The sequence below is a fragment of the Proteus hauseri genome (assembly GCF_040139125.1).
GTDB lineage: Bacteria > Pseudomonadota > Gammaproteobacteria > Enterobacterales > Enterobacteriaceae > Proteus > Proteus hauseri_B.
Genome location: NZ_JBEEUB010000001.1, coordinates 173,014 through 634,386 on the forward strand (window position 1 = coordinate 173,014; position 461,373 = coordinate 634,386).

The window sequence follows — 461,373 nt, forward strand, 5'->3', positions numbered from 1 at the left end:
CTCAAGGGCTAGTAAGCCAGCCAGAATTAGCGATGATGAAAAACCCATCAATGGCTCCGCTATTAGTTAAATTGATTGGTAGCATGGGAGAGATAATTATTGCAGCAGGTCTTATTTTATCTGTTTGTGGTGCCTATTTAAGCTGGACGATAATGGCGGCTGAAGTCCCTTATATTGCCTCTTTGCATCACTCTTTTCCGAAACAATTAAGTAAGCAAAATAAAAATGATGCACCATCATCTTCACTATGGTTTACCAATTGTGCAGTACAACTTTCTTTAGTACTCATTTGGTTAACCGGTAGTAATTATAATACGTTATTAACCATCGCTTCAGAGATGATACTTGTACCCTATTTTCTTGTGGGTGCATTTCTATTTAAAGTTGCTATCGCACGTAGTAGTCGAGCATTATTACTGATTGCTATTCCTGCAAGCTTGTATGGATTGTGGCTACTTTATGCTTCTGGTGTAATTAACTTGCTACTTTCTGTGGTGTTATATGCGCCGGGTATTTTGATGTTTCTATATACTCGTAGACAATATAAAGATAACAAACCATTACATACTAGTGAAAAAATCATGTTAGGGCTTATATTATTTGGTGCTATGCCAGCGCTAGCCTATCTAGCTATTGCTTAATATTAGTCTTAGTGATCTTAGCCCCTGAGAAATACAGGGGCTTTTTTCTATCTTCTATCTTCTATCTTCTATCTTCTATCTTCTATCTTCTATCTTCTATCTTCTATCTTCAGAAAAGAATACCGCTTATTTTTATAATTCCCAATATTTCAGCTATTTGGCGGTTATTTTTATAATGCTATTGGTTAGGTATGTAATTGTAAAAAGTAACAGTATGTTGTAACTAATAAAGGATAAAGAGCGTTGTTAAGAATAAAAATTACCTAATAAAAAAGCCTCACCATAATTAGTTATGATGAGGCTATTTCTTTTGTTGTTGCTATTGTTAGATTTTCTCTAATTGAAGCTGATTTGTTCCATGCTTTGCAAAATACGTTTATCTGAAATTGGATAAGGAGTACCTATTTGTTGAGCAAATAAGCTCACCCTTAACTCTTCAATCATCCAGCGAATATTTTGCACATCTTCTTGCTGCTTCTGTTTCTCATTGAGTTTGCCTAACCACTGTTGCCACTGTTGAGTTACGTTTTCGACTCGACTCATTTGGGCTCGATCACGATTAGGGTCAATAGCCAGCTTTTCCATCCGCTTTTCAATTGCACTTAAATAGCGAGGAATGTCGGCTAATCTTTTCCAACTATGAGAAGTTACAAATCCTGGAAACACTAACTGACCAAGTTGTGCTTTTATATCAGACAAGGCAAAAGCAACACTAATATCAACACGCCCTTTTAAACGTTTGTTGATAGCAAAGACTTGCGTCAATATAGATTCAACTTGTTTAGCAATTTCCACTACAGCATCATTTAGTTCAGCTCTTACATAATCTTGCAGTTTTTGATATTCAGATTCTTGCCAAATTAAGCCACCATAAGAAGCAATAAGTTTATCTACGCCACAAGCGATACAATCATCAATTAGCTCCAATACTTTGCCATAAGGATTAAAGTAAAGACCTAACTTAGCTTTGTTTGGTAATTTCTCGTGAAGATACTTAATGGGTGATGGAATATTTAACAATAATAATCGTCTTACCCCTTCCCACATTGATGCCTGCTGTTCTAATTCTGTTTCAAATAGCTTGATACCAACACTGTTTTTCTCATCAACTAATGCAGGATAGGCTTTTACAGAATAACCACCTCGTTTTTGCTCATAACGTTGTGGTAAATCACCGAAGCTCCAAATATGCAAATCTTGTTGTTCAATACCATCATCCGCAACTGCAGATAGTGTTTTTTGCACTTTTTCTTTTAAGCTCTCTTTTAATGCATTGAGATCTTTGCTTTCAGCCAGCATCTTGTTTTTATCATCAATAACACGGAATGTTATTTTAAGATGATCAGCAACTTGATCAAGTTGCCAGCTTTCTCTATCAACAGTCACTCCCGTCATTCGACGTAGCTCTTTCTCAAGTCTATCAAGTAACTGATCTTCTGGTTTTGGCACTCGCTCTAAAAATGCAGATGCATAATTTGGGGCAGGCACAAAATTGCGCCGTATTGGTTTAGGTAATGATTTAATTAATGCCACGATTAATTCATGTCGAATACCCGGGATTTGCCAATCAAAGCCCTCTTCTTTAACCTGATTTAATATCGCCAACGGAATATGTACTGTTACACCATCTGCGGCTGTACCGGGTTCAAACTGATAACTTAAGCGTAGTTTGAGGTTATCTTGCTGCCAAAAGTTAGGATAATCTAATGCGCTGACTCTTTTTGCATCATCTTTGATTAGCATACTTTTTTCAAAATTCAGCAAATCAGGTGATGCTTTTTGCGTATCTTTCCACCACTTATCGAAATGGCGCGAAGAAACAACATCTTGAGGAATACGCTGATCATAAAAAGTAAACATCGTCTCATCATCAACTAGAATGTCGCGACGACGAGATTTATGTTCCAGCTCTTCCACTTCCGTGCGTAATTTTAAATTTTCACGGAAAAAAGCGTGACGAGTTTGCCAATCACCTTCAACTAAAGCATGGCGAATAAAGAGTTCTCGACATAATAACGGATCAATTTGACTGTAATTTATAGCGCGAGATGCAACAATAGGTAAACCATATAGTGTCACTTTCTCATTAGCCATTACCGCACCTTGTGCTTTTGACCAATGAGGTTCACTGTAGTGATGTTTCACCAAGTGCTCGGCAATAGGTTCTATCCATTCAGGATCGATACGAGCAGCAATGCGTCCCCATAAACGTGAAGTCTCTACAAGTTCAGCAACCATTGTCCATTTGGGTGGTTTTTTAAATAAGCCAGAACCCGGATAAATAGAAAAACGTGCATTTCTCGCGCCGGTAAACTCTTGCTTCTCTGCATCTTTTTGACCGACATGAGATAACAAACCACTTAATAGTGCGACATGAACACTTCTAAAATCAGCCGGTTCGCTGTTAACAGGGAAACCTAACTCTTTAACTACCTGACGTAATTGGGTATAAACATCTTGCCATTCACGTACTCGCATAAAGTTTAAAAATTCATGCTTACACAGTTTACGAAACTGCGATTGGCTCAACTCTTTTTGCTGGGCTTTTAAATAATCCCACATATTTAAGAAAGAGAGAAAATCAGACTCTTTATCTTGAAAACGACGATGTTTTTCATCAGAAGCTTGCTGTTTATCCATCGGTCTTTCACGAGGATCTTGAATAGAGAGCGCTGATGTAATTACCATTAGTTCTTTAACAGCACCATATTTTCGTGCTTCAAGTACCATTCTCGCTAAACGAGGATCAATAGGAAGTTGTGCAAGTTGTTTCCCCATTGGCGTTAAATGGTAGGCTCCTTGGCTATCAGTTTCATTTTGTAAAGCGCCTAACTCTTCTAATAGACGCACACCATCTTGTACATTTCGTTTATCTGGTGCTTGTACAAATGGGAATGCACTAATATCCCCCAAACCGATTGAGGTCATCTGTAAAATAACAGAGGCAAGGTTTGTTCTTAATATTTCAGGATCAGTAAATTCACTGCGAGCAATAAAATCATCTTCTGAATAAAGACGAATACAGATACCATCAGAAACGCGACCACAACGTCCTTTTCGTTGATTAGCTGATGCTTGAGAAATAGGCTCTATTGGTAGCCGTTGCACTTTAGTTCGATAGCTATATCGGCTAATTCGAGCATAACCAGTATCGATAACATATTTTATTCCTGGCACAGTCAATGAAGTTTCAGCAACGTTAGTTGCTAATATAATTCGTCTTCCACTGTGAGGATGGAAAATACGGTTTTGCTCACTGTTAGAAAGTCGAGCAAATAGTGGCAATACTTCAGTATGGCGAAGCTGTAATTTATTAAGTGCATCAGCGGTATCTCTAATTTCTCGCTCACCGCTCATAAAAATAAGAATATCACCAGCACTTTCGTTACCAAGCTCGTTAATCGCATCAACAATGCCATCGGTCATATCTTTATCACTATCAAGTTCATCGCCACCAATAGGACGATATCTCACTTCAACAGGATAAGTTCTGCCTGATACTTCAATAATAGGTGCTTGATTAAAATGCTTAGAAAATTTTTCAGGATCAATCGTCGCTGATGTGATAATAATTTTTAGATCAGGGCGTCGAGGTAATAGCTGTTTTAAATAGCCTAATATAAAGTCAATATTTAAACTGCGTTCATGTGCTTCATCGATAATAATTGTGTCATATTGCAGCAACAATTTATCTTGCTGTAATTCAGCTAATAAAATCCCGTCAGTCATCAATTTAACCAGTGTGTTATCACCGACATGATCACTAAACCGAACTTTATAACCTACCGATTCTCCTAATGTACTCTTTAATTCATGAGCGATACGTTCAGCAACTGAACGTGCAGCTAAACGTCTAGGTTGTGTGTGCCCAATATACCCTTTTATTCCTCGTCCTAACTCAAGACAGATTTTCGGGATCTGGGTTGTTTTACCCGACCCGGTTTCCCCTGCAATAATCACAACTTGGTTATCTCTTATTGCATTATAGATAGCCTCTTTTTTCTGGCTAACGGGTAGATTTTCAGGATACGTGATTTCAGGGCAGTTAGTTTGACGACGACTGATAATTTGTTGTGCTACGATAATATTTTGCTTAATTGCACTTAATACAGCTTGTTTTGACTCTTCATTATTAATTTTAGCGACGCCTCGTAGACGTTTTTTTAATCGTTGCTGCTCCCGCAACGATAATTGCTCTATTTCTTGATAGAGCGTGGCAGATGATAATGTCACCTTTTATTGTCCTTCTAGAGGTTACTTTATGTCTAAATTTATTGGTTAATGATATCACAACACAACATTGGCACATAAAGGCTTAATTAAATTTATTGTGCTTATTAAGTAATACTCAGAATTTTTGAATAGTTTATTCAAAGGATTGTAAGGTGATATTTTTATGTTTAGGTAATATATTGTTATCAAATAAATATAATTATTTGCATATGACTAAAGTTACATTTTAAACCTACGAAGCAAAGAGAAATAAATGAAAAAGATCCTTGTGCTGAAATCAAGCATTTTAGATAACTACTCTCATAGCAATAAAATGACTGATTATCTGGTTGATAGTTGGCTCGCGACAAACCCAAATGATCAATTTACTGTGCGTGATCTAGCAAAAGATCCTGTTCCTGTACTAGACCAAGCAACCATGTTTGCCTTTGGCAAAGAGATATCAATGCTTTCTGATAAACAAAAAGCAGCAAGAGCATTATCAGATGAACTCATTGCTGAACTAAAAGCTCATGATGTAATTGTAATTACTGCACCAATGTATAACTTTTCAGTTCCTGCACAATTAAAGCACTATATTGATTTTATTGCGCGCGCTGGTGAAACGTTTAGTTACAGTGAATCTGGAGCAGTTGGATTACTTAAAAACAAGCAGGCTATTGTACTCACAAGCCGTGGTGGCATTCATAAAGATCAACCTTCTGATCTAATAGTCCCTTTCTTAACTCAATTTTTAGGTTTTATAGGGATTACAGACGTACAATTTGTGTTAACCGAAGGTGTTGCTTACAGTGAAGATTATGCACAGCAAGCTCACCTTAAGGCGCAGAAAGAACTTGATGCAATCATAATGGCTAAAAGCACTGCCTTCTAAAACATTACCATTAAATACTATCTATTTTAGTAAATTACAGAAATTCACCGATCAAAAAAGAACATCATTATCTATGTTGTTCTTTTTTATTTTGGATTAAAATAAAAATATATGATAAATTCACATCGCTAAATAATTATAAACATTAACTTTCATATAATGAACATCTATTTACTTAGATAAAAAAGACAATTAAAAACAAAATTCTGACCATTCTAAAATCCATCAAAAATATCAAACTATCTATCTATATTCTAAATTATATCTAGTTACTTCATCTTTTATATTTTTTTTATACTTTTCTCTTTGTTAATTTTAGGTTGCCACTTGCCTTCTCTACAAAATAGAATCTTTCTTGCTAAACAAGCAATAAAGTAAAATCATCTTAATGATAGATAGCTTTATTAAAATTAAATACTTAAATGGATTTTAAAAATGAAAAAAATATTACTCTCACTGATTGTTTTATCGGGTGTGACTATGTCTCACCCAGCAATATCAACTGAATATATTGTAGGAACAGAGACTATTAGAGTTAATGGTATTGTTAAATCACCTAATCGCTGTACCGTTGTACCAACACCAAGAAATATTCGATTAGATGATCTTAATGCAAATCAAGAATTTAATAACTTAACTCGTCTTCCTATTGGCATTAATAATAGAAATATTGTTATTCAATTCAGTAATTGCTCCAACAATATAAGGCATGCAAAAATATCAATACCTTCCACAGGATTGGCTGGTTTAGAAAATAGTGCACCAGATAATAGAAAGAGTAATCTTTCTGTTGCTCTTCTGGGTCCAGATAACAATATCTTTAGTCTTGTGGACCGCCATTATATTCGCACAATAGACATTGATCCTAATAGTGATACAGAACTTACAATTCCTATAAATTATTACTTACCTGCCACTGTCGAAAAAAATGCAATTACCGCCGGCTTAATAACTGCACCTACCACGATCAATATCACCATAGATGATAATGATTAAATTAACGTTTAATATTTTAATCTTATTTATGTGTAGCCACAGCTATGGAAATTATAATTAATAATAAAGCCGATTTTCGGCTTTATTATTCTATACTAATGGAAGAGTATGAAAAAAATCACTTTATCATTAATGATTATATCATTGGTAAGCATAATACCAGTATGCCAATCAGGCATTCAAATAAATAAAAATAAATTTATTTATATAGAAAAAAATAATAATGAAAAAATAGAAATAAAAAACAATTCGGATGATGCCTATTTTATTCAAAGCTCTGTTAAATTAGCCAATACTGAAAATGACGATGTATCACCTTTTATGATATCACCGCCTATTTTTAAACTTAGTGCTAATGAAACCTTCTTTCTCGATATAATTAAAATTGATGATATTACTGATAATGAAAAAGAATCTCTCTATAAAATAAATATAAAATCAATTCCTATAGTTAATGGAAAAAATGAAAATATATTACATATATCTCTCAATATGATATACAACCTTATTTATAGACCTAAATCATTAGAACCAATAGCAGATGATTTATATTATAAAGTTGATATTTTAAGAAACAACGATAATGAATTAATTATACACAACCCTACTCCATACTATTTAACTATTACGTCAATTAAAAATAAAGATAAAGTGATTTTTGATAAAACCAAAAGATTACCACCCTTTGGAAAATATAATACTAAAACGAAGATAAGAGATATTAACACCCTAAGCTATAGTATCAAGAATGAACATGAGGTTATTATAGATGCCCCTTCAAAAAAAATCATCAATGAATAAAAAAAAGATTGGTTTTAGCTTTATTACGCTATCATTATTAAGCCTATTTACTTGTCATTCTGTTTATGCAGAAGAGATACCTTCTATTTACCGTAAAAGCATGAAAAAAATTTCCCCAGAAATAATCTCGGAATTATTGAAGAACAATCAACCAGAAGGAATCTATTTAACTAATATTTATGTTAACAATAAATTTATCAAGCAAAAAAGCATTCATTTTAAAAATGCAGATAATAGATTAACCCCTATTTTTTCTTATACTGATCTAATTGAATTAAAAATAGATCCTTCTTTTTATGAAATAACACCGGAAAATAAATCGTTCCCATTAAATAAATACTCAATTGATTTTGACTATAAACTATCATTAAAAAAACTCCACCTAAACATTCCACAAAAAGCATTAAAGAAAAAAAATAAAACATTAGCGGATAAATCATTATGGGATGATGGGATAAACGCCTTTTTTAGTACTTATAATTACAATACCACTTACAATGGACGTTCATTTATTAATCAAAAAATCACCTTTGATTCAGGTGTTAATTTAAATAAATGGAGGATTAGAAGTCATTATCAATATTCTCGTGTTAATTATGAAAATAACTTTAAACTATATTCACTTTATGCATATAGAAACTTAGATTCCTTTTCATCTATTTTTTACAGTGGAAAATTCATGCCTTCTAGTAGAACACTTTCTAGTGAGAAAATAATAGGTTTTCAATTTATTTCTAATAATTTATTAGTAGGGAATAACCTTTATGCTAATAAGCCTATCATTGAAGGTATTGCGGAGACAGAAGCTTTAGTTACAGTCAAACAACAAGGAAAAAAAATATATGAAACAATAGTTCCACCAGGACCATTCGTCTTTGATTCATTGCCAACAATTGGAAGCAGTGAACTGATAATAGAGATAAAAGAGGCTGATGGTCGAGTGAAAAAAATAATACATTACTTTACTTCAATGCCAAATAAATTAAACAGAGGAAATTATCAATATAATATTATTTCAGGCAGTATAGAGCAAAAAATAAGCGCATCAAACAGTAATAATTTTTTCTTTCTTGGTGAGTTTGCTTATGGCATTAACCAAAAAATTACTTCATATAGTGCTATAAGAAAAAAAAGAAACAATAACACTTATTTAACTGGGTTTATTTTTGAGCTAGGTGCTATCGGTGGGATTGCCTCAGATATTAGTTATTTAGATGGTGATTTTAGTCAAATAAAGTATCAACTACGTTATAGTAAGAAGTTATTATCAACTAATACACAGATTATTTTTGGTACTTCATATTATCAATATATAGAACCAGATAATAAAAAAAACTTAAAGAATGCACTTGTAAAAAAAAACACCATTTCAGTTTTTCAACCAATTAAAGACTTTGGCTCTTTATTTTTAAATCTTAATTACTTAAACCATCAAAATAATGACAATAGACTCGCCTTTGACATTTCTTTTTCATCATCATTTAATCAGATAAACTATTCTCTTAAATATAATTTAAAAAAAGAATATCAACATAATGATAATCATTTTTCTGTCTACTTTAGCATGCCAATTTTCACAAAAAAGCATGCTTATCTATGGATTAGTAATAGTTTTTACTATTATAAGAATAATAAAGAGTATGCTAATTCTATGAGTATAGGAGGTTCTAGTTTAGAGAATTCTGCACTTAATTATTCAATAAATTATCAAAGTGATTTAAATCACAATTTAACTTCAGCAAATTTACAATATAGAGGTGATAATCAAATATATAGCATCCATGGATATAAACATTCTAGCAATAACTATAATCTTAGGTTGGGTATTACAGGTGCATTTATTTTACATCAAAATGCCATTACACTATCTCCTTATCTAAGCAGAACATTCGCTTTAGTCGATACACAAGGCATGAGTGGTATGAAAATAAATTATTCTCATAGAAAAACAGATAAATATGGCTATTTAGCATTACAAAACCTGATGCCATATCACGAAAATAAGATTATATTAGATGCGGCTTCATTACCAATAAATAGCGAATCAAATTATTATACAAAAACCGTTGTACCAACTTTAGGCGCTATAGCTAAAGTCACCTTTCCTGTAAGAAAAGGTTATCGAGTTCTTTTTCAATCATCATCAAAACTCCCTTTTGCTGCAACAGCAACTGCATTTGATAGTCAAAATAATCTTATAACACAAAGTTTTGTCTCTGATAATAATAGAGTGTTTCTCTCGGGTTTACATAAAGTGGGATTAATAAAAATAAAATGGGGAAATAATAAAGAACAGCAATGTCAATTTCACTTTGATATTAATCATGATATTAAAGATGATGACTTAATCAAAAAAGATATTAATTGCCAATAGAAAAATAGATTTTAGAAACACCTAACAATGAAAAAAGTTAAAGTATTATTCTCATTACTTATTATATTTACCTTATCTCCTTCTTATGCAAGACGGGGGGATCATGACCTTCCCTCTAATTATTTATAGAGCAGAAAATAGTAATTAATAAAGTAGAACGTTAATTAAAATCGCGTTCTACTTTAAGTAAAATAATAATATACTAATGAGTGTAAGTTATTTCTTAACCCATTGCCCATTAATACCTTTTACATACTCACCTGCACTCGCCCTTGCTACGAGTTTTTCACCCGCTAATCGAGCAACTGATTCTGGTGTTACTTGGTTGGTTTTTGCAATTTCAGCATATTTCGCTTTTCTTGCCTGATTAATTTCATCAACAAGAATTTGTGCTTGTTTATTATTGGGTTGAACAAGCTCTATATAGCCTTTAAATGTTTCACCCACCAGCCCTTGTGATCTCGCTTCATCAAGAGTAAGGGCAGCTGCGCCTGTGCTCCAAAAAATCAGCATTAGCGCAGCACTTAATAGATATCGTTTATAATTCATTGTCTATCCTTTAAAAAATTGCGCTGTTGTCTTTTAGCAGATCTTCAACTTGACGATCAATTTTGACATTGATTTCATGTTCAATTTTAACGTTCATATTGATATTAATAGGTTTATCTGGCGTTGCCACTTCCAACCGGATACACCCTGTTAAACTTGATACACTAATGGCAACGAGTGCCAAAAAAGATAATTTTTTCATTGTATTCACTCTGACTCACTCCCTAAATCCGATAGGCTTTTTTCTAACCACTCTTCTAATTGTGATCCAAATCGTAAACTTCGCCATAATTGAAAGACATTTTCCTCATGTCGATAATTTAAATTTACTTGTCGCCGTTTATCTTCTAATGGATTTGTTCCCTGTATTTCTGCTTCTAGAATTAACTCACCTAAGTTACTTAAATTCACCCGAGTCCAAGAGCGACTAATTTCTAAATAGCGTAACCACGCCATTGCAACACCTGCTGACATATTGCTGTCATCGATTGAATCAACAAAGTCTTTATCAAGTCTTAACGTTAGATAAGATGAATTAGCTAACCAACCATTTTTTATAATCCATTGATTATTATTTATATAAAATGGAAATTCACCACTCACTTTACCCGATGCAGCAAACTGAGTCACTTTTAGTAAAGTGAATAGATGGCTAAGCTCAAGGTTATCCAATGAAATGATCGCTTCTTCATGTTGAGGAATAGATAACGCCTTCATTGAAATAGTACCTTCTAGCATCGCGACATTAACATTAGATAATACTAGCGGCTTATTTTCAGTCATGGGATAAAACCCTTGAAGATCAGCGGTAATATCGGTCATTTCAAATAAATTGTTGATACGTTTAATTCGTAATTGTACTGGTTGTTTTACGCCCAATTGCCATTCATCACCCGTTAAACGCCAAGGTAAAACAAAATCTAAACCTTCTAAGACTCCTTCTTTAAGCCACATTCCACCTTGTTTTACGACAAGATGACCACCAGCAGTTAATCCTTGTCCTGGTGCTATAGAAAACCCAGCTTGAGTATAAAATTCGCCTTTATCAAGCGTAATACCTAAATCCGGAGGTAATAAAGATTGAAATGCATTAATGGATTGCGAAGGCCAACGCATTTGACCTCTTAATCGTTCGCCATCCCAACGTGTATTTATTGCAATTGGTCCTATATTTGGTTTAGCGCTAATTTCACCCTTTAGATTAAAATTAAATGGTGATTCGCCATTAACTGTTGCAATAAAATTTGTTTTATCTAAAAAACCACCAGAAGGAAGAGAAACTCGTTGGCTTGTTAGCTTTAATTTTCCGCCAAAGGTAGGCTTTTTATCATCTCGCAGCCAACGAAATGGACTTAATAGTGTTAATCTTGGTGCCGTCATTGTGGTGTGCTGATATTTTAAAACATCAAACCCTGTGGTAAGTTTTTCAAAACTTACTAATTTATCAGCCCAATACCCTGTACCTGCAATATCCCAGCGGGCTTTTAATGGTAATAAATCACCCTCTCCCCAATAACGCCATTGCCAAGTACCATTATCAGGTAAGAAATCGATAGCTTTACCTTGGAAATGAATACGATAATCGCCCCAAATACTATCTTGTGCCACAACAATGGCATTTAACCGCCCATTAAAACCTTTTGATGAAAATGTAGTACCTGCTAGAGGTAAACGTGCATCTTTTACTGTTAAGGTTTCAGTTACAGGCCCTTTAAATCGCAATAATGAGCCTGACTGAAATTCAATGGTTGGATCAGTCAACATTCCCGTCACCTTTACTGGTAATTGGGCATTTGCCTGCATTAATTCTTTATTTACCACACCTGTAATTTGAATGGGGATCTGTGCATCTAACCAATTTATGGATGTTTCAGGAATGGAAATCACTAGATTACCTTTTCCCGCATTTCCCTCTGTCATCACGTTTAATCGCGCAGTTAATCTTAAATCTGTTAACCCTTTTTGCCACTGAGCAATATTAATATCAACACCACCACGTAATGGTTGATCTAATCCAAACCACTCCCAACGCCCATTTTCAATGGTGATATTTTTGGCATTAGCATGCCAAGGAAGCAACATTAATGCTTGCCCTCCACCTTGCTCTGCTAACGACAACGTACCCGCCTTTCCTTGCCATTCTCCAACAAAAACTAAAGGATTGTCATAATGGGAGGTTAAAAATGTCGCATTAATTGAGCCATTTTCAGGTAGTGAATCTACATCAAGTGGTAGTGCTATTTCACCAGCAAGTTCAACACTATTATTATCGGGCAAACTCACTTTAACACGTTGGATATCTAACCATTGATTATCACGAATAAAGAGACGAATATCCGCTTTATCTCCTTGATAGGTAATTAAGCGTCCATTATTTTCACTGGCTAAATTTAACGTACCTTGATAATCGCTATAACCTTTTAAGAGTACATTTTGAATATTGACAGCAAGTGCGGGAATAGATGTTAACAAAGCGTCTAATTTAATCGGGGCTTGCGCTGTTTGTTCTTTTTCTGCTGCGGGTAATTGAGAAAAACAGTGCTCATCAAATATCAAATTCTGGCTACTAAATTGAAAAGGATCCGTTTGCTGTTTTTTATAGAGAAACGCAAAATTTTCAATGCGTGCTAATGTGCAATTTTCACTATTCAGTGCAATATTATCAATTGAAATGCCTATTTGTTGTAACTTAGGCTGTGTTAACGTTAGAGATATCCCTTCTGGTAAATAAGATTTGGCGATAACAGGCAACCAATGCGGAATAGTTGCCCATAATGCTGTACCAATAACGCCAGCACTAAGTAGTATCGTTCCTGTCCATTTGATTGTTTTTTTTAACAACACATCATCTTCCTTTTAAACAAACCAGAATCATCCACTTACCTTGTTAAAATCGTTTATAATAATAGTATTAATTTCTTTCATATTGGGGATGGATAATTCTTGATTTTCCAGCCTCAGAACAAAAATTTAATCGAAAGTAGAGAAGACTGGATGAAAATCGTTTCTTATAGTACTAAACATTATGACCAGAAACACATGGAATGGGTTAATCAGCATAATGGGTATCATTATGATATAGAATATTTTGATTTTAATTTAACAGAACAGACAGCAAAAAATGCCGTTGGTGCAGATGCTGTGTGTATTTTCGTCAACGATGATGCAAGTCGTCCTGTATTACAAGAGCTTGCTAGTTTAAATATTCGTACTCTTGCGCTACGTTGTGCTGGTTTTAATAATGTAGACCTTCAAGCTGCTGCTGAACTAGGTATAACCGTGGTACGTGTTCCTGCTTATTCGCCAGAGGCAATTGCAGAACATGCGGTTGGTATGATGCTTTCTTTAAATCGTCGCATTCATAGAGCATACCAACGTACTCGTGATGCTAATTTCTCGTTAGAGGGATTAACTGGCTTTAATATGCATAACCGTACTGCGGGTATTATTGGTACAGGTAAAATAGGTTTAGCCACACTGCGTATTTTAAAAGGATTTGGCATGAAATTGCTTGCCTTTGATCCTTACCCTAATCAAGCGGTTTTAGATTTAGGTGTAGAATATGTAGATTTAGCAACACTGTATGCCAATTCTCATGTCATTTCTTTGCACTGCCCATTAACTGCAGATAATCACCACCTTCTTAATGAATCCGCTTTTTCACAAATGAAAGATGGTGTGATGATTATCAATACCAGTCGAGGTGCTTTAATTGATTCTGCTGCAGCTATTAATGCATTAAAACAAGGCAAAATAGGCGCATTAGGTATGGACGTTTATGAAAATGAACGTGACCTATTTTTTGAAGATAAATCAAACGACGTTATTCAAGATGATATCTTCCGTCGTCTCTCTTCTTGTCATAATGTGTTATTTACTGGGCATCAGGCATTTTTAACTGAAGAAGCACTCATTAGTATTAGCGAAACAACCTTGCATAATATTAAAGAAGTCATCAGCGGTGCTGAGTGTATTAACCAGATAAAAGCTTAATAAAACGGTTAGTTTAGTTAAGATTAATGCCAAACTATTGGCATAAAGTCATTTTTAGCAAAATAAAAAATCCCCATTCATTTAAAGTTACTTATTATGAATGGGGATTTTTGTCTATTTTATCACGAACAACTATCTACTTTTATTCTTTATTTTGCTCAGTCGCTGTAGATTCAATAGCACCACGGGTATAGGTGTTTTGGATATCATCTTCTACTTTAAACTGTGCAACTAAGTTAGCGAGTTGATGTGCTTCATCATCCATATTGGCGGTAATGGCTGCTGACTCTTCAACTAATGCGGCATTTTGTTGAGTTACGGTATCCATTTCACTGACTGCCATTGCAATTTGGTTTATCCCCATGCTCTGTTCATTAGAAGCAAGGGCAATTTGCTGCATAAAATCATTCACCTGTGTAATGGTTGTTACGATTTCAGACATCGAACGACCCGCTTGAGCCACTTGTTGTGAACCGACTTGGACTTTATTAACAGAATGTGTGATTAATTCATTTATCTCTTTTGCCGCATCCGCACTTCGGCTAGCAAGATTTCGTACTTCAGCCGCAACAACGGTAAAACCGCGTCCTTGCTCGCCCGCTCTTGCTGCTTCTACAGCAGCGTTTAATGACAAAATATTGGTTTGGTTGGCAATACTATTAATAATGTCATTAATATCTGAAATTTTCTTCGCACTTTCAGAAATAGAAGACATTGTTTCTACTACGCTATCCATGACTGTTTCGCCATTTTGAGCTGAACTTGTCGCCGTTAATGCTAATTTACTGGCTTCACGCGAGTTGTCTGCATTTTTCTCAACCGTTGTTTTAATCTGTTCCATGCTGGCAACAGTTTCTTGTAAAGCACTCGCTTGTTCTTCTGTACGTGAAGAGAGATCGGTATTCCCTGTTGCTATCTCGCTAGCACTTACACTGATTGTATTCACTGCATTTTTGACTGAAGAGATCATATGACTTAATGAGTTTTTCATCTTATTCATTTCATTGAATAATTGTCCAAATTCATTAGTGCCGTGGTTATCAACACGCATACTCAGATCACCTTGGCTCATTTTACTGAAAATATTAATTAAAATTCTAATATTGCCAATAAAGCTGTGTGAGAACCAACGTAATATAAAGACAAATAAGATAATCACGATAACACCAGCAATTGTTGCCACAATCATCAGGCGTTGCTGTGAATTTTTTGCAATATCGATATAGTTACTTTCAATACGGTCAGCTAATGCATAATAAGTCATCGTGATTTCATTCAGTTCATCCATTTTGGCACTCGCTGAATGTGTACTTAATTCACCTTTACGCAGTCTATCAAGTGCACCACTGAAAATATCAAGCAGTTCATCAAATCGCTTTATCATATCATCAGTTAACTCACGCCCTTCTACCGTGAGTTTCTCAGCATCTGCCCAACGATGGATCTCTTCGCGTGTTACTTCAATATACTCGGCTGTTTGATGAAAATATTTTGCTGATGGTTTTTCATTAACTCTTAATTGTCCATCAAGTCCATTAATATTAGCTCTGATCACCGCCATCTGATAACGCGCTTTTCCCATAAGCAACATTTGCTGGCTTAAGTTGCTTGATGAAACAAAGTTATTATAAGAGCGACTAGAAGCATCATAACTAAAATAAATAATGCTCATAATAAGTGTGAATAAAATGGCCAGCATGACCTTTACGGTCTTTTCTATACTGATGTTCTTAAACATGGTCATATTCCATCAAAATATACAGGTTTGTTTTATCTGCACATTTGTAAGATATTGGAATACTCTCCAAGACAGAAAGAGTATTCCCTGGTGTAAATAAAATAAGGCTAAAAGTTATTCATTAGAATATAGAGACAGATTGAATACTGCCCACATCTATAATGTCGGTAATATTTACAAAAAACTTTAGGGCGCAGTGAAATATATTTTTTATTTATGAAATAAACACTTCATTTAACTTTCCAGCTAAAAATTAACTATATAATATCCTGCTACCTCTATGATTTTACTCATAAAAAGATAAGCCATTAATTATTTTTTAGTTTTAGCTCTTTTATTATTCAGTTTTAAATAAATACAATGATAGGTACAAACACCTAGTTAGGTTAATTATATTAACCATATTATTAGTTTTAAATCAAATGCCGTTTATTATTAATTTCCAAAAAAATAAGGTGATTTCTAATAATCACCCTATTCTCTTATTAATTTAGTTTTACTCTCTTATATTAAGAAAGTTTAATAACATTTAGTTTTAATAATTTTTCCGTCAGTTCAATAAGTCTTATCACATTCTCAAAGGTTTTTTTGGTTTTCAACTCAGTAAGCGTAAGCCATTGAAAAGAATTATTGGTTAATTTGCTATGCTGTAATGGGCGACAGAGATAAATCATATCAATATGGTAGTGGAACCCTTGTTTTTTATCATTGATGGGTTCTTTTAAAATGGCGAGGGGTTTAACTAATTCTACGGCATCGTCGTTAATCAAATTAAGTGCTAATTCAGGCTGATAGCAAAGACATTCACATTGTAATCCGGTTTCTTCTGTTATTTCTCTTAAGACTGCATTTTGCGGCTCTTCATTTTCTTCAACATGTCCACCCGGTGGTAACCAGTATCCTATTTTAGGATGAAAGTGAAATAAAAATTGTCCCTCTTGGTTAAATACAATGCCTGTAGCAGTAAAATGACTTTTTATATTGTTCAACTCCATTTTCTTGTTACCTTTTTTATTCTATTTATGACTATCTGAGCACGGTATTGCTTTACGCTATTTTTATTTATTGTCTTGATTTACACGATAAGATGCTTGCTTTATACCCGCTAAAAAATCGGCAAAAATAGCTTTAAAATCGTTACGTGCGTCTTCAGCCAATGCCGCTTTATTGTTCAAGTTAATCGAAATATGGGTAATAAAACCATAAATAAGATTAACAACAATGGCTGGTGAATAAGTACAAATTTCATTTTTTTCAAAGAGCGTATCTACACATGAATAAATTCTAGGGATAAAAATATTTGCATCTATTTCATCCCACTCTTTCCAACCTAGTACCGAAATAATATCTTGCAAAGGGATAAGCTCATTTTTATGTTGATAAATATGGTCAACACAAAGCGAAAAAATAGTATTTAACTCGGTCCACTTATCTTCATGAGAAGGAATTTGAGTTAATTTTTCAACAGCACACTGAACTTGCAACAAATAACACTCTTTTAATAATGCCTTTTTATTACTGAAGTGATGATAAAATGCACCTTTGGTAACTCTTGCATGCCGTGATATTTCATCGATGGAAATATCGTAATAGCCTTGATTTACAAATAAATATTGAGCAGCTTCGAGCAAGGCGGTGCGCGTTTGTTCTGAATTCTCTTGTTGCCGCGATTTTATTTTCATGATAAAACCCTTAAAACATACCATAAGTATGTAATAATATATGGGTATCAGTTTTGTGTAAACTGTACAAAATATTTTTCAGGAAATTATCATGTCATCTCAGTACAATGGGCTTATCCCTTCCAATTCTTTATCCTCATTTAATTTAGAAATTATCAAGGAATTACTTCTCTGGATTGAGGTGAATCTGGAAAAACCGTTGTTACTTGATGATGTTGCAATTAAGTCAGGCTACACAAAGTGGCATTTACAACGCGTATTTAAGCAAGCGACAGGATTAACGCTGGCTTCTTATATTCGTGGGCGTCGTCTTACCAAAGCAGCAACCGAATTACGTTTAACTAAGTTGCCAGTACTAACTATCGCACTTCGTTATCAGTTCGATTCTCAACAATCTTTTACTCGTCGCTTTAAAGCCATTTTTGGTGCAACGCCGACTGAATATCGAAAAATAGATATCTTATGTGGTGATAATTTTCAGCCACCGATAAACTTTGCGGTTAGCGATTTACCGATACCGAAAATAATGGATTTGTCAGAGAGCCATGTTTATGTAATGCAATATCAATACTTCTGTTCTATCGAGGATATTGGTAAATTACATGAAGATATTCGTCATCAATTTTGGAATGATTTTTTACTGTATACGGATAAAAACTTTACCGAAAGTACCGTACTTATCTCTTATCAACCTAACACTGAACGCAAAAATAAGATCCAGATTGATTATGAGATTGGTTTGCGTGATTTAACCCATTTTTCAAAATCAGGTGGGTTTAGGAAAAAAATAATTCCAGCTGGACGTTATGTAAGATTTCAGTTTAAAGGCACTTTAGAAGAATATAAGCAATTTGCGATGAAAATCTATTTTTATACTTTACCCGCTTTAGGTTTATGTCGCCGCTTAGGTGCTGATATTGAAAACTATGTCTGTATAGAAACGAATATTGATCTGATGGAATTACCAAAAACATTAGAGATTGACTATTATGTTCCTATACATTGATAACGGCTCTAAAGATACAAAACGTCTATTTAGGATAGATGTGCTTATATAGCCATATTCCATTATAGCAACATTAAATAGCCTGATATTTTCAGGCTATTTTTCTATTTTCTATAAATAAGGTAACCATGCGCATTTCATCGTTATTATTATTCTCGGCGCTACTAACTCAACCCGTTATGAGCTACGCTGATATTTCTACCCACCAATTAACACGTAAAGATGGCAGTGAAATTCACTATTACATCGATAAACGCGGTGAACAAAATAAAACCTTATTGGTACTTCTTCAAGGTTCAGACTGTAACAGCATTAAAGATAATACCTTTATTCAAGAAACTTTTGGTCAATGGCTGCCTGATAGCGATGTTCTAATGGTAGAAAAATATGGTATTACTGCCCAATTACCCTATCTCAAAAACTATGATCAGCGTAAAGATTGCCCTTTAGAGTACATGCTAAAAGATAATCCGACACAACGTACCGATGATTATTCAGCAGTGCTAGATAAATTATCGACAGATTATCCTAATGTCGTCTTAGTGGGTGGTAGTGAGGGAGCAACAATGGTTCATCTCATTATTGCACAACGCAAAGATATTAAAGCGGGTATAGCGTTAAATGGTGGTGGACGCTTTTTTATTGATGATGTTCTTTATAATATTCGCCATACAACCCCAGCAGAATACGTTAAAGAAGCCACTGAAAGTTTTCAGCAATTTGCTAATGCTGCAAAAAACAGTCAGATGGATGATGACCAAATAGTCAGTGAACATGGTAAATATTGGTGGCAGCAATTTTTATCGATAGATTTACAACAAGTGATTAAAAAGAACACTTATACTCCAACTTTAATTATTCAAACACTAAACGACATTAATGTCGATGTTGATGCCTTTTATCAATTAAACCGTAATATCCAACAACCTAATATTCAATTTATTAGCTACGATAAGTTAGATCATGGCTTTTATGGCGATGATGGATTGCATCATACCGATGAAATTATTAGTGCTATACAGCAGTGGTATACTAAACAAGCAAAATAATCTGGAATATAATCAAAGCTCGTAGTCATGATAAAGTATTGTTCAATTCTATAATAACAATGCTTTTTTCTTATTAATCGGAAAAAAGCATTGATACTCAGTACTTGCCAAATTTTTCAATATGCCTAACCTTAAAGGTAAGTACATTTATCCAATAACATTATCCAATGACTGATATAGCGCAGATATGTTAAAGCGTCATTTGGCTATAATGATAATAATTCTCTCTTCTAGGTTTAGGATAAGAATGGAAAGTAATAACTCGCTGTTACGTCTTGATAAAATCGGCTATCAAATAGATAACAAAACTATTCTTGATAATATTAGTTTTTCTCTACAACCGTCTGAATTTAAACTTATCACGGGTCCTTCGGGTTGTGGTAAAAGTACCTTGCTAAAAGTTATTTCATCACTGTTGTCACCAACGAGTGGTACGCTATTTTTTGAAAATAAAGATTATTTAACACTTTCACCAGAGTCCTATCGCCAGCAAGTCTCTTATTGCACTCAAACACCGATGCTATTTGGTAATACTGTTTATGATAACTTGCAATTCCCTTATTTTTTACGAAAAATCGCTGTCGATGAGAAAAAGATCACCTCCGATCTCGATTACTTTTGTTTACCAAATTCTATTGTAAAAAAAGGAATTAATGAATTATCCGGTGGTGAACGGCAACGTATTTCATTAATAAGAAATCTGCAATTTATGCCTAAAATCTTATTACTAGACGAAATTACCAGTGCTTTGGATGAAGATAATAAAACGAAGGTAAATGATATTGTTCATACTTATGTAAAAGAACAAAAACTTGCCGTTTTATGGGTAACACATGATCAGGGTGAAATTAAACATGCTGATGATGTTATCCACCTACCTTCACATGTTAGTGCCTAATTTCACCATTTAAAGATAATTTTTTAATTGTGAGTTAATGCTTTTTTACCCGTAATCCCTTTGTTATGAGCGAACATACTATTATGAACGAACATACGATAAGTAATGAATCTCTTATTTTCTCTCTCTTACTCGTGCTAGTCGCTATTTTTATTAGCCATAAAGAGAAGCTCTCTTTAGAGAAAGATATTATTTGGAGCACAGTCAGAGCAATTATCCAATTACTGATTGTTGGTTATGTGCTGACTTATATTTTTCATGTTGACCACTTTATTCTGACGTTTTTAATGGTGCTGTTTATCTGTTATAACGCTGCACACAATGCGAAAAAACGCAGTAAATATGTAAAAGATATCTTTATTATCTCTTTTACCGCAATTACCACTGGTGCACTTTTAACGTTAAGTATTTTATTATTAACAGGCTCAATTGCATTTACCCCCATTCAAATTATACCGATCACAGGTATGATTGCAGGTAATGCCATGATAGCGACAGGCCTTTGCTATAATAATTTAGGTCAGCGTTTTCAAAATCAGCAACAACAAATTCAAGAGATGTTAAGCTTGGGTGCAACACCTAAATTAGCGACGATGAGTATTATTCGCGATAGTATTAAATCATCGCTTATTCCAACCGTAGATGCAGCAAAAACAGTGGGTATTGTAAGTTTACCGGGTATGATGTCAGGGCTTATTTTTGCGGGTGTTGATCCATTACAGGCAGTTAAATATCAAATTATGGTCACCTTTATGTTAATGGCAACGGCAAGCCTTTCTACTATTATTGCCTGTTATTTAACCTATAAGAAATTCTTTAATCAGCGCCATCAGTTAATTGTGTTAAATAACTCGAATTAATAAGGATAGGTTTAACTATTAATGTAGATAAATATTGACCCTGTTCTACTCTAATTTTGAAAACAAAAAAGAAGCTTAGGCTTCTTTTTTGTTTATGTTGAGAGTGACTTAGATTCTCTAACCACGCCCTTTGGGGCGATTTAGAATATGATCTTCCCAATCTTCTACTTCGGTTTCTGGCACTGCAATATATCTTACAGAAATATTACTTTGGTGCAGTTTTGCTTTATTGCCCGCAATTAATGGGTGCCAATTAGCTAACGTTTTACCTTCTGCCAATAAACGATAAGCACAAGTCATTGGCAACCATTCAAATGTAGGTAAATTATGCCGAGTAAGCTTGATACAATCTGGCTCATAACGGAAACGATCTTCATAGTTACTGCATTGGCAGGTTTTAATATTTAACTGATTACAAGCCACGTTAGTAAAATAAATTTCATCAGTATCGTCATCCATTAACTTGTGTAAACAACATTGTCCACATCCGTCACACAGTGATTCCCACTCATCATCACTCATTTCATCTAATGTTTTAGTCTGCCAAAAAGCCTGTGTCATCTCTACGTTATTACCTTATTGCTCATCAAAACGAATTAAATAACCCGCGTTGTCAGCTGATGCTCATTAACACTTAATACCAACATATCACCTGATTCTAACGGACCAACACCTTCAGGTGTTCCCGTTAAAATAACATCACCAGGACGCAGGGTAAAAAAGCGAGACATATAGCTGATAAGGGGTAAAACTGGCGTTAGCATATCACGACTGTTACCCTGCTGACGAATTTCGTCATTTACACGCAGTGTTAAATCTGCATTTTGAGGATCGCCAAATGAGTTTACTGGGATAAAACCAGACAGTGGCGCAGAGCCATCAAATGCCTTACTTTTTTCCCAAGGTTGTCCCGCTTTTTTTAGTTTTGTTTGTAGATCACGTAAAGTAAGATCGAGACCAATACCAAAACCAGCAATAGCGCGATCGACACGATCTTCATTGGCTTGTTTAAGAGGCTGCCCAATTAATACCGCTAATTCAATTTCATGATGAACAGCACCCATCTCTTTTGGGATAGCAATAGGTTGGCGAATATCACACATTGCGGTTTCTGGCTTGATAAAAATAACCGGCTCTTCAGAACGCACTGAGCCCATCTCTTTAATATGGTTCGCATAGTTACTGCCTACACAAATCACTTTATTGACAGGAAAATCAAGCAACGCACCTTCCCAGTCTCTGTGTTGATACATAATATTTTCCTTATAGGTAAATTGCTGTGTTTTATTTCACTGCAAAAGCCGATTATTACTTTGTAGGCAGTGAATTTATTTTATTAGCAACGCCATCAGCCATTGTGACTATGCTAAGTGCAAAAAAGTAAGAACTGTTCCAATGCATAATAGTACGGAAGTTCTGTGTCACTAAATAGCTTCTGTGCATATCATCATCAGGAATAATTAACCAAACAGGCATGTCATCTCTTAGCTGACTATTAGCGGGCAACTGAACACCCAACGCTTTCCATTGCGCGACCGTTTTTTGTTGCTCTGCCTTAATACCTTCAAGTTGTTGGTTAAAATCTATCGATAAAGTAACCTGTTCACCCCATGGTAGTCCATTTTTCCAGCCTTCTGTTGCCAGATAATTTGCCGCAGAAGCAAAGGCATCTTCACGGCTATTCCAAATATCAATGGTACCGTTATTATCGCCATCAGCAGCATAAGTGAGGAAAGAGGATGGCATAAACTGTGTTTGTCCCATCGCGCCTGCCCATGAGCCTTTTAAACGCTGTCCTTGAGGCAAATGTCCACCTTCAATGATTTCAAGCGCAGCCATGAGTTGGCGACTAAATAGCTCTTCTCTGCGACCTTCAAATGCCAACGTGGCTAATGCAGAAATAACATCTTCTTTACCCTGCACTTTACCAAAGCCGCTTTCAAGTCCCCATAATGCAACTATATAGTTTGCAGGCACTCCATATTTACTACTAATACGATCTAAGGCTTCTTGATTAGCCTGATAGAGTTTAGCGCCCTCATTAATACGACCATTTGTCACAATACGAGGAAGATAAACATCAAGTGTGATTTTCTTTTCAGGTTGATTACGGTCTGATTTCACCACTCGTTCAATAAAGTGAATTTCAGAAAAAGCAAAATCAATCGTTTCTGCTTTATAACCTAATTGAGCGGCTTTTAATTTTAACGCCTCTACATAAGCAGGAAATTGTGCCGCTGTGCGAGACGCTTTAGGAAATGTTTGCTCAAGTGAGCTAACATTGATCTGTTTCCATCGTAAAGGTGCAGGTGTTTCAACTTTGGTTGTTTCACTGGGTAGCGCACTTTTTTCTACTTGCTTTTGCTGGCTATCTGCACACGCAGATAGCACAAAACCAGAAACAATTACGGCGATGAACGAATATTTGAACATTAAAGCTCCTTTTATCTCGATGATTTATTCAGTTTTTTCTGATTTTTTCAATTCATCTAAATAAGCATTCAACATACTTTCGACAGGGGGTGGTACTTGAAGATAAAATCCTTGATCAACTAATGCCAGTTTCACTTTTTCGATATCCGCATGCGCTAAACGCTGTCTATTCGCGAGGTTCAGCAACATTGCAAACTGAGGTTCGCCAAAACTTTGTAATAATTCATCTGGAATTCGAGAGAAATCATCTTTTTTTTCGATGTATAAATAAGTTTGATCACGCTTGGTACTACGGTAAATTGCACAAATCATTTTCATTAAACTCTAATTATTAAAATAAGCGACTTGCCTGAATATTTTAGTAAATATAACATGCTTATATACTTTCGTAATATCGTCTCTGGTTTTTTGTGCCAGATTATAAAAAATTTACTGAGTCAGATAGATGTCAAACACGCCCATTGAGTTAAAAGGCAGTAATTTTACCCTTTCGGTACTCCATTTAAATGATGGAACACCGAAGGTTATTCGTCAGGCTATTTCAGAAAAAATTGCTCAAGCGCCTCAATTTCTGAAAAACGCCCCTGTGGTTATTAATGTTTCTGCATTAGCAGATCAAAATATTGATTTTAAAAAACTGAGGCGAATTGTAGAAGATGCTGGCTTACGTGTCGTGGGTATTAGTGGCAGTTCAGATACTCAACAGAAAGAAGCGATAATTGCCGCACAGTTACCTATCTTAAATGAAGGTAAAATAGTAAAGCCTACGACTCAGGCAAATAACGATAAAACGAATGATGCACCCACTCAGGTGCGTCAGAAAACAAAAATCATCCATACACCAGTGCGTTCTGGTCAACGCATTTATGCTCAAAATAGTGACTTAGTGGTTATCAGCAATGTTAGTGCAGGTGCAGAATTAATTGCTGATGGCAATGTTCATATTTACGGCATATTACGTGGGCGCGTACTTGCTGGTGCATCAGGTGATAAAGAGAGCCAAATTTTTTGTACGCATTTATCTGCGGAACTTGTTTCTATTGCTGGTCAATATTGGCTAAGCGACCAAATTCCTGCCAATTTTGTTGGGAAATCAGTCCAACTCAGTTTGCAAGAGAATGAATTAACTATCGAGAACTTAATTTAGAGCATCGACAAGGAATCACTCCATGGCACGCATTATTGTTGTTACGTCAGGTAAAGGTGGGGTTGGTAAAACAACTTCCAGCGCGGCCATTTCTACCGGCCTCGCTCAAAAAGGTCATAAAACGGTTGTTATCGACTTTGATATAGGGCTACGTAACTTAGACCTTATCATGGGTTGTGAACGTAGAGTTGTTTATGACTTTGTTAATGTTATTCAGGGTGATGCGTCTTTAAATCAAGCCCTGATTAAAGATAAGCGCACTGAAAATCTGTTTATTCTGCCCGCTTCACAAACCAGAGACAAAGACGCACTTACTCGTGAAGGTGTAGAAAAAGTTCTAGATGAACTCGATGAAATGGGATTTGATTTTGTCATTTGTGATTCACCTGCTGGTATTGAGAGTGGCGCGTTGATGGCACTTTATTTTGCAGATGAAGCCGTTATTACAACAAACCCAGAAGTCTCCTCTGTGCGCGACTCAGACCGCATTTTGGGCATTCTAGCCTCTAAGTCACGCAGAGCAGAACGTGGCGAAGAGCCAATTAAAGAGCACCTTCTATTAACGCGCTATAATCCAGGACGTGTCAACCGGGGTGATATGCTAAGTATGGAAGACGTCCTTGAAATTCTATGCATTCCGCTGCTGGGTGTTATTCCAGAAGATCAATCCGTTTTACGTTCATCTAACCAAGGTGAGCCTGTTATTTTAGATAATGAGTCTGATGCAGGTAAAGCCTACTCAGATACCGTAAATCGTTTGTTAGGTGAAGAACATCCATTCCGTTTTATTGAAGAAGAGAAAAAAGGCTTTCTGAAACGCCTTTTTGGGGGGTAAAAGATGGCTTTACTAGATTTTTTCCTGTCGCGTAAAAAGTCGACAGCCAATATTGCCAAGGAACGTCTGCAAATTATTGTCGCAGAACGCCGCCGTGGTGATAGCGAGCCAGCTTATTTACCGGATATGAAAAGAGATTTATTAGGTGTTATCTGTAAATATGTACAGATAGACCCAGAGATGCTTTCTGTTCAATTTGAGCAAAAAGGTGATGATATCTCTGTATTAGAGCTAAATGTAACTTTACCTGAGAGTGAAGAGCCAACAAAGTAATTACATTTAATGCTCTATTTTACGCCATTACTCACAGAGCCAGCCATGAACTATAATTAATTTGATTGGCTCTGTGTTTAATTATATAGAGAAACAATATATCCGAATGGTCAAATAGCGTCATATCTCGTTGCTATTTTAATCATTGGTGATAAGTACAGGAGCATATTGCAATTAGAAGGTATTAAGATTTTTTTTATTATTACATTAATGAAAATCACCTATATTTTTTATAGGCGCCCTTTTTTACGCTAAAAACAGGTAAAAAATAAGAGCTCTATATATCGATACCTTTATATCAAAATAAGCTATCAATATAAGGAACTCTCTTTATCTATTGTGGCTATTTATTGCATTTTCTATAACGCTGAACAATAACAAAAACTCGTATTATGGATATTGCGCTAAAATTTCCCTGATTTTCTCTTCTAGTAACGCTTTTCGCCAACGAGAAAACAGTTCTGGCTCACCTTCTTTTATCTTCCAGTGAATATTTAACAGTTGGTTTATCTGTCTTCTAGATGCCAATAATTCAGGGTTATAACGCTCTCCTTCGCTTACACTTTGAATAACCGCTTTAATCTCTTTAAATGCTTTTTTGTAATGAGGTTGTTCAATTAAATTATGTACTGGCTCGGGGCAATCTTCATCGTTAACCTCTTTCGCCTTAATAACAAAATCAAGTAACCGACGACCATGACAACGAATTTCTTGCCCTGAAAGCGATAAAGCATCTAATTCAGCTAATGACGAAGGTAGATAGCGAGCAACAGACCATAGATGTTCTTCTCTAACAACAAAGTTTAATGCTAAGTCACGAGATCTCGCTTGGTTTAATCGCCATTGCGCTAGCATCTGTAAACAAGCAAGTTGTTGACCTCTTAATTGCCAAGCATTACCAATCTCTCGATAAGCGAGTTCTGGTTGTGTCGTTTCTTGACGGCGCTGTGCAATCATTTCACACTCATCACGAATGGCATCGAGATAGCCAGCCTCTTCTGCTTCTGCAACTAATTTTTCAGCCAATGGTAAAAGATAAAACACATCCGCACTGGCATATTGGCACTGCCTTTCTGTTAATGGACGCGCTAACCAATCTGTGCGTGATTCACTTTTATCTAACGCCACGTTCTCGTATTTCTCAACTAAAGTTGCAAAACCACAAGATATTGGAAGACCAAGAAATGCAGCAACAACTTGAGTATCAATCATTGGTGTTGGTACACACCCGAATTGATGAGAGAAAACTTCCAGATCTTCACTACCAGCATGAAGATATTTAACAATATCTGGGTTGTTTAATAGTTCAACAAAAGGTGCCCACTGCGTGATAGCAAGCGGATCAATAAGAGAGATCTGTTTACCATCATACATCTGGATAAGTCCCAAATGTGGGTAATAGGTACGTATGCGGACAAACTCTGTATCTAAGGCAATTTGTGAAACAGTGGAAGCAGCCTGACATGCGATGTTTAATGCAGTGTCTGTCGTAATCAATTGATAATTCAAAACAGGTTTCTCTTGTTTTTTATGTCTAATGACTTTTATGTAGTGACGAAAACGCCGGTATAAACCGGCGAATTCGTCAAAGGTTGTGATGTGTTGTATCAAGATTCAGTTGCGGTTTTCAACTGTTTTTCTTCATTTCTTAACTCTCTGCGTAAAATTTTACCAACATTTGATTTTGGTAACTCATCACGGAACTCAATTATTTTAGGTACTTTATAACCGGTTAAATAGCGACGGCAGTGAGTTTTTAGTTCATCTTCGGTCAGTGATGGATCTTTTTTCACCACAAATATTTTGACAGTCTCACCTGAGTTTTTACTTGGTACACCAATTGCTGCTGATTCTAATACTTTAGGGTGCGAAGCAACAACATCTTCAACTTCATTTGGATATACATTAAAACCAGAAACTAAAATCATATCTTTTTTGCGGTCGATAATGCGAATAAAACCTTCATCATCCATTGTTGCAATATCACCCGTTGCAACCCACCCATCATGCATCACTTCTTCTGTAGCATCAGGGCGATTCCAGTAACCTTTCATTACCTGTGGACCACGTACCCACATCTCACCACCCATGGTGCGGTCAACTTCATTACCTTCATCATCCATAAATTTTACATCTGTTGAAGGCACAGGCAAACCGATACTACCACTGTATTTTTTCAGATTATAAGGATTACCCGTTACCAATGGAGAGCACTCAGTTAATCCATATCCTTCTAATAAGTGTTTACCCGTTAACTCTTCCCACTCTTTAGCAACACTGCTCTGGACTGGCATTCCGCCACCAACAGAGAGGTTAAGTTTAGAAAAATCTAACTGACGAAATTCTGGATTTTGTAACCACGCATTAAATAAGGTATTTACCCCAGTAATAGCCGTGACAGGGTAACGTCCAAGCTCTTTAATTGTGCCCTTAACATCTCTAGGATTAGTAATAAGTAAATTTTTACCACCAATTTCAAGAAATAATAAGCAATTTACTGTTAATGCAAAAACGTGATAAAGCGGCAATGCGGTAACGACGAGCTCTTTACCAACATTCATTGCGGGTACATAAGCGGCTTTGGCTTGTTCTAGGTTTGCTAGCATATTGCGATGCGTTAACATTGCCCCTTTAGCAATACCCGTTGTACCGCCTGTATATTGTAAGAATGCTAGGTCGCTTCCTGTAATTTCAGGTTTGATATATTGCATTCTATAGCCATAATGCATTGCTCTACGAAATGAAATGGCGTCAGGTAAGTTATATTTAGGAACTAATCGTTTGATATATTTAACGACAAAATCAACTAAAGTCGCTTTTGGGCGTGATAGTTGATCACCCATTCGGGTTAAAATAACGTGTTTAACATTAGTATTAAAAACAATTTTTTCAAGTGTGTGAGCAAAGTTAGAGACAATAATAATGGCACTTGCACCACTATCATTGAGCTGATGTTCAAGTTCTCTTGGTGTGTAAAGTGGATTTACATTAACCACCACCATACCAGCACGAAGAATACCGAAAAGCGCAATGGGATACTGCAATAAATTAGGCATCATTAAGGCGACTCGATCACCTTTTTTTAATCCTAGACCATTTTGCAAGTAAGCAGCGAAAGCACGGCTACGCTCTTCAAGTTTGCGGTAAGTCATGACCTCGCCCATATTGATAAAGGCGGGTTGATCTGCGAAATTTGCGACAGCGTTTTCAAGCATCTCAGCGAGGGATGCAAAACGGTCCGGGTCAATCTCAGCCGGTACATCTGCCGGATAACGTTTAAGCCAGACTTTTTCCAAAGTAGTACTCCTGATTAATCGCACTTCTTGGGTTAATATTATGTATATTTTTAACAAAGTATTAACTCATCCTACCAGCACAAACAATTTTCTGTTGTAAAGATGCGAAGTGTGTCACTAAATATTTTATTTTTCTGAGCTGATAAAAAAGAAGGCGGTCAAGACCGCCCTCTCTTTTATTTAACTTTAATAACTCTATTAGATAGTTACCTAATAAATCATAGGGATCGATTATACACCGTTTCATATAAATGGAAGAAAAATATCATGCTATCATTATGATAACAGTCAGTATTTTACTCTAAAACAGTGATTACTTGTCCGGGACCTGTAGGGTATCCACCATATCCATAGTGATAACCCCAAAATGGCGCATCACCATAGTAGCCATAACCCCATGACATTGTAGGTGCAGGCATGACAACTTGTTGTGTTAATGTCCAACGCTTAATGCCTGTTACATCCATTTGCAAAAACGGATAAGTGGCTTCACCCACCTTACCTTCCTGCACGCCTTTAATGGTACCAACAACGGTAACGTATTGGTTTTTATAGTCTACAGGATCAAGAAAATGCAGCACATTGGCATAAAGACGACCAATGGATGGTTGTTGCAACTCAGGCGCTGCATCGTATTTAGACAATGGCATTACCGCAATTTCTAACTGTGTCGATGAGGCTAAATTTTTAACATCAATGACTCGTCCACCAAAACGCCCTTCTTGACCTAGGTATAGTTCAGGTGCGACAAGCACTACATTTAAATTTGTTACAGGTTCTGCTGTTGTGCCTTGAATTGATTCAGGTATAGAGACGCATCCGGTTAGAAACAAAGCACCCGATAAAAATAGCGCTTTGCTTACCAAACAGTAGTTTAATTGTCTTTTCATAAACCACCTCGTTACAAGTAATAATAAGCATGACTCTATAATAATATTATAGTCGCACTCTGTGATTTCTAATAGAGCTTGATTACAGGCTATTCACGCCCTGGCAGCTTTTTCCATGTTACTTCATTACGTAAGTAAACCGGTTCTGCATCCTCTACCTTTGTCGCTTTACCTTCGTGCCAATAACTGACAGCTAAAGGCAGCATATCTTGCGCTGCAGGTAATGTAATTTCAGTCTCTGAGATGTTTGCAGATAATGCATTTTGCATATCAGGATAAGCTTGCCAACCCGTACCTGCGATAGCCCACTCGCCTTGGATATTGGCTAGACTTTCAAGAAACTGTTCTGGTTTCATCACCGCTTCAGTTTCTTCTCCTAACCATTTACCTTTATCATCACGATGATATTGAGCGCAGTAAACTTCTCCCATTCGAGCATCAATAGCCACCAGCACTTGTTTGTTGCCCGTGGTTCTAAAAACACCTTCAGCCATTGTGGCAAGAGAAGAAACCCCAATCATGGGTAACTCGGCACCGAGTGCAATACCTTGTGCCACACCGATACCAATACGGACGCCAGTAAAGCTACCGGGACCTTGACCAAAGGCGAGAGCATCTAAATCTTGTAACGTTAAGCCCGCTTCTTCCAGCGCACTTTTTATCATGGGTAAAATCTTTTGTGTATGTTCACGAGGTGAGATTTCAAAACGTGAAGCAACTACACCTTCATTCCAGACTGCGACAGAACACGACTCTGTTGCAGTATCAATTGCTAAAATTCGCAGTGACACGCCATAACTCCGGCAAATTCGATAATTAAAAGAGAAACAATAGTATCATAATAGTGTTAAACAGAATAAACACACATTATGTGCGATAGTTACTGTGATCAAGATAGTTACTATGATCTCATTAGCTGTTATTAACCCAATAACTATTGAGCTTCATTGTGTTGTGCACGGTGTTGCAAAAAGTCGACTGTTTTTTGCAGTGACCGAGTTCTTGGTGATGGCGGTAAGCTACTTAAAAACACTTCACCATAAGGACGAGACACTAATCTGTCATCACAGATAATAATGGCACCATAATCATGTACATCACGAATTAATCGCCCTACACCTTGTTTTAAGCTGATAACTGCATCAGGAATTTGAACATCACGAAACGCATCGCCACCGCGTAACTCACAATCTTCTATGCGAGCTCTTAACAGTGGATCATCTGGTGCAGTAAAGGGAAGTTTATCGATAATGACGCAAGATAACGTATCACCACGCACATCAACCCCTTCCCAAAAACTTTGAGTTGCGACTAATAGCGCATTACCAGAAGAGACAAATTTTTGTAATAACTGCGTTTTACCCATTTCACCCTGCATTAACACAGGTAAAGGTAAACTTGCTTTAAACTCTTCGGCTAATCCGCGCATCATGGCATGGGAAGTACAAAGGAAGAAGCAGCGTCCTTGATTCTTTAAGATAATCGGGGTAAGCATCGCCGCGAGTCGTTTTGCAGTATTCGGTTGGTTTAATGGTGGCAGATAACGAGGAACACAAAGCAACGTCTGATTTTGATAATCAAAGGGGCTATTTAAAATTAATGTGGTCGCATTTTCTAAGCCAAGTCTATCTGTGTAATAAGACATTTTTTCATCTACAGAAAGTGTAGCTGAAGTAAAAATCCAACTGCTTTTATGGGATTTGATTAACTCTCGAAACTTATCAGCAACAGAGAGTGGTGTTACCGCTAATAGGAAATGACGACCGTAACTTTCAAACCAGTAACTATAACCAGGAATAGTGGTATCAATTAAGCGTTTTAGCCGATTACGATAAATCGTAGCGCGTTCAAATGCACTATCAAGTAACTGGCTACGCCCTAAAGAGAGCTTAATAACGTCATAACTTAACTCTAGTGCATCATCAAGCAAAGTTAAAAAACGCTTAGTTTCTGTTCCTTGTAATAGCTCACGTAAATTACCTCTATATCCTGTTTCCCCTAGTGCTAAACGAAAATCCATCACCATTTGCGTTAATCTATCTGCACTTTTTTGCAGTTGAATTTGGTCACGAACTTCAGTGCGATAAGCAATCGTCATATCTCTTGCAAGATCAAAAAGTTGTCTGCTAGTGAGTTGCTGACCAAAGTAATGGCTGGCAATATCAGGAATTTGATGCGCCTCATCAAAAATCATAATTTCAGCTTCAGGAATAAGCTCACCAAATCCGGTGTCTTTAACTACGGTATCTGCCATAAAAAGGTGATGATTCACAACGACAATATCGGCTTCCATGGCTTTTTTACGTGCACTTGATACATAGCACTCTTTAAATCGTGGGCAGTCACTTCCTAAGCAATTATCGTTGGTGCTGGTAACTAATGGCCATACTCGGCTATCTTCGGCAACTAAATGGCAACGACTCACATCGCCATCTTCTGTTTGCGTTGACCAATGACGAATATGCATCACATCAGATAATATTTCGGCTTCAAGGTCGCCACCACTTAGCATTTGCTGATCGAGTCTTTCTAAACACAAGTAGTTAGAACGTCCTTTTAATAACGCAGTAACACCTTGATACTCAATGGCTTCGGTAATTGTGGGTAAATCGCGGCTATAGAGCTGGTCTTGCAGTGCTTTAGAGCCTGTTGAGATGATGGTTTTTTTACCTGAGCGTAACGCAGGAACAAGATAAGCGTAAGTTTTTCCTGTTCCTGTACCCGCTTCAGCAATAAGTACGCCTTGGCTATCAATAGCCGCTGTTACTGATTGAGCCATTTGTCGCTGTGCTTCACGGGGATGAAATCCTGGAACGGTTCGGGTTAAAATCCCGTTTTCTGCAAAATCGTCTGACACAGGCATACTCTTTTTATAAAATAAGACGTAAATTATGCCAGTGGATAACAAAAAGTACCACCCACGCAGTTCATACAAAGGAGAAACAATAATGACAATTAAACGTATCGACCCAGAAGATCGCTGGTCTGAAGCCGTTATTCATAACGACACTATCTATTACACCAGCGTTCCGGAAAATTTATCTGGCGATATTATTGAGCAAACAGCAGATACATTAGCGGCAATAGATGTGTTATTACAACGTGTTGGTTCTGACAAAACAAAAATTCTTGATGCGACTATTTTTCTCGCTGATAAAGCTGATTTTGTAGGAATGAACCAAGCGTGGGATGCATGGGTTGCGAAAGGTAGTGCGCCAGTACGCTGTACTGTTCAAGCGCAATTAATGAACTCTGAATATAAAGTAGAAATTAAAATTATTGCCGCACTATAAGCTTGTTTTTAATTAGCACCCGCTTTTGCGGGTACTAATCTCTTGCAACTACAAATAGTCGTATAAAAAAAAGCTGAATTCATCAGAATCCAGCCTTTTAAATATGTTATTTTTGCGGTGATAACAAGTTTGTTGTTCTTACCAATTTCTACTCATTACGTTAATTAGATTTAGGCAAATTTAATCATTACCATACCAACCAGTAATAATACTATTCCACCCCATCCTTTATAATTGAGTCGTTGATTAAATAAGATCCAACCCGCAGCGATGGTTGCAATAATTCCGAAAGCACCCCAAAGCGCATAAGCAACAGAAAGCTCGATACCTTTTACTGCCATTGCGAGCGCACTGAATGCACCAAGAACACAAATAAGTGATGTAATTCCTAAGCCTAATCGACTAAAACCATTCGACATTTTCAGAAATATATTGGCAATAATCTCAAGCACTACAGCAAGGAGAAGGAATGCACCATGCCACCATTCAAATTGAGCTAACATATTAAGCCTCCTTGATATTATTCACAGAAATAGGCTTATTAGCTCCTTTTACAGCACTGGCAACATGCTTGGCTTTTCCAGCAATACTTTTCACCGAATCCGTTGTTTTCTTGGCAACAGCCGATTTCTTAGTACCGGATTTGATAAGCGTGATCCCTGCAATTAACATTGCAAGCCCACCCAATTTTAAAGGCGAAAGTGATTCACCAAACCAGACAACACTGAACGCGGTAATAATGACAATTCCAATACCTTCCCATAAGGCGTATGCAACACCCAATGCTACTTTTTTAACAGCAATGGCTAAAAAGATATAGGAAGTGGCAATCATCAACCACATTACGATCATACCCGTGTAGCCACCGCTCACACTGGCGTACTTCATTGATAAAGTACCGATCACTTCACAAATAATCGCTAAGGCTAAAAATATCCAATAAATCATTTTTCATCTCTCATACACATTTGAAATACGCCAAAACGTTTCTTGCGCAGAAGATAGAGAACATGTAGATAGTCTTTCTGGCGGCAATAGTGCCGAACGTTAAGGCAACGTCATTTCCTGATAGTGTCAGGAACTAAGATGAGAGATTTCTATAATGCGCCACACCAGTAGTGTTCGCTGGATAAAATAGCAGAAAGGAATAACTTATAGGTAGAACGTTTAACTTTGACGCTTTTGGCGCTAGTCATGATTTTTTATTCTTTCATCGCACAGACCATCCGCACGATATACTCCGAACCCTCATATAAGATGGTTAAATGTTACATGATATTTCTATCATGCCAAATTATTTAAAGCAACGCTTTTCAGAAATATTTTTACGTTAATTAGTTGGTTTTATTTAAGTTTTAGTTTCTAGCGGATACTTCTATGCATAACTAATCAACCCTTTTGCGATTCATTATGGGTTTTATTCATTTAAAGTGCTGTAGTTATGCTTAGCATCAAAAAAATACCCAGCATTTGCTGGGTATAGAAAACAGAACATCAATACACAAATTGATTATTCAATCTCATTCCAAGAGCGACCATCTCGCGTGATCATTGCAACAGAAGCAACAGGACCCCATGTTCCCGCTTGATATGGCTTAGGTAGCTCATTATCGCATTCCCATGCATTAATAATTGAATCTACCCATTTCCACGCCTCTTCAACCTCGTCACGACGAACAAACAGCGCTTGAATGCCACGCATTGCTTCAAGTAATAGTCGCTCGTAAGCATCAGCAAGGTGTGTTTGATTAAAGGTTTCAGAGAAACTTAAATCCAGCTTTGTGGTTTGTAAACGGTGCTTATGATCAAGTCCCGGTGCTTTATTTAGCACTTCAATATCAATACCTTCATCTGGCTGCAAACGGATAGTCAGTTTGTTTTGTGGTAACTCTTGATAAGTTTCACTAAAGATATTTAGCGCTGGCTTTTTAAAATAGACCACAACTTCTGAGCATTTACTTGGTAGACGTTTACCCGTTCTTAAATAGAAAGGGACGCCTGCCCAACGCCAGTTATCGATATCAACACGAATAGAGACAAAAGTTTCAGTATTACTGGTCTTATTTGCACCCTCTTCATCAAGATAACCTGGTACTTTCTGACCTTGTACAAAACCACTGGTATATTGCCCACGAACCGTTTTTTCACGAATATTAGTATTATCAATTCGACGTAGTGAACGTAAAACTTTTACTTTTTCTTGGCGAATGCTATCAGCGGTTAAATCAGCAGGTGGAGACATCGCAATCATAGTTAGAATTTGCAGTAGATGGTTTTGCACCATATCTCGCATTTGACCCGCCTGATCAAAATAACCCCAGCGCCCTTCAATACCGACTTCTTCAGCAACCGTAATTTGTACGTGATCAATGGTTCTGTTGTCCCAGTTATTAATAAACAGGGAGTTTGCAAAACGCAGTGCCAATAAGTTTAAAACGGTCTCTTTACCTAAATAGTGGTCGATACGATAAATTTGACTCTCTTTAAAGTATTTCGCCACACTATCATTAATAGATACCGAAGATGCCAAATCGGTACCTAAAGGTTTTTCCATAACGACACGGTTGGGTTCTTTATTTAATTTTGCATAACCTAACCCTTTACACATTGCACTAAAGGTATTCGGTGGCATAGCAAAGTAATAGATAGCCGGCAGTTTGTCTTGTTTTAAGTGTTTAGCTAAATCGACAAAATGTTCTGAATCATTGACATCAAGATTACAAAAATCAAGACGAGCACTTAAGCGTTGCCAAATTTCAGGGTTAATCTCTTCTTTTAAAAAAGTTTTTAGCGCTTCGTGAGCAACTTCTGTATACGCTGCTTTATCCCAATCCGCACGCCCTACACCAATAATACGAGAGTCAGCATGGATATATCCTGCCTTTTCTAATTGGTAAAGCGAAGGAATAAGCTTACGGCGTGCTAGATCCCCTTTCGTACCGAAGATAACCAGATCACAGGCCTGAGCAGTCGATATCGCTGCCATAGTACGTCTCCTCATGATGAGATTTTGTAATTTTGTTACAGAATTTTGTATTAATGTACTCTTTTGGATGTATTCAGTAAATACACACACCTATTTTACTCTGTAGCTCTCAACGTTGTCTTTGCTTATCTATCACCTTATGCTCAGCAAGTTAGCTATTCTTGTAAGTTTATTACTGTTTTGTTTCTATTTTTCAGCTCTGAAAGTTAGACACACGTCATACTTTAACGAAAAAAGCCCTAATTACGCGTTGTTAACACTGCAAGCCTTGTTCTATGCGTAGTATATTTTCATAAAACCGTTATAGATTTCTCCTTTTATTGAAATTGGCAAAGCCAAGGATCTGTATATTTAATGAATATATTGGAAAGGGTTCAGTCTAATCTGGACATCTTGAGCAAATCAGAAAAAAAAGTCGCAGAAGTTGTGCTAACTACGCCACAAACCGTGATCCATTCAAGTATTGCTCTGATGGCTAAAACTGCTGATGTCAGTGAACCTACGGTTAATCGTTTTTGCCGTCGTATGGCGACAAAAGGATTTCCTGATTTCAAACTACTATTGGCTCAAAGTATTGCCAACGGTACACCTTATGTAAATCGCAATATTGATGATTCAGATACTGTCTCTTCTTATACCAATAAGATTTTCGAATCAGCAATGGCTGGCTTAGAAAATGCAAAAAATAATATTGATATCGCGGCAATAAATCGAGCTGTTGATATTTTAACGCAAGCTAAAAAAATATCTTTCTTTGGTTTGGGTGCATCGGCAGCGGTAGCCCACGATGCAATGAATAAATTTTCTCGTTTTAATATTCCTGTTACCTACTTCGACGATATCGTTATGCAGCGTATGAGTTGCATAAATAGTAGTGATGGCGATGTTGTCGTGGTGATATCTCATACAGGAAGAACTAAGAATTTAGTTGAGGTTGCAAAAATTGCCCGTGAAAATGATGCCGCCGTGATTGCAATTACAACATCCGGCTCTCTGTTAGCCAGTGAAGCCACATTACCTATCTTGCTTGATGTGCCCGAAGATACTGATATTTACATGCCAATGATCTCTCGCCTCGCACAGCTTACTGTTATCGATGTTCTTGCAACCGGTTTTATTTTACGCCGTGGACCAAAATTCAGAGATAACTTGAAGCGCGTCAAAGAAGCATTACGTGATTCACGATTTGATAAGTAACCGTTTTTAATTATTCTGTTAGAATTGTCACACTTCCTCTTGTGCGGCTGACTAGATAAGTTTTTGAAAAATGGTAGCATATCTGCGAGCTAACTCTCGCATATGATGAAAACAACCGAGTATGTTACAATTAGCTTGATGCGTTTCACTTAACATATTGGATAAATTAATATTTATATCTATTTTATCCAATAGCCAACACCTTTCGTTCAAGGTCAACGGAGTATTACATGTCCAGACGGCTCAGAAGAACAAAAATTGTTACCACTTTAGGCCCAGCAACAGATCGTGATAATAACCTAGAAAAAATCATTATTGCTGGTGCAAACGTTGTTCGATTAAATTTCTCTCATGGTTCTGCAGAAGATCACCTCGCTCGAGCTAATCGTACTCGCGAAATTGCTGCAAGACTTGGTCGCCATGTTGCTATTCTTGGGGATTTACAAGGTCCTAAAATCCGTGTTTCTACCTTTAAAGACGGAAAAGTTTTCCTGAATGTTGGTGATAAGTTCCTACTAGATGCCAATCTAGAAAAAGGCGAAGGGGATCAAACTAAAGTCGGTATTGACTATAAAGGTCTTCCTGCTGATGTGGTTCCCGGCGATATATTGCTACTCGATGATGGTCGCGTTCAGCTAAAAGTACTCAAAGTTGATGGTTTAAAAGTCTTTACAGAAGTCACCGTTGGTGGTCCTTTATCTAATAATAAAGGAATTAATAAACTGGGTGGTGGTCTTTCCGCTGATGCATTAACTGAAAAAGATAAACAAGACATTATCACAGCAGCCAAAATTGGTGTCGATTACCTTGCAGTCTCTTTCCCAAGAACGGGAGAAGATCTCAACCTTGCTCGTCGTTTAGCCCGCGATGCGGGTTGTGAATGCCAAATTGTCTCTAAAGTTGAGCGTGCAGAAGCCGTTGCCAACGATGAAATTATTGATGAAATCATTCTCGCGTCGGATGTTGTGATGGTTGCTCGTGGTGACCTCGGTGTTGAGATTGGCGACCCTGAGCTTGTCGGTGTTCAGAAAAAATTAATTCGTCGTGCTCGCCAACTTAATCGTGTTGTTATTACCGCGACACAGATGATGGAGTCGATGATAACTAACCCAATGCCAACACGTGCAGAAGTTATGGACGTTGCCAATGCGGTGTTAGATGGCACTGATGCGGTGATGTTGTCAGCAGAAACAGCCGCCGGACAATACCCAGCAGAAACGGTTGCCGCAATGGCTCAAGTCTGTTTAGGTGCTGAAAAAATGCCTGCGGCTAACATATCAAAACATCGCTTAGATATGATGTTTGATACCCCAGAAGAAGCAATTGCGATGTCAACCATGTACGCAGCTAACCATATGAAAGGGGTTAATGCGATTATTGCAATGACAGAATCAGGGCGCACAGCGCGCATGATGTCACGCATTAGTACTGGTTTACCGATTTTCTCCATGTCTCGTCATGAGAAAACCCTTAACCAAACCGCGCTTTATCGTGGTGTTACACCGGTTTATTGCAGCACCCATACTGATGGTATCGCCGCCGCTAACGAAGCCATTGCACGTTTGCGTGATAAAGGCTTTTTAATCCCAGGTGATTTAGTATTAGTCACTCAAGGTGACCAAATGGGAACGGTTGGTAGTACTAATACCTGTCGTATTCTTACTGTTGAATAAATTATTTAAATCCTAATAGCAAAACGGGCACTTTATTAAGTGCCCGTTTTTTATTTAATGACTATTTTTCGTCAACTCGCTAGTCCAATATATTTTCGCGAGCATAAGGCTCAATTTCACCCTCTTTACGTGTTTTCAGTAATTTTAAGATCCACGTATATTGTTCTGGTGTCGGCGAAACTAATGCCTCTAACTCTTCATTCATACGACGAGCTATATACATATCATCTTGCCCATCAATATCATCCATAGGCTCACGAATAATAATTTTTAATTGATGCGTTTTATGACAATAAACCGGGAACAGTGGCACGATAGCCGCACGACACACTTTCATTAAGCGCCCAATGGCTGGCAGTGTCGCTTTGTAGGTACCAAAAAAATCAACAAACTGACTATGCTCTGCACCGTGGTCTTGATCGGGTAAATAATAGCCCCAAAAACCCTGACGCACTGTTGAAATAAACGGTTTGATCCCTGCTTCACGAGAATGCAGTCGTCCATCAAAATGGTGACGAGCTTTGTTCCATAAATAATCCGCAACAGGATCTTTTTGATGATGAAACATTGCTGCCATTTTTTGCCCTTTTGCCGCGAGCAACATAGCTGGAATATCGACAGCCCAACCATGAGGCACCATAAAAATCACATTGCGCCCTTGCTGTTTTAAGTGCTCGATAATCTCTAAGCCTTCCCAAGATGTGCGCTGCAATATCCGTTCAGGTCCTCTTAAACATAGCTCAGCAAGCATCACAAACGACTGTGGTGCTGTTTCAAACATCTTATCTAACACAACTTCACGTTGTGTTTTATCCCACTGCGGGAAACAGTATCTCAAATTGATATCTGCACGACGTCTTGCACTTTTTGCTTTACGCCCAACAAAACGACCAATAGAAGCAAGGAATGGATCACGCCATTTTACTGGCATATAAGCCAATGCACTTAATACACCTGCACCAAACCATGTTCCCCAGTGTCGAGGATGCAAATAAGCGCGGTGAAAAGTAGGTACATAACCTGCTTTACTATCCGTATCTTTTTCTTTATTCATCAGATAACTCTCTGAACTGACACCCCTAATAGGCGTAAAAATCGATAAAACAAAAACGGATGATATCAATCATCCGCTTTTGTGTCTTCAAATTAGTATTTATAGTCAATTATCTAGTGTTAACTGAGGCATTAACTCTTTAACTTTAGCCAAATATTCTTGTTTCTCTTTGCCCGTTAAACCATCTGCACGAGGTAATTTTGCCGTTAATGGATTTACTGCTTGTTGGTTTATCCACAGTTCATAGTGTAAATGAGGTCCTGTAGAACGTCCTGTATTGCCCGATAACGCAATACGGTCACCACGTTTAACTCGTTGACCTGGTTTAACAAGTAATTGGCGTAAATGCATATAACGAGTGGTGTATTGGCTACCATGACGGATAGCAATAAAGTTACCCGCAGCGCCACTATATTTTGCAACGATCACTTCGCCATCACCCGTGGCAAGAACAGGCGTTCCCACAGGCATTGCAAAGTCGACACCTTTATGAGGTGCGACACGACCTGTTACTGGGTTAACACGTCGTGGATTAAATTGTGAGGAGACTCTAAATTGCTTAACGGTAGGAAAACGCATAAAACCACGTTCTAATCCACCCGCTTGGCTATCGTAAAAGCGTCCGTCTTCAGCTAAAAATGCATAATAATCTTTACCTGCACTGCGTAAACGTACACCAATTAATTCGCTTTGCTCAGTACGACCATCTAATACTTCACGAGAAAATAGTGCGGAGAATTGATCACCACTTTGTAGTTTTCTAAAATCCAATTGCCATTGCAGCGCTTTGGTCACTGCACGCGCTTCTGAGTTGGTCAATCCAGCATTTGTTGCACTTGTAGAGAAACTACCGCGGATAACACCGGATGTTACACTGTTTTTCCATTCACCTTTTTGGAACTCTTTCGCTTCTTGGAAGCCCGTTTCTGTACGAGTGTAAACTCGTGTTTCACGGCGAGAGACACCCCAGCTTAATTCTTGTAGCAGACCATCGTCATCAAGTTTCCAGCTAATAGGTTGCCCTATTTTCAGGTTTCTTAAATCTTTATTTTGATTTGAAATGGTTGCAATATCAGCAGAGTCGATACCAAACTGCGTCAATATTGTACTTAAAGAGTCGCCACTAGAGACGATATAAGTGTGAGGAACTTGTGCTACCGCAGTGCTGGTATCTGTACCATCATCTACGCCCACAAGCCCTTCATCGGTAAGTTGATCACTACTATCTGTAATAATGTCATCAGTATTTTCACTTTGCACCACTAAAGGTGTTTGAATACTGATAGGAACTTCTCTGCTTTGTTCTGTTTGAAGCACCATAGGCCGCCATATCGCGACGGCCAATGTTGCTGCAGTTAACGAGCCAAGCATTATTTTATGCGGTAGTGGTAAATTTAAATATACCTGTGCAATGGATTTCGTCTTCTGCTGCACCTTTTCAATTCCTTATTGTGTTTCATTTAGGCAGCTCGCATATTGGTTAGCTAGTTGGGTAAGGAATGTTGTGTAACTCTCTTTATTTAGAGCAATTCCACTTCCTAGGGGATCTAATACACCCATTTTAACCCCAGTGCCTTTCGCCACTGTTTCTATCACTGTCGGCCTAAATTGTGGCTCAGCAAAAATACATGATGCTTTTTGCTCAACCAGTTGTGTTCGTATTTGATGTAATTTCTGCGCACCCGGCTGTATTTCAGGATTAATCGTAAAATGACCTAACGGCTTTAAATTATAATGTTTTTCGAAATAGCCATAAGCATCATGAAAGACAAAATAACCCTCATTTCTCACGGGCGACAGAATATTAACAATATTTTTATCAGTTTGCTTGAGTTGTTCGCTGAATTTACCAAGGTTTACGTCCAGAAGTTCTTTCTTGTCTGGATATAGCGCAATTAACCGTTGATGGATCTGTTTTGCAGACGACAACGCAATTTCTGGTGATAACCATATGTGCATATTATAATCACCATGAGAATGATGTTCGTGATTTTCCTCATATTTATGCACATTGTCATCATCATCTTTTAATAAAAGTGACTTTATTTCGTTAGTTTCTGCTAAAGCAAGCTTATGATTGTCACTAAGTCTATTTAATGGTCTATCTAAAAACACTTCCATATCAGGACCAACCCACACCATCAGGTCTGCTGAAGTGATTTTTTTTAAATCAGACGGTTTTAACGCATAATCATGTGGAGATGCGCCATCTGGCAATAATACTTGTGTTGGAGTGACGCCATCCGCGATAGCTGCCGCAATAAACCCTATTGGTCTTATCGAAGCAACCACATCAGCCTGAACTGAAGCACTGAATGAAGCTATCATCGCTGTCGCTAGAAATGATTTCAATAAAAAACGATGCGCAAATTTGTTGTTTTTATGTAACATAGAGAGAAATCCCGTGAATCATCATTGGAAATGTTATATTATAACGTTTTAATGATTCTGCAAGTGCTAATTTTATGTCTGACTTGATTCGTTTAAAATCGGTTTGTGTTTCTTTTGGTGAAAAAGAAATATTAAAAGATATCTCTTTTAATTTAAAAGAAGGCCGTATTCTCACCTTGCTCGGTCCTAATGGTGCCGGAAAATCAACCGTTATTCGTTTAGTGTTAGGATTACTAACGCCCTCTTCTGGCGAAATTATACGCCAGCGCACATTACGTATTGGCTATGTGCCACAAAAGCTTTATCTCGACCCAACCATGCCATTAACCGTAAAACGGTTTATGACCTTAAAACCGGGTGTGCACGATAAAGATATTCTACCCGCATTAGCGCGCGTTGATGCAGCAAAATTAATTAATCAACCAATGCAAAAGTTATCGGGAGGTGAATCCCAGCGAGTATTGTTAGCAAGAGCGCTTCTCAATCACCCTCAGTTATTAGTGTTGGATGAGCCGACGCAAGGGGTTGATGTCAATGGCCAATTGGCACTCTATGATTTGATTAACCAGCTTCGCAATGAACTTGGTTGTGCCATTTTAATGGTCTCTCATGATCTGCATTTAGTTATGGCAAAAACAGATGAAGTGCTCTGTCTAAATGGTCATATTTGCTGCTCTGGTACACCTGATGTGGTCTCATCACATCCTGAGTTTATCGCTATGTTTGGTAGTCGTGGGGCTGAGCAACTCGCTATTTATCGTCATCATCATCAACACAGTAAGGAGTGCCGTCATGATTGAGTTGCTGTTACCGGGTTGGATTGCCGGTATGCTCTTAGCAATGGCAGCAGGTCCTTTAGGCTCGTTTGTCGTTTGGCGTCGAATGTCTTATTTTGGTGATACGCTAGCACATGCCTCTTTATTAGGCGTTGCTTTTGGCTTGTTATTTAATATTGAGCCTTTTTACGCGGTTATTGCTGTCACCCTTCTGTTAGCTATTTTATTGGTGTGGTTAGAACTCAAACCGCAACTTTCTGTTGATACACTATTAGGTATCATGGCACACAGCGCGCTCTCTTTAGGACTTGTTGTGGTGAGCTTAATGTCAAATGTGCGCGTAGATTTGATGGCATATCTATTTGGTGATCTGTTATCCGTAAATTACCAAGACATTATCAGTATTTTTATTGGCGTAGTGGTTGTATTGTTTGTGATTATTCGTTCATGGCGTCCTTTACTTTCCATGACGATTAATCAAGATATGGCTTATGTAGATGGTGTTAATATCCAACGTGAGCGATTAAAGTTAATGATGATCACGGCATTAACCATTGGTCTGGCAATGAAATTTGTTGGGGCACTAATCATCACCTCGCTGTTAATTATTCCTGCTGCAACAGCGCGTCGTTTTGCTCGTTCACCAGAACAGATGGCTGTTATTGCTGTCGCCGTTGGTATGTTGGCGATCACAGGAGGGTTAACCTTCTCTGCTTTTTACGATACGCCAGCAGGGCCTTCTGTGGTATTAGCGGCAAGTAGTTTATTTATATTAAGTTTATTTGCACCGACAAAGCAGTAAACAACATGTAGCGATAAGAAATAATGCAAAAAATAACCCTCAGCTGATAACAACACTGAGGGTTATTTTTATGTTCTGTTTTATTTTTGCTTTTATGCTTTCATTCACTTTATTTAGTTGTGCATGTTATTTTCACAATAACGTTGTGATTAATCTTCCATTATACGATTAAAGTGTCGATAAGCATGATTAGTGGCAACTCGACCTCTTGGTGTACGCTGTATAAAACCTTGCTGTATTAAGTAAGGCTCTAATACATCTTCAATGGTTTCTCGCTCTTCACCAATTGCTGCAGCAAGGTTATCAAGCCCAACAGGACCACCCATAAATTTATCGATAATAGCAAAGAGCAGTTTACGATCTAGGTAATCAAAACCTGCGGCATCAACATTAAGCATATCAAGTGCTTTCGATGCCGTTTCTTCATCAATTTCACCATTGCCTTTCACTTGAGCAAAGTCTCTAACACGACGTAGTAATCTATTGGTAATACGTGGTGTACCACGTGAACGCATAGCGATTTGGCGTGCACCTTCACTGGTCATTTCAAGTCCCATAAAATGGGCACTACGGGAAACGATATGCTGCAAATCATCAACATTATAAAATTCAAGGCGCTGCACAATACCAAAACGATCACGCAGTGGTGACGTTAATGAACCCGCCCGAGTTGTTGCCCCCACTAATGTAAAAGGAGGTAAGTCAATTTTAATAGAACGAGCAGCGGGTCCTTCGCCAATCATAATATCGAGTTGATAATCTTCCATTGCAGGATAGAGAATTTCTTCAACTACGGGTGATAGGCGGTGAATTTCATCAATAAACAGGACATCATGAGGCTCAAGGTTGGTTAGCATTGCCGCTAAATCACCCGCCTTTTCTAATACAGGACCTGAAGTTGTGCGTAAATTAACCCCCATCTCATTAGCAATAATATTTGCCAATGTGGTTTTACCTAAACCGGGAGGACCAAAAATAAGTAGATGATCGAGTGCATCATTACGTAATTTAGCCGCCTGAATAAAAATCTCCATTTGTTCACGAACTTGTGGTTGCCCAACATATTCGGCAAGAGACTTAGGGCGAATTGCCCTATCAATTATTTCTTCTTCAGGTTGTTGAATATCTGCTGAAATCAGGCGATCTGCTTCAATCACAATGTGTTACTCCTAAATAGCCGCGCGTAATGCTTCTTTGATCAGGGTTTCGCTATCAGCTCCCGGAGTTGCGACTCGGCTAATCATTTTAGCAGCTTCTTGCGGTTTATAGCCTAATGCAATCAGTGCTGCTGATGCTTCTGATTCAATATCAGCCGTTGTTGGTACTTTAGGAGAACGACTTGCAGGCAATTCAATATCACTGGTTTGGTCAAATAAATCGCCATTAAGCCCTTTAAAGCGGTCTTTCATTTCAACCACTAAACGTTCTGCTGTTTTTTTACCAACACCCGGTAATTTTACCAGTGAAGAGATAGATTCATTCTCAATTGCGCTGACAAATTGTCGCGCGGACATACCAGATAAAATCGCCAATGCCAGTTTAGGACCAACACCATTAACTTTGATTAATTCACGAAATAGCGCTCGTTCTTGTTTTTGATTAAACCCATAAAGGAGTTGAGCATCTTCACGCACAATAAACTGTGTGTAAATAATCGCCTCCTGATCAATATCAGGTAATTCATAAAAACAGGTCATTGGCATATTAATTTCATAACCAACGCCATTACCTGCTTCTATCAGCACCACTGGTGGCTGTTTTTCAAGAACAATTCCTCTAATACGACCTATCACGCTAGCACCTCCGCAAAATTAATCACGCCAAGTTTATAACATAAAAAAAGCTGGACGTATATCCAGCCTGTGTAAAACCAAAGACAATGCTCACGACTATCGCTTATCTTAAGCGCCCGCGCGCCAACACTAACCGAGGATCACCCACTCGCAGTAAGTTTTGGTTAAAATGGCAGTGCGTAATGGCGATTGCTAACGCATCGGCAGCATCGGCTTGCGGTGCCGCGGATAATTTTAATATTGAACGCACCATATGTTGCACTTGGCTTTTATCAGCAGCACCTGTTCCTACCACACTTTGTTTTACTTGGCGTGCAGCGTATTCAAATACGGGTAAATCATTATTAACGGCTGCCAATATCGCCACACCACGGGCTTGCCCTAATTTCAGCGCTGAGTCTGCATTTTTCGCCATAAAGACCTGTTCAATAGCAAATACATCGGGGGAGAATTGTGTAATTATCTCACTCACACCGGCATAAATGCGTTTAAGTCGATTGGGAAGATCAGGAACCTGAGTACGAATGCACCCACTTCCTAAATAGATAAGCTGTCGTCCTTGCTGGCGAATAACGCCATATCCTGTGATCCTAGAACCAGGATCGATACCTAAAATGATAGCCATATCTATTCCTGTTGCCGATATGGACAATGGCGAGAGAAAAGAGCAAGACATGTTACGCTGCTCTTCTCTTCGCACTTTTAATAACAGCGTTAAACACCGTTATTTTCGATAATCGTTAGAACGATTACAGGATATCTTCCAGTTGTTTTGCAACTTCATCTGAGATATCACCGTTGTGATAAACTTCCTGCACATCATCACTGTCTTCTAACATATCGATAAGACGCATTAATTTTGGTGCAGTTTCAATATCTAATTCTGCTTTTGTTGAAGGGATCATTGAAACTTCAGCCGCTTCTGCAACAAAGCCTGCCGCATCCATCGCATCTTTCACTTCACCAAATGACTCTGGTGTGGTGTAAACATCAATTGCACCATCATCATAAGTTTCAACATCGTCTGCGCCAGCTTCTAATGCAGCTTCCATTACTGCATCTTCGTCAACACCTGGTGCATAAGAGATAACACCTTTTTTGGTGAATAAATAAGATACCGAACCATCTGTACCTAAGTTACCACCTGTTTTGGTAAATGCATGGCGAACATCAGAAACAGTACGGTTACGGTTGTCACTTAAGCATTCAACCATAACAGCAGTACCTGCTGGACCATAGCCTTCATAAATGATGGTTTCCATATTATCGTTGTCATCATTACCCACACCACGTGCAATTGCACGATTTAAGGTGTCACGAGTCATGTTGTTCGATAATGCTTTATCAATTGCCGCACGTAGACGTGGGTTAGTTGCAGGATCACCACCGCCTAAACGTGCTGCTGTAACTAATTCACGGATGATTTTAGTGAAAATTTTACCGCGTTTCGCATCTTGCGCTGCTTTACGGTGTTTAGTGTTGGCCCATTTACTATGACCTGCCATGAAAATTTCTCCAAACGTGGTCTAATATTTAAATAACAAATTCTTGTATCGCTTGCTGATTACTGGCTGACTTAGTTAATTGTGCCGCCAGTGGCGCATCTAACCAAAGATATTGTGTGTGTTCAGTCAGCTCAATTTCCCGTTCAGAAGGAAGTGCTAACACAAACCAATGTTCCTGACCATGAGTGACCTCAGGTGCATAACGATGTCGAAAATGTGCAAAAATCTCATAAATAATCGTGCGGTGACAATCCACCAGCTCAAGATTTTCTTTTATGATATCAATTCCAATCTCTTCATGCACTTCGCGTAATGCTGTTTGAAAAGGCGCTTCGCCTTCCTCCAAACTTCCTGTCACTGATTGCCAGAAATCGGGATCATCTCGACGCTTCAGCATAAGCACCCGTTTAGTCTCTTTTGCATAAATAACCACTAAAACAGATATCGGGCGCTTATATTTCATGATTTACTCTTTATTTTCGCTAGCTTCTTTTTGGATCACCTGAATGGCTAACTCTTTTAATGCATCATCGTTAGCAAAGCTTGGTGCATTAGTCATTAAGCAAGCCGCGGCAGTTGTTTTAGGGAAAGCGATAACATCACGAATATTATCGGTTCCTGTCAACAACATCACTAAACGGTCTAAGCCGAATGCTAAACCAGCATGTGGTGGTGTACCAAATTTAAGCGCGTCTAATAAGAAACCAAATTTCTCTTGTTGCTCATCAGGGCTAATACCTAAGATGCTAAATACCGCTTGTTGCATCTCATTGCGGTGAATACGAACCGAACCACCACCCACTTCATAACCGTTGATAACCATATCATAAGCATTTGCAACCGCACCAACAGGATGTGCAGCAAGCTCAGTTGGGGTTAAATCTTTAGGAGAAGTAAATGGATGGTGCATCGCGCTTAAACTACCGGTTTCTTCGTCTTCTTCAAACATAGGGAAGTCGATAACCCACAGTGGTTTCCATGCTTTTAAATCCGTTAACTCAAGGTCACGTCCCACTTTCAGACGTAATGCCCCCATTGCATCACTCATTGTTCCTTGACGACCCGCACCAAAGAAAATTAAGTCGCCATCCGTTGCGCCTGTTGTTGCTAAGATTGCATTAACCACATCGTTAGTCAGGAATTTTGCAATTGGGCTTTGTACACCTTCAATGCCTTTTGCGCTTTCATTCACTTTCATCCACGCAAGACCTTTAGCACCATAAATGCCAACAAATTGCGTATACTCATCAATGTTTTTACGTGTTAATGCAGCACCACCTGGTACACGCAATGCGATAACGCGAGATTTTTCGTCATTAGCCGCTTGTGCGAATACACTGAACTCTACATCTTTGACTAAGTCAGCGATGTCTTTCAGTTCCATTGGGTTACGTAAATCTGGTTTATCAGAACCATAACGACGCATCGCTTCAGCAAAAGTCATTACTGGGAAGGTACCTAAATCGACATTTAGAATATCTAACCACAATGCGTGGATCATACGTTCCATCACTTCACGCACTTGGTCTGCGCTCATAAATGATGTTTCAACGTCGATTTGAGTAAACTCAGGCTGACGGTCTGCACGTAAATCTTCATCGCGGAAGCATTTGACAATTTGGTAGTAGCGATCAATACCAGACATCATTAATAGCTGTTTAAACAACTGTGGTGACTGAGGCAACGCGTAGAATTTACCTTTATGCACACGACTTGGAACTAAATAGTCACGCGCACCTTCGGGTGTTGCTTTAGTCAGCATTGGTGTTTCAACATCAAGGAAGCCTTCATTATCCATAAAGCGGCGAACAAAACTGGTGATTTTCGCACGCGTTTTCAGGCGACCTGACATTTCAGGACGACGCAAGTCTAAATAACGATAGGTTAAACGACGCTCTTCTGTGTTTGTTTGGTTGCTATCTAATGGTAAAGCTTCTGAACGATTAAAAATAGACAGCGACTCTGCTGCTAATTCAATTTCCCCAGTTGCCATGTTTTTATTTACTTGGCTATCTGGGCGAGCACGTACTGTTCCTGTGATTTGAATACAAAATTCATTACGCAGCTCTGAAGCCTGAGAAAATGCCTCTTTCTGCTCTGGGTCAAAGAAAACTTGAACAATACCTTCGCGATCTCGCATATCGATGAAAATTAATCCACCTAAATCACGACGACGATTAACCCAACCACAAAGAGTCACTTTTTGGCCCACATGGGCGCTATTCAACTGCCCACAATAATTAGTACGCATACAATATCCTTTTACTCAGCTTGTTGTGCTTTCTGCTGCGGAAATTTTGGCAATAGTCTTTTTCGAGTAGTGTCAAAAAAAAGGCAGACATTATAACGAAAATTCTTTCCGGAGATAAGAGTATAGACCTAGTTTATATGATACATCTTTTCAAGGATTTGCTAATCCCTAAACAATTTATTAATAATAATTATTTATAGCGACAGAAGCCGCTTTGAGGTTTATCATTAAATTCGCCGTTTTTTGGTTTTGGCAGTGGAGAAAAGATGGTTAGCTCGCTTTATATCGTATTGGGCGCACTATTATTGATTAAATTGTCCCTAAATGTCGTAAAACTTAGAACTCAATACCGGGTAGCTTATGGTGACGGTGGCTTTTATGAGTTACATACCGCCATCCGTGTTCATGGTAATGCGGTAGAATATATTCCTATTTCCATGCTTTTATTACTTGTCATGGAAATGAATGGCGCATTTGTGTGGATGGTACATATCTGTGGCTCAATATTAATCGCAGGCCGAATCCTACATGCCTATGGTTTAAAACATCGCGAACTTCGTTGGCGTCGTTCTGGAATGGCTGCGACTTTTTTATCGATGGTACTGATGATCATCGCTAATATTTATTTCCTTCCTTGGATCCAAATCTTTTCCTTTTATTATTAAGTCCTCGCTGGAATAACATGATCATCCTTGATCAAAACCGACATCCTTGCTGTTGTGATTAATAACGGCAAGGTATCGAAAAGGTTTATCTATTTTTTCTAATTTCTTTCTGAATAATCCAACTTTGTGAGCACCGTCGCTTCTGGTAGAATGCTCACTTCTTTTATTCCTTAAACCTATTTTAGTTATGTCTAATCAAAAATCACCACAACAAGACAGCTTATTTGCCGCACCTATTGCCAATCTTGGTGATTGGCATTTTGATGAAAAAGTCGCTGAAGTATTTCCAGATATGATAAAGCGCTCAGTACCGGGCTACTCAAATATCATCTCAATGATAGGAATGCTGGCGGGTCGCTTTGTTACACCTAATAGTCAAGTCTATGACTTAGGCTGTTCTTTAGGTGCAGCAACTCTTTCTATGCGCCGAAATATTGATGTTGCAGGATGCAAAATTATCGGTGTTGATAATTCACCGGCAATGGTAGAACGTTGCCAGCGTCATATCGATGCTTATAAAGCGGATACGCCTGTTGAAATTATTGAAGGTGATATTCTTGATATTGAAATTAAAAACGCCTCAATGGTGGTGCTTAATTTTACCCTGCAATTTCTAGAGCCAGACAATCGCCAACAACTACTCAACCGAATTTACCAAGGATTAAACCCCGGTGGTGTGCTAGTACTTTCTGAAAAATTCAGTTTTGAAGACACTCAAATTGGTGAATTGCTCTTTAATATGCACCACGATTTCAAACGAGCTAACGGATATAGTGAATTAGAAATTAGCCAAAAACGCAGTATGTTAGAAAATGTAATGTTAACAGATTCAGTTGAAACCCATAAAACACGCTTACATAATGCAGGGTTTCCTCACGCTGAAGTTTGGTTTCAATGTTTTAATTTTGGCTCCTTATTGGCAATCAAGGGCGATAAATAATGATTAATTTCAGTTCGTTTTATCAACGTATTGCTCAAGATGAGCGTCTCTTTCATTGGTTAGATACATTACCCGCTCAATTATCAGAGTGGCGCTCAAATGCGTTACACGGTCACTTTTCCTCATGGGAAAGAATGCTCGACGGTTTACCCGACATTACTCCAACTGAAATTGATTTAAAAAATGGCGTGATAGCTCATCACACTCCCACATTAAGCGCTGGTGAACAACTTGGCTTAAGCAATGTGTTAAAAAACTTAATGCCATGGCGTAAAGGTCCGTTCTCCCTTTATGGCGTTAATATTGATACGGAATGGCGTTCAGATTGGAAATGGGATCGTGTTTTACCTCACCTATCGCCATTATCCGGTCGTTTAGTGCTTGATGTAGGCTGTGGTAGTGGCTATCACATGTGGCGTATGTTAGGTGAAGGTGCAGACATGGTTGTTGGCATTGATCCAACGCAGCTTTTTTTATGCCAATTTGAAGCCGTCAGAAAATTATTAGGTAATGATCAGCGAGCGCATTTAATTCCAGTGGGTATTGAACAAATGCCAGAGCTCAATGCGTTTGATACCGTATTCTCTATGGGAGTGCTTTATCATCGCCGTTCACCGCTTGATCATCTATTCCAATTAAAAAACCAACTTGTTTCTGGTGGTGAATTAGTTTTAGAAAGCCTTGTGATTGATGGTGATGAATTCCAGTGCTTAATTCCTGGTGAGCGTTATGCACAAATGCGTAATGTCTATTTTATTCCATCAGCCAAAATGCTGAAAGTTTGGTTAGAAAAATGTGGTTTTAAAGATGTTCGTATTGTAGATGAAAACGTCACTTCATTAGGCGAGCAACGTAAAACAGAGTGGATGGTAACCGATTCTTTAGAGGCATTTTTAGAACCGAATGATCACACCAAAACCGTTGAAGGTTATCCAGCACCAAAGCGTGCAATATTAATTGCCACCAAACCTTAAGCCAAATTTTAATACGACTATTTTCTTAAATCTAAAGGGATATCAATTTATTGTATATCCCTTTTTTGCATAATACATACTCGTTCTTTTCGCCTTTATTCCTGTTAAAACATCATATCAATAGCGACGACTATAAATAAGCGATGGCAAATATAAACAACAGCAAACATCTAGCTCAAAAAAAGATAACGCAACAAAAGCAGCAATCTTTGTTGTCGAAAAATAGACGACAAAAAGAGAAGCAAACAGAAGATCAACTTTTTGCGCTATCTTCGTTTGTTGAGAGTCATTCTGCTGCGCCTATTGCATTAACTCCCTTACAACGTGGAATAAAAATATTCTTTTCATTATTTGATTACGCCACGCAGTTTTTATATATCGCCTTTATTGTTACTGTCTGGTGGTTTCCAGAGCGTTTTTCAGTTCAAACCATCTATAATCTGACCGTTTTATTTTTATTTGAGTTTATTCTCGTGCATTCAGGTGTCTTTATGGCTGCATTTGCCCGTACTAAACTTGTTTTTGCTCTTATTCCTTTTTATGGAATATTTGCTCTTATTATCAATAGTATGATTATGGGTGATGAAAACCTGATTATTTGGCTTTATGCTGTGATTGTTGCTAATCGAATTATCAGTGGTTATCAAGTGAAAACGAAAGAAGAAATGGGGAAGAATTTATTCTATTCTGCACTATTAGTTTTAAATTTTATGCTATGCCTTTTTTCTGTCATGATTTTTAAGTTCCTAGTCCCTTATGGTGGCTTAACACCTGAATATTTAAATGAAATTAACTATCTCTATTTGATCCCTCAACATAGTGATTATTTTAATGTTCCACATGTCGGTATGGCTTATGGTACCTTATTCTATGGTATTCCTTTTATTTGTATGGCGATAATTCAACTAAAAATGGTCTATAAAAAGCTACGTCTAAAATTAAAAAAATAATATAAATCACTCAATAAAAAGTAAACGACGGCGCACAGAATGCTAAATATCTCTATTGTTGTTCTACTTTCTTCATGCTTATAATGCGCACGTATTTAGCTTTTTATTTAACTTCCTATTTTAAAAGGTACTTCCCTACGATGAACTAAATTCTGCCAGAAAATCCTTACAAATACTTTTGAGTATTTATTTTCTGTTACTGGCAGACAATAGTTTATATCGCCTCTTTTCTAAAAAAAGATCTTGGCTGTCTGCCACCTATTTCTCTTAGGAGGTATATATATGACTATCGCCTGTCATTTTTCACAGCTAACCATTGAATTTAATCAAACTGCACTTTTCCCACCATTAACTCGTTCACTTTCTTGTCAACGAAATGCGCTTATTGGGCATAATGGTAAAGGGAAATCTGTGCTACTAAGATTATTAGCACAAAAAATAACACCAACATCAGGACAAATAACGTGGAATATACCTTTTATTCATGTTGACCAGTTAACACGCTTAACGGGCAATACAATAGCGGAGGCATTAGAAATCAGTGAGCTTTACCAAGCATTTAGACGTGTCGATGCTGGCATTGCCTCAATGGAAGACATTGAATTACTTGATGGAAAATGGCAACTGCCCGTGACATGGCAAAGCTTACTTTATTCAGCTCAATTACCCATTTCATTAGATACACCTGTTGTTTATTTAAGTGGTGGTGAACAGACTCGATTAGCACTATGTCGTGCTTTTTTACACGATAATTGTTTTCTGTTATTAGATGAACCCGATAACCACCTCGATACAATAGGACAACAATGGCTGATTAAACAACTCGCTCAACATAAATCAGGCTCATTAATTGTTAGCCATAATCGCCAATTATTATCTCAGATGGACGCTATTTTTGAGTTAACGGATAAAGGATTAGCGGAATATGGTGGCAACTACACGCTTTATGAAACACAAAAAAGGGCTGAAGTAGCCTCTTTAGATGCAGCAACAGAGCGTATTAATAGCCAAATTAAAAATGAGAAACGTCAACAACAAGTCACTCAACAAAAAGCAGCACAAAGACGCCAACAAGGTGAATCTATTAGGCAAAGTGGTTCGCAATGTTTATTGCTATTAGATATGCAAAAAAATCGTGCTGAACAGCGTCAATCGGCAGTTGCAAAACGTCATCAGCGTGTAATGGAGGATATGCAATCTCAGCGTCAAACGCTAGATGAAGAAAAGGCGCATATTCATCAGCAGAAAATCACCTTAAATTATCAATCCAGTGGTCAACGTTTGCAGATTTTTGTTTCCGATCTCCATTTACCTTTTGGCTATCACACACCTATCTCTTTTTCTGCTTATAGTGGTGAGCATTGGCACATTAAAGGTAAAAATGGTTGTGGTAAATCGACTTTATTACAATGTTTAATTGGCAAGGTCTCACCATTATCCGGTGAATACCGCCTTAGCAAAGATTTCTGTTATCTAGATCAACACCTGACTTTACTCAATAAAACCATCCCTGTGGCACAAGCTTTACATGATTATCAACCCGAAATTTCTATCGAGCAATGGCGAACGCGTCTTGGTATGTTAAGAATTCGAGGTAATAAATCGATGTTACCTCTTGAAAAACTCAGTGGAGGCGAGCAATTAAAAGCGACCTTACTTGCTCTAACACATAGTCCAACGCCACCCGCGGTATTATTACTTGATGAGCCAGATAATCATCTTGATATAGAATCTAAACAGTTATTAGAAAATCTCTTAGCACAATATCAAGGTGTGCTTCTGTTGGTTTCACATGACAATGCATTTGTAGAACAATGTGCTATTACACATACGCTGTTATTAGAAGATGATTATTAATTTTGAATGTAGATTAATTGCAGACAATAATAAATAACATATGGTTGTTTGCGTTATTTGAAAATTAAAAAGAAAAGTGCCCGCGCCACAAATAGCGCGGTTCGAGCATATAGGGTTCTATTTAAGAAATCATTGCAGAGTGAATACTCATAATATCTTTCATTGCTTCAACCGTGTCTTCATCTACACAATAGTGAGTAAACTCATCAACTTCACTATCTGAACTCATGGTGACTCCGGCTTTACGATAATTCATCGTAGAGTGTGCAATCTTACCTGCTGAGCTATGAATTTCTTTTAATCCTGCTTCTAAGAATTTCTGTATATTACTTAAGCGAACACCCGCACCCGCCATAATAATAGGGCCTTGTGTCTTTTCATTTAAAATACGCAAAAGTGGTAAACCTAATTCTGCGTTGGCTTGTTGCCCTGAAGTTAGAATACGTGATACACCTAATTGAGTAAGTTGCTCTAATGCCAATAATGGATTAACACACATATCAAAAGCACGATGAAAAGTAATCTCTAGTGATCCAGCAAATTCCATCAAAATAGCCATTTTAGGTAAATCAATATGCCCTTCTTCATTTAGAATACCAACAACTGCTCCTGAAAAACCCATATCACGAATAAGGCTAATATCATTTTTCATTGCAGCAAAATCAGCTTGCCCATAGCAAAAATCACCACCACGAGGGCGAACAATAGGATGAACAGGAATACGTACTAGATCTCTGACTTGTCTTAACATTCCGTAACTTGGTGTGACGCCACCTTCAGATGGACTTGCGCATAATTCTATTCTGTCAGCACCTGCTTGCTCTGCTGTCAGGGCGCATTGCGCACCAAAGCAACAAACCTCCAGCTTTGTCATATCATCCCTCTCTATCCTTTATGCAGAAAGTAATCAGAAAATAAATATCATTTCTCGGCGATTAATAACAATAGTTGCCGAATATCGTTACTCGTTCAATTCCATTATCAGAATTTTGTGCTGACACGAGCAAACTATTTTCTGAATATGTCGCTCAACACTCACTTTCTACGATTCTTTGTAACGAATAAGGATGATACTTCAATGTGACCGCTCCGTTACTCACGGCAACGGTTGGATTAGGTAGACGTTCTTTATCGCCTTTAGGTTCACTAATTTTGATACTAAACGATTTAGGTAGCGGATGAGGTAAAAAAGAGAGGACGGAATCTACGAGCAAATCGGGCTTAACAGAAACCACTTGTTCAATATGTTCCCAACCCTGATATAAATACGTTTTATGCGTTGGAAAAGGCAGTTCCACAATAAAAACAGTGTGGTTTAATACCATTAACGGCGTATTTAATTTAAATAAATAGATGGGACGACCATTAATAATATTGTCAGAAATACAGCTTCCACACTGATTTAACCCTGCTCGCCACTGTTCTGCTAACTTCAGTTCGTGACAACGTAACGAGATATGATCAGTAGGATAATCATTAAGGTTAATATTTAACTCACCCGCTAATTGCGTCATTTTTTCTTCAAACAATGGAAGTTCATTCGCTAAATCTTTTAATTGTGGAATTGAGGAAAATAACGCCATTTTGAGTAACCTTAATGAAAAAACAGAGAAAAACCCTTAAAGATAAGGCGCAGATAGTAGCATGTTCTAGCTAGAATATGTTATAAATCCAAGGTTAAATCTAATTTTCTATAAAAACCTGCCAGCCTTTTCTTGTCAGGTTTTATTTTCTCATTAATTTAAGGTAACCCGGTGAATATTCAGGCTTTTCTTTCAGAAAAAATCAGTGTGGCAATGTGCGCTGCTGGCGCTCCCGCTGATAGCGAACCACTTGTCCGTCAGTCAGCCAAAGTACAATTTGGTGACTATCAGGCTAATGGTGTCATGGGAGCTGCAAAAAAAATGGGAATCCCACCCCGACAACTCGCAGAAAAAATTCTGGAACAGCTTGATATTACAGGCATTGCAGACAAAGTTGAGATTGCAGGTCCTGGTTTTATCAATATATTCTTATCTCCTGATTGGATTGCACAGCAGGCAGAAAATGCACTAGTTGATGAACACCTTAATATTACCAAGGTTAAACCTGAAACTATCGTTATTGACTACTCTTCTCCTAACGTTGCCAAACAAATGCACGTCGGTCATCTGCGTTCAACTATTATTGGCGATGCAAGTGCACGTACTTTATCTTATTTGGGTCATAATATTATCCGAGCTAATCACCTTGGTGATTGGGGCACCCAATTTGGTATGCTGATTGCATTTTTAGAGAAAAAACAGAACGAAAATGCCGCTGATATGGCATTAGCAGACCTTGAAGAGTTCTATCGTGAAGCGAAAAAATGCTATGACGAAGATGAAGAATTTGCAGCGCGTGCGCGTGGTTATGTTGTAAAACTGCAAGGTGGTGATGAATATTGTCGCACAATGTGGCGCAAATTGGTTGATATCACCATGCAACAAAACCAAGAGACGTATCAACGCCTTAATGTCACATTAACTGAAGATGACATTATGGGTGAAAGCCTTTATAACCCAATGTTACCGGGTATTGTTGCTGACTTAAAAGCAAAAGGTCTTGCTGTTGAAAGTGAAGGTGCAACCGTTGTTTTCCTTGATGAATTTAAAAACAAGGATGGCGAACCAATGGGGGTTATCGTTCAGAAAAAAGATGGCGGTTACCTCTATACCACAACCGATATTGCTTGTGCCAAATATCGCCACGAAGTGCTGCATGCCGATCGCTCTCTTTACTATATCGACTCACGTCAACATCAACATTTGATGCAAGCTTGGACCATTGTACGTAAAGCGGGTTATATCCCTGATTCAATGTCACTTGAGCACCATATGTTTGGCATGATGTTAGGCAAAGATGGTCGTCCGTTTAAAACACGTTCCGGTGGAACGGTTCGTTTAACCGATTTACTTGATGAAGCTTACGAAAGAGCACAAGTATTAATCCGTGAAAAAAATCCAGATATGGATGACGAAGAGTTAAATAATGTGGCACGTGTTGTTGGTATTGGTGCGGTAAAATACGCAGACTTATCTAAAAACCGCACAACTGACTACATTTTTGACTGGGATCTGATGTTAAGTTTTGAAGGTAACACCGCTCCTTATATGCAATATGCTTATACTCGTGTCGCCTCTATCTTTAAACGTGCTGATATAGATGAAAGCACACTTACTCAGCCTATTACTCTGACTGAACAACATGAAAAACAGTTGGCTATTCGTTTAGTTCAGTTTGAAGAAACCATTATGCAAGTTGCTCGTGAAGGAACACCACATGTTATGTGTGCTTACCTTTATGACTTAGCACAAGCGTTCTCTGGTTTTTATGAAAACTGCCCTATCTTATCCGCAGAAGATGAAAACGTGCGCCAAAGCCGCCTTAAACTGGCTCGTTTAACCGCAAGAACCTTAAAACAAGGTCTAGACACGCTGGGCATTGAAACTGTTGATAGAATGTAATACGCAGATTTGCTGATAAGTTAAATGCACAAAAAAACCGATGGCATAAACCATCGGTTTTTATTTATAGGTTATATCTTATTCATATAGCTAATCGAACTATTTAAAGCAATTTACACAATGTGACTTCCAATGCTACTCAGCGATTAATCTTCATTAGCACTAATAACGTCTTGGCACAGCAAACCAGTAATATCTTTTTGCTCAATCCAGCCATCTACACTATCAATAGGCTTATCAGGGCTATATAGGCGCTGATCGACATCTTTTGCAGTAAAGCTTACTTTCTCATTCGTTTTATTAAAAACACCGACACAGTTCACTGGGGTAAGTTTTGAGGTTTTAATTTTTCCGTCAGCCGTACAACCTGCAAGAAATAATGTTGCTAATGATACAGAAAGAATAATTGCTTTTTTCATAGTAGCTCCTTGAACACTCTTATTTTTATTGTTACTAAAAAACACTTAGTGGTTATTTAGTAGTCTCCAGACTAAAAAGATAAAATACCATAACGCTTTGTAACTATATTTAGTATAGCGAATAAATGGAGAAATATTTGAGTTATTGAGCTATTAATAAAAAAAATAAGAAATATTTTGGGGAGATTAGAAAAGAGAGGGAAAACAGAAAACAAATGCGAGATAAATGAAAGCAACAATAATATTACACACTGAATTTTAAGTATTTTCAATTAATCTTTGATAACACCATCAGTATTAATTCTCATTATTTACACAACTCACTGTTTACTGCTTATCCCCAGCAATCGTATTTACCTATTTGAAGCGCAGACAAAATAGATATGATTACTTTCAGTAGTACTGAACGATAACAAGCAAATAACTTTACAGTCACGGTTAATCTACCGGAATAGAGAAATAATAATATGTCTTAAATCAAAGAAACTAAATATTTTAAAATATACTGCAATATTTTGAAATATTCGTAATATTTCATCATTAAGTAAGAAATATTTAACAGATGTGTCATTTTATAAACCAAAATGACATAAGAGAGTTTATCTAAAAAAAGATAATTCGTCAAACCTTAAGTGCTTAGAATATAGTGTCTATTTTTTTACTTTATGTAGATTTACACCTTTTATAAACAATTTGTCTAATGATATATACATTAACAAATATTAAATAAATCTTATGTGTTGGTATGTAAAACCCGTTTTCAATGCCGAAAAACTGTATAAATCAGTTAGTAATTAGAAAATAAATTTAATAAAAAAAGAGTGAGACAAAAAATATTTTTCAATTTAGTCGTTTTTTTTTCTGTACTAACGCGTTTTAATTGGAGCAATTAATTGCCAAAAATGTGATCTAGATATCATTATAAAGATTCTAGAAATAGAAAAAGCTTCTAAAGCGCAGGGGTTTCTAGGGGAGAATGTTGTTAACTGAAGACTCCTCGCCTTCAAGTAAAAAAGCGAGGAGCATACTTTATTTGTTACAAGGCACGTAACGAAAAATGGCGAGGTCTAAAACCTAATACATACAAGGCAACAAAGTAACTACCCGCGCCCGCTACCACAACCAGTAATAGACGCAGAATACGCATTAGCATACTTCCCACATCCCAACTTGGCATTATCCAAAGCATTCCAACTAACACCGCCCCCATTACGACTAACGCAATCGCTAGTTTTAATAAAAAGACGCCCCAACCAGCTAATGGCTGATAGATATCTTGTTTACGTATCTGCCAAAATAACATTCCTGCATTAAAACATGCTGCAATACCTATTGATAATGCTAATCCAACATGTTTTAAGCTACCGATAAATGCCAAGTTCATTAACTGAGTGAGTATTAAGGTTGCAATAGCAATTTTAACTGGCGTTTTAATATTTTGGCGAGAATAAAAACCCGGTGCTAAGATTTTTACGATAATAAGTCCCATCAACCCAACGCAATATGCCATTAACGCTTGTTGAGTCATTAATGCATCATGTGCATTAAAATTACCATATTGGAATAGTGAAGCGGTTAAAGGCCCTGATAATACTGCTAAACCAATGGTGCAAGGTAGCGCTAATAAAAAACATAGTCTTAATCCCCAATCCATTAGCTTTCTATATTCTTGTGTATTACCACTCGCAAAGCTTTTTGACAGAGAGGGTAATAAAATAGTACCTAATGCTACGCCTAATACACCTGTTGGCAATTCCATTAAGCGATCAGCATAATACATCCAAGATACGGAGCCAGAAACAAGGAATGAGGCAAAAATAGTATTAATAATTAGCGAGATTTGACTGACAGAAACCCCCAAAATAGCGGGGCCCATTAGTCTCATTACTCGCCACACACCACTGTTTTTAAAAGAGATACGTGGCAACACCAACATACCGATTTTCTTCAAATGGGGTAATTGATAAACCAACTGTAATACACCACCCGCAACAACCGCCCACGCCAATGCCATAATGGGTGGATTACAGTAAGGTGCTACCACTAAAGCAAAGAAAATCATGCTAACATTCAATAAGGTAGGCGCAAATGCAGGAACAGAAAAACGGTTCCATGTATTTAAAATCGACCCGGTTAATGATGCTAAAGAGATAAGCAAGATATAAGGAAATGTGACTTGCAATAAGTCTGTCGTAAGTTGGAATTTATCTGGTGAATCAGTAAAACCAGGTGCTGTTATATAAATAACCCAAGGTGCTGCAACAATACCAATGACGGTTACAATAGCGAGAATAAGCGTCAGCATACCAGAAACATAGGCAATAAAAGTACGTGTTGCCTCTTCGCCCTGTTGATTTTTATACTCAGCTAAAATAGGCACAAAAGCCTGTGAAAATGCCCCTTCAGCAAAAATTCTTCGTAACAGATTAGGAAGTTTAAAAGCAACAAAGAACGCATCTGTTGCCATTCCTGCACCAAAAATACGCGCAATGATAGCATCACGAATAAAGCCGAGTACCCGTGAAAACATCGTCATTGAACTCACTGCGGCAAGTGATTTAAGTAAATTCATAAGTCATTCTAGTTTTTGTGATATGGGGAAAAAGAAAGGGACTATAGTCCGTTTCTAACGCGGAAAAATCAATCATCAGTATGCTAAGAATCGACTGACTTTATTGATCTTTTTTATTAATGCAGACATTATTTAGTGAGCATTTTTCTTAGCATAAGATCTAACATACTTCGATATTCTACTTCATTAAACTGAGGGTCCATTACATTACGCCCCATAGAGCCATCTGCGATGACCAATAACCAAGTGGCTATCTTCTCTGGTTTAAGCAAAGGGTCTATCTGCCCTTCTCTTATACCTTTTTCAATCATCGCTATTAAACGCTGTTTATTCTTCTGCTCATTTTCAATAAATATTTGATGAACGCTCGCATTACGAGAAGCTTCAGCAAAGATTTCAATACTGATACGAGCATATTGTTCATGGTTATACAGCTCGATAATCTCTAATATCAAATCAATAGTTGCTTGAATGCTATCTTCTAACATCTCATAACGGCAAAACATATCATCAAAAATATCGGCATCTTCTACTGCAATAGCTTCAATAATGGCATTTTTATTAGGAAAGTAGTGGAACACATTTCCTGGGCTCATATTTGCTTCTTTGCAGATTTCAGCTGTTGATGTGGAATGAAAACCTTTTATTGCAAAACAGCGTATTGCCGCATCAATAATATGCTTCATTTTTGCTTTCTGTTTTTCAGTTATTGCTTTGCTCATAACGATAAAAATCTCTGGACATTTTTTATTAGACTATATAGTCTAGAAAATATAGGCCAAGTGGTCTAAAACAAAGTTAATCACACTATTGCTAAGTTAAGATATCATGCAATCACTTAATCAACACTATACGCTTAGCGTCGCGACGCCAAATGATACCGCTGAAATAGTTCAGTTATTTGCACTCACTTTTAGCCATAAACTACACGCTTTTCATATTGATAGCACTATTCCTAATCAACAATATCAATTAGAAGCTATCTGGAATGAACAAGCGCGTAAACCGAATCAATTGCAGTTTGTCGTTACTGAGGCTAATACCATTGTGGCTACTTTTTGCCTTGCAATTAAACAGCCTCGTTTCGAAACACCTCAATTTGCTAAAACACCGTTTAGCAAACATTGGAAATACGGAATAAAAAATTATATAAAGCAGCAGATTTTCTTTTCATTATTTAATTATGAACCCGCTCAACAAGAGGTTTATTTATCACATATCGCGGTTTCACCTACGCAACAAGGAAAAGGAATTGCGACACTTATTCTTCAATGGATTAAAAAATATAGTAAAAATAATCTGAAAAAAGATTATTTGTCACTGTATGTTGATGTTCAACATACAGGAGCGATTCATCTTTATAAAAAGAGTGGCTTCAATATTAAAAAGAAAGAGTCTTCATTAATTACACAAACGGTCTTTAATATAAAGCAGTGGTACTATATGCGCCAAAAACTCTGAATATTGTCGTTAGGGAGTATCAACAATAGAAAGATAAAACAATATTCAGAATTTAGAACAGCCTGTTATTTACGCAGCGAAAAATTTCGGGTTGTTAATGCCGTTAATACATGATCTCGCCATTCTTGATTTATTTGCAGATAATTTTTAGCATAGCCTTCTCGCTCAAAACCATGTTTTGCTAATAAGTTCCCACTGCGTAAATTATGAGGCATATAGTTTGCCATAATTCGATGCATCCCTTGCTGTCGCTGCATATAGCGCAGTGTTTCTTGCAATGCTTCAGACATAAAACCCTGTCCCTGCCATTTTTCACCAACAGAATACCCCAAGAAACAGGCACTAAACGCACCACGTATAACATTACTGTAATTAGCAACACCAATAATTTCATCTTCTGAAGGTGTAAGTAGAAGAAAATGAAAAGCACTCTCTTGACGATGCAATTCGTTCATATATTGCAATCGATATTCCCACCCTGAAGGCAAATAATGAGATTTATCTCTTAAAGGCTCCCATGGAATTAAAAAACGACGGTTTAAAGTGTAGTAATTCGCCATCCTCTCAGCGTCTCGTTCATAGGCAAGGCGAATTATCATTCTTTTCGTTTCAAAACGAATTTTAGGTATCCCACCACGATAACCAAACATTACGGTACTATTTTCCTTGATAAAATGAATCTAATTCTGAAGCAATGCTACTTATTCTGCCATTATCCTCAATAAAAAAATATCATCTTTAATCTGCTATGAATTGCTAACGATAAGATACAGAATAGACAATAATAAATAAGTTTATTATTCCCCCCTATTTTATTTAAATCATTTGCTTATCATGGTGAGTAATGGCACTGGTAACACAAGCCCGTACCTTGGGTAAATACTTTCTACTAGTCGACAATATGTTAGTTGTCTTGGGTTTTTTCGTCGTTTTTCCACTTATTTCTATTCGTTTTGTAGAGCAACTTGGCTGGGCTGGCGTTATTGTCGGCTTTGCATTAGGTTTGCGCCAACTGGTGCAACAAGGATTAGGTATTTTCGGTGGTGCCATTGCAGACCGTTTTGGTGCTAAACCCATGATCATCACCGGCATGTTATTACGAGCATTAGGTTTTGCACTAATGGCAATGGCAGACCAACCATGGATACTTTGGTTATCTTGCATTTTATCTGCATTAGGTGGCACATTATTTGATCCACCACGCACTGCGCTTGTTATTAAGCTAACTCGTCCTTATGAGCGTGGACGTTTTTACTCTTTACTCCTTATGCAAGATAGTGCTGGTGCCGTAATTGGCGCGCTAATAGGTAGCTGGTTATTACTTTATGATTTTCATTTAGTCTGTTGGGTTGGTGCGGGTGTTTTTGTTATTGCTGCCCTTTTTAATGCTTGGTTACTTCCTGCCTATCGTATTTCCACAACCCGTACACCAATAAAAGAAGGACTAAAACGTGTAATGGTTGATAAGCGTTTTGTCACTTATGTTCTCACGCTAACCGGATATTTTATTTTATCGGTACAAGTGATGTTGATGTTCCCCATTATTGTTAATGACATTGCAGGCTCACCAACCGCAGTGAAATGGATGTACGCGATTGAAGCACTGCTTTCCTTAACATTGCTTTATCCGATAGCGCGTTGGAGCGAAAAACGCTTTAAATTAGAGCAACGTTTAATGGCTGGGCTATTTTTAATGAGTATCAGCATGTTCCCTGTTGGTATGATCCACTCATTACAAGGTATTTTCCTGATTATTGGGCTATTTTATCTCGGCACAATTACCGCTGAACCCGCGCGTGAAACCTTAAGTGCTTCTTTAGCTGATCCTAGAGCAAGAGGCAGCTATATGGGATTTAGCCGATTAGGCTTAGCCTTTGGTGGTGCAATTGGTTATACCGGTGGTGGATGGATGTACGATTTAGGCAAGCAATTTGATATGCCTGAATTACCTTGGTTTTTATTAGGTATTACCGGATTTATCACCCTTTATGCCCTACATCGCCAATTTAATCGTAAAAAGGTTGAAACAGCCATGCTTACGCCTTAGAGATCAGGTAGACTTTGCACTATCAATAACTTAAGAAGTTTATCTGAGAGGCGTTTATATGAGAGCAATTTTTCTCGCTGCAACATTAGTATTAACTGGTTTAATAGCAGGTTGTGATCAATTAAAACAATTTGATGTCAGCGAAAAACTAATTAATGACTATCTCAGCACAAAAACTAATCTTCAAAAACATATTGGTGAAGATGGTGTTATTTCTGCTGATATCAAATTAGGTGAACTTTCTATTCAAATAGGTCGTACTGAACCTGGTAAAATCAGCCTTTCAGGAAAAGCCGAACTTAAAATTGACTCTCTTTTTGGTAAAACGGATGCAACGGTTAATCTAACATTAAGTGGTCAGCCAACTTACCAACCAGAACAAGGTGCGATATATATCAAATCAATGAGCATTGAAAACTATCAAGTTTCACCAGAAAAAATGGAAGCGGTTGTTATTGCTTTAAAACCTTATCTTGATAGCTCAATTGCCACTTACTTTGATAACCAACCTATTTATGTATTAAATCCTGAAAAAAACAGTGCTGAAGCGGCGGCAGTTAAACTAGCTAAAGGTATTGAAGTTAAACCGGGTAAATTTGTGATCCAATTATAGAAGTTACCTAGGTCGATTAAAAATTTTTATCGAAGTTAATAAAAAAGGCAAACTCAATGGTTTGCCTTTTTTATACGTTGAAGAGAACATTTCCTAGAACAATATGATATTACTCTACTTCTGTATCATCTGCGTTATCATCTAAAAGCTCTTCATGCAGTGCAGATAATGCACCGCGTGTAATTACTGCAAGAGTCCGATAAAAACCACTCGTTGCATGCGCTTCTACTTTGCCTAAAAAGGCACCAGTCCAAGGAAGTAAATACTCATCAAACAGCTGTGTTTGTGCTAATACTTCATCTTCAGCTGAATTATCTTCAAGCCATGAAGCGGCAAGTAATAACGCACCAAAGCTGTCAGTTGCATTTTCTGTAACAGGCATGCCTCTTGCGACTAAAAACTGGCGAATATTTGCTTCTTTAATATCACTATAATCATGAGCATAAATAGAAACTGCAGGCATTTCGCTACCAAAAAGAGATTGGTAATCTGCGGTGACTGGCGCTAAATCTTTTACACTGTTTTTTAAGCTATTAAAGAGCTCATCTTGTTCTAAAGGCCAAAGTGAACTCAGTTTTCCTTCACTAATTAGGGTAATAATAGGTGATAAGATAGGATCTGATGGGTCGCGTTGAAATAGGGAGCCTAATAAACGACATACTATTGAAAACTCATTCATCATCATTTTTCTGTTCAGTAAATTTTGCTGCTATTGTGCGTTGAACCATAGGAAAATCAACTTTTTTCTATTTCCTAAACATAAAAACAGAAAAAGCGCGCTCTTATAGTTAAGTTAAATACTTAAAATAAGAAACGCGCCTAATCCCATGCTATTTTTTCAAACAGCAATTATTTTATTGATTTTCTAACTTGCAATATCAAGAAAATTATCTCTAACACCATTTACTCTAAACCACCCTGCAATGCTTATTCGCTCTTTATAAGTAGGTAATACTTCGTGAGGAAATTGTTCCGATAGAAAAACCACTAACCGTCCACCTTTAGGTGCCACTGTTGCGAGTTCATTATCGTCAAGATCATAGATTTTTAACTCACCACCATCTTCTTTTTTCCAATCCTCATTAAGATAAAGCACCGTGGTTAATCTACGACTCACATTTTCTTTAAATGCATCAAGGTGTTTTTTATAAAAAGCGCCTTTTTCATAACAAGCAAAATGCGCCTCATATTCAAAAAGCCCCAAGAAAAATTCACGATTAACGGCTCGTTGAATACTTTCCATCTGCATTAAATAGTGTTGAACTGGCTCACCCATATTAGGTTCTAGCCAACTGATTTTGTCACTGCGTATTGCTGTTTCTGATAATAATTTTTCGTTACGTCCTATTCGAGCTTGCTGGGCATTTTTGCCAAAACAAGCTCTAAGTTGTTGAACTGCTTCTGGTGTGAGGAAATCATCCCATACACACCATCCTTTCTCTGCAATTTGCTCAAGAAGTTCTGCGATATTCATTAGGTATATTATCTGATTAACATGGGAAACTACCTTATAACACCAAGCTAAGTAAAATTACAATTTAATAAATTTATCTTTTTGATAATCTCGATTAATCAGATATAAACACCATTAAAATCAAAAACTAACAAATAAAACAAAATTAATCACCAATAAGTAACTTGCCTTCATATCAAAAACTTAAAGTATTTGATTAGTCACCCATGATAAATAATAAATAAAATAAATATTTCTCTAAAAATAATAACTAGAAGATATTTTGCTTAACTCATTTTTAGTTTTATCCTGTGTAAATATAATTTCACCTTTTACTTGATGATGAATAATCGCTTTTTTATTACCTAAACGTATAAATCCTGTTGGTAAGGTTTTCTTTTTGTATGCCAACTCACTAATAGACATCATATCGATTGACTCTATTTGATATTCAACCTCGCTAAATTTAGCTTTATATTTTTTATACAGGGTATCTAATTTTTCATTTATCTGTTTTAAATACACTTTATCATTTTTTTTATTTTCATCAATAAGCAAGTGAATATCATTAATCAATTCAGTGCGAATTTCTTTACCATTCTCATTTAGTTGATAATTTGTAATTGAGTAAGGTTTAAATTTTTCATTCATATTATCTTTCTTTTGAGATGATAACATTTTCTTCCTCTTTTTTAATTCTGTTAAAAACAAGGTTAGATTATGGTCTCTATTTTTTTTATTGATCTGATTTTGTAACATATCTTCATTTGGGTCTAATTTATTTAAATCCGTCGTTTTTTTACTAATAGTATTTTTTAATTTGTTTTTTAACTCTTTTTTTGATGACAGTGTTAAATATATATTATCCAGCTTATCTATATCATTTGATAGTTGATATTTTTCAGGATAACTATCAATTAATTTATTTATTTTCAACACCCTTTTATATATTCCTTTAAGATTTTTTATATTTTCATTAAGTTCTTTTGGATTATTGGTTTTTTCACTCTTAAAAATTGGTATTTTCACCAAACTATTAATCTCTTTTTTTTTCATTAATTCAAAATCTTTTATAGCTGCCAATGGATACCATTGAATATTACTATTTTCAGAAACCGGCATCGGTGTTAATTTTAAATCTCGATAAGCTTCAAACTTTGATTCTAATAATTTAATATCTATTTCTTTTTTATTTTTACTAACTTCAAACCCTTCATTACCAATAAACTTATTAATATTAACATCTAGCTTTATTAAGTTAAGTATTAAATTAAAACCAACAGCTGCTCTTGGTATTTTAACGCCCCTGCTATCATCCAACATAGCGTTTACATCTAAACTGAACTCATTTCTTAACTCAGCGCCTAATGAAACACTCATATTTGTATTTGTTTCAAGAGTAGACTTATTTTCTAACTGTTCTTCACTTAAGTTCATCCCTTCATTTATAAAATCCGGCACATCATTTAGTCTAATATTAAATGAAAAATTAGAACCTTTAGAGTAAGTCGAATTAAGAATAACACTTGCCATTATAGGTGTTATAAATCCATAATTAAAAAAATCAGTATTCCATTTATTTTCAAAAACACTCACTCCAGCTGATAGACCTAGTGATAAATTCGTATTGTTGTTATTAATAAAAGTAAAAGTAACTTCATCATTTTCATTTTTAGATAATGTAATTGAGTGTGTTTTAGCATATGACGCTAATAAAAAAGCATTTACACCAAAATTATAAGGAAAATTAAATGTATTAGAATACGAAAAGATACGAGCGTCATTATTATGACTAATTATAATACTTTCTTTATTCTTTAACTCTTTTACGAGAGTGTGAATAATTTCTCCTTGTGTTTTTCCATTATGAATACTTTTAACAACTCTATTTAGCACATTATAACTTTTATTTATATTTTCTTTAACACCATGCAGCGCAGTATGTTTGTTTACATAAGCTGATGTTGATGAATTGAATAATTTTTTAATATTAGAAAATAGTCCTCTAAATCCAGGATCTAAACCTCTAGCAATATTTAATGCCATCATTTTATAATTTTTTAAACCATATTGCTCTTTCGCTTTACGATAATGAATTCTTCCATTATCAACAAGTGAGGAGAAGAAAGGAATATGACGGCTACTAAAGTTACCTATAGATTGAGAAGAAAAAGGTTGCCCTGAATGATAATTATTATAGTTATTTTCACCCACCATAGAATAAAAAGATAGTGGTGGTGCTTTTTTCAGTTGAGTAACTTCATAATTATAATCTTTGATTGAAAATATATTTAATGGATTCAAGTAGTATATTTTTATTTTATTTCCTTTATCAACAACTAACTGGATTTGATTTAAAACTGGTTTTATAGCAATAATTTTATCTTTTTTATTTAATGGCAGCTTTATTTTATGCCCACTATCGCCATCCACAACATCACCCTGTGATGCGATGCTACTAGGTAAACCATAAATCACCAGCTGATTATCCTTTAGTTTTATTGTAACATTTAATTTATCTCTATTGACTTTTATTACATTACTCTCTTTCGATTCAACAACATTATTAATGCTTGATAACTCCTGAATTTCATTTTCTTTTTCATTATATTTTTCATATTCAACAACGATACTGTCCTGCTTATCTTTTAATGAGGAATTATTTAAATCATATTCCTTTTCTATTTTTTTAAATTTAATCTTATACAGTTCTTTTTTATTATCGTCTTGATTAGATGTTCTTTTATTACCAATTAAATTCCCATTAGAATCCACATAAATTTCTTTAAACTTTATATCCTCACCACTTTCTGATGCTATATTAAACCCTTCATATTTAAATCCACCTTTAATATGTTTTTGATAAATTCCCGCAAATAGGTCGTAGCTTCTACCTTTAATTAATAATAATGAGCCATCTTCTTCTAAGGTTAATCCCAAGTTATTTAGTAAAGAGTGATTTGTAGAACCAAGATAGATATAGTTATTGGCATTAATCTCTTTTACATTCGCTATATTCCGAATTTTTAGAAAATTACTATTATAACTGGCTAAGACTGGTTTTACCTCATTGAAAACATTAGTGTTTTCACATTCAGTATTGCTATTACTAATAGATAATATATCTATATTTTCTTTATTTTTAGTTCTAGGTTTAATTATTTTTTCAGTTAAAACTGAATTAACTTTATCAGATGATACTATAGTTACCATAGTTAAACTTCCTTTAATGACTAAATCATAGGAAGATCATCAATAAGATAAACTGCAAGTTATATCTTTTTATAGCCCTGTTTTTATTAAATTATATATAGGAAAGAAAAAGTGCTGTTATTTGAAAGTACAAATAAAAAAGAGGCAATAACTTAAAAATTATCACCTCTTAATATAAATATTTAGTTTTAAATTTAATAGCTTAGTAACCGCTATTCATATCAACCACACCAAATGGCATTTCACCTTTTTCAATACGCTCAATATTCTCTTTAATGGTATCCATTGCCATATTAGGCAAGGTAAATGCCGCAATATGAGGCGTAACCGAAATTCGTGGATGTGTCCAGAATGGATGCATTCCCGCTAATGGTTCTTGGGCAAAAACATCAAGGGTTGCATCCGCAATATGTCCTTGATCTATCGCTTCTAATAAATCTTGATCGACTAAATGCGCACCACGGGCAAGATTAATTAAATAAGAAGAAGGTTTGAGTTGTTCAAATAGCGAGAAGTTTAAAATACCGTGGGTTTCAGGCGTATAAGGCAGTAAGTTAATCAGTAGATTACACTCTGTTAAGAAGCTCCCAAGTTGCGCTTTGCCATGGAAACTCTCTACACTCTTAATCTGTTTCGCACTACGGCTCCAGCAACGTACTTTAAAGCCTAATTCTGCAAGTTTGGTTGCAACACTTCCACCTAAAGCGCCAGCACCAAGTACACCAATAACAAAGTTATCGTAGCGATGAGAAGGTAACTGTTTCCAGAGGCGTTGTGATTGTTGGCGTTTATAATCATCCATACGACGAAAATAGTACATCACTTTAGCAATGGCATACTCTTGCATTTGAAGACCCATACCCGTGTCTTCTAAGCGCATAACGGGTACCCCCGCAGGTAATGTGCCCGGTTTTTGCTGCTCTTGTTTCAAAATAGCATCAACACCTGCACCTAATGCAAAAATACCTTTAAGCTGTTCACGCCCTGCTAGCATTTCATAAGGAGGAAGCCAAACCATGGCATAATCTGCTGGTTTATCGTCTCCTGGCTTCCAAGCTCTGATGTTGGCATTCGGTAAACGCGCCTTCATACCGTTTATCCATGTATCTGCGTCAAAAAAAGGATGATAATAAATAATATTCATTTTGCCTTCCTCCAGCATTTTTATCATAGGGTGCGAGGGTTAGAGGTTAATATCAAGTCTCTTTGAAAAAGTTGTTAATAAAAATGTTGAGAATGTTAACCAGTTAACGAAAACATAAGCAATCAGAACATCACAGCAAATTCGATTACTGCATAATTTGTCTAGCATTTGCTCATATTGTTTTTTATTTGACTGCTTGGTAGAAAAGTTAAGAAAAAAATACATTTAGCTGTTGACGCTTATGCTCCTTTTCCCTATAGTAGCGCCCCGTTGAGAGATGTTAAGTACATATCCAACGACAATACGGTGAGATGTCCGAGAGGCTGAAGGAGCACGCCTGGAAAGTGTGTATACGGCAACGTATCGAGGGTTCGAATCCCTCTCTCACCGCCATCTTCTAAGATAGAGCCTAGCTTTTAAGTTAGGCTCTATTTTTTTGTTCTTTTAACAGCCTAACATACTCTGCTGTCTGTTGCCTGTTGTACTGTTTATCGCTCTGTTTATCACTAAGATTATCTGCATAATATCTTCGTTTTTTAGCGTTATTTCTAGTGCTTTTATGGTTTAATCATAGTTTAAATTATTAATTTCTTTACCTATTAGTATAAGTATCATCATAAAAGAATAGTATTTTTGTTTTTTATTAATCGTTTTAATATATTACTTTTTCTATTTTCAATTACTATTTTTATTATCTTTCTGGTTATAATTTATTTCTCTTTATGCTGTTCTTTATCAATTTCTGATACCTTTTATTTAATTTTATTTATTAGTGACATTTAATCTAAAATAAAACTATTTTTATAGTTTTAAAATAAATTCAACCTTCATTTTCAATGAGGCAACAGAATAAATACAATCAGATACATAATATTACCTTTTTTACTTAACTTATTAGTTTAATTGATTTTAATTTCTTTAAGCTTTAAGATATACATTAATAATTTGATGTATCACATTATTATCAGCGAATAAAAGCGATATTCTCTCTTTTCCTTGTCGCCGCTATTCGGCATCTGACTTCTTATTTTGGTTTGATCCTAAATGAAAACTCATAAAGTTAACCGGGTTCGCCCTTTTAGTGCATTTATTGATGCATGTGTAAAAGAACCATACTCTTTTGCACGTTTATTAAAAGATATTATTGCAGGGATCACCGTGGGTATTATCGCGATACCTTTAGCCATGGCACTGGCTATTGGTAGCGGTGTTCCTCCGCAATACGGTCTTTATACCGCAGCTATTGCCGGTATTGTTATCGCTGTCTCTGGTGGCTCTCGCTACAGTGTTTCGGGACCAACGGCAGCTTTTGTTGTTATTCTTTATCCCGTATCACAGCAATTTGGCTTAAGTGGTTTATTAATTGCCACATTAATGTCTGGTGTTATTTTAGTGGTAATGGGATTAGCGCGTTTTGGTAAGCTAATTGAGTATATTCCTGTTTCGGTCACATTAGGCTTTACTTCCGGGATTGCTATCACCATTGCGACGATGCAAATAAAAGATTTTTTTGGTCTTGAACTTGCTCATGTACCAGAAACTTATATTGATAAGGTTATTGCTCTGGGTGCCGCATTACCAACCATTCATATTGGTGATACCTTAATCGGACTGACAACACTGCTGGTACTTATCTACTGGCCTAAATTAAATTTACGCTTACCAGGTCACTTACCCGCATTAATTGCAGGTACTGCGGTTATGGGTGTTGTGAATTTATTAGGTCATGATGTCGCTACCATTGGTTCTCAATTTAGTTATATGTTGCCTAATGGTACAACCGGACAAGGTATCCCCCCTATCTTGCCTCAATTTGTTCTACCTTGGAATTTACCTAACACAGGTGAGACATTAACACTGAGTTGGAGCACGGTATCAGCACTATTACCTGCCGCATTTTCAATGGCGATGTTAGGTGCAATAGAATCGTTATTATGTGCAGTTGTTCTTGATGGTATGACTGGTAAAAAACACCACTCTAATGGCGAGCTAGTTGGTCAAGGTGTTGGTAATATTGTTGCGCCTTTCTTTGGTGGTATTACTGCCACCGCAGCTATTGCCCGTTCTGCGGCTAACGTCCGTGCCGGCGCAACATCACCTGTTTCGGCCATTGTTCACTCACTGTTAGTATTGCTCACTCTATTAGTTCTTGCACCGTTCCTCTCTTATTTACCATTAGCAGCAATGTCAGCATTACTGTTAATTGTTGCATGGAATATGAGCGAGGCTCGCAAAGTTATTGACCTTATTCGTCATGCACCAAAAGACGATATTATCGTATTAGTGTTATGTTTATCACTCACTGTGCTGTTTGATATGGTTATTGCGATTACCATTGGTATTGTATTGGCATCGCTATTATTTATGCGTCGTATTGCTAATATGACGAAAATAACAGAATCGCCTTATACCGATGACGATAAACAGTTATTAGTTGTACGTGTTAATGGTCCGCTATTCTTCGCCGCGGCTGAACGTATCTTTAATGAATTACGTGAACGCAGTAAAGGTTATAAGACAGTTATTATGCAGTGGGATGCGGTGCCTGTGCTTGATGCCGGTGGCTTACATGCCTTCCAGCATTTTGTGACTGATGTGAAAAAAGATACTCACGTTATTGTGTGTGATATTCCATTCCAGCCATTAAAAACATTAGCTAGGGCGAGAGTTACCCCTATTGAAGGAGAACTTAATTTTTATCCTTCACTGCAAAAAGCATTAGATGATATGGAATTAATTCAGTAGTGGTTAGTTTGCAATTAATATAAAATTTATTTAGCCCTTAATTTAAATTATTTAATTAAGGGCTATATTAATAATTCATATTTTGTTTGCCATTCTCAGTGTTGTATAAATTGTTTTGAAAGAAATTAATAAAGAAAGCGGTGAATCTATTAATGATACTGCACCATAACTAATATACCAATTAGCTACTCGCTCATTTTTAGCATCTATAAGTAATGCGACGCCCCCCAATTCACTTGCGACAGCAAGGCAACGCTTTCCTGCTGCAAGCAGTAATTGCCCACCAAGCCCTTTTCCCTGAACTGATAAATCAGTGGCTAAACGTGCAAGTCTAAAAACAGGGATATCATGACGCGCTAAACCACGTTTGATTATTTCTGGAGTTTGTTCGAACTCAATTGAAGCGGGACACAAGCTGTAATAGCCTAAAATAATATCGTTACTACTATTGATTGCTAAATAGGTTTTAGCACTACCGTTTTCATGGTTTTGTCTTGCATGACGATACAGAAATTGATTAAGTACTGTATCGCCACAATTAAATGCATTTCTATCATGCTTTTTACTTATCGCTTCTTCATGCCAATTCGGTATTGTCATACTTTGTCCGGTAGAGCAAAAGCCGCTGCAAGTAACTTAGCATTAGGCTTTGGCGGATTATCTAAAAGTTCCATAACACGTAGTGTGTCTTTTTCTGATAATTTTAAACGCTCATTATTTTCAATAATTTGCCGAGCTACAGGTACGACATTACGAAGAACAAACTCTGTTAGAGTTGTATTTTCTAAACTAGCGGCACGAACAAGCAATGATTTATCTTCTGTAGTGATACGAATTGATACTCTCTCACTATTTTCTACAAGTGCTTGAGCCATAACAGCCTCCTTTGTACACATTAAAAGCGTACAATATGATTAAAAAAGTTACAAGTCATTTTATATTGAATAAAAATAAACTGTATTTTCAATGTAATTTGAAAATACATTCACATTTGAAATGCATATGATTCTATTATTTTTTAATAAAGATTATTTGGAATTCGGAATAAATGCATTACCAATCCCACTACCTTGAACACCATTCGCTAATAGATCTTGATAAAGTGCATTCATACCCAACCAGTGATTTTCACACCATTGCGGTGCTAATAATGTGGGCTTTCTGGCACTGGCGCAAACGCGGTGATAAATAACTTCAGGTGGTGTATGACGGATCATTTCACCCGCGGTATAAACATATTGCTCTTGTGTTAATGCCGTTAAACGCCCTGCTTTCCATGCTTTGGCTATTGTACTGCCCTCAACAATATGTAAAGGATGCAATTTCAACCCATCAACCCCAGTTTCAATAACACGTTCTAAGGTTTGCATATTAAGCCGGTGATCTTCACGAGGTAATCCCACAATCAGATGAGTACAAACCTTTAAAGCACGACGCCTTGCTTCTTGTGTTGTGGCTTGATAACACTCAAAATCATGTCCACGATTAATCTGTTTTAGTGTTTTGTTATGTGCAGTTTGTAACCCCAACTCTAACCACACTTCATAGCCTTGATCTTGATAGCGTTGTAGCAAATCTAATACGCTAACAGGTACACAATCTGGTCGAGTTCCTACACATAACCCCACCATATTGGCTTGTAATAGTGCTGTTTCATAGAGTTTACGCAGGTATTCGACTTCGGCATAAGTGCTAGTATAAGCTTGAAAATAGGCAAGATAACGGTGGGCACGACTAATATTTTTTGCTTGTTCAGCGACTTGTTGTTCAATGGAGTGATATTGCGTCTGCTCATCTGCAAACGAAGAGACATTACAAAAAGTACAACCACCTCGCCCCAATGTACCATCGCGATTAGGACAGCTAAAACCGCCATGTAGGGTGATTTTATGAATTTTTTCATGATAACGGCGCTGAAGATAAGCGCCGAACATATTTACAACAGTATGCAGCTGCATAACAAAACTTATTTGCTGGTATCTAACTCAGGAAAGTTTTTTACGACTTCATCAATCGCTTTAATTTGAGCTAAGAATGGCTCAAGTTTCGCTAATGGAAGTGCTGAAGGACCATCACAACGTGCGTTATCTGGATCTGGATGAGCTTCAAGGAATAATCCAGCTAAGCCAACCGCCATTCCTGCACGCGCTAATTCAGCGACTTGACCACGACGACCACCAGAAGCGGCACCAAATGGGTCACGACATTGTAGTGAATGTGTTACGTCAAAAATAACGGGCGCACCTTGAGAAGCTTGCATCATCACATGAAAACCTAGCATATCTACAACAAGGTTGTCGTAACCAAAGTTACTTCCACGATCACATAAAATCACTTTGTCATTACCGCCTTCTATAAACTTATCGACGATATTACCCATTTGACCAGGGCTAACAAACTGTGGTTTTTTCACGTTAATCACAGCACCGGTTTTTGCCATCGCTTCGACTAAGTCTGTTTGACGCGCTAAAAATGCAGGTAATTGAATAACATCAACCACTTCAGAGACAGGTTGAGCTTGTGAAGCTTCATGAACGTCAGTGATGATTTTAACACCAAAAGTCTCTTTTAATTCTTGAAAGATTTTCATTCCTTCTTCTAATCCGGGTCCACGATAAGAGTGGATAGAAGAGCGGTTTGCTTTATCAAAAGAGGCTTTAAAGACATAAGGAATATTTAATTTTTGAGTAACAGTGACGTAATGCTCACAAATACGCATGGCTAAATCGCGCGATTCCAATACATTCATGCCACCAAAAAGCACAAACGGCAGATCATTTGCTACCTTGATATCACCAATATTCACCACTTTATGTTGCATATTTATACCTATACTGTTTGTAATGTACTGTTTTAATTGAGTACGTTTTTAATTTTTAATGTAGAACAATGGGATTTTGTTCTATCGAATGAATTTGGATTTTAATCATCTCTGAAATCGGATCTTCAGGGCATTGCTCAACAAAATAGTTGAGGTCAGAAAGCGCCACATGATGACACTCTAATTGAGCATAAATTAAGCCACGATCACGTATTTCATAAGGATCTTCTGGGTCAAACATTAAAACCGTCTCGCTGGCTTTTAATGCTTGCTCCATGTTTTTTTCCTCCATCAACGAAACTTTTAATGTATCCAGTAGTTTTCGTATGATTGAGCTATATTCCGACTCTTCTAAATCTGCATCAATGAGTGTTGAATTATTTCCTATATTACCTTTCAACCACACTTCAAGTGTATGTTGTGATAAATATTCGCCATTAATTGGATTTAAGAATAGAGGCTGTTCATCGGGAATATCTATTCTGATGATTAATTGTGTAGGAAAAATAACTGGAGCTAATGGCAGATTTAAAGCTTGTGCGATATAAATTAGAATTGAACCTAATGAAACAGGAGAACCAATATGCGTGGCTAATACCTTATCCAACCATAATGTATCTGATAGACAATATTTGCCACTGGCACCACTAAAATGCCACTGCTTATAAAACAGCGTTAATAGCGTTTCTATTTGCTCTCGCACACTCCGATTTTGTGGGATTTCAGCCTCGGCATGTTCAACTAACTGAGCTAATTGATAGCTAACTGAATGAGTGGGAAAATCAGGTCGGATTGCCTGAGAGATAAGGATCATCCCTTTAACCAAAGGGGCTTTATTAAATTCGTAATCAGCTATGGTTTCTATCATAATTCCAACGACCTACTGTCACTCGCTCATTACCGCCATAGTCACGGAAAGTTTCCACACAGCAGTAACCCTTATCAGCAAAAATTTTGCGTACACCCTCACCTTGCTGCCAGCCGTGTTCTATTAATACCCAGCCTTTATCAGTTAAAAACTGATCCGCAGTTGCAATGATGGTTTCAATATCAGCAAAGCCATTTTTACCCGCAACTAACGCAGTTAATGGTTCAAAACGGACATCGCCTTGATGGATATGCTCATCACATTCATCAATGTAAGGAGGATTACTAATTATCATATCAAATTGATGACCTGAGAGTGAACTAAACCAGCAACTTTCCATAAATTCTGTGTTGTTCAGCGCTAAATTTTTAGCGTTCTCTTGCGCTAATGCCACTGCCTCGGGTTGAAAGTCCACACCAATGATATGGCTATCAGGACGTTCTGAAGCGATAGCTAATGCGATAGCGCCAGTTCCTGTGCCTAAATCTAGGATTTTTGCGGGTGTTGAATTCAACTTTTCTAGCGCCTTTTCAACTAAGCATTCTGTATCAGGACGAGGAATCAACGTTGCAGGGGAGACTTTTAGCGGCAATGACCAAAATTCTCTTTCACCAACCAGATAAGCAATTGGCTCGCCAGTTATTCGACGAGCCAATAGTTGTGCGAGTTGAGCTAATTCTATTGGTGATAATTGCGTTTCATTAAATGCAATTAAATAGGTGCGAGCACGTTTTGTTACGTGCCCAAGTAGAATTTCAGCGTCACGTTTAGGGCTATCACTTTCAATTAATTGCAAGGCTGCTTGTTGCAGCCATTGTTCATAATTCATTAATTTAACTCAGAAAGTGCAGAAAGCTGATCCGCTTGATATTCAGTAACGATAGGTTGAATTAATGGATCTAATTTTCCTTCCATCACTTCATCTAAACGATAAAATGTTAGGTTGATTCGGTGATCAGTAACACGACCTTGTGGGAAGTTATAGGTTCTTATGCGATCTGAACGGTCACCTGAGCCTAATAAATTACGACGCTCAGAAGCCTCTGCTTCATGACGCTTTTGCATTTCAGCCGCACGAATACGCGCACCTAACACTGACATCGCTTTCGCTTTGTTCTTATGCTGCGAACGCTCATCCTGACACTCTACGACAATACCCGTTGGAATATGGGTAATACGAATGGCAGAGTCGGTGGTATTAACGTGCTGACCACCCGCGCCTGATGAGCGGAAGGTATCAATACGTAAGTCGCTTGGGCTGATATCTGGTAATTCTGCTTCCGGTACTTCTGCTAATACGGCAACAGTACAAGCTGAGGTGTGAATACGACCTTGCGATTCTGTTTCTGGTACACGTTGAACACGGTGTCCACCAGATTCAAACTTCAAGACACCATATGCACCATCACCAATCACTTTAGCAATCACTTCTTTATAGCCACCATGCTCACCTTCGTTCGCATTCATGACTTCAATACGCCAGCGACGCGCTTCTGCATAACGACTGTACATACGGAATAGATCACCCGCAAACAGTGCCGCTTCATCACCGCCTGTTCCCGCACGGATTTCAAGGAAACAGTTAAATTCGTCATCAGGATCTTTAGGCAGTAGCAGTAATTGCAACTGGTTTTCTAAATCATCATTTAAAGCCTGTGCTTCTTTGAGCTCTTCTTGCGCCATCTCTTTCATTTCAGGATCATCAAGCATCATTTTGGCAGTTTCAATATCATCTTGAACACTACGCCATTGACTGAAACAAGCAGTGACGTCGGTCAATTGAGAGTATTCTTTTGAAAGCGCACGAAAACGCTCCTGAGAGGCAATTACATCGGCTTCTGACAGAAGTGCCTGAATTTCTTCATAACGCTCTTGTAGAGCTTCCAACTTAGCGACAATAGAAGGCTTCATTCGTAGATTAAGATCCTGTTAGACAAAGTTAATTATGGGTTATACCCAAACTTTCACGTAATAGATTCAGGCGTTCAATATCACCATCACTGGCTGCCTGTTGAAGAGATTTCGTTGGTGTATGGATTAGTCGATTCATTAGCTGATGAGAGAGCTGCTGGATCACCTTTTCTGCATCGGCACCATTTTGAATAAGTGTGATGGCTTTTTCGGTCATTTCTGCTCGTAATACTTCAGCGCTATCACGATATTCTCTAATTGCACCCACCGCACCTTGAGCCCTTAACCAATCCATAAACTGACCACTTTCTTGCTGAACAATATGTTCTGCTTGAATAGCTGCGGCTTGGCGTTGCTCTCGGTTATGTTGAATAATGGCTTCTAAATCATCAACACTATAAAGGTAAACGTTATTGAGTTTTTCGACATCTTGCTCGATATCGCGCGGAACCGCAATATCTATCAGCAACATAGGTTGATTTCGGCGTTTTTTTAGTGCCCTTTCAACCATACCTTTACCAATAATAGGCAAAGGACTTGCGGTAGAACTTATTACAATATCAGCTTGAGCAAGACGCTCATCAATTTCGGTTAATGTAATAACTTCAGCATCAACTTCGCTCGCTAAACGCTGTGCACGCTCTTTGGTTCGGTTAGCAATGACAATTTTCTTAACTTGATGCTCACGTAAATGCCGAGCCACTAATTCAATAGTTTCACCTGCACCAACCAGCAAAATAGTGAGTGATGAGAGTGATTCAAAGATTTGACGCGCTAAAGTACAAGCAGCAAAAGCAACAGATACCGCATTTGCACCAATTTGAGTTTCGGTTCTCACTCTTTTCGCAACTGAAAAAGATTTCTGGAAAAGTCGTTCCAGCTCTGAAGAGAGCGAGTGATAATTTTGAGAATCCGCAAAGGCTTTTTTAACTTGACCTAATATTTGAGGCTCACCAAGTACAAGGGAATCTAAACCACTAGCAACTCGCATAAGATGGCTAACAGCTTGATTATCTTGATGCCAATAGACACTACTTTGTAGTTCATTGGGCTCTATTTGGTGATATTGGCACAGCCAGCGAATAAGCTGCTCATGACTATTTTCTTTGTCTTCCATACTAAGATAGAGCTCAGTACGGTTACATGTAGACAGCACAACCCCACCCCTGACAGCAGGTTGCTGTAGGAGGTTATTTAAGGCATCACCCATGGTATCGGGAGAAAAAGAGACTTTCTCACGCAAAGCAACGGGGGCTGTTTTATGATTAATACCTAATGCTAATAACGTCATATCAACTATATCGAGTTATGAATAAATACCGCCTCGCGACCTGACTTAGTGCAAACCTAAAACAGCGCATTTAGTATGGACTCTTCATTGCCGCCATTCTACTTGATGAATAGATCCAATAAAAGAGCTTACTTGTATGATACGAGATTTCCATACACAATTTAATGAAATATCGTTATATCATAGGGTTTATGATACTCTTTTTTTTAACTGATAACGAATTTAAGGAATATCTCAGCTATGCGCTCACGCTTTTCTCCTACTAAACGATTATTGCGCCTTCTTCCGTTAACTGCGCTATTGCTGAGTGCCTGTAACCTTAATCAAATTAATACTCAAGGTTCAGGTTCGGATAACAATCCACAATGGCAAGAGCGCCAGCAAGCCTTAAAAAAGATTTCACAATATGAGACCCGAGGTGCTTTTGCTTATATCGAGCAAAGCCATAAAGTTTATGCCCGTTTTTATTGGCAAGATCGCACTGAAGAAAATTATCGCCTGTTATTAACTAATCCATTAGGCACGACAGAACTTGATTTAAATGTTATGCCCGGTGTTATTGAAGTCACCGATAACAAAGGTAAAAAGTATTACAGCGATAACCCGGTTGAAATGATCTATCAGCTAACCGGCATGGTTATTCCACTGAAAAATCTGCGAGCGTGGTTGATTGGTTTACCTGGTGATGCAACGATTTTTGAATTAGATGCCCACCATCTTTTAAAATCAGTAACATGGCAAGCGCCAGAAGGTGATTGGATTGTCTCTTATCAAGCCTATGATTCAACGACCACACCAAATCTGCCACAACGTCTTGAATTACGCCAAGGCGACCGTCTTATTAAATTAAAAATGGATAACTGGGATATACAGCAATGACACTCAGCTGGCCTTCTCCTGCTAAATTAAATCTTTTTCTCTACATTACGGGTAAGCGTGCTGATGGCTACCATAATCTTCAAACCCTTTTTCAGTTTCTTGATTATGGCGATACGCTAACATTTACACCTCGTCATGATACTCAGTTAAATATCTTAACCCCTGTTAAAGACGTTAAAGATGAAGACAACTTGATTATCAAAGCCGCACTTCTTTTACGTAATTATTGTCAGCAACACAATATCGCATTGCAGTATCAAGGTGCGGATATCAGTATCGATAAAAAATTACCGATGGGAGGCGGATTAGGGGGAGGATCTTCTAATGCAGCAACCACACTAATTGCACTTAATTGGCATTGGCAAGCTGGGCTGAGCGATGAAACCTTAGCCGAATTAGGGGTAAGTTTAGGTGCTGATGTGCCTGTTTTTGTAAAAGGTCATGCTGCATTCGCCGAAGGCGTTGGCGAAATTTTGACCCCCGCGGAGCCAAAAGAGCAATGGTATTTGGTCGCACACCCCGGAATTTCCATTTCAACTCCGACAATCTTCACAGATCCAGAATTAAAACGTAACTCTCCTATACGCTCTCTTGGCGCATTATTACAGGCTCCGTTCGAAAATGACTGTGAAATGATCGCAAGAAAACGTTTTCGTAAGGTTGAATATCTGCTTTCGTGGCTGTTAGAATATGCACCGTCACGCTTAACTGGGACAGGTGCCTGTGTGTTCGGTGAGTTCGAATCACAAGTTGCCGCTAGTGAAGTGTTAATTAACGCCCCTGAGTGGGTGCATGGATTTGTAGCGCAAGGCGTCAACATTTCTCCTGTGCATTTATTCCGCTCAAGGATACCTGTGTTATTGCACCCGTAATATGATGTTTAAAAACGCTATGTTCATAAACACGTTCTTTACAGGTCAACAATATCTCTCTCTGGACGCAAGCCTGAGGTTTTTCTCGTGCCCGATATGAAGCTTTTTGCTGGTAACGCAACCCCGGAACTGGCTCAACGTGTTGCCAACCGACTCTACACTAGCTTAGGAGACGCTGCTGTAGGTCGTTTTAGCGACGGTGAAGTCAGTGTGCAAATCAACGAAAACGTACGTGGTGGTGATGTCTTTATCATTCAATCAACCTGTGCACCAACTAATGATAACTTAATGGAATTAGTGGTCATGGTTGACGCATTACGTCGAGCTTCCGCTGGTCGTATCACTGCTGTTATTCCTTACTTCGGTTATGCCCGTCAGGATCGCCGTGTTCGTTCAGCCCGTGTTCCTATCACGGCAAAAGTTGTTGCGGATTTCTTATCTAGTGTAGGCGTAGACCGTGTTTTAACTTGCGACTTACACGCAGAACAAATCCAAGGGTTCTTTGATGTACCGGTTGATAATGTCTTCGGCAGCCCAATCCTTTTAGAAGATATGCTTCAAAAAGATTTGGACAACCCAATTGTTGTTTCTCCAGATATTGGCGGTGTTGTTCGCGCTCGTGCTATCGCTAAACTTCTGAATGACACTGATATGGCTATCATTGATAAACGTCGCCCACGTGCTAACGTTTCTCAAGTGATGCATATTATTGGTGATGTTGCTAACCGCGACTGTATCCTAGTTGACGATATGATTGATACTGGTGGTACATTGTGTAAAGCGGCAGAAGCGCTGAAAGAACGTGGTGCTAAACGCGTATTTGCTTACGCAACTCACCCAATCTTTTCTGGTAATGCTGTTGAGAACATCAAAAGCTCTGTTATTGATGAAGTGGTTGTCTGCGATACAATTCCACTGTCAGCAGAAATCAAAGCATTAAATAAAGTCCGTTCATTGACCCTCTCTGGCATGTTGGCAGAAGCAATTCGCCGCATCAGCAATGAAGAGTCAATCTCTGCGATGTTTGAACATTAATTTGTTAAAAACTCATCGTAGTATGAGATAACTAAACCCGTTATAACCTCTGTATTACATTGTGTTATGGCGGGTTTTTTTGTGCTTTAAAATAGTCCAAATAGCGATTTCATGAAATTTAGGCAATAAAAAACCCGTTACAGCAAAAAACGGGTTTATGGGCGTGTATTATTAATTACAATTAAAGATAACCAATGACTGAACGTTATTAGCTAATTGCCGCTAAATTCAATTTTTATTTTTTATAATAGTTAACTGCTTATAATAAAAATTGATATCTATTATGGATAATGGTTATGGATAACGGTGATTATCATGGCGACGATAACGTTCATCATGATTACGCAACCACCAATATCTTTCTGCTATTGTTTCTCTACCACCGATACGAGCACCAGCCAACCACACCAATGCACCAACAAAAATTCCCATTAAAGAGATATCAGATAAAAACTCTGGAAGACCTAATGGAAAGATATGGCTAATCAGGGTATAACCGAGACTACCGAGCATTACAACCATCCCAGCAGCCATACATAAATTACCAACTGCAAATGCATGTTTATATTTCATGTTGCACCTCCAAGCGCGTCGTCAGACGATTCAACACCAAAATACGGAGAGGATAACCTCTTTTTCTTTGCAGTTATTATAGCCATAAATATCACAAAGTTATTGTCGAAGTGATCACATGTCCTGAAAAATGCTGACAATTCTTTGCAAAAAATGTGTTTTCTTCCTCTAAAAAATCGTTTAGAGCATCTATTTTCTCTCTTTCGCTCTTTTTGCTACATTAAATGATAGCTATTCTCTTTTTTATTCTCCTTTCTATTTTCGCTAAAAAATGAACGGTACAATCTATTTTGTGCTTCTGGTCTGAGACAGGTAAACTATCCCCTTTCTTTTAAGACGATAACAGTGAAAGGCTATTGTGAGTAAAATTAAACTTATCGTCGGGTTAGCAAACCCCGGTGCAGATTATGCCCAGACTCGTCATAATGCGGGTGCTTGGTATGTAGATTTGTTGGCTCAGCGCCATCAGCAATCTCTAAAAGAAGAGAGTAAATTCTTTGGTTACACTGCGCGTATTAATTTAGCAGGTGACGATGTTCGCTTATTAGTACCGACAACATTTATGAATCTTAGTGGTAAAGCAGTTCAGGCAATGGCGAATTTTTATCGTATTGAGCTTAATGAAATTTTAGTCGCTCACGATGAACTCGATTTACCACCCGGCGTTGCTAAAATGAAGTTAGGTGGCGGCAATGGCGGTCATAATGGATTGAAAGATATCCAAAGTAAATTTAGTAATAACCCTAATTTCTATCGTTTACGTATTGGTATTGGTCATCCTGGTGATAAAAACAAAGTGGTTGGTTTTGTATTAGGAAAACCGCCAATGAGTGAGCAAAAATTAATTGATGATGCAATTGATGAAGCGCTTTCTTGCACCGATATATTAATGCGAGATGGTTTTGAAAAAGCGATAAATCGCTTGCATAGCTTTAAAGCCTAATTATTAATATTGGTTTTAATAAGCCACGAATATTCAATGGGTGACGTCTCTTTTCACCCTCTTTTGCGCAATTAATCCCTGATGATTTAATCAAACAGGGATTTGTTCTATAATGGCGCCAAATTTTTTTTAACAGCACAACAGGGATACTCCTCCCTGTCGTTTTTTTGTGACAAGGTGAACGTTTATGGGATTTAAATGTGGTATCGTCGGTCTGCCTAACGTAGGGAAATCTACACTGTTTAATGCCTTAACTAAGGCAGGTATTGAGGCAGCCAACTTCCCATTCTGTACTATTGAACCAAACACAGGTGTTGTTCCAATGCCTGATCCTCGCTTAGATAAACTGGCAGAAATTGTAAAACCTCAGCGCATACTCCCAACAACAATGGAATTTGTTGATATTGCTGGGTTAGTAAAAGGGGCATCTAAAGGTGAAGGTTTAGGTAACCAATTTCTAACCAATATTCGTGAAACTGAAGCGATTGGTCATGTGGTTCGTTGTTTTGAAAACGACAATATTATTCACGTTTCAGGTAAAGTCGATCCGGCTGAAGATATTGATACTATCAATACTGAACTTGCTCTTTCTGACTTAGATACCTGCGAGCGTGCTATGCATCGTAATCAGAAAAAAGCCAAAGGTGGCGATAAAATTGCTAAAGCTGAAATGGAAGTGTTAGAAAAATGCTTACCACATTTAGAAAACGCAGGCATGTTACGCGCATTAGATTTAACTGAAGAAGAAAAAGCGACAATTCGTTACTTAAGCTTCTTAACGTTAAAACCAACGATGTATATTGCTAACGTTAATGAAGATGGTTTTGAAAATAACCCTTATCTTGAAACTGTACGCAAAATTGCAGAATCAGAAGGCTCCGTTGTTGTTCCCGTTTGTGCGGCTATTGAAGCAGATATCGCTGAATTAGACGACGCTGAACGTGAAGAGTTTATGCAAGATTTAGGTATTGAAGAGCCTGGCTTAAACCGCGTTATTCGTGCTGGTTATTCATTACTGAATTTACAAACTTACTTTACTGCGGGCGTGAAAGAAGTACGTGCATGGACAATTCCTGTAGGGGCAACGGCGCCACAAGCCGCAGGTAAAATCCACACTGACTTTGAAAAAGGCTTTATCCGCGCTCAAACTATCGCTTATAACGACTTTATCACTTACAACGGTGAACAAGGTGCTAAAGAAGCTGGTAAAATGCGTGCAGAAGGTAAAGAGTATATTGTTCAAGACGGCGATGTTATGAACTTCTTATTTAATGTGTAAGAGCACCGTTTAATTTTATATTGTCTTATTAAGTATTAAATTAGAAGTAACGCGCTATTTAAAAAAACACAAAGTTTATGAAATTATATGGGCTTTGTGTTTTTTTTATCTGTTTTATCATATTTTCTGTGACTCGTACTGAGTTATCAATTATAGAAGCACAATGCCTTCGAGATATAAAAAACACCAGACTGTTTTCCCACAAAAAATCTCATTTAATTCCTATTAGATACAGATCCCCTGCAATCAATTCACGCTACACCTAGCCAAAACAACAAAGTGACAGCACGTATATTCCGTAGTCTATCAAAAATAGGATACCTCAATTTCGCTTTCTGAGACTTCTTCAAAAAATCACCGTCAATTAGGATGAGTTAAAAATTTTTTGGTAAATCTAATGAATAGCGATAACTCACTAAAAAAGTACTTAATTGCTGCCGCATTACCTATCGTTTTGTCATCACTTAGTACAAGCATTGCAAATATTGCACTGCCCACAATTTCTGAAGCCTTTAACGCCTCATTTTCAATGACAAGATGGGTGATTATTTCTTACCTTATTAGTTTAACGGGTGCGTCAATACTAACGGGAAGTATTAGTGATAGGTTTGACCATAAACCTTTTTTAATTGGTTCCATTATTCTATTTACTATTGCTTCTATTGCTTGTTCTTTAGCACCTTCAATAAATGGGCTTATTATTTGTCGAATTATTCAAGGGATAGCGGCAGCAGCCATGATGAATACCACTATGTCACTGTTGGCAAGCGTAAAATCATCTAATGGAGCAGGATTAACAATGGGATGGATTGGTACATTATCCGCCATTGGAACTGCCGGAGGACCTACAGTTGGTGGCGTATTACTCGATATTGCAGGCTGGCAATCTATTTTCTATCTGAATATACCGCTATCAATAATATCTTTAGTGCTGATATACAAACTGATTGATAAGCAGCCAATCACCACTGTCCATAAACAGATAGACTTTACTGGTATATCCGTTCTTACCTTGAGTATTATTTTATACTCATTAGGCATGACGAGTTGGTCATCAGATAGTATTTGGTATATCGCTCTTGCTGCAATAGGTACAATATTATTTATCATCATCGAAATGAGAGTGAAATCGCCCGCAATCTCTATTGAATTAATGCGCCACCCTTCATTGTATATAGGGGCTTCGATGAGTCTTATTGTTGCCACTGTTATTATGTCGACCCTTATAATCGGTCCATTTTACTTGATCCATAAGTTATCACTTTCACCTTGGATGGTCGGATTAATTATGGCATTTGGTCCTGTAATTGCGGCTTGTTTGGGACTCCCTGCAGGTAAACTAGTTGATCGGTTTGGTTCCAACAATATTATTATTATTGCTTTAACTATTATGTTCTCAGGTTTTATTCTATTTGCGTTAAATGGTAACTCATTAAGCGCTATATCGTATATGTTATTTATGACAGTCGTTACAATAGGTTATGCTGTTTTTCAAACCGCGAATAATACGGGCTTGATGTTTGGGGTTAACCTTAAACAAAAAGGCATTTTATCTGGAATACTTAGTTTATCTCGCAATATCGGACTTATTAATGGCGCAACATTAATGGGAACTATTTTCTCTATTTTTAGTGGGGGCTCCCTCGATGGAGATCTTAACCTTGATAATATTTCCAGCGGATTTAGTGCTGTATATTATACTGCATCAGGGTTAGTTTTGGTTGCTTTAGGCTTATCATTATGGCTTAAAGGAAAATCATCTTGGTCATCATGGAAAACAACTGGAGGGGGAGAATGATTAACCTGAATTTAAACTTGCTAACATTTTTGGATGCACTACTAACAGAGAAAAACATCACTCGTGCAGCCCAAGTAAAAGGGGTTAGTATTTCCTCCATGAATAGAGCCATAGAAAGCTTAAGACATTCATTAGGTGATCAATTATTGGTTAAATCAGGGCGTGATATGATATTAACGCCCTATTCTGCTAGCATCGCTTCTGAGGTAAAAAAACTTGTTCATCAAATTGAACACACATTTTCCACCCCAAAAGAAGTGAACTTAGAATATCTTAAGCGGGAATTTTCAATTCGAGCAACGGCTGGGTTTGCTGACAATTATGGTGCAAGTTTAATTACCTCACTGCGAAAAGAGGCACCTAATGTCACTTTACATTTGATAAACAAAGAAAAAAAGAAAGCGGGTTTGTTATGCCAAGAAACCATTGACGCTGAAATCGCGGTCTTATCAAATTCTGTAGAACCTAATATGATGTGCAAGTTACTATTAAGAGATAAGTGGGTTGGCGTCGCTCATATTAACCACCCTATTTCTCAATTAGCCATTACCTTGGAGGATCTTAAATCGTTTGAATTTGTCGGTGTAAATTATCGTTCAGTGTTGGATGAGAAAAATAATGACGCCTGTTTATTAGATTTTAGCGAATTAATTAAACCGCCAATCATACAGGTAACTGGGTTTTCTACAGCGATTTCAATTTTAGAGCAATACCCCGTTATCAGCATTATCCCTGACTGTTTTGCCTTAACGACAAATAGACCCATATACAAATTTGAGTTGCCTTTAGATTTACCACCATTGGGGTTGTATTTAGTGTGGCATCCTAAATATGAAAATGACGCCATACATCGATGGTTCCGAACTAAAATTTATGAATTATTTCATTGATTTTGGATGCTATTTGTATGTGGAATTTCACTTTCAGACGACGAGACACTAGTTCTTCACCATAGAAATCTGAATTAGCTATATTCTACAAGCCCATTTTTGAGCGTGTAACTTCAGTATGCAACGCTCGCCATTCAGGACAATATTTAGCAACAAGCTTCCAAAATGTTTTACTATGGTTTTTCTCTACGGTATGACACAACTCATGAATAATAATGTAATCCATTACCTTATTAGAAAACTCCATACAACGAGGGTGAAACTCCAAGACATTATTTTCGGTACAATTAGCCCAACGAGCATCAAATTTTTTTATATGGAATGTGGTAGCCTGCATTCCCATTATATTTTGCCAATAAGTAATACGAGAACTAATTTTTTCATACGCTTTTTGTTGATAAAAACGCGTTAATGCCGCCTTAAATAAAGGCTGGCTAACCGAATGCCCTTCCGGAGAATAGACCTTAAAACGGCTTTGATTAAAGCTAATTTTTACTGCAACCAGTTCTGGTGCGGGAATAACCTCACAGTAAAATAAGCGACCGCGATAAAGCGCTCTACTTCCCGTAATAATCATTTCTTTTAAAGGCTGATTAACCTCTTCCAGTCGTGTTTTAATCCAACGTGCTCTGTACCGAATCAATTCGACTTGTTCATCTAAAGAAACATCAGGACCTCGTAATAAAACCGCCTTATTTCGCTCTACAGTGACATAATGGCATTTCAGCTTTTTATCAACTTTAAACTCCCATTCAATTGGAAGAGTTCCATAATGAAAAATAGGCATCGCCGACAATCTCCTTATTCATTATTCAACATGATACTGAAAATCTCAGTTGAATGCTGACGTGCTGCGGTCATATCCCAACCACTTAACCCTCGTAAAATAGTTCTGATCGTTTTTTTTATCTCATTATGAATATCAGTCTGTTTTTTCCAAATAGGAGAGAGAATGACCTCGGCAATATCAATATGCCCGAAAATACCTTGCGTCCATGCCAATGCTTGCGCCTCATCAATTTGCTTTTCTAGATAATTAAATACAGCGCGCTCAGTCGGAGTGCTTAATCCCATTTCAGATGGCTTTGCGTCTTTATTTCTTACTCGCTGCGCAAATATTTCTAATTGCTCTAAGAATAAGGCTTGTTCAATACGCCCTTCGCGCTCTTCTTCAATTAGTCTTTCCAGCTCTTCTTCCAGATCACCAAAAAAAGCGGGATCTCTATTTTTACCCGTTTTTATGGTGTATTTAAGTTTATTCTTCATGATTAAAGCGGCACTACCCGTGCTCTTATGTTGACGCAATAAATCCATATCTGCGGCATCAAGAATAGAGACTTCACGTCCAAGTAGGCTTTTCACTGCGCTAGCTTCAATATGCTCATCCAGCATATTTTTTAATAACGCAGACTCAGATGCCGTTATACGAACGGTATTTGTGCTATCTGGCATTTTATTGCGTAGTTGTAATTTTATCTCGTTGAATACTTTAAAATAAGGCTTGAATGGTGTGCCTCGATCATCAGGTAGCACAATATCTAAATAACGATTAAATTCAGCCAGCATAGCTAGGAAATCTTCAATAATATCCAAACGGACATCAGGGTCTAGATAAAGATCGGCATCCTCTTTATAAGCTTCAGGCTGCTTCACGGGATGGTGTTTCTTCGGTAAAATATCCGTAATCTTAACCAATGATGTTTTTAACTTAGGCAACTCCGACTCTACGTCAGTCCATACTTGTTCGGGTTGAACATCGCCACCATAAACTTTCAGCGCCTCATCAAGATATTCAACGACACCAAAGTAATCAACAATATAACCCGCTTTTTTACCTTTTCGCGTACGGTTCACTCGGGCTATTGCTTGTAAAAGTGTATGTTCTTTTAGCGGTTTGTCTAAATATAGTGTGCTAACAATCGGCGCATCCCAACCCGTTAGTAACATGTCAGAAACGATAAGCAACTCAATGTTATTCACTTTGGCTTTTTCGTCTACCTTGTTTTCGGGATCATCATAAAATGGGAGTTTAAATTCATAATTAACCAGTGTTGGAATTTGCTCACTGGGAACCGCAACGGGTTCTTTTCCTTCTCCAATTTCACGTCTAACACGCTCTTCAATGGTTTCTAATATGTTCACTGCCCCTGTTGCTGCATAAGATTGCTGCTCACTCATTCCCGTGCGCTTATCGGTCATACCGCCGAGTGAAATAACAACTCGGCTTTCAAATGTGGGTAGTCCTTCACTTTTCCGTGCTTGCATGATGACATCAAGAGCGTCCTTATAGCGTACCGCCATATCACGCCCATCACACACTAATACGCCCTTAAAACCACGAGATTTTACGCTACTAAAAAAGTGTTCTACTAAGTGTGCTGCATTTTCTTCGACTCGGCTGATTGCGCTACGTCGTTTTTTAAGCAGCTCTTGCTTGAGTTTTTTTCTGTGTGCCAGAGGGTTATGCCCAAATTTATCGTCAAAAGCTTGGCTAAGCTTTCCATCACTTTTCCATTGCGCCATACCTTCTAAATACTTAATCGGTAGCGTTGCACCATCAGAAACTGCCTCATCAAGGCGGTAAATATCGAGATAGGCTTTTCCACCGAAGGTGCCAAGAGTCTCTTTTTCTTCGTTAAACAGAGGTGTTCCAGTGAAAGCAATAAACTTTGCGTTCGGCAAGGAGGCGCGCATAAAAGCAGCCAGAAAACCATATTGGCTACGGTGAGCTTCATCTACCATAACAAAGAAATTAGATTTGGTACTCAGTACACGAAAGTCGACTTGTTCTTCACTAAACACTTCCCACTTAGCTTTAACGGGATTACCCGCGCTATCGATATTGCCAAAGTGACGGTTGTTTTCTTTGATAATCCAGCACTGTTCATGCCCTGATTCATTTTTTTTCAATACGCGTCTTACGCGACTTTGAAGATGTGTAGCCTCTTCATTTTCCTCTGATTCTTTCGCAGCAGTAATCTGTCGACCATCACTTTCCTGAAATTTTTGTACTGTTGAAGTAAAGATAGCGCCGTAGTCATTACTGAGCATCGATTCTAAGCCCGCGACAGAGTTCGCTTTTTGCGCGTTAAGACCCGCATTAATAAACGTACTGTGGATCTGTCGATCAAGATCGGTACGGTCAGTCAATATCAAAATACTCGGGTTATTAAAACCAGAGACTTCTGCACGCATTAAGCGCGCCAATAATACCATCGTCAGCGATTTACCTGAGCCTTGGGTATGCCATACCACACCACCAAGAGAGTGCCCCATAAATTCAGGATCACGCCCTTGCAAGCGCAAAAGTGTTTTTTCCACCGCTCTCCATTGCTGGTAGCGAGGGAGCTTTTTTATCAAGATACTATTTTCAAGCTCATATATTGGATAAAAACACACAAACCGTACAAAACGAGTAGGCTCAAATAGTGCCCATAATAGTTTGTCTTGTTCAGACGGGGGATGACCAAGCTGCTGTTCAAGCCTATCTAAAATCGCTTTTTCATCTGTTTTTTTTGCATCAATTTTATAGGTGAGATAAAACTGCGCTAACGCACAGATTGCGCCATATTTGGCTTGATTACGGTTGATCGCCGCACAGACCATATTAAAGGCGAAGTGTTGGGGAAATGTTCCTTGATAACCATCAAGCTGCGCAATACCTTTACTGAGTTTAACCGAACTGGCTTTACACTCGATAATCCCTAACGGAATACCATTAATAAACAACAGCAAATCAGGCTTAAATTGTTCATTATTGGTATTTTTACCCGTGTATTGGTCAACAACATGAAAACAATTACCTTCGGCACCTGCTTGATTAATAAATCGAATACTGCGCGGCTGACCATGCTTATCTTTTTGCTGTAAATTTGATTGAAATAGAACTTTTTTCCAGAAAGCTTGATTGGCTAGCATCAAGTCACTGTCATGCTCAAACCAAATATCACGTAATTGCTTAATTGCTTTATTAGCGCCATTTGCCACATCAGCAAGCCATGGGTTTAGCGCGTATAATCGGTCAGTCAGTATATTCTCGAGGATCAACGAATCTGTTCTATGTTGCTGTTCGATATCACGACCTTTAATATGGGTATATCCCAATTTTGTTAGCCACTCTATCGCAGGGCGCTCTACGCCAATAAGCTCAGAATTAGATACTGTTGACTGACCTGACATGACACGTTCCTTTTTTATTGTTATTCGTTTTTTATAAAAGTACTGTTAATTCTATTATTTATGTATTTTCTATTTCATTAAGCGAAACTCGCCACTCACCTGTTAATAGCTTTTGCATTAAGCCTTTTTTAAGGTTTTTAGTTTCAGCTTTTTGTTGTTCAAGAAGAGAGAGTTTTTTATCTATCGAGTTAAGAATATTAGAAATCATTTGTTGCTCGATTAGTGGAGGACAAGCAATTAAGTATTTTTCTATAAAGTTTTTTGACACTCTTTTTTGACCAGCGGTTCCTGTCATATTAAATTCGCCCTGTGAGCGAAAGGCGCCAGATGTTGTTAAATAATAGATAAAATCGGGGCAAGACAAACCATAGTTTGCTCTAATAACATGAAATTCAGTACTACCAAAACCGATACCATTTTTAAGCTCTCTAGCTAATGCCCCTTTGCCATTTTCAAAGCAAGGTGTAATTTTTGCAACTAGTACATCGTTCTCTAGAAATGATGTAAAACCCTTTTTTACCTCTTCATACTTTTTCACTGATGGGCTAATAAGTTTCGCATCTTCTGAAGTATCAGCCATACCAACAAAACTGACTAAAGTATCCATACTTTCTGGTTTATAGGGCTTAGGATTTATTACTGAAATTTCTTCCAGTTTTACCGTTTTCCAGCTATCTGGAATTTTTCCTAACAACGAATCCTTAAACTTCGTATGTGGTTGCCAATGACCTTCATCATCTTGCACACCCACACCTTCGGAAAATAGTTTTTGCATCAATCCTATTTTAAGCGTTTTGGTTGCAGCTATTTTTTTGTCGATAAGATCGATTTTTCTATCAACTGTAGAGAGAATTTCAGCTATTTTTTGTTGTTCTTTTTTACATGTAGGGACATAGCACATTACTTGATCTAGTGTTTTACCAGAAATCAGAGGTTGAGCATTTCTATTCGCATATTTATTCAAATCTAAAAAACATAGTAAAAAATAAAGATATTCATCAGATATACTTATTTTTTTTTCGCTGACGAACAACGCATTATCCGTTATCCAAGAATATGCACGTGATTGATAGATAGCTCCACAATATTCACCTACACGCCCAATAATTAGCTTGGATTGTTCAGTATTATATGTTGAGTGATAGCCTGATATTCCATTTCCGCCATACACTGGAATATCACCGCATTCCATCTTAGCATTACTTAACGAGCTACCACTTTTTACTTTTATTACTTCAGATAATTTATAACAACCCCATTCCGAATTGCTCATTTAATGATCCCTAAAACATTAATATGGGAACTTAGTTTTGACTCTATTTTAGCTAATTCAAACTCTATTAATTTAATTTTATTTAATACTTCCAGTATATTAACTTTCTCCTCCGCCTCAGAAGTATCAATATATCGACTAATATTAAGATTAAAATCATTACCTTCAATTTCACTAAGCTCAACCACGCGCAGATATTTATCTACAGCCACAGACTTAAGCAGTTGGCTCAGCGATGCTTTAGTTTGTTCACCAGCATCAACCATACTTTTTTTGGCTTTATTATACTCTGTGGTAATCTGCAAAATATCTTCTTCACGTAGATAACTCATAGATTTACCTTCGCCAAAGTGTGCCGATGCATCAATAAATATAACTTTATTTTTCAGTGCGGTGGGTTTGTTTTTATTAATGATCAACACAGCGGCAGCAATACCAGTATTAAAGAAAAGTGCAGAAGGTAAGCCCACAATCCCTTCAATTAAATCCCCCGTAAATTCATCTTTACCTACCAGCATTCCTCGACGAATTTTACCTTCATCACCTTCACGAAATAGCACACCATGTGGAACGACTACACCAATACGACCATTTTCTTTAGTCGATGCAATCATATGCTGTACAAAGGCCAAATCCGCTTTGGTACGTGGTGCAACGCCCAATCCAAAACGACCAAATTTATCAGTGAGATCGCTACTGTATTTAACATTTCTCTCTTTACCATTATCACCAACGATTTTTCCATCATTAAGCTCTAATGGCTCCCACCATTTATCTTGAGAAAATGGCGGGTTGGCAATCACGCGATCAAAACATTGTAATCCTTCACCACTTTTATGCAGGGGATTAACTAGCGTATCACCACGTTTAATATCGCCATCCAAGTTGTGTAAAAACATATTTAACTTAGCGATTGCCCATGTACCGAGATTTTTTTCTTGTCCATAAAGCTTGCAGTTTGGCTTGCCCATTACGGTCCCGTTTTCGGGGTAATTATCTTTGATATAGCGGGCTGCTTCTACCAACATGCCACCAGAGCCACAAGTTGGGTCATAAACCTCATGAGTAGGCTGTGGTTCAATGAGTTTAACAATAAGTTCAACCACGCCATGAGGTGTATAAAATTCGCCACCTTTTTTACCTGCATCATCCGCAAACATTGCGATTAGATACTCATAGGCATCACCCAGTAAATCAGGCTTATATAAATTCTGATTACCAAGTTTATACTGATTGAAATGACGCAATAAACGCATTAGCAGACTATTGCTAAGCTTCTCTTTATCGCCAAACTGGATAGCGGTGAGAACGCGATCAAGAGAGGGATTTTGGCGCTCTATTTCAGCAAATGCCTCATCGATATGCTCGCCAATATTTTCAGTACGCTTAATTAATTGGCTCCAACGAGCATAACGGGGAACGAATTGTTCAGGGTTATCTTCCTGAAGAATAAGCATCGCTTCTTCTGCCGTGCAGTTTTCTTCCGCTTTAATCGCTTCGACACGTTCATCAAATACATCAGACAGACGTTTAAGGAAAATAAGACCAAAGATATAGTTTTTAAAATCAGAACTATCTACCGTGCCACGCATAATATTTGCACTACCCCAAAGCCATGTCTTAAGCTCATCAAGGCTGATCTTTTGTACATCTTTATCTTCAATCATGAAATTTTTTAACCAATAATTATTAATTTTAAAAAGGAATAGAAAACCAATTTTCCCATAGTATATCAATATTAAGTAATCAAACGGAGAGTAAAAAATTAATTCTTATGAGTTAATCATATGGTTGCTCTAATACGCTTATAACACTGCGGTCATATCTATTTTGTTGACTTTTTCCTCAATAATCCAGATTAAGTTCTCACGTAGATCTTCCTCTCACCGCCTCCCGTGCCTTTCCCTCTTATTTCAACACTAATAAAGCGCTCATACGAATATCATCAGTTAGTTTTTGCTCAATATATAACCAATAGTTCCACTCACTTTTTCACTAAAAATCAGATCATCTCCAGTGTGGCGGCATAATATCGCTATAAATATGATTAAAGTGTTTTTTTCCATACGAACTCATTATTAAAAAAAGTGTATCTGTACATGTAAATGCATCATTTTTTCCTAATAATCTATTTTCCCAATCATTAAATGTATTTTTAATTAAGTCTGGATTTAATTCATTTGCTTTACTCATTAATGCATAAGCATACATTCTTAATATTTGAGGCGAGTCATCTCCTGTGCCAAATACATCACTAGATGAGTATTTAACAAACAGAATAGCGAGACTTAGTAAATATTTGGATTTCTCTTCATTATTTAATGACTCAATATTTAAGCTTTGACAAATTTCTTGATAGTGTTCTTCTCTTAGTGAAGTATTTTTAATATTGATATCTGAAATAATTATTACTTTTTCGAATTTCTTTGTTAATTTCTCTTGGATATCAAAATCAACTATTTTTTGTCTATTATCAATGGGGTTACCTAAAAAAGTAGAATTAAATCGCTTATGAAAATCACCCAAATCTAATAGTTTTAATATTCTATGAGATCTTATGTTAGAAAAATTCTCATTAAAGCTTTCTTTAAAAATCTTAAAGTCATTATTAAATAGCTTATAATAATCAATTCTACTCACAGCTTGATTTTCGTTATTAATATAGAGAAAAAAGTTATTCCAACTTATATCGCTCTTTGTATCACGAGGGAACAACATGCTAGTTAAATTCTCATGATTAATTATCATAGCCTTATTCTTATCAAGAAGAATATAGTTATAATAATCTTTTTCACTCCAATCAGCCTCTTTATTTCCATTACCAAAATCTTCTTTTTCAATAAAAGGCTTAACTTCATCTAAATTAAGATATTCTCCATATAATGCTCTAGCTTTCTCTTGGATGTTTTTATTATCATGATAAAGAGATCGTGACATTAATTCAATAAATTCACCATTACGTTCTATCATAAAATTTTTATGAAGTGAAGAAGCCATATCCAAACAAAAATCAAAATTACTTTTAAGTAGTTTATCAGAAAATACTTTCACCTTATCGCTTGTATCATCCTTGATTTTATTTTCAAATAAAAGCTTAGTAAAAGCCCATATATCGTTATCCTTAAGATAATAATCTTTAGATAAAACCTTATCTATTATTAAGTCTAAAGGTAATTCTTTTAATTTATCCTCACTAAATAGAGATAACTTATTTATTATCTGACCCATAAGTGATGTTTTTATACTATAGTATTTATCATCTATAGAATCAATGGTGTGAAATAGTGTAGAATCACTAAAACATTCATCTAAAGTATATCTATCAAGTGGGAGATAAGGATTAAAACTTATCTCTGCACCATCAAGCTTTGCATTTGAATAATCAGCATTATTTAAATTAACTTTAGCGCCTGTCAAATCACTATTTATAAATTTTGAGCCATTTAGATGTGCTACGCTCAAATCAACATTTGAGAGGTTAGAACCTGAAAAGTCAACGCCTTTATTCTCATCTTCTTTATTAAGAATGTACGAGAAACTAAAATTAGTCGTTCTAAGATCTTTATTTTTAAAATTAATACCAATTAAATTTTTATTACTAAAGTCTTTGTTTTTAAAATTATTTAGGAACGATAGTGCTTTAAAAAACCTTGTGTTTTTTTCTTTATTCTCATTGCTTTTAAATTCATATTTATCTATACAATTAATTTTAATTTCACTTAATCTATTAAATAACAATTGATACTTATTTACCCCATCCTGTTTAACTGTGCCATTACTAGCATCTCCGTTTAATTTAAACGGTGCATCTGTTAATTTTATTTCTAATATTTTTTCTGCAAAATGTATATTTTTTAAGGAGGGATTGCGCTTCGCTAAATCAACAGCGGCTACAGAACTTCTCATTATATGCGCTTTAAGATATAAAGAAACATTATTCATAATGTACACCAACGTATAATCGATTAAGAATGATAAAAATCCAGATAATATTCATATAAACTCCTCTCATTGATTACTAAATAATCTCAGTTTATAAATATTTTCGCTTAATAATATAGCATAAGAATATTATAATATTTTATTAATCAATAGTGTTTTTAACAAAAACATCAGCTGGTACCCCAAGAAAACATTCATGCAATTTATACATAAAACATCCATTACCATCCATTAAATAATAAAAATAATTTGTAATTATTTATTAAAAAAAAGAATAATATAAAACAATAATCATAGTAAACCTAACTAAGTGTGAATTATTTTCAAGAATTCAATAACAACAAAAACATTTGAACTATTTATCAATGAAGCCAATAATTAAATCATTAATCTACTTATAACTATTTTATTAAATAAAAGGTTTATTTTGTTATGAATGACACAGTTGAATATAACGCGAGAGATAATAGAGATAAAAAACAATATAAAAATAGCAGCTGTAAGTGTAGAGAAGAAATAATAACCAACTTAAATAATTATATTAATAGTCACTCCGAGTGTACTATTTATCAGAATTCATTAATGAGCAGTTTAATTGCGGGGGTTTATGACAGTAATGTCACTATAGCTGATTTATTAAAACATGGGGATTTTGGCTTAGGTACTTTTAATCACCTTGATGGCGAATTGGTGGCTTTTGATAACAATGTATTTCAATTACGTTCTGATGGCAGTGCACACAAAGCGACACATTGCCAGAAATCCCCTTTTGCTGTAATGACTTTTTTTAATCCCGATATAGAACATCACTTTTCTCATCGTGTTACACAACAAGAAATACATAATACAATTAATCAATATGTTCCTTCTGATAACCTTTTTTGTGCTATCAAAATTGAAGGTGAATTTGGGTTAGTCAAAACACGCACAGTGCCTCGTCAAGAAGCGCCTTATCTTCCCATGTTAGAGGCCATAGAAAACCAACCTATTTTTACCTTTCACAATGAAACTGGAATTATTGCCGGTTTTCGCTCACCACAATTTACGCAAGGAATTAATGTTGCTGGATTTCATGAACACTATATTAATCAACAACGTCAAGGTGGCGGACATATTCTGGATTACCAACTAAAAAATGGCACCTTACAAATTGGCGTTATTTCTCGTCTTACTATTGATCTCCCCAGCCAATCGACTTTCTTAGACGCTAATTTAACGCCAGACAACCTTAATCAGGCAATAGAACGAGCAGAAAACTAATCTTGAAGATCTCTTCCTTATTAGTTACTCCCCTTTTTATTTACTTGCAAAATCAAAGAAGGTTTTATGAACACTCATCATTGGAAATGTGGTGCAGATTTAGTGGTCAAACAATTAGAACAACATGGCATTAAACAAGTGTTTGGTATTCCAGGTGCGAAAATTGATCGTGTATTTGACTCTCTTGTCGACTCAAGTATTGAAACCGTGGTGGTTCGCCATGAAGCTAACGCAGCATTTATGGCTGCTGCAGTGGGTCGTTTAACGGGAAAAGCAGGCGTGGCTATCGCAACATCAGGACCTGGCTGCTCCAATCTTACAACAGGTATTGCAACCGCAACTTCGGAGGGTGACCCTTTAGTTGCGTTAGGTGGATCAGTAAAATCCACTGATAGACTAAAACTAGTCCATCAAAGCATGGATACCGTTACTATGTTTAATCCAATCACTAAATTTTGTGCTGAGATAGACGCTTCTAAATCGATTGCTGAAACAATGGTCAATGCCTTTCGTCATGCTGAATCAGGAAGGCCAGGTTCTGCTTTTTTAACCTTTCCAATGGATATTCTTAATAACGCAGTTGATAGCCCAATTTTAGTACCTAAATCTAAATCAAATCTTGGTAGTGCAAATAATGAGGCGATTCAATATGCCGTAAAAATGCTTTTGTCAGCAAAAAATGTGGTTATTTTATTAGGTCTTCAAGCGAGTTATCCCCAAAATGCATTAGCGTTACAAAAGCTACTCGATATTTGTCCATTACCAATTGTTGGTACTTATCAATCAGCAGGGGCTATTGCTCGTCGCCATTTTCCTTTATTTGCCGGTCGTATTGGGTTATTTAACAATCAACCGGGTGATGAATTACTTTCACACGCTGACTTAGTCATTACTTTAGGCTATAGCCCTATCGAATATGAGCCCTCTTTATGGAATTATAATAATGCAAAAATTATTCATATTGATGAAATTCCTGCTGAAATAGATTTAGCTTATTGTCCTGCATTAGAACTTACTGGCAATATTAAATTAACGATTGATAATTTAACTCAACTATTAACTAGCCAATCGACATCGCAAATAACGTTATCAAATAATACTCATCAGATATTAGAAAAAATTCGCCAACAAAGAGAGACCTTACAGCAAAATAGTTATTTCAGACAAGGCTCTCCAATTCATCCTTTAACTATTATTTATGAGATGCAAAATATTATTGATAATGACGTAACGCTTTGCATTGATATGGGTAGCTTTCATATTTGGCTCGCTCGTTATCTTCATAGTTTTAGAGCGAGACAAATGCTTATTTCTAATGGGCAACAGACCATGGGTGTGGCTTTACCTTGGGGAATAGGTGCTTCTTTTGTAAGACCTTCAGATAAAATTATCTCCGTCTCTGGTGATGGTGGTTTTATGCAATCATCAATGGAGTTAGAAACCGCAGTTCGCCTTAAAACCAATATATTGCACATTATCTGGGTTGATAACGCTTATAATATGGTTGAAATGCAAGAGCAGCAAAAATATGGTCGTTATTCCGGTGTCAAATTTGGAGCTATCGATTTTAAACGCTATGCAGAATCATTTGGCGCTAAAGGATTTTATGTAGAGTGTGCATCTCAACTTCGTTCAATTCTACATGAAGCAATAGCAATTGATGGTCCCGCTGTTCTTGCTATTCCTGTCGATTATCGAGATAACGCTAAATTGATGGAACAGATCAATTACAATTTAATTATTTAGCTACTGCCCCTAAAAAATAGCGTTAAAATAATAAGGATGAGCATTTTTCACTCATCCTTATTTTCCTCTCTATATCTTTTCATAGGCTAATCTTTTGCTATAAAGCTTTTATTTGTCGCTAAAACGTTATTATCTATTCCCTCTTGCGGTTTTTCTATTAATAATACGTTGCAATGATTTTACGCTTTATAGATGTAAGCCAAAACTAGGCTTTATCTTATCTAGTTTGCTAACTTTAACGTCTAAAATAACCCTAACCTACTCAATATAGTACGATAAATCATCAGGATAACTATCATGTCTCAATCTCAATCACTCTCCTCTACTACGCGTTTTTTTGCTGTTAGATTATTACCCGGTGAAGATGTGATTGCAGTATTACGTCAGTTTATTCAGCAAAATAATCTGCAATCAGCCTTTATTGCTGGTTGTGTGGGAAGCCTAACAGATGTGGTATTACGTTTTGCAGGTCGTGAAGAAAATCGTTATCTTACGGGTAAATTTGAAGTGGTATCGCTTATCGGCACATTAGATGCTGCGGGTGAACATCTTCATTTAGCGGTATCTGATGAAAATGGATTAATGTGTGGTGGACATATGATGCCAGGCTGTACAGTGCGCACGACGCTAGAACTCGTTATTGGTGAGTTAGAGCAAGTGACTTTTAGCCGTCAGCCTTGTAAACACTCTGGTTATGAAGAGTTGGTCATCACACCGCGTAAATAAATTGCCCATCATAAGGGAATAAATTTATGCACCGACAATAAAACCAATAATAACTACTTTTTTATAAAGGTTTTTTACTATGTCTACAACTCCTCTTATATCAAGTCGAACACTTGTACTTATTGTTGTCTCTATTGCCATTAATATGATCGGTGGTCAAATCACTTCTATGCTTAAACTCCCTATTTTTTTAGACTCAATTGGGACTTTAATTTGTGCGTTATTAGGTGGTCCTTGGGTTGCTTTATTTACCGGATTACTGACTAACTTATTATGGGGATTAATTAGTGGTCCTATCGCTGCGGCATTTGCCCCTGTTGCAATGATGATAGGATTAAGTGCAGGTTTATTGGCTCGCGTTGGTGGGTTCCGTTCTCTTACTCGCGTTATTGGCTCCGGTATTATTATTACTTTCGCTTTAATGCTCGTTGCTGTACCTATTCGTACTTATTTATTCGCAGGCACAACAGGTAGTGGTGCTGATTTCTTTGTTGCTTATTTTCATGCTATTGGTGAAGGGCTTATCGAATCTGTCGCTATTACCGTACTAGGTGCCAATCTTGCCGATAAAATATTGTCAGCCATTATTGCATGGATATTAGTTCGTCGATTACCACAACGAGCACAACGTAATTTCCCTTCAATTGCCAAGGTTAGCTGATAATGCACCCTTTCACTTCACTAGCACTCTGGTTTTGGCTTAGTGCAAGTGTTATTTTTTTACCATTAGATTTGCCATTGTTTTTCATTAGCAGTGGCGTTTTTATTGGTCTATTAATCTGGAAAGCGTCACGCTGGCGGTGGCGCTTTGTTGCATGGTTAATGCTGCCAATGGCAATGGGATTATGGCTTGTTCATAGTGGCTGGCTTGCTTATTGGATAACAAATGCGCCTTTAGACACGAGTAAACAACCCGCTGCTATTGCTTTATGGTTAAGATTATTAGCAATAATAAGTGGTGCACAATTATGGTTACAATACTCATCCACGGAGCAATTTATCAAAGCGCTTTTTGCCAGCCGCTTACCCGTTAGTTTCTCTTATCTCTTGGCGGGACCATTATTGCTGGTAGAACAATTACGCCAACAGCTACAAAATATAAAAGAAGCACAATTAGCAAGAGGCGTTCCTCTTGATGGTAATTTTTATCAACGATTAAGCGCCTTACCCGCTCTCTTTCTTCCTTTAATTAGTCATACCTTAAGTGATTTAGCTATTCGTGGCGCAGCATTAGATATGCGTGGATTTCGGATTATTGCTAAAAGAACCACCGTAGCGCCACCTACAGATAGCTCGCTTCAAGCGATATTACGCTACACCATTTTATTGCTGATCCTTATTGAAGGAGGTATATGGCTATGGTGGTAAATTTACAGCAACTTAGCTTTACCCCAAAAAATGAAGAAACACCCATTATTGGTCCTATCGATCTTCAACTTTATCAAGGTGAATGGTTAGTTGTATTAGGTGGCAATGGCAGTGGAAAAAGCCTTCTTGCTCAGCTAATTGCAGGTTGGTTTCCTGATTTACTCAGTGGCACAATTAAAGGCTCAGGTATTGTGCAAGAAATTGGTTTAGATAAAAGCCGGTTAGTCTCTTTGGCACCAGGTCGTCAATTAGTACAACAATCCCCGCAATTACAACTGTCAGGATGTGCATTTACGGTTGAACAAGAAGTGGCTTTTGGTCCTGAAAACCTGGGGTTAAGTGTCAATGAAATAAGATTTCGTGTAAAAGAAGCATTAGCACTAACACAGTGTGAAAAGCTACGTTTTCGTCATCCTGCAACGCTATCTGGTGGCGAGGCTCAACGTGTGGTTATTGCCAGCGCCCTTGCTATGCATCCTCAATTGTTATTACTGGATGAAGCCTTTAGTCGTTTAACATCCACAGCAACACAGCAACTACAGCAACGAATTAAGCATTATGCTAAAGAATATCATTGTAGTGTGATTGTATTTGAACGTAATTTACTTCCCGCAATTAGTTTGAGTGATCAGTTTTTATTATTAGAAGCAGGAAAAGTAAAATCACAGGGTTCATTACAGCAAGTTTTTCCGATGGCACTTTCAACGATTAATGCACCTGATGCATGGCAAGCACTTGCCTGGTTAGTTGAACAAGGTTATTGGGAACATGCCATTGTTGATAATAACCAAGCATTACTTAATGCCTTTAAGGAATTTTATGTTACAGCTCGATAAAATAACTTATCGTTGGAGTGAAGATGTACCGCCCTGTATATCACAGCTGTCATTAACACTGAATAAAGGTGAATGGGTAACATTAGTGGGTGATAATGGTGCAGGAAAATCTACTTTATTGCGTCTTGCCGCTGGATTATTAAAACCTAATCAAGGGAAGGTTCAATTTAATGGACACTCATTATCTGATATTAAAGCTGCTCAACGTGCTTGTTTGATTGGCGTATTATTTCAAGAACCTGAACGCCAAATTTTTCATAGCACCGTAAAAGATGAAGTTCTCTTTGGCTTAAAACAACGTAAAATGGCTAAAGAAGAACAAGAACATCTATTAAATGAAACCCTTGAGCTGTGTGGATTAACGGATGTTGCCAATATTCACCCATTAGACTTACATGCAGGTCAACGACGAATGGTTGCGGTTGCCAGCTTAACTATTGTTGCTCCTCAGTTATTATTACTAGATGAGCCAACTCGTGATTTTGATGCTTATTGGCTAAAGCAATTTGAACACTGGCTGAATATACAGAAAGAGCGCGGAACATCAGTATTGGCGATTAGTCATGATCTCGATTTTACCGCGCGCCATTTTCGTCGCGTTATTCATCTATCTGCTGGAAAATTAATTGCTGATGGCGCACCAGAAAAAGTATTAATTAATCCAACGCTTCAACCCCCTTCTGTACTTCCAGCACCAACGCTCTACTCTTTAAGTAAAAAGCTTGGCTTACCGATTAAAAATAGCCCAACACAATGGGCTGAAATGTTAATTAATAAAAAACAGAATTAGAGTTCCTACTGAAATAATAAAGTTGCATTATCATATAATAAATATATTAGCCGTAAACCATATTACGGCTAAATTAATTTGCTGTTTTTAATAGTACGAATTTTAATATTGAAGAATTTATTTTTTATTTTCAGTGAGTGTTTTTATATCAATGACAAATCGATATTTTACATCACTCTTTATCATTCTTTCAAATGCTTGATTAATATTTTTAATATCAATTAACTCTATATCTGCTGTAATATTGTGTTTGCCACAAAAATCCAGCATCTCTTGCGTTTCTGCTATTCCACCAATACAAGAGCCAGCGACAGCTCTGCGCCCAAATATCATAGCGCCGGTATTAATAGTTGGTTCAACATCACCAATTAAACCAACAAAAACTAATGTGCCATCAATCATTAATGTCGGCAAATAAGGATTAATATCATGTGAATAAGGCACGGTATCGATAATAACTTCAAACTCATTTTTTACTGCATCCATTTGCGTTTTATCTGTCGATAATACAACGTGATGAGCACCTAAACGACGAGCATCTGCTTCTTTATCAATTGAACGTGTAAATAGAGTGACTTCAGCACCTAAAGCATGAGCAAATTTTAGCGCCATATGTCCCAAACCACCTAAGCCAATAATAGCAACTTTACTTCCTTTAGTTACTCCCCATTGACGTAATGGCGACCATGTCGTAATTCCTGCACATAATAGTGGTGCAACACCTTCTGGTGCTAAATTTTTAGGAATATGAAGTACGAAATCTTCAGCACATAAAATAGCTTGAGCATAACCACCATAAGTTACTCTATTATCATGGCGATCATGGCTATTATATGTAAAGGTAAATCCCTCTTCACAATACTGTTCTAACCCTTGCTGACAGGGAGAACAGTGGCGACAAGAGTCCACCATGCATCCCACTCCCACTAAATCACCGACTTTAAATTTACTTACTTTATTTCCAATTGCCGTCACATGACCAATAATTTCATGCCCTGGTACAATAGGATAAATGCTAGCATTCCAATCATTACGTGCTTGATGTAAATCTGAATGACAAACACCACAATAAAGAATATCGATAGCCACATCATCTTCACGTAAAGAACGAACCTCAAATTGATAAGGAGCTAAAGGTGCTGTGGGTGATTTCGCTGCATAGCCAAGGATTTTATTTACCATTTAAGCAATTCCTCTATTTATATTAATAAAAAATTAAAGAACATCTGAAATCATACTTATTGATCATAGCTGTTATTAAAATAATTGCTTTATATCCCTACTTTTTGTTAGGATGCGATACAAAAAAACAAATTTCATTGAAAAATTAAAACTCAATGGACATAAATATTACTCACATAGAATTAATATTAAGTGGAGAAAATAAAAGTGGAACTATTTAATTCCATACTCGATTTATTAAATCATTTATCTCCAATAACGTTATTTATCTCTATTAGTTTATTAACAGCGGGTAAATCGACAATAGCTATCTCTTCATTTTTGCCACCAGCATCACTTATGTTGTTATTAATATTTGGTCTTTGCTTACCCGCTCATTCACCTATTTTTCTTTGGCTTGCCGCGGGTAGTGGCGCTTTATTAGGTTCTATTATTAGTTATGAGCTTGGACGTTTTATTTATCGCTTTCCTCGTCTTGAGAAAAGAGTGTCTCGTTATCAGTCAAAGATTAATCGCCTGCAACAATTATTAAAAAGAAAAACCTATTACATTGTTTTTATTTCACGTTTTCTTGCCGTGTTTCGTTATTTAACACCGTTTAGTGCTGGATTATTAAAACTGCCTGCTTATGGTATTTATATAACGAGTGCAATCTCTGCGTTAGTCTGGTCGGCAATTTTTATTCTAATTGCAACTGGAGTCCTCTCCATTACTTTATAACCTTCTGGCTGCATTGTTATTCTCATCCCCCGCTTTTACTGTATTTCACTCACTTATTTTAGCTATTTATTTAACATGACTAATTTACTTATTTTCGTATCGCCTTAAATAGCTATATTGCGATTAGTATAAATAGTCTTTTTATGACTTAATTTCCAAGATCCTCGGATTTTTGCATTGTTTTTAGTTTTTGTTCCATCGCTCTTATCTTCTTACCGATATTTTCTGTCGGTTTTCTAAGCTAACACCATAAATATGATTAAAAATTGCATAATCATAAAGTTGATCACAATTTGTTATATTTTGTTCTTAAATTAACCATGTCAGTTCACAATTTTTTAACGTTTCTTTATCTATCAAAGTTGTCATGTTGTATACAAGTTGGTGTGAAACATTCACCTGCGTTTTTATATACAGGAACAACATCATGAGAATAAAAAAAACAAAGCTCGCCATCGGTCTTGTTGCTGTTATTGCTGTTATTTCGTTAGCAGTGATCGGCAAAAAAGAGAATGCGAATAAACAATTTCTCTCTGTAGCAACGGCATCAACAGGAGGAACCTATTATCCAATGGGCGTCGGTTTAGCCAATGTTTGGAGCACACATTTAAAAGAGAGAGGCGTGCAAGTCACAGGGCAATCTTCTGCTGGTTCGATAGAAAATATCTACCTAATGCAGAAAAATGAAGCCCAACTCTCTATTTTACAAAGTTTATTAGCGGTAGAAGCTTACGATGGTGTGCGCAATTTTGAAGGTAAACCAGAAAAAAATCTGCGCTCTATTTCAATGTTATGGCCTAACGTTGAACACTTTGTATTAATGAATAATAAAGTGAAAACTGGCACGTTAGATGATATTCGCTCAACCAGTTTCTCTGTTGGTCCACAAGCCAGTGGTACTGAACAATCCACTATTATTATTTTACAAGGTGTCAATTTAACCAAAAAAGATATCACACCTGAATATCTTGGCTATGGTGATACCGTTTCTGCTATGCGTGATGGTCGACTTGATGGTGGCGCATTACCTGCGGGTGTTCCTGCATCTGCGGTAACCGATATGTATGCCAGTGGTGTAAGTGCAAAATTACTTGAAGTCACCGATAAGCAATTAAATGATATCAATAGCATCGCCAATTCTTGGTTTCGCTTTGAAATACCTGCTGATACCTATCCTCGTCAAACTGAAAAAGTAAATACGATTGCTCAGCCTAATATTTTAATGACCACAACCGCAATGGATGACGAGCTAATTTATGAGCTCACCAAAACGATGTTTGAAAACTTATCGGAAGTTCATCAAGTACATAGTGCTGCAAAATACATCACTACAGAGAATGCTTTAAAAGGTGTTTCTGTACCGCTACATCTTGGTGCTTATCGTTATTACAAAGAAATTGGGTTAGATATCCCTGATTATCTTATTCCACCAGAAGCCCAAACGCAGACTAATAATAAATAACAGGAGTGAGTTATGACTATAAATAATGACCACCTAACTCCGGTAGAGCCACCTGCATTAGATAAAGAAGCCAGCTCTGGTACTCGTCAGCTTGCAGGTATTTACCTTAAAATTACCACAACCCTTGCCATCTTAATTTCACTGTATGCGATTTACTCTAACGCGCTATCAAATACCCAAGAGTTCTATCGTAATACTATTTTTCTTAGTGGAATTTTAATCTTAGGTTTTATTCTTTTTCCTTTCTCTAAACGCTTTTCAACACCTAAATTCAATGGTTGGGATTATCTTTTTATTGCGTTAACACTAATTAGTTACGGTTATTTCTTCTTTAATTACGTCGATCTACACGTCGTTAGAAAAAGTATCCCTAACACTACTGACTATGTTATGGCGATAGTGGGCATTATTGTTCTTTTTGAAGCGGCTCGTCGTACAACGGGATATTTTATTCCCGGACTTGCCACTTTCGCCATTATTTATGCCCTTTTTGGTCAATATTTTATGGGCATATTTGGTCATGCCGGATTTTCTGTAGAAAGATTGTTATACCGCTTATTTATGACTAGTGAAGGCATATTTGGTATCACCTTATCAACCGCATCAACCGCTATTGTGGTGTTTATTCTATTTGGATCATTTTTAAGTGTTAGTGGTGCTACAGCACTATTTAATGATTTGGCTTTAGCTATTGCAGGACGCCGTCGCGGTGGTCCCGCTCAAGTTGCCGTTATTTCATCAGCATTAACGGGTTCATTAAGTGGTAGTGCGGTAGCTAACGTAGCAACAACGGGTACATTTACCATTCCATTAATGAAAAGTATTGGGTTAACACCCCGTTTTGCAGGTGCTGTAGAAGCAACCGCTTCAACAGGTGGAATGATCATGCCGCCTATTATGGGTGCAGCAGCATTTATTATGGCGGGTTTTTTAGGTATTTCGTATACCACTATTGTTATTGCCGCCATTATTCCGGCGCTACTCTATTACGCGGCATTAATTATGGCGATTGATATTGAAGCTAAAAAACAGGGATTAAAAGGCTTAAGTAAAGAGAATATTCCACAAGTTAAAGCAGTATTAAAAGCCCGTGGATTACTGTTATTACCTTTAGTTATTGTGATTGGTACATTACTTGTCGGAAAAACACCAATTTATGCGGGATTCTTAGGTATATTAACCATTATTGCCGCCAGTTGGATCACGCCAGATAAAACCGTGCGTATGACCTTAAGAAAAGTCGCTGATGCCTTAGCTGAAGCCGCTAGAGGTTCAGTCCAAGTTACGGTCGCTTGTGCCGCCATTGGCGTTATTATTTGTGTTGTTACTATGACAGGCATTGGTGCCACATTAGCCTTTAATATTGTCTCCATGACTGACAACACATTATGGATGATCTTATTAGTGGTTATGCTGGTATGTATTGTATTAAGTATGGGGTTACCTTCTACCGCTCTATATATTGTCGTTGCCGTTACGGTGTCACCTATCTTAATTAAAGCGGGTGTATTACCTTTAGCAGCCCATTTCTTTGTATTTTGGTTTGGCGCACTGTCTAATATTACGCCACCAGTCGCATTAGCAAGTTATACCGCCGCAAGTATTGCAAGAGCAGACCCAATGCAAACTTCATGGGACGCTGTTCGATTAGCACTTCCAGGTTTTATTATTCCGTTTATCCTGGTTTATAACCCAGCATTACTAATGCAAGGTGATAACTTAGGTGTATTCTCTATTGGATTAATGATTATTACTGCATTAATAGGAATTTATGCATTAAGTATTGCTACCGCTAACTTTTGGATGGTGAAAACAACATGGTTTGAGCGCATTGCATTTGCTGCTGCGGCTATTTTGATGATCAAACCGGGTCTTTATACTGATCTGATGGGAATTAGCTTAATTGTACTAACAGGCGCATTCCATATTCTACGGTCTAAAAAACAATTAAATAATATGGGGCACATTCCCGGAGAAAATTAGATGATACAAAAGATCTCACGCCAAAAAGCGTCACATCAGATCCTTGACCAAATCAAGCAGAGTATTTCGGATGGTACTTATCCTATTGGCGAAAAATTGCCTTCTGAAAATGTTCTCGCTGATGCCTTTGGTGTCAGCCGAGTTCCAATCAGAGAAGCATTAGGTGTATTGGAAGCCAGTGGCATTATTACCTCACGCCAAGGAGGTGGCAGACGTGTTATTGACCACTCAATACTCAGCAAATATGAGCCTATTGTAATGGAAGTTGCTCGTCCTCAAGAAATTGATGCATTGCTTGAAATGCGTGAGGTCATTGAACATGAAGCGGCAGCCATTGCCGCTTTACGCCGAACACCAGAAGAGTTAGTCGCTATTGAAAATGCCCATCAAGCATTTATTTTAGTCACTAAACAACATAAAAATATTGGTCATGAAGAGGATTATCAATTCCATCGCGCCATTATGGTTGCCTCTCATAACCCATTTTTTGTTCGAATTTTAGATAATATGCATGAGCTCTATCTTGGCGTATTAATGTATTCGTTAAGCCAAAACAAAGGGCGAGAAGCAGAAACTGCACGGGTTATTGCTGAACATGAAGCTATCGTTGAAGCAATACGCCAACAAGATTGTGATGAAACCAGCCATAAAATGCGCCTTCATTTAACCAATGTACGCGGCAAATTAAATCGTTTACAGCAAGAGAAACGGTAACAACATCTTTAGCAAATGGGTAATATTATGACTTATGACGTTATTATCATCGGTGCAGGATTAGTAGGATTAGGTGTCGCAAGTGCACTTCAAGAGAGTCAACCTGAACTTAATTTACTGGTGATTGATAAGGAATCAGGTCCTGCTGTGCACCAGAGTGGTCATAACAGTAATGTTGTCCATTCGGGTATTTATTACACGCCAGGAAGCTTAAAAGCGAGACTCGCCAAACAAGGTAATATCACCACTTATGCCTTTTGCCAACAGCATAATCTTTATTATGATCGTTGTGGCAAAGTGATTGTTGCAACTAATGAAAACGAACGACAAGCATTAGAAAATATCTATCAACGAGGTGTTGAAAATGGGCTTGAAGTGATAAAAATGACAGAGAGTGAGCTCAAAGCAAGAGAACCTTATGTCAATGGTATCGCGGCTTTATTAGTGCCTGATGCAGGCATTGTAAATTATCCTGAAATTGCCGCTAAACATGTTGAAATCATTCAATCTCGTGGTGGTGAATTTGCATTTAATCAATCAGTTACTGCGATTAATGAAACCGAAGAGAGTGTTACTGTCACCACGTCAAATAATCAATTTACCAGTAAATGGCTAATCAATTGCGCGGGTTTATTTAGTGACCGTATCGCTAAAATGGCGGGATACGATACTGGGATGAAAATCGTCCCTTTTCGTGGTGAATACTTTATGCTTAACAGCAATAAAAACTATTTAGTCAATCACTTAATTTATCCCGTTCCGAATCCTGATTTTCCTTTTTTAGGTGTGCATTTTACGCGTATGTATAATGGGCATCGTGATGTTGGTCCTAATGCGGTATTGGCGTTTAAACGCGAAGGTTATAAAAAGAGTGATATCAACGTAAAGGATCTGGCTGAAGTATTAACTTATAAAGGTTTTTGGAAAATCGCCGGAAACTATTTTACTGAAGGAATGGCAGAACTCCGCCGTTCTTATTCGCGTAAACTTTTTACTCAAAATGCACAGAAACTTATTCCTGATTTACGCGAAGCTGATATTCACCCAGGCCCTGCTGGCGTTCGTGCCCAAGCATTAACACAGGATGGTAAATTGGTGGATGATTTTCATTTTGTAAGAGGGAAACGCTCATTACATGTGTGCAATGCCCCTTCTCCTGCGGCTACGGCTTCTATTGAAATTGGCAGGGAAATAGTGAAAAAGCATTTTTTATTATAAGAAGTGCTATGAATAAAAAAGCTGAGTATTTATCTCTCTCAGCTTTTTTGTTTTAAGTATTTTTATACTATGCAGTCTATCTTGCTCTGTGATGGTTTACTCTATAATTCTCAATGCGCCCACCGTTACAGCGGTAAAGCAAAACTTACTTTAACAGTTTCCATTGGTACTTCTGTTTTTATACTTTGGATACTTGGGATTTGCGTTAAATAATCAGCATGAAAACGACGATAGGTCGCTAAATCTTTTGTCACGATGCGGATCAAGGCATCACATTCACCTGCCATTAAATGACACTCAACAACTTCTGGTAATACTTTTATTGCATTTACAAACTCTTCAATGGTTTCAGCATCTTGTGCTCTAAACCAGATACGTGCAAATAGAGACAAACCAGCATCAACTTTACTACCATCTAAAACCGCAACATAACGAGTAATAACACCTGACTCTTCAAGTAATCGCACTCGTCTTAAACACGGAGAAGGTGAAAGCCCAACTTCTTTTGCTAGCTCAATGTTCTGGATTTTGCCGTCACGTTGAAGCACTTGCAAAATATGTTTGTCTATCTTATCCAATTTTATTGACATCAAAGATTAACCTTAGCTCTATTTATGGAATTTTATTGCCAATTAATTATTTTTGTTAGCAACAAAGCAACCCGATTTTTTCGAAAACATAATATAATTTTTCAGCTAAATTTCACAGCAAAAACAGTGTTCAACTCAACATATTTATATCAGGTGAAAAAGATGGAATTTAACACTTTATTATTATTTACCCTGACAGTATTACCACTTATTTGTACCCCAGGACCCGATATTCTTTTTATCTCATCACAAGGACTTGCTAGTGGAATGAGACAAACATGGATAGCGAATGCTGGCGTCATTAGTGGGTATCTTACTCATGCAATGTTCAGTGCATTAGGTCTTGCCACTATCGTTGCTGCATCACCTATCTTATTTAATTTACTTAAGTGGATTGGTGTTGCTTATATTGGCTATCTTGCCGTTAAAATGCTGCTATCTGCTTGTAAAAAAGGAAAATTAGCTATTTCTGCAAATAAAACCCAACATGTTTTTCGTAAAGGTTTTTTGACCAGTTTTCTCAATCCTAAAGGGTTATTAGTTTATTTAGCTATTTTACCAAACTTTATTGATAGTCATAATGATATAGCACTGCAATCTATGCTGTTATCAGGGATATTTATTACTACTTGCCTGATAATTTACGGTATTTTAGGTTCATTTTTTGCTTATATAGGTTTAAAAGGTGGTTTATCTGATAAACGTCGTCGTTACAATGATGGTATTGCGGGTGGATTACTCACCTTTGCTGCAATAAATCTGGCATTAAATTAACATCAATATAAAACCGTTATACCTCCCTATTTGACCACGAAGCTTTTATTATTTCAGTGGTCGAATATCTGCCCATAATAGCTGACTATTAGCACTCAATGGGCTAATTTCACCTTCTCGAATATCCGGCAACCACCAAGCACCTTGCCCTTTTGAAAGATGTTGGCAAGTAGCACCTGTTAATGCCCATTGCCCCTCTATCACATAAATTAATCCGGCATGAGAACTAGGTAAAACTAAAGGTTGTGTCACCAAAGTGGTTTCTGCTTTCCAGCAGGTGCGACGCACCATAATATTTAAACACTTAACCGCGCCTTCAATTAATTCAGAGCGTACATGTATATCACCTGAAAAATCGAACGGTTGATAAGATGCAGTAACTGAATGATTAAAAAAACCGGGACTGTTTAAATTGATGCCATTACCTTCTAACAATACCATTTGCCGTTCTATATCAGGAAATTGGCCTAACGAGCTATTATCTTCAATAGAGGTTAAACATGCACGCCATGAAAAATCATTATTAACTGGCCAACAAACAATTTCTTGTGTTGTTCCTCGCTGATTACTCCATGAAATAAACGGTAACTCTTGTTGATCAAAACAACGTAGTTTCATTGTCTCCTCCTACAATATCTGGCTAATTAGTCTGATAGCGAGGCTAAGGGTCAATCATTGGAGATTACCGTTCATAAATCAATAGACAACTTTTAAAAATGTGCGCCAACATCGGCTATTTCTACGCTATTTCCGACGTAATTTACGACACCCTTCGCCAATAATTTCCATTCCACGTTCAGTACGGTTATTCCATTGAAACGAAGAGTTTAAACGAAAGGCATGATTAAACTGAGAACTGGTTGAAAACATAGAACCCGGTGCAATACTCACCCCACGCTCTAATGCGAAATGGTAGAGTTGATTAGCATCAAAATCGGATTCAAATTCAAGCCATAAGAAATAGCCACCAATGGGGATATTCACTTTTACATCATTAGGTAGATGCGTTTGTATTGCTTGCAACATGCGATAACGCCTTTGTTCTAGCAATAATCTTAAACGACGAAGATGCGTATCATAACCACCTTGCGAAAGATAATCGGCTATCGCTTGTTGTGTGGGCATACTTGCAGAGACGGTACTCATCATCTGCAATTGTTGAATTTTTGTTGCATGTTTTCCGGCAGCAACCCAACCTACACGAAAGCCCGGTGCTAAACACTTAGAAAACGATGCACAATGCAACACACTATTTGCTTTATCAAAGCCTTTTACTGGCATCGGTGCTTTTGGACTATTATATAGCTCTCCGTAGACATCATCTTCAATTAAGGTGATTTGATTTCGCGCTAAAATATCCACCAGCTTAATTTTGTTCTCATCAGGCATTGTTCCACCCAATGGATTTTGGCAATGGCTCATTAACCAACACGCTTTGATATCGTATTTTGCAACCACTTTTTCTAGTTCATCTAAACATATCCCGGTTACAGGATCGGTTTTAATCGCGATAGCCTTAAGGCGTAAACGCTCGATAGCTTGTAATGCACCATAAAAAGCGGGTGATTCAATCACAACCCAGTCACCCGGCTCTGTAACCGCTTGCAGACTAAAACTGAGCGACTCCATTGCCCCCGCGGTTATAACAATTTCATCCGGTGATACATGAATGCCTTGTAAAGCATAGCGTTGAGCAATATTACGACGTAATTTTTCATTACCCGGTGGCAAGTTAATCACTGAACTTTGCGGTGCTAAATGCCTTGCTGCCGCCGCTAACGCGCTACTTAATTTAGGTTGAATAAACAGACTTGGATCAGGAAACGCTGAACCAAACGGAATAATATCGGGATCTTTACATGCCTGTAGCACATTAAAAATAGAGGTACTTATTTCGACATTTTCGCTCATATGCAGCCCTTTACTGGCTGTTACCTGACCGAAACGCGTGTTGCGATGTGCAACGTAATAGCCTGATTGGGGGCGAGCGGCTATCCACCCCTGACTTTCCAATAACTGATACGATTGTAAAACCGTCATCAAACTTAAGCCAGATTGTTTAACCGTATCCCGTAATGAGGGTAAACGGTCGCCTGATTGCCAGATATTATCTTCAATCTGCTGACGAATTTGCGCTGCAAGCTGTTCATATCGAGTCATATAAAACTGTTTACCTCAAAACTGTTATAGTCACTTTTAAACTTATTGTCACTATTATAGTCTACTTTCATATGGTCTACTAATCCACACGATTTACCTGCAATTTACATATTAATAACGAGGTTTTTTATGCTTGGGTTAAGTGCCTTTGATTTGGCGCGTATCCAATTTGCGTTTACAATTTCTTTCCATATTATCTTCCCTGCTATTACTATCGGACTTGCTAGCTTTTTAGCGGTGTTGGAAGCTTTATGGTTAAAAACCCGCAATAAGGACTATTTAGCGCTATTCCATTTTTGGTCAAAAATATTTGCTGTTAACTTTGCTATGGGCGTTGTTTCTGGCTTGGTTATGGCTTATCAGTTCGGTACAAACTGGAGCCTATTTTCAGACTTTGCAGGCTCTATAACAGGGCCATTACTGACTTATGAAGTGCTTACCGCCTTCTTTTTAGAAGCGGGATTTTTAGGTGTTATGCTATTTGGTTGGCATAAAGTAGGCGAAAAACTCCACTTTTTTGCCACTTGTATGGTTGCACTAGGCACATTGATGTCCACTTTTTGGATCTTGGCATCAAATAGCTGGATGCAAACACCGCAAGGATTTGAAATTATTAATAACCAAGTTGTGCCAACTGACTGGTTTGCCGTGATTTTTAATCCGTCATTCCCTTATCGCCTTGCTCATATGGGTGTTGCGGCATTTCTTGCTTCTGCCTTTTTTATCGCCGCGTCTGCTGCTTGGCATCTGCTCAAGGGTAATACCTCTTCAGCAATGAAAAAAATGTTGTCGATGTCTTTGTGGATGATCTTAATTCTTGCCCCTATTCAAGCGCTAATTGGTGATGTTCATGGGTTAAATACCTTAAAACATCAGCCAGCAAAAATAGCGGCGATTGAAGGTCATTGGGAAAATAAACCTGGTGAAGCAACACCACTGATCCTTTTTGGTATGCCAGATATGGATGCTGAAGAGACCAAATATGCGTTAGAAATCCCCTATCTTGGCAGTCTTATCTTAACCCATAGTTTAGATAAACAAGTCCCTGCACTCAAAGAGTTTCCTAAAGAAGATAGACCTAATTCACTGATTGTTTTCTGGTCATTTCGCATTATGGTTGGTCTTGGCATGTTGATGATTTTAGTGGGTGTTTGGGGAACATGGTTACGTTATAGAAATAAGCTATATCAATCGAAAGCGTTCTTACGTTTAACCTTTTTAATGGCACCTTCAGGGCTTATCGCCATCCTTGCTGGCTGGTTTACTACCGAAGTTGGGCGTCAACCTTGGATTGTTTATGGCATACAACGAACCCGTGACGCTGTTTCCGCTCATGGCGAAATGCATATGAGCATTAGCCTGCTGATCTTCTTTGTTGTCTATGGTTCTGTGTTCGGCATTGGATATGCCTATATGTTAAAACTGATCCGCAAAGGCACGCCGGAGGTTCAAAATGGGAATTGATTTACCAGTCATTTGGTTCATCATCATCGTATTTAGTACACTGATGTACATTGTTATGGATGGTTTCGACCTTGGTATTGGAATGCTCTATCCTTTTATAAAAGATAGACAAGATCGTGACCTAATGATGAATACCGTTGCACCGGTTTGGGATGGCAACGAAACATGGTTAGTTTTGGGTGGTGCTGCACTTTTTGGTGCATTCCCTCTCGCTTATGCCGTCATACTTGATGCACTAGCGATGCCTTTAACGTTGATGCTTGTCGCATTGATATTTCGTGGTGTCGCCTTTGAATTCCGTTTTAAGGCTGATGATAATCATCAATCTTTTTGGGATAAAGCCTTTATTGTTGGCTCAGTATTAGCGACCTTTACGCAAGGTATTGTTGTTGGTAGCGTTGTTCAAGGTTTGCCTGTTGTTAATCGTACTTTTGCTGGCAGCTACCTTGATTGGCTAACTCCCTTCCCTCTATTTTGTGGTCTTGGCTTAGTTATCGCCTATTCATTATTAGGTTGTGGCTGGCTAATTATGAAAACCGAAGGTCACTTACAGCAAAGTTTATATAAAGTTGCCAAGCCATTAACTTTAGTAATGCTTGCCGTAGTTGCTATTGTAAGTGCATGGACGCCATTGGCGCAGCCTGCCATTGCTGAACGCTGGTTCTCTTTACCTAATATTTTCTTCTTTTTACCTGTGCCATTGCTGGTTTTATATAGTACATGGCTAATTATTCGCTCTGTAGAAAGAAAAGGACACTACCTACCATTCTTTGGTGCGTTAGCCATTATTTTCTTAGGCTTTGCAGGGCTAGGCATTAGTATTTGGCCAAATATTATTCCACCAGCCATCAGCTTTGTCGAAGCCTCGGCACCACCAGAAAGCCAAGGTTTTATGCTAGTAGGCGCACTATTTATTATTCCAATTATTCTTGTTTACACATTCTGGAGTTACTACGTATTCAGAGGAAAAACTAATTATGAAGAAGGCTATCACTGATCCTGCAACAGCAAGCAAACCCTCATTACTTAAAAAATGGGGATGGCTTATCACAATTTGGTTTTGTAGTGTGATTGCCCTGTTTGCGGTCTCTTCTCTCTTTCGGTTTTTAATGACAGCAGCCGGAATGAAAGTGAAATAGGCAATAGATACACACAGCAAGATAATAATAAAAAACCAAGGGCTGACGTTATTTTCAGCCCTTTTCTTTTGCATAAAACAGTACATTATTAATTAATGTTTTTCTTATTCTGCAAATAATGACCATCATCATCAATATAAACAACGGTAACCAACTGATTAGGTGAAATAGTGCCTTGATATTGAACTTGTTGTGTTGAGAAAGGCGCAATCATTATTGCACCAACAAGTGGCTTATCTTCACCCTCTTCAGAATATATTTTTGATAGAGTAAAAAAATAAGCGGTTGGATTACTTATTGCTAAATTTTGCGCTTGTCGCTTTATTTTAAGACTATCAATAATGTTATCTGGTTTTGTATTAAGTTGAGTTGGTCGATAAAAAAGTTTAATTCGTGTTTGTAATACTAATTGTAAGGTATTCGAGTTACTCTTATTTTCTGGCTTTGGTGCAATATCTAATACATTTAAATAGAAAATAGATTCTCTATCTATTGGTAAGTGATTCTCTAGTTGTTGTATTTTTAATTGTATACCTCCATTCGCTGATATTTTTGTCATAGGAGGGATAACAAAAAAAGGTGCGGTTGTTGTTTCTGGCGTTGATGTGATATCGCCTTCATCAATCCAGCTTTGTATTAATGTGGATTGTTCACTTTGATTAAAAACTTGTAATGCCACTATTTTTTTGTCTGCTGGAACTATTAAACGAGTACGTTCAAGTACCACACTTGCATAAGTTGAGTGTGTGAAAAAAATAAATATTAAAATAAAATAACCACATATTTTCTTCTTCATTTTTCTTACTCTCTAGTTATATGACATTACAACCGTTGCCGCACTTTCTATTTTTCCCTGAGTGATAGCATTTATATTATAAGGATAATAATAGGCAGCCATATTTATCGAAAATGAAGGTGAAAGCGTATCTCCTTTTGTAACACTAAATATACTTGTTGCATTTCCCTGAGCACTAACACTGTCAGAAAATACAAGTGGGCTTGTTGTGTTATCACTTTTTACGACACGAAATCCGACACCACTTGCACCTTGAGTGGTTGTATTAGTTAATACTGATTTATCCGTTGCTAATAAATTTTGGCTAGATAAAAACATACTAATATCACGAGATGCTTTTGAACCGCTTAAGAAATCTTGGCAAGTAAAATTCAGTGTAAAAGGTGTATAACCCGCTTTATCGACGGTTTTAGCATCTTTAATGCTAATTAATGGCAATGCTACCGTTAATCCAGCATTAGAAAAATTACACGTCGTCATTACTGGATTATAAGTAATTTGCATTGGCTGCAAAAAAATATCATTTTGATCGACAGGCCATTGCCAAGTTAATAAAAATTGCACCAATTTTACTACAATATTTAATAACCATTGAACAATCCCCAGACTAGAAGCATCAGAGGCTAAAATAACGGGTGTTACAACAGCAGCATTACCAGCGACTTCAATATAATTAGAAGAAGGTTTACTATTAACCAAAGTAAATTTTAAACTAAAGTTAGTATCTAAGTCAGATCCAGGATGTGTTCCTGCTGTAATATCAGTTACTCTATCTTTTTCTAATGCGGTTAATGTAATAGCAACAAACTGTTTTCCACCATTAAAACCTATCGTGCCAACTCGATTATCAGCAAAGGGGGAAGCAATACCAACTGTATTAGGAAATAGTATTCCTTTTGCCGTACATTTAAATGTACCAGGAAATACTGTTCTACTCGTTTTCGTTACCGTTGTTGAGGTACTATTTAAATCCGCAGATAAATCAAAATTAACATTAGGTGCAGTGATCGTATTATCTGGCTTACAACTTGCAACAGCCTGCTGACTTATCGTTCCTAATAATAGCAAAAATATAAAGGTTGATGATTTCATAATGCTTTCCTTTATCGACAGATATTACGGTTTTTGTCCATCGTATTTATTAAATTATTAATCACACACTCTGTTTTGCCTGCTTCATTTAACTTGATATAAATAGCAGAAGGTAATGCATTACTTTTTAAATAAAGCACACTGGATTGACCTACATAACCAATACTCTGTTTCTTATTATTTAAAATCTCGGTTCCAAAAGGCAGGCTCTCGCCACTTTCTAAAGAAGCTTTAAGAATAAAAGTCTGGCGTTGATCAGTAGCTAAAGTGAGGTAATTGACAGCGCCTAGATAAGGTGTTACATGCGTGATATTGCCCACGACTTCTGCATTAGACGGCTTTTCAGTATTAGTTAACGTGTACGTATTAGTACGATACGCAATTGTATTTGCGACTAACACAACACCTTGATTATTGGTTAACGTCGCTTTATTCCCATTCACCATCATATTATTAGCCATTGGCGCATCAATAATAGTATAGGTTTTTCCAGTATCACCAGAGAAGGCAATATGATTAGGTATGGCAACCATCGTTCCCCTTGCCCCTAATCCACCTTGGCGATAATCATTCGCTTCAGTATAGGATGCTGATAATGTGCTATAAGGATGACGATAACTAACATTAGCACCGACTAAGTTATTACCGCCCGTTTGATTTGAACCCGTTAATGTATAATTAACTAAATCATCTTTACCGGCGGTACCACTCATACTTAATGTGGATTGCTGATAGCGTGAATCAGCAGCATAAATAGAGGTATTAATATTTGCTCTTTTATCAAAAAAGGAGATTGGCACACTGATATTGAAGTAATAACGAGTTTCTTCTTTATTATCGTAATTTCTTAATTTTGAGACTGAAAGATTATAGGCGATATCTTTATAGTTATTTGAATAACCCAATTGATATTCACGGTTACTCCCTTCAGCATTCCAATAATTTCGATGTGTACCAGAAAGAAAAACAACACCACGCTGCTCCCCTAAATATTGGTTTAGATTTACGGTAAACGTATTTTTAGCTCTGGAACCTCGTAATGCATCAAATGTCGTGAGGTCTAAATCAGAAACAGTATTATTATTCCCCTGCTGTTTGGAAATATCATTTTGATAGTCTTTCCAAGCTTGGTAATTATCATGAGAGTATATCGAGTCCACAAAGCTATAGTAATTACTGGTAGAATAACGATAAGCTGCCAATGCTAGATTGGTCAATGTTGCATCCATGTATTTACTATAAGCAAGACGAAAACTTTGCCCTGTTTTTTTTCCAGATTGAAGATCTGCACTTGCATGCGTAATATCAGCAGAAATAGCACCAAATTTAAAATTCCAGCCACTACCAATTAATGCAGAATAATAATCCTCACTGACAATACCTCCTGTATATACGGTGACCAGATTACTTAAACCATAATGAAATTCACCTTGTGCAAATTTAGGTCGATAATCTGTATTACTTATTTTTGATTCACCTAGCATCACGTTATAACGATAAACGCCCTCTTTTAGCATATCGGGAACCGCTGAAAATGGCACAGTAAATGATTCTCTCCTGCCATCAGCCTCTTGAATAACAACTAAAAGATCACCGCCGCCAGCAGTAGGTTGAATATCTCTAAATGAAAATTCTCCCGGTGGTACATTTTCTTGAAAAACCAAATTTTCATTTTGATAGACACTAACTAATGCATTAGTTTGGGCTATTCCTCTAATAATAGGTGCAAAACCTTGGCTTGAATTGGGCAACATTCCCATTTCTGTTGAAAGAGAAATACCGCGAAATGCAATACTATTAAAAAGAGCTGCGGGAGTATAAAAATCACCGATAGTGAGTCCTGCGGTTATGCCACTTAATGCTTTATAAACATAACGAGTGTTATTCTTCCATTGGCTCTTTCCATGGGAATAATAAGAATAGTTAGATTCATCACGAAATTGCCATGAACCTAAGTTAACGCCGGAATTTATATTGGCAAAGAAATTTTCGTTATTACTTCTGTTATCTTTTTTTTCTTTATAATTATAGTAATTTATATTATAGGCAAGAATAAGTGCAGATATACCTTGTTGCCAATAACTTGCATCTACATAGCCCACCTCTGATTGTTTAACTGAAATCTGAGGAGCCATAATATCTAATCTTAAGTTATTAATATCTAACGTTGCACTAACACCTTTAGCCAAGCTATCTATAAGAACTGAACCCGCTTTATCTATTTGTTGTTTAGTCTCTAAAGAAAGATTTAAGCCTAGTTTTTTTACATCCTTCGGATCAAGGCTAATATCTGCTTTTTCCCCACTGATATCGATTTCAAATTGACCTTTCCATATCTGGTTAACATAAATATCAACCAACTGTTTTCCTTCTGGGATTTTATCTTCTATATAAAATCTAGATATATCTCCATGCTTTGATTTCCCTACTAATAAAGACGTATCAAATCCCTCTGCATACAGATTCTGAGTATAATTTTGCATTCCTATAAAAATAAGAATTGAGAGATATTTTTGATTGTTCACGATGTTATCTCAATTAGAGTTTAATATTTTGCGACTTATAAACACCAAAATCATCAACATAAATAACAACAGCCGAATTACTTTTTAATTTATTAATTAATGGTAACTCACGAGAAGATAACGGAGGGATCATTTCGGCATCAGTCAGGCTAACACGAGGCGTCCCCTCAGTTGAAATAGAGGCTATTGTGAAATGATATTGTGAGTTATTTTTAACTAAAACTTTATTGCCAATTAATTGATAAGTAACTTTTTCATTAACAAGTTCTGGATTATCGGTTAGCGATTTAGCTCGATAAAAAATTTTAATTCTTGTTTTCATTGCTAATTGAAGATAGCTTTTTCCATTCATTGCTTCAGCATTTTCTGGAATATCTAATACATTTAGGTAATAAACCTGCTCTCTATTATTAGGTAATTGCTCATTAGATATTTTAATTTTTAATAGTTGTCCTTGCCTTCCTGCAACTTTCACTATAGGTGGATATAAATAGAAAGGCGAAACTGCATTTTCAGGCGTTGAATCGATATCGCCATTATCTATCCAGCTTTGAATAAGAGAAGCTAAATTTCCATTATTAGTTAGTTGAACATTAATACTTTCAGTACCTTCATTATAAATAATTCGAGTACCGTTAATAATAACATTAGCGTGCACACTCATTGAGGAAAAAACGAGTATTAAAAATGGGATTAATTTTTTCATCATTATCTTCCAAAAAAGCCAGACTCAATGAGTCTGGCTTTAAATATTATAAATATGAGACGGTATAGATAACATTAGAATGGACAGGACCTGTTTTAGCACCTGTTGCATTTGTTTTATAATAGCTTGCGATTAAACGTAAGGTATCAGAATCAGGTGCTGTTTTATCACCTTTAATACCAGTGTCAAACGTCGCATTTAAAGGAATGGCAACTGTTGGTGCTGCTGTTGTAGATAAGCTAAAACCTACGTTTTTAGCTACCGCTGGATCATTTTCATTTACAGTATCATTAACTAAATATAATCCACTGGTGGAGATACTATTAGCAGAAGAGAAATGTATTTTTAAATTACTACCACTTGGTGTTGAGGCTGGAGCACAATCAGAGAACGTTAATGCAAACTCCTTTTGATTCTTGGTAATAACGGTATTTGCCGTTGTTCCGGCATCAGTTACCGTAATTGGATCTAATAAAATAGAAAAGTCTGCGCTATTTCCTCCATTAATTGTACATGTGGTATCACTAATAGCACCAGAGAAAGAGATAATACCACCTGCGCTATTAGTTACGGCAAACGCTGACGTCGATAAAATAGCCACTGATAATAATGACAGTGGGAGTTTATTTTTAAACATATTTAACTCCGAGAATAGATAAGTATTAAATTAGCAAGAATAAGCTTTTATTATTGCCATCATTAACTAAAGGTGACTAAAGATAACCCTAGTCATTTTTATATTAGATACATTCAAATAAAGCCGCCAGTTATTTAAAATATTTTCTTATTTGCGTGATATAAGTCAAATTACTTTATCAATCTTGCGATATTTAATATATTAATGTTCTCATTTACTATTATTATAATTACTTTAAAAAATCTTTTTCAAAAAAAATTGTATTTTTTGTTACCATAAATATTAATATATTAATAATTTATTTTTCTTTTGATTTCAATTTAAAATGGTCATTGCATTAATATATTAATAATAAATTCTTATTTTTTATTTAAAATAAATTGTTATATAACACGCGCACTCAATAGCTTTAAAATACTTTAATAGCTATAGATTAAAGAAACGCGCTATTAACATACAATTACCAGCCAGAGACATTTTGTAAATCAAATAAAAATCAGTGTGTTATGGCGTACTTTTCCCTTTGATTTTTTATCTCGTTTTGCTGTTTTTTTCCGATCCAAATCACAGTTACTATTGATAATGACTATCATTATTAATTAAAAATGATAATATCTACGATAAATAATTCAACTAAATGAGTCAGGTAAAAGAAAGTGAGTAACAAAGAAACAACTCAAGAAAAAAATATTTATCGTCCAGCGCCTCCTCGCTTAATCCAAGTAAAACGTATTACTGATGTTACGCCAGGTATGCGTTCAATTACGTTTACTAGCGATGATTTAGATACCTATCCTGATAATACCGGTGGCGCACATTTAAAAATATTCTTGCCCGTAGAAGGTCAAACGAAACCAACAATACCTGCATTTTCAGAAAAAGGTCCTGTTTGGCCTGAAAATGAGCCAAGAGCGATTGTTCGTACTTATAGTGTTCGTGCTATTCGCCCTGAACAAAAAGAGATTGATATCGAGTTTGCAGTACATGCAGATGCAGGACCAGCAATTAATTTTGCGATGAATGCAAAAGTAGGTGACTATATTGGCATTACCAATCCTGGTGGTCCAGATCCCCTATTAGCGCCCGCCTCTCACTACTATATGGCGGCTGATCCAAGTTCACTACCCGCTTTAATCGCATTAATTGAAACTATGTCAGCTGATGTTTCAGGTAAAGTCGTTATTCGTGTAGAAAATGAATCTGATCGTCAAACCATTCAAGCCCCTAAAAACTTAGCAATAATTTGGCTAATTGGTTCAGTTGAAGAACAGACTCAACATTTAATCGACGAGTTTATTTCATGGCAATTACCACAAGAAGATGTCGCTTTTTGGATTGCAGGTGAAGATAAAATTATTCGCGCATTAAGACGTCATATCCGCCGCGATAAAGGCTATGATCGTAGCCAAATTTACGCTATTCCTTACTGGCGATTTGGTTATAACGAAGAAGGTTATCACGCTGAACGTCACCATGTTATGGATAACGAAGATGTCAGCTAATATCACGTTATGCTAACGAGATAAAAACATAGAGTTCGTTATAGAGGCTGTATATTGTTTCCCTCGACAATATACAGCCTTTTTATTGAGTTACAGATAATCCTAACTGATGTTTTTTACTAGTAAATCAATTATGGTAAGCCGCTAATACATGCTGACATAAGGCTGAGCGAACACAATCTTCCTCGGTAAATCGAATCACGCCAACGCGGTTATTTGCATCAAAACGTGCCAGAGCATCAGCTAACCCTGAAGGCACATTACTAGGTAAATCGCATTGTGTAATATCCCCATTAACCACAACAGTCACATTTTCACCCATTCGAGTAAGAAATAATTTCATTTGATTAACGGTGACGTTTTGCGCTTCATCTAAAATAACAAATGCGTTTTCAAAAGTACGACCTCGCATATAAGCAAAAGGGGCAATTTCTACTTTGCCAATTTCAGGACGTAAACAGTATTGTAAAAATGATGCACCTAAACGTTTGACTAAAACATCGTAGACAGGTCGAAAATAGGGGGCGAATTTTTCAGCAATATCACCAGGTAAGAATCCCAGATCTTCATCCGCTTGTAATACAGGTCGAGTAACAATAATACGCTCTATTTCTTTATTAATAAGTGCATCTGCTGCCATTGCTGCACTAAGGAATGTTTTTCCGCACCCAGCTTCTCCTGTTGCAAACACCAGATTTTGATGTTGGATTGCATTCATATATTGGTGTTGAGCTTCTGTTCGTGGCGAAAGCACCCTTTCATCACGTTTTTCTCTCGCCATACCAATAGTATCAATACCTGAAAATCCGGGTAACACAGTAACGTTATCTTGATAAGAACCATTACGCTGCTCTTTGCGTGAGGTACGTTTATTTTCTCGACGTAAACGTGTGGCTGCTTTTTGTCTACTCATAATGTTATTTACCCTTGTTAGTCTTCAAAAAGTTATAGACATCAATCTGCATTCCATGTGATTACAAGGTGAGTCCCCTTCAGACTCTAGTCATAAAACAACTCGTTATAGGAAACAAAAAAACCGGTCACAATCCAGATTATTAGCAACTAATAATCGGTTGTTACCGGTTTCATGCGCAAGGTGCGTTATTTTCATTGCTTCTGTCATTCATATTCCCCATCATGGAGTTAGAGTGAAATTTAACGAAGCTTTATGACAGTATAATGACAAAGATAAATCTTTTTCAATAAGATAGTAGGCAATAACGAGATGTAGTTAACATTTAAATAACATACTCTGTTATTTAAGGAGAAATAATGAATTTTTTACGGTTACCTTTTATATACTGGTTATTGCTTAATGCTATTCCATTTATCGGTTTTGAACTTCATTCTGGAACCATTAAGACTGGTTTCTTTTTTTATTTAGGCTTATTAACCGTCACAACATCTGGTATTTGGCTTTTTTACTGTCTCTCATTTTTTATTAAACAAAAAACCTCACCAAATCCAAATCAAACACCACGACAACTCGTCACTAGTGGTCCTTATAAAATTAGCCGAAATCCTATGTATCTCGGTTTTCTTGATATCAGTATTGGGTTATTTTTTATTTTTGGTAACTGGGGATTTCTAGGCGCGGCAATAGCGTTCTTTTTGATTACTGATCGTTATACGATAGTGCGAGAAGAAAAACTATTAAGTGAGTTGTTTCCACAAGCGTGGCAACAATATTGTCGCCACGTTCGTCGTTGGATGTAATTAATAGCAATTAGGGCTGTTTACAATTATTTGCTAAGCGATAGCCAGCCTTAGCTGCTTCACTCTCTGTTGCAAAATAAACTGCATTTTTATCAGACATATTTTTATAACCAGAGCAGTGTGAGAAGTGATAAATTTTGCTATTTATATTGCCCTTAATCTCACCACTTTGAGTATTACCTCGGTTAGATACTGTAGACGTTTGTCGAGGAGTCTCTGTTACTCTACTCGTTGATGCTGAATTGTTTGCAGATAATCCTGCACCACTATTTTTATGACCTAATTGCCATTTAACTTCTCCTGTAACAAAAGGATTGTGGTGTCCCATGATACGAGCAATTCGATTATCTCTTTCAATTTCCCATGTTGATGGGGGATAAGAACGATCCCATGCCATAAAAAGCTGCTGCTGTTGACGTGACATAGAGAGATTATAGCGGTCGTGCAAATAGAAATAGACCCTAGCAACTTGCCCTTTCACTTCATTGCGTGGTTCAAAAGTACGTGAGGCAAAATCAACCCGACTGCGGCATTGCCCATACTGATAAGGTGCCTGTGCTGATAATTGACCAAAGCTAAAGTTACTGCGATCCCCATTAACTTCGCCAATAGAAGGCGCTAGGTTATGTAAGTTAGCTTCAATCACTCTAAATACAGGGTCTGTTTTCACACAGTTAGTACGCCCACCATTTTGCCAACATTGGCGCTGGTGACCAAAGACCCAAGCAGGAACAATATGTTCCCACTCAATACGCATTGCTCTCGTTTGCTGAGTTCTCACTTTATAGCCACAACTAGCAAAATTTACTTGCCCACCGGATTTACCTGTCCATTCCCAATCACAGCCACAATAAATTGTGCCTGTTTTTTGTTGATTTTGATCATAATAAATCTCTTTTTTCGCTATCTCTTTTGCTTTAGAAAAATTATCTGGTGCTTGCGCTTGCACGCTCAGGGTAATAAAAAATAAACCGAGCAATATTGTAATGTGGTGTATTATTTTTCTCAAAGTGGTATCTGCCTTACTCTGTATTTAATTAAAGCAAATAAGATTAATCGTTATTAACTAACTAATAATCTTATCTTTATTTTTCTTTATATTACCCTTTTTTGATTAATTTTGGGCACTCTTTCTTTTTATTTTTCTCGCTATTAGATAGCCAAATATAAAACAATAAGCGTGAAAGCTGATAGAAAAAGGCGTTATTCACGTCATTAACCAAAAAGGGATTTGCTATGGTTTAGCCCATTGCTAATTTAGAGAGATTCAAAAAATGAATGAGAATATGCTGAATTTAATGGATGAGTTAGTTGAAATTACAAAGAAGCATGCGAATAACGAAGATGTTAAAGCGCATGCTAGCTTAGAGTCAGAAAATAAACTACGGATACAAATTATTATTTCTGATAAAAATGAGCTGGATATTACTCTAAATTCACTACAACACGCAGTATAATCACACACTCGGACGCTTACGATACAACCACAATCCCGGCAAGGATAGCCCGATAGAGAGCGCACCGACAATAAATGAAGCTTTAAGGAAATTAGTAACTAAAGCTTCAAAAATCTCCGCGCTATATCCCACTTGAGTTAACTTAACTACTGAGATCATCGCTATATATGCATTTATTCCGGGGAACATAGGAATAACCGCAGCGACGGTAAAAACTTTAGGGTGTGCTAACCACCAGCGTGACCATTGAATACCAATAAATCCGACAAGTATTGCGGCACAAAAGCTTGCCCATTCGATATTCATACCACTCATTATTAATAATGTACGTGAACCATGCCCTATCGCACCTAATGCAGCACAATATTTTAGTGCCCTTAATGGCACATTGAATACCATCGCAAAACCAACAGCAGGGATGGCAGCTAAAATCATATCTTCAATCAGTGTGAGGATAATATTTATTATGCCCAATCTCTTAACTCCCATACTGCCATGGCTAAAATAACACCAAGACATGTTGCCAATGTTAGCATTGTCGCCATTGCCCAGCGTGCTAATCCGGTATTTACATGACCTTTAAACATATCAGCAACCGCATTTATTAAAGGAAACCCGGGTACTAATAATAAAACGCTTGCCGCCATTGAAATGGTCGCTGTTGTCTGAAAATAAGGCAGTTTTAATAGGATCCCAGAAACAGAAGTCGCCACAAATGCGGTAATACAGAAATTAATCAACGGGTTCATTTGGCGGTGCGTTAATATTTGACGCACAAACATTCCTAAACCACCACCAATGGTAGAGACCAAAAAGCCATCCCAATTGCCACCATTTAGTTTAGAGAAACACCCACAAGAGAGTGCCACCATAAATATAATTATCCAGCGAGGATATCTTAGCGGTTTTATATGCTCGAAACGTTTTCTTGCTTCAACAATATCAGCAAGATGATGCTCAACAAGAATAACAATATGTTGAACCTCAGTAACCACATGCATATTAATGCCGCGATCTACTATTTTTCGGGTTGAGGTTTGACAATATCCATTCACAATAGTGGTTAACACCACAGCGTTGGCTGAGATTGCACTCTCCACTTGGTGAACGCCTAATGCAAGCCCTAAGCGGGTTGATAACTGTTCGACCAACATACTCTCAGCCCCATGTTGCAATAACAACAAGGCTGTTTGGATACATAACTTAGTAATTTCACGCTGCTTATCTTCTGAAATGGCATGGTGCGTTGCCATTATTTCATTGTCCATGCTACGCCTTAGTATTAATAAAAAATGAGCAGTTACTGAGTAAAGTTTATCAGTATAGCTCATTCTCTGCTTTATAATTCTCAAGGACTATTATGAACAAATAAAAGATTTAAGGGGGTAAGTAGATCAAGTTTTCTTTAGAGATTAATTTAATAAAGAAAAATATCTTTTTTAGATAAAAGAGTATGTTAACAATAAAGGTATCTTAAATTGAGATACCTAAGTTAGTGAATAAAAGCCCCTTACTTATATATTTCAGAGGCTTTATAAAAAGGCTAGCGCACAACTAAAACTGATTGTTTAGCATAGGCAACAATGCCTGATGCATTAGAACCTAATAGATGTGTTGAAATACTTGGACGACGTGAGCCCACAATAATTAAATCAGCTTTAATTTTCTCTGCGAGTTCGAGTACTTTATCTCTTGCAGAGCCAAAAGCTGCTGAATATTCAATTTGCTCTTTAGGTAGATCAACAGATTCAACCAGTTCTTGTAACTGCTCTTGAACTCGTTCAATTGCCTTATTGGCAAAGGAACTTAACATATCGTAATGGTAGCTATAGCTAATAGAGAAACGTGAAATATCAGGAATAGCATGAAATAAATGTAATTTTGCACCTTCAAGTTTTGCAATATATACCGCATGTTGCAATGCTTTCGTTGTCAGTTCATCTTCTGCGATATCAACAGGTACTAGTATAGTTTTATACATAGCGACTCCTCATTATTAGATTATAGTCTGTTTATTATTGTAGCTTAAACCAATAAAATTCTCGTTTAATCTTCTTCAAGGTGCCATTTATGGAGTTGTCGATGAATAAATGGCGTAACAACAAGCCCAATTGATAAAATAAAAACACATTGAAGAAATAAACCATAAATAGCAATAAAAAAGCGACCCGTCGGTGTTACCGGTGCGGGTTCTACAGGTTGCCCACTTAGCATGGATATTGCATTCAATGAAGACTCCATAATAGAGTGCCCTTCAATTAAATAAAATCCCAACACACCCGGTAATAATCCTAAAAAAAAGAATATAAGACCTATTATATAATAGCGTAAGATACGCAGAATAAAATGGTCGAGCCTTAAAAGTTCTGCTGTGAATTTTTCCATTCTTATTCACTCTATAGACGGTTTACCAGATAAACTGCTTATTTTATAAATAAAATCAGACTATGCAAGGCAACTTTTTCAGCAGGTAAATCAACGGAGTCTACTAACATTTGCATATCATTCTCTGTTTTTATTGTTGCTTTATCTTCAATTTCAAGATAACCCAGAGAATAACCATTAATGATTGCCGAAGAGATAGGAAGAACATGAATTAAATGTAAATTAGCTCCAGTTTCTTTCGTATAGTTATTCTTTAGCACTTCCCTACAGTTCAAATACATCCTTGTCTTTGTTAGTCTAAATAACAGATAATGTTATTAAAAATAATGAGTTAAATTATTTAAAAAATAAATTAGTAGAAATAATAGAACCAGAACTTTCAGGAAGTGTTAATGTAACAACTACATTTTCATTAACAGTATCTACAATATCTATTGTTGCCGATTGGTCACTATTAAGAAAAACATCTGCAATTTGGGATGAATAACCAATAATTTTAGCATTACCAGATACAGCCACTCTGACAAGTGTGATTGGCCTTTTCACTACGTTTTCTATATCAGTCATTAAATAGAGAGAACATGGCATAATACCGTCTGCTAATGCATTAGTAGATGATGCCCATGCAATAAACTTTCCTTGCTGATCGTAATATGATTTAAATTGAGTAACCGCACTCGCTTCTATACTTGGATTTGATTCAACAAATCCATCCACAGTAATTACCCCTGATGACGGTGACCGTAATTTGAATCGTGCAATTCCAGATTCATTTAATGTTACTTTATAATCACTATTTCCTGACTCATCAAACTCGGCAGGTCGAGAACAACTCATTATAATACTTGCCCCCGGGGTTCCTGATACTAAACCATAATTAAATGGATAAACATGAATAGCATGGTAATCATGCGGTGGAGCTCCAGTTGTTAATGATATTTGCAAATCAGATTTATTAATCATTTTTAGTTTTACATCCGATATTTCAGAATAATTAAAACCTTGTGAATTAGTATAAACCACAGAATAAAAAGCAGATAACACGCCTTCATTCCCTACCGAAACTGCTTTATTTAAAGGAAAAATTACATTAATAAAACCATCGACAATATTTTGCATGGATATATTTTGATAAGTTTTCCAATTTGCTTCGAGCACAGGTGAATTATCTTTATCTTTACCTGATACATGTATAGTAACTGCATCATTTAGCATTAAATTATTATATTTAACCTGAATGATTGCACCATTATTTTCAGTTATATCATCTAGTGATAATATTCCATTTAATGCTTGTGTAAATGTAGGTGGCGGTAATATTTTATTATTGTTTACATCAACACTTACAGTACCAAAATATGAAGATGCTGTGGTGGAATTAGTCACAACATAGTATGAGTCAAACCGACCTATTCCTAGTAGGATGGCAATGTTCTGTGGAAAAATAATATCAAAAAAACCATTATTTATATGATTAATATTTATGATTAAATTTTGTGATAAATTTGTACCTGAAACACTTTGCCCTTGAATATCAAATCCATAGATAAAAAGTTTAACATTATCATTAAGCATCATGTTGGAATATGATACCCTAACTCTTACGCCATTTTTTATTTCATTGAGTGTTAGCCAGCCATCAACATTATCGATAAAAATCGGCGGTGGTAATACTTCTATCGGTCTCAAGTTTAACAAGGCATGACCAATTTGAGACCATTCTTTTTGTTGTTGAATTCTATTGACAATATATCGAGATTGGCATTTTCCTATATTAATAATAGTGAGATATGCTTTGGGTACTAAAATATCGAACCCATCAGTAATATCACTCTGCACTACGCTATGAGAAATATTGTACTGTGTACCAGGAACGATTTCATTGTTACCATCTAAGGTCCAATACATAATATCAACAACTTCATTAATGCTAATATCGGAGTATGCGGGTATATGAACATAAGTTCCATTATTTAACTCAATAGACTCTTGAGTTATTAAATTATTACTATCTGCATCAATAAAAATAGGTGCAGGAAGAACACCTTGATTATACCGATCAACTATAGCCCAAGAAATAGGGGAAAAACTAATATTTCCTACAATGTCAGCCGCGGTGTATTTAACTAAATATCGTCCATCTATTATTTTCTTTTCATCTAACGATAAAATAATCGGAAAATCATTTAATGGATCCTTAATCAAAGTGAAATAAGGTTCAAAATTACCGAAATATAATCTTATTTCATCACCTTCTTTAACGTTTCCATATTTTAAAATTTCAACATAAATTTCACCGGAAATTTCAATATCATTTGTGTTTATCACACCATCATCCATTTGTGGTAAATATGGTGGAAATATAGATTTATTCGTCATAATTAATCCAGTAAGATCAAAAAAACCACCTTGTAATGAAAAGGTGGCTATGTAGTTGTATTATTTTTTAGCTGGAGGAATTACATCAACAAGGTACCTTGATGCTAGATTACTTGTATGCGATTTTCCATCTTCAACTAAGTTAAGGGAGTATTTAACTTCGACAGAGCCTTCACCTATAGTATTAAAGAATTTATAGTCAACACTTTTCTTAATCTGCGAAAAGGTTTTCGTTGTATTATTAAAATCCCCTTCTTTTAATGGATAATATATAGGTGAACCTATCTTTTCATTTTTCTTATTGAATCCTTGTAAAACAATGAGTCCTGTTTTATCTATATCTATAGTTGCATCAATTGGGTCTTCTTCACCCATACTGATTTTTGGCCATCCAGTAATAAATAATGTTACCCCTCTATCAGAGATTGCTTTATTTATATACCCAGTTTCAACGGCTTCGACAATAACAACGGCCTCTAAATCATTAAGACCTTCAGCGCCGCCGCCATTAACTCGCTCAACATTCACGACATTTATATTTGAAAATATCGCATTTTTAGCACCATCAACAACATAAAATGATATTTCATGCCGACCATTTTCTAAGATGCCTTCTTGTATTTTCACTGCAAAAGTTTCTGTTCCTTCCTTTATATGAAATTGCTGTACCGCATTTCCCCAGCAAAAATACAATTCAGCCGCTGATGAAGCAGAAAACAGAGCATATGCATAAACACCGTTCTCAACATCATCATCATCGATAGAACCATCTAACATCGCTGGAATATTTGGCTTAGCTAAAAATTTAGTCGGCTCGATAAATTCAAGTAATACTTTATTCGACATTTTTTCATCAACGATGGCAATAACATCAATTATAACTGATACACCTGGAGTTGATGATGGAGTACAAGATAAAAAATATTTTAATTCTACGACACCATTTTTATTACTCGGTGCTTTAGGGTTTTGATGTTCGGCGTGGACTAGTGTAGATGGCTTCCCCTCGCTATCTAAAAATAGAAGAGTACTCGTAGTGACTCCTTCTGCAGGTTTACCATTTTCATCATAAATAGTTACATAAAATGTTTTAGTAATATGTTCCCATTCACTTTCAGGCCATTGGCTTGTTGCGATATCTAAAACAACACGGCTTGCTACTTTATTTATTAAATGATTACTCATATCTGTACCCTTATTATAAAAGTGATTACTTATCGCGTTACACATAAAGTCCCAGATGGATTAGCTTATCCTTTATAAATTAATTCGTTATGTATATTTACCGCTCTAATATCTGATCCTGGAATATCAAAAGAGTAGCAGTTATAACCAGTTATATCCTATTTGTTAGATTGCTCTATTTAGCATTGGTTAAGCAACTTACTGAAACTAAATCAGAGTTATTGTTATCACACTAAATATGAGCATCAGTGATTATCATAAAATTCTCACTATAGATAAAAAATTATTTATAATAAAATGAAATTAACCTTTATTATTTTGGTATTCTTTCTTCAGAATCGTAATTATGATTTATTTTAAAGACACTAATAATATATTATCAATATGGTGTAGCCCCTACAGTAAATAAATAATTAAGTTTATAGTCATTCATTTTAACGTTATGGGAAGTTCCTGTGTCCAAATTATAGATATATACAGTATTTAATAACTGATTATGTTCATCAGTCCAATATTCATTATCTTTTTCCCATTCAGGATATGAGCTAATACTACCCCACTCTCTAAATAACAAATCGTAATCTATTTTTTTAAATATTTCATGAGCTTTTGCATTTTTAATTAAATCTTTATAATCAACTTTACTAGTACTAATTAGAGCATGTTTTTTTATTTTAAGTGAGAAGTTAATACATTCATGTGTAATAGAATCAACACATGTAAGAATATTTTCTTTTTTTATCTCATTTTTAATAGTAACCTTTACTTTGTTTTCAGATATATTTTCAAATAGGAATGATGCAGGTTCATTATTTACAGACCATGTTAAATTACCACTACCACCTTTTGTGGCAATATAAAAATATGCGCCATCCCAACAAATTGACGGTTCACCTTCAGAAAATGTATGATTAATATTATATATACTATCAATAGCTAAGACAGGTATTTCATTATAAAAAGAGATGTTAACGAATTGAGATATCTCATTAGAATCAAATAAATGACATTCAATAATATTTTTTTCAATTCTATTATTTACTACATCAATAATAATAGAGCCATCATCTCCTGTTTTTGTTTTATAGATAGGAGCATTAGTGTTTTTAAATAATGCGTTACCATCAACAATGAGAACTATATCAGTTTCTGGTACTGTAACTTCTGTTATTTTGTCATATGTTACAGCTCTAATTTGTACAGCATCTGCTCCATTGGCTTCTGCTTGAGGTTTAATCAACTCTAATTTAAGTGCTATATTTTCCTGGTTGGCTTTTTTCATTAATATAACTCCTTTAAATATTAATACTAGCGGGAATGTTTTTTGGTAATAAATATTCATATGGATATGGGCGCTTCCCATTTCTTTCAAAAATAATACTATTTATTTCAGTTAAACTATTTCTGAATTTATCTAATGGGCCATTTTTTTTAATAACTTCATGATCAATAAATACAGGCTTATAATCCAAACCAATATATTCACCAAGATTTCCATGATAAAGTTCACCTAACAGAGTATAAATTATGATTTTTTGGCTTGCTCTGTATACTTTAGGCAGCATATCCAGCCATTGTTTATGAGAACTACCAGTAACAGATGTTGGTTTTGGATGAGCCAATGTCCCTATCGTATATGGAGCATACATTAGCCATTTAGGTTGGGTGTAATTAACGGCTGCATGCTGTGCTGATGAAGTAAAAATGATCATTGTTAGAGTATCAACTAATTCATCTTTAGTTTTAATTTGAGTAAATCCATTGATTTTACCATTATCAATAATATCTTTTACCCATTTTTGAAACGATTTATCAAGATTTAACTCAGCGCTAGTTAAGTAGTAAATATTAATATATTCTCTCACCCAATTCTTAATTGCATTCCAAATTAATAGTCCATCATCTCTGTATGGATAATTTGGCAAAGCATCTGTATTATCTACTTTTCGTTTTTTTAATGCCTCAGGAAAATAATTAGCTTTAAAATCATAAGACAGGCGTATATCAATAACTGTTTTAGCCATATTGGCTAAAGGTGGAGCAAAAAGCATATCAACAAATTGATGCTCTTTTAATAATGCTAAGGTTGCATTATGGTTTATACGATTAGTTGCTTCAAAATGTGTTATTAATAATCGATATAATGGATGATCTTTAGGTAACTTACGTAATGTAGCTAATGAAAATGCTTCCATTAATAAATGAGTCAAGCCTAAATGAGTTGATAATTGGTGCTCTGATTCATCTGCTGCCTGTATAACATACTTAGCTCTTTGCCAAGACCAATATCTATCACTATTAGGATCTTCTGTTGCTAAAAACATTTCATTATTATTTTTGGGATCTTGCCCACATTGTATAGCTACTGCTTTCAGCTCTTTTGTTTTTAATGAAACTGAAAATAATGCCATAGCCGCATATGAATATCCAGGCATAGGATTTGTACCAGAAGATCCTTCAGGTTTTGTATATCCATCTTCAGCTACAACACCGGATAGGTGGCTATAGTTTACCATGTAAATTCGACTTTGATTTAATGCACTTAATAAAGAATCATCTTTTCCCATAACAATTTGATATTGTTCATTAGATAATGGAAAATTTGAAGGTAGTTCAGATACCCCAATCAAAGCTACAGGATTTGCTCCTGCAACTCTTTGATATGCAAATAAATCATCGCTATGCAAATAATCAGCCACAAAAGGCTTAGTTATAGTTTTAAATAAGTTATTATATAAATCCAAACTTGAATCTTTATTTTTTTCTGGTACTAAATTTATTATTTCCTTCCATGTGGATTGAATTTTTTCATCTGTTTTTATATTGTTATTACTAGTTATTAATAATGCATAATCATAAATTAAATCATTTATCAATTGATTAATTTTAACTTTTTTTTCATCATCATCATTAAGAATTTCATCAAATACAGATTTGAAGTTGTTTTGAACTTTTTTTATTAATAATTCAAGATTTATATCATATTCCTCTCTTGGTCTTAATGATGCTGGAACATCTATTCCAAGAGGCTTATCATACATTGGAATACCAATAAGAGGAGATATATTTGTAGTCCATTTATATTCTTCATTATCTGTTTTATCTGTTTTTTTCATTTTAGCTCACCTTAAACGTTAATAATGGCTCTCATTATAATAGTGAAAGCCAAAGTAATATTTTATTTTTTTAAATCTTTACCAGAATGATATGCATGAAAACGCTTTGTTAATACACCATGATCAGAATTGCGTATTGTACCATCCTTAATATTTGCAACAGTTGCTTTACCTAAATGGCTATATTCATTGGTCCAAAATTCAGCGGGATTTACAGCATCTGTTTCTACATTTGAGTCATTATTATCTAAGATTGTTGGCTCAGGACCTATACCTAATGACCACTCTGGATATACAGTAAGATCTCCCCACTCTTTATTAAGAGTCATATAATTCATAGGAGATAATAAATCATCAGTATGTAGGTTTATTGCTTGAGACAATGTTCTTTTTTTATCCAAACTCGGTTCAATATAAAGTTTAATAAAAAATGAAAAATCATCTTTATCACCCGTTATATTATCGGTAACTACAATTTTTACTGTTCGATATGGGTGCGAAATTATAGTAACTCCTGCACTATAATTATTTAATGCTTCCACATCTATTTCAGATTTAATGCCTTCAACTTTCCAAGTCAGATCGCCAGAACCACCAACAGTTTCAATAGCAAACGATGCTCCAGACCATGCAATTGTTGGTTGCTCCATAGTAAATGTATGATTTCTATTATAAATACTTGATATTTTTAATTTATCACTTGCTGGTAAAAATGTAACTTGCATAGTTTCCTTTTGATTAGGATCATCTAAAATATAAGTTTTTACCATTATTGATTCAGGAATTGAATTTGTAATATGAATTATTGCTTTACCATTACCATCTGTTGATGTACGAAATAAAGGTGAATTACTTTCCTTTATAATAGCGTTTCCATCGGTTAAAAAAACAACGTCTAGTTTTATTGCAGGTAACATAGTTTCCGATTCAAAAAAATATGCTTCAACGATATTTGCACTTACACCATTTGCTTGAACATTATTTTGGGTAACACGCATAGTAATTATAAAATTTTGGTCAGCCATATTTTATCTCACATTTTAATTTAATAATTGAGTTACTAGATAAATGTCATTACATCATGTAATGATGTATTTTTATCGCTATTTAAAAAAGCGACAACATTAATATGTTGGACGCTACTATTGACAATTGAAATATTAATCTCTCCATTTAAATCTGTTTTTTTAGATAAAAAGATGCTGTTATTTTCCAAAAATAAAGCATCACCATCAACAGACATTATTAATTTAACATCATGAACTGGTTCTTTATTAATAGCATTCTTCACTATAATTGAAATTATATTTGAATCTAAGCCATTAGCCACAGCATTATTTTTTATAATATAAGAATACAATTCAAACTCACTATTAACATATAACATTCTATTTATATTTAGATAAGAATGATTCACATTCCCATAAACTTCTTCTGGAATATCATTTATATTACTTACATCACTGGTATCTCCAATGATATCTAGCATCCCATTGTTAAATATATTTATAAATGTATTAGGAGGACTTCCTCTTGTTATTCTATATCCCGCTTTAACTTTTACAGTAGAATGTTCATGGATTTTAAAATCACTATTACTCCACATAACTACAGTACCAATTTTTGATATAGCTGAAAATCCACCAGTTGAACTGGATATAGATATAAAGTTATTTATATTTAATATTTCTAAGGGGATTTTTCCACCAAAGTCATTTGATCCCCACGCATGAATTGTTCCATTTTTTAGTAAAATACAAAATGCAGCATCAGAGGAACTTATAGCAACTATATTATTAATCTGTTGAATATTATTAGGCAATATTCCACCATTGTATGGCTGTCCCCAAGAATATACCTGTCCAGAATTATTTAATGCAGTAAATGCACCTGTATTGGATGAGATCGTTTTTACATTATTTAATGATACAGGTAGGCTCCCTCCGAAATCTTGATGCCCCCAAGCCTTAACATTTCCATCTTCAGTTAAAATTGCAAAAGCGCCATCTGTAGCAAAAATTTCTTTTATATTACTTAATGTAGAAATAGTATTTGGAATTTTGCCACCAAAATTTTCAGATCCCCAAGCGTATATTTTACCACTATGGTGTAGAGCACAAAAAGCAGATCGAGTTCCAACAACCTGAATAAATCCATTGATAGCTGAAATTTCATTAGAAATAACGCCTCCAGCTGATGGAACACCCCATGCTACTATTTTTAGCTCTTCTGTGATTGCTGAAAATGCGGTTCGGGTGTATCCAATTGTAAGTATATTATTAAGCGGAACATCTAGCGCCCCATTACCTTTACTTCCCCAACCATATAATTTTTTTTCTTTAGTTAAAGCGACACAAGCATAAGGAGAGCTTATTATTCCATCAATTGACATTAAACTAGTCACTGACGCAGGGGGTTGAAGCCAATCAGGAGAACTACTACCCCAAAAAAATAAATTACCTTTATCATTTAATATATAAGCTATTGATTTATTTTCATAACCTAAACTATCTATATTTTTAGGTACAACGGTTATTCTTTCTTCATTTGAATTGATGAATGCATTTATTCTTTTTAAAGGATGATGATCGGTAAAATAGGAAGATTTATGTATTTTTTTATCGTTATCGTATTGCCAACTAATCGAGGAGGGCGTCATTGTTTTTTTATTTATTGCAACCAATGAATGTGCTGACCCAATATTCCCTCTATTGCCTATAATTTCTATATCATTTATTAGTGCCGAAATAACAAGATAATCAACTGATTCAGAAGTTACTTCTAAATTTAAAATATAGTAAAGATGTAAAATATCATTTTGATATGGTTCTAAATATTCAGATTTACTTATTTCAAGAACAATATCATTTCCAACATCTGCACTTTTTAAAATATAATTAATTTTCCATGGAAAGACACTTTCAGCATAAATATCTAAGTCATCATTAATTTTCATGCCTTCCCATTTTGGGATCCGTATATGGGCAACATTATTAATACCAGAGAGATTAATAATATTATTAACGGCCTCATCAATTTTTGGAGGATAAATATTATTATTTTCACTATCACCAAATGAAGAGGAACCGCTAGCTTTAACTGAGTGATCTTCACTATAAACTGCCGTTATAATTACAATCTCAGATACTGTATCAGTCAAATAAACGACAGATTTTCCTAGTGCATTAGTGATGGCTGATGTTTGGTTTGATCCTGTATCAGCAAATATTGCATTGCCTGAGACTTCAAAAAAAACTTTTTTGTTATCTAAGAGAGAATCTTCATTTTTTAAAATAATATTTGCACTATTTCTATCGATGCCATTAGCATTAGCGCCTGAAGTTATCGTGATAGTTATAATTATACTCATTATTACGCCCTGCAATATTATGTAAGAAAATTAATCAATTTAGCGTAACTCTAAGTGTTGCAGAAAAATCACCCATTACAACAAAAAATATGATTTTCTTTTCAAAACACAAATATTGCACTTAAAATATCAAAAAAATATGTTTTTCAAAATATAATTTTGATTAAGATCATTTTTTAGCGTTTTGTCTCAACAAAATAAATAGATACTAAATTGAAAAATATAACTCACATTTATAATATAATTTAATATAATTAATCAAATTAACTATATAATGTGATTTCAATAGATGTAATCAATTAGTTTAACTGTTCATTCTTATCAAGCAGCACAGAAAAATGGTTCTGTCGCATTAATCGTTTAATATTACGATGGTCTTACTCTATAAATTATTAAGAGATTTGGATTATAGGACAGTGATGGAGAGTAGTTTTTACAGAAGAAATGCATTACAGCTTGCACAAGCTAAATTTCAGCGAATATATTAAGCTATAACATCATTAGAATAATGGCGTTGTTCGAAAGTTTTTCGGATTAAAAACATGATGAGTTTATTCAGTAAAAACTGATATCTTAGTTAGCTAAGATTAATGTGATGGGATCCTCATTATTAGATTATAGTCTGTTTATTATTGTAGCTTAAACCAATAAAATTCTCGTTTAATCTTCTTCAAGGTGCCATTTATGGAGTTGTCGATGAATAAATGGCGTAACAACAAGCCCAATTGATAAAATAAAAACACATTGAAGAAATAAACCATAAATAGCAATAAAAAAGCGACCCGTCGGTGTTACCGGTGCGGGTTCTACAGGTTGCCCACTTAGCATGGATATTGCATTCAATGAAGACTCCATAATGGAGTGCCCTTCAATTAAATAAAATCCCAACACACCCGGTAATAATCCTAAAAAAAAGAATATAAGACCTATTATATAATAGCGTAAGATACGCAGAATAAAATGGTCGAGCCTTAAAAGTTCTGCTGTGAATTTTTCCATTCTTATTCACTCTATAGACGGTTTACCAGATAAACTGCTTATTTTATAAATAAGATAAGACGATGCAAGAAGAGTAAAAAATATGCTATGAGAAAACCTCATAGCATATTAATGAATATATTAACGAACAACTAATACTGAAATATCAGCATAACGAACAACACCCGCTGCAGTTGAACCTAATAAGTGAGTACTAATATTTGGTCTGCGAGAACCAAGCACGATTAAGTCGGCATTAATATCTTTTGCTGTGACTAAAATTTCATCGCGTGGTGAACCAAAAGTGACTGTATAAGCCACTTTTTCAGCAGGTAAATCAACGGAGTCTACTAACATTTGCATATCATTCTCTGCTTTTACTGTCGCTTTATCTTTAATTTCAGGATAACCCAGAGAATAAGCATTAATGATTGCCGAAGAGATAGGAAGAACATGAATTAAATGTAAATTAGCTCCGGTTTCTTTCGCTAAATACAGTGCGTGTCGAACTGCTTTACTGGTTAGCTCTTCTTCTACTATATCAATAGGTACTAAAATTGTTTTATACATAATAACTCCTCTCAACTCTCCATTTGCCCTAATACTATCGCAATAACCCAAAGATTACTGTGAGTGAATTAACTAAAAGCAATCTAACTTCAATTATAAACCAACTTTAATTATTAATAGCTTAACACTGAAAATAAAGAAACTTTCTGATATTTATTTTCCTATTAAGCCGTGAAAAGTTCCGGCTAAAACACCGCGTTAAAATAGATCACCTATACGCTGCTCGTTTATACGCCACATTTGATTACGAATAACGCGAATGGTATCAATTAACTCAGAAGCCGTTAATCCTATTGGTCCAACCCCTTTTTCAACTAAAATATCGGCAGCCATTCCATGGATCCACACAGCGCTAGAAACCGCTTCAGACATCGACATACCTTGTGCTAAAAAACTACCCATAACACCTGTTAATACATCCCCACTGCCTGATGTTGATAATCCACTATTGCCTGTACTATTCTTTAGCGTTTTTCCGTCAGGTGAAGCAATAATAGTTCCTTGTCCTTTAATTATGCTCCAACATCCATATTGGCGAACAATTTCAATAGCCGCTTGTTCTCTATTATTTTGTACATCTGCGATGGAGCAATTAAGTAAAGTTGCGGCTTCTTTAGGGTGAGGAGTTAACACACAATGAGCGTTCAATAAGTGTATTGGTTTTATTTTTGCCATTAACACCAATGCATCTGCATCAAACACATAGGGTATGTTTTTATTTTGTTGTGCAAGTATTGATAACAATAGCTGTTCTGAATCTACAGATAATCCTAATCCACAACCAATAGCCCATGCTGAGATATCTTTTTGCTTTAATAATGTTATTGCTGTTTGTAGCATCATTTCGGGAGCGCTATCGATAAATGGAGTAGGTAACTTTGCTTGAGCAAAACCGAGAAAAACCTTACCACACCCTGCTTTTAAAGCACTTTTACCCGCCAGTACAATGGCACCACTCATACCTTCAACACTACCAACAACAGCGAGTGTCCCAAATGAGCCTTTATGAGTATCTCCTGATTTGCGTTGATAAAGTGCTGGATAATGGGACATCGCCTTTAGTAATTGTTCTTTTTTCATTTATCGCTCCTTTATTACACACTTTTTTACTCTTAATCTGAACATTAAAAAATACACTAAAATTGAAAAATAGTATCAACGACAAAAGTATAGCGTTACACCCAAAAACAAACTGAGAGATTGTTTAGGCTTCATTTTTAAATAGGCAATCTTTTTATGACATTCTTATTGAGATAATTAATCACTATGAATAGCTCTTTTCTTATAACTATTCATACCAACCTCAGACAATGCTATCCTATTAGCAATTCAATCTTTAATTATAAACACCATACAAAGGAAATCGTCCCATGAACGAGAAGTTTAAAACTGAAGCTGATGTTGAAACCCTAGCTCAAGAAGTCGCTTGCTTAAAAACATTGGTCACTTATATGTTAAAAGCATTAGGTCAGGCAGATGCGGGTCGTGTGATTTTAAATATTCAACGTGCTATTGCTGAAGTTGATGATGAGAAGCAAGCAGAAACATTCCGTAATACAATAGCTCAAATTAAGACAGCATATCGCCAATAATTTGAGCTATTTGTAGTTGAGTGATTGCTCATAGTTTTATTCTATTTTCTGGGCTTTTTGTGCTGCACAAATAAACAAAAAATATGTTTTAAACTTCTATATACTCAATCTCGAAATAAACCATTCTTTATTCATTTAGCTACCCCTCTATCTTTTATAGAGGGGATTTTTTATCTTATAAATTAGCACATTAGCCATAGCCCCATTGAAAAAAGTCCACTTCTATTATTTTATTATTTTTTAAACATCAACTCATTATGCCTATTAGTATAAATCTGGTTAAATATTAGATTAATTAGAATCCATAAATAACAGTACAAATAATATCACTTTGTTTAATATTATTTATGCTCTTAATAATAATTTAATAATACTCACTCATTATGCGTTTAAAAGAGATTTCAACAATAAGTGCTAAATAGGCGTTTAATGCAATATATTAGCTTATTTTTACACTTTTTCTGATTTAACCTGATTAGGGTTTCTATGTTACACTTAAAAGGTATGCACTAAAAATAAACCATGAGGCTTTATAATGAAACCACTACTCTTCTCTCTGCTATTATTACCTGCTGTCGCTTTTGCTAACCCAACAAAAATGGCTAATGACTATTGCGATACTTTTAAAGATATTTCAGTCAGAGCTTACGACACTAATGATTCACCAGAGACTATCGCAAAAGATGCATTAGCCGCTTTAAAAGCGAAGAAATTTGACTTAGCTAAATTAGAAGCAACTGATGCTGAATTTTCTCAAGGTACAGTTGAAGTAGTTAAATCTTTACGTGATGCAAAAGCTGAAATTGGTTCTCGTGCAGAATTCCAAGAAGGTTTAACGCAAATCGTTGCTGCGTGTAAAATTCAAATGGTTGAAGTATTAAACGAACAGAAAAAATAATTGCCTTAAAAGGCGTTATTTGGGCTTGTTATTGAAACCAAAGAGCGGAAATTAACCTGCTCTTTTTTGTTTTCCTATTATTAAGACTCAATAACAAATTACTGCGTCATCATTTTACTTATCTTTTTAAGCTATTTTTTACACTATATCCGTACTCCACTCCTTCTTATTCCTTCTTTTTTATCAAGAATGATAGTATCTATCTCCTCATTTAAAGGTCTATAATACTGGCGAAAATATTTATTAGAACTGGCCATAAAAAGGAGATATTGTGAGCAACGAACAATCCATCCAGCGTTTAAGAAGACTACGCCAGTCAGAAAACCTGCGCGCACTCTTTCAAGAAACAACTCTAAGCAAAAATGATCTGGCACTGCCTATTTTTGTTGAAGAAGGGTTGGATGATTATCAGCCAATTAAAAGTATGCCGGGTGTGGTGCGTATTCCTGAAAAACGTCTTGCATATGAAATTGAGCGTATCGCAAAAGCGGGTATTAAAACCGTAATGACATTTGGTGTTTCACACCACTTGGACGAAACAGGCAGCGATGCTTGGAAAAGCGATGGTTTAGTCTCGCGGATGTCGCGCATTTGTAAAGATGCGGTCCCTGAAATGATTGTTATGTCGGATACTTGTTTTTGCGAATACACGTCTCATGGTCACTGTGGTGTTTTACATGGTGAACATGTTGATAACGATGAAACTATTCATAATTTAGGTCTTCAGGCAGTTGCCGCAGCGCAAGCTGGCGCTGACTTTATTGCACCTTCTGCTGCAATGGATGGGCAAGTTGCCGCTATTCGTGCCGCGCTAGATAAAGCGGGTTTTGTCGATACTGGCATTGTTTCTTACTCTACCAAATTTGCTTCTGCTCTTTATGGACCATTTCGTGATGCAGCAGGTTCTCGTTTAATTGGTGACCGTAAAACCTATCAAATGAACCCAATGAACCGCCGTGAAGCCATCCGCGAATCATTAATTGATGAGCAAGAAGGCGCAGATATGTTAATGGTAAAACCCGCTGGCGCTTATTTAGATATTATTCGTGATGTACGCGAGCGCACACTGCTACCGTTAGCGGCTTATCAAATCAGTGGTGAATATGCACAAATTAAATTTGCGGCATTAGCTGGTGCTATTGATGAAGATCGTGTGGTAATGGAAACATTAGGTTCAATTAAACGTGCGGGTGCTGATTTAATTCTTTCTTATTTCGCGCTTGATTTAGCAGAAAGAAACCTACTTTAACCACCTTATGCTCGATAAGTAGATACTCTAAACAGCCCAAAGCACAACGGGTAAATACTCTAAGTAATTCAAAGTACGACGAGTTAATACTCTAAATAATTCAAGGTGTAGCTAGGCGACAAGTGAATGAGTCACTAGGAGCATACAATATATGTGACTAGTGCGAGTGAGTGGCTGCATCTTGAAATATGACGAGTATAGACCCACACTTTTTTGCTATGAGGTAAAAATGGATAACTGTATTTTCTGTCAGATTGTTGCTGGGAAAGCACCTTGCCATAAAATTTGGGAAGATGAACATCACCTTGCCTTTTTATCTATTTTTCCAAATACCAAAGGCTTTACTGTTGTTATTCCTAAAAAACATTACCCTAGTTATGCTTTTGATTTAAATGATAAAGCGCTAGCGCTACTTGTTATTGCCACCAAAAAAGTAGCAAAAATCTTAGACAAAACATTTCCTGACGTGTCTCGATCGGGTATGTTTTTTGAAGGTTTTGGCGTTGATCATGTCCATAGCAAACTTAGCCCAATGCATGGCACTGGTGATATGACACAATGGGCACCCATTGAAAATAAGCAGAAAATTTTCTTTGATAAATACCCAGGTTATCTTTCATCTCATGATTTTGAGCGTGCTGATGATACAGAACTTGCCGAGTTGGCAGCACTTATTAGGAAAAACAGTAAGTAATACAACACTGTTTACGATACTCAGAATGATTTTATTGAATATAAAAAACGCTCAGTCTTAATTTAAGCTGAGCGTTTTTTTATCAAGACAAAGTGCTTTATTTAATCAATGGTAAGCCGAGCTTCCATTGGTAAATAAGGTCGAACTTTACGTTCTAGCAGCATTATCAGTGCTGGATCGTTAAACTGGTAGTTATCCGGAATATCCAGTACATGTGCTTTTTTATATCGCATAGCACCAGGAAATTGTGCCGATAATCGGTTTAAATGTTTCGATTCCATCACTAAGACTAAATCAGCCCATTTAAGTAACTCATTATCTACCACACATTTTGCATCTCGTCGTGTTCCTGCTGACAACGTTTCAATGCCATCTCTATTTGCAAAGAGTAGTTCAGCTGTTGGACTTCGCCACTGGTTTTTACTGCAAATAAATAAGATATTCATTATGAATCACTAATATCTAATAACGCATTTAAACGTCGCTGACTACGAGAAATTCTTGGATATTCAATTCCTAGCTGTTCAGCTCTTGTCATTTTAAGTGAACGAGTATACAAATTGCGCCATTTCTTTTCTGGCTTAAAAGCAAACTGCGCACTACCCATTTCTTGATGTTTATTTTTACGGTTGACGCATTGACGCCAAGCGCGTGAACGTTGTATAGACATAATAACCTCTCAGATTAAAGGGATAGCAGCCGCAGTAATACGGAGAGTGTCTAACAGACGTTATTTTAATTGAATGTTGTTAAATCGCAATGACTTATTTTTAAGTACCATAAGATCATTGGCGTTTTATTACTAAAGAAAGATATTAAGCGAATTCAGCACGAAATAGTATTTAACGGTTTATTCAATATAAAAATAACGGACAAGTTGAACACCAACTTATCCGTTATTGCAAAATGATATGAAAGAATTACTTATAAGAAATCGATGTCGGTTTATCTAACATAATTTCTGTTTTTGCAGGTTGCGTTTGAGCAATCACTTTACCTTGGCGAATAGAATAACGCACCGGTACTTGGCGACGTAAGGCATCAAATCCACTTTCCGCAGGTAAGATAATAAAGTTTGCACTATTTCCTACCGTTACACCGTAATCTGTTAATGCCAATGTTTTTGCACTGTTATGGCTAATCAATGTTAGACCATTATCAATTTGACCATAGCCCATGAGTTGGCAAACATGTAATCCCATATGCAACACTTGCAGCATATTGGCTGTGCCTAATGGATACCAAGGATCAAATACATCATCGTGACCAAAGCAGACATTAATATTACTTTCTAACATCTCTTTTACCCGTGTAATACCACGGCGCTTTGGATAAGTATCAAAACGACCTTGCAGATGAATATTAACTAATGGGTTAGCAACAAAGTTAATACCCGACATTTTTAATAATCGGAATAATCGCGATGTATAAGCGCCATTATAAGAGTGCATCGCAGTGGTATGGCTTGCTGTTACTCGAGAGCCCATATTCTCTTTATGGGCTAACGCGGCAACGGTTTCAACAAAACGCGATTGCTCATCATCAATTTCATCACAGTGCACATCAATTAAACGGTCATATTTTTGTGCTAAGGCAAATGTCTTATGCAGTGATTCCACACCATATTCACGCGTAAATTCAAAATGAGGAATAGCACCAACTACATCAGCACCTAATTTAAGCGCTTCTTCTAATAGTGCCTCACCATTTGGGTAAGATAAAATACCCTCTTGTGGAAAAGCGACAATTTGCAAATCAATCCAAGGCTTAATCTCTTCTTTAACTTCTAACATCGCTTTTAGTGCTGTTAATGAAGCATCAGAAACATCAACATGCGTTCTTACATGTTGAATACCATTAGCAATCTGCCATTGTAATGTTTGCCATGCGCGTTGTTTGACATCGTCATGCGTTAATAATGCTTTGCGTTCAGCCCAACGTTCAATACCTTCAAACAGTGTACCTGATTGATTCCAATTAGGTTGCCCTGCAGTTTGTGTGGTATCAAGGTGGATATGTGGCTCGACAAAAGGTGCATGTACTAAGCCACCTTCTGCATCTAATGCATTAGGATGAAAATCACCTTCTGGCTGCGGCTCTATCACTTCAATTTTGTTATTTTTAAGTGTGATGCGCCATAAGCCTTCTTTTCCAGCTAAACGAGCATGATTGATTTGTTCGATATTTTTACCCAGCATGGCTTATCTCCGCTTGTCTTGCTGTACGACGATTGAATATTGGATTTAACACAGCATAACTTATTGCACCACCTAATACGGCATTAACTGGCACAATGCCCGGTAACCAATGCCCTGCGGCGATACCAATAGCGACAGCTAATAGTGCAATCCAGTTAACAGATTGCATTTTTTCAGCACAGAATGTGTTGTAGCGATCTTTATTCATCAGATAGTCTGCAATAATAACACCACCAACGGGTGGAATTGCCGCTGATAAAAAGGTTAACCATCCAACAAAGTTATTATAGAGCCATAATGCGCACAGTGTACCGACGATGCCATTTATTACTGAAAGTTTTTTACTTGATAGACCGGTAATATTGGCAAATCCCAATCCCGATGCATAAAGTGCATTATCATTTGTTGTCCAGATATTTAAACCCAATACCACTATCGCTGGTAGTAATAAGCCTTGAGCTATCATCACATCTGAAATATCAGCCATACCTAATGATGCGGCACCTGCTGCACCGAAGACAAACATCAAGGTATTTCCTAAGAAGAAAGCGATAATTGCCACAATAACGGCAACTTTAGGATTGCGTCCAAAACGAACAAAATCTGCGGTTAATGTACCAGCACTAATAAACGATCCCACCACCATTGCTAGTGCTAAATTAAAATCTAATTTTTCTACTGGTTTTACTGCCATTAAGGCGTCAACCCCGCCCATATCATGTACGGCTAAATAGACTGAGTAACTGCCTAATATGGCGATAGCGGGAACAGCGACGATAGAGAGAAGGGTTAGTGCAGAAATTCCGAAGAAGACCGTGACGGTCATTAAGATACCCGAGATAGCAATGAGTAAATTGATATCGATGCCGGTTGCTTTTCCAACTGGGATGGCAAACATGGCGACGCCAACACCAAACCAACCAACTTGAGTACCACCGAGTAAAAGAGAGGGAAGCCAAGAACCTTTAATACCGAAAGAGTAACGCGCGAGGAGATGAGTAGTAAGACCTGTTTTAGAACCAATGAAACCAAGAAATGCGGTGTAGATACCAAGAAGAAGATTACCAATAAGAACTGCGAGGAAGAAATCATTAAAGGAAAGACCAGTACCAAGAGCGCCTCCGGTCCACATACTGGCTGAAAAAAACGTTAATCCCAACATCACAAAGGTTAACGCTATTCCACCCTTTCGTGCGGATATGGGCACCGGACCCTGACTATAATTGTTGTCCTGAGACACTTTAACCCCCTATTAATTTCACCAGGCCAAAAAAATCTGACGAATTCTATCTACATAAAAATATTATGCAAACGTTTTCGTTGTCTGTTTACGATAATTAATGGAATTCTTTATTTTAATGAAGTTGAAGTTCATCACATAAATAGGATAAAAAGGGTTATAACAGTTGAAGTTATCTAACTTTTTTGAATTAACTTTTAAAGTAATTTTTGGTTAAGAAAATTTATGATAAGTAATCTACGTTAATTTAGATCTAAAAAGGTTAGAAATAAGGGGCAGAAATAAAGTTGATAATAGAAAGAGCACACCGTTTTTTAATATAAAAAGAGGAGCTATGCTCCTCTAACTTAAATCATTTTTAACTAGATAACCTTTCTTGCTGGTGTATCATTCGCCTTATAATAACAAGCTTGGCTCGATGGCAAGGGGTCATTACCTTTTACTTTGTCTGCTATTTTTTCAGCAATCATAATCGTTGTCGCATTTAAATTTCCCGTGATAATTAAAGGCATAATTGACGCATCAATAACTCTTAAATTTTCGACACCATATACTCGCCCTTCACCATCAACTACTGCCATATCATCAGTCCCCATTTTGCAGGTACCACAGGGATGAAATGCCGTTTCTGCACGTTCTCTAACAAAAGCGTCAAGTTCTTCATCGCTCTGAATATGTTTGCCAGGGCTTATTTCTTCGCCTCGATAGGCATCTAATGCAGGTTGAGCCATTATCTCTCGAGTAATTCGAATAGCGGCTCTAAACTCTTCCCAATCTTGTTCTGTAGACATGTAATTAAACAAGATACTAGGGTGTTGATGTGGATCACGAGACGTTATTTTTACATGCCCTCGGCTTGGTGAGCGCATTGAACCTACATGAGCTTGAAATCCATGAACTTCAACTGCATTAGTACCGTTATAATTAATTGCGACAGGTAAAAAATGAAATTGAATATTAGGCCACGCAAATTTTTCACTAGAACGGATAAAACCACCTGCTTCAAATTGGTTACTCGCCCCTATTCCCGTTCCTTTGAATAGCCATTGCGCACCAATTTTAGGTTGGTTATACCATTTTAATGCAGGATAAAGCGAAACAGGTTGTATGCATTCATATTGCAAATACATTTCTAAGTGATCTTGTAAATTTTGCCCAACACCTGACAACTCATGCACAATAGGAATATCGAATTGATTTAAAACTTCTTTTGGCCCTATACCCGAGCGCTGTAGAATTTGTGGTGAGGCAATTGCGCCAGCACATAGCAATACTTCTTTGCGCGCAGTGGCATAACGAGGTGTTTTATTTGTTCCTATAAAATAGCGAATACCCGTTGCTTTTTTAGCGTCAAACTCAATAACATCAGTTATTGCATGTGTTTCAATCGTAAGGTTTTTTCGCTTTTTAGCTTGGTCAAGATAACCTCTTGCTGTACTCGCTCGGCGACCTTGAGGTGTTACTGTTCTATCCATTGGACCAAAGCCTTCTTGCTGATAACCATTAAGATCATCAGTTCTGGGATATCCCGCTTGTACACCGGCATCAATCATGGCTTGAAATAGAATATTATTCTCTGTTTTCGGGGTTGTAACACTCACAGGTCCTTTATCACCATGATAGTCATTCGCCCCTGTATTACGTGTTTCTGCTTTTCGAAAATAAGGTAAACAACTTAAATAGTTCCAATCTTCAAGACCAGGGATTTGAGCCCATCCATCAAAATCCATTGCATTACCACGGATATAGCACATCCCATTAATCAACGATGAGCCTCCCAGCCCTTTACCTCGACCACACTCCATGCGTCGATTATTCATCTGTGGTTCAGGTTCTGTTTCATAAGCCCAATTATAGCGTCTACCCTGTAACGGATAAGCCAATGCCGCAGGCATTTGTGTGCGAAAATCGAATCGATAATCCGATCCTCCAGCTTCAAGGAGCAGCACAGTAACTTCAGAATTTTCTGTCAGGCGGGTAGCAAGAACGTTACCGGCTGAACCAGCACCGATAATAATGTAGTCATAGACCATTGTTATCTCCTCTGTTTCAGTCATTTAAAAAGAATGGATTAAAAAACGGATGTAAACTCCCCAAGTTCAATTTGAATAGATTTTAATTGTGTATAGTTTTGCAGAGTAACCAACCCGTTCTCACGACCAACACCAGAGTGTTTATAACCACCAACTGGCATTTCTGCTGGCGATTCGCCCCATGTATTGATCCAACAAATTCCTGCTTCTAATTGGTGAATAACACGATGTGCGGTTGCTAAATCTTTAGTAACAAGACCTGCGGCTAAGCCATAAACGCTATTGTTTGCACGAGAAATCACTTCATCCTCTGTTTGATAGCTCAAAATACTCATCACTGGACCAAAAATTTCGTCTTGTGTGATTTTCATATCATCAGTGCAATTAGTGAAAACGGTGGGTTCAACATAAGCGCCCTGTGCAAAGTCACCCTCTAATAAACGATGACCGCCACAAAGTACTTTCGCCCCTTGTTCTTTCCCTATTTCTATATAATTTAAGACTTTTTCAAGATGAGAGAAGCTAACTAATGGACCAAAATTGGTATCCATCTCAAGAGGAGAGCCAACTCTAATACGAGCAACGCGCTGGACTATTTTAGCCTCAAACGCTTTTTTTAGTTTTTCAGGAATAAAAACACGAGTGCCATTAGTGCATACTTGCCCTGAACTATAAAAATTCGCCATCATGGCAATATCTGCCGCAACATCCAAATCAGCATCATCAAAAATAATTAACGGTGATTTTCCGCCAAGTTCCATCGTGACGTCTTTTAAACTTGATGAAGAGGCATTCGCCATCACTTTCTTACCTGTATCAATCCCCCCAGTAAAAGAGATTTTTGCAATATCAGGGTGTTGTGTTAACCATTGTCCAACATCTGCTTTGCCTGTTACTACGTTAAATACACCCTGTGGTAAACCCGCATCGGTGTAAATCTCAGCAAGCTTTAGTGCCGTTAATGACGTCATTTCACTTGGCTTGAAAATCATGGCATTACCTGCGGCTAATGCAGGTGCAGATTTCCAAAGTGCGATTTGAATCGGATAATTCCAAGCGCCAATACCTGCGACAATACCGAGTGGCTCTCGCCGTGTATAAGCAAAAGAGGTCTCTCGTAGTGGAATTTGTTCACCTTCAAGTGCAGGAGTGAGCCCCGCGTAATATTCCAAAACATCGGCACCGGTAACAATATCAACGTAACGCGTTTCAGAAAATGGCTTACCTGTATCTAAAGTCTCTAAATAAGCGAGTTCATCATTACGTTCACGTAAAATTTCAACTGCTCGACGCAAAATTCGAGAGCGTTCCATCGCGGTCATTGCTGCCCAAATTTTCTGCCCTTGTTTAGCACTTTCGACAGCCCAATTAATGTCTTCTTCACTTGCTGATTGCAAATATGCAATCACATCACCCGTTGCCGGATTAATTGTTTCGAACGGTGCACATTCAGGTTGAGCACAATCTACATACCCACCATGAATATAAAGCTTATGTAACTGTGGATCCGCCATAGGTTCTCCTTTTTCGTTGGCTTTTAAGCCTTTCTATTACTCCGTTGATTCAGTTGCATATCGATATATTCATTCGTAATCATTTGTGCTTCTGACAGTGAAAAGGGTGTATTACTTAATGCACTGCGTAACCACAAACCATCAATTAGTGCAGCGAGACCTTTCGCGGCTAAACGCGCTTTATCTTTGTCTAGTACACGCCCAAATTCATAACTTAAATTGGAATAAAGTCGTCTATCATTCACTTTTTGTAAACGACCTAAATTAGGCTGATGCATACTACTTGCCCAAAATGCGAGCCATGCTTTTATTGCCACTTCACTGATTTGTGAAGTATCAAAATTTCCCTCGACAATGGCTTGAATACGCTGTTTGGGCTCTGCATCACTTAACATTCTTAAACGAATCGCCACAGCAAAACCTAATTGATATTGAATATGGCGCATTGCTGCCTCTAGCAAACCATTTTTATCACGGAAATAGTGGCTGATAATGCCATTTGAAACGCCTGCTTTTCTGGCAATTAAGGCAATGCTTGCTTCTTGCATTCCAACGTCATTAATAACCGCTAATGTCGCCTGAATTAATTGTTGTTTACGTATCGATTGCATTCCTATCTTCGGCATATTTTCAAGACCTAAAAAATACATTGAACACTTTTATTAAACGTTTTTTTGATTGAACATTCAATCAATATTAACTATTGTTTATCACAATTAATTCACAATTAGCAAAGGGGGACACTCGTGAAAATTTGAATCTTTGCTATAAATTCATATATTTAGCAAAGAATGCAACTTTTAACTTCTAGACAAATAAATTTTTTGGAATTGCTAATGACAACTCATAACAGCACAAAAAAACCGCAGAAAGATAAGCTAAATTCTGTTGTTTTTTTCGCTTCAGCAACGCTTATTTTAGCGTTTTCTTTCTTCACTATTTTAATGACTGACACTGCAAATGAATGGATTGTTGCAACCCTTGGATGGGTATCAAAAACCTTTGGTTGGTACTATTTATTAGCAGCAACTTTATATATTGTTTTTGTGATATTTATCGCCACTTCTCGTTTTGGAAATATAAAATTAGGTCCTGAACAATCTAAGCCAGAATTTAGTATGTTAAGTTGGTCAGCAATGTTATTTGCCGCAGGTATCGGCATTGATTTAATGTTTTTCTCTGTAGCTGAACCTATTACTCAATATATGCTACCGCCGACAGGCGAAGGTGAGACAATAGAAGCAGCCCGTCAGTCGATGGTTTGGACTTTATTCCACTATGGCCTGACGGGCTGGGCTATGTACGCATTAATTGGCATTGCATTAGGCTATTTTAGTTATCGCTATAACTTACCTCTTACCATACGTTCTGCACTTTATCCCATCTTTGGTCAACGTATTTACGGTCCTATTGGGCATACTGTTGATATTGCTGCCGTGCTTGGTACTATTTTTGGTATCGCCACAACATTAGGAATAGGTGTTGTACAACTAAATTATGGATTAAAAGTATTATTTGATTTGCCCCAAGGTCTTGCTGTTCAAGGGGGATTAATTTTACTTTCCGTCATTATGGCAGTTATTTCAGCAACTTCAGGTGTTAATAAAGGGATCAGAATATTATCTGAGCTTAATGTTTTATTGGCACTAGGTTTGATTCTATTTATTTTATTTGCTGGTGATACGGAGTTTTTATTAAATGCGCTAGTGTTAAACGTCGGTGATTATGTAAATCGCTTTTTAGGTATGACATTAAATAGCTTTGCCTTTGATAGACCAACTGATTGGATGAATAGTTGGACACTCTTTTTCTGGGCTTGGTGGGTTGCATGGTCTCCTTTTGTCGGTTTGTTTTTAGCTCGTATTTCACGAGGTAGAACTATTCGCCAATTTGTTATGGGTACGCTCATAATCCCTTTCGTATTTACATTATTATGGCTTTCTATTTTTGGTAATAGCGCATTGTATGAAGTTATTCACGGTAATACAGAATTTGCACAAACCGTATTAGCATCTCCTGAAAAAGGCTTTTATTCATTATTAGAACTCTATCCTGGGTTTGGCTTAACCGCGTCTATCGCAACCATTACGGGTCTATTATTTTATGTAACCTCTGCTGATTCAGGCTCATTAGTATTGGGTAATTTCACCTCTCAATTAAGTGATATTAATAACGATGCACCCAATTGGTTACGTATTTTTTGGTCTATTGCAATTGGTTTATTAACATTAGGAATGTTAATGGCAGATGGCATTTCTACATTACAAAATACCACTGTAATAATGGGACTCCCTTTTAGCTTTGTGATTTTCTTTATTATGTTCGGACTATATAAATCATTAAAAGTGGAAGACTTTAGACGAGTAAGTTCATTAAATACAAATGCACCTGCACCGCTTTATGGTAATACCACGATGAATTGGAAACAGCGCTTAGGTCGTGTAATGAATTTCCCAGGCACAACATATACACAACGTATGGTAGATTTAATCTGTATGCCAGCAATGCAAGATGTTGCTCATGAGTTATTACTGCGGGATGCTAAAGTTGAGTTCAATTATTATCCAATTGAAGATAACGAACGTTTACATCATTTAGAATTAGTGGTTGATTTAGGTCAAGAGCAAAACTTTATTTATCAAATATGGCCACAAAAGTACTCTGTTCCTGCTTTTACTTATCGAGCGCGAAGAGGGAAATCTCATTATTATCGTTTAGAAACATATCTATGGGAAGGTTCTCAAGGTAATGATTTAATGGACTACACCAAAGAGCAAGTCATTAGCGATATATTAGATCAGTACGAAAAACACCTAAACTTTATTCATCTTAGTCGTGAAGCCCCTGGTGCAACACTTACTTTTCCAGAATCAAACTAATTACAGTTAAGAATAAAGGGAGATAACGTCATTATCTCCCTTTATAATAATTGCTTTATTTCACTGAAACAAACAGCAATCCCATTGCTAAAATAATTAATAATGCGCCAATAACTCTATCTGCGATTTTTTGTTGAGAGAGTATTTTAGCCCGCAATATTGGCGTTGAGAAAAACAGTGCAACACAACTAAACCATGCCCAATGAGCAAATGAAATAAATATACCATAAGTGAAATTTTGCCAGAGAGGATTACTTAAATTAACGACCTGTGTATAAAGTGCAATAACAAAAAGCATTGTTTTAGGATTCAAGGCATTAGTTAAAAAACCCACACGTAATGCTTGAACATTTGTCGGCATCATACTGGCTGAATTTTCTATTGTTAGCTGCGTTTTATTTGTCAGCGACTTAAAACCTAAATAAATTAAATATCCCACACCAACAAGTTTTATTAGCAAAAAAAGCGTGGGTGAATCTGCAATAACAAATGAAAGCCCAAATACTGTGTAAAACACATGGACTTGCACCCCCATCGCAATACCAAATGCAGTAAGCAAACCCGTTTTTACGCCATAGGAATAACTGTTTTTTGTCACCATGGCAAAATCAGGTCCCGGGCTTATCACTGCTAGTACTGTTATCATCGCAACTGCTATTAGCTCGCTCATTGTATTCCTTGCTCTTATTTCCAGATCAATTATAAGTAATAAAAAGTGACATAAAATAGATTTTTTTATTAAAAAAATAATCGATTAAACTCACTCAACACCCCTTATTTTGCAAACTTGACCAAAAATAAAAAGCGATTTATCTTGCAGGATATCTGTTACTTTTCATCGTCTATTTATGGTTAACTTTTATGACAATGCCTTCATTAAGTTCATTACGTTTTTTTAATAGCGCAGCGCAGACAGGCAGTTTTGTAAACGCTGCCGAACAACTTCATGTGACTCATAGTGCAGTCAGTAGGCAAATACGTTTATTAGAAGAAGAACTTGGCGTACCGTTATTTGAACGTCGAAATCGCGCTGTTTATCTCAACGCGGCGGGACGCTATTTATATAAAACAACTTCAGCTATTTTTGAGCAACTTGAAGATACAATTACACATTTGCGTTCACCAATAAGTGATAATGTTCTAGTCGTCTCTTGTGAGCCAACAATTGCAATGAAATGGCTTATTCCTCGTCTTGCTTCTTTTTATGCCCAATATCCTGAAATCACCCTGCATTTAGTTGCCGCAGGCGGTCCCATTGATTTTAATAAGGAAGGCGTTGATTTAGCTTTTAGGCGAGATGACTTTCATTGGAATAAGAATATTTATGCAGTTAAAGTCTGTGATGAACAGATTGCAGCAGTCACCCATCAGCCAATAAAAAATCACTCAATTAAACAGCTGTCAACGTTATCACGTCCGCAAGCATGGTTTGATTGGAGTCGTTATTCTGGCATGCAACTTATCAGCACAGAAAAAAGCCAATATGAACATTTTTACCTTGCACTACAAGCCGCACAAGCAGGATTAGGTGTAACTATCGCCTCTTTTCTGATGGTTCAAGATGAACTTAAAAATCAGCAATTAACGACAATAAATGGCTTTATTAAAGATAACTCTAGCTACTATTTACTCTCTCCTTCTGAAGTTATCCCCAACACTAAGCAAGACAAATTTAAAATTTGGCTTACCGCAGAAATAGCGGTGTGTTTAAAAGAGACAGAAAATTTATTGGCACCTCAAATAAAGTAACCGACACAATGTAACCTAAAAAACAACGATGCCACTAAGTGAATATTTAGTTATTTTTTTATCATATTTATTTACTTTATATTTTTTTTTAGTAATCTATACAAACTAATAAAATGTAAAATAATTCACTTGGGAAACATTACATGAATCGTCGTTCATTCTTAACGTCATCAAGCTTAGTGATTGGTGGTTTATCATTAAGCTCTTTCGTTAGTTCTGCTTATGCTAATGAGAAACTCAGTAATAAATTAGTATTTAATGCAGAAAATCCGCTGCTATTAAACTTTAATGAAAATTCTTTAGGTATGTCGCCTAAAGCTAAACAGGCGATTATCGATGCATTACCTAATGCATTTCGCTACCCTGATGATGCACGTAGTGCATTAATTAGCGAGTTAGGTAAAACCTTTACGCTATCAGACAAACATATTACCTTAGGGAACGGTTCATCAGAGACCATTCAAGCAGCTGTACAATATGTTGCGAATAAAGGACAAAAAGAGCAGAAAGCGGTTCAGCTTATTGTGCCTGATCCTACTTTTAATTATGCCGAACTCTATGCAGCACCTTTGGGGGTAAATATCGTTAAGATCCCAGTCGATGAAAAATTAGCTTTTGATTTAAATACCATGCAGAAAAAAGCTGATGAATTTGATGGAATTAGCATGATCTATTTATGTAATCCTAATAATCCGACTGCGACTTTAACGCCAACCGCGCCTCTTACTAATTGGATTACATCAGCGAAAGAGAACGTATTTTTTATTATTGATGAAGCCTACGCTGAATTTATATCTACACCTGAATTTACCAGTGCAATTAAATTAGTCCAAGAAGGTCATAAAAATCTAATTGTCGCCCGTACATTCTCAAAAATTTATGCGTTAGCGGGTCTTCGTGTCGGCTATGGTATTGCCGCACCTGAAATCATTGAAGATATTGATACCTTTGTTTCTATCGATAACACTAATACCGCCGGTGCTGTTGCCGCATTAGCGTCATTAAATGATCATGCATTTGTAGAATATAGCCGTAAATCTATTGATGTATCGCGCCAAATGGTGGTTGATACATTAAATGAATTACAAATTGAATATGCTCCTTCTCATGCCAACTTTATTTTCCATAAAGTAAAAGGCGATGTAAAAACCTATCAAAATAGAATGAAAGATGCCTATATTATGGTAGGTCGTGAATTTCCACCAGCCTATGGTTGGAGCCGTTTAACGCTAGGAACACCCGAAGAGATGAGCTATTTTGTCGCAACCTTAAAAGCGTTTCGCGCTAAAGGTTGGATTTAATCTTTCGCTAATTTATTGCTCGTTTTAATAAAACAGAAATAACGCCTTTGATTACATTATTGTTCTATCAAAGGCGTTTTTATTTATGAGTAATAGCAAAATAATGACGAAAATATTACTGCTCTTGTAATTCTAATTCTGCAATAACTGGCAGGTGATCACTGGCATCTGACCATTTGAATTTTGCAGAGTCTTTAGGAATTTCCATACTTTTCACATCCCAAACCTGTCCTTTAAAGGTGAAAATATGGTCGATATCAATAGCAGGATTAATTGCTGGCCAGCTTCTATAATCCATACCCTGTTTTTCTACTGGGTTCCAAAAATAGCGGATTTCCTGAATAGGCTGTTCATTTGCCGTAGAGTTAAAATCACCAGCAAGAAGCTTGATTGAAGTTGGAATATTGTCAAAACCCGTTTCAGTATCGCCTATCGCAGCATCTAAAATATGTCTTACTTGCCCAATGCGAATGGTTGGATCTTTTTGCCAATCTAGATGCGTTCCCATAATAATAATAGGTGCATCAAAGCCTGGTTTAGTAATTTGCGATAATAAAACAATACGTTGCTCTGCATCACCTGAAGGTAAATTCACAACTTGTGATTTATCAATATTATATTTTGATAAAATTCCTACACCATATTGCCCGCCATCAAAATCTAATGCTTTACCAAACGCAAAATGCATATTGTTGGCTTTAGCTAATACACCTAGTTGGTCAATATTTTTACTACGAGCCGTTTTATTATCTACTTCAGTCACAACAATAACATCAGCATCTATATTTTTAATTGCTTGGCTAAGTTTATCAAAATTAGTGACATCGGCTGATACTTCATTTTTACCAATGTTGTAAGTGGCTATTTTAATCGTAGGCTTATTGGTTTGATACACTTTGTCTGGTGTTCCACCTGATTGTACCGCTAATATTTCAGAACCGGTGGTATTTGCCATTACAGCAGCAGAAAGCAACACACTTGAGCTAATCAAAACTGAAAGAATATTTTTTCTCATATTTTCCCCGATAAATAAAATGTGATGTTTTTATGTTCAATAATAAACTACCACATTGAAAATATAACACCGTGATACAAACCACAAAGTTATTTCGAGATACGAAAAATGAACCAAAAGCTAAATATTATTGTGTTATATAATCACTTTTATTTTAGCTAAAAAAATGCCTGAATATATTCCAGGCATCGGTGATTTTATTTAAATACGATTACATTAGCATTAAAGCGGATCCACTTTTAAGCACGATACAGCATGGCGGAAACTTCCCTCTAACAACGGTCGTGTTTTGGCGCACTCTTCATCTGCCATAGGACAACGTGTACGGAAGATGCATCCTGAAGGTGGATTAATCGGTGACGGTAATTCACCTTCTAATAGGTCAATATGCTTATTGCGCTCTTTATCGGGATCAGGAATTGGCACCGCTGACATTAATGCTTTGGTATAAGGATGTAATGGATGATGATAAACCTCATCATAAGTACCCAGTTCAACGGCATGCCCTAAATACATCACTAATACACGATCTGAGATATGTTTAACCACAGCAAGGTCATGGGCAATAAAGATAAGGGATAATCCCATCTCTTTTTGGATATCTTTAAGCAAGTTAACAACCTGTGCTTGAATAGAAACATCCAATGCAGAAACCGGCTCATCACAGATAACCAATTTTGGTTCTAAAATTAATGCTCGCGCAATACCAATACGTTGGCATTGTCCTCCTGAGAACTCATGAGGATAGCGGTTAATTAAGTTTGGCAATAATCCGACTCGCATCATCATTGCTTTTACTTTCTCAACCACTTCTGTTTGTTTCATTTTAGGCTGATAGGTTTTAAGTGGCTCCGCAATAATATCGCCAATGGTCATTCTTGGATTTAATGACGCGAGTGGATCTTGGAAAATCATTTGAATATCTTGGCGAATTTCTCGCCACTGTTTATTCCCCATGCCCAGTAAGTCATTACCTAACCAAGATACCGTTCCGCCAGAGGCTTTAACTAAGCCGATAATGGCACGAGCAAAGGTAGATTTACCACAACCTGATTCACCAACAACCCCTAATGTTTCACCTTCATATAAACGCAAAGTGACGCCATCGACAGCTTTAAGGCTTTTCTTGGGTTTCCAGAACCACTGTTTATTATCTTGTACTTCGAAATAAACTTTTAAATCATTCACTTCAAGAATGACTTTTCTATCTTGTAATGTGGTCTGGGTCATACTAACTCCTCCACCGCTTTAAAGCAGGCACGTAATCGTCCTTGTCCAAATTGGTCTAGCTGTGGCTCGCAGTTTACACATTTCTCTACTGCATACTGACAACGAGGTTGGAATGGGCATCCTTTAGGTAAACGCAATAGGTTAGGAGGATTACCCGGAATGGTCGCTAAGCGATCATCTTCACCATCTAATCGCGGAACTGCCTGTAATAACCCAATAGAGTAAGGATGCGTTGGCTCGTAAAAGATATTGCGAGCACTGCCATATTCCATCGTGCGCCCTGCATACATAACTAAAACTTTATCGCAGATACCCGCTACCACGCCAAGGTCATGAGTTATCATGATGATTGCAGTATTAAGGTCTGTTTTTAACTCGTTAAGTAGCGTCATGATTTGCGCTTGAACAGTAACATCGAGCGCGGTGGTCGGTTCATCGGCGATGAGTAATTTAGGTTTGCATAATAGTGCCATTGCAATCATTACACGTTGACGCATTCCTCCTGAAAATTCATGAGGATACATACTCATACGTTTATGTGCTTCAGGCATTTTAACCGCATCTAACATTCTCACAGACTCAGCATAAGCATCATTTTTACTCATACCTTTATGAAGCATTAGCACTTCAATAAGTTGTGGACCCACTTTCATATAAGGGTTTAGTGATGTCATGGGATCTTGAAATATCATTGATATCTCTTCAGCTCGCATCTTATTAAATTCACTTTGACGTAAATTTAATATCTCACGACCGTTAAAGTTCGCACTGCCCGCAGTACGACCATTTTTGGCAAGTAACCCCATTAAAGCAAAAGCGGTCTGTGATTTACCAGAACCTGATTCACCCACAATACCTAATGTTTCACCTGCGGATAGTTCAAAGTTAAGCTTGTTTACCGCCGTTACATCACCGTCTGATGTAGCAAAGGTGACTGAAAGATCTTTAACACTTAATAGTGATTTATTTGTCGTTGTCATCTTGTTCTCCTTAACGATCTTTCGGGTCTAATGCGTCACGTAAGCCATCGCCAATAAAGTTAAAGCAAAATAGCGTGATAACTAAGAACACCGCAGGGAAAAGTAATAACCAAGGAGAAACTTCCATTGAGTTTGCACCATCACTTAATAATGCGCCCCAACTACTTAATGGCTCTTGCGTTCCTAAACCTAAAAAGCTTAAGAATGATTCAAATAGGATCATACTTGGTACTAATAAAGAGGCATAAACAACCACAACACCTAATACGTTAGGAACAATATGTCTTAATACGATATTGCGTGATGAAACGCCACAAACTAACGCGGCTTCAATAAACTCTTTACGTTTTAAACTCAGCGTTTGTCCCCTTACAATACGCGCCATATCCAACCAAGAGACCATACCTATCGCCACAAATATCAGTAAAATATTTTGCCCAAAGAAGGTCACAAGTAAGATAACAAAGAACATAAATGGGAATGAGTTTAAGATTTCAAGTAGACGCATCATAATAGAGTCTGTACGACCGCCAATATAACCCGCCATTGCGCCATACAGTGTTCCCACAATAACAGCGACAAAAGCAGCAGCGATACCCACCATCAATGAAATACGACCACCAATAGCAACACGAACCAGTAAATCACGTCCTGATGAATCAGTACCAAAATAGTGCGACGATGCAAAATCAGGTGCCATCGACATCATTTCCCAATCGGTATCATCATAAACAAAAGGCGATAACATCGGGGCAAAGATCACAAATAATAAAATACAAAAAAGTAATACCAGACTCGTAATTGCTGCTTTATTGTGCATAAAACGACGTCGGGCATCTTGCCATAAACTACGGCCTTCAATATCTAGCTGCTCAGAGAAATTTCCCAGAGCTTCGCTGTTTTCCTTCAGTGATAGCATAACGTGCTCCAGTGTCTCTTAATAACGAATTTTCGGGTCAATAACAGCATATAAAATATCGACAATGGCATTAAAGAAAATCGTTAATGCACCAACGATAATGGTTAAGCTTAATACCAATGAATAGTCACGGTTTAGCGCACCATTAACAAACAATTGCCCAATACCAGGAAGCCCGAAGATAGTTTCAATGACCATAGAGCCCGTAATAATTCCCACAAATGCAGGTCCCATATAAGAGATAACGGGCAGTAGTGCAGGTTTTAATGCATGGCGCAGTACAATTCTTCTCATCGGCAAGCCTTTGGCTTTTGCCGTTCTGATAAAGTTTGAATGCAAAATTTCAATCATTGAACTACGCGTAATACGAGAGATACTGGCAATATAAGAGAGCGATAATGCAATCATTGGCAGTAACATATATTGAATTTGACCACCATTCCAACCACCTGCAGGTAGCCAGCGTAAAGTGATGGCAAAAATAAGCACCAGCAACGGCGCCACAACAAAACTCGGTATTACCACCCCCGTCATGGCAAAGCTCATGACGGTATAATCCCATTTGGTATTTTGATTCAGTGCGGCTATCACGCCGGCACCCACTCCAAAAATTACCGCAAAAATAAATGCCGAAAGTCCCAATTTAGCGGAAACAGGGAATGCTTTACCGACTAAGGTGTTTACACTGTAGTCTTTATATTTAAAAGAAGGTCCTAAATCCCCTTTCGATAACTGGATCAGATAATCGAAGTATTGTTTGTAAATGGGATCGTTTAAGTGATATTTCGCTTCAATATTTGCCATTACCTCTGGCGGCAGTTTTCTCTCCCCAGTAAAAGGGCTACCGGGTGCTAAACGCATCATGAAAAACGAAATCGTTATTAGAATAAATAGAGTCGGTATCGCTTCTAAAAAGCGACGAAAAATAAATTTGAGCATTGCCCGTTCCTATAACACAAACCTATTCAGGCGTGACGATAAAAAGACCTTACCTAGTTAATAAGCAAGGTCTCGCCCGATTACTTGGCTATAATGTACAAATCTTTAGTATGTACGTTATCTAATGGATCTTTACCTGAGTAACCACCCACATAAGGCTTAACTAAGCGGGTATTCACATAATAGTAAAGTGGAACAATCGCTGAGTCTTTATCCAATACGCCTTCTGCTTTTTGGTAGATATCAGCACGTTCATCATCAGATTTAACACGTAATGACTCTTTGATTAATGCATCAAATTCTTTGTTTTTATAGTGAACGGTATTATTACTGCTGTAAGACAGCATCATATTTAAGAATGAAGAAGGTTCGTTATAATCTGCACACCAACCTGCACGCGCAACATCATAAGTCCCTTGGTGACGGGTATCTAAGAATGTTTTCCACTCTTGGTTTTCTAAGGAAACATCAGCACCTAGGTTTTTCTTCCAGATTGAAGATGCCGCAATTGCCACTTTTTTATGTAAATCAGAGGTGTTATAGAGCAGCTTAAATTTCAGTGGGTTCGCTTTGTTGTAACCCGCTTCTTCTAGCAACTGACGTGCTCTTTCGTTACGTTGCTCTTGTGTCCAAGATGCAAACCACTCTGGTTGTTTCTCTTTAATGCCATCAGTAAAGGGTGGAGTAAAGCCATAAGCGGGGATATCACCTTGATTTTTTACTTTATAAGTAATGATATCTCTGTCCATGGAGAGCTTAAGTGCTTCACGTACACGAGGATCGTTGAAAGGCGCTTTCTCATTATTAATTTCATAATAATAAGTACATAAATAAGGGCTTACACGCAGCTCATTAGGGATCTCTTTTTTCAGTTTTTGAAAAAATTCAATCGGTAAATTGCTATAAGTCATATCGATTTCACCCGCACGATAGCGGTTTACATCGGTAACTTCAGAAGAGATAGGTAAGAAAGTGACTTTATCGATAACGGTATTTTTATTGTCCCAATACGTTGGGCTACGCTCTAACACAATTCGTTCGTTAACAGTCCAGTCTTTCAGTGCAAAAGCACCATTACCGACAAAATTCGCAGGTTGCGTCCATTTCTCACCAAATTTTTCAATCACTTTTTGGTTTACTGGTGACATTGAGGAGTGAGCCAGTAATTTTGGTAAATAAGGAACAGCTTCTGAAAGCGTAATCTCTAATGTATTGTTATCTAATGCTTTTACACCCAGTTCTGTTGCTTTCTTTTTACCCGCAATAATGTCATCAATATTGACGATATGCGCATATTGTAAATAGCTCTCATAAGGAGATGCAGTGTTAGGATCGGCTAAACGTTGCCAGCTATAAACAAAGTCTTGAGCGGTAACAGGCTCACCATTAGACCATTTGGCACCTTCACGAATTTTGAAAGTCCAAACAGTAAAGTCTTTGTTTTCCCAACTTGTTGCAGAACCCGGTAAAATTTCGCCATCAGGTCCAACAATCGTGATCCCTTCAAATAGATCACGCGCGAGTGCAGCCTCAGGCACACCTTCAATTTTATGTGGATCAAGTGATTGTGGCTCTGAACCATTGTTACGCACAAATACTTGTTTTTCAGCGAGTTTTACACCATCAGGAACAACAGCCGCATTCGCATTAATCGCAGCTAAGCCAACAACTGCGCTAATCGCAATTGCTAGCGCACTCTTTTTATTTAATTTTATCATTTTATAAAATACTCCCAGTTAGTGAGCAGGTTGTTTAACAACCCTTCTGTGATGTTACTGTTGTGCTTTTAGAACGTTTTGCACAACTTATTGTTTTACAATAAATACTTCAATTTTATTACGTTGTCATCGATGCTTTTTTGCATGATGTAATTATAATTTTTGTGCCGTTATATTTTTTGTGTAGTGCTTTTGATTCTGTATTTCATTTAGCGTTGTAAACTACAAACCACTTTTTGATAATTAAAATCAGATATAGCTATAGAACGTTTATAACTTACCACTTTTAGTTATCTTCTATAATAAAATAGCGCTTTAAGTCCGTATAATCAAAGGGGTCTTTGCCAGTAAATCCGCCTACCGTTGGACTAACTAGTCTAACACTGACACGATAATAAACTGGAACTATCGCTGAGTCCTTGTCTAGCAAGGCTTCAGCACGTTGATAGAGTTGATGACGAGCGCCATTATCAATAGCAAGTAATGCATTTTCTAATGCTTGGTCATAATCTTTATTTTCATAAAACACCGTATTAAGACTACTTGTTGATAAAAATGAGTTTAAAAACGACGTTGGTTCATTGTAATCTGCACACCACGTTGCTCTTGCAACCTCATAATTGCCTTGGTTACGACTTTCTAGCGCGGTTTTCCACTCTTGGTTTTGTAACGTGACATTAGCACCAATGTTTTTCTTCCACATCGATGCCGCGGCTATCGCTTGTTGTTTATTTTGGTCTGATGTGTTGTATAGCAGCGTAAAAGACAATGGGTTTTGATTATCAAACCCAGCTTCTTTTAATAACTCTCGCGCCCTTTCATTACGCTGTTGTTGTGTCCAATTAGACCATTTAGGTGCTTTGAAATTACCATTACCAATAAAAGAAGGGGTAAATGTGTAAGCGGGAATTTGTCCTTGTCCCATGATTTGCTCTGCAATAATTTGGCGATCAATACTTAATTTAACAGCCTCACGGACACGAACATCATCAAAAGGCGCGCGTTTATTATTTAATTCGTAGAAAAAAGTACATAAATAAGGCGTGACTCGTAAATTTTGCGGCTGCTCTTGCTTCATTTTTTTATATAAAGCAGGAGGGATTGCACTATTCGTAATTTGTACTTCACCACTGCGATAACGGTTAATATCACTGGTTTCGGAACTTAATGGTAAGAATATGGCTTGCTCAATAATGGTATTTTTATTATCCCAATAAAGTGGATTACGTTTAAGTGTCACCTTCTCATTCACAACCCAATTATCAATGGTATAAGCCCCATTACCGACAAAGTTTTCTGGACGAGTCCAATTTACGCCATATTTCTCAACAACCTCTTTTTTAACTGGTTTTAATGAGGTGTGATTAAGCATATCCACAAAATAAGGAATAGGCTGAGTTAAAGTAACTCGCAATGTATGTGCATCTATCGCTTTTATGCCTAATGTTTCAGGTGGTTTTTTACCTGTCAGAATATCGGCAATATTATCGACATAGGCATATTCAAGATAGCTGGCATAAGGGGAACCTGTTTTAGGATCCGCTAATCGACGCCAACTATAGACAAAATCTTCTGCACTCACAGGCGTGCCATCACTCCATTTTGCATCTTCACGCAAATAAAATGTCCATATTTTGTTATCTTCTGTTTCCCAGCGTTGTGCTACACCCGGTACGTTTTCGCCGTTGGCACCAAGATAAACCAAGCCTTCAAGAAGATTTAAAATAATATTACTTTCGGGTGAGCCCTCTACTTTATGAGGATCAAGTGAAGAAACTTCAGTGCCATTATTAATAACAATATGCTGCTGTTTAGAAAGTACCGTGCCTTTTGGCGGTGTTGCGGCATAAGAAAAAGAGGACATTAATGCAAGCGAAATAAGGCTCGCCGAAAACGTCATTTTTTTAATCATGTTATTTTTCACTGGCACCTCTCCTAATAAATTATTATTTATAGCGGGGTCGCACTTTAAGCAGCGCAAATAGTTTTACTATTGCAACATAAAAGTATCGTTTTATAGAATACATAAGATAATGGCTAGATAAAACTGATTACAAGTTACTCATTTTTTACACTTATCGCAAAAATTGTCAATTAATGCGGTATTCTTCTCACTTAACTTTATTTAGCCCATACATACTCTATCTTATTGAAATAAAAAAACGCCATCGAAACAGATAAAACAACAAATAAACATTTAATTAACATCACGCAAGTTTTATAGATAGAAAACCTACATAGCTCACAAAATTAATATAATAAATGCGTCTTTCAACTCAGGCGCAGAACTTTGTTATGTTCTATTTGTAAAAGTTTTCATGGTGAAATTAAATTCAAACCTAGCTAAATCGTTCTTTAGAATAAATAACAAAGTAAATCAGCAAATATTTAGCGATTAATAAAAACGCACTTTTATTATTTATTTTTAAAAATTAATCTATTTATTGAAATAAAAAAATAATTGAAAAGGATGCGCTAAGACATCCAATTGATTTAAATAAAATTTATTTAATCTAATTAAAAAACGAGATCGAACCAACCAAAGCAACGCCTTTCACTACTGCTTTTTCGCTAATAATTATTCCTCAACTATGATTAATATTGCCTACTTATACCTTTAAGTTATATATAAGCGTAATTAAAACTTTGCGAATTGATCACGTTTTACCTAAGTTGAACCCACAAAGTAATAACTAATAAGTTATTCGCATAACGATTTTAGCTATACCGTCTCAGGGAGCGCCTTATGAAAGCAAAATTACTGTCACTATTGGTTGTTGGTGCACTCTCAGCACCTGCATTAGCTGCAACACCTGCTAATACATTAATTGTTGTACAAGGATTAGATGATCTTGTCAGCCTTGATCCCGCAGAAAGTAACGAGCTTTCTAGTATTCAAACGATACCAAGTTTATATCAGCGTATTGTGCAACCTAATCGTGATAACCCAGAAATCAACGAGCCGATTTTAGTGGAGAGTTGGCAGGCAAATCCTGAACAAAAATCTATCGTATTTAAAATAAAGTCTGATGCAAAGTTTGCTTCAGGTAACCCAGTGCGCCCTGAAGATATTCTGTTCTCCTATCAGCGTGCAATTACAATGAATAAATCACCTGCATTTATTTTAAATGTATTAGGTTGGAAAGCAGATAACATTGCCTCACAACTTAAGAAAGTAAGTGATAACGAATTTGAAGTGCGTTGGACAGCGGATGTTAGCCCAGATGTGGTGCTAAATATTCTCTCTACCCCTATTGCTTCTATTGTTGATGAAAAACTTATAGCAGCGCATATCAAAAATAACGATTTTGGTAATAATTGGTTGAAGATGAATTCAGCGGGAAGTGGTGCCTATAAAATGCGCGCTTATCAGCCACGTCAAGCGATAGTATTAGAAGCGAATCCCCTTTCACCAACCGGCGCACCTAAAACGGCGAATATCATTATTAAAAATGTGCCTGATCCTGCATCAAGACGTTTATTAATAGAGAAAGGTGATGCCGATATTGCGCGTGATTTGGGGACTGACCAAACCGCAGCATTAACAGGAAAAGCGGGGATTCAAATTGTTAATATTCCTTCTGCTGAACAAGTCTATATGGCATTTAATACTGCCAGCGGAAATTCCACATTAAGCAACCCTGCATTTTGGCAAGCGGCTCGCTATCTTGTCGATTATAAAGGCATAACAGAAGAGTTAATGCGTGGACAATATTTTATCCACCAAAGCTTTTTACCTGTTGGTTTGCCGGGTGCACTAGAAGATAATCCTTTTAGCTTTGATCCTGAAAAAGCTAAAGCGATTTTAGCCAAAGCAGGTATTACTAACGCACGCTTTACGTTGGATGTAGAAAATAAAGTGCCTTACATTACCGTGGCACAATCGATACAAGCAAGCTTTGCTCAAGCGGGTGTTCAGGTCGATTTATTACCCGCAGCAGGTAGCCAAGTTTATAGTCGCGTTCGTGCGAAACAGCATCAGGCAGCCATTCGTTTTTGGATCCCCGACTATTTTGATGCACACTCAAATGCAAGTGCTTTTGCTTATAACGATGGACAATCAAATACCGTTGCTTGGCTAAATGGCTGGCAAATTCCTGAGTTAAGTAAACAAACTCTTAGTGCATTAAATGAAGCCGACAAAACAAAACGCCAGAATTTATATACTGAAATGCAAAAAGAGCTACAACGCAGCTCACCTTATGTGTTTATTGACCAAGGCAAAAACCAGATTGTACTGCGTGATAACGTAAAAGGTTACGCTCAAGGACTTAATGCAGATATGGTCTATTATGACAAAGTAACTAAATAATATTTTCTCCACCACTCGTCATAGTGATATTACGAGTGGTTATTTTTGTCATTTCACTAGGCTATTGCTGTATGAATACTGCTATTACTCTACCTTCGCGCCTAAAAAGCCAGCTGATAACCTTTTCGCAAGGGATATTAACCTTGGCGCTAACCCTATTCGGGTTACTTATTATCACTTTTACGCTTTCGGCATTTTCTCCCGTTGATCCGGTTTTACAAATTGTTGGCGATCACGCCAGTCTTGAGACATACAATCAGGTAAAACATGAATTAGGGCTAGATTTACCCATTTATAGCCAATTTTTTCATTATGTTGCGGCACTATTAGAGGGTCAGTTAGGAACCGCGACATCAACAGGGCAACCGGTTATTGATGATCTATTAATCACATTTCCCGCCACACTTGAATTGGCAACCGTTGCTTTGCTTTTTGGTGCCAGCTTAGGGATCCTCTTTGGTGTGTTGTGCGCGCGTTTTGTTGGTACTCCGCTCGATATTATCTTGCGTATTTTTACGCTATTAGGAAGTTCTGTTCCAGTGTTTTGGCTGGGACTTATTTTACTGCTGATTTTTTATGCCACCCTTCAGTGGACAGCAGGTCCTGGTCGTTTAGATGATATTTATCAGTTTACTATCGAGCCAGTAACTGGATTTGCCTTAATAGATACCTTGCTTGCTGGCGATAAAGACGCCTTTTTTAATGCTATTTCACATCTTATTTTACCCGTTTCTTTGCTTGCCTATTTCGCACTGGCATCTATTACCCGACTAACGCGTTCTGCATGCTTAAGTGAGATGGATAAAGAGTATGTCATATTGGCTAGAGCAAAAGGTGTGAGTGAGTTACGTATTCTTTTTACTCATGTATTACCTAATATTCGTGGCGTATTAATGACCATTATTGCGCTCTCTTATACAGGCATGTTAGAAGGCGCAGTATTAACAGAAACGGTATTTTCTTGGCCCGGCATTGGTCGATACTTAACCACAGCACTGTTTGCTGGTGACGCTACGGCAATTATGGGTGGCACATTGGTTATCGGTCTCTGCTTTGTTTTTATCAATAATATAACCGATATATTTATTCGTTTAACTGATCCGAGGCTTCGCTAATGTTAGCTCGATTTGTTACCAAAATAGCGCGCTCGCCATCAGCTTTAATTGGTTTTTCGCTACTGGTTTTATTCGTTGTTATCGCCCTATTTGCACCTTGGTTAGCGCCACAAGATCCCAATTGGCAAAATGCAGCTCAACGTTTGCTAGCACCTAATGCACAACATTGGTTAGGCACCGATAATTATGGTCGCGATATTCTTTCTCGTGTGATTTATGGTACTCGTCCTATGTTAGGTTTAGTGGGACTTGTCGCGCTTATCACCTTACCATTAGGTTTATTGATTGGTATTTTATCTGGCTATTACGGTGGTTGGACTGAACGCATTTTAATGCGTTTTACCGATATTGTGATGTCTATGCCCTCTCTTATTTTAGCCTTTGCTTTTGTGGCAATGCTTGGACCGGGACTTCTTAATGGTGCTTTAGCATTAGCACTTACTGCATGGCCAGCGTATGCCAGACAAGCCCGTAGTGAAATTCAACATCTGCGTAATAGTGATTATCTTGCCGCGGCTGAAATGATGGGAATTAAAGGTGTTAGGCTGCTTTGGGGGCATATTTTGCCACTTTGTCTTCCCTCAGCAATAGTGCGTTTGGCGTTAAATCTGGCGGTTATTATTCTTGCTGCTGCTGGATTAGGCTTTCTTGGATTGGGCGCACGCCCGCCTATTGCCGAATGGGGAGCCATGATTGCAGAAGGTATGCCCGTTATTTTTGACCAATGGTGGGTTGCAGCCATTCCCGGTGCGGCAATTTTAATCAGTAGCCTGGCATTTAACCTGTTAGGCGATGGATTGCGTGATTTATTAGGAGAACCCCATGAGTAATACGCCTTTAATTGAAGTAGACAAACTCTGTATTGATTATCCAACGGCAAGAGTCGTTAATAATGTCTCATTTTCGTTAGGGCAAGAACGTTTGGCACTTGTTGGAGAGTCTGGTTCAGGAAAATCAATGACTGCGCGTTCACTAATGGGATTAGTGCGAAAACCGGGAAAAGTCACGGCAAATAAATTAATGCTAGCAGGTGAAAACTTGCTAGATTACTCATCTCGCCAATGGAATAACGTGCGTGGCAAAACAATTTCGATGATATTGCAAGATCCTCGCTATGCACTTAATCCTGTAAAAACAATTTATCAGCAAATCGATGAAACAGTAACACTACATCAAGCGCTTTCTCGTCGGAATAGACATCAATTAATTATCGAAACACTTTTGGCAGTGGGTTTACCTGAACAGAATATTTATCGTTATCCCGGTGAGTTATCGGGTGGTATGGGACAACGTGCAATGATTGCTATCGCACTAATTAACAACCCAACCATACTGATTGCTGATGAGCCAACTTCCGCGCTCGATGCACAGCTACGCCACCAAATTCTTGAATTAATTATTACTCAGTGCGAGCAACGCAAAATGGGATTACTGCTAATCAGTCATGATTTACCGCTGGTTTCAGAGTATTGCGAACGCGTAATGGTAATGTATCGTGGTGAACAAGTTGATGAACTGAGTGCAAAAGCATTACCAGAGGCAACACATCCTTATACTCGAACCCTGTGGACATGTAGACCCAATGCAAAAACGTATGGTACACAATTGCCAGTGCTAGATAGAACGCTTAATTTCAAGGGGCTCTATTATGCTGATTGATATTAATAACTTACAGGTTCGCTTTGAACAAGGTCGTCAAATAAAGCAAGTCGTTAATAATATTAACTTACAAGTAAAACAAGGCGAAACCTTTAGCCTTATCGGTCGTTCTGGTTGTGGTAAATCAACGGTTTTACGTGTTATTGCTGGACTATTACGCCAATGGCAAGGTGAGATATCTTTGTTAGGGCAATCTATTAAGCCACAGCAACGTTTTCAAGGTGCATTGCGACGTAATGTACAAATGGTTTTTCAAGACCCTTATGCCTCGCTACATCCCCAGCATCGTATTGAGCGCGCATTTTCAGAACCATTAAAAATTCATCAAATACCCTTTGATAACACAACGATTAGTCAGGCATTAGCGCAAGTAGGTTTATCTGCAGATATTATTAGTCGTTTTCCACATCAGTTATCTGGTGGTCAACGCCAACGAGTTGCTATTGCTAGAGCTTTATTATTACAGCCTCAACTGCTGTTATTAGATGAACCCACTTCCGCCTTAGATATGTCAGTACAAGCAGAGATTTTAAATCTCCTTAATGCGCTAAAAAAACAGCATAATATGACCTATTTACTAGTAAGTCATGATGCCGATGTGATTGCACATATGTCGGATAGCGCTGCATTGATGGAGAATGGTCAATTAACGCAACACTATGATAGAGAAGCGTTAGCAAAAGGGATCCATCGCCTTGATTAATACAAAAGAAGTGATGCAATAAATATAAAAAAATCGCAGTACTCAATTAAATACTGCGATTTTTAAAAATGCGACTGTGTTGATGATATTTAAACTAATAAGCCCGGAAAAATAGAACGCATACCGGTAACAATAAATTCGATGCCCAGAGACATCAATAATAGTCCCATGATCCGCGTAACAACGTTAATCCCCGTTTGACCAAGGTATTTTACTAATAACGTTGCACTACGAAATAATAACCAACAACAAAATGCAAAAAAGATACTTGTTGCTGCTAATCCGAGAAAATTAGTAAAACCTTCCCAACGAGAGCTCCAGACAATACAAGAACTGATAGCACCAGGACCTGCCATCAAGGGTAATGCGAGGGGAACAACTGCAACACTACTGCGTACCGCTGATTCATTTCGTTCTTGATTATTCTGTTTGTCTTCACCTAAACGCCCATTAATCATTGTCATCGCGATAGTGACAATCAATATTCCTCCAGCAATCCTAAATGAATCGATAGAGATACCAAAAATAGTTAGGATAGAGTCCCCAATTAAAAGAGAGGTAACTAAAATGATGGCAACGGAGCCATTTGCAATCAAGTTAGTTTTATTACGTCCTGCATCAGTTTGATAACTTGTCATACTGATAAAGACGGGCAAGATCCCAACTGGGTTTACAATAGCAAAAAGACCAACAAAAAATTTAATATAACCGGATAAATCCAGCAATGACCCCATGAAAAGCCCCTTCTTGGCTAATAAACATGCGTATTATTCTACTCACGATAAAATAACTACAAAAAATGCGCGTTACTTTAAATCAATAAACCAGTTAATTCTATTAGTTAACAAGTTTTTACCTAAAATATTCTTTGGCAAACAGATCTCATTCTAGTGATTTAATTTTATATTCAAATAAAACTTACTACAAAAAAATCGTTCAAGATTATTTGCAAATGATAATCATTCGTATAAATAACCATGCTGAAAGGTGTCAGCATGTGTTTTTTGTGACTTACATCACGTTAATTAATTAGAAAGATGGTAAGCTGTTATCAATAGGAAAAAGAAAGCTAATTTAAAAAAATATTTACGTTGGTTATTGTTTTTTCTGAGCTTTTTAAGCAAATTAGGGCGGCTAATTATTATTACATAAATAAGCACATTACCCCTTATCTGGGCTATTCTTATTAGTGTTGATTTAAACAGCTAATTTGCTTAAAAAGTTTAACATTTTATCAGGAGTCTCTTTATGTCTGTAACTAACGTTACTGAACTCAATGATTTGGTTGCTCGTGTAAAAAAAGCACAGCTTGAATTTGCTAACTTCCCGCAAGAAAAAGTTGATGCTATTTTCCGTGCTGCTGCACTCGCTGCTGCTGATGCCCGTATCCCTCTTGCAAAATTGGCTGTTGAAGAGTCTGGCATGGGTATTATCGAAGATAAAGTGATTAAAAACCACTTTGCTTCTGAATATATCTATAATGCTTATAAAGATGAAAAAACCTGCGGGATTTTATCTGAAGACTTAACTTACGGTACAATGACCATTGCTGAACCTATCGGTATTATTTGTGGTATTGTCCCAACAACCAACCCAACTTCTACCGCGATTTTTAAAGCTCTGATTAGCTTAAAAACACGTAATGGTATCATCTTCTCCCCACATCCACGTGCAAAATTAGCCACTAACCGTGCTGCTGAAATCGTATTAAATGCAGCAATTGCCGCGGGTGCACCAAAAGATATTATTGGTTGGATTGATGAGCCTTCAGTCGCCCTCTCTAATGCATTAATGCACCATGACGATATAAACCTGATCTTAGCGACAGGTGGTCCTGGTATGGTAAAAGCGGCGTACAGTTCTGGTAAACCAGCAATTGGTGTGGGTGCTGGTAATACACCTGTTGTTATTGATGACTCAGCTGACATCAAACGTGCTGTTGCTTCAATTTTAATGTCTAAAACTTTCGATAACGGTGTTATTTGTGCATCTGAACAATCCGTTATTGTTGTAGATAGCGTGTATAAACAAGTTCGTGAGCGTTTCTCTACTCACGGCGGTTATATGTTAACCGGTAAAGATTTAAAAGCGGTTCAAGATATCATCTTAAAAGACGGTAACTTAAACGCAGCTATCGTTGGTCAGCCTGCAACAAAAATTGCAGAAATGGCAGGTATTACCGTGCCTGCAAACACCAAAATTCTGATTGGTGAAGTTAAAGAAACCACCGAAGCAGAACCTTTTGCTCACGAAAAATTATCACCACTTTTAGCAATGTATCACGCAGAAACATTTGAAAGTGCTGTACATAAAGCTGAGAAATTAGTTGAAATGGGTGGTATTGGTCATACTTCTTGTTTATATACTGATCAAGACAACCAACCTGAGCATGTTGCCTATTTCGGCGACAAAATGAAGACCTCACGTATTCTTATCAATACCCCTGCATCTCAAGGTGGTATCGGTGACTTGTATAACTTTAAGCTTGCACCTTCTCTGACATTAGGTTGTGGTTCATGGGGTGGTAACTCCATTTCTGAGAACGTAGGGCCAAAACACCTTATCAACACTAAAACCGTGGCGAAAAGAGCAGAGAATATGTTGTGGCATAAACTTCCTAAATCTATCTATTTCCGCCGTGGTTGTTTGCCTATCGCGCTGGAAGAAATCGCAAGTGACGGTAAAAAACGTGCCTTTATCGTAACGGATAGCTTCTTGTTCAATAATGGTTATGTTGATGAAGTCACTCGTGTCCTGAAAAAATTTGGTGTTGAAACTGAGATTTTCTTTGAAGTTGAAGCAGATCCGACCTTAAGCGTTGTACGTAAAGGTGCAGAACAGATGCATAGCTTTAAACCTGATGTGATTATTGCATTAGGTGGTGGTTCACCAATGGATGCTGCTAAAATCATGTGGGTTATGTATGAGCATCCAGAAACTCACTTTGAAGAACTAGCATTACGTTTTATGGATATTCGTAAACGTATCTATAAATTTCCTAAAATGGGCGTAAAAGCACAAATGGTTGCGATTACAACCACTTCAGGTACAGGTTCTGAAGTAACACCATTTGCGGTAGTGACTGATGATGAAACAGGTCAAAAATACCCATTAGCAGATTACGCATTAACCCCAGATATGGCGATAGTTGATGCTAACCTGGTCATGAATATGCCTAAATCACTGTGTGCATTTGGTGGTTTAGATGCAGTCACTCACGCATTAGAAGCTTATGTTTCTGTATTGGCGAACGAATATTCAGATGGACAAGCGTTACAAGCGCTGAAATTACTGAAAGAATATCTGCCAGCAAGCTACCATGAAGGCGCTAAAAACCCAGTAGCTCGTGAACGTGTTCATAATGCGGCAACCATTGCTGGTATCGCATTTGCTAACGCATTCCTTGGGGTTTGTCACTCAATGGCGCATAAATTGGGCTCTGAGTTCCATATTCCACACGGTTTAGCCAATGCCCTGCTTATCTCTAACGTTATTCGTTATAACGCTAATGATAACCCAACTAAACAGACTGCATTTAGCCAATACGACCGTCCTCAAGCTCGTCGTCGTTATGCTGAAATAGCTGACCATTTAGAGTTATCAGCACCGGGAGATCGTACCGCTGCTAAAATTGAAAAACTGCTAGCATGGTTAGAAGAGATGAAATCCTCATTAGGTATTCCATCTTCTATTCGTGAAGCGGGCGTTCAAGAGAGTGATTTCTTAGCTAAAGTAGACAAGTTATCTGAAGATGCATTTGATGACCAATGTACTGGTGCAAACCCACGTTACCCATTAATTTCTGAGCTGAAACAATTATTACTCGATACTTACTATGGTCGTGAATTTAACGAACATCTAGAAGACGACGTAAAAGAAGACGTTAAAGCAACAAAGAAAAACAGCAAAAAATAGTCGAAATATTCTGTGTTCAGAATAACCCTCATATTTTCGATAAGTAAAGACCCAGCCTTTTGGCTGGGTTTTCTTTTTTGTCGCTAAATGAATTAACACGAATGAGGCTCAACTTACCTCTTTATAATTAGATAATTACACTTGTACCAATAACGCGGTGGCTGTTGGTAAAAATCAAGCTACGATTTGCTTGCGATAAAAAGCGTTGTAATTAATTATGTGCGCTTATTCCTATTTGTTATGCATTTGCCTTACCTAACCATATTTAGTCTCGTAGAAAGGATTACAGTCGGTTGTTTAGCGCTTCTAATTGCTAATATTTTCCATTTATTATGCAACTGCTGTTATTTTCCTGTTGTGATTAAATAGGCACTATTTTTCATATGGTTCTCTTAAATACAGACTAATGTAGCAACAACACGTTGATTATTATCATATTTGTACTATTTGAATCATCTCGTTGTGCTGTTAATTATTGACCGTTTTTTTTATCTAGCCAAATAAATTAAGCCATTTAACTTTATGAAAAATAAACCAAAAACATAATTTACCAGTATAAATCTAAATATTTATCTTATGGCGACAATCATAAAAAGTCGGTAATTATATCACGCAGGTGTTGACTCTCCCCCGAACAAAAAAGACCACTAAAGCTAACGAGTAAAAATCAAATAGACCGCTCAGTTGATAAAATATTTTAGACATAATCTTTATTGAATAAGTCGCCCACTGTCATGAATAACAGATATCTATAACAAGGCATCAATAGCAAGTCGGCAATAAACTATTATCGAAAAATGGATCGCTATATTTAAAAGTTTATCATCATCATTATGCGAGGTTATTTGTTCACCGCTTACAATTGAATACTACTTTTGTGGTAGGTGGAGTTGGCTCATTTCAATGGATATCTCTGTCGCATTTGTAAATTTATTTAAAAATTGATAACTTTGAATAATACATTCTGCGCATACATAAGAAATGATATAAAAATACTGCGCCATTAGGCATGAGAAAAAAACAACAGATTTGGATTTTATACGTATCTTTATCCAATTTCATTAAACTATGAATAATATGACTGTATCAAATGTATATCATTAGAAGCATTTGTAAAAAACAATATCAGCATCACAAAACAAACAGGATTAACTCATTTGATTATCTTTTTTTTGATTAAAGATAATGAAATTTTTGAACCAAATAAACATTTCCAAAGAAAAGCTAACATTTTTTTACATCAAAAATTTATTACTGAATAGACTTGATATAAAAAGAGTCAATAAAACAACTAAAATTAAATAATAGATAAACTATTTTTAGCTTTGATTATGTAAGGTTTTATTTTATTAGTTATTTTTATCTCCCCTCTTGTATCATTATTATTTAGTAAAAGAGGGGAATAGATAAGTTAGTCTTGCTCAATACTCCCGTTTAGGGTTGCTTGTGTATAATGCTTACGACACACTGAAACATATTTTTCATTTCCGCCAATTTCAACTTGATCACCATCTGAAAGTACATTCCCGTTGTTATCTAAACGCAGTACTTTATTTGCTTTACGCCCACAATAGCAGACTGTTTTTAGTTCCACGAGTTTGTCAGCCCATGCCAATAAATAAGCGCTTCCAGTAAAGAGCTCGCCTCTGAAATCCGTTCTTAAGCCATAAGTGAGAACCGGAATATCATAGCTATCGGTTATTTCACAAAGCTGTTCTACGTGTGCCTTACTTAAAAATTGGCACTCATCAATTAATACACAATGAATAGCCTCTTTATTATTCTCAGCAACAATAACGTCCCGAATATTCATATCGTCGCTAAATAGTAATGCATCAGCGCTCAATCCTATTCTTGAGCTGATTTTTCCCTTTGCAAAGCGTGTATCAATAGCTGCTGTGAAAATCAGCGTCCGCATTCCTCGTTCATTATAGTTATAAGAAGATTGCAATAAAGATGTTGATTTTCCAGCATTCATAGCTGAATAATAAAAGTAAAGCTGAGCCATCAGCTCTCTCCTTAATTAGTGTTTATTATGGCGGGCGACAGTCTAACATAAACAAACTGCAAATTTTCAATAACAACTATTTATTACCTTTATTTGTATTTTCAATATACCTTAAAAAGATGTTGATAGTAGAGAGCTCTAATCTTTGTATAAAAAATAAATAGCCTTAATAAGTACTTAACATATTAAAACAAACCCTGATATGCGCTTATTAAAGTATGAAAGTTAGCCTTAATGCATTTATAGAAAAAAGTCCGTTATTATAAAAAAATGAACAAAGCTTTCTATTCTTTAGCATTAGCGTTATCATCAGTTAAAAGATGCATTTCCTTACTAATATTTCCTTTATTGACTAAAGATGCTCCAAATTTTAATATTTTTTTTTCGAAGATATTACTTTAGAAAAAAGAAATTTTACGTTAGGTTTGTATTTAGCTATTGCAGAAATTTAAATAGCAATCTATTATTAGTATTACATCAGCCAACAACATTTATTTGAGACCAGGAAAATGAGCGAATCTTTAAAAATATTAAATAACATCCGTACTCTCCGCGCACAGGCAAGAGAAACTTCTTTAGAAACCTTAGAAGAAATGCTAGAAAAACTCGAAGTTGTCGTTAATGAGCGTCGTGAAGAATTCTCATTAGAAAAAGCAGCTGAAGAAGAGCGCGTACAGAAATTACAAAAATACCGTGAAATGTTAGAAGAAGCAGGTATTGATCCAACAGATCTTCTTGAAGCGAGTGCAGTTAATAAAACTGGCCGTGCTAAACGCGCTGCTCGCCCTGCTAAATACTCATACGTTGATGAAAATGGTGAAACTAAAACTTGGACTGGCCAAGGTCGTACACCAGCTGTAATCAAACGTGCTATTGACGAAGAAGGCAAATCATTAGACGATTTCCTTATCTAATTCAAGTCAATTCTCTATTTGAAATACCCTTTTAAATTCTTAAAAGGGTATTTTCTTGTTTGGCTACTTTTTATTAAACAAGTGTTTAATTTTAATATGTGCTGATGTTATTTTATTAATAAAAATAGTCAAAAAAATAGAGAGTAGATAAATACGTTGTAAAGGTTTATCTATAATGAAAAAGGAGCTTTTTAAGCTCCTTTTTATTTTACATAGCAAAAAGTATATTAGCTTTTGTTATGATAATAACTGAGATACCAATCAACAAACTGTTTCACACCATATTCAACCGATGTATTTGGCGAGAAGCCCGTTTTGCTAGATAAATCTTGGCAATCTGCACAAGTAGAAAGTACATCACCATCCTGCATTGGCATCAAATTTAATTTTGCCTCAACACCTAATGACTTTTCTATCGCCTTAATAAAATCCATTAACTTCGTTGGCTGACCATTACCAACATTATATATTTTATAAGGTGCAGAACTTGAGGATGTCTCCCCTTTTTCAACGGTCCATTCATCATCTTTTTGTGGAATGATATTAATAAGACGAACTACTGATTCAACAATATCATCAACGTAAGTAAAGTCTCGCGTCATATTCCCACCGTTATAAACATCAATAGGTTCACCAGCAATCATTGCTTTAGTAAACTTAAATAATGCCATATCAGGACGTCCCCAAGGACCATAAACCGTGAAGAAACGTAATCCTGTGGTAGGTAATTGATATAAGTGTGAATAGCTATGAGACATTAACTCATTAGCTTTTTTAGTTGCCGCATATAATGAAACCGGATGATCAACGGAGTCTTCCGTTGAGAAAGGCTGTTTTTGATTTAAACCATATACAGAACTTGAGGATGAATAAATAAGATGCTCTACTTTGCTATGGCGACACCCTTCTAATATATTAATGTGTCCTATAATATTAGCATCAATATATGCCATCGGGTTCTCGATAGAATAACGAACACCAGGTTGAGCGGCGAGATGAATAACACGATCAAATTTATGTGTCGCGAATAATTGCGCTATCTTTTGTGAATCGACAAGATCCACTTTCTCAAATTGAAAGTTAGCAAGCGCATTTAATTTAGCTAAACGTGCTTCTTTTAATCGCACATCATAATAATCATTTAGATTATCTATCCCAACAACATGATAGCCCATGGTTATCAATCGCTGGCTTAAATTAGAGCCGATAAAACCAGCAGCACCCGTTACCAATATTTTCATATTATCACTCAAAGAACCTGATTAATGATTTGTTATACGTTCAACGTTATCATGTTTAATATTATTGTCATTAACATCATAACGCTTAACACAGCAAAGTTTAGCGCACATCTTCAAAGGGAATGCGGTCAATACCTTAATCGCTCGCACATTAATTTTCCAGCGTTGTTGGAAAAAATAAGAAATTATCGCATCAAATATCCATGAAAATTATGATGCGATAAATTTTATATGCTTGGATTATTCTAAAACAGCCCAAAGGGTTAAATCTTTAACGATTTTATCCATTGAGCAAAATCTTTACCAAACTCTTCGTGCTGTACACCGTACTCAACAAACGCTTTCATATAGCCTAATTTATTACCACAATCATGGCTTTTGCCTTGTAAGTGATAGGCTTCTACTGGCTCTTTTTCTATTAACATTGCTATTGCGTCCGTTAATTGAATTTCATCACCAGCACCAGGTGCTGTTTTTGCCAATAAAGGCCAAATATTTTCAGATAGCACATAGCGACCAACTATAGATAAGTTAGAAGGTGCTTCTTCTTTTCGTGGTTTTTCTACAACTCGGGTAATAGGCTTGCTATCACCCGGTTGTAATTTAGCACCCATGCAATCAACGATACCATAATTAGAGACTTCATCTTCTGGTACAGGTTCTACCAGAATTTGGCTAGCACCGGTTTGTTCAAAATGAGAAAGCATCTCTTTTAAGTTAACTTTGTTTAAATCAGCACTGTATCTATCTAAAATAACATCTGGCAGGATAACAGCGAAAGGTTCATTGCCTACTAATGGTTTAGCACACAAAATAGCGTGACCTAATCCTTTTGCTATTCCCTGACGAGTTTGCATTATCGTAACGTGACTTGGACAAATCCCTTGTACTTCTTCCAATAATTGACGTTTAACCCTTTTTTCTAAAATAGCTTCGAGCTCAAAACTGGTATCAAAGTGGTTTTCAATTGAATTTTTAGATGAATGAGTGACGAGTACAATTTCATTGATACCCGCAGCAATACATTCATTAACAACATATTGAATAAGGGGCTTGTCAACCACTGGCAGCATCTCTTTCGGGATAGCCTTGGTTGCAGGTAACATTCTTGTTCCTAATCCAGCAACAGGGATCACCGCTTTTCTGACTTTACGTACCGTTGATGACATTACTCTTCTCCTACAGCCTACTGTTAAGCACCATAAATGTTTTCTATTATGATATGGCACAGTTCCAAAAATAATCGCAAGAGTATATCAGTTAATATCTAAGGATAAACAGAGCCCTCACACTTAATTGAGATAGTTCTTCATATATGTTTAATATATGCACAATAAAATATTTTATTTAATCTAAATTTAACTTTTATCAATAGGAGAAAACATTAACTTAATCTGGTTTTTACTATCCCAAACTCGGCATTGCCAATTTGTTCCCTCACTTTTTATTTGATTAATATACAATACTTGTAATGTCCCTAATGGCATTCCGCTATTTAATTCTAGTCGTTTATTCTCTGTTTTTATTTCAGCCCGTAACCCTGCTGATGCCAACAATATATTTTTTTTCTCCGTATGATAATAACCTAAAATAATGGGAAATGGTCCTTTTACGCCAATCTCATTTAGCATTTTATTAAGCTTATTCAACATATTATACATACTCGGTAGAGAGCGAATTTTTTCTGAAGATTTTAATACATCATTAAATACAACCCGCAAGAGTAATGCGACAAGTAAGCCATTCTCATCATCATGAGAAATATCGACACAATAAAAAATAATTTGATTATTGGATAATGGAGCAATATCAAATAACAGTCCCATTCGTTCCGCATCATTTAATTGCCGATAATTAATACTATAACCCGCCACGACTTGCTTTACTTGTGGCTGCATCTGCTTTACGAAAGACTGAATATAATGTGTATCTTGGCGTAAACTATTCCAAAGCGGCGCTAAGTGAACACCTTCGATTAATACCGATTCAAAAAAACCAGGACACAATACCTCTATCACTTTCTGCTTAAGTTTATTTAAATTTGTTACTGGTTTAAGAAATATTTCTTGAGCACCTAAACGTAACATTTCATCAATTTCAGCCATATTGTTGGTACACGAAATGGCGATAACAGGGAAAGACCATTTACGCTGCTCAAGATGAGCTAAAAAAGTCGGTCCATCCATAACAGGCATTTTAATGTCGCATAGAATTAGATCGGGTTTTAAGCCTTCATCAAGCAAAGAGAGTGCCTGACTACCATTATCAGTCATATAGACACACGCTTTTTCATGTGAGAAGTATTCCGTCAGCATTGTGCGAAAAACAACCTCATCATCAATTATTAAGATTTTTTTACCCACTAATGCCTTATTCATCGGCGGCTCCTGCAACTATCATTTCACTTGCTGTTTAATTAGCGTTACATTATTAGTAATAGTTTAGTTCAACATCGACGTTAATTATTCCCAAAGGTTACTTTTTTCTCCTGAAGCGGAATTTCGTCAAGTAAAACGTGAGTTAGGACACCATTTTGTCAATTCTATGCCCATGTAATAGCCAGTTACCTTACAGTGAATGCTGCGAACCTTATCTGCTAGACAATAAAAATGCCCCTACCGCACAAGCATTAATGCGTTCGCGTTATTGTGCTTTTGTCTCGCATAACGCGGATTATCTAATTAAAACATGGCACCCTTCTTGTCGTGTTGAATCATTACGTGATGAGTTAACCGCAGGTTTTCCAAATACACAGTGGCTTGGGCTTAATGTTATTTCGTCACAAGAAATGCCTAAAGATAATGAAGCTTATGTCGAATTCTCGGCTTGCTTTATTGAAATAAATACTGATGATAAACAGTACCTACACGAACGTTCTCGTTTTCTAAAAATAGATGATCGTTGGTTTTATATCGATGGTGTAAAACCTAAAGTAGGTCGAAACGATCCATGCCCTTGCGGCTCTGGACGTAAATACAAAAAATGTTGTGAACAATAACATCAAATAACCGCAAACAGACGTCATTAAAGGATTTATCCGTACATGCAACACCCAAATACACAAAAGAAAATACTAAGAACTATTTGCCCTGATGCGAAAGGACTTATCGCAAAAATAACTAATATTTGCTATAAACATCAATTAAATATCGTGCAAAATAGTGAATTCGTTGATCACCGCACTGGGCGCTTTTTTATGCGTACAGAACTTGAAGGGATCTTTAATGATGAAACCTTCCTTGCTGATTTAGACGATGCGCTACCACAAGGCTCTCAGCGCGAACTTAATTCATCAGGTCGCCGCCGTATTGTTATTATGGTGACAAAAGAAGCTCACTGTTTGGGCGATTTACTAATGAAAAGTGCTTTTGGTGATCTCGATGTCGAAATCGCAGCAGTCATTGGTAATCACGACACGTTAAAACACCTCGTTGAGCAATTTGGTATTGCGTTCCATTTAGTTAGCCATGAAGGGCTAACCCGTGATCAACACGATGAAAAGCTGATCGCTCAAATTGAACAATACAAACCTGATTATGTTGTATTAGCAAAATATATGCGTGTGTTAACACCTGCATTTGTGCAGAATTTCCCAAATCAGATTATCAATATTCATCACTCATTCTTACCTGCATTTATTGGTGCTCGTCCTTATCACCAAGCTTATGAACGCGGCGTAAAAATTATTGGTGCTACTGCGCACTATGTAAATGACAATTTAGATGAAGGTCCAATCATCACTCAAAATGTCATTAATGTTGACCACACGTTATCTGCTGAAGATATGATGAGAGCGGGTCGTGACGTTGAAAAAAATGTGTTAAGTCATGCACTCTATTGGGTCTTATCACAACGTGTTTTTGTTTATGGCAACAGAACCATCATTTTATAATTTATAGCGCATAAATGATGTGCCAAAGAAAAGCGGTATAAATTAATATCGCTTTTTATTTTTATCATAGGGCCGATTTATTACTTTGCGATCTAAATATTTAGCCTAAAATCAACGCTATAGAGTACAACACTTGAACAAAGCGAACATTTTTACAGCGGTTGAGCTGTTTTTGATAAAATAGCGCTTTACACATCTCCGGTATTTGGTATTATTGCGCCGCTGTCACGGACAGCAGCACAATTTAATGTTGGTGGGATACCCAAGCGGCCAAAGGGAGCAGACTGTAAATCTGCCGTCACAGACTTCGAAGGTTCGAATCCTTCTCCCACCACCATCTCTTCTTAAGGCACATCAGTTTGCTATTGCATATTCTTAATTAAATCAACAAACCTATTTAACACACTTGAATGATATTTAGATTTATAAATATAGCAACTGTAGCGTAACTCCGTTTGGGTTAACGCCATAAAACAGAGTAATTGCTCATTATCATGTTTAAGTGGATTTTCATCTGTTAATAAAATAGAGTCATGTGTTTGTATGAAATTCAAACAGCAATTTAAATCATCCATCATTCTAATACTAACCGCTTTCGTCTTCTGTGCGATTTCATTCTCCAATTTTTTTATTTTTTCTGTTTTATAAAGTGCCGGATCGCATAACCAAATATTATCACTTAATAGGCTATTTATATTTCCTTTAAATTTTTCAGCCATATCTTGGCGACAACAAATACCTAAATATTTATTTTCTATTTTATGTATCATACTAAACTTTTCGCTGATAATATTATCTGAACTTAATATTAATGTATTACCATCATAGTCAGATATTTCATCAAAATTTTCTTTTGAATATCTCATTATATTTATATGTGATTGGTTTTTGTTTGCTGCTTTATATAACTCAGTTAAATAACAACTTTTACCCCAATCGTAATAGACATGAATACTATTGTTAACAATTCCTAATGTATGTTTTTTGGTGATCTCTTTTTCTTGTAAATAAAGAGATTTAAGATCATTGTAGAGCTCTAGCCCATCCTGAGTTAAGCTCATACCGAACTTTTCACGTTTAAATAGACGCTTGCCTAATACTGCTTCAAAGTCTTTGATAGACTTAGCTACAGGCGGCGTAGTGCGATTCATCATACGAGCAGCCTTACTTAAAGATCCATTTTCTACTACTGCCATAAAGGCTTCTAATTTACGAGAGAAAAACATATTTCACCATTCCTTTGCTATGTTGAAGACAACAATCCAATTAATTAATTTTAAAAATGTTTTTATAAAAACTGAATATGAATATATCCTCTTTACTTTCACCTCCTAATAAAAACAATGACTGTTTAAAAATTTATTCCTACTCTTTCAATTTTCTTTATATATAAAGAATGACAATACTTACATTCTTCTATCAAAGATTAGTTTATGTTTCTACTTTATTCAGTTAATATTTTTTGTTACATGAATGCTTGTTTTTATTAAATTATCACATCATTATTTCTTTTGTTATTTAATATTAATAAATCACTCTTATTTAATCATTGATTAGTCGTGTCATTGTTTTCGTATTTACTTACATTAACGCTATCTTCCTGTTAGTATAAGTCATCCTATTATTCAATTTATTAATGGTTAACATTCAAATGAAATTTGTCTCTTTCAATATTAATGGCCTACGTGCTCGCCCTCATCAACTTGAAGCTATTATAGAAAAACACCAACCCGATGTTATCGGACTCCAAGAAACAAAAGTTCATGATGATATGTTTCCATTAGAAACAGTGGGTTCTTTGGGATATCACGTTTTTTATCATGGTCAAAAAGGTCATTATGGTGTCGCTTTATTAACTAAAGCGAAGCCAGTTGCTGTACGTAAGGGTTTTCCTGGCGACGATGACGATGCACAACGTCGCATGATTATGGCGGATATTGAAACACCAGCAGGATTACTCACCGTAATGAATGGGTATTTTCCTCAGGGTGAAAGTCGCGATCATGAAACTAAGTTTCCAGCAAAAGAGAAATTCTATGCTGATCTGCAAAATTATCTCACCACCAGCCTAAAACCGACTTCACCAGTCCTTATTATGGGTGACTTAAATATTAGCCCAACCGATAAAGATATCGGTATTGGCGAAAACAATATGAAACGCTGGTTAAAAACAGGAAAATGCTCGTTCTTACCTGAAGAGCGTGAATGGCTCGCAACATTAATGGGATGGGGTTTAAGCGATACGTTCCGTGAAAAATATCCTGAAGCTGACGATAAATTTTCGTGGTTTGATTACCGTTCAAAAGGATTTGATGATAATAGAGGCTTACGCATTGATTTATTATTAGCGAGTCGCTGTTTAGCGGATAATTGTATTGAGACAGGGATTGATTACGAGATACGAGGAATGGAAAAACCGTCTGATCATGCTCCTATTTGGGCTGAATTTAAACTGTAATGATACGTTGATACACTATTAAACGATTTTATATCCCCTGATAATTCAGGGGATAATTAAAAAATCTTTATTAACTCTCTCTTTTTTCACCTTTACTTTTCGTATTATCTTTTGTGTTGCTACTTTTCACTTCACCTTGTTTCTTGGTTGCCGCTTTGCGCTTTTTATAATTTGCTGGCGCTGGCAAATTTCTAAATGCCTGAATATTAGGTCGACGCTTAGCTTGGGTTATTAACTCAATAAGTGTATTGCTTAATGGCATCATAAAATCTTGATATTTAAATTGTTTTTCGCTTATTTGCGTTAAGATAGATTCCCAATGCGCAGTCATATCTGGCAATGTTGCCATATCGGGTAAAACATTAATCAGAGCTCTACCTGCTGGCGTTGACGTAATTGCACGTCCTTTCTTTTGTAAAAAACCACGCTTAAACAGTAATTCAATAATCCCTGCTCGCGTTGCTTCAGTTCCTAACCCATCCGTTGCTCTAAGGATTTTCTTAAGCTCTTTATCTTGCACAAACCTTGCGATGCCAGTCATTGCTGAAAGTAAAGTCGCATCAGTAAAAGGTCTTGGTGGTTGAGTTTGTTTTTCAATAACCTCACCCTTTTCACACAGTAACTCATCGCCTTTAGCGACAACGGGTAACGCAGAACCATCATTTTCTGAATCTTGTTCTTTACTGCCTAATAAAACACGCCAACCGGCATTTGCCAAAAATCTTGCTTTAGCAATAAACTTGCCATTTTCAATATCAAGTTCAATAACGCATTTGCGATAAACCGCATCCGGCATAAATTGCATTAAATATTGGCGAGCCACCAAGTAATAGACATTTTTTTCGTTTTCATTTAACGAAATATTACCTGTTTTTGCTGTAGGAATAATTGCATGGTGAGCATCAACCTTTTTATCATCCCAACACCGATTTTTTTTGTCGATATCTAGCGTATCTTGCGGTAATAAACTGCCATCATGTACGCTGATTGCATTAATAACCGCATGACGCCCAGCAAAATGTTCTTGTGGAAGATAACGGCTATCTGAACGAGGGTAAGTAATAAGCTTATGGGTTTCATATAAACGCTGACAAGTATCGAGTACTTGTTGTGCACTTAATCCAAAGCGTTTTGCCGCTTCAATTTGTAATGCCGATAATGAGAAAGGCAATGGTGCTATTTCAGACTCTTGCTTATCTTGATAATCCGTCACATTTGCCGGTTTATCTTTTATTCTTTCAATAACGTGTTCAGCAAGTTTACGATTTAATAGCCGCCCTTCATCATCTTGCCATGTTTCACAATGTTCACTCGGTTGCCAAGTTGCCGTGAAGCGTTCATCCGCAGGCGTTACTATATGAGCTTTAACTTCAAAGAAATCTTTAGGAACAAAATTTTCTATCTCTTCATCACGCCGAACCACTAATCCTAGAACGGGCGTTTGAACTCGCCCTACTGATAAAACGCCCTGATAACCATTTCTTTGACCTAACAAGGTATATGCTCTTGTCATATTGATACCATAAAGCCAATCCGCTCTGGCTCTTGCTAATGCAGAGACACACAACGGAATAAATTCATGGTTGTAGCGTAATTTATCAATAGCGCGCGTTACCGCTGCTGGGTTTAAATCATTGATTAAACAACGGCGGGCATCTTTTTTTTGTTTTTCGCTAATATTTAGATAGTTAAGAACTTCATCAACTAATAGCTGACCTTCACGGTCGGGGTCTCCTGCGTGAATAACTTCATCAGCTTGCTTTAGTAATGTTTTAATTGTCTCTAACTGTTTTTTAACATCAGCTCGGGGCTTAAGTTGCCACTGATTAGGAATAATCGGCAAATCATCTAACGACCAGCGAGCAAATCGCGGGTCGTATGCATCCGGCTCAGCCTGCTCAAGTAAGTGACCAACACACCACGTCACATACTGGTTATCACCACAAAGTATAAATCCATCACCTCGTTTATGAGGTTTAGGCAACACATCAGCAATAGCACGAGCAAGGCTAGGTTTTTCTGCAATAAATAATCTCATTACGTTAGTTTATCACTTCAATTAACGCTCTATTTGATACCGGGGCTGTCAACTTTCCAATAGAGGTTAGCTCGATATCAAAACGGGCTGCGACTTCTTTTACTTGTTCAATTGCTTCAGGTAATACCGCTAATAATAGACCACCAGAAGTTTGAGGATCGCATAACAACTTACGTTGCATTTCGCTAATTTCACCAATTAGGTGACCATAACTTTCAAAGTTACGTCCTGTACCACCAGGTACACAGCCTTGTTCAATATAAGACTCAATTTCTGGTAATTTTGGTACTTGTGAGAAATGTACCGTTGCTTGCACATCTGAACCTTCACAGATCTCACTTAAATGCCCTAATAATCCAAAACCTGTAACGTCAGTCATTGCCGTTACACCATCGATATCAGAGAAATCAGAGCCTGCTTTATTCATACGACACATAATTTCTGTCGCTAAACCTTGGTGTTCCGGCTTTAACAACCCTTTTTTCTCGGCTGTTGTTAATACGCCTATTCCTAAAGGTTTTGTTAAAAATAGCTGGCAACCTGCTTTTGCCGCGCTATTTTTCTTCACTTTGCTGACAGGAACAACACCAGTTACGGCAAGCCCAAAAATAGGCTCTGGGGCATCAATAGAGTGTCCACCAGCAAGGGAAATACCCGCTTCTTGACATGCAGCACGACCGCCTTCGATCACTTCACGAGCAACTTCTGGTGCCAGTTTATTGATTGGCCAACCTAAAATTGCGATAGCCATAATAGGTTTACCACCCATGGCAAAAATATCACTTATCGCATTTGTTGCGGCAATACGACCAAAATCATAAGGGTTATCAACAATGGGCATAAAAAAGTCGGTGGTGCTGATAATGCCAGTACCATTGCCTAAGTCGTAAACCGCAGCATCATCTTTGGTTTCATTACCCACTAATAGATGAGGATCATGAAATTTTGCTTGTTCACTATGCAAAATAGTTTCAAGTACTTTTGGCGAAATTTTGCAGCCACAACCTGCACCATGACTATATTGTGTTAAACGAATAGCTTCAGACATAGAACGTATCCTTTATTTAAAAATGGGTCACAAAATCGGTTAAGTCAGCAGGAGATACGGTTGCTGGCGCTTTTAATGCGGGTGTTCCTAAATATAAGAATCCAACAATTTGATCGTGTTCATCACACCCAAGACCTTCTCTTACCACGGCATCATGAGTCCAAGAACCCGAACGCCAGATACCACCAAATCCTTGTGCAAGTGCTGCCATTTGCATTGCTTGTACACAACAGCCTGCGGCAACAACTTGTTCCCATTCTGGTACTTTCGGATGTGATTTAACTTTAGCGATAACAGTAATAATTAAAGGCGCTCGAAAAGGTGCATTCTTTGCTTTTTCTTCAACTTCGCTACCTAATTTGCTCACGACGGCGGCTTTATGTAACAGTTGACTAAAACGTTCAATACCTTCATTTTGCATCACAACAAAATGCCAAGGTTTTAATGCGCCATGATCTGGTGCTCGCATGCCAGCCTGTAAAATAGTATCAAGCGCTTTACTATCTGGGGCTGGAGTGGTGAGTCTAGAAGCTGAGCGACGATTTAAAAGCAGTGTTAATGCATCCATTTTTTATTCTCCTGTCAGCATTTGATTTTAGCAAGTTGCCACTTTTTTGGGCATGGACAGTTCTTATCAATTCTCAGTATAACAAACTGTTATATTACCACTATCCGCAAATGAAGGCGGAGATTTTTAACCAAAAAAACATTCATTTGCTATCACAATGCGCTTTTTGTTCATAAAATGAATGCTTTTCTGTTTTATGCTGAATATCGCATTATCTTGGTTCAAAACTTCACGCTTTTCCTATCCATTTTCCTCGCTAACCGTCTAATTGTCTCTTCTATTCATTGAAATGAACACGGATCTTTTCGTTTAAGATATCAATCAACGTAAAGGTGTATTATTAATATTGGCTTAATCGTGATGCTGTAATAATAGGTTAGTTATAAATCAATGACAGACATTCGATAGTACCTATATTAGAATATTTGTTATATGTCGATTTTAAATCATTTAAAGGCTTAGCATTAAACGTAAAACAACATAAGATTATTGCTGTGAAAAGTGGCTATTCTGATTAACGACTAGCAAGTAATAAAACGAAGGAACAGTGCGTGCCTAAAATAATTGTTATTCACCTGTATGGCATCAAACTATTTAGAATCAGTCCGCCTATTCCTATTGTAATTATATTACCAGCTGTTCATTACAATATTATATGTCATCAAATTACGTTAACTTGCCTTTTCGCAAACAATTCTAGCATGACTGTTTAGGATTAATTTTTAGCTTTACATGATGTGGAGATAATATGAGTAAAATTATGGAGTTAATAGGTGCAATATTTCGTTTTAGTTGGCAAGCCATTAACTTTATTAGAAAACTAATTCTAAACATTGTTTTCTTCTTCCTCTTTTTTGCTGTTGTTGGTATCTATCTTGTCGCCAATGAAGCACAAAAACCGGTTAATTATGAAGGCGCATTATTGGTTGATCTTAAAGGTGTTATTGTTGATCAAACCACTAATCAAAACCCGTTGGGTCAAATGAGCAAAGAGCTTCTTGGTGTATCAAGCAGCGAGCTGCAAGAGAACTCGCTATTTGAAGTGGTTGATACACTACGTGAAGCAGCGAGCGACCCTAAGATTAAAGGGATGGTATTAAAACTTGACGAATTTGCGGGTGCAGATCAACCCTCTCTAAATTACATCGGTAAAGCCTTAACCGAATTTAAGAAGACGGGTAAACCCATTTATGCAGTTAGTGGTTATTATAGCCAACCACAATATTACCTAGCCTCTTATGCAGATAAAATTTATTTAACGCCACAAGGTGCTGTAGGTATTTATGGTTTTGGTTTTCAAAATCTCTACTACAAAACCTTGTTAGAAAAACTAAAAGTTAGCACACATATCTTCCGTGTAGGGACTTATAAATCGGCTGTTGAACCGTTAATGCGTAGCGATATGTCACCAGAAGCCCGTGAAGCATCTTTACGCTTAGTCAATTCGCTATGGTCTACTTACCTTACTCAAGTTGCCGAAAATCGTAGTGTAACAACAGAAGATATTTTCCCGGGCGCGAAAGAGATGATTGAGCAGTTGCGTAAAGCCGATGGTGATAGCGCAACTTATGCCTTAAATCGTAAATTAGTTGATACGGTCAGTTCTTATGCACAGTTTGAAGCGGATATGACCGAAACCTTTCAATGGAACACCGAAACTAACCAGTTTAAAAATATCAGTATCTATGATTATGCATCTAACTTAACATCTGATATTTCATCAAATGATGAAGGTAATATCGCAGTTGTTATTGTTCAAGGTGCCATTATTGATGGTGAAAGTATTCCTGGCTCCGCAGGGGGGACTACCATTGCGAGTCAAATACGCGAAGCTCGTTTAAACCCTAACATTAGAGCGCTTGTTCTACGCGTAAATAGCCCTGGTGGTAGCGTTTCAGCCTCAGAGCAAATTCGTAGTGAAGTCGCAGCATTTAAACAACAGAAACGTCATGTGGTTGTTTCGATGGGAGGAATGGCAGCATCCGGTGGTTATTGGATCTCAACACCAGCGAATCAGATTATTGCTAGCCCTTCAACGTTAACAGGTTCTATCGGTATTTTTGGTGTAATCAATACCTTTGAAAACAGCTTAGAATCTATTGGTGTTTACTCTGATGGCGTAAGTACCTCACCATTAGCAGGATTATCTGTCACTAATAAGTTACCTGAAGAATTTGCTGAGTTATTACAACTTAATATTGAAAGCGGTTACAAAACGTTCCTTAATTTAGTTGCTGAATCTCGTAAAAGAACACCAGCGCAAATTGATCGTATTGCACAAGGTCGAGTTTGGGTTGGAATTGATGCGAAAAAAGTGGGCTTAGTTGATGAATTTGGTGATTTTGATGATGCGATTGATGCTGCGGCAAAAATGGCAAAAATTAAAGAGCCAGTAATTGATTGGATGAAACCTGAATTAAGTTTATCTGAACAGATACTAATGAGTTTATCATCTAATGCAAAAGCGATTATTCCCGATCCTTTACAAGTTTATTTACCAGCACCGGTAATAAAAGAAGTTAAAGCGCAATCTAATTTCTTCCTCAATATGAACGATCCTTTAAATCGTTATGCCTATTGTTTATCTTGTGGTGATATCCAGTAGTCGTATAATTGCGTATGTACCTGTTTAATAACAGCAGGTACATACTTCTAGTTATTTATTGTTTTAACCAGATTATCTGCTATTCCCTTTTTTAACTCATTTTTACTGATACTTTTTTAACACAATGATTTAAAGCATTAATTGCTTATTTTCTATTTTATTTTTTTTAGCACCCTTTCCTTTTTTTATTCTATAAACTCCCTATAATCAGTTATTTCCCACAGCTTAAAAAGAGTGCATGGACTGATGCAAAAGAAATCAATCTACGTTGTCTATACTGGTGGTACTATTGGTATGCAACATTCTGATCATGGCTATATTCCTGTATCAGGACATCTACAACGCCAGTTAGCTAAAATGCCTGAATTCCACCGTGAAGAGATGCCTGACTTCACGATTAAAGAGCACCTACCCCTTATTGACTCTTCCAATATTACGCCAGAAGATTGGCAATCTATTGCTGATGATATTAGTGAAAACTATCACGACTATGATGGTTTTGTGATCCTTCATGGCACAGATACTATGGCATTTACGGCATCAGCACTCTCATTTATGTTTGAGAACTTAAGTAAACCAATTATTGTTACAGGCTCTCAAATTCCATTAGAAGCATTACGTTCTGATGGGCAAACTAATTTGCTAAATGCACTCTATTTAGCGGCACATCACCCTATTAATGAAGTAGCCCTATTTTTTAATAACACGCTTTATCGTGGTAATAGAACTATTAAAGCTCATGCCGATGGATTTAATGCCTTTGCGTCACCCAATAGTGCGCCGCTTTTAGAAGCGGGTATTAATATTAAATTATTTAAAATTAACCCATTTCCAAAATCAAAGGGCGAATTTATTGCCCACAGTATTACCCCACAACCTATTGGTGTTGTTACTATTTATCCGGGTCTTTCTGATGAAATTGTTAATAATATTCTGATGCAACCGGTTAAAGCATTAATCTTACGCTCTTATGGTGTGGGCAATGCGCCATCACACCCTGCTTTACTTTCCACATTACGTAATGCAACGGAACGAGGCATTGTGGTAATTAACCTAACTCAATGCATTTCAGGACGCGTTAATATGGAAGGATATGCAACCGGACAAGCCTTAGCTGAAGTCGGCGTAATAAGTGGCTATGATATGACTTTTGAGGCAACATTGACTAAGTTGCATTATTTACTTAGCCAACAATACAGCCATAGTGAAATTTGTCATCTTATGCAGCAAAATCTTCGTGGTGAAATGACACTGAATGATAACGATTAATCTTAATAAAAGGTGAGATTTAGTGAAAAACTCAGCATTGTTACTGGTTGATATCCAAAATGATTTTTGCACTGGCGGTGCGCTTGCAGTCAACGATAGCGATGCTGTTGTTCAAACAGCAAATCAGCTTATAAACTATTTTAAACGAATTAAAAATCCAATTATCGCAAGTAAAGATTGGCATCCAGCTGATCATCTTAGTTTTGCTGAAAATTCAGGCACTGTTATTGGTGAAATAGGCAAATTAAACGGATTACCCCAAGTTTGGTGGCCAGTACACTGTGTGCAACAGAGTAATGGTGCTGAGTTTCATCCCGAATTAGATTATGAAGCTATTAATCATATTATTTATAAAGGGCAAAATCGTTTAATCGACAGCTATAGTGCCTTTTTTGATAACGACCACGAATATCAAACCGGCTTACATACCCTTTTGCAAACGCTCAATATAAAACATCTTTATATTCTTGGTATTGCTACTGATTACTGCGTTAAATTTACAGTACTGGATGCGTTATTGTTAGGTTATCAGGTTTCAGTAATTACTGATGGCTGCCGTGGTGTGAATATTAAAAAAGAGGATAGCCAAATTGCTTTAGACGAAATGGTAGCTAAAGGTGCTCAATTAATTGATTCAGCAGATTGGTTCAATCGTGACAATAAATAGATAAGCAATTAGCTTCGTATCTAAAACCTAAAAACAGAAAGTGGCAATCTATTAACCCATCGTAATTAATAGATTGCCACCTTTACAGATTATCAATTCAAAAAAAGCTTATTCATCATCCATTGGCGTTAATGTTGCTAACCGTTCAGCTTGAAATTGGGCTTTAAGTTCTTGTTTACTCTTCATGGTTATTTGCCCATTGGTGCCAACAGTCATATGTTCTGGTGAATGATTGTTTTTTGCCTGCCATAACAAAACTATCTGCATGCAGTGTGCTTTTTGCTCATCGGTTAGCGTAACGCCATCCGGCCACTTACCTAACTCAACAGCAGTAGAAAGACGTTGGTAAATTTCAGGTGTCACCATCGAAATTAGCTCGTTAACTTCCATTCGTTGCTCCATATAAGTCAAATATCTATTTTAATGGCTGAATCGTTTTTTCATTTGTTTCTAATTTGTTAATAAATAGCGTTAAACACTAGCCTTTCTGCACTTCTTTCGTTTCACTGTTAGTAAAAGAAAGTGAAGCAGAATTAATACAATAACGCTCTCCTGTTGGTGCAGGACCATCATTAAAAACATGTCCTAAATGCGCATCACATTGCTGACAACGGACTTCTGTTCGTTTCATATTATGTGATAAATCATCAATATAGCGAATTGCGTCATCACTAACGGGTTGATAAAAACTTGGCCAACCGCATCCTGCATCAAACTTAGTTTCAGAATAAAACAGAGGCGCAGAACAACATAAGCAGTGATAAATCCCCGTTTGGCGATTATGTAACAGTTTGCCACTAAATGGCGGTTCTGTGCCATGTTGTTGCGTGACATATTTTTGCATTTCATCGAGGGTTGATAAATCAAGGTGATTGTTATTACTTGAAATATTCACTTTCTTTTCATTATCTGACATAGAGACCTTATCTATACAAAAAAGCTTTTTAAAACAACAGTAAATAATAACAAAGATTTAACAACAAATCTGGAAAATATAGTCTAAAATCAATGCGAGTAATCTTTAGTTTATGAAATGTGATGTATTTCACATAACGGAGCAAAGGTAACTTCATTTATCGGTGATGATCCCGATAATACACAGCGTAACATTTAGCTAAAACGTCCAATCTTTAAGCAAAAAGTGTTTTTTTAATTGATTTTTTGCAATTATTGACACGATTCCGCTTGACGATTGGCGCGGTTTTGGTAACTTTAGAAGCAACTTTTTAATTCACTAATAAAGCTGGTGGAATACATATGACTATCAAAGTAGGTATTAATGGTTTTGGTCGTATCGGCCGCATCGTTTTCCGTGCTGCTCAAGAACGTTCAGATATCGAAATCGTAGGTATTAACGATCTGTTAGACGCAGACTACATGGCATACATGCTGAAATACGATTCAACTCATGGTCGTTTCAACGGTACTGTTGAAGTAAAAGATGGCCACCTCGTTGTTAATGGTAAAACCATCCGCGTAACATCAGAAAGAGATCCAGCGAACCTGAAATGGAACGAAATCGGTGCTGACGTTGTTGCAGAAGCAACTGGTCTGTTCTTAACTGACGAAACTGCTCGTAAACATATCCAAGCTGGCGCTAAAAAAGTTGTTCTGACTGGTCCTTCAAAAGACAACACTCCTATGTTCGTTATGGGCGTAAACCACAAGTCATACGCTGGTCAAGATATCGTTTCTAACGCATCTTGTACGACTAACTGCTTGGCACCTCTGGCTAAAGTTATCAACGACAACTTCGGTATCGTTGAAGCTCTGATGACAACAGTTCACGCAACAACTGCTACTCAACGTACTGTTGATGGTCCATCTGCTAAAGACTGGCGTGGTGGTCGTGGTGCTTCTCAAAACATCATCCCATCTTCAACTGGTGCTGCTAAAGCAGTAGGTAAAGTAATCCCAGAACTGAACGGCAAACTGACTGGTATGTCTTTCCGTGTTCCTACTCCTAACGTTTCTGTTGTTGACTTAACAGCACGTCTGGAAAAACCAGCTACTTACGCACAAATCTGTGACGCAATCAAAGCAGCTGCTGAAGGCGAACTGAAAGGCGTTCTGGGCTACACTGAAGATGCAGTTGTTTCAACTGACTTCAACGGTGAAGTTCTAACTTCTGTATTTGATGCTAAAGCAGGTATCGCACTGAACGACAACTTTGTTAAATTAGTTGCTTGGTACGATAACGAAGCGGGTTATTCAAACAAAGTTCTAGATCTGATTTCTCATATCTCTAAATAATTAGAGCTTAAGAAAGTCAAGATATCTCTTAGAGCCACCTTTTCGGTGGCTCTTTTATTTTTTATCCAGTCAGTTTATTGTATTGAGATAGTCAGTGACATAAGGTCATAAAATAATGAATGAGAAAATTTTTTCTTTGCCGATTATTGAACAGATATCACCTTACTTAAGTCGTCGGCAATTAGGCGAACTCCCTATCCTTGTTATTTCCCATCCGAAAGTGCGTGCTGCAATTAGCCTTCAAGGGGCACATCTTATTGCATGGCAACCGGCTCAAGAACACCCCGTTTTTTGGTTAAGTGAAGACTCTCTTTTCACCCCCGGTGTTGCCATTCGTGGTGGTATTCCTATTTGTTGGCCTTGGTTTGCTTCAGCGGGTACACCAAGCCACGGCTTTGCTCGGATCTTACCTTGGGAATTTAGCGCCCACACAGAACAAGATGATGGCGTATTAATTACCATGACATTAAAAGAGAGCCAACAAACACAAAAGTATTGGCCTCATGAATTTACGGTGATCGCTCGCTTTAAATTAGGTTTAACCTGTGAAGTCGAGTTGGAATCCTATGGCGATTATAAAGCAACCGCAGCGCTTCACTCTTATTTTAATGTCAGTGATATCGACAATGTATCAGTAACTGGTCTTGGCGCTCACTACATCGACACAGTAGCCGACAAAGAGGTTTATACTGATGAAACCTCATTACGCTTTAATGGACGCACTGACAGGCTTTATACAGAGCCTGAAGATTTCAACCTAATTCATGATGATGGCTGGGATCGTACTATTGAAGTACACCACTATCACCATAGCGATGTCGTTTGCTGGAATCCTGGTGCAGAACTCGCAAGCTCAATGAAAGATATGAATGCGGGGGGATATCGCAAAATGGCATGTGTAGAAACTGCGCGTATTCATCAACCATTAACACCTGACAACGTTCACCCCGGACGCTTATCTGTTGTTGTGCGTGTTCGTAAAAATATTGCTGAAAAATAATAAATATAACGATATATCAATAACAAAAAAGCTTCGAGAGATAACGCCTCGAAGCTTTTTATTTATGCATGCAATATAGCAATAGTGATAACGATTAGAATTTGTATGTAACGCCGGTCCATACTATCGCAGTCACTGATTTGTTTACCATTGGACTATCTTTTACTTCGCTTGGTAAATGGTCAACACGTCCCATAGCAAAGAAATTCCAACTCTCTGTCATTTTATAGTTAGCAGACAGTTCAACATAAGGTCTCCAGCTATCGCTAGGGCGATATTCAGCTAAACCACTACGTTGAGATTCACTGTGTTTGATACCATAAGCATATTGATTTTGTTTCTTACTATCCCAAACAACACCGAAACCCGGCTGTAATGACCAGTTACCCGCGTTAAATGGATACAGATAAGCAGCGTCAGCAATAACACCATCACTCTTACCTAATAAGTCAGCGGAAACGATAGCTCTTAAACTACCCCAATCTTCGTGATGTTTATAAGTGAATCCACCCATTACTGTATCACGACGACGATCTAATCTTTTCATTTGAGCATTATCGCTATCACCCGGTTTAAATGCTTGTGGGTAATAGTGAACATCAACCGAAAGTTTGTCTTTCGGTGCATTCCATAAATAGTAGCCCGCTGCTAATGTAGCAAAATAGAAGTTTTCTGATTCATAATTAACCATTGGAACTGGCAATAAATAATCTTTAGATTTCACGCCTTTATAAGGTGTTACTTGTGCCAGCATTGAACCACCAATAGACCATTCACCAGCAAATGCTGTTGGCGCACTTAATCCTGCGATAATAGCTAAAGAAATTATAGTCTTCTTACTCACGATGATTTTCCATATTGTTTTTAATAATAAAGTAGTAACTAAAGCCATATTTTAACGCGCATTAGCTACGATATGGCATATTCTACCTGTATCTATTTTAATTTCTGAATAAGATGGGTAGCAATTAGTGCTTGTCCTAATGCGATACCGCCATCGCCTATAGGTAATAGTTTAGGCGTTAATATATTTTTATTGTTCAATTTTTTCTTAAACAACTGTTTAAGTAATGTGTTATTAAACACACCACCAGAAAGAACGATTGTATCAACATTATATTTATCAGCTGCTTGTAATGCGATATCACCTAAACTCTCTGCCAATAAATAGTGAAATAACCACGCTTTATCATTCACGCTTAACTCAAGCTTTTCCCACGACGACCAAAAAACGGACAAATCAACAATATTGTTCTTTAATGGCATTAAATTGCCATATTTTTTAATTAAGTCAGGATATCTATTTTCGTGACACTGTAACGCAGTGCTTTCTAAATAGCATGCTGCCTCACCTTCCCAACTAATTACTTTGGGTGATAATCCTAATGATGCCGAAACTGCGTCAAACAATCGCCCACAAGAGGACGCTTTAGGTGAATTAAGTTCTCGCACTATGGCTTTATTTAATAGTTGTAATTCTTGCGGTGGGATTAGCTGGGTTATTGTACTCTCTTGCCAGTCTGGCGTAAAAGCAGATAAATGCGCTAGCCAATTTCGCCAAGGTTGAGTCGACGCTAAATTACCACCGGGCATTGCAACCGCAGGTAAACCACCAATACGTTCTGATTTTTGATAATCCACCAGCAAGCATTCGCCACCCCACAATGTATTATCTTGCCCATAACCTAAACCATCTAGTGCAATGCCAATAACAGCGCCTTTATCATGAGTATGTCCACACTCTGCTAAACAAGAGACAATATGCGCGTGGTGATGCGAAACTTCAATAACTTCAATATGTTGCTCTTGTGCTAACTGTTTGCCCAGTTGATGGCTGATATAACTAGGATGAGCATCAATGGCGATTGCTCTCGGTTTGAAACGATAGATTTGTTGAAAAAGTGCCAATGATTGTAATAACTGTTGTCGAACACTTAAATCATCTAAATCACCTAAATGGGGTCCCATAATCGCTTGATGCTGTCGTAACAGACAAAATACATTTTTAAGATCACCCCCCATGGCTAAAATTGAGGGTTGCTCGGCAAAAGTCCCGGGTAACGCTATCGCATCAGGCACATACCCTCGAGAACGTCTGATCATCACACACTGCTTATCTTCAATTCGTACTAGAGAATCATCCGCTCTTTGTATGATATCTCTGTTATGCATCAGGAAAAGATCAGCAATATCGCCTAATTGAGATAATGCATCGTCATTTGATAACGCAGGGGTGTGTCCTGAAGCATTACCCGATGTCATGACTAGCGGTATATTGGTTTGGCGAGAGAGTAAATGTTGCAATGGATTAGCAGGAAGCATAACTCCGATTTCGGTTAATCCCGGCGCTATCAACTCAGATAATAAAGGTGCGACAGATTTAGGAATAAGCACAATCGGTGCTGCGGTACTTTTCAGAGCTTCTACTGCGGCTTGACGAAAATCGGGGTTTTGTTGATCTTCTTTTATTTGGTCGATACCCGTTATCATTACAGCAAGTGGTTTTGCTGGTCTATGCTTGCGAATTCTTAAAAGAGCAACACTGTCACTATTGCGAGCATCACACACTAAATGAAAACCACCAACACCTTTAACAGCAACAATTTTACCCGCCAACAGCGCCTGACAAGCTTGTGTTAATGCCTGCTCTTTATTTGCTAATTGATGCCCTTTCGTGTCAGCTAACCAAATATAAGGTCCACAAATAGGACAAGCATTAGGTTGAGCATGAAAACGTCTGTCAGCAGGATCTTCATATTCATGCTTACATTCAGGACAAAAAGGGAAATCAGACATTGAAGTAAAGGGTCTATCATAAGGCATTTTTTTTATGATAGTAAAACGAGGTCCACAATGTGTGCAGTTGATAAAAGGATAATGATAACGGCGATTGTTGGGATCAAACAGTTCATTGATACACGCCTGACAAGTCGTCGCATCAGGCACAACTTGAGTATCCATTTCACCCCCACCACTTTTTACAATAATAAAATCGGTAGGTAATTGTTCCCATTGATAAGGTGTTTGTTCTATACGTTCAATACGTGCAAGTGGCGGGCATTGTGCGTTAAGCGCGTCAATAAAAGCGTCATTTTGAGGAGAGTCAACTAGATAGACTAATACTCCTAAACTGTCGTTACTCACTTGCCCTAATAAACCAAAACGATGTGCCAATTGCCAAACAAATGGGCGAAACCCAACCCCTTGAACTTTGCCTTTCACACGTAATGCAATGCCGTTACTCATAGGTTCACCAAATCAAAATAAATTTAATCTTATTCTAGTTTAGTGATTATCAACAACTTTCATTTAGATCAGAAAAAGTGGAATTAGGTAAATTAATCGTGACCTCAACACTCACTCTTGGTGCAATTGCACACAATAATTCATATCCAATAGTGCCACATGCCGTTGCAACTTCATCAACAGGTAACTGATTGCCCCACAATTCCACTTGGCTACCGTAAACAACATCAGGGTAATCTGTTACATCAATAGTTAACATATCCATTGATATGCGCCCTACTAATTGCGTTTTATGCCCATTAACGATAACGGGCGTGCCATCCGGTGCATGTCTTGGATAACCATCAGCATATCCACAAGCAACCACGCCCACACGCATATCACGCTCTGCGCAAAACCGGCTGCCATAACCAATTTGCTCGCCCTTTTTAACGCTTTGCACCGCCAAGATCTCGCTATTAAAAGTCATTACTGGTTGTAAATCGAAATCAGCAATATCTTGCCAAACACCCGATGGCGATACTCCGTAAAGAATAATTCCGGGGCGTACCCAATCTTGATGTGTCTCAGGATTAAACAGTGTTGCCGCTGAATTGGCTAAACAACGAGGCAAACTATTTACCATGGTTTGGTTTATTACCGTTTTTTGTGCATCCATATTGAGCCCAGTATCTGCATTGGCAAAATGCGACATTTGAATGACTGAGCCAATATTACTCATACTTTGGGCACGATTTAATGCTTGCTGATAATGCTCTGGACGATATCCCAACCTATTCATCCCACTGTTTAATTTAAGATAAATATTAATTGGGCGATCTAAATGTGCTTTTTCAATTGCATCAAATTGCCAATCAGAGTGCACTGTCGTTGTAAGGGAATAACGTTCTAGTAAATAGACATCTTCAGGTTTAAAGATGCCCTCTAACAGTAAAATAGGACCAACCCATCCTTGCTCTCTTAACATAATGGCTTTGTCTAACTCAATTAAGGCAAAACCATCGGTATGACTAAGTGCTGGCCACACACAAGATAAACCATGTCCATAAGCATCTGCTTTTACCACAGACCAAACTTTACTGCCTTTTGCTCTCGCTTTAATAACAGTGAGATTATGGCTGAGCGCATCTAGGTTGATGGTCACTTTTGCGGGTCTAGACATGGAATTTCCTCAATTAATAAGCAGCATCAAGCTTTTGCCCTGGGCGAAGCAATTTAGTATTAAAGCCATCGATATAGCGAAAAACGGATAAGTCATCAGCGGCAATTGCAGGTTTATTTCCTGAAATTAAATCCGCTAATAGTTGCCCTGAACCACACGCCATTGTCCAACCCAGTGTGCCATGCCCTGTATTTAACGATAAATTACGATATGCAGTAGGACCGACAATAGGTGTTCCATCAGGGGTCATCGGTCTTAGCCCAGTCCAAAATGATGCCTGAGCAATATCGCCTCCACCTTCATAGAGATCTTGCACCACCATTTTAAGGGTTTCACAGCGTGATTTTAAAACATTCAAATTAAAACCGACCACTTCAGCCATACCACCAACACGAATACGATCATCAAAACGCGTCACCGCGATTTTATAAGTTTCATCTAAAATAGTTGATATTGGTGCTCTGGCAGCATCAATAACTGGCATAGTCAGTGAATAACCTTTAAGAGGGTAAACCGGAATGGCAACTTTATCTTTTAACAATTCAGTTGAATAAGATCCCATCGCAACCACATAGTGATCGGCAGTCAATAAACCATCATGACATTGGACGCCCGCTACTTTATCACCATCAAACAGTAAATGTTTAATTTGTTTATTAAATAAAAAAGTCACACCAGCATCTTGAGCCATTTGAGCAAGCTTTTTGGTGAATATTTGGCAATCACCCGTTTCATCATTAGGTAAACGCAAGCCACCTGTTAGTTTATGGCTAACATGCTCAAGCGCAGGCTCGGCTAGTTTAAGTTGTTCTGAGGTTAACAACTCATAGGCAACCCCCTCTTGCTTTAATACAGCAATATCATTAGCCGCATTATCAAACTGTTGCTGATTGCGAAAGAGTTGTAGTGTTCCGCCTTGTCGCCCTTCGTATTCAATACCAGTCTCTTGGCGTAATTGACGAATACAGTCTCGGCTATATTCTGCTATTCGTACCATGCGGCTTTTATTCATTGCATAATGCGAAGCATCACAATTACGAAGCATTTGCCACATCCAACGCAGTTGAAAGAGTGAACCATCTGGCTTAATTGCTAAAGGGGCATGTTTTTGAAACATCCACTTTACTGCTTTTAATGGAATACCTGGTGCTCCCCAAGGCGTTGCATAGCCCGGTGATATTTGTCCTGCGTTTCCAGCACTGGTTTCCTCTGCTGCACTGTTTTGTCTATCAACAACAATAACGTCGTGTCCTTGTTGTACAAGATACCACGCACTTGTTACACCGATAACGCCGCCACCTAAGATAAGCACTTTCATGGCAAGACTCCAATAATTTACATTGATATAACATAAGAATAATATTCTATACACAAAAAGCCAGTATAGAATAATCATCTAGGACAATAAAAACGTAAATTTTAGAGTTCAATCACATTTGGGGAGAATATACAGAGATTACTAAATTTTATTTTTAATAATAACACTTAAAAATCAAATAGATATAAATTACAGGTGTTGTTTAAATAAATTTAACATTCTGTATGATTAAAAATAGATGCAGAAAAACTTAATTATCCCACGGTCTCTGTTTTTTAGAAAAAACCAATATTAATTTAAAAATCGATATATTAATTCAACTCATAACGCTTTTGGTGTTTTTTTTGCTAAAAATAATCAATTAGGAGAACAGTATAAAAAGAGAAGAAGCAAAAAAAGACAATAAAAAAACCAGCTAAATAATTTAATATTTTAGCCGGTTTTTATCAGCAAATTGCTATTTAGCAACGTGGATTAGCGCTTCACTTCAGCTAAATCGCTTGGCTCTGGTGACTGCAGGCTTTGCCAAATAATTCCACTGTCTTTGCCGTATTGGCGTACACAGTCCATTACATGCTCAACATCTTTCTGAGTACATAACAGTGCGAGTTTTTTATAAAACGACAGTGCCAGTTCTTTCGCCTGAATATTTGAAAAATAGTAACGACCAACGCGGGTATAAAGCCCTTTTAATCCATTTAGGATCAAACCGTAGATTGGATTTCCTGATGCAAAAGCTAAACCACGGAAAATGTTGTAGTCTAACTCACTAAATTCATCAGCACTGTTTTCGATAGTAAGTGCATGGGTTAATACTTCAACACATTTTTCAGGATTATTTCTAAATGCTGTACGAATAAAAATAGCTGAAATATTGGTTCTTACCGCAAGCAAATTATCAATGAGTTGAGGTACTCTATCGTGATCAAGGCGAGCGACTGTTTCAAGAATATTAAGCCCTGATGTTTCCCAAAAATTATTTACTTTCGTTGGCTTGCCATGTTGAATAGTTAACCAACCATCACGAGCAAGGCGCTGTAAAACTTCTCTTAATGTCGTTCTTGTTACACCGATTAGTTCAGAAAGTTCGCGTTCTGCTGGCAGAATAGATCCGGGTGGAAAACGGTTGTTCCAGATGCTTTCAACTATATATTCTTCCGCAAAACCTGCGGGGCTTTGAGCCTTAATAACCATATTTTTATTTCTTCCAAAGCGTTTTTTCTGCTAATAATGAAAAAGATAATATCAGAATGCGTAATTTTGATATAGCTCAACCATCATTAAATAGTGAGTGGCATCATAAAACACGATATAGCTTTATCAATTTATTATTACAAACGCGCTTAATTTCACAGCACTTAACGCGTATTATAATTCTTTTGTGCACGACTCGTGCTTAAAATCTCTATTTGGAGGATAAAAAACATAATGGATATGAGTATAAGACAGGCATTACTAAAAAATTTCATGGGAAACTCTCCCGATTGGTATAAGCTTGCTATTATTACTTTTTTAATTGTTAACCCACTTATTTTTTTCTTTGTCGATCCGTTCGTTGCTGGCTGGCTGTTAGTGGTTGAATTTATCTTCACCCTTGCCATGGCATTAAAGTGTTATCCTTTACAACCAGGGGGATTACTTGCCATTGAGGCAGTCATCATTGGCATGACTAGCCCTAAACAGATTGGTCATGAAATTGCCAATAACCTTGAAGTGATTTTGCTCCTTGTGTTTATGGTTGCTGGTATCTACTTTATGAAGCAATTATTACTTTTTGCTTTCACTAAGTTGCTATTATCTATTCGCTCAAAACGATTGCTCTCTATCGCATTTTGTTTTGCTAGTGCATTTTTATCTGCCTTTTTAGATGCCTTAACGGTTATCGCCGTTGTTATCAGTGTTTCTTTAGGGTTCTACTCTATCTATCATAATTTCGCATCAAATCAATCTGATACTGATCTTAATAATGATGGATTTATCGATACCACAGAAAAAAAACAGACTTTAGAACAGTTCAGGGCGTTCTTGCGTAGCTTAATGATGCATGCTGGTGTAGGTACTGCATTAGGTGGCGTAATGACGATGGTTGGTGAACCTCAAAACCTGATTATTGCAAAACATTTAGAGTGGGATTTTGTGACGTTTTTTATCAGAATGTCGCCAGTAACGATCCCCGTCTTTTTTGCTGGTTTAGCGGTTTGCTACTTAGTTGAGCGCTTTAAAATTTTTGGTTACGGTGCTGAATTACCTGACTTAGTTCGTAAAGTTCTTACTGAATATGACAAGAAAAACAGTGAAAAACGCACTTCTCAAGAAAAAGCGCAATTGGCGATCCAAGCCTTAATTGGTATTTGGCTGATTGTAGCGTTAGCATTACATTTAGCTGAAGTTGGTATCATTGGTTTATCTGTCATTATACTGGCAACTGCATTTTGTGGTGTTACAGAAGAGCATGCACTAGGTAAAGCGTTTGAAGAAGCATTGCCATTTACCGCCTTATTGACGGTGTTCTTCTCTATTGTTGCCGTAATTATCGACCAACAACTCTTTAGCCCAATAATTCAGTTTGTTTTACAAGCTTCTGAATCATCTCAGTTATCATTGTTCTATCTGTTTAATGGTTTACTTTCTGCCATTTCAGATAACGTTTTTGTGGGAACGGTTTACATTAGTGAAGCGTTAAGTGCTTTACAAGATGGTTTAATTAGCCAAACACAATATGAGCATATTGGTGTTGCTATCAATACAGGGACAAACTTGCCGTCTGTTGCCACACCTAATGGTCAAGCTGCATTCCTCTTTTTATTAACCTCGGCATTATCACCACTTATTCGCCTATCTTATGGACGAATGGTTATTATGGCACTGCCATATACCGTTGTGATGACGATTTTAGGTCTGATTGCGGTCGAGTTTTGGCTGGTTCCTACCACTCATTGGTTTTATGAATTGGGATTAATTGCTATCCCATAACAAAGAACACACATAATCACTACATTAATAGGGTTTTTATTTCATAAAGACCCTATTTTTTTTATGAAAACACGCTCCAATGTAAATATTTGTGAAATAAGAAGTTTCATCTTTTTTTACGTTTATGTTTTAGGCAAAATAGAGCCATCTCACTATTTAAATGGATATTATTATGCTGACGTCTCTTCGTCACTGGTCACAAAGCCGTTTTCCTTGGTTATTGTTGGCGTTAACAGCAATTGGTCTTGAAGCTGCGGCATTGTATTTTCAGTACGGAATGGAATTAATGCCTTGCGTTATGTGCGTCTATCAACGCATCGCGGTATTAGGCATTATTGCTGCCGCGTTTATTGGTATAGCAAATCCTAAACTTGCATTAATGCGTATGGCTGGTGGTTTTTTATGGATCTACGCCGCATACCGAGGTATTGCACTTGCTTGGGAACATACTCAACTTATCCTTAATCCTTCGCCTTTTGCTACCTGTGACTTTTTCGTTACTTTACCATCTTGGTTTGCATTACAAGATTGGTTCCCTGCTGTATTCCAAGCAACGGGTGATTGCTCCGTTAGCCAATGGCAGTTTTTATCCTTAGAAATGCCACAGTGGATGCTGTTTATTTTCTCTGCTTATTTTGCCGTGGGTTTATTAGTATTAATAAGCCAAGTGACACCATCAAAACAAGATTGACCATTTTTTGATGATAGCCATTTAAAACATCCAAATAGAAATATTTTAACTGGTTAGAAAATAGAAAAACGCCCTTAATTTATTACGATTAAGGGCGTTTTTATTTAACTCGAGAGAATATCTTAATTAGCCTGGAATGCAGACACCATCAATTAAGGCTTGTTCGCTACAACGTTTACCATTAGCAAATTGGCAAACGGGTGTTTGTCCACCATGTAACTCATAGTTTAAAGAAGGTATGCCACCTGAAAACACACAGGTTGCTTTAGCTGATTCAGCTAACGGAATATCAAGGCTTGTCGTAGGAATTGTTCTGCTTTTACTAACAGCTTGAGTAGTGGTGTTAGGCTTGTCTACTGAGCTGGCGCATCCGGTAAGAAAAGCAACGCTTGTAAACATTATGAGATAACACACAACTTTAAATTTCTTTTGCATTAAAAAACACCCTGTTTGTTCATTTTATTTTTATTAATGGGAAGCACTTTTAGAGAGTAAATTTATCACTAATACACCCGCAATAATCAATGCCATGCCAACAATAGCAGGTAAGTCTAGTTTTTGCTGATAAAGAAAAACCGCCGCAACTGACACCAACACAATACCTAACCCGCTCCATATTGCATAAGCAATACCTAACGGCATAACTCTTACCACTTGAGAAAGCGCCCAAAAAGAAAAACAGTAGCCAATAACGACAACAATAGATGGATATAAGCGACTAAAACCATCAGATGCCTTTAGCATCGTTGTCGCAATAACTTCAGATATAATTGCCAGCATTAAGTAAGTTAATCCATTCATTTTTTAGCCTTAATCTTATACACATTCAATTTTGTGAATTCTATCACAAGCTAAAGTGATGGCATTTAGTCATTAACAATAAAAAAGGCACTTTTTATTTTATTAAGTGCCTTTTTATTTTAAGAACTATTTATTTAATGTTGATGAATTTGATTTTTCTTACGAGGCGCGCCACCCATTGAAATGCGATAACGCGTAAAAATAAATCCACACCAAATTACCGCAATAATACTTAATAGCGTGCCCGCATAACCGACATCTGTCATATCAACATGGAGGATTATCTGATTACCTAATAATGCCCCAGCACCTATTCCAATATTAAAAATACCGGAATAGATCGACATAGCAACATCCGTTGCATCAGGCGCTAAATCAATAACTTTTACTTGTAAACCAAGACCAATACACATAAAACCAATGCCCCAGAATATAATCAGAATAATAAACGTACTAATGTTCTGACTACTGATCATCAGTAATCCTAAGCAAAAAGTTAATAATATCAGTGCAAAAAATAGAAATGATGTTGGCATTTTAGTACTATAACGACTAAATAAAACACTACCGACAATACCTGCTCCACCAAAAATTAATAATACTAATGTGGCAAAATTTTGATCTAAATGAGCAATATCAATAACAAACGGTTCTATATAGCTATATGCCGTAAAGTGGGCAGTTACAGCAATAACCGTGAGAATAAATATTCCCACTAATGGCGCTCTTTTTAACAACAAAGGCACACTTTTTAATGAACCAGAATGCTCGCTTGGTAATAAAGGCAAATAACGCATTAATGCAATCATTGTAATTAATGCCAATACCCCTATTCCCATAAATGTTGCACGCCATCCTAACCATTGACCAATAACACGACCAATAGGTAAACCTAATACTGTTGCTAATGCTGTACCTGTTGCTAATAGCCCTAATGCCTGCGCTCTTTTACCATGAGGCGCGACTCTAATCGCTAACGAAGCAGTAATTGACCAAAATACAGCATGAGAAAAAGCAACACCTATACGCCCAACAATCAGAGAGTTAAAATCCCATGCAATCCCTGATAGAACATGGCTTAGAATAAAAACAGCGAATAGAACAATCAGTAATTTACGTCGTTCAACCTTACTGGTGACCAACATAAGAGGCAATGACATCAATGCCACAACCCAAGCATAAATCGTGATCATTAAACCCGTTTTGGCAGGTACCATTGCAAAGCTTTCAGAAATATCACTTAACAATGCTACTGGAACAAATTCTGTTGTATTAAAAACAAAAGCCGCAAATGATAAAATAATCACTCTGATCCACGCGGTTTGACGACTAACCTCATTCATATTTGATGTGGTGACATTCATAGTTAATTAACGCTTTTTAAAGTGACATAGGGAAATTTACAACGCTTTTTAATATGAATATTCGTGTGGTTATTTTAGTCTCTTTATTGCTAATAAAAATTAGCTCGATAACAGTCTCGTTATCTTAATAAAACAAAAAATAAACCAAATTTTCGCGAAATCACATTGCTAAAGCGAATCAGCAATCAATTTTAGCATATCAAGGTGCTGATTTTAAATCCCATCAGTAACTTCTTTTTAACTTAAATAGACGCTAAAAAGAGTAAAGAGAAGATATATAATCAATTATTGAAAAAAAGAGACTTAAGCCAGAAATCAGCTTAATTATAAAAAAATATTATTGTATTCATAGAATTGGACATCTAATTAGATTTTATAAAAAACAATTAATCATCAAACTAGGGTCAATCAAAGAGAGTTAAGACAAACAAAGACCACTAGCCGTTACATTACTGGCTCAAAGCATCAATTACCCTAGTTGCTTGCTCACAAGCTAGGCTTTTAACTGGCGTTGACGCGCCATTAAGTCGATTTTTAATAGCAAAAATTTGTTCAATTGAAGCGCGAGGCAACGCTAAATTTCCATTTGCAAGAGAGCGTTCTATCGAATTGAGTTTAGTCGCTAATTGTTGGCAATTTTCTGAGTTCTCTAATGATCTATTATTATTTATCAAGTCACGGCTCTGCTCTTTAGCTAATGAAATAACGGATTGCCTTTGCGTTATTTCTCGACTATTTTCCCAAATTCCAGCACCCTCTTCTTTAATAAAAGTAACCATAAAAATAGCTGCTAATATCGTCAATATAATTGCCAGTGATAACATGCCTCCTGCGATAATTAATATTTTTTTCATTACTTACTCCATAAATATTATTAACTACATGATTATATATAGTTAAAATAATCTCATTTCAAATTGAATTACGATTCTTTTTATTTTTTACATTTTATTACTTTTATTCAATACTTTCTTTCGTCATCAAAGGTAAAGAATTTTAAACTTATAGAAACAGCATTGACCTTCCCCTTAGGGGAATCTTTAGAGTCATAACACTTTCACAGAAAAAACTAGGAAACTGTTATGAAAAAAATTTTACCTACTATGGCTATTTTAATGACCACCCTCTCTTTTGGTGCAATGGCGAACTCGCCATCACATATGAATATGCCACAAAGTAACTCGTCAATGCATAAAGAGTTAAATGAATCGATGAATAAAATGCATGCTGATATGGCAAAAGGTATGAATAGTGATAATGCAGATGTCGCTTTTGCTGATGGGATGATAGCTCACCATTTAGGTGCCATTGATATGGCTAAAATTGAACTAAAATATGGTACAGATCCTGAAATGCGTAAATTAGCTCAAGCCATTATTGATGCACAAGGCCCCGAAATAGCTCAAATGAAAAAATGGTTAGATAAAAACCGCAACTAAAAATAGTTAATTCCATAGGCTGCTATATTATTATATATGCAGCCTATTATATTTATTTTTAAAATGTATAAATATTTTTATATTTATATAATTTCTTTTATTATTTTAAGCTTTATATTTGAATCAACATATAATAATAGATAGTTGATAATGTTTTTATTTTGAATATTAATCATTTTGCAATTAATCTGATTTTATTTTAATTCTATTTATTTTGTTTTTTCACTTCTCTATACTTATTCTGATAATTAAATCCAGTCGCTATTCTATATATTCAATTATATCAACATACATTAAGGAAAATATATGGCAAATAATTTCTTACTTAAATATTCGGTAATTGCAAAATATGGCAATCCTATTGATAGTGATAAAGCGGATAAAGTCAGGCACGACATCGCTAACGTTTGGGGCTGGATAAAATCACACTCCAATGAAACCACATTTATCGGACTTATGCATATAGAAGGAAAAAATCGAGAAGAGCGGCAAAAATCAGCCATTAATAATATAAAAAAAGAGTTTAGACCTATTTTAAAAAGACATGATGCATCAAGATCTAGCGTGATCATTTATTGTACACTTATGAGCAGTAGCATAGATAAACCTTTTCAATTTGAAGTGTATTACTAATAATTTGTTAGTATAGTTGATATATACAGCTCTGATATTTGAAGCGTGTATATCTTGATTTTTTTTCAATATCAATATGCCTGTATAGGTGGAGTCAATATGAGCAGCCCAGAAACAATGGTGTCAGCAACAGGAACCCTCGCCAAACAAATTGAAAAGTGGACTCAAAACACCAATTTATTTGAGACGGATATACCAGGGCTAAAGTTGACTCATTGGACTTCACCAACGCCAATCACTAGTCATACACATAAATCGAGTATCTGCTTAATCGCTCAAGGTGAAAAGCGGGTTATATTAGGTGAAGAGAGTTTTATTTATGATGCCAACCATTTTTTAATCTCTTCTGTTGATCTACCCGTTATATCCAATATTTTACAAGCAAGTGAAGATAAACCCTTTTTTGGTCTTATTATGGACTTAGATCTACAAGAAATTTCACAGCTAATTGTGGATAGCGAATTATCTTTTAGCTCACAAAAGAGTGCACAGAAAGGAATTGCGGTAGGCGAGTTATCAGAACCATTACTCAATGCTTTTATTCGTTTATTGGATCTACTTGAAGATCCAACGAGTATTAAAATTCTAGCTCAAGGGATTAAACGAGAAATTTTTTACCGACTTCTGATCACTGAACAAGGTGCGCGTTTAAATCAAATGGTAACCGCAGGAAGCCATAGTCATCAAATATCTAAAGCAATAGATTGGTTAAAAAATAATTTTATCAAACCATTAAATATTGGTGATCTTGCGACATATTCAGGAATGAGTAAATCGGCATTTTATACCCATTTTCGCACCATGACCTCTATGACGCCCTTACAATTTCAAAAGAAATTACGATTAAGCGAAGCTCGTCGTTTAATGCTAACTGAAAATTTAGGTGCTGTTAGTACCACGTTTAGGGTTGGCTATGAGAGTCCATCACAATTTAGTCGTGAATATTGTCGATTATTTGGTGCACCACCAGCAAAAGATATTAAAATGCTGAGAGAAACTAACGCGCTATAGTTAAAATCTTTTGCGCGTTTTAATCTCTTATCCATTACAGATAAATCCCCCTACTCTTTAGTAACCTCAATGCCTTTTATCATTTTTACTTTTGGAAAAATAGGCAAGAGACAAAGAAGATCAGACATTCATTCTTATTGATTAAACCTTTAGCATTTACCTCAACAAATTAATCTCTCTAAGCTCCTTTAGCCTTTACTTACAGAGACAAACTTCTATTTTGAAATAAGGTATAAAAATGCAACTTGATTTCTCTTATTACAACCCTACCACCATACATTTTGGTAAAAATTCGCTGATTAAATTAAATGATGAATTAGCGCAATATGGCGAGACTGTCTTGTTAATGTATGGTCGTAACGCGATAAAATCTAACGGTCTTTATGATCAAGTGATGGCAATCTTAGCCGCTGCTGGGAAAAAAGTTATCGAATTATCGGGGGTAATGCCAAATCCTACTTATGAAAAACTGATGGAAGGTGCAAAACTTGTTCGCGAGCATAATGTAAGTCTTATTTTGGCTGTTGGTGGTGGCTCTGTTATTGACTGCGCTAAAGGTGTTTCTATTTCTGCCTATTGCGAAGAACAAGACCCGTTTCAAAAATATTGGCTTAAGCAGCAAGAAATCACGAACAAAATCGTCCCTGTTGCTTCTATTCTCACTATGGTTGGTACTGGTTCAGAAATGAATGGAGGCTCAGTAATAACGCATGAAGAGAGCAAATCTAAAGTTGGGCGCGCATTCCCAGCAACCGTATTTCCTAAGTTTTCTATTTTAAACCCAGAATATACCTTTACGGTTTCTCAATATCAGATGGTGAGCGGTGTTTTTGACACCATGTCTCATTTAATGGAACAATATTTTTCTGATCAAGGTGCAAATACCACTGATTACTTAATAGAAAGTTTATTAAAATCTTCTATCGATAATTTACGTCTTGCTCTTAAAAATCCTAATGATTATGAGGCAAGAAGTAATTTGATGTGGAATGCCACATTAGCGCTAAATACCATTACTGGATTATCAAAAACTCAAGATTGGCAAGTTCATATGATTGAACATCAATTAGGTGCTTATACTGATTGTGCTCATGGTATGGGGCTTGCAGCAATATCATTACCTTACTATCGTTTTATCTATAAATTTGGTATTGAGAAATTTGTACGATTTGCCACCCAAGTATGGGGGATTGCTTCTGAAGGAAAAGATCAAAACCAAATTGCGCTTGAAGGATTGGCTGCATTGGAACAGTTTACCAAAGAGTGTGGCATTATAACGTCACTGCAAGAACTTGGCGCGACAAAAGAGATGCTAGCTAAAATTGCAGAATCAACAATCATTATTGGAAAAGGCTATAAAAAGCTAACGACTAAAGATGTGCTCGATATTTTGGAAGCGTGTTTTTAATTAGAAGTTAGGCAAGTAATAGCAATATACTCTCTATACTGGTTTTTGACTTATGGCTTCTGATTTCTAGATATTATGCTATTTAGTGATTAATCGGTATCGAGTTTAAAGAGTGATACCATAATTAATTTTATTACCGATCTTTAAGCAAAAAAAACGGACCTCATTGAGGTCCGCTTCTTTTTATATGGTGCCCAGGGCGGGACTTGAACCCGCACAGCCTAATGGCCGAGGGATTTTAAATCCCTTGTGTCTACCGATTTCACCACCTGGGCTAAATTCTGTGGTGCGTCCGTAAATTTTTATGACTAAAACTTTACTGGTATGGACGACTGACTTCTTCCCAATGCCATCATAGATGGACTTTCTTTTGCACCATGCTTTAACTAAAGCATTAAAGATGGTGCCCAGGGCGGGACTTGAACCCGCACAGCCTAATGGCCGAGGGATTTTAAATCCCTTGTGTCTACCGATTTCACCACCTGGGCATTTCATGGAGGCGCGTCCCGGAATCGAACCGAGGTACACGGATTTGCAATCCGCTGCATGACCACTCTGCCAACGCGCCTCAACTGCTCAATCTCTAAGAGATTGGAGCGGGAAACGAGACTCGAACTCGCGACCCCAACCTTGGCAAGGTTGTGCTCTACCAACTGAGCTATTCCCGCTTTACCGAACTCGCTGATTTACTTATTTATTTCCGTAAACCGTTGTGCCTTTCGATGCGTTGCATTCTACTGATTTCTTGTATCGAGTCAACACTATATTTGCATCTTTTTGACTGTTCGGTGAATTTTCAGTCATTTCGATCAAGCTTCGCGCAAATCTGACCACGCAGCACTCAAATATTGAAACATTGACCAGAAAGTAAGGACTGTTGCAACGTATAATAAAGCAAAGCCAAACCACTCTGCTTCAACAGTAGGTCGCCATAATAACACAACTAACGATCCCATTTGTGCGGTAGTCTTCACTTTTCCTATCCAAGAAACAGCGACACTATTCCGTTTTCCTAATTCAGCCATCCATTCTCTTAATGAAGAGATAATAATTTCTCGGGCAATCATCGTTGCAGCGGGTAATGTTATCCACCATTCGTGGTAATGCTCGGTTATCAGTACTAATGCCGTGGCAACCATTACTTTATCTGCGACAGGGTCAAGGAATGCACCAAACCGTGTCGTTTGTTTCAATCTACGTGCTAAAAAACCATCAAACCAGTCTGTTGCTGCTGCTACCATAAAAATAATAGCGCATATCATAGGGGCATCTTGAAATGGCAGATAAAACACCACAACAAAAAATGGGATTAAAACAACACGAAACAGAGTCAGCCAAGTTGGGATATTTAGTTGCATAGCGTTCTACACGACCTAGAAAAGTGAGAGTTATTAGTATGGTGCATCAATACACTTAGTGTTTCAACGCATTAAAAATTTTTTCTGCTAGCGCAGTCGAAATTGTGGGAATTTTCGCAATTTCTTCAATGCTGGCATCACGTAAAGCTTGTAAACCACCCATATATTTCAATAACATTTGACGACGTTTAGGTCCAACACCTTCAATAGATTCTAATGAACTGGTATTTTTTACTTTAGCCCTACGTTGACGGTGCCCTGTTATTGCATGACGATGCGACTCATCACGAATATGTTGAATCAAATGTAACGCAGGAGAATCTGAAGGTAACGCGACACCTTCACCTTCAGGAATAAAAAACAACGTTTCCAACCCTGCTTTACGATCACTACCTTTCGCCACACCTATCAATTTAGGATGCGACTTATCCCAAGTAACATCAAGGGAATTAAATACCTCTATTGCTTGAGCTAATTGCCCTTTACCGCCATCAATAAAAATAATATCAGGTACTTTATCTTCTTCTAATGACTTATCATAACGACGAGTAAGAACTTGATTCATTGCCGCATAATCATCACCAGGCGTAATACCACTAATATTATAGCGCCTATATTCCGATTTTAATGGACCATTCATGTCAAATACTACACATGAAGCCACAGTTTGTTCACCCATGGTGTGACTAATATCAAAACATTCCATTCGTTTTATCTCTTTCATGCCAAGAAGTGACATTAACGCGTCATAACGTTGTTGGATTGTTGATTGTTCTACTTGTTTTGATGCCAGTGCTGTTGCCGCATTAGTACGTGCTAATTTTAAATAGCGAGCTCTATCACCACGAGGTTTTGTCTGTATTTGAATTTTCCTTCCAGCAATCGATGAGATTGACTCAGAAAGTATCGCTTTCTCTTCGAGATTAAAATCTAACAATATTTCACTAGGTAATGTACGAATAGCACTACCTTGCAAATAAAACTGACCAATAAAAGTTTGAACCACTTCATCAAGCGTTGTATTAGCCGGGACTTTAGGAAAATAACTTCGACTACCTAGCACTTTCCCCTGACGGAAAAAGAGTACATAAACACAAGCTATTGCGCCATTAAAAGCAACACTAATCACATCCAGATCATCACCAATATTGGCAACAAATTGCTTTTCAGTGACTTGTCTCACAGCTTGAATTTGATCTCTAATTCGAGCGGCTTCTTCAAATCGCAGATTTTGACTTGCTTCTTCCATTCGTTTTACCAAGCCATCAATCACTTGTGTATCGTCACCAGAAAGAAACAGACGCACATAATTAACTTGTTGTGCATACTCTTCATCAGAGACGTGGCCTTTTACGCAAGGTGCCAAACAACGACCTATTTGGTATTGCAAACAAGGACGCGAGCGATTGCGATAAACACTGTCTTCACACTGACGAATAGGAAATAACTTTTGCATTAATGCTAGCGTTTCTCTTACTGCAAAAGAGTTAGGAAAAGGTCCAAAGTATTCCCCTTTAGCATGTTTTGCACCACGATAACTGGTTAATCGGGGATGTTTATCTCCGCTTAAATAGATATAAGGATAAGACTTATCATCCCGTAGCAAAACGTTATAACGAGGCTGATAGCGCTGAATATAGCTATGCTCAAGTAAAAGTGCTTCTGTCTCTGTGTGTGTAATAGTGACATCAATATTTGCAATACATTTTACTAATGCTTCTGTTTTACGGCTATTTACTTGTGTACGAAAATAACTTGAGAGTCTTTTCTTAAGATCTTTCGCTTTTCCGACATAAATCACCGTTTCTGACGCATCGTACATCCGATAAACACCTGGTCTATCTGTCACTCGGCTTAAGAATGCTTTGGCATCAAATTTGTCTTCCACTTTCTAAATGACTCTCTATCTCAATTAATCCATAACGTACAGCGATATGAGTTAATTCTACATCACCTGAGATTTTAAGTTTACTAAACATTCGATAACGATAGCTATTTACTGTTTTTGCATTGAGATTAAGCTCTTCAGCGATTTGAGCTATCTTTTTCCCTCGAATAATCATCGACATAATTTGTAATTCACGTTCAGAAAGATGATGTAATGGATTTTGATTGGTTTGTAACTTGGTTAATGCGATGACTCTTGCCAACTCTTGACTAATATAACGTTGCCCAGAGCACACTTGGCGAATTGCCTGCGTAATATTGTCACAAGAGGTACTAAGAACGACAAATCCTTCAATACCTAATTCAAGAAGTGGGATGGATAAAATAGAGTCTGTTTTAGGTGCAATAACAATAATCTTAATAGCTGATGAAAAGCGCTTAATACGTTTAATAGCATCAATTAATGTAATAGAGGGTATAGAATAAATAATAATAAGATTAATAGAAAACTGACGACAATAACGAAAAGCCTCTTTTTCGTCAGTCATTACTTTACGGACATTGATTTTATTAATTTGGCAGAGTAATGTTTTCATTCCCAAGCTAAATATTTCTACCTGACTTATTAGCAGTGTATTTATCAATATAACTCCCTCTTAATATAAATTACTTTCCTTAATTTAAGGGTATGATATTGCAATCAACATTAACCAGCCACTCTTTTTTATTATAATCACGTTTAACCCGCAGAGCACCATGAATTCATTTTATATAATTATTAAAATTATATAAAATAAAAAAACAACCAAATAGTATTAAAATGTAAAATAAAAAATAATGGCACGTATCAATTATTATGATAAATGCCATTATAAAATCTAAATATTATCAAATCTCAGCTAATCAAACGCAAAAAGCTGAATCATTCCTGACTCTTATTATCAAGCTGCCTTTTCGGTGGTAATGGTGAAAAATAACCAATTAATAAAATAAGTAATGCAACACCGATAAAGGCCAATGCTCTTAACAAACCACTACTTAAAGTAATATCAATTAAGAAAAGCTTCGCAATAACTACAGCTAGTAATGCACCACCCACAAACCACGGTGAGCGCAATTTTTTACGTGTTGCAGTTATCATCATAACTAAAGCAGTAATAGTCCAAACAATAGCCAATACTGTTTGTATCACCTTAGAATTAAGAATTAAGTAGTAATTCCACTCAATATCTGTTGCGAATACTAACCCTCTTAATAAAATACCATTTGCCCACCAGAATATGGCTAACGGAACAAAATAAGCAATCACATGCTTATAGGTTTGAAATATCGCTTCAAATTTTGGTTGCTGCTTTAATTGCTCAATAAATTTATAGGTGATCCACAACGCAATAATCCCCATAATATCCATTGGATTAAACAGCGGTATAAACTTCATTCCTATTGTATTTCCACCATTTAAATTTGCCATAACTAACAGCAGTAACAGTAAACCTAAAACAGGAACAGTGATTGCCTGATAAACGTATTGATATGGTTTTACCCAATTTACTTTTGTACTTAAAATATAACTTAATACAATAAATAAGCTACTTACAAAAATAGCGCCTGTAAAATGTAAGCTTATCTGTAAGTAATACGTTCTAATTAACCATACCATTTCAGTGAATAAAAATAGCGCAATAAAACCAAGATGCAGACCGTGAATAATCTGTTTATTAAGGCGCTGATTTGCCAATAGTGTATTTAATTTTAGCAGATAGAATCCACTAGCAAAAATTGCAATCCAAAGTACACTACTTAACCAACTATCAATTAAAGGATCTGCTTTAGATAGATAAACCAACATTAGTAACGCTGAAATTGGCCATAATAAAATAGAACAATTTGCCAATTCAAAAAAGTGTGATTTTTTACCAGCAAAGAACATTCCCCAACAACTAATAAGGATTAAAGCAAAGGCAAGTAGATTAACATGAGGAATTAACCAATATTGACCATTTTCGACTAAGAGTAATAAGCTATATATCCAACTTATTCCCCCAATAAAGAGTGTTGTAAAACCAACCGTTTTATTATCAATTTTAGTAAATTGAGCTCGATACCAAAGTATTGACGCGGCAAAAACAACGATAACCTGCGCCATTAACATTAACCATTCGTTTAATTCATAAATTCCCATCTTAAGCAAGATAACAAACGAAGTTGCGATTAATGCCGTACCCGCAAAGGCTGGTTTTTTCTGCTGTTGTAAGACAGAAAAAGCCAAAATCATCACACCTTCAATTGACCAAACAATTGATGTCCATTCTGCTGAAAATGCAAATGGAACGGCTAATGTGGCAAATGTTGCAGATAACATAAAGAACGCAATAGAAAGTAACTTACCCTCTTCACGATACCGCTTAAGCGTAAACCAAGTTAATGCAAAATAAACTAACGCATAAAGTGATGAGGCTATTGCAACCCCATACTCCCACTCTGAAGCTAATCTATGTTGGAAAATAAACCCAACAAGAGGTGTACCAAATAGCAATGTAGCATCAAACGGAATATTTAATTTCAGCTTATTTTTTAAAGTGGAAAGCTCTGTTGCTACACCAAAGATAAACCAATTGGCAATAAGGAAAAGCTGGCAAGGCAGATAATCAACATGGCTATAATTTGGTATTGCCCACATAACGCCAATACCAAAGGTAAATGCAAAACCTATCAAATTTAATAAACGCCATACTTGCCAATGGCTAATAATAAGAATACCAATAGATAAAATAAGATAGTAACTAAACAAGGCAACGTAGTTTCCACTGCCTGTAGAAAGCAATACAGGAGCTAAATAACCACCTAACGAAGCTAAAACAGCTAAACTAATAGCTCGATGAATAACGGCTAATGCAACACTGACTAAACAAATAAACACCATTATGGCTAATGCAAAGCCAATAGGTATAAAGTCATAAATTTTAGTTGCTGCAAAAATAGTAATATATAAACCACCGATACCACCACCTTGTAATATCAAGGCATAAATAAGGTTTTTCTTTCTTAACCACCAGCCAATACCCAATAAGGCTAAACAACCACCACCTGCCATCATTAAACGTGTAGAGGCTGAAATAAGTTCATTTTCAATACTGTACTTAAGTAAATAAGAGAGTCCAAAGAACAGTAATAACATCCCTATTTTAGCTAATGGATTTCCGGTAATAATCCATTGCCAAATAAGTTCTGCAATACTTTTTTGTTGTTTATTACTGCTACTTTTACCCCGATTAAGATTAACCCTGTTTTTAATATTTTCAGGCGCAATATTTGTCGTATTTTGAGCTACTTGAGAAACATTATTTTGAGATGTTTGCAGCTGAACCGACGGTGCTTGCTCTTTTTTATAGTGACGAGCAAAACGGCTCGTTAATGTTTTTGGCGTATATTGTGATGCATTTTCTTTAGCCGCAATATTCTGAGAAGGGCTAGCTACTTCTGATGTGTTCGCTTCTTTATTCTCAGTTATTGGTTGCTGCGGTATCTCTTTTATTGATTCAGTAGGAGAAACTTTATCAAATGTTTTGTCATCAGCTATTGTTGCGACATGTTGATAATCATGAATATCTTTTTGGTCATTTTTAGCTTTACTATCTAATTCATTACTTGCTAATTGCTCAGTTGGCACCGAAATTGGATTTGTCGACTGCTCTGATTTTGTCGACTGCAAATCATTATGAATAGACGATTTATGACTATCTGAGTATGCACTCTCTTTTGTTGGTGTCGAGGCTAGTGTTGTTTTATCTGGTACTTGAGATAAAGTGACACTCTCAGCCATATTTTCAACCGTAGCTGCTGGGGATTTTGCTGCTATTTTTGCTTCTGCTTTATTATTGTTCTCAATAAAGCTAAGTATCTTTTCTTGTTGTTCAAGTACTTTTTTCTCTAGCGTCTTTAACTTGTAAAGTAGAGAATTGGTATTTATATAAGATTGATATTGCCAATATAGCGATAGCACAATAAATATCACACATATACCAACAATTAATGTTAGCGATTCCCACATAACCTAAATCCTTTTTTCCATAATGATGCTCAAATGTTTATTAGCTTTCTACTATTAGTTATACTTGAAAATTGATCGATTCCTCTTAGTTTATTCCTAAATAAAGTGTTTTTATAACAATTGATTTAAACCTAGAACTCAATTTCAAAAAAAGTGTATGATCATTTCCCTCTCTTAAGCTTCTATTGACCTATTGACCTAAAAAACACACTGAACAATATGAAATTAAATGATGAATTAACTAATGCCATTGCTTCTGTCACAGAAGCCGCAGCAATTGCAGCAATGCCATGGGTAGGAAAACACGATAAAAATGCTGCTGATGCCGCCGCAGTCGCAGCAATGCGTGAACGTTTCAACCACTTAAATATTAATGGTGAGATTGTTATCGGTGAAGGCGAAATTGATGAAGCACCTATGCTCTATATTGGTGAACAAGTTGGTAATGGCAAAGGAGAAAAAATAGAGATTGCTGTTGACCCTATCGATGGTACACGCATGGTAGCAACAGGTGAAAATAACTCTCTTGCAATTTTAGCTGCTGGCTTTGAAGGAAGTTTCTTACAAGCACCTGATATGTACATGGAAAAACTTGTTGTAGGTAAGCGAGCAACTGGTGTCATTGATCTCGAACATTCACTTGAATATAACCTTGATGCGATAGCGCAAACATTAAATAAACCATTAAATCAATTATCACTCGCAATTTTAGATAAACCTCGTCATCACGACATTATTAATACTCTACGTTTAAAGGGCATTAATGTCATTACATTGGCTGATGGGGATGTTTTAGCCTCTTTATATGCCACCATGCCAAATAACAGTATCGATGTAATGTATGGCATTGGCGGAGCACCTGAAGGTGTTATTAGTGCTGCCATAGCCAAAGCATTAGGTGGTGATATGCAAGCTCGCTTAATTACGAGAGATATTGCTAAAGGAAATAGTGCAGAAAATAGAGCAATGGCAATCAGTGAAATTGCACGTTGTCATAAAATGGGTACTGACGTAAACATTAAATTGCCATTAGAAGCATTAGTTCGCAATCAAGATGTGATGTTTGCTGCAACAGCGATTACAACGGGTGATTTCTTATCGGCGGTGAGTGAACAGACTGAATATGTGCAAACTCACTCTTTAGTGATTAATGGCTCAACACACTCTTTACGCTATATTCAAAATTATCATTTACGCTAATTATGATTAGTTAGCTCTGTTTTATCTGATACCAATCAGATAAAAAAAGCGGCACTCTGCTCAGTGCCGCTAAAGTTATATCAAGGGGTGTTACTACATTTTGACTATTACACTTTTTACTATTACGACTTAATTACTTACGCTAATAAATTTGCTGGATTTTCAACACAAAGCTTATCAATAATAGATTTTTCGATGCCACGTTGCGCTAATAACGAAAGGAACACATTAGGTACAAAACCCCAACCATTTCCGCCATTTTTTGCCCACATCTGTTTTAAGAACACATCATGACTTAATACAATTTGGCTGCCATAACCTCGTTCAATAAGGGTTGCAACCGCATTAACGGTATCCATTACACTTGGTGCTGCGCCTTCTTTTGGAAACGAAATATCTAATCCAATCATATCGAATTCAAGCCATACACCACGATCAAGCATTTTACATTGGTAGTCGATATCTTTACCTGATGGATCTGAGTGAGCCAATGAAATTTTAGCTGGATTACACCCCATTTCAGTTAATAGAATATCGAGAACTTCATCACCCCGACGCTGCCAACCCGGCATATGGATATTCATAGAGGCATGAGGATTATTATTCTGTGCAACTGCCGCAGCACGTAAACTATTCTTCTCACCATCAGTAAAGAATGGGGAAACACCAATTTCACCAATCATACCTGCGCGAATATCTGTACCATCAATACCGACATTTAATTCATCGTCGATCATTTTTGCCATTGCTTCAATATCATCCGCAAGACGTTGACCTTCAAATTTCTCGATATAAAGACCTGAAGAGGCAACAACATTAATACCGGTTAATTGTGCAACTTCTCTTAGTTTTCTAATATCACGACCAATGGATGAAGAGCCGGTTGCATCAACAATAGTTCTTCCACCTAACTCTTTAAAATTATTTAATTCAAAAATAACATCTTCCATTGGTTTTTTATCCATATTATCGCAACAACAATATGGATCGTATTTAAGCCCCCATTGAATATCCGCACTCACTTTTTTATCAACTAATACATGCGAAAATTCATAAAAAGGTTTATCCACAACACCAGAAAGATCATTAAAGAGATGTTCATGGGGCAAGGTCAGCCCCATTTCTTCTTTTTTAACAGGACCAGTTACGGTTTGAATATAACCTTTCATTATTACGCTCCTACGTTTTTAGCTGGCTTAGCAGATCTGAACTCAGGAATAGTCGTAACAATCGCACCGACTAGAGCAAACAATGTACCAATAATAGTGACCAGATAAACGGTATTACCTAATGAAGGTAATAATGTATCAATTAAAACAGAACCTAATAACTGACCTGCTGTCGATGCAACACCTAACATCAGTAAACCTAAGCCACGAACTAAAATAGCCATTAATGCGATAGACATTAAACCTAAAGGACCACCTAAATACATCCACCAAGTTGCTGGTAATTCAACGGTGATATGACCTAATGCCATACGTACAATCAAAGCAATCGTTAAAACAGTAAAGCCAACAATAAAGTTCCAAGTGATAGAAACCATCATAGAACCCGTTGCTTCAGCGACTTTTGAGTTACCTGCTGGCTGCCAACCTGCTAATAAACCGGCAAGGAAAGGTAAGATTGCTAAATAGATGAAAGAGGTTGAATGCCATTGTGGTGAAACAACAAATAACGTTGCAACAACCGCTAATACAGCACCTAAAACACGATATGGTGTGAAATATTTTTTCTCATCAACACCCACACCAAAACGGTCACATAATAAACCTGATAATAATAGCGCTGAAATGAGTGCAGTTTGGAATGTTGCAATTCCCAATGCACTTGCTGATGCACCTTCTGAGAACACCACCATTGCACCACACAATCCAGCGAACCAGTTCCATAATGGAATTTTGCGCGTTTTAATTAAACTTGGAATAGAAGCAAACTGCTGGCGATATTGTCTTTTTGACATAATAATAAAAAACATCACCACTAACCCACTGGCAAAAGAGATAACCGCACTTGCGTTACCATCTTTTAAGACGTGTCCTAACTGACCATTCACTGCTGATTGCATTGGTGATAGCATACCGGCTAATACTGTTGCTAACATTAGAAATGGTGTCGATAATTTTTTTGTACTCATAAGATGTTCCTTTGGGATTATTGACTATGAGTGATTTCTTTTTTTATTTTTCAAGTAATCGGTTTTTTTATTAGCGCAGAGTTGCAGCTCTGCGCTTTTTTACTTTTATTGCTGTTATTCTTAGTCAGAATTAACGGGCGATTTGCTTAAGAATATTGACCCACATATCGGCATAATGAGGCCATGCTAAAAACTCTTTGCTGCCCCAGTGCGGTGAACAGTCACTCATAAAGCAACCTGTTTTACCTTTCTCGAATTGACCAAATACTAGCAGTGGATCTTCGCCAATATTTAATACTGTTTCAGTATTTTCTTTAGCTGACACTTTGTTATAACCAAGGAACATTGGCCATTGACCAAAACCTTTTACAGAAGCGTGAGCGGCATTAACAGCACTTGCAAACACACCTTCTGGAGCTTCAACACGATCATCACCATCAAGCATTTCTACAGGCAGAACTTCTGCAAGTAATGTATTTTTGTAGTTTGCTTTAGCTTCAATACCCATAAATGACAGGTAACCACCAATCATTAATAAACCACCACCATTAACGACAAACTCTTTAATAAGACCTAATGCATTAGGGATAACTTTCATGTTATAGAAAGTATCGTTTTGCAGAAGGAATGTATTTGCACCGATATCACTGATAACAATGACATCATATTTAGCTAACTCTTCCGCTGTTTTAGGAAATGCTATCTGTACTGTATGAGCTGGCATATAATCAACTTCAACGCCCTTTTCTCTTAAACAGCTCAGTAAAAAAGTTGAACCTTCTTCATATTTGCTGGAAGTGAAGCTGTCGTAGCCTTTAGAGTGGATCATATGAATGTGCCATGACTCACCAATAAATAAAATTTTCATTTTTATTCCTCTTTCAAAAGCATATTTATTCAGGAGATTGCGTAACAATCTGTGAATATGTTGTTTGATTGATGCGATGCATGACATTAATATCTTCAGGCATTTCTGAAGCATTACTCGTCTCAACAGCTAATGATGAAAAAGCTGATGCATAGCGTAACGCATAAGAAAACTGCTTTCCTTTTGCCAATGAGGCAGCCAGCGCACCATTAAAAGCATCACCAGCGCCTGCCGTATTTTTTACTACTGCCGGATATGCCGGCGAGTAAATATACTTATATCCGTCATAAGCTAACGAACCTTTACTACCCAGCGTAATAACAACTTTATTTACGCCTTTATGATAAATAGAAGCTGCGGCATTTTTTGCAGACTCTAAATCGAGTACTTCGATGCCAGACAATAAACTGGCTTCTGTTTCATTTGGTGTTAATACATCCACCATAGGAAGTAATTCATGAACAATTTTATTGTAAGGCGCAGGATTAAGAATAATTGGAATGTTATTTTCATTTCCTATAAAAATAATTTCTTTTAACGCCTCAATATTTGTTTCTAATTGCAATAAAATAATATCTGCATCGATAATTTTATCTTTCTGTATTTTTACTTCATCAGAGGAAATATCCATATTAGAACCGGAATAAATAGAGATTATATTTTCCCCACTCTCTTCTGATACAAAAATAGATGCTGTTCCTGTTTGAAAATTTTCTGTTTGATATATCGTTGATGTTTTTATTCTTGATGACGATATAAAATTTACAGCATAATCACTAAACTGGTCTGTTCCTATTTTGGTTATAAAATGCACCTGTGCATCAGCATAACTCGCCGCTAACGCTTGGTTGCATCCTTTACCTCCTGGAGAGAAGATAAATTTATTGGATAATAAGGATTCCCCGGCTTCTGGCAATCTAGGTAGATAACTAATCATATCAACATTAAATGATCCCAGTACACACACCTTATTTATTGCAGTTTTACCTGCTAAATCGATTTTATCAATTTGGTCATTACACTCTAAAAATTGTATAATTTCTTTCTTAGCGACCTTATCTAAAGTTTCAAATTCTATAAAAGCGCCACCATGGCATCTTTTTATAATTCCTTTATCTGAAAGGGTATTTAAATCTGACCGAATAGTTTCTTTGGTAACATTAAGTTCTTTAGCTAAAACAGAAACTTTTACGGCACCATTACCCTTGATCAGATTAATAATTTTTTTATGACGTTCTGCTTTCATTTAATGTTACCTCTATGGCAACAACTTTAATTTAATAGTTGTTATGGGATTGTGATTACAATCATATGTTATTTATTAAAAGCAAAAAAAAGCAGAAATACAAAAATAAAAAGCAAAAAGAAACAGAAATAAGCAATGATATTAATAAGATTATTTAATAAGTAAAACAGTAAACTTATTTAATACTTATTAATTTATAGGATGCTAATAGGTATTTATTTATGAACATTTCATTAGAAAATTTTATATCAGATCTTTTCTTTTTATTTTAAATATTGTCGAAAAATACAATGTATAAATAAAAAAAATCTTAAGACCTAATCACTTAGATGATATAAAATTTTACATCCATTTAAATAATAGTAAATATGCTTAAATAACACACACCTTTATTGAATCGAGCAAAGCATTAATCTTTTTAATAAAATTTATTAAATAAAACTTATCATTATCTAGATAAATTTATCATTTAAACGAAAGGAAAACGATAACGTCCAAAGAAAACAGATAATCAGTTAAGTAATGCAAAAGAAATGGGTAAAAGACACACAATTTCCACATTTCGTTTTTGTGATCTAGGTAACATTTAATGTTGCTGCAATTTAACACGCTTCGCTAAGACTCGTTCTCTTTGACTATTTTACTGGCTATTTACCTCGATTTTTTAAGTCACTTGCCGTTATTCTTTATCGATTTAGTTAATTAATAAGTCAGCTTCCACATACTTTTGTAAATAGCAGAACAATCGATGACTGACGAAAAAACTCACTATCATTATAAATTATCTTATTATTTTGCTAACAAGCAGTGATAACCGCTAATAAATTAACTTTAATAGATTAAGAAACCAAAAATAGATAAGTTATTAAACTTTATCACTGTCTATTTTTGTCAAGCTATCTTGTCATCAGAAATATTTTGACATACATCTTTTCTGGCACTTACCTCAATTCATATCTAAGTTTAAATAAACCGAAATCCAAAACAGTTTAATAAAGAGCACAACTTAAATACATAAGGACATATCAATGAAAATAAAATCACTCATCGCTATCTCATTATTAAGTGCTAGTTTTTCTCTTTTTGCCAACGAGGCAAAAATTGAAAATCAAGCAGCGACCGCATCACTACAGGTAAAAAGCGTTATTCAAAATCAAAAAGAGCTGAATAACTATGAGAAAATTATGATAGAAAAAGTCTGGGTGACTACAAATGCTATTGATGAAAAGGGAAATAAAATTTCTGCGGATAATGCTCAAGTAAGCAACTATTTTGGTTTAGCTGAGTACTATCCTAATGGCACATTTATTATGTTTACTCCTGAAGGTAAACAAAAAATGCAAGGGGATTGGTCAATATCAGCAGAGGGTAAAACGCGAACATTAACGGCAAAAGATACCGAAGGAAAAGTATTATTTACACGAGCGGTCGAAAACATCACCGTTAAAAACGATGAATATACTTATCGTATTTACCCGAATTCAGATGATAAAAGTGTTTATTTCGATATTATTCATCAACCTAAAAAGTAAATCCTCACCGTTACCTGCAAAAACAGAAGGGCTATTTTGTATCTACAAAGTAGCCCTTTTTATACTAATTTTACTTATTGCTTGGTCTTAAACTTTTGGCTTTAAACTCTTAGCTTTACACTATGGCAATAACGCTTGTGATTTGCCATCAACCCAATAAATAACGTTATGAGCTTCTTCTGGTGAGGGAACTTCTAGCTTGGTGAGCATTCTTTCCATCACTTTAATAGGAACCGCTTCAACTCTTGCATTATTTTGCTTTTGCCACTGTGCATAAGGTACTTCGATATACACTAAAGTGATTTTAGCTTGATAGCGATAAAATAATGAGATCAGCTGATCACGCATCTGTCGCGTTATATTCGTTGCATTCCAAACAAAAGATTTATGCTCACGTAAATATACTCTTGCTTGCTCTTTCGCTAACTGAGCAATCCAGCCATTTGCATCTCGATTATCGGGTTTAATATTATGCTGCCGACGCAACTCATCTAAACTCACAATAGGATTATCTGCACAATATTGTTTAATAAACGTATCTTTTCCCATTCCAGGTAAACCACAAAGTACGGTTACTTCACTACCCTTTTCAGGATAAGGCTCATAATTACAATCAGTACTATTTTCAGTATAAAAATAGTGAAAGCATGCTCGTTCAGAAGGAAAAGCTGCGGGTTTACGCCAACAATCTAACTCTTCACAATAAAGTGAAAATAACGCTATTTTATCGAATAATGCCTGTTTATCTTCGCAATCTCGACCTAATACATCTGCTTTAGCAAGTAATGCTAATAAATAGCAATCAACACGTAATGAAGCTGATAACAATGCTTTTTTAGGATCAGGCTTGTCCATTATCCATAAAGGCAACCCGTGATAACGGACTAATGCTGCAATATGCTCTCTATCTACAAAATTAACCGACACCTTTTCATAAAGAAAGCGACGAGTGGTTAATTCACCTTTACGAGCATGACCCGGTGAAATAATTCTACCCTCTTCTTCTCGAGTGGTAGATCGTTTCTCTACATCATGCAGTAATGCTGCTATCCATAAAATTTGTTGTTCACGTTCTGACAATGCGCTGTATTCTGGCAATGATTTTACTGACGCGATAACACGTCGAGTATGAATAGCGACATCGCCTTCGGCATGATGAATAGGATCTTGCATCACTCCAGCCATATCGCTAATTTCATTATATAAGCCACATAATTCGTCCCATGACATTTCTGTATGTAGTTTTTTATGAAGCATCATGAGACTCCTGTATTTTTTCCCAAATTAATGGGGCTCTTTGCCAATTTTTTTTCCAATGCACATCTGTTTTAACATGATCTTTTCTCACATATTTAAATACACGATGAGAGAATTCATTTAACGCAAAAGAGTGTGCATCGCGAGTAACAATTCCTTCCATTGGGCTAGCGGCTTTTGTTAATACATCTTGAGACTGAAAGAAACTTGGTTTAGTCGCTTGTGAAATGATCATTTGCTCAAATTTACTTTCATCACTGCAATTAGGTAACGCTATTTCAGGTACAGTAGGAAAATCAAACAGTGCGGCATAAAATTGCACTTCTTCCCAACTCAGCCACTTATCTTTGCAACGCACTGCAAATACATAGAAGTACTCTTCTAAATGTGCATATTCAATGGAGTGTATGGCATAGAGATTTTCACCGAAAATATCGATATCCCCTAAATCGTTTTTAATTAATTGCCAACGCTGACGTAACTGTGTGCTCCATGCAGATTGTGTTGGCGTTGCATGAGAGCGAGCAAAAACCCCGACTCGATTTAAGCAGTTATTTTCTCCATCCAGTTTTTCTGTATGGATGAGTGTTTTTATATTGCAGATATCCAGCCACCATTGCGAATTAATGCGATCATCATTCGTTGTGCCGGGTGAAAAAGGATAGTGATAGGTTCTATCGTATTTTTGTGATTGATTGTTCATTATTTTATACTCATTAAGTAACAGAAATCCTGCCAAACTAAAATAGCCATTCAGCAAGTAAACTCATCTGTATCTGCACTATTCCATCAGTGCCTTAATGCGCATTACATAATAACAACCTACAATAAAGAGAAGTGAAAAATAAATAAGTGGCTATATTAACCACAAGCTTAATAGAGTGCTAGATAAATAATCCTTTTTATCTCTTATATTACTTTTTGCTTAATTTTTTAATCGAATATCGGAGGAAGTATGTACAACGATCTTCAAGGAAAAGTAGCTGTCGTTACGGGGTCATCAAGAGGAATTGGTGCAGCTGTTGTGTCACGATTAGTCGCTGAAGGAATGAATGTCGTGATTAACTATCATTCTGACGAAAAAGAGGCTCAATGCCTTGCTGATGATTTAAATAAATTAAATTTAGGTAAAGCCATTATTTTTGGGGGTGACATTAGCGACGAAGAGGTTGCCCATAACTTTATTTATTGTGCCATCAACCATTTTGGCAAGCTCGATCTTCTTATTAATAATGCTGGAATTGAAACACAAACACCTTCCCATGCTGTTGATTTAGCCGATTGGCGTAAAATTATAGATGTGAATTTAACTAGCTACTTTCTTACCGCTCGCTCTGCACTAAGGTATTTTGTAGAAAATAAAATTCAAGGCAATATTATTAATATGTCTTCTGTTCATGAAATTATCCCTTGGCCGACGTTTGCAAGTTACGCAGCAAGTAAAGGTGGGGTAAGAATGCTGACTCAATCTCTCGCTCTTGAATATGCAAGTCAGGGTATTAGAATTAATTCAATTGGTCCTGGAGCAATAAATACCCCTATCAATCAAGAAAAAATGCAAGATGATGCGCTTCGTGAAGAATTAGAAGAGATGATCCCAATGAAATATGCAGCTGAGCCAGAAGTCGTTGCTAATGTAGCCGCTTGGTTAGCATCTGAGCAATCAACCTATATCACAGGACAGACTATTTTTATTGATGGAGGGATGACACTCTATTCCTCTTTTCAAGGTGGTAAAGGCTAACGCTAATTGACAATAAAGTTCCCACTTTTTGGTTTCTATATCACTAGAAAGTGGGATGCGTCATTAATTACTCTCGTTCTAAATAAAGCACAACATTTTCAGAGTTAATCAAGTTATCAGGAAAAATAAGCGCCCTATCTGAAATAAAAGGCATATTTAACATTCGCGTGCCTGTTGAGATAGAAATACCGGCTTTTAACCACGCATCGGCAACTAATTCTGTACAATAAACACCCTGTTCAGGATAAATACTAAAATTTTCACCAACACGATTTAATGCAACTTGCAGCGCTTTATCTCTTGCTACATCATCACTTCTAACTTGATAAAAACGAACAGAGTTAGGTTTAGCTCGGCTAGTAAAAAACTCAAGGCTATCAATAGTAACACCATCTTTTATATTAGGATGTTCGCTAGGTGTTGAATGTATAACTTGAACGCCTTTCTCTGTGATCCACAACATTCCTACATGGCTAAAACCACTTTTATCGACTTGTTTAATAATATCGCTGATAACTTCATCACCATCGCGAAAAACTAAGTCACCACTTTTTAACTCATAAGACAAAGCGAGCGCATTAATTGCGCTCGCTAAGAATAAAGCTAAAGAAAAAAATAGGCGGATAATCACTTAACAGCAACTTTCCATTTGCCATCAATTTTAATCATTTGTTGGCCTTCTGTTTTTTCTTCACCATTCTTCAGTACTGTTTTTAATGTTACAACAGCACTATTCTTATCTTCAGCATATTCAACTTTAACGACTTCAACTTTACTTAAACCACCTTGCTCTTTAATTTGCTTACCCGCTTCGGTAATAATCATTTTAAATTTGCCAGTGATTTGCTCTGCCATTGGATCTTTTTCTAAATCACCAAAATACATCAGTGAAACAGCCTTGTCGCCATCTCCTGCTGCAACAGCTTCAACAAATGCGACTGCTGTTTGTCCTGCTTCATCTGTTTTATCACCACATGCAGATAGCGTCATTAATGCAACAGCCAAAAATAAAAAACTCATCATCTTCTTAAACATAACTCACCATCACCTTAAATATTATAATTTGACCAAATAAAATTTGTATAAAACACTATTTATAAAACTCTATATTATTTATAGCCTATTTGAAATTTTTCTGTGTAGAAAAGTGACTTTTTACTTTTCTGCGGCAGAATTATACTTGATAAGAATAGATCCCGTCATGGATTATTTTTATATATAACCTAAATTTAAATCTCTTTTCATCATTTAGTAAAAATTTTGTCAGAATATATTGGATAACCAATCATAAAATGAGTAATAGCTATTTAAATAATTTAACCACCGTTAGATGAATAAGAAACAAAATCATTAATATTATTATAAATCAATATATTAACTCGTTATTTTTTAATCAGCAAAGCCATTTGATTATTTTGCAATCAATTTTAATTTATAAAAATAAAAAACAATAAATATATTTAATATATATAAATAATTAATAATATTTTAGTTTGATGGCAAAGTTTGTTTCTTAAAACATCAAGGATCCTATTTTAACGTAAGAAATGACCGTTAAATAAAGAGACAGTAATTTAATAAAATAAATATAATATAAATTGTTATTTATATTATAACAATATTCCTACTTTTTAAGTCTATAAAAACAAATCTATTTGTTTTTACATCCACCCGATCCGCTTTATCACTTACTTTTCATAAATACACGTATAGCACATTGAACTGAAATACAAACAAACACTAGAAAATTTGTGATCACATACGACTTTTTGCATCATTAATGTTATTTAAGATAAATAGAAACTGCTTTTTTTTTCGCGAATAGGTAAGCTATTCATCTGATTTTGAATGGCGAAACATGAAAGGGTATTTTATGTTTACTTCACAGCTCATGCTGGTCGGTTATGTTTTACTTGTCAGTCCTTGTGGGCATGATTCTTGTGATGCAATCCCTGTTACAGAAACAATTTATACTAAAGATGAATGTACTACTCGGCTTAATTTCTTAAAAAAGAAAAGACCTGACCTCTATATTTTTTGTGGAGAAGTCCTACGAGATCCTGACGTTACGGATGAAAACCCGTTAAAATCACCACCAAATAGTGCTGATGACGTTTTTCAAGTGCAGTAATGCATTTCTCCTTTCTTTCTAGTATTACTATAAAATACAATTTAAATTGTTTTCTTTTTACGATATACTGCTTGTACTTGAAATATGTAAGGACACGTATTAGGAGTCACCATGTCTATTGCGAAACGCACCAAAGACAAACGCATTGCATTAGCTTTAACACAATCTGAACTTGCCCTAATTGCTGGTACTACACAGCAATCCATTGAGCAATTAGAAAGTGGTAAAACTAAACGCCCCCGTTTTTTACCCGAATTAGCTAAAGCATTAAATTGTGACTTGGCTTGGTTATTAAACGGCGAAGATGAGCATGAATCAGCCTCAGAAATCCCACCTGAAAATGAATGGCATCCAGTAAGTGAATGGGATAGTAATACCCCATTAAGCGCAGATGAAGTCGAAATTCCTTACTTTAAAAGTATTGAATTAGCAGCAGGTGACGGTTGCTGTACAAATGAAGATCATAATGGATATAAATTGAGGTTTTCAAAAAGCACATTACGCCGTTATGGCGCTTCATCCCAAAATGTTATCTGTTTTTCTGTTTATGGCGATAGCATGTCACCAGTTATTCCAAATGGTTCAACCGTCACTGTGGATACGGGCAATACGCGTATTGTTGATGGCGGTATTTATGCTATTGAACAAGACGCGTTGTTCAGAATAAAGCTACTCTATCGTCAACCTGGTGGAAAACTTATTATTCGTAGCTATAACAAAGATGAATTTCCTGATGAAACCGCAGAAACTGACTCAGTAAAAATTATGGGACGCATTATTCACTGGTCAGTAATGGCATGGTAACGCTTATTATCTCTCTATTTTGTTTTTTGGTTTTAATTAATAATTTCTCCTTTAGACAATAAAATCTTGTTATCAGCTAAAGCCTCTATTTCACGAGGTTCATGAGTCACCATAATCATCGTCATCTCTTTTGTTTTTAAGCTGATGATGATATCCCAAAGTTGATAACGAGTTTCCCAATCCAGACTTGAAAACGGTTCATCGAGTAATAAAAGTTTGGGTTGGCTGATAAGCGCTCTTGCTAATGCTACTCTCTGCTGTTCTCCTCCGGATATCTGATCAGGATAACGTGCGGCAAGATGTGCAATTCCCATCTGTTCCAATATCTCAGCTTCCTTATCTTTATTACGTTTTTGCTTTGCACCATATTGAGCAAGCCAAAGATTTTGAGCTACTGTCATAAATGGAAATAAGTAAAGCCGTTGATTTAAATAGCGACAAGATCGCAACCAAACGGGTTGTTGATTGATATTTTTATTATCAAGAATAATATCACCTGAATAATCTGTATAACCTGCTATCGCATTTAATAGTGTTGTTTTACCACTTCCTGAAGATCCACTAATTCCTAAACATTTCCCTTTAGTCACATTTAACGAAATGTTATTTAAAATTCCTGTTTTAAGTGAATGAATTTCTAACATCAGGATCTCCTTTCACGCTGTAAACGATGTAGAGCAAACAATAATGTAATCGCTATCGCGATAAGTACCAATGCACAACCTATCGCTAATGAAAAATCACCACTCGCTATATTTAAATAAATCGCCATAGGTAATGTTTCTGTTTTTAATCTTGTCGCTCCTGCTAACATTAATGTGGCACCAAACTCACCTAACGCACGAGAAAAAGCGACAATACTTCCACTCATTAATGCAGGCCAACAAAGTGGTATTTCAATTAACAGAAATGTTTTTGTTGGCGTTAATCCTAAGTTTTGTGCTGTTTGAATATAAGCAGGATCAACCGCTTTAAATGCAGATAAGCTATTACGCATAATAATTGCACTCGCAACATAAGTTTGCGCAATGATAATGCCTAAAGGTGAAAATAGAGAGCGAGCCAACTGGGGGAAGACTGAAGTTAAAGGCCCTTGGCTACCTAATAGTAATAATAATCCTATCCCTATTACCAATGGTGGAGTGACTAAAGGTAAATCTAATAATGCATCAACAAAACGTTGCCCTTTAAATGGAATACGCGCCATTGCCCATGCCGCGGGAACACCTAAAATAATAGCTAAAAATAGTGAAGTTAATGCCGTACTTAACGACATGCCAATAGCAAAATGAAATTCAGGATCAAAAATAACCTCTCTAAGCTGTTCATAAGAGAGTTGGCAAATTAACGCAATTAATGATCCTAAAATCAAAAAAAGTAATAAAAAAAGAGGAATTAATGCCCAACGAAACACTCGCGTTCCTTAAGTATTATCTTGATAAATAATGCTGCATAAATGAAAAAAGCCACCAGTGAGCTGGTGGCGAAAAAACACAATTTATGTGAGAAAAAAAATCTATGGTTTCGAAATAACAGGGAGAAAACCATAATCAGTAAAAGCCTTAATACCTTCTGCTCTTGTAAAGTAGTCAGCTAATAGCTGCGCCTCTTTAGGATTTGCTGACGTTTTTAATACTGCTAATGTCGCAACTTCTTCTGGGCTACCTTCAGGAACAGGTAATAAAACGAGTTTATCTTGGTTTTTCATTGCATCTGCATAACCAATAATGGCAGCATCAACTTCACCATTTAATAAATACATCAATAACTGTTTAATTGTTGCAGTGCGAACAATTACTTTTTTACGTAATTTATCGCCTTGACCTGATGCATCAATAAGTTGTTCACCACTTTTACCTAAAGCGATGGCTTTAGCGTCGCCCATTCCTAGTTTTAAAGAACTATTAGCAAGATCTTCAAGCGTTTTTATATCGCCAATTTTATCTTTACGAACAGCTATAACAGGAATATGACGGACAATTGAATATTGATTAACGACTTGTCCTTCTTTATCTAATTTTTCCACATAATCTTGTGAACCAGGAAAAAATAGATCACCTTGTTTAGTTAAGTTAAACCGCGTTAAAATTTGACCAGAACCACCATATTCAATGGTTACTTTATTACCCGTTTCTTTTTCAAAAACATTAACAACTTGCTCTACAGGTTGTTTTAATCCTGCACCAGCATAAAGATGTAATTCAGCTGCGAGTGTATTGTGACAAAATAATCCTAAAGCTATGCCTAAGCTAGCCAATATACGGCGTGTCATAAAAACCTCTAAATTAACCATTCGTTATATAATTTTTTATATAATGAATGATATAACAGGTTAAGGCAAGTTGCTCATCGAAAAAAAGAGAAAAATGTTAGTGATTTATCATTTTGCTACTTTATTTATGGACTAAACTTATGCGAAGTGTCTTAGCTTGATAAACAATAATATTATTTATTTTTTCAAGACTAATAGTGAATATAGTCAAAAACCAACAAATCCTCGTTTTCACGAGGATCTTATTATTAATTCTCAATCTCTAACAGTGCAAGTGCAGTGACTTCATCAATAACAATATCAGTGGCGTATCCTCCTTTTATTGCCCCTATTGTTGCTTGAATATTTTCAATACCACCGGCTAAAAATAGTCGTTGTGGAATTTGTCTTAACTGAGCAAGGCTGATCCCCATGATACGAAGATCTACATCTGCAACCAATGGATTACCCTGTGCGTCATAGAATCGCCCACAGATAACACCTACCGCACCTAAATCACGATACTGAGCCATTTCAGTCGTTGTTAAAACGCCTGTGGTGACTAATGGGTTATCGTCTTGCATATTACCCACCACAAATAACGCTTTATTACACTGATTCAAGGCTGAGAAATTACGACGAATAATAGGTTCCGCTTGCAACTCCATTGCTAAACGTGCACTAGAAACAACTGCGGGCACATGTAAATTAATACTGCATCCTGAAAACTTATTTGCAATCAGCGCTGCTGCTTCTGCTGTTGTAAAATCAGGTTGCGGTGCAACAGCACCAATCATTTGTAATACAGTGACATTTTTCAATGACTTGGGTGGGAGATGATGACCTAACTTATAAATTGTTCTTCCCCAAGCTACCCCCAAAATATCATCGTCATTAATTAACTGAGAAAGATACATAGCCCCTGCTTTTGCCAATCTTCCTCTATTCATACTTAACGTTTGTTGCGGTTTATTCTTTTCTTCATCTGGTAAAATAAGCACATTATTAAGATCGAACTTTGCTTTTATTCTGATTGCATAATCAATCGTAGAAAATACAGATGAATCCAAGCTAATATTTACGAACCCTTTTTCTCTGGCTAAATGTAAATATTTCACTACAGTTACCCTAGAAACGCCCATAATATTTGCAACTTCGCTTTGACTGAGTCCGTCCTGATAGTAAAGCCATGCAGCATAGAGAACGGGATCATTATCAAATAAACTCGCATTTTTTAGCGAATTATTTTCCATTTTAAACCCCACATTTATTTATAAATCTTGTTACTAATTAATTTATTTTATATTAGTGATGCCACTGAAAATAAGAACGTAATTAGTTAAATAAATTCTTATAACACAAATAGATACATTTCATTAAACTAACAATAATATCGGCAAAAATATATTTTTCTTTACATGAAGTACTTTGCGATATGTAAAAAGCACTTAATAATGCCGTAAAGAATTCCTAACGAGAAAGTTTTTTTTGAAAATGTTATTTTATCTGGTTAAAAATAAAAATTTTAGCTTTAAGTTTTAAAAAGTTTTATTTAGATGACATTAAAACCAAATCAAGATTATCATATTTGTAAAAAACAGATGAATAGATAAGGAGCTACTGATGATCATCGCATACTCAACAGCACCAAATGAGAAAACTGCTAATGAAATTGCACATCAACTTATAAATGCAAAACTTGCAGCTTGTATCAATATAATTCCTAACATTAAGTCTATATATTGTTGGAATAATAAAATTATTGAAGATAATGAAGTGCTTATGATGATAAAAAGTAAAAAAAACAAGCAACAATCACTTATTGATACCCTTGTTCAAATACATCCTTACGATATTCCTGAAGTAATTATAATACCAATAGAAAATGGTTTCGATGGTTATCTTAATTGGATACACCATGCTCTTAAATAGAAATTATTTAATTATTTTCTTGAGATTTATAAAAGAATGATAACAAATTGTTAATATCAACAACTGAAACATCTAAAAAATTAGACAAATAAATCAGTGAAAATATTAATAATAACTACTGATTTATTAATAGTAATCTTGTTAAATTTCAATATGCATTTATCTTTTAATTTTATTTTAATGTGTTTATAACTTCTATTATTTTTATTTTATACACATATCTCTTAAGAAGAGGATAAATATATATAATTATTACAGTTAAATATCATAAAAATTAGTGAGACATAGATATTTATGCTAATTAATCTCACACCCCAACATCTTATTCTTGCTATTTTCTGCTATACTGATTTAGCTTTCTCTCTATTACACATAAAAAGGAGTGAGTTGTGAAAACAAACAGAGTCGCAAGACGTATTTTAGGTTTACCATACAATCTAAGTGGGTCTAAAAAGAAAGTGCGTTTTTCCATTATTGCATCAGCAGAGGCTGAAAACCTGCCTGTAGAGCTGAAAAACTCAGCAAAAGTCTGTTTAAAACAAGATTTTAGAAAAAAAGCAGAGCATAAACGTATGTATCTAAAACTAACTGATGCCTACCCTGAATATATTGCTGGCAATCAATAGCACGAAAATATATTCTCGCCATTTTATAAATAATTAAGGCCTTTTGTTTTATTTAACATTAATTATTTATAAAAACTTATTTATCCCTTACTTCATGTAAGGGATAATTGCTGATAATAATTGATTTTTAGTTATTTTATTATTTAATACTATTTTCTGTATTTTACTTTTTATATAGCTCCTTTCTTATATTAACTAGTGCTACTTGAGCCTTTTGATAGTTAATATCTTCAGGTAATTTACTTTTATCAAATGCTTTATAAATTTTTTCGATAAGTGCTTCACTGCGTAGAAGTAACTCTTTATAGGTAAATATTCCTGCTTTTATTTCTAATAACTCATCTCGATTATCACACCACACTTTTACCTTACCTTCTTGGGCGATGCCTAAAGCAATATACAATAATCTGAAGGTATGCATCATATTTTTGCTATCATAACTACGACCGTGTTCAACATTTTGTTGATAACGAGCTTCATTGCGCAGCGCTACCCACTGCCAGTATTCATGATATTGTTTACAGTAAGCACCATATCCTTCTTTATTAAAACTCAGATAAGCTTCTAATTTTGCTGATTTAGGAATACTACTTAGCAATACATCTGTTGCTTTTTGTTTTTTTATTATGCCTTGATAATCACCTATTTCATCATGATAAACAGCATAAAGATCTTGAGCATGAATTAAATCAACTAACCCAATATTTTCCTGTTTCCAATTTCGTGTTATCAGCCAGTCATTTACAGGAATTGTTTTCCCTTTTTCTATAATGTAGCAAAAATCTAATATTGTTTTTAATTGCTTATCAACAGGGTTAACTATCTTTTTATTTAATCCCTGTGCTTTTTTAATTTGACCTTGAGCATAACGAACAAAAGTCTGCACACAGGCTTTAGATAAAAACCATTCGGGTTTTAACTCGGCAATTAACGGATGCTTATAAATAACAACCTGTTCTGGTGAGTTTAATAGCTCTAAAATATTCGGATTTGAAGCACATAATAATTCAACAAAACGACCTAGTTCGTAATAGACGATATCGTTAGTTTCGTTACTGACCTGAGGAACATAGTCTAAACCATAGAAAAGATCTGCTGGTAAATAGAATACCCCTTTAATATCCGTATCTGAGGTTTCAGTTGCAAGATTGTGTGAACGACTACCAGAAATACTCTCAAATAACAGGTAAGGTTTTATATCATCAATTGTTAGTTTCATTTAATTTTTCCCTAAACCAGTTATTTAATATTTCATTACTTGGCACTTCTCTTTTAACTAGCTGAACATCTGTTTCTTGCCATAAAAAACTGATCAGCTGTTGCATATCTTCTGATGGAGACCAAATAAAGTGTTCATCCTTGTCCGATTTAAATTCCACCAATTGCTCAATCTTCATTTGCTGTTCTTGTGTTAAGATTTTTATTAATTTATGAAGCTCCATTGGCGGGATTTCACCTGTTTTTACTGTCCAATATGCAGATAAAAGTGAACGTAATAAATAAAACCATTTTTTCAATTTTATCGTATCTTTAGTAATTCCTCCTGTTGCTTTCGCAATACCTCGGTAATGGTGCACAATCACTTTAGGCTGATAATAAAGTTTTGCTAATTCAAATAGTTCTTGTTGAGCATGAGGATATTGCTGATAAACAATAGGTGATTGTAACCATTCGAGTAAGATGCAATTGGATTTTCTTAATAAGTGTAATGCTTTTGTAATATCCCAAGCCCCTACATCAAACCAGCTATTTTCAATCCACTCAAATGTCTCTTTAGGTCTATCGATTGAGAGATAAGCATTACGAGGTTGTATATAGATACCACGCACATCATAATCGCTATCTGTTGAGGCAAATCCCCAAGCTCGGCTACCACTTTCTGCGACATAGAGCAGTTTTACCTGATACTCCTGTTCTATTTGAGGAAGTTTTTTTAAAATTTCATTATGCATGATTTCCTTATCTCCTATTTTTATTCTATTTTTAGTAACATTAGTTTTTATTTTTCAACTCGTTTTAATTTTTTAGCATACTCATTACTTAATAGGCAAATATGATTACGTTACAAGAAGCTAAAATCATTGCTCTTAACTATTGCAACCCATCATTAACTGATGAAAATTTTGTTGTCTATTTTTGTGTATTATCACCAAAACAAGATTATTGGATTATTCGTTGTAACGCTGAGCGTTATATTATCAATAAAGAACCAGAACACTGTTATGTTGGTGTTAATGCGTATTTAGTAGATGTTCAAACCGGTGAAGTTGAAATTGTTGCGAGTGGAAATAGTGTTGAGGATTTTCTGCAAGATAAATATGATTTACGACTTGCTAATGGAGACTTTTATGTTCTTTCGCCCTCGTTTACCAAGGAAAACAAGCAAGCGTTAATTCACTTTAAGCAATGGCTAGCATGTGGATATACCGAAGCCATTTGCTTACTCTCTGCTAATAATAAGTGGTTTACAGGCAATTACCGAACTTTGCAACATATACAAATACAATTAAAAGAGATAGGGATTAATACCAAGATTACTTTAATGGAAAAACCAGATAATGCAGTGGTTGTTGAGAGTAATATATGGTTTGAGAGGGATATTAAGAGGGAGTTAAATAAATATATAAATAAGTACTTCAGTGTTTAAATTAAAAGATCCTATTTACTATTAAGTATAAAAATTTAGTTCTCACAATTCCAAAGCATTCTGAATCTGAGGGCTTTCAAAAGCTGGTGTAATATATCGGATATCCTGTGCACTCATCCCTAACTCACGAGCCAAAGGACGCCATTTATCACTGATAATTTCAGCCATAACCTTAAGTGCCTCACGAGCTTCACTAGGCGAGATATTGAACAGAGGTGCTGCGTCTAATACAGCCAAAATATTAAGTTTATTACCATGTATCTCACTAATTGCGGTTTTAAGAGTACCTCCAGCTGATGGATCTGGATTGATATCATAGGCGGGGGAGAGAGCCCATCGCTCACTATTCCAGATAAAACCATGATTACGTAAATGATCATCCGTATTTTGTATCAATACAGAATATGCCATACGCGTCCAAAGTTCAGCCACATCATCACCAGCACCGTTTATTATCATCTGCTCAGCTATAGAGACATAGTTTGATGGCTCTGAACCGGAGAGTCCCATAAAAGTCTGTGCTGTAATGAAATGGATCCGATGTGGTTCCTCTGCCTCTTCGTAATAGCGATCAAAACGCTTGATTAACGCTATTGGAAATTGCCCAGAGACAACGAATGGCTCCGCTTGAGAAACTGTCATTCCTATCTCTTCAGCAAGACGAAGCGCGAGTACTTCACTACGTGCCATATCGTACTCATCACCCATTTTTGGTAGCTTTGCAATCCAAAGCTCCTGATTTTCATCGCGTACATTCACTTTTGGTCGTGCCCCACCTAATGAGCCTGCTGCATCGATCAGCATCTGTCCACCAAGGAGATTTGCTCTATTTTCACGATAATGAACTGGGTCTGCTTCAAAGGCTCGAGCCTCATTAACCATCGCTTCCAGTTCGATAAGGCGCGGTATTGAGAAGGCATTTTCACCTGTACGTGGTTGAGCTAAAGGTAATGCTCCCGGTGTATTGGTGTATTACTCTCATAAAAACGAAGCGCGCCTGAACGTAAAAAATCATCGACCCCGATCAGATATTCAAAATCATTCATAACACGCCCACCATTTGCGGCGCGCATAATAGCCCGTCCCCAAGAATCAGGAGTGCTGTCGGCGATAGGCATTACAAGAGGGGATGAATTTCCTTGAAGAGTAGCCGATGCAAGTATATGACTGCGTGGCATGAAGGGGGAGAGATCAAAGCCATCTGGATTTTCAATCCAGCTATTCGCATAAGTGAAAACAGAGTTTTGACGTCTTCCGTCAATATTGAAATCCAATTGCCCAACTAACTCTTCATCATCCATCCAAACATAAAGTCTTTGACTCATATAACGTCTCTTATTATGAACTAGAAGAATCTCGCGTAGCTTTCAAGCGAGAGAGAAGAGATGATGCATGCCCTGATGGACTGACTACCAACGTTTTTTGATCATTCATCCTCTTTATTTCCACACCAGATTGCGAAGATTTCTTGATTGGTATCATACCTGGTGCTCGTTTCCCTACTTTTTTATTAACATCCTTTGCAGATTCATTATATTTAATCTTTAATGTTTTGTGAGGTAGACTTGTTCCCCTAATAACATTTTCACGCAGTATAGATAAACCAATATCGTCATTACGCATATCAATCAGATTACTCAGCAGATCGAGCTTTCCAAGAATAGTAAGCACCATTGCAAGAGTATTAAGTGAGACACCGGCACCCTTTCCGCTCTCAAGTCTATGTAGAGTAGAGCGTGAGATCCCAGCCGATTTAGCAAATCGCTCTGCGGAGATACCTCTCACACGACGAGCAAATTCAATATCCTTACCGAGTTTAGCTAAGGCAATTTCCGTTGATGGTCGCACAACAGACCCTTTTGTCTTTTGGAGTTTACTCACATAAGTATCTTCGGTCATAGTTACCTCATTTAAGCATGTCTCATCTATGATACATATAATCATAGCATTGGGGATATAACCCTTTCAAGATATGACAAATTTATTCGTTATTTATCTCATCTGTGAGTCATTATTCTTTTCTCACTTTTAAAGTGATAAAGGCTTTCACTATATTCAGATAGGGTACTCTTTAGAATACTGGAAGGAATTTTTTCGCTATATTCTTTGCACACCATCATTTTTCTAGTTATTACCAACCATAGAAAACAAAAAAGCCACCAGTAACTTACTGATGGCTCTTGGTTTTTTAACCTTTATCAACCAAGACGGATAGCTGTTAGGTTGCCCACTCGAATATTAATGAAAATTTCATTAATAAACTTGCTTAGGTTTAATAATAAAAACAGGAAGACCATCCGAACCAATGTATGATGAAGCACCAGATTCTTTGGCTTTAGTGGCTCTTTTTTCCGTAGCTTCGTCTTTTTCGTACTGTATTGGGTCAAGTACTTTTAGTATTTGTTTTTTTATTTTGTCTGATAATTCAATATATCTATTAAGACCAACAGGGATAATCACATTTTTTTCATCGAGGTGAACACCAAAAACTTTAATATAAAAATCGATATCTCGTAGAACTTCATATGCTGATGATTGATCTAATCTCCAAAATCGTTTTGATGATGTAAGTTCTTTCACCTTATTCTTATTAAATTTTCCGTTATGGTATGAATCAATGAGCTCTTCAAGTTCAATATCTATATGCATAAGAGGCATAATGACATTATCCTCTAGAGAAGATATTGGTACATTTTTAATAATTAGTTGATTATATACACGAATAGCATATGCCAAAATTTGATTATCTTCATTAAAACGTTGATAATCAATTGGAGTTGATGAACCACGATTGAAACAGGTCGTGAAAAAAGGCATATCACAGAAATCACCAAATGAGCTTAAATTCCTTCTAATAATCGCTAACAATTTTGTCATTTTGTTATGTTGTACTGTTTCTAGCGTAACTGATGATATAGCTAATATTATGCAAGATAATTGCATGATCTGATCACTAGAAGCACCTATTTTTTCTAATTCTTCAATATAACTAATAAACTCTTGGCGTATTTGTTCATGTGCATTAGATATTATTCTATTAAGAACTTTTTTATCACAAGTTTTATTAGCCCTTTCCATAGTAGTATTTAAAAGATTTAAATCAAACTGTTCAAATTCTCCTATACAATTATGCAAATACAGTAACGATGAATTGATATCATTATTTGAAGCAATATGAGGAAATTGTTTAATTGCCACATTTAAATTTCTTATTCTTCTTAATACTTCCGGATTATTCTCTTTTATTAGTTTAATATCTATCATCTTAAATACATTTATAAACTCTTTGGAAGAATCTGTTTCCTTAAAAGAGTCAATATTTTCTTCTACTTGATTTGGAGAAATTAAAAAACTATCCATTAAAAAAATAACCTCTTCATAATTTGGAATAATTAAATCTTTAAAACTATATTTTTTTAGTGCATTTCTTAAAATTCCACCTGCCTTAATAATAGTTATAACTTTAGGCATCAACTGCTCTTCACCCAATGCTAAGAAATCAATTTTAATGTCATTAATTATTTTTTTATTTATATCATCGTTATATGAAAAGGATTTCCATCCTTTATTTGAAGCCAAATTATTTTTAATATCTCCACATGTCCCTCTAGGGATAACATGGGATAGCTTTCTACGAATAAAAGCCTCGACATCAATACTATTTGACTTTATTGCAATTTTTGTATCTTTACTACTGCATAGGATCTCAATCAACCACTCCTTAAGTGTATGTAAAACAGATGTACTATCAACCCTATTATCTAACTTATTGATAGATGTTATTATAAATGGTATAAAAAAATAACTAATAAAAGCGATCCTGTTTTTTCGCTCACTTGATGGCTCCATTGCTAAAGGAGCGAGATATGTATTAAATTCTTTCATTACATCTTGAAATACTCCCATCGTATGCCCCATATAAAGCCATAAATCATTATTTCCTTCTGATAGCGCTGTAGTTATAAGTGAGCATTTTTCCTTAAAAAGTTCATTCTGTTTTAAAAATTCAGAACGACTATCAATAGATATTCTTTTAGAACTCTCCAACTGTAAATCCAATAAATTAAAAACATAATCAGCAATTTGAGCAGTGTTTGGAATCAACATTATTTTTTCCTTCAAATAAATTTCGGTTATCTCAATAAGTTTCAAACTAGTTATTTTCCGTGATTAATTTAAGCAATCGATTTTTCTTCTAGTTGAACCTAATTTTGTCAGTATCGTTACTTTTCGTTCAGGGAAACACGCTTCATTAGCCATTCCTCATACTCGGATTAATTTTTCAGTACGGATGACAACTATGATGATGCAGAGAGATCTTGCTAGAAATTAATTGTTATTACAAATGATACTGGCTCGAACAAAAGTGGGGGAGATTTAAAAAGAACATCTCGACATACTAAATATAGGATGAGCGAAGGATATTAAGGTGCAAAGGTTTTACTGCATAGTAAGGAAGACACCTGAAATATTACAGTCATTCCCAAAGAATAGGCAATCTGCAAAAAAGATTATAATTAGGATTGGTAGTAAATATATTTCTAACCTCCGTAATCAATACAGCTTGCTTCCTAAAAAATATAAAATTTATTACATTTCGGGTCATATAACAAATGCTCCTAATTACATAAATTAAGGTAACACTATGACTAACAAAGACAAGTGGTGCATGCCACTTAAGAGAAAAAATAAGCCAACTATCTTCGGTGGTGCTGCAAGAAATGTGAGAATTGCTGAATCTGGAGGTATGGATAATATTGTCTCAAACGCAGTGCAATTTGCTCTTAATAGGGCAAATTTACTCTCAGGTTCAATTGAAAACATAGAGCCCCCATCAACCCCAACTGATAAAGATGACTCTATTCATCTTCATTAAAGATAAACCATAGTTAGGTGATATATGACACGTTTTAGAGTTAATTATACATACCGTAAGCCAAATTCAAATTCAAAATGCTCTTCAAGTAAAATAGTGAGTTGCTTAACTGGAATAGAGGCTATGATTATAATTAAAAGCCATCACTTTGGTTATATTATTGAATTCAAAAATATAAGCTTAGTTAAGTAATATATGTAGCTGATATTATTTTCCGAGCCTTAATGTAAATTAAGGCTCTTTTTATGCATAAAAAAAGCCACCAGTAACATACTGATGGCTCTTGTTTTTTTAACCTTTATCAACTATTGCTGATAAACGGTATTTTATTCCCACTCAATTGTCGCAGGCGGTTTTCCACTGATATCATACACGACCCTTGAAATGCCACTGACCTCATTAATTATGCGGTTAGATACTCTTCCTAGGAAATCGTATGGTAGATGTGCCCAGTGTGCGGTCATAAAGTCTACGGTTTCAACCGCGCGTAATGAAACAACCCAGTCGTATTTACGACCATCGCCCATTACACCAACTGAACGTACTGGTAAAAACACAGTGAATGCTTGGCTAACTTTATTGTATAAGTCAGCTTTATGCAGCTCTTCGATAAAAATCGCATCAGCACGACGCAGTAAATCGCAATACTCTTTCTTCACTTCACCCAATACACGCACGCCTAAACCTGGTCCTGGGAATGGATGACGATAAAGCATGTCGTAGGGTAAACCTAGCTCTAAGCCAATTTTACGGACTTCATCTTTAAACAGCTCTTTTAATGGCTCAACTAAACCCAGTTTCATATCATCTGGTAAGCCACCCACATTATGGTGTGATTTAATCACATGGGCTTTACCTGTTGCAGATGCTGCCGATTCAATCACATCTGGGTAAATAGTTCCTTGTGCTAACCATTTAACTTCTGGCTGTTTAACGGCTTCTTCATCGAAAATTTCAATAAAGGAATGACCAATAATCTTACGTTTTTTCTCTGGGTCATTCTCGCCTTTCAGCGCAGTTAAGAAACGGTTTTCAGCTTCAACATGGATAATATTAAGGTCAAATTTACCTTTAAACATAGCCATAACTTGCTCTGCTTCGTTAAGGCGCAGCAAACCATTATCAACAAATACACAAGTTAAGCGTTTACCAATTGCACGATTTAGTAGCAGTGCAGTAACTGATGAATCTACACCACCAGAAAGTGCTAAAATAACGTGGTCATCACCGATTTGCGCTTTTAAACGAGCAACGGTATCTTCGATAATCGCAGCTGAAGTCCACAGTGCATCACAACCACAAATATCTAATACAAAACGTTTTAAAATTTCTAAACCTTGGTGAGTGTGAGTCACTTCAGGGTGAAACTGAACACCATAAAAACGTTTTTCTTCATTTGCCATAATAGCAAATGGGCAAGTTTCAGTACTTGCTACAGTAACGAAGTCTGATGGAATAGCGGTAACTTTATCGCCATGGCTCATCCATACATCTAATAATGGTGTACCATCTTCACTAACAGAATCTTGAATACCACGGAATAATTCGCAGGTTTCACGGATTTCAACTTGTGAATAACCAAATTCACGCTCACCAGAAACTTCAACTGATCCGCCTAATTGCATAGACATTGTCTGCATACCGTAACAGATACCTAAGACAGGAATACCCGCATTAAATACATATTCTGGTGCACGAGGGCTGTTATCTTCTGTAGTACTTTCAGGACCACCAGACAGAATAATACCATTAGGATTAAATTCACGAATTTGCTCTTCTGTAACATCCCATGCCCAGAGTTCACAATAAACACCGATTTCACGAATACGACGAGCAATAAGCTGCGTATATTGTGAACCGAAATCAAGGATAAGAATGCGATGATTATGGATATTTGCTGTCATTTGTGGTGAATTCCAAAACAGATAAAGTCATTAATTTGAAAGGCTTGTGTCTATACAGTGATATTTACTGCTGTAAACGATGCAAACAACACAAACCTTTCTCGAAATATATTACATGCCTAAGCGATAATTAGGTGATTCTTTTGTGATGGTAACATCATGAACATGGCTTTCCTGAATACCAGCACCACTGATGCGAACAAATTCGGCTTTAGTATTCAGCTCTTTAATCGTTGCACAACCCGTTAAGCCCATACATGAACGTAAACCACCCATTTGTTGGTGAACAATGTTTTTCACCAAGCCTTTATAAGCAACACGGCCTTCGATACCTTCAGGAACCAGTTTATCCGCTGCGTTATCAGTTTGGAAATAACGGTCTGATGAACCTTTAGACATCGCACCTAAAGAACCCATACCTCGGTAAGATTTATATGAGCGTCCTTGGAATAATTCGATTTCACCTGGAGATTCTTCGGTGCCCGCAAACATTGAACCCACCATAACACACGCGGCACCAGCGGCTAATGCTTTAGCAATATCACCAGAAAAACGAATGCCACCATCAGCAATAACGGGGATATTACGATCTTTCAATGCTTCAACCGCATCTGCAATAGCCGTAATTTGTGGTACACCTACGCCAGTTACGATACGTGTAGTACAAATTGAACCAGGACCAATACCGACTTTAACCGCACTTACGCCCGCATCAGCTAATGCTAAAGCACCTTCTGCTGTTGCAACGTTACCGCCAATAATAGGTAAGTTAGGATATAACGCACGAGTATCACGAATACGTTGTAAGACACCTTCTGAATGACCATGAGAGGAATCGATAAGTAATACATCGACGCCAGCAGCAACTAATGCAGCTACACGCTCTTCATTACCAGCACCGGCACCAACAGCAGCACCAACACGTAAACGACCGTGTTCGTCTTTACACGCGTTAGGTTTACGCTCTGCTTTTTTGAAATCTTTTGCGGTTATCATGCCTTGAAGATGGAAGCTGTCATCAACGACTAACGCTTTCTCAACACGTTTTTCATGCATTTTTTGCATAACAATATCACGTGCTTCACCCTCTTTTACTGTTACTAAACGCTCTTTTGGCGTCATCACCGCAGTGACTGGTTGCTCTAGGTCTGTAACAAAGCGAACATCACGACCAGTAATAATACCTAGCAGCTCATTATCTTCGGTTACCACAGGATAACCCGCAAAGCCATTGCGTAATGTCATTTCGTGTACTTCACGTAATGAAGTTTCAGGCGTTACAGTGATAGGATCGGTAACAACTCCACTTTCATGTTTTTTCACACGACGCACTTCTTCAGCTTGGCGTTCGATAGACATATTTTTGTGGATAAAACCAATTCCACCTTCTTGAGCTAATGCGATAGCTAAAGATGCTTCAGTCACAGTATCCATTGCAGCAGAAAGCATAGGTACATTTAGGCGGATTGTTTCAGTCAGTTGAGTAGACAAGTCGGCAGTATTAGGAAGAACAGTGGAGTGTGCAGGAACTAACAAAACATCATCAAATGTAAGTGCTTCTTTTTTAATTCGTAACATAGCAATATCTCACCAAGGCGGCTTTTAGGAAATAGAAAATATTGCCGCGGAATTATACACACCGTAATCGGTTGCTTCTAGCTTTTTTTCAAAGTTTTTATTGATCCTGCCACGAACTTAGGTAGTATCAATCAATTAAGTCTTTGTTTTAAAATTTGATCTGGCTCACATGACACTACCGATAAACAATAATATTTTTACTGTTAGCCGTCTAAATAAGACCGTTCGCCAGTTATTAGAAATGGAAATGGGTCGCATTTGGATCAGCGCTGAAGTTTCCAATTTTACTCAACCTGCTTCAGGGCACTGGTATTTCACATTGAAAGATACCCATGCTCAAATTAGAGCAGCGATGTTTCGTGGGCAAAATAGCAAAGTGACGTTTCGACCTCAGCATGGTCAACAAGTTTTAGTACGAGCCACTATTACCTTGTATGAACCGAGAGGCGATTACCAACTGATTGTAGAAAGTATGCAACCCGCTGGTGATGGTTTATTACAACAGCAATTTGAGTTATTAAAACAGAAACTCAGTGCTGAAGGTTTATTTGATGCCCTGCATAAAAAACCATTACCAACACCAGCAAAACAGATTGGTGTTATTACTTCATCAACTGGCGCTGCGCTACACGATATTTTGCATATTCTTCGTCGTCGTGATCCCTCTTTGCCTGTACTTATCTACCCTACTGCGGTGCAAGGTGCTGAAGCACCAATGCAAATTGTTCATGCCATTGAGTTAGCAAACCGCCGTAAAGAGTGTGATGTTTTAATTGTGGGTCGTGGCGGTGGTTCCTTAGAAGATCTCTGGGCATTTAATGATGAACGCGTTGCTCGTGCTATTTTTGCCAGTGAAATTCCTATTGTAAGTGCTGTTGGTCATGAAACTGATGTCACTATTGCTGATTTTGTTGCCGATTTAAGAGCGCCAACCCCTTCAGCTGCCGCTGAGTTAATCAGCCGTAATAAACTTGAGTTATTACGCCAGTTGCAATCTCAGCAACAACGCCTTGAAATGGCAATGGATTACTATTTAGCGAAAAAATTACGCGCTATCACACAAATACATCATCGATTACAACAGCAACATCCTCATTTACGTCTTGCTCGTCAGCAAAATGTATTAGCGTCCACACAACAGCGTTTAGTTTCTAGTTTTCAGCGGCTATTGCAAGCGAAGCAACATCAACAAACACAACTACAAAAACGCCTTAATTACCAAGAGCCTAGTTCACAAATTCAAGCATTACTTCGTCAACAACAACAGTTGATTTACCGTATGCGAGAAAGTATTTCACAACAGTTATCTCGTCAACGTGAACAGTTTGCTATTAGCTGTTCTCGTTTAGAAAGTGTGAGCCCTCTCGCAACACTTTCTCGCGGTTACAGTATTAGTGAAACAGAGTCTGGAGAAGTGCTGAAAAATACGAAACAGGTGAAAGTGGGCGATCCATTGAAAACTCGCGTTGAAGATGGTTGGATAACCAGTGAAGTAATAAAAACACAAAAAATCAGAACAAAACGAAAAACCACAAGCAAAACTGGCGAATAACACAATAAAATGAATATTTAGTACAAAAGCTAACGGCATCTTAATGATGCCGTTTTTGTTAATTTTTTATTTAGAATATGACTATAAAATATTAAAACCGAATTTCACCACCAAAGAGATAGCTTCTTCCACGAGCAGTTTGTTTGTCAGATCCTTGTTCAAACATATCCGGAGCTGAATTACTTCTGTCTAATGGATTAGAATAGTTTTTATTCATTAAATTTTGCACTGAGAATTTCAGTGAAATATTTTTGTTCACACGATAATTACCATAAAGATCAATTACTGTTGGAATTTTCCCGTGCTCTTCCATTGGGATTTTACCTGTGTCAGGATCCATACCACTTGGGGATGCTTTACGCGTTTTACCCGTCAATTGAATAATGGTTCCTAATTCTAATGATCGGTCGTCAAATAATCGAACACCTGCATCAATAGTGGCATAATATTTCGGTAATTCAGATGCTGGGTTTTGACCAAATGAAGCAGAGGCAAGAGAAGTAGGTTGTGCTGTTCGTTCATTGCTATAAGAGATTGTTGTATAAAAAACACCAGCATCATAATTAGCTTGTAATTCATAACCTCTCATAGCAACCGGATCAATACTGTTACTAAATAGATTAATATTGCCGTCATATTCTATACCGGCGTAGTCTCCTAATGTTAATTTGCCATCATCTTTACAACGGATCCCACCTTTACACACCAAATAAGAGTCACTAGAAATATAGTTTTTAATTTTTGTATGATACCAAAGTGCTTTTAAATAAAAGTTATCTCCTTCAATAAATAAATCGGGGCGATAGCTATTGAAACCGATTTGGAAAGTATCCGCTTTTTCACTTTTTAAAAATGGATTCATTGAAGCACCACCTTCATTGGCAAAGAAGATCTCTTGTGAAGTTGGCGCTCTCATGGTGTGTGCATAGCTTACAAACGGTTGAAATTCCGGAATAATTTCAGCTGCGATTAGCATTCCCGGATCCCAATTCCTATCATGACGATCCAGATTAAATTCACCTTCAGGGAAACATGCCGCATTAGGATCACAAGCAGGTTTACGCCCCTTTATATTGTAATCAACATAGTTCAAATTAAGATCAAGCGTATAAATATCATACTCAAATTTCATTTGAGAGAAGAAACTGGTTAAATTGTTTTTTCCTTGAGGCGCAAAAACATTATATTCAACCATATTTTTTGCCTGCCAAGGATCTATTGATGGTGCTATAACACTGCGCTTATATTCCGTTGACATTAATTTAGAACCTAATGTTAATGCTATATCTAATTCACCATAATTAAAATGGCTGGTATTTTTAGCAACCAGTGAATTAGAGATATTTTTTGCCGTCGCATTACGTAAACTCATTAAAGAGTCGCCTTCAAATTTTTGCGATGCATTACTACGGCTTAATAAAACCTCACTATCAAAGAGATCATTTAATGGTGTGTAGCGATATTTAGCATAATAATCTTTACTGTCGATATCTCGACGATTAAATTTATTCTGATAAAAACGAGCATTTAACTCTAATTTATGAGAGTCATTAGGCGTAATATTAATTTTCATCAATTCTGAATGAGGTCGTTGATTGAACTCTTTTCTTGTAGCAAACTCTTCACTATTAAATCCCGCACCATTTTTGTATGAAGATTCAATTTTATGTCCACTTAAAGCAAGTATGGCACCTATATTACCATCATCACTAAATAAAGAACGTTGCCCTGCAAAAGCAACCATGCCGTTATAACCTAGCCCATTAGTCCCACCAGCCGCTTTACTTCTTACCCCCCAAGAGTGATTTTCAAATAAAACATCTTCAACGCCAATGGTTTTAAAATTAGCGCTACCTGCTAAAGCATTAATACTATTTTCTCCATCCTGTTGACCACGAGAAATATCAATTTGGATAATAAAATTAGGATCAACCATATTGTTAAATTGGTTATATGGCTGACCACCATGAGAAAATTGACTTGGCGATGTGCTATATAATGTTTGAGTAACACCATCAACCATCATATTGACACGACCAAAACCACTAAGACCACGAATATTGACACTAACACCCGGTTGACTCACATCCATTTGAGTATACGTTCCAGGGGTTGAGCGTAATGCTTGTTCAACAGATTCAAGATTATTAATTTCACCAATAGCGCTATAAGCGCCTGGTTTAGTTAATGCTTTTTGTTCTGGTGTCTCTTTTTGTTGTGCAGATGAAACTTTTAAGCTACCAAATTGTACCGGTTTATTATCTTCAGCGGCAATTGCCATAGTATTAATACCTGAGAGTATAATAAACGTATTAATTATTTTCCTTGTATATCTCATAATAAGCCCATTCTTTATTTTTATTTAAATAATAGACTCACGTTGCTTTAATATAGAATAAAATAGTCCATATTTTATATGGTATCATTTATTATTAGCATTATTATTATTATAGTTATTTTAAAAAACAGACAAAAAACTGTCTCTTTAAAATAAGAGACAGTTTGCAAGATAATTATTTAATAATTTACTTTATATTTTGTGCTTTAAAATAAACGTCTGGTTTTTCTAGCATCAGAATAAAGGCATATTCTTTTGCTGTATCGCGTAAGCGGTTAAATCTGCCTGATTTACCACCATGACCTGCGCGCATATCAGTATCTAGCAATAATAAGTTATTATCTGTTTTTAATTCACGTAATTTAGCAACCCATTTAGCTGGCTCAAAATATTGCACTTGTGAATCATGTAATCCTGTCGTAACTAATAGATGAGGATATGCTTGCGCGGTAACATTATCGTATGGGCTATAAGATTTTAAGCGCAAATAAACCGCTTTATCTGCAGGATTACCCCACTCTTCATATTCACCGGTTGTTAATGGAATAGAAGCATCAAGCATAGTTGTCAATACATCAACAAAAGGCACTTGTGCAACAACACCGCGGTATAGTTCTGGCGCCATATTCACAACGGCTCCCATTAATAAACCACCCGCACTACCTCCCATCGCATAAACATGGTTAGCAGCGCCATATCCTTCTTCAACGAGGTATTTAGTTGCATCAATAAAGTCAGTAAAGCTATTAACTTTATGTTCCATTTTACCTTGGTTATACCAGCGTTTACCTAATTCACCCCCCCCTCGCACATGAACAATGGCATAGACAAAACCTCTGTCTAATAAGCTTAAGCGTGGCGAGCTAAATGAAGGATCAATGCTACTGCCATAAGAACCATAGCCATAAATTAAGATAGGATTTTCAGCATTAATAAAGAGGTCTTTTCGATAAACTAATGAAACAGGTACTTCTACACCATCACGTGCTTTTACCCAAATACGTTGGCTCTCATATAAATCACGTTCAAAACCTTTTACTTCTTGCTGTTTGAGTAACTGTTTTTGATGCGTTTGCATATTCCACTGATAAGTAGAAGATGGCGTTGTCATTGAAGTATAACCAAAGCGCAGCTCTTCACTGTCCGCTTGTGGGTTAAAGCCTAACCATGCCATATAAACAGGATCATCAAAGGTAACTTTTGTTGATTCACCTGTTTTCCAATCAATTTGGCGTAATGACACTAAGCCTTGTTGACGCTCTTCAAGCACTAACCAGCGATTAAATAAATCAAACCCTTCAAGATCGACCTCTTTTTGAGGAGCAATCACTGTTTGCCAAGGTTGATCAATAGATGCTGTTTTATATAAGCCAAACAATTCACTTTCATGATTAGAACGAATATAGAATTCACCTTTAAAGTGATCAATATCGTATTCACGTCCTTCTTGGCGCGCAGAGAATATCACCATCGGTTTTTCTGGTGCATTAGCATCAATTAAACGATATTCAGACGTTGTAGAACTTTCGATAGAAACTAGGATGTAATCTTCTGACTTACTTTTACCCATCCATGTATAGAAGCGATCATCACTCTCTTCAAAGATCTTGACATCTTTTGCACGCGCTGTGCCATATTGATGACGATAGATTTGATAAGGCAATAATGTTTGTGGATCTTTATCTACATAAAATAGGGTATTACTATCATTTGCCCACACTACGTTTGCTGAAATATCGGTTAATACGTTCTCTTTCCACTCTTTATCAGCAAGATCTTTATAAGCAACCGTATAATTTCTACGACCTTCTTTATCTTCAGCAATAGCAATACGCTTGTTATCTGGGCTAATCGTTAAATCGCCAAGTTGATAAAATTCATGCCCTTTAGCGCGTTCATTTCCATCAATAAGAACTTCCCAATTATCTTTATCACCAATAGGTTTACGTTGATAAATAGGGAAGTCTTTTCCTTCTTGATAGATAGTACGATAAGTATATCCGTTATAATCATAAGGTACGGATTCATCGTTTTGCGCCATACGACTTACCATTTCAGTAAAGAGCGTCTCTTCAAGCGCTTTTCCCTCTTTCATTACTGATTCGGTATAGGCATTCTCTGCATTTAAATAATCTAAAACGTGAGGATCTTTTCGCGCATCATCTCTTAACCAATAGTAATTATCTGTACGCGTATCCCCATATTCAGTCATAACATGCGGTATTTTATTCGCTTTTGGTGGCATTGTTATAGCGTCCTTCTGAGTTTGAGCCATTGCAGGTGTTGCTGTGATTAAAAGAGCCATCATGGCACCTGTTAATCTCATCGTCACCGTTTTTCTTGTCACTGATAACATTCTTATTTCCTTTTCAATCCTTGGTTATAGAGCCAGTGTAGAAAACTCAATCGACATCTCAACTGTAATTTTACCCCTAAATAATAATGCTTCAGGAGGTATAGGAAGGGGCTGAGCTCGTTTGAGTACTCTTTGTGCTTCTCGGTCTAAAGAACGAACACCACTGCTATTGATTAATTCACTTGATACAATAAATCCTTGCTCATCCACCACAAATCGCACTTTAGGTATTCCTATTCTGCCTTTGCTTTTTGCCTCTTCAGGATAAGCTTTATAACGGTTTAAATGCCCTTTAGTTTTCGCTTGCCATAATGCTAATGCATCCGCCTCTTTATCTGAATCGCTATCATAGTTTGCAGAAACATCATTAGATTGCTGTTTAGCAACAGAGCGGCTACTTGATGGCGCTGATTGACTAGACACATTCTCGCTAATTATAGGTGATGGTTTAGTTGGTGAAGTCGTTGGATTTATTTTAGCTGTTTGCTCTATATTTACTGTTTTTTTCGGTTTTTCGATCAGAATATCGGCATTTTCATTAATCGCAAGATTGGGTTGCTTTTCAGCAATCTCCTGCTCAACTCTCTTTTGACTAGCAACAGCAAGTTGTTGATCAATGCCAATCACCTGTTTTTCTTCACTAAGCGCTTGAATATTTTCACTAAGAGTCATCATAACAGCTAATTCAGGTTCTTGTATTAACGTAGTTTTATCGTAATAAAGATAAAAATAGCCAATAACTAAAGCCAGATGAACGCTAATTGCCAATATCACCGCTTTATAATTAAAAAACTGTAGTCTTGGCATTTGATCAAGATAAGAGGAAATAAGCATAGATGTAATATCAACGAGACTGAGTGAATGCGGCTGGAGTTATCCAAAGGTAATCAGCATGTGCCGAAGTTATATCACTCCCCTCTTCAGCCATTATCACTACAGTAATTTTTTCATTTGGTGCTAAATCAGCAATATGTAAAGGCACACCCATCACTTTTGTCGCATGGAAAGAGCCTGCGATGAGTAAAGCAGGAGGAGGCGCGGCTAATAAACGCTCAGCCATTGTGCGATCACGCAATTGTTGGATAAGCATCATCTTTTCATATTGCGTTTTTTCGAGTGTATTACCATGTGAAACTTGGATAGTTTCTTGAATTAGCTGACGTACAAGTGGTGCTGTTGAATATTGTCCTTCAATGACTGGCGGGTTTTTATAAGCTTGAGAGATGGCTTCTTGGTCAATATTTGCGGCTAACAGAGGATAATCGGCACTAAGCCCTTCTTTAACAATATTGCCATACCATTCCCATCGCCAACCCGTATTCCACTTCAATGCCGCCATTAAGCGTTCATCACGTAAATAGTGATCTGCTGAATAACGTTTTTTAATATTATCAACTAGAATTTGTTGGCTTGGTGTCAGCATCTCTAGTAATACCGCACCTTGTTGCCGTTTTTGAGCTAACTGCGTCATTAGCCATAATTCAATATCATGATGATAAGTGTTATCGTGCTTTTCACCAATGATAACTCGCGATTGATTCGCTAATTCAGTCAATAATGCATCTGCTGTGAGCAATTTGCCATTATGTGTATTAATGATTTTTGCTGAATTAATAACTTCAGTATTTATTGTTGCTTTAGGTGGTTTTGCTAATGAACTACAAGCAGACAAAGCAACTAACACCATTAATGGTAAAATTTTTTTTGTTATTGAAAAAAGCATGATAACCCTTGCTAGTTATATTTACTTAACACAGAAGTAATCAGGGTAATATCATTACTAATGATTATCAATATCATTCTCATTTTAATTTGCATTTATTGCATTTATATATGCAAAAATAAAGCGCCAAAGATAAGGCGCTTTTTAGTAGAATTACTGTCGTTAATATTAAGCCTGAGATTGAACTTGTGCTTCAACCACTGCTAACGCAACCATATTAACAATACGACGTACTGATGCAATTGGCGTAAGAATATGTGCTGGTTTAGCAATACCCATTAGAACAGGTCCTACGGTTACACCATCAGAGCTAGTTACACGTAATAAGTTATAGCTAATACGTGCGGCTTCCATGGTTGGCATAACCAATAAGTTTGCCGAACCTTTTAAGGTGCTATCGGGCATAATATCACGGCGAATAGAGTCAACTAATGCCGCATCAGCATGCATCTCTCCATCAATTTCTAATTCAGGCGCACGTTGCTTAATTATCTCTAGTGCTTTTCTAAGTTTAATTGATGATGGGCTATCAAATGAGCCGAAACTTGAACGTGAAACTAACGCGGCTTTAGGTTCAATACCAAAACGACGAATAGTATCAGCTGCCATTATCGTGATATCAGCTAGCTGTTCTGCTGTTGGATCTTCATTAACGTATGTGTCTGTAATAAAGGTGTTTCCACTTGGTAATAACAGCGCGTTCATTGCCCCTGCTGTTTCCATGCCTTCACGTAAGCCAAATACGTTTTTATACACTTCAAAGTGTTCTGCATAGCTACCAACCGTACCGCAGATAAGGCCATCAGCCTCGCCTCTGCGCACCATAATGGCACCAATAAGTGTTGGATTACCAATCATTGCGCGACGTGCTTGTTCTTGTGAAACACCACGACGTTTCATAATTTGATGATATTCTTGCCAGTACTCTTTAAAGCGTGGATCGTTTTCGTTATTGACCACTTCAAAATCTTTACCCGCTTGAATATGCAGTCCTAGTTTTTGGATCCGCATTTCAATCACACTAGGACGACCAATAAGAATTGGCGTTGCTAGTCCTAATGTTACCAACTCTTGAGTTGCATGTAATACGCGGTTCTCTTCACCTTCTGCAAGTACAATGCGTTTTTTCTCTTTTTTCGCTTGAGAAAATATTGGCTTCATAAACAAGTTGGTTTTATAGACAAACTCATTGAGATGCTCAATATAAGCAGCAAAATCTTTGATGGGTCGAGTTGCAACACCTGAGTCCATTGCCGCTTTTGCAACAGCAGGTGCAATTTTTACGATTAAGCGAGGATCAAATGGTTTTGGAATAATATACTCAGGACCAAATGATAGCTCTTGATCACCATAAGCAGATGCCACTTCTTCGTTTTGTTCCGCTAATGCCAATTCAGCAATAGCATGCACACATGCCAGTTTCATCTCTTCATTTATTGCCGTTGCACCTACATCTAATGCACCACGGAAAATAAATGGGAAGCAAAGCACATTATTAACCTGATTTGGGTAGTCAGAACGTCCCGTACAAATAATGGCATCAGAGCGAACCGCTTTTGCTAATGGTGGAAGAATTTCAGGTTCAGGGTTTGCCAGCGCTAAAATAAGAGGATCGCGCGCCATTTTTTTAACCATTTCTTGTGTTAATACACCAGGACCTGAACAACCCAAGAAGATATCTGCATTATTAATAACATCGTCTAATGTACGACTGCCATTATCTTCGACTGCATAAGCCGCTTTGGTTTCTGCCATATTGGCTTCACGACCACGGTAAATAACCCCTTTAGAGTCACAAACAACAATATTTTCGCGTTTTAACCCCAAGGCAACCAATAAATTCATACATGCGATAGATGCCGCACCCGCACCTGAAACAACAAGCCTAACTTTACCAATCTCTTTACGAATGATACGTAAGCCATTAAGAATAGCGGCTGTAGAGATAATAGCAGTACCGTGCTGGTCATCATGAAAGACTGGAATTTTCATTCTTTCGCGAAGTTTTTGTTCAATATAAAAACACTCTGGTGCTTTAATATCTTCTAAGTTGATACCACCAAAAGTCGGTTCTAATGATGCAACAATATCAATTAATTTATCAGGATCTGTTTCATTAACTTCAATATCAAAGACATCAATACCAGAAAACTTCTTAAACAAAACGCCTTTACCTTCCATAACTGGCTTGCCAGCTAATGCACCAATATTACCTAAGCCAAGTACTGCTGTACCATTTGAGATAACACCGACAAGGTTACCTTTAGCAGTATAACGATATGCAGCCAAAGGGTCGGCGGCAATTTCCAAACAAGGTGCAGCAACACCTGGCGAATAAGCCAATGCTAAATCACGTTGTGTTATCAGTGGCTTGGTTGGTGTCACTGTGATTTTACCGGGAACGGGAAATTCATGAAAATCTAATGCGCTTTGTTTTAATTTGTCTTCCATCTTCATATCCTTTGTATCAATAGGGTAAGGGCTTCGTTAGTATAATGGTAATAGAGCGTTAAATCATGACAACACCGACACTTTTTTCAAATTAGTAAACAAGATTTATTATAAACAACTAATACCTCATTCTAGGTATATTATTAACTCAATTTAATTTCATCATTGTAATAAACTCGAACAGAAAAAAGACAATGTCTGTTTATTATTTATCAGTTACTAAATTAATAATTCAAATAATTATTTACTTTATATTGTTTTATAAACCAATAACTATTTTCACTTGTTTATTAATTTTAGAATAGAAAATCTTATCTTAACTCATTGTATTCATTTCCAATTCATAGTATTAGAACTTTTGTTAGTCGTTTTGGTTATTTTCTTTTTTACCCGTAACAATAATTGGTGTAATATTGCCAACCGTCAATTTTATTTTCTTATTGTTTTAATAAGATGTCTGATTCTATTTTTTATTCCTCATTTGGAATTTGTTTTATTTATTTTCTGCTTTTAGAAAGATTACGCACATTTTTATTTTTTTTAGGGAGAGGGGTTATGCCTAGCTACTCAATTATGATAGTGGATGATCACCCTGTCATGAGATATGGATTACGGCTATTGTTAGAAAAGGACAAGGAGTTTGTTGTAGTAAGCGAAAGTGGCAACGCAAAAGAAGCAATAACCACCGCACAGCAGTTAAATCCAGACCTTATTATGATGGACTTAAATCTTCAAGGGCGTTCTGGTATTGATATTATCCGAACTTTACGTCGTGCAGGTTTAACATCGTATGTTTTAGTTTTATCGGTCTCTGATGCTCGTAGTGATGTTTATGCTGCTTTGGATGCAGGCGCAAACGGTTATCTTTTAAAAGAGTGTGAGATTGATATGCTGCTATTAAGTCTACGTAAAGCAGTAGTTGGACATCCTGTTTATAGTGAACGTGTTTGGCAATATATTCAGTTACGACAAAACTATTCTGATCCACTATCAGCATTAACAAAAAGAGAGCTGGATGTACTTCATGAAGTTTCTGGGGGCATGAAAAACAAACAGATTGCTGAAAATTTGTTTATTTCTGAAGAGACGGTCAAAGTACATATTCGTAATATTTTAAAAAAGCTACAGGTAACATCGCGTTTAGCGGCAAGCCTTATTTTAATTAAGCATCAACATTAATGTATCTACCCCGACATAAAGTCGGGGTAATATTTGTAATACCGAGGTATGAGTTGAATGAAATTTCATCACTTATTCAATCGGAACAGGATAACTCAATACTTTAAAGTGCTCACCTGGTAGCTTTTCAATTTTTAATTGATAAAGCTCTCGATTAATACCATTAATAACAATGTCCAGTTCACTAAATGCTGATTGGATTTCTGAATTATTTGCCCAAGAAGGTATTCCTTTTACGCCATAATAGAAATAGATCGTGCTTTTCCCTGAATCAAGTGGTTCTATTTCTTTGATTTGACTAATAAAAAGGTGTCCATAACAGAAATCTTGGTATGGTTGCCAAGCTTTACGACCTTTATCGCTAAGGTTAAATACCCACTCTTCACCATTAGATGTTTGTTCAATTAAACCCGCTTCCATTAAAGCATGCATTCTTTCTAATACCCAAGGTGCATCATCTTCATTGCTATAAACGGGCCATTTCCCCTCACCTAAACATAACAAATAATCACTGTTGAAAAATGCCTGTAGGGCTATTTTATACTCATCAACTTTTTTGCTGTCTTCATCTTCATTAGCCCAGCTAAAAGTTGAAAGTAAAAGCAATATAAGACTCAGTGAAATGCTTTTCATATTTTCTTTTACCAACGGAAATCTTTATTTCTATTACTCTACGTTACACAATTCGCTACACTACTAGGACAGGTTAATATCCGATATATTTTATAATGTAAATAGGATTTTTCACTACAGCAAAACCTGTTATTTTGGAATTGTATAACACTCATTCTATTTGATACCGATATTACGTATTGTCATATAAGGAAAATATCATGTCCACTACAAACCCGACATATACTATGTACGGCATAAAAAATTGCGATACCATCAAAAAAGCAATCAAATGGCTGGACGAAAATAACATTCCTTATGTTTTTCATGATTACCGCAAAGACGGTTTGACGAAAGCATTATTACGCAGCTTTACAGAAAATATAGATTGGCAGACACTTGTTAATAAAAGAGGAACCACTTGGCGTCAGTTATCTGATGATGAAAAAAATGCAATTACTGATGCAACATCTGCTATCACCCTGATGTTAGATAACCCAGCAGTAATAAAACGCCCTGTCCTTGTTGCCTCTGATAACCGTTTTCTTGTTGGTTTTAATACCAATGATTACATCAATTTTACAGGAGCCTAATTTCTATGTCCTGTCCTGTTATTGAGCTTGCACAACAACTTATTGCTCGCCCATCAATCAGCCCTGATGATCAAGGCTGTCAGCAGCTTATTATCGAAAGATTAAGCCCTTTAGGCTTTACTATCGAAAGAATGCCATTTGGTGATACTGAAAACTTATGGGCGTGTCGCGGTGGCGAAGGCGAAACGCTCGCATTTGCGGGCCACACCGATGTTGTTCCTACCGGTGATCTTGCTGCGTGGGATAATCCCCCTTTTGAGCCTTCTATTCGTGATGGTATGCTTTATGGACGAGGCGCTGCTGATATGAAAGGCTCACTTGCCGCAATGATTGTTGCTGCTGAACGCTTTGTCCGCTCATATCCAGACCATCGTGGTCGTTTAGCGTTTCTTATCACCTCAGATGAAGAAGCTAAAGCCGCAGATGGTACAGTAAAAGTAGTGCAATCTTTAATGTCTCGTGGCGAACGTCTTGATTATTGTCTTGTGGGTGAACCTTCAAGCCAATATCAATTAGGCGATATGGTTAAAAATGGTCGCCGAGGTTCAATAACAGCAAATCTGATTATTCATGGCATACAAGGTCACGTTGCTTATCCTCATCTTGCAGAAAATCCCATTCATACTGCATCGCCTTTTATCCAAGAATTGGTCAATACGGTTTGGGATAAAGGTAACGAATTTTTTCCTGCTACCACGATGCAAATTGCCAATATTCATGCAGGAACGGGCAGTAATAATGTTATTCCTGGTGAGTTATTTATCCAATTTAACTTTCGTTTTAGTACTGCAATTACGGATGATGAGATTCGCCAACGCACCGAAGTGCTATTACAAAAATACCAACTTCGTTATAGCTTAGAGTGGTCTTTATCGGGTCAACCATTTATTACAGGACAAGGTAAACTGCTTGATGCCGTTCGCTATTCAGTAAAACACTACACTAATGTAGAGCCTGAATTATCCACCAGCGGAGGAACTTCTGATGGTCGATTTATTGCACAGATGGGGGCTCAAGTTGTCGAGTTAGGACCTATTAATGCGACGATCCATAAAGTAAATGAGTGTGTTAATGCCGCTGATTTACAGCAACTTAGCCGAATTTATCAGAGAATTATGGAGCAACTGGTTTTATGATAACCCCATTAATGTTAACAGGACGTTCTACTGATCATTTGGTGACATTATCAGGTCAGCATTGTTTACAGTTTAATGCCACCAAAGCTTTTTTAGCGTTACAGCAACAAGCGGCAAAGGCTGGTTTTAAATTAGAGGCCGCAAGCTCATTTCGCGATTTCAATCGCCAATTAGCAATATGGAATGGTAAATTCGAAGGCTCTCGCCCTACTTTAAACGCACAAAGTCAACCCATTGATATTCATGAGTTATCAGAGAGTGAACGTTGTCAGGCTATCTTAAAGTGGTCAGCATTACCCGGAGCAAGTCGTCACCATTGGGGAACCGAAATCGATATTTACGACCCTTTCCGTTTACCCCCAGGACAATCTTTACAACTAGAACCTTGGGAATACGAAGATGGCGGCTATTTTGCTCAGTTAAGTGAATGGCTAACAGAAAATATGTCGAATTATGATTTTTATCGCCCATTTACTCATAAAGCGAGCTATATCGCTTATGAGCCTTGGCATATTAGTTATTGGCCTCTCTCTCATGAGGCATCTTTAGCTTATACACCTGATATTTTAAAATCAGTATTACAAGAAGAAGATATTTGCGGCAAACAGTGGCTATTAGCACATCTCGATGAGATATTTCAGCACTATATTGTATTACCTGAATAATATTGTCTTCTCTGAATAATGCTATTTATCACAAGGGGCTTCCTACTGATCATTCACAGGAAGTCGCCACATAAATATCAGTAAACAAACTAAGATAATCAGTAATAATATTCTTACCCATAGCATTGAAACTAGCCATAATGAGAGTGAAAAGGTAAGTAAAATAACAATTATCGCCTTTGGTTTGGCACCTTTAGGCATTGCTTTATAAGTTTGCCAATAACGTAAATAGGGACCAAACCAAGAGCGATAAAGTAGCCAATAATGAAAACGTTGTGATGAGCGAGAAAAACACCAAGCGGCTAATAATAAAAAAGGGGTTGTAGGTAGTACGGGTAAAATAACGCCAAGGGTAGCTAATCCAACACATAACCAACCCGCTATAATTAAGAGTATCCGTTTCATGTTCTGTTTTTCCGATTAATCTCTTTTGATTGTATATAATAAACAAAACAGAAATATTTTCTAAGTAACATCCCTAAAAATAAGGCGAACATATGAACTGGCTTGCTGATTATTGGTGGGTAATTCTCATTCTTTTAGTGGGTATTATCATTAACGCCATTAAAGATATGAATAAAATAGACCCAAAACAGTTTCTTAAAAACAAACGTAAATTACCACCACATCGTGATTTTAATGATAAATGGGATGATGAGGACGATTGGCCCAAGAAAAATGGGGATAAGTAGTCAACCATTGCTGATAACAGTGAGCCAATTGAGCATCATGCTCACTCATTAGCTGTGCACATTGCTGTCGCAGTGCTTTTATTAATGCTTTTTTACCTGATAAAAGAAATTGCTCAACACACTCTTGTTCCGATTTTTTATCAATAAAATAGGCGGTTAATAGCGGGTAATCTAATTTAGTACCCAGCAAAAAGTGTGCAACGCTATCAGATACGGTTAACACTGAACGATGAGCAAATGCAAATCCGGCAATCAATAACCATCGCCCTTGTTGGATCAGATTATTGGTAGGTAATTGATTAATTGATAACGCTATTCCTGTCTGTTGTTTGATCTGATGATACTGTAATGCCAATGCTACCAGTGCCAGTTGCTGCTGTTGCTGACCTTTTTCAGTTAAAGGATAAATCGCCATTGCAGTGTAACAACCACTACTCGCCTCTTTATGTACCCCTAATCGAACGATACTAAAACCACATTGTGTCCAAAATTTAGCTAGCGCATCTGTATAACCGAAACTAACGCTAAGAAAATCAACATGTCTCTTTTGTGCATCTTTAACAATATGCTCAATAAGATTTGCTGCAACTTTTTGACGCCGATAAGGCGGTAAAACAGCTATCCGACTAATGCGCAGTGATTTTAAACACATAGCATCGATAGTGAGACCATAAGTGACCAGCGATTGCGCCACTAAATTACCTCTTGGGCGACGAGTGCCTAACCATACCTCTTGTGCTAAGGTTTCTGGTAATTCACCTTCATCAATACACCATACTGCACCAACCATCGTTTTATTAATTGATGCCGACCAATAGCTCTGTTTCTGCCCATCTAATAGCCGACGTAAATCTAATGGTGTTGTCCGATAATGAGCACTTGTGAGCAAGCGATAAAAGTCCTGAAAATGGTCAATATTATGGTTCCAGTTATTTTTTTGCTGAACAATGGTGATATCACCTTGTTGTTTATCAAGACAATAATCCGGTTCATCAAGTAATAATAGCTGATTAAGCCAGCACTCTAAGGGATCATTCTTAGCCCAACGGATCGGGGTTTCTAATTGATAAGTTGTCAATAATGGCAGGCTATCACCTAATTTAAGCATAAAGCCTCGCCCTGTTCCTTCATACCCTTGAACCGTAGTTGTCATTAGAATGCGAGGGAAATAGCGGCAAAGAGCAACTAATTGAGCAATAGGTAAAGCGGCAGCTTCATCAATAATCAGCCAATCACTTTTATCACATTGATCTGTTTCACATAGCGCTAATAAGTTATCTGGTGAATAAAATAGAATAGGTTTATTGGTATGTGTATAGAGTACATCCGTACTACTTTTCGCGGGTGCACTCACAATCACTGAACCTTGCCATTGCTCAATTAACATACCTGCAAGCGCAGATTTACCTCTGCCTCTAGGTGCAATTACACTCCATATACCATGTTGTGATGTTAACAGCTTTTCTAAAATCAGTTGCTGCTCAGCTGTCGGCAAGCCTTGAGGTAACGCCCAAGGCGCGGAGTATTGATTAAGTGTGGGTAATTGCAAAGATTGTGATTGTTGCCAAACAATAGCTTGTTGATTATTTAACGTAATACTTTTTAACCATGCCATAAAATTAGGCGTTGGCAGTATACCTTCAGCATCATTCCAGCGCTGGCTATCACTATCAATATATTGATGCCAGCTGTTTATATCGGGTAAACAGAGAACTAACCAGCTACCCGCTTTTAATGTACCCGTTAATATGGCAAGTGCATCTGCATTAAATTCATCATTAGCATCAAAGATGCCATGAAGAAACTCTCTGCCTAGTAAGTTAGCGGCTCGATTAGGAAGAATTGCATCAATATTGTTTGGTGATATTGTTAACCAATCACCAATACATATTTGTTGTAACTGCTGAATTTTTACTAATTGCCATGCTTTATCTCCCGCTAATAACAACAGTTGCCGTTGCCCGTTTTGTGCAAGTTTTTGTTGGTAAGATTGCAAATTTAACAATGTCACTACTATGACTTACCAATTAATAGCGAAAGAATACCCGCTGCAATTAATGGTCCAACAGGAACACCTCTAAATAGTGCTACCCCAATAACGGTACCAACCAATAAACCAGCAACAGTAGAAGGTTGGTTATTCATTAAAGAGACACCTCTAGCACCCAACCAAGACACAGCGATACCAATTGCGATAGCTAAGAGGGATTTCCAATTTAGAAATGAACTTAACACTTCTTGCGCTGAAATACGCCCTGTGGCAATAGGTGTCATTACACCGATAGTGAGGATCAAAATACCTATCGTCATACCGTACTTTTCAACGATAGGAAAATATTGATTTAATGGTGTAATTTTTACAACTAATAAAAAAATCATTGCTAATGTGACGGTCATATTATGGCTGATAATGCCAAGACCCGCGAGCACTAGCAAAATTAATAATGAGGGATCAACATTACTCATTCGTATTCCTAACCCATTCTAATTATGGGAATAATCATTTTTTAATTTATAGCAGAATGTTATTAGTTCAATGACGAAGAAGCAAATGTATCGCACGATTTAATGCTGCCACTGTTATATCCTTTCATAAACCACGTTTTACGTTGCTCAGCCGTGCCATGAGTAAAGCTATCGGGTACGGCATAACCTTGTTGGCTTCGTTGTAAACTATCATCACCAATAGCTTGTGCTGTTTTAATTGCCGTTAATAAATCAGCTTCATCAACACGCCCTTCACCCGCCATAAAGCGCCCCCACATACCAGCAAAGCAATCTGCTTGAAGTTCTAATTTAACCGATAAACGGTTAGCTTCCGCTTTTGAACGCGCCATTTGCTGTTTTTCACGCATATTATCGGTGATACCTAATAGATGTTGTACATGATGCCCTACTTCATGAGAAATCACATAACCTTGAGCAAATTCGCCCCCACCACCTAAGCTATTTTTCATTTCATTATAAAATGAGAGGTCGAGGTAAATTTTTCTATCTGCTGGGCAATAAAATGGTCCCATAATTTTGGTGCCAGTTCCGCACTGCGTTGTTGTGCTGCCACTATAAAGCACTAATTTAGGATAACTATATTGTTTACCCGCTTGAGCAAATAGCCCCTGCCAAAAATCTTCTGTGCTTGCTAATACGACACTACTAAAATCTGCAGCTTCGTTATAAAGTGCAGTTTGCTGTTCGTTACGCTGCGTGGGTTGGGTCGTTTCGCCCGTTAATGAGTTAAAATCAAAGCCCATAAAACTGGCAATAACTAATATAATAATGATAACAAAACCATATTTAGTGCGTAATAAAAGTGCGATTAATCCCAGTGGAAGATTACCACCACCTGACGCTGAAGAGGGTTGCCCTCGTCTATCTTCAACATTATTACTTTTTCGGCGATCATTCCAACGCATAATCATTCCCCACTGATTAAATATACTAGTTTGAATTTATGTCACTATTTTAGATAATAACAAAAATCTTACTATTTCTATGTCCTATTTTTTAAGAGCTGAATAATAGTGAAGATCAGAAAATAGTAACAACAATAAATGCTTGTATCATAATTGCCATTAAGAAGACTGTTTTTTTATTAAAATCAATAATAGAATTCTCGTACTATTGCATTTTATCTCCTCTTTCTTATCTACAAGTAGAAAATTTAATGACCCGAACTCAACGTTTGCTCACGTTATTGCAAATTTTAAAAGAAAATCGCTATCCAGTAACCGCTCAGGCACTTGCCACAAAGCTGCAAATTAGTGTGCGATCTATCTATCGCGATATTGAGTCATTACGTGACCAAGGTGCAGATATAACTGGTGAAGCAGGCTTAGGCTACCAATTAAAAACAGGCTTACTACTGCCGCCGTTAATGTTTGATGTTAATGAGCTTGAAGCGCTAATATTAGGTTTACGTTGGGTACAAAGTAATACTGATCAAGAGCTTAAAGAATCAGCACTCCGGGCAATAAATAAAATCAATGCCGTAGTGACAACACAGCACCAAATTATTCTTGATCAAAATACGTTATTTGCACCAACCAGCCAATTTATTGCCGTTAATGACAGTATCGCTAAAGATTTACGCCTGAGTTTAAGAGAAGAAAAAAAAGCAAAAATAGCGTATCAGGACGTCAATAAACAACTTAGTAGCAGAACAATATGGCCTATTGCGGTTGGTTATTTTAAAGAGTCACAAGTACTTGCGGCTTGGTGTGAATTACGTCAAAGCTATCGTCATTTCCGGTTAGATAGAATTATTTCTTATCTTGTATTAATCGATAACTTACCTTATCCAAAAAGCTATTTGCTCGATAGATGGAAAAAAGAGATTTGTGACAACACTACTGACAAGAATTGACACGCAGTTACCTTACTATCTCGTCTCACCCCAATTAATTAATAAACAGATAAATAGTAAGGAAACATTATGAGCAAACTGACCCTTTATACCAATTCAATGTCACGTGGTAATACGGTAGAACTCTTTTTAAAAATGCTTGCCGTTCCTTTTAAACGTGTTGAATTATCTTATGGTGAGCAGATGCACAGTGCAGAATATCTTGCTATTAATCCGATGGCAAAAGTACCTGCATTAGTCGATGGTGATAGTATTGTCACTGAAACCTCTGCAATTTGTATGTATTTAGCGGATAAGTTTATTGAGAAAGGTTTTGCACCTGCTTTAGGTTCGCCTGAACGTGCAGCATATTATCGCTGGTTCTTTTTTACCGCAGGTCCTATTGAAGCCGCTTTTACTGTTAAAGATTTAGGTGTTGAACTTAATGAAGAACAACAAAAATCATCTGGTTTTGGCTCTTTTGAGCGCTCATTTCGTTGCTTAGAAACAGGTCTAGCTAATGCGGCGCCTTATATTTGTGGTAAAAATCTAACCGCTGTTGATGTTTATGTCGGTTATTTTTTAATATTTCTCGTTAAATATGCACTGATCCAACCGACACCATTAATCAATCAATACCTTGATAGCCTAGCGCTTAATAAAGAGATTAAACAATTACTTGAAAGCTTTGGCTTACAATAATCTTTTAATCATTGAGCATTTGCTCACTTTTCCCCTTATTTAATACAACAAAAGGTCAGTTTTTAAGCTGACCTTTACTGTTATTGTTTTTTTTGCTTGACGTAATCGATTGCGTATTTAGTCTAAAGAAACACCGATACGACGTGCAACTTCTTCGTATGCTTCAATTAATCCACCTAGACTTTGACGGAAACGGTCTTTATCCATTTTATCTAAGGTGTTTTTATCCCATAAACGACTACCATCAGGAGAGAACTCATCACCGAGCACGACTTTTCCGTTAAATAAACCAAACTCAAGTTTGAAATCCACAAGAATAAGTCCAGCTTTATCAAACAGTTCGCTAAGGACATCGTTTGCTTTATAACTCAGACGTTTCATTTCTGCGAGGTGTTCTTTAGATACCCAACCAAAGGTTTCACAATAAGATTCATTCACCATAGGATCATGACGAGCATCATCTTTTAGAAAGAGATCAAAAATAGGTGGGTTTAAAACAAGACCTTCTTCAATACCTAAACGTTTTACTAATGAACCAGCAGCACGGTTACGAATAACACATTCAACAGGAACCATATCCAGTTTTTTCACCAGCACTTCATTATCAGAAAGCAAACGTTCCATCTGCGTTGGGATACCCGCTTCTTCCAATTTGTTCATAATGAAATGGTTAAACTTATTATTTACCATACCTTTACGATCAAACTGTTCAATACGTTGGCCATCTAACGCTGATGTATCGTTTCTAAATTCTAAGATAAGGAAATCAGAAGATTCGGTGGTATAGACCGTTTTGGCTTTCCCACGATACAACTCAGCTTTTTTTTGCATCTGACACACTCCAAAGATGTGATAGGTTTAACAAGAAATAACCGCCTATACTCTACTCTAGATTATACAAAAAAGCTTTTAAAACGTGGGTAGGATGGCTAAAAATCTCATCCTTTTAAGGCTAAACTGAGCTTAATGGCGAAAGATAAACCAAAGAATAAGCAGTGTAATAAAAAGAGAGGACGTTGAAATTAAGAAGAAAAATTTAATAAAATAACTAATGGGAAAAAGTACTTACTCATTATTAGTAAAGATTGATAACCGTACAATCGTCTATTTTTATGAAATTCAAGTAAAACAGAAGCAGCATATTAATAGTTAAATTACTCTAAAAAAGAAAAATTGCATTATTTTATATTTAACTACAATCATATCTATGGTCTTACTATTAGTTTACTCAATTTTTTATTATCACTTTTATTACGTTGCTGTCCTATATCTCAATAAAAACTATCCAAACAAATTACTCATAAATTAAGTAATTTGCTTGGATATAGCAAAATATAGTGTGGTGACTCGCTATATTTCCTGTTCATCATCCTTAATAATGCGTCATTTATTGATTACTCTAATCAAAAATTATTCTTACTATGTATTAAATAATAAAACAATACACTTCATAAGCTGCCCAGCCCAATAATGCACCCGCTGGCAAATCAATTAAATAGTGTTGTTTAGTAAACATACATGACAATGCAATCAATAATGGGAAGAGAAAAACAAGTGGTCCTAATGTTGCATAAGCAAGACACGCGGTTAATGTGGCGACTGAAACATGCATGCTTGGGAAGCAGTTAGAGGTATCATCAAAATGCTGAACAAATTTAAGAAATTTTTCTGATGCTTTTTTACCTGGATTGATTTCACGCCAATGCGCTGGTGTTGCGACAGGAAAAACAATAAAGAAAAACATTTGCATGACCAACAAAACAATATAACTAAATACAATCATGATAAATTGTCTTGAGTCTTGAATGATCCAGTTGAGATAAAGAATTGCAGGATAATATAAGAAGCTATAGATCCACGACCACCAAGGCCAGAAAGGAATTTTTTCATCAATTGGTGAATTAATTACTTTCACTTCTCTTAATGTATATCGTTGAGTAAAAAAATAAAATTGATAAACACCAACAATAAGTATTCCACTTAATATTAAGTGAATAATCATATCACCCGCACTCATAAATACTCCTTTAAATGATTTGAGAATGCTTTGTTATTCTTATTAATGTAAATAGCGCAGTAATATTGCACAGTTTTTATCATATTGCATTAAGATTAATATTATTAATTCTGTAATAGTAATATTTCATTTATAAAAAAACGTCTGTTTTGATAAATCCGAATAGGTATCTATTAAATGTTATATTGAGAATAAACAGGCTATTTCTAAATTATTTTTATAAAATAATAAGTTAAGAGAAATAAAAAAGCCGCACAATTATTATTGTGCGGCTTTTTTGATACCTTTAAGAAATAATCTTATTTCATCGGTTTACTGAATACCGCTTTCATTGCAGCAACCATCTGGTCATTTTGTGATTGAGTCAGAGGTTTGCCTTTATCACTGATAAATTGCAAGCTACTGCGGTTATTTAAATCACCCACTTGTAGTTTGTAATCTCCTTCTTCTACAGAAGGTTTATCAACACCTAAAGAGCTCCAACTTGCACTACTTAAACCTTTATAAGTAACTTCAATTGAACCTTTAGAACGTGTACGGTCGCCCATCTTCATACCAACACTTTCCAATGCGATAGGTAGTCTATCCCAAACCACATCAAATGGTGCGCGTACAATAATCACTGGTAGACCTACGTTATCACTACCACTTTGTACATCGATAATGCCTTGTAGATTGCTTGTTGCCGTATTCTCACTTAAGTTACGCATACGGTTTAAACCATCAACAATTTCATTAAGTAGCAGCGTATTATAACGTTTAACTTCAGTGGCATCAGTTATGTCACTTTCACCTTGGCGTAAACCTTCGTTAGTTACCGTTAATGAAATAACATTACCTTGCTGAGCAATGACTAAACGCTGGCGTGTTTGGTAAGGCACGTTTTCATCTGCTCGCGTCCAAACAATCCAATCGGTTAAAATTTCTTTTTGTACTGCATCACCTTTGGCGATTACCACGCCTCTATCTTTTAAGACCGAAGTGACTTGCTCATAAAGCGTGCTGTTTTCAGGTGCATTTGGTAATAACAGTTTACTGTTAGTCGCGTTATTTTCACTACGTGAACCATTTAATAAGTTTAGTGCTTGTGTTGGTGGACGAATATCAAGTGCTAAACCAATAGGCTCACTTTTTTTAGCGGGAGGAATATCATATTCCCCATTTTGCAAAGGCAACACCATACCCGCAGGGAGTGCTAAGTTTTTTAGTCCCGCAGTCTCTAAATAAGACTCATCACCACTGACCTGACGTTTATAGCGCTGATCGCTTGAACAGGCTGCCAGTAAAACCACCAGCGACAGACCCGCGACTTTCATAATCTTTGATTTATGCAATAGTGTTGCCATTAAAATTCCCTAAGTTTTACAGTATTCCCGCTGTTACCAGCGCTTTCTCAACAATTTGCTGACCTGATGATGTCAACGGTGTCATAGGTAAGCGCAATGTGGCGTCTTCAATCAATCCAATACGTTGACACGCCCACTTAGCTGGGATTGGATTAGGTTCAACAAATAACTGATGATGTAGATCCATCAGACGCTGGTTAAGTTTACGTGCTTTTGCAAACTCTCCAACTTTTGCCAATCGACATAATTCTACCATCTCTGCGGCTGCAACGTTAGCTGTAACCGAAATAACACCATGACCACCAAGCTGCATAAAGTCTAATGATGATGCGTCATCTCCACTGAGTAGAATAAAGTTATCATCATTTACCAACTCTTGGATTTGACTAACACGACTTAAGTTCCCTGTCGCCTCTTTAATTGCCACAATATTATCCAACTCAGCTAAACGTGCAACTGTTACTGGCAATAAATCGCATCCGGTACGTGAAGGTACATTATACAATATTTGTGGTAAGTCGGTGCTTTCAGAAATTGCTTTAAAATGCTGATAGAGCCCTTCTTGTGATGGTTTATTATAATAAGGTGTCACACTCAAACAACCCGCAATACCTCTATTTTCAAATTGCTGAGTAAACCAAATTGCTTCTGAGGTTGCATTTGCACCTGTGCCAGCAATAACGGGAATACGTCCATCGGCGATATCCAATGTCATCAAAACAACATCAACATGCTCTTCATGGCTTAAAGTTGCAGATTCGCCCGTTGTACCAACAGAAACGATAGCCGCACTTTTTGCCTGAACATGATAATCGACCAATTTGCGTAAGCTAACCCGGTCAACATTGCCTTGTGCATCCATTGGCGTGACTAGCGCCACCATACTGCCTGTAAAATTAAATTTGTTACTCACCATAATTTATTGCTCCGAGATAGACTTATACACAATGGTACTCATTCATTCCTCTATTGAAAACTACTTAACTCTAGGTTTCTAATGAAATTTGCTAATATTCTTTGATATGTATTAAAGAGAGATAATAATTCAATATAGTGAACGACTGATCTTGGCAGAAATCAAAATTTGTGGTTACCTGTTAAGAATAAACTGAAAGTCAAAAGGAACCTCATTTTGCCCATACCTGATAAACATTTCCTCGTGATCACTGCATTAGGTTCTGATCGTCCTGGTATCGTTGATACCATCACTCAATTAGTTAGCCAATGTGGATGTAATATAGAGGACAGCCGACTTGCTATGTTCGGTCAAGAATTTACGTTTATCATGCTACTTTCTGGTGGTTGGAATGCTATCGCACAATTAGAAGCGTTACTTCCAATAAAAAGTGCGGAACTGGATTTACTGACTGTAATGAAGCGAACAACTAATGCCTCGCCAATAGTTTACCCTTCTACTATTGCAGCAAAAGTTGATATTGAAGATGCACCCGGTATTGTAGAACGGTTTACTAATTTATTTAGTCAACACAATTTTAATCTTGCTGAATTAATTTCTAAGACGCATCCTTCAGATGATGGAACGCCTGCTCGTTTAGAAATACAAATAACGGCACATAATCCGTTAGATGATCATGGTCTCGTAATTCATGAGAAATTCAATCAATTATGTACAGAGCTTCATGCTCAAGGCACAATAAGTATTGTAAATAGTCTGATGATGAAACAGTAAAAAATGGAGAATTACCTAATGAACCCATTAAAAGCCGGTGAGAAGGCACCTCAATTCAGTCTGCCCGATCAAGATGGAGAAACCATTAATCTGTCTGATTTCGCTGGCCAACGTGTGCTCGTTTATTTCTATCCAAAAGCAATGACACCGGGTTGTACCACTCAAGCCTGTGGATTGCGAGATGAGATGGATGCACTAAAAAAAGCCAAAGTTGAAGTGCTCGGTATCAGCACCGACAAATCAGAAAAACTTTCACGTTTTGCAGAAAAAGAGATGTTGAACTTCACATTGCTTTCAGATGAAGATCATCAAGTTGCAGAACAATTTGGCATTTGGGGTGAGAAGCAATTTATGGGAAAAACTTACGATGGCATTCATCGTACTTCGTTTCTCATTGATAAAAATGGCACTATTGAATACGTTTTCGATAGTTTTAAAACCAGCAACCATCACCAAATTGTGCTCGAATATCTGGCACAACATCCATAATTTTGCACAATCCTATTTAAAAACAAACAGACAGTTTTCACTGTCTGTTTTTTATTGTAATGCTATTTAACCGATTAATTTTTCGTTAGTTTTTCTTTTTGCTCATTGGCGATTTCATCAGGTAAGGCATGAAGCACTGCTTTTATTAATGTCGCTAATGGGATGGCAAAAAATACGCCCCAAAATCCCCACATACCACCAAAAATAATAACTGATAAGATAATCACCAATGGATGCATATTTACAGCTTCAGAGTACAAGATAGGTACTAATAAGTTACTGTCTAACCCTTGAACCACTAAATAAGCAATAAACAGTGCCCAAAAATCAGAGCCTAATCCCCACTGAGAAAGTGCAATGACAATCACTGGTATAGTCGCTAATACAGCACCAACATAAGGAACCAGAACGGATACACCAACCAATACCGCAAGTAATACAGAATATCGCAAATCAAAAAAGGCAAAAACAAAATAGGTAAATACACCGACGATTACCATTTCTGTTACTTTACCGCGAATATAGTTTGTAATTTGCTGATTCACTTCTATCCAAACTTGTGCTGCCAATATTCTATTTTTAGGTAAAACACGGCGTACCGCATTAAGCATCTGACGTTTATCTTTTAATAAAAAGAACGTCATTAGTGGCACGAGTATAAGATAAATAGAGAGTGTAATAATACCAATCAATGATGCGAGAGAAACTTTTAATACAGATTCTGCCACTGTAGATAACTTACTACGCAAATTTTCAGCCATCATATCCACAATCCCCGCATCAACTAATGCCGGAAAACGGTCAGGTAATTCACGAGCAAAATCATTAAATCGATTTATCATGTTTGGTAAATCAGAAATCAGCGTCATACCCTGTTGCCAAACTGTTGGCGCTAAAATCAAAATTACAATGGCACTAACGCCAATAAATAGTGTCAGAATAATCGATACTGCCCATACTCGGGCACAACCTAACTTTTCAAGCAAATGAGTTGGCCACTCTAATAAGTAGGCAAGTACAATCGCCACTAGCAATGGTGCGAGTATGCCACTGAAAAAGTAGATAATTGAAAAGCCAGCAATTAAGATGAACACTAAGGCAATAACCTGTGGATCAGCAAAGCGGCGTTTATACCATTGAACAAGCAAGTCCAGCATGAAAATCGAGGTCCTTTATAATAACGAGTAAAATATATCTATGTGTTTTGGTTTACAGTAGCAATGAACTTTTGACTGATTTTACGTTAGGTTTTGCTATGATACATCATTAATTATTAATTTTTAGTTAAGATAGCCATCAGGATGCTGTTGAATGAAACTCAGACTTAAAAAACCATTGGTCGCGCTTCTTGTTTCTGCTTTGCTATCAACATCAGTGGTGCCTGCTCACGCTGCGATTGATATAGAAGATTCATTACCCGATATGGGAACTACTGCGGGTTCGACCCTAAGTATCAATCAAGAAATCGCTATGGGTGATTACTATACTCGTCAACTGAGGAATAGTGCACCATTAGTTTTCGACCCTTTACTCTCTAATTACATTAATAATCTAGGGCAAAAACTGGTTTCTAATGCGAGCTCGGTTAAAACCCCATTTCATTTTTATTTAGTCAATAACCCTAACATTAATGCCTTCGCCTATTTTGGTGGCAATATTGTGCTGCACTCTGCACTTTTTCGCTATAGCCGAAATGAAAGCGAGCTAGCTTCTGTTATGGCGCATGAAATCACACACGTTACACAGCGCCATCTGGCTCGAATGCTGGAAGATCAGTCAAAAACAACACCATTAGCTCTTGCGGGAGTTTTAGGGTCTATTCTGATTTTTATGGCAAACCCTAATGCTGGACTTGCTACTTTTACTGGGAGTATGGCGGGTATTCAGCAAAATATGATTACGTTCACGCAAATGAACGAGCAAGAAGCTGACCGTATTGGTATACAGACTCTTTATCGTGCAGGGTTTGATCCGTTAGGAATGCCTGATTTTATGCAAATTCTTGCCGACCAAGTAAGATATAGCTCTAAGCCACCAGAAATGCTACTTACGCACCCCTTACCAGATAGCCGTTTATCTGATGCTCGTAGTCGTGCGTCACAATATAAACCGCGCCAATTACCACAGTCGGCTGATTTTCTATTTGCTAAAATGCGTGTACTCGCCATGCTTAATAAAGAACCTGCATCTGATAATGTACTACAAACAGCACTTGATCAGTTTAATAATGGTAGTGCATTAGAAAAATCGGCAGCTAATTATGCACAAGTGCTGGTTTATTCGCGTGATCGTAAGTTTGATGAAGCGAGAAAAATACTCACCCCCATGTTAGAAAAAGAGCCTAATAATATCTGGCTTATTGATGCCATGACCGATATCGATTTAGAGCAAAATCTTGCTAGCAATGCCGTTGCAAGGTTACAAGATGCCTTAAAACGCTCGCCAACAAATAAAGTTATTATTGCTAACTTGGCAAATGCTTATATGAACAATAAACAATACAACGAGGCGAATAAACTCCTTTATCGTTACACCTTTGATAATCCTGATGACCCTATTGGTTGGCAATTAACCGCAGAAAATGCGGCAAAACAAGGTGATAGAGCTCATGAATTAGCGGCTTATGCAGAGGATTTAGCACTTAGAGGCGATTTTGAAACGGCAATTCGCTACCTTGGTGATGCTAGCCGTCAGGTAAAACTAGGAAGTAACGATCAAGCCCGTTTTGATGCTCGCATCGATCAGTTACGCAAAATTCAGCAAAAAGATAGTCAGTTTAAATAAGGGAAAATATGACCACGAAAGTGACGATTTATCATAATCCACGCTGTTCAAAAAGCCGTGAAACCTTACATTTATTAGAAGAGATGCAGATAACACCTGAAGTGGTTCATTATTTAGACGTCGCACCTTCGGTAAAAGAGATCAAGTTGCTGCTTAACGCATTAGGTTTTAAAGATGCAAGAGCATTAATGCGAACAAAAGAAGAGATCTATAAAACGCTAAAACTCGCTGATGAAACATCACAAGATGCATTAATTCAAGCAATGCATGATAACCCAAAACTTATTGAGCGCCCTATTGTCGTTGTGGGTGATAATGCACGTTTAGGTCGCCCACCAGAACAAGTGAAATCATTGTTTAAGTAGTTATTGTTTACATACTGCTGTTTACATACTCTTTATTAAAAAAAAATCCCATATTTACAAAGCCTATAAATATGGGATTTTTATCTCCATTTCTTATCATTTATATTGTAACTATATCTTTCCTTTCTTATCAAAAACCACATCATAAAATGTTACCTAATTGTAAATAAAACCATTGCTGGTATGTTCTTTATTTCCACAACAGAAAAAAGTGTATAAAAGCCCTCCTTTCAAAAAAATTCATCTCAGTTTCATTTTTTTTCTGGCTAATAAATATGCAAATAGCAAAATAGCTACAAAGATCACATTACTCCCCCTTACACCGCCTCTTTAAGAAAAAATTTATGAAACGTTTCATTTGTATTGTGACTCAAGTCTCTTTACACAAATGCATTCATACATATTATGGGCATCAGAAAATATGATGGCAAAATTGATGAGTATTAAATTTTAGTCTTTATCTATTTTCAATATCATCCAAGAAAGAAATTAACAATCGATTTATAATTTAAACAATACTACAACATAGCAATGTGGACCCAATTCTAAACATTTCTATCTAATCTTTTTGTTATCCGTTTTTGTTTGGTGGCAAATTATTTATTAAAAATAATGTATAGATAGAAATAGGATAGGTTAAGAATATAGCCAACATATGGGCGACTAAAACTAAATAATCATCATAAAAATGTTAGATGATTGTCAGGCTAATAGGAAAATAGATGAATATCGTACTCAGACTAAAACTTGTCTCATTCCTCCAGTTTTTTATTTGGGGTTCTTGGCTTGTTACGTTTGCCTCATATCTGTTTGGCGAACTTCATTTTAAAGGCAGTGATGTTGGGCTTATTTTCAGTGCTCTTGGGCTTGCTTCCCTTATTGCGCCTGTCGTTATGGGCTTTATTGCAGATAAAATAAACAACCGAAAACTTGTCTTTATTACTCTGCATATTTTCTCAGCATTAGCACTTGTGTTAATGTCGCAAATGACAACAGTAACCACCCTCTTTTTTGCTACTCTGTTACATTTGCTATTCTTTATGCCAAGTATTTCAATGGCAAACAGTATTATCTTTGAACTGTTGGAACAAAAACATTTAGAACCGAATAACTATTTTCCTAAAATCCGGGTTTACGGTACTGTCGGTTTTATTGCTGCAATGTGGGTTATTAGCTTCTTAGGATTTGGTAATAGCTATCACCAACTGTTTGTTGCCGCTATTGCATCTATTATTTTAGCGCTCTTTGCTATGTTTCTACCGGCAACTAAAGCCGTTGATAAAAATGCAGCAAAAGAAGAAGTTGCCGCCTTTAGCCTATCAAATATCTTGCAAGTATTTAAAAAGAAAAACGTGGTTGTTTTCCTGTTCTTTGCAACCTTATTAGGCTCTGTATTGCAAATTACCAATACTTTTGGGGTGCCATTCCTGCAAGATATTGCTCAAGCGCCTAATGCAGATGATTCATTCTTTGCACGTTATCCTTCAGTGTTCTTATCTATTTCACAGATTTCAGAAGTCGTATTTATTCTATTCCTGCCACTGTTATTAAAACGTGTAAGAATCGAAACTATCGTTTTATTTAGTATGATTGCATGGATCTTACGTTTTGGTTTCTTCGCTTACGGTGACTACACTTCACTGGGTCAAATCGTCTTATTGTTATCCATGATTGTGTATGGTTGTGCTTTCGACTTCTTTAATATTTCAGGTTCACTGTTCTTAGAAAAAGAGATCCCACTGCAATATCGCTCAACTGCTCAAGGCATGTTTATGACGTTAGTCAATGGCTTTGGTACTTATTTAGGTGCGATGTTAAGTGGCTGGGTTATCGATTTATACACTACAGACAGCATTGTTGATTGGAAAATGTTCTGGTTAATCTTCACGGGTTATACCGTAGCAATTACAGCGCTATACCTTATTTTCTTACTTGTTCCACAAAAGAAAAACAAAACGGTAGAAGCTAACTAATTCAATAAAAGCTTAAATAAAACCATTCCCGTCATCTCTCACCGCTTGTTTAAATTTAATAAACAAGCGGTTTTTTTATGCCCATTTTTTGTACTTATTAAAGATGACCTATATTAATAGAGAGTATTAATGGAGAGTATTAGTTGTGAAGAGCCAGTGCTTAGAATTGGTTATATAAATGAGTTATTTTGCCGTAAAAATAAAAAGAGAGAATAGCGACAATAGCTTGCCTCATCTTAAATAACAACAGATGAGGACAACACTAAAGTTTCAGAATATCTTTAACAAAAGGAATTGTTAGCTTTCTTTGAGCAACAATAGAAGCGTGATCAAGTTCATCTAGCATTTCAAACAGCGTACGCATTTTTCTATCAAGGCGTTTTAATACAAAGCGACCAACATCTTCAGGCAGCTCAAAACCACGTAGTTTTGCTCTTAATTGTAAAGCCTGAATTTTTTCTTCATCGCTTAAAGGCTGTAAACGGTAGATTTGTCCCCAATCAAGTCGTGATGCTAAATCAGGAAGTTGTAACTCGATTTGGCGAGGAGGTCTATCCCCAGTAATTAATAAACAAGTGCGACCAAGCTCTAATACTCGATTATAAAGATTAAATAGTGCCAGTTCCCACTCTTCATCTCCTGCAACACATTGCACGTTATCAATACAAACAAGAGATAAATGTTCCATACCTTCAAGAACATCAGGGACAAAGTAAGCACGTTTATCTAAAGGAACATAACCAACCGCATCGCCCGCAGCGGAGAGTTCGGCACAAGCCGCATGTAATAGATGGCTCTTTCCGCCCCCGTCACGAGACCAGAAATAGATATAACTGCCATGAGATTGATGGATGGCGGTTCGTATTGCAGCGACTAATGACGCATTTTCCCCTGCATAGAAGCTATCGAATGTCTCATCATCGGGCAGAGATAGTGGTAATGATAGCTGTGACGGCGTATTCAGAAGCACCTCACCTGAATAGTTTAATAAACGTTTTGATTCTAACACAAATTCTCCCTAGGTCAGAACCAATATTCATAATGCACAGAAAGCTGTTTAAGATACCAGCAACAATCTATTACTTAGTCTATTTAATAACCAAAAACGACCTATTTAATACTCTGCAACCATCAACTAAATTATTTAAATTTTAATCTAGTTAAATCATTGCCCGAAGGCTGTTGATAAATATCGAGCTTAAAATATTTTGCTGACGCATTAATATACTCAAAGATTTCTGATTGCGTCTCTTCATATTCAATCCATGTTGTCGCTCGGGTAAAACAGTATAACTCGACAGGAAGTCCCATTGGCGTTGGTGGCATCGTTCTTATGACTAAATACATATCAGCTCGAACATCGCCACGCATTTTTATCCAATTAAGCATATATTTTCTAAATAATTGTAGATTAGTAACACCTTTGCTTACCAGCCACTCATTTATATCTTTAATATCCTGCTCTTTTTCTTCGAGCATCGTTTCAATGCTTTTGCGCAATGCTGGCGTATTTTTTAATTCATTAAACAGCGCTTCTGTTGCAAATGAGATAGAAGATTGGTCGATATAAAAACTGCGTTTAATCCGACGACCACCAGAAGAGAACATTGGCTGCCAGTTGGTATATTTTTCTGTTAAGAAGTCTTTTGTAGGAATGCGTGAAATCGTGTTATCCCAATTACGGATAGTGATAGTGTGTAGTGCAATATCAATAACTTCACCACTAATATTGCTGCTTGGAAGCTCTATCCAATCATAAAGCTTCAACACCTTACCATTAGAAATCAAAACATTAGCAACGAAAGACATTAATGTGTGCTGAAAAACAAACATTAAAACAGCAGCAATAGCACCAAAGCTTGAAATAATAATAAGGGGTGATTGCTCGGTAAATAAAGCAAGGATCAGAATAAACGAGATAATCCAAACAATAATTTTGGCAATTTCTATATAGCCTTTAATTGAATTATTACGGTGCCACGTTTTTTTAGCGTGTCTGAGGTTGAAAATATCAAGGGCATTATTGAGTAATGATGCGGTGTTAATAATGATAAATGCGCGGCATACCGTTTCAAAAATGATATTCATTTCGGGCGAAAAAGAGGGCAATAATTGGTTAATATAGAGAACCAATGTTACTGCTACAATCGATGCACTCTTTTTCGCGATATCGCCAATTGTCTCTTCGTCAGATAATTCAGTAAATAAAAACAGCAAGCGTTTTGCTATCCTGCGGAAAATCATCTTGGCAAGAAACCACACCACCAGTAACACAACGACTAAAAACAGTGTGGTAAAAATCTGCTTTGATACAATGAAATCGTAAATTTCAACCAGCTCTTCCATAAATAACACTCACACCTTTTAAATACTTTAACTGCGTAAGACACACTACAAAAATGCAATAACAGCTGCATTTCATACAGCACACCCTATCATTGTCTCATTTATTTTATTTAAATAAACACCAAGATAGATAAATGAAGCTTTTTCTAAGTTTTAAATACCATATATAACAAAAATCTTAGTTTGTTAAACTAAAAAGATTATAACATGCAAATAAAAAAGGTGGGGATTAGCCACCTTTTAACTAAATTCGATATTTTTGCTTTAGCTCGTCAATGTATATATGTATGCGTATAGTTAGAATTACTTTTTATTTACTTGCTCATTAACAGATTCAAGTGTGTTATCCACCAATTCTGTTTCTGGGCGAAGAATACTGACTAGTTTAAAGACCAAACTTAAAACGATACCAACGACGGTTGCTAGTGCCATACCTTTTAATTCAGCAGCACCAATTTGAATGGATGCACCACTCACACCAACAATCAGAATAATTGCCGTTAATATTAAATTCTGCGGTTTGTTGTAATCAACCTTAGAATCTAATAATACGCGAATACCTGATGCGCCAATTACGCCATAAAGTAGTAGTGAAACCCCACCCATAACAGGGACAGGAACAGCAGCGATTGCCGCAGCCAATTTACCAACACAAGAGAGTAAGATGGCTAGAATTGCAGCGCCGCCAATAACCCAAGAACTGTAAACTTTGGTTATTGCCATTACTCCGATATTTTCACCGTAAGTCGTATTTGGTGTAGAGCCGAAAAAGCCTGAAATAATAGTAGAGAAACCGTTTGCAAACATAGAACGATGCAAACCTGGATTTTTCATTAAATCACGCTGCACAATATTGGCAGTCACAACAAGGTGCCCAACGTGCTCTGCAATAACAACTAATGCAGCTGGCAGAATAATGAAAATGGCACTCCATTCAAATCGTGGTGAATAAAAAGTAGGTAATGCAAACCAGTTAGCGTCTTTAATCGGCGTGATATCAACAACACCCATAAAGAAAGAGAGTGAATAACCCGCTAATACACCAATAAGAATAGGAATAATTGCAAGGAATCCCCTGAACATAACAGAACCTAAAATGGTTACGCCCAGTGTCACCATTGAAATAAGTAATGTTGTGTTATCTACAGGATTATCTGCACTTGGTAATAAACCTGCCATACCGGCAGCAGTTCCTGCTAACTCTAAACCAATGACGGCAACGATTGCGCCCATTGCCGCAGGTGGAAACATGACATTAATCCATCCTCGTCCGGCAATTTTTACAATTCCAGCAACAAGACAAAATAACACACCACAAACAATGAACCCCCCAAGTGCGAGCTCATATCCTAAAGGTAATAAAAGAAGCACAGGAGAGATAAACGCAAAGCTTGAGCCTAAGTAAGCGGGAATGCGTCCTTTACAAATAAAGAGATAAAGCAGGGTTCCGATCCCGTTAAATAATAATATTGTTGCCGGGTTTACTTTAAATAAAATTGGCACAAGTACGGTAGCGCCAAACATTGCAAACAGATGTTGAAAGCTCAACGGAATCGTTTGTAATAATGGTGGGCGCTCTTCTACCCCGATTGCACGACGAGTCATGCTTACGACCTCTCTTTAGTATGTTGTGAAATGATTTTGAATTTTAAATATAGTTTAGTTGACGATAGGAATAAGTGGTCCAAAAAAAAGCCGACTATCAAAGTCGGCTTAATTACTATTTCGTACCAAATATCTTATCACCAGCATCACCAAGACCTGGGACAATATATCCATCCTCATTAAGATGGCTATCAACCGATGCGGTATATAATTCCACATCTGGATGCGCTTCTCTCAATGCCTTAATTCCTTCTGGAGCAGCAACCAGTACTAATACTTTGATTGAAGTACAGCCAGCATTTTTTAATAAATCAATTGTGGCAATCATAGAGCCGCCTGTTGCTAACATAGGGTCAACAACAAGAGCCATACGCTCTTCAATATTGGATGCTAATTTTTGGAAGTAAGGGACGGGTTTTAATGTTTCTTCATCGCGGTAAACGCCAACAACACTGATTCGGGCGCTAGGAATATTTTCTAATACTCCATCCATCATCCCGATACCTGCACGGAGGATAGGAACTACTGTGATTTTTTTTCCTTTAATCTGTTCTATCTCTACCGGACCACACCAACCTTCTATTGTTACCGTCTCTGTCTGTAAATCAGCGGTAGCTTCATACGTCAGTAAACTGGAAACTTCTGAAGCCAATTCACGAAAGCGCTTAGTGCTTATATCATGATCTCGCATCAGCCCCAATTTATGTTGAATGAGTGGGTGTTTTACCTCAACGATCTTCATAATTTCTCCTAATGTACGACGCAGCCTGACAAAAAAATCGCGAGATTATACCGCTTTTTTGTCAACAATCCATCGTTTTTCTATTGATATTGATCAAGCGCACAGCTTTTAACCACACCAACATGAATAATTGTGATCTAAAAAGAAGATCCTCGCAAACGATTGCTTACCCTGTTAGAATAGCGTCCGCACACATTTTATCTTAACGCAACTTGCCGTGAGGGCCCGAAGTGACAAACAAATCCTCTCTCAGCTATAAAGATGCCGGTGTCGATATTGATGCAGGTAACGCTTTAGTCGAACGTATCAAAGGTGTAGTAAAAGAGACCCGCCGTCCTGAAGTTATGGGTGGTTTAGGTGGTTTTGGCGCATTATGTGCAATTCCAACTAAATACCGCGAACCTATTTTAGTTTCAGGAACTGATGGCGTGGGTACCAAACTTCGCCTTGCGATGGACTTAAATCGTCACGATGACATCGGTATTGATCTTGTCGCAATGTGTGTCAATGATTTAATCGTTCAAGGAGCAGAACCCCTCTTCTTCCTTGACTACTATGCCACAGGAAAATTAGATGTCGATACCGCAGCACGCGTTGTTACAGGTATTGCTGAAGGTTGTAAACAGTCAGGCTGTTCGCTTGTGGGTGGTGAAACCGCAGAAATGCCAGGAATGTATCATGGTAATGACTATGATATAGCAGGCTTTTGTGTTGGTGTGGTGGAGAAATCAGAGATTATTGATGGCAGCAAGGTTAAAGCAGGCGATGCTTTAATTGCACTGGCATCAAGCGGTCCACACTCTAATGGTTACTCATTAGTGCGTAAAATTCTTGAAGTCAGCAATACACAAGCTGAAAATACACCATTAGGTGATAAAACACTGGCAGACCATTTATTAGCCCCTACCCGTATTTATGTAAAATCACTGCTTTCATTAATTGAAAATATTGATATTCATGCCGTTGCGCATATTACAGGGGGTGGATTCTGGGAAAATATCCCACGAGTGTTACCTGAAAACACGCAAGCTCGTATTAATAGCAAAAGTTGGCAATGGCCTATTGTCTTCCAATGGCTGCAAAATGCGGGGCAAGTTAGCACACATGAAATGTATCGCACCTTTAACTGTGGCGTCGGTATGCTAATCGCAGTTAACCAAGCTGATGTTGAAAAAACACTTACACTACTTAATGAAAGTGGTGAAAATGCATGGTTAATTGGCGACATTGCACCTCAAGCAGCAGATGAAGCCCAAGTTGTTATTAGCTAACAAAAATATCGGCTGAATGTGCGAATGAAAAATATTGTTGTCCTGATTTCAGGAAATGGTAGCAATCTACAGGCGATTATCGACGCCTGTAGAAGCAATAAAATAGCAGGTAATATTGTTGCGGTATTTAGCAATAAAGCCGCGGCTTATGGGCTTGAACGCGCAAAGCTGGCTGATATTCCTGCTTATTTTATTGACCCGAACCAATTTAAAGATAGAACAGCTTATGATGAAGCATTGATTGAACAAATCGATGCTTATCAGCCTGATATTGTGGTACTTGCTGGTTTTATGCGTATTTTATCACCTACTTTTGTCACTCATTATCAGCATCGCTTATTAAATATTCATCCTTCATTGCTTCCTAAATATCCTGGCTTGCATACTCATCGACAAGTATTGGCAAATAAAGAGTCATTTCATGGTGTTACCGTTCATTTTGTTACTGAAAAACTTGATGGTGGACCCATGATTATTCAAGCCCGTATTCCTGTATTGCCAGATGATACCGAGCAATCATTACAAACCAGAATACAAAAAGAAGAGTATCGTATCTATCCATTGGCTATTAGTTGGTTAGCACAAGAGCGATTAAAAATGGATAATAATCAAGCCTTTCTAGATGATATTGCGCTTTTCGATAATTTGGATTAACTATTTCATTTAAGGTAAAAAGTCACTTTGTGCTACACTGTAGCCCGCGTGACTTTTTTTATGTCACTCTTTTTTTTACTTAATTTAATGCATTCACCGAGGTGCTTATGTCCGGTGGTAAGAAAGTTCCACCTATAAAATTACGTCCTCTTGAACGAGAAGACCTCCCATTTGTCCATCAACTTGATAATAATGCCAGCGTTATGCGCTACTGGTTTGAAGAACCTTATGAAGCATTTATCGAGCTTTGCGATCTCTATGGCAAACATATTCATGACCAAAGCGAACGCCGTTTTATTGCTGAAAGTGAGGGCACTAAAGTCGGTTTAGTTGAACTGGTTGAAATTGATTATGTTCATCGTCGTGCTGAATTCCAAATTATTATTGCACCTGCACATCAGGGGCATGGTTATGCAGCTCGTGCGGCAAAACTCGCCATGGATTATGCTTTTTCTGTACTTAATTTATACAAACTCTATTTAATCGTTGATAAAGAAAATGCTAAAGCGATTCATATTTATGAAAAGCTTGGCTTTAAAAAAGAAGGTGATTTAATAGATGAGTTTTTTGTTAATGGCGCCTATCGTTCCGCAATCAGAATGTGTACATTCCAAGCGCCCTATTTTGAGCAAAAAGCCAAAGAAACCAAACCTGAAAGCTTCGTTAAGCCAGGCGCAACAATAAAACAGCATGTCTGATAAAATTCAGATATTATGATTTTACTTTAACCCGTGTTGGAGTTCAGATGTCCCAGGAACGACTCTATATTGACAAAGAAATCAGTTGGTTAGCGTTTAATGAACGCGTTTTACAAGAAGCTGCTGATAAACGAAACCCGTTAATTGAAAGAGTCCGATTTCTGGGGATCTATTCGAATAATCTTGATGAGTTTTATAAAGTGCGTTTTGCTGATGTAAAACGCCGTATTCTTATCAATGAAGAGCGCGGATCTCGCTCTGGTTCTAGCCATGCTCGTCATCTCATAAAAAAAATACAATCAAAAGTGGCTAAAGCCGATCAGGAATTTGATGCTTTATATAATGATCTACTGCTTGAAATGGCACGTAATCAGATTTTCTTAATTAATGAACGTCAAATCTCACCTAATCAGCAAATTTGGTTACGCCAATATTTCCGACAAAATTTAAGAAAACACATTACCCCTATTTTAATTAATCCTGAGACTAACTTAGTTGAATTTCTTAAAGATGATTACACTTATTTAGCTGTTGAAATTGCACAAGGTCAGAAAATTAATTATGCCTTGTTAGAAATTCCATCCGATAAAGTGCCTCGTTTTGTTATTTTGCCTACAGACCAAGGTCGTAGTAAAAAGAAATCCATGATTTTACTGGATAATATTTTACGTTATTGCCTTGATGAAGTATTTAAAGGCTTTTTTGATTATGACTCATTAAATGCTTATTCCATGAAAATGACCCGTGACGCAGAGTACGATTTAGCAACGGAAATGGAATCAAGTTTACTTGAAATGATGTCATCAACACTAAAACAGCGCCTTACCGCAGAACCTGTACGCTTTGTTTATCAGCGTGATATGCCTGACGAAATGGTTGCATTACTGCGTAGCAAATTAGGTTTATCTAATAATGACTCCGTCATTGCTGGTGGTCGTTATCATAATTTTAAAGATTTTATTAATTTCCCAAATGAGGGAAGTAAATTTCTATTAAATAAGCAAATTCCACGCTTACGCCATGTTTGGTTTGATAATTTCCGTAATGGTTTTGATGCGATTCGTGAACGTGATGTTCTGCTCTATTATCCTTATCACACCTTTGAACATGTGTTGGAATTACTACGCCAAGCTTCTTTCGACCCGAGTGTTATCTCAATAAAAATCAATATTTATCGTGTTGCAAAAGACTCACGGATTATTGATTCAATGATCCACGCAGCACACAACGGAAAACGCGTGAGTGTGGTGGTTGAGCTCCAAGCACGTTTTGATGAAGCGGCAAATATTCATTGGGCAAAACGACTCACTGAAGCGGGTGTACATGTTATTTTTTCTGCCCCGGGTTTAAAAATCCACGCCAAACTCTTTATTATTTCGCGCTTAGAAGAAGGCGAAATAGTGCGTTATGCGCATATTGGTACCGGTAATTTTAACGAAAAAACAGCACGCCTTTATACCGATTATTCACTACTCACAACAAATCCTGAAATCACTAATGAAGTGCGTCGGGTATTTAGTTTTATTGAAAATCCTTATCGCCCCGTTAGTTTTGAGCACTTAATGGTATCGCCTCAAAACTCACGTACTTTACTGAACCAGTTAATTACTAATGAAATTCACAGTGCTCAAGCGGGTCATCCTGCAGGTATTACCCTGAAAGTAAATAATTTAGTCGATGAAGAGTTAGTTAATCGCCTTTATGATGCCTCTGAAGCTGGCGTTAAAGTTCGCTTATTAGTGCGAGGCATGTGCTCTTTAGTGCCTAATCAGCAGGGATTTAGTGAAAATATTCAGGTTACTAGTATTGTTGACCGCTTTTTAGAACATGATCGTGTCTATGTTTTTACCAATAAGGGCGATGAAAAAATCTATCTTTCATCAGCAGATTGGATGACACGAAATCTTGATTATCGCATTGAAGTTGCCGTGGCTTTACTTGATCCTCAGCTTAAACAGCGCGTTCTTGATATTCTAGATATTCAATTTAATGACACCGTAAAAGCACGTTATATCGATAAAGACTTAACAAATGACTATGTTCCTCGTGGAAATAAACGTAAGATCCGTTCCCAATTAGCTGTCTATGAATATATTAAATCGTTAGAACAACCTGAATCACGAGCGTAATCATATGCCTTTATCACAAGAAGACTCATCACCACGTCCGTTGGAAATTGCGGCTATTGACCTTGGTTCTAATAGTTTTCATATGATTATTGCGCGTGTCGTCAATGGCGCATTACAAGTATTAAGTCGTTTAAAACAGCGAGTCTACCTTGCTGATGGTCTAAGCGATGACAATGAATTAAGTGAAGAAGCGATGTTACGTGGGCTTTCTGCACTTTCTCTATTTGCTGAAAGGTTACAGGGATTTCCTGCTGAGAATGTGACCGTTGTCGGTACACATACCCTACGAGTGGCAACTAACGCAAAAGTTTTTCTGCAACAAGCGAAAGAAGTTATCCCCTATCCGATTGAAATTATTTCTGGTCATGAAGAAGCTCGCCTTATTTTTATGGGCGTTGAACACACTCAATCGGAAAAAGGACGTAAATTAGTTATTGATATCGGTGGTGGTTCTACCGAATTAGTCATCGGTGAGAATTTTGAACCTATTCTAATTGAAAGCCAACGTATGGGTTGTGTCAGTTTTAGTCGTCAATTTTTTCCTGAACAGAAAATTAGTGAATCTGCATTTCGTAAAGCGCGAGAAAAAGCAGCGCGCAAAATGAAAAAGATTGCTTGGCAATATAAAATGACAGGCTGGGATGTCGCTTTAGGGGCTTCTGGTACCATTAAGGCGGCTCATGAAATCCTCGTTGAATTTGGTGAAAAAGACGGTGTTATCACGCCAGAACGCCTACTTATGCTAACTAAACAGGTATTACGCTTTAAGAAATTTAAAGATATTGCCCTACCGGGTTTATCTGATGAGCGTAAACATGTATTTGTACCGGGCTTAGCTATTTTATGTGGGATTTTTGATTCATTAGGTTTAAAAGCGCTGCATTTATCCGATGGTGCGTTGCGTGAAGGCGTACTTTATGAAATGGAAGGTCGTTTTCGTCATCAAGATATTCGTCAGCGCACAGCAAAGAGCCTTGCAGAGCACTACAATATAGATAGAGAGCAAGCTAAACGTGTATTAACAACGATGCAGTCGCTGTATGATCAATGGGCGCTGCAAAATCCCAAATTAGCAAAACCTGATTTAGAAGCAATTTTAGTTTGGGCAGTCATGCTTCATGAGGTTGGCTTAAGTATTAATTTAAGTGGTCTTCATCGCCACTCGGCTTATATTTTATCTAATACTGATTTACCGGGTTTCAATCAAGAACAACAGTTGCTTTTAACAACCTTGGTTCGTTATCACCGCAAGGGAATTAAACTCGATGAGCTACCACGGTTTAATCTTTATAAGAAGAAACAGTATTTCCCTTTAGTACAAATACTAAGGTTAGCAACATTACTTAATAATCAGCGACAATCGACGACAAAACCAGCATCTTTGCGTTTAGTCACTAATGAAAACCATTGGACGCTCTATTTTCCGGCAAATTATCTTTCTGATAACACCTTGATGGAACTCGATTTAGAAAAAGAACAAGAGTATTGGCAGTCAGTTCCGGGCTGGAAACTGGATATAAAAGAGGAATCTGCTTAACAATATGATATTATACAGAAAAAGACGCTAGCCTGAGCGTCTTTTATTGCATTTATCATACAACGACTATCACATAACAACATAGGTTTGATTTGTGACGACAATATGAACATCACCAATACAATATTGTTCAAGATTCATATTTTTTATGCGGAGAAAACCGATAATCATCCTCAAATGGAATAATTAATATTTTAATGGTTATCTCCCTCGTAAGAATTAAAAAGGAATAACATGTCTCAACCAGCTATCAACAATGATACTGCGGCTGCCATCAATCCGTATTCACAAAAAGTGGCACACCTGCGTCAGCAAATTTTGACCATCTTTCTTGAAGATGATCACTTTGTTGAAACCGTTCTCGGGGAAGCAAGTGATAATGATAGACTGAGCCACCAAGAACTTCATGAGAAAATCACGACCGTTAGAGAATTACTACAAGATCTACACGCGGCAGATATTGCAGATATTCTTGAAGCCTTACCCTATGATGAACGTCTAGCGTTATGGCACTTAGTTGATAACAATGAACGTGGTGCAGTTTTAGTCGAAGCGTCTGTCGCCGTTTGGGACAGCTTAATTAAAGATATGACAGACCGAGAGTTATTACGTTCGGTCGCAACATTACACGTCGATGAACAAGCTTATATCGCAGAGCATTTACCCCGCGATACGATGCGTCGCCTTCTCACCTATTTAGAACCAAGTCTGCGTAATAGAATTCGAGAAGTCCTTCAATATCCAAAAGACAGTGTTGGTCAGATGATGGATTTTGAATTTGTCACGGTACGCGGTAATGTCTCTTTAAAAACAGTTCAGCGCTATTTACGCCAACGTGGCTCTATTCCTGAAGCGACGGATAAAATCTTTGTTATCGATAACGCCAACCATCTTCTGGGTGAATTACCTTTAACCACGGTATTAACGCAATCGCCTGAAAAACTGGTCTCTGAAGTGATGAAAAAAGATACCGTTAGTTTTATGCCAGAAGAGAAAGGTGAAGATGCCGCCGGTGCGTTCGAACGTTATGACTTAATTTCAGCTGCCGTAGTTGATAGCAACGGTCTTTTGATGGGACGACTAACCGTTGAAGATATCGTTGATAACATGCATGAAGAGAGCGATACCAATATTCGTCGTATGGGTGGTTTAAGCCCAGAAGAAGACGTTTTCGCCCCTGTAGGACAAGCGGTAAAAACCCGTTGGACTTGGCTTGCAATTAACTTATGTACCGCTTTTGTTGCATCTCGTGTTATCGGTGTTTTTGAAGATACTATCTCCCAATTAGTTGCCTTAGCAACCTTAATGCCTATTGTTGCGGGTATCGGTGGTAATACAGGTAACCAGACTATCACCATGATTGTTCGTGCATTAGCGTTGCACCAAATTCAAACCGGAAGCTTCTCTTTCCTTATCTTAAGAGAGCTAGGCGTTGCATTTATTAACGGTATTGTTTGGGGTGGCATAATGGGGGTTGTTACCTTCTTGCTCTATGGCGATGCGGCAATGGGAGCGGTAATGACCATGGCGATGGTGCTTAATCTACTGATGGCAGCCATAATGGGTGTGCTTATTCCAATGACTATGATTAAGTTTGGTAAAGATCCTGCAATAGGCTCGAGTGTTATGATAACGGCAATTACTGATACGGGTGGTTTCTTTATCTTCTTAGGATTAGCAACGCTATTTTTAGTTTAAATCCTGAGTAAATACTCTTCTTTAATCGAAAACACGCCACTGCATTCAGTGGCGTGTTTGTTTTGAAGCAGCGCCAAAATATGGCGTAGTTAAGCTGTGGTAGAGAGATAGTAATAAACAAGCAGTAATGCAACAGCCAGAGAGGTAATAAAGGTTTTCTTCACCGAAGCTCTCAGTAAATGACTATCACCTTGTTCAGCGCTATTAAGCACACCTTTTAACACCAAACTTCCTCCTAATGCGATAATAGAAAGTGTGGCAAATAGTGCAATGGCAGTTAAGAGAACAGCACTCATTGAAATTGAGATCATAAATCCTCCGACACATTGATTGACTCATTGATGTAATTATAACCAAGAATGACATTTATGTGGTTTATTTTCGCTTTAATTCTCAATTCATTTTCAGTGGCGTTAAAAATCACATTATGCATAAAAACACATAAATATAATCAATAAAATAAATTTCAAAGCAATTTTATTCTAAAAAAATCAATATTAGTGAATTTTAAATTCAATACGCATGATTTTAACATATAGCAGGATATTCTGATGGTTAGGTTATTAACAGTTCATATTATCCATATAACCTGAGCATTGCTTTACTAATTCTCTATTTATTACTTAATTCACAATAAATAATAAATAAAGAAATTGATTATTTAGCTGTTTTATTAAAAGTAAGATCATAGTAAATATATTCAATATCTATTTAGTGTTACTTAAAAATTCTAATTATTATTATTTAAATATATTTAAATAATATTTTTATAAAAAACTATAAAATAGGATATGGGCAAACAAAAAAACCAACAAATCGTCATAAAATCAATTAAAACATTAAATAATAACCACTTGCATAGTTAATAGTACCGTTTTATTTTTAGCTATTTACATTATTAATAGCTTCCTGTTATAACTTTAATCATCATCACAATATTATTCTAATACGTTTAAATACCGACAAATAACTATCTATTATTATTTAGATCTTGCTCTAATTTATGCGTTATTAATTAAAGAAAATTATCTGTGACTTTGTTACTAATCCTTTTTTATCACGATGATTAATATAGGTTGTTATTATGACATCACAATCACACTCCACTCAGCCGTTGAGTCAACCTACGGCACGACCATTAAATCGCAACGACTATAAGACGTTGGGTTTATCCTCACTAGGAGGAACACTGGAGTTCTATGATTTCGTGATCTTCGTGTTCTTTACGAAAACATTGAGCCATTTGTTCTTTCCTGGTGAAAACGCATTTATCGCACAGATGCAAACATTAGGTATTTTTGCAGCAGGTTATCTTGCTCGCCCATTGGGTGGCATCATAATGGCTCACTATGGGGATATTATTGGTCGTAAACGCATGTTTACCTTAAGTATCTTCTTAATGGCAGTACCTACTTTAATTATTGGTTTATTACCAACTTATGAAACCATTGGTGTCATGGCGCCATTATTACTGTTATTGATGCGTATTATGCAAGGTGCCGCAATCGGTGGTGAAATGCCTGGTGCTTGGGTATTTATTGCAGAACACACGCCAAAACAGCGCTATGGTTTAGGGGGTGGTACATTAACATCAGGTATTACTGGTGGCATTCTATTAGGCTCTATTGTTGCGATAATTGTTCAACGTAGCTATAGCACTCAAGAAGTTAACGATTTTGCATGGCGTATACCGTTTATTTTAGGTGGCGTGTTTGGCTTGATTTCTGTTTACTTGCGTCGCTTTTTGCAAGAGACGCCTATCTTTAAAGAGATGGCGGCAAAAAAAGCCTTAGCACAAGAGATGCCCGTAATATCTGTTATTAAAAACCATAAACAAGCCTGTTTAATTACGGCAGCATTAACATGGTCTTTATCAACGGCGATTGTTGTAACCATTTTGATGACACCCAGTGTGATTGTTGAAGGTATTTACAAGATTGATAGAACTACCTCTTTAGAAGCGAACTGTGTGGCAACATTAACGTTAACGTTGGGTTGTATCTTCTGGGGTTGGATGGGTGACAAATTGGGCACACGTGTCTCTATGTCATTATCGTGGGGTGGATTGATTGTTACTGCATTCCATTTCTATGGCAGCTTAGATGCAGCAATGTCAGGTGTTCAATTAGCATTTAATTATGGTTTGATGGGCTTTTTTGTCGGTGCAATTGCAACAACGCCAATAGTTAGCACAAGAGCCTTTCCACCTTCTATCCGTTTTTCAGGTTTGTCTTTTGCTTACAATATGGCATACGCACTATTTGGTGGTTTAACACCAATGTTAACAGGAGCTTGGTTAGAAAAAACCGCAATGGCAGGCGCTTATTATGTTGCGGGTGTTTCTGCCTTAGCTATCGCTGTCGCATTCTTACCTTTAGCCTATAAAGGCTGGACGGCGGTAACACCGAAAGTTAGAGAGAAAGAAGTTGCATTACAAACTGATAAAGTCGTTAATTAAAACTGATTCATTATCAACGTCCCTTTTCCAATACAGCTCCGTAATAAGAGCTGTATTTTTTATTAAAAAGGAATAAATTGATTTTCTTCTTGAGTCATTAATTGCATAAGCTTTTTATTAATAAATAGCTTTTCATTTTTCACAATTTGCTCTTCGAGAACACCAATACTAACAAGTTCTTTTAGATAGATAGAAGCTGTTTGCCTTTTAGCAATATTTTTATCAACTAGATTTCCAATGCGACAATAAGGTTGCTCAAAAATAGTTTCAATTAACTCGTAACTATATATTTTGGGTAACTTATCCCTTACATGATCCGCGGTTTGTTTCATTAATTCAGCAATTGCAGCAATTTTATGGGTTGTCCATGTAGAGGTAACCGCAATACCATTCAATATAAAAATGATCCACTCTTCCCACCCATTTTTAACTGTCACATTATGTAGTAAACGATAATAATCCATCTTATTTTGAACAATATAGCGACTCAAATAAAGTGTAGGCAGAGTAAGCAATTTTTTATCAACTAAATAGAGAACATTTAAGATCCTACCCGTTCGTCCATTGCCATCATGAAATGGATGAATAGCTTCAAATTGATAATGTGCTATTGCTAATTTAATGAGCGGATCAATCTCATCATCATCGTGCAAAAATTTTTCCCAATTTGATAATAAATCACGAATAATTGATTCACCTGCGGGTGGAGTATAAATGATATCTCCTGTCGTTTCGTTTTTAATTGTTGTACCCGTTATCTTTCGAATATCCATTAATTGATCTTTTAACATGCTACAAATTTCAATAGCTGTTCGGGTACATAATGGATAATTTTGAATATACGTAATTCCCTCTTTTAATGCTGTTCTATATTGTAAGGCTTCTTTAGTCGCACTATCTGTCGCCGATTCATCATTGGCATATTGAAACAATTTATCTGTTGTAGTGACGATGTTTTCTATCTTTGAGCTATCTTTTGCCTCTAAGGTAGGAATAAGGTTGATTAGAAGACCTTGATTAGGAATAAGCTTACTGGCTTGATTCAATTCAGCTAATGAAACCCTCGCTTTAATACATGTTTTTAGTACACGTATCGATTCGACTAATTCAAGATTAGGTGGTAACAGAGGAATATCGTTATAAGGTTTCTCTTTCTGCCAAGCCATATTAGTCGCTCCATTTGTTTATTTATTAATCTAATAATGACTATAGCAATAAAATCTATGTTTATAAAATGGTTTTTTATGAACATAGGTTCTATTCTATGTTTATGCTATCAACATAGATTACTTAATATCTTTAAAAAATGAGGCGTTATCAACCTATCTCACATTTGCCTAGATACAAAAAAGGATACCAAATGGCATCCTTTATTTTTATGCTTTATTAATGCGTTATAAATACTACTGGATCATTTTACTCAGCATTGGTGCAGTTATCAGCATCAGTATGGCGATAATGCCCGTTACAATGCCGATTTGTAAAAATACACTGCTATAAATTTCTAATGATGCATGTGCACTTTGTACATCTTCAGGTACCGCCATCAAACTTGCGACTTTACCCGCAATAATTGCTGCTGCGGCTGAAGTTAAGAACCAAGCTCCCATAATAAAGCCCATTAAGCGTTGTGGAACTAACTGCGCAACCATCGCTAATCCAAGACCGGAGATCATCAACTCACCAATACTTTGGAAACCATAGCTTACCACCAGCCACCATGATGAAACGATACCCGCTTCATTTGCCATGCTCGCACCTAATGGTAATACGAGGAATGCTGTTGCACTGAGGAACATACCTACAGTGAACTTATAAGGCATCGGTAATTTATCGCCCATAAAGTTATAAATAGCAGCCAATAATGGACTTGCCAGCATAATCCAGAATGGATTAAGTGACTGGAACTGCTCTGGCTCAACACTAATACCAAGCAGTGAATGCTCAACGTTATGAATAGCAAAGAAATTTAACGAGGTTGGCATTTGGTCATACAGTACAAAGAAAACCACCGCTTCTACCATCAATAAAAATGCAACAATCATCTTACGACGTGCTGCACCTTTCATCATAAAGGTTTCACGAGCAAAAATGATGATGATACCTAAAGAGATAATCGCTAAAGACCAACTTGCAACTTCATTGTTATGTAATAACCAGGTTGAGATAGCAACTAATGCAACAATACCCACCAGCGTTAACAGTAATTTTGAATAATTAAGCGGTTCAAAGTCAGGTCTGGAGCCCTTATCTTTAATCCAACCGCGACAAACAATAAAGTTTGCTAGTGTAATAAGCATCCCCACTACGCTGAGTGCGAATGCCACATCCCAACCATAATTTGCTGCTAACCACGGTGTTGCCAACATTGAGAAGAAAGAACCGACGTTAATAGACATATAGTACATAGTAAATGCACCGTCTAATTGCGGATCATTTTTCTCATAACAGGTTGCTAATAATGAAGATGGGTTAGCTTTAAATAAACCATTACCCACGGCAATTGTTGCTAATCCCCAATAGATAACATCTTTATCATGATTAGAAAAAGCTACCATGGCATAACCAATTGCCAAGACTATCGCACCAAGAATAATGACCCTTTTAGTACCAAGGATTTTATCCCCTAACCATCCACCAATAGCAACAAAACCATAAACTAATGCGGTAAATGCAGCAAAAACAGTGATAGCTTCCGCCTCACCCATTCCCAGCATTTTAACCAGATAGACGGCCATGATCCCTTGCAGACCGTAATAGCCGAAACGTTCCCATAATTCGATTGAGAAGATGAGATAAAACGCACGAGGCTGTTTAAATGCATTCAGACTCGGTTTTTGTCCATCATCAGGTGTGTTTGCAGTTGACACTAAAAACCTCTAGTTATTCTATTACGCCTTTATATTTAGGCTCATTTTTACAAAAACTTTTCATTTTAAGACAGAGTTAAAGCGCGGTGTATTTCATACTGGATTGTTATTCTTTGAAAAGAGTTCAACGCAGAGAAAAACAAGGTTGGCATTCTATCACTGGAAAGCATAATTATCTAAATTTTATAACTAACTATTGCGTTTTATCACATATAAGCGCATTTGTACAAAATAGTTATGCGATTAAAAAAACAACAAGCAAAATAAGCCACTGATTATAAATAAATTATTTCACACTGTATTATTCACTTATAAACAATTTAATTAACCTAATACTTATTCATTTTTCAGCAATACTTTATTCATTGAATAGAAACAAAAAAATTTTGCTACCGCTATTTTCATTCAACTGATGAAAATATCATCAACAAAACACATTCCTTGACTTAATTTCCATATTTCCTCCATTTTTAACTACGAAGAAACAGGTAGAATGTCACCATTCCGAAATTTAATTTCACTATTCCTGATTAGCCTGTTGCCAGTGGGATCACAAAAGCAATGAATAAAAACAAAAACGCTAAAAAAAGACTTTCTCTTATTATCGCACTCATCGTTATCGCTGCTGGTGCTGCCGCTTATTGGCAATTTAATAGTTCAAAAACAGCCAAACCTGATGCTAAAGGTGCTCAAGCACAAACATCAACTCAAACTAATCGTGGAACCTCTGGCTCTCGACGTCCACCGTTGCCACCAGTACAAGTTGCCACATCTGTTCAAGAAGATGTGCCACAGTTTTTATCTGCATTAGGTACAGTGCGTGCAACAAATAGTGTTACGGTCACCAGTCGTGTTGAAGGTCAATTAATGGCATTGCACTTCACAGAAGGACAACAGGTTAAACAAGGTGATTTACTTGCAGAAATTGACTCACGCCCTTTTGAGGTGCAATTAGCACAAGCCAAAGGACAGTTAGCAAAAGATCAAGCAACGTTAGCAAATGCGCGTCTTGATTTAGCGCGTTATCAGAAATTAGCAAAAACAAATTTAGTTTCACAACAAGAACTAGATAACCAAGTTGCTTTAGTTAAACAGTCTGAAGCAAGCCTTCGTATTGATGAGGCAACAATTAGTAATGCACAACTACAATTAACCTACAGCAAAATTACCGCACCGATTTCGGGTCGAGTGGGTTTAAAACAGGTCGATGTAGGCAACTATATTTCTGGTGGTTCATCAACACCTATTGTGGTTATCAATCAAATGGATCCTGTTGATGTACTCTTTACATTGCCAGAACAAGAACTAAATCGTGTTATTCAAGCACGTAAAACCAATGCCGAGCTCTCTGTTACCGCATTTGATCGCAATAATCAGTATGAATTAGCACAAGGAAAACTATTTAGTGTTGATAATCAAATTGATGCCGCCACAGGTACAATCAAACTAAAAGCACGCTTTCCTCAGCAAGAAAATACGCTATTTCCAAATCAATTTGTCAATATCCGTCTTTACGTTAAAACATTAGAAAAAGCGGTTGTTATTCCTAATGCGGCACTGCAAATGGGGAATGAAGGACACTTTGTCTGGGCTGTTGATGAGGAAAACAAAGTCAGCAAACTCCGTGTTGAAGTCGCGTTGCAAAATGCTGAGAAAGTGGTTATTGCATCGGGTTTATCAGCCAATCAGCGCGTGGTAACCGATGGCGTTGATAGATTAACCCAAGGTGCAAAAGTGGATATCGTCACCCCTGCGGCACCAAAAAGTAAAGAAAACAACCGTGTTGTAGCGGAGAAAGCGTAATGACCGAAAAAACACACGGTACTGGTGGCGGTCCTTCTCGCCTATTTATTTTACGTCCTGTAGCAACCACGCTATTTATGATTGCTATTTTATTAGCAGGTATTGTGGGTTATCGAATGCTACCTGTTTCGGCATTACCTGAAGTCGATTATCCCACTATTCAGGTGGTGACGCTCTATCCTGGCGCAAGCCCTGATGTAATGACATCCGCGGTAACCGCACCGTTAGAACGTCAATTTGGGCAGATGTCAGGGCTAAAACAGATGTCATCCCAAAGTTCTGGTGGTGCTTCTGTTATTACATTAATGTTTCAACTTACCTTGCCTTTAGATGTTGCCGAGCAAGAGGTGCAAGCAGCAATTAATGCAGCAACTAATCTATTACCATCAGATTTACCCTATCCACCAATTTACAGCAAAGTAAACCCAGCAGATCCCCCCATTTTAACGTTAGCGGTTACCAGTTCAACACTGCCAATGACACAACTGCAAGATATGGTTGAAACCCGTATTTCGCAAAAAATCTCACAAGTAAATGGTGTGGGTTTAGTCTCTCTTGCAGGCGGTCAGCGCCCTGCAGTAAGAGTTAAACTGAATGCACAAGCAGCGGCTTCTTATGGCTTAGATAGCGAAACTGTCCGTGTGGCAATTAACAATGCAAACGTCAATTCAGCTAAGGGTAGTCTTGATGGTCCCACTCGTTCTGTCACGTTATCTGCTAACGACCAGATGAAAACGGTAGAGGATTATCGCCAATTAATTGTTACCTATAAAAATGGCGCGCCTATTCGTTTATCAGATATCGCAACCATTGAACAAGCCGCTGAAAATAACCAATTAGGTGCGTGGGCAAATAATGATCAAGCGATTATTATTAATGTGCAACGGCAACCGGGTGTTAACGTTATTGATACCACGGATAATATTCGTCATTTATTACCTGATTTAATTTCTAACTTACCTAAATCCGTTAATGTTGAGATTTTAACCGATAGAACCACGACCATTCGCGCTTCTGTTAACGATGTGCAATTCGAATTAGGCTTAGCGATTGCGTTAGTTGTGATGGTTATCTATCTCTTCTTACGCAATGGTGTTGCTACATTAATTCCTAGCATTGCGGTCCCTCTCTCATTAGTGGGCACCTTTGCTGTGATGTATTTTTGTGGTTTTTCCGTTAATAACCTCACCTTAATGGCACTGACCATTGCCACTGGTTTTGTTGTTGATGATGCCATTGTGGTCATTGAAAATATCTCTCGTTATCTTGAACAAGGTGATAAGCCCCTTACTGCAGCACTTAAAGGAGCGGGAGAAATTGGCTTTACCATTATTTCACTCACGTTTTCATTAATTGCTGTACTGATCCCGCTTCTTTTTATGGGGGATATCGTTGGTCGGTTATTTAGAGAGTTCGCCATCACCTTGGCTGTTGCCATATTAATTTCGGCGGTTGTCTCTTTAACATTAACGCCAATGATGTGTGCTCGCTTGTTAAAACCTGAAAGTGAAATTAAGCACAATCGTTTTGAAATTGCGTGTGAACGCTTCTTTGAAAAAATGATTGCGGTTTATGCTGTTTGGTTAAAACGTGTATTAAATCACCAATGGATAACCTTGGGTGTCGCACTAAGTACATTAGTATTAACCGTATTGCTGTATATGTTTATCCCAAAAGGCTTTTTCCCATTACAAGATAACGGCTTATTGCAAGGTACTATTGAAACTTCGCAATCAATCTCTTATCAAGCAATGGTTGATAAACAACAACAGGTTGTCGATAAACTGATTGATGATCCAGCTATCGATAATATCGCCAGCTTTGTCGGGATTGATGGCAATAACGCCACCCTCAATACTGGGCGATTACAAATTACGCTAAAGCCACTTAATCAGCGTGATGATCGTATTGATGTGATTATTCCGCGTTTACAAGCACGCATTGCTGATATTTCAGGAATGACGCTCTATCTCCAGCCTACACAAGATTTAACCATTGATACGCAAGTCTCTCGTACTCAATATCAATTTACGTTGCAAGCGACCTCATTAGAAGAGTTAGCCCAATGGGTTCCCAAACTTTCTCAAGCTCTTAAACAACGTACTGAGTTAACGGATATTAGTAGTGACTGGCAAGATGGCGGCATGATGGCGTATATCAAAGTTGATAGAGACTCAGCGAGCCGCTTAGGTATATCAATGAGTGCGATTGATAACGCTCTTTACAATGCATTTGGTCAACGTCTTATCTCAACAATTTATACTCAAGCTAATCAATATCGCGTTGTACTAGAACAAGATATTCGTGGGGGTGATGGCATTCAGGCATTATCTGCGATCCACTTAACGGGCAAAGAGGGTGCAATGGTGCCGTTATTATCGATTGCATCGGTAGAACAGCGCTTGGCGCCGCTTTCTATTAATCACCTAGAGCAATTTCCTGCAACGACATTCTCTTTTAATGTCGCTGAAAAATATTCTCTTGAAGAAGCGGTCAATGCCGTTAAGCAAGCGGAAGAGCAAATTGCGATGCCAAAAGATATCACCACGCAATTCCAAGGTGCGACACTGGCATTTGAGAGTGCACTTTCAAGCACGTTATGGCTCATTATTGCGGCAATTGTGGCGATGTATATCGTTTTAGGTGTGCTGTATGAAAGCTTTATTCATCCAATCACTATTTTATCAACCTTACCAACCGCGGGTGTGGGTGCATTACTTGCCCTTATTGCCGCAGGCAATGAGCTCGATATTATCGCGATAATCGGCATTATTTTGCTTATTGGTATTGTGAAAAAGAACGCCATTATGATGATAGACTTCGCGCTTGCAGCAGAGCGCGAGCAAGGCTTACCGCCTTATGAAGCAATCTATCAAGCGTGTTTACTACGTTTTCGCCCAATATTAATGACAACAATGGCGGCACTGCTAGGTGCATTACCATTAATGCTAAGTACTGGTGTGGGTGCAGAGTTACGTCAACCATTAGGCGTCTGTATGGTGGGTGGCTTGATAATGAGCCAGATCCTAACGCTGTTTACAACGCCAGTTATTTACTTATTGTTTGATAAGTTATCTATTTATTTCAATCGCAATAAACACGTTGAACACGATAACGGGGCTGTATCATGAAGTTCTTCGCCCTCTTCATTCAACGACCCGTCGCCACAACGTTACTCAGTTTAGCTATCTCACTTTGTGGTGCATTAGGCTTTATGCTGTTACCTGTGGCTCCTTTGCCACAGGTAGATTATCCCGTTATTAATATTTATGCCTCATTGCCCGGTGCATCACCCGAAACCATGGCATCTTCAGTTGCAACGCCGCTAGAGCGCTCTTTAGGGCGCATTGCGGGCATTGATGAGATGACATCAAGCAGCGCATTAGGTAGCACCAGCATTACATTGGTGTTTGATTTAAATAAAGATATCAATACTGCGGCTCGTGATGTACAAGCCGCATTAAACGCATCACAAAGCCTATTACCTTCAGGTATGCCAAGTCGTCCGCGTTATTACAAATCAAACCCATCAGATGCACCGATTATGATTTTAACGCTCACATCTGAAACACAAAATGCGGGTGAAATGTATGACTTAGCATCAACACGACTGGCACAAAAAATCTCACAAATTGAGGGTGTGAGTGAAGTCTCTGTCGGTGGAGGCTCCTTACCCGCGGTACGTGTTGCACTTAATCCTGATGCGCTTTTTAATCAGAGTGTCAGCCTTGATGATGTCAGAAAAGCCATTAGCCAAGCGAATGTGCGACGACCTCAAGGTTTTGTGAATGATGATGAAAGCCGTTGGCAAATTCAAACTAATGATGAACTAAGTAAAGCCGCTGACTATCGACCTATTATTGTTCATTACAATCAAGATGCTGCGGTACGTTTAAGCGATATCGCAGAGGTGACAGATTCAGTTCAAAACTCACGTGCTGCGGGGATGAGTGGCGGTGAACCTGCTATTTTGCTGGTTATTCGTCGTGAAGCGGGTGCCAATATTATTGAAACGGTAAACCGTATTCGCGCAGAATTACCGGAATTACGCGAGCTTATTCCTGCCAGTGTTGATTTAAAAGTAGCACAAGATAGAACACCCACCATACGAGCGTCTTTAGCTGAAGTTGAACGTGCATTAGCGATTGCCGTTGCCTTAGTTATTCTTGTGGTATTTCTATTTTTACGCTCGGGTCGAGCCACGCTGATCCCTGCCGTTGCTGTACCAGTTTCATTAATTGGTACTTTTTCGGCAATGTATTTATGTGGTTTTAGCCTAAATAACCTTTCATTGATGGCGCTAACCGTTGCTACAGGTTTTGTGGTAGATGATGCCATTGTGGTGCTAGAAAATATCTCTCGGCATATTGAAAACGGGTTAAAACCGAAACAAGCGGCACTAAAAGGGGTTGGCGAAGTCGGTTTTACTGTGCTTTCAATGAGCATTTCATTAGTTGCTGTATTTATTCCTTTATTACTAATGGAAGGGTTAGTTGGTCGACTATTTAAAGAGTTTGCCATCACCTTAACCACCGCTATCGCGATATCGTTGTTTGTCTCTTTAACGTTAACGCCCATGATGTGTGCGCATTTGCTCAAAGGCGTAAAACCTAAAGCACAGGCGCACTTACGCGGATTTGGTAAGTTACTTTTCCGGCTCCAGCAAGGTTACAGCGTCACATTGCAAGCGGCATTGCGCCATCGGCGCTGGGTTATGGCTATTTTTCTCGCAACGTTAGGCTTAAATGTCTATTTATATATTAGCGTTCCTAAGGCTTTCTTTCCTGATCAAGACACCGGTCGTTTAATGGGATTTGTGCGTGCCGATCAGAGTATTTCATTCCAATCAATGAAAGAAAAAATGGCGCGCTTTATGCAAGAAATTAATGCTGATAAAGATGTTGATAGCGTCACTGGCTTTACGGGAGGAGGACGAATTAATAGTGGATTTATGTTTATCTCCCTTAACCCATTATCAGAACGTACTGACAGTGCCAATCAAGTAATTAATCGCCTACGTACTAAATTAGCCGATGAACCCGGTGCAAACCTGTTTTTAATGCCAGTGCAAGATGTACGAGCGGGCGGACGGCAAGCTAATTCTAGCTATCAATTTACTTTACTGGCTGATGACCTAGGCGAATTACGTAAATGGGAGCCTATTGTACGTAAAGCCCTTGGTGAATTACCTGAGTTAATCGATGTGAACTCAGACAAAGAAGATAAAGGTGCTGAAATGGCACTCACTTATGACCGCGATACCATGTCGCAATTAGGTATTAACGTAAGTGATGCCAATAACCTGCTTAATAATGCTTTTGGTCAGCGACAAATTTCCACCATTTATGCCCCTTTAAACCAATATAAAGTGGTAATGGAAGTCTCGGAACAGTATACCCAAGATGTCTCTGCATTAGATAAAATGTATGTTATCAATTCTCAAGGTGATCGTATTCCACTCTCTGCATTTGCAAGCTGGTCTCCAGCTAATGCGCCATTAAGTGTTAATCACCAAGGATTATCAGCAGCATCAACCATTGCGTTTAATATTCCTGATGGTTATACCTTATCTGATGCGATTAGTTCGATTGAGCGCACCATGACAGAACTAAGTGTGCCCAATACAGTACGTGGTACTTTTGCGGGTACAGCTCAAATATTCCAAGAAACGATTAAATCACAGCTAATACTGATTTTAGCGGCAATAGTGACGGTCTATTTGGTTCTCGGTATTTTGTATGAAAGCTATATTCACCCGCTGACTATTTTATCAACACTGCCTTCAGCGGGCGTTGGCGCGCTATTAGCATTACGACTTTTTGATACGCCTTTTAGCTTAATTGCACTTATTGGCATTATGCTGTTGATTGGTATTGTAAAGAAAAACGCCATTATTATGGTCGACTTTGCCATTACGGCTCAACGAGAAGGTAAACTGTCGGCAAAAGAGGCGATCATTCAAGCCAGTTTACTGCGTTTTCGCCCTATTATTATGACAACGTTAGCGGCACTTTTTGGCGCATTACCGTTAATGCTTGGCAGTGGTGATGGCGCTGAATTAAGACAACCTTTAGGTATTACAATCGTCGGTGGTTTATTGATGAGCCAACTACTAACGCTATATACCACACCCGTTATTTATCTGTTTTTTGATGGACTTCGTGAACGCTGGCAACAACGTCGTATCAGCAAGAAAGAGGCAAATGCATGAAATTAAGAAGCAAGCTGTTTCTGGTTATTTTTGCAACCTGCATGGTCGTGGTACTTGCCATGCATATTGGTATTCGCGGTAGTTTCCAGCAAGGATTTATTGGTTATATCAAGAAAAACAGTGAACAGCGTGCCACTCTTTTAGCTGAAGCATTAACTGATCAATATACCTTAACGGGTGATTGGCGGTTTCTAAATAAAGATGATCGTTCTCTTTATCAAATATTACGTAGCATCGACCAAATAAGCCAAAGTGGTGAAGGTCCGCCGCCGCGCGGTTGGCGTACACAATTTTGGATTGTCGATAAAAACATGCAACGCTTATTTGGTCATGATAATCAATTTCCAGCAGAAACGTTTAAAAAACCAATCACTTATCATGATGAAATTGTGGGTTGGGTCGTTGTGAGTGCCGCAGATAAAATTAGCAATGAAGCGGATATCAGCTTTGATAAACAGCAATTACTTACCAGTTGGATTATTGCTGGCGCAACAGTTTTATTTGCTCTATTAATCACATTGATCCTTTCTCGCAGCATGATACGCCCAGTAAAACGCTTAGTGGATGCAACACATAAACTTGCTGCTGGCGATTTTGCTGTTCGTGTTACCCCAACCAATAAAGATGAAATAAGCCAACTTGCGATCGACTTTAATCAACTCGCGAGTACTTTAGAAAAAAATGAGCAAATTCGGCGTGATTATATGGCTGATATCTCACATGAATTACGCACACCGCTCTCTATTTTAAAAGGCGAACTTGAAGCACTGCAAGATGGCGTAAGAAAACCCACCGCAGAAACGATTAGCTCATTACTGTTTGAAGTTACCAATCTCACCAAACTCGTCAATGATTTACATCAGCTCTCGTTATCTGATAGAGGCTCACTGGCTTATCGCAAAGATTTTATCGATATTAATGAGGTGATTTTACTTGCTGCGGCATCTTATCGTCATGCTTATCAAAGTAAAGATATTACCCTTTCACCTCAATTAGACGATATTTCACCTATTATTGTACAAGCAGATCCTGATAGGCTTATCCAGCTATTTCATAATTTGTTAGAGAATAGTTTGCGCTATACCTATTCTGGTGGACAATTACAGATAACCACGCGAAAAGAGCATGATCGGGTTTTTATTTCATGGGAAGATAGCACCCCCGGCTTAGACGAGACACAATATCGCGCTGTTTTTCAGCGTTTTTATCGAGCTGAAAGCTCGCGCAACCGAGCAAGCGGGGGTTCTGGTTTAGGTCTTGCTATTTGTGAAAATATTGTTGAAGCTCATAATGGTAAAATTAGCGCCATGCCTTCTTCTTTGGGTGGCATGAAAATTCTCGTCGAATTTCCAGCATATTCTGATGACACTTGAGTAAATGGATGACAATCACCGAAAAAACCTATTGTGTATTAATCGTAGAAGATGAACCTAAGCTTGCCCAATTGCTGATTGATTATCTGCAAGCCTCTGGTTATCAAACACATTGGCTTGCCGATGGCGCCGAAGTCAGTGAATATGTAAAACAGCAACACTATGATTTAGTGCTGCTCGATTTAATGTTACCTGTAAAAGATGGCATCACGGTTTGTAAAGAGTTACGCCAGTTTTCTGATATTCCCATTATTATGGTGACGGCAAAAACAGAAGAAGTCGATCGACTTCTAGGGTTAGAAATTGGTGCTGATGACTATATTTGTAAACCCTATAGTCCGAGAGAAGTCGTTGCCCGAGTTAAAACCTTATTACGCCGTTATTATCGACCTCAAGATATTGTTCAAACCAATAAATTAGTGGTTATTGATGAACAGGCGTATCAAATTCAGTACAACAATAAAATCTTAGATCTCACCACGGCTGAATTTCGCTTACTCAAAGCATTAGCAACACAACCGGGTAAAATACTCTCTCGTGATCAGTTAATGGATCACCTTTATGATGACTACCGAATCGTCACAGATAGAACCATTGATAGCCATATTAAAAATTTACGCCGTAAACTTGAGCAGTTAAATGCACAAATTGAGTTTATTCGTTCAATTTATGGTCAAGGTTACCGCTGGGAGATGCAAGCTTATCGCTTTAGGTAATCTTTTTTACACAATACATTGAACCTCACCATAGTTAAGCGCTAGAATCCTCCCCTTTATGATATACCCTTACCTTTTGTGTAGGGGACTGACTTGAAATCAGAACCAGGAAATTAAACATGTTTACACCCGAATTGCTCTCTCCTGCTGGCTCATTAAAAAATATGCGCTATGCATTTGCTTATGGCGCTGACGCCGTTTACGCAGGTCAACCTCGTTATAGCTTACGTGTACGTAATAACGAATTTAACCATGAGAACCTTGCTAAAGGTATTCAAGAAGCCCACGAATTAGGTAAGCGCTTCTATGTTGTGGTTAATATCGCACCTCATAACGCAAAACTAAAAACCTTTATCCGCGATTTAAAGCCCGTTATCGATATGGGTCCTGATGCACTGATTATGTCCGATCCCGGTTTAATCATGATGGTACGTGAAGCTTTCCCTGAAATGGATATTCACCTTTCAGTACAAGCGAATGCCGTTAACTGGGCGACCGTTAAATTTTGGCGTCAAATGGGACTGACTCGCGTTATTCTTTCTCGTGAACTTTCTATTGATGAAATTGCAGAAATTCGCAAACAAGTCCCAGAGATGGAACTTGAGGTTTTTGTTCACGGTGCGCTATGTATGGCATATTCTGGTCGTTGCCTGTTATCTGGCTATATCAACAAACGTGATCCTAATCAGGGAACTTGCACCAACGCTTGTCGCTGGGAATATAAAGTTGAAGAAGGTAAAGAAGACGATGTGGGTAATATCGTTGAAAAATACCAACCTATCCCAGTCAAAAATGTTGAACCAACCTTAGGTGTTGGCGCACCAACCGATAAAGTTTACTTAATCGAAGAAGCGAAACGCCCAGGTGAATATATGACCGCGTTTGAAGATGAACACGGTACCTATATCATGAACTCCAAAGATTTACGTGCTATCGAACACGTTGAACAACTGACCCAAATGGGTGTGCATTCACTAAAAATCGAAGGTCGTACTAAATCTTTCTATTATTGTGCGCGTACTGCTCAGATGTATCGCCGTGCGATTGATGATGCTGTCGCAGGTAAACCTTTCGACCCAACGCTGCTAACCACACTAGAAGGCTTAGCACACCGCGGTTATACCGAAGGTTTCTTACGTCGCCATACCCATGACGCTTACCAAACTTATGAATACGGTTATTCCGTTTCAGACACTCAACAATTTGTTGGTGAATTTACCGGTAAGCGTGTTGACGGTTTAGCCGAAGTGGATGTCAAAAATAAATTTATCTTGGGTGATAGCCTAGAATTAATGACACCAACAGGAAATATTCAATTTACCTTAGCTGAGTTATTTAATAAAAAACTACAGCCAACTGATGTTGCACCAGGTAATGGTCACATGGTTTATTTATCTGTTCCTGATGATGTTGATTTAAACTTTGCACTACTGATCCGCAATCTAGAGGGGACAACAACACGTCAACCTCACAAGATTGATGCGGTAGAAGTGAAGTAAAACGTCATAATCTGATTTAAAGTGGTCAATTTCAAATACAGATCACATCAATAGTTATTTGTTTACCGTATCATCTGTTGCGAAAAATAAAGAACTAGAATGAATACAGTAAGACTAGGAACCACCTCCTTGGCAAATCCAATCTCCCTTGGATTTGCCTTTTCTTTTTCTATCCCCTCTAGTTTTTCCTGTTCTCCTTTTCCATTTCACTTAAGTTTTAACACTCTTATTTAACAACGCTATTTATTCCTTTTTTGTAAAAAAATGGTAATTATCTCGATATCTATTACTGTTAATGGAGTGGTTTAATTTAAGGAGTGATGCTAATGAATCAAATCAGCTTGCTGATTATTAATGGAAAAAGTTCAGGTAATACCACGCTTCGCGATGCGGTTTATCAACTCCGCAAAGAAGGTTTCAACATTCAAGTCAGAGTGACATGGGAAGCGAGTGATATTACGCGTTTTGTACAAGAAGCCCTTGATATTCAAGCTAAAACGGTTATTGCCGCAGGAGGAGATGGCACGATTAATAGTGTGGTCTCGGCGCTTATTCGATTATCGCCCTCATCACCGCCCATTTTAGGCATTATTCCATTAGGTACAGCCAATGATTTCGCCACCAGCGCATTTATTCCACAAGAGATGGAAAATGCACTCAATTTGGCGATTAAAGGACGTGCAGTGCCTATTGATGTTATTAATGTGAATAAGACTCACTATTTTATTAATATGGCGTCAGGTGGATTTGGCACCAAAATTACCACTGAAACCCCTGAAACATTAAAATCCTCATTAGGCGGTGTTGCCTATTTTCTCCATGGTCTATTACGTATCGATACCCTTAAAGCAGATCCTTGCACTATTGATGCCGAAAATTTTCATTGGAAAGGTGAAGCGTTGGTTTTAGGTATTGGGAATGGTCGTCAAGCGGGGGGTGGACAACAGCTTTGCCCCGATGCATTAATTAACGATAACAAACTTAATATCACCATTGTAGAAGCTAACGAACTTCTGCCTTCGTTGTTAACAAGTCTGTTTGATCGCAAAAAGAACGACAAAATTATTGAGCTCGAAAGTCGTTGGGTAAACATTAGTGCCACTCATGAAATGGTATTTAATTTAGATGGTGAACCCCTTTTAGGCGATAAATTTGCATTTATTGTGTTACCTGAAGCGATCCACTGCCGCTTACCGCCTCAATGTGACTTGTTATCTTAATGTATATAAATGACAATCACTTTCATCTAATCGTGAACTGGAGTAAGTAATGACTGATATAGTAAGTTTGTTAGGTGCTGATGCTAACTCATTATTGGAACACCGTTGCCAAACCATCCCAAGTGATAATCTCTACCTGCCAGGTTCAGACTTTGTTGATCGCGTAATGATTGATAATAACCGTCCTAATACGGTATTACGTTCAATGCAAACATTGCTTAATCATGGGCGTCTCGCAGGTACAGGTTATTTATCCATTTTACCGGTGGATCAGGGTGTTGAGCACTCTGCTGCTGCATCATTTGCTGCTAACCCACTCTATTTTGATCCCAAAAATATTGTTGAATTAGCCATAGAAGCCGGTTGTAACTGTGTTGCCTCAACTTATGGTGTTCTTGCTTCTGTTTCTCGCCGCTATGCACACAAAATTCCTTTTCTGGTAAAACTTAATCACAACGAAACTTTAAGCTACCCCGCGCAATATGACCAAACACTGTATGCCAGCGTTGATCAAGCCTTTGAAATGGGTGCCGTTGCTGTTGGTGCCACTATTTACTTTGGTTCACAAGAGAGTCGTCGCCAAATTGAAGAGATTTCAATGGCATTTGAACGTGCTCATGAACTGGGCATGGTGACTGTATTGTGGGCTTACTTACGTAACCCCGCATTTAAGAAAGATGGCGTAGATTATCACGCAAGTGCAGATTTAACGGGTCAAGCCAACCATTTAGCCGCAACCATTGGTGCTGATATTGTTAAGCAGAAAATGGCTGAAAATAACGGTGGTTTTAAAGCGGTAGGTTTTGGTCATACCGATGAGCGTGTTTACACTAAACTCACCACAGAAAATCCAATTGATTTAGTACGTTACCAATTAGCTAACTGCTATATGGGTCGCGCTGGCTTAATTAACTCTGGTGGTGCATCAGGTAAAAATGACCTTGAAGATGCAGTACGTACCGCCGTTATCAATAAACGTGCTGGCGGTATGGGCTTAATTTTAGGCCGTAAAGCATTTAAAAAATCAATGAAAGACGGTGTTGCGCTGATTAACGCGGTACAAGATGTGTATCTCAATAAATCGGTGACTATTGCGTAAAAACGTTATTCAGTAGCCAAATTGAAAGCCACCTTAAGGGTGGCTTTTTAGATTACCGACTAAATGTCTTTGGCTTCTGGATTTGAGTCATCGAACGTTGATATGCACCCTCTTGCGTTTCAATCACTTTCATTGCATTTTTCCCTGCGGGTAATGCCCGTTCAATAACCAATTCAGCATTAGATTTTGCTAAAATAGCCTGTAATTGCTGATGTTGACTGCACCAAATAGCATCAACATCTTTATCACGGCGAGTATCTCTTTGTTGCGTTAATGCGACTGTTCTTGCCTGAAAACGAGCCTGTTTGCCACCAAGTTCTAAACCATAATCGGGGATTGTGGCATGAGAAACCACGACACTACCATTATCAAGCCATGCATTTACGGCATTTTCATGAACCACATAACCCAATTGGCTTAGTCCTTCTAATACTGTTTTACATTGCAGCTCAGCGGCTCTCTTTTGTTCGAAGGTAGTAATGCTCTGTTTTACTTTAGTACTCATCACTTCAAGTTGATCTGTGGTTGCCAATGATGCTACAGCCAATGTTTGTTGGCTTAATGTCGTCATTTCAGCGTTACCAAAGCTTTCGAGTTCAGCGCAAAGGCGCGCTAACGCTTCCATTAACTCAATACGTTTCACGTTAATTCGTAAAACTTCAGCCATTTTTATAATCATTGAATCAGCAAGAAGCTGACGTTTTGGTGTATCTGCTAAATTTTGGATCTCAATAAATTGGTTTTCACTCTTTTTAGCTTCTGTTTCATTACCAACTAAACGTAATTTTTCAATCATTAAAGCAATTTGATGACATTGATGTGCAAATGGACTTTGTGGAACGCCACCTTGCCATAATTTTTGGGTATATTCGGATTGCGCTTGAAGTTGTGATAATAGTTGCCTCTGAGCTACTGAGGGTTGTTCTTTTTGTGCTTTAATTTCAGAGGTGACTTTGAATAATAACGCACTCATTTTGTCTTGCGTCATACCCTCACATTTCTCGATTTCAGTAATCAATGGACTATCAATAACGAGTTGCTGCTGTAGTTGTTTTAATAACGCTACTGTATTTTGCTGACTTTGCTGTGTATAACGCGCCAACGCCTGCTCTTCTAGCATCTGCTCTCGTAGATTTTTCATATCATCTTGAAGTGAATGAGAAAATGCGAGTGATTTTTGTGTTAATTGGCTGATATTACCTGCGTTTAGTGATTCTAATTGCTGACTATTTAACTCAAGCTCCTGACAAAGTGCCTCAATTTGGTCAATTCGCTCATCTTGATAAGTTAATTGCTTTGCTAGTGCCATCCATTGTTTAAATTGTTTTTTAGTATTCGCAAGTTGTCGACGATATTGGATTATATTGATTTCTTTAACCGACACATAATGTACAGATGAACTCATAATCAACTCACTTTTTTATTCAATAAGGCGGCTTGTTGTAAGGCATCGAGTAGTTGTTGTTGTGCTTGTTCGCGATGATAAAACCACTGGGTTAACGATACACGATAGTGGTGAGGTACAACTCGACGTAAAATATCTTTTCGCCATAACTCTCTTGCACATGCGCTGGATAACAACCAATGTTGAGGCATATCGCATTCAACTCCCATTAATAACTGCCCTTTTAATTCATCTTCAACTAAACAATCAAAATAGAACACCCCCATCGGCTGTGACGGTGCAATTTTATAACCTTGTGATTGGATAAACTCGGTCACTTCAACGACGAATCTATCCCTAACCTCTTTTTGCTCAGCCGCTCCCGCTTGTGTTCGACATAAACGATTTAATAAACGCTGATTATCATCCTGCTTATTTGGCGTATTGCAGTTACTCGCATAAGCAAGATAACCTTGAAGATAGTCACGAGGAATTTCTGGCTGCTTATGCGTATTTAATAAATCAGATATCTCATCTATCGGCATAGAAGACATAATAACAACTTGCTGTTTAGCTCGCGTAATAGCAACATTTAAGCGTCGTTCGCCACCTGTTTGACCTAACACACCAAAGTTTCGCCTAAATGTACCTTGCGCATTGCGACCAAATGTTGTCGAGAATAGGATCACATCACGTTCATCACCCTGCACATTTTCAACATTTTTCACAAAAAACGACATATCTTCGTCATTATGCAGCCGCGAGACTTCTTCTGTATAAGCAGCTAAAAACGCTACATCATATTCACCGCGCTCTCGAATATATTGATTAATCAATTGCGCTTGTTTTTGGTTAAACGTCACCACCCCAATTGAGGGACGTTGATTAAAAGGCTTTTGCCATATCTGTGCTAAATGCTCAACAACGGCTTTGGCTTCATCGTCGTTACTTTGATTAGCATAAGTGCCGTTAACAGCAATGAAATGTAGCGGTTTTACGGTATTAATTGTCTTTTCTGAATGTTGAGCAGGAATATTGAGTCTATTTTCATAAAAGGCATAATTGGAAAAATTGATTAACTCACGAAAGGCTGAACGATAATGGATATCTAATGTATGAATAGGCAATACCGCTCGAGCTAGGTGCAATAAATCAGGACAATGACAAATTTGGCGCGGATCCCACTGTTCATCTGTTTGCTCTTGTTGTTCATCACCCTCTTCATTATCGTCCTCATCGTCACTAAATTTACCGCTAAAAAATGAAGAAGGTGGCATTTGCTTTTCATCACCACTGACTATCGCTTGTTTGCCTCGATATAGTGTCGCTAATGCAAATTCGATCGGCATTTGAGAAGCTTCGTCATAAATAACGCTGTCAAATAACCCCGCTTTCAGTGGTAATATTTGGCTAGCAACATCAGGCGTCATTAGCCAAATAGGTCGTAAATTAAATAGCCCTAAATCACAGGCTTGTTCAATAAACTCCCGCAATCTAAGCGCTCTAGGTCCGGCTAATCGAGTGATTTTTTCCCATGATCTAGGATTATCAATTTCTGATAAAAGGATATTTTGAGTTAATACCTGACGATTAACTTGCTGTAATTGCTGATTTAGCTCTGTTAATTGCTTAATGTGATCCTGCAATTGCTGAGCTGATGTTTTTAACACAGGTGATTTTGTTTCAATTTCATCTTTGATATTTAAATAAAATAAACGACTTAATGCTTGCTCTAAAATCTCAATACGCTTCTCTGCCACATACTCTTTACTCGCGATAAAAGGACGTGACAAGCGTAAAATTTGCCAATAATCTGGACTAAAGTGTGCGGTTTTTTCTCTAAACAGTTGAAACTGGCTTAAGTGAGGTAAATCATTTTCTAATTGCTGTAATAATTCCGTGAGCAACTCACCATGATTAATTGATTGTTTTATTTGCTGATAACATTCTGGAGTGAGTGAGTTTTGCAGTTGATCAAGTTTTTCCAGACTATTTTGCTGCATTTTAGCACGACAAATCGCACTCTCAATTTGCAAACACTGCTGTTCAAAACCCTGCTGTTTTATGGCTATTATCGCCTCAATAAAATGTTCAGGTTGAGGATATAACGCCAACACACCAATAAAATCACGACACGCTTCAAGCTGAGATAACACTGTACTTAATGTTTGTTGCCATTGATTATCTTGCTGATTTAATTGTTTTTCTATTTGTAATTGCTGATAAACAGGTAATAACTCTTTATATAATAAACGCCACTGTTGTTCCGTATTGATGGTGCGCTGTAAAGCAAGAAAGTTTTCTGTTTTTTCTTCAATGCCACACGTTGCAATAAAGCTTTTTAACTTACTATTGCGACCATAATAAAAAGGATTAAAAAATCGTAAAAATGAGCCGGTGATTTTTTCGTTAACCGCCCTTGATAATAAGGCTAACGTTGCATTATCTAATGGTGTTAATAAACCAAAAAGGAGAGGATCACTTCCTGATATATCGATTTGCTGTAAGCGGTTATTTAATTGCGCTAAGTGAGAAATCAGTAAATCGCCTCTATTTTGTGCACCTTGCTGATTTAAAAAGAGCGTTAACCAGCGTGATACATCATCCCATTGCTGAGTATTTAATTTTTTAGCATATTGTTTGCATTGCTCTAAAGTAGTCTCATGTTCTGCTAATTTTTTAATGATTACCTGTTGATCATCTGAAGAGTAAGCAATATCACGCTGTTGCTCAGCATAAATAAAACCACTAATTTGCTGATTAAATTGATGGTACAGAGGGCTTTGTGGTGAAAATAATAACACGCCATTTAAAGGCGTATTTTCATAATTAATGTCATACCAATCTAAGCCATATAAACGTAAATTATCAATAAATTCGGTAAAAGTTTGCTTATTAAATTGAGATAAAAGCGCCGTTAATGGATTAGCATCGATATCTATCGAATATGCGTGTTGTAACGCTAATAAAGCCGATAAAACGTCACGATAAGAAAAATCGTACTGCTTATCTGTTTGATACATTGCCCGATAATAGGCATCTAATGTTGTTTCATAAAATTGAATTAGATTAACTATCCTATCGCGGTCAATGCGCTCTGGCTCAGTGACTTCTGCCACTAGTTGCCTTCTGCGTTCTAAATCTAACTGTTCTCTTATTGCAGAGATAATTTCACGACCTTTAGGATTTTGATGAATAATCAGCACCCTATCCTGCAAGCCATTTGCAACTAAACGTTTATAAACCACATCCAATGCCGCTGGTTTTTGACAAAGCACGAGTGCTGTTTTTTGCCTTCCTATTGCATCAGCAATTAAATTCACAATAGTTTGACTTTTTCCTGTACCCGGAGGTCCCTCAATCAATAATCCTGTTTGATTTCTTGCTACTTGAATAATGGTATTTTGAGAGGGATCAGCCAACGACAAAAGATAATTTTCGTTAAGTGAAGATAGTTTTTCCGGCTGATGTACTGATGTGTTCACTTTTAGCATCGTCGCTAATGCAGTGCCATTAATCGGTAAATTCGCTATCTGCTGTAAATCGGCACTGATAGTTTGCCCAATAAATGAGGTGTGAAATAACACCGCAGAGCATTTAATATAAGCACTATGTTCTGCAATATCTTCTGTTAATGGTGGCAATGGCGTTAATGTTTGCTCTGATATTGCTAATAGCGAAGATAACGTCGCCATTATTTCACTAACACTAATACCGGTTTGTGATAGCAATGTATCGAGAATTTTCTGCCATTCATTAACCGCTGGGATACCAAAAAAATTAGCTAATGCAGGGTTTAAGCGCACAGCGGCACGTTCAGTATCAAAAGCAACTTGCACAACCCCTTGAGCCCCTCCCACAATATTCATAGCTATAGGCCATAAAAATAGTGGTGCAATACGTGGCTTCGTTTTATTTGGTTGTGTATTTAAGACCAAAAATGGAAAGCCTAAATACATGCCATTAATACCCGTATCCCTTTGATACAATTGGGTATTAGATTGTAAAACCCAAAGCCGATTATTCACGGTTGTACGTTGACGTAATAAATCACTGTCTATTGAGATAAACCGTTTTTTACGATTAATAAGGTGTTCAAGTAAATTAGTGGTTCGTTCGTCACCTACACCACATTCTGTTAAATCAACACGCCCTGCGTTGGGTGTTAAACGCATTCGGACTAAATTACCTCGTTGGCTTGCTGATACTAATTTCTTCGTAAAAAAGCTAATAACTTCTAGAATATATTTTTGAGATTCAGGAACTTGCCATTTATCTTGAGGAATACTTAGCATAACTAAAATATGCTCAAGTGGTAACCGTCGAGTGAGTAAAAAACGGTCTGTCCATTGATCAATAAGCGCAATATTAACGCGTTTAAAATCACCAATCTGCTCAATTAATTGTTCAATTAATTGAGGACGAGGTGTGGCTAATAATATTTTTGCCTGCTGTTTATCGAATGAGAGAATATTTAGCTTACTTGCTAACTGATCTGCATTATTGACTAATAGATCGACCGCAATATATTGCCCCATCTCAGCACTTAACAACAAAATATAGTCATTTTCATGTATATTTTGCCGATCAATTAACGCACGCAAATTTTCATTATGTGCGTCAGGAAATTCTGTACGAATAATTTCCCAACGCGCAGCAAGTTGACTAATCGAAGTAATCAGTAAATAGAGCTGCAAACTCTCTTCATTTAATGGAATTCGCTGCTGTTTGGCACGTTCACGAATAGCACATTGACGATAATAGAGTTGAACAAGCCAATGTTGATTATCTATTGCCTCTATTTCATGCGCTAAAGGTTCACAAATTAATTGATAACCTAATTGGGGATTTTCTAATAACCAAGATGGAGTAATAATTTCGCCTTGATAAATCAAAGGCATATTAGGATTTAAAATACGCAATCCTAAAGTGAAACGTAAACCGGGTTCAATATTCTGCTGTTCAACTAATGCTTGTAATTGGGCAACTTGCTTATCACTATTATCAAATTTACTTAACCATGTTGTGATTTCACCATGGACAAATAATTCTGTAGCCTCATTCCAATATTTATCTTCAGCTGCCACCATAGCAAAAGCATCCGGTTGGTTAAACTGATTACCTGCAAATTGAAATTGGTGATATTGCTGACTTGCACTGTTATTTCGTATATTGGGTGCTTGAACGACCAATCCTTGTAGCCATGCATTAACTTCTTTCCATTGCCAACGTTGTAAACGATCACGGCAAAGCAAACCACGTAATAATAACTGAATATCAGCATCTAAATTATCTGGTAGTTCAATGCCATTCGTCATTACCTGGATCAAAAAAGCATTATCATGAATATCGTTAAAACACTCACCATGCGTTAATTGTTCAAGAAGAATAATACCTAAGCTCCACCAGTCTGATGCTGCCGAAACACCACCAGCTAATGTTTCGGGCGCACTATAACGAGAAATATCTAAAGGCGAAACAATATCAAGATCAAACTCAGACAAACATGCTGAACCATACTCAATTACTACAATATCTAGCGGTTCACGTGAGCGGATCATTAGATTAGAAGGACGCAGAGCGCGATGACGTACACCATGTTCAGTTAATGCCGCAATAGCGGTTCCTAACTCTGCAACTAATACTTTAATTTCATCAGGTTGCCAGAATTCGCCCTGTTTAATAAATTGGCTTAATGAGCCGCCCATTAAGCGTTCAGTAACATGCCAGACCCGATTATCCCATCGACCTATTTCATAAAATACAGGAACATGTTCTGTAGAAATAAGATTTAAAACTTGGTAAATAGCAGGATCAGGCTCTTCACCTTTAAGATAGAGCGTTAGCACACCTTCTTGAGCTGTATTTATATGTGTAACGTTATAGCGCTCTCTTTGGCTATTAACCCCGTTAATACGTTGTTCAAGCCGCCAATCGCCAATAAGTTGTTCAGATTTATTGGTTTCATTAGCACTGGTGTCTATTATTTCCAGATTGTCAGCAGCATCAGCACCACATTCAAAACAGATAAAATCATCATCCCCCATCGGATGCCCATTAAGACAAACACGTTGTATTAGGGGGGATTTACTATCAGCAGGCGATCTTTCAATAGATGGAGTAGCAATAGATGAAGCCGCAATAGAAGATGGACGCCAGCCCGACTCATGAATAGGCTCAATAGTTAAATCCCACCCACAAGGCTTATCATTAATTTGTCCTGCACAAAAAATTTCCGTTAATTGGCGCTCTGTTTGGCAATGAGGACAAAAACGTATCATGGTCATCCGCTGTTCCATCTCTATTATCTTTTTATTTGTTTTAATTGGGTATTTTGTTGAGCTAATAATTCACGTAATCGAGCCATATCACCTTGTTTAGGAATTCCAGTAAGATATAGTCGTCCTTCTTCATCCATAGTGAGATCGAGTATTTTATCATGCTCAGTAAGCGCTCTATTAAATGTGTTAAATCGCGCTTTTCCCATTGGCGTTAAACAATGAAGTTGCTGATTATCACTGCCTCGTAATACTTGTGTTTGTGGCACATCAATTTGATAAGGTTCACTCATTAGTGCATCAATTAGACCAGACATCATATCAACCTGCGGTTTTATCTCATTCCATTGATAACCGCTATAAATAAAGATATCGCCAATAAATTGCTGACGTAATCCAATTAATAAAGCATGAAGTGCCTCAGGTTGCTCAAAAGGTTCACCACCTGAAATAGTAATTCCATCGGCATAGTCAAACCAAGGTCGTATCTGGGTTATCAAATCATCGACCAGTATACTGTTTTGTTTAACTTCCCACGTATCCGGCGATAAACACCCTTTGCAACGCAAAGAACAGCCTTGAAACCAAATTCCAATGCGTTTTCCTGGCCCTAACGCGGTTACAGGGAAATGGATCCGCGATAAACTAATACGCATTAATCTACCTGTGGCGCTAAAATAATTTTAGTCATGCTATCGACTTGAATATCGGTAATTAGATAAGCACTTCCAACCGCAAGATCGCTATCAAAAATAGCCCGTGATAATGGATTTATTAGATAAACTTCTAATTGATTACGAATACCACGACCACCATTTGAGAGATCAGATAAACAGTAATTTTTCAGCGTGGTTTTGGCTTTATCTGAGATAGCAATGATGAGTGATTGTTTATCAAGACTGGAAAGAATATTAGTCACCATTTGTTCAAATATCTGCTCTGCAATATCTTCACGGATAAAATCAAAAACAATAATATTTTCACCAATACGATTTAATAACTCAGGTCGGTTTAATACTAATTTAAAGTGACGTTCTATTTCACTTTTAACCTTACGACTGACACGTTCAAAAGGCTCATTAGGTAATACGTTAGCAACTCTTTCACCATTATTATCTAGTCGATAAATACCTAAGTTCGAGGTAAAAATAATTAAAGCCTCAGAAAAGTAAACACGATCACCTCGACCTGAAGTTAAAACACCATCATCAATAATTTGTAGGAATTTATCCATTAAATGAGGATGTGCTTTTTCAATTTCATCAAACAGCACCACACTAAAAGGTTTTTCACGGATCGCATTGGTTAATTCACCACCTGAATCGTAACCAACATAACCAGGAGGAGCACCAATTAAACGTTGGTCAGCATGTTCTGCACTAAATTCAGACATATCAAAACGAATATAGGCACTTTCGTCGCCGAATAGCAATTGAGTGACTGTTTTAGCTAATTCTGTTTTACCAACACCCGTTGGTCCGGCTAAAAATAGAACCCCTCGAGGTCGTCCACCTTTACTACTGCCAACCCCTGTCATTGCACGTTTAATAATATCTAATAGATGAGTGACTGCATGCTGTTGCCCTTTAACTCGTCGTTGTATTACTTCAGGTGCATTACGGATTTTTTGCTTATCGATTTTTTGCCAAGGATCTTCCGTAATACCGACTTTATAACGACGAACCGCATCGCTAATACGAGTGACATCAACTTGTTCAATACGTGCTAGCTGCACAATTGCCGTAAGATCTAGCAACAACAATCCTTCAGTCTCATCAATAAAATCATTGAGTAGCGTTTCTTTTTCGTTATCGGGTAGTTGTTGATACCCAATAAAAGACATCAATAAACTAGGCGTTAATATACGACGTGTTTGACTATCCGGTTTTGCAACAGAAATAGCACGTAATCGAGGATTATTGACAGTAAACCAATCAGGTAAATCAGTCTCTTTGTCCACAATCCAAAAAATACTATTAAAGAATGGCTGATTATTTTTCCCTGCGGGTCTTGCTTTGGCTTGATGTGATGTTACTAACGCGCGTGTAAATAAGCTGTGTTCAGCGGGCGTTAAATTATCGCGATGAGAGAGCAAACAAGAGGCAAAATCAATGCATAACGCAATAGGTTGTTCAGTTACTGTCTGCCATTTTTCTAATACACTATTTAAGCTATCAATGTTTCCTGATGCACGATCCCCCGTTACCGTCAAACCAAGTTGTTGCATTAATAAAACACCATCTTGCAACGTTTGAGATGGATTAGCTATCCATTGAAATCCCGTCATTGGTGTATAGGTGATAATATGAACATAGCCTATTTCATAGAGACTATTATAGAGTGTCTGATTAAAAGGTAATGGTGTGACAATATTGGGTTGGATTTCACTTGCTTGTAAATCTCGCACATTACCAAATAAGACAAACTGGCTTTTCAATGGAATAAAACGGAGTAAATCGCGTAACCAGCGTGGTTTCTGAAAAGCTGTATTCATATCATCCCTTATTAAAAGCAAAATATTGCTGATATATTACCCTAGTTTACCAATAAGACATGCCTTTATATTAGTGGTAATAATGATTATCGGAAGACACTATTATCAAATAGCAGAAACAAAATAGAGCCTTGTTATCTTAAGACTCTATTTAGCATTTGATTGTTACCACCAGCGGTGAAAATGATGCACAGGACCAAACCCGTGCCCCACTTCTAAGCTATCGGCATGTTCTAAGGCTTGTTGTAAATAAGCTTTTGCTTGCTCAACACAACTGTGCCAATCACCCACTTGAGGACGAATAGCAGCTAATGCCGCAGAAAGTGTACACCCTGTACCATGGGTATTTTTTGTGTTAACTCGCGTTGAAGTGAAACGCCATTCACCTTCAGGGGTAAATAACCAATCAGGGCTTTCATTTTCGGTTAAATGCCCCCCTTTCATTAGCACCGCTTTACAGCCTTGGGCTAATAATGCATAGCCTTGCTGTTTCATTGTTGGTTCATTATGTGCAATATCACAACCTAACAACGCTGCCGCTTCAGGTAGATTTGGCGTAATTAAATCAACGAAAGGCAAAAGTTTATTAACCATCTTTTCGACCGCATTGGGTTGTAAAAGTGGATCACCACTTTTTGCAATCATGACGGTATCAAGAACCACAAAAGGAATGGGATATTGATGCAATTTCTGACAAACAATATCAATAATATCCGCATTAGAGAGCATACCAATTTTGGCGCTATCAATTCTCACATCAGAAAGTACAGCATCTAATTGAGCCGCGACAAAGTCAGGGGATAAATCATACACGCTACGTACACCACAGGTATTTTGAGCAACCAGTGCCGTCATTACTGTTGTGCCGTATACACCAAGGGCAGAAAAGGTTTTTAGATCTGCTTGAATACCTGCGCCACCACTAGGATCTGTTCCTGCAATAGTTAGTGCATTAAATCTCACTGATTAACTCCTTCTTTTACCAGTTACAGAAAAGTCGGACTCTGTTAATCAGTACATCGCAGAGTTACCTTGACTTCCCTACGCTGGCATTATCCAGATCAGGTTATACGGGTTCATCTCAGCCATAAGGCGCCCCGAGCCAAAGCCTGTAAATTCAGGCGATAAAGAGTATCGCATGGTAAAAGTAAAGATACTAGCTACAGCCTCTTTCTCTTTTATTTATGACTTAGCATGCTAAGGTTGTATATAATAGATACAGAGTGGGTAACTTATATTGCTTTAGTTATCTTTAACAAGAATATATTCTAACAACAAGCTAACTGGCGATATAAAATAAATTATTTTGCTCGTTTTAACGACAATCGATATATAATCTGCCAAATGAGGTATTTATAATGCATTTATGGACAACCGAACCACGCGGAGGGGAAAAATGAAAAAAGAACCATCGCAAAAAACAATGCCTTATCTTGTACCTGATGCAGATTTTAATATGAAATTGAAAATTCACTCTAAAAATGTTGATCATACAAAAGAGTTTCTCGAAAAGGGAATAGAAGACTTTGTATTACCAAATTATTCGCTCCCTCAAGGTTATCGTTTTATTAAAGCGTTAAAGAAAAACCAATATCGTTTAATTACTCAAAATGAAAATCCTGAAACCGTTTATCTTGTTGAGCTTATTTTTCGTAAAGATATTATTTTTAATAAAACAACATGCACTCAAATTAAAGTATGGCGCACTGTTTCTGAGGAACATGACTCCGCTGTACGATATTTTCCAAGGTCATTTTTTAACTATTTACTTGAAACATATAATATTGTTGTATCCGATGAAGAGCAAACCAATGCTGGTAAGCGTTTTTGGGAGACAATGATTGATTGGGCATTTAAAGCAGACCTTAATATCTATATTTCTGATGGTACCGAAGAAGATCACCCTCTTACTCCTATAAAAAATACCGATGAACTTTATGAACGCTGGGAAAATTTCTGCTGGGGAAAAGATCGCGATGTACATACCCATAGACTGGTGGTTATAAGCAAAGAAAAGCTCTCACAGTAATGGGGAGCCACATCTAGAGGTGAATTACTTTTATCGCAATAGTAATTCACTCTACTTATCCTATATTGTTCTCTACCATCCCTATAACTCCCCCAATAACATCATCTAAAACTTAAACGTTCCATAAACAAACCTCTTATTTTATCTGATTTAAATTAACCCTTTTTATCGATTAATTTATCATCCCAACGCAAATATTGGTCTACTTCATAAATAAGAATTATTATTTATGCCAAATAGACTGATATTTCTATAAAAAGGGATCAAAATAGATATTTCACTCAGCATATGTTCTGATATCTTTCCAAAAATCAAATTTATTATGATTAATCGCTTATATTTGGCTTTTGATTTTAAAAAAACATCAACACGATTTGTTCATAAAAAACAATAAGCTAGTGATAATATCACCTCAGCATTTAATCTTAAAAAAATTAACAGATGTCGTGTAATGAATAAATTTATTCTCTCTTTAACCTATTAAAATACCTTAGAATTTTATTCAATAAGTATAATTTCAGATACCTCTTATCTTAAATTACTGCTAATTAAATAACACTATTATTGAAATCTATTTGCCATTACCAGAATCACAGCTGTGTAGTATTCGGAGTTATATTATGTCATCACCCCATTTTAGCCATAGAGTATTAGCAACCATGTTGTTTTCACTCACGTTAACAACTAGTGCTTTTGCTACTGAAAATACCCCAGTTAACACTCAGATAATTACGACAAAAAATGCCCAATTAACAGATCAATCTTTACAACAGAATAGTGAAGAGAGTTATTGGGGAAAATTTAAACGTAATGTCTCTCAAACATGGGATAGTGATGATTATAACTACTATTTACCTGTCTGGACTTGGCACAACCGCTTTACTTACGATAAAGAAAAAACAGATCGTTATAACGAAACACCTTGGGGTTTTGGTATGGGGAAATATCGCTATGATAGCGATAACGACTGGCATGCGCTTTACGCAATGGCATTTATGGATTCAAATAACCGTGTACAACCTATAATGGGTTATGGCTTTCAGAAAATGTGGGTTCCCGGTGATCTTGACGGATTCCGTATGGGAGCTGGTTTTACTCTAAGCATTACAGCACGCCATGAATATAACTATATTCCAATGCCGCTACCTCTACCGATGGTTTCTGTTGAGTATGGGCATCTTTCACTTCAAGCGACTTATGTACCTGGTACTTACAATAATGGCAATGTGCTATTTGCTTGGTTGCGCTGGCAGTAATTTAGATTATTTGATTATTAAAAAAACGCATCTAATTTAGATGCGTTTTTTGTTTTAATTTTTTTAATTTGGTAATTAGTCTTGGTGGTTAATTACTCTATTTCTTCATTCGCGATAGGTGCTTTTTTCGCTCTAGATAATTTAAAGCCTAACCATAAAAAGCCAATCCAAAATGGCATTAAAATCACTGAGATATTAATTTTCGGCATTAACAAAATAATCACCAAAATCATACATAAGAAGGCAAGGCAAATGTAGTTACCATAGGGATACCATAATGCTTTAAATGATGGTTCTACGCCCTCTTTGATTTTTGCAGCACGGAATTTTAAGTTTGCTAAGCAAATCATTATCCAGTTAAGGACTAATGTGGTCACCACTAACGCCATTAATAGCTCTAATGCTTGATCTGGCAATACGTAGTTAACCAAAATACCTAAAGATGTTGCTACTGCAGATAATGCTAATGATATTACGGGTACACCGCGTTTATTGATATGCGACAATGAACGAGGCGCATTACCTTGCTTAGCCAAACCGTACAGCATACGACTGTTTGAATACACACCGCTGTTATAGACAGATAACGCTGCGGTTAATACCACGGCATTTAAAATATTCGCAATTAAGAAGTTATCCAAATGGTGGAATATCAATACAAATGGGCTTTCCCCTTTCACAACTTGTGTCCAAGGATAGAGAGACAGTAAAACTAATAATGAACCGATATAGAAAATTAAAATACGGTACACCACTTGGTTTGTCGCTTTAGGAATACTGACTTTTGGGTTTTCAGCTTCTGCGGCGGTGATCCCCACCAACTCAAGCCCACCAAAAGAGAACATCACTATTGCCAGTGCCGACATAAATCCAGTAAACCCATGGGGAAAGAAACCCAGCGCCCATAAGTTAGTTACTGAAGCTTGAGGTCCACCATTACCACTTGCCAGCAAATAGCTACCAAATAAGATCATACCAACAATGGCGAGTACTTTAATAATGGCAAACCAGAACTCTGTTTCACCATACATTTTTACGTTAATCAAATTAATGAGGTTAATAGCGACAAAAAAGACAGCAACAGAAACCCACACCGGTATATCAGGTAACCAATAATGAATATATTTACCTGCAGCCGTTAGCTCAGCCATGCCGACAAGAATAAACATGACCCAATAGTTCCAGCCAGATAAAAAACCAGCAAATGGGCTCCAATATTTATTCGCAAAGTGACTAAATGAACCCGCAACAGGTTCTTCGGCAACCATTTCGCCCAATTGGCGCATGATCATAAACGCAATAAAACCACCAATGGCATAGCCTAATATTACTGATGGTCCTGTCATATTAATAGTTTGCGCTATTCCAAGAAACAGACCTGCGCCGACAGCTCCACCCAGCGCGATAAGCTGGATATGTCGATTTTTTAAACCGCGCTTTAGTTCTGTTTGTTGCGACTCTCTCGCCATACATCCTCTTCTATTGATCTATCGGTTCAAAGTGTAAACCTATGTTTACAATTTCAGTTATTTTAAACCACCATTAAAACACTATTCTGACTTGAATAACAAATACATTTCATGTTAATAGGAAATTAATTAGAAAAGGCGATTTTTTAATCATGTTTGGAGGGAAATAACGTTGTAAATCGGCAAATACCTTGTTGAAAGTCTTCGCCTTGATCGCAAAAATTATCTAAAGCTATAAGATATAGACCTAAGCTAATGGCTAATACAATAATTATGCTAATAATTATTCTTTTTGCGTTCAATTTAAAATCCTTTAAATACACTTTGTTAGCATTATTAGTAACAGTAATAAGCATTCGCTTTAATTCGATAACGGGGAACAGAATTGTTGTTATAAAATCTGCAATAACTTATCTCTGGCTGTAAATTTAGCATAGTTTTCATTAAGAAAGTTAAATGCTTCCTCGACAAAACCAAGATAGTTTGTATTATTTTTAATTTGATCTGTCTGTTTAATGTGCATATCACTTTTCAACTACACATTTTGCCAACGATCATGGATGATTATCCATTAATATGGATTTCTCTGTTTGCCTCTTTTTGTATAATATTAGGGAGTTAATTTTGCTTTTTACCTTAACTTCATCGATAGAATGGAACTGTAATGCCACAAGATAATCATCTCGCATTGGTTTGCGCGTTAAGTAAATGGATTGAGGAACATTTAGGTCGCGTTATTCATCTGGAAGAACTCGCGGCATATTCTGGCTATTCTCTTTGGCATATGCAGAAAATATTTAAAGAAGTCACCGGGACCTCGTTAGGAAAATATATTCGCCAACGTAGGCTTGCAGGGGCTATTTATCTGTTACGTACGAGTGAGCGTTCTATTTTTGATATCGCACTCGATTTTGGTTTTGGTTCACAATCGCACTTTACTTATATGTTTCGTAAAGAATATGGCATCACGCCTTTTGATTTTAGACAAAACCAAGACATTGAATTAGAAACCAAACAACCACTACATTTACAGTCACCGTGCTGTGAATAAACCCTCTATCTGTGTGACATATCCTATAACGCCTTTTATGTCACACAAATAGAGTGTCACCTATGTGATGATAAAGCGTTTCACTTCTGACTTATCATTTTGACTGCTTTTATTTTTTACGGGGGATACTAATGAGTATTAAGCTTATTGCTATTGATTTAGATGGCACCTTGCTCAACAAACAACATGAAATTACACCCGCAGTAAAAGATGCTGTTTTACGAGCAAAAGAGGCTGGCGTGCATATTGTTCTTGCCTCTGGTCGCTCTTTTAATGGTATCTCTCCTTATTTAAAAGCACTTAATCTTGATAAAGCAGATTGTTATTGCATCAGCAATAATGGTAGCCAAATTCATCAAGCAGATAGCGGTGAAGTCATTATTGAAGATTTACTTAATTTTGAGGATTATCTCTATTTTGAGAACTTATCACGAGAAATTGGCGTTCATTTTCATGTACTAAATGACAATAAAATTTACACATCTAACCTTCATATCAGCCATTTCACTTGCCAAGAAGCTTTTTTATCTTGGACGCCACTCTACTATCGCCCAGTAAATGAAATGCAAAGTGATATGCGATTCAGTAAATTTATGATTGCTGACGCTCCTACCGTATTAGATAGCGCAATTCAGTATCTTCCAACAAATATCTACCAACAATACAGCATACTTCGTAGTGCACCCTATTTTATTGAAATTTTAAATACTAATGTTAATAAGGGCAGTGCTGTACAAAAAATCGCAGAACATTTAAAAATCACACCTGAAAAAATCATGTGTATTGGTGATCAAGAAAACGATCTCGCGATGCTTAAATATGCAGCACTAGGGGTTGCAATGGGAAATGCGCCCGATTCCATTAAGAATATTGCTAAATTTGTTACATTATCTAACGAAGAAAATGGCGTTGCTGTCGCAATTAATAAATTTATTTAAACACGATAATTTTTGTGTTTTATCCCTAATGTCTAAAAAATTATAAAGCTTTTGTGATCCTTAGCAGAGGATCACACTGCTTTTATACCTAATCACCAGCAATTTATTACTCTGTATTCCCTTTCAATTTAGCATTTAACGCCCCTTTATTCTTACATCTTGCTCAGAATTTGTTACTATCAATTCTCTTTTCGTTATTCAAATAGTATTTTTACAACATAATCACCTATTGAATAGGCTAAATGTAGAATAACAAATATAAATCATTAATATATTTCTTCACAGACAGGTAGTATTAGTTATGCTTTCTACAAAAGATATGCTGATCCTTGGAATGATGGTTTTCGCCCTCTTTCTTGGTGCTGGCAATATTATTTTCCCACCAATGGCTGGTTTTCAATCAGGAAATCAATGGTTCAGTACATCATTAGGATTTCTTGTCACTGGTGTGTTACTTCCATTTCTTACCTTAGTTATTGTTGCTATTCGTGGCCGAGGTGAACGTTTATCAGTCGATTTACCTTCATGGTTCGCGGTCTTATTCTGGATTGCTCTTTACCTTATTGTTGGCTCCACCTTTGCGATGCCTCGTGTAACGAATACCGCCTATGAAATGGGTTTTTTACCTTTAGGTCTTATTGAGAAAAACACGGTAACTCATCTTATTTTTGCCCTTGTTTTTAATATATTAAGTATGTTTTTTATGCTCAAGCAAGGCACGATGATTAGCGCAATTGGTAAGTTTATGACACCAGCATTGCTGGTTTTACTGGTTGTTGTCGGTATTGCTGTTGTTGCTAAACCGCTTTCTCCTATCGAAGAACCTTCAGGCTTATATGCTGTTAATGGCTTTTTCTCTGGCATTATTGATGGCTACCAAACAATGGATGTGCTTTCAGCAATGGCATTTGGGGGAATTGTAGCCCGTGCGTTATATACCAAAGGCATTAATAATCCAAAACAAATAGGTCTAATCACCATTAAAGCAGGCATGATTTCCGTTTTACTTCTTGCCGCACTTTATCTGTGTTTATTCTATTTAGGTGCCACTAGCCATTCGGTTTCTGTTTTTGCCGATCCCGCATTAAATGCCACCAACGGTGGACAAATTTTCTCACGCTATGTTGATGCACTGTTTGGCTCTGTGGGTACTTGGTTAATGGGGGGGATCGTATTACTAGCAAGCATGACAACGTTAGTGGGTGTAACAAGTGCCGCAGCCGATTACTTTGCAACATTCCACCACCGCTTAGGCTATCGCTTTTGGGTAGTTGTATTTACCTTGATGACCACGGTTGTTTCAACATTTGGTCTTGATACCTTATTGCGTGTCACAATCCCTGCATTATTGATGATTTATCCAACTTCTGTAACTTTAGTGTTACTTCAATTTATTCGTAACAAACTCAAAACGCCTCGTTTTACTTATCGCTTTACGATTGGCGTAATTGTATTGATGAGTTTATTCGATACTTTAAAACAATTGAAATGGCTAAATGCGGATTTACTACAGTTATTTAGCTATGTACCACTTTCTGAATATGGCTTAGGTTGGTTACTACCAGGTGCTATTGCTTTTGTGGTTTCACTATTAATTAGCCTAAAATTAAAAGAAGTACCTGTCACAATGGTAACAAAAAAAGCAAATGAAACTGACTAAATATAGTGAGTTATAAAAATAAAAGCCTCTTAAATACTAATGGTATAAGAGGCTTTTTTATTAAACGCAAAATAATATTACGTTCTGTATTTTTGAATTAATGCTTTTAATATCGCCTCTGATTGTGCATCAGGAATACCATTAGCTTTAGCAACTCTAAAATGCATCTGAAATGCCTTCACTACTCTTTGAGTTTGATTATCTAGTACACCACTATTGGGTGTTTGATAACCATATTTCGAAAGCAATTTTTGAAAATTAGCAATATCAACCGGTTCAAACGGATCTCTACCCGCTAAATAAAATTGTACTGATTGCTCATCAGGCGAAGCGCCAATACCTTGCTTTGCAAGTCTTTCCCATGGAAAGAGAGGACCAGGATCAACTTTGCGCTGAGGTGCAATATCACTGTGTCCTAAAACATTTTGAGGCTCTATATCATAACGCTGAATAATATCTTTCATCACCGCGCTAATAGTCACTATTTGATCCGCAGTATAAGGATACCAAAATCTAAATTTACCGTTATCACGATAGCCTAAATTAACAATTTCAATGCCTATCGAACAATGATTAAGGCTTGTTGCATCGCCCCATTGACTTACACCGGCATGCCACGCAATTTGCTGTTCATCCACCAGTGAATAAATAACGGGTTTCCCCTCTCTCTTCATTGGATGAGTCGGTATAAGATAATGACTACTTACTCGCCCTGCGGTTAATACCTTAAACGATTTATCATCGTCCAACGCGGTATAGTGCATCACCAAATATTTTACACAGTCACTGGATTGCTGCTTATTTGGAACGACTTGTGCAATATAACTGCCTCTATCAATATACTTTGATGGTTGCACGCAACTTGTCAGTAGGCTTATCGCTATAAGTAACCCGATGTAATACCTATTTAACCTCATTTTTCATCCTAAAAATTAATAAGCCCAAAGGTAAATTGTAATGAAAAAACCCATATTAAAAAATATGGGTTTCGAGATTTAGCGATTTTTTGTTATTTCTTAAGACTGACCCACTTTTTCACAGTGGATCAACCGCTCCTCAGGAATAATATTGTCTTCCCATATGCCATCTTCAATATCATCTTTTAGCTCAGGATATTGGCTAATATCAAATGTAGGAAGTAGCCCTGCTTTGCGTTGTTGGTTGTAGTCTTTGATAAGTTTCAAAGCAACACCTGAAAGTAAGATAATAGCAACTAAATTAGTTATAGCCATTAATCCCATGGAAAAGTCTGCCATTTTCCACACTAAAGGCATATCGGCTAATGCACCAAACATCACCATCGCCAATACTGCTGAACGTAACAAAAAGAGCCCAGTAGTATGATTACGACCAAGGAAAATCATATTACTTTCAGCATAAGCATAATTAGCAATAATAGATGTAAAGGCGAAAAAGAAGATAGCAATGGCAATAAAGGTACTTCCCCATCCACCGACCGTTGACGATAGCGCCAATTGCGTGAGTTGAATACCGTTAATACCTTCAGGATAACTATCTAATACCCCTGATGACAAAATAATTACCGCTGTAGCGCTACAAATAACCAAGGTATCCATAAATACACCGAGCATTTGAATATAGCCTTGAGATGCTGGATGTGGAGGATAAGGTGTTGCTGATGCAGCTGCATTTGGTGCCGAGCCCATTCCCGCTTCATTAGAAAAGAGTCCGCGTTGAATACCTTGCGTCATTGCTTGGCTAATACCATAACCGATAGCACCGGCTGCTGCTTCTTGTAAACCAAATGCACTATTGAATATTAATAAAAACACTTCAGGTAGTCGTTCAATATGGTTAGCAACAACCCAAAATGCTAATAATAAATAAGCAGTAGCCATAATAGGCACGACTAATTCAGCAACTCGAGCAATCCAACGGAGTCCACCAAAAATAATGATCCCACTAGAAATAACTAAAATAATTCCCACATAAAGAGGGTCAAAATTAAATGCAGAGGCAGTGGCTTGAGCAATAGAGTTAGCTTGAACAGCATTAAACACTAAACCAAAAGCAATAATGAGGAAGATAGCAAACATCACGCCCATCCAACGCATTTTCAGTCCCTTAGTCATATAATAAGCGGGACCACCACGATAATTGCCCTGATCATCTTTAGTTTTATAAAGCTGAGCTAACGTGCTCTCAATCAATGATGTTGCCATGCCAATGACGGCAACAACCCACATCCAAAAAATAGCGCCAGGTCCACCTGCAGTTAATGCGATGGCTACACCTGTAAGATTTCCGGTTCCGACACGCGCCGCTAAGCTAGTACATAATGCTTGAAATGAAGAGATCCCTGATTTATCTGATCTATGGCTATTTTTTAAAATGGAAAACATATGACCAAAATGGCGAATTTGTATAAATCCCGTGCGCACTGTGAAATAGATTCCAACCCCAAGGAGCAAGTAAATAAGGACATATCCCCATAAAATATGGTTTGCAAAGTTTATTAGGTTAGTCAAATTAGTTCTCCTATATAATAACGTATATAACCAATCCTTACATCGTTATAAAAATAATATTTAGGTAGCAGCGTTTTAATAGAATCAGTAAATGATCCCTACCTACTTTTGTCTAATATCAGAATATTGCCATGTTAAAAAACGAGCTGAATGTAACACAATATTATACGTCGTGTATATTTTTTGTTTATTTTTTTATTTATTAGTATTGCATTTTAATTACATCGTTAATTGGTCAGCCTATTTTAATGGATTTAAAATAGCCTATTTTTCATAGTGATAAGTCATAAGTTCATTTAATCATTTAACCAGAAAAGATTACAGATAGATTTTATAAGACACATAAGCTACATATTTAAAAATAATTAAACAGGTTAAAAAACAAACTTAATTAATTATTTAATAACTTTATAGATATATAAATTAATAATGCATCTTAAAATAAAAACTAAAACAAAAAACTAATTTAAATCTATAACAATAGAAATTAACATTTGATTTATATTAAAATTAATACTGATTAACAATAAGACAATTGTTTTGATGGTAGCTATAAAATACTTATAAATTAATAAGATATTATTATATTATACAAAGAAAACATTATAAATAAAATAAAGAATAAGAATAGAGTCTTAATATTAAAAGAAGGTATAATTGATATTAATACTCAAGAGTAAAGAGCGGAAAAGTTTGACTATAATTTAATCACCCTTCATTTAATTTATCTTGCTCTATTCTTACCCCACTGCACAAATAATCATTTCATTTTTTTAATTTATAAAAAAAACAATAATCACGTAAGTTTACTTATTAACCATTTAGTTAATTTTATTTATAATATATCTTTCCCTGGTGTTGTATTATTTTTTGCCCTGCTTCCCCAGCAGGGCTTTTTTTATCATTAAAATTCATATAGTTAACCTTATAAAAAGCTAAAATTAATACAAATAAATCAAACAAAACACGTAATTAAAACAAAAACAACCTTTTATCCATAAGTTTCTATCGTTTAATATTGCACTAAACTAATCTTTATTTACTTTATGTTGATTTGGATCATATTTACCAATGCTTAATCCGTGCTAGCTAAGTTTAATTAGTTTATTAATGTTAATTATAAATAAATATTACTTATTATTTATAAACCAAAAACAATACCCACAAAGTGGTACAAAATTTAATGTATAACGTAGTTGGTTTATTATTAATCTCTTTTAGGGGGATTTTTGAACATCGGATTTGAAATAGTACTCCCTTTATTTTTATTTTATCCACTTGTATTAACTCTGAGGCGCTTTTACCTTACAATCGATGCTATTAGGGAGAAAAAATGATGACTTATAACCTTTCACTATTAACCCAAGAAAAAAAAGATAAAATTAATGTCAGCTTGGCTGCATCTGGGGTAGCATTTAAAGAACGCTACAATATGCCAGTCGTTGCTGAGGCAGTCGCGAGAGAACAACCTCAATATTTAAGGGAATTTTTTCAAGAAAGGCTGGTATTTTATCGTGCAAGAAGTCAGCACTACTCGCGCTTACCTTTTGAACCACAATCAAAGAAATAATAAAAAAACACCCCAAAGCTGAATTTCAACATTGGGGTGTGGTTTAAATCTTTTAATTCTCTTATTTACTTTTCTCTTTACTATTTACTATTTAGAAGAGACATAAGTAATTTTTTTCTCATCACAATTTACTTCTACATTGTAACGAAGGTCTGTACGTGCACCACGCACATTTAATGTAATGTGGTAGTTATTATCCATCTTGATAACATCATTTGCATTAATGGTAACAACAGGTTTTGGACCTAGTTCTTTTTTGTCATCCTGCCAACGAGGTAAACGATTTTGTAGATAATCATTTTTAACTCTTGTCGCCAACTGATCTTTATCTAGATTTATACAACTAGCGAATGGTGCTGAACGAACAATATCATTTTCTGTCGTTTCTTTTTTGACACTTTCTGCAGATGCTCCAAAAGAAACCGCAAGTAAAAGCACTGCACTCAGCATCCCTGTTTGACCAACTAGCTTGCTTAATTTCATACAACCTCCCGAAAATATCCCTTAAAGCAGGATCTGTTTTTTATTAAGCATAGCATAAGGAAAACGGGGTAATTGTGATATTTGTTAAAAAAATGTTTTATTCGTCATCGTCATCAAACATGATAGAAACAGATTCACGAGTAGTATGCTTTTCACGTAACTCTTGGGCGACTAATTGGATAGCTTCACCACTGCTCATGCCATCAGCCATCAGGGTTTGAATTTTTTCTACTGCTTTTTGCTGTTCTTCATGTGTTAATGTAGGCATTCCTAGAAACATAATGTTACTCTTATCTTTATCGATTTTGATTTCTATTTTGTATTTACATAAATGTTATCATTTGTGAATAATTACAGCTTAGTACATACAAAATACTTTATTTAAATGGTCATAAAATGGATATGCAATTACAACAACGTGAATTAACCTATACTCCAGATTTAGCACTACAGGTATTTACACCAATAGCCTCATTACCTTGGTCTAGTTTACTTCATTCAGGCTTTGCCGAACATCCTCATAACCGTTTTGATATTGTGGTATCCGACCCTGTTATTACTTTAGAAACACGTAAACAGACAACCACCATTAAAGAAAAAAATGCGGCGGTTAAACGTTCTAAAAAAGATCCTTTCACACTGATTCAAACCGCTCTGGCGCGTTTTGATTTTCACCCCACTCAAGATGATGCACTACCTTTTTTAGGCGGAGCACTTGGTATTTGGAGTTACGATTTAGGTCGTCGCCTTGAGACAATACCAGATATTGCGAAAAATGAATTGAATTTCGCAGATATGGCGGTAGGGATCTACGATTGGGCACTTATTGTCGACCATAAACTACATAAAGCAACTTTAATTAGCTATCATGATATTGATGCTCGTCTACAGTGGCTAGAAAATCAAACCAATACAAGCGGTAATAAAACCTTTGAATTAACGAGTGATTGGCAATCTAATATTAGTAGTGATGAATACAATGAAAAAATAGCTAAAATTCATCAATATTTATTATCAGGTGATTGTTACCAAGTTAATCTTGCACAACGCTTCTCTGCTAGTTATACAGGTGATGAATGGAATGCATTCTTGACCTTAAATAACGCTAATAAAGCACCCTTTTCATCTTTTATGTGCTTGCCTAATAATTTTGTTATTAGTGTTTCACCTGAACGTTTTATTCATCTAGTTAATAACAAAATAGAAACTCGACCAATAAAAGGGACATTACCCCGTAAAGCATCGCCTGACGAAGATGACGAACAAGCACAATTACTCGCAAATTCGCGCAAAGATCGTGCTGAAAACTTAATGATTGTCGATTTAATGCGTAATGATATTGGCAAAGTCGCCTGTACAGGTTCGGTTAACGTTCCTGAACTTTTTGTTGTTGAACGTTTTCCTGCTGTTCATCATTTAGTCAGCACCATTACCGCTGAACTGCCTGAACATTTAACAGCAACTGATTTATTACGTGCTGCTTTTCCGGGTGGATCAATTACGGGTGCACCAAAAATTAGAGCAATGGAAATTATTGAGGAGTTAGAACCTCATCGTCGCCATGGCTATTGCGGTGCAATTGGTTACATTAGTTTTTGTGGCACAATGGATACAAATATCAGTATTAGAACCTTATTGACCGAGAAAAACAGAATCTACTGCTGGGCGGGTGGTGGTATTGTTGCTGACAGCGTTGCTGAAAAAGAGTACCAAGAAACCTTTGATAAGCTTGGAAAGATATTAACCACCTTAAGTGAGCCAAACCTCGATGACACCCATTGATAATTTTATCAATCGATTTCAACTCACATTACCTGATCCGGTAAATCAGCCTTCTCATTCTCAAAAAACGGCAGCTGTCTTGCTGCCGATTATTAATAAACCTGTCCCAACTCTGTTATTAACAGAACGTGCATCTACATTGCGCTCTCATGCAGGACAAGTTGCCTTACCTGGTGGTAAACGCGATCCTGAAGACACTAACCTTATTCAAACCGCGTTAAGAGAAGCGCACGAAGAAGTTGCCATTCCCCCTAGTGCTGTTTCTGTTATTGGGCAACTAGCACCTTTGCAAAGCGCTAGTGGTTATCTGGTTACACCTATTATTGGTGTTATTCCTGCGGGACTTCCTTTACGCCATAACCCTGACGAAGTCGCCTCTATTTTTGAAATACCATTAAGTTATGTGCTTAATGCTCAACAGTATCAAGCGCTAGATTTTCGCCATTCTGGTAAAAAACAGCGTATCTATTTTTATCCATATGACGGGCATCTCGTTTGGGGATTAACCGCTGCAATTTTACATAAACTGGCGCTTCAGATTACTTAATTTGTCTCTTTGTTATTCAGTTTGTGGGTTTTCTCGTCGCAATCATAACTGTACTTAGCTATTTTAAAAAAATGTTGTAAACTACATCATTAACGGGACGATATAACCGTAAAAACGATCCCCTTACTATAAATAACTATATTTTTCCTTTTTTTAACCCTCTCTCTTATTATTAAGGAGTCTGACGTGATTAGCGTTTTCGACATGTTTAAAGTGGGCATTGGACCATCTAGCTCTCATACCGTAGGACCAATGAAAGCGGGTAAAGAATTTGTCGATGATTTAGTCAGCCAGGAACTGATTGCGTCTGTCACTCGTGTAGCTGTTGATGTTTACGGCTCATTATCATTGACAGGCAAAGGCCACCATACTGATATCGCTATTATTATGGGACTAGCTGGCAACGCACCTGCAACAGTTGATATTGACGGTATTCCCGGTTTTATTCGTGAAGTAGAAGAAACGGGTCGCTTATCATTAGCAAATGGGTTACAAGTCGTCGATTTTCCAAAAGAAAGCATGCACTTTAGCAATGATAATCTTTCATTACATGAAAACGGCATGACCATTCATGCTTTTGCTGGTGATAAAGAGATCTACAGAAAAACTTACTACTCAATTGGTGGTGGTTTTATTGTTGACGAAGAAAACTTCGGTAAATCTACCGTTGATAGTCAGCCAGTCTCTTATCCTTATGCAAGTGCTGAAGCGTTATTAAAACACTGCAAAGAAACCGGTTTATCCATTTCCAGCTTGATGATGAAAAATGAGTTAGACCTTCATACTCAAGCTGAAATTAGCGCTTATTTTGCTGATGTTTATAAAACGATGCAGGAGTGTATCGAACACGGTCTAAATACTGAAGGTATATTACCAGGACCCTTGCGTGTTCCTCGTCGTGCAGCGGCATTAAATCGTCTGTTAACATCAAGCAACAGTCTTTCAAACGATCCAATGAAAGTTGTTGATCTTATCAACATGTTTGCCCTTGCTGTTAATGAAGAAAACGCTGCTGGTGGACGTGTTGTTACGGCGCCAACTAATGGTGCATGTGGTATTGTTCCAGCGGTATTAGCTTACTATGATCGCTGTATCGAACCCGTTACGCCTGAAACTTACCTACGTTACTTTTTAGCCTCTGGTGCTGTTGGTATTCTCTATAAAATGAATGCCTCTATTTCAGGCGCTGAAGTTGGCTGCCAAGGTGAAGTAGGCGTTGCTTGTTCAATGGCTGCTGCTGGTCTTGCTGAACTATTAGGTGGAAGTCCTGAGCAAGTTTGTATTGCTGCTGAAATAGGCATGGAACACAACCTTGGTTTAACTTGTGACCCAGTTGCAGGTCAAGTACAAGTACCTTGTATCGAACGTAATGCGATAGCGTCTGTAAAAGCAGTTAACGCAGCACGTATGGCAATACGCCGTACCAGTGAGCCTCGTGTTTCTCTCGATAAAGTTATCGAAACTATGTATGAAACAGGTAAAGACATGAATGCAAAATACCGTGAGACATCTCGTGGTGGATTAGCAATTAAAGTTCAATGTGACTAATTACCTCTTTTTTAACACCAAAAGCCATTCAAATTGAATGGCTTTTTTATATTTCTTATTTATTTTTTACGATGTTAAGTGATAGAAAAATAACATAAAAATAATCTTAAATATAAAAAATAAAGTTAATCAATTTATATCTTTATAAAAAATAATTATTTTAAACTTTATTAAACACCTATTAATTGTGCGCTTATTTAACTTTCGTTTAAAAACCAACGTACTTTAAAGCTTATATTTACTACGTGTATTTATATTTAAATAAGTCAAAAAATTTATAATTTAAATAATTAGAACCCATTGTTTATTACATGGTTAATATTTCATCATATTGAAATTTATCATTTTTTTAACATTGTATGATATTTATAAATATATATTAGCTTCACGCTTTTAATAATGATAATTATTATCAATATCATCTTTGAAATATATTAAATAATATGTTGCCTTTAAAGAATAATATGTTATCTTCTGCACCAAGTCATTGGGGAGTAGCCTGTTTCAAGAATAAGAACTTTATTTTTGAAAAGTCTGTATCAACATACTCGCTTATTTTCATCTAGCGTGGTGCAGATGCCGTTTAACGGTTGGCAAGACCATAGACACATAATTGTACTTCTTTGGTTGGGGGGCAATTTTGTGTATATGGAATCACCCAACCGAGGCTATATTTATGAGTTTCTACGCCACTATCATTCTTGCCCTTGCCCTTTCTATGGATGCATTTGCTGTCGCAATCTGTAAAGGTGCCACACTGCATAAACCCCGTTTTCGTGAAGCACTCCGTACTGGATTTATATTTGGCATTATCGAAGCCAGCACCCCAGTTATAGGTTGGGCATTAGGTCTTTATACCAGCCAATATATTATACAGTGGGATCACTGGGTTGCCTTTGGTTTATTATTTGTGCTTGGTAGCCGAATGATCTATCAAAGCCTGAAACGTGGTGATGAGTGCCCTTGTGAAGAAGATGCCCCACAGCGCCATGGCTCCCTATCACTGATTGCAACAGGCATTGCTACCAGCCTTGACGCAATGGCTATTGGTGTTGGTCTTGCATTTCTTCAAGTAAATATCGTTCATACGGCAATGACCATTGGTATGATGACAATGATCATGGCGACACTCGGTATGCTGATTGGTCGTTACGTAGGCCCAGTTCTGGGTAAAAAAGCAGAAGTTGTCGGTGGTATTGTATTAATTGCTATCGGTTTTAATATTGTTTTTGAACATCTTGAATTGTTTATGTACGCCAACTAATTACAAAAATAAAAAGCTTAGGTGTAATTTCCCTAAGCTTTTTATGTTTATCTCGCGCTATTTTTAATCTATTTTTTCTTTATATATCATAAAATTCTTTAAATATGCTGGTATATACGGATCAAAAAATCGGTCTCACATTCAAACGTTTTACTCGCAAGCAATGACTGTTTTGCCTCTTCACTTGAACGCCAAGCAAAGGGTGTCATCTGCAACAAATCAAACGCTTGTTTACCACTTAAATTCATTTTATAAGCAACTTGATGCTCAGCGATTTTTATAAAATCATTAAACTCTTCTTCTTTTAATGGATGAAGATGAACTTGTGGATAAATCAATGCTTTAAGCTGATAGAGATGTCTAGGTGCTGGCGTTACAGTAATAATATAGCCATCTTTTGCGATAACTCTGGTTAATTCAGTACCATTACAAGGCGCATAAATTCGCACAACGGCATTTAAAGAAGCATCACAAAATGGTAATCGCTGACTTGATGCAACACAAAATTGAATAGATGAATAACGTTTTGCTGCATATTTGATTGCAACTTTAGACACATCTAAACCATAAATCTGTGGATTTTTTGACTTTAATTCTTGATAAAAATGGTCGGTATAATAACCTTCGCCACAACCAATATCCAGAACCGCACAATTATTTTCAGACAATAATGTTCCCATTAAATCAGCAACTTTATCGCGCATTGGTTGATAAAAACCAGCATCTAAAAATTCTCGGCGTGCACTGATCATTTCATTGCTATCACCGGGCTCTTTTGAACGCTTAAATTGTACAGGCAATAAATTAACATATCCCTCTTTAGCACAATCAAAGTGATGGTTATTTTCACATACCCAACTGTGTGCATTTAATGAGAGTGATTGATTACATAATGGACATTGATAAGACATAATAATTTTGCGTAACTCAGAATAAATTTAAGGGAGATAATAACATATCTCCCTCATTGTGCGGATAACGACTGCTGTTATTTTTAGTCTGATGCGACTTGATTGATTAAGCTCGTTTTAATTTTTCAGTATTCGCAATAAACAGCGCGATAACTAACAGTAAAATAGCACCAGATTGAATTAACGTATCCATCGAGTTTTTATGCTCAACAATAATAAGACGCACTATTGCCGTAATACCGATATAAATAAAATATCTTAGTGGGAAATGTCCACCAGATAGAAAATATTTAACAATAAGAGCAATAAACTCGAAATAGAGGAAATAGATAAGGATCCCCTCTAACAACTGATAAGACGACTCTTGTGCACCTAAATTAAACAACAGTGATGCAATCACATAAGTCTCTTTGATAAGAAAACTAACCAGTACAACCGCTAAAATTAGTAACCCAATATTGAGTACCCACTGTAATAACGTGGCAATGCATTTAAGTAACTCTTCGCTCGATTTTTTCATGTTATTTGTAACCTAATGGTGTCGTTCCCTGAAAAATAGAATAACGGCAAAATGCCAATAAGTAGACTTAATAAAATTTTAAAGGATTTAATATTTCATCACACCATTTTTTTATCTTTTAGAGCCTAAAAATCAAGAATAATGGTGCAATAATCGCAATATTTACTTTTAAATTTCAAATTGTAAGCTAATTTACTTATACTGTTAGAAAGAGTTTAATTATTACAAAGGCAAACTATGGCTAAGACGATACTTGTAGCAATTGACTTATTAGAAGATAGCATAATCCAACGAATGATCACTGATGTTCAGTTTTTAGCTAGAAAACCAGAGAATTATTTCCACTTTATTACTGTGATGCCAAATTTACGTTCACTTGAAGCTTATGGCCTTAATTGTGATAGCCCATCTGTAATAGCAAAAAAGAATCAAGCACTAATTTTATTAACTGAGAAACTTAAACTGTGTATAAAACAGCAGTTTGATTTACCTGAAAATCAATATCTGTGTCATGCCGTTATTGGCACGCCTAATTACAATATTCTCGAATTGGCAGATAAAGTTAATGCTGATGCGATAGTGATTGGTTCAAGCTCTCGCAATAAACGTAATATTTTACTAGGCTCGACTGCTGATTATATCGTCAATAACACACCACGATCGGTACTTGTGATCCGCCGGTAGACCTATCTATATTCTCTTATTTGGCAATGGCTTATTTAAGTTTAAGTTGTTGCCATTTTATGCGTTAACAACAGAGAACCTTTATACTACTCAAAAGATAATGTTTGACCTGCATTAAAATCTTTCGCATTTAAATATTTTCTGCCTAATAACCCGGTACAGTGACAACCATAAACCTCAACATGCCCTTCTATTGCTTTTTTGGCTCGTTGTAATGCTGCAGGGGTAGCACAGCGTAAATGTAATCCACCGACTATCGCTTGGATCTGGTTATTACCCGTTATTTTTTTAGCATGCTGAATAATAGACTCAATTCCTGAATGACTACACCCTGTAATAATTACCAGCCCTTTACTTCCTTGCCAAATAAGAAAGCTATCATCTAATACATAGTCATCCATTTCACCTGAATCATGAACAATAACACCATAGCGTTTATTGACTTGTCGATGAGTGACTTGCCCTGAATAAATAAAATGTTGGTTTATTGATAACGGTGTATCAGTGAGTTCAAAAGTAAATTGTGATTCTAATTTTTGCCTATCAAAAAGCGGAGCTAATCGTTTAAATTTAATATTTTTATTGCCTAAAAATAGCGCTGAATAGCGGACAGAAAAAAGGTATGGGTGCGCAATAATTCGTGGTTTTGTGGTAAAGAAATTCGCTGGGATTTGAGTTAAACCACCAAAATGGTCGTAATGCCCGTGAGAGACCACAATGGTATCAACCTCTTTTAAATCAATGCCCATTTTTTGGCTATTTGATATAAAAGTAAGATCTTTTCCTGTATCAAAAATTATTTTAGTCTGACTTTTACTATCTTCAAGTAAAAGTGATAGCCCAGGATAATGGCTAAGTGATGGATTAATCGATTTATTTTCTAGCAGTGCAGTAATGGTTAACATAGGCTTTTTAATTATTATCGTTAGCAGAGTATAAAACATAATAATTAAAATTTATAAGCTAGCCAAATATAATAGTGATTTATTTGTGCGGTAAAGGCATCGCGATAACTAACCATCTTACTACTGCGATGCCACTATAATCACCCAATAGTCCTAACGGGTAAGATCCAGCGGATACCCTATCGTTTTATCGTACAACCATCACTGAACGTTTTGCATAACGAGTAATATCTGCAGCTGTTGAGCCTAAGTGATAAATATCTATTTCAGGGTTATGAGAACTAATGATAATTAAGTCAGCATCAATTTCATCCGCTATTTGTAATATGGCGTCTCTTGGTTTTCCAATGCAGATATGCGTTTCTACTCTGTCATCAGGTAAATCAAAACGCCCAATAATTTTTTTCACCTCAAGTTCTGCTGACGTTTTTAAACATCCTTGATCTAATTGATCGCCATTCATAACTAAGCGATAGTAAGATGATTGTGGCAACTTAGGTAGCACATATAAAAAATGAACATGAGAATCTTCATTTTTTGCAATATCCTCTACCAATGGAATTGCTTTATTCATCAAATTATCTTCATCGATATCAATGGGAACCAAAATATTCTTATACATACCGCCTCCTTTTATTTTACTTGTAGGATAGTGTATTTTTAAAAAAATACCGGATGCAGTTAACATATTTTATAAATATTTTATTACTGTAATTTAACGGCTACTTTTCATTCAAAAAGACAATGAAAACCAAATAAATTAAATAATTAAAGTAAAAAATAAAATTTATTTAACTCGGATTTAATTTATTTTTGTTATGTAAAAAAGCCTTACCACAATTATGGTAAGGCTTAATTTCAATTTGTATTTTTAATCTAGCAACTTATTATTGAGCTGCTATTTTTTGCTTACGCTTTTTAACGTATTGGTAGCCGATTGCCAAGGCAATAAACCATATAGGGGTTACGCTTAGTGCTTGGCGAGTATCATGTTCTAGTGCCAGTAAAATGGTCATAAAGGCAAAAAAGGCTAAACATAACCACGACATAAAAATACCTAATGGCATTTTATAAATGGATTTTTGATGAAGTTGTGGTCGCTTTTTACGGTAGGCTAAATAAGAGCATAAAATCATGCTCCAGATAAACATAAATAGCAATGCAGAGACCGTAGTAACCAACGTAAATACATGCATCACATCGGGAATAAAATAAATTAATATAATGCCGCACGATAAACATAGGCTAGTAAATAATAGCCCATTCGCAGGTACTGCACGTTTAGATAACTGGCTAAACTGCTTTGGTGCTTCACCTTCTTTAGATAATCCAAACAACATACGGCTGGTTGAAAATATTCCGCTATTGGCTGAAGACGCTGCGGCGGTTAAAACAACAAAGTTAACTAAACTTGCAGCGGCAGGAATTCCTATCATGACAAATAACTCAACGAAAGGACTTTTATCTGCCAAAATTGAGCGCCAAGGTGTTACAGACATAATAATCGCGAGTGCCAATACGTAAAAAGTAATAATACGAATAGGAATAGCGTTAATTGCTTTAGGTAGTGATTTTTCGGGATCACGCGTTTCTGCGGCAGCGGTACCAACTAATTCAATTCCCACAAAAGCAAAAATAGCGATTTGAAAACCAGCAAAAAACCCGCTGAGCCCTTTAGGAAACATTCCGCCATCATTCCAAATATTTTCAAGCGCTGCGGTATGCCCTGCTGGCGATTGAAATCCCATACTGATTAGCACCACACCCACGATGATTAATGACACAATCGCGGTAATTTTTATCATTGAGAACCAAAACTCCATTTCACCAAAGAGTTTCACGGTTGCTAAATTTAAAATCAGCAATGTTAATACACAGATAAAAGAAGTCCCCCATTCAGGGAAACCCGGCGCCCAATAGCTAATATAAGAAGTAATTGCAACAATATCGGCAATGCCCGTAATTACCCAGCAAAACCAATATGTCCAGCCGACAAAAAAGCCAGCCCAAGGTCCTAATAAATCACCAGCAAAATCACTAAATGATTTATATTCTAAATTAGATAATAGAAGCTCGCCCATTGCTCTCATTACAAAGAACAGGACAAAACCAATAATCATATAGACAAAAATAATTGATGGTCCAGCTAACGAGATGGTTTTCCCTGATCCCATAAATAAACCAGTACCGATAGCACCACCAATAGCAATCAATTGAATATGACGATTTGTTAGCCCGCGTTGAAGAGTGGCATTTTTCACTCTAACGGGCTGAGATAGTTGTGTTTGATCTTCCATACAATACCTGAAGTGTGTTTATATTTTTCGATGTTGTTTTGCCACTATTTTATTTTTTGACGTGGCTATGTTTGCGAAATTATTGTGACATAAATCTCAGTATAAGTAATGAAAAGATCACATTTAGTCAAAGAGATGATGCATTGATAACCAGACAAGATCCTTTTTTTAAAGTAATTGACGATATTTTATTCATTCAGAAAAAAAATGGTATTAAAGGGTTGACCACGGCTATTGAGAGGAGAATAATCAGCGCATCGGGTTGTTAGCTCAGTCGGTAGAGCAGTTGACTCTTAATCAATTGGTCGGGGGTTCGAACCCCCCACGACCCACCAAATTTAAGCTGATAAATCAGACATTTATGCCACTTAGTAATAAGTGGCTTTTTTGTATCTGGAAGAAAGTGGCGACAAAATGGCGACAGAGATTTTTTTACTCTTTAGCTTCTGCATAGAAGTTTACATTCCATATCTTCCTTAGTATGTTTATATATCAATCAACCAGATATATTCAAATAAGGTATACTTTATGAAAGAAATATTATTTATTTCAGAAACTAGCTTTGCAGAACCAATAATGATGAATGAAGAAAATGATTATCTAATTTATAATTATAAAGATAATGAGTCAGGAGAAAATATAACAAAAAAACTTCCAATAGAAGAATATCTAATTAATGATAAAAAATACCTAATTATAAAAGAAAGTAAATTAATTACTCCCGAAAGAATAGAATATGAAATATCAAATTTTTATTAACTTTTTCAGTTTCAAAAATCTATAACTCACTGAAAAATAAATATTCTTAAAAATGCTCTCGCGTAAAATGTGGATCATCAATCCCACGTAAAGTATGAAATTTCTTTTATTATCAATGCGTTATTTTTTTATCGTGATCCTTTTTCTATCCCTCAAACTGAAATAACCTGAAATCTTTTACAATCATTTCAGTTTGACGCCAGCGCAAAGAACCCAATCCCCGCGCGCCCTCACGATATGTTTTGTAAAAATTTAAAACTGAAATATTTTTTTGATCCAAATTGTGCAGGCGGGTGCGGAGTAGTGCGTTTTACGTGGTGAATGATTTTATTTCGTGGGGATTATGCGCACTGTAGCGCGCGCTATCGATGCGATCCATTTTGAGTTAATGCAAATGGCATATGCGCGACTATATTGATGGGTATAGAAAGCCCACAATCGAGGGCAAGAATGATAATTGATTTTCAACCAATAAAGGATGAATACTTCTGTTTAAGTCCTGCTGATTTCCTGCCTGTATTTATAATCACCAACGTTAAATAACGAATTACCGTATTAACAGAACGTTTAAATTCAGCAACACATGCATTATTTAAATTACCACCTGATACTGTATTGGTTGCTAACTTCCCTACTTCACCAACTACCGTTAATAAATAAGCAAGCACATTAGAATCACATGTTTCATTAGCGAGCACTGACGGCTGACATTGCATCTGTTCTAGCACACCATTAAGAATCGATGCGTCTTCTATTGCATTAGTCAACTTCATATCAATTAATTTAGCACGTAAAAGTAAACGCCCATCAGAAATTATGTCACGAATGGTTAATCTAGATAGTCCAGTACACTTATTAAATACGTCAATTGTAAGATAAGAAATATTTATGTTGATTGTAATATTAGGACGCATAAGGCAAAATCTCCTATTCGATGTCACTCGATGCTATTCAATACTATTCGTTACTTTCCATAACGTGAAGACTAGTTCGCTTTTTCGCGAATAGTCGATATTCAGTAATAAACACTTCACGTTTTGCGTAATTAAGGGTTATTTAAGATGAACCAGCCTTTTGACTTTGTGTTCTGTGAAAGCAGTGGTGAGGTGTTAGATAGAATAATAGAAGCCTATGGTTTTACTTCAAAAATAATGCTAGCTGAACACTTCAATATGGGAGCTAGCGGTATATCAGGAAGATATAAACGTAATAATTTTCCAGCTGATATGGTTGTACGTTGCATGTATGAAACAGGTGCTAATTTAGAGTGGTTAGCATTTGGTGAAGGCAAACCGTTTAACCATGAAAAACTAGACAACTTAAAAATTCCTAACTTTCAACTAAAAAACGGACAACTCATACCCTCAGACCATATCATGTTTGATAAAGTAATTTTCCCCAATCAATCCCCTTTGCCATCAGAGCCAATATCTATCCAAGATAGAAATAGTTACTTCATTATTGATAAAAAATATAACGATATTTTCGATGGAAAATGGCTCATCGAAATTGATGGAAAAAATAGCATTAGAGAGCTGACTAGAATGCCTATGCAACGCGTTAGAGTTTCAGGTATTGGAATGGCTTTTGATTGTGAAATTTCTGATATAAAAATTCGCGGTCGAGTAATTACTATTATTGAAAATCAGTAACTAGATAAGGATTATCATGATGAAAAATATTTTTTTTGTGCTGAAAATATTAATACTTTTATTCCTAACTTTATTTTTTATTACTGGTTTAAGTCTCACTTTTTCACCAGAAATAGAAAATAGAGGTGTGTCTATATTTATGTTAGTTGTTAATGGTGCGTTAATTATAGGTTTATTATACATTTGGTTTTTCCATAAGAAAAATACCACAATAAAAACAAACATAAATCCAGAAAATACAAATACTTACAACAAAGAAACACAACCAATCCATAACACCGATTCTGATATTCAAGCAAGAGAATCAATAAAAGCACCTAAAATAGCAGAAAGTACTCATACAGAAGATAAAACAGGGAATGTTATTGCTGATGATATTAAAACTTTTGTTATGGAAAATGGTAAATCTCTTTTATGGCAAGGTATAACAAATCAAGCATCATTTAGAATCAGAGATGAAACTGATAAAATCTATGGCATATTTACACGATTATATATATACGATGACGGTGAATTCTATTTAGAGCTCACAGACCCCAGCACTGGTGAAGCAACTTATATTCCTGAGAAAGAAATCATTACAGCAATAACTATCGGGTCATCAAGATATGACTTTAAAGATCTTTGTAAAAAGAAATTTAAATTAGATTTACATGAACTTTTTGAATATGCGAAAGATGTTAGATACAAAGCTAAGGAAATTAAAGTAATAGCCGAATTTCCTCCTATGCAAACTACATTTACCTATTTGTCTAATTCAGGAAAAATTAGAAGAACCGTAGATATAAATCAATACAAAAAGAATGGTTATGGTGATGAGTATATAGCTGGTTATTGTCATGTAAGAAATGAACACAGAACTTTTTCTGTTAGAAACATTCAAACAATGATGGCAACTGATGGACACAAAAAATACTACTTTCATGATTGGTTAAAAAATGTAGTTGGTATAGATAGCGATGGCAATAAATAAACAACCAGATGGTCGTTGGCAAGTTGAGAGCTACCCTAACGGTAGAACAGGCAAGCGTATTAGAAAAGTATTTACCACAAAAGGCGAAGCCATTTCATTTGAACGTTATATTCTTGAACAAACAGAAGATAAGCCGTGGCTAGGTGAAAAAGAAGATAAACGTTTATTATCTGAGTTGGTTGAAATCTGGTTTCGTGCTCATGGTATTACATTAGCTGATGGCGAAAGCCGAAAGCAAATGATGTTATTCGGTTGCAAAGCAATGGACGAACCTTTAGCAACAGAGTTTAATGCTAAGTTATTTTCTGTTTATCGTGAAAAGCGATTAAGCGGAAAAATTACTCGTGCTGATAGGATCAAGTCCGTTGCTCCACGAACAACAAACCTTGAACTAGCCTATTTTCGCGCGATGTTTAATGAGTTGCATCGATTGGGTGAGTGGAAAGATGATAACCCATTAAAGAATGTTCGCTCATTTCGTACTGATGAATCAGAAATGGCGTTTCTTTCTGATGAACAGATTATCCAACTGCTAGAAGAATGCGATAAAAGCAAAGCGAAAGACTTATCTATTATTGTCAAGATTGCGCTTTCTACTGGAGCACGTTGGTCAGAAGCTGAAGGTTTAACCAGTTCACAAGTTACTCCTTACAAAATTACATTTACCAAAACAAAAGGTAAACGTAATAGAACTGTACCTATATCAGAAGAGTTGTTTAATGAAATTCCGAAACGTAGAGGCCAATTATTTACGCCCTGCTATTCTGCTTTTCGTTCAGCAATAAAACGAGCCAATATTGAATTGCCTCATAGGCAATCATCGCATGTTTTACGACATACTTTTGCCTCACACTTTATGATGTCAGGCGGTAATATTTTAGTTTTACAGCGAATATTAGGTCATACCGATATTAAAATGACTATGCGATATTCGCATTTCGCCCCAGAGCATTTAAATGATGCGCTGATGTTTAATCCTTTGGTGAAGTTGAAGATATAAAATGGACTATCTAATTACCTATGGTATAGCGATATTATTGCTTGTTTTATGTATTTGGTGGAATTGGGATGTTGTGAAGTTAAATTCTCATAGTCTTCATTTACAATGGCTATTTTGGATTGCTGTTATTTTTCCTATTTTATCATGTGTGTATTTTGGTTCTATAATTTGGTATGAGTATCCATTAGAGGTATCAAAGAATGGATATAATAACTTTTTAGAAATAAGTAAGTTACCACTTTATCTTTTAGCTGGATCGCCTATTTTAGGGGCTTTTGTGGCTAGCGCTCATCGTTCTTATCAAACTGATATCCAAATAAAAACAGCAGAGAAACAATTAATAGAAGCTCAAAAGAAAAATAAAGTTGATATGTATATATCTAATAAAAACTATATTCTAAAAGAACTTAGCTTATTAAAAAAAGATAAATATAAAGTTAAAGATAGGCTTTTACTATACAAGAAAGCATTTACCAATATAACTACTTATGAAGAAACTCCTAATAATATTTTTTACTCTGAATGTAGTAAAATTATAGCTAACTTAAACATAGCATTAGAATTATTCATTGTTAAATCACATGAGAGAATTTTTGATAATATTGATATAAATAATCCAGATAAAGATTATTACTTATCCATTTCATTACAAATGAATAATTTATTAAATTATTTGCATATAGCAGAAAATGATTTTTTTGCTAAATTACCAAATAAAAAAAATGAGTATATTGAAAAAATCCAATTGTATTATGACAGTCATGATATGTACACGGAATCAGAATCTATCAATAGAGGTGCCTATCAATATATGCTCCAAGACCTTGAATCAAATATTATTGATTCGATTGATTTTATTGATAACTTATTTCTTATTCTTTTAAATTATAAGACTAAAAACAATCCAGTACTAACGCAAATAGCAACTATTAGAGATACAATCAAAAAATTACAAGCACTTAATGGCGACAAAGTGGCGACAGAAAACCAGAACAACCATGAATAGTCATAGCTCATCGTTTTCTAACTTACTGAAAAACTTATAACTTATTGATTTTATAGTAGTTAGAATACTACTCTTAATCAATTGGTCGGGGGTTCGACCCCCCCACGACCCACCATTTTTATGCTGATAAATCAGACATTTATGCCACTTAGTAATAAGTGGCTTTTTTGTTTTTATCGCTAAGTGTCGCAAAAGTGTCTATTTGGTTATTAAAAAAATAGTTGTGCTTTCTTTTTTATCTCAGCAATTTTATTTGCTCAGATTAGTGGATGATTAGCACAACCGCCATTGAAATTTAATACTGAAAATATATTTTTAAATAAAATATATCACTAGCTTTATAGCAAAAGAATATTATAAGTTTTATTTATATTTTACTGTAAATTAATTTAATGCTCTTTCATCACCAAATATACCACCAGCATCATCAATCAATGCATAGCTGATTTTTTTTATATCACCACTGTCTAATTTCACCTGCTGCTTTGAAAAAGGTGCCAGCATAGGAATAATAATAGTGGTATTGTCATTGCCACTCGCAGATTGCACAGTGACATAAAATGGTGTTGGGTTTTCAATAAGTAACTGATTATCTGATTTTTTGAAAATGAGTGCTTGGCTAACATCCACAATATTCATTTTTAAATCATCTGGTCGATAGAAAACTTTTATTTGTAATCGAACAACAACATTAATCAAATTATCATTAGGGTTTTTATCCGCAGGTTTCGGTGTGATTTCATATAAATTAAGCCAATACAAAGTCTCTTGCTCTTTATTTGTATTAGTAAATTTATTAATTATTCGTACAAACTGTGATTCCCCCACCTTTAATTGTAATACTGCGGGTAATGATAATGCAGATACATCAGTTATTGTTTCTGGTGTATTCGCTGGATCACCATCATCGACCCACGTTTGTACAATAACGGGATATTTCCCGTCATTTTTTATATTTAAAGAGGCTTCTCTGTCTGAATGATAAAGTACAACTCTTGAACCATCTAACGCTAAATCCGCATTAGCAATAAAAGAAAAACATACCAGTAAAATAAATATGCCAATACTTTTCATTATTATTGTACCTGTATAATAACTTGCAGCGTTGCACTAAATTTCCCTGCTGTTATTTGTTCTCTAGGGAGTGCTTCAAATGAGGCGTATAACATTTTAGTAAATTCAGAGATACCGTTATTATAAGAAAGTGATCTCGCATCTTCTAAAACAGGTGACCAACCATAGCCAGGACCTTGTCCTTCACTGGCTAATGTTGATAATAAGTTTAATGGCGTCCCAGTTGGTCTATATATCCTTACGCCAACACCTTTTGCCATATTTTTATCTGTACCATAACCATCTGTTACTAAATGTGTTATGCCACTTCCATTTGGTACAGTTAGTCCTAATTCAAGCGCTTTATTTACATTAGCAGGACGGGGTAAAAAACCCATTGCCGTTTGCCCTACCCCCGTACCACTAATCATATTACTCACACCATCATTAGCAGGTCCTGCAATTTGGCAGTAAAAGTCGATATTAATGGGCATGGTAAGTTTTTTACCACTCGCTAATTCATTAATTGCAACAAGAGGAAATGAAACATAAGGGGTTACATTGCGAACAAAACACGTTGCTGAATTTCTAATATAAATACGACGAGACATATTAACGGCGGCAGGCCAATAAGCATAGAAGCCATGGTAATTTGAAGCGTGATCAGAGCCATCTTTCAATAAATAAGAAAAATTAGAGCTTTGAAAAGCGATATAGCCCGCAGGTTGGTTTATAAAAGTAATAAGTCCATTGCTTGATTGTACTGGTGGCATATCACTGGTTCTTTCATAATTAATCTTAAATAGCTCAACTTCCATATTTGAAAAGTCTTTTGCTTTTACTAGTATCCAGCCAAGACTATCTCTATCTAAATTAACCAAAGGGCGAGATTTCCAATATCGACTATAATACTCACCCGTAATAGTATTTTTAATCCTAATTCCCAAACCTCTCGCAAGGCTAATATAGGTATCATTTAATCCTAAAGCAGGGTTAACTAATTTGTTACCACCATATAGATAGTCACCATTAGTAGAGTAAAACTCTCTTAATTTACTCTCTTCATCTGCGGTACACCTAAATAATATTTGGTCAGGATCATAGGTTTCATAACCGGCTTCTAGCATGGTAATAAAGCCACTTGCGACTAATGTTCCTGGTGGTTGAAACTGGTCATTATTAACATTAATGATTTTAGGTGTGCTTCCCATCGAACCCGAATCATCTCTAGCACCTTGCCAACTCTTTGCAGTTCCTTTTCCTGGTTCAGTATAATAATTATGCCGAGGATTTGTATTTATTGCTGTTATTTTATAACAAGTTGCCGCTGCAAGCGTAGGAAAAAGTATCAACAAACATAATATTGATGTTTTAAAAAATGATGAATACAAATTATTTAATCTCATAAACATTGACCTGATAATAAGATAAGTTTGTCTGCTTCTTTTTCTTCTGGGATTAAATAAGAAATTTCGCAACTCTTGTTTTCTTTCCCCACTACCAGTACACCTTGTTTCTGCTCTACTCGTGAATAAACTTGATTTCCTTGCCCAACCATACCAACAATATGGCCTTCTTTATCAAATACATTTTCACCTAATGGTAATTGAGTTTCAGGCTGTACTGAAATTAATACTGGATAACCTATTCTTGTTTTGAAAATAATCTTAGTACTTGCACCTGAGTAAGGTGCTATCTGTTTAGTATTCTCTAGTAGCTCAATATTATTATTCTTAATATTTTTCCCATCTAAGCTAACATTGTTATATTGATAAGGAACTAGCGAAGGAACAATCGCGTAACCAAAGGGATCAATACGCGCCCCCATACCATTACTCACACTCGCTCCATTGGCGCCTTTAGCTTCAATTAATGCAAAAGAGTCACTAATACGTGGACCCAATGTTAGACCGCCACTATGTGCAACTAGCGCACCTTGAAGACCAACACTACCCTGAGTATAGTTTTTACCATTAGAAATACTGCCTGATAGCGTTGTAAATGGCAGTTGCTTAATAAGATGAAGCCCACTTCCTATTGTTTTATTTTGCGTATCGTAATCTGCGTTAGCACTATAAGATAGCGTCTTGTCTTCGCCTAAAAGACCTGAAAGATTGGTCTGATAACTCGAATCATCACTAGAGTGACTGGAAGATAATGACAACATTGGCGCATAGTCTGACTTACCTAATGGAACCGAAACCGATAACATCACCATATCTTCTGACGTTGAATCATAAAGAGCAGGTGTAAAGGTATTATTGGCAATTATCTGACCTGTTTTTTGACGACTATAGGCAATGCTATAAGCAATATTATTATAACTATTTGAATAACCGAGCTGATATTGAGCATCATGCCCTTTATTACCATAATAGTTATTAATTGAACCAGAAATATAGAGTTGCCCCCACTTATCAAGGGATTGATTTACACTTAATGTAAATTGACTTTCTTGATTATAGCTATTGGAATTCCACTCCATGCCATTTTTTGCACTTTGTCTCACTCCTAGCACATCATTATATTCGCGGAAATTTTCTGTAGAATATTTATATCCGGCAAGTGTAATCACTGTATTCGTTGGACTAAATGTACGGCTATAACTCACACCTAAACGACCACCTTGGTAATTTTTACCATCAATATCTGTATTAGAAAACGCGGAGTTAAATCCGAATGCCCCTAACTGAGTGGCAATAACAGAACCTGCAAATATCGCTTGATATTGATTACCGATACGTAAGCCTGTATTTAATGTAACGGTATTATTTAACCCATATTGCAAAGCAAGATCAGAAAAATAACTATTTTGTGAGCCAAAATCATTCACTTCACCCGCAGAAAAATTATATTTAAATTTTCCAGCCCTTACTGATTCAGGTAACGCGGTAAAAGGAACGGTAAAAGAAGAAACTTTTCCATTTCCCTCAAAAATTTCAACTAATAAATCACCTTCATAACTGGTTGGATAGAGATCATTTATCTCAAATTGACCTGGTGAGACCGTTGTTTGATAAATCTCTGTACCATTTTGTTTTATGACTACCCTAGCTGTTGTGGTAGCAATCCCTCTAATTACTGGCGCATAACCTTTTTGAGAATCAGGCAGCATTCTTTCATCAGACATTAACTGGAAACCTTTAAATGCAAGGCTAGAGAACTGCGCCCCCATAGTATAAACATCGCCCACAACTAACATAGATTGCAGCGATACAAGGGGTTTCTGTAAATAAGTTCTTATCCAATTAAATTCGCTGTTGCTACTAGAAGGAGAGGAATTATAAGAATAAGAGGCTTGCTGACGAAATTGCCAAGTTCCTAAATTAACGCCCATATTCAAGCTGGCAAATCCATAATCTGACGTTTTACCACTGGCTTTATTCTTATAGTAGTTCCCTGAGTAGTTAGAAAACAACATCGTGTTGCCAGAATCAAGGTCAGCTTCATTAACATAACCTTGTGGCGATTTTTTTAATAAAATTTGAGGAACCGCAATCGTAATTCTAAAATTAGAGGCATCAAAGGTATCAGTGATATCTTTATGAAGCTGACTTAATACTAAACAGCGTTGACCGCTCTCATCAGTTTCGTTATCAATTAAAATCCCCATTTCATCTATTTGCTGTTTAGTAAAACAAGGGATTACTTTATTCTTATCATTTGACTGAAAAGTAATTACTTTCCTTTCAACAAAACGGCTATTAATATAAATATCTACATCATAATCACCAGCAGCAATATAATTACTATCATTTAATTGATTGAGACTTATTTTATTGCTATTTCCCAATAATAAATCAGGATCAAACTCATAGTCTTCAGCGAAAGCTGAAGGTAATAAGTTAGTAAAAGAAGTAGATAAGCTGATTAACAACACTATTCTTATATGCTTATTTACTACTTTCAAGCCTTTATTGATAGTTTTCATTTAAAAAATCGCTTTAGTGAATTTGATATTTTGCGTTATTCTGTCCACCTAGATCATTTAGATATTTATAACTTATTTTATTTGGCAATAAAGTAATAACGTTATTTCCTTCACTAACTAATGTATCAACTGATAGTGGAGCTACCATCATCGGTTTAAATTCATATTTTTGTCCTGATTGATTAGTTGCTTCAAATGAGGAAAAAGAGACAAAAAATGGTGAATCATTTTTTATTTTTATTTTTCCATTTGCATCCACTGAAAAAGATATTTGTTTCTCAATATCATTCAAACTAGATTCAATAGCCGTTGGGCGATAAAAAACTTTCAAACGATGATGTACAATAACGGTAAAACTATTACCTTCTTTAATATCTTTATTCAAATCTTTAGGTGGGATTTGTGCAATATTTAAATAAAATATCGACTCTCTATCTTGAGGTAATCCCTCCCCTGTATAGATCAACCGAGCATCTCGCCCTGTTTTAGGATCAATGCGAAACACGGGAGGTTGAATAACAAAAGGTGCATCTGCATTATCTGGCGTTGAATTAGGGTTATTCTTATCAGCCCATAATTGCATAATATACGGAATATCATCATTATTCATAAATTTTAAAACTTCAAATTTAGAATCTGATGCATATACAATTCTTGTTTTCAGCATGGTGACACTAGAAAATGACGCTGTGCTATAACATAAAAAAAGAGAAGCAATTATCATTATTATTTTTTTCATTATTAATCTTCCTCTTACAGACAAAAAATGTCTCCTTTTTTTAAAAAAGGAGACAACAAAATATTATTGATAAGAGATAGAATACTGCACACTACCTTCTACTTTCCCTGCTGTTGCAACATCATCTGCGTAGTAACGAACGGCATAATCATAAGATGCAGATTTTTCATTAGCTTTTAAAACAAGCCCATCATTACCAACACCCGTTAAATCAATTTTTGTTCCTGTTTTAGCTGGGTCAATAATTTCTAAACTCACATTATTATCAGCAGCAGTATTTCCGATGCGACCATCTGTTGTCAGATTATTTGCAACAAAAATAGTTTTGATATTAGTATCAGTAGGTTTTGAACCAGTACAACCACTTACACCAATTGTAAAAGGAGTTTGTCCTGCTGTTTTACCGGCAGTATCTAAAGCACTAACAGGAACTGTTGGTAATAAGATAACAGGTAATGCTGAATTACCATTTACGGTTACGGTACAAGTTTCATCAGCGACTTCGCCTTGAAAACGAATTGTATTATCTGACGCTGCATAAGAAGTAGCGGAGAAAACACCTGCAATAATTGAAGCAAGAAGTATTTTATTCATAAAAAGACTCTCTCTGGTAATATATCTAAATAAGACTAGTTTATGGATTTATTAAATAGCAGATACAAACAATAGAATAATGTAGTTAATAAACCACATTATTTCATATTTATTACGTAAGAATGTGTAAGTATTTATGATTATCTACTTTTTTACTTGTAAAATGCAACTTTTTTACGCCATTTTAGGTGTATTCACTTATAAAAATCATTAATAGAGAGTCTTTTTATGACTAAAGCAATCTTTAAATGATTTATTTTATATTCCTATAAAGTCATACTAGGATTAATATTAAAAATTAATTTATCTTTTTTATTTTTGATTTTTATCATTTTTTAAAATAAATATCTGACGTTTTTTATAATCAATATATTAATAAAATGGAAAAAACCATCTATTTTTAAAATTGAATTACAGATAAATTAAATGTATTTTAATTAGCACAATTAATAAATTAATTTTTCTGCCTTACATTCCCCATTTGATTAATTACTTTATTAAACATCTTTTATTGTTATATTATTTAAATGTTATTAATAAGTTTTTATAATTAATTTGTAGTGGTTTCTTTATCGACAAAATAGATAATCCAATTAATTTCCATCGCCATACATTCGTAAAAACATCAAAATTAAGTGATATTACCTATTGAATTAATGTAATAACTCATATGGTTACTAAAAAAACAATTTTCATTTATACTCTTTTGATAACGCAATTAAAGTAACTCAACTGATTTGCACACCTAATCTGATTATTACAACATGGATGCCTTTATGAAATCACGATTACTACTCACCTTCTCACTTTGCACGTTGGCTTCTTTTCCTCTACTCGCAAATGCATCAGTCCAATGTAATGAAGTAGATAAAGACATTAACTTTGCCAATAACTCGATTGTTACCCTAGAAGCGTTTACGGGACCGATAAAATCTATTGTTATGACGAGTACTCTACCTTCAGATGGTAGATTTAAAGCCATAAAAAGTGAGATAACGTTCGATGAGTGCGGTAGCCTCACCAAATATCACGCCTCTTTGCAAGAATATACATTTGGTAATATCGAAACCAATATCATTAGGATGTCTGAAAGTGCCCCTTACGATTTTAAATACAAGTACCAATTAAAAAATCGTAACTATACTCATACCTTCTATGTGAATGAAATATTTGGTAAAGATGCTAATAACCTAATTAATAAAAAAACATCAACGTTTTACAACGCTGCTGGTGAACCTATTGGTAAAGATATTTCTCAATTTACCACTAAAGAGAATAGAGTCGTTTTAGAAAAAGTTAATATAACAGACGCAGCTGATACAAATCAGAAAACGATTCACTACGAATATGACTCTCAAAAAAGGCTATTAAAATCTATAGAAGATAATATCGTTACATTAAGCTTTAAATATGATGAAAATGGCAAAATTTTACGTCAAATACAGTCATTTAAAGGCTTTCATGATGAACTAAAAACCTATGATTTTACTTGTAATGAATGGGATAAATATAATAATTGCTTAACTTGGGATTTAGAAAGCACGATTAAATTCGATGATAGAGTGGTTAACTACAGTAAAGCATTAATACATAACCAATTTGAATACTACCAATAATATTTTGCTATTGTTTTATTTGCAATTTCTTAGTTTAACTTTCAACATAAAACCAGTCTAATAAAAATCTTAGGCTGGTTTATATCTAATGATTTACCTCACTGTTTATATTCTAAAAAAGACTAACTTCAATACTTTCATTAAAAAATAGTTTATGTAAAACTACTTAAACCTATTAATGATAAGTACAATACTTACTAAAAAATAAAACTTCCCGTATACTCATCCAAAAAATGATGGAAGTAACTCCGCTAACTTACATCCTTTAGATTGGTATTTTTTAAAATGGCTAATTTTATGAAATTAAAGTTATTTTCTATTTTTTCACTATACACACTAGGCTCTTTTTCCGTGTTTGCTACACCCATATCTTGTACTGAAAAACAGAAACAGATAAATGTAGCCAACAATATCGTCACTATGCTTGATTTCCATAATGGGCCCGTGAAATCGATTATAACGACGAGTACACTCTCTAAAGACGGTCGGTTTAAAGCCTATCAAAATGAAACAAGGTTAGATGAATGCGGTAGCCTGACCAAACATGATTTTTCGGCACAAGAATATATTCATGAACATATTGAAACCAATCTTATGCGAATGCCTGAGCCTTATAATTTAAAGTATAAGTATCAACTTAAAAATCGTAATAGAACTCATACACTCTATTTAAATGAAATATATAATAAGAACGAGCAAAATCAGCTAACGAATAAAATTGCTTACTTCTATGATGCTAGTGGTCTTTTGCTGGGTTCAGAATCAAGCCAGTTTTTTTATAAAAACGGCTATATCATTACAGAAAAAGTCACCAAATCTGATGCTGGTAATAAAGGTAATACCGTAAATTATCAATATGATACAAAGAATAGGCTATTAAAAGTCGTTGAAAACAATGAAACAACATTAGAATTTACTTATGATAAAGACGGTAAGGTTCTACATCAGTTTCAGTTATTTAGTAGTCTATATGATGATATTAGAGAGTTTAATATGACGTGTAACGAGTGGGATAAATATAATAATTGTCTTACTTGGGACTTAGTGACTACCGTCAAATCTAATGATCAAATCATTAATACCACTAAAGCCGTAATACATGATGCTTTTGAATATTACGAATGATCCTCTTTTTATCCGGATACTTTATAAGACCTTTTTACTGTAAAAATACCGCCTCATTTATTCATTAATGGGCGGTATTTTATTAATGGACTCTCATTTTACAATTAAGTATTTTGATACTCGGTTTCTACTTCATTAAAGCGTTGCTGATTTTCAGCACTTGGTGCTTTCCCCATTAAACTCACCGCAATAATAGCGATAGATGCAAAAATAAAGCCTGGAATAATTTCATATAAACCAAACCATTTAAACTGCATCCATACTAATACGGTCAATGCACCAATAACCATACCTGCAAATGCACCATTACGAGTCATACGTTTCCAAGTTACTGAAATCAGAATAACAGGACCAAATGCAGCACCAAAACCAGCCCATGCATTACTGACTAAATCGAGCACTTTATTATTCGGATCTCGTGCTAAGAAGATAGCAATAACCGCGACAAGCAGTACCATTCCACGACCAACCCAAACTAACTCTTTTTGACTCGCATTTTTACGAATAAACGGTTTATACAAATCTTCAGTTAATGCGCTCGCACACACCAATAGTTGACAACTTAACGTACTCATTACCGCAGCCAATATTGCTGAAAGTAATATACCGGCTACCCATGGATTAAACAGTAATGAGGCTAACTCCATAAAAATACGCTCATTCTTTGCCATTACAGCGCCAGCTTGGTCTGGATTTAATTCAAAATAAGCAATACCAAAGAAACCAACGGCAACCGTTCCCCCTAAACAGAGGATCATCCATGTCATACCAATACGACGCGCTTTACGAATAGTTTGATTAGAATCAGCAGCCATAAAACGCGCTAAGATATGAGGTTGTCCAAAATAACCTAATCCCCAAGCTAATAAAGAGATAATGGCGATAAAATCGAGACCTTTAAACATATCAAGATAGGAAGGATCTTTAGCTTTAATTATTTCAATCGACGTATCTATGCCACCCACAGAGAAAATCACAATAATAGGTGTAAGAATAAGTGCAAAAATCATTAAAGTTGCTTGAACAGTGTCAGTCCAACTAACTGCAAGAAAACCACCAAGGAAGGTATAAGCAATTGTGGCTAATGCACCATAAATCATGGCTTCATGATAAGGAATATGAAAAGTAGATTCAAACAACATACCACCAGCAACAACCCCTGAAGCACAATAGATAGTAAAGAAAACCAAAATCACTAGTGCTGAGATAATACGTAACATTTTGCTTTTATCGTCAAAACGTGAAGTAAGATAATCAGGCAGTGTTAACGCATTATTATTTTTTTCTGTTTGTAGTCGTAAGCGTCCAGCGACTAAGCGCCAATTTAACCATGCACCAAGACATAATCCTATAGCAATCCAGCTTTCAGAGATCCCAGCAAAAAATACCACACCGGGTAATCCCATTAATAACCAACCACTCATATCCGAAGCGCCCGCAGAAAGTGCAGTAACCACACTCCCTAAACGACGACCACCAAGAATATAATCATCAAAGTTTTTTGTTGATCGATATGCAAGATAGCCGATAAAAAGCATACCTAAAATATAGATCGTAAATGTAATTAGCATTGGCGAATTTAAAGCCATAATCGCGGTTCTCCATAAATCTGTTTACGATCAATTTGTATGCTTTTAACAAGCACAGGAACGTTGCACTTCGTTGCACAAAAATGACCTTATCAGTTTTTAATTAAAATAGTTTCTTACAGTAACAAATAAATCACTCACATCAATCCTAGAATAAATTTGATGCTTTTAACAAGGCATTAACTTTTAAATGTTTAGTTTTTGTATGTAACTTCACACTATTAATCTTAATTCGTACAAATACGGAAATAGTAACAAAATAGATTTTATACCTATTTCATTGAATTATCTATATTATTTATTTGTTACGTTATTATTTTATTTTTTATCTAATATAAAACCTGATTACTTTCACATTATTTATAAAAATATTGTTAACAAAGTTGCACAATGTTGCAACATGAATGATATTAATAAAAATAACTGGTAACGATGCCACGTTGATAAGATGTACGATATGAGGAGCTCTACATGAGTAGCACAACAATGGGTGTTAGACTTGATGAAGAAACCCGTAATCGATTAAAAGATGCCGCACAAAAGCTAGATAGAACATCACATTGGCTAATTAAGCAGGCGATTTTTAATTACCTTGAACAAATTGAAAATAATCAGTTGGCATTACCTGAATCAATACTTTCAACACAAGACATTGATGAAGACACTGATCTTCCAACAATGCACTATCAACCATTCTTAGAATTTGCTGAACACATTCACCCTCAATCAGTTTTGCGCTCAGCCATTACATCTGCTTATCGTACACCTGAAACACAAGCCGTACCGATGCTATTGCAGCAGGCAACACTACCTGAAAACGAAGCACAAGCCACTCATAAACTGGCTTATTCCATTGCAGAAAAACTAAGAAAACAGAAAAATGGCATAGGTCGTTCAGGGTTAGTTCAGGGGTTATTACAAGAGTTTTCGCTATCTTCTCAAGAAGGTGTTGCTTTAATGTGCCTTGCCGAAGCGTTATTACGTATTCCTGATAAAGCCACTCGTGATGCACTTATTCGTGACAAAATCAGTCATGGCAATTGGCGTTCTCATGTGGGACAAAGCCAATCTATGTTTGTTAATGCAGCAACCTGGGGATTACTCTTTACCGGGAAACTGGTAGCAACACATAACGAAGAAAAACTATCTAACTCACTTAACCGTATTTTGACTAAAAGTGGTGAGCCACTTGTCCGTAAAGGCGTTGATATGGCAATGCGTTTAATGGGCGAGCAATTTGTAACAGGAGAAACTATTTCTCAAGCGCTTGCTAATGCACGTAAGTTAGAAGAAAAAGGCTTTAGCTACTCTTACGATATGTTAGGTGAAGCCGCATTAACGGAAAAAGATGCCCAAGATTATTTAGTCTCTTATCAGCAAGCCATTCATGCTATTGGTAAGGCATCTAATGGCAGAGGAATTTATGAAGGTCCCGGTATTTCCATCAAACTTTCCGCGCTACATCCTCGCTATAGCCGTGCACAATATGAACGAGTGATGAGTGAACTTTACCCTCGCCTGCTCTCTTTAACACTGCAAGCTAAACAGTATGATATTGGTATTAATATTGATGCCGAAGAAGCAGATAGATTAGAGATCTCTCTCGACTTATTAGAAAAACTCTGTTTTGAACCAGAATTAGCGGGTTGGAATGGTATCGGTTTTGTTATTCAGGCCTACCAGAAACGTTGTCCATTAGTGATTGATTATGTCATTGATTTAGCACAACGCAGTCGTCGGCGCTTAATGATCCGTTTGGTTAAAGGTGCTTATTGGGATAGTGAAATTAAACGCGCTCAAATTGATGGGCTTGAGGATTATCCGGTTTACACTCGCAAAGTGTATACCGATGTTTCTTACCTTGCCTGTGCTAAGAAATTGTTATCTTCTCCTAATTCTATTTATCCTCAGTTTGCCACTCATAATGCGCACACCCTTTCCGCTATTTATCATTTAGCCGGGCAAAACTATTACCCGGGTCAATATGAATTCCAATGTTTACATGGTATGGGTGAACCCCTCTATGCACATGTTGTAGGTAAAATTGCCGACGGAAAATTAGGTCGCCCTTGCCGTATTTATGCGCCAGTTGGAACACATGAAACGTTATTAGCTTATTTAGTTCGCCGTTTATTAGAAAATGGCGCTAACACATCATTTGTTAACCGAATTGCAGATACCACTATTTCGTTAGATGAATTGGTTGCAGATCCCGTTAAAGAAGTCAATCAAATGGCTCAAGCAGAGGGGCACGTTGGTCTATCACATCCGAGGATCCCACTTCCTGATAAGCTTTATGGCGATGAGCGTAAAAATTCTCAGGGTATTGATATGTCGAATGAACACCGTTTGGCATCGCTATCTAGTGCATTATTAACCTCAGCAATAGAAAAAATACATTGCGAACCTCTTATTGATGGCGAATTTAATCAATTAGAAACAGAGTTAGCGCCTCAAACGGTATTAAATCCTGCTAATCATGCCGATATTGTGGGAACTGTGCGTGAAACCACACCAGCTGAAGCCGACTTAGCATTAGCGATTGCTCAAGAAAATGGTGAAATTTGGTTTGCAACGCCACCAGCAGAACGTGCTGCATTTTTAATTCGTACTGCGCAATTAATGGAACAGCAAATGGGTCCATTAATGGGAATTTTGGTTCGAGAAGCAGGTAAAACCTACAGTAATGCGATAGCCGAAGTTCGTGAGGCGATTGATTTTCTTTATTATTATGCAGCTCAGGTTGAAAAAGACTTTGATAACAATACCCATCGTCCTTTAGGACCCGTGGTTTGTATTAGCCCATGGAATTTCCCATTAGCGATATTCAGTGGGCAAATTGCCGCTGCATTAGCGGCGGGTAATACCGTATTAGCAAAACCCGCTGAACAAACACCACTTATTGCCGCCAAAGCGGTTGCGTTATTTCATCAAGCGGGAATTCCTCGTTCTGCGTTACAGCTATTACCGGGTCAAGGTGAAACCATTGGTGCACATTTAGTTGCTGATGAACGCGTTCGTGGCGTGATGTTTACCGGCTCTACTGCGGTCGCGCATATTTTACAAAAAACATTAGCGGGTAGATTAGATAGCGAAGGTCGTCCGGTTCCTTTAATTGCAGAAACTGGTGGTTTGAATGCCATGATTGTGGACTCTTCCGCATTAACCGAACAAGTAGTTACCGATGTCATGGCTTCCGCTTACGATAGTGCAGGTCAACGCTGCTCAGCACTGCGCATCTTATGTATTCAAGAAGAAGTTGCAGACCACACCATTGAAATGCTTAAAGGGGCAATGGCTCAAGCTAATATTGGTGACCCAAGTCTTTTATCAACAGATATTGGTCCAGTGATTGATAAAGAGGCAAAAACAGGGATTGACCACCATATTCAAGCAATGCGTACTGAAGGTCGTACTGTTTATCAAGCGTCTCATAATAGTTTATCGAAGCAGATAGAGAACAAGAGTACCTTTGTTCAACCTACTTTAATTGAATTAGATAACGTCAGTTCACTGAAAAAAGAGATCTTCGGTCCTGTTTTACATGTTGTTCGTTACGCAAGCCAAGATTTACCAGCACTGTTAGATGAGATTAATGCAACAGGTTATGGTTTAACCATGGGTGTTCATACGCGAATTGATGAAACTATCGCGTATATTGCTACTCATGCCAAAGTAGGTAATTTATATGTAAACCGAAATATGGTAGGTGCCGTTGTCGGTGTTCAGCCTTTTGGTGGTGAAGGATTATCAGGTACTGGACCTAAAGCTGGCGGTCCTGCTTATCTATATCGCTTATTGTCTAAACGACCTGAAAATGCAACAACCCAAACTTTATCGCGTCAAGATGCTTATCTTCCTCTTGATACTTCAATGCGTAATAGTTTGCTGCAAACTTATCATAACTTTATGGCATGGTTATCGAATAAAGTTGAAAAAAATCATTATGCTGCATTAGAAGATTACGCGTTTGCTTCACAAGCAGGTACATTACGCCTATTACCGGGACCGACAGGTGAACGTAATACTTATCAGTTAGTTCCTTGTGGTAATGTGCTTTGCCTCGCAGATAACGAACAAGACACCTTAACCCAAATAGCGGGTGTATTAGCATCAGGATGCCATGCCCTTGTTGTTAACCATGCCTTCTCACAAAAAGCTTATCGTGAACTACCTGATGATGTCAGAAAATCAATCACCCTGACGGAGAAATGGGATGATGATACCGTTAAAATCAACGCGGTTATTTATCATGGTGATTGCGATCAGCTTAAAGAAACCTGCCAAAAAATAGCACAACGACAAGGTGCAATTATTTCTGTACAAGGATTTTCTCGTGGTGAAACTAACTTATTGTTAGAGCGTTTATTACATGAAAGAGCGCTCAGTATCAATACAGCAGCCGCGGGAGGTAATGCGAGCTTAATGACAATTAGCTAATTAACAGACTCTCTTTCTCTCCTTAAACGTTGAGACCACCTTTAAAATAACGCTTTATTAAAGGTGGTTTTTTATTATCTGTTTCATTCGCTTTTAAATTTTACTATCAAAAAATACCACTCTTTGATGAAAGGTTGTGATTGTACTCACTCTTTTACTATTTATGATTAGTGACTCTCTATTTTGGTAAATATACTTAATCATATATCAACATCAAGATTGATATAAAACACGTCATTATGAATACTTGTATTACTTGCGCTCCCTGTGGGCGCATTTTTATTTATAGATGAGGTAATAATAAAAATAAGAACTCAACCAAGGATTAACGCTACATTTAAGCCCGTAATCACATAAAAATAAAGAGCAATAAAGAGAATGGAAGGTAAGAGAAAAAAAGAAGTGATATAAGGAAAATAAGCAATAAAAAAGGAGCAGACATTGCTACTCCTTTTGAGGTCTCTCTTGATAGCGGTTAGTGGCTACTTAACGATGGGGGCTCTTGGCACCAATCGAGATATTGCTCATACTTGCGCAGCGCAATATTGTAGTTACTAAATGCAGAGGGAGTGAGCTTTTTACTCAAGTCTGACTGAATTTTCTCTGTCGTAAATTCTTGACGAGGAAAATTAGTTGAAGTCAGTAATTCATCAAGACGACGTAAACGAACCACATACTCACGAACTGTGCTGTGACTCATTTCCGTTTGTTCGAATAAATACTGTTTAAAAGCCATAATGTCAAAGTAATCAGTTTCACTATTACAGTAAATCTCACTACAAAAACGGCACAGCGCAGAAAATTTCTCTTGCAGAGAGTCCCATGTTTCATCATCAATTAAATCAGTCATTTCAGAAATGGCTTCTTTATTAATAACTTGGCGATTGAATACGAGCGAAATACGATCAAGCGCCTTATGGCAATGTAAACAATGGGTCTGGCTGTGTTTATAGTCTTTAATATAACGGCTTAGCGGCCGTTTCTTTTGTGTTGAAACAGACATAAGAGATAAAGCCCTGTGTTGTAGTCTAAACAAAAACAAAAATAAGCAAAACTTCTATTTCTCTGGGTTTAAGCGTGCTCGCAGCCTTTTAATTGCCTGGCTGTGTAGCTGGCTTACGCGGGATTCCCCGACATTAAGCACTGCGCCTATTTCTTTCAAATTAAGTTCTTCCTGATAATACAGAGTAAGAACCATTTTTTCCCTTTCGGGAAGCAATTCTATCGCGTCTATGACTCTTTGGCGAATATCACTTTCCAATAACATCTGTAATGGATTGTCATCGTGATCTTCGTCCTGAGAGGGTTCACAGCTTTCACCGTAAATTTCATGCCATTCGTCATAAGAGAACAATTGGCTGTTATTCGTATCCAATAGGATCTGCCGGTATTCTGCTAACTCAATCTGCAAATGATCAGCAACTTCCTGTTCTATTGGTGGTCGTCCTAGATCCTGCTCTAGTTGATGAATAGAATGTGTTACTTCTCTGGCATTTCGGCGCACACTACGTGGCGCCCAGTCGCGGCTGCGTAGCTCATCTAACATCGAGCCACGAATACGTTGAACAGCGTAAGTGGTAAATGCAGCACCCTGCATTGAGTCATAACGCTCAACAGCGTTTAATAACCCTATTCCACCCGCTTGCAAGAGATCATCCAATTCAACACTCGCAGGTAACTTGACCTGTAATCGTAATGCTTCATGGCGAACCAAGGGGACATATCGCTCCCAGAGGCTATTTTTGTCCATCACGCCTTCGGCGGTATACAAATCACTCACAACAAAAGACACCTTTGGATAAAAGACCGGAAACCATTATCCGGCGAAACAGGCTTAGCAATCGGTTGAACAGTGAAGCAAAAGCGCCTCTTTTTCACCTATGCCAAATTTTCAGCGAAAATCGGGTTTTCATTGATAAATTAATTTGTCATTACATTACGAGAACTACTTTACCCTAAAACATCGGCGACTAATCCTTAGAAAAACCGTTAATTAAATTGATACTTTCTCTCATTAAAAGAAATTGCTGTATATAAAGTGCATTTTGTTCATAAAAAAATAACATATAAATCATATAATTTTATTTTGTAAGATTTAACGTTCTTTATGTTGTTATCTCTCGCACCAGAATAATTGATTAAAAAACCTATCGAATAGATGATAAAACACCCACAACAATCTCTTGCCGTGGGTGTTTGGTCTATCAAATAAAAGAGAACAGTAATTGAAGAATTAACGAAGCAGTGATAATACGTTTTGTGGCATTTGATTGGCTTGTGCTAATACCGCAGTACCTGCTTGTTGCAGAATTTGGTTTTTACTCATATTTGAGACTTCAGTTGCATAGTCTGCATCTAAAATACGGCTACGTGAAGCAGTTAAGTTATTGACAGTATTAGTTAAGTTAGTAATAGTTGATTCAAAACGGTTTTGTACAGCACCTAATTTAGAACGCACTTCATCCACTTTATTAATCGCAGAGTCTAATGTTGCTAGGGCATCATCATTTACATCTATTGTTTTAACATCAGTACCCGCACTGGCGGTAAATTTATTACCTGCAACAGCAGAACCTGCTTTCAGTTCAATATCATCAGTACCAGTAACTTCGAAATCAGATTTACCGACTAAATATTTATCAGCACCTTTAGTAACAACATATTTATCAGCGACTGCTTTACCATCAACAGTATATTCTTTAACTGTAATACCTTTATATTGAGCACCACCAGGAATAGCTAAAGTAGTAGCATCAACATCAGCACCTTCAGCAGTCACACCTTTTTTAGCGGTTGATTCGGTATACAGTTTATCGTTTCCAACACCTAAAGTGTCGTTATCAACTTTGTCTAAATTAAAGGTAATCTCTTCATTATCATTAGAGCCGACTTGAATAGTCATTTCGGCTTTATCACCGCTCAACACTTTAACGCCATTAAATTGAGTTTGTTCAGAAATACGATTAATTTCGGCAAAACGTTCAGTTACCTCATTTTGAATAGAGGAGATATCAGAGGTTGAGTTAGTACCATTTTTAGCTTGAACAGTTAATTCACGAATACGTTGTAAGTTATTATTAATTTCATTTAATGCGCCTTCAGTGGTTTGGGTAATAGAAATACCGTCATTCGCATTACGAGAAGCTTGAGTCAAACCATTAATATTTGAAGTAAAGCGGTTGGCAATTGCCTGACCTGCAGCATCATCCTTGGCGCTATTAATACGTAAACCAGAAGAGAGGCGTTGGATTGCCGTATTTAATGAGCTTTGAGAGCGATTTAAATTATTTTGAGCAATCAGTGATGTTGGGTTAGTCATAATAACTTGTGGCATACAATATTCCTTCGACTTGATTTTAAAATATTTTTTAATGAATAGGTTTGTTATTACGTCGCTGTAATAACGTGGCAATAACACTATCGACATCAATTCGAAGGGATTTACGATTTTTGGCGTCGCCAAAATAGTAAAAAAAGCCAGTCAGTTAATTTGTAAGAAGTAATTAATTGCAGAAAAAAGAGAAAGCGATTGAGAGAAAAAATAAAACTAAAAAAGAGTAGGTGTAAATATAAAATAACAGGGGAAAAACTCCCCCTAGTTTGACCTTAGCGATTAGATAAAATATTTACTTCATCAATCATTTCGCCATAAGTTTCAATTTTAGAAGTATCTATTTTTTCTTCAAGTTGCCTTAAATCATAAGTACTTTGAAGTCGCAACCAAAATTCAGGCGTGCTACCTAATGCGGCAGCAATACGGATCGCAAGTGACGGTGTTAATGCTGTTTTCCCTGTTAATAAACGTGAAACTGTTGCGGGAGTTACGCCAATATTTAATGCAAAGCGACGCCCACTGATCCCCATATCGTCTAAATCTCGCGCAATAATTTCGCCGGGATGTGAAACTTTAAATTGTCTCATTAATGATAGTCCTCATAGTTTAGAATATAGGCATCGCCGTTAATAAATTGAAAAGTAATACGCCAATTTGCTCTTACTGTAATCGACCAATACCCTTCCCGATCACCTTTTAATTTATGAAGTTTATAGATTTTCCGATTTAACTCGCTAATATCTTTAGCCATATCAATAGATTGTAGTCTGTCATTAATTCTTTCAGCATCTTGAGCAAGAACACCTGATGTAACACCTTTTTCAAAAAGCTGCTTTAATCCTTTATGCTTAAATGATTTTATCATCTTTAAATCCATGTTACACGAGATGTAACATCATAATATGACGCTTCCGTAATGCAATATAAAATAGTTTCTACCTACTATTTTAGGAAAAACGTTATCTTTAAATAAGTTAGGAGAATAGATATGAGAAAAAAATAAGGTACAAAAACAAAAAAAGGTCCTCTTACGAGGACCTTTTGCATATAGAAAGGTATCTTTTGTGTCAGAGTACGAATTAACGTAACAGAGACAGAACAGTTTGTGGTACTTGGTTTGCTTGAGCAAGTACTGAAGTACCAGCTTGTTGCAGGATTTGACCACGGCTCATGTTAGAAACTTCTGTTGCATAGTCAGCATCTAAGATACGGCTACGTGCAGCAGATAAGTTGTTAACAGTGTTGTTCAGGTTGTTGATAGTAGATTCAAAACGGTTTTGAATCGCACCTAAAGAAGAACGCATACCGTCAACAGTGTTGATAGCTTCGTCTAAAGTTTTCAGTTGAGCTTCAGCTTTTTCAGCTTTCTCAGTTGCTGCTGTAGCTTCGTCAGCTGTAAAAGTTTTAACTTCTTTACCAACTTTATATTCTAAAGTTTTAGCATTTGCTGGGTCAGCAGGGTCTTTAACTGATACTTCAGCTTCATAAACTTTACCACCGATAGTAACAAAGTTTTTGCCATCTACTTCTGAAACTGCAGTAACAGCAGCTGCAGCAGCGCCATCAACTGAAGCTGTACCGAAATCAGCAGCAACAAGACCTTTAGCATCAGCAGGTGCTAATACAGCTGCTGTTTTTTCGCCCGCTGTTAATTTATCAGCAGTCATACCAGAGAATTTAGTTTCAGCACCAACTTCTAAGTCTTTAACTTTCAGTGTTGAGCTATCTACTTTTTTCAGGTCAAATTCAATTTTTTCTTTGTCGTTAGTACCAACGTGAACGGTCATTTTTTCTTTTTCGCCGCTCAGTACTTTAACGCCGTTGAATTGAGTTTGTTCAGAAATACGGTCGATTTCTTTTAAACGCTCACCAACTTCTTCTTGGATTGATTTGATATCTGATGATGTGTAATATTAATTAACGTTAATTAGCTTACAAACCTACAGCAAATAACAACAAACAAAAAATATTATTTGTATGCTTTTGCGGTGTTATGCTATTTCTCTACTTTCTTGTGTCACAATCTTGACACATAAAATTCCCCCTATATCCATCAGCCGAATACATCATAACCCCCCCCAAATCTAACCAAAGAAGAAAAATCAATATAGATTTATCAGCTTCAGATATATCATACAAAAAACGTCTCTATATGCCTGTCATTGTCATAGAAATTAGGCATCAACATTAGTTGCTATAAGTAAAAGTATAAAAATTGAGCGCCTAATCATAAATGATGTATACTGAATCACGATATCCCTTAATGGGTGAAATATATGAAAGCTTTTAATGTGATAAGAATGTTTCAAGACGCATTAGTAGAAGTTACCTGCCCAAGTTGTTCCCATGTTGCAAGACAAAATAAACATAAACTTAAGAAGAACCTAATCCTAGTATGCCCAAATTGTGGCTACATGTTTTATTTCAATAAAATGTAAAAACAAAACTCTATATGCCAGTTGTTGCATCAGAAATAGAACGACAACAACCAGCATATCTGCGCGAGTATTTTAATGAGCGATTGGCGTTTTATCGGGATAGAAATAAGGAGTTGCCTGACAGTAAATCGGTACGGTATTTAAAAACAGAGTAGTGCCGATGTTGGATGGGATCGCCTGACCAATATAATCAATCAGTTATCAATTTCTGGTGTCTTATTGGTGTCCTGATTATTAAAGTAATACGTCATTCTCCCCCAAACCAAATTGCTTTTTCATCTCCTCTTCTTTTTGCCTACGTTCCTCTTCCGCCTTCTGCGCTTCTTCCATCTCACGCATTCTCACGTTATAGATTGATAGCTCTGGCATCTGTACACGAACAGAGATAAAGCGACTAGTTGGGATATCAATCGGGTCACCATCGTTGAAACCGTCAATATCATTACGAGCAAACTTAGGCGCGTCAGGGTGAGTACGGTGATACGTTTTAACGAGAATAGAACCGTCTTTGTTAACTTTAGAGTTAACCCAAATCAACGGCTGTTTATTGACATCGAGTGGAATTTCAATACCGCCATCGACACCACCCCATCCTGCATCGGAATTAAAACCCAGCACACCCTCGATAAGATATTCGCCCTGAGATACTCGAGTAACCGTAGCGCCTTCTGATTCGTCGTTAGTGGTGAATGTTCCATCTGCTTTGATGTCTATAATAGGAGAGGCTTTTTTGTAGAACCCATTAGAGTCTGGTTTAGCATTGCCTAAATGTAATATTTCATACGTTGCAATCCACTGCCCTCGCTCCTTATACGTATAAAAAAGATTCCCATTTCTCCCAAAAATACCTGTTTGGTAACCATTAGGTTCATTTGCGTGAGCTGATATAAACCCTGTAAAGACAGAACCTGGGCTACTGCTATTTATGTTTGTTGCTGTGTAAAATCCATTACTTTCAAAATCATCTTTATTTGATTTTGTTCCAAAGCTTTCAACAAGCATAAGGGTGCCACCTCTCCTCTCTGGAAATCTAATACTATTACCAGAACCATCATAGGAAAGGTAAAATCCGTAAGGAATACCCTTTTCAGCTTTCAATAACCCAAAATAATTTGTTGGATTAGATTTATCTGAACTATAAAGCCCTTGGTAAGACATTAACTGACCATTAAATCGCTGAGCATTATTTGTCGTTCTATTTGCTAATAGTTGCCATTCGTTCCAAATATTATTACTACGACGTCTAAATCCAAAATCCCCATTATTAAAATCCGTAGTTGCTTGAATTTGCAAAATACTACCAGTACCATCATTTCCACCATTCCTTGATGCGCTAATAATTGGCATGTACGCATCTAAGAAATTATTAGAACCACCACCATCACCAGCATAAAAACCACTTCTATTTATATTGTTAGCGTCTTTACTTGTAGGCGAGTTAACTTTATCTGAATTTAATGCACTAGAGCCTACCCCGTAGTCACCAATATGTACCGTTTTATTATCATCCGCTTTACTACTAATATCATTTTGCATCTTTTTAATGCTATCGAGCGTAACAATTTCACCATTTGGCATTTCAATTTTTGTCTGCCCTGTTTCGCTCATCCACGTGCTCATCGCATCGAGAAAATATTGCGTATACGCATTTATTGTGACCATGGTTCTAGCTGCGTCGCTATTATTATCCGGCTCAGTGATATTAATTGAGAATGTGGTGTTAGTTGTTGTTGCTAATGCAGCTTGTGCTAATACTAATTCGGTATCGGAATTAACAGATTTAATCATATACGGAATATTAGTATTTCCCGATTTAATTAAAATAGTCATTCCAATATTAATAGCTGGATTATTATTTTTAAATTTAGTGCCAGTTCCGCGGACAATAGCAGATGCTGACACTGTATTAACAGTACCTGTTGTGTATATCATATTAACTCCATAGATTTGTTATATTTTATTTCCAGCGAGGTAATGCATCAGGGGCATATGCAACAATACATCCCTGATCATTTGAGTATGAATCCCCACCCCCGAATTGTGATGGGAAAGTGGATCTTGTTATGATTCCATCATTAGAAATTGCATACCCAAGACCCATGCTGAAAAAACTTAACTCGATCACATCAGTTACCTGTGACATAACCATACATCCATCATGCCCTGATATGTGAGGGAGTGGTTTATTATTTATAATGCCATCATAAGATAGATTTGTAATAACGTCTTTTATCCGCAGTGGCAACTTAGATGCAGAATAAAATAGCTTCCCATCGTCATTGAATATATTCACCTTTGTTTTTAAGTCGCGATCTACATCTAATATCGGTCTATATACATATATATTATTGTAATCAGCGCACATAATACCAAACTGTGATTTTCCATCAGGGATAGGAAATGCAGTTGCCCCACCACCTTCCCCCTCTCCACCCCATTTGTATCTTACGCTCCTATGGAAGAAAATATATTTATCCCATATATCAGGATATAGCACATTGTATGCGTAATAACGCAATGTAGGATATCGCGGGTCTTCTACCGTCCCATCCTCCAGCATATTTATGATTTTTTCCAATATGTACGTATTTGAAGAAAGAAGTCCTAACTCAGCCCCATTAATTGCAATGATTGGTTTCATTTTCCACCAACAAGTTTAAATACAGTGACTATTGGAATGGTTGAACTACCAGCACCATGCCCTGAAACGTATGTCCATGAAACAGTGTTGTCAGATACTAGAACATTAGTCACACTACTATATGTTATAGGTCCCATACCCCGCGGGGTTGTGCTAACTATTGCGATGATTCTCTCACCACCAACTAAGTATTTTTTATCAAACGTGAAACTATTATTTTTAAAATCAACCCGTTGTGAGTGAATAACATAACAGAACGAATCAATGATGTTATCAACAACGCCGGACTCATGATAAACATTGAAAACAGGTTTTCTCATCACTCCCCCATTAATTACACAAGAGCAATTTCAATGCGAATCTGCCCCTTTTCATCATATAGTCGCAAACCAGAACCATCTAAATTCATTCTGCTCCCTGAATTATTTGAATTCATTTCAAATGTGCCATCAATCATATCTAGTCTAACGCCTGATTTAGCATGAGAATAGTTTTTAGAGCGCATGTCTGTACCAACAATAACCTCTTGAATATAAGCCTTCTCAATGAACGCATCGTTAATAAAGAATTGCCCATTTTTTGCAGCCATGAATAATTCCATTTTTCCATTTGCAGGGTTATACCATGCAAAGTTATTCGCGTTATATCCGATATAGGATTCTAGTTTTCCATTTTTAACTTGAGCGCTAATGACTTGCCCTGCTGCATTGTATTTAGTGCCGTTATGAACAATCGTGATATTGATTGAGTGCGTAACAACACCGTCACCTGATTGACTAAACTCAGCCTGCATCTTCTGATTAATCATGCCCTGCTGTTTGCCGAATTGCGCCTGCACCTGCTCCTCGGATTTAGCCATTGCTTTATTAGTAGTTGAAATTGCTTCTTTATTTGTTATAACGTCTGCAGCAATGCGTCCAACCTCTTTATTTGTATTGCCTAGATTTTTATTAGTATCATCAATGCGTTTATTTGTTGCCTCGTTAGTTTTTTTTAACTCAGTACGAATCTCCGTAGTTGATTGTCCGAACGCCTCATCTAGTTTTGAAATTGAAGTTTTAACTTCTTTAATCTCTGAACTGACTGTTTTGTTTGTGTCATCGATTGAAGAGTAAATTTCCTTAATTTCTTGCGCCCACGCTTCGCTATCCGTTGCGCGAACCTGCCATAGCTCTTTGATGCCAGCTTGAGATTGACCATGTTTCACTAACAAACTACGTGATAGTTGAGAGTCCGCGTTACTAAGAATAATCGCGGTTTCTGCGCTCCAATCAAGCTTTTTATCCAGCTCTTTAAACGCATCCGTTTCTCTAACCGTGTTATCTAAATCATCAAAAATATCTGAGGGTAATGAGACTGGAATACCGGAAGATTCTATAAATGCAGATTTACCATAACTATTGATAGTTCTGATATAGAAATAGTAAGCGTGACCAGCTTTTAAATTCTCTTGCGTCCAGAAGTTACCTTGACCAACTTTGTTTGTTTTGGTGATCACTTCATTTTCAGAGAGATTAGCGAGTTTTTTCTCACTGAACCAAAACTCAAATGTGTAGCCAAAGACAGCACTATCGCCCTGTTTAGGTGATGCTGTTAAACTGAACATACCGGGTGTTATTTCGACACCAATCGGCGCAGGTGGTGCTTGAATAGCAAAATCACTAATAGCAGGTGCAGACATAGCACCAGCGACATTAATTGCTCTCACCTCAACACGATAAGTGCCTCTCGTTAAACCATTAATCTCGACCCGTTCACCCGGTACCTGAATAGACTGAATAACTTTACCGTTTTGGAGAATATTAACCGTGTTATAGCGAATATCGGATGCCACGTTCTGCCACGATATATATCCTTGAACGATGTCTGTAACAGAGAGAGGAATAAAGGTCAGATTGATGGGCGCTGCTACACCGCTTGTGGGTAATTTAGTGAATGGAGGTCTAATAAAGGGTTTACCAATCACATCCTCATATAAATAGGCACCATCTTCTTCTAATGTCAGAGAGACACCTTCTAAAGCATGGAAGGTCCATTCAGCAATACGAAACTCAAGACCACTAATATTTAAAGAAGGTAAATCTAATAAAACAACCTCACCAGGGCGATACGCATAACCATCTAAATTCATTGTCAGTTGAACACGTCTACCGGCTTTCTTTTTGCGCAAGTATTGTCGAGCTAATCGCTGGGCTTGATAAGGGCTGGTAACAAAGCGGTAATCAACATTTTCCCTGATTTCTAAACCATCTTCTTCTATCCATTCATTGACAATAACAGGCGTAAAATCTGTCTTGGTATAGAGTTGCTCAGCGTCAATAAAAGTACCATACAGCGCATTAGTAGCATCTTTTAGCCCCGTTTCAGGGGTGCAAGTTACGGTATCAATGAGTTGTGATTCTGTAATAGTTTTCAGTGCTGGACCGTAATATGCACCGACTTGAATGCCGTGTTTCCCTGCTGTAAATGTAGGCTCAGCATTAATACATTTATGCATTGCTTCCAATACACTGGATGGGCTTTCATTTAGATCATAAGCACCATTTAATGTGTATCGATGCTCTGAGCTATTTTCAGCATTACTTACATTTTCATCGCATAAATCCGCAGATTGTTTAAAACTGTCAAAATCAATATCGCTATCAGGAACCTTTAAATAATCTCTATAATAATCAAGAATAACTAACGCACCATTATTCGACCATTCTGTTTTCCCTGTACGCGGATCAAAGAGTTTTTTACCCCAAATTTCACATTTCACATTGGGTAAACCATAAGGGAATTTTTCTTGGTCAAATGTGAGTGTTACACGTAACCAAGCCATACCACGCCCAATCATATCCTCTTTCCATGATGGGCAGCTTTTTAGCATAAAGGGATCGGCATCTTTCCTATCGTTATGTAATTCCCATGAAGCCTTATCACCAAAAGTCTCAATGAGATCATCACCAAGCCAAATTTTCCCCACCCTATCGATAGGATGCCCAGCCAAAGCAAGCGCTAGTGTGATTTTTTCATTTTCCTCTTGTTCTCCTGGTTCTTCTTCAGCAAAAAAAAGCAATCCAGAAGCAACTGTTTTCCCAACAATGACGGTTTCTGACGCAGAAGGAGAGCGTAACATTTGCTTGCGTTCGCTAGTGTCACGATAATCCATTGAGGGAATTTTCGGTTTGAATATTAAAGAGCCAGCAACTTGAACTGCAATACCTGCCGACATTAACGCAATGCCTAGTGGTGCAGTGATCCCCCCATTGAATAACCCTGCGATCATCAACCCTGCGCCAACCACTTTTGTAATTAATCCACCATTACCACCCATTATTCTACTCTCCACGCCTTGATGGGGTTAATTTTCACTGGTCTAACTCCAATAGAAGTAACTCCCCAATAATTACCAGCCCACACTACTGCCATGCTGTCTCCGTCTTTACCTTCAAACATCACAAGATCCCCACGCAGCACAGAATCGACAGAAATAGATTTAAAGTAATGGGAAATTGCCTTATCCAGCGAGCCAAATTTAGATTTGATAATGTTGAATGCTTCTGCTTTGGTTTTATATTTCCCAAGAAAGGGCTTTATTGGAGAGAACCCACATTGGGCATTAATACATTCAGAGGCAAAAATACAACAATCAAATTCACCCCATGAAAAAGGGCGTCTCATGGCTGCCCTTATGGTTTCAGGTAACTGGAGTGTCCAGTTTTGGTGCTTCATTAAAACCTCTTAGAAAACAAAAAACCCACCTAAGTGGGTTTATAAGAAAAATAAAATGTTATTAAAAATTTATATTTTGCTTAAATAATTCGTTAGCTATCTTCTTGTTTTTAGGTGGTAATAATGAAAACTTTTCTTTTTTCAATATGGTAAATAAATCAATGGCCTCACTAATTTCATCACCTTGTGATTTTTTTCTTTCAATGTACTTATTACCAAATTTAGCAAATTTAATAATCATTGATTCATTTAACTTACCATCACTTGAAAGAATATTATCTCCGATAACTTGTGCTTCACGAAAGTAATCAATGACCAGCTTTTCTTTTTCTTCATTATTAAGTGTAATAGAAGATGAATCTAATAATGATGTTAGTAATTCGACTTGCCTGCGGTTCTTTTTATCAATTGCTTCTAATAATTCCACAACTCTATCGGCTCTAACACTAGCTCTATTTAAGAAAAACCAAAATACAATGGAGATTATTAAAAGAATGATATACACAATAAAAAATGGATCCATGTCTTGTCCTAGTTAATAAAATATTACTTATAAATGAATGCAGGCGCGTCTTTCTTACTTCCCCAATAAATAGCGCGTTCAGCCATTTGAGCCACATAGCGAAAGATACGATCACCCTTCCTTCGAGATGACCATGATTCATCGGTGAACCTGTCCGGCAAACCGATTGACCATCGTTCGAATCGATTAGAAACATTAACACAAACAGCATTCTCTTCACCAGAAACGACACTAATTGATGAGATCTGCCCGACAAACAATATTTCCGCTAACAGCGACTTACCATCTTCCCCAATCGCCACCATCATTAATCGCACTTCTCTCCCTCGGCTTTGTTCATTCATCACCATACCGACAAGGGATTTGTCAAAACCAGCTAGTTTAAGCTGTAATTGAGGGGGGCTTGTTGTCTTGTTTTCATTAAGTTGGCTGATTTCACCAAGACTTCCAACACCTAAATAAGTCTCTCCTGCAATCACAAGCTGACCAACGCCAGTATGCGCACAGGTAACTCCTGATTTTAGGTTTAGTCGAGCTGCAAGTACGATATAAGCACCTTCATTGATTGCGTTTACCATACCGTCAGAAAATGGATGATATTGCATTAATACAGCACCTCCTCAAATGAAAGAGTAACATTAGAGTATCCCAACCGGCGATGTTGAAACTTTCCCTGATCGTTGTCTGATAATCGAAAAACTCCAAAAGGGGCTTTGATGATCAGCTCTTCGTTCAATGCGGGTGAAGTTCTGAGCATGGGAGAAATTGAAATGACTGCTCGCCCTTCATTATCGCTAACAACATCGGATACTACCATTTTCAACTCATTCCCAATCGTGAGGCGGTCACCTTGCTGTAAAACGCGCATATTTCGCTTCCAGCCTGATGTTTGTAAAGAGACACCAGACTGACCGGCTAAAGAAACTTTAGGAGTTCCGTACCCTTCTTTCCCTTTTCTGATCCAGCTCGATATTCTCACTCTTCCTGACATACCATCAAGTGCCGCAACAAGAGCCTCAAGTTTACGTGATTTTTCTTCGCTTAAATTACTAAACGTTAACTCACAGCGCCAACGGCTCCCCGGAAAACGAACTGTTTGACTACTGCCATTAAACGGAGAGGTAAATGTTTTACTATTACTGAGTAATTGCCAATCTTCATTAATAGGACATACATCTTCTGGCCATGCTAAAATATTCATCTACACTCCTAACGTTCTACGTGCAGTTCCATTACTCTGAAAATCTTGCAATATAATCGCTCTTGCTTTTTGTGCACCAGCTTCGGTGCCTTGCTCTGCCGCTTCTTTCATTGCTTGAGCAAGAACAGCATCACCATTACCTGTCACTGTAATTTGATTTACCACTGTGATATTAACTCCTGATGAAGATGATGTTGTGACTGGTGTTGACGGCACCTTCCCAGCCAATGAGCCAACAAAACCACCAGAAGCATAACCTTGTGTCGAATTCATCAAGCGATAAAGATTGCCGATCCCTAATTTTGCTGTCGCTTCTTTTGTGAAGACAAACTCACCACCATGAACAACCCCTTTTGGCTCAAACTTTCCACCATGTCCTGTATATCCACCATACGCGAAAAGCCCTCCTGGTCCTCCACCAGCATCACCACCACTAGAAGCTCCGCCCATAAAAAAGCTGGTTCCTGCTTCAATCGCTTTAAAAACCAGCATCTTCATCACCATCCGAGTAATGTCAGATATCACAGCATTCGCAAAGTCTTTAAAACTACCTTTACCTGTTAAAACAAAATCAGCTAAAGAATCAGACATATTATTCAGAGCATTAGCAGTTACGTTTTTAACGTTTTCCATCACATTGGTAGCAGAATCACTAAAATCTGAAAGTCCCTGATTTAGTCCTTCGACTGGATCTAATTTCATTAACTCCCGTTTTTGTAATTCGGCATCAATTTTTTCCTTTGTAAGCTCGACATTGCGCTGTAAGTTTGCGAGTTCCTTACCTCCTAAATCCACTTTGGCTTGTTGGTAAAGCAAATCAATCTGTCTAAGTTCATTTAGCCTTTCTTGTTCTACTCGTGTTTTGCCAATCAGGGATGTTTCAAACTGCATTTGCTCAACTTCTTTACCGCGATCATAAGCAAATTGCGCGACAGAATTAGCACGAGCCATATCATCAATGGCTTTAGCTTTCTCTTTGATAGTTTCGATTGCCTTTGGATCAATCTTTAATATTTCGTCGAATTTTTCTTTATTCTTTTTGATATCAGCAAGTGCTGAATTATATTCATTAAATGATGAAGTGGTACCGTATAGCTGAATACTTTGTCCATCAGCAATTAATGAAGCTTGTTTTTCTTGTAAATCAGAAAGAAGCTTTGTGTACTGTTTGGCATAATCAATGCTTGATTTGGCCGTTTTGGGTGGTTTGATTTTTTTAGATTGTGAGGCAAGTTGTGCGTCAATTTCAGCCTGTAACGCTTTATCATAGCCTTGCATATCAGGCGTTACTTTTCTGCTAGATAGGACATCCTCTGCATTAAGCTTAGCCAATGCGTCACCTGTAGCTTGCGCCTTTGCAAGAGATCTATTTGATTTTTCAATAGACTCTTCTATTTGTTTAGCTATAGTAGCTGTAACATTAGCTTGACTGCTCGTGACTTGATTAGTTGTGTTGATTAATGCGTCATAATCAATTCCTAGATTTTTTAATGTTACCCTAAACTTATTTGTTACAATGTCTGCATTTTCTATTTCTAGCGCATAGCGTTTGTATTCTGAACTCTGCTTACCATATTTTTCTTCAACCAAGGCAAGCATTTTCCTCATATTTGCTTTTTGTTGCTCTAATGCATTAGCTTGTGTAGAAAAATCCCCCATAAGAACATCAAGTTGCTTTTGTGCTTCCGATACTCTCTTAAGATATAAATCCCCCACCCCTTGTTCAGAAAACACTCGTTCACTTTCAACATTGTATTTAGACAAATTTTGCAAGGATGTGATTTTTTGCTTAAACTCATCTATCTTTTCCATCTGAGCATTAATACCCGATGACATCTTACTTAAGTTAGACAACAATGTTGCATTGTCCATCGCTTTCAATGCATCAGTGGAAGTATTAAGTGCATTGGCAAACTCAATAGATTCTATTTTTGCTTGCTTAACGTTTTCACTATATTCATACACACCAATCCCAATCGCAGCTATAGCAGTTAACGCTAAGCCAACCGGACCACCCGTAAAAGCAAGCGCTCCACTTAATGCCCTACCTGCAGTTGTTGCTTGACGCCTTGTTGCAGTTAACGTGCGCTGGGTAATAACCTCTGCCATTAGAGCTTGCTTGTATCTTAATGAACTAGCTGTAGCTATTGATTTACTAGCAATAAGATTATCAAGAGCTATTTTTTCGGCACTTGATCCTCTGGCAACTTGATACTCTACTTTAGCTAGATTCAATGCAGATATTGCAGCCTCTTTATCTGCCAGCGATTTCCTAACAACACTTGTCGCAGCAAAACTATTTGCCTCTGCACTTCGCAATGCGGCTTTTGCCTCATTAGCAGAAGCTTGATTTTTAAGATATGTTGCTTTTGTCCATTGAGAGAGTTTGGCAACAAGCGCTGTTACAGCAATAGCTTCTACTATTTTGGCAACACTTGATAAATTGTTAGAGAGCCCAGCTAAGCCGGTATTTAATAGTTGAGTTGCACCTGTGCTTTGGTTTGCTTCACCAACAAACTTCGTCATTGCAGACTGTAAATTAGTAAATGATTGGCTAACAGTAGTGACGCTAGTAGCAAACTTTTGATCAACAGAGGCTTTCACTCGTTCTAATGATTCAATAATTTTATCTATCGAGGTTTCACCGTCTTGGGCTCTTTGTTTTAATTCCCCCATGCTGATCCCCATTCCCTCAGCAATGGCTTGTGCTAAACCGGGGATTTGCTCAATAACAGAGTTTAAATCTTGTCCACGTAACTGGCCTGCCGCTAACGCCTGACCAAATTGTGTTAAACCCGTTGCTGCAGCTGCTGCACTGGTTCCTGAAAGAGAGACGGCTTTAGATACCGTTTCAGTCAGTTCGGCTACTTTTTGCTGGTTAATACCTAATCGTTCTGCATTATCAGAAAAACGCTGATAAACCTGTGCGGTTGCATCAAGTGATTGGTAAGTTTTTTGGGCGATGGTATAGACATCATTGGTCGCTTTATTTAATTCTTGAGTGCTCTTTGTAACTAACTTCAATCTGTTTTGTAAATCCGTCCAACCATCGGCATAACTGATCACCTGATGAACAGAAAGTGCGCCTGTCACCGCTTTAGCAAAACTAGCAAATGACGAGGCTGATTTAGCTGTTTGTGATGCCATGCGTTCTTGTTGAACAGTAATAGACTGCAAACTCACACGAACACTTTGATTGAACCGTTCAGTTTGATGCTGACTACGGTTGATCGCATTGGTGAAACTAGCCGTGTTCAGCGTTAAATCGATATTTAATGTTCCCAATGCGCCAGCCATAGAAACTCCTTAAAACAATAAAATAAGAGCCCCAACAAGGGGCTAACGATGAGCTAAAACATTCTGAGTAACACTATCCCATTCTTCAGCTTCTGTGGGCTTTTTCTGCCACATTGGCATAAAGTCAGTTAATTGGGGTGGGGTAGATTTCGGATCGCAATTTGTCATTGCTAAAAGATGAGCCACTTGCGCCATTCGGTAATCCTCTCGCCATAAACCAAAGGGCTGTTTGCGATAAAAGGCTTCATATTCACACAAATGGCTTTCTGGCATTTGTTCTATTTCTGAGAGGGTTTTACCTAATGCCAACGACAATATTATTTGGAATTGTCGTCGGTCTGTGAGTTTTTTTCGTTACCTCCCTCCGCATTAAAAACAGCATTAGAGAACCCTTGCCCTAAACGATTTAGACCTTTTAGGTCCCCTTCATTTTCAGCATCAAAAAGGAGTTCTCCTTTTTCATCACAAAGTTTAAGGGCCAGCATACGTGCCACATCAAACTCGTCATAAACACGGTTCATTGCTTCATTGAATTGATCCGCATCCTCTTCGTCTAAATAAATATCTTGCTCTTCTGCAAGCTTCATTTTTATTTGACGTAATTTTCGCTGAATGTAATTCATGGTGCCAACATCCAGTTCTTTAACATAAAAGGTATTATCTAGATAAGTGAAAGGAGTAATTTTAAGTGCTTGATTTAACACCAACTCACGTAATAATGCGCTTGACATAGTGACCCTTATTTCGTTTTGCTAAGATTAGTTTTTTGTACAGAAGCTAAAGGAACATTTAAATAGTCACGACCAGACAATTTAATCGACACACCTGAGTCCATCATCTGTCCAACGCTCCCCTCAATGTTCATCCCTGTTTCTATCGAACCAAAGTAGAACATGGCGCCTTCATCGCGAGTGAGCACCATTTTTACAGCAAATTTTTCTTTGCTATTTTCATACTTACGTAATAATCGCTGAACAGCGCTAGAGCTATACTGCAAGAAGAACGTCAATTTAATTGAGCCGTACTCAGTGTCACCCGACTCATATTCTTTTCCGTCACTACAAATTGTTGTCACATCAATTTGTTCAGTTGTTGAGCCATCTTTACTGAAGCTTTTTACGGCACAGAAATTATTTGACCATTGAATTCGTTGCGCTTTTGCTTCTGTGAAATCGGTGGGTAATGTTTTTTCGCTCCAATTCACTTCATCACACAATGTCACTTTATCGCCTTCGACACTGGCGACAGGGAAACGCCCATCGAGTTCGCCTAAACCTGATAACATAATCATGTCGTCAGCTTTTAATTTACTTCCTTCAATGGTGAGTGTTGCAGGAGAGAGTGTCGCAGCAGTAATGCTTACCTCCTCACCTAATCCTGTTTGAACAAACAGCTTCGTACCAAGAAATGGGGTTGCTTTATGATTTTTTTGCTTTGCCATATCAATATCCTATTTATCTGATGAGATAATAAATTCCAGAATGAGCCGATGTAATTTGACATCGGGTTCATATCCGAAAAAGGTATTAATGCGTTGAGAAAAAGGAATACTTTCAACCATGATTGAGTTTATTTTCTTACGCATTGTTATTAAGTTTTTTGGGTTAGGGTCGTACATATCGAGTTGGATGCGATAGTCATCGAGATCCATCTCCACAAGCGCGTTATTCGGTGTGATACTGGGAAATTGGATTACTATTGCTGGATAAGCCAATTTACCTTCAGGTAATACCTGAAAAAAAACCCTTCCATCGACTAGCGGTGAAAGGGCTTCCTTTAATTGATAAATCATATTATTACCTTGTTTTCTCAATTTCCTCTTTTAACGTTTGAACAATCACTTTTGCGGTGGCTTCTTTTTTAGCTTCAAAACCCGGTCTCATAAAAGGCTGAGCCGGCATCTTTGAAGTACCAAACTCAACAAACCACCAATAAAAGGGATCATTCGGGTTCAATGCTGCACTTTTTCCTGTCGCTTGTTTGAATGCAGTGATTTTTTTACCCGGTAAAGACTTTACCCAGATACGTGTTTTTGTTTGCCCGTTACGCTGTACCTTTGTTTTAGAGCGAACGTTACGTTTAATTGTCCCCTTGCGTCGATGTGGAACCTCTTCTTTTAAAATAGGGACACGGCTCTTAATTTCCTTTTTTAATGTCGATGCCCCTGCATTCATTGCTTTGCGGGCGCTACGGTTTCTAACTTTGCGCGCAACTTCTTGCATTTTTCGTTGTATTTCAGGCAATCCACTGATTTTAATCTCACCCATCATTAACTCCTTCCTTGCACATCAGTTGTAGTTCTCGATGTTGTTCTTTCGGATCAATAATTGAGATGATATCGAATACCCTTTCACCATAAACGACACGCATTGACGTGTTTATTCCTGACACATAACGAATAAGAATACGTGTGCTGGCTTCACTTTGAACTTGCTGTGCCTGAAAGTATTCACGCCCCTGATAAGGTGCAATAGAGGCGCGTACCTTAGGCAAGAAATCCTCCCAAATTACTTCATTACCGCTAATTGCATCGGGTGCTAATGTTGGTTTTTGTATTTTTATATTATGACGTAATCGACCAGGATTCATTCAGCACCTCGCCAATTCCGATATTGAAATAACAACCGTTCTACCGCTTTATTTTCATATAATTGAATTTCACTTTGACTAGTTCTATGTTCAAACATATCTCCGAGCACTAAGAGCATGGCCGACTTAACTGGATGAGGAATATCTTCAGGTAATTTCCATGCTGGCTCATCACACCATCTCAAACAATAATCGAAAGCACTTTGAGCATAGAATGTAATTTGTTCATCGCGATCATTATCGTCATACTCAATATGTTGTTTTAACAATGGAAGTGAGACTACATCTAAGATATCCATAAGCAATATTAGGGAGAGTTGCCTCCCCCTGCCTGTTATTTATTTTGTTGACTTACCTTCCGCTGTTGCAAAAGAGCCTTTGATAAGTGCTTGTGGGCGATAGTGTGCTAACGCTAGACGTTCTTCACATAAAATAGTCAGCATATTTTTCACAAAGTTGTCGCGATCTTCACGACTCACTTCAATGGTTGCATCCATACGATCCCAAACTTGAGAAGCTAAATCGAATGCACCGACAGTAAATTCACCTTGTGTTTGTGCTTTTGTTGGTACAACTGGTAATCCCCACATGACATTTGAAGTAAATGCTTGAGGACCACCAAAAATATAACGCCCTTCTTTATCTTTCATTAGTGCAATGGTATGCCAGTCACGAGGGTTTAAAATAATTCCTGATGCACTAAACTCAGATTCTGTTACCTGATAAATAGCGTGGGCGATTAAGTCAGCTTGCGTGTCCCCAGTGGCATTTAGCGTGATGTCGTACGCAGTTGCGACTTGGTTAACACCTGTCAGGTTATCAGCTGAACCGTCACCATTAAGCAGTTGATTTTCTTCAACTAATGCTAAACCGTATAATAAACGAGTGTTCAGGTAAGACTGCAGTTGTGCCGCATCGTCCATAACTTGGCGTGACGCTTGGATCCAGTGCGCGATAGTGATCACGTTAGTGGTTTGCTTTTCAAAAGTCAGGTCAGATTCAGGCTTTTGAGCCTTTTCTTTCACAGGAGCAGCGTTATTGGTAAATAGTTTTTCGCGAACATATTCTAGTGAATTACTAGAAATACGACCTTGCGCTAATAAATCACGAACAACGAGACGACGCATACCTGGCATGACAATACCAGGCACTTGCATCGGTTGGATTAACGGCCCCGCTGAACCTGCATCACTACCCAGTGACTTATTGAATGTTTTCACTTCATAAGACCCTGCACTACCATTCCACGACTTAATAAGCTCTTCTGATGCTCGTTCTGAGAAATCCTTTTTAGCATTTGGGTCATCAGCACTTGTCGCACCTTTTTGCTCTAAATCAAACAGGCGTTCACCCGCTTTTTTTAGTTCTTCTTGCACGGTTGTTAAATCAGTCTGTAATTGCTTTGAAATGGTTCCCGTTTCTTCAATTTGCTTTTTCTGCTCATCAAATAACTCTTTAACTTTAGTTTGTGAGTCTTCGATGGCTTTTTGAATTTGGGTTAAATCAGACATAATTTATCCTTTCAGATTAAATGAATTAATTTGGTTAATAATGGAATCTACTTGAGATTTTTGAGTGCCATCGGACTCACTCCGAATAGCTGATTTGAAGCGGGAGATGAAGCCAATCGCTTCTGATTTTGACAGACCTACTGACTCTCTCAGCCAATCTTCAATATCACGAATAGTGGATAGGCCATCGACACTTTTTAGTGACGAAACTTGAGCCTGTTCATTTGCAGGGAAAGTACAAATACTGATTTCCCGTAGCATAGAAATATTTTTAAAAATACGTCCAGAGGAAGTCACATCAAAATCCTCACGAACGCAACCAAAACCAACTGACATACCTTCCACGGTACCGTGTTTCATTGCTGCTTTTAAATCTTGAGCGCCACTATGACCAGGCGTGAGTTGCCCTCGAACAAGCAATCCTTTTGAGTCCTCTTCCATGTGTTCCCATTTACCTACTGGTAACTCCCATGCTCGATGGTTATAGAACATAGCTACTTTGCGTTTCTGATTTGCTAAAACCCCCTTAAAAGCACCGGGCAAAATAATGTCTCCATCTGAATCGGTATTACTGAATACAGATGCATACCCTTCAAAAATGCCTTGGGTTCCATCACCGGTGAATTTAATCTCTGCATCATCAAAGGCGAGTGTTTTTCTAATGTCGGACATTTTGCCCCCATAAATAATTAAGCCCCACTTTCGTGAGGCTCTTTGCTAAGTTGATTTATTGGTAAATATTGCGCTTGTCGGTATGCAACATCCCCTCCTTCAAGTGGCGGGTAGTTATCGAGCCGTCTCATTTCATTAATAGTTCTTAGACCTGATTCTCCCATCGCTTTCATGAAGGTCGCGCGAGAAGCAGAATCCCCTCTCAATAGCCCATCAAGATTGTGCTCTGCATGGTATTTACCAATATCACTCGGTTTTAAAAGCCATCTTGAAACACAATTTTCCCATCGAGAGATATAGGGTTGTAAGGTATATTGAAGAAACCCTAAGTTTTGCTGTTCAATGCCAGTTCCCCAACTCGTTGACTTTTCAACATCACCGACTAAATGAGGGGGAACACCAAAGAAACGAGCTAACTCACTGACTTGAAACTTACGCGATGCCATTGTTTCTGCATCTTGAGGGCTAACACCAATATCTTCGGCTTTAAGCCCTCCCTCCAATATCCACAATCGTTTTTTAACGGGACCACCTGCGATTTCTTTGAAATTCTCTTCAAGTTGGCCACGTTGCTCTTTATTTAATACCTTATCACCCGTTGTCAGGATTTTAGGGGACTTCGCTCCATTGGCATAAAATTCACGCTGTTGATCTTCCATCGCAACTGCCGTACTTGCTGTCTTACACGCATACGCAATGGGTGACAACCCTACCAACCCATTAAAACCAAACCCTTTTAAGTGAAAAATTTCGTGTTGTTTAAATTTCGCAAATTCATGATCTCGCTGATATTTATAAATAACACTTTTCCCCTCCATGCGGACATCCATATTGGCAGACAACAAAGGAAGCAAACTGATCACGTCACCAAATTTATTTCGCTCAATCAGTGCGTAAGCATTACCATAAAAGCAAAGCTGCATGGTCATTGCCTCTCGAAATTCCTGAGCAGTCATATATTGATTGGGTGAATATCGTAGTAATCGAGCCAATGGGTTACTTAAATCAACTTTGCTTCTATTTCCTTGCTTATCCGTTTCAAAAACATCCAATGGTAAGCAGGCAGTTAACGTCGAAATCAAGCTAACACAACGCCAAACCGTTGATATTTGTAATATTCTCTCATCATTTACAGAGGAATCACCAAGTGATCCTTGTGCAGAAATAACGCCTGATTGTGAACCTTGTTCAGGTGTTACGAGCCTTCCACCAACAAAGAAAGAAGCCAGACGCGCAAACCAACCATGATTAGTGCGCAAATCTATTGAATATTGTTTATCTGTCATCACATACTCAGAGGGTTAGAGAAAAAATCATCAAGGTTACCATCATCAGTAACCTCACCTTCAGCAGTACCAATTGCCATGGCTGATGCAACAACACCATCAATTCGTCCGGTACTTTTCTTTTTAGCAAAAATACGATTTTCTTTTTGATCAGCTTCTAAAACAGCAGAAGCTGCATTCCATCTCAAACAAGGATTCGCATGAATAACTAATTTTTCATCATCTATAAGTTCTTCAAATAATTCTATTGAGTGAGGCATCCATAATCCTGAGTCCTTAGCTTTGTAATATCCCTGCCCATGAGGAATAAGAGGCACAGTAACTGAAGCTTCATCTAGCTCAGGCTCAAGATATTTAATACGATATTGGTCAAATCCAATTGCAAGCAAATTAACGTGGTGAGTTATTTCAGAGAGACGCTCTGCAACAAATTCATATTTAACTGCTTTACCCGGTGTTGTATGAACAAAGCTTTGTCTAACCCATGCATCATAAGGAACCCGGTCAGTTTTAGCTCTTTCCAATAAAGTGTCTTTGGGTGTCCAAAATTCAACATATAGGTGTTTTATGCGAGGAAAATAAAGCGCGAGCGCAGTTAAATCTCGTGTTCCTGATAAGTCTAATCCACCGTAACATTCCTCACCTTGTAGATCTTCCAAGGTAAAGATTTTCTCTCGATTCATCCATGTGTCACCATTGATCCATGGATTATCAGCATCCACCCACTGGCAAAAGTTAAGACGACGAACAATGCTTTCTTTTGCTGGCATGCCTTGGGCTTGTGTGACTTGCTCACGTAAATAGCGATCCGTGAAGGTATAACCTAGAGAAGGATTTGCTTTTCCCCAACACGATTCATCTTTAAACGGGTCGTCGCCTTCATCAAGAGAACAGATATAAGAAAAGAAACTGTCATCTTCAATGGTGCTTTCAGCAACTTTTCGTCCGTACTCATGGTAGTCATAACATACGCTTGTTTTATCATGACCACTGTTTGTGATCATGAATATCAGTGCCTGTCGCCTACCTTTTGTACCAGCACGCATCATTTCAACAGCAGTGTTATTTCGATGCTCATGAATTTCGTCGATAAGGGCGCAGTGTGGTCGGGGGCCTGATTGCCCATCATCAGAACTAATTGGCCTAAAGAATGAGCCTGTCTTTAAAAAAGCCAAATTCCACTCTTTACCTGCACCGCCTGATTTAGTGATACGCTGACTAAGCGCAGGTGACTGATCAACCATTGCCACTGCATCACGAAACAAGATCATGGCTTGGTCTTTCTTTGTTGCTGCTGCATAAACTTCAGCACGAGGCTCACCATCAGCGACTAAGCAATAAAGACCAACACCACCCGCCAATGGAGACTTGCCTGAGCCTTTTCCTGACTCAACATACGCCATGCGAAATCGACGTGTACCATCTTCCATTTTCCACCCAAAGATGGAGCCGATGACAAAACATTGCCAAGGCAATAGGATAAATGGCTTCCCTTCATGCTCACCACCATTAAGCTTTAACACCTTTGCAAAGAATCCAATGGCGCGCTGTACAGCATCAACATCCCAGACTAAACCACGCTTTTTAGCTTCATTTAGATCTTTGAGATGCCTTGCGCAAGAATTTCTGATGTCAGGGCCAGCCAGTATCTTTCCACTATTAACGTCTTGAGCATATTGAGTTGCAGGATCAACCGAAGTATTGGTTGAGTGGGTCTTCCTCTTCTTCTCCACCATCTACTTTCACCTTTGAGCGAGATGCTGGCGTTAAACCAAACTCGACTAAATAACTTTTGAAACGTCGATCCGCATCAGCCAGCATCGCCACTGCGGGATTCGCTTTAATTAAAAAATCCCCTAATTGGGTTTTTGTTGTATATGTTCGACCTTCAATGGCGATGGTGTCTCGCAACTGAAGAATATCGGCATAAATATCACACAGCCTTTCTAACGCAAATACGTCAGCAATAGTCAGAACGCCCATCCCATCCAACAATAGCGTTAACTTTACCCATGCCATTTTTCCCCAGTCCGTCAAATGTTCAGGTGGGCTTGGAATTTCACGTTTAGGTTGGGGTTCTTTATCGTTAAGTTTTCTTTTCCCCGGATTACCGGTGACCACCTTCAAGTGGGTCGGTTTCGGGCGTCGTCCTGCCATCGGAACCTCCCAGAAAAAAACTTTTCATTTCGCGGTTGTGCACACAAATGACGGGGCTAGGTAATCCAAACAAAAAGATTTGAACTTTTTACCCGCCCACACCGTTATAATTACAATTGATATTACTTTACTTATTCCAGTGAGAGTTAGGATCAAGGGGAATGCCGTCAGCATTACAACCAACAACTTTTCCACTCTTTTCCATTCGCTGTTTTGTTGAGTTGTGGTGAAGGTCACATAAGCTCTGAAAGTTCTTCTTATCCCAGAATAGGGCTTGTGCTTTTGTGATGAGCGCCTTATCACCAGATTGGATTGCATCTCTAAGTCGATGCGGAATAATATGGTCAACAACAGTTGCTGCAGTAATACGACCTTGCTCTTGACACATAACACAGAGCGGGTTCTCATTAAGAAAAGCTAATCGCACTTTAGCCCAGCGACCACCATAGACATTGCGTTTTTTCATTTTTTTCATTCCATTACAAATTTTCCGCAATAAAAAAGCCACCAGCGGTTAACTGATGGCTATCTGTATACACCAATCAATGAATGACGTTTGTAGATGATGTCTCTCCATCGTCACGTCCTTTCTTCTACCTACAGCTGACGTTGCTGATAATGACCGAAAATAGCTAAGGCGGTGGTATTCATTGTTTTTGACTCTCACTATGCGCTATCTGTCGAGAATAAAACAGGTCATGGCTAACATAGGAAACAGCGACAATGCGGCGCTTTCTGTTTCAAAAAGATATATAAATATATTTATGTTTTTTCAGCCCTATAATCTCTCTTACAGTTTTTTTTCATCAAAATCTACTGCCCCCCTAACCCAGTACAAATGACGAGCAGTCACTATTATCTAAATAGATATCTGGAGTATTTATGCTCATGTCATTAGTACATGTCCGTGATATCAACTTGTTTACATGATCCATCAGCGAGTAAAAGTGCGACTAACTTTTGATTACACATCGTTATTTATTCCATTGGGAGTTCAGATAGAGTGGAATACTATCTACCTCTAAAGAGGCACTTACATCAAATAGATACTATATGACATATTACAATTAAATATATTTTTTAATCTACTAATATAACAGAAATACAATATATTCTATTGCATAAAGAAATAATAATTATATAATTGGAAATGATTGATATTTACTTTTTGCTTCATTTTAACCGCCCTATGAACATTAAATCATAGGGTTATTTTTTATCTTACGTCTATTAATCAAATAAAAATAAATAATTAAACACAATAAACTAGCATATATATTTACTTTAGTTATAATAATAAGTCTAACTATACCCATATGAAACAATATATTGTTAGTATTGCCCAGCCTCCCATGCTGGGCTTTTTTTATTCTTTCGGAATGCTTTTATCCAGTTCTTCACGGAATTTAACTGGATTATCTGAACCTTCTACTGCCATGATATTTCTCCATTAAAAAGCCCCGCTATTGCGAGGCGATTGTTTTCTAAAAACTTACGTTGATTATTAACAGATTGGCTTAGTGGATATTGGTAATCTATTGTTTTCACACATACCAGTGAAAGCCCTGAGGAAGCCCAAAATCACAGGGTTATTTTTATCTTGCGTTGTTTATTTAGGTAGGAGATGGGTTAATCAGAATTATCAATCTGGTATATATACTTACTTAAGCTATACTAAGCAAATATCACTATACTTTAATTGATATATTGTTAGTTTGCCCATGCACCCATGCTGGGCTTTTTTTTGTTTACACACTCCACTCTAATGTAATCCTGCAACCCTTCAATTATTTGCTCTGACTGTGCAATTCGCTCTCTGAGTAACCAATAATTTCGGATAGCGGTGTCAGTAGGTCGGGCGGTGGTTGCATTAGCCATGCTGGTGGTGGGATTACTGGTGCTCTCTGGACAGTTGGCTTTGATGTACACCCGTTCAGGATTGCGCTCAGCACTAACACGCAACCTATCAATTTCATTCTTTGCACTGGCTAACTCCTGAGTGTATTTAATATCGAGGTGATTTAGTCGCTCTATACGTACTTGATAATCAGTATTGATAGCCTTCTGATCTTCGAGTGTGGCAGTAAGTTCTTTGTTGTTTTCTGTCAGTGTGTTAATTCTTTTCGCTTGTGCATTAATCAACGCACAACCACCAGCAACAATCCCCACCATCACAATGACAATGTAAATTTTCCAGTGCTTCATAATTAGTACCTGTGATGTGATATAGCTACCTGACAGCGCTTTTCTAAACTTGCCTTATCGTTAACACATGAATTATCAATTGAGATATACACACAAAAAGAAACCATTAGTAATATTGCAACAACGGTTATTAGAATGAGGATTAAAGATTTCCATGACATAGTGCTGACTCCGCATCTCTACGACTGACTAGCCCTCGCCAAACCTTTCCACCAGCATAAACCCAACGTTTCATTTCTTCGCAAGCACCGTGCTGATCACCTGCGTTTAATTTCTTGAGTAATGTAGAACGTGAAAATGCTGTGGTACCCACATTAAAAGCGAAGGAATACAGAGAGGCTTTTGTTTTATCATCCAGTGGTACTTTAACCAGGACATTAACTTGCTGTTGCGTTCTGATAAAATCTTTCTGCAATAATTCATCACACTCTTGCGGTGTATATGCCTTACCTTGAATAATGTCCTTCCCTGTGTGTCCATAACAAACGGTTAGAACGCCAGCAACATCACGATAAGGCTCATAACGCACACCTTCAAAATAACCAATCACTGTTAGTGCAATGCTGACCGAACCAGCACTCGCAACTGCAGCCACCTTTTGTTTTAGATTCATTAAATGTCCTTTTTAGCTTTAGTCAGCATCTCGCCAACTATCTTTTCTATATCTTGCGGATCACCAGAACAATTTCGATGAACTAATTCAGCAAATAACTCTGTTCGTTTCCGTTGTTCTCGCTGTGTCATAAAATAAGTTGCTAATCCAAGGAGCATGCTGAATCCCATCCCTATTACAAATCCCCATTCGTAAAGCGAGAGACTTGCAAAAAAGGCAGTTAAGCCAGCCGTTCCGTAGGTAGCATTGGTTAATTTTTCCATGCGCATATACACCCCTACGGAGTGTCCGAGTTTAGTTAAAGGGATGCAGACACACAGCTCTTGTGTGAAGTGGTAAACGTGTTATTGATACTGTGGTCTGCGTATTAGGAAAGGATAATTCTGGCGAAATTAACTCCACCAAGGTGATCTAGTTTTTTATGCATAAAGAGTTTATTGCATATCTTGTGTTGATAGACTTTATCGTCACAACGTTTAAATAAATTATTCTTACGAGTTAAATCGAGAAAAATATTGATATTGCAACCAGTGAGTATTACATCAATATAACCATCACTATGTTTTACATAATCGTTATCTTCTGCAAGCTGAAATAATCTTTTAGCTGATTCATAAACATTTGCTTTTATTTCTGCTCTTTCAATAACCGATTTTCTCCGCTCTTCGGCTATATGACGATTATTGATTACTTTTAAATTATTAAGTGTCATATCGGCCTCTAAATACAAAAAGCCACGCAGTGCGTAGCCTTTTATATTTTTTAAATGATTACATCAATCAGTTACTTTGCTACTGCTAAATACCCCATTAATCATTTCTTCAAAAACTATTTTTCCACAATCTTCATATGGACAAATAACTGGCTCTTTTTCTTTTCCACCAGGGCCAACAATTCCCCACTCTTCATATTTTAATTTCCGGTCACAGTGAGGACAAATAATAGTACCATTAGACATACATAGACTCCTTACAAAATACAATGCAAAGTATATCTTACTATTTATATTAATATTCTTTATAGATTTCGTTCATGGTTTGCTGAAATCGCTCTGTTTCCAATTCAACACCCAAAACCTTTCGATTAAGTTTTAGCGCTGCTTTCAGTGTTGCCCCTGACCCCATAAAGAAATCGGCTACTAAGTCACCCTCTCGACTACTAGAACGAATAATATGTTCCATCATGTCTGATGGTTTCTCACAAGGATGCTTGCTGGGATAATATTGAACAGGGGGATAAGCCCACACATCGGTGTAAGGAACATCTGCAGTTACAAAGAATGGACGTCTTAATAAACCATATTCTTTTATTAATTCTTGGTACCCTTTCTGTAATGTAAATTGCTCTCGTTCTAACTCGCTAAACTGGCGAGATAACGATGATAGCCTTTCTTGTTTATCAGCAATGTGTGTAAACAGTGCTTGTAATTTTTTATAATCTTCTTCGCTAGGTAATTGCCACTGGCTACTACTGAACCAATGACTGCTCATTTGCTTACCTGTTGCCTTGTCTATTTCTTTTGCACTCACCTGTAGCGCTAAACGAGCATTTCTAAAATAATCAATCAGAGGCTTAAATACGTTCTGCTTTAGCTCTTTGCATTTTAAAGAAAATTCAGAGCCTTTAGCTATGACTGGCTTTTGATAATGTTCAGCAAAAAGTATTCGTTCCGTTGAAGGAAAAAAGGCGCGTAGGCTCTCTTTATTTTGTCGTCTCCATGGTCCTGATGGTTTAGCCCAAATAATATGACTTAATACATTAAACCGCCCACGAACAAGCAGTTCAGTGTCTGATGCCAATTTAGAGCCACAGAATAAATACAAACTGCCATTGGGTTTTAATACTCGCCAAAATTCAGCAAGAACACCATCAAGCCACGATAAATAAGCCTCAACACTATCCCACTGATTATCCCATGCACACGATTTCACCCTGAAATACGGTGGATCCGTCGCGATTAAATCAATGCTGTTATCGGGTAGTGTTTTTAATACAGATAGTGCATCATCGTTAAATAGTTGCATCAGAAGTCCTTTTCTACGCAATAAAAAAGCCGATGACCATTAAGCCATCAGCTTATGAATTCTTTATATTTTTTAGGCTGTGCGCATATAGCTATTTCCCTGCTTTGCGACAAACCCTGCTATTTCAAACTGAGTTAATAGGAACTCGCAATTTTCATTGTTTAGCCCAGTTTGATTTGAAATTGCTTGTACTGTTTGCCAATCACTTTTTGAGATTGTTTCAAGTACACAACTTGCCTGTGTTGTTATATCACACTGTTTTAACATGATATTTTATATCCTTGGTTAGTTATTGTGCATAACTACACATGTAACTCTGACCAGGTAAAACAGCAAGTTGTATTTACCACACTCTCGTAGTGGTCACGCCATACACTTAAGTTTCCACTATCAATTAAGTTAAGAACTAGCGCGCTATAAATCTCCTCAACTTATTGTTTATAAAAATAAATACTTAATAGATATTGAAGTGCAATTAACTGTTAAGGATCACTAACCTAAATTTCATTGTATAATAATTACTCTGTATAAAAATAAAGGTATTACAATGGCAAATAAAATATATCTACAAATAGACGATGAAATTGTCCAAGTACCTGACTGGAGCATTATAAAAAATAGAGAACATTATACTGAAGCACTTGACATAAAAGGAAAATCATTAGAGAAAATAATAGGTTACTATGAGCTTGATGAAAAAATATCTTGTGGTCTAAAAAATTGTAATACCCCTCATTTACGAGGGTATATTGTAAAAACCGATGCAGAAATAGAAACAAATATTGGCAATGCCTGCGGTAATAAATACTTTGATGTTATTTTTGGTGAAATGTCATCAGAGTTTTTAAATAAAGTTGAATATGAAAAATTAAAACAAAGTGCCCGGCTGGCTAAACCAGAAATATTCACTTTGTGGAAGAAAATAAATGAATTAACTGTGGGTCCAAAAAATATTTTATGGGCAATACGCTTATTTAAAGATATATCCGACCCTAATATAATTGGGAGGTCTGCTTATAATAGACTTCAAATTATGTATGGCAATAATGACAATAAGGTCTACTTAACCACGCTCACAACGGCTAAAGAAAAAGAGTTAGCAGAAGTCGCAGGCCGACGTATTGATGAAACAGTCGATATCGTTGTTGGGCAAATCAAGTATATAGATTTTTTATCAAAGGATGATAGTTTGGATTCTATCTTTTATTCTGAATTAAAAGCACCAGTATCGGAATTGGAATCCTGCGACCCAGAAAGAACATCAAGAACCAAGTTAAAGAAAATAATGGTAAAAATAAACGCCATAAATACAAATATAACTAGATTGAAAGATAAACTGGAAATAGCGAGACTATTTTTCACAAACAAAAATTTATCACAATTACTTAAATGGATGGAAAAAGATGAGAATGTAAGTAATGCTGATATAGAGCGGTATCAAATATTTTTGGAAAAGCTATAAATAAAAAAGCCCCGCGTTAGCGAGGCTTTAAATTCATTTACTGTGTTGCGTGTATAACTTCGCACAGCATATATGGAAACTATAACTTTATCGGCAAAATAGTCAAGTTTTATTCAGAATAATGATACTCTCTATCAAATCTATCGCACATTGGGCGATAAAGCATAAATTCAGCCACATTTAGCCATGCTTTAACTCTGTCCTGATATGTACGCAAGCAATAACGACCATCTTTCTCACAAAGCTCTAATGCTATCTCATGTTTTGATTTTTTATAAACATAGTGCTGCTTAATAATACTCAGCAACCCAGCATCTGCATTCATTACTTCACAAATAACCTTATCCATTTCACCACCTTCAGCATCAGAGCAAAACCACATACTACTAAGTGTTTTTTTATCCTTAAACTCTTCTAGAAACATCAATAAAGTTTCTTTGGATAATCCCGATGTATACATTCTATTTATTGCATCTTTTAAAGATTTTTTTGTGATTGTTGGTTCTTCCAATAATTGATTAAACATACTTGCAGCGCTAGGAGCCTTACTAAAAGCCGCCCATCTTCCCCACATTTTCAAACGCCCACGGATCCACACACTTTCCAGTGTACGTAATTTTAAATGCTCTTCGCCTTTACCTACTGTTAATGGATAAATCATCTAATACTCCTCGTGCCGTACACACGTTAAATAAATGCACCGATGCCTAGCGACCGGTTTAAGAAATTAAATAACAACTCGATTTGATTACCGTGAGTGTTTTCCCATTGTTTTGGGTCACGGTGTAGCTCGTCATGGTGAATGCGACATAATGGAATAGTGAATAAATCATGAGCTTTCATTCCCATACCTCCCATGCCATGACCAATGATGTGGTGCGGATCATCAGCCTGTTGCCCACACACGCAACACGGTTGAGTTTTCACCCATTGTAGCCATTTGGTATTTTCCCAACGTTGCATCTTAGGTTTAAGAAGAAATGACGCTGGTGGCTCAGGATCGACAGAGACTTTTATAACGGGGTTTATCGCATCTAATCGCTCATTCATTGTTGATAGGGCTGTTACATTGCTTGGGATAATGTCAGCCTCAGGGAAACCGCCATGCACTCTGCGCTCCTTCGGCTCCTCAGGCCAATCCAACACTCTCCGCAATATGGCATCGGGCAACTCATCAACAACACCATGCATAACGGCAAACGTGAAAAAATCTGGAATGGTTAGCTGGTGGTTATCATCTAACCTCAAACGAAAACGAATAGTGTCTATCATCCAATTAATACGATTTTCATGTGCTAATTCAGCTACCCACACAGCCGATGAATAACGAATATGATTATCGTGGTACCAACAAGTGCGGATCACCCCCGCCTCATGAAAGGTTGTTACTAATTCATGGTGATGGTAATTATCCTCATCGTTGTCAATCTGACAGCAATGAATATTACGAGTTACCCACATATCCATTGGGGCAACCTTATCTATCGCATGAACCACTTTTTTACTATTGAGAAATTGTATGATGTGTTTGTTATTCAATAATGGCTGCTCATCACCCGTTAAAACACCTGACGGGAGAACGTCTAAACTTTTAGGTACATCACTAATAATTACGCGATGGTTATTCTTAAATTGCTCGAGTAATTCAGCGCCCGGTTTCAACAACACAACACCCAATTCTTTTTGAATATAGGGGGTTAACAATAGCTTCATGCGCTCACCTGTTTATTCAACATCACCATACGGATCAATTCATCCGTTTTGCTCTCAAAGAAATGCGGTTGGGTTTCACGAGGGTTATTAGGGCTGGTCATGTTCTTACCAAACTGACAACCCCTTGCCGTAACAGACCAAAACTCCTTCGTTTTGTTAGCTGTTTTCGTGCTTGGACGTGATAACCGCTCAACAATGCCGAGATCAGCTAATCGTTTGTAGGCTTGTCGTGCTGAAATAGGTAAATTGTGTTTGTTGATCAGCGTTGATAGTGCAACTGTTGAACGACTTGAACCATCCATAGATCCGCTTGGCGCATCAATCGCATAAACAGGGGCTAACTCAGGTAATCCAGCCATTGCTTGTAATTTTTGATAAGCGCCTAACTTTGATGAATTCGAAAAATTTAAACTTTTAGACATCGACTCAAGTAGTATCACTCCCGCCTGCACTTTATCGCTGAGTTTTTCTTGGTGCTGTTGTGTCACTAGAGCATCAAAGGTGCGGATCACTTTTAAATGAAAAGAAGCACTGATCCACATTGCATAAGCGTAGACCAATTCTTTGCAAACATAGGTACCTTGGTTATATCCACCAGCAACAGTAACAATAGGCGCTCCTGAGATCACAGGAGCGGTCGAAATTTCATCAATTAACTCTTTTGTTTGAGCCAATGAACTCCAGTTTGACGGTTGGTGCCGTTTTTCACCACCCGACACTCGATGTAAATCATTTAAACAATAACGACCGGCTACATCTCTACGAACCTGAAAACCATCAATAACAATTAATCCATTCATGCTATTTCTCTCCACGTTTTATTCGTGACCGTACATCACGCTTTTACTATGCTGACGAATGGTGATTTCAAGCTTCCCGCCTTTAATAACGTCCATCCATTCAACATCCATTTTTTTAATCTGCTTGTCATCCACCCATACACCAGCATGAGTGAGCGCATCAAAAGGGGCTTTTAGGAAATTATCGATATCTCTAGCCTGTTTAGTTGGTGGGTACAATTTCACTGAAACAAACACATCACCCTCAATCGATTTTGGTCTGCGTTTTAATTGTTCATAGACTGCTGCAATTGCATTTGATCTAAAGACTCGCCCTTTTACACTGACTAAGGTTCCTCTTTTGGTGTTTCTCCAGTAAGTGTTCACACTAGGTGGAAATGGGAGTGTGAGTATTAATTCAGACATAAGTCCCCCATAGACCAATCAGTAATGTCACTACAAACCAAAACGCTACAAACAACATGTATTTAATTATCATTATCAGCTCCTATTATTACGTGCTGCTCTGACTAACGAATCGTAGGGCTCAGTTGGTAATTTCCCCATTAATGAAAAATTAGATGTCGCGTGTTTTACCCATTTAATAGTTGGCAAAGCACATTTTTTAGTTTTCTGAATATTCAGTTTTTCAATGTAGACTGACTCACCTGATTTACGGTTCTCTGTTATTGCTGCATGAACTCTTTCAGACTCTTTAGTTACTCTGTAACGTAATGGGCGCACTTCGCTGATCCTGATTAATGCACCCAAACTCCAAAGATGAGCTAGCGCTCTTGATGCACCACCCAGTGTGGTTTCTAAATCACGAGTAACAATGTCGCGATCTACTACCTCACCGACTTTGTACAATGCTAAAATTTGCTCTGTGATTTTCATGCAACACCTCTCGATACAAGCCACTTTGCTTGTTCAATAAATGTTTTGCCGATTTGCTCTAGCTCACTACGCTGAATGTAATCAATGGCGTTACCATTCCACGTTTTATCAAACACCACGATAGCACCAGCAAAAAATGCCCCCGTTGGCACTTGAGTTTCATCCGCAGGAACAAACCATTGAGGAACGTCAAAACCAACACGACCGCGAATAAAACAAATATGATCGGCCTCTTCACACCACCATGTTTCGCTTGTGGCCACTTTCAACAAGAAAACATAGCGCCCGCCTTTTTCACGCATGGCTAACGCATGATTCATGATATGTCTAACACCAGTAACAGCTTGTTTTTCATGATATGAACTACGTGAATATGGTGGATTAGCAAAAGCTGAACCGCCGATTTCTTTGAGTTTTTCCGACCAATCTTGAGTAAGCGCATTATCCTCAACGGTGTAAAAATGAGGGCATTTGCTGTTTTGTGCATCGGTAAAGAGATCTAGCGTAAAAGGCCCATAGAGCGAATTGATACCCCAGTACAGATTTTCAGGGGTGCGCCACTGATCGCCAACTTCCTTTAATCTATGAGAAGATTGGCTTTTCAAGTCGTGTAATTTCAGTGCGTAATCAATCATTGCTGGCCTCCTGTGCAACTTGCTCTGCAACTTGTTTCCAGATACCACGCCATGCAGATAACCCAGCAACCTCACTCATTCTACCTAGTCCGTTCTTGCGGGCTTGAACCGCTGACAACTCTTGAATTCTGTTTTTTGGTTTCCATCCAGTTCGAAAAATTAATAGAAATGTTTCATCGCGCTCGACAGTATCAATAGCAACTTTTTCATCACCAGCTAGGCGCAGCGTTACGCTATCCCATTGCTCCCTCAGTTTTTGGGGGCATTGAATATTCTTTTTCCAGAACTCGTCTTGAGTAATGCGTTTGTAGAGTTGGCAAATTTCTTTGTGAGAGCGCCCGTCAATTGTGCTCATCAAGCGAATGTCGTTAGCCCATTCCGTGAAATTAGGCTCTTTAGGTGCTTGAAGTCCCATATCTACGAACACCTCGCATTTTCGAGCAAACAACCATTCTGCACATTTTAAATCGTCTGCAGTTCCCCATTTCTGGAAGTTAGCGCTGTAAATCACTGCTTCGGGATAACGAGTTAAAAAATCATTTTTCGGCTGGTCGCTGGATTCGTTAGAATTCTGCGACGAAGGGTTTTTAGTGATCTGTAAGTTTCTATCTGAGTTAAGATCTGTATAAAGATAGGATTCCTCACTTTCGACGTTTCCATGATTCTGCATTTCTGCGGTTTCCATTCCGCATTTTCGACGTTCCAATTCCTCACTTTCGACGTTTCCATTCCTCACTTTCGACGTTTCAGAAATAGATGGAAAAATCATAGAGATAAGTTTATTGCCATCTATCTTGTAGTGAGTAACGGGTGTTCCATTGACCTTTTTTGTCTTGGTTTCAATCACACCAGGGAAATACTTCTTACGTAATTTATCAACGAGGCGTCGAGCTTGCTCTTCACCAGAAAGCCCGTGAATTTCTTCTGCCAGCTCTTCATGGCTTTTATAGAACCAGCCATCATCAGCACTTGATGAAACGCCAGACCAGAAGACAAGTTGATTTAAAATTGCAGACAAAGCATGAGCTTGCTGATCACCCTTGAAAAAGTCTAAATAGGGAACAGGAATAACAATGACGTTTTTCTGCCCTGACATAGCTTGTACAACATCAAAAATAGTCGTCATAGCGCCGCCTCACTTAACTCTGGTGTACTTCTCTTTAAAACGCTGCACAGGTTCACATTGTGGGTCGTCGCAACCATCCAGCATAAAAATGACACGCTGTTTTGCTCTGTCATAACGAACAACATGAACAACGATACCTCTGTGATTTTTGTAGTAGCGATCAAGTTTGTTTGGGTTCTCATTGCTCATTGCCTCGCTCTCCACTTGAAAAATAAAAATCAGCCCATGCCTTTTTAAGAGACTGTCTATCTACCAAACCTGAATTTAGTTGGTAGTTGTCTGGTTGTTCATCAGAAGCTATGATTTCTACATAGCGAAATGACTGACTACCCGAGACGGGTAAACAACGGAATTGCTTTTTAGGTATTAAATGCGCTAATCTACTCATGCTTATTTCTCTTCACACAATTGAAATTTGCAAACCGAAGCCAGCGACCGTACATCGTTGGCTTCACCCTTTCTGGATATAGCCATCTTTAATTTCTCTTTTGATGTAACGAAACAAATGCATTCATAAATGTGCGGATCTGCGAAATTAATCCATCCAACATCATTTTTATTTTTTGCTCTTCATCATCATCAATAACGCCATCAGCCAAACTGTCTTTCATGATTAACGCTAAACGCCCCTGCATTTCGTCAACATTGCTACGCAGTACAAACAGCTCAGTTTCGTCCAACTCTGCAGGACTAATTCTGTCCACGAGCAAGCGGTTTGATTCACGAGCGACAAATTCAGCAAATAAAACGGTCTTAGAGATATCTTGCATCGCTAACAACTCGTTTAAATCAAAAGAACGACAGCCATTTTTCTCGTAAAGTTTGTTGTTAAATGACGTTAAAGACAGACCAAGTGCTCCAGCCATTGCCTCACGTCCACCAGCTGTCGCCTCACACATTTCTTTCACTACTTGTTTTATTGATTGATTACTCATAGATACCTCTTATTATTAAAACCACAACCATTGGCAAAAAGTCTTACGTGGCATGACATAAAGCTTTTCTGGATTATTTCTATAAAACCGTTTTGCTTTTAACTCATGAAGCTTCATCCAGCGCTTACGTTTTGCTAATATTCGTGGGCTAAAACACTCGCTAAACATTATTCCTAGTGGGATCATCACCAAGGACACAAATAACATACCGATAAGGAATGATTTAACATGCTCGATATCTTCTTGGGTCACTTGGTCTTGTTTCTCAAAACTAGCCTTAGCCTTATTACTTTCTTTTGGGCTATTTTTTCCTTTTTCTTGGGAACTTGGATTGGTCATACCCTCGCCCGAAGAAGAGACAAGAGAAAGGAGTTCAACGTCATTGCAGATCCGTTGTTCTTGCTCCTTGATAAATTTCTCGATGACTGTAAAGACGGGAAAAGAGACATGCCTCGTATTACTCGTGATGACTTCAGAGCCTTGCGCCCTCACTTGACCACAAGACAATGCAACAACTATAACCATGCCGTAGACAGCTTTTTTGATACTCTTAAAAGCAATGAACTTTATGAGAACGATTGGATTTATCCTGTTATTAGGAACCCCGCAGAGATGATCCCAAACATCAATAACCTTATGGTTTTTATTAAACGCCGTTAATTTTATTGAGTGACTCATTTCCTACCACCATTGATAAACTTTTGTAGTTAACTGCTTTAAACGGTTTTGTTATTCTTTTGGTAAGCCATCGGTTTTATTTGGATAGAGATCAGGGCGCAGTTGATGTGGAGATACAACCCAACCACCTAATTCACATAATTGAATGACTCGCTCTGCTGGTACTTTGTTATTTTTGATCCAGTTAAAAACTGACTGAGGGGAATTAAAGCCAAACATTCGAGATACTGCAGATGGCACCCCAATTGTTCTAATTGCTTTTTCTGTATAATTTTCTTGGTGCATAAATGCCTCTCCTTAAAGTAATACACTAATACTACTTAAAGTAGACAAATAAAACAACTTAAAATAGAAATGACAATGGCGGGATTGGTGGATAGAATTCTACTTATGGTAGAAAATAATAAATATGATACTTTCGCTAAACGGCTAACCCAGCGAATGAAAGAAGTTAATGTAGACATTCGGCAATTGTCCGAACAGGTTGGTGTGTCTTATGAAATGGCACGTCGATATACGCTGGGCACAGCCAAGCCTAGAGATGATAAGATGGAATTAGTTGCTAAAACCGTTTTTTCAACCCCTGCATATCTTGATTATGGTGTCGGCCTACAAACTAATCCTCAGAACGAATTTAATAAAGACACAGTAATAGTCAGACAAATTGAGGCATTTGCATCAGCTGGAAATGGTTATGTTAATAACCCATATCCAGAGGTGGTTAGATCAATAGAAATACCACAAGAACGTGTTTATGAGCTATTTGGCCGTAGTAATCTAGACGGCGTAATGATCATCAATGTTGATGGTGATAGTATGACTCCAACACTAAACCCTAAAGATTTACTTTTTATAGATACAAAAATAAATCAGTTTAATGGAGACGGTATCTATATCTTTAACTTTGAAGATTCTACGTTTATTAAACGATTGCAACGGGTTAAAGGTAGAAAATTAGCTGTAATATCAGATAATGATTTTTATCCTCCATTTTTTATCGATGATCATGAAATACATGAAGTTTATTTTCATGGAAAACTCATAAGAAGCCTACCAATGTCATTTAAACAATTCGCATAAACATTAAAGCCAACTTTTAGTTGGTTTTTTTACGCACATATTTTCTACTTTTAGTTGTTGACAATATCTACTTTTAGTTGCATTCTACTTCTAAAGCGAAATAATTTGGGTGAGGAGAGTGGTTGTGACAACTGAACCAATAATCATACCGCCAGCCAATTTCACTGATGAAGATATCGTTGCTTGGATGAAAGATAAATTATCTTCTGTTGATCATCTGCTTGAGCTTTATGCTAAACGTGGGGAGCTGGTGGCTGACTTATCAAAATTGGATGATGAAATAGACGAGTACAGAATCAAAAGTGCTATTCAGACCCAAAGTAAATGATTTTTATGTGTGAAGAGAATCAATTGTGTGGAGGGAAATTGGCGTGAGTAATACTACTAGTGAAAAACAATATCTCAGGATCTACGCCTTGGTTTTTCATAAAAATGCGTTAACTCTATCAACCGACAATATTCATGACGATTTTTGGTTGGAGCTACATGAAACCGTCGGTTGGGTTAAGTTTGTAAAACACAGTGAAGAATCTGAGTTTGTTAAGAACGGAGCACTGTTTGTAGCCACTGAACTGCGTCCGGTATCTGATTCAGCCCCTTACCCAGTAGTTGAAGCACAATGTGTTTTGTGGCGTCAACGGGAAGCTCTTTTAAGCGCTGCAAATACCCTTTCCTTTCTTCTGGGTCAGGGACGTTTAAAGTAATGAAATCACGAATTTCATTTAATGTTTCATCATGTAGTCTGACTGTAATTACTTTAAGAGAGGTGGATATACTACCTTCCTCAGTAAGTAGATTTATAGCATGTCTAGTTGCTTTTATTAGTGTAAGTTCAGGAAATGCACCAGCCATTACATGGATTACTCCACCGGTTATCATTTCCTCTTCACTAAGATATGCAATGTTTTTTAATAAAATATCATCATCAATGTCAGAAAAATCTGACGGTATATTTTGGGGTTGAATAGCATTAGGGTAATCCTGTACTGCAATTTCCAGAATTTTTAATTGTAATGCTCTGCTGAAACCTGACATTTTAACATTCTCTTGGTTGTGTCGGATCTTCCAAGAATACCACCACCGCCTGAGGTGGGAAAATAATCAGGCACAATATTTGAAGTGTGAAGAGAAACAATGGCTGGCTGAGTCTTAAACCAACACTGGGGGAGTGGTGATAATGTTCTGCTCAGTCAGCCATTTTTATCAAATCTAACAATAAGTAAGGGTACTGGCATTCATCCATGACAGTCCATATCAGGTATCCACTGTAGCTAGTGCCCTTTCTTATTGTGTGAAGTGATAACGTGAGGTTATAGAAATGAGCCAAGAAGATCGTAAGACAAATGTCCCCGACTTTCTTTCAGAATTAGACGCTGGCGTTTTTGAAAATAAAGTCTCTGCAGTTTTAAATGATGTAGCGTTAGGCGTTTTGAATAATGGTGGAAAAGGCAAGGTCACTATTGAATTAGATATTGCTCGCCTTAGTAATTCAATGGAAGAAAAACGAGTTGAAATAACTCATAAACTTAAATTCTCTGCACCAACACCACGCGGAAAACGGGCTGAAGAAGACACCACCAAAACGCCAATGTACGTGGGTAAAGGTGGTAAGTTGACAATTATGCAAGAAGATCAAGGTCAATTATTTTCTTTGCAAGGTCAGCCCGAAGGGAAATTAAAATCCGTTAATTAGTTTCCTTATTTTTAATTAAACCTATCCATTTAATTTAATGCTTTTAAATAAGTAGGAGTTTATTCATGTCTCAATTAGACGGCACTGCTATTTCGCAAATTCAAAATATGGCTGTGGCTTCATTAAGTCTCGATGCAATAGAGAAGTCTCTTTGCCCTGCTATTGTTCTTCCGAACGACTTTAAAGTAAGTAGTTTGGAAAATTTACAAGAAGGTCGCTTCCGTTTTCGCGGTGAAATGAAAACAACCAGTATCAGTGACTTTGTTAAATACTCAATCAAAAACGCAATTGAAGAAGGTGTTAGCTGCTTTATTGATGCCGATGAAATGAGTGCCAAAACTATTTTTAATATCGGCACAATTGGTGAACCTGGTCATGCTGATAACACGGCTGTTATTAAATTAAAACAAACAGCTCCATTCGCTGAACTATTAAAAATTGATGGTGTTAAACATCGCCAGAAAGAATTAGCTGAGTGGTTAGAAGATTGGCGCGATTATTTAATGGCGTTCGATGCTGACGGTAATGTTCTAGATATCAAACAAGCTATTTCTGCTGTTCGCCGTATTACGATTGAATCAACACGCTCCGCTGAACATGAAGATGCTGATTTTAGTGCTAAGCGTTCAGTATTAGAGAATGTTGAAGCCAGAAGCAAAGATGTAATGCCTACTGCATTTCAGTTTACCTGCACTCCGTATGACGAATTAAAAGAACGTAGCATTAAATTGCGTTATAGCGTACTCACAGGGGGTGATATTCCTGTTTTAGTGCTCCGTATTGTTCAACTTGAAAACCTTGAAGAACAAATCGCTCAAGAGTTTCGCAATCTACTTTGTGATGAATTTGATGAAAGTGAAATCGAAACATTCATTGGTAAATTTTCAGCGTAAATAATAGTACAGATGCCACTGATCTGGTGGCATTTATAGAATTGTGTGGAGAGAATAATGACTTATATTGCAACAGCAACAAATAAGCACTTCAATTACCTCGATGTACGGATCGAGGATGTTGATATTCAAGATATTGCAAGTGGCCTTGCTAATGAATGTCGTTTTAATGGGCAGCTTGATAATTTTTATTCTGTTGCTCAACACTCTGTATATGCGAGTTATTTAGTTGCGCCTGAGTTCGCGTTGGAAGCTCTTCTTCATGATGCCAGTGAAGCTTATGTCAAAGACCTACCATCACCACTTAAAAAACTATTACCTGAATATAAATTAATTGAATTGCGCGTGGAAAAGATGATCCGCAAAAAGTTTGGGTTACCAGAAACTATGTCTAATGAAGTTCATTTTGCAGATCTAATGATGCTAGCAACTGAAAAACGTGATTTAGAAATCGATGTTGGTAGTAATTGGCTAATGCTTGATGGCATCCAAACTGGTGATTTTGTTGTTAATCCATTAACGCCACCACAAGCAAAATCAACGTTCCTACAGCGTTTTTATGAGTTATGTAAGGGAGAGAGATAAATGGATGATGACAGCTATTTCACACTGAAAGAATACGCAAGGAAATTAAAGCTTTCTCGTCACACCATATATCGAAATCCTACTAATTTTTTTATGTTTCGAGTAGGTGGATCATGGAGAGCAAACCGCGGAAGTCTGAAAAAATTTGAGTTAGCACAGTTTAATGACAATAATATTTACCGGCTAAGTGTAGTCGGTGGTAGGAGAATTTCAAAATGCCGATCTACAAAAGAGGTAAAAAATACTGGATTGATATCACATCTCCAAATGGAGGAAGAATTAGACAATCTGCTGACACCTCGGACAAAATAAAAGCACAAGAATATCATGACAAGTTGAAATATGACTTATGGCAATTAGATAAATTGGATAAGCATCCAGATAAGATCTTTGATGAAATTATTATTCTTGCTTTAAAAGATGCCGAAGGACAGAGAAGTTTTTCAAATAAACAGACCCAAGCTAAATATTTCTTAGGTATTTTTAAAGGAAGAAAAATATCAACAATCACAAGGGAAGAAATAGCTAACTCTTTACCTATTTATAGTACAGCGAGAAAGAGAAAGCTATCTAATGCATCTAAAAATAGATATAGAGCTTTCATTATGCGAGCTTTTTCACTTGCTCATAAAATGGGGTGGGTTAAAGAACAATTATATATTCCAAGAATGAGGGAACCTACGGTTAGAGTTAGGTGGCTTGAAAAAGAGCAAGCTATTGAGTTAATTAATAACCTGAAGCTTAAGTGGATGAAAGACCTTGTTAGCTTAGCCTTACTGACTGGAGCCAGACAAGGAGAATTGCTTTCATTAACGTGGCGCAATGTAGACTTAGACAAAGGTGTAGCTATTATTACTGCTGAAAATGCGAAGTCGAAACGTGGTCGACCTCTCCCGCTTAATGAAGAGGCAGTAAATATTCTAAAAAATATGCCACGGAAATTCGATTACATATTTACTAGAACAGGAAAGAAAAAAAATTCAATTGGCTTAGAGGATTTTGCTCGAGCAATAAAGTTAACTAGATTAGTTGATTTTAGGTTTCATGATCTGAGGCATACATGGGCAAGTTGGCATGTGCAAAATGGAACCCCATTAATGATACTTAAAGAAATGGGTGGATGGGAGACATTAGAAATGGTTAAAAGGTACGCCCATTTAAGTGGAGAGCATTTAAGTAAATATAGTGAGTTCGTCACAATCTCGTCACACTCGATAGATAGAACCCAAAAATGAAGCAACTAATCTCTTAATTAATTGATATTTAATAATAGTCATAATGTACTATTATACTCAATTCAATAAAATTTAATGCTTGAGGTATCATAAAATAAATAATCAATCTCAATCTATTAATATTTAATGAAATTAAAAAGTTTAAAAGGTAAGAAAAGATAGTTTAATAATACTTAATATAAAAAGGTCCTCTTACGAGGACCTTTTGCATATAGAAAGGTATCTTTTGTGTCAGTGTACGAATTAACGTAACAGAGACAGAACTGTTTGTGGTACTTGGTTTGCTTGAGCAAGTACTGAAGTACCTGCTTGTTGCAAGATTTGACCACGGCTCATGTTAGAAACTTCTGTTGCATAGTCAGCATCTAAGATACGGCTACGTGCAGCAGATAAGTTGTTAACAGTGTTGTTCAGGTTGTTGATAGTTGATTCAAAACGGTTTTGAATCGCACCTAAAGAAGAACGCATACTGTCAACAGTGTTGATAGCTTCGTCTAACGTTTTCAGTTGAGCTTCAGCTTTTTCAGCTTTTTCAGCTCCAGCTTTAGCTTCTTCCGGAGTGTGAATTTTAACCTCTTTGCCTACTTTATACTCTAAAGTTTTAGCAGTAAGTGGATCTGTTGGGTTTTTAACTGATACTTCAGCTTCATAAATTTTACCACCAACAGTAATATAATTTTTGCCGTTTACTTCAGCAACATCATCTACTGTAGCAGCAGGAGCTCCATTAATTGATGCTTTGCCTAAGTCGGCAGCAACAATACCTTCACCAAGTTTAGCTGGAGCTAAATCAGCTGCTGTTTTTTTGCCACCAGCAATATCAGCAGCTGTTAAACCACTAAATTTAGTTTCTGCACCAACTTCTAATTCGTCAACTTTCAGTGTTTTGCTATCAACTTTTTTCAGGTCAAATTCAATTTTTTCTTTGTCGTTAGTACCAACGTGAACGGTCATTTTTTCTTTCTCACCGCTCAGTACTTTAACGCCGTTGAATTGAGTTTGCTCAGAAATACGGTCGATTTCACCAAGACGTTCTTTAACTTCTTCTTGGATTGATTTGATATCTGATTCTGAGTTAGAACCGTTTTTAGCTTGAACTGTTAACTCACGGATACGTTGTAAGTTGTTATTGATTTCGTTCAGTGCACCTTCAGTAGTTTGAGCGATAGAGATACCATCGTTCGCATTACGTGCTGCTTGAGTTAAACCATTTACGTTTGAAGTGAAACGGTTAGCAATCGCTTGACCTGCTGCATCGTCTTTAGCGCTGTTGATACGTAGACCAGAAGACAGACGCTCGATTGCACTTCCTAAAGCTCCCTGAGATTTATTCAGGTTGTTTTGAGTTACCAGAGACAGATAGTTGGTATTAATGACTTGTGCCATAGCTAGATTCCTTTAAAATCAAGTCGATAAAATAAAAGTTTGCCTATTCATTTTCGGTGTTAATCACCGGCAACAAGTTTATCGGCACCCCACATACAACCTTTAACTTTTCCTACAAATATTTCTGCGATTTTTTATAGAATTCATATCAAGCTAATGATAAATAAAGAAAATAATTTATTATTTTTTTATTAAATTTTTATCACTTTTCGTCTAATATCATTTGTTCACTACCCAAATTGCGCTTTGGTCACCAATAGCAATAAATGGCTTCTATATGGCAGCCTGTTTAACTCATCAAAAAAACCAAATAGACGTAAACTTTTCGCCGATTCTACCGATAACGTTTTTTGAGGATTATTTTACGAACACAGAAAGGAGACCGGTATGGCTGGTATTGCTTCACTAGGCGTGGGCTCAGGGATGCCTCTAAGCCAAACATTGGCACAATTAGAGGCGGCGGAAAATAAACGTCTTGAACCCCTTGATAAACAGATGAAAAGCTATGAAGCGCAAATTACCGCTTACGGTAAAATTCGCGGACAGCTTGATAAGCTACAGAAAGCCTCAGAAGATTTAAAGAAATTCGATAAAATCACTGCAACGAAAGTTGAAGATGAGTTTGATGCCTTTAAAGTTAAAACAGACGGTAAAGCCAGTGTGGGTAACTACACCGTTTCTGTCACTCAATTAGCTCAAGCACAAACATTAAAATCAACGGCTGTAAGTGATGCAAAAAAACCGCTTGGTGAAACCTTAGGCGACGGTAATAAACGTACTTTAGTTATTACACAACCTGGTGAAGAAAAACCATTACGTATTGAATTAGAAGATAAGCAAACTTCAATAATTGAATTACGTGATGCAATCAATAAAAAAGAAGGTAATGTTTCCGCAACCATCGTTAAAGCAGATGATAATACCAACTATTTAGTACTGACTTCTCGTAAAGAAGGTACTAAATCAAAAATGGAAATTACTGTAGAAGGTGATAACAAACTTAATGATTTTCTACAATATTCATCTAAATCTAACAGTGGAAAGATGACCCAAATCGTTGAAGCAAAAAATGCTAATTTAACGGTTAATGGGATCACAATTGAACGTCAGACCAATGAGATTAAAGATGCCCCGGAAGGGATTATTTTAAATCTGAAAAAAACCACTGATAACAATAAAGATGGCGTAGATAAACCTGAAATTATTAATGTTGCTCGTGATATTGAGCCGATGAAAAAAGCGATTAAAGCTTGGACGGATGCTTATAACGAACTTAGTACCACCTATAAAGACTTAACCAAATATACCCAAGTTGAAAAAGGAGAAGCATCTTCCAAAGACAACGGTGTTTTATTAGGTGATAGCACCAGCCGGATGATTATGTCTGAGCTAAAAAGCTTTATTACTAGCTCTCAATCAATATCAGAATTAGATACCCTTAATAAAATGGGTGTTAAATTCAAAGTTGATGGCACGTTAGAGATTGATAATAAAAAGCTCGATGACGCGTTAAAAGAGAAACCAGCTAACGTTAAAGAGTTTTTTATGGGTGATGGTAAAGAGACCGGTTTTGGTACTCAAACTTATAATTTCCTGAAAAAAACCCTGCAATCTACAGATGGTACCTTAGATATTGCCACTGATGGTGTGAAAAAACGGAAAAAAACGTTAGATAAACAAATTAAAAACACTGAGCGCAATATTGCCGCGACAATGGAACGTTATAAAAACCAGTTCCAACAGTTAGATAAAATGGTTAACTCCATGACTAACTCAAGTGCTTCTATTGGTCGTTTATTAGGTTAATTTTTTAAAAGTAGGACATTATGTATCAACAATCAGCCAGTAAAATGTATGCTCAAATCGACGTTGAAAGCGAGATTTTAAACGCCTCTCCTTACCAGCTGATCCAGATCCTATTTAATGGGGCGCTTAGCGCCCTTCGCCGTGCCTTAATATTAATGGAACAAGGAAATATTGCCGCTAAAGGCGAGAATATTTCTAAAGCGATTAATATTATTGGCAATGGCTTAAAACAAGGTCTGGATAAAGAAAAAGGCGGCGAGCTTGCAGAAAATCTGGAGCTTCTTTATGACTATATGGTTAGTCAGTTGCTAGATGCTAACTTAAAAAATAACCCAGAAAAAATTCATGAAGTCATCAAGCTCTTAACAGAACTCTCTGATGCTTGGCAACAAATCGGCACGCAGATTAATTCTTATTAAAATAGAGTGGACAAGAATATGGATATTATGGCGGCTTACGAGCATGTCTTGAAATTAAGTGAGCAAATGTTAACGCTTGCCAAGGATCATCAGTGGGATCAGCTGATCGAAATGGAAATGGACTACCTAAAAAGCGTGGAATCTATCACTAAGATGATAAAACCCGCTGATGGTGAGCTAAGTTTACAACAACGGCTCACGGATATATTAAAGAAAATCTTAGAAAACGAAAACGAGACGCGAAATTTATTACGAGCAAGGTTAGATGAGCTCGGTGTGTTAATCAGAAAGACTGAACAAGAGCAGAGGGTACAAAATAGCTATGGTCAGTTTACAGAGCATAGTTATTATCCTGACCTTAATCTCAAATAACATTCCTCTGCGCCAAAAGCCGATTTACTAGCTAATGGCGTCTTTCTATCTAAGCAATTAGAGGCTTTTATTCAGCTAAATTTGTTATCGGTAACGTACTGTTTTCTGGTTGTTTTGTGATTTATTTTATTTATTACATTCTATAGTTGCGGCATTAATACCATATCAATATGCGGAATATTATCTTCAAGATAAGGTTCTGAATCGATAACAAAACCATGTGATTGATAAAAATCGACTAAATAAGTTTGAGCCATTATTTTCACACTATCCGTCTTAAATTGCGTAAAGGATGCTGAAATAGCTTCTTTTAATAATTGATGAGCAACACCACCACCACGATACGCTTTAGCAACAATCACCCGCCCTATTGATGCCTGTGGAAATGCAATACCTTGAGGTAATAAGCGCGCATAAGCCATTAGCTGTTGAGTCTTCATATCTTTAGCAAAGAGATGCCATGATTGTTGATCAATACCATCAAGATCTTGATAAGCACATTGCTGTTCACAAATAAAAACCTGATTTCTTAACGCTAAAATAGCATACAGCTCATCTGTCGTAAGCTGTGAAAATGTTTTTAAAATCCAATTCATGCGTTTTGATTTCCTGATTTTTACAAAATAAAAAGTAAGCAACATCGCAATGTCATCGCTTATATCTGTTTATAACAGATTTAAACGCATTACATCGTGCTTATTAAATTCATTATTGGTTTAGTTATGAAGTAGAACAGTAAGGTAATAACAGACTCCCCACGAGCCTTTTCTTTTTATATCAAGATTATCTGAGCTTCTAGTAACTGACGGCAGACATAACACTCAATGACGGTTAAGCCCGTTGCAGCCCTTTCCATGCTCTATTTTTTACTTCCGTCACTAAGATTGCTGGATTTAATGTAATTTTTTCAGCAATAGAAAAAGCGAGCTCTATTACCTCTTTATGATTTTTAGTTGCTGTTTGGTAATTAAATTCAGCTAATGGCAGAACATATTTACCTTTCAACCCATAAATCTCTTTTTTAAACCCTTCTTTCAACATTCTTTGAGTAAGTAATACATAATCAGCATTTTCAATATCCGAAAGCTCAACTCTAACAGTAAATTCTGGCATAGCGTTCTCCTACAATAAGTCTATGACCAATAAAATTCTGTTAGCTCTCTTGGTTCAATATAATAAATTAGTCACGATTTTCATAGTAGGCGTATGTGATAAATCGTGTGATTTTAAATTTGTCGCTAAATTTTTAGTGAGTATCGTAAAAAAATCGCCCACTAAACGTGAGCGACAGATTTAATTAAGTACATCTGCATACAACTAAAATATTTTAGCTATCTATTTAATTACATCATAAAGATGATTATCAGCTAAGTAATCTGCAGTTAATCCGCCAGAGGGTTTAAATTGTGCCCCTGCAATTTCAGAGAAGGCTTTACCCTGCTTACCCAATGAGACTTTACGCTCGTCTTTACCTGTACTTTCATAAATAGAGTAGGTTTTACGGCGCATTGCGGTGTATTTATCTAAATCATTATGAATATCAAGATGATACTCTTTAATTTGTTCATCGGTTAATGCGAGTTTATTGGCTAAATCACATCCCCAACGCGTTAAACACACTTCGGCAAAATGGCGCACTAATAAACCCGGAGCATATAATGCATTTTCACCTTCAGCACCATCTAAAGCTGCATTACCCACTAATGTGGCATGACGTCCTGAAATTGGAAAAATATGCATGTTAGTCTCAGGCTCAATGGTTGGAATAACACAAGTAAAGCCTTTAGAACGCTCATCTTTTGCATAGAATCCGACGTACTCTTTAACGTTTTTACCAAGAGCCACTTTTTCAGGTTGGAAATTCAGTGGACCAGGAACGGGGTCGATAGCAAAAATATTGACGGGAATATCTTTTAATTGTGGATCCGCTAACATGGCATTTGCCAACATATGGCAAGTAATACCACCTCGACTCCAGCCAACTAAGTTAACTTGAGTGGGAATAATGCCATCTTTACGGAAAATACGGATAATTTGTTGTTGAAGTTGCTGTTGAGTAATATGACGGTCGCCATAATCATATTTACGCCACAAGAAAGAGCCAGTGACTTTTACATCTTCGATTGGAATACCAGCTTTTTTTAGCTGGTTATATTGCTCTTCTGTTAATTTTTCACGTTGCCAGTCAAAATTCCCTTTCATCAGACAAAGTGCATGTTGAACATTTTCTTCCCAACCACTGCCAAATAGAGAACCTTTAAGATCAGAGTAATTAGGACTTTCAACCCATAAATCATCTTCTTGCAGGTTACCACTTCCTGGACCATCAACAATAAACCACTGTGCAAACTCACGACCTTGGTTATTTTGAGCCAATGTGGCGACTGTTTCGCCATGCCAAAAAGTTGGATTATTGTTATCAAATGAATTAGAGCCGGTACCACATAAATAAACGGTTAATACTGTCATAATTTAATATCCTTTTAATTATCACTAAAAAATCAATATGCTGATTTTTATTTCCATGTTTGAGCTATTCCTTAGCCCAGACAAACCTTAGCCTTTCATATTTTTTTATTCAATTGCAAAAAATGAACCAACACAGCTCAGATCACATAATTACATTTTATTTATTTCGTTAAAAAATAAAAAACCAACATAATCAATAGACTAGGCTAGTTGTATTTAATTGGGTTTTATTATTTTGATTTGTTTCTTAGGTATGTTTGCTTATTTTATTCACTATGTGAAAAAATTGATTTAATAAAGGCAAAAAAAATCCCACCAAAGTGGGATCTTTTATTAAGGTAATTTGTTATAGACGATTAAAAGCAACTACACGTACTGCAGGAATATCAGCTTGAGCTCCGTCAGCCACTTCCTGACATGCTTTTTCTAACGCAATATGAGGTGAAAGACCACTCTCAGTTTCTACTATTTTATGTCCGGCGTAGGTATCACCATTTCTGGAACGCACTTTATACGCAATAAACCAATATTCCATATCATCACCGTTTACGTTATTAATCATGGAATTACCATAACGGTTTATTTCTCTCTTTAATGTGACAATAATCAACTATCTTCGGTTTAATAAAGATTTTTAAATAGTAAAAAGCAATTGTGGTTGTTCTAACACATTTCTGACTGAATAAGTGCTTTAATTTTAACCGCTTTTTCAAAATGATCTAATTTATGCGTCATTATCCACCACGTAGCGGCTTCCATTAGTAACTCTGGCTCGTCATTTTTATTAGCAAAAAAGGCATAAAAAGATAATCCGACATTTTCACCTTTAGCGGCTATTTTCGCATCGCAAACTTGAATGATTTTTTGTTGTAGTATTTTATTCATCGGTCTTCTTTTATTTTTACTATTGAGTCATTTTCACAAACAGTAAATTAATCCTATATTTATTCTCTTTCTGATGACTGATGATATAACACACTATCTTCAGGCGCATTTTCTCTTTCGTTTAATCCATAATCACGTATAACGCTAGCAACACGTAAACGATAATGCTGCAAAATGGAGCTACGTCCTTTTGCCTGTGCCATACGATGTAACTCAGTATTACGCCATTTCAACACAGCATCTTCATTCTCCCAAAAGGAGAGTGATAATAATTTTTCGTTATCAGAGAGACTTTGAAAACGCTCAATAGAGATAAAACCATCAATTTTTAATAATGTCTCTTTTAACTCTTTGGCTAACGCCAAATAATGTGCTTGCTGCCCTTCATTGGTTTTTAATTCAAAAATAACTGCGATCATAATAAGAGTTTCCACTTAACAAATAGATTATTTAAATATTTATACTTAGCCCTGAAATTTATTCCAAACTAAAACAAGCACCCATGCAGCAATTATCCAACACAAAACGGCACCACTAAGTGCAGTAAATAATTTGACATAATTAAGCATAAAGTAGAGTGAAACCAGATACACCATATAAGGAATAACTGCCCACATGCTAAAGATAATCGTTGTACGTAAAGCTTCAATTGAGCGTTCAGAGCCAACGATATAGTGTGCGATTAACGCAAAAGTAGGAAAAAGCGGCACAAGTCCAGCAATGTAGTAATTGCGAGTTTTGGATAAAACGGCGATTAATACCACTACCAATGCGCCAATTAGGGCTTTGAGAAAGAGTCCCATTATTTGTCTTCTTTAATTTATGCACTAATAAGTCATCAATATACTTAATTGGTAAAATTAACCAATTTTATTTTTAACAAAAGCATATGTGTACACAAATAAAAGAGCGAGTATCATATTGATATAATGTATTAATTTGCCATTATCAATAGCATTTTTATACACAATGATATGCCGCATAATATGCCCTAGAGATTGCATTTCTATAACCAATTTCATCTTCCCTATTTATATTATCTTTAGCAAAAGATAATATATCGATATAAGTTATAGCCACTTTAATTCCCCTTTTAGGGTGGAGACGTTATCAACACCACCAATAAAAACACTAAATGTCTTATCTAAAAATTCTTTATGTTCAGCCAGTGCATATGCTAACTGTAGATTCATTTCCGATAGTACTTCTGGGTTATCACATTCAGAGGTCATCATAAGTACATTAGGTTGTTCATCGTAAGCTGAGGTGTTTGTGTAATTTACACCCACTATTTGAATTTGATTATTGTCAAGAATTGCTATTACTACACTAGCTAACTTTATTAATTCATTTTCATTTAAGCCAGATAAAGCACAATATCTTAATAAAACTGATTTAGCTTTTTCAAAATTATTCTTATATTCTTCTGCTTTCTTGTTATCAGATAATTTAATTAACTTGGTTAGATAATATTCTGCACGTTGTAAATTAGCAGTGTAAATACTTGCTTGATAAGCTAATAAAGCAAAGGTTACTGACTCATATTCTTCAACAAACCGATATAATAACGCTAGGTATTTTTATTTGATAAACGCTGACTTATAACAGCCAAATAATTTCTAGCATAATTAATGTTATTAACTTGAAGTGATAATTCAAAAAAATTAATAGCTTGATCCATTTTATCATTCAAACTATAGGCTAATGCTTTAAGATAATTTCTCTCTAATCCACGGCTATATTTATTTATATCTCTAATAAATTGAACAAATTCAAATTCAGTACAGACCTTTTCAAGTGCTATTTGTTCGTGAAGTAACTTTAATAATTCTTCTGATTTATAAATTGGTTGCATATATTCTTTTTCAATCATCAATAACGTATTACGAACGTTTTTCATATTAAAAGATTTCAAAAAAACAGACAATCTGAGATTATTAAACTTTCAAAACTCTTCGCAAAAAAAGATATTAGTTAATTAGTTAATTAGTTAATTAGTTAATTAGTTAATTAGTTAATTAGTTAATTCCAAGTTTTCATAAGATAATATATAAATATATATTTTAAGATGTAAGAAAGCCTACCAAAAGATGGCATAAATCAGTAAAAAACAAGTTGCCTTTATGGCAAGCACAAATGGGACACCCATTTTCAAAAATAGCGCATGAAATGACGGCTTATTGCCAGTTTAACAACGAGCAATAACCCATATTATGGCTAATAGATGAAAGTGAGCAATATGTCCCCAATGTGCCCCACTTGATATCAATAAAAATATAAATTCATTAATACCAAATAGTTAAATACTAAACTTGCATACTCATAATTTCTTGATAAGCAGCAACTAGCTTATTACGCACTTGCACACCCATTTGTAATGAGATGCTGGATTTTTGCATATCCACCATAACATCGTTTAATTCAACGCCTGGAGTTCCTAAAGTAAATGCTTGTACTTTGTTGGTTGCATTAACACGAGTCTCATTAATTTTACCTACGGCTTGAACAAGCTGACTGGCGAATCCTGCCTGTACTGGCTGGGGTTTAGCAATATTGGATGCTTGTAAACTCTGGATTTGCATTTTATCCAGAACACTTTCAATAGCTGGAATTGACATATAAACCTCTGCGTTAATCATCTAATTCAATTACTGAATCAATGTCATAGTAAGGAAGTGAACCAACACGCTTACCGAGTTATACCCTAACACAGGGGCTTCATTCCAAAGCGAGTAATTAACGCAAAAGTTAAAGGCTAATTACGCCATTAAATGAAACGCAAAAGGCCAATAATGAGACACCTGAGAGTAGGTTTATTTATTTGCGTAAGGGGAGTCTGTTTTGTTACGCCACGCTTTTAGTATTCATCCCGAACTACAAGGCAAGGATTGTCTATGAATGCCGAAAAAACCGACGTTGTGAACCAGAAAAAAGGTTTTAACGCCATTATTAACCGGTTAAAAGCCGATCCGAAAATCCCGTTGATTATTGCGGGATCGGCGGCAATTGCCATTTTTGTTGCTGCTTTCCTATGGTTACAAAGCCCTGAGTATAAAGTGCTTTACAGTAATCTTAGTGATAAAGACGGTGGCGAAATTGTCACACAGTTAACACAGATGAATGTACCTTATCGCTTGTCTCAAAATGGCGCAGCGATAATGGTGCCTGATGATCAGGTTCACGAATTACGCCTGAAACTCGCGCAAGCGGGTCTTCCTAAAGGCGGTGCTGCCGGTTTTGAACTACTCGATAAAGAAAAGTTCGGGATCAGTCAGTTTAGTGAACAGATTAACTATCAACGTGCACTGGAAGGTGAGCTTGCTCGTACCATCGAAACATTAGGTCCGGTACAAAATGCTCGCGTTCATTTGGCATTGCCAAAGCCGTCCCTTTTTGTTCGTGAACAGAAATCCCCTTCTGCATCCGTTACTGTTGGTCTTTTGCAAGGCCGAGCACTGGACGAAGGTCAGATTAATGCCATCGTGCATATCGTTGCAAGCAGTGTTGCTGGCATGCCAGATAGCAGTGTTACCATCGTTGACCAAAGCGGTAAATTACTGACACAACCTGATGCAATGGGTCGTGACCTTAATTCTACACAACTGAAATTTGTTCAGGAATTAGAAAACCGTTATCAACAACGTATCGAAACGTTATTGGGTCCGATAGTAGGACGTGGAAACGTTCATGCTCAGGTAACCGCTCAAGTCGATTTTTCTCATACCGAAGAGACGGCTGAAGAGTATAAGCCAAATCAACCACCTAATCAGTCTGCTGTACGCTCAAAACAAGTGAGCCAAAGTGAACAAAATGGTGGCATGTTGGCTGGCGGCGTACCAGGTGCATTATCAAACCAACCAGTTGCACCACCTCAAGCGCCTATCGAAGCACCTAAAGCTGAAGATGGCGAGAAAAAAGAGGATGCAACTACAGGTACTAACCGTTCCCTCACTCGTAATCCAAACAGTAATAGCCGTTTAGATGAGACAACTAACTTTGAAGTTGACCGTCGTATTCGTCATATAAAACGCCCTGTTGGAAATATCGAACGCCTTTCTGTCGCTGTTATTGTTAACTACAAGACAGTAGAAGATAAGAAAGAAGCAGCTGAAGGCGAAGAACCTGTTGTTGAAACAAAACAGATCCCGCTAACGGATGAACAACTTCAACAAATTGAAGGTCTTGTTCGTGAAGCGATGGGATATTCTCAAGATCGTGGTGACTCCTTAAGTGTTGTTAACTCTCAGTTTAATGATGTTGAAGAAAAAGTTATTACGGTTCCTGTTTGGGAAAACCCAGAGATCTTATCAAAAGCATTAGATTTAGGTCGTTGGCTACTACTGGTCATCATTGCATGGATCTTATGGCGCAAACTGGTGAAACCACAGCTTGAGAAACGCCGTGAAGCTGAAATTGCAGCACAGAAAGCCGTGTTGAAAACGAAGCTGAAAGTAAAAGATAACGTTAATGAAGCAGAATTAGACGACGAAGAAAGACGTAAACAAGCACGTCAACGCGTAAGTGCCGAATTACAAAGCCAACGTATCCGAGAAATGGCAGAGAAAGATCCTCGTGTTGTTGCAATGGTAATTCGTCAATGGATGAGTAAAGAACAATGAGTAGCTTAACTGGAACCGAAAAAAGCGCCGTCATGTTACTAACTCTCGGTGAAGACCGAGCGGCAGACGTATTTAGACACTTATCAACACGTGAAGTGCAGCAACTTAGTATTGCAATGTCATCAATGCGCCAGATTTCAAATCAGCAATTGATTGATGTAATGGCGAGCTTTGAAGAAGACGCTGTTCAATATGCTGCGCTCAATGTGAATGCAAATGACTACTTACGCTCTGTTCTCGTTAAAGCACTGGGTGAAGAACGTGCGAATAACCTATTAGATGAAATCTCTGAAACACGAGAAACCTCTACAGGGATTGAAACGCTTAACTTTATGGAGCCACAAATGGCTGCCGATATTATCCGCGACGAACATCCGCAGATTATCGCCACTATTCTGGTTCATCTTAAACGAGGTCAAGCAGCTGATATTCTGGCACTGTTCGATGAGAAACTGCGTAATGACGTGATGCTGCGTATCGCAACATTTGGTGGTGTTCAACCATCCGCATTAGCCGAGTTAACTGAAGTTCTGAATAACCTACTTGATGGTCAGAACCTCAAACGCAGTAAGATGGGTGGTGTTCGTACTGCAGCGGAAATTATCAACCTGATGAAGAGTCAGCAGGAAGAGAATGTTATTACCGCAGTACGCGACTACGACGGCGAGCTGGCACAAAAAATTATCGACGAAATGTTCCTGTTCGAGAACCTTATCGATATCGACAACCGTTCTATTCAACGCATTCTACAGGAAGTGGAATCCGACTCCTTGGTTGTGGCATTGAAAGGGTGCGATCAAGAGCTGCGCGATCACTTCCTCAACAATATGTCGCAACGTGCTGCTGAGATTATGCGTGATGACTTGTCTTCTCGTGGACCTGTTCGCATGTCCCAAGTGGAAGCAGAGCAGAAAGCCATTCTGCTTGTTGTTCGCCGCTTAGCAGAGACCGGAGAAGTTGTGCTTCATGGAGGAGACGATACCTATGTCTGATAAACATACTGATACAAACTGGAAGCCTTGGGTTCCAAAAGAACTCACTGATTGGGAATTAGCTGCTGAGGATACAGCAGATAGCGAAAAGGATGACGAAAAACAGGAAAAAGAAGTCGTTCAGCAACAGAAAGTGCTTGAGCAAATCAATATGCTCGATGACATGAAAGATAAGGCCCAAAAAATGGGGCACGCTGAAGGCTTTGAGGCAGGGAAAAACCAGGGTTATCAGGACGGCTATCAGGCAGGATTACAATCGGGTATCGAAGAAGGTATTCGCCAAGGTATTGCGCAGCAAGATCCATTAATTAGTGAATGGCAAGGCTTACTCTCTGAGTTTAGACATTCACTTAATGGGTTAGATAGCGTTATAGCCGCACGATTAATGCAAATCGCACTCACTGCTGCAAAAGAAGTGTTAGGTCAATCAGCCGTGTGTGATGGTTCTGCATTACTTGCTCAGATTACGTTAATGGTTCAGCAAGAACAGATGTTTACCGGGAATCCGCAATTGCGGATTAACCCGAAACATATTCCGCTAATAGAAAAAGAGTTAGGTGAATCGCTTTCTGCTCATGGTTGGAAAGTGGTTGCCGATAACAGTATTCATGTTGGTGGATGTCGCGTTGTCACAAACGATGGCGACCTTGATGCAACCATTGCAACCCGTTGGCATGAACTTTGTCGTCTTGCCGCACCGGAGGCGTTGTAATGACAGCAAGATTGGGGCGTTGGCTAGAGAAACTCAGTGAGACGCAAGCGCGGTTAAATAAAATTCCGCGCGTTCGTCAATATGGGCGTTTAACCAGAGCAACAGGTTTAGTTATGGAAGCTAAGGGGCTAGTCATGCCTCTTGGCTCTACGTGTTTAATCGAACGCACCATTGGCAAGACGGTTGAAGAAGTCGAAAGTGAAGTGGTTGGATTCAATGGCAGCCAAATGTTGCTAATGCCTTTACAGGAAGTAGAGGGATTAACACCTGGTGCGAGAGTCTATGCACAAGCTGCGCCGGGTAGTGAGAATGAAGGTCGACAATTACCACTAGGTGATGCGTTGTTAGGACGTGTTCTCGATGGTTCAGGTTATCCTTTAGATGGTTTTCCACCACCCGATACAGGCTATCGCGCACCGCTTATCACACCACCAATTAACCCATTACAACGTACACCTATTACCGATGTTCTTGATGTTGGTGTTCGTGCCATTAACTCACTATTAACCGTGGGTCGTGGACAACGCATGGGGCTTTTTGCGGGCTCTGGTGTAGGTAAAAGTGTGTTATTAGGCATGATGGCACGCTTTACACAAGCGGATGTGATTGTCGTTGGGCTAATTGGTGAACGTGGACGCGAAGTTAAAGACTTTATCGAAAATATTCTTGGTACAGAAGGATTAGCACGTTCTGTTGTGGTTGCAGCGCCTGCTGACGTATCACCACTATTGCGTATGCAAGGTGCCTCTTATGCAACTCGTATTGCAGAAGATTTTCGTGATCGCGGAAAACATGTATTGCTGATTATGGATTCACTTACACGTTACAGTATGGCGCAACGTGAAATTGCCCTTGCGGTTGGTGAGCCACCTGCAACTAAAGGCTATCCACCTTCAGTATTCGCAAAATTACCCGCATTAGTTGAACGTGCAGGTAATGGCGTCGATGGCGGTGGTTCGATTACAGCTTTTTATACGGTATTAACCGAAGGTGATGATCAACAAGATCCAATAGCAGACTCAGCCCGTGCCATTTTAGATGGGCATATTGTGCTTTCACGCTCATTAGCAGAAGCAGGTCACTACCCTGCTATTGATATTGAAGCCTCAATTAGTCGTGCAATGACGTCGCTGATTGATAAAACACATTACCGTCGAGTTCAGGTATTTAAACAGCTGTTATCGAGTTATCAGCGTAACCGCGATTTAATTAACGTGGGTGCTTATGCCGCAGGAAGTGATCCAATGCTTGATAAAGCCATTGCGCTTTATCCTTCATTGTCGAAGTTCTTACAACAAGATATCCAAGAACAATGCAGCTATCAGAGTGCATGTGAGCAGCTTAATCAACTGATCACACTAAACTAATTCTGAACATAATCAGAGAAAGTAAAGAGGGTTCCAATGCGGGAGCAGTCACCTTTAGTGACACTGAGAGAACTGGCACAGACAGCGGCTGAACAAGCCGCTATTCAACTGGCTCAGGTCCGGCAGAGTCATCAACAAATGGAACAGCAACTCAATATGTTGATCGGGTATCAGGATGAATACCGAGTGCGTTTGAATGAGACACTAAATTTAGGGGGAATGTCATCAGCATCGTGGCAGAACTACCAGCAGTTTCTCAAAACTCTCGAACTTACTATCGAGCAACATAAACAGCAACTTCGCCATTGGCAGGAACAGTTAGATTTAGCGACTGACCAATGGAGAGAAAAACAGCAACGGCTCAATGCATTTGAGACTTTGGAGCAGCGTGCTGAGGATAGCCGTAAGCGACATCTTGATCGTATTGAACAGAAACAAATGGACGAGTACGCACAGCGTAGTACTTTACGGAGAACAACTTAATGGAGATAACGCTTCTGACTATGGATGTCACAGCACCATCTCCGGGACCGACATCCTCGACAAATAGTCAGCCCGGTGATAATGCTTCGACATTTGCTCAACTACTGAGCGGTCAATCTCAGAATGCTCAGAGTGATAAAAAAACTGCCCATATCGAAGGTCAATCACCAAAAGAGAATAAGGCACATCTTCACTCTGAAGAGAATAAAAATAAGAGCAAAGAGGACGACAATAGCATCGTATCTGTTGCTACACAGTCCCTTATCGAAGAGAACCTGCCTCAAGAGAAATCTCCCCTAGCCCTCTCTTTACCTGATAACGAACAGTTTGCTGGCATTCTTGAGAATAAAACCGCACCTTCGTTAATGTCCGCAGAAGAGCTTGCCGCTGAGCTTCCAGTTCAATTAGCAGGATTACCGGGATTAAAACGCGGCGCTCTTACACCTGAACATCTTGCTCAGTCATTACAGCAATCTCACTTGCAAAACCGAGAAAATGGTTTGGCGTCTTTGGCTAATTCTGTTTCAAAAGACAGTGATGTATTATCGGATCTCAACCTTTCCGATAAACAACATCTTGTAAAGTCTGATGAGAAATCATTATTAGCACAATTACGCCCTGAAACTGCGGCATTAGCTACTCAAGGTTCATCAGTAGCGCCAAATGAGAAGCCAGCGAAGAAAACAGAGTCTTTCGCTTCATTGTTAACACCAACAGCAGAGAAAGTGAATTCACTGCTTAATGGTGATAAGCAGCTATCAGCGAATAAGTTAACTGAAAATGCAGCTCAGCAAGTTGTTGCAGCAAATAGTGTTGCTGAAAGAGACCTTCATAATACGTTATCAACGAGCTCTTCTTTTGCTTCACACGCTATCGCGGGGACACAAACATCTGCGATAAACCAACCTCAAGTTCATTTTTCACCTATGGCAACACAGGTATTAAACGCACAAGTGGGTACACCGGAGTGGCAACAGCAATTAAATCAACAAATTGTGATGTTTAGCCGTAATGGTTTACAAAAAGCAGAGTTGCGTTTACACCCTGAAGAGCTAGGTTCATTGCACATTCGAATGAAGATAGAAGATGGTCAGGCACAGTTACATCTTGCTTCACAGAACGGGCAAGTTCGTGCTGTATTAGAAAATGCCATCCACCATTTGCGTCAAGCGCTCTCTGAAAATGGGATCCAGCTCACGCAAAGTCAAGTGTCTAGCGACAGTCAAGACGGTTGGCAACAAGAAAATATGTCAGATTCCTCTCAATTTAGTGGAGATGGTGCCGATAATCATCAAGGAAGTGAGGGTAATTCTCTGCAATTAGCCTCTGAAACGGCACTACAAAAGATAACTCTTACGCCGCAAGAATTAGCATCTGCTCGTGGTGGCGTCGATATTTTTGCCTAATACAAATGTATTGGGAGGACACACTATGTCAATAAACGTAAGAGTTAATGGTTTTTTCCCTATCTGTTTCTGCAATTAAAAAATAGAAATAGCGGGATAATTAAGGTTGATTTAGATGGATATGGAAGTCCACAACAGTGAACACGTATCCACTACAAAACAGGAATTTAACTGTCCATGTCTAATTACAGCAATGAACGTAAAAGCTATAGCTTAATTCTGATCATCGTATTATTGGTGGTCGCCATTATTGCAGCGGCATTCGGTGGATATAGTTGGTGGGCATTGAAGCATGCTAAATCAGGTACAGCGGGCACAAGTCAGCAAAAAGTTATACCGGCCCCCGTTTTTATGTCATTAGAACCCTTTACTGTAAATCTAATTGATGACGAAGAACACTTAGATAGAGTGCTCTATATAGGTATCACATTACGATTACATAATGACGACACTCGTAAACGTCTGCATGACTACTTACCCGAAGTCCGCAGCCGGTTGTTATTACTTCTTTCCCGTCAACAAGCCAACAAGCTTGCGACAGATAATGGAAAACTCCAACTAATGACTGATGTAAAAGAAACGCTGAGACCGACTCTCGTACCGGGAGAATCTGAACAGATCCTTTCCGATGTACTGTTTACCACGTTTATTCTGCGATAATCATTATGAGCGATAATATCCTTTCACAGGCAGAGATAGATGCTCTGCTGAATGATGACACATCAGGTGACGACGCCCAAAAAAGCGCGAACAGGGAACCTGCGATAGCGAAGGATCCGAATGAACCGGATATTCAGCCTTATGACCCTAACACGCAACGCCGTGTAGTTCGTGAACGTTTACAGTCGTTAGAAATTATTAACGAACGCTTTGCTCGTCAATTCCGTATGGGGCTGTTTAACATGCTCCGTCGGAGTCCAGATATTACTGTTGGTGGCGTTAAAATTCACCCTTATCACGACTTTGCTCGTAACTTACCCGTACCAACTAACCTGAACTTGGTACATTTAAAACCGTTACGTGGCACAGCGTTATTTACCTTTGAACCGAATCTGGTTTATATCGCGGTTGATAACCTGTTTGGTGGTGATGGCCGTTTTCCTATCCCTGTGGAAGGCCGTGAGTTTACAAACACAGAGCAACGGATTATCAACAAAATGTTGAAACTGGCACTTGATGCCTACCGTGATGCTTGGGATTCCATATTCAAAATTCAAGTTGAATATGTGCGTTCAGAGATGCAGGTTAAATTTACTAATATCACCTCATCACCGAATGACATCGTTGTTACGACACCTTTTCAGGTAGAAATCGGTTCAATGGTTGGGGAATTTAGTATCTGTATTCCTTTTGCCATGATTGAACCGTTACGTGAACGACTGATTAATCCACCTATTGAGAATGTCCGTCAAGAAGATGGGATCTGGTTAGATAGCTTAGTCAATCAAGTTCAACATTCAGAACTTGAATTGGTTGCCAATTTTACTGATGTCCCATTACGTTTATCAAAAGTGCTTACACTAAAACAAGGGGATGTTATCCCTATTGATAAACCGGAAAGATTGATTGCACATGTTGATGGTGTACCTGTATTGACCAGCCAGTATGGTACGGTAAATGGGCAGTATGCCTTACGTGTTGAACACCTAATTAACCCTGTTTTAAACGCTCTGGATGAGGAACAAACCGATGAGTGATGCGAATCGCCCAACTGATAATTCACAACCTGCTGAAGATATGTGGGCTGAAGCAATGGAACAGCAAACTGGGAAAAGCCAGGACAATGGTTCCGATTTATTTGAGCACCTGTTACCAGAAGAGGATGCGCTAAGCCATCTGTCTGATATCAATTTGATTATGGATATTCCAGTCAAATTAACAGTCGAGTTAGGTCGCACCAAAATGACTATCAAAAAATTACTTAGCCTTTCACAAGGTTCTGTCGTTTCACTTGATGGTTTAGCAGGAGAACCCCTTGATATCCTTATCAATGGCTATTTGATTGCTCAGGGTGAAGTTGTTGTTGTTTCTGATAAATATGGCATCCGTATTACCGATATCATTACGCCATCAGAACGTATGCGTCGTCTGAGTCGTTAATTTATGGAACAGCTTCCTTCCTTTTCCAGCCAAGGTGCGGAGATAACTGCCGCACCCGCTACAACACAGACTGTTCAAACCGTTGCTCAACCGCCTTTACCTGTAGGTCAAAGCCTTGCGCAAGTCAGTACGGCACTTGCAGGAATTATTGTTCTTATCATTGTCGCAATGTGGTTATTCCGTCGTTTCGGATTAACTCGTGGAACATTTAAAGGCACTCAAGCTCAACTTAACGTTAAAGCAAGTTGTTCATTAGGTGCTAAAGAACGTGTGGTAGTTGTTGAAATTGAACAGGAATGGCTAGTATTAGGGGTAACTGCGTCGCAGATTAATCTGTTACATAAATTACCTATCCCTGATAACGCCTCGCAGGAAGCGACCGCATCACCCGCATCTCCACTATTTACCCAATTATTACAAAAAACGCTAAAGCGAGATAAAGGCAACTCATAATGCATCAATGTGTCTCTTTTTTTAACGCATTAAAGCGCTGGCATCTCTTTGCTAGTGTGCTGATTTTGTCACTATTACCTAGCAGCGCGTTTGCTCAATTTCCAGGTCTTGTTACTCAATCGTTACCTGGTGGCGGTCAAAGTTGGTCATTACCGGTACAAACATTAATCTTTATTACAGCGCTTGGGTTTATTCCTGCTGTTTTACTGATGATGACCAGTTTTACACGTATTATTATTGTGCTGGGCTTATTACGTAATGCGTTAGGTACACCTTCAGCGCCGCCAAACCAAGTGGTTCTTGGTCTTGCCTTATTTATGACCTTTTTCATTATGGCACCGGTTTTTGATAAAATTTATCAAGATGCTTATATGCCATTTAGTGAAGATAAAATCTCTTTTGAACAAGCGTTAGATAATGGTGCTAAACCACTACGTGAATTTATGATGCAACAAACACGTGAGACAGATTTAGCGCTATTTGCGCGTCTTGCAGACGCACCTGCATTTGAGACTCGCGAAAGTGTACCAATGCGCATATTAGTTCCGGCTTACATTACCAGTGAACTAAAAACGGCATTCCAAATTGGTTTTATGATATTTATTCCTTTCTTAATTATCGACTTGGTGGTTGCCAGTGTTTTAATGGCGCTTGGTATGATGATGGTACCTCCTGCTACGGTATCTCTCCCCTTTAAGCTCATGCTATTTGTGTTAGTTGATGGCTGGCAGTTAATACTGGGTTCATTAGCACAAAGCTTCTTTCATTAGCGCTGAGGTTATTTATGACACCAGAATCCGTTCTAGCACTTGGCACAGAAGCGATGAAAATCGCTTTGTCCCTTGCGGGTCCATTATTACTTTCTGCGCTTGTTACTGGTTTAGTCATCAGTATGCTTCAAGCTGCAACGCAAATAAACGAAATGACGTTGTCGTTTATTCCTAAGATCCTTGCAGTACTGGCGGCTATTTTAGTTGCAGGACCTTGGATGCTCAGTTTGTTATTAGATTATATGCGTAACTTATTTACGGGTATTCCAGGAATGATTGGTTAATTGCAATGATGACCCTGACCAGTGAAATGCTTACCGGCTACATTAGTGATTTTTTCTGGCCATTTGTACGGATCCTTGCGCTTTTTAGCACAGCACCGCTTTTTAGTGAAAAACAGACACCAAAAAAGTTTCGTATTGCGTTAGCCTTTCTTATCACTGCATTGGTTGCACCCGGATTGCCACCAAATAATATTCCGCTATTTTCGATAATCGCGTTTTGGGTGCTACTCCAACAGATCCTTATTGGGACTCTTTTAGGCTTAGCAATGCAGATGGCATTTGCCTCTGTACGCCATGCCGGTGAGGTGATTGGTTTGCAAATGGGTCTCTCCTTTGCAACATTCTTTGACCCATCAGGTGGACCCAATATGCCCATTCTTGCGCGTATTTTTAATATGCTTACCATGTTACTGTTTATGGTATTTGATGGGCATTTATGGCTATTATCTATTTTAGTTGATACTTTCTATGTTGTTCCGATAGAAAATCAAACCTTTAACTCTTTAGCTTTTTTAACTTTAGTTCAAAGTGCAGGTGCTATTTTCATTAACGGTATGATGTTAGCAATGCCACTTATCACCCTTCTCTTGGTGCTAAATCTTTCATTAGGTATTTTAAATCGCATGACACCACAGCTATCCGTGTTTGTGGTTGGCTTCCCACTCACATTAACGGTGGGTATTTTAGCGATGTCGATGATAATGCCAGCACTCCCTGTCTTTACTGAACGTGTCTTTAGCGATACGTTTAATCGAATTACATTAATATTGCAGCAGTTGGTTTCTTAATAAAAAACCTATTTTCACCTTCTTATTTCTTTTTTAGCTTTCTATAGCCAATATTGTTTGTTTATTCTACAATGGTTGTATATCAATTGCTATACAAGGAGGCGTGGTATGAAATCAGATGTACAACTCAACATTCGCGCTAAAGAATCACAACGCACACTTATTGATACTGCTGCTGAAATTCTCCATAAATCTCGTACTGACTTTATTCTTGAGACAGCATGCCAAGCTGCTGAAGATGTCATTTTAGACCGTAGAACCTTTAATTTAAATGATGCCCAATATGCGGAATTTATAGAAATTATTGATGCGCCGGTTGATATTGACCCTGCTCTTGAAAAGTTATTAACGAGAAAACCATTATGGGAAAAATAATAGCACCTGAGCCGTTATCAAGTTCACATGAAGTGGCAGATTTTTATAGTAGTGAAAGTGTATTAGATAACTGGATAAAACAGCGGGGTTTAAAAAACCAATTATTAGGTGCATCTCGTACTTTTGTGGTCTGTGAAGAAGGTAGCCATCATGTTGTTGGCTATTATTCTTTAGCTACAGGAAGTGTTAATCATACCGAAGCAATGCGCCATATTCGTCGCAATATGCCAGATCCAATACCCGTGATCATTTTAGCGAGACTTGCTGTTGATATATCCTTTCATGGAAAAGGTCTTGGTGCCGATTTATTACGGGATGCTGTTTTACGCTGTTACCATGTTGCTGAAAATATTGGTGTTAAAGCAATTATGGTTCATGCTCTCACAGAAAATGCCAAACAGTTTTATCTTTATAATGGTTTTAAAATTTCATCAACACAAGAAAACACCCTCTTTTTAGCATTAAAAAAATAGACCTAATGAGTCTATTCAAATAAAAAAATCCCCTGATAAATCAATATCAGGGGAAACATCAATGTGTCGCGAGACAACACAGGAAAATAATTTTAGCGATACATCGCAAACATCGACATACCTTTCATATCGTTAAATACTTTGTAAGAGGCTTGCAGTACAGACTCTTCTTGGTAGTACTCAGAAATCGCTTGAGTCCAATCCAAATCACGTAGTTCACTTAAGCGTTTTGCATTTCTTAGTGACGTATCCGCACCTAAATCATCTAAATTATCAAGCTCTTGAAGTTGTAAGCCTAATTTAGCTTCAACACTTGAGATGTTATTTAAGGTTGCACGATTAACGCGGTTTGCCTCGTCAATCTTTTCAAGTGCATCTTTACGCAGTGTTTCAGCATTAGGATCATCTTTCAGTGGTGTACGTAGCGCGGTAATCGCATCATCTAATGCGTTAAAAATATCAGGCTCTGTACCTACACCACCTGAAGATTGCAGTGTTTCAATCCCCGTAAAGTTGGTGGTCATTTCGATATTGCTATCCACTTTTTGCGTAATTTGCTTTTCGCCGCCTTGATAAGTGATTTTCCCTGCTGCATCTGCAACAAAAGGAGGCTTATCCGATTGGAAGCCCGCAAAAATATAGCGACCTACACCATCTTTAGTATTACCAATACCCACTAATTGATCTTTTAAACCACTGAGTTGATCAGCCAATGATGCACGGTCTTCGTCACTTAATGTGGCGTCGTTACCTGCTGCAACCAATGTTTCTTGAATTTTGGTTGTAATATTAACCATTTGGCTAGATAAGCTCATTTGCAAAGACATGCTGTTTTTTGCAAATCCACGCGCAGTCGCATATTGCTGATTACGTGATTCAGATTGCTTAACCATAACCGCTTGTGATGCCGCCATCGGGTCATCAGAGGGCTTTTCAACACGACGACCACTGGAGATTTTATTTCCTTCAGTCATCCATTTGCTTTGCGAAGAGGTAATATTATCCATTCGCTGGCTGTAAATTTGATTTGAACTTAAACGCACAGTGTTATTCCTTATTCTGATGAAGGCTTAGAAAATTTGCATAATCGCATCAAACATGCTGTTTGCCGTTTGAATAACTTTCGCATTCGACATGTAATATTCTTGAATACGATACATCTCGCCGTATTCTTCATCCATGTTCACACCAGAAACAGACTGCTGTTGTTCCTGTATGCTTTTGGTGATAGAAACCTGTGCATCAAAGTCAACTTGCGCCGTGTTCACTTTATTACCCACCATACTAATCAGTGAGCCATAAGCACCTGCAATCGTGGTTTTGCCATTAATGATTTTTTCATCAGGTAACTCAAACATTTTTTTCATGTTTTCGTTATCGCTTGGTCCGGTGTCTTTTTCACCAGCAGCAGCAATTTTACTTGGATCAGTAATTGCAACACTCATACCTGCGATCACGTTACCAACAGGTTGAACAACAATAGAGTCGCCCTCTTTTGGTGTTCCTGTTATGCCAATTTTCATGCCTTCAAATTCTAATTCACCCGCACCATTCGGCGTTGCTTCAAACTTACGATTGCCGGGTTCAACCGTCACATTCCACTTACCGCCTTCATATTTAACGGTATAGTCTGCGGCTTGCACTGTTTTGGTATCGCCATACTCAACTTTAAATGCAGCGTCACCTGTATTTTTGCCATTAGGCATAACATGAGCGCCACCAAGGTTAAAGAACTTCTCACCTTTGTCGCCATTTAAATCAAAGCCTTGCTCATGCTGTTTATTAAATTGGTCGCCCAGTACTAATGCTAATTGGTTTAATTGATTACGGCTTGGGTCTAGCACCTCTTCACGGCTACGATAAGCCCCGCCTAATTCACCACCATTAATACGTTTGGCATCAACTTCACGAACTTCGTCGATACCGTTGCTATAACCGATAACAGTACGTTCGCTATTTTTGTTTGAAGGAATGGCAGAAACTTCATAAGAACGCGTTCCTGAAACCAGCGGCAATCCATTGGCAAAAGTGACGTTAACAAAACCACCGTCTTGTTGGGTCACTTGCACATCAACTAAGGTGTTTAGCTCTTGAATTAAACGGTCACGTTGGTCAAGCAAGTCATTAGGATCAGCGCCATTAAAGCCTTTAGAACGACTAATTTCATTGTTCAACTTAGCGATTTGTTTGCTGTATTCATTGATATTTTTAGTCGTGTTGTTCACTTGACTATTAATATCTTTTTCCAAATCACGCAGTGATTGATCCGCTTTAGTAAACATATTTACCATCGCTTCAGCTTTACCAATCACCGTTGTACGTGCTGGATTATCTTCGGCGTTATTGGTTACGTTTGGTAAGCTAGTAAAAAATTCATCAATCGCGGTAGAAACGTCATTGCCTTTATCAGCTAACAGATCATTAATCTGTGCAATATTGCTGGTATAACTGTTTAGGGCGCTCTGTTTTGCCATTGCACGGTTCATTTGACCTGCAAGGAATTCATTATATTCACGATGAATACGGCTGACATTAACGCCATTACCGATATAACCATTACCGGTCATCGTTCCACCGTTTTCATTAAAAACAGTCATCTGACGGTTGTACCATTTAACATTTGAGTTAGCGATGTTATTACTGATAGTGCTCATCGCAGCTTGTGCCGCATTAAGTCCGCTCATCGCTGTATTAATTAAACTGTTGGACATTTGTCTATCCTTTTACGTTTAGTCATCTCCCGTATGTACGGAGCATAACTGGGCAGTTGGAATGAATGCTCTGGTCTTTATTATCGGTTCTTCCCCTCTAAACTTGAGGGGAAAATAATTAAAATAAATCGCTTAAGTCGTGGGTATAGGTTTTAGCAACTTGATCGCCACTACCTTTTAATTGACCAATAATAGAAACCAGTTTTTTGGCATAGCCCGGATCGGTCGCATAACCCGCTTCTTGGATACGATAAGCGGCTTGCTCTGGGGTTTGCGCTTTAGGTACTTGCGCATAACGAGGGCTTTGTGTAATCAAGCGTAGGTAGTCTTGAATGGCATCAACATAAGAGTCATAAACACGGAAATTATCACGCATTTTTATCGATTTACCGTCAATAACCTCAGTCGTCATAATATTCGTTACAGGTCCTTTCCAACTGTTGCCTGCTTTAATACCGAATAAGTTATAACTTGGCTTACCTTCGCCAGTTAAAATTTCACGTTTACCCCAACCTGATTCTAATGCAGCCTGTGCCACTACCAGTAAATGGTGAACACCTGTACCTTCTGTTGCTTCTTTAGCTGGACCTAATAATTTAGCGGCAAAAGAAGCACTGTTTTCAGATAATCCTTTCAACTTACCTATCGTACTTTCAACCGCATTTTGGTACGGCTGCATTGCACGATAGAGTTGTCCTAATGCCTGTGTTGGCATTGATTGGAAAATATCACTGCTATCTAATGGCATTGGCGTTTTACCTGCCATTTCACTAGGTTCCATCGTCACTTTGGCTGATAGCTGTTTTTCTATCATGTCAGCAAATCCCAAGCCTTTTCTCGATAAGTCTTGAGAGATTTGTTGATCATAAAGTGAGGTATACATTTTGGTGCTTTCTGAATTGAACATACTGTCTTGCGGCACGGCATCTCGCATGCTCTTTAACATCATTTGTACAAAAACACCTTCAAGTTGCTGCGCCACTTGGCGCAGCCCTTGTTGATCGGCATTTTGTCCAACCTGATATTTAAGTTTATTCAATGCATTGCTGTCATATGCCGGCGTTGAGATGTTTGGCATTGAAGAAAGCAGAGATAAATCTTTCATCAGATAATCTCCAATCTCGCACGTAGACAACCCGCACTTTCCATCGCTTGAAGTATCGACATTAAATCGGTTGGTGTTGCACCTAATGCATTTAATGTACGGATCACTTCATTAAGGCTCGCACTGGCATTCACTTGTTGTAATGAACCGCCTTGCTCGCTCATATTCACGCTAGTATTACGAGTAACGACCGTGCTACCACCCGCAAAGGGTGTATTTGGCTGGCTAACATTGACTTGGCTATCCACCGTGACAGATAAGTTACCTTGCGCGATAGCACAACTTCCCAATGTCACATCGCGGTTCATAACAACAGAACCGGTTCTTGCGTTGATTATTACTTTGGCATCAGCAACAACACGTTTAATCTCAAGATTTTGGACTTCAGCTAAAAAGCGCACTTGCTCACTTTTACCAATAGGAACTCGCAACTGAACAGTACGAGCATCTAATGGAATTGCGGTACCGACACCACGTAACTTATTGACGGTGTCTGAAATATGCTGAGCTAAAGTGAAGTTTTCTTCATTAAGCTGTAAATTTAACAGCCCAGATTGACCAAACTGAGAAGGCAATTCACGTTCAATAATGGCACCATTGCTAATACGACCACCCGCCAGCTGGTTTACTTTTACGCTATTACCACCCGCAGATGCGCCTGCACCACCAACAATAATATTACCTTGCGCTAAGGCATAGACCTGATTATCAACACCTTTTAATGGTGTCATCAGTAAAGTACCACCGCGTAGACTTTTCGCATTACCTAATGATGAAACCACGACATCAATAGATTGCCCAGTTCGGCCAAAAGGCGGTAATTTTGCCGTTATCATTACCGCAGCAACGTTTTTTAACTGCATATTGGTGCCTGGTGGTACAGTTATCCCTAGTTGCGAGAGCATGTTATTCAGACTTTGTGTGGTAAACGGGGTTTGCATTGTTTGGTCACCCGTTCCATCTAAACCCACCACCAAACCATAACCAATCAGCGCATTTTCTCTTACCCCTTCAACCGAGGTGAGATCTCTGATCCGTTCGGCATGGGCGGAAAAACCGACACATGTCAGCACGATAAAGAAAAGGCTAATCGCTATTTTTTTCATCTGGATCCTACTCATTAAAAAGGTGACACATTCAAGAAGAAGCGTTGTAGCCATCCCATAGACTGTGCTTCATTGATATAACCGTCTCCGATATATTCAATACGAGCATCAGCAACTTGGGTTGAGTTTACTGAGTTTGCGCCACTGATTGTTCGTGGATTCACAACACCAGAAAAACGAATAAATTCAGTACCCTGATTAATAGCTATCTGTTTTTCACCAATGACATGTAAGTTTCCATTAGCTAATAACTGATCAACGGTGACAGTGATTGTTCCTTTAAAGGTATTGTTGGCATTTGCACCCCCTTTACCACCAAAATCACTATTACCTTCCATACCCATATCAGTACGGCTATTACCAAACAATCCTTCCAAAAACCCGGGTGTAATCGAAGCAAGAAATCCTGCTTTACCATTACGGCTGGCATTTGCTGAAGAGTTTTTGCTCGCGCTTACATTCTCTTGCAACGTAATAGTCAACGTATCGCCGATATTTCGTGGGCGTCTATCTTCAAATAGAGGCTGATAACCAAAATAAACTGGCTGAGTTGATTGAAAAATCGAGCCATTAGGTGCAGGAGCAGTAGGCGCTGTTGGCACAGCGGTTGTTTGACCTTCAACCAACGGTTTTTTGGGGATATGAGCGCATCCTGCCAGTGTCAGTACCAACAGGGCGGTACCTAAACGCTGATGACGACGCCATCTGACACTAAGCTTTCTTGCCCCAGAATTGTCAGTAATGACCTTTGTATCCATCTTCGATACTCTTTTAGTAAAACGCCTGACAGAACATACTGTCAGGCTAATGAACAAACGAAATTAGAGCTGCGTTAGTTTCTGTAACATCTGATCAGAGGTTGAAATCGCTTTACTGTTAATTTCATAAGCGCGTTGAGTCTGGATCATATTGACCAGCTCTTCAGCAACGTTAACGTTTGAGGTTTCAACATATCCCTGATACAGCAAGCCTGCGCCGTTAATACCCGGTGCATTTTCGGTTGGTGCGCCCGAACTTGCGGTTTCTAAATACAGGTTTTCACCAACACTTTCTAAGCCGCTATCATTAATAAAGGTCGTTAAGGTTAATTGACCCACTTGTTGTGGTGCAGGATCACCTTCAATCTCAACACTTACCGTACCATCACGACCAATAGTTACTTTTTTAGCGGTTTCAGGCAGGATAATTGCTGGAACAACTTGGAAACCACTCGTTGTCACTAGCTGACCGTTTTGATCCATTTGAAATGCACCATCACGGGTATAAGCATCTGTGCCATCAGGTAATTGAACATGGAAAAAACCCTGTCCTTTGATAGCCACATCACGCGTACCATTAGTTTGAGCCAAGTTACCTTGACTATGTAGACGCTCTGTCGCAACAGGACGAACACCGGTACCAATCTGTAAACCTGAAGGTGCATTTGTCTGTTCAGATGTCATGGCACCCGGTTGACGGATATTTTGATACAGTAAATCTTCAAACACTGCACGTTGGCGTTTAAAACCATTGGTGCTGACGTTTGCTAGGTTGTTGGAAATCACATCCATATTGGTTTGTTGTGCATCCAACCCAGTTTTAGCAATCCATAAAGAACGGATCATGGTTATCCCCTTACACTATTTAACTCAGTGATAGCAATTGGTTAGCCTTTTGCGCATTTTCATCCGCGCTATGAATAACCTTCATTTGCATCTCAAAACGTCTTGCGTTTGCTATCATATCGACCATGGCTTCTGCTGGATTAACGTTACTGCCTTCCAACACACCTGCTAGCACTTTTACGCTGTCATCAACGGGTAGTTCACCACCAGCACGTGCGGTGCCTTGTGGTGAAAGATGAAACAGACCATCATCACCACGAACTAAATCGTTTTGTTCTGGTTTTACCAATTTCAGACGACCAATTTGCCCTAACATTTTTGGCGGATCAGTTGGCACATGCGCCGTTACAATCCCGTTATTGGCAATACTGACATTTGCCTGAGGCGGGACTTCTATCGCACCGTTATCCCCCATCAGCAATCTGCCTTGTACCATTAACATGCCGTCAGCGTTACGTTCAATATTCCCGTTTCGGGTATACGCTTCAGTACCGTCTTCAAGCTGAACGGCAAGATAACCGTTATCGCTTAACGCAACGTCCATTGAGCGGCCGGTATAGTTCATCGTTCCTTGACTTTGATCGCTACCAGGCGTTGACGCTACCGTTAATGTACGAGTTGGTAAGGTGTCGCCATTGACAGGGACAGCTCGCATTGCACTAAGCTGCGCTTTGAATCCTGGCGTTGATGCGTTTGCTAAGTTGTTCGCCACGACAGCTTGATTTTCCATCGAGTGTCTAGCGCCGCCCATCGCGGTATAAATCACATGATCCATAACAGATTATTTCCTGCTTTATTAGCGCAAGCTAACCAGAGTTTGAAGGATCTGATCCTGAGTCTTGATAGTTTGTGCGTTTGATTGATAGTTACGTTGAGCAACAATCATATTGACCAGTTCTTGGCTCATATCAACGTTAGACGCTTCTAATGCGTTATTGGTTAATTTGCCAAATACACCAGAACCTGCAACACCCACGATAGGTGAACCTGAACCATTGGTTTCAGACCACATGTTATCGCCTTGAGAGTTTAAACCGCCTGGATTTGCAAAGTTAGCCAGTGCAATTTGACCAACAACTTGGCTTTGTTGGTTTGAATAGGTCGCCATAATTGAGCCATCTTGCTCAATACGGAAGTTAGTGAATTCACCCGCTTGGTAACCGTTTTGCGCTAATTTAGACACACTTGATTCAGAGACTTTTTGCTGGGTGCTACCTGCTAAATCAAGCTTAATTGATCCCCCTTTAGAACCTTTATAAGGGTCTGTAGTAAAATTAGCTAAAGCACCGGCTTTTAATACACCATTTTTTTCGTATTCAATTTCACCTAGATTTTGAGCAGCGGCTCCAGTCGTTGTATCTTTTGCATAAACATCCCATTTATTGTCATCTTTTTTGACAAAAAATAAGTTCAAATTATGCTCATTACCTAAGCTGTCATAGGTGGTAACGTTAGTACTAAAGTTATAAGAATCTGTTTTCGCAACATCAAAAGAAACAGTTGGTTTATCTTCATCTGAATTTAAATTAACTGTTATATCTAATGTAGTGGTTTCACTTGCATTCATCATATCGGTAGGAATAACAATAGGTGTAGGTGTTGCCCCTTTTTGGACAATATTTTTTCCTGTTGTTGGATCAGGCACTACCGGGTAACCCGTAACACGCATACCTTGCATATTAGTCAGGAAACCGTTTTTATCTTTACCGAATTCACCATTACGTGAATAGAAAACGCCACCATTTTGGTCTTCAATACGGAAAAAACCGCCGCCAGAAATCGCAACGTCAGTTGGACGGTTAGTGGTAGTAATACTACCGTCTTTAAAGTTTTGGCTAATACCGGAAACTTTTACCCCTAGACCTGCACCAGAACCGGCAAAAACATCAGCAAAAGAGACTGTTGCACCTTTAAAGCCGTAGGTTGCTGAGTTAGAAATATTGTTACCGATAGTATCTAAATTAGCGGCTGCTGCGTTTAAACCACTTACTGCTTGTGAAAAGGCCATGCGCCCTCCATGTTGAATATGTGTTGATTAAAGAACCTGACGAATTTCATCCAATGAAACGGTATTGCCTAAGCCCACATCGAGGCGAGGCGTACCATCTACCATGGACACACTATTCACCAGCGCATAATTCAGTGTCTTAACAGGGACCTGAGCATCATTAAGCGTGGCGTTAACGGTAAATTTATAACTTCCTGCTGGAACAGGATTGTCATCTTCATCAGTACAATCCCAAGAGAAGTTATAAACATCCGGTAGCATCTTTTTATCCATATTGATTGTACGAACCGTTGCACCACTGCTATTAGTGATGTTGATGGTAAGAGAATCGGTAGGAGTGAGTAATTCAAAACCAAAAGGTGTTGAAAAAAGCGGGTCACCATCAGGCTTTTTAGCATCAGCGGGATCGGCTTGATAAGCGCCCATTTGCTGACGAATTTGCTTATCTTTCGTATCAGGTGTTGGTACTGTGGTATCGTCTCCATCGCCGGGGACTTCAGTTTCATCTTTACCATCAGTAGGTTGAAAGACGACAATCTTATTACCTGACACCATTACACCACGTCCAACAAGAGACGAAGCGCGTAATGCCTGACTTTGATCTATCTGCCCAACAATGTTATTTACAGTTTTATTGAGCTTCTCAATACCTTCAACTGTCGAAATTTGAGCTAACTGGGTAGTTAACTCATTATTCTGCATCGGATTGGTTGGGTCTTGGTTTTTCATCTGAGTGATGAGAAGAGTCAGGAAATTCCCTTTAATATCTTCACTACCACTTTTTTTCGTATGGTAAGAAGAAGGTGTTTCCCCGATAAGCGTATTATCATAAGGTTCATTCATTGAGGAGGAAATACCCACAATTTATTCTCCCTATTGACCTATTGTTAATGTTTTTTGCATCAGTGATTTTGCGGTATTCATCACCTCAACGTTTGCTTGATAGCTTCTTGATGCTGAAATGGTGTTAATCATTTCGCCAACAACATCCACATTAGGCATACGTACATAGCCTTTTTCATCTGCAAACGGATGTCCCGGCTGATACTCCATACGAAAAGGTGCTGGATCATCAACCACTTCAGTCACACGCACACCACCAATTTCTTGACCAGCAGGTGCACTAACCTGAAAAACGACTTGTTTTGCGCGATAAGGATCGCCATCAGGACCAGCAACACTGTCTGCGTTTGCCATATTACTGGCACTCACGTTTAAACGCTGTGATTGTGCAGAAAGCGCCGAACCTGAAATATCGAAAATACTAAATAAAGACATACTCTTTATCCTTGTTGCAATACAGACATCATGCTTTTAACTTGGGCGTTAATAAATGTCACATCAGCCTGATACTTAAGGCTATTATCTGCAAAATTACTACGTTCCATATCCATATCCACCGTATTGCCATCCATCGCTGTTTGATGAGGAACGCGATATAGCAAGTCAGCTTCTAAGCGATGACTCGGTTTAATTGGAATATGTCTTTCAGAAGTCATGGTCAATTGAATGCCATTGACACCTGCACGACCATTTTCCATGGTTTTTTTCAACTCAGAGGCAAAGTCAATATCCCTAGCTTGAAAGCCTGGGGTGTCTGCATTGGCGATATTTGACGCTAAAATCTCTTGACGTTGATTGCGTATTGAGAGCGCTTCTTGTTGAAAATGAAACGTATTCTCTAATTTATCGAGCATCCTCTATCCTTGGTGGCGAATGCCACTTACCTCAGCTGATAAAACAATTTCAGTTGACAGAATAAACGCTCAAAAAAAAGATGATTGGAGGAATAGGCGTAAATTGGATTGCTATTTATGCGTTTAAGGCGTGTTAAGACGATGTACACTATCCCTGCTAAATAGATATGAATACATAATTAGCTTACAAACTCAGTAAGGTGACAAACAATGTCAGTTAGAACTCTTATCGGTCTTTTTTCTTTTTTCTTTATGGTGAATGTAAGTGTTGCTAAATCACTGCCTGAAGAACTGCAAGACTTTTTTGTTGCCCTGCATCAGCCCGGCGATAAAGTAACTGTCACTGTGCTAACGCCTGAAGAGAAGTTACCGACATGTCAAACACAAGAGATACAGCGTCATGCAGGTTCTCGTAATTGGGGTAAACTTTCGATACCTATTTTATGTGATAACCAACGACGTTTTATTCAGGTGAATGTCAGTGTCAGTGGATCATATTTAATAGCAAAAACAGATATTAATCGCGATGATGCGTTAAGCCCTGAATCTATTAATACAGCTGAGGGTGATTTAGAAAAGTTGCCTTATGATGTGTTGCGTGACCCGCTTTTTCTTAAAAATGCGATAGCTATGCGACAGATATCCGCTGGAAAACCGATAACCTCAACCATGGTTCGACGCCCATGGGCAATATTGGCAGGTCAAACCGTAACTGTTTTTGCCCAAGGGCCTCACTTTCAAATTCGTTATGAAGGTAAAGCGGTCAACAACGCGGTTGCCAATGAAACCATTCGAGTGAGAGTAAAATCGGGTCAAATCGTCACCGGCGAAGCCCTTGAAAATGGCTCTGTACGCATCCCACTTTAATAGATGGAAAAGCTGATAAGTAGAATAAGCCTATATTGAATTGCTTGTTAGCCGTTTCAGTTATGGCAAGCCAAGGTAAACTCTCTTACGTTACATTTTTTTACTCTAAATAATTTAAGCTGTAGTTAGACAACAATTTAAAGCATCGAATATAGATACTCTAAATAATTTAAGTTGTAGCTAGGCGGAAATTTAAAGCATCACGAGTAAATACTCTAAATAATTCGAGTTGTAGCTAGGCGGAAATTTAAAGCATCACGAGTAAATACTCTAAATAATTTAAGCTGTAGTTAGACAACAATTTAAAGCATCGAATATAGATACTCTAAATAATTCAAGTTGTAGCTAGGCGACAAATGAACGAATCGCTAGGAGCATACATAAGTATGTGACTAGTGTGAGTGAATGCGGTCAACAACGCTACGGCTTGAAGTATGACGAGTAGTGTGACTAGTGTGAATGAATGTAGCTAACAACGCTACAGCTTAAAGTATGACGAGTAAGACGAGTAAGATTAAAGTTTCTGATTTTATAGCCGATAAAAGAAGTAAGATGATAGGCGAAAACACATAGGTTGTTTACAATGGCTTCATCTGACTATTTATTGATGCCTAACAAAGGATTTTCCTATGAGTATTGAACGCACAAATCCACTGCTTCCAATTAATGCAGTTTCCCAACGCAACCTGAACGAAGGTGCGCAAGGAACACGTAAATCAGGAACTTCTGAACAAAAAGCGACGACGGGTGATACTTCCGTAAAATTAAGTGAAGCGCAAAAGAAACTTGTTCAGCCTGGTAATAAAGATATTAACGTTGAGAAAGTTGCTCGTTTAAAAGAAGCAATTGCCAACGGAACATTAACCATGGACAGCGGCAAAATCGCGGATGCACTCTTTCGTGAAGCAGCTGAAAGCATAACTAAATAACATTAAAGATTATGATGGAAGAACTTCGCCAGACCTTAGATCTTCAATTATCTCAGCTAAATACTATCGCTGGTATTTTACGCTCTGAGCAGCAGTTATTATGTGCAGGTAGCATTGATATCAGCGCACTTCATGAGATAACTGAACAGAAGAATTTTGTCTTGTCGGCTCTTGGTCATACCGACCAGCAACGCCATGCGCAAAGCCAACAAGCAGGTATTGATAAGCCTTATCATGGTCAGCCTTTTTTATCTGATTTGTGGTCGCAAATTATGGATATTACGGCGGAGTTAAAAAGTCTTAATCATCATAACGGGCTATTATTAGAACGACATATTTCGCGCAATAGTGACACTATCCGTTTTTTGCAGAAGAACCACAGCCCTTCTCTTTATGGGTCTGATGGTCAAGCACAGCGTTCACTACTAGCCGGTCGTAAAATTCAAGTGTAGTTAATCCTGTTAGAATGCAGACGTATAACGCCATCACTATTGATGGCGTTATAGTATGTAATAACTAAATCAGAGAGTAAATTGTATTATAAATTCAAATTTTCAATAATTATTTTCTCTTTATTTTCATTTTTAATATTTATCTTCTTACCTTGTAATATTTTAATTTTATCGTCATCATCATTATTAATAGAATAAATCCCCCCATCAATATCAATGACATCATTATTTATCAATCTTATTGCTGAGTAAATATTAATTAAATTAGCATTACTCTTTTGAAAGTAATTTTTTGATTTAATATCTAAATTTGTATGTTCGAAACGAAGATCCCCTTTGTTAATTAAGCTTTCATCAGGAATATCAATATTCAAATTCGTTTTATATACCGTTAATTTTGATGATTTATTGTTAGAGAAAAGGGTTGACTTTATATTAGAGTTAGAATGTAAATTAATCTGATATTGTTCTTTAATATCAAACATAGTTAATAAAGGTAATATACGGCTATTAAGTATATTGACTTCTTTGAAATTTTTAAATTTAGCATTAGAGTGTACATTTAAAACACCAACGTTAATAACTCCACGATTAATAAAGTCAGTTTTATTTGATGAAAATGAAAAGTCATTTACATTTAAAGTGGTGTTTTTTCCAACTGAAACCGTGCCATTATAATTCCCTTTATTTTTAGATATATAACCATCGTATAAACTATGCCTTAACTCATCACTGATAATTTGCATCTTATTCGCATTAAGATTACCTCTACCTTTAAATTGAACACTGTTGGAAATGATAACAATATCCTTATAAATCAAATCATTATCTGTTTTTAATGTGATTTTTGATTGGTCCATTAAAAAGAAGCCCTTAGGCTCACTTCGACTAGTAAAACCCGTTATTAATGTCAGTTTCTCTATGTTATTAAAATTACAATTCGAACAAGTAATACCATTAGGATTAGCTATTACCATATTTACACGTTGACCGTCTACTGATAACTCACCCTCTAAATGACTTTCAGTCTGTGATAACACTTCATTAATAATGGTTGTTACATGTGAATCAGATGGGTTGTTAAATACAGCACCTTGTTTATCAACATTGAATTTTGTGTAATAGTTATGAGAAATCCCTCTAATATCTGACTTTTCTATATCAATAATCGCTTTACCATCTTGGTAATTGATAGAAAGTGCCTTGGATAAATACTCATCTTTACTAATAAGCGCCTTTTCATCGGCTAATACTGTTTGCGAAAAGAATAGGACTGAAGATGCAAAAAATAGTTTGTTAACTTTCATTAATAAGCCTCTTATAAAAAAAGCAGTATTAATTAAATTAATTGCACAAGATATTATGAATAAAACATTTTATCTAAATAAGCTTATCTGTTTTTTTGATAAAACAGAATGATATAAAAAAGCCACTTGTCTAATTTGAACTGGGGTCAGTTCAAAATTAAGTGGCTTTTTATTAGTTATAATTTTGAAACATCACTATTAGTTAGGCTGACCACCAATCATTGATGTCATGCGAATACGACGTCCTTCACTGATTTCCATATTAGATAATACGGCTAGCTCAGGTAAACTGCGGCGTAAGAAGCGCGATAATAGTGAGCGTAAGGCATGATTAACTAATAATACTGGCGCACCACCCGACATCTCTTGGTGTCGTACTGCATCTGCCGCTTGTTGCTCTATATTCTCCGCAAGTCCCGGCTCTAATCCACCGCCACTTTGCATTGCTTGTAATAATAAGCGCTCTAAGCCAGCATCTAAGCCAATAACCTGAACTTCATCTTGCTCACCAAACCAATGCTGAGTAATGGCACGACGCAGTGCAACACGAACTACCGCCGTTAATTCAGCAGGATCTTTCTGTTCTGGTGCATGTTCAGCTAGTGCTTCTAATATGGTTCTCATATCACGAATAGGCACTTGTTCAGAAAGTAAATTCTGCAATACCTTGTGCAATACGGTAAGAGAGAGCATATCGGGGATCATATTTTCTGTCATTTTAGGCAGCTCTTTACTTACCCTGTCAAACAACATTTGTGCTTCTTGGCGACCAAACAGTTCTGATGCGTATTTGGTTAGTGCGTGGTTAAAGTGCGTTGCAATCACTGTACTGGCAGCAACAACGGTATAACCCTGAACTTGCGCTTGCTCTCTTAAACTGTCATCAATCCATACCGCAGGTAAACCAAATGCGGGCTCTTGAGTAATATCACCCTCTAATGAACCAACAGCATTACCTGGATTTATCGCAAGCCAACGACCTGGATGTGCTTCACCGTGACCAATCTCTACCCCTTTCATTAGAATGCGATATGCCGAAGGTCTTAATTCCATATTGTCACGAATGTGCACCACAGGCGGTAAGTAGCCAGTTTCTTGGGCAAACTTTTTACGAATACCACTAATACGACCGAGAAGTTCACCATTTTGTTTGTTATCTACCATCGGAATTAAACGATAGCCGACTTCCATTGCCAGTGGATCTTCTAATTGCACATCTTCCCATGATGCCTCAACAACACGATTTTGCTTTTCAACTTGCTCCATCTCTTTTTGTTGTTGTACTTCAGGGTTTGCATCACGACGCAAGATATACCAACCGAGTCCAGCTAATGCAGCAGTAAAAACTAAGAAAACAAAGTTTGGCATTCCTGGTACTAAACCAATTAACCCTAATACAGCAGCAGTTAATAGTAATACGCGAGGATTATCAAATAGCTGAGTAACCATTTGCTGACCAACGTCTTCATCCGTCGCAACACGCGTTACGATAACACCCGCCGCGGTTGAAATGATTAACGCTGGAATTTGAGCAACCAGACCATCACCAATGGTTAATAGGGTATAAGTACTTGCAGCATCGTTTAGTGGCATATTGTGTTGAGCAACACCAACAATTAAACCACCTATAACGTTGATGACGAGGATCATCAATCCTGCGATAGCATCACCACGAACGAACTTACTCGCACCATCCATTGAACCGTAGAAGTCGGACTCAAGAGAGACTTCTTTACGACGTTTTTTGGCTTCTTCTTCGTTAATAATACCGGCATTTAAGTCGGCATCAATTGCCATCTGTTTACCCGGCATTCCGTCTAACACGAAACGCGCACCAACCTCAGCAATACGTCCCGCACCCTTGGTGATAACCATAAAGTTAATCAATACAAGGATAATAAAGACCACAATACCAATGGCAAAGTTGCCGCCAACAAGGAAGTGTCCAAAAGCTTCAACCACACGACCCGCAGCAGCAGATCCCGTGTGACCATCCATTAAGATAATACGAGTAGAAGCAACGTTTAGGGACAAACGCAATAACGTTGTAAATAACAAAATCGTTGGAAAAGCAGCAAAATCTAATGTGCGCCGAGTGAACATCGCCACCAACAGCACCATAATAGAAAGTGCAATATTAAAGGTAAATAAGAGATCCAATAGAAAAGGTGGCAATGGCAATACCATCATTGACAGTATCATCAAGATAAGCACTGGCCCTGCCAGTATCTGCCACTGAGAACTTTTCCAATTTCCCGGCAAGCGGAGTAATGAGGCCAAATTAGCCATGACGATTATCTTCTCCAGCAAAGTCCAGTGCGGGAGGCACTGGCAAGTTCATAGGTTGTTTAGGTTTTAAACCACCTTCGGTTTTCCATCGTTTTAGTTGATAAACCCATGCTAATACTTCAGCAACCGCGGCATAAAGCGTTGCTGGTATAACATGACCAATCTCACTATGACGATATAATGCCCTGGCAAGCGGAGGTGCTTCCAGAAGCGGAATTCGATTTTCAGCGCCAATTTCTTTAATTTTTAACGCAATAGCACCAGCACCTTTCGCTAATACTTTGGGTGCGGTCATTTTGTCGTTATATTGTAAAGCAACGGCGTAGTGTGTTGGGTTGGTGACAATAACATCTGCTTTAGGCACATCCGCCATCATTCTGCGACGAGACATTGCATGTTGTTGCTGACGAATACGTGCTTTAAGTTGTGGATCACCCTCTTGCTGCTTAAATTCATCTTTAATTTCTTGACGCGTCATTTTTAACTTTTTCAAATGACTACGAATTTGAAAAATAATATCAAACGCGACCATCGGTATTAGCATAAAAACGGCAATATAGACGGCAAAAATCAGCAGCTGCATCGCATTAGCAAGTGCACTTAATGGCGGCAGCGTGATCAAATGAAGGATATCGTTCCAGTTGTGCCACAAAAAAATATAAGCCGCTAATCCAACAAAAAGGGATTTTAATATTGCTTTAAATAATTCAGCTAACGCATTCATAGAAAAAATACGCTTTAGCCCAGAAATAGGATTCCACTTTTTAGGATCGAACTTAATTGATTTACTACTAAAATTAATGCCACCTAATAGTGCTGAACCCCCTATTGCCACTAAGACTAACCCTAAGAAAACGGGTGACAGTGCAAATACCGCCTGTTTTATCAAACTACCAAAGCGCGGAATGAGTTGGTTTTCATTACCAATAAGATGATGATTAAAAGTAAACCCTTGCGTTAACATGGCATGTAGCCCGTGAGTAATAAACCCACCGCTCATCCACAATAAACTAACACCACCTAAGATCATCATGACGGATGAAAGCTCTTTAGAACGAACAATTTGTCCATCCTTTTTAGCTTTTTCCCTTTTATGGGGTGTGGGTTCCTCTGTTTTTTCGAGATCGCTATCTTCAGCCACAGTCAGTCCGATTTAGATAATGAGTTTAAAAGTCTCAATGAAATGACTCTAAGCATGACAAATTAAGCAAAAATTGATGGGTGGAACAATCACAAATTTACGGGGCTTTTTAGGCTATGAGGTAAGAAAAGAAAATATAATGGCGGTCACACGAAAAACGTGTGCAAATAAAAGTAGGTTATCGCTCGACTCGACAAGTAAGCTAAATCAGAAGATTTTACTCAGAAGCCGCTTAAGAAAGCGGCTTACATTTTCCTCAATAGAGTGCTCTATTAAAGTTTTATTGAGCTGTTTTTTATCCATAAAATAAACAATCCTAAATGTGCAGAGTATAGAGCGAATGCGTCCTGCATATTAATAACATCCATATCGCCCTACAACTCATCAATAGATTAGAAACCCAGACTTTCTAGTAAATCATCAACCTGATCTTGATTTTTGATCACACCAGCATTGTTTTTATTTACTTGTGGACCATTTAATAAAGAGTCTGTTTCTTTCTTCACATTTTTTTCAAGTTGCTCTGGTGGCAAGTTCTCCATTAATACCATAACAAGTTGTTTTTCAATTTCTTGAACAACACTCATCATGCGTTTAATTACCTGTCCTGTCAGATCCTGAAAATCCTGCGCCATCATGATTTCCAACAATTGACTGTTTGTAAAAGCCGTACTCTCAGGGATATCCCGCAAATAATTGCGGGTATCTGTGACAAGCGAGCGTACATCTTTCAGCTCTTCTGGTTGCTCGAACCAATGGTCCCAACGTTCAGTGAGCTTACTTGCATCGGCACTTAACGCATCCTGTTTAGGTTGCGCAGCTTCAACACAGTTCAATGTACGCTCAGCTGCCTGAGCGGTCATTTGAGCAACATAGTCCAATCTTTCCCTAGCGTCAGGGATGGCTTCTGCTGCTTCGGCTATTGCTTTATCCAATCCTAATTCTCGCAAACTGTCGCGTAACATCCGCGTCAATTGTCCGATCCGGCTGATTATATCTGATGTATTATCGATATTATCTTTCGGCATAATTGGATTCCCACTCATTGCGACTCCTTAGATGCCCAGTTTTTCAAAAATTTTATTTAGTTTTTCTTCAAGAATTGCTGCTGTAAAAGGTTTAACAACATACCCACTTGCACCCGCTTGTGCAGCTGCAATGATATTTTCTTTTTTAGCTTCGGCGGTGACCATAAGTACAGGTGTTGCCGTTAATCCTGCATCGCTACGAATATTTTTCAGAAGCTCTAGACCATCCATATTTGGCATGTTCCAGTCTGTTATAACGAAATCGATTTTCGAATTGCGTAATTTGGCTAACGCATCAGCACCATCTTCTGCTTCATCTACATTCGTAAAACCTAATTCCTTTAGTAAATTACGAACTATACGGCGCATTGTTGAAAAATCATCAACCACTAAAAATTTCAGATCCTTACTTGCCATTGAAAACTCCTTCAAAATATATCGGCAAATTATTGTATTGCTTTTTAAACTGAACTTAATCAGATGCGCAATGATTGCGTACTACTGATTTTCATCAGTACCGCTTTGCTCATTGCATTTATACTTTTCACCTCATCAACCGCGCCCAGTTCAACCGCAGCACGAGGCATGCCAAAGACGACGCAACTCGCTTCATCTTGCGCAAAGGTGTAGCTACCTGCACGACGCATCTCTAATAATCCCGCCGCGCCATCACTTCCCATCCCTGTTAGAATAACGCCAATGGCATTACGCCCTGCATATTTCGCAACCGATCTAAACAGCACATCAACCGAAGGACGGTGGCGATTAACCGCGGGTTCTTTATTAATATGGATCTGGTAATTAGCACCATTACGACGAAGTTCCATATGGAAATCACCCGGTGCAATATAAGCATGACCAGGTAATACGCGCTCGCCATCTTCTGCTTCTTTTACACTTATCTGACATAAACGATTGAGTCGTTCTGCAAATGAGTGTGTAAACCCTGCTGGCATATGTTGGGTAATTAATACCGCAGGGCTCGTAATAGGTAATGGCTCTAAAAAGTTACGAATTGCCTCTGTTCCACCTGTTGAAGCACCCACTGCAATCAACTTTTCACTTGATATCATTGGAGTAAATGATATTGCCTTAGAAGGCGGGGCTTTTACTTCACGGCGACTAATCCTCGCTTGAGCTGCTGCACGAATTTTCTCCGCAATTAATTCACTATAAGCCAGCATACCTTCACGCAGACCTAATTGTGGCTTAGTCACAAAGTCAACTGCACCCAGCTCTAATGCTTTTAGCGTCACCTCTGAACCTTTTGCGGTTAATGATGAAACCATCACTACAGGCATCGGCCTTAACCGCATCAGTTTTTCCAAGAAATCAATACCATCCATTCGCGGCATTTCAACGTCTAGCGTTAATACCTGAGGGTTGTACTTTTTTATCAAGTCACGTGCAACAATCGGATCTGGAGCACAGTCAACGACCTCCATATCACTGTGACTATTGATTATTTCTCGCATGATTTGACGCATTAACGCCGAATCATCAACACAGAGTACCGTTATTTTATTCATAACCTCTCCTTGCTGGTGTCAGCCCGTAAACGGTATGCCCATGCAAGTAGAATTCCTTGCTAAGCTGGCTTACATTTTCAGAATGCCCTACAAATAGCATCCCATCTGGCTTAAGTAATGGAATAAAACGGCTAAGTAAGCTTTGCTGTGTTTCTTTATCAAAATAAATCATCACATTACGACAAAATATCGCATCAAAACCACCTTCTAAATTCCATTGCCTGTCGAGTAGATTCAAATACTGAAAAGAGACCATCTCGCTGATTTGTTGTCTAATTTTCACGTACCCTTCAAAATCGCCGACACCTTTGAGAAAATATTTTTTCAAATATTCCTCATTTAATGTTTTAAGCTCTTCCAGTCGGTAAACGCCTTTACGGGCTTTATCCAACACATTAGTATCGATATCGCTGGCAATAATTTTTGTTTTATAGGGATTGTTCCCAAAAACATCGCGTAAAGTCATCGCTATTGAATAAGGCTCTTCTCCAGTAGATGCAGCTGCACACCATACTCGGTAGACTCCTCCTGCCCTTTTTTTGGCATGTTTTGCCAAAATAGGAAAATGATGCGCTTCCCTGAAAAATGCAGTGAGATTAGTCGTTAATGCATTAATAAACTCTTGCCATTCAGGGTTGCGTATATCACTTTTAAGAAACGCAAGATAGTCACCAAAGTTATTCATCCGTAATTCACGTAACCTCCTAGTGAGACGGTTATAAACCATCTCCCTTTTGTTGTTAGTCAGCACAATACCTGCCTTTTGATAAATCAAATGGCATATAGATTGAAACTGATCATCGGACAACATGAACCGTTGGGCAAAGATGTCTAACGGTTGAGCAGCGATATCTGATAAGACTTCAGTAACATTACGTTTCATTATTTTTTAATGGGTCTTTTTAAAAAAATGATTTTTTATCTGCTTTTTTCAACCCATTACCTTCTTGGAATTGAGACGATTCATTCTCATCCGGTTCAGGCAACTCGAATGCCGATACAGCATTAACAAGGTTATTAGCCTGATCTTCTAATGCTGCGGCAGCAGATGCTGATTGCTCCACCAGTGCAGCGTTTTGCTGTGTCACCTGATCCATCTGACTGACTGCATCAGCGACTTGGTGAATACCTCGGCTCTGTTCATCAGAAGCTGAGGCGATTTCTGCCATTAATTCAGTGACTTTATTTACTGATGTAACGAGTTCCTCCATTGTTTGCCCTGCATTATTGACTAACTGAGAACCTTGGGATACACGTAAAACAGATTCATCAATCAATAACTTAATTTCTTTTGCAGCGTCAGCACTACGCTGGGCAAGGTTACGAACTTCTCCTGCAACAACCGAGAATCCACGCCCTTGTTCACCAGCACGCGCAGCTTCAACTGCTGCGTTAAGCGCTAAAATATTGGTTTGGAACGCAATACCATCAATCACACTGATAATAGCCCCTATCTTTTGAGAACTTTGTGTAATCGCATCCATGGTTTCAACGACACTATGAGTGATTTCACCACCACGTACCGCTGTTTCAGATGCAGACTCCGCAAGCTTACTTGCCTGCAAAGCGTTATCCGCATTCTGCTTCACTGTTGCTGTTAACTGCTCCATACTTGCCGCAGTCTCTTCCAAAGAAGCAGCTTGTTGCTCGGTGCGAGAAGAGAGATCGGTATTTCCTCTAGAAATTTCCTGAATACCCGAGTGCATTGCATGACTGTTGTCACGCACAATACGAATAGAGTGTGCAAGTTTGCCACGCATATCTCGTAGTTTGCGAAACACGTCACCAATTTCATCGTCAGTAAAAACGAGAATTTCACGATTCAATTTACCTGTCGCCACATCGTTAAAATAATGACTCAAACTACCAAAAGGCTTAATGATATTAAAATTTAGCCAACGATGAGCAGCAATTGACACCACAATAACCATCGCTATTGCACCGATAAACATCAAAATAGCGATAGAATAAGACTGATGTCCTTGTTCAATAGAGTCAGTGATTTCATTTTGTACATAATTCATATAGGTATTAAATGAATTTTCCATTGCTGTTTGATAACGTTCTGTTGGTTGATCTAAATAACCTTGGAAGTCACCACTTTTCAGCATTCGATGTAACTCTTTTAATGCACCATATAAAGCTTGATAATCACTTTTTACCGAATCAGTTATCTCTTTCTCTTCTGTAGGTATTGCCTCTTTATTAATATCAGCCAAGAAATTTTGAAAATGGGTATTCGCCGTTTCCAAGCGTGATAATGCTATTGATTCAATAGATTGAATATAATCTGTTGACTGTTCAGTTTTCATTGCAATAGCAACGCGATTAATCGCATTGCGGGTCTGTATCAAAGATGCCCAACTTAATCCTAATTCATCTCGCTTGGAGGTATCTAAATCTATTCTGGTGATTTGATTGTTATTCAAATGCACTATTCCCAGTGAAACACCACTAGAAATCACCTGCATAACGCAAAACATCATCAGTAATAAATATAGACTGGTGGATATCTTTAATTTGCGAAACCTAAACATGCCTTCACCTCGTTTAAAGCGGTGGTAAATTGCCACCGCTTGTCAGCCACTTGTTGTTGTTAGAATGTTTCCCAGTTAGCGGGATCTTCAACACTGCTGCTCTTTTTCTTTTCTGAGGTTCCTGGTTTTATAAGTGGAGCAGCGGCTTTAACTACAGGGGTTGCATCCAATTCCTTTTTTTCTTGCAATACGACTTCTTCCTGACCTTGACCCGGTAATTTGAAGATTGAAACTAAGCGGGTTAATGCAACTGCTTGATCTTCAAGACCAGCAGCAGCGGCTGCAGATTGTTCTACTAAAGAGGCATTTTGCTGAGTGACACGATCCATCTCAGATACAGCAAGACCGACTTGTGAAATTCCTCGACTTTGCTCATCCGATGCAGAGGCAATTTCCCCCATAATATCGGTTACACGAGTCACAGAGTCCACAATGCGTGTCATGGTTTCTCCCGCACTTTCTACTAGCACAGAGCCAGTTTCAGTACGACTAACAGAATCTTCAATCAGTGTTTTTATTTCTTTAGCAGCTTCTGCACTTCTCTGTGCAAGGTTACGAACTTCACCGGCAACTACCGCAAATCCGCGACCATGCTCACCAGCTCTCGCAGCTTCAACAGCCGCATTCAACGCCAAAATATTGGTCTGGAATGCGATGCCATCAATCACTGCGGTGATATCGGTGATTTTCTGAGAACTTCCGGCTATGTCGTGCATAGTTTGCACCACATTAGCAACAACTTTTCCGCCTTGACGGGCGATATCTGAAGCATCATTTGCAAGATTACTTGCTTGACGAGCGTTATCTGCGTTCTGTTTAACGGTTGCAGTTAACTGTTCCATACTTGCCGCAGTCTCTTCTAATGAAGCAACTTGCTCTTCAGTACGTGCAGATAAATCATTATTTCCAGCAGCAATTTCACTGGTGCTGTTATAAATATTTTCTGTACTCTGATAAACACCACGAACAGTATGAATGAGCTCTTGTTGCATGTGTTTTAATCCACTCGCTAACATGCTCATCTCGTTACGTCCTTTTACTTCAATATTTGGACGTAAATCACCTTCAGAGAAGGTTTTAATACTTAATAAAAGTGTATTTAGTGGTCTAATCAATGCGTTACGTAGCGCAAACCAGCATAGAATTAACGCGGTGATAACGATGATTGCTAATACAATCATGGTTGCAACGGTACGCTGATGCGAAGCTTCTAATGCCAGATTTAACTCTTCATTGAATTTTTCATTACGCATCACATAAGAGAGATACTCTTTATAGAATCCATCTTGGTATGTCGTCGTTGGTTGTTCAAAAAAATCCTTCAAGTTTTTATCTTGCAGCAGAATTTCCAACTGATTCAATGCTGAGAAATATTCAATAAAGCGCCCCTTTAAGGCACGAACATCATCTTCTGAGTGAACAGCAAAAGCGGTGATATTCTTTTCAAACTCTTTGAATTTTTCATCGGCACGCGCCATATTTTTACGTGCAAGACCCGTGAGATAATCCGTTGATAATGACTCATCAACTTTCATCTCTCTATCTTGTAGCAGATAGCTAATCGCAGCACGGTTAATATTATTACGAGCTTGCAGTAAGTTAGCCCATGTTTCATCTAGGCGCTCACGTTGATCTTGTATTGTCAGTGTTTTATCAAGGTCATTTCTTGTCTCTACAATATTTGAGTAAAAAACTCCCCCTGATATAAACTGCAAAACACCAAACAACAGAAGAATGGATAATAATCCAGTCACTATTTTCATTCGGCTAAACATAGTTTCCCTTTTTATAATAAATGGTATGAGCAAGTTATCGGCAGACTTAAGAGAAACTTTATAGATTTCCATTCGCCTTAGTGCCGTTTTTACCCCATTAGTAAACGGTGTTAATATTGTTCAATATTAAAATGATTAGCATAAAAAACTTTATAGTTATATTTGTAAAAATAAAAATACTACAGATAATTGATTGGTACTCTTAATTTAATAAACAAAGAAATAAAACTTAAATGAAATTATAAATTTCTTTTTTACCGCTAATTTCACTTAAGTATAAATTAAGTTAAATTTTTTTATTTCCACTTAATAATAAAATATAACAAGCAGAAATAGCTATTCCGGTAAAACTACCGGAACAGTATTAGAATAAATATATTTTTAAAAAATAAAATTTATTTAGCTTGGATTGTTGCGCTATCAAC

The 461,373-nt window shown here is 37.3% G+C and carries 428 protein-coding genes, 7 tRNA genes, 1 pseudogene and 2 riboswitches (2 of these 438 cut by a window edge); of the genes and pseudogenes, 171 read left to right on the plus strand and 265 right to left on the minus strand.

Going from position 1 to position 461,373, the window contains the following annotated elements:
• Positions 1 to 641, plus strand: partial view of a basic amino acid/polyamine antiporter gene (locus tag ABN099_RS00755; RefSeq protein WP_349461775.1) — the 3' portion only. It extends 754 nt beyond the left edge of the window; 641 of the gene's 1,395 nt are visible here — the last part of the coding sequence; its start codon lies off the left edge, out of view; the stop codon is at positions 639 to 641.
• Positions 642 to 977: 336 nt separating this feature from the next.
• On the opposite strand, the gene hrpA is transcribed toward ABN099_RS00755, so the two are convergent.
• A complete protein-coding gene (gene hrpA / locus ABN099_RS00760; RefSeq protein WP_349461776.1) occupies positions 978 to 4,874 on the minus strand; it encodes an ATP-dependent RNA helicase HrpA in 3,897 nt (1,298 codons plus the stop codon).
• Between the two features lie 253 nt (positions 4,875 to 5,127).
• On the opposite strand from hrpA, the gene ABN099_RS00765 reads away from it, so the two are divergent.
• From ABN099_RS00765 to ABN099_RS00780, 4 genes are all read left to right on the plus strand, one after another.
• Positions 5,128 to 5,748, plus strand: coding sequence for an FMN-dependent NADH-azoreductase (locus ABN099_RS00765; RefSeq protein WP_349461777.1), 621 nt, complete (start codon positions 5,128 to 5,130; stop codon positions 5,746 to 5,748).
• A gap of 435 nt (positions 5,749 to 6,183) precedes the next feature.
• Positions 6,184 to 6,744 carry a hypothetical protein gene (locus ABN099_RS00770; RefSeq protein ID WP_349461778.1) on the plus strand — a complete coding sequence of 187 codons (561 nt, stop codon included), beginning with the start codon at positions 6,184 to 6,186 and terminating at the stop codon, positions 6,742 to 6,744.
• Positions 6,745 to 6,852: 108 nt separating this feature from the next.
• The gene (locus ABN099_RS00775; protein ID WP_349461779.1) at positions 6,853 to 7,545 is read left to right on the plus strand and encodes a fimbrial biogenesis chaperone; all 693 of its coding nucleotides are present in this window, start codon (positions 6,853 to 6,855) and stop codon (positions 7,543 to 7,545) included.
• Positions 7,514 to 9,919: a fimbria/pilus outer membrane usher protein gene (locus tag ABN099_RS00780; protein WP_349461780.1), complete on the plus strand. Its 2,406-nt coding sequence runs from the start codon at positions 7,514 to 7,516 to the stop codon at positions 9,917 to 9,919. Before ABN099_RS00775 ends, ABN099_RS00780 begins: the two co-directional genes overlap by 32 nt.
• Positions 9,920 to 10,135: 216 nt before the next feature.
• Here ABN099_RS00780 and ABN099_RS00785 read toward each other — a convergent pair whose 3' ends face one another.
• From ABN099_RS00785 to ABN099_RS00795, 3 genes are read right to left on the minus strand one after another with little or no spacing between them, the layout of a single operon-like run.
• Positions 10,136 to 10,468 (minus strand): YdbL family protein, encoded by a 333-nt coding sequence (locus ABN099_RS00785; protein ID WP_349461781.1) that lies wholly within the window; start codon positions 10,466 to 10,468, stop codon positions 10,136 to 10,138.
• Positions 10,469 to 10,478: 10 nt separating this feature from the next.
• Positions 10,479 to 10,670 (minus strand): YnbE family lipoprotein, encoded by a 192-nt coding sequence (locus ABN099_RS00790; protein ID WP_349461782.1) that lies wholly within the window; start codon positions 10,668 to 10,670, stop codon positions 10,479 to 10,481.
• A gap of 5 nt (positions 10,671 to 10,675) precedes the next feature.
• Positions 10,676 to 13,312, minus strand: a complete 2,637-nt coding sequence (locus ABN099_RS00795; RefSeq protein WP_349461783.1) for a YdbH family protein — start codon at positions 13,310 to 13,312, stop codon at positions 10,676 to 10,678.
• Positions 13,313 to 13,462: 150 nt separating this feature from the next.
• Here ABN099_RS00795 and ABN099_RS00800 point away from each other — a divergent pair, with 150 nt between their 5' ends.
• On the plus strand, positions 13,463 to 14,461 hold the full coding sequence (locus ABN099_RS00800; protein WP_349461784.1) for a 2-hydroxyacid dehydrogenase: 999 nt from the start codon (positions 13,463 to 13,465) through the stop codon (positions 14,459 to 14,461).
• Between the two features lie 142 nt (positions 14,462 to 14,603).
• On the opposite strand, the gene ABN099_RS00805 is transcribed toward ABN099_RS00800, so the two are convergent.
• The 3 genes from ABN099_RS00805 to ABN099_RS00815 all read right to left on the minus strand — a co-directional run bounded on the left by ABN099_RS00805 (position 14,604) and on the right by ABN099_RS00815 (position 17,881).
• Complete coding sequence (locus ABN099_RS00805; protein ID WP_349461785.1) at positions 14,604 to 16,199, minus strand: methyl-accepting chemotaxis protein; 1,596 nt, start codon at positions 16,197 to 16,199, stop codon at positions 14,604 to 14,606.
• Between the two features lie 509 nt (positions 16,200 to 16,708).
• On the minus strand, positions 16,709 to 17,194 hold the full coding sequence (locus ABN099_RS00810; RefSeq protein WP_349461786.1) for an NUDIX hydrolase: 486 nt from the start codon (positions 17,192 to 17,194) through the stop codon (positions 16,709 to 16,711).
• 63 nt (positions 17,195 to 17,257) lie between these two features.
• A complete protein-coding gene (locus ABN099_RS00815; protein WP_349461787.1) occupies positions 17,258 to 17,881 on the minus strand; it encodes a TetR family transcriptional regulator in 624 nt (207 codons plus the stop codon).
• A 91-nt stretch (positions 17,882 to 17,972) separates the two neighbouring features.
• On the opposite strand from ABN099_RS00815, the gene ABN099_RS00820 reads away from it, so the two are divergent.
• The 4 genes from ABN099_RS00820 to fetB all read left to right on the plus strand — a co-directional run bounded on the left by ABN099_RS00820 (position 17,973) and on the right by fetB (position 21,694).
• Positions 17,973 to 18,887 (plus strand): helix-turn-helix domain-containing protein, encoded by a 915-nt coding sequence (locus ABN099_RS00820; protein WP_349461788.1) that lies wholly within the window; start codon positions 17,973 to 17,975, stop codon positions 18,885 to 18,887.
• A 128-nt stretch (positions 18,888 to 19,015) separates the two neighbouring features.
• Positions 19,016 to 19,936, plus strand: coding sequence for an acyl-CoA thioester hydrolase/BAAT C-terminal domain-containing protein (locus ABN099_RS00825; protein WP_349461789.1), 921 nt, complete (start codon positions 19,016 to 19,018; stop codon positions 19,934 to 19,936).
• Between the two features lie 247 nt (positions 19,937 to 20,183).
• Positions 20,184 to 20,834 (plus strand): iron efflux ABC transporter ATP-binding subunit FetA, encoded by a 651-nt coding sequence (gene fetA, locus ABN099_RS00830; protein ID WP_349461790.1) that lies wholly within the window; start codon positions 20,184 to 20,186, stop codon positions 20,832 to 20,834.
• An 83-nt stretch (positions 20,835 to 20,917) separates the two neighbouring features.
• Positions 20,918 to 21,694 (plus strand): iron efflux ABC transporter permease subunit FetB, encoded by a 777-nt coding sequence (gene fetB / locus ABN099_RS00835; protein ID WP_349461791.1) that lies wholly within the window; start codon positions 20,918 to 20,920, stop codon positions 21,692 to 21,694.
• A gap of 117 nt (positions 21,695 to 21,811) precedes the next feature.
• Here fetB and ABN099_RS00840 read toward each other — a convergent pair whose 3' ends face one another.
• The 4 genes from ABN099_RS00840 to ABN099_RS00855 are packed head-to-tail and all read right to left on the minus strand — an operon-like array spanning position 21,812 to position 24,439.
• Positions 21,812 to 22,255, minus strand: coding sequence for a YcgN family cysteine cluster protein (locus ABN099_RS00840; protein ID WP_349461792.1), 444 nt, complete (start codon positions 22,253 to 22,255; stop codon positions 21,812 to 21,814).
• 35 nt (positions 22,256 to 22,290) lie between these two features.
• Positions 22,291 to 22,947, minus strand: coding sequence for a fumarylacetoacetate hydrolase family protein (locus ABN099_RS00845; protein ID WP_064720011.1), 657 nt, complete (start codon positions 22,945 to 22,947; stop codon positions 22,291 to 22,293).
• Positions 22,948 to 23,002: 55 nt separating this feature from the next.
• Positions 23,003 to 24,127: a lytic murein transglycosylase gene (locus tag ABN099_RS00850; protein WP_349461793.1), complete on the minus strand. Its 1,125-nt coding sequence runs from the start codon at positions 24,125 to 24,127 to the stop codon at positions 23,003 to 23,005.
• A 24-nt stretch (positions 24,128 to 24,151) separates the two neighbouring features.
• The gene (locus ABN099_RS00855; RefSeq protein ID WP_349462227.1) at positions 24,152 to 24,439 is read right to left on the minus strand and encodes a YcgL domain-containing protein; all 288 of its coding nucleotides are present in this window, start codon (positions 24,437 to 24,439) and stop codon (positions 24,152 to 24,154) included.
• Between the two features lie 133 nt (positions 24,440 to 24,572).
• On the opposite strand from ABN099_RS00855, the gene minC reads away from it, so the two are divergent.
• The 3 genes from minC to minE are packed head-to-tail and all read left to right on the plus strand — an operon-like array spanning position 24,573 to position 26,382.
• Positions 24,573 to 25,274, plus strand: a complete 702-nt coding sequence (gene minC, locus ABN099_RS00860; RefSeq protein ID WP_349461794.1) for a septum site-determining protein MinC — start codon at positions 24,573 to 24,575, stop codon at positions 25,272 to 25,274.
• 22 nt (positions 25,275 to 25,296) lie between these two features.
• Positions 25,297 to 26,109, plus strand: a complete 813-nt coding sequence (gene minD / locus ABN099_RS00865; protein ID WP_349461795.1) for a septum site-determining protein MinD — start codon at positions 25,297 to 25,299, stop codon at positions 26,107 to 26,109.
• 3 nt (positions 26,110 to 26,112) lie between these two features.
• Positions 26,113 to 26,382 carry a cell division topological specificity factor MinE gene (gene minE, locus ABN099_RS00870; RefSeq protein WP_023582089.1) on the plus strand — a complete coding sequence of 90 codons (270 nt, stop codon included), beginning with the start codon at positions 26,113 to 26,115 and terminating at the stop codon, positions 26,380 to 26,382.
• Between the two features lie 390 nt (positions 26,383 to 26,772).
• Here minE and rnd read toward each other — a convergent pair whose 3' ends face one another.
• The 5 genes from rnd to ABN099_RS00895 all read right to left on the minus strand — a co-directional run bounded on the left by rnd (position 26,773) and on the right by ABN099_RS00895 (position 33,431).
• Positions 26,773 to 27,891, minus strand: coding sequence for a ribonuclease D (gene rnd, locus ABN099_RS00875; RefSeq protein ID WP_349461796.1), 1,119 nt, complete (start codon positions 27,889 to 27,891; stop codon positions 26,773 to 26,775).
• A 98-nt stretch (positions 27,892 to 27,989) separates the two neighbouring features.
• Entirely contained in the window at positions 27,990 to 29,678 is a 1,689-nt protein-coding gene (fadD, locus tag ABN099_RS00880) for a long-chain-fatty-acid--CoA ligase FadD (protein ID WP_349461797.1), read from the minus strand.
• A 296-nt stretch (positions 29,679 to 29,974) separates the two neighbouring features.
• On the minus strand, positions 29,975 to 30,568 hold the full coding sequence (locus tag ABN099_RS00885) for a Slp family lipoprotein (RefSeq protein WP_349461798.1): 594 nt from the start codon (positions 30,566 to 30,568) through the stop codon (positions 29,975 to 29,977).
• Positions 30,569 to 30,657: 89 nt separating this feature from the next.
• Positions 30,658 to 31,353 carry a tRNA (adenosine(37)-N6)-threonylcarbamoyltransferase complex dimerization subunit type 1 TsaB gene (gene tsaB, locus ABN099_RS00890; protein WP_349462228.1) on the minus strand — a complete coding sequence of 232 codons (696 nt, stop codon included), beginning with the start codon at positions 31,351 to 31,353 and terminating at the stop codon, positions 30,658 to 30,660.
• A 149-nt stretch (positions 31,354 to 31,502) separates the two neighbouring features.
• Positions 31,503 to 33,431 carry an ATP-dependent DNA helicase gene (locus ABN099_RS00895; RefSeq protein WP_349461799.1) on the minus strand — a complete coding sequence of 643 codons (1,929 nt, stop codon included), beginning with the start codon at positions 33,429 to 33,431 and terminating at the stop codon, positions 31,503 to 31,505.
• 85 nt (positions 33,432 to 33,516) lie between these two features.
• Here ABN099_RS00895 and ABN099_RS00900 point away from each other — a divergent pair, with 85 nt between their 5' ends.
• Positions 33,517 to 33,861, plus strand: coding sequence for a RidA family protein (locus ABN099_RS00900; RefSeq protein WP_349461800.1), 345 nt, complete (start codon positions 33,517 to 33,519; stop codon positions 33,859 to 33,861).
• 170 nt (positions 33,862 to 34,031) lie between these two features.
• On the opposite strand, the gene mdtI is transcribed toward ABN099_RS00900, so the two are convergent.
• The 3 genes from mdtI to zwf form a co-directional block, all read right to left on the minus strand.
• Positions 34,032 to 34,364 (minus strand): multidrug/spermidine efflux SMR transporter subunit MdtI, encoded by a 333-nt coding sequence (mdtI, locus tag ABN099_RS00905; RefSeq protein WP_349461801.1) that lies wholly within the window; start codon positions 34,362 to 34,364, stop codon positions 34,032 to 34,034.
• A gap of 1 nt (position 34,365) precedes the next feature.
• Entirely contained in the window at positions 34,366 to 34,809 is a 444-nt protein-coding gene (mdtJ, locus tag ABN099_RS00910) for a multidrug/spermidine efflux SMR transporter subunit MdtJ (protein ID WP_349461802.1), read from the minus strand.
• A 562-nt stretch (positions 34,810 to 35,371) separates the two neighbouring features.
• Positions 35,372 to 36,847, minus strand: coding sequence for a glucose-6-phosphate dehydrogenase (gene zwf / locus ABN099_RS00915; RefSeq protein WP_349461803.1), 1,476 nt, complete (start codon positions 36,845 to 36,847; stop codon positions 35,372 to 35,374).
• A gap of 354 nt (positions 36,848 to 37,201) precedes the next feature.
• Between zwf and ABN099_RS00920 the strand changes: the two genes are divergently transcribed.
• Positions 37,202 to 38,044: a MurR/RpiR family transcriptional regulator gene (locus ABN099_RS00920; RefSeq protein WP_349461804.1), complete on the plus strand. Its 843-nt coding sequence runs from the start codon at positions 37,202 to 37,204 to the stop codon at positions 38,042 to 38,044.
• Between the two features lie 230 nt (positions 38,045 to 38,274).
• A complete protein-coding gene (gene pyk, locus ABN099_RS00925) occupies positions 38,275 to 39,717 on the plus strand; it encodes a pyruvate kinase (protein ID WP_349461805.1) in 1,443 nt (480 codons plus the stop codon).
• 79 nt (positions 39,718 to 39,796) lie between these two features.
• Here the strand turns inward: pyk and lpxM are convergent, their stop codons facing one another.
• From lpxM to znuA, 3 genes are all read right to left on the minus strand, one after another.
• Complete coding sequence (lpxM, locus tag ABN099_RS00930; RefSeq protein ID WP_349461806.1) at positions 39,797 to 40,771, minus strand: lauroyl-Kdo(2)-lipid IV(A) myristoyltransferase; 975 nt, start codon at positions 40,769 to 40,771, stop codon at positions 39,797 to 39,799.
• Between the two features lie 105 nt (positions 40,772 to 40,876).
• On the minus strand, positions 40,877 to 42,205 hold the full coding sequence (gene mepM, locus ABN099_RS00935; protein WP_349461807.1) for a murein DD-endopeptidase MepM: 1,329 nt from the start codon (positions 42,203 to 42,205) through the stop codon (positions 40,877 to 40,879).
• A 12-nt stretch (positions 42,206 to 42,217) separates the two neighbouring features.
• Entirely contained in the window at positions 42,218 to 43,162 is a 945-nt protein-coding gene (gene znuA / locus ABN099_RS00940; protein ID WP_349461808.1) for a zinc ABC transporter substrate-binding protein ZnuA, read from the minus strand.
• A gap of 74 nt (positions 43,163 to 43,236) precedes the next feature.
• Between znuA and znuC the strand changes: the two genes are divergently transcribed.
• Both znuC and znuB read left to right on the plus strand, forming a co-directional pair.
• Positions 43,237 to 43,962, plus strand: coding sequence for a zinc ABC transporter ATP-binding protein ZnuC (gene znuC, locus ABN099_RS00945; protein ID WP_349461809.1), 726 nt, complete (start codon positions 43,237 to 43,239; stop codon positions 43,960 to 43,962).
• Positions 43,955 to 44,740, plus strand: coding sequence for a zinc ABC transporter permease subunit ZnuB (gene znuB / locus ABN099_RS00950; RefSeq protein WP_349461810.1), 786 nt, complete (start codon positions 43,955 to 43,957; stop codon positions 44,738 to 44,740). Before znuC ends, znuB begins: the two co-directional genes overlap by 8 nt.
• A 149-nt stretch (positions 44,741 to 44,889) precedes the next feature.
• Here znuB and ruvB read toward each other — a convergent pair whose 3' ends face one another.
• The 6 genes from ruvB to aspS form a co-directional block, all read right to left on the minus strand.
• Entirely contained in the window at positions 44,890 to 45,897 is a 1,008-nt protein-coding gene (gene ruvB / locus ABN099_RS00955) for a Holliday junction branch migration DNA helicase RuvB (protein WP_349461811.1), read from the minus strand.
• A gap of 12 nt (positions 45,898 to 45,909) precedes the next feature.
• Positions 45,910 to 46,533: a Holliday junction branch migration protein RuvA gene (ruvA, locus tag ABN099_RS00960; protein WP_349461812.1), complete on the minus strand. Its 624-nt coding sequence runs from the start codon at positions 46,531 to 46,533 to the stop codon at positions 45,910 to 45,912.
• Between the two features lie 103 nt (positions 46,534 to 46,636).
• Entirely contained in the window at positions 46,637 to 47,158 is a 522-nt protein-coding gene (gene ruvC, locus ABN099_RS00965) for a crossover junction endodeoxyribonuclease RuvC (protein ID WP_349461813.1), read from the minus strand.
• Positions 47,159 to 47,282: 124 nt separating this feature from the next.
• Complete coding sequence (locus ABN099_RS00970; protein ID WP_349461814.1) at positions 47,283 to 48,038, minus strand: YebC/PmpR family DNA-binding transcriptional regulator; 756 nt, start codon at positions 48,036 to 48,038, stop codon at positions 47,283 to 47,285.
• Positions 48,039 to 48,066: 28 nt separating this feature from the next.
• Complete coding sequence (nudB, locus tag ABN099_RS00975; RefSeq protein WP_349461815.1) at positions 48,067 to 48,501, minus strand: dihydroneopterin triphosphate diphosphatase; 435 nt, start codon at positions 48,499 to 48,501, stop codon at positions 48,067 to 48,069.
• Between the two features lie 3 nt (positions 48,502 to 48,504).
• Entirely contained in the window at positions 48,505 to 50,289 is a 1,785-nt protein-coding gene (gene aspS / locus ABN099_RS00980) for an aspartate--tRNA ligase (RefSeq protein WP_349461816.1), read from the minus strand.
• A 266-nt stretch (positions 50,290 to 50,555) separates the two neighbouring features.
• Between aspS and ABN099_RS00985 the strand changes: the two genes are divergently transcribed.
• The 5 genes from ABN099_RS00985 to ABN099_RS01005 all read left to right on the plus strand — a co-directional run bounded on the left by ABN099_RS00985 (position 50,556) and on the right by ABN099_RS01005 (position 55,675).
• Positions 50,556 to 50,954 (plus strand): MAPEG family protein, encoded by a 399-nt coding sequence (locus ABN099_RS00985; protein ID WP_349461817.1) that lies wholly within the window; start codon positions 50,556 to 50,558, stop codon positions 50,952 to 50,954.
• A 187-nt stretch (positions 50,955 to 51,141) separates the two neighbouring features.
• Entirely contained in the window at positions 51,142 to 51,894 is a 753-nt protein-coding gene (gene cmoA / locus ABN099_RS00990; RefSeq protein ID WP_349461819.1) for a carboxy-S-adenosyl-L-methionine synthase CmoA, read from the plus strand.
• Positions 51,894 to 52,868, plus strand: a complete 975-nt coding sequence (gene cmoB, locus ABN099_RS00995) for a tRNA 5-methoxyuridine(34)/uridine 5-oxyacetic acid(34) synthase CmoB (RefSeq protein ID WP_349461820.1) — start codon at positions 51,894 to 51,896, stop codon at positions 52,866 to 52,868. The genes cmoA and cmoB overlap by 1 nt, the downstream gene beginning before the upstream one ends.
• A gap of 143 nt (positions 52,869 to 53,011) precedes the next feature.
• On the plus strand, positions 53,012 to 53,818 hold the full coding sequence (locus ABN099_RS01000; RefSeq protein ID WP_349461821.1) for a hypothetical protein: 807 nt from the start codon (positions 53,012 to 53,014) through the stop codon (positions 53,816 to 53,818).
• A gap of 282 nt (positions 53,819 to 54,100) precedes the next feature.
• Entirely contained in the window at positions 54,101 to 55,675 is a 1,575-nt protein-coding gene (locus ABN099_RS01005) for an ATP-binding cassette domain-containing protein (protein ID WP_349461822.1), read from the plus strand.
• Between the two features lie 121 nt (positions 55,676 to 55,796).
• Here ABN099_RS01005 and cutC read toward each other — a convergent pair whose 3' ends face one another.
• Positions 55,797 to 56,549 (minus strand): copper homeostasis protein CutC, encoded by a 753-nt coding sequence (gene cutC, locus ABN099_RS01010; RefSeq protein WP_349461823.1) that lies wholly within the window; start codon positions 56,547 to 56,549, stop codon positions 55,797 to 55,799.
• 154 nt (positions 56,550 to 56,703) lie between these two features.
• Positions 56,704 to 57,258 carry a VOC family protein gene (locus ABN099_RS01015; RefSeq protein WP_349461824.1) on the minus strand — a complete coding sequence of 185 codons (555 nt, stop codon included), beginning with the start codon at positions 57,256 to 57,258 and terminating at the stop codon, positions 56,704 to 56,706.
• 171 nt (positions 57,259 to 57,429) lie between these two features.
• On the opposite strand from ABN099_RS01015, the gene argS reads away from it, so the two are divergent.
• On the plus strand, positions 57,430 to 59,160 hold the full coding sequence (gene argS / locus ABN099_RS01020) for an arginine--tRNA ligase (RefSeq protein WP_349461825.1): 1,731 nt from the start codon (positions 57,430 to 57,432) through the stop codon (positions 59,158 to 59,160).
• A gap of 146 nt (positions 59,161 to 59,306) precedes the next feature.
• Here the strand turns inward: argS and ABN099_RS01025 are convergent, their stop codons facing one another.
• From ABN099_RS01025 to ABN099_RS01035, 3 genes are all read right to left on the minus strand, one after another.
• Complete coding sequence (locus ABN099_RS01025; RefSeq protein ID WP_349461826.1) at positions 59,307 to 59,579, minus strand: hypothetical protein; 273 nt, start codon at positions 59,577 to 59,579, stop codon at positions 59,307 to 59,309.
• 1,036 nt (positions 59,580 to 60,615) lie between these two features.
• Positions 60,616 to 62,151 (minus strand): murein biosynthesis integral membrane protein MurJ, encoded by a 1,536-nt coding sequence (gene murJ / locus ABN099_RS01030; RefSeq protein WP_349461827.1) that lies wholly within the window; start codon positions 62,149 to 62,151, stop codon positions 60,616 to 60,618.
• Positions 62,152 to 62,279: 128 nt separating this feature from the next.
• Positions 62,280 to 62,873 carry a TetR/AcrR family transcriptional regulator gene (locus ABN099_RS01035; RefSeq protein WP_349461828.1) on the minus strand — a complete coding sequence of 198 codons (594 nt, stop codon included), beginning with the start codon at positions 62,871 to 62,873 and terminating at the stop codon, positions 62,280 to 62,282.
• Between the two features lie 106 nt (positions 62,874 to 62,979).
• Here ABN099_RS01035 and ABN099_RS01040 point away from each other — a divergent pair, with 106 nt between their 5' ends.
• Positions 62,980 to 63,612 (plus strand): GNAT family N-acetyltransferase, encoded by a 633-nt coding sequence (locus ABN099_RS01040; protein WP_349461829.1) that lies wholly within the window; start codon positions 62,980 to 62,982, stop codon positions 63,610 to 63,612.
• 65 nt (positions 63,613 to 63,677) lie between these two features.
• Here ABN099_RS01040 and rimJ read toward each other — a convergent pair whose 3' ends face one another.
• A complete protein-coding gene (gene rimJ, locus ABN099_RS01045; protein WP_349461830.1) occupies positions 63,678 to 64,262 on the minus strand; it encodes a ribosomal protein S5-alanine N-acetyltransferase in 585 nt (194 codons plus the stop codon).
• Between the two features lie 194 nt (positions 64,263 to 64,456).
• On the opposite strand from rimJ, the gene mdtH reads away from it, so the two are divergent.
• Entirely contained in the window at positions 64,457 to 65,659 is a 1,203-nt protein-coding gene (mdtH, locus tag ABN099_RS01050) for a multidrug efflux MFS transporter MdtH (protein ID WP_349461832.1), read from the plus strand.
• Between the two features lie 58 nt (positions 65,660 to 65,717).
• Positions 65,718 to 66,272 carry a lipoprotein gene (locus ABN099_RS01055; protein WP_349461834.1) on the plus strand — a complete coding sequence of 185 codons (555 nt, stop codon included), beginning with the start codon at positions 65,718 to 65,720 and terminating at the stop codon, positions 66,270 to 66,272.
• Between the two features lie 109 nt (positions 66,273 to 66,381).
• On the opposite strand, the gene ABN099_RS01060 is transcribed toward ABN099_RS01055, so the two are convergent.
• From ABN099_RS01060 to ghrA, 4 genes are all read right to left on the minus strand, one after another.
• Positions 66,382 to 66,951 carry a TorD/DmsD family molecular chaperone gene (locus tag ABN099_RS01060; RefSeq protein WP_349462229.1) on the minus strand — a complete coding sequence of 190 codons (570 nt, stop codon included), beginning with the start codon at positions 66,949 to 66,951 and terminating at the stop codon, positions 66,382 to 66,384.
• Positions 66,952 to 67,137: 186 nt separating this feature from the next.
• Positions 67,138 to 67,746, minus strand: coding sequence for a 2OG-Fe(II) oxygenase (locus tag ABN099_RS01065; RefSeq protein ID WP_349461835.1), 609 nt, complete (start codon positions 67,744 to 67,746; stop codon positions 67,138 to 67,140).
• 237 nt (positions 67,747 to 67,983) lie between these two features.
• Positions 67,984 to 70,938 carry a hypothetical protein gene (locus ABN099_RS01070; protein ID WP_349461836.1) on the minus strand — a complete coding sequence of 985 codons (2,955 nt, stop codon included), beginning with the start codon at positions 70,936 to 70,938 and terminating at the stop codon, positions 67,984 to 67,986.
• Positions 70,939 to 71,140: 202 nt separating this feature from the next.
• Positions 71,141 to 72,082, minus strand: a complete 942-nt coding sequence (ghrA, locus tag ABN099_RS01075) for a glyoxylate/hydroxypyruvate reductase GhrA (RefSeq protein WP_349461837.1) — start codon at positions 72,080 to 72,082, stop codon at positions 71,141 to 71,143.
• Between the two features lie 305 nt (positions 72,083 to 72,387).
• Between ghrA and ABN099_RS01080 the strand changes: the two genes are divergently transcribed.
• Both ABN099_RS01080 and dauA read left to right on the plus strand, forming a co-directional pair.
• Positions 72,388 to 72,475: transfer RNA gene (locus ABN099_RS01080), tRNA-Ser, on the plus strand.
• 651 nt (positions 72,476 to 73,126) lie between these two features.
• Entirely contained in the window at positions 73,127 to 74,827 is a 1,701-nt protein-coding gene (dauA, locus tag ABN099_RS01085; RefSeq protein WP_349461838.1) for a C4-dicarboxylic acid transporter DauA, read from the plus strand.
• Between the two features lie 75 nt (positions 74,828 to 74,902).
• Here dauA and ABN099_RS01090 read toward each other — a convergent pair whose 3' ends face one another.
• The 8 genes from ABN099_RS01090 to hemA all read right to left on the minus strand — a co-directional run bounded on the left by ABN099_RS01090 (position 74,903) and on the right by hemA (position 81,718).
• Complete coding sequence (locus ABN099_RS01090) at positions 74,903 to 75,427, minus strand: GNAT family N-acetyltransferase (protein ID WP_349461839.1); 525 nt, start codon at positions 75,425 to 75,427, stop codon at positions 74,903 to 74,905.
• Positions 75,424 to 75,702, minus strand: coding sequence for a DUF1778 domain-containing protein (locus ABN099_RS01095; protein ID WP_349461840.1), 279 nt, complete (start codon positions 75,700 to 75,702; stop codon positions 75,424 to 75,426). The genes ABN099_RS01090 and ABN099_RS01095 overlap by 4 nt, the downstream gene beginning before the upstream one ends.
• Positions 75,703 to 75,855: 153 nt before the next feature.
• On the minus strand, positions 75,856 to 76,785 hold the full coding sequence (locus ABN099_RS01100) for a TIGR01212 family radical SAM protein (protein WP_349461841.1): 930 nt from the start codon (positions 76,783 to 76,785) through the stop codon (positions 75,856 to 75,858).
• Between the two features lie 8 nt (positions 76,786 to 76,793).
• On the minus strand, positions 76,794 to 77,648 hold the full coding sequence (kdsA, locus tag ABN099_RS01105) for a 3-deoxy-8-phosphooctulonate synthase (protein WP_349461842.1): 855 nt from the start codon (positions 77,646 to 77,648) through the stop codon (positions 76,794 to 76,796).
• Positions 77,649 to 77,703: 55 nt separating this feature from the next.
• On the minus strand, positions 77,704 to 78,513 hold the full coding sequence (gene sirB1 / locus ABN099_RS01110; protein WP_349462230.1) for an invasion regulator SirB1: 810 nt from the start codon (positions 78,511 to 78,513) through the stop codon (positions 77,704 to 77,706).
• The gene (prmC, locus tag ABN099_RS01115; protein ID WP_349461843.1) at positions 78,497 to 79,345 is read right to left on the minus strand and encodes a peptide chain release factor N(5)-glutamine methyltransferase; all 849 of its coding nucleotides are present in this window, start codon (positions 79,343 to 79,345) and stop codon (positions 78,497 to 78,499) included. The genes sirB1 and prmC overlap by 17 nt, the downstream gene beginning before the upstream one ends.
• Positions 79,345 to 80,427 carry a peptide chain release factor 1 gene (prfA, locus tag ABN099_RS01120; protein WP_349461844.1) on the minus strand — a complete coding sequence of 361 codons (1,083 nt, stop codon included), beginning with the start codon at positions 80,425 to 80,427 and terminating at the stop codon, positions 79,345 to 79,347. Before prfA ends, prmC begins: the two co-directional genes overlap by 1 nt.
• 28 nt (positions 80,428 to 80,455) lie before the next feature.
• Positions 80,456 to 81,718, minus strand: a complete 1,263-nt coding sequence (gene hemA / locus ABN099_RS01125) for a glutamyl-tRNA reductase (protein ID WP_349461845.1) — start codon at positions 81,716 to 81,718, stop codon at positions 80,456 to 80,458.
• A 240-nt stretch (positions 81,719 to 81,958) separates the two neighbouring features.
• On the opposite strand from hemA, the gene lolB reads away from it, so the two are divergent.
• From lolB to prs, 3 genes are all read left to right on the plus strand, one after another.
• A complete protein-coding gene (lolB, locus tag ABN099_RS01130) occupies positions 81,959 to 82,597 on the plus strand; it encodes a lipoprotein insertase outer membrane protein LolB (RefSeq protein ID WP_349461846.1) in 639 nt (212 codons plus the stop codon).
• Positions 82,594 to 83,469, plus strand: a complete 876-nt coding sequence (gene ispE, locus ABN099_RS01135; protein ID WP_349461847.1) for a 4-(cytidine 5'-diphospho)-2-C-methyl-D-erythritol kinase — start codon at positions 82,594 to 82,596, stop codon at positions 83,467 to 83,469. The genes lolB and ispE overlap by 4 nt, the downstream gene beginning before the upstream one ends.
• 87 nt (positions 83,470 to 83,556) lie before the next feature.
• Positions 83,557 to 84,504, plus strand: coding sequence for a ribose-phosphate diphosphokinase (gene prs / locus ABN099_RS01140; RefSeq protein ID WP_036912921.1), 948 nt, complete (start codon positions 83,557 to 83,559; stop codon positions 84,502 to 84,504).
• 294 nt (positions 84,505 to 84,798) lie between these two features.
• On the opposite strand, the gene ychH is transcribed toward prs, so the two are convergent.
• Positions 84,799 to 85,077 carry a stress-induced protein YchH gene (gene ychH, locus ABN099_RS01145; RefSeq protein ID WP_349461848.1) on the minus strand — a complete coding sequence of 93 codons (279 nt, stop codon included), beginning with the start codon at positions 85,075 to 85,077 and terminating at the stop codon, positions 84,799 to 84,801.
• 358 nt (positions 85,078 to 85,435) lie between these two features.
• On the opposite strand from ychH, the gene pth reads away from it, so the two are divergent.
• The 4 genes from pth to ABN099_RS01165 all read left to right on the plus strand — a co-directional run bounded on the left by pth (position 85,436) and on the right by ABN099_RS01165 (position 89,987).
• Entirely contained in the window at positions 85,436 to 86,020 is a 585-nt protein-coding gene (gene pth / locus ABN099_RS01150; protein WP_349461849.1) for an aminoacyl-tRNA hydrolase, read from the plus strand.
• Positions 86,021 to 86,207: 187 nt separating this feature from the next.
• Positions 86,208 to 87,299, plus strand: a complete 1,092-nt coding sequence (gene ychF / locus ABN099_RS01155) for a redox-regulated ATPase YchF (RefSeq protein WP_349461851.1) — start codon at positions 86,208 to 86,210, stop codon at positions 87,297 to 87,299.
• Positions 87,300 to 87,696: 397 nt separating this feature from the next.
• Positions 87,697 to 89,097, plus strand: a complete 1,401-nt coding sequence (locus tag ABN099_RS01160) for an MFS transporter (RefSeq protein ID WP_349461852.1) — start codon at positions 87,697 to 87,699, stop codon at positions 89,095 to 89,097.
• Positions 89,094 to 89,987 (plus strand): LysR family transcriptional regulator, encoded by an 894-nt coding sequence (locus ABN099_RS01165; protein WP_349461853.1) that lies wholly within the window; start codon positions 89,094 to 89,096, stop codon positions 89,985 to 89,987. Before ABN099_RS01160 ends, ABN099_RS01165 begins: the two co-directional genes overlap by 4 nt.
• An 85-nt stretch (positions 89,988 to 90,072) precedes the next feature.
• Here the strand turns inward: ABN099_RS01165 and ABN099_RS01170 are convergent, their stop codons facing one another.
• The 5 genes from ABN099_RS01170 to ABN099_RS01190 all read right to left on the minus strand — a co-directional run bounded on the left by ABN099_RS01170 (position 90,073) and on the right by ABN099_RS01190 (position 99,381).
• A complete protein-coding gene (locus ABN099_RS01170; protein WP_349461854.1) occupies positions 90,073 to 90,774 on the minus strand; it encodes a M48 family metallopeptidase in 702 nt (233 codons plus the stop codon).
• A gap of 14 nt (positions 90,775 to 90,788) precedes the next feature.
• The gene (locus tag ABN099_RS01175; RefSeq protein WP_349461855.1) at positions 90,789 to 94,166 is read right to left on the minus strand and encodes a type I restriction endonuclease subunit R; all 3,378 of its coding nucleotides are present in this window, start codon (positions 94,164 to 94,166) and stop codon (positions 90,789 to 90,791) included.
• A gap of 58 nt (positions 94,167 to 94,224) precedes the next feature.
• Positions 94,225 to 95,439: a restriction endonuclease subunit S gene (locus ABN099_RS01180; protein WP_349461856.1), complete on the minus strand. Its 1,215-nt coding sequence runs from the start codon at positions 95,437 to 95,439 to the stop codon at positions 94,225 to 94,227.
• Positions 95,436 to 97,106 (minus strand): type I restriction-modification system subunit M, encoded by a 1,671-nt coding sequence (locus ABN099_RS01185; RefSeq protein ID WP_349461857.1) that lies wholly within the window; start codon positions 97,104 to 97,106, stop codon positions 95,436 to 95,438. The genes ABN099_RS01180 and ABN099_RS01185 overlap by 4 nt, the downstream gene beginning before the upstream one ends.
• A gap of 340 nt (positions 97,107 to 97,446) precedes the next feature.
• Positions 97,447 to 99,381 (minus strand): pentapeptide repeat-containing protein, encoded by a 1,935-nt coding sequence (locus ABN099_RS01190; protein ID WP_349461858.1) that lies wholly within the window; start codon positions 99,379 to 99,381, stop codon positions 97,447 to 97,449.
• A 432-nt stretch (positions 99,382 to 99,813) separates the two neighbouring features.
• On the opposite strand from ABN099_RS01190, the gene budA reads away from it, so the two are divergent.
• From budA to ABN099_RS01225, 7 genes are all read left to right on the plus strand, one after another.
• Positions 99,814 to 100,641, plus strand: a complete 828-nt coding sequence (gene budA, locus ABN099_RS01195) for an acetolactate decarboxylase (RefSeq protein ID WP_349461859.1) — start codon at positions 99,814 to 99,816, stop codon at positions 100,639 to 100,641.
• A gap of 66 nt (positions 100,642 to 100,707) precedes the next feature.
• Complete coding sequence (gene alsS / locus ABN099_RS01200) at positions 100,708 to 102,387, plus strand: acetolactate synthase AlsS (RefSeq protein WP_349461860.1); 1,680 nt, start codon at positions 100,708 to 100,710, stop codon at positions 102,385 to 102,387.
• 297 nt (positions 102,388 to 102,684) lie between these two features.
• Complete coding sequence (locus ABN099_RS01205; RefSeq protein ID WP_349461861.1) at positions 102,685 to 103,113, plus strand: PPC domain-containing DNA-binding protein; 429 nt, start codon at positions 102,685 to 102,687, stop codon at positions 103,111 to 103,113.
• A 79-nt stretch (positions 103,114 to 103,192) separates the two neighbouring features.
• Entirely contained in the window at positions 103,193 to 103,774 is a 582-nt protein-coding gene (locus ABN099_RS01210) for an ECF transporter S component (RefSeq protein ID WP_349461862.1), read from the plus strand.
• Between the two features lie 2 nt (positions 103,775 to 103,776).
• Positions 103,777 to 104,481, plus strand: coding sequence for an energy-coupling factor transporter transmembrane component T (locus ABN099_RS01215; protein ID WP_349461863.1), 705 nt, complete (start codon positions 103,777 to 103,779; stop codon positions 104,479 to 104,481).
• Positions 104,466 to 105,317: an energy-coupling factor ABC transporter ATP-binding protein gene (locus tag ABN099_RS01220; RefSeq protein ID WP_349461864.1), complete on the plus strand. Its 852-nt coding sequence runs from the start codon at positions 104,466 to 104,468 to the stop codon at positions 105,315 to 105,317. Before ABN099_RS01215 ends, ABN099_RS01220 begins: the two co-directional genes overlap by 16 nt.
• Positions 105,301 to 106,107: an energy-coupling factor ABC transporter ATP-binding protein gene (locus tag ABN099_RS01225; protein ID WP_349461865.1), complete on the plus strand. Its 807-nt coding sequence runs from the start codon at positions 105,301 to 105,303 to the stop codon at positions 106,105 to 106,107. Before ABN099_RS01220 ends, ABN099_RS01225 begins: the two co-directional genes overlap by 17 nt.
• Positions 106,108 to 106,224: 117 nt before the next feature.
• On the opposite strand, the gene ABN099_RS01230 is transcribed toward ABN099_RS01225, so the two are convergent.
• Positions 106,225 to 107,289 carry an NAD(P)-dependent alcohol dehydrogenase gene (locus tag ABN099_RS01230; protein WP_349461866.1) on the minus strand — a complete coding sequence of 355 codons (1,065 nt, stop codon included), beginning with the start codon at positions 107,287 to 107,289 and terminating at the stop codon, positions 106,225 to 106,227.
• 207 nt (positions 107,290 to 107,496) lie between these two features.
• Between ABN099_RS01230 and ABN099_RS01235 the strand changes: the two genes are divergently transcribed.
• The 5 genes from ABN099_RS01235 to lhgO all read left to right on the plus strand — a co-directional run bounded on the left by ABN099_RS01235 (position 107,497) and on the right by lhgO (position 113,386).
• Entirely contained in the window at positions 107,497 to 108,009 is a 513-nt protein-coding gene (locus tag ABN099_RS01235; RefSeq protein ID WP_349461867.1) for a DedA family protein, read from the plus strand.
• Between the two features lie 427 nt (positions 108,010 to 108,436).
• Positions 108,437 to 109,471 carry a TAXI family TRAP transporter solute-binding subunit gene (locus ABN099_RS01240; RefSeq protein ID WP_349461868.1) on the plus strand — a complete coding sequence of 345 codons (1,035 nt, stop codon included), beginning with the start codon at positions 108,437 to 108,439 and terminating at the stop codon, positions 109,469 to 109,471.
• Positions 109,472 to 109,483: 12 nt separating this feature from the next.
• Positions 109,484 to 111,454, plus strand: a complete 1,971-nt coding sequence (locus ABN099_RS01245; protein ID WP_349461869.1) for a TRAP transporter permease — start codon at positions 109,484 to 109,486, stop codon at positions 111,452 to 111,454.
• The gene (locus ABN099_RS01250) at positions 111,455 to 112,168 is read left to right on the plus strand and encodes a FadR/GntR family transcriptional regulator (protein WP_349461870.1); all 714 of its coding nucleotides are present in this window, start codon (positions 111,455 to 111,457) and stop codon (positions 112,166 to 112,168) included. It begins immediately after the preceding gene.
• Positions 112,169 to 112,183: 15 nt separating this feature from the next.
• Positions 112,184 to 113,386, plus strand: a complete 1,203-nt coding sequence (gene lhgO, locus ABN099_RS01255; protein ID WP_349461871.1) for an L-2-hydroxyglutarate oxidase — start codon at positions 112,184 to 112,186, stop codon at positions 113,384 to 113,386.
• A 125-nt stretch (positions 113,387 to 113,511) separates the two neighbouring features.
• Here lhgO and ABN099_RS01260 read toward each other — a convergent pair whose 3' ends face one another.
• A complete protein-coding gene (locus tag ABN099_RS01260) occupies positions 113,512 to 113,976 on the minus strand; it encodes an Lrp/AsnC family transcriptional regulator (RefSeq protein ID WP_349461872.1) in 465 nt (154 codons plus the stop codon).
• Positions 113,977 to 114,138: 162 nt separating this feature from the next.
• On the opposite strand from ABN099_RS01260, the gene ABN099_RS01265 reads away from it, so the two are divergent.
• The gene (locus ABN099_RS01265) at positions 114,139 to 114,750 is read left to right on the plus strand and encodes a LysE family translocator (RefSeq protein ID WP_349461873.1); all 612 of its coding nucleotides are present in this window, start codon (positions 114,139 to 114,141) and stop codon (positions 114,748 to 114,750) included.
• A gap of 48 nt (positions 114,751 to 114,798) precedes the next feature.
• Here ABN099_RS01265 and ABN099_RS01270 read toward each other — a convergent pair whose 3' ends face one another.
• Both ABN099_RS01270 and ABN099_RS01275 read right to left on the minus strand, forming a co-directional pair.
• Positions 114,799 to 115,368 (minus strand): HutD/Ves family protein, encoded by a 570-nt coding sequence (locus ABN099_RS01270; protein ID WP_349461874.1) that lies wholly within the window; start codon positions 115,366 to 115,368, stop codon positions 114,799 to 114,801.
• 126 nt (positions 115,369 to 115,494) lie between these two features.
• Positions 115,495 to 116,910 carry a PLP-dependent aminotransferase family protein gene (locus ABN099_RS01275; RefSeq protein ID WP_349461875.1) on the minus strand — a complete coding sequence of 472 codons (1,416 nt, stop codon included), beginning with the start codon at positions 116,908 to 116,910 and terminating at the stop codon, positions 115,495 to 115,497.
• A gap of 129 nt (positions 116,911 to 117,039) precedes the next feature.
• On the opposite strand from ABN099_RS01275, the gene ABN099_RS01280 reads away from it, so the two are divergent.
• Genes ABN099_RS01280 through ABN099_RS01290 form a run of 3 tightly spaced genes read left to right on the plus strand, consistent with a single transcriptional unit; the run spans position 117,040 to position 119,513 of the window.
• Positions 117,040 to 118,374 carry a cytochrome ubiquinol oxidase subunit I gene (locus ABN099_RS01280; protein ID WP_349461876.1) on the plus strand — a complete coding sequence of 445 codons (1,335 nt, stop codon included), beginning with the start codon at positions 117,040 to 117,042 and terminating at the stop codon, positions 118,372 to 118,374.
• Positions 118,364 to 119,371, plus strand: a complete 1,008-nt coding sequence (cydB, locus tag ABN099_RS01285; protein ID WP_349461877.1) for a cytochrome d ubiquinol oxidase subunit II — start codon at positions 118,364 to 118,366, stop codon at positions 119,369 to 119,371. The genes ABN099_RS01280 and cydB overlap by 11 nt, the downstream gene beginning before the upstream one ends.
• Complete coding sequence (locus tag ABN099_RS01290; protein ID WP_349461878.1) at positions 119,352 to 119,513, plus strand: DUF2474 domain-containing protein; 162 nt, start codon at positions 119,352 to 119,354, stop codon at positions 119,511 to 119,513. The genes cydB and ABN099_RS01290 overlap by 20 nt, the downstream gene beginning before the upstream one ends.
• Positions 119,514 to 119,601: 88 nt before the next feature.
• Here the strand turns inward: ABN099_RS01290 and ABN099_RS01295 are convergent, their stop codons facing one another.
• The 5 genes from ABN099_RS01295 to ABN099_RS01315 are packed head-to-tail and all read right to left on the minus strand — an operon-like array spanning position 119,602 to position 125,269.
• A complete protein-coding gene (locus ABN099_RS01295; RefSeq protein WP_349461879.1) occupies positions 119,602 to 120,309 on the minus strand; it encodes a fimbrial biogenesis chaperone in 708 nt (235 codons plus the stop codon).
• 12 nt (positions 120,310 to 120,321) lie between these two features.
• A complete protein-coding gene (locus ABN099_RS01300; protein ID WP_349461881.1) occupies positions 120,322 to 121,401 on the minus strand; it encodes a fimbrial protein in 1,080 nt (359 codons plus the stop codon).
• An 11-nt stretch (positions 121,402 to 121,412) separates the two neighbouring features.
• A complete protein-coding gene (locus ABN099_RS01305) occupies positions 121,413 to 123,884 on the minus strand; it encodes a fimbria/pilus outer membrane usher protein (RefSeq protein WP_349462231.1) in 2,472 nt (823 codons plus the stop codon).
• A 55-nt stretch (positions 123,885 to 123,939) separates the two neighbouring features.
• Positions 123,940 to 124,635, minus strand: coding sequence for a fimbrial biogenesis chaperone (locus ABN099_RS01310; protein WP_349461882.1), 696 nt, complete (start codon positions 124,633 to 124,635; stop codon positions 123,940 to 123,942).
• Positions 124,636 to 124,678: 43 nt separating this feature from the next.
• Positions 124,679 to 125,269 (minus strand): fimbrial protein, encoded by a 591-nt coding sequence (locus ABN099_RS01315; protein WP_349461883.1) that lies wholly within the window; start codon positions 125,267 to 125,269, stop codon positions 124,679 to 124,681.
• Between the two features lie 656 nt (positions 125,270 to 125,925).
• Here ABN099_RS01315 and ABN099_RS01320 point away from each other — a divergent pair.
• The gene (locus tag ABN099_RS01320; RefSeq protein WP_349461884.1) at positions 125,926 to 126,771 is read left to right on the plus strand and encodes a siderophore-interacting protein; all 846 of its coding nucleotides are present in this window, start codon (positions 125,926 to 125,928) and stop codon (positions 126,769 to 126,771) included.
• Positions 126,772 to 126,898: 127 nt separating this feature from the next.
• On the opposite strand, the gene phoH is transcribed toward ABN099_RS01320, so the two are convergent.
• Positions 126,899 to 127,684, minus strand: coding sequence for a phosphate starvation-inducible protein PhoH (phoH, locus tag ABN099_RS01325; protein ID WP_349461885.1), 786 nt, complete (start codon positions 127,682 to 127,684; stop codon positions 126,899 to 126,901).
• Positions 127,685 to 128,043: 359 nt separating this feature from the next.
• Between phoH and ABN099_RS01330 the strand changes: the two genes are divergently transcribed.
• Positions 128,044 to 128,487 (plus strand): methyltransferase family protein, encoded by a 444-nt coding sequence (locus tag ABN099_RS01330; RefSeq protein WP_349461886.1) that lies wholly within the window; start codon positions 128,044 to 128,046, stop codon positions 128,485 to 128,487.
• Positions 128,488 to 128,497: 10 nt separating this feature from the next.
• On the opposite strand, the gene ABN099_RS01335 is transcribed toward ABN099_RS01330, so the two are convergent.
• Positions 128,498 to 129,496: an endonuclease gene (locus tag ABN099_RS01335; protein WP_349461888.1), complete on the minus strand. Its 999-nt coding sequence runs from the start codon at positions 129,494 to 129,496 to the stop codon at positions 128,498 to 128,500.
• Positions 129,497 to 129,761: 265 nt separating this feature from the next.
• Between ABN099_RS01335 and ABN099_RS01340 the strand changes: the two genes are divergently transcribed.
• Complete coding sequence (locus ABN099_RS01340) at positions 129,762 to 129,944, plus strand: hypothetical protein (RefSeq protein ID WP_064720096.1); 183 nt, start codon at positions 129,762 to 129,764, stop codon at positions 129,942 to 129,944.
• Here ABN099_RS01340 and ABN099_RS01345 read toward each other — a convergent pair whose 3' ends face one another.
• The 14 genes and pseudogenes from ABN099_RS01345 to ABN099_RS01410 all read right to left on the minus strand — a co-directional run bounded on the left by ABN099_RS01345 (position 129,945) and on the right by ABN099_RS01410 (position 145,007).
• On the minus strand, positions 129,945 to 130,418 hold the full coding sequence (locus ABN099_RS01345) for a threonine/serine exporter (protein ID WP_064720097.1): 474 nt from the start codon (positions 130,416 to 130,418) through the stop codon (positions 129,945 to 129,947).
• A complete protein-coding gene (locus ABN099_RS01350) occupies positions 130,409 to 131,212 on the minus strand; it encodes a threonine/serine ThrE exporter family protein (protein WP_432807479.1) in 804 nt (267 codons plus the stop codon). Before ABN099_RS01350 ends, ABN099_RS01345 begins: the two co-directional genes overlap by 10 nt.
• 275 nt (positions 131,213 to 131,487) lie before the next feature.
• The gene (locus tag ABN099_RS01355; protein ID WP_349461889.1) at positions 131,488 to 131,925 is read right to left on the minus strand and encodes a universal stress protein; all 438 of its coding nucleotides are present in this window, start codon (positions 131,923 to 131,925) and stop codon (positions 131,488 to 131,490) included.
• Between the two features lie 65 nt (positions 131,926 to 131,990).
• Positions 131,991 to 132,329 (minus strand): hypothetical protein, encoded by a 339-nt coding sequence (locus ABN099_RS01360; protein WP_349461890.1) that lies wholly within the window; start codon positions 132,327 to 132,329, stop codon positions 131,991 to 131,993.
• 68 nt (positions 132,330 to 132,397) lie between these two features.
• Positions 132,398 to 132,610 (minus strand): annotated as a pseudogene (locus ABN099_RS01365) (hypothetical protein); the annotation flags it as partial.
• Between the two features lie 55 nt (positions 132,611 to 132,665).
• Positions 132,666 to 134,708 (minus strand): hypothetical protein, encoded by a 2,043-nt coding sequence (locus tag ABN099_RS01370; RefSeq protein WP_349461891.1) that lies wholly within the window; start codon positions 134,706 to 134,708, stop codon positions 132,666 to 132,668.
• Positions 134,709 to 134,768: 60 nt separating this feature from the next.
• The gene (locus ABN099_RS01375) at positions 134,769 to 135,893 is read right to left on the minus strand and encodes a hypothetical protein (RefSeq protein ID WP_349461892.1); all 1,125 of its coding nucleotides are present in this window, start codon (positions 135,891 to 135,893) and stop codon (positions 134,769 to 134,771) included.
• A gap of 379 nt (positions 135,894 to 136,272) precedes the next feature.
• Positions 136,273 to 137,175, minus strand: a complete 903-nt coding sequence (locus tag ABN099_RS01380; protein ID WP_349461893.1) for a hypothetical protein — start codon at positions 137,173 to 137,175, stop codon at positions 136,273 to 136,275.
• Between the two features lie 13 nt (positions 137,176 to 137,188).
• Complete coding sequence (locus ABN099_RS01385; protein WP_349461894.1) at positions 137,189 to 139,009, minus strand: lipoxygenase family protein; 1,821 nt, start codon at positions 139,007 to 139,009, stop codon at positions 137,189 to 137,191.
• 62 nt (positions 139,010 to 139,071) lie between these two features.
• The gene (locus ABN099_RS01390; RefSeq protein ID WP_349461895.1) at positions 139,072 to 140,034 is read right to left on the minus strand and encodes a hypothetical protein; all 963 of its coding nucleotides are present in this window, start codon (positions 140,032 to 140,034) and stop codon (positions 139,072 to 139,074) included.
• 35 nt (positions 140,035 to 140,069) lie between these two features.
• Complete coding sequence (locus tag ABN099_RS01395) at positions 140,070 to 142,379, minus strand: Ig-like domain-containing protein (protein WP_349461896.1); 2,310 nt, start codon at positions 142,377 to 142,379, stop codon at positions 140,070 to 140,072.
• Between the two features lie 660 nt (positions 142,380 to 143,039).
• The gene (locus ABN099_RS01400) at positions 143,040 to 143,378 is read right to left on the minus strand and encodes a hypothetical protein (RefSeq protein ID WP_349461890.1); all 339 of its coding nucleotides are present in this window, start codon (positions 143,376 to 143,378) and stop codon (positions 143,040 to 143,042) included.
• Positions 143,379 to 143,498: 120 nt separating this feature from the next.
• Positions 143,499 to 143,927 carry a universal stress protein gene (locus ABN099_RS01405; RefSeq protein WP_349461897.1) on the minus strand — a complete coding sequence of 143 codons (429 nt, stop codon included), beginning with the start codon at positions 143,925 to 143,927 and terminating at the stop codon, positions 143,499 to 143,501.
• A 198-nt stretch (positions 143,928 to 144,125) separates the two neighbouring features.
• The gene (locus ABN099_RS01410; RefSeq protein WP_349461898.1) at positions 144,126 to 145,007 is read right to left on the minus strand and encodes an NAD(P)H-hydrate dehydratase; all 882 of its coding nucleotides are present in this window, start codon (positions 145,005 to 145,007) and stop codon (positions 144,126 to 144,128) included.
• Positions 145,008 to 145,297: 290 nt separating this feature from the next.
• On the opposite strand from ABN099_RS01410, the gene ABN099_RS01415 reads away from it, so the two are divergent.
• The 4 genes from ABN099_RS01415 to ABN099_RS01430 all read left to right on the plus strand — a co-directional run bounded on the left by ABN099_RS01415 (position 145,298) and on the right by ABN099_RS01430 (position 148,360).
• Complete coding sequence (locus ABN099_RS01415) at positions 145,298 to 145,519, plus strand: DUF2594 family protein (protein WP_349461899.1); 222 nt, start codon at positions 145,298 to 145,300, stop codon at positions 145,517 to 145,519.
• Between the two features lie 535 nt (positions 145,520 to 146,054).
• Positions 146,055 to 146,417 (plus strand): hypothetical protein, encoded by a 363-nt coding sequence (locus ABN099_RS01420; RefSeq protein WP_349461901.1) that lies wholly within the window; start codon positions 146,055 to 146,057, stop codon positions 146,415 to 146,417.
• Between the two features lie 271 nt (positions 146,418 to 146,688).
• Positions 146,689 to 147,666, plus strand: a complete 978-nt coding sequence (gene hemB / locus ABN099_RS01425; protein WP_349461902.1) for a porphobilinogen synthase — start codon at positions 146,689 to 146,691, stop codon at positions 147,664 to 147,666.
• Between the two features lie 229 nt (positions 147,667 to 147,895).
• A complete protein-coding gene (locus tag ABN099_RS01430; RefSeq protein ID WP_349461903.1) occupies positions 147,896 to 148,360 on the plus strand; it encodes an HIT family protein in 465 nt (154 codons plus the stop codon).
• A gap of 101 nt (positions 148,361 to 148,461) precedes the next feature.
• Here ABN099_RS01430 and ABN099_RS01435 read toward each other — a convergent pair whose 3' ends face one another.
• The 7 genes from ABN099_RS01435 to betI all read right to left on the minus strand — a co-directional run bounded on the left by ABN099_RS01435 (position 148,462) and on the right by betI (position 155,971).
• Positions 148,462 to 148,806, minus strand: coding sequence for a low molecular weight protein tyrosine phosphatase family protein (locus tag ABN099_RS01435; RefSeq protein ID WP_349461904.1), 345 nt, complete (start codon positions 148,804 to 148,806; stop codon positions 148,462 to 148,464).
• A complete protein-coding gene (locus ABN099_RS01440; protein ID WP_349461905.1) occupies positions 148,806 to 149,030 on the minus strand; it encodes a hypothetical protein in 225 nt (74 codons plus the stop codon). The genes ABN099_RS01435 and ABN099_RS01440 overlap by 1 nt, the downstream gene beginning before the upstream one ends.
• Positions 149,031 to 149,280: 250 nt before the next feature.
• Entirely contained in the window at positions 149,281 to 150,558 is a 1,278-nt protein-coding gene (locus ABN099_RS01445) for a cytosine deaminase (protein WP_349461907.1), read from the minus strand.
• Complete coding sequence (codB, locus tag ABN099_RS01450) at positions 150,548 to 151,798, minus strand: cytosine permease (protein WP_349461908.1); 1,251 nt, start codon at positions 151,796 to 151,798, stop codon at positions 150,548 to 150,550. Before codB ends, ABN099_RS01445 begins: the two co-directional genes overlap by 11 nt.
• 362 nt (positions 151,799 to 152,160) lie before the next feature.
• A complete protein-coding gene (betA, locus tag ABN099_RS01455; protein WP_349461910.1) occupies positions 152,161 to 153,831 on the minus strand; it encodes a choline dehydrogenase in 1,671 nt (556 codons plus the stop codon).
• 38 nt (positions 153,832 to 153,869) lie between these two features.
• Entirely contained in the window at positions 153,870 to 155,345 is a 1,476-nt protein-coding gene (gene betB / locus ABN099_RS01460; RefSeq protein WP_349461911.1) for a betaine-aldehyde dehydrogenase, read from the minus strand.
• Between the two features lie 23 nt (positions 155,346 to 155,368).
• A complete protein-coding gene (gene betI, locus ABN099_RS01465) occupies positions 155,369 to 155,971 on the minus strand; it encodes a transcriptional regulator BetI (RefSeq protein WP_349461912.1) in 603 nt (200 codons plus the stop codon).
• Between the two features lie 210 nt (positions 155,972 to 156,181).
• Here betI and ABN099_RS01470 point away from each other — a divergent pair, with 210 nt between their 5' ends.
• Positions 156,182 to 158,224, plus strand: coding sequence for a choline transporter (locus ABN099_RS01470; RefSeq protein WP_349461913.1), 2,043 nt, complete (start codon positions 156,182 to 156,184; stop codon positions 158,222 to 158,224).
• A gap of 55 nt (positions 158,225 to 158,279) precedes the next feature.
• Here ABN099_RS01470 and ABN099_RS01475 read toward each other — a convergent pair whose 3' ends face one another.
• Positions 158,280 to 158,894 (minus strand): LysE family translocator, encoded by a 615-nt coding sequence (locus ABN099_RS01475; RefSeq protein ID WP_349461914.1) that lies wholly within the window; start codon positions 158,892 to 158,894, stop codon positions 158,280 to 158,282.
• A gap of 191 nt (positions 158,895 to 159,085) precedes the next feature.
• Between ABN099_RS01475 and ABN099_RS01480 the strand changes: the two genes are divergently transcribed.
• Both ABN099_RS01480 and ABN099_RS01485 read left to right on the plus strand, forming a co-directional pair.
• Positions 159,086 to 159,973 carry a LysR family transcriptional regulator gene (locus ABN099_RS01480; protein WP_349461915.1) on the plus strand — a complete coding sequence of 296 codons (888 nt, stop codon included), beginning with the start codon at positions 159,086 to 159,088 and terminating at the stop codon, positions 159,971 to 159,973.
• 143 nt (positions 159,974 to 160,116) lie between these two features.
• Positions 160,117 to 161,274, plus strand: a complete 1,158-nt coding sequence (locus ABN099_RS01485; RefSeq protein ID WP_349461916.1) for a pyridoxal phosphate-dependent aminotransferase — start codon at positions 160,117 to 160,119, stop codon at positions 161,272 to 161,274.
• Positions 161,275 to 161,389: 115 nt separating this feature from the next.
• Here the strand turns inward: ABN099_RS01485 and ABN099_RS01490 are convergent, their stop codons facing one another.
• The 7 genes from ABN099_RS01490 to ABN099_RS01520 all read right to left on the minus strand — a co-directional run bounded on the left by ABN099_RS01490 (position 161,390) and on the right by ABN099_RS01520 (position 169,987).
• Positions 161,390 to 162,289 carry an endonuclease/exonuclease/phosphatase family protein gene (locus ABN099_RS01490; RefSeq protein WP_349461917.1) on the minus strand — a complete coding sequence of 300 codons (900 nt, stop codon included), beginning with the start codon at positions 162,287 to 162,289 and terminating at the stop codon, positions 161,390 to 161,392.
• Positions 162,290 to 162,511: 222 nt separating this feature from the next.
• Complete coding sequence (oppF, locus tag ABN099_RS01495; protein ID WP_349461918.1) at positions 162,512 to 163,519, minus strand: murein tripeptide/oligopeptide ABC transporter ATP binding protein OppF; 1,008 nt, start codon at positions 163,517 to 163,519, stop codon at positions 162,512 to 162,514.
• Entirely contained in the window at positions 163,516 to 164,499 is a 984-nt protein-coding gene (locus ABN099_RS01500) for an ABC transporter ATP-binding protein (RefSeq protein WP_349461919.1), read from the minus strand. Before ABN099_RS01500 ends, oppF begins: the two co-directional genes overlap by 4 nt.
• 10 nt (positions 164,500 to 164,509) lie before the next feature.
• Complete coding sequence (gene oppC, locus ABN099_RS01505; protein WP_349461920.1) at positions 164,510 to 165,418, minus strand: oligopeptide ABC transporter permease OppC; 909 nt, start codon at positions 165,416 to 165,418, stop codon at positions 164,510 to 164,512.
• 18 nt (positions 165,419 to 165,436) lie between these two features.
• Entirely contained in the window at positions 165,437 to 166,357 is a 921-nt protein-coding gene (oppB, locus tag ABN099_RS01510; RefSeq protein ID WP_349461921.1) for an oligopeptide ABC transporter permease OppB, read from the minus strand.
• An 80-nt stretch (positions 166,358 to 166,437) separates the two neighbouring features.
• Entirely contained in the window at positions 166,438 to 168,075 is a 1,638-nt protein-coding gene (gene oppA, locus ABN099_RS01515; protein ID WP_349461922.1) for an oligopeptide ABC transporter substrate-binding protein OppA, read from the minus strand.
• Positions 168,076 to 168,361: 286 nt separating this feature from the next.
• Positions 168,362 to 169,987 (minus strand): ABC transporter substrate-binding protein, encoded by a 1,626-nt coding sequence (locus tag ABN099_RS01520; protein ID WP_432807481.1) that lies wholly within the window; start codon positions 169,985 to 169,987, stop codon positions 168,362 to 168,364.
• An 834-nt stretch (positions 169,988 to 170,821) separates the two neighbouring features.
• Between ABN099_RS01520 and ABN099_RS01525 the strand changes: the two genes are divergently transcribed.
• The 5 genes from ABN099_RS01525 to ABN099_RS01545 all read left to right on the plus strand — a co-directional run bounded on the left by ABN099_RS01525 (position 170,822) and on the right by ABN099_RS01545 (position 175,864).
• Entirely contained in the window at positions 170,822 to 172,387 is a 1,566-nt protein-coding gene (locus ABN099_RS01525; protein WP_349461923.1) for an ABC transporter substrate-binding protein, read from the plus strand.
• Between the two features lie 71 nt (positions 172,388 to 172,458).
• Positions 172,459 to 173,502 carry an ABC transporter permease gene (locus ABN099_RS01530; protein WP_349461925.1) on the plus strand — a complete coding sequence of 348 codons (1,044 nt, stop codon included), beginning with the start codon at positions 172,459 to 172,461 and terminating at the stop codon, positions 173,500 to 173,502.
• Positions 173,502 to 174,332, plus strand: a complete 831-nt coding sequence (locus ABN099_RS01535; RefSeq protein WP_349461926.1) for an ABC transporter permease — start codon at positions 173,502 to 173,504, stop codon at positions 174,330 to 174,332. Before ABN099_RS01530 ends, ABN099_RS01535 begins: the two co-directional genes overlap by 1 nt.
• Positions 174,325 to 175,161 carry an ABC transporter ATP-binding protein gene (locus tag ABN099_RS01540; RefSeq protein WP_349461927.1) on the plus strand — a complete coding sequence of 279 codons (837 nt, stop codon included), beginning with the start codon at positions 174,325 to 174,327 and terminating at the stop codon, positions 175,159 to 175,161. Before ABN099_RS01535 ends, ABN099_RS01540 begins: the two co-directional genes overlap by 8 nt.
• On the plus strand, positions 175,148 to 175,864 hold the full coding sequence (locus ABN099_RS01545) for an ABC transporter ATP-binding protein (RefSeq protein WP_349462234.1): 717 nt from the start codon (positions 175,148 to 175,150) through the stop codon (positions 175,862 to 175,864). Before ABN099_RS01540 ends, ABN099_RS01545 begins: the two co-directional genes overlap by 14 nt.
• Before the next feature lie 89 nt (positions 175,865 to 175,953).
• Here ABN099_RS01545 and ABN099_RS01550 read toward each other — a convergent pair whose 3' ends face one another.
• Complete coding sequence (locus ABN099_RS01550) at positions 175,954 to 176,598, minus strand: YchE family NAAT transporter (protein ID WP_349461929.1); 645 nt, start codon at positions 176,596 to 176,598, stop codon at positions 175,954 to 175,956.
• A gap of 514 nt (positions 176,599 to 177,112) precedes the next feature.
• Here ABN099_RS01550 and adhE point away from each other — a divergent pair.
• The gene (gene adhE / locus ABN099_RS01555; RefSeq protein ID WP_349461930.1) at positions 177,113 to 179,779 is read left to right on the plus strand and encodes a bifunctional acetaldehyde-CoA/alcohol dehydrogenase; all 2,667 of its coding nucleotides are present in this window, start codon (positions 177,113 to 177,115) and stop codon (positions 179,777 to 179,779) included.
• Between the two features lie 1,411 nt (positions 179,780 to 181,190).
• On the opposite strand, the gene ABN099_RS01560 is transcribed toward adhE, so the two are convergent.
• Positions 181,191 to 181,787 (minus strand): thymidine kinase, encoded by a 597-nt coding sequence (locus tag ABN099_RS01560; RefSeq protein WP_349461931.1) that lies wholly within the window; start codon positions 181,785 to 181,787, stop codon positions 181,191 to 181,193.
• 509 nt (positions 181,788 to 182,296) lie between these two features.
• Between ABN099_RS01560 and hns the strand changes: the two genes are divergently transcribed.
• Entirely contained in the window at positions 182,297 to 182,701 is a 405-nt protein-coding gene (hns, locus tag ABN099_RS01565) for a histone-like nucleoid-structuring protein H-NS (RefSeq protein ID WP_165123293.1), read from the plus strand.
• A 227-nt stretch (positions 182,702 to 182,928) separates the two neighbouring features.
• On the opposite strand, the gene ABN099_RS01570 is transcribed toward hns, so the two are convergent.
• From ABN099_RS01570 to rssB, 3 genes are all read right to left on the minus strand, one after another.
• Positions 182,929 to 183,942: an NAD-dependent epimerase gene (locus ABN099_RS01570; RefSeq protein WP_349461932.1), complete on the minus strand. Its 1,014-nt coding sequence runs from the start codon at positions 183,940 to 183,942 to the stop codon at positions 182,929 to 182,931.
• Positions 183,943 to 184,205: 263 nt separating this feature from the next.
• Positions 184,206 to 185,111, minus strand: coding sequence for a UTP--glucose-1-phosphate uridylyltransferase GalU (gene galU / locus ABN099_RS01575; RefSeq protein ID WP_349461934.1), 906 nt, complete (start codon positions 185,109 to 185,111; stop codon positions 184,206 to 184,208).
• 189 nt (positions 185,112 to 185,300) lie between these two features.
• Positions 185,301 to 186,320 (minus strand): two-component system response regulator RssB, encoded by a 1,020-nt coding sequence (rssB, locus tag ABN099_RS01580; RefSeq protein WP_349461935.1) that lies wholly within the window; start codon positions 186,318 to 186,320, stop codon positions 185,301 to 185,303.
• Between the two features lie 155 nt (positions 186,321 to 186,475).
• Between rssB and ABN099_RS01585 the strand changes: the two genes are divergently transcribed.
• From ABN099_RS01585 to ABN099_RS01595, 3 genes are all read left to right on the plus strand, one after another.
• The gene (locus ABN099_RS01585; protein WP_349461936.1) at positions 186,476 to 186,940 is read left to right on the plus strand and encodes a YchJ family protein; all 465 of its coding nucleotides are present in this window, start codon (positions 186,476 to 186,478) and stop codon (positions 186,938 to 186,940) included.
• 45 nt (positions 186,941 to 186,985) lie between these two features.
• Positions 186,986 to 187,834, plus strand: coding sequence for a formyltetrahydrofolate deformylase (purU, locus tag ABN099_RS01590; protein WP_349461937.1), 849 nt, complete (start codon positions 186,986 to 186,988; stop codon positions 187,832 to 187,834).
• 252 nt (positions 187,835 to 188,086) lie between these two features.
• Positions 188,087 to 188,171, plus strand: a tRNA-Tyr gene (locus ABN099_RS01595).
• Positions 188,172 to 188,196: 25 nt separating this feature from the next.
• On the opposite strand, the gene ABN099_RS01600 is transcribed toward ABN099_RS01595, so the two are convergent.
• Positions 188,197 to 189,060 carry a helix-turn-helix domain-containing protein gene (locus ABN099_RS01600; RefSeq protein ID WP_349461938.1) on the minus strand — a complete coding sequence of 288 codons (864 nt, stop codon included), beginning with the start codon at positions 189,058 to 189,060 and terminating at the stop codon, positions 188,197 to 188,199.
• A 425-nt stretch (positions 189,061 to 189,485) separates the two neighbouring features.
• On the opposite strand from ABN099_RS01600, the gene xthA reads away from it, so the two are divergent.
• Positions 189,486 to 190,292, plus strand: coding sequence for an exodeoxyribonuclease III (gene xthA / locus ABN099_RS01605; RefSeq protein ID WP_349461940.1), 807 nt, complete (start codon positions 189,486 to 189,488; stop codon positions 190,290 to 190,292).
• Positions 190,293 to 190,362: 70 nt separating this feature from the next.
• On the opposite strand, the gene ABN099_RS01610 is transcribed toward xthA, so the two are convergent.
• The 3 genes from ABN099_RS01610 to ABN099_RS01620 are packed head-to-tail and all read right to left on the minus strand — an operon-like array spanning position 190,363 to position 193,946.
• Positions 190,363 to 192,330, minus strand: a complete 1,968-nt coding sequence (locus tag ABN099_RS01610) for a DNA topoisomerase III (protein WP_349461941.1) — start codon at positions 192,328 to 192,330, stop codon at positions 190,363 to 190,365.
• 4 nt (positions 192,331 to 192,334) lie between these two features.
• Positions 192,335 to 193,378 (minus strand): selenide, water dikinase SelD, encoded by a 1,044-nt coding sequence (selD, locus tag ABN099_RS01615; protein ID WP_349461942.1) that lies wholly within the window; start codon positions 193,376 to 193,378, stop codon positions 192,335 to 192,337.
• Positions 193,379 to 193,394: 16 nt separating this feature from the next.
• Positions 193,395 to 193,946: an NAD(P)H nitroreductase gene (locus tag ABN099_RS01620; RefSeq protein WP_349461944.1), complete on the minus strand. Its 552-nt coding sequence runs from the start codon at positions 193,944 to 193,946 to the stop codon at positions 193,395 to 193,397.
• Between the two features lie 748 nt (positions 193,947 to 194,694).
• Between ABN099_RS01620 and sppA the strand changes: the two genes are divergently transcribed.
• From sppA to pncA, 3 genes are all read left to right on the plus strand, one after another.
• Entirely contained in the window at positions 194,695 to 196,551 is a 1,857-nt protein-coding gene (gene sppA, locus ABN099_RS01625; RefSeq protein WP_349461946.1) for a signal peptide peptidase SppA, read from the plus strand.
• Between the two features lie 246 nt (positions 196,552 to 196,797).
• On the plus strand, positions 196,798 to 197,820 hold the full coding sequence (ansA, locus tag ABN099_RS01630; protein ID WP_349461948.1) for an asparaginase: 1,023 nt from the start codon (positions 196,798 to 196,800) through the stop codon (positions 197,818 to 197,820).
• Between the two features lie 22 nt (positions 197,821 to 197,842).
• Positions 197,843 to 198,487, plus strand: coding sequence for a bifunctional nicotinamidase/pyrazinamidase (gene pncA / locus ABN099_RS01635; protein ID WP_349461950.1), 645 nt, complete (start codon positions 197,843 to 197,845; stop codon positions 198,485 to 198,487).
• 108 nt (positions 198,488 to 198,595) lie between these two features.
• Here pncA and ABN099_RS01640 read toward each other — a convergent pair whose 3' ends face one another.
• The gene (locus tag ABN099_RS01640; RefSeq protein WP_349461952.1) at positions 198,596 to 198,877 is read right to left on the minus strand and encodes a YeaC family protein; all 282 of its coding nucleotides are present in this window, start codon (positions 198,875 to 198,877) and stop codon (positions 198,596 to 198,598) included.
• An 88-nt stretch (positions 198,878 to 198,965) separates the two neighbouring features.
• Positions 198,966 to 199,403, minus strand: coding sequence for a peptide-methionine (R)-S-oxide reductase MsrB (gene msrB / locus ABN099_RS01645; protein WP_349461954.1), 438 nt, complete (start codon positions 199,401 to 199,403; stop codon positions 198,966 to 198,968).
• Positions 199,404 to 199,744: 341 nt separating this feature from the next.
• Here msrB and gapA point away from each other — a divergent pair, with 341 nt between their 5' ends.
• The gene (gene gapA, locus ABN099_RS01650; RefSeq protein ID WP_064720157.1) at positions 199,745 to 200,740 is read left to right on the plus strand and encodes a glyceraldehyde-3-phosphate dehydrogenase; all 996 of its coding nucleotides are present in this window, start codon (positions 199,745 to 199,747) and stop codon (positions 200,738 to 200,740) included.
• 115 nt (positions 200,741 to 200,855) lie between these two features.
• Positions 200,856 to 201,740 carry a D-hexose-6-phosphate mutarotase gene (locus tag ABN099_RS01655; RefSeq protein ID WP_349461956.1) on the plus strand — a complete coding sequence of 295 codons (885 nt, stop codon included), beginning with the start codon at positions 200,856 to 200,858 and terminating at the stop codon, positions 201,738 to 201,740.
• A gap of 94 nt (positions 201,741 to 201,834) precedes the next feature.
• Here ABN099_RS01655 and ABN099_RS01660 read toward each other — a convergent pair whose 3' ends face one another.
• The 5 genes from ABN099_RS01660 to fadR form a co-directional block, all read right to left on the minus strand.
• The gene (locus ABN099_RS01660; protein WP_432807480.1) at positions 201,835 to 202,632 is read right to left on the minus strand and encodes a MipA/OmpV family protein; all 798 of its coding nucleotides are present in this window, start codon (positions 202,630 to 202,632) and stop codon (positions 201,835 to 201,837) included.
• Positions 202,633 to 202,676: 44 nt separating this feature from the next.
• Positions 202,677 to 204,986, minus strand: a complete 2,310-nt coding sequence (hypF, locus tag ABN099_RS01665; protein WP_349461958.1) for a carbamoyltransferase HypF — start codon at positions 204,984 to 204,986, stop codon at positions 202,677 to 202,679.
• A 49-nt stretch (positions 204,987 to 205,035) separates the two neighbouring features.
• Positions 205,036 to 206,148, minus strand: coding sequence for an alanine racemase (gene alr, locus ABN099_RS01670; RefSeq protein WP_349461960.1), 1,113 nt, complete (start codon positions 206,146 to 206,148; stop codon positions 205,036 to 205,038).
• A 13-nt stretch (positions 206,149 to 206,161) separates the two neighbouring features.
• Complete coding sequence (locus tag ABN099_RS01675) at positions 206,162 to 207,466, minus strand: D-amino acid dehydrogenase (protein WP_349461962.1); 1,305 nt, start codon at positions 207,464 to 207,466, stop codon at positions 206,162 to 206,164.
• A gap of 474 nt (positions 207,467 to 207,940) precedes the next feature.
• Positions 207,941 to 208,660: a fatty acid metabolism transcriptional regulator FadR gene (gene fadR / locus ABN099_RS01680; protein WP_349461964.1), complete on the minus strand. Its 720-nt coding sequence runs from the start codon at positions 208,658 to 208,660 to the stop codon at positions 207,941 to 207,943.
• Between the two features lie 234 nt (positions 208,661 to 208,894).
• Between fadR and nhaB the strand changes: the two genes are divergently transcribed.
• The gene (gene nhaB / locus ABN099_RS01685) at positions 208,895 to 210,439 is read left to right on the plus strand and encodes a sodium/proton antiporter NhaB (RefSeq protein WP_349461966.1); all 1,545 of its coding nucleotides are present in this window, start codon (positions 208,895 to 208,897) and stop codon (positions 210,437 to 210,439) included.
• Positions 210,440 to 210,611: 172 nt separating this feature from the next.
• Positions 210,612 to 211,130: a disulfide bond formation protein DsbB gene (gene dsbB, locus ABN099_RS01690; protein WP_349461968.1), complete on the plus strand. Its 519-nt coding sequence runs from the start codon at positions 210,612 to 210,614 to the stop codon at positions 211,128 to 211,130.
• Positions 211,131 to 211,256: 126 nt separating this feature from the next.
• On the opposite strand, the gene ABN099_RS01695 is transcribed toward dsbB, so the two are convergent.
• From ABN099_RS01695 to ABN099_RS01710, 4 genes are all read right to left on the minus strand, one after another.
• Positions 211,257 to 211,565: a putative hemolysin gene (locus ABN099_RS01695; RefSeq protein ID WP_349461970.1), complete on the minus strand. Its 309-nt coding sequence runs from the start codon at positions 211,563 to 211,565 to the stop codon at positions 211,257 to 211,259.
• 33 nt (positions 211,566 to 211,598) lie between these two features.
• The gene (locus ABN099_RS01700) at positions 211,599 to 211,931 is read right to left on the minus strand and encodes an SMR family transporter (protein WP_088495345.1); all 333 of its coding nucleotides are present in this window, start codon (positions 211,929 to 211,931) and stop codon (positions 211,599 to 211,601) included.
• A gap of 134 nt (positions 211,932 to 212,065) precedes the next feature.
• Positions 212,066 to 213,295 carry a sugar transporter gene (locus tag ABN099_RS01705; RefSeq protein WP_349461972.1) on the minus strand — a complete coding sequence of 410 codons (1,230 nt, stop codon included), beginning with the start codon at positions 213,293 to 213,295 and terminating at the stop codon, positions 212,066 to 212,068.
• 449 nt (positions 213,296 to 213,744) lie between these two features.
• On the minus strand, positions 213,745 to 214,149 hold the full coding sequence (locus tag ABN099_RS01710) for a hypothetical protein (protein ID WP_349461974.1): 405 nt from the start codon (positions 214,147 to 214,149) through the stop codon (positions 213,745 to 213,747).
• A 228-nt stretch (positions 214,150 to 214,377) separates the two neighbouring features.
• On the opposite strand from ABN099_RS01710, the gene copM reads away from it, so the two are divergent.
• The 4 genes from copM to ABN099_RS01730 all read left to right on the plus strand — a co-directional run bounded on the left by copM (position 214,378) and on the right by ABN099_RS01730 (position 217,786).
• Positions 214,378 to 214,734 (plus strand): CopM family metallochaperone, encoded by a 357-nt coding sequence (gene copM / locus ABN099_RS01715; RefSeq protein WP_349461976.1) that lies wholly within the window; start codon positions 214,378 to 214,380, stop codon positions 214,732 to 214,734.
• A gap of 306 nt (positions 214,735 to 215,040) precedes the next feature.
• A complete protein-coding gene (locus ABN099_RS01720; RefSeq protein ID WP_349461977.1) occupies positions 215,041 to 215,367 on the plus strand; it encodes a hypothetical protein in 327 nt (108 codons plus the stop codon).
• 99 nt (positions 215,368 to 215,466) lie between these two features.
• A complete protein-coding gene (locus tag ABN099_RS01725) occupies positions 215,467 to 216,378 on the plus strand; it encodes an AraC family transcriptional regulator (RefSeq protein ID WP_349461978.1) in 912 nt (303 codons plus the stop codon).
• Positions 216,379 to 216,616: 238 nt separating this feature from the next.
• Positions 216,617 to 217,786 carry an iron-containing alcohol dehydrogenase gene (locus tag ABN099_RS01730; RefSeq protein WP_349461979.1) on the plus strand — a complete coding sequence of 390 codons (1,170 nt, stop codon included), beginning with the start codon at positions 216,617 to 216,619 and terminating at the stop codon, positions 217,784 to 217,786.
• A gap of 188 nt (positions 217,787 to 217,974) precedes the next feature.
• Here ABN099_RS01730 and ABN099_RS01735 read toward each other — a convergent pair.
• From ABN099_RS01735 to ABN099_RS01770, 8 genes are all read right to left on the minus strand, one after another.
• Positions 217,975 to 218,061, minus strand: a tRNA-Leu gene (locus tag ABN099_RS01735).
• 126 nt (positions 218,062 to 218,187) lie between these two features.
• Positions 218,188 to 218,274 (minus strand) — tRNA-Leu (locus tag ABN099_RS01740).
• 6 nt (positions 218,275 to 218,280) lie between these two features.
• Positions 218,281 to 218,354 (minus strand) — tRNA-Cys (locus ABN099_RS01745).
• Positions 218,355 to 218,378: 24 nt separating this feature from the next.
• Positions 218,379 to 218,454: transfer RNA gene (locus ABN099_RS01750), tRNA-Gly, on the minus strand.
• A gap of 141 nt (positions 218,455 to 218,595) precedes the next feature.
• Entirely contained in the window at positions 218,596 to 219,144 is a 549-nt protein-coding gene (gene pgsA / locus ABN099_RS01755; protein ID WP_349461980.1) for a CDP-diacylglycerol--glycerol-3-phosphate 3-phosphatidyltransferase, read from the minus strand.
• A gap of 55 nt (positions 219,145 to 219,199) precedes the next feature.
• Positions 219,200 to 221,032, minus strand: coding sequence for an excinuclease ABC subunit UvrC (uvrC, locus tag ABN099_RS01760; RefSeq protein ID WP_349461981.1), 1,833 nt, complete (start codon positions 221,030 to 221,032; stop codon positions 219,200 to 219,202).
• Entirely contained in the window at positions 221,016 to 221,675 is a 660-nt protein-coding gene (locus tag ABN099_RS01765; RefSeq protein WP_349461982.1) for a LuxR C-terminal-related transcriptional regulator, read from the minus strand. The genes uvrC and ABN099_RS01765 overlap by 17 nt, the downstream gene beginning before the upstream one ends.
• A 278-nt stretch (positions 221,676 to 221,953) precedes the next feature.
• On the minus strand, positions 221,954 to 225,082 hold the full coding sequence (locus tag ABN099_RS01770) for a DUF2339 domain-containing protein (RefSeq protein WP_349461983.1): 3,129 nt from the start codon (positions 225,080 to 225,082) through the stop codon (positions 221,954 to 221,956).
• Between the two features lie 219 nt (positions 225,083 to 225,301).
• On the opposite strand from ABN099_RS01770, the gene glpX reads away from it, so the two are divergent.
• Positions 225,302 to 226,282 (plus strand): class II fructose-bisphosphatase, encoded by a 981-nt coding sequence (glpX, locus tag ABN099_RS01775; RefSeq protein ID WP_349461985.1) that lies wholly within the window; start codon positions 225,302 to 225,304, stop codon positions 226,280 to 226,282.
• 137 nt (positions 226,283 to 226,419) lie between these two features.
• Here glpX and ABN099_RS01780 read toward each other — a convergent pair whose 3' ends face one another.
• The 4 genes from ABN099_RS01780 to ABN099_RS01795 all read right to left on the minus strand — a co-directional run bounded on the left by ABN099_RS01780 (position 226,420) and on the right by ABN099_RS01795 (position 230,533).
• Positions 226,420 to 227,451: a methylphosphonate esterase gene (locus tag ABN099_RS01780; RefSeq protein WP_349461987.1), complete on the minus strand. Its 1,032-nt coding sequence runs from the start codon at positions 227,449 to 227,451 to the stop codon at positions 226,420 to 226,422.
• A gap of 2 nt (positions 227,452 to 227,453) precedes the next feature.
• A complete protein-coding gene (locus ABN099_RS01785) occupies positions 227,454 to 228,419 on the minus strand; it encodes a DMT family transporter (RefSeq protein WP_349461988.1) in 966 nt (321 codons plus the stop codon).
• A 130-nt stretch (positions 228,420 to 228,549) separates the two neighbouring features.
• The gene (locus tag ABN099_RS01790) at positions 228,550 to 229,287 is read right to left on the minus strand and encodes a glutamine amidotransferase (RefSeq protein WP_349461989.1); all 738 of its coding nucleotides are present in this window, start codon (positions 229,285 to 229,287) and stop codon (positions 228,550 to 228,552) included.
• 25 nt (positions 229,288 to 229,312) lie between these two features.
• Positions 229,313 to 230,533 carry a PfkB family carbohydrate kinase gene (locus ABN099_RS01795; protein WP_349461990.1) on the minus strand — a complete coding sequence of 407 codons (1,221 nt, stop codon included), beginning with the start codon at positions 230,531 to 230,533 and terminating at the stop codon, positions 229,313 to 229,315.
• Between the two features lie 1,028 nt (positions 230,534 to 231,561).
• On the opposite strand from ABN099_RS01795, the gene ABN099_RS01800 reads away from it, so the two are divergent.
• Positions 231,562 to 232,065, plus strand: coding sequence for a DUF4822 domain-containing protein (locus tag ABN099_RS01800; RefSeq protein ID WP_349461992.1), 504 nt, complete (start codon positions 231,562 to 231,564; stop codon positions 232,063 to 232,065).
• 120 nt (positions 232,066 to 232,185) lie between these two features.
• Here the strand turns inward: ABN099_RS01800 and ABN099_RS01805 are convergent, their stop codons facing one another.
• On the minus strand, positions 232,186 to 233,325 hold the full coding sequence (locus tag ABN099_RS01805; protein WP_349461994.1) for an AAA family ATPase: 1,140 nt from the start codon (positions 233,323 to 233,325) through the stop codon (positions 232,186 to 232,188).
• On the minus strand, positions 233,312 to 234,025 hold the full coding sequence (locus ABN099_RS01810; RefSeq protein WP_349461996.1) for an RNA ligase family protein: 714 nt from the start codon (positions 234,023 to 234,025) through the stop codon (positions 233,312 to 233,314). The genes ABN099_RS01805 and ABN099_RS01810 overlap by 14 nt, the downstream gene beginning before the upstream one ends.
• Before the next feature lie 252 nt (positions 234,026 to 234,277).
• Between ABN099_RS01810 and ABN099_RS01815 the strand changes: the two genes are divergently transcribed.
• On the plus strand, positions 234,278 to 235,066 hold the full coding sequence (locus ABN099_RS01815; RefSeq protein WP_349461997.1) for a glucose 1-dehydrogenase: 789 nt from the start codon (positions 234,278 to 234,280) through the stop codon (positions 235,064 to 235,066).
• A gap of 67 nt (positions 235,067 to 235,133) precedes the next feature.
• On the opposite strand, the gene ABN099_RS01820 is transcribed toward ABN099_RS01815, so the two are convergent.
• Both ABN099_RS01820 and ABN099_RS01825 read right to left on the minus strand, forming a co-directional pair.
• Entirely contained in the window at positions 235,134 to 235,697 is a 564-nt protein-coding gene (locus ABN099_RS01820; protein ID WP_349461999.1) for a YiiX/YebB-like N1pC/P60 family cysteine hydrolase, read from the minus strand.
• The gene (locus tag ABN099_RS01825; protein WP_349462000.1) at positions 235,694 to 236,101 is read right to left on the minus strand and encodes a DUF4878 domain-containing protein; all 408 of its coding nucleotides are present in this window, start codon (positions 236,099 to 236,101) and stop codon (positions 235,694 to 235,696) included. Before ABN099_RS01825 ends, ABN099_RS01820 begins: the two co-directional genes overlap by 4 nt.
• Before the next feature lie 838 nt (positions 236,102 to 236,939).
• Between ABN099_RS01825 and ABN099_RS01830 the strand changes: the two genes are divergently transcribed.
• Together ABN099_RS01830 and ABN099_RS01835 are read left to right on the plus strand one after the other, a co-directional pair.
• Positions 236,940 to 237,197, plus strand: coding sequence for a hypothetical protein (locus ABN099_RS01830; protein ID WP_349462002.1), 258 nt, complete (start codon positions 236,940 to 236,942; stop codon positions 237,195 to 237,197).
• A gap of 111 nt (positions 237,198 to 237,308) precedes the next feature.
• A complete protein-coding gene (locus tag ABN099_RS01835; RefSeq protein ID WP_349462004.1) occupies positions 237,309 to 238,001 on the plus strand; it encodes an XRE family transcriptional regulator in 693 nt (230 codons plus the stop codon).
• Between the two features lie 32 nt (positions 238,002 to 238,033).
• Here the strand turns inward: ABN099_RS01835 and ABN099_RS01840 are convergent, their stop codons facing one another.
• The 4 genes from ABN099_RS01840 to ABN099_RS01855 form a co-directional block, all read right to left on the minus strand.
• Positions 238,034 to 238,645, minus strand: coding sequence for an ATP-binding cassette domain-containing protein (locus ABN099_RS01840; RefSeq protein ID WP_349462005.1), 612 nt, complete (start codon positions 238,643 to 238,645; stop codon positions 238,034 to 238,036).
• The gene (locus ABN099_RS01845; protein WP_349462006.1) at positions 238,645 to 239,415 is read right to left on the minus strand and encodes an ABC transporter permease; all 771 of its coding nucleotides are present in this window, start codon (positions 239,413 to 239,415) and stop codon (positions 238,645 to 238,647) included. Before ABN099_RS01845 ends, ABN099_RS01840 begins: the two co-directional genes overlap by 1 nt.
• A 102-nt stretch (positions 239,416 to 239,517) precedes the next feature.
• The gene (gene modA / locus ABN099_RS01850) at positions 239,518 to 240,273 is read right to left on the minus strand and encodes a molybdate ABC transporter substrate-binding protein (protein WP_349462007.1); all 756 of its coding nucleotides are present in this window, start codon (positions 240,271 to 240,273) and stop codon (positions 239,518 to 239,520) included.
• 248 nt (positions 240,274 to 240,521) lie between these two features.
• Positions 240,522 to 241,505: a sugar-binding transcriptional regulator gene (locus ABN099_RS01855; RefSeq protein WP_349462008.1), complete on the minus strand. Its 984-nt coding sequence runs from the start codon at positions 241,503 to 241,505 to the stop codon at positions 240,522 to 240,524.
• A 370-nt stretch (positions 241,506 to 241,875) separates the two neighbouring features.
• Here ABN099_RS01855 and cutA point away from each other — a divergent pair, with 370 nt between their 5' ends.
• Complete coding sequence (gene cutA / locus ABN099_RS01860; protein ID WP_349462009.1) at positions 241,876 to 242,184, plus strand: divalent-cation tolerance protein CutA; 309 nt, start codon at positions 241,876 to 241,878, stop codon at positions 242,182 to 242,184.
• 389 nt (positions 242,185 to 242,573) lie between these two features.
• Positions 242,574 to 242,810, plus strand: a complete 237-nt coding sequence (gene sra, locus ABN099_RS01865; RefSeq protein WP_349462010.1) for a stationary-phase-induced ribosome-associated protein — start codon at positions 242,574 to 242,576, stop codon at positions 242,808 to 242,810.
• A 163-nt stretch (positions 242,811 to 242,973) separates the two neighbouring features.
• Here the strand turns inward: sra and ABN099_RS01870 are convergent, their stop codons facing one another.
• The gene (locus ABN099_RS01870; RefSeq protein WP_349462011.1) at positions 242,974 to 244,029 is read right to left on the minus strand and encodes a DNA polymerase beta superfamily protein; all 1,056 of its coding nucleotides are present in this window, start codon (positions 244,027 to 244,029) and stop codon (positions 242,974 to 242,976) included.
• Positions 244,013 to 244,762, minus strand: a complete 750-nt coding sequence (locus tag ABN099_RS01875) for a nucleotidyltransferase domain-containing protein (protein ID WP_349462012.1) — start codon at positions 244,760 to 244,762, stop codon at positions 244,013 to 244,015. The genes ABN099_RS01870 and ABN099_RS01875 overlap by 17 nt, the downstream gene beginning before the upstream one ends.
• 101 nt (positions 244,763 to 244,863) lie before the next feature.
• Here ABN099_RS01875 and ABN099_RS01880 point away from each other — a divergent pair, with 101 nt between their 5' ends.
• Positions 244,864 to 245,457: a hypothetical protein gene (locus tag ABN099_RS01880; protein WP_349462013.1), complete on the plus strand. Its 594-nt coding sequence runs from the start codon at positions 244,864 to 244,866 to the stop codon at positions 245,455 to 245,457.
• Positions 245,458 to 245,499: 42 nt separating this feature from the next.
• Here ABN099_RS01880 and ABN099_RS01885 read toward each other — a convergent pair whose 3' ends face one another.
• The 4 genes from ABN099_RS01885 to ABN099_RS01900 all read right to left on the minus strand — a co-directional run bounded on the left by ABN099_RS01885 (position 245,500) and on the right by ABN099_RS01900 (position 249,564).
• Positions 245,500 to 246,339, minus strand: a complete 840-nt coding sequence (locus tag ABN099_RS01885; protein WP_349462014.1) for a type II toxin-antitoxin system HipA family toxin — start codon at positions 246,337 to 246,339, stop codon at positions 245,500 to 245,502.
• 59 nt (positions 246,340 to 246,398) lie between these two features.
• The gene (locus tag ABN099_RS01890) at positions 246,399 to 246,782 is read right to left on the minus strand and encodes a HipA N-terminal domain-containing protein (RefSeq protein ID WP_349462015.1); all 384 of its coding nucleotides are present in this window, start codon (positions 246,780 to 246,782) and stop codon (positions 246,399 to 246,401) included.
• Positions 246,783 to 246,795: 13 nt separating this feature from the next.
• A complete protein-coding gene (locus ABN099_RS01895; RefSeq protein ID WP_349462016.1) occupies positions 246,796 to 247,356 on the minus strand; it encodes a helix-turn-helix domain-containing protein in 561 nt (186 codons plus the stop codon).
• A gap of 354 nt (positions 247,357 to 247,710) precedes the next feature.
• On the minus strand, positions 247,711 to 249,564 hold the full coding sequence (locus ABN099_RS01900) for a hypothetical protein (RefSeq protein ID WP_349462017.1): 1,854 nt from the start codon (positions 249,562 to 249,564) through the stop codon (positions 247,711 to 247,713).
• Between the two features lie 538 nt (positions 249,565 to 250,102).
• Here ABN099_RS01900 and ABN099_RS01905 point away from each other — a divergent pair.
• A complete protein-coding gene (locus tag ABN099_RS01905) occupies positions 250,103 to 250,333 on the plus strand; it encodes a hypothetical protein (RefSeq protein ID WP_349462018.1) in 231 nt (76 codons plus the stop codon).
• 326 nt (positions 250,334 to 250,659) lie between these two features.
• Here ABN099_RS01905 and guaA read toward each other — a convergent pair whose 3' ends face one another.
• Positions 250,660 to 252,237, minus strand: a complete 1,578-nt coding sequence (gene guaA / locus ABN099_RS01910) for a glutamine-hydrolyzing GMP synthase (protein ID WP_349462019.1) — start codon at positions 252,235 to 252,237, stop codon at positions 250,660 to 250,662.
• A gap of 111 nt (positions 252,238 to 252,348) precedes the next feature.
• Complete coding sequence (guaB, locus tag ABN099_RS01915; protein WP_349462020.1) at positions 252,349 to 253,815, minus strand: IMP dehydrogenase; 1,467 nt, start codon at positions 253,813 to 253,815, stop codon at positions 252,349 to 252,351.
• Positions 253,816 to 253,984: 169 nt separating this feature from the next.
• Between guaB and xseA the strand changes: the two genes are divergently transcribed.
• Positions 253,985 to 255,367: an exodeoxyribonuclease VII large subunit gene (xseA, locus tag ABN099_RS01920; RefSeq protein WP_349462021.1), complete on the plus strand. Its 1,383-nt coding sequence runs from the start codon at positions 253,985 to 253,987 to the stop codon at positions 255,365 to 255,367.
• Between the two features lie 91 nt (positions 255,368 to 255,458).
• On the opposite strand, the gene ABN099_RS01925 is transcribed toward xseA, so the two are convergent.
• The 5 genes from ABN099_RS01925 to maeB form a co-directional block, all read right to left on the minus strand.
• The gene (locus ABN099_RS01925) at positions 255,459 to 257,705 is read right to left on the minus strand and encodes a TonB-dependent receptor domain-containing protein (RefSeq protein WP_349462022.1); all 2,247 of its coding nucleotides are present in this window, start codon (positions 257,703 to 257,705) and stop codon (positions 255,459 to 255,461) included.
• A 187-nt stretch (positions 257,706 to 257,892) separates the two neighbouring features.
• Positions 257,893 to 260,061, minus strand: a complete 2,169-nt coding sequence (locus ABN099_RS01930; RefSeq protein ID WP_349462023.1) for a S9 family peptidase — start codon at positions 260,059 to 260,061, stop codon at positions 257,893 to 257,895.
• 24 nt (positions 260,062 to 260,085) lie between these two features.
• Entirely contained in the window at positions 260,086 to 260,835 is a 750-nt protein-coding gene (locus ABN099_RS01935; protein ID WP_349462236.1) for an energy transducer TonB, read from the minus strand.
• Between the two features lie 70 nt (positions 260,836 to 260,905).
• Positions 260,906 to 261,784 carry a ChaN family lipoprotein gene (locus ABN099_RS01940; protein WP_349462024.1) on the minus strand — a complete coding sequence of 293 codons (879 nt, stop codon included), beginning with the start codon at positions 261,782 to 261,784 and terminating at the stop codon, positions 260,906 to 260,908.
• Positions 261,785 to 261,952: 168 nt separating this feature from the next.
• Entirely contained in the window at positions 261,953 to 264,235 is a 2,283-nt protein-coding gene (gene maeB, locus ABN099_RS01945) for an NADP-dependent oxaloacetate-decarboxylating malate dehydrogenase (protein ID WP_349462025.1), read from the minus strand.
• Positions 264,236 to 264,790: 555 nt separating this feature from the next.
• On the opposite strand from maeB, the gene ABN099_RS01950 reads away from it, so the two are divergent.
• Complete coding sequence (locus tag ABN099_RS01950; RefSeq protein WP_129041571.1) at positions 264,791 to 265,414, plus strand: response regulator; 624 nt, start codon at positions 264,791 to 264,793, stop codon at positions 265,412 to 265,414.
• A gap of 72 nt (positions 265,415 to 265,486) precedes the next feature.
• Here the strand turns inward: ABN099_RS01950 and ABN099_RS01955 are convergent, their stop codons facing one another.
• Positions 265,487 to 266,047, minus strand: coding sequence for a hypothetical protein (locus ABN099_RS01955; RefSeq protein WP_349462026.1), 561 nt, complete (start codon positions 266,045 to 266,047; stop codon positions 265,487 to 265,489).
• 200 nt (positions 266,048 to 266,247) lie between these two features.
• Between ABN099_RS01955 and ABN099_RS01960 the strand changes: the two genes are divergently transcribed.
• The 3 genes from ABN099_RS01960 to ABN099_RS01970 are packed head-to-tail and all read left to right on the plus strand — an operon-like array spanning position 266,248 to position 268,420.
• Positions 266,248 to 266,619, plus strand: a complete 372-nt coding sequence (locus ABN099_RS01960; protein WP_349462027.1) for an ArsC family reductase — start codon at positions 266,248 to 266,250, stop codon at positions 266,617 to 266,619.
• 5 nt (positions 266,620 to 266,624) lie between these two features.
• The gene (dapE, locus tag ABN099_RS01965; RefSeq protein WP_349462028.1) at positions 266,625 to 267,755 is read left to right on the plus strand and encodes a succinyl-diaminopimelate desuccinylase; all 1,131 of its coding nucleotides are present in this window, start codon (positions 266,625 to 266,627) and stop codon (positions 267,753 to 267,755) included.
• A complete protein-coding gene (locus ABN099_RS01970) occupies positions 267,752 to 268,420 on the plus strand; it encodes a M15 family metallopeptidase (RefSeq protein WP_349462029.1) in 669 nt (222 codons plus the stop codon). The genes dapE and ABN099_RS01970 overlap by 4 nt, the downstream gene beginning before the upstream one ends.
• A gap of 42 nt (positions 268,421 to 268,462) precedes the next feature.
• On the opposite strand, the gene ABN099_RS01975 is transcribed toward ABN099_RS01970, so the two are convergent.
• Positions 268,463 to 268,825, minus strand: coding sequence for a DUF454 family protein (locus ABN099_RS01975; protein WP_349462030.1), 363 nt, complete (start codon positions 268,823 to 268,825; stop codon positions 268,463 to 268,465).
• 92 nt (positions 268,826 to 268,917) lie between these two features.
• Between ABN099_RS01975 and ABN099_RS01980 the strand changes: the two genes are divergently transcribed.
• On the plus strand, positions 268,918 to 269,112 hold the full coding sequence (locus ABN099_RS01980) for a hypothetical protein (RefSeq protein WP_349462031.1): 195 nt from the start codon (positions 268,918 to 268,920) through the stop codon (positions 269,110 to 269,112).
• Here the strand turns inward: ABN099_RS01980 and ABN099_RS01985 are convergent.
• From ABN099_RS01985 to ypfJ, 3 genes are all read right to left on the minus strand, one after another.
• Positions 269,057 to 271,123: a tRNA(Met) cytidine acetyltransferase TmcA gene (locus ABN099_RS01985; protein WP_349462032.1), complete on the minus strand. Its 2,067-nt coding sequence runs from the start codon at positions 271,121 to 271,123 to the stop codon at positions 269,057 to 269,059. The genes ABN099_RS01980 and ABN099_RS01985 overlap by 56 nt on opposite strands.
• 2 nt (positions 271,124 to 271,125) lie before the next feature.
• Positions 271,126 to 271,578, minus strand: a complete 453-nt coding sequence (locus ABN099_RS01990) for a DUF441 domain-containing protein (protein ID WP_349462033.1) — start codon at positions 271,576 to 271,578, stop codon at positions 271,126 to 271,128.
• Positions 271,579 to 271,640: 62 nt separating this feature from the next.
• Positions 271,641 to 272,525: a KPN_02809 family neutral zinc metallopeptidase gene (gene ypfJ / locus ABN099_RS01995; protein ID WP_349462034.1), complete on the minus strand. Its 885-nt coding sequence runs from the start codon at positions 272,523 to 272,525 to the stop codon at positions 271,641 to 271,643.
• 251 nt (positions 272,526 to 272,776) lie between these two features.
• Between ypfJ and ABN099_RS02000 the strand changes: the two genes are divergently transcribed.
• Positions 272,777 to 273,475, plus strand: coding sequence for a helix-turn-helix transcriptional regulator (locus ABN099_RS02000; protein WP_349462035.1), 699 nt, complete (start codon positions 272,777 to 272,779; stop codon positions 273,473 to 273,475).
• 69 nt (positions 273,476 to 273,544) lie between these two features.
• A complete protein-coding gene (locus ABN099_RS02005) occupies positions 273,545 to 274,156 on the plus strand; it encodes a glutathione S-transferase family protein (protein WP_349462036.1) in 612 nt (203 codons plus the stop codon).
• A 117-nt stretch (positions 274,157 to 274,273) separates the two neighbouring features.
• On the opposite strand, the gene purC is transcribed toward ABN099_RS02005, so the two are convergent.
• The 4 genes from purC to dapA all read right to left on the minus strand — a co-directional run bounded on the left by purC (position 274,274) and on the right by dapA (position 278,435).
• Complete coding sequence (gene purC / locus ABN099_RS02010; RefSeq protein WP_064720231.1) at positions 274,274 to 274,987, minus strand: phosphoribosylaminoimidazolesuccinocarboxamide synthase; 714 nt, start codon at positions 274,985 to 274,987, stop codon at positions 274,274 to 274,276.
• Between the two features lie 595 nt (positions 274,988 to 275,582).
• A complete protein-coding gene (locus tag ABN099_RS02015) occupies positions 275,583 to 276,173 on the minus strand; it encodes a phosphatase PAP2 family protein (protein ID WP_349462037.1) in 591 nt (196 codons plus the stop codon).
• Positions 276,174 to 276,472: 299 nt separating this feature from the next.
• Positions 276,473 to 277,519 (minus strand): outer membrane protein assembly factor BamC, encoded by a 1,047-nt coding sequence (gene bamC, locus ABN099_RS02020; protein WP_349462038.1) that lies wholly within the window; start codon positions 277,517 to 277,519, stop codon positions 276,473 to 276,475.
• Between the two features lie 16 nt (positions 277,520 to 277,535).
• Positions 277,536 to 278,435, minus strand: coding sequence for a 4-hydroxy-tetrahydrodipicolinate synthase (gene dapA, locus ABN099_RS02025; RefSeq protein ID WP_349462039.1), 900 nt, complete (start codon positions 278,433 to 278,435; stop codon positions 277,536 to 277,538).
• Positions 278,436 to 278,651: 216 nt separating this feature from the next.
• Here dapA and ABN099_RS02030 point away from each other — a divergent pair, with 216 nt between their 5' ends.
• Both ABN099_RS02030 and bcp read left to right on the plus strand, forming a co-directional pair.
• Positions 278,652 to 279,209, plus strand: a complete 558-nt coding sequence (locus ABN099_RS02030; RefSeq protein WP_349462040.1) for a glycine cleavage system transcriptional repressor — start codon at positions 278,652 to 278,654, stop codon at positions 279,207 to 279,209.
• 18 nt (positions 279,210 to 279,227) lie between these two features.
• Positions 279,228 to 279,698 carry a thioredoxin-dependent thiol peroxidase gene (bcp, locus tag ABN099_RS02035; protein ID WP_349462041.1) on the plus strand — a complete coding sequence of 157 codons (471 nt, stop codon included), beginning with the start codon at positions 279,228 to 279,230 and terminating at the stop codon, positions 279,696 to 279,698.
• Positions 279,699 to 279,772: 74 nt separating this feature from the next.
• Here bcp and ABN099_RS02040 read toward each other — a convergent pair whose 3' ends face one another.
• The gene (locus ABN099_RS02040; protein WP_349462042.1) at positions 279,773 to 280,855 is read right to left on the minus strand and encodes an AI-2E family transporter; all 1,083 of its coding nucleotides are present in this window, start codon (positions 280,853 to 280,855) and stop codon (positions 279,773 to 279,775) included.
• Between the two features lie 154 nt (positions 280,856 to 281,009).
• Between ABN099_RS02040 and ABN099_RS02045 the strand changes: the two genes are divergently transcribed.
• The 3 genes from ABN099_RS02045 (at position 281,010) to ABN099_RS02055 (ending at position 284,820) form a co-directional block, all read left to right on the plus strand.
• Complete coding sequence (locus ABN099_RS02045; protein WP_349462043.1) at positions 281,010 to 282,482, plus strand: M48 family metallopeptidase; 1,473 nt, start codon at positions 281,010 to 281,012, stop codon at positions 282,480 to 282,482.
• Between the two features lie 8 nt (positions 282,483 to 282,490).
• Entirely contained in the window at positions 282,491 to 282,847 is a 357-nt protein-coding gene (gene arsC / locus ABN099_RS02050; protein ID WP_349462044.1) for an arsenate reductase (glutaredoxin), read from the plus strand.
• A gap of 722 nt (positions 282,848 to 283,569) precedes the next feature.
• Positions 283,570 to 284,820, plus strand: a complete 1,251-nt coding sequence (locus ABN099_RS02055) for an MFS transporter (RefSeq protein ID WP_349462045.1) — start codon at positions 283,570 to 283,572, stop codon at positions 284,818 to 284,820.
• 262 nt (positions 284,821 to 285,082) lie between these two features.
• Here ABN099_RS02055 and hda read toward each other — a convergent pair whose 3' ends face one another.
• The 4 genes from hda to upp all read right to left on the minus strand — a co-directional run bounded on the left by hda (position 285,083) and on the right by upp (position 289,513).
• Positions 285,083 to 285,790 (minus strand): DnaA inactivator Hda, encoded by a 708-nt coding sequence (hda, locus tag ABN099_RS02060; RefSeq protein WP_349462237.1) that lies wholly within the window; start codon positions 285,788 to 285,790, stop codon positions 285,083 to 285,085.
• 170 nt (positions 285,791 to 285,960) lie between these two features.
• Complete coding sequence (locus tag ABN099_RS02065; RefSeq protein WP_349462046.1) at positions 285,961 to 287,166, minus strand: mechanosensitive ion channel family protein; 1,206 nt, start codon at positions 287,164 to 287,166, stop codon at positions 285,961 to 285,963.
• Between the two features lie 303 nt (positions 287,167 to 287,469).
• On the minus strand, positions 287,470 to 288,771 hold the full coding sequence (gene uraA, locus ABN099_RS02070; protein WP_349462047.1) for a uracil permease: 1,302 nt from the start codon (positions 288,769 to 288,771) through the stop codon (positions 287,470 to 287,472).
• A 115-nt stretch (positions 288,772 to 288,886) separates the two neighbouring features.
• On the minus strand, positions 288,887 to 289,513 hold the full coding sequence (gene upp / locus ABN099_RS02075) for a uracil phosphoribosyltransferase (RefSeq protein ID WP_349462048.1): 627 nt from the start codon (positions 289,511 to 289,513) through the stop codon (positions 288,887 to 288,889).
• Positions 289,514 to 289,743: 230 nt separating this feature from the next.
• Here upp and purM point away from each other — a divergent pair, with 230 nt between their 5' ends.
• The 6 genes from purM (at position 289,744) to mgtE (ending at position 297,500) form a co-directional block, all read left to right on the plus strand.
• Entirely contained in the window at positions 289,744 to 290,784 is a 1,041-nt protein-coding gene (purM, locus tag ABN099_RS02080) for a phosphoribosylformylglycinamidine cyclo-ligase (RefSeq protein WP_349462049.1), read from the plus strand.
• A 24-nt stretch (positions 290,785 to 290,808) separates the two neighbouring features.
• Positions 290,809 to 291,438, plus strand: coding sequence for a phosphoribosylglycinamide formyltransferase (gene purN, locus ABN099_RS02085; RefSeq protein WP_349462050.1), 630 nt, complete (start codon positions 290,809 to 290,811; stop codon positions 291,436 to 291,438).
• A 107-nt stretch (positions 291,439 to 291,545) separates the two neighbouring features.
• On the plus strand, positions 291,546 to 292,136 hold the full coding sequence (gene speG / locus ABN099_RS02090; protein ID WP_349462051.1) for a spermidine N1-acetyltransferase: 591 nt from the start codon (positions 291,546 to 291,548) through the stop codon (positions 292,134 to 292,136).
• Positions 292,137 to 292,183: 47 nt separating this feature from the next.
• Complete coding sequence (gene ppk1 / locus ABN099_RS02095) at positions 292,184 to 294,265, plus strand: polyphosphate kinase 1 (RefSeq protein WP_349462052.1); 2,082 nt, start codon at positions 292,184 to 292,186, stop codon at positions 294,263 to 294,265.
• A 4-nt stretch (positions 294,266 to 294,269) separates the two neighbouring features.
• Positions 294,270 to 295,802, plus strand: coding sequence for an exopolyphosphatase (gene ppx, locus ABN099_RS02100; RefSeq protein WP_349462053.1), 1,533 nt, complete (start codon positions 294,270 to 294,272; stop codon positions 295,800 to 295,802).
• Between the two features lie 234 nt (positions 295,803 to 296,036).
• Positions 296,037 to 297,500: a magnesium transporter gene (gene mgtE / locus ABN099_RS02105; RefSeq protein ID WP_349462054.1), complete on the plus strand. Its 1,464-nt coding sequence runs from the start codon at positions 296,037 to 296,039 to the stop codon at positions 297,498 to 297,500.
• 89 nt (positions 297,501 to 297,589) lie between these two features.
• Here mgtE and ABN099_RS02110 read toward each other — a convergent pair whose 3' ends face one another.
• Positions 297,590 to 297,811: a hypothetical protein gene (locus tag ABN099_RS02110; RefSeq protein WP_349462055.1), complete on the minus strand. Its 222-nt coding sequence runs from the start codon at positions 297,809 to 297,811 to the stop codon at positions 297,590 to 297,592.
• A gap of 773 nt (positions 297,812 to 298,584) precedes the next feature.
• On the opposite strand from ABN099_RS02110, the gene ABN099_RS02115 reads away from it, so the two are divergent.
• Positions 298,585 to 299,958, plus strand: coding sequence for an MFS transporter (locus ABN099_RS02115; protein WP_349462056.1), 1,374 nt, complete (start codon positions 298,585 to 298,587; stop codon positions 299,956 to 299,958).
• A 62-nt stretch (positions 299,959 to 300,020) separates the two neighbouring features.
• Here ABN099_RS02115 and fic read toward each other — a convergent pair whose 3' ends face one another.
• Positions 300,021 to 301,124, minus strand: coding sequence for a protein adenylyltransferase Fic (fic, locus tag ABN099_RS02120; protein ID WP_349462057.1), 1,104 nt, complete (start codon positions 301,122 to 301,124; stop codon positions 300,021 to 300,023).
• Positions 301,125 to 301,361: 237 nt separating this feature from the next.
• A complete protein-coding gene (gene dtpA / locus ABN099_RS02125; protein ID WP_349462058.1) occupies positions 301,362 to 302,828 on the minus strand; it encodes a dipeptide/tripeptide permease DtpA in 1,467 nt (488 codons plus the stop codon).
• A 561-nt stretch (positions 302,829 to 303,389) separates the two neighbouring features.
• Here dtpA and ABN099_RS02130 point away from each other — a divergent pair.
• From ABN099_RS02130 to fbaB, 8 genes are all read left to right on the plus strand, one after another.
• A complete protein-coding gene (locus ABN099_RS02130) occupies positions 303,390 to 304,631 on the plus strand; it encodes an MdtA/MuxA family multidrug efflux RND transporter periplasmic adaptor subunit (protein WP_349462059.1) in 1,242 nt (413 codons plus the stop codon).
• Positions 304,631 to 307,762 carry an MdtB/MuxB family multidrug efflux RND transporter permease subunit gene (locus ABN099_RS02135; RefSeq protein ID WP_349462060.1) on the plus strand — a complete coding sequence of 1,044 codons (3,132 nt, stop codon included), beginning with the start codon at positions 304,631 to 304,633 and terminating at the stop codon, positions 307,760 to 307,762. Before ABN099_RS02130 ends, ABN099_RS02135 begins: the two co-directional genes overlap by 1 nt.
• Positions 307,759 to 310,842 carry a multidrug efflux RND transporter permease subunit MdtC gene (gene mdtC, locus ABN099_RS02140; protein ID WP_349462061.1) on the plus strand — a complete coding sequence of 1,028 codons (3,084 nt, stop codon included), beginning with the start codon at positions 307,759 to 307,761 and terminating at the stop codon, positions 310,840 to 310,842. Before ABN099_RS02135 ends, mdtC begins: the two co-directional genes overlap by 4 nt.
• A complete protein-coding gene (gene baeS, locus ABN099_RS02145) occupies positions 310,839 to 312,215 on the plus strand; it encodes a two-component system sensor histidine kinase BaeS (RefSeq protein ID WP_349462062.1) in 1,377 nt (458 codons plus the stop codon). Before mdtC ends, baeS begins: the two co-directional genes overlap by 4 nt.
• Before the next feature lie 8 nt (positions 312,216 to 312,223).
• Positions 312,224 to 312,931 carry a two-component system response regulator BaeR gene (baeR, locus tag ABN099_RS02150; protein WP_349462063.1) on the plus strand — a complete coding sequence of 236 codons (708 nt, stop codon included), beginning with the start codon at positions 312,224 to 312,226 and terminating at the stop codon, positions 312,929 to 312,931.
• A 119-nt stretch (positions 312,932 to 313,050) separates the two neighbouring features.
• Positions 313,051 to 314,430, plus strand: coding sequence for a tRNA 5-hydroxyuridine modification protein YegQ (gene yegQ / locus ABN099_RS02155; protein ID WP_349462064.1), 1,380 nt, complete (start codon positions 313,051 to 313,053; stop codon positions 314,428 to 314,430).
• Positions 314,431 to 314,756: 326 nt separating this feature from the next.
• Positions 314,757 to 315,650, plus strand: a complete 894-nt coding sequence (gene yegS / locus ABN099_RS02160) for a lipid kinase YegS (protein ID WP_349462065.1) — start codon at positions 314,757 to 314,759, stop codon at positions 315,648 to 315,650.
• Between the two features lie 49 nt (positions 315,651 to 315,699).
• Positions 315,700 to 316,749, plus strand: a complete 1,050-nt coding sequence (gene fbaB / locus ABN099_RS02165) for a class I fructose-bisphosphate aldolase (protein WP_349462066.1) — start codon at positions 315,700 to 315,702, stop codon at positions 316,747 to 316,749.
• Positions 316,750 to 316,801: 52 nt separating this feature from the next.
• Here the strand turns inward: fbaB and ABN099_RS02170 are convergent, their stop codons facing one another.
• The 5 genes from ABN099_RS02170 to thiD form a co-directional block, all read right to left on the minus strand.
• The gene (locus tag ABN099_RS02170; protein WP_349462067.1) at positions 316,802 to 318,154 is read right to left on the minus strand and encodes a hypothetical protein; all 1,353 of its coding nucleotides are present in this window, start codon (positions 318,152 to 318,154) and stop codon (positions 316,802 to 316,804) included.
• Positions 318,155 to 318,156: 2 nt separating this feature from the next.
• Positions 318,157 to 324,420, minus strand: coding sequence for a protein kinase domain-containing protein (locus ABN099_RS02175; protein WP_349462068.1), 6,264 nt, complete (start codon positions 324,418 to 324,420; stop codon positions 318,157 to 318,159).
• A 17-nt stretch (positions 324,421 to 324,437) separates the two neighbouring features.
• Positions 324,438 to 325,067 carry a 4Fe-4S single cluster domain-containing protein gene (locus ABN099_RS02180; RefSeq protein ID WP_349462069.1) on the minus strand — a complete coding sequence of 210 codons (630 nt, stop codon included), beginning with the start codon at positions 325,065 to 325,067 and terminating at the stop codon, positions 324,438 to 324,440.
• Positions 325,067 to 326,905, minus strand: coding sequence for an AAA family ATPase (locus ABN099_RS02185; RefSeq protein WP_349462070.1), 1,839 nt, complete (start codon positions 326,903 to 326,905; stop codon positions 325,067 to 325,069). The genes ABN099_RS02180 and ABN099_RS02185 overlap by 1 nt, the downstream gene beginning before the upstream one ends.
• A 165-nt stretch (positions 326,906 to 327,070) precedes the next feature.
• Complete coding sequence (thiD, locus tag ABN099_RS02190; protein WP_349462071.1) at positions 327,071 to 327,868, minus strand: bifunctional hydroxymethylpyrimidine kinase/phosphomethylpyrimidine kinase; 798 nt, start codon at positions 327,866 to 327,868, stop codon at positions 327,071 to 327,073.
• A 58-nt stretch (positions 327,869 to 327,926) separates the two neighbouring features.
• Positions 327,927 to 328,015, minus strand: a riboswitch (TPP riboswitch).
• A gap of 286 nt (positions 328,016 to 328,301) precedes the next feature.
• Between thiD and ABN099_RS02195 the strand changes: the two genes are divergently transcribed.
• Together ABN099_RS02195 and pagP are read left to right on the plus strand one after the other, a co-directional pair.
• Positions 328,302 to 328,934, plus strand: coding sequence for a hypothetical protein (locus ABN099_RS02195; protein WP_349462072.1), 633 nt, complete (start codon positions 328,302 to 328,304; stop codon positions 328,932 to 328,934).
• Positions 328,935 to 329,554: 620 nt separating this feature from the next.
• The gene (gene pagP / locus ABN099_RS02200; protein WP_349462073.1) at positions 329,555 to 330,190 is read left to right on the plus strand and encodes a lipid IV(A) palmitoyltransferase PagP; all 636 of its coding nucleotides are present in this window, start codon (positions 329,555 to 329,557) and stop codon (positions 330,188 to 330,190) included.
• Positions 330,191 to 330,282: 92 nt separating this feature from the next.
• On the opposite strand, the gene ABN099_RS02205 is transcribed toward pagP, so the two are convergent.
• Both ABN099_RS02205 and mgrB read right to left on the minus strand, forming a co-directional pair.
• Positions 330,283 to 331,659 carry an amino acid permease gene (locus ABN099_RS02205; protein ID WP_349462074.1) on the minus strand — a complete coding sequence of 459 codons (1,377 nt, stop codon included), beginning with the start codon at positions 331,657 to 331,659 and terminating at the stop codon, positions 330,283 to 330,285.
• Between the two features lie 146 nt (positions 331,660 to 331,805).
• On the minus strand, positions 331,806 to 332,015 hold the full coding sequence (gene mgrB / locus ABN099_RS02210) for a PhoP/PhoQ regulator MgrB (protein ID WP_349462075.1): 210 nt from the start codon (positions 332,013 to 332,015) through the stop codon (positions 331,806 to 331,808).
• A 308-nt stretch (positions 332,016 to 332,323) separates the two neighbouring features.
• Between mgrB and ABN099_RS02215 the strand changes: the two genes are divergently transcribed.
• The 3 genes from ABN099_RS02215 to brnQ all read left to right on the plus strand — a co-directional run bounded on the left by ABN099_RS02215 (position 332,324) and on the right by brnQ (position 335,308).
• Entirely contained in the window at positions 332,324 to 332,710 is a 387-nt protein-coding gene (locus ABN099_RS02215) for a helix-turn-helix domain-containing protein (protein ID WP_349462076.1), read from the plus strand.
• A 131-nt stretch (positions 332,711 to 332,841) separates the two neighbouring features.
• The gene (gene yidA, locus ABN099_RS02220) at positions 332,842 to 333,648 is read left to right on the plus strand and encodes a sugar-phosphatase (protein ID WP_349462077.1); all 807 of its coding nucleotides are present in this window, start codon (positions 332,842 to 332,844) and stop codon (positions 333,646 to 333,648) included.
• 301 nt (positions 333,649 to 333,949) lie between these two features.
• Positions 333,950 to 335,308: a branched-chain amino acid transport system II carrier protein gene (brnQ, locus tag ABN099_RS02225; protein ID WP_349462078.1), complete on the plus strand. Its 1,359-nt coding sequence runs from the start codon at positions 333,950 to 333,952 to the stop codon at positions 335,306 to 335,308.
• A gap of 77 nt (positions 335,309 to 335,385) precedes the next feature.
• Here the strand turns inward: brnQ and ABN099_RS02230 are convergent, their stop codons facing one another.
• A complete protein-coding gene (locus ABN099_RS02230) occupies positions 335,386 to 336,225 on the minus strand; it encodes an N-acetylmuramoyl-L-alanine amidase (protein ID WP_349462079.1) in 840 nt (279 codons plus the stop codon).
• A gap of 99 nt (positions 336,226 to 336,324) precedes the next feature.
• Positions 336,325 to 337,797, minus strand: a complete 1,473-nt coding sequence (locus ABN099_RS02235; RefSeq protein WP_349462080.1) for an alanine/glycine:cation symporter family protein — start codon at positions 337,795 to 337,797, stop codon at positions 336,325 to 336,327.
• 1,336 nt (positions 337,798 to 339,133) lie between these two features.
• Here ABN099_RS02235 and ABN099_RS02240 point away from each other — a divergent pair.
• Positions 339,134 to 339,367, plus strand: a complete 234-nt coding sequence (locus tag ABN099_RS02240) for a DNA polymerase III subunit theta (protein ID WP_349462238.1) — start codon at positions 339,134 to 339,136, stop codon at positions 339,365 to 339,367.
• 87 nt (positions 339,368 to 339,454) lie between these two features.
• Here the strand turns inward: ABN099_RS02240 and yebF are convergent, their stop codons facing one another.
• Positions 339,455 to 339,850 carry a protein YebF gene (gene yebF / locus ABN099_RS02245; protein ID WP_349462081.1) on the minus strand — a complete coding sequence of 132 codons (396 nt, stop codon included), beginning with the start codon at positions 339,848 to 339,850 and terminating at the stop codon, positions 339,455 to 339,457.
• Positions 339,851 to 339,947: 97 nt separating this feature from the next.
• On the minus strand, positions 339,948 to 340,130 hold the full coding sequence (locus ABN099_RS02250; protein ID WP_349462082.1) for a YoaH family protein: 183 nt from the start codon (positions 340,128 to 340,130) through the stop codon (positions 339,948 to 339,950).
• A gap of 116 nt (positions 340,131 to 340,246) precedes the next feature.
• Here ABN099_RS02250 and pabB point away from each other — a divergent pair, with 116 nt between their 5' ends.
• The 4 genes from pabB (at position 340,247) to mntP (ending at position 344,991) form a co-directional block, all read left to right on the plus strand.
• On the plus strand, positions 340,247 to 341,632 hold the full coding sequence (gene pabB / locus ABN099_RS02255; RefSeq protein WP_349462083.1) for an aminodeoxychorismate synthase component 1: 1,386 nt from the start codon (positions 340,247 to 340,249) through the stop codon (positions 341,630 to 341,632).
• Complete coding sequence (locus ABN099_RS02260; RefSeq protein ID WP_349462084.1) at positions 341,619 to 342,179, plus strand: CoA pyrophosphatase; 561 nt, start codon at positions 341,619 to 341,621, stop codon at positions 342,177 to 342,179. Before pabB ends, ABN099_RS02260 begins: the two co-directional genes overlap by 14 nt.
• Before the next feature lie 186 nt (positions 342,180 to 342,365).
• The gene (locus ABN099_RS02265) at positions 342,366 to 343,727 is read left to right on the plus strand and encodes an L-serine ammonia-lyase (RefSeq protein ID WP_349462085.1); all 1,362 of its coding nucleotides are present in this window, start codon (positions 342,366 to 342,368) and stop codon (positions 343,725 to 343,727) included.
• Between the two features lie 477 nt (positions 343,728 to 344,204).
• A riboswitch (yybP-ykoY riboswitch) is annotated at positions 344,205 to 344,397 on the plus strand.
• Between the two features lie 6 nt (positions 344,398 to 344,403).
• Positions 344,404 to 344,991, plus strand: coding sequence for a manganese efflux pump MntP (gene mntP, locus ABN099_RS02270; protein ID WP_349462086.1), 588 nt, complete (start codon positions 344,404 to 344,406; stop codon positions 344,989 to 344,991).
• 98 nt (positions 344,992 to 345,089) lie between these two features.
• Here mntP and rlmA read toward each other — a convergent pair whose 3' ends face one another.
• Both rlmA and psiE read right to left on the minus strand, forming a co-directional pair.
• Positions 345,090 to 345,902: a 23S rRNA (guanine(745)-N(1))-methyltransferase gene (rlmA, locus tag ABN099_RS02275; RefSeq protein WP_349462087.1), complete on the minus strand. Its 813-nt coding sequence runs from the start codon at positions 345,900 to 345,902 to the stop codon at positions 345,090 to 345,092.
• Positions 345,903 to 346,008: 106 nt separating this feature from the next.
• A complete protein-coding gene (gene psiE / locus ABN099_RS02280) occupies positions 346,009 to 346,422 on the minus strand; it encodes a phosphate-starvation-inducible protein PsiE (protein ID WP_349462088.1) in 414 nt (137 codons plus the stop codon).
• 237 nt (positions 346,423 to 346,659) lie between these two features.
• Between psiE and ABN099_RS02285 the strand changes: the two genes are divergently transcribed.
• Positions 346,660 to 347,106: a universal stress protein gene (locus ABN099_RS02285; RefSeq protein WP_349462089.1), complete on the plus strand. Its 447-nt coding sequence runs from the start codon at positions 346,660 to 346,662 to the stop codon at positions 347,104 to 347,106.
• Positions 347,107 to 347,192: 86 nt separating this feature from the next.
• On the opposite strand, the gene ABN099_RS02290 is transcribed toward ABN099_RS02285, so the two are convergent.
• From ABN099_RS02290 to cycA, 3 genes are all read right to left on the minus strand, one after another.
• On the minus strand, positions 347,193 to 348,011 hold the full coding sequence (locus tag ABN099_RS02290) for an MBL fold metallo-hydrolase (protein ID WP_349462090.1): 819 nt from the start codon (positions 348,009 to 348,011) through the stop codon (positions 347,193 to 347,195).
• Positions 348,012 to 348,198: 187 nt separating this feature from the next.
• On the minus strand, positions 348,199 to 348,633 hold the full coding sequence (locus tag ABN099_RS02295) for a universal stress protein (RefSeq protein ID WP_349462091.1): 435 nt from the start codon (positions 348,631 to 348,633) through the stop codon (positions 348,199 to 348,201).
• Positions 348,634 to 348,898: 265 nt separating this feature from the next.
• The gene (cycA, locus tag ABN099_RS02300; protein ID WP_349462092.1) at positions 348,899 to 350,308 is read right to left on the minus strand and encodes a D-serine/D-alanine/glycine transporter; all 1,410 of its coding nucleotides are present in this window, start codon (positions 350,306 to 350,308) and stop codon (positions 348,899 to 348,901) included.
• 259 nt (positions 350,309 to 350,567) lie between these two features.
• On the opposite strand from cycA, the gene ABN099_RS02305 reads away from it, so the two are divergent.
• Together ABN099_RS02305 and ABN099_RS02310 are read left to right on the plus strand one after the other, a co-directional pair.
• A tRNA-Lys gene (locus ABN099_RS02305) sits at positions 350,568 to 350,643 on the plus strand.
• A gap of 193 nt (positions 350,644 to 350,836) precedes the next feature.
• Positions 350,837 to 351,067: a hypothetical protein gene (locus tag ABN099_RS02310; RefSeq protein ID WP_249717691.1), complete on the plus strand. Its 231-nt coding sequence runs from the start codon at positions 350,837 to 350,839 to the stop codon at positions 351,065 to 351,067.
• A 464-nt stretch (positions 351,068 to 351,531) separates the two neighbouring features.
• On the opposite strand, the gene ABN099_RS02315 is transcribed toward ABN099_RS02310, so the two are convergent.
• A complete protein-coding gene (locus ABN099_RS02315) occupies positions 351,532 to 351,981 on the minus strand; it encodes a phage regulatory CII family protein (protein ID WP_349462093.1) in 450 nt (149 codons plus the stop codon).
• 147 nt (positions 351,982 to 352,128) lie between these two features.
• Here ABN099_RS02315 and ABN099_RS02320 point away from each other — a divergent pair, with 147 nt between their 5' ends.
• The 4 genes from ABN099_RS02320 to ABN099_RS02335 are packed head-to-tail and all read left to right on the plus strand — an operon-like array spanning position 352,129 to position 355,698.
• On the plus strand, positions 352,129 to 352,719 hold the full coding sequence (locus ABN099_RS02320; protein WP_349462094.1) for a phage repressor protein CI: 591 nt from the start codon (positions 352,129 to 352,131) through the stop codon (positions 352,717 to 352,719).
• A gap of 16 nt (positions 352,720 to 352,735) precedes the next feature.
• The gene (locus ABN099_RS02325; RefSeq protein ID WP_349462095.1) at positions 352,736 to 353,692 is read left to right on the plus strand and encodes a hypothetical protein; all 957 of its coding nucleotides are present in this window, start codon (positions 352,736 to 352,738) and stop codon (positions 353,690 to 353,692) included.
• Positions 353,679 to 354,692 (plus strand): phage integrase, encoded by a 1,014-nt coding sequence (locus tag ABN099_RS02330; RefSeq protein WP_349462096.1) that lies wholly within the window; start codon positions 353,679 to 353,681, stop codon positions 354,690 to 354,692. Before ABN099_RS02325 ends, ABN099_RS02330 begins: the two co-directional genes overlap by 14 nt.
• Before the next feature lies 1 nt (position 354,693).
• A complete protein-coding gene (locus tag ABN099_RS02335; protein ID WP_109910911.1) occupies positions 354,694 to 355,698 on the plus strand; it encodes a hypothetical protein in 1,005 nt (334 codons plus the stop codon).
• A 384-nt stretch (positions 355,699 to 356,082) separates the two neighbouring features.
• Here the strand turns inward: ABN099_RS02335 and ABN099_RS02340 are convergent, their stop codons facing one another.
• The 5 genes from ABN099_RS02340 to ABN099_RS02360 all read right to left on the minus strand — a co-directional run bounded on the left by ABN099_RS02340 (position 356,083) and on the right by ABN099_RS02360 (position 362,015).
• Positions 356,083 to 356,772: a fimbrial biogenesis chaperone gene (locus ABN099_RS02340; RefSeq protein ID WP_349462097.1), complete on the minus strand. Its 690-nt coding sequence runs from the start codon at positions 356,770 to 356,772 to the stop codon at positions 356,083 to 356,085.
• Positions 356,773 to 356,774: 2 nt separating this feature from the next.
• Complete coding sequence (locus ABN099_RS02345) at positions 356,775 to 358,157, minus strand: fimbrial protein (RefSeq protein ID WP_349462098.1); 1,383 nt, start codon at positions 358,155 to 358,157, stop codon at positions 356,775 to 356,777.
• Positions 358,154 to 360,682: a fimbria/pilus outer membrane usher protein gene (locus ABN099_RS02350; protein WP_349462099.1), complete on the minus strand. Its 2,529-nt coding sequence runs from the start codon at positions 360,680 to 360,682 to the stop codon at positions 358,154 to 358,156. Before ABN099_RS02350 ends, ABN099_RS02345 begins: the two co-directional genes overlap by 4 nt.
• A 13-nt stretch (positions 360,683 to 360,695) precedes the next feature.
• Positions 360,696 to 361,421 carry a fimbrial biogenesis chaperone gene (locus tag ABN099_RS02355; protein WP_349462100.1) on the minus strand — a complete coding sequence of 242 codons (726 nt, stop codon included), beginning with the start codon at positions 361,419 to 361,421 and terminating at the stop codon, positions 360,696 to 360,698.
• Positions 361,422 to 361,484: 63 nt separating this feature from the next.
• The gene (locus ABN099_RS02360) at positions 361,485 to 362,015 is read right to left on the minus strand and encodes a fimbrial protein (RefSeq protein ID WP_349462101.1); all 531 of its coding nucleotides are present in this window, start codon (positions 362,013 to 362,015) and stop codon (positions 361,485 to 361,487) included.
• A gap of 776 nt (positions 362,016 to 362,791) precedes the next feature.
• Here ABN099_RS02360 and ABN099_RS02365 point away from each other — a divergent pair.
• Together ABN099_RS02365 and ABN099_RS02370 are read left to right on the plus strand one after the other, a co-directional pair.
• Positions 362,792 to 363,631: a hypothetical protein gene (locus tag ABN099_RS02365; RefSeq protein ID WP_349462102.1), complete on the plus strand. Its 840-nt coding sequence runs from the start codon at positions 362,792 to 362,794 to the stop codon at positions 363,629 to 363,631.
• A 297-nt stretch (positions 363,632 to 363,928) separates the two neighbouring features.
• Entirely contained in the window at positions 363,929 to 364,756 is an 828-nt protein-coding gene (locus ABN099_RS02370; protein ID WP_349462103.1) for a hypothetical protein, read from the plus strand.
• 104 nt (positions 364,757 to 364,860) lie between these two features.
• On the opposite strand, the gene putP is transcribed toward ABN099_RS02370, so the two are convergent.
• Positions 364,861 to 366,345, minus strand: coding sequence for a sodium/proline symporter PutP (putP, locus tag ABN099_RS02375; protein ID WP_349462104.1), 1,485 nt, complete (start codon positions 366,343 to 366,345; stop codon positions 364,861 to 364,863).
• A 471-nt stretch (positions 366,346 to 366,816) separates the two neighbouring features.
• Here putP and putA point away from each other — a divergent pair, with 471 nt between their 5' ends.
• Positions 366,817 to 370,785, plus strand: coding sequence for a trifunctional transcriptional regulator/proline dehydrogenase/L-glutamate gamma-semialdehyde dehydrogenase (gene putA, locus ABN099_RS02380; RefSeq protein WP_349462105.1), 3,969 nt, complete (start codon positions 366,817 to 366,819; stop codon positions 370,783 to 370,785).
• A 475-nt stretch (positions 370,786 to 371,260) separates the two neighbouring features.
• Here putA and fliZ read toward each other — a convergent pair whose 3' ends face one another.
• From fliZ to ABN099_RS02410, 6 genes are all read right to left on the minus strand, one after another.
• Positions 371,261 to 371,788 (minus strand): flagella biosynthesis regulatory protein FliZ, encoded by a 528-nt coding sequence (fliZ, locus tag ABN099_RS02385; RefSeq protein WP_064720291.1) that lies wholly within the window; start codon positions 371,786 to 371,788, stop codon positions 371,261 to 371,263.
• Between the two features lie 54 nt (positions 371,789 to 371,842).
• The gene (locus ABN099_RS02390) at positions 371,843 to 372,565 is read right to left on the minus strand and encodes an RNA polymerase sigma factor FliA (protein WP_349462106.1); all 723 of its coding nucleotides are present in this window, start codon (positions 372,563 to 372,565) and stop codon (positions 371,843 to 371,845) included.
• 453 nt (positions 372,566 to 373,018) lie between these two features.
• Positions 373,019 to 374,119, minus strand: a complete 1,101-nt coding sequence (locus ABN099_RS02395; protein ID WP_349462107.1) for a FliC/FljB family flagellin — start codon at positions 374,117 to 374,119, stop codon at positions 373,019 to 373,021.
• A 272-nt stretch (positions 374,120 to 374,391) separates the two neighbouring features.
• Positions 374,392 to 374,706 (minus strand): HigA family addiction module antitoxin, encoded by a 315-nt coding sequence (locus ABN099_RS02400; protein ID WP_023581847.1) that lies wholly within the window; start codon positions 374,704 to 374,706, stop codon positions 374,392 to 374,394.
• Positions 374,706 to 374,984, minus strand: coding sequence for a type II toxin-antitoxin system RelE/ParE family toxin (locus tag ABN099_RS02405; RefSeq protein WP_349462108.1), 279 nt, complete (start codon positions 374,982 to 374,984; stop codon positions 374,706 to 374,708). Before ABN099_RS02405 ends, ABN099_RS02400 begins: the two co-directional genes overlap by 1 nt.
• A gap of 214 nt (positions 374,985 to 375,198) precedes the next feature.
• Positions 375,199 to 375,906, minus strand: coding sequence for a flagellin (locus tag ABN099_RS02410; protein WP_349462109.1), 708 nt, complete (start codon positions 375,904 to 375,906; stop codon positions 375,199 to 375,201).
• A 489-nt stretch (positions 375,907 to 376,395) separates the two neighbouring features.
• On the opposite strand from ABN099_RS02410, the gene ABN099_RS19035 reads away from it, so the two are divergent.
• The gene (locus tag ABN099_RS19035) at positions 376,396 to 376,557 is read left to right on the plus strand and encodes a YnfU family zinc-binding protein (protein ID WP_419788935.1); all 162 of its coding nucleotides are present in this window, start codon (positions 376,396 to 376,398) and stop codon (positions 376,555 to 376,557) included.
• Positions 376,558 to 376,571: 14 nt separating this feature from the next.
• Positions 376,572 to 376,712: a DNA polymerase III subunit theta gene (locus tag ABN099_RS02415; protein ID WP_349462110.1), complete on the plus strand. Its 141-nt coding sequence runs from the start codon at positions 376,572 to 376,574 to the stop codon at positions 376,710 to 376,712.
• 79 nt (positions 376,713 to 376,791) lie between these two features.
• On the opposite strand, the gene ABN099_RS02420 is transcribed toward ABN099_RS02415, so the two are convergent.
• From ABN099_RS02420 to ABN099_RS02560, 29 genes are all read right to left on the minus strand, one after another.
• On the minus strand, positions 376,792 to 378,489 hold the full coding sequence (locus tag ABN099_RS02420; protein ID WP_349462111.1) for a hypothetical protein: 1,698 nt from the start codon (positions 378,487 to 378,489) through the stop codon (positions 376,792 to 376,794).
• Between the two features lie 25 nt (positions 378,490 to 378,514).
• Entirely contained in the window at positions 378,515 to 379,198 is a 684-nt protein-coding gene (locus ABN099_RS02425; protein WP_349462112.1) for a hypothetical protein, read from the minus strand.
• On the minus strand, positions 379,195 to 379,521 hold the full coding sequence (locus ABN099_RS02430) for a hypothetical protein (protein WP_349462113.1): 327 nt from the start codon (positions 379,519 to 379,521) through the stop codon (positions 379,195 to 379,197). The genes ABN099_RS02425 and ABN099_RS02430 overlap by 4 nt, the downstream gene beginning before the upstream one ends.
• Before the next feature lie 11 nt (positions 379,522 to 379,532).
• Complete coding sequence (locus ABN099_RS02435; RefSeq protein WP_349462114.1) at positions 379,533 to 382,517, minus strand: phage tail tip protein J-related protein; 2,985 nt, start codon at positions 382,515 to 382,517, stop codon at positions 379,533 to 379,535.
• The gene (locus ABN099_RS02440; RefSeq protein ID WP_349462115.1) at positions 382,517 to 382,915 is read right to left on the minus strand and encodes a DUF6950 family protein; all 399 of its coding nucleotides are present in this window, start codon (positions 382,913 to 382,915) and stop codon (positions 382,517 to 382,519) included. Before ABN099_RS02440 ends, ABN099_RS02435 begins: the two co-directional genes overlap by 1 nt.
• Positions 382,916 to 382,976: 61 nt before the next feature.
• A complete protein-coding gene (locus tag ABN099_RS02445; RefSeq protein WP_349462116.1) occupies positions 382,977 to 383,438 on the minus strand; it encodes a YebO family protein in 462 nt (153 codons plus the stop codon).
• A 23-nt stretch (positions 383,439 to 383,461) separates the two neighbouring features.
• Complete coding sequence (locus ABN099_RS02450; RefSeq protein ID WP_349462117.1) at positions 383,462 to 384,043, minus strand: hypothetical protein; 582 nt, start codon at positions 384,041 to 384,043, stop codon at positions 383,462 to 383,464.
• Positions 384,043 to 384,639 carry a hypothetical protein gene (locus tag ABN099_RS02455; RefSeq protein ID WP_349462118.1) on the minus strand — a complete coding sequence of 199 codons (597 nt, stop codon included), beginning with the start codon at positions 384,637 to 384,639 and terminating at the stop codon, positions 384,043 to 384,045. Before ABN099_RS02455 ends, ABN099_RS02450 begins: the two co-directional genes overlap by 1 nt.
• Complete coding sequence (locus ABN099_RS02460) at positions 384,640 to 387,936, minus strand: phage tail tape measure protein (RefSeq protein ID WP_349462119.1); 3,297 nt, start codon at positions 387,934 to 387,936, stop codon at positions 384,640 to 384,642.
• Between the two features lie 42 nt (positions 387,937 to 387,978).
• Positions 387,979 to 388,209, minus strand: a complete 231-nt coding sequence (locus ABN099_RS02465) for a phage tail assembly protein T (protein WP_349462120.1) — start codon at positions 388,207 to 388,209, stop codon at positions 387,979 to 387,981.
• 44 nt (positions 388,210 to 388,253) lie between these two features.
• Positions 388,254 to 388,667, minus strand: coding sequence for a hypothetical protein (locus tag ABN099_RS02470; RefSeq protein ID WP_349462121.1), 414 nt, complete (start codon positions 388,665 to 388,667; stop codon positions 388,254 to 388,256).
• Positions 388,668 to 388,675: 8 nt separating this feature from the next.
• Positions 388,676 to 389,377: a hypothetical protein gene (locus ABN099_RS02475; protein WP_349462122.1), complete on the minus strand. Its 702-nt coding sequence runs from the start codon at positions 389,375 to 389,377 to the stop codon at positions 388,676 to 388,678.
• A 9-nt stretch (positions 389,378 to 389,386) separates the two neighbouring features.
• The gene (gene gp17 / locus ABN099_RS02480) at positions 389,387 to 389,749 is read right to left on the minus strand and encodes a tail completion protein gp17 (protein WP_349462123.1); all 363 of its coding nucleotides are present in this window, start codon (positions 389,747 to 389,749) and stop codon (positions 389,387 to 389,389) included.
• Positions 389,733 to 390,206: an HK97-gp10 family putative phage morphogenesis protein gene (locus tag ABN099_RS02485; RefSeq protein WP_197269975.1), complete on the minus strand. Its 474-nt coding sequence runs from the start codon at positions 390,204 to 390,206 to the stop codon at positions 389,733 to 389,735. The genes gp17 and ABN099_RS02485 overlap by 17 nt, the downstream gene beginning before the upstream one ends.
• Positions 390,196 to 390,525 carry a phage head closure protein gene (locus ABN099_RS02490; protein ID WP_349462124.1) on the minus strand — a complete coding sequence of 110 codons (330 nt, stop codon included), beginning with the start codon at positions 390,523 to 390,525 and terminating at the stop codon, positions 390,196 to 390,198. The genes ABN099_RS02485 and ABN099_RS02490 overlap by 11 nt, the downstream gene beginning before the upstream one ends.
• Positions 390,522 to 390,824 carry a head-tail connector protein gene (locus ABN099_RS02495; protein ID WP_349462125.1) on the minus strand — a complete coding sequence of 101 codons (303 nt, stop codon included), beginning with the start codon at positions 390,822 to 390,824 and terminating at the stop codon, positions 390,522 to 390,524. Before ABN099_RS02495 ends, ABN099_RS02490 begins: the two co-directional genes overlap by 4 nt.
• A 39-nt stretch (positions 390,825 to 390,863) precedes the next feature.
• Complete coding sequence (locus tag ABN099_RS02500; protein WP_349459202.1) at positions 390,864 to 392,036, minus strand: phage major capsid protein; 1,173 nt, start codon at positions 392,034 to 392,036, stop codon at positions 390,864 to 390,866.
• Positions 392,037 to 392,039: 3 nt separating this feature from the next.
• Positions 392,040 to 392,708, minus strand: coding sequence for an HK97 family phage prohead protease (locus ABN099_RS02505; protein WP_197269972.1), 669 nt, complete (start codon positions 392,706 to 392,708; stop codon positions 392,040 to 392,042).
• Positions 392,709 to 392,725: 17 nt separating this feature from the next.
• Positions 392,726 to 393,994, minus strand: a complete 1,269-nt coding sequence (locus ABN099_RS02510) for a phage portal protein (protein WP_349462126.1) — start codon at positions 393,992 to 393,994, stop codon at positions 392,726 to 392,728.
• Positions 393,994 to 395,730 (minus strand): terminase large subunit, encoded by a 1,737-nt coding sequence (locus tag ABN099_RS02515; RefSeq protein ID WP_349462127.1) that lies wholly within the window; start codon positions 395,728 to 395,730, stop codon positions 393,994 to 393,996. The genes ABN099_RS02510 and ABN099_RS02515 overlap by 1 nt, the downstream gene beginning before the upstream one ends.
• Positions 395,684 to 396,151: a phage terminase small subunit P27 family gene (locus ABN099_RS02520; protein WP_064720837.1), complete on the minus strand. Its 468-nt coding sequence runs from the start codon at positions 396,149 to 396,151 to the stop codon at positions 395,684 to 395,686. The genes ABN099_RS02515 and ABN099_RS02520 overlap by 47 nt, the downstream gene beginning before the upstream one ends.
• Before the next feature lie 127 nt (positions 396,152 to 396,278).
• Positions 396,279 to 396,617 (minus strand): HNH endonuclease signature motif containing protein, encoded by a 339-nt coding sequence (locus ABN099_RS02525; protein ID WP_064720838.1) that lies wholly within the window; start codon positions 396,615 to 396,617, stop codon positions 396,279 to 396,281.
• Positions 396,618 to 397,861: 1,244 nt separating this feature from the next.
• A complete protein-coding gene (locus ABN099_RS02530; protein ID WP_064720315.1) occupies positions 397,862 to 398,356 on the minus strand; it encodes a lysis protein in 495 nt (164 codons plus the stop codon).
• Between the two features lie 142 nt (positions 398,357 to 398,498).
• A complete protein-coding gene (locus tag ABN099_RS02535) occupies positions 398,499 to 398,969 on the minus strand; it encodes a lysozyme (RefSeq protein WP_349462128.1) in 471 nt (156 codons plus the stop codon).
• Positions 398,969 to 399,238 carry a hypothetical protein gene (locus ABN099_RS02540; RefSeq protein ID WP_349462129.1) on the minus strand — a complete coding sequence of 90 codons (270 nt, stop codon included), beginning with the start codon at positions 399,236 to 399,238 and terminating at the stop codon, positions 398,969 to 398,971. Before ABN099_RS02540 ends, ABN099_RS02535 begins: the two co-directional genes overlap by 1 nt.
• Positions 399,239 to 399,336: 98 nt before the next feature.
• Positions 399,337 to 399,681 (minus strand): hypothetical protein, encoded by a 345-nt coding sequence (locus ABN099_RS02545; RefSeq protein ID WP_349462130.1) that lies wholly within the window; start codon positions 399,679 to 399,681, stop codon positions 399,337 to 399,339.
• Positions 399,682 to 399,744: 63 nt separating this feature from the next.
• Positions 399,745 to 399,927, minus strand: coding sequence for a hypothetical protein (locus ABN099_RS02550; protein WP_349462131.1), 183 nt, complete (start codon positions 399,925 to 399,927; stop codon positions 399,745 to 399,747).
• A 49-nt stretch (positions 399,928 to 399,976) separates the two neighbouring features.
• Entirely contained in the window at positions 399,977 to 400,993 is a 1,017-nt protein-coding gene (locus tag ABN099_RS02555) for a DNA-methyltransferase (protein ID WP_349462132.1), read from the minus strand.
• 72 nt (positions 400,994 to 401,065) lie between these two features.
• On the minus strand, positions 401,066 to 401,260 hold the full coding sequence (locus ABN099_RS02560; RefSeq protein WP_349462133.1) for a hypothetical protein: 195 nt from the start codon (positions 401,258 to 401,260) through the stop codon (positions 401,066 to 401,068).
• 280 nt (positions 401,261 to 401,540) lie between these two features.
• Here ABN099_RS02560 and ABN099_RS02565 point away from each other — a divergent pair, with 280 nt between their 5' ends.
• On the plus strand, positions 401,541 to 402,455 hold the full coding sequence (locus tag ABN099_RS02565; RefSeq protein ID WP_349462134.1) for a hypothetical protein: 915 nt from the start codon (positions 401,541 to 401,543) through the stop codon (positions 402,453 to 402,455).
• Positions 402,456 to 402,564: 109 nt separating this feature from the next.
• Here ABN099_RS02565 and ABN099_RS02570 read toward each other — a convergent pair whose 3' ends face one another.
• The 12 genes from ABN099_RS02570 to ABN099_RS02625 form a co-directional block, all read right to left on the minus strand.
• Positions 402,565 to 403,116: a DUF1133 family protein gene (locus ABN099_RS02570; protein ID WP_349462135.1), complete on the minus strand. Its 552-nt coding sequence runs from the start codon at positions 403,114 to 403,116 to the stop codon at positions 402,565 to 402,567.
• A 26-nt stretch (positions 403,117 to 403,142) separates the two neighbouring features.
• A complete protein-coding gene (locus ABN099_RS02575) occupies positions 403,143 to 404,168 on the minus strand; it encodes a DUF968 domain-containing protein (protein ID WP_349462136.1) in 1,026 nt (341 codons plus the stop codon).
• Positions 404,165 to 404,968: a KilA-N domain-containing protein gene (locus ABN099_RS02580; RefSeq protein ID WP_349462137.1), complete on the minus strand. Its 804-nt coding sequence runs from the start codon at positions 404,966 to 404,968 to the stop codon at positions 404,165 to 404,167. Before ABN099_RS02580 ends, ABN099_RS02575 begins: the two co-directional genes overlap by 4 nt.
• An 18-nt stretch (positions 404,969 to 404,986) precedes the next feature.
• A complete protein-coding gene (locus ABN099_RS02585) occupies positions 404,987 to 405,373 on the minus strand; it encodes a RusA family crossover junction endodeoxyribonuclease (RefSeq protein ID WP_349462138.1) in 387 nt (128 codons plus the stop codon).
• Between the two features lie 75 nt (positions 405,374 to 405,448).
• A complete protein-coding gene (locus ABN099_RS02590; RefSeq protein WP_349462139.1) occupies positions 405,449 to 405,844 on the minus strand; it encodes a hypothetical protein in 396 nt (131 codons plus the stop codon).
• Positions 405,841 to 406,479: a phage N-6-adenine-methyltransferase gene (locus ABN099_RS02595; RefSeq protein ID WP_349462140.1), complete on the minus strand. Its 639-nt coding sequence runs from the start codon at positions 406,477 to 406,479 to the stop codon at positions 405,841 to 405,843. The genes ABN099_RS02590 and ABN099_RS02595 overlap by 4 nt, the downstream gene beginning before the upstream one ends.
• Complete coding sequence (locus tag ABN099_RS02600) at positions 406,472 to 407,605, minus strand: replication protein 15 (RefSeq protein WP_349462141.1); 1,134 nt, start codon at positions 407,603 to 407,605, stop codon at positions 406,472 to 406,474. Before ABN099_RS02600 ends, ABN099_RS02595 begins: the two co-directional genes overlap by 8 nt.
• Positions 407,606 to 407,614: 9 nt before the next feature.
• The gene (locus tag ABN099_RS02605) at positions 407,615 to 407,794 is read right to left on the minus strand and encodes a DUF4222 domain-containing protein (RefSeq protein WP_349462142.1); all 180 of its coding nucleotides are present in this window, start codon (positions 407,792 to 407,794) and stop codon (positions 407,615 to 407,617) included.
• Positions 407,784 to 407,993 (minus strand): hypothetical protein, encoded by a 210-nt coding sequence (locus ABN099_RS02610; RefSeq protein WP_349462143.1) that lies wholly within the window; start codon positions 407,991 to 407,993, stop codon positions 407,784 to 407,786. The genes ABN099_RS02605 and ABN099_RS02610 overlap by 11 nt, the downstream gene beginning before the upstream one ends.
• 88 nt (positions 407,994 to 408,081) lie before the next feature.
• Complete coding sequence (locus tag ABN099_RS02615) at positions 408,082 to 408,540, minus strand: YmfL family putative regulatory protein (RefSeq protein WP_156733233.1); 459 nt, start codon at positions 408,538 to 408,540, stop codon at positions 408,082 to 408,084.
• A gap of 15 nt (positions 408,541 to 408,555) precedes the next feature.
• Positions 408,556 to 409,218, minus strand: a complete 663-nt coding sequence (locus tag ABN099_RS02620; RefSeq protein WP_349462144.1) for a hypothetical protein — start codon at positions 409,216 to 409,218, stop codon at positions 408,556 to 408,558.
• Positions 409,219 to 409,269: 51 nt separating this feature from the next.
• Entirely contained in the window at positions 409,270 to 409,503 is a 234-nt protein-coding gene (locus ABN099_RS02625; RefSeq protein ID WP_036900996.1) for a transcriptional regulator, read from the minus strand.
• Between the two features lie 75 nt (positions 409,504 to 409,578).
• Here ABN099_RS02625 and ABN099_RS02630 point away from each other — a divergent pair, with 75 nt between their 5' ends.
• Both ABN099_RS02630 and ABN099_RS02635 read left to right on the plus strand, forming a co-directional pair.
• Positions 409,579 to 410,298, plus strand: a complete 720-nt coding sequence (locus ABN099_RS02630; RefSeq protein WP_156733232.1) for a LexA family transcriptional regulator — start codon at positions 409,579 to 409,581, stop codon at positions 410,296 to 410,298.
• A gap of 124 nt (positions 410,299 to 410,422) precedes the next feature.
• A complete protein-coding gene (locus ABN099_RS02635) occupies positions 410,423 to 410,626 on the plus strand; it encodes a hypothetical protein (RefSeq protein WP_311752736.1) in 204 nt (67 codons plus the stop codon).
• Between the two features lie 212 nt (positions 410,627 to 410,838).
• On the opposite strand, the gene ABN099_RS02640 is transcribed toward ABN099_RS02635, so the two are convergent.
• The gene (locus tag ABN099_RS02640; RefSeq protein ID WP_072070917.1) at positions 410,839 to 411,333 is read right to left on the minus strand and encodes a hypothetical protein; all 495 of its coding nucleotides are present in this window, start codon (positions 411,331 to 411,333) and stop codon (positions 410,839 to 410,841) included.
• Between the two features lie 283 nt (positions 411,334 to 411,616).
• Here ABN099_RS02640 and ABN099_RS02645 point away from each other — a divergent pair, with 283 nt between their 5' ends.
• From ABN099_RS02645 to ABN099_RS02660, 4 genes are all read left to right on the plus strand, one after another.
• Positions 411,617 to 411,991, plus strand: a complete 375-nt coding sequence (locus ABN099_RS02645) for a hypothetical protein (RefSeq protein ID WP_252447340.1) — start codon at positions 411,617 to 411,619, stop codon at positions 411,989 to 411,991.
• A 65-nt stretch (positions 411,992 to 412,056) separates the two neighbouring features.
• Positions 412,057 to 412,884, plus strand: a complete 828-nt coding sequence (locus ABN099_RS02650) for a YfdQ family protein (RefSeq protein WP_349462145.1) — start codon at positions 412,057 to 412,059, stop codon at positions 412,882 to 412,884.
• Between the two features lie 57 nt (positions 412,885 to 412,941).
• A complete protein-coding gene (locus ABN099_RS02655; protein ID WP_349462146.1) occupies positions 412,942 to 413,469 on the plus strand; it encodes an HD family hydrolase in 528 nt (175 codons plus the stop codon).
• A gap of 215 nt (positions 413,470 to 413,684) precedes the next feature.
• Positions 413,685 to 414,704, plus strand: coding sequence for a tyrosine-type recombinase/integrase (locus tag ABN099_RS02660; RefSeq protein ID WP_349462147.1), 1,020 nt, complete (start codon positions 413,685 to 413,687; stop codon positions 414,702 to 414,704).
• 243 nt (positions 414,705 to 414,947) lie between these two features.
• Here the strand turns inward: ABN099_RS02660 and ABN099_RS02665 are convergent, their stop codons facing one another.
• Entirely contained in the window at positions 414,948 to 416,090 is a 1,143-nt protein-coding gene (locus ABN099_RS02665) for a FliC/FljB family flagellin (protein ID WP_349462148.1), read from the minus strand.
• 387 nt (positions 416,091 to 416,477) lie between these two features.
• Between ABN099_RS02665 and fliD the strand changes: the two genes are divergently transcribed.
• The 3 genes from fliD to fliT are packed head-to-tail and all read left to right on the plus strand — an operon-like array spanning position 416,478 to position 418,687.
• A complete protein-coding gene (gene fliD, locus ABN099_RS02670) occupies positions 416,478 to 417,896 on the plus strand; it encodes a flagellar filament capping protein FliD (protein WP_349462149.1) in 1,419 nt (472 codons plus the stop codon).
• Between the two features lie 20 nt (positions 417,897 to 417,916).
• Complete coding sequence (gene fliS / locus ABN099_RS02675) at positions 417,917 to 418,315, plus strand: flagellar export chaperone FliS (RefSeq protein WP_064720336.1); 399 nt, start codon at positions 417,917 to 417,919, stop codon at positions 418,313 to 418,315.
• An 18-nt stretch (positions 418,316 to 418,333) separates the two neighbouring features.
• Complete coding sequence (gene fliT / locus ABN099_RS02680; RefSeq protein WP_349462150.1) at positions 418,334 to 418,687, plus strand: flagellar protein FliT; 354 nt, start codon at positions 418,334 to 418,336, stop codon at positions 418,685 to 418,687.
• 140 nt (positions 418,688 to 418,827) lie between these two features.
• On the opposite strand, the gene ABN099_RS02685 is transcribed toward fliT, so the two are convergent.
• The 10 genes from ABN099_RS02685 to fliE all read right to left on the minus strand — a co-directional run bounded on the left by ABN099_RS02685 (position 418,828) and on the right by fliE (position 424,659).
• Positions 418,828 to 419,283: a GNAT family N-acetyltransferase gene (locus tag ABN099_RS02685; RefSeq protein WP_349462151.1), complete on the minus strand. Its 456-nt coding sequence runs from the start codon at positions 419,281 to 419,283 to the stop codon at positions 418,828 to 418,830.
• 235 nt (positions 419,284 to 419,518) lie between these two features.
• On the minus strand, positions 419,519 to 419,800 hold the full coding sequence (locus ABN099_RS02690; protein ID WP_349462152.1) for a hypothetical protein: 282 nt from the start codon (positions 419,798 to 419,800) through the stop codon (positions 419,519 to 419,521).
• Between the two features lie 222 nt (positions 419,801 to 420,022).
• Positions 420,023 to 421,156, minus strand: coding sequence for a hypothetical protein (locus ABN099_RS02695; RefSeq protein WP_349462153.1), 1,134 nt, complete (start codon positions 421,154 to 421,156; stop codon positions 420,023 to 420,025).
• Between the two features lie 346 nt (positions 421,157 to 421,502).
• A complete protein-coding gene (locus tag ABN099_RS02700) occupies positions 421,503 to 421,718 on the minus strand; it encodes a hypothetical protein (RefSeq protein ID WP_349462154.1) in 216 nt (71 codons plus the stop codon).
• A 101-nt stretch (positions 421,719 to 421,819) separates the two neighbouring features.
• Positions 421,820 to 422,041, minus strand: a complete 222-nt coding sequence (locus tag ABN099_RS02705) for a DUF6500 family protein (protein ID WP_349462155.1) — start codon at positions 422,039 to 422,041, stop codon at positions 421,820 to 421,822.
• Between the two features lie 59 nt (positions 422,042 to 422,100).
• Positions 422,101 to 422,460, minus strand: a complete 360-nt coding sequence (locus tag ABN099_RS02710; RefSeq protein ID WP_349462156.1) for an antibiotic biosynthesis monooxygenase family protein — start codon at positions 422,458 to 422,460, stop codon at positions 422,101 to 422,103.
• A 45-nt stretch (positions 422,461 to 422,505) separates the two neighbouring features.
• Positions 422,506 to 422,844, minus strand: coding sequence for a GlpM family protein (locus ABN099_RS02715; protein ID WP_349462157.1), 339 nt, complete (start codon positions 422,842 to 422,844; stop codon positions 422,506 to 422,508).
• Positions 422,845 to 423,111: 267 nt separating this feature from the next.
• Positions 423,112 to 423,234 carry a hypothetical protein gene (locus tag ABN099_RS02720; protein ID WP_349462158.1) on the minus strand — a complete coding sequence of 41 codons (123 nt, stop codon included), beginning with the start codon at positions 423,232 to 423,234 and terminating at the stop codon, positions 423,112 to 423,114.
• A gap of 377 nt (positions 423,235 to 423,611) precedes the next feature.
• Positions 423,612 to 423,941, minus strand: a complete 330-nt coding sequence (locus ABN099_RS02725; RefSeq protein WP_349462159.1) for a hypothetical protein — start codon at positions 423,939 to 423,941, stop codon at positions 423,612 to 423,614.
• Positions 423,942 to 424,347: 406 nt separating this feature from the next.
• Positions 424,348 to 424,659, minus strand: a complete 312-nt coding sequence (gene fliE / locus ABN099_RS02730) for a flagellar hook-basal body complex protein FliE (RefSeq protein ID WP_349462160.1) — start codon at positions 424,657 to 424,659, stop codon at positions 424,348 to 424,350.
• A 276-nt stretch (positions 424,660 to 424,935) separates the two neighbouring features.
• On the opposite strand from fliE, the gene fliF reads away from it, so the two are divergent.
• The 15 genes from fliF (at position 424,936) to ABN099_RS02805 (ending at position 436,863) form a co-directional block, all read left to right on the plus strand.
• Positions 424,936 to 426,660: a flagellar basal-body MS-ring/collar protein FliF gene (gene fliF, locus ABN099_RS02735; RefSeq protein ID WP_349462161.1), complete on the plus strand. Its 1,725-nt coding sequence runs from the start codon at positions 424,936 to 424,938 to the stop codon at positions 426,658 to 426,660.
• On the plus strand, positions 426,657 to 427,652 hold the full coding sequence (fliG, locus tag ABN099_RS02740; RefSeq protein WP_349462162.1) for a flagellar motor switch protein FliG: 996 nt from the start codon (positions 426,657 to 426,659) through the stop codon (positions 427,650 to 427,652). Before fliF ends, fliG begins: the two co-directional genes overlap by 4 nt.
• Positions 427,645 to 428,364, plus strand: a complete 720-nt coding sequence (fliH, locus tag ABN099_RS02745) for a flagellar assembly protein FliH (RefSeq protein WP_349462163.1) — start codon at positions 427,645 to 427,647, stop codon at positions 428,362 to 428,364. Before fliG ends, fliH begins: the two co-directional genes overlap by 8 nt.
• Entirely contained in the window at positions 428,364 to 429,731 is a 1,368-nt protein-coding gene (fliI, locus tag ABN099_RS02750) for a flagellar protein export ATPase FliI (RefSeq protein ID WP_349462164.1), read from the plus strand. The genes fliH and fliI overlap by 1 nt, the downstream gene beginning before the upstream one ends.
• Before the next feature lie 36 nt (positions 429,732 to 429,767).
• Entirely contained in the window at positions 429,768 to 430,214 is a 447-nt protein-coding gene (gene fliJ / locus ABN099_RS02755) for a flagellar export protein FliJ (RefSeq protein WP_349462165.1), read from the plus strand.
• Positions 430,214 to 431,620, plus strand: coding sequence for a flagellar hook-length control protein FliK (locus tag ABN099_RS02760; RefSeq protein WP_349462166.1), 1,407 nt, complete (start codon positions 430,214 to 430,216; stop codon positions 431,618 to 431,620). Before fliJ ends, ABN099_RS02760 begins: the two co-directional genes overlap by 1 nt.
• 177 nt (positions 431,621 to 431,797) lie before the next feature.
• The gene (fliL, locus tag ABN099_RS02765) at positions 431,798 to 432,280 is read left to right on the plus strand and encodes a flagellar basal body-associated protein FliL (RefSeq protein ID WP_349462167.1); all 483 of its coding nucleotides are present in this window, start codon (positions 431,798 to 431,800) and stop codon (positions 432,278 to 432,280) included.
• 5 nt (positions 432,281 to 432,285) lie between these two features.
• Positions 432,286 to 433,317: a flagellar motor switch protein FliM gene (fliM, locus tag ABN099_RS02770; RefSeq protein ID WP_064720357.1), complete on the plus strand. Its 1,032-nt coding sequence runs from the start codon at positions 432,286 to 432,288 to the stop codon at positions 433,315 to 433,317.
• Positions 433,310 to 433,720, plus strand: coding sequence for a flagellar motor switch protein FliN (gene fliN / locus ABN099_RS02775; protein WP_349462168.1), 411 nt, complete (start codon positions 433,310 to 433,312; stop codon positions 433,718 to 433,720). The genes fliM and fliN overlap by 8 nt, the downstream gene beginning before the upstream one ends.
• Positions 433,721 to 433,723: 3 nt before the next feature.
• The gene (gene fliO, locus ABN099_RS02780) at positions 433,724 to 434,173 is read left to right on the plus strand and encodes a flagellar biosynthetic protein FliO (protein ID WP_349462169.1); all 450 of its coding nucleotides are present in this window, start codon (positions 433,724 to 433,726) and stop codon (positions 434,171 to 434,173) included.
• Positions 434,173 to 434,943, plus strand: coding sequence for a flagellar type III secretion system pore protein FliP (gene fliP, locus ABN099_RS02785; RefSeq protein ID WP_349462170.1), 771 nt, complete (start codon positions 434,173 to 434,175; stop codon positions 434,941 to 434,943). The genes fliO and fliP overlap by 1 nt, the downstream gene beginning before the upstream one ends.
• 14 nt (positions 434,944 to 434,957) lie before the next feature.
• On the plus strand, positions 434,958 to 435,227 hold the full coding sequence (gene fliQ / locus ABN099_RS02790; RefSeq protein WP_064720361.1) for a flagellar biosynthesis protein FliQ: 270 nt from the start codon (positions 434,958 to 434,960) through the stop codon (positions 435,225 to 435,227).
• 5 nt (positions 435,228 to 435,232) lie between these two features.
• Positions 435,233 to 436,015, plus strand: a complete 783-nt coding sequence (gene fliR, locus ABN099_RS02795; RefSeq protein WP_349462171.1) for a flagellar biosynthetic protein FliR — start codon at positions 435,233 to 435,235, stop codon at positions 436,013 to 436,015.
• Positions 436,016 to 436,123: 108 nt separating this feature from the next.
• Positions 436,124 to 436,390 (plus strand): DUF1778 domain-containing protein, encoded by a 267-nt coding sequence (locus ABN099_RS02800; RefSeq protein WP_349462172.1) that lies wholly within the window; start codon positions 436,124 to 436,126, stop codon positions 436,388 to 436,390.
• Positions 436,378 to 436,863 (plus strand): GNAT family N-acetyltransferase, encoded by a 486-nt coding sequence (locus tag ABN099_RS02805; protein ID WP_349462173.1) that lies wholly within the window; start codon positions 436,378 to 436,380, stop codon positions 436,861 to 436,863. Before ABN099_RS02800 ends, ABN099_RS02805 begins: the two co-directional genes overlap by 13 nt.
• A gap of 92 nt (positions 436,864 to 436,955) precedes the next feature.
• Here ABN099_RS02805 and flgL read toward each other — a convergent pair whose 3' ends face one another.
• The 11 genes from flgL to flgB all read right to left on the minus strand — a co-directional run bounded on the left by flgL (position 436,956) and on the right by flgB (position 447,094).
• Positions 436,956 to 437,906, minus strand: coding sequence for a flagellar hook-associated protein FlgL (flgL, locus tag ABN099_RS02810; protein WP_349462174.1), 951 nt, complete (start codon positions 437,904 to 437,906; stop codon positions 436,956 to 436,958).
• Positions 437,907 to 437,933: 27 nt separating this feature from the next.
• Positions 437,934 to 439,574, minus strand: a complete 1,641-nt coding sequence (gene flgK / locus ABN099_RS02815; RefSeq protein ID WP_349462175.1) for a flagellar hook-associated protein FlgK — start codon at positions 439,572 to 439,574, stop codon at positions 437,934 to 437,936.
• A 118-nt stretch (positions 439,575 to 439,692) separates the two neighbouring features.
• Positions 439,693 to 440,679: a flagellar assembly peptidoglycan hydrolase FlgJ gene (flgJ, locus tag ABN099_RS02820; protein ID WP_349462176.1), complete on the minus strand. Its 987-nt coding sequence runs from the start codon at positions 440,677 to 440,679 to the stop codon at positions 439,693 to 439,695.
• Positions 440,679 to 441,785 carry a flagellar basal body P-ring protein FlgI gene (locus ABN099_RS02825; RefSeq protein WP_349462177.1) on the minus strand — a complete coding sequence of 369 codons (1,107 nt, stop codon included), beginning with the start codon at positions 441,783 to 441,785 and terminating at the stop codon, positions 440,679 to 440,681. Before ABN099_RS02825 ends, flgJ begins: the two co-directional genes overlap by 1 nt.
• Positions 441,786 to 441,799: 14 nt before the next feature.
• A complete protein-coding gene (locus tag ABN099_RS02830) occupies positions 441,800 to 442,543 on the minus strand; it encodes a flagellar basal body L-ring protein FlgH (RefSeq protein ID WP_349462178.1) in 744 nt (247 codons plus the stop codon).
• Between the two features lie 63 nt (positions 442,544 to 442,606).
• Positions 442,607 to 443,389 (minus strand): flagellar basal-body rod protein FlgG, encoded by a 783-nt coding sequence (gene flgG / locus ABN099_RS02835; RefSeq protein WP_349462179.1) that lies wholly within the window; start codon positions 443,387 to 443,389, stop codon positions 442,607 to 442,609.
• Between the two features lie 19 nt (positions 443,390 to 443,408).
• Positions 443,409 to 444,164, minus strand: coding sequence for a flagellar basal body rod protein FlgF (locus ABN099_RS02840; protein WP_349462180.1), 756 nt, complete (start codon positions 444,162 to 444,164; stop codon positions 443,409 to 443,411).
• Positions 444,165 to 444,185: 21 nt separating this feature from the next.
• Complete coding sequence (gene flgE / locus ABN099_RS02845; protein WP_349462181.1) at positions 444,186 to 445,397, minus strand: flagellar hook protein FlgE; 1,212 nt, start codon at positions 445,395 to 445,397, stop codon at positions 444,186 to 444,188.
• 27 nt (positions 445,398 to 445,424) lie between these two features.
• Positions 445,425 to 446,258, minus strand: coding sequence for a flagellar hook assembly protein FlgD (locus ABN099_RS02850; RefSeq protein ID WP_349462182.1), 834 nt, complete (start codon positions 446,256 to 446,258; stop codon positions 445,425 to 445,427).
• Between the two features lie 12 nt (positions 446,259 to 446,270).
• A complete protein-coding gene (gene flgC, locus ABN099_RS02855) occupies positions 446,271 to 446,675 on the minus strand; it encodes a flagellar basal body rod protein FlgC (RefSeq protein ID WP_349462183.1) in 405 nt (134 codons plus the stop codon).
• Between the two features lie 5 nt (positions 446,676 to 446,680).
• A complete protein-coding gene (gene flgB / locus ABN099_RS02860) occupies positions 446,681 to 447,094 on the minus strand; it encodes a flagellar basal body rod protein FlgB (protein ID WP_349462184.1) in 414 nt (137 codons plus the stop codon).
• A 210-nt stretch (positions 447,095 to 447,304) separates the two neighbouring features.
• On the opposite strand from flgB, the gene flgA reads away from it, so the two are divergent.
• The 3 genes from flgA (at position 447,305) to ABN099_RS02875 (ending at position 449,342) form a co-directional block, all read left to right on the plus strand.
• On the plus strand, positions 447,305 to 447,961 hold the full coding sequence (gene flgA, locus ABN099_RS02865; protein ID WP_349462185.1) for a flagellar basal body P-ring formation chaperone FlgA: 657 nt from the start codon (positions 447,305 to 447,307) through the stop codon (positions 447,959 to 447,961).
• Between the two features lie 629 nt (positions 447,962 to 448,590).
• Positions 448,591 to 448,890 carry a flagellar biosynthesis anti-sigma factor FlgM gene (gene flgM / locus ABN099_RS02870; RefSeq protein ID WP_349462186.1) on the plus strand — a complete coding sequence of 100 codons (300 nt, stop codon included), beginning with the start codon at positions 448,591 to 448,593 and terminating at the stop codon, positions 448,888 to 448,890.
• 11 nt (positions 448,891 to 448,901) lie between these two features.
• The gene (locus tag ABN099_RS02875; protein WP_349462187.1) at positions 448,902 to 449,342 is read left to right on the plus strand and encodes a flagella synthesis protein FlgN; all 441 of its coding nucleotides are present in this window, start codon (positions 448,902 to 448,904) and stop codon (positions 449,340 to 449,342) included.
• Positions 449,343 to 449,428: 86 nt separating this feature from the next.
• Here the strand turns inward: ABN099_RS02875 and ABN099_RS02880 are convergent, their stop codons facing one another.
• The 10 genes from ABN099_RS02880 to cheW form a co-directional block, all read right to left on the minus strand.
• Positions 449,429 to 450,649: a filamentous hemagglutinin N-terminal domain-containing protein gene (locus ABN099_RS02880; RefSeq protein ID WP_349462188.1), complete on the minus strand. Its 1,221-nt coding sequence runs from the start codon at positions 450,647 to 450,649 to the stop codon at positions 449,429 to 449,431.
• Positions 450,650 to 450,847: 198 nt separating this feature from the next.
• Positions 450,848 to 452,938, minus strand: a complete 2,091-nt coding sequence (flhA, locus tag ABN099_RS02885; RefSeq protein ID WP_349462189.1) for a flagellar biosynthesis protein FlhA — start codon at positions 452,936 to 452,938, stop codon at positions 450,848 to 450,850.
• Positions 452,931 to 454,079 (minus strand): flagellar biosynthesis protein FlhB, encoded by a 1,149-nt coding sequence (flhB, locus tag ABN099_RS02890; RefSeq protein ID WP_349462190.1) that lies wholly within the window; start codon positions 454,077 to 454,079, stop codon positions 452,931 to 452,933. The genes flhA and flhB overlap by 8 nt, the downstream gene beginning before the upstream one ends.
• Positions 454,080 to 454,471: 392 nt before the next feature.
• A complete protein-coding gene (gene cheZ / locus ABN099_RS02895; protein ID WP_349462191.1) occupies positions 454,472 to 455,125 on the minus strand; it encodes a protein phosphatase CheZ in 654 nt (217 codons plus the stop codon).
• Between the two features lie 9 nt (positions 455,126 to 455,134).
• Positions 455,135 to 455,524 (minus strand): chemotaxis response regulator CheY, encoded by a 390-nt coding sequence (cheY, locus tag ABN099_RS02900; protein ID WP_349462192.1) that lies wholly within the window; start codon positions 455,522 to 455,524, stop codon positions 455,135 to 455,137.
• Positions 455,525 to 455,583: 59 nt separating this feature from the next.
• A complete protein-coding gene (locus ABN099_RS02905; protein ID WP_349462193.1) occupies positions 455,584 to 456,636 on the minus strand; it encodes a protein-glutamate methylesterase/protein-glutamine glutaminase in 1,053 nt (350 codons plus the stop codon).
• Positions 456,629 to 457,519 (minus strand): protein-glutamate O-methyltransferase CheR, encoded by an 891-nt coding sequence (gene cheR / locus ABN099_RS02910; RefSeq protein ID WP_349462194.1) that lies wholly within the window; start codon positions 457,517 to 457,519, stop codon positions 456,629 to 456,631. Before cheR ends, ABN099_RS02905 begins: the two co-directional genes overlap by 8 nt.
• Before the next feature lie 19 nt (positions 457,520 to 457,538).
• The gene (locus ABN099_RS02915) at positions 457,539 to 459,173 is read right to left on the minus strand and encodes a methyl-accepting chemotaxis protein (RefSeq protein ID WP_349462195.1); all 1,635 of its coding nucleotides are present in this window, start codon (positions 459,171 to 459,173) and stop codon (positions 457,539 to 457,541) included.
• Positions 459,174 to 459,232: 59 nt separating this feature from the next.
• Positions 459,233 to 460,948 (minus strand): methyl-accepting chemotaxis protein, encoded by a 1,716-nt coding sequence (locus ABN099_RS02920; protein ID WP_349462196.1) that lies wholly within the window; start codon positions 460,946 to 460,948, stop codon positions 459,233 to 459,235.
• Between the two features lie 395 nt (positions 460,949 to 461,343).
• Positions 461,344 to 461,373 carry the final stretch of a chemotaxis protein CheW gene (cheW, locus tag ABN099_RS02925; RefSeq protein WP_064720389.1) on the minus strand. The gene runs 471 nt beyond the window's last position, so only the last 30 of its 501 coding nucleotides appear in the window; its start codon lies off the right edge, out of view; it ends in the stop codon at positions 461,344 to 461,346.

Coding starts and splice junctions, on each gene's coding strand:
- ABN099_RS02295 (WP_349462091.1), bottom strand. CDS start 348,633: ATGTATAAGAATATTTTGGTTCCCATTGATATCGATGAAGATAATTTG.
- flgG (WP_349462179.1), bottom strand. CDS start 443,389: ATGATCCGTTCTTTATGGATTGCTAAAACTGGGTTGGATGCACAACAA.
- mdtC (WP_349462061.1), top strand. CDS start 307,759: ATGAAGTTCTTCGCCCTCTTCATTCAACGACCCGTCGCCACAACGTTA.
- pyk (WP_349461805.1), top strand. CDS start 38,275: ATGTCCAGACGGCTCAGAAGAACAAAAATTGTTACCACTTTAGGCCCA.
- ABN099_RS02290 (WP_349462090.1), bottom strand. CDS start 348,011: ATGTTAACCATTACTGCACTGCTAGAAAATAAATCGATTAATCCATCA.
- lolB (WP_349461846.1), top strand. CDS start 81,959: ATGCGCTCACGCTTTTCTCCTACTAAACGATTATTGCGCCTTCTTCCG.
- murJ (WP_349461827.1), bottom strand. CDS start 62,151: ATGAATTTACTTAAATCACTTGCCGCAGTGAGTTCAATGACGATGTTT.
- yebF (WP_349462081.1), bottom strand. CDS start 339,850: ATGAAATTAAGCAAGCTAGTTGGTCAAACAGGGATGCTGAGTGCAGTG.
- ABN099_RS02760 (WP_349462166.1), top strand. CDS start 430,214: ATGGAGATAACGCTTCTGACTATGGATGTCACAGCACCATCTCCGGGA.
- yegS (WP_349462065.1), top strand. CDS start 314,757: ATGAATCAAATCAGCTTGCTGATTATTAATGGAAAAAGTTCAGGTAAT.
- ABN099_RS02360 (WP_349462101.1), bottom strand. CDS start 362,015: ATGAATAAAATACTTCTTGCTTCAATTATTGCAGGTGTTTTCTCCGCT.
- fliG (WP_349462162.1), top strand. CDS start 426,657: ATGAGTAGCTTAACTGGAACCGAAAAAAGCGCCGTCATGTTACTAACT.
- ABN099_RS01620 (WP_349461944.1), bottom strand. CDS start 193,946: ATGGATGCATTAACACTGCTTTTAAATCGTCGCTCAGCTTCTAGACTC.
- ppk1 (WP_349462052.1), top strand. CDS start 292,184: ATGTCCCAGGAACGACTCTATATTGACAAAGAAATCAGTTGGTTAGCG.
- ABN099_RS01260 (WP_349461872.1), bottom strand. CDS start 113,976: ATGTCAATAAAATTGGATAAGATAGACAAACATATTTTGCAAGTGCTT.
- fliE (WP_349462160.1), bottom strand. CDS start 424,659: ATGTCAATTCCAGCTATTGAAAGTGTTCTGGATAAAATGCAAATCCAG.
- ABN099_RS02000 (WP_349462035.1), top strand. CDS start 272,777: ATGACCCGAACTCAACGTTTGCTCACGTTATTGCAAATTTTAAAAGAA.
- ABN099_RS02250 (WP_349462082.1), bottom strand. CDS start 340,130: ATGTTTCTAGGAATGCCTACATTAACACATGAAGAACAGCAAAAAGCA.
- ABN099_RS00985 (WP_349461817.1), top strand. CDS start 50,556: ATGGTTAGCTCGCTTTATATCGTATTGGGCGCACTATTATTGATTAAA.
- fliQ (WP_064720361.1), top strand. CDS start 434,958: ATGACACCAGAATCCGTTCTAGCACTTGGCACAGAAGCGATGAAAATC.
- ABN099_RS01430 (WP_349461903.1), top strand. CDS start 147,896: ATGGATAACTGTATTTTCTGTCAGATTGTTGCTGGGAAAGCACCTTGC.
- ABN099_RS02365 (WP_349462102.1), top strand. CDS start 362,792: ATGAAATCACGATTACTACTCACCTTCTCACTTTGCACGTTGGCTTCT.
- ABN099_RS01655 (WP_349461956.1), top strand. CDS start 200,856: ATGAATGAGAAAATTTTTTCTTTGCCGATTATTGAACAGATATCACCT.
- ABN099_RS02530 (WP_064720315.1), bottom strand. CDS start 398,356: ATGAAGCACTGGAAAATTTACATTGTCATTGTGATGGTGGGGATTGTT.
- ABN099_RS02545 (WP_349462130.1), bottom strand. CDS start 399,681: ATGACACTTAATAATTTAAAAGTAATCAATAATCGTCATATAGCCGAA.
- ABN099_RS01070 (WP_349461836.1), bottom strand. CDS start 70,938: ATGGTAACTATAGTATCATCTGATAAAGTTAATTCAGTTTTAACTGAA.
- budA (WP_349461859.1), top strand. CDS start 99,814: ATGAATGACACAGTTGAATATAACGCGAGAGATAATAGAGATAAAAAA.
- ABN099_RS01215 (WP_349461863.1), top strand. CDS start 103,777: ATGCACCCTTTCACTTCACTAGCACTCTGGTTTTGGCTTAGTGCAAGT.
- ABN099_RS02665 (WP_349462148.1), bottom strand. CDS start 416,090: ATGGCACAAGTCATTAATACCAACTATCTGTCTCTGGTAACTCAAAAC.
- brnQ (WP_349462078.1), top strand. CDS start 333,950: ATGCTTTCTACAAAAGATATGCTGATCCTTGGAATGATGGTTTTCGCC.
- flhA (WP_349462189.1), bottom strand. CDS start 452,938: ATGGCTAATTTGGCCTCATTACTCCGCTTGCCGGGAAATTGGAAAAGT.
- ABN099_RS01560 (WP_349461931.1), bottom strand. CDS start 181,787: ATGGCTCAGCTTTACTTTTATTATTCAGCTATGAATGCTGGAAAATCA.
- ABN099_RS01900 (WP_349462017.1), bottom strand. CDS start 249,564: ATGTTGATTCCAAACACTGCTCAAATTGCTGATTATGTTTTTAATTTA.
- hns (WP_165123293.1), top strand. CDS start 182,297: ATGAGCGAATCTTTAAAAATATTAAATAACATCCGTACTCTCCGCGCA.
- ABN099_RS01415 (WP_349461899.1), top strand. CDS start 145,298: ATGAACGAGAAGTTTAAAACTGAAGCTGATGTTGAAACCCTAGCTCAA.
- znuA (WP_349461808.1), bottom strand. CDS start 43,162: ATGTTACATAAAAACAACAAATTTGCGCATCGTTTTTTATTGAAATCA.
- ABN099_RS02700 (WP_349462154.1), bottom strand. CDS start 421,718: ATGATTAATAACGTAAACGGTGATGATATGGAATATTGGTTTATTGCG.
- rimJ (WP_349461830.1), bottom strand. CDS start 64,262: ATGTTTGGTTATCGTGGTGGGATACCTAAAATTCGTTTTGAAACGAAA.
- mgrB (WP_349462075.1), bottom strand. CDS start 332,015: ATGCTTATTACTGTTACTAATAATGCTAACAAAGTGTATTTAAAGGAT.
- mdtI (WP_349461801.1), bottom strand. CDS start 34,364: ATGTTAGCTCAATTTGAATGGTGGCATGGTGCATTCCTTCTCCTTGCT.
- ABN099_RS01405 (WP_349461897.1), bottom strand. CDS start 143,927: ATGTATAAAACAATTTTAGTACCTATTGATATAGTAGAAGAAGAGCTA.
- ABN099_RS02915 (WP_349462195.1), bottom strand. CDS start 459,173: ATGTTTAGGTTTCGCAAATTAAAGATATCCACCAGTCTATATTTATTA.
- fadR (WP_349461964.1), bottom strand. CDS start 208,660: ATGGTTATTAAGGCTCAAAGCCCCGCAGGTTTTGCGGAAGAATATATA.
- prfA (WP_349461844.1), bottom strand. CDS start 80,427: ATGAAGCCTTCTATTGTCGCTAAGTTGGAAGCTCTACAAGAGCGTTAT.
- ABN099_RS00820 (WP_349461788.1), top strand. CDS start 17,973: ATGTCATCTCAGTACAATGGGCTTATCCCTTCCAATTCTTTATCCTCA.
- ABN099_RS00770 (WP_349461778.1), top strand. CDS start 6,184: ATGAAAAAAATATTACTCTCACTGATTGTTTTATCGGGTGTGACTATG.
- ABN099_RS01370 (WP_349461891.1), bottom strand. CDS start 134,708: ATGACGAATAAATCTATATTTCCACCATATTTACCACAAATGGATGAT.
- ABN099_RS01975 (WP_349462030.1), bottom strand. CDS start 268,825: ATGAAACGGATACTCTTAATTATAGCGGGTTGGTTATGTGTTGGATTA.
- ABN099_RS01205 (WP_349461861.1), top strand. CDS start 102,685: ATGTCTCAATCTCAATCACTCTCCTCTACTACGCGTTTTTTTGCTGTT.
- ABN099_RS01835 (WP_349462004.1), top strand. CDS start 237,309: ATGTCTATTGCGAAACGCACCAAAGACAAACGCATTGCATTAGCTTTA.
- ABN099_RS01785 (WP_349461988.1), bottom strand. CDS start 228,419: ATGAGTACAAAAAAATTATCGACACCATTTCTAATGTTAGCAACAGTA.
- cutC (WP_349461823.1), bottom strand. CDS start 56,549: ATGACAAAGCTGGAGGTTTGTTGCTTTGGTGCGCAATGCGCCCTGACA.
- speG (WP_349462051.1), top strand. CDS start 291,546: ATGTCCGGTGGTAAGAAAGTTCCACCTATAAAATTACGTCCTCTTGAA.
- flgJ (WP_349462176.1), bottom strand. CDS start 440,679: ATGAAAGATTTATCTCTGCTTTCTTCAATGCCAAACATCTCAACGCCG.
- flgE (WP_349462181.1), bottom strand. CDS start 445,397: ATGGCCTTTTCACAAGCAGTAAGTGGTTTAAACGCAGCAGCCGCTAAT.
- ABN099_RS01480 (WP_349461915.1), top strand. CDS start 159,086: ATGACAATGCCTTCATTAAGTTCATTACGTTTTTTTAATAGCGCAGCG.
- ABN099_RS01065 (WP_349461835.1), bottom strand. CDS start 67,746: ATGAATATCGCAGAACTTCTTGAGCAAATTGCAGAGAAAGGATGGTGT.
- fliO (WP_349462169.1), top strand. CDS start 433,724: ATGGAACAGCTTCCTTCCTTTTCCAGCCAAGGTGCGGAGATAACTGCC.
- ABN099_RS01310 (WP_349461882.1), bottom strand. CDS start 124,635: ATGATGAAAAAATTAATCCCATTTTTAATACTCGTTTTTTCCTCAATG.
- ABN099_RS00895 (WP_349461799.1), bottom strand. CDS start 33,431: ATGCCTGTGTCAGACGATTTTGCAGAAAACGGGATTTTAACCCGAACC.
- baeR (WP_349462063.1), top strand. CDS start 312,224: ATGACAATCACCGAAAAAACCTATTGTGTATTAATCGTAGAAGATGAA.
- ABN099_RS02650 (WP_349462145.1), top strand. CDS start 412,057: ATGTCTCAATTAGACGGCACTGCTATTTCGCAAATTCAAAATATGGCT.
- ABN099_RS00805 (WP_349461785.1), bottom strand. CDS start 16,199: ATGTTTAAGAACATCAGTATAGAAAAGACCGTAAAGGTCATGCTGGCC.
- xthA (WP_349461940.1), top strand. CDS start 189,486: ATGAAATTTGTCTCTTTCAATATTAATGGCCTACGTGCTCGCCCTCAT.
- ABN099_RS02110 (WP_349462055.1), bottom strand. CDS start 297,811: ATGATCTCAATTTCAATGAGTGCTGTTCTCTTAACTGCCATTGCACTA.
- ABN099_RS01800 (WP_349461992.1), top strand. CDS start 231,562: ATGAAAATAAAATCACTCATCGCTATCTCATTATTAAGTGCTAGTTTT.
- ABN099_RS01700 (WP_088495345.1), bottom strand. CDS start 211,931: ATGAATGGATTAACTTACTTAATGCTGGCAATTATATCTGAAGTTATT.
- ABN099_RS02435 (WP_349462114.1), bottom strand. CDS start 382,517: ATGGGTGGTAATGGTGGATTAATTACAAAAGTGGTTGGCGCAGGGTTG.
- ABN099_RS02800 (WP_349462172.1), top strand. CDS start 436,124: ATGAAATCAGATGTACAACTCAACATTCGCGCTAAAGAATCACAACGC.
- mdtJ (WP_349461802.1), bottom strand. CDS start 34,809: ATGATTTATTGGATATTTTTAGCCTTAGCGATTATTTGTGAAGTGATC.
- ABN099_RS01295 (WP_349461879.1), bottom strand. CDS start 120,309: ATGAAGAAGAAAATATGTGGTTATTTTATTTTAATATTTATTTTTTTC.
- hypF (WP_349461958.1), bottom strand. CDS start 204,986: ATGAGTAACGGCATTGCATTACGTGTGAAAGGCAAAGTTCAAGGGGTT.
- ABN099_RS01305 (WP_349462231.1), bottom strand. CDS start 123,884: ATGCAAAATTATACTCAGAATCTGTATGCAGAGGGATTTGATACGTCT.
- uraA (WP_349462047.1), bottom strand. CDS start 288,771: ATGACTCGTCGTGCAATCGGGGTAGAAGAGCGCCCACCATTATTACAA.
- psiE (WP_349462088.1), bottom strand. CDS start 346,422: ATGAAAAAATCGAGCGAAGAGTTACTTAAATGCATTGCCACGTTATTA.
- ABN099_RS01540 (WP_349461927.1), top strand. CDS start 174,325: ATGAGTAATACGCCTTTAATTGAAGTAGACAAACTCTGTATTGATTAT.
- ansA (WP_349461948.1), top strand. CDS start 196,798: ATGCAAAAGAAATCAATCTACGTTGTCTATACTGGTGGTACTATTGGT.
- ABN099_RS02640 (WP_072070917.1), bottom strand. CDS start 411,333: ATGTCAGGTTTCAGCAGAGCATTACAATTAAAAATTCTGGAAATTGCA.
- ABN099_RS01170 (WP_349461854.1), bottom strand. CDS start 90,774: ATGCCTATTTTTCATTATGGAACTCTTCCAATTGAATGGGAGTTTAAA.
- ABN099_RS01330 (WP_349461886.1), top strand. CDS start 128,044: ATGAATTTTTTACGGTTACCTTTTATATACTGGTTATTGCTTAATGCT.
- cheR (WP_349462194.1), bottom strand. CDS start 457,519: ATGAAACGTAATGTTACTGAAGTCTTATCAGATATCGCTGCTCAACCG.
- ABN099_RS02630 (WP_156733232.1), top strand. CDS start 409,579: ATGGCGGGATTGGTGGATAGAATTCTACTTATGGTAGAAAATAATAAA.
- ruvC (WP_349461813.1), bottom strand. CDS start 47,158: ATGGCTATCATTTTAGGTATCGATCCTGGTTCTAGGATCACAGGATAT.
- ABN099_RS02260 (WP_349462084.1), top strand. CDS start 341,619: ATGACACCCATTGATAATTTTATCAATCGATTTCAACTCACATTACCT.
- fliJ (WP_349462165.1), top strand. CDS start 429,768: ATGCGGGAGCAGTCACCTTTAGTGACACTGAGAGAACTGGCACAGACA.
- alsS (WP_349461860.1), top strand. CDS start 100,708: ATGAACACTCATCATTGGAAATGTGGTGCAGATTTAGTGGTCAAACAA.
- betI (WP_349461912.1), bottom strand. CDS start 155,971: ATGCCGAAGATAGGAATGCAATCGATACGTAAACAACAATTAATTCAG.
- ABN099_RS01810 (WP_349461996.1), bottom strand. CDS start 234,025: ATGAACAATCAATCACAAAAATACGATAGAACCTATCACTATCCTTTT.
- ABN099_RS00920 (WP_349461804.1), top strand. CDS start 37,202: ATGAATATATTGGAAAGGGTTCAGTCTAATCTGGACATCTTGAGCAAA.
- ABN099_RS01815 (WP_349461997.1), top strand. CDS start 234,278: ATGTACAACGATCTTCAAGGAAAAGTAGCTGTCGTTACGGGGTCATCA.
- mdtH (WP_349461832.1), top strand. CDS start 64,457: ATGGCACTGGTAACACAAGCCCGTACCTTGGGTAAATACTTTCTACTA.
- lhgO (WP_349461871.1), top strand. CDS start 112,184: ATGGGTAATATTATGACTTATGACGTTATTATCATCGGTGCAGGATTA.
- cmoB (WP_349461820.1), top strand. CDS start 51,894: ATGATTAATTTCAGTTCGTTTTATCAACGTATTGCTCAAGATGAGCGT.
- flgB (WP_349462184.1), bottom strand. CDS start 447,094: ATGCTCGATAAATTAGAGAATACGTTTCATTTTCAACAAGAAGCGCTC.
- bcp (WP_349462041.1), top strand. CDS start 279,228: ATGAACCCATTAAAAGCCGGTGAGAAGGCACCTCAATTCAGTCTGCCC.
- ABN099_RS00885 (WP_349461798.1), bottom strand. CDS start 30,568: ATGAAAAGACAATTAAACTACTGTTTGGTAAGCAAAGCGCTATTTTTA.
- ABN099_RS01535 (WP_349461926.1), top strand. CDS start 173,502: ATGTTAGCTCGATTTGTTACCAAAATAGCGCGCTCGCCATCAGCTTTA.
- ABN099_RS02535 (WP_349462128.1), bottom strand. CDS start 398,969: ATGAATCTAAAACAAAAGGTGGCTGCAGTTGCGAGTGCTGGTTCGGTC.
- ABN099_RS01060 (WP_349462229.1), bottom strand. CDS start 66,951: ATGAATGAGTTTTCAATAGTATGTCGTTTATTAGGCTCCCTATTTCAA.
- flgM (WP_349462186.1), top strand. CDS start 448,591: ATGAGTATTGAACGCACAAATCCACTGCTTCCAATTAATGCAGTTTCC.
- ABN099_RS02195 (WP_349462072.1), top strand. CDS start 328,302: ATGAAAAAAGAACCATCGCAAAAAACAATGCCTTATCTTGTACCTGAT.
- galU (WP_349461934.1), bottom strand. CDS start 185,111: ATGTCATCAACGGTACGTAAAGTCAGAAAAGCGGTGATCCCTGTTGCT.
- ABN099_RS02285 (WP_349462089.1), top strand. CDS start 346,660: ATGGCTAAGACGATACTTGTAGCAATTGACTTATTAGAAGATAGCATA.
- ABN099_RS02240 (WP_349462238.1), top strand. CDS start 339,134: ATGACTTATAACCTTTCACTATTAACCCAAGAAAAAAAAGATAAAATT.
- ABN099_RS01675 (WP_349461962.1), bottom strand. CDS start 207,466: ATGAAAGTGCTTATCTTAGGTGGCGGCGTTATCGGTGTAACAAGTGCG.
- ABN099_RS02920 (WP_349462196.1), bottom strand. CDS start 460,948: ATGTTTAGCCGAATGAAAATAGTGACTGGATTATTATCCATTCTTCTG.
- zwf (WP_349461803.1), bottom strand. CDS start 36,847: ATGGCAGCGATATCGACTGCTCAGGCCTGTGATCTGGTTATCTTCGGT.
- guaA (WP_349462019.1), bottom strand. CDS start 252,237: ATGACAGCAAATATCCATAATCATCGCATTCTTATCCTTGATTTCGGT.
- hemA (WP_349461845.1), bottom strand. CDS start 81,718: ATGACGTTATTAGCATTAGGTATTAATCATAAAACAGCCCCCGTTGCT.
- xseA (WP_349462021.1), top strand. CDS start 253,985: ATGACACTACCGATAAACAATAATATTTTTACTGTTAGCCGTCTAAAT.
- ABN099_RS01265 (WP_349461873.1), top strand. CDS start 114,139: ATGGAATTTAACACTTTATTATTATTTACCCTGACAGTATTACCACTT.
- cydB (WP_349461877.1), top strand. CDS start 118,364: ATGGGAATTGATTTACCAGTCATTTGGTTCATCATCATCGTATTTAGT.
- ppx (WP_349462053.1), top strand. CDS start 294,270: ATGCCTTTATCACAAGAAGACTCATCACCACGTCCGTTGGAAATTGCG.
- ABN099_RS02315 (WP_349462093.1), bottom strand. CDS start 351,981: ATGCGTCCTAATATTACAATCAACATAAATATTTCTTATCTTACAATT.
- ABN099_RS01720 (WP_349461977.1), top strand. CDS start 215,041: ATGGCAAATAATTTCTTACTTAAATATTCGGTAATTGCAAAATATGGC.
- ABN099_RS02505 (WP_197269972.1), bottom strand. CDS start 392,708: ATGTCCGACATTAGAAAAACACTCGCCTTTGATGATGCAGAGATTAAA.
- ABN099_RS01055 (WP_349461834.1), top strand. CDS start 65,718: ATGAGAGCAATTTTTCTCGCTGCAACATTAGTATTAACTGGTTTAATA.
- ABN099_RS02330 (WP_349462096.1), top strand. CDS start 353,679: ATGGCAATAAATAAACAACCAGATGGTCGTTGGCAAGTTGAGAGCTAC.
- ABN099_RS02585 (WP_349462138.1), bottom strand. CDS start 405,373: ATGTCTGAATTAATACTCACACTCCCATTTCCACCTAGTGTGAACACT.
- ABN099_RS01660 (WP_432807480.1), bottom strand. CDS start 202,632: ATGGCTTTAGTTACTACTTTATTATTAAAAACAATATGGAAAATCATC.
- ABN099_RS02340 (WP_349462097.1), bottom strand. CDS start 356,772: ATGAAAAGTATTGGCATATTTATTTTACTGGTATGTTTTTCTTTTATT.
- ABN099_RS01230 (WP_349461866.1), bottom strand. CDS start 107,289: ATGGTAAATAAAATCCTTGGCTATGCAGCGAAATCACCCACAGCACCT.
- ABN099_RS02470 (WP_349462121.1), bottom strand. CDS start 388,667: ATGTCAAGCGCATTATTACGTGAGTTGGTGTTAAATCAAGCACTTAAA.
- fliF (WP_349462161.1), top strand. CDS start 424,936: ATGAATGCCGAAAAAACCGACGTTGTGAACCAGAAAAAAGGTTTTAAC.
- ABN099_RS02135 (WP_349462060.1), top strand. CDS start 304,631: ATGACCGAAAAAACACACGGTACTGGTGGCGGTCCTTCTCGCCTATTT.
- ABN099_RS00780 (WP_349461780.1), top strand. CDS start 7,514: ATGCCCCTTCAAAAAAAATCATCAATGAATAAAAAAAAGATTGGTTTT.
- fliN (WP_349462168.1), top strand. CDS start 433,310: ATGAGTGATGCGAATCGCCCAACTGATAATTCACAACCTGCTGAAGAT.
- fliD (WP_349462149.1), top strand. CDS start 416,478: ATGGCTGGTATTGCTTCACTAGGCGTGGGCTCAGGGATGCCTCTAAGC.
- fliT (WP_349462150.1), top strand. CDS start 418,334: ATGGATATTATGGCGGCTTACGAGCATGTCTTGAAATTAAGTGAGCAA.
- ABN099_RS02405 (WP_349462108.1), bottom strand. CDS start 374,984: ATGATAAAATCATTTAAGCATAAAGGATTAAAGCAGCTTTTTGAAAAA.
- ABN099_RS02410 (WP_349462109.1), bottom strand. CDS start 375,906: ATGACCGTTCACGTTGGTACTAACGACAAAGAAAAAATTGAATTTGAC.
- ABN099_RS01090 (WP_349461839.1), bottom strand. CDS start 75,427: ATGACAATACCGAATTGGCATGAAGAAGCGATAAGTAAAAAGCATGAT.
- ABN099_RS02015 (WP_349462037.1), bottom strand. CDS start 276,173: ATGAGTGCGGGTGATATGATTATTCACTTAATATTAAGTGGAATACTT.
- ABN099_RS02840 (WP_349462180.1), bottom strand. CDS start 444,164: ATGGATCATGTGATTTATACCGCGATGGGCGGCGCTAGACACTCGATG.
- ABN099_RS01840 (WP_349462005.1), bottom strand. CDS start 238,645: ATGTTAGAAATTCATTCACTTAAAACAGGAATTTTAAATAACATTTCG.
- ABN099_RS01095 (WP_349461840.1), bottom strand. CDS start 75,702: ATGGCTCAAGCACTTGTAGAAAATAGTGAGAGAGTATCAATTCGTATC.
- ABN099_RS01880 (WP_349462013.1), top strand. CDS start 244,864: ATGATTACGTTACAAGAAGCTAAAATCATTGCTCTTAACTATTGCAAC.
- purN (WP_349462050.1), top strand. CDS start 290,809: ATGAAAAATATTGTTGTCCTGATTTCAGGAAATGGTAGCAATCTACAG.
- ABN099_RS02720 (WP_349462158.1), bottom strand. CDS start 423,234: ATGAATCTACAGTTAGCATATGCACTGGCTGAACATAAAGAATTTTTA.
- ABN099_RS00790 (WP_349461782.1), bottom strand. CDS start 10,670: ATGAAAAAATTATCTTTTTTGGCACTCGTTGCCATTAGTGTATCAAGT.
- ABN099_RS01250 (WP_349461870.1), top strand. CDS start 111,455: ATGATACAAAAGATCTCACGCCAAAAAGCGTCACATCAGATCCTTGAC.
- ABN099_RS01530 (WP_349461925.1), top strand. CDS start 172,459: ATGAATACTGCTATTACTCTACCTTCGCGCCTAAAAAGCCAGCTGATA.
- ABN099_RS01830 (WP_349462002.1), top strand. CDS start 236,940: ATGTTTACTTCACAGCTCATGCTGGTCGGTTATGTTTTACTTGTCAGT.
- ABN099_RS01440 (WP_349461905.1), bottom strand. CDS start 149,030: ATGTCTATACAACGTTCACGCGCTTGGCGTCAATGCGTCAACCGTAAA.
- ABN099_RS00840 (WP_349461792.1), bottom strand. CDS start 22,255: ATGACACAGGCTTTTTGGCAGACTAAAACATTAGATGAAATGAGTGAT.
- fliR (WP_349462171.1), top strand. CDS start 435,233: ATGATGACCCTGACCAGTGAAATGCTTACCGGCTACATTAGTGATTTT.
- pgsA (WP_349461980.1), bottom strand. CDS start 219,144: ATGCAACTAAATATCCCAACTTGGCTGACTCTGTTTCGTGTTGTTTTA.
- nudB (WP_349461815.1), bottom strand. CDS start 48,501: ATGAAATATAAGCGCCCGATATCTGTTTTAGTGGTTATTTATGCAAAA.
- ABN099_RS01000 (WP_349461821.1), top strand. CDS start 53,012: ATGGCAAATATAAACAACAGCAAACATCTAGCTCAAAAAAAGATAACG.
- fliH (WP_349462163.1), top strand. CDS start 427,645: ATGTCTGATAAACATACTGATACAAACTGGAAGCCTTGGGTTCCAAAA.
- ABN099_RS02040 (WP_349462042.1), bottom strand. CDS start 280,855: ATGCTGGACTTGCTTGTTCAATGGTATAAACGCCGCTTTGCTGATCCA.
- pagP (WP_349462073.1), top strand. CDS start 329,555: ATGTCATCACCCCATTTTAGCCATAGAGTATTAGCAACCATGTTGTTT.
- ABN099_RS00810 (WP_349461786.1), bottom strand. CDS start 17,194: ATGGAGTTGAACAATATAAAAAGTCATTTTACTGCTACAGGCATTGTA.
- ABN099_RS02370 (WP_349462103.1), top strand. CDS start 363,929: ATGAAATTAAAGTTATTTTCTATTTTTTCACTATACACACTAGGCTCT.
- purC (WP_064720231.1), bottom strand. CDS start 274,987: ATGCAAAAAAAAGCTGAGTTGTATCGTGGGAAAGCCAAAACGGTCTAT.
- ABN099_RS01185 (WP_349461857.1), bottom strand. CDS start 97,106: ATGATTGAAGATAAAGATGTACAAAAGATCAGCCTTGATGAGCTTAAG.
- fetA (WP_349461790.1), top strand. CDS start 20,184: ATGGAAAGTAATAACTCGCTGTTACGTCTTGATAAAATCGGCTATCAA.
- ABN099_RS00845 (WP_064720011.1), bottom strand. CDS start 22,947: ATGTATCAACACAGAGACTGGGAAGGTGCGTTGCTTGATTTTCCTGTC.
- ABN099_RS02455 (WP_349462118.1), bottom strand. CDS start 384,639: ATGAATATTTTAGCATGGCCAGAAGATGTATGTCCTATTAATGAAGAT.
- ABN099_RS02580 (WP_349462137.1), bottom strand. CDS start 404,968: ATGAATGGATTAATTGTTATTGATGGTTTTCAGGTTCGTAGAGATGTA.
- ABN099_RS02230 (WP_349462079.1), bottom strand. CDS start 336,225: ATGAGGTTAAATAGGTATTACATCGGGTTACTTATAGCGATAAGCCTA.
- cheY (WP_349462192.1), bottom strand. CDS start 455,524: ATGGCAAGTAAGGATCTGAAATTTTTAGTGGTTGATGATTTTTCAACA.
- ABN099_RS02610 (WP_349462143.1), bottom strand. CDS start 407,993: ATGAGTAGATTAGCGCATTTAATACCTAAAAAGCAATTCCGTTGTTTA.
- ABN099_RS01795 (WP_349461990.1), bottom strand. CDS start 230,533: ATGAAAGCAGAACGTCATAAAAAAATTATTAATCTGATCAAGGGTAAT.
- dapE (WP_349462028.1), top strand. CDS start 266,625: ATGTCCTGTCCTGTTATTGAGCTTGCACAACAACTTATTGCTCGCCCA.
- ABN099_RS01165 (WP_349461853.1), top strand. CDS start 89,094: ATGATTAACCTGAATTTAAACTTGCTAACATTTTTGGATGCACTACTA.
- ABN099_RS02420 (WP_349462111.1), bottom strand. CDS start 378,489: ATGATATACACAACAGGTACTGTTAATACAGTGTCAGCATCTGCTATT.
- ABN099_RS02715 (WP_349462157.1), bottom strand. CDS start 422,844: ATGGGACTCTTTCTCAAAGCCCTAATTGGCGCATTGGTAGTGGTATTA.
- ABN099_RS01340 (WP_064720096.1), top strand. CDS start 129,762: ATGAATGAGAATATGCTGAATTTAATGGATGAGTTAGTTGAAATTACA.
- ABN099_RS02475 (WP_349462122.1), bottom strand. CDS start 389,377: ATGGCAAAGCAAAAAAATCATAAAGCAACCCCATTTCTTGGTACGAAG.
- ABN099_RS02515 (WP_349462127.1), bottom strand. CDS start 395,730: ATGGTGGAGAAGAAGAGGAAGACCCACTCAACCAATACTTCGGTTGAT.
- ABN099_RS01395 (WP_349461896.1), bottom strand. CDS start 142,379: ATGAGTATAATTATAACTATCACGATAACTTCAGGCGCTAATGCTAAT.
- ABN099_RS02880 (WP_349462188.1), bottom strand. CDS start 450,649: ATGAAAGTTAACAAACTATTTTTTGCATCTTCAGTCCTATTCTTTTCG.
- ABN099_RS02395 (WP_349462107.1), bottom strand. CDS start 374,119: ATGCCACAAGTTATTATGACTAACCCAACATCACTGATTGCTCAAAAT.
- znuB (WP_349461810.1), top strand. CDS start 43,955: ATGATTGAGTTGCTGTTACCGGGTTGGATTGCCGGTATGCTCTTAGCA.
- ABN099_RS02450 (WP_349462117.1), bottom strand. CDS start 384,043: ATGCAATATCATCCATTTTCTGACGGTATGGTAAACGCAATCAATGAA.
- ABN099_RS01925 (WP_349462022.1), bottom strand. CDS start 257,705: ATGAGATATACAAGGAAAATAATTAATACGTTTATTATACTCTCAGGT.
- ABN099_RS01175 (WP_349461855.1), bottom strand. CDS start 94,166: ATGTCAGGTCAGTCAACAGTATCTAATTCTGAGCTTATTGGCGTAGAG.
- ABN099_RS02115 (WP_349462056.1), top strand. CDS start 298,585: ATGACATCACAATCACACTCCACTCAGCCGTTGAGTCAACCTACGGCA.
- ABN099_RS02540 (WP_349462129.1), bottom strand. CDS start 399,238: ATGCGCATGGAAAAATTAACCAATGCTACCTACGGAACGGCTGGCTTA.
- minC (WP_349461794.1), top strand. CDS start 24,573: ATGTCAAACACGCCCATTGAGTTAAAAGGCAGTAATTTTACCCTTTCG.
- ABN099_RS00800 (WP_349461784.1), top strand. CDS start 13,463: ATGAAAATCGTTTCTTATAGTACTAAACATTATGACCAGAAACACATG.
- sppA (WP_349461946.1), top strand. CDS start 194,695: ATGAGTAAAATTATGGAGTTAATAGGTGCAATATTTCGTTTTAGTTGG.
- fliS (WP_064720336.1), top strand. CDS start 417,917: ATGTATCAACAATCAGCCAGTAAAATGTATGCTCAAATCGACGTTGAA.
- ABN099_RS01210 (WP_349461862.1), top strand. CDS start 103,193: ATGTCTACAACTCCTCTTATATCAAGTCGAACACTTGTACTTATTGTT.
- ABN099_RS01400 (WP_349461890.1), bottom strand. CDS start 143,378: ATGGAAAAATTCACAGCAGAACTTTTAAGGCTCGACCATTTTATTCTG.
- ABN099_RS00970 (WP_349461814.1), bottom strand. CDS start 48,038: ATGGCAGGTCATAGTAAATGGGCCAACACTAAACACCGTAAAGCAGCG.
- ABN099_RS01445 (WP_349461907.1), bottom strand. CDS start 150,558: ATGCTGGGTAAAAATATCGAACAAATCAATCATGCTCGTTTAGCTGGA.
- ABN099_RS01435 (WP_349461904.1), bottom strand. CDS start 148,806: ATGAATATCTTATTTATTTGCAGTAAAAACCAGTGGCGAAGTCCAACA.
- ABN099_RS02310 (WP_249717691.1), top strand. CDS start 350,837: ATGAAAGAAATATTATTTATTTCAGAAACTAGCTTTGCAGAACCAATA.
- ABN099_RS01290 (WP_349461878.1), top strand. CDS start 119,352: ATGAAGAAGGCTATCACTGATCCTGCAACAGCAAGCAAACCCTCATTA.
- pabB (WP_349462083.1), top strand. CDS start 340,247: ATGGATATGCAATTACAACAACGTGAATTAACCTATACTCCAGATTTA.
- ABN099_RS01355 (WP_349461889.1), bottom strand. CDS start 131,925: ATGTATAAAACTATACTAGTACCTGTTGATATCGCAGAAGATGAACTG.
- ABN099_RS01035 (WP_349461828.1), bottom strand. CDS start 62,873: ATGAGCAAAGCAATAACTGAAAAACAGAAAGCAAAAATGAAGCATATT.
- ABN099_RS02055 (WP_349462045.1), top strand. CDS start 283,570: ATGAATATCGTACTCAGACTAAAACTTGTCTCATTCCTCCAGTTTTTT.
- ABN099_RS01950 (WP_129041571.1), top strand. CDS start 264,791: ATGCCTAGCTACTCAATTATGATAGTGGATGATCACCCTGTCATGAGA.
- ABN099_RS02185 (WP_349462070.1), bottom strand. CDS start 326,905: ATGAATACAGCTTTTCAGAAACCACGCTGGTTACGCGATTTACTCCGT.
- ABN099_RS02600 (WP_349462141.1), bottom strand. CDS start 407,605: ATGACGACTATTTTTGATGTTGTACAAGCTATGTCAGGGCAGAAAAAC.
- ABN099_RS01870 (WP_349462011.1), bottom strand. CDS start 244,029: ATGAAACTAACAATTGATGATATAAAACCTTACCTGTTATTTGAGAGT.
- lpxM (WP_349461806.1), bottom strand. CDS start 40,771: ATGAATAAAGAAAAAGATACGGATAGTAAAGCAGGTTATGTACCTACT.
- ABN099_RS01180 (WP_349461856.1), bottom strand. CDS start 95,439: ATGAGCAATTCGGAATGGGGTTGTTATAAATTATCTGAAGTAATAAAA.
- ABN099_RS02490 (WP_349462124.1), bottom strand. CDS start 390,525: ATGAATCCTGGTCGATTACGTCATAATATAAAAATACAAAAACCAACA.
- msrB (WP_349461954.1), bottom strand. CDS start 199,403: ATGTCAGATAATGAAAAGAAAGTGAATATTTCAAGTAATAACAATCAC.
- gapA (WP_064720157.1), top strand. CDS start 199,745: ATGACTATCAAAGTAGGTATTAATGGTTTTGGTCGTATCGGCCGCATC.
- ABN099_RS01350 (WP_432807479.1), bottom strand. CDS start 131,212: ATGGACAATGAAATAATGGCAACGCACCATGCCATTTCAGAAGATAAG.
- ABN099_RS02130 (WP_349462059.1), top strand. CDS start 303,390: ATGAATAAAAACAAAAACGCTAAAAAAAGACTTTCTCTTATTATCGCA.
- ABN099_RS01825 (WP_349462000.1), bottom strand. CDS start 236,101: ATGTTTAAGAAGATGATGAGTTTTTTATTTTTGGCTGTTGCATTAATG.
- ABN099_RS01360 (WP_349461890.1), bottom strand. CDS start 132,329: ATGGAAAAATTCACAGCAGAACTTTTAAGGCTCGACCATTTTATTCTG.
- ABN099_RS01500 (WP_349461919.1), bottom strand. CDS start 164,499: ATGACAACGACAAATAAATCACTATTAAGTGTTAAAGATCTTTCAGTC.
- ABN099_RS01270 (WP_349461874.1), bottom strand. CDS start 115,368: ATGAAACTACGTTGTTTTGATCAACAAGAGTTACCGTTTATTTCATGG.
- ABN099_RS01980 (WP_349462031.1), top strand. CDS start 268,918: ATGAACTGGCTTGCTGATTATTGGTGGGTAATTCTCATTCTTTTAGTG.
- ABN099_RS02445 (WP_349462116.1), bottom strand. CDS start 383,438: ATGGATCCATTTTTTATTGTGTATATCATTCTTTTAATAATCTCCATT.
- ABN099_RS02485 (WP_197269975.1), bottom strand. CDS start 390,206: ATGATGGGTGAGATTAAAATCAGTGGATTGCCTGAAATACAACGAAAA.
- ABN099_RS01600 (WP_349461938.1), bottom strand. CDS start 189,060: ATGTTTTTCTCTCGTAAATTAGAAGCCTTTATGGCAGTAGTAGAAAAT.
- ABN099_RS01905 (WP_349462018.1), top strand. CDS start 250,103: ATGACTAACAAAGACAAGTGGTGCATGCCACTTAAGAGAAAAAATAAG.
- ABN099_RS02550 (WP_349462131.1), bottom strand. CDS start 399,927: ATGTCTAATGGTACTATTATTTGTCCTCACTGTGACCGGAAATTAAAA.
- ABN099_RS02595 (WP_349462140.1), bottom strand. CDS start 406,479: ATGATTGATTACGCACTGAAATTACACGACTTGAAAAGCCAATCTTCT.
- rssB (WP_349461935.1), bottom strand. CDS start 186,320: ATGAATAAGGCATTAGTGGGTAAAAAAATCTTAATAATTGATGATGAG.
- ABN099_RS02500 (WP_349459202.1), bottom strand. CDS start 392,036: ATGTCTGATTTAACCCAAATTCAAAAAGCCATCGAAGACTCACAAACT.
- ABN099_RS01015 (WP_349461824.1), bottom strand. CDS start 57,258: ATGGCGTTATTTTCCTCAATTCCACAATTAAAAGATTTAGCGAATGAA.
- ABN099_RS02170 (WP_349462067.1), bottom strand. CDS start 318,154: ATGAGTTCATCTGTACATTATGTGTCGGTTAAAGAAATCAATATAATC.
- ABN099_RS01780 (WP_349461987.1), bottom strand. CDS start 227,451: ATGAAAGGTTATATTCAAACCGTAACTGGTCCTGTTAAAAAAGAAGAA.
- ABN099_RS01940 (WP_349462024.1), bottom strand. CDS start 261,784: ATGCTTTTTTCAATAACAAAAAAAATTTTACCATTAATGGTGTTAGTT.
- maeB (WP_349462025.1), bottom strand. CDS start 264,235: ATGGAAGACAAATTAAAACAAAGCGCATTAGATTTTCATGAATTTCCC.
- ABN099_RS02825 (WP_349462177.1), bottom strand. CDS start 441,785: ATGAAAAAAATAGCGATTAGCCTTTTCTTTATCGTGCTGACATGTGTC.
- ychF (WP_349461851.1), top strand. CDS start 86,208: ATGGGATTTAAATGTGGTATCGTCGGTCTGCCTAACGTAGGGAAATCT.
- oppB (WP_349461921.1), bottom strand. CDS start 166,357: ATGCTCAAATTTATTTTTCGTCGCTTTTTAGAAGCGATACCGACTCTA.
- ABN099_RS01245 (WP_349461869.1), top strand. CDS start 109,484: ATGACTATAAATAATGACCACCTAACTCCGGTAGAGCCACCTGCATTA.
- ABN099_RS01280 (WP_349461876.1), top strand. CDS start 117,040: ATGCTTGGGTTAAGTGCCTTTGATTTGGCGCGTATCCAATTTGCGTTT.
- ABN099_RS02510 (WP_349462126.1), bottom strand. CDS start 393,994: ATGACAGATAAACAATATTCAATAGATTTGCGCACTAATCATGGTTGG.
- ABN099_RS01930 (WP_349462023.1), bottom strand. CDS start 260,061: ATGTTATCAGTGACAAGAAAAACGGTGACGATGAGATTAACAGGTGCC.
- ABN099_RS02440 (WP_349462115.1), bottom strand. CDS start 382,915: ATGAAGCACCAAAACTGGACACTCCAGTTACCTGAAACCATAAGGGCA.
- ABN099_RS00765 (WP_349461777.1), top strand. CDS start 5,128: ATGAAAAAGATCCTTGTGCTGAAATCAAGCATTTTAGATAACTACTCT.
- fetB (WP_349461791.1), top strand. CDS start 20,918: ATGAACGAACATACGATAAGTAATGAATCTCTTATTTTCTCTCTCTTA.
- mgtE (WP_349462054.1), top strand. CDS start 296,037: ATGTCTCAACCAGCTATCAACAATGATACTGCGGCTGCCATCAATCCG.
- ABN099_RS01300 (WP_349461881.1), bottom strand. CDS start 121,401: ATGAAATCATCAACCTTTATATTTTTGCTATTATTAGGAACGATAAGT.
- flgA (WP_349462185.1), top strand. CDS start 447,305: ATGTCAGTTAGAACTCTTATCGGTCTTTTTTCTTTTTTCTTTATGGTG.
- flgC (WP_349462183.1), bottom strand. CDS start 446,675: ATGTCTTTATTTAGTATTTTCGATATTTCAGGTTCGGCGCTTTCTGCA.
- ychH (WP_349461848.1), bottom strand. CDS start 85,077: ATGAAATATAAACATGCATTTGCAGTTGGTAATTTATGTATGGCTGCT.
- ABN099_RS00775 (WP_349461779.1), top strand. CDS start 6,853: ATGAAAAAAATCACTTTATCATTAATGATTATATCATTGGTAAGCATA.
- ABN099_RS01955 (WP_349462026.1), bottom strand. CDS start 266,047: ATGAAAAGCATTTCACTGAGTCTTATATTGCTTTTACTTTCAACTTTT.
- ABN099_RS02320 (WP_349462094.1), top strand. CDS start 352,129: ATGAACCAGCCTTTTGACTTTGTGTTCTGTGAAAGCAGTGGTGAGGTG.
- arsC (WP_349462044.1), top strand. CDS start 282,491: ATGACCACGAAAGTGACGATTTATCATAATCCACGCTGTTCAAAAAGC.
- ABN099_RS02660 (WP_349462147.1), top strand. CDS start 413,685: ATGCCGATCTACAAAAGAGGTAAAAAATACTGGATTGATATCACATCT.
- selD (WP_349461942.1), bottom strand. CDS start 193,378: ATGTCTGAAGCTATTCGTTTAACACAATATAGTCATGGTGCAGGTTGT.
- ABN099_RS02215 (WP_349462076.1), top strand. CDS start 332,324: ATGCCACAAGATAATCATCTCGCATTGGTTTGCGCGTTAAGTAAATGG.
- aspS (WP_349461816.1), bottom strand. CDS start 50,289: ATGCGTACTAATTATTGTGGGCAGTTGAATAGCGCCCATGTGGGCCAA.
- ypfJ (WP_349462034.1), bottom strand. CDS start 272,525: ATGCGTTGGAATGATCGCCGAAAAAGTAATAATGTTGAAGATAGACGA.
- ABN099_RS01855 (WP_349462008.1), bottom strand. CDS start 241,505: ATGGAAAATAATTCGCTAAAAAATGCGAGTTTATTTGATAATGATCCC.
- ABN099_RS02495 (WP_349462125.1), bottom strand. CDS start 390,824: ATGGATATCTTAGATGTAGTCTCACTTCCATTGTTAAAACAACATATT.
- ABN099_RS01220 (WP_349461864.1), top strand. CDS start 104,466: ATGGCTATGGTGGTAAATTTACAGCAACTTAGCTTTACCCCAAAAAAT.
- ABN099_RS02705 (WP_349462155.1), bottom strand. CDS start 422,041: ATGAATAAAATACTACAACAAAAAATCATTCAAGTTTGCGATGCGAAA.
- ABN099_RS01710 (WP_349461974.1), bottom strand. CDS start 214,149: ATGAAAAAAATATTAATTATCGCAGGAGGCATGTTATCACTGGCAATT.
- nhaB (WP_349461966.1), top strand. CDS start 208,895: ATGGATATGAGTATAAGACAGGCATTACTAAAAAATTTCATGGGAAAC.
- ispE (WP_349461847.1), top strand. CDS start 82,594: ATGACACTCAGCTGGCCTTCTCCTGCTAAATTAAATCTTTTTCTCTAC.
- ABN099_RS02830 (WP_349462178.1), bottom strand. CDS start 442,543: ATGGATACAAAGGTCATTACTGACAATTCTGGGGCAAGAAAGCTTAGT.
- ABN099_RS01805 (WP_349461994.1), bottom strand. CDS start 233,325: ATGATGCTTCATAAAAAACTACATACAGAAATGTCATGGGACGAATTA.
- ABN099_RS01490 (WP_349461917.1), bottom strand. CDS start 162,289: ATGAGAAAAAATATTCTTTCAGTTTTGATTAGCTCAAGTGTGTTGCTT.
- flgK (WP_349462175.1), bottom strand. CDS start 439,574: ATGTCCAACAGTTTAATTAATACAGCGATGAGCGGACTTAATGCGGCA.
- ABN099_RS01410 (WP_349461898.1), bottom strand. CDS start 145,007: ATGAAAAAAGAACAATTACTAAAGGCGATGTCCCATTATCCAGCACTT.
- bamC (WP_349462038.1), bottom strand. CDS start 277,519: ATGGCAACACTATTGCATAAATCAAAGATTATGAAAGTCGCGGGTCTG.
- guaB (WP_349462020.1), bottom strand. CDS start 253,815: ATGTTACGAATTAAAAAAGAAGCACTTACATTTGATGATGTTTTGTTA.
- ABN099_RS01875 (WP_349462012.1), bottom strand. CDS start 244,762: ATGCATAATGAAATTTTAAAAAAACTTCCTCAAATAGAACAGGAGTAT.
- dsbB (WP_349461968.1), top strand. CDS start 210,612: ATGCTGACGTCTCTTCGTCACTGGTCACAAAGCCGTTTTCCTTGGTTA.
- modA (WP_349462007.1), bottom strand. CDS start 240,273: ATGACACGCCGTATATTGGCTAGCTTAGGCATAGCTTTAGGATTATTT.
- fliZ (WP_064720291.1), bottom strand. CDS start 371,788: ATGTCTGTTTCAACACAAAAGAAACGGCCGCTAAGCCGTTATATTAAA.
- kdsA (WP_349461842.1), bottom strand. CDS start 77,648: ATGCAACATAAAGTGGTGAATATTGGTGATATCAAGGTAGCAAATGAT.
- ABN099_RS01570 (WP_349461932.1), bottom strand. CDS start 183,942: ATGAAAATATTGGTAACGGGTGCTGCTGGTTTTATCGGCTCTAATTTA.
- ABN099_RS02425 (WP_349462112.1), bottom strand. CDS start 379,198: ATGAAACCAATCATTGCAATTAATGGGGCTGAGTTAGGACTTCTTTCT.
- ABN099_RS01790 (WP_349461989.1), bottom strand. CDS start 229,287: ATGAAAATTTTATTTATTGGTGAGTCATGGCACATTCATATGATCCAC.
- glpX (WP_349461985.1), top strand. CDS start 225,302: ATGAAATTAAATGATGAATTAACTAATGCCATTGCTTCTGTCACAGAA.
- ABN099_RS02620 (WP_349462144.1), bottom strand. CDS start 409,218: ATGAGTCACTCAATAAAATTAACGGCGTTTAATAAAAACCATAAGGTT.
- fliM (WP_064720357.1), top strand. CDS start 432,286: ATGAGCGATAATATCCTTTCACAGGCAGAGATAGATGCTCTGCTGAAT.
- ghrA (WP_349461837.1), bottom strand. CDS start 72,082: ATGAATATTATTTATTATCATCCTTTTTTTGACGCAGATACATGGATA.
- mntP (WP_349462086.1), top strand. CDS start 344,404: ATGAGTTTCTACGCCACTATCATTCTTGCCCTTGCCCTTTCTATGGAT.
- ABN099_RS01990 (WP_349462033.1), bottom strand. CDS start 271,578: ATGAGTAATGTTGATCCCTCATTATTAATTTTGCTAGTGCTCGCGGGT.
- ABN099_RS02350 (WP_349462099.1), bottom strand. CDS start 360,682: ATGAAAACTATCAATAAAGGCTTGAAAGTAGTAAATAAGCATATAAGA.
- ABN099_RS02615 (WP_156733233.1), bottom strand. CDS start 408,540: ATGAGTAATCAATCAATAAAACAAGTAGTGAAAGAAATGTGTGAGGCG.
- prmC (WP_349461843.1), bottom strand. CDS start 79,345: ATGAATTATGAACAATGGCTGCAACAAGCAGCCTTGCAATTAATTGAA.
- ABN099_RS02725 (WP_349462159.1), bottom strand. CDS start 423,941: ATGAAAAACGTTCGTAATACGTTATTGATGATTGAAAAAGAATATATG.
- dapA (WP_349462039.1), bottom strand. CDS start 278,435: ATGGTGAGTAACAAATTTAATTTTACAGGCAGTATGGTGGCGCTAGTC.
- ABN099_RS02555 (WP_349462132.1), bottom strand. CDS start 400,993: ATGCAACTATTTAACGATGATGCACTATCTGTATTAAAAACACTACCC.
- ABN099_RS02525 (WP_064720838.1), bottom strand. CDS start 396,617: ATGAAAAAACGCAATGTCTATGGTGGTCGCTGGGCTAAAGTGCGATTA.
- ABN099_RS02355 (WP_349462100.1), bottom strand. CDS start 361,421: ATGAAAAAAATAATAATGATAATTGCTTCTCTTTTTTTATGTTATAGC.
- ABN099_RS01100 (WP_349461841.1), bottom strand. CDS start 76,785: ATGCAGCTGCATACTGTTGTAAATATGTTCGGCGCTTATCTTCAGCGC.
- ABN099_RS01475 (WP_349461914.1), bottom strand. CDS start 158,894: ATGAGCGAGCTAATAGCAGTTGCGATGATAACAGTACTAGCAGTGATA.
- ABN099_RS02325 (WP_349462095.1), top strand. CDS start 352,736: ATGATGAAAAATATTTTTTTTGTGCTGAAAATATTAATACTTTTATTC.
- alr (WP_349461960.1), bottom strand. CDS start 206,148: ATGTCTAGACCCGCAAAAGTGACCATCAACCTAGATGCGCTCAGCCAT.
- ABN099_RS02520 (WP_064720837.1), bottom strand. CDS start 396,151: ATGGCAGGACGACGCCCGAAACCGACCCACTTGAAGGTGGTCACCGGT.
- ABN099_RS01485 (WP_349461916.1), top strand. CDS start 160,117: ATGAATCGTCGTTCATTCTTAACGTCATCAAGCTTAGTGATTGGTGGT.
- ABN099_RS02415 (WP_349462110.1), top strand. CDS start 376,572: ATGCCAGTTGTTGCATCAGAAATAGAACGACAACAACCAGCATATCTG.
- rlmA (WP_349462087.1), bottom strand. CDS start 345,902: ATGTCTTATCAATGTCCATTATGTAATCAATCACTCTCATTAAATGCA.
- ABN099_RS01695 (WP_349461970.1), bottom strand. CDS start 211,565: ATGCAAAAGAAATTTAAAGTTGTGTGTTATCTCATAATGTTTACAAGC.
- oppA (WP_349461922.1), bottom strand. CDS start 168,075: ATGATAAAATTAAATAAAAAGAGTGCGCTAGCAATTGCGATTAGCGCA.
- fliI (WP_349462164.1), top strand. CDS start 428,364: ATGACAGCAAGATTGGGGCGTTGGCTAGAGAAACTCAGTGAGACGCAA.
- ABN099_RS01025 (WP_349461826.1), bottom strand. CDS start 59,579: ATGAAAAAAGCAATTATTCTTTCTGTATCATTAGCAACATTATTTCTT.
- adhE (WP_349461930.1), top strand. CDS start 177,113: ATGTCTGTAACTAACGTTACTGAACTCAATGATTTGGTTGCTCGTGTA.
- ABN099_RS01520 (WP_432807481.1), bottom strand. CDS start 169,987: ATGATTAAAAAAATGACGTTTTCGGCGAGCCTTATTTCGCTTGCATTA.
- ABN099_RS00900 (WP_349461800.1), top strand. CDS start 33,517: ATGACAATTAAACGTATCGACCCAGAAGATCGCTGGTCTGAAGCCGTT.
- ABN099_RS01240 (WP_349461868.1), top strand. CDS start 108,437: ATGAGAATAAAAAAAACAAAGCTCGCCATCGGTCTTGTTGCTGTTATT.
- ABN099_RS02655 (WP_349462146.1), top strand. CDS start 412,942: ATGACTTATATTGCAACAGCAACAAATAAGCACTTCAATTACCTCGAT.
- ABN099_RS01190 (WP_349461858.1), bottom strand. CDS start 99,381: ATGAATAATGTTTCTTTATATCTTAAAGCGCATATAATGAGAAGTTCT.
- ABN099_RS01610 (WP_349461941.1), bottom strand. CDS start 192,330: ATGAGATTATTTATTGCAGAAAAACCTAGCCTTGCTCGTGCTATTGCT.
- ABN099_RS02560 (WP_349462133.1), bottom strand. CDS start 401,260: ATGTTAAAACAGTGTGATATAACAACACAGGCAAGTTGTGTACTTGAA.
- minE (WP_023582089.1), top strand. CDS start 26,113: ATGGCTTTACTAGATTTTTTCCTGTCGCGTAAAAAGTCGACAGCCAAT.
- oppC (WP_349461920.1), bottom strand. CDS start 165,418: ATGCTATCACTGAAGGAAAACAGCGAAGCTCTGGGAAATTTCTCTGAG.
- baeS (WP_349462062.1), top strand. CDS start 310,839: ATGAAATTAAGAAGCAAGCTGTTTCTGGTTATTTTTGCAACCTGCATG.
- yegQ (WP_349462064.1), top strand. CDS start 313,051: ATGTTTACACCCGAATTGCTCTCTCCTGCTGGCTCATTAAAAAATATG.
- ABN099_RS19035 (WP_419788935.1), top strand. CDS start 376,396: ATGAAAGCTTTTAATGTGATAAGAATGTTTCAAGACGCATTAGTAGAA.
- ABN099_RS02805 (WP_349462173.1), top strand. CDS start 436,378: ATGGGAAAAATAATAGCACCTGAGCCGTTATCAAGTTCACATGAAGTG.
- phoH (WP_349461885.1), bottom strand. CDS start 127,684: ATGAGTAGACAAAAAGCAGCCACACGTTTACGTCGAGAAAATAAACGT.
- ABN099_RS02625 (WP_036900996.1), bottom strand. CDS start 409,503: ATGCACCAAGAAAATTATACAGAAAAAGCAATTAGAACAATTGGGGTG.
- ABN099_RS01730 (WP_349461979.1), top strand. CDS start 216,617: ATGCAACTTGATTTCTCTTATTACAACCCTACCACCATACATTTTGGT.
- betB (WP_349461911.1), bottom strand. CDS start 155,345: ATGGCGGATCCACAGTTACATAAGCTTTATATTCATGGTGGGTATGTA.
- fliL (WP_349462167.1), top strand. CDS start 431,798: ATGTCTAATTACAGCAATGAACGTAAAAGCTATAGCTTAATTCTGATC.
- dauA (WP_349461838.1), top strand. CDS start 73,127: ATGAAAACTCATAAAGTTAACCGGGTTCGCCCTTTTAGTGCATTTATT.
- ABN099_RS02180 (WP_349462069.1), bottom strand. CDS start 325,067: ATGCGTATTAGTTTATCGCGGATCCATTTCCCTGTAACCGCGTTAGGG.
- ABN099_RS02875 (WP_349462187.1), top strand. CDS start 448,902: ATGATGGAAGAACTTCGCCAGACCTTAGATCTTCAATTATCTCAGCTA.
- ABN099_RS01725 (WP_349461978.1), top strand. CDS start 215,467: ATGAGCAGCCCAGAAACAATGGTGTCAGCAACAGGAACCCTCGCCAAA.
- ABN099_RS02335 (WP_109910911.1), top strand. CDS start 354,694: ATGGACTATCTAATTACCTATGGTATAGCGATATTATTGCTTGTTTTA.
- ABN099_RS02460 (WP_349462119.1), bottom strand. CDS start 387,936: ATGGCTGGCGCATTGGGAACATTAAATATCGATTTAACGCTGAACACG.
- ABN099_RS01380 (WP_349461893.1), bottom strand. CDS start 137,175: ATGAAAAAAGCCAACCAGGAAAATATAGCACTTAAATTAGAGTTGATT.
- putP (WP_349462104.1), bottom strand. CDS start 366,345: ATGGCTTTAAATTCGCCAATGCTAATTACATTTACGATCTATATTTTA.
- ABN099_RS02345 (WP_349462098.1), bottom strand. CDS start 358,157: ATGAGATTAAATAATTTGTATTCATCATTTTTTAAAACATCAATATTA.
- purU (WP_349461937.1), top strand. CDS start 186,986: ATGCAACACCCAAATACACAAAAGAAAATACTAAGAACTATTTGCCCT.
- ABN099_RS01390 (WP_349461895.1), bottom strand. CDS start 140,034: ATGGCTGACCAAAATTTTATAATTACTATGCGTGTTACCCAAAATAAT.
- ABN099_RS00815 (WP_349461787.1), bottom strand. CDS start 17,881: ATGAAAATAAAATCGCGGCAACAAGAGAATTCAGAACAAACGCGCACC.
- ABN099_RS02465 (WP_349462120.1), bottom strand. CDS start 388,209: ATGCCAGAAAGCCATTTGTGTGAATATGAAGCCTTTTATCGCAAACAG.
- ABN099_RS01375 (WP_349461892.1), bottom strand. CDS start 135,893: ATGAGTAATCATTTAATAAATAAAGTAGCAAGCCGTGTTGTTTTAGAT.
- ABN099_RS02905 (WP_349462193.1), bottom strand. CDS start 456,636: ATGAATAAAATAACGGTACTCTGTGTTGATGATTCGGCGTTAATGCGT.
- ABN099_RS02685 (WP_349462151.1), bottom strand. CDS start 419,283: ATGAATTGGATTTTAAAAACATTTTCACAGCTTACGACAGATGAGCTG.
- ABN099_RS01640 (WP_349461952.1), bottom strand. CDS start 198,877: ATGGAAGTTAACGAGCTAATTTCGATGGTGACACCTGAAATTTACCAA.
- ABN099_RS01550 (WP_349461929.1), bottom strand. CDS start 176,598: ATGGGGTCATTGCTGGATTTATCCGGTTATATTAAATTTTTTGTTGGT.
- ABN099_RS01420 (WP_349461901.1), top strand. CDS start 146,055: ATGAAACCACTACTCTTCTCTCTGCTATTATTACCTGCTGTCGCTTTT.
- oppF (WP_349461918.1), bottom strand. CDS start 163,519: ATGACCCAGACCACATTACAAGATAGAAAAGTCATTCTTGAAGTGAAT.
- ABN099_RS01525 (WP_349461923.1), top strand. CDS start 170,822: ATGAAAGCAAAATTACTGTCACTATTGGTTGTTGGTGCACTCTCAGCA.
- ABN099_RS01005 (WP_349461822.1), top strand. CDS start 54,101: ATGACTATCGCCTGTCATTTTTCACAGCTAACCATTGAATTTAATCAA.
- ABN099_RS01470 (WP_349461913.1), top strand. CDS start 156,182: ATGACAACTCATAACAGCACAAAAAAACCGCAGAAAGATAAGCTAAAT.
- ABN099_RS02645 (WP_252447340.1), top strand. CDS start 411,617: ATGAGCCAAGAAGATCGTAAGACAAATGTCCCCGACTTTCTTTCAGAA.
- ABN099_RS01225 (WP_349461865.1), top strand. CDS start 105,301: ATGTTACAGCTCGATAAAATAACTTATCGTTGGAGTGAAGATGTACCG.
- ABN099_RS02045 (WP_349462043.1), top strand. CDS start 281,010: ATGAAACTCAGACTTAAAAAACCATTGGTCGCGCTTCTTGTTTCTGCT.
- ABN099_RS01275 (WP_349461875.1), bottom strand. CDS start 116,910: ATGACTCGATATGAACAGCTTGCAGCGCAAATTCGTCAGCAGATTGAA.
- ABN099_RS01705 (WP_349461972.1), bottom strand. CDS start 213,295: ATGAATGTCACCACATCAAATATGAATGAGGTTAGTCGTCAAACCGCG.
- ABN099_RS01770 (WP_349461983.1), bottom strand. CDS start 225,082: ATGTGGGAATCGCTAACATTAATTGTTGGTATATGTGTGATATTTATT.
- fliP (WP_349462170.1), top strand. CDS start 434,173: ATGCATCAATGTGTCTCTTTTTTTAACGCATTAAAGCGCTGGCATCTC.
- ABN099_RS02575 (WP_349462136.1), bottom strand. CDS start 404,168: ATGAAGCTATTGTTAACCCCCTATATTCAAAAAGAATTGGGTGTTGTG.
- ABN099_RS02205 (WP_349462074.1), bottom strand. CDS start 331,659: ATGGCGAGAGAGTCGCAACAAACAGAACTAAAGCGCGGTTTAAAAAAT.
- ABN099_RS02005 (WP_349462036.1), top strand. CDS start 273,545: ATGAGCAAACTGACCCTTTATACCAATTCAATGTCACGTGGTAATACG.
- ABN099_RS00825 (WP_349461789.1), top strand. CDS start 19,016: ATGCGCATTTCATCGTTATTATTATTCTCGGCGCTACTAACTCAACCC.
- ABN099_RS02590 (WP_349462139.1), bottom strand. CDS start 405,844: ATGAAAATCACAGAGCAAATTTTAGCATTGTACAAAGTCGGTGAGGTA.
- ABN099_RS02605 (WP_349462142.1), bottom strand. CDS start 407,794: ATGAGCAATGAGAACCCAAACAAACTTGATCGCTACTACAAAAATCAC.
- betA (WP_349461910.1), bottom strand. CDS start 153,831: ATGGTCTATGACTACATTATTATCGGTGCTGGTTCAGCCGGTAACGTT.
- ABN099_RS01890 (WP_349462015.1), bottom strand. CDS start 246,782: ATGAGTCAAAGACTTTATGTTTGGATGGATGATGAAGAGTTAGTTGGG.
- ABN099_RS00785 (WP_349461781.1), bottom strand. CDS start 10,468: ATGAATTATAAACGATATCTATTAAGTGCTGCGCTAATGCTGATTTTT.
- ABN099_RS02570 (WP_349462135.1), bottom strand. CDS start 403,116: ATGATTTATCCATTAACAGTAGGTAAAGGCGAAGAGCATTTAAAATTA.
- ABN099_RS02175 (WP_349462068.1), bottom strand. CDS start 324,420: ATGACCATGATACGTTTTTGTCCTCATTGCCAAACAGAGCGCCAATTA.
- ABN099_RS02065 (WP_349462046.1), bottom strand. CDS start 287,166: ATGGAAGAGCTGGTTGAAATTTACGATTTCATTGTATCAAAGCAGATT.
- fic (WP_349462057.1), bottom strand. CDS start 301,124: ATGGCTTGGCAGAAAGAGAAACCTTATAACGATATTCCTCTGTTACCA.
- cutA (WP_349462009.1), top strand. CDS start 241,876: ATGATCATCGCATACTCAACAGCACCAAATGAGAAAACTGCTAATGAA.
- znuC (WP_349461809.1), top strand. CDS start 43,237: ATGTCTGACTTGATTCGTTTAAAATCGGTTTGTGTTTCTTTTGGTGAA.
- ABN099_RS01960 (WP_349462027.1), top strand. CDS start 266,248: ATGTCCACTACAAACCCGACATATACTATGTACGGCATAAAAAATTGC.
- ABN099_RS01040 (WP_349461829.1), top strand. CDS start 62,980: ATGCAATCACTTAATCAACACTATACGCTTAGCGTCGCGACGCCAAAT.
- putA (WP_349462105.1), top strand. CDS start 366,817: ATGAGTAGCACAACAATGGGTGTTAGACTTGATGAAGAAACCCGTAAT.
- minD (WP_349461795.1), top strand. CDS start 25,297: ATGGCACGCATTATTGTTGTTACGTCAGGTAAAGGTGGGGTTGGTAAA.
- ABN099_RS01970 (WP_349462029.1), top strand. CDS start 267,752: ATGATAACCCCATTAATGTTAACAGGACGTTCTACTGATCATTTGGTG.
- cheZ (WP_349462191.1), bottom strand. CDS start 455,125: ATGAGTGGGAATCCAATTATGCCGAAAGATAATATCGATAATACATCA.
- copM (WP_349461976.1), top strand. CDS start 214,378: ATGAAAAAAATTTTACCTACTATGGCTATTTTAATGACCACCCTCTCT.
- ABN099_RS02710 (WP_349462156.1), bottom strand. CDS start 422,460: ATGATCGCAGTTATTTTTGAATTAAAAACCAATGAAGGGCAGCAAGCA.
- ABN099_RS00850 (WP_349461793.1), bottom strand. CDS start 24,127: ATGTTCAAATATTCGTTCATCGCCGTAATTGTTTCTGGTTTTGTGCTA.
- cmoA (WP_349461819.1), top strand. CDS start 51,142: ATGTCTAATCAAAAATCACCACAACAAGACAGCTTATTTGCCGCACCT.
- ABN099_RS02400 (WP_023581847.1), bottom strand. CDS start 374,706: ATGAGACAATTTAAAGTTTCACATCCCGGCGAAATTATTGCGCGAGAT.
- ABN099_RS02695 (WP_349462153.1), bottom strand. CDS start 421,156: ATGACAGTATTAACCGTTTATTTATGTGGTACCGGCTCTAATTCATTT.
- ABN099_RS02690 (WP_349462152.1), bottom strand. CDS start 419,800: ATGCCAGAATTTACTGTTAGAGTTGAGCTTTCGGATATTGAAAATGCT.
- fbaB (WP_349462066.1), top strand. CDS start 315,700: ATGACTGATATAGTAAGTTTGTTAGGTGCTGATGCTAACTCATTATTG.
- yidA (WP_349462077.1), top strand. CDS start 332,842: ATGAGTATTAAGCTTATTGCTATTGATTTAGATGGCACCTTGCTCAAC.
- ABN099_RS01885 (WP_349462014.1), bottom strand. CDS start 246,339: ATGGTTAATGAGGCTCGAGCCTTTGAAGCAGACCCAGTTCATTATCGT.
- ABN099_RS01160 (WP_349461852.1), top strand. CDS start 87,697: ATGAATAGCGATAACTCACTAAAAAAGTACTTAATTGCTGCCGCATTA.
- ABN099_RS02565 (WP_349462134.1), top strand. CDS start 401,541: ATGGCAAATAAAATATATCTACAAATAGACGATGAAATTGTCCAAGTA.
- ABN099_RS01895 (WP_349462016.1), bottom strand. CDS start 247,356: ATGACCGAAGATACTTATGTGAGTAAACTCCAAAAGACAAAAGGGTCT.
- upp (WP_349462048.1), bottom strand. CDS start 289,513: ATGAAGATCGTTGAGGTAAAACACCCACTCATTCAACATAAATTGGGG.
- cycA (WP_349462092.1), bottom strand. CDS start 350,308: ATGGAAGATCAAACACAACTATCTCAGCCCGTTAGAGTGAAAAATGCC.
- ABN099_RS01315 (WP_349461883.1), bottom strand. CDS start 125,269: ATGTTTAAAAATAAACTCCCACTGTCATTATTATCAGTGGCTATTTTA.
- ABN099_RS00855 (WP_349462227.1), bottom strand. CDS start 24,439: ATGATTTGTGCAATTTACCGTAGTACCAAGCGTGATCAAACTTATTTA.
- ABN099_RS01385 (WP_349461894.1), bottom strand. CDS start 139,009: ATGAAAAAAACAGATAAAACAGATAATGAAGAATATAAATGGACTACA.